The 410417-nt window shown below is 55.3% G+C and carries 250 protein-coding genes, 2 tRNA genes, 2 pseudogenes and 1 riboswitch (1 of these 255 only partly in view); of the genes and pseudogenes, 139 read left to right on the top strand and 115 right to left on the bottom strand.

What is annotated here, in order from left to right; translation table 11 throughout:
- Nucleotides 1-320: 320 nt before the first annotated feature.
- Nucleotides 321-2666 (bottom strand): SHD1 domain-containing protein, encoded by a 2346-nt coding sequence (locus tag SV7mr_RS01460; protein WP_145268551.1) that lies wholly within the window; start codon nucleotides 2664-2666, stop codon nucleotides 321-323.
- 312 nt (nucleotides 2667-2978) lie between these two features.
- On the opposite strand from SV7mr_RS01460, the gene rnhA reads away from it, so the two are divergent.
- Together rnhA and SV7mr_RS01450 are read left to right on the top strand one after the other, a co-directional pair.
- Nucleotides 2979-3434, top strand: a complete 456-nt coding sequence (gene rnhA, locus SV7mr_RS01455) for a ribonuclease HI (protein WP_145268549.1) — start codon at nucleotides 2979-2981, stop codon at nucleotides 3432-3434.
- A gap of 384 nt (nucleotides 3435-3818) precedes the next feature.
- Entirely contained in the window at nucleotides 3819-4877 is a 1059-nt protein-coding gene (locus SV7mr_RS01450; RefSeq protein WP_145268547.1) for a hypothetical protein, read from the top strand.
- 115 nt (nucleotides 4878-4992) lie between these two features.
- On the opposite strand, the gene SV7mr_RS01445 is transcribed toward SV7mr_RS01450, so the two are convergent.
- The gene (locus SV7mr_RS01445; protein WP_145268545.1) at nucleotides 4993-10281 is read right to left on the bottom strand and encodes an MG2 domain-containing protein; all 5289 of its coding nucleotides are present in this window, start codon (nucleotides 10279-10281) and stop codon (nucleotides 4993-4995) included.
- On the bottom strand, nucleotides 10278-10973 hold the full coding sequence (locus tag SV7mr_RS01440) for an RNA polymerase sigma factor (protein WP_145268543.1): 696 nt from the start codon (nucleotides 10971-10973) through the stop codon (nucleotides 10278-10280). The genes SV7mr_RS01445 and SV7mr_RS01440 overlap by 4 nt, the downstream gene beginning before the upstream one ends.
- A gap of 389 nt (nucleotides 10974-11362) precedes the next feature.
- Between SV7mr_RS01440 and SV7mr_RS01435 the strand changes: the two genes are divergently transcribed.
- Together SV7mr_RS01435 and SV7mr_RS01430 are read left to right on the top strand one after the other, a co-directional pair.
- Nucleotides 11363-15208 carry a translocation/assembly module TamB domain-containing protein gene (locus SV7mr_RS01435; RefSeq protein WP_145268541.1) on the top strand — a complete coding sequence of 1282 codons (3846 nt, stop codon included), beginning with the start codon at nucleotides 11363-11365 and terminating at the stop codon, nucleotides 15206-15208.
- 50 nt (nucleotides 15209-15258) lie between these two features.
- The gene (locus SV7mr_RS01430) at nucleotides 15259-16344 is read left to right on the top strand and encodes a hypothetical protein (protein WP_145268539.1); all 1086 of its coding nucleotides are present in this window, start codon (nucleotides 15259-15261) and stop codon (nucleotides 16342-16344) included.
- 28 nt (nucleotides 16345-16372) lie between these two features.
- On the opposite strand, the gene SV7mr_RS01425 is transcribed toward SV7mr_RS01430, so the two are convergent.
- On the bottom strand, nucleotides 16373-17143 hold the full coding sequence (locus SV7mr_RS01425) for a hypothetical protein (RefSeq protein ID WP_145268537.1): 771 nt from the start codon (nucleotides 17141-17143) through the stop codon (nucleotides 16373-16375).
- 324 nt (nucleotides 17144-17467) lie between these two features.
- Between SV7mr_RS01425 and SV7mr_RS01420 the strand changes: the two genes are divergently transcribed.
- Nucleotides 17468-17719 (top strand): Trm112 family protein, encoded by a 252-nt coding sequence (locus tag SV7mr_RS01420; protein WP_145268535.1) that lies wholly within the window; start codon nucleotides 17468-17470, stop codon nucleotides 17717-17719.
- 152 nt (nucleotides 17720-17871) lie between these two features.
- On the opposite strand, the gene SV7mr_RS01415 is transcribed toward SV7mr_RS01420, so the two are convergent.
- A complete protein-coding gene (locus SV7mr_RS01415; RefSeq protein WP_145268533.1) occupies nucleotides 17872-19089 on the bottom strand; it encodes a M20 family metallopeptidase in 1218 nt (405 codons plus the stop codon).
- Nucleotides 19090-19307: 218 nt separating this feature from the next.
- On the opposite strand from SV7mr_RS01415, the gene SV7mr_RS01410 reads away from it, so the two are divergent.
- Nucleotides 19308-20303 carry a C-terminal binding protein gene (locus SV7mr_RS01410; RefSeq protein WP_145268532.1) on the top strand — a complete coding sequence of 332 codons (996 nt, stop codon included), beginning with the start codon at nucleotides 19308-19310 and terminating at the stop codon, nucleotides 20301-20303.
- A gap of 16 nt (nucleotides 20304-20319) precedes the next feature.
- Here SV7mr_RS01410 and SV7mr_RS24995 read toward each other — a convergent pair whose 3' ends face one another.
- From SV7mr_RS24995 to SV7mr_RS01375, 6 genes are all read right to left on the bottom strand, one after another.
- Nucleotides 20320-21981: a hypothetical protein gene (locus SV7mr_RS24995; RefSeq protein WP_419187956.1), complete on the bottom strand. Its 1662-nt coding sequence runs from the start codon at nucleotides 21979-21981 to the stop codon at nucleotides 20320-20322.
- A gap of 332 nt (nucleotides 21982-22313) precedes the next feature.
- Nucleotides 22314-23372 carry a type III pantothenate kinase gene (locus SV7mr_RS01395; RefSeq protein ID WP_145268526.1) on the bottom strand — a complete coding sequence of 353 codons (1059 nt, stop codon included), beginning with the start codon at nucleotides 23370-23372 and terminating at the stop codon, nucleotides 22314-22316.
- Complete coding sequence (gene obgE, locus SV7mr_RS01390) at nucleotides 23369-24553, bottom strand: GTPase ObgE (RefSeq protein WP_145268524.1); 1185 nt, start codon at nucleotides 24551-24553, stop codon at nucleotides 23369-23371. Before obgE ends, SV7mr_RS01395 begins: the two co-directional genes overlap by 4 nt.
- A gap of 46 nt (nucleotides 24554-24599) precedes the next feature.
- The gene (locus tag SV7mr_RS01385; RefSeq protein ID WP_145268522.1) at nucleotides 24600-25190 is read right to left on the bottom strand and encodes a DinB family protein; all 591 of its coding nucleotides are present in this window, start codon (nucleotides 25188-25190) and stop codon (nucleotides 24600-24602) included.
- A 109-nt stretch (nucleotides 25191-25299) separates the two neighbouring features.
- The gene (locus SV7mr_RS01380) at nucleotides 25300-26058 is read right to left on the bottom strand and encodes an alpha/beta hydrolase (RefSeq protein WP_145268520.1); all 759 of its coding nucleotides are present in this window, start codon (nucleotides 26056-26058) and stop codon (nucleotides 25300-25302) included.
- Nucleotides 26059-26281: 223 nt separating this feature from the next.
- Nucleotides 26282-27502 (bottom strand): DUF1559 family PulG-like putative transporter, encoded by a 1221-nt coding sequence (locus SV7mr_RS01375; RefSeq protein WP_145268518.1) that lies wholly within the window; start codon nucleotides 27500-27502, stop codon nucleotides 26282-26284.
- 428 nt (nucleotides 27503-27930) lie between these two features.
- Between SV7mr_RS01375 and SV7mr_RS01370 the strand changes: the two genes are divergently transcribed.
- The 12 genes from SV7mr_RS01370 (at nucleotide 27931) to SV7mr_RS01315 (ending at nucleotide 41882) form a co-directional block, all read left to right on the top strand.
- The gene (locus SV7mr_RS01370) at nucleotides 27931-29229 is read left to right on the top strand and encodes a phenylacetate--CoA ligase family protein (RefSeq protein ID WP_419187955.1); all 1299 of its coding nucleotides are present in this window, start codon (nucleotides 27931-27933) and stop codon (nucleotides 29227-29229) included.
- 272 nt (nucleotides 29230-29501) lie between these two features.
- Nucleotides 29502-30716 carry a transposase gene (locus SV7mr_RS01365; RefSeq protein ID WP_145268513.1) on the top strand — a complete coding sequence of 405 codons (1215 nt, stop codon included), beginning with the start codon at nucleotides 29502-29504 and terminating at the stop codon, nucleotides 30714-30716.
- Between the two features lie 497 nt (nucleotides 30717-31213).
- The gene (locus SV7mr_RS01360; RefSeq protein ID WP_145268511.1) at nucleotides 31214-33712 is read left to right on the top strand and encodes a chemotaxis protein CheA; all 2499 of its coding nucleotides are present in this window, start codon (nucleotides 31214-31216) and stop codon (nucleotides 33710-33712) included.
- 65 nt (nucleotides 33713-33777) lie between these two features.
- Nucleotides 33778-34254, top strand: coding sequence for a chemotaxis protein CheW (locus tag SV7mr_RS01355; RefSeq protein WP_145268509.1), 477 nt, complete (start codon nucleotides 33778-33780; stop codon nucleotides 34252-34254).
- 90 nt (nucleotides 34255-34344) lie between these two features.
- Nucleotides 34345-35853 (top strand): methyl-accepting chemotaxis protein, encoded by a 1509-nt coding sequence (locus tag SV7mr_RS01350; protein WP_145268507.1) that lies wholly within the window; start codon nucleotides 34345-34347, stop codon nucleotides 35851-35853.
- A gap of 146 nt (nucleotides 35854-35999) precedes the next feature.
- Nucleotides 36000-36389 (top strand): response regulator, encoded by a 390-nt coding sequence (locus SV7mr_RS01345; RefSeq protein WP_145268505.1) that lies wholly within the window; start codon nucleotides 36000-36002, stop codon nucleotides 36387-36389.
- 81 nt (nucleotides 36390-36470) lie between these two features.
- The gene (gene cheB, locus SV7mr_RS01340) at nucleotides 36471-37715 is read left to right on the top strand and encodes a chemotaxis-specific protein-glutamate methyltransferase CheB (protein ID WP_419187954.1); all 1245 of its coding nucleotides are present in this window, start codon (nucleotides 36471-36473) and stop codon (nucleotides 37713-37715) included.
- A 15-nt stretch (nucleotides 37716-37730) separates the two neighbouring features.
- The gene (locus tag SV7mr_RS01335) at nucleotides 37731-38546 is read left to right on the top strand and encodes a CheR family methyltransferase (RefSeq protein ID WP_145268501.1); all 816 of its coding nucleotides are present in this window, start codon (nucleotides 37731-37733) and stop codon (nucleotides 38544-38546) included.
- Entirely contained in the window at nucleotides 38521-39009 is a 489-nt protein-coding gene (locus SV7mr_RS01330; RefSeq protein WP_145268499.1) for a chemotaxis protein CheX, read from the top strand. Before SV7mr_RS01335 ends, SV7mr_RS01330 begins: the two co-directional genes overlap by 26 nt.
- A 65-nt stretch (nucleotides 39010-39074) precedes the next feature.
- Nucleotides 39075-39437 (top strand): response regulator, encoded by a 363-nt coding sequence (locus tag SV7mr_RS01325; RefSeq protein ID WP_145268497.1) that lies wholly within the window; start codon nucleotides 39075-39077, stop codon nucleotides 39435-39437.
- A gap of 230 nt (nucleotides 39438-39667) precedes the next feature.
- On the top strand, nucleotides 39668-40132 hold the full coding sequence (locus SV7mr_RS01320; RefSeq protein WP_145268495.1) for a hypothetical protein: 465 nt from the start codon (nucleotides 39668-39670) through the stop codon (nucleotides 40130-40132).
- Nucleotides 40133-40490: 358 nt separating this feature from the next.
- Nucleotides 40491-41882 (top strand): glycosyltransferase, encoded by a 1392-nt coding sequence (locus tag SV7mr_RS01315; protein ID WP_145268493.1) that lies wholly within the window; start codon nucleotides 40491-40493, stop codon nucleotides 41880-41882.
- Between the two features lie 71 nt (nucleotides 41883-41953).
- On the opposite strand, the gene SV7mr_RS01310 is transcribed toward SV7mr_RS01315, so the two are convergent.
- Nucleotides 41954-43435 (bottom strand): glycosyltransferase family protein, encoded by a 1482-nt coding sequence (locus tag SV7mr_RS01310; RefSeq protein WP_145268491.1) that lies wholly within the window; start codon nucleotides 43433-43435, stop codon nucleotides 41954-41956.
- Between the two features lie 141 nt (nucleotides 43436-43576).
- Between SV7mr_RS01310 and SV7mr_RS01305 the strand changes: the two genes are divergently transcribed.
- Entirely contained in the window at nucleotides 43577-45907 is a 2331-nt protein-coding gene (locus tag SV7mr_RS01305; protein WP_145268489.1) for an efflux RND transporter permease subunit, read from the top strand.
- 184 nt (nucleotides 45908-46091) lie between these two features.
- Entirely contained in the window at nucleotides 46092-48167 is a 2076-nt protein-coding gene (locus SV7mr_RS01300; RefSeq protein ID WP_145268487.1) for a POT family MFS transporter, read from the top strand.
- Nucleotides 48168-48322: 155 nt separating this feature from the next.
- Here SV7mr_RS01300 and SV7mr_RS01295 read toward each other — a convergent pair whose 3' ends face one another.
- From SV7mr_RS01295 to SV7mr_RS01280, 4 genes are all read right to left on the bottom strand, one after another.
- Complete coding sequence (locus SV7mr_RS01295) at nucleotides 48323-49030, bottom strand: response regulator (RefSeq protein ID WP_145268485.1); 708 nt, start codon at nucleotides 49028-49030, stop codon at nucleotides 48323-48325.
- A 522-nt stretch (nucleotides 49031-49552) separates the two neighbouring features.
- A complete protein-coding gene (locus SV7mr_RS01290; RefSeq protein ID WP_145268483.1) occupies nucleotides 49553-49996 on the bottom strand; it encodes a hypothetical protein in 444 nt (147 codons plus the stop codon).
- Nucleotides 49989-51620 (bottom strand): helix-turn-helix domain-containing protein, encoded by a 1632-nt coding sequence (locus tag SV7mr_RS01285; RefSeq protein WP_145268481.1) that lies wholly within the window; start codon nucleotides 51618-51620, stop codon nucleotides 49989-49991. Before SV7mr_RS01285 ends, SV7mr_RS01290 begins: the two co-directional genes overlap by 8 nt.
- A gap of 126 nt (nucleotides 51621-51746) precedes the next feature.
- Nucleotides 51747-52070, bottom strand: coding sequence for a calmodulin-binding protein (locus SV7mr_RS01280; RefSeq protein ID WP_145268480.1), 324 nt, complete (start codon nucleotides 52068-52070; stop codon nucleotides 51747-51749).
- A 423-nt stretch (nucleotides 52071-52493) separates the two neighbouring features.
- Between SV7mr_RS01280 and SV7mr_RS01275 the strand changes: the two genes are divergently transcribed.
- The 3 genes from SV7mr_RS01275 to SV7mr_RS01265 all read left to right on the top strand — a co-directional run bounded on the left by SV7mr_RS01275 (nucleotide 52494) and on the right by SV7mr_RS01265 (nucleotide 55796).
- Entirely contained in the window at nucleotides 52494-54119 is a 1626-nt protein-coding gene (locus SV7mr_RS01275) for a hypothetical protein (protein ID WP_419187953.1), read from the top strand.
- 49 nt (nucleotides 54120-54168) lie between these two features.
- Nucleotides 54169-54894, top strand: a complete 726-nt coding sequence (locus SV7mr_RS01270; RefSeq protein ID WP_419187952.1) for a hypothetical protein — start codon at nucleotides 54169-54171, stop codon at nucleotides 54892-54894.
- Between the two features lie 173 nt (nucleotides 54895-55067).
- The gene (locus tag SV7mr_RS01265) at nucleotides 55068-55796 is read left to right on the top strand and encodes a DUF3299 domain-containing protein (protein ID WP_145268478.1); all 729 of its coding nucleotides are present in this window, start codon (nucleotides 55068-55070) and stop codon (nucleotides 55794-55796) included.
- Between the two features lie 8 nt (nucleotides 55797-55804).
- Here the strand turns inward: SV7mr_RS01265 and SV7mr_RS01260 are convergent, their stop codons facing one another.
- The gene (locus SV7mr_RS01260) at nucleotides 55805-57214 is read right to left on the bottom strand and encodes a tetratricopeptide repeat protein (protein ID WP_145268476.1); all 1410 of its coding nucleotides are present in this window, start codon (nucleotides 57212-57214) and stop codon (nucleotides 55805-55807) included.
- Nucleotides 57215-57219: 5 nt separating this feature from the next.
- Entirely contained in the window at nucleotides 57220-58782 is a 1563-nt protein-coding gene (locus tag SV7mr_RS01255; RefSeq protein WP_145268474.1) for a sigma-70 family RNA polymerase sigma factor, read from the bottom strand.
- 1666 nt (nucleotides 58783-60448) lie between these two features.
- Between SV7mr_RS01255 and SV7mr_RS01250 the strand changes: the two genes are divergently transcribed.
- The 3 genes from SV7mr_RS01250 to SV7mr_RS01240 all read left to right on the top strand — a co-directional run bounded on the left by SV7mr_RS01250 (nucleotide 60449) and on the right by SV7mr_RS01240 (nucleotide 63169).
- Nucleotides 60449-60724, top strand: coding sequence for a hypothetical protein (locus tag SV7mr_RS01250; protein ID WP_145268472.1), 276 nt, complete (start codon nucleotides 60449-60451; stop codon nucleotides 60722-60724).
- 384 nt (nucleotides 60725-61108) lie between these two features.
- Nucleotides 61109-62191 (top strand): UDP-3-O-(3-hydroxymyristoyl)glucosamine N-acyltransferase, encoded by a 1083-nt coding sequence (gene lpxD / locus SV7mr_RS01245; protein ID WP_145268470.1) that lies wholly within the window; start codon nucleotides 61109-61111, stop codon nucleotides 62189-62191.
- 33 nt (nucleotides 62192-62224) lie between these two features.
- Nucleotides 62225-63169, top strand: a complete 945-nt coding sequence (locus SV7mr_RS01240) for an LpxI family protein (protein WP_145268468.1) — start codon at nucleotides 62225-62227, stop codon at nucleotides 63167-63169.
- A 55-nt stretch (nucleotides 63170-63224) separates the two neighbouring features.
- On the opposite strand, the gene SV7mr_RS01235 is transcribed toward SV7mr_RS01240, so the two are convergent.
- Both SV7mr_RS01235 and metK read right to left on the bottom strand, forming a co-directional pair.
- A complete protein-coding gene (locus SV7mr_RS01235; protein ID WP_419187951.1) occupies nucleotides 63225-64133 on the bottom strand; it encodes a metallophosphoesterase family protein in 909 nt (302 codons plus the stop codon).
- Between the two features lie 130 nt (nucleotides 64134-64263).
- A complete protein-coding gene (metK, locus tag SV7mr_RS01230) occupies nucleotides 64264-65451 on the bottom strand; it encodes a methionine adenosyltransferase (RefSeq protein ID WP_419187950.1) in 1188 nt (395 codons plus the stop codon).
- Between the two features lie 163 nt (nucleotides 65452-65614).
- On the opposite strand from metK, the gene SV7mr_RS01225 reads away from it, so the two are divergent.
- Entirely contained in the window at nucleotides 65615-66850 is a 1236-nt protein-coding gene (locus SV7mr_RS01225) for a vWA domain-containing protein (protein WP_145268466.1), read from the top strand.
- A 43-nt stretch (nucleotides 66851-66893) separates the two neighbouring features.
- A complete protein-coding gene (locus SV7mr_RS01220) occupies nucleotides 66894-67937 on the top strand; it encodes a hypothetical protein (protein ID WP_145268465.1) in 1044 nt (347 codons plus the stop codon).
- Nucleotides 67938-68030: 93 nt separating this feature from the next.
- Here the strand turns inward: SV7mr_RS01220 and SV7mr_RS01215 are convergent, their stop codons facing one another.
- Nucleotides 68031-70337: an FAD-dependent oxidoreductase gene (locus SV7mr_RS01215; protein WP_145268463.1), complete on the bottom strand. Its 2307-nt coding sequence runs from the start codon at nucleotides 70335-70337 to the stop codon at nucleotides 68031-68033.
- A gap of 431 nt (nucleotides 70338-70768) precedes the next feature.
- Between SV7mr_RS01215 and accD the strand changes: the two genes are divergently transcribed.
- From accD to speA, 3 genes are all read left to right on the top strand, one after another.
- The gene (gene accD, locus SV7mr_RS01210; protein ID WP_145268461.1) at nucleotides 70769-71653 is read left to right on the top strand and encodes an acetyl-CoA carboxylase, carboxyltransferase subunit beta; all 885 of its coding nucleotides are present in this window, start codon (nucleotides 70769-70771) and stop codon (nucleotides 71651-71653) included.
- A 7-nt stretch (nucleotides 71654-71660) separates the two neighbouring features.
- Entirely contained in the window at nucleotides 71661-72641 is a 981-nt protein-coding gene (locus SV7mr_RS01205; protein ID WP_145268459.1) for a serine/threonine protein kinase, read from the top strand.
- Nucleotides 72642-72737: 96 nt separating this feature from the next.
- Nucleotides 72738-74837, top strand: coding sequence for a biosynthetic arginine decarboxylase (speA, locus tag SV7mr_RS01200; RefSeq protein ID WP_145268457.1), 2100 nt, complete (start codon nucleotides 72738-72740; stop codon nucleotides 74835-74837).
- Here speA and mtaB read toward each other — a convergent pair.
- Both mtaB and SV7mr_RS01190 read right to left on the bottom strand, forming a co-directional pair.
- Nucleotides 74824-76137 carry a tRNA (N(6)-L-threonylcarbamoyladenosine(37)-C(2))-methylthiotransferase MtaB gene (gene mtaB / locus SV7mr_RS01195; RefSeq protein WP_145268455.1) on the bottom strand — a complete coding sequence of 438 codons (1314 nt, stop codon included), beginning with the start codon at nucleotides 76135-76137 and terminating at the stop codon, nucleotides 74824-74826. The two genes, speA and mtaB, sit on opposite strands and share 14 nt — an antisense overlap.
- A gap of 26 nt (nucleotides 76138-76163) precedes the next feature.
- Nucleotides 76164-76535: an ATP-dependent Clp protease adaptor ClpS gene (locus SV7mr_RS01190; RefSeq protein ID WP_145268453.1), complete on the bottom strand. Its 372-nt coding sequence runs from the start codon at nucleotides 76533-76535 to the stop codon at nucleotides 76164-76166.
- Nucleotides 76536-77070: 535 nt separating this feature from the next.
- On the opposite strand from SV7mr_RS01190, the gene SV7mr_RS01185 reads away from it, so the two are divergent.
- Nucleotides 77071-78492, top strand: coding sequence for a dipeptidase (locus SV7mr_RS01185; protein ID WP_419187949.1), 1422 nt, complete (start codon nucleotides 77071-77073; stop codon nucleotides 78490-78492).
- Between the two features lie 77 nt (nucleotides 78493-78569).
- Nucleotides 78570-79847, top strand: coding sequence for a serine--tRNA ligase (gene serS, locus SV7mr_RS01180; RefSeq protein ID WP_145268450.1), 1278 nt, complete (start codon nucleotides 78570-78572; stop codon nucleotides 79845-79847).
- A gap of 160 nt (nucleotides 79848-80007) precedes the next feature.
- Here the strand turns inward: serS and SV7mr_RS01175 are convergent, their stop codons facing one another.
- From SV7mr_RS01175 to SV7mr_RS01150, 6 genes are all read right to left on the bottom strand, one after another.
- Nucleotides 80008-81219: a nucleotide-binding protein gene (locus SV7mr_RS01175; protein WP_145268448.1), complete on the bottom strand. Its 1212-nt coding sequence runs from the start codon at nucleotides 81217-81219 to the stop codon at nucleotides 80008-80010.
- Nucleotides 81220-81326: 107 nt separating this feature from the next.
- Nucleotides 81327-82880, bottom strand: coding sequence for a type II and III secretion system protein family protein (locus tag SV7mr_RS01170; RefSeq protein WP_145268446.1), 1554 nt, complete (start codon nucleotides 82878-82880; stop codon nucleotides 81327-81329).
- A 224-nt stretch (nucleotides 82881-83104) separates the two neighbouring features.
- On the bottom strand, nucleotides 83105-84121 hold the full coding sequence (gene cpaB, locus SV7mr_RS01165; protein WP_145268444.1) for a Flp pilus assembly protein CpaB: 1017 nt from the start codon (nucleotides 84119-84121) through the stop codon (nucleotides 83105-83107).
- A gap of 264 nt (nucleotides 84122-84385) precedes the next feature.
- The gene (locus SV7mr_RS01160; protein WP_473163667.1) at nucleotides 84386-84952 is read right to left on the bottom strand and encodes an A24 family peptidase; all 567 of its coding nucleotides are present in this window, start codon (nucleotides 84950-84952) and stop codon (nucleotides 84386-84388) included.
- A gap of 297 nt (nucleotides 84953-85249) precedes the next feature.
- Complete coding sequence (locus SV7mr_RS01155) at nucleotides 85250-85420, bottom strand: Flp family type IVb pilin (protein ID WP_145268442.1); 171 nt, start codon at nucleotides 85418-85420, stop codon at nucleotides 85250-85252.
- Nucleotides 85421-85577: 157 nt separating this feature from the next.
- A riboswitch (cyclic di-GMP riboswitch) is annotated at nucleotides 85578-85672 on the bottom strand.
- A 307-nt stretch (nucleotides 85673-85979) separates the two neighbouring features.
- A complete protein-coding gene (locus tag SV7mr_RS01150; RefSeq protein WP_145268440.1) occupies nucleotides 85980-86672 on the bottom strand; it encodes an SGNH/GDSL hydrolase family protein in 693 nt (230 codons plus the stop codon).
- A 33-nt stretch (nucleotides 86673-86705) separates the two neighbouring features.
- On the opposite strand from SV7mr_RS01150, the gene SV7mr_RS01145 reads away from it, so the two are divergent.
- Nucleotides 86706-87776: a thiamine phosphate synthase gene (locus SV7mr_RS01145; RefSeq protein WP_145268438.1), complete on the top strand. Its 1071-nt coding sequence runs from the start codon at nucleotides 86706-86708 to the stop codon at nucleotides 87774-87776.
- A gap of 73 nt (nucleotides 87777-87849) precedes the next feature.
- Here SV7mr_RS01145 and recJ read toward each other — a convergent pair whose 3' ends face one another.
- Both recJ and rpmG read right to left on the bottom strand, forming a co-directional pair.
- Nucleotides 87850-89592: a single-stranded-DNA-specific exonuclease RecJ gene (gene recJ / locus SV7mr_RS01140; protein ID WP_145268436.1), complete on the bottom strand. Its 1743-nt coding sequence runs from the start codon at nucleotides 89590-89592 to the stop codon at nucleotides 87850-87852.
- Between the two features lie 423 nt (nucleotides 89593-90015).
- Entirely contained in the window at nucleotides 90016-90180 is a 165-nt protein-coding gene (rpmG, locus tag SV7mr_RS01135) for a 50S ribosomal protein L33 (protein ID WP_145268434.1), read from the bottom strand.
- Nucleotides 90181-90627: 447 nt separating this feature from the next.
- On the opposite strand from rpmG, the gene SV7mr_RS01130 reads away from it, so the two are divergent.
- The gene (locus SV7mr_RS01130; RefSeq protein ID WP_145268432.1) at nucleotides 90628-92595 is read left to right on the top strand and encodes a sulfatase-like hydrolase/transferase; all 1968 of its coding nucleotides are present in this window, start codon (nucleotides 90628-90630) and stop codon (nucleotides 92593-92595) included.
- Nucleotides 92596-92700: 105 nt separating this feature from the next.
- Here SV7mr_RS01130 and SV7mr_RS01125 read toward each other — a convergent pair whose 3' ends face one another.
- Nucleotides 92701-93639, bottom strand: coding sequence for a 3'-5' exonuclease (locus SV7mr_RS01125; protein WP_145268430.1), 939 nt, complete (start codon nucleotides 93637-93639; stop codon nucleotides 92701-92703).
- A gap of 296 nt (nucleotides 93640-93935) precedes the next feature.
- Between SV7mr_RS01125 and pepT the strand changes: the two genes are divergently transcribed.
- The 10 genes from pepT (at nucleotide 93936) to SV7mr_RS01075 (ending at nucleotide 104738) form a co-directional block, all read left to right on the top strand.
- Nucleotides 93936-95189: a peptidase T gene (gene pepT / locus SV7mr_RS01120; RefSeq protein ID WP_145268428.1), complete on the top strand. Its 1254-nt coding sequence runs from the start codon at nucleotides 93936-93938 to the stop codon at nucleotides 95187-95189.
- Nucleotides 95190-95228: 39 nt separating this feature from the next.
- Nucleotides 95229-96248 carry a 4-(cytidine 5'-diphospho)-2-C-methyl-D-erythritol kinase gene (locus tag SV7mr_RS01115; protein WP_145268426.1) on the top strand — a complete coding sequence of 340 codons (1020 nt, stop codon included), beginning with the start codon at nucleotides 95229-95231 and terminating at the stop codon, nucleotides 96246-96248.
- 37 nt (nucleotides 96249-96285) lie between these two features.
- Nucleotides 96286-96954 carry a SpoVG family protein gene (locus tag SV7mr_RS24990; RefSeq protein ID WP_419187948.1) on the top strand — a complete coding sequence of 223 codons (669 nt, stop codon included), beginning with the start codon at nucleotides 96286-96288 and terminating at the stop codon, nucleotides 96952-96954.
- A 260-nt stretch (nucleotides 96955-97214) separates the two neighbouring features.
- On the top strand, nucleotides 97215-99203 hold the full coding sequence (locus tag SV7mr_RS01105; protein WP_419187947.1) for an ABC transporter ATP-binding protein: 1989 nt from the start codon (nucleotides 97215-97217) through the stop codon (nucleotides 99201-99203).
- 263 nt (nucleotides 99204-99466) lie between these two features.
- Complete coding sequence (locus tag SV7mr_RS01100; protein WP_145268424.1) at nucleotides 99467-100429, top strand: DUF58 domain-containing protein; 963 nt, start codon at nucleotides 99467-99469, stop codon at nucleotides 100427-100429.
- Nucleotides 100429-100902: a DUF4381 domain-containing protein gene (locus tag SV7mr_RS01095; RefSeq protein WP_145268422.1), complete on the top strand. Its 474-nt coding sequence runs from the start codon at nucleotides 100429-100431 to the stop codon at nucleotides 100900-100902. Before SV7mr_RS01100 ends, SV7mr_RS01095 begins: the two co-directional genes overlap by 1 nt.
- Nucleotides 100896-101963: a VWA domain-containing protein gene (locus tag SV7mr_RS01090; protein ID WP_145268420.1), complete on the top strand. Its 1068-nt coding sequence runs from the start codon at nucleotides 100896-100898 to the stop codon at nucleotides 101961-101963. The genes SV7mr_RS01095 and SV7mr_RS01090 overlap by 7 nt, the downstream gene beginning before the upstream one ends.
- The gene (locus SV7mr_RS01085; RefSeq protein WP_145268418.1) at nucleotides 101960-102880 is read left to right on the top strand and encodes a VWA domain-containing protein; all 921 of its coding nucleotides are present in this window, start codon (nucleotides 101960-101962) and stop codon (nucleotides 102878-102880) included. The genes SV7mr_RS01090 and SV7mr_RS01085 overlap by 4 nt, the downstream gene beginning before the upstream one ends.
- Complete coding sequence (locus SV7mr_RS01080) at nucleotides 102877-103467, top strand: tetratricopeptide repeat protein (RefSeq protein WP_145268416.1); 591 nt, start codon at nucleotides 102877-102879, stop codon at nucleotides 103465-103467. The genes SV7mr_RS01085 and SV7mr_RS01080 overlap by 4 nt, the downstream gene beginning before the upstream one ends.
- On the top strand, nucleotides 103464-104738 hold the full coding sequence (locus SV7mr_RS01075) for a BatD family protein (protein ID WP_145268414.1): 1275 nt from the start codon (nucleotides 103464-103466) through the stop codon (nucleotides 104736-104738). Before SV7mr_RS01080 ends, SV7mr_RS01075 begins: the two co-directional genes overlap by 4 nt.
- 13 nt (nucleotides 104739-104751) lie before the next feature.
- On the opposite strand, the gene SV7mr_RS01070 is transcribed toward SV7mr_RS01075, so the two are convergent.
- Entirely contained in the window at nucleotides 104752-105711 is a 960-nt protein-coding gene (locus SV7mr_RS01070) for an AAA family ATPase (RefSeq protein ID WP_145268412.1), read from the bottom strand.
- Nucleotides 105712-105883: 172 nt separating this feature from the next.
- On the opposite strand from SV7mr_RS01070, the pseudogene SV7mr_RS01065 reads away from it, so the two are divergent.
- Nucleotides 105884-107380, top strand: a pseudogene (locus SV7mr_RS01065) (arylsulfatase).
- Nucleotides 107381-107498: 118 nt separating this feature from the next.
- Here the strand turns inward: SV7mr_RS01065 and SV7mr_RS01060 are convergent.
- The 6 genes from SV7mr_RS01060 to SV7mr_RS01035 all read right to left on the bottom strand — a co-directional run bounded on the left by SV7mr_RS01060 (nucleotide 107499) and on the right by SV7mr_RS01035 (nucleotide 115811).
- Nucleotides 107499-108908, bottom strand: a complete 1410-nt coding sequence (locus SV7mr_RS01060) for a DUF1501 domain-containing protein (protein ID WP_145268410.1) — start codon at nucleotides 108906-108908, stop codon at nucleotides 107499-107501.
- Between the two features lie 83 nt (nucleotides 108909-108991).
- Nucleotides 108992-111856 (bottom strand): DUF1553 domain-containing protein, encoded by a 2865-nt coding sequence (locus SV7mr_RS01055; protein WP_145268408.1) that lies wholly within the window; start codon nucleotides 111854-111856, stop codon nucleotides 108992-108994.
- Nucleotides 111857-111975: 119 nt separating this feature from the next.
- Nucleotides 111976-113304 carry an alkaline phosphatase family protein gene (locus tag SV7mr_RS01050; protein ID WP_145268406.1) on the bottom strand — a complete coding sequence of 443 codons (1329 nt, stop codon included), beginning with the start codon at nucleotides 113302-113304 and terminating at the stop codon, nucleotides 111976-111978.
- Between the two features lie 3 nt (nucleotides 113305-113307).
- Nucleotides 113308-113607 (bottom strand): hypothetical protein, encoded by a 300-nt coding sequence (locus SV7mr_RS01045; RefSeq protein ID WP_145268404.1) that lies wholly within the window; start codon nucleotides 113605-113607, stop codon nucleotides 113308-113310.
- 19 nt (nucleotides 113608-113626) lie between these two features.
- A complete protein-coding gene (locus tag SV7mr_RS01040; protein WP_419187946.1) occupies nucleotides 113627-115354 on the bottom strand; it encodes a sodium-dependent transporter in 1728 nt (575 codons plus the stop codon).
- A gap of 384 nt (nucleotides 115355-115738) precedes the next feature.
- Nucleotides 115739-115811 (bottom strand) — tRNA-Phe (locus SV7mr_RS01035).
- 205 nt (nucleotides 115812-116016) lie between these two features.
- Here SV7mr_RS01035 and SV7mr_RS01030 point away from each other — a divergent pair.
- The 8 genes from SV7mr_RS01030 to SV7mr_RS00995 all read left to right on the top strand — a co-directional run bounded on the left by SV7mr_RS01030 (nucleotide 116017) and on the right by SV7mr_RS00995 (nucleotide 128468).
- A complete protein-coding gene (locus SV7mr_RS01030; RefSeq protein ID WP_145268402.1) occupies nucleotides 116017-116976 on the top strand; it encodes a hypothetical protein in 960 nt (319 codons plus the stop codon).
- A gap of 320 nt (nucleotides 116977-117296) precedes the next feature.
- Entirely contained in the window at nucleotides 117297-118166 is an 870-nt protein-coding gene (locus SV7mr_RS01025) for a hypothetical protein (RefSeq protein ID WP_145268400.1), read from the top strand.
- 187 nt (nucleotides 118167-118353) lie between these two features.
- Nucleotides 118354-119007, top strand: coding sequence for a MotA/TolQ/ExbB proton channel family protein (locus tag SV7mr_RS01020; protein WP_145277879.1), 654 nt, complete (start codon nucleotides 118354-118356; stop codon nucleotides 119005-119007).
- Between the two features lie 5 nt (nucleotides 119008-119012).
- Nucleotides 119013-119507 carry an ExbD/TolR family protein gene (locus tag SV7mr_RS01015; protein ID WP_145268398.1) on the top strand — a complete coding sequence of 165 codons (495 nt, stop codon included), beginning with the start codon at nucleotides 119013-119015 and terminating at the stop codon, nucleotides 119505-119507.
- 113 nt (nucleotides 119508-119620) lie between these two features.
- Nucleotides 119621-120337 carry a biopolymer transporter ExbD gene (locus SV7mr_RS01010; protein WP_145268396.1) on the top strand — a complete coding sequence of 239 codons (717 nt, stop codon included), beginning with the start codon at nucleotides 119621-119623 and terminating at the stop codon, nucleotides 120335-120337.
- 75 nt (nucleotides 120338-120412) lie between these two features.
- Nucleotides 120413-123811, top strand: a complete 3399-nt coding sequence (locus SV7mr_RS01005; protein ID WP_145268394.1) for an outer membrane protein assembly factor BamB family protein — start codon at nucleotides 120413-120415, stop codon at nucleotides 123809-123811.
- 137 nt (nucleotides 123812-123948) lie between these two features.
- Nucleotides 123949-126288 (top strand): ABC transporter substrate-binding protein, encoded by a 2340-nt coding sequence (locus tag SV7mr_RS01000; RefSeq protein WP_145268392.1) that lies wholly within the window; start codon nucleotides 123949-123951, stop codon nucleotides 126286-126288.
- 26 nt (nucleotides 126289-126314) lie between these two features.
- Nucleotides 126315-128468 (top strand): hypothetical protein, encoded by a 2154-nt coding sequence (locus SV7mr_RS00995; protein ID WP_145268390.1) that lies wholly within the window; start codon nucleotides 126315-126317, stop codon nucleotides 128466-128468.
- Between the two features lie 115 nt (nucleotides 128469-128583).
- On the opposite strand, the gene SV7mr_RS24985 is transcribed toward SV7mr_RS00995, so the two are convergent.
- Together SV7mr_RS24985 and SV7mr_RS00985 are read right to left on the bottom strand one after the other, a co-directional pair.
- A complete protein-coding gene (locus tag SV7mr_RS24985; RefSeq protein ID WP_419187945.1) occupies nucleotides 128584-129156 on the bottom strand; it encodes a S1 domain-containing protein in 573 nt (190 codons plus the stop codon).
- A 291-nt stretch (nucleotides 129157-129447) separates the two neighbouring features.
- Nucleotides 129448-130110, bottom strand: a complete 663-nt coding sequence (locus tag SV7mr_RS00985) for a YqgE/AlgH family protein (RefSeq protein WP_419187944.1) — start codon at nucleotides 130108-130110, stop codon at nucleotides 129448-129450.
- Nucleotides 130111-130404: 294 nt separating this feature from the next.
- Here SV7mr_RS00985 and pdxH point away from each other — a divergent pair, with 294 nt between their 5' ends.
- Nucleotides 130405-131049, top strand: coding sequence for a pyridoxamine 5'-phosphate oxidase (gene pdxH / locus SV7mr_RS00980; RefSeq protein ID WP_145268386.1), 645 nt, complete (start codon nucleotides 130405-130407; stop codon nucleotides 131047-131049).
- A 485-nt stretch (nucleotides 131050-131534) separates the two neighbouring features.
- Nucleotides 131535-132092 carry a hypothetical protein gene (locus SV7mr_RS00975; protein ID WP_145268384.1) on the top strand — a complete coding sequence of 186 codons (558 nt, stop codon included), beginning with the start codon at nucleotides 131535-131537 and terminating at the stop codon, nucleotides 132090-132092.
- 147 nt (nucleotides 132093-132239) lie between these two features.
- Here SV7mr_RS00975 and lipA read toward each other — a convergent pair whose 3' ends face one another.
- Nucleotides 132240-133157, bottom strand: coding sequence for a lipoyl synthase (gene lipA / locus SV7mr_RS00970; protein WP_145268382.1), 918 nt, complete (start codon nucleotides 133155-133157; stop codon nucleotides 132240-132242).
- Nucleotides 133158-133251: 94 nt separating this feature from the next.
- Here lipA and SV7mr_RS24980 point away from each other — a divergent pair, with 94 nt between their 5' ends.
- The 11 genes from SV7mr_RS24980 to SV7mr_RS00920 all read left to right on the top strand — a co-directional run bounded on the left by SV7mr_RS24980 (nucleotide 133252) and on the right by SV7mr_RS00920 (nucleotide 146143).
- Nucleotides 133252-133395, top strand: coding sequence for a hypothetical protein (locus SV7mr_RS24980; protein WP_419187943.1), 144 nt, complete (start codon nucleotides 133252-133254; stop codon nucleotides 133393-133395).
- Between the two features lie 22 nt (nucleotides 133396-133417).
- Nucleotides 133418-133858, top strand: a complete 441-nt coding sequence (smpB, locus tag SV7mr_RS00965) for an SsrA-binding protein SmpB (protein ID WP_419187942.1) — start codon at nucleotides 133418-133420, stop codon at nucleotides 133856-133858.
- Nucleotides 133859-133964: 106 nt separating this feature from the next.
- Entirely contained in the window at nucleotides 133965-134684 is a 720-nt protein-coding gene (locus tag SV7mr_RS00960) for an ABC transporter ATP-binding protein (RefSeq protein WP_145268378.1), read from the top strand.
- A 6-nt stretch (nucleotides 134685-134690) separates the two neighbouring features.
- On the top strand, nucleotides 134691-136055 hold the full coding sequence (locus SV7mr_RS00955) for an ABC transporter permease (protein WP_145268376.1): 1365 nt from the start codon (nucleotides 134691-134693) through the stop codon (nucleotides 136053-136055).
- A gap of 151 nt (nucleotides 136056-136206) precedes the next feature.
- Nucleotides 136207-137580: a TCR/Tet family MFS transporter gene (locus SV7mr_RS00950; protein ID WP_145268374.1), complete on the top strand. Its 1374-nt coding sequence runs from the start codon at nucleotides 136207-136209 to the stop codon at nucleotides 137578-137580.
- A 249-nt stretch (nucleotides 137581-137829) separates the two neighbouring features.
- Nucleotides 137830-139842: a peptide ABC transporter substrate-binding protein gene (locus SV7mr_RS00945; protein WP_419187941.1), complete on the top strand. Its 2013-nt coding sequence runs from the start codon at nucleotides 137830-137832 to the stop codon at nucleotides 139840-139842.
- Between the two features lie 48 nt (nucleotides 139843-139890).
- Nucleotides 139891-140778: an ABC transporter permease gene (locus SV7mr_RS00940; protein WP_419188513.1), complete on the top strand. Its 888-nt coding sequence runs from the start codon at nucleotides 139891-139893 to the stop codon at nucleotides 140776-140778.
- Entirely contained in the window at nucleotides 140775-142004 is a 1230-nt protein-coding gene (locus SV7mr_RS00935) for an ABC transporter permease (protein WP_145268370.1), read from the top strand. Before SV7mr_RS00940 ends, SV7mr_RS00935 begins: the two co-directional genes overlap by 4 nt.
- 46 nt (nucleotides 142005-142050) lie before the next feature.
- On the top strand, nucleotides 142051-143061 hold the full coding sequence (locus tag SV7mr_RS00930) for an ABC transporter ATP-binding protein (RefSeq protein WP_145268368.1): 1011 nt from the start codon (nucleotides 142051-142053) through the stop codon (nucleotides 143059-143061).
- Nucleotides 143054-144052 carry an ABC transporter ATP-binding protein gene (locus tag SV7mr_RS00925; protein ID WP_145268366.1) on the top strand — a complete coding sequence of 333 codons (999 nt, stop codon included), beginning with the start codon at nucleotides 143054-143056 and terminating at the stop codon, nucleotides 144050-144052. The genes SV7mr_RS00930 and SV7mr_RS00925 overlap by 8 nt, the downstream gene beginning before the upstream one ends.
- Nucleotides 144053-144337: 285 nt before the next feature.
- Nucleotides 144338-146143 carry an adenylate/guanylate cyclase domain-containing protein gene (locus SV7mr_RS00920; RefSeq protein ID WP_145268364.1) on the top strand — a complete coding sequence of 602 codons (1806 nt, stop codon included), beginning with the start codon at nucleotides 144338-144340 and terminating at the stop codon, nucleotides 146141-146143.
- 1267 nt (nucleotides 146144-147410) lie between these two features.
- On the opposite strand, the gene SV7mr_RS00915 is transcribed toward SV7mr_RS00920, so the two are convergent.
- The 5 genes from SV7mr_RS00915 to metG form a co-directional block, all read right to left on the bottom strand.
- A complete protein-coding gene (locus SV7mr_RS00915) occupies nucleotides 147411-148730 on the bottom strand; it encodes an Lpg1974 family pore-forming outer membrane protein (protein WP_145268362.1) in 1320 nt (439 codons plus the stop codon).
- A gap of 172 nt (nucleotides 148731-148902) precedes the next feature.
- Nucleotides 148903-181935 carry a dockerin type I domain-containing protein gene (locus tag SV7mr_RS00910; protein ID WP_145268360.1) on the bottom strand — a complete coding sequence of 11011 codons (33033 nt, stop codon included), beginning with the start codon at nucleotides 181933-181935 and terminating at the stop codon, nucleotides 148903-148905.
- 445 nt (nucleotides 181936-182380) lie between these two features.
- Nucleotides 182381-183259 carry a transporter gene (locus SV7mr_RS00905; protein WP_145268358.1) on the bottom strand — a complete coding sequence of 293 codons (879 nt, stop codon included), beginning with the start codon at nucleotides 183257-183259 and terminating at the stop codon, nucleotides 182381-182383.
- A 275-nt stretch (nucleotides 183260-183534) separates the two neighbouring features.
- Nucleotides 183535-184383 (bottom strand): alpha/beta hydrolase, encoded by an 849-nt coding sequence (locus tag SV7mr_RS00900; protein WP_145268356.1) that lies wholly within the window; start codon nucleotides 184381-184383, stop codon nucleotides 183535-183537.
- A gap of 179 nt (nucleotides 184384-184562) precedes the next feature.
- Nucleotides 184563-186611, bottom strand: a complete 2049-nt coding sequence (metG, locus tag SV7mr_RS00895; protein WP_145268354.1) for a methionine--tRNA ligase — start codon at nucleotides 186609-186611, stop codon at nucleotides 184563-184565.
- A 337-nt stretch (nucleotides 186612-186948) separates the two neighbouring features.
- Here metG and SV7mr_RS00890 point away from each other — a divergent pair, with 337 nt between their 5' ends.
- Nucleotides 186949-188322, top strand: a complete 1374-nt coding sequence (locus SV7mr_RS00890; RefSeq protein WP_419187940.1) for a trypsin-like peptidase domain-containing protein — start codon at nucleotides 186949-186951, stop codon at nucleotides 188320-188322.
- A gap of 53 nt (nucleotides 188323-188375) precedes the next feature.
- On the opposite strand, the gene SV7mr_RS00885 is transcribed toward SV7mr_RS00890, so the two are convergent.
- Nucleotides 188376-189983, bottom strand: coding sequence for a protein adenylyltransferase SelO (locus SV7mr_RS00885; RefSeq protein ID WP_419187939.1), 1608 nt, complete (start codon nucleotides 189981-189983; stop codon nucleotides 188376-188378).
- 324 nt (nucleotides 189984-190307) lie between these two features.
- Here SV7mr_RS00885 and SV7mr_RS00880 point away from each other — a divergent pair, with 324 nt between their 5' ends.
- Nucleotides 190308-191222: a tetratricopeptide repeat protein gene (locus SV7mr_RS00880; RefSeq protein WP_419187938.1), complete on the top strand. Its 915-nt coding sequence runs from the start codon at nucleotides 190308-190310 to the stop codon at nucleotides 191220-191222.
- Nucleotides 191223-191295: 73 nt separating this feature from the next.
- Here SV7mr_RS00880 and SV7mr_RS00875 read toward each other — a convergent pair whose 3' ends face one another.
- The 3 genes from SV7mr_RS00875 to SV7mr_RS00865 form a co-directional block, all read right to left on the bottom strand.
- Complete coding sequence (locus SV7mr_RS00875; RefSeq protein ID WP_145268348.1) at nucleotides 191296-192162, bottom strand: hypothetical protein; 867 nt, start codon at nucleotides 192160-192162, stop codon at nucleotides 191296-191298.
- A gap of 19 nt (nucleotides 192163-192181) precedes the next feature.
- A complete protein-coding gene (locus SV7mr_RS00870; protein WP_419187937.1) occupies nucleotides 192182-192727 on the bottom strand; it encodes a DinB family protein in 546 nt (181 codons plus the stop codon).
- 144 nt (nucleotides 192728-192871) lie between these two features.
- The gene (locus SV7mr_RS00865; RefSeq protein ID WP_419187936.1) at nucleotides 192872-193324 is read right to left on the bottom strand and encodes a hypothetical protein; all 453 of its coding nucleotides are present in this window, start codon (nucleotides 193322-193324) and stop codon (nucleotides 192872-192874) included.
- A gap of 339 nt (nucleotides 193325-193663) precedes the next feature.
- Here SV7mr_RS00865 and SV7mr_RS00860 point away from each other — a divergent pair, with 339 nt between their 5' ends.
- The 4 genes from SV7mr_RS00860 (at nucleotide 193664) to SV7mr_RS00845 (ending at nucleotide 199627) form a co-directional block, all read left to right on the top strand.
- Nucleotides 193664-195721 (top strand): biotin/lipoyl-binding protein, encoded by a 2058-nt coding sequence (locus tag SV7mr_RS00860; protein ID WP_145268346.1) that lies wholly within the window; start codon nucleotides 193664-193666, stop codon nucleotides 195719-195721.
- 72 nt (nucleotides 195722-195793) lie between these two features.
- On the top strand, nucleotides 195794-196735 hold the full coding sequence (locus tag SV7mr_RS00855; RefSeq protein WP_419187935.1) for an HlyD family secretion protein: 942 nt from the start codon (nucleotides 195794-195796) through the stop codon (nucleotides 196733-196735).
- Nucleotides 196736-196816: 81 nt separating this feature from the next.
- Nucleotides 196817-199063 carry a hemolysin D gene (locus SV7mr_RS00850; protein ID WP_145268342.1) on the top strand — a complete coding sequence of 749 codons (2247 nt, stop codon included), beginning with the start codon at nucleotides 196817-196819 and terminating at the stop codon, nucleotides 199061-199063.
- Between the two features lie 183 nt (nucleotides 199064-199246).
- A complete protein-coding gene (locus SV7mr_RS00845; protein ID WP_145268340.1) occupies nucleotides 199247-199627 on the top strand; it encodes a DUF3467 domain-containing protein in 381 nt (126 codons plus the stop codon).
- 134 nt (nucleotides 199628-199761) lie between these two features.
- On the opposite strand, the gene SV7mr_RS00840 is transcribed toward SV7mr_RS00845, so the two are convergent.
- From SV7mr_RS00840 to SV7mr_RS00825, 5 genes and pseudogenes are all read right to left on the bottom strand, one after another.
- Nucleotides 199762-201939, bottom strand: coding sequence for a hypothetical protein (locus tag SV7mr_RS00840; RefSeq protein WP_145268338.1), 2178 nt, complete (start codon nucleotides 201937-201939; stop codon nucleotides 199762-199764).
- Between the two features lie 106 nt (nucleotides 201940-202045).
- Nucleotides 202046-203527, bottom strand: a complete 1482-nt coding sequence (locus SV7mr_RS00835; RefSeq protein WP_419188512.1) for a sulfatase family protein — start codon at nucleotides 203525-203527, stop codon at nucleotides 202046-202048.
- Nucleotides 203528-203698: 171 nt separating this feature from the next.
- Nucleotides 203699-204304 (bottom strand): annotated as a pseudogene (locus SV7mr_RS24975) (3-keto-disaccharide hydrolase); the annotation flags it as partial.
- A gap of 339 nt (nucleotides 204305-204643) precedes the next feature.
- Nucleotides 204644-207397: a hypothetical protein gene (locus SV7mr_RS00830; protein WP_145268336.1), complete on the bottom strand. Its 2754-nt coding sequence runs from the start codon at nucleotides 207395-207397 to the stop codon at nucleotides 204644-204646.
- 394 nt (nucleotides 207398-207791) lie between these two features.
- Nucleotides 207792-209711, bottom strand: a complete 1920-nt coding sequence (locus SV7mr_RS00825) for a response regulator (protein WP_145268334.1) — start codon at nucleotides 209709-209711, stop codon at nucleotides 207792-207794.
- Between the two features lie 549 nt (nucleotides 209712-210260).
- On the opposite strand from SV7mr_RS00825, the gene SV7mr_RS00820 reads away from it, so the two are divergent.
- Nucleotides 210261-211244 (top strand): sugar phosphate isomerase/epimerase family protein, encoded by a 984-nt coding sequence (locus tag SV7mr_RS00820; RefSeq protein WP_145268332.1) that lies wholly within the window; start codon nucleotides 210261-210263, stop codon nucleotides 211242-211244.
- A gap of 96 nt (nucleotides 211245-211340) precedes the next feature.
- Complete coding sequence (locus SV7mr_RS00815; RefSeq protein WP_419187933.1) at nucleotides 211341-213518, top strand: M3 family metallopeptidase; 2178 nt, start codon at nucleotides 211341-211343, stop codon at nucleotides 213516-213518.
- Nucleotides 213519-213621: 103 nt separating this feature from the next.
- On the opposite strand, the gene pyk is transcribed toward SV7mr_RS00815, so the two are convergent.
- Nucleotides 213622-215067, bottom strand: coding sequence for a pyruvate kinase (gene pyk / locus SV7mr_RS00810; RefSeq protein WP_473163666.1), 1446 nt, complete (start codon nucleotides 215065-215067; stop codon nucleotides 213622-213624).
- Nucleotides 215068-215207: 140 nt separating this feature from the next.
- Between pyk and SV7mr_RS00805 the strand changes: the two genes are divergently transcribed.
- Nucleotides 215208-217310, top strand: coding sequence for a DUF5722 domain-containing protein (locus tag SV7mr_RS00805; protein ID WP_145268330.1), 2103 nt, complete (start codon nucleotides 215208-215210; stop codon nucleotides 217308-217310).
- Nucleotides 217311-217357: 47 nt separating this feature from the next.
- Here the strand turns inward: SV7mr_RS00805 and SV7mr_RS00800 are convergent, their stop codons facing one another.
- Complete coding sequence (locus SV7mr_RS00800) at nucleotides 217358-218242, bottom strand: hypothetical protein (RefSeq protein ID WP_145268329.1); 885 nt, start codon at nucleotides 218240-218242, stop codon at nucleotides 217358-217360.
- A 284-nt stretch (nucleotides 218243-218526) separates the two neighbouring features.
- On the bottom strand, nucleotides 218527-219603 hold the full coding sequence (locus tag SV7mr_RS00795) for a ferrochelatase (RefSeq protein ID WP_145268327.1): 1077 nt from the start codon (nucleotides 219601-219603) through the stop codon (nucleotides 218527-218529).
- Nucleotides 219604-219971: 368 nt separating this feature from the next.
- Between SV7mr_RS00795 and SV7mr_RS00790 the strand changes: the two genes are divergently transcribed.
- Together SV7mr_RS00790 and SV7mr_RS00785 are read left to right on the top strand one after the other, a co-directional pair.
- A complete protein-coding gene (locus tag SV7mr_RS00790) occupies nucleotides 219972-221444 on the top strand; it encodes a sulfatase family protein (RefSeq protein WP_145268325.1) in 1473 nt (490 codons plus the stop codon).
- A 255-nt stretch (nucleotides 221445-221699) separates the two neighbouring features.
- Nucleotides 221700-222743, top strand: a complete 1044-nt coding sequence (locus tag SV7mr_RS00785; protein WP_145268323.1) for a hypothetical protein — start codon at nucleotides 221700-221702, stop codon at nucleotides 222741-222743.
- Between the two features lie 261 nt (nucleotides 222744-223004).
- On the opposite strand, the gene SV7mr_RS00780 is transcribed toward SV7mr_RS00785, so the two are convergent.
- The 6 genes from SV7mr_RS00780 to SV7mr_RS24970 all read right to left on the bottom strand — a co-directional run bounded on the left by SV7mr_RS00780 (nucleotide 223005) and on the right by SV7mr_RS24970 (nucleotide 230139).
- The gene (locus tag SV7mr_RS00780) at nucleotides 223005-223367 is read right to left on the bottom strand and encodes a hypothetical protein (protein ID WP_145268321.1); all 363 of its coding nucleotides are present in this window, start codon (nucleotides 223365-223367) and stop codon (nucleotides 223005-223007) included.
- Nucleotides 223368-223601: 234 nt separating this feature from the next.
- A complete protein-coding gene (locus SV7mr_RS00775) occupies nucleotides 223602-224639 on the bottom strand; it encodes a hypothetical protein (protein ID WP_145268319.1) in 1038 nt (345 codons plus the stop codon).
- 296 nt (nucleotides 224640-224935) lie between these two features.
- Nucleotides 224936-225517 carry a MiaE family protein gene (locus tag SV7mr_RS00770; RefSeq protein WP_145268317.1) on the bottom strand — a complete coding sequence of 194 codons (582 nt, stop codon included), beginning with the start codon at nucleotides 225515-225517 and terminating at the stop codon, nucleotides 224936-224938.
- A 32-nt stretch (nucleotides 225518-225549) separates the two neighbouring features.
- Nucleotides 225550-226698, bottom strand: coding sequence for a signal recognition particle-docking protein FtsY (gene ftsY / locus SV7mr_RS00765; RefSeq protein WP_145268315.1), 1149 nt, complete (start codon nucleotides 226696-226698; stop codon nucleotides 225550-225552).
- 308 nt (nucleotides 226699-227006) lie between these two features.
- Nucleotides 227007-228842, bottom strand: a complete 1836-nt coding sequence (locus SV7mr_RS00760) for a CRTAC1 family protein (protein WP_419188510.1) — start codon at nucleotides 228840-228842, stop codon at nucleotides 227007-227009.
- A 52-nt stretch (nucleotides 228843-228894) separates the two neighbouring features.
- Entirely contained in the window at nucleotides 228895-230139 is a 1245-nt protein-coding gene (locus SV7mr_RS24970) for a tetratricopeptide repeat protein (protein ID WP_419187932.1), read from the bottom strand.
- A 590-nt stretch (nucleotides 230140-230729) separates the two neighbouring features.
- Between SV7mr_RS24970 and SV7mr_RS00755 the strand changes: the two genes are divergently transcribed.
- The 4 genes from SV7mr_RS00755 to SV7mr_RS00740 all read left to right on the top strand — a co-directional run bounded on the left by SV7mr_RS00755 (nucleotide 230730) and on the right by SV7mr_RS00740 (nucleotide 236143).
- Entirely contained in the window at nucleotides 230730-231929 is a 1200-nt protein-coding gene (locus tag SV7mr_RS00755; RefSeq protein ID WP_145268311.1) for a DUF1559 domain-containing protein, read from the top strand.
- A gap of 87 nt (nucleotides 231930-232016) precedes the next feature.
- Nucleotides 232017-232253, top strand: a complete 237-nt coding sequence (locus tag SV7mr_RS00750) for a hypothetical protein (RefSeq protein ID WP_145268309.1) — start codon at nucleotides 232017-232019, stop codon at nucleotides 232251-232253.
- Nucleotides 232254-232913: 660 nt separating this feature from the next.
- Nucleotides 232914-234119, top strand: coding sequence for a porin (locus tag SV7mr_RS00745; protein ID WP_419188509.1), 1206 nt, complete (start codon nucleotides 232914-232916; stop codon nucleotides 234117-234119).
- A gap of 593 nt (nucleotides 234120-234712) precedes the next feature.
- Nucleotides 234713-236143, top strand: a complete 1431-nt coding sequence (locus SV7mr_RS00740; protein ID WP_419187931.1) for a porin — start codon at nucleotides 234713-234715, stop codon at nucleotides 236141-236143.
- 136 nt (nucleotides 236144-236279) lie between these two features.
- On the opposite strand, the gene SV7mr_RS00735 is transcribed toward SV7mr_RS00740, so the two are convergent.
- From SV7mr_RS00735 to SV7mr_RS00720, 4 genes are all read right to left on the bottom strand, one after another.
- Entirely contained in the window at nucleotides 236280-237134 is an 855-nt protein-coding gene (locus tag SV7mr_RS00735) for an alpha/beta hydrolase family protein (RefSeq protein ID WP_145268305.1), read from the bottom strand.
- Nucleotides 237135-237307: 173 nt separating this feature from the next.
- A complete protein-coding gene (locus tag SV7mr_RS00730) occupies nucleotides 237308-237553 on the bottom strand; it encodes a glutaminase (RefSeq protein WP_473163665.1) in 246 nt (81 codons plus the stop codon).
- A 236-nt stretch (nucleotides 237554-237789) separates the two neighbouring features.
- Entirely contained in the window at nucleotides 237790-238764 is a 975-nt protein-coding gene (locus SV7mr_RS00725) for an IS3 family transposase (RefSeq protein WP_419187930.1), read from the bottom strand.
- Nucleotides 238679-239065 (bottom strand): transposase, encoded by a 387-nt coding sequence (locus SV7mr_RS00720; RefSeq protein ID WP_145268303.1) that lies wholly within the window; start codon nucleotides 239063-239065, stop codon nucleotides 238679-238681. The genes SV7mr_RS00725 and SV7mr_RS00720 overlap by 86 nt, the downstream gene beginning before the upstream one ends.
- Nucleotides 239066-239147: 82 nt before the next feature.
- On the opposite strand from SV7mr_RS00720, the gene SV7mr_RS00715 reads away from it, so the two are divergent.
- Nucleotides 239148-240539 (top strand): DcaP family trimeric outer membrane transporter, encoded by a 1392-nt coding sequence (locus SV7mr_RS00715; protein ID WP_419187929.1) that lies wholly within the window; start codon nucleotides 239148-239150, stop codon nucleotides 240537-240539.
- 220 nt (nucleotides 240540-240759) lie between these two features.
- Here the strand turns inward: SV7mr_RS00715 and SV7mr_RS00710 are convergent, their stop codons facing one another.
- Nucleotides 240760-242868: an RNA polymerase sigma factor gene (locus SV7mr_RS00710; RefSeq protein WP_145268301.1), complete on the bottom strand. Its 2109-nt coding sequence runs from the start codon at nucleotides 242866-242868 to the stop codon at nucleotides 240760-240762.
- A 1041-nt stretch (nucleotides 242869-243909) separates the two neighbouring features.
- Here SV7mr_RS00710 and SV7mr_RS00705 point away from each other — a divergent pair.
- The 3 genes from SV7mr_RS00705 (at nucleotide 243910) to SV7mr_RS00695 (ending at nucleotide 247610) form a co-directional block, all read left to right on the top strand.
- Complete coding sequence (locus SV7mr_RS00705) at nucleotides 243910-245286, top strand: ammonium transporter (RefSeq protein WP_145277857.1); 1377 nt, start codon at nucleotides 243910-243912, stop codon at nucleotides 245284-245286.
- Between the two features lie 545 nt (nucleotides 245287-245831).
- Nucleotides 245832-246179: a P-II family nitrogen regulator gene (locus SV7mr_RS00700; protein ID WP_145268299.1), complete on the top strand. Its 348-nt coding sequence runs from the start codon at nucleotides 245832-245834 to the stop codon at nucleotides 246177-246179.
- 231 nt (nucleotides 246180-246410) lie between these two features.
- On the top strand, nucleotides 246411-247610 hold the full coding sequence (locus SV7mr_RS00695) for a hypothetical protein (RefSeq protein ID WP_145268297.1): 1200 nt from the start codon (nucleotides 246411-246413) through the stop codon (nucleotides 247608-247610).
- Between the two features lie 170 nt (nucleotides 247611-247780).
- Here the strand turns inward: SV7mr_RS00695 and SV7mr_RS00690 are convergent, their stop codons facing one another.
- The 4 genes from SV7mr_RS00690 to SV7mr_RS00675 form a co-directional block, all read right to left on the bottom strand.
- Nucleotides 247781-249193 (bottom strand): WD40 domain-containing protein, encoded by a 1413-nt coding sequence (locus SV7mr_RS00690; protein ID WP_145268295.1) that lies wholly within the window; start codon nucleotides 249191-249193, stop codon nucleotides 247781-247783.
- Nucleotides 249194-249279: 86 nt separating this feature from the next.
- Nucleotides 249280-251493, bottom strand: coding sequence for a DUF1549 domain-containing protein (locus SV7mr_RS00685; RefSeq protein WP_145277855.1), 2214 nt, complete (start codon nucleotides 251491-251493; stop codon nucleotides 249280-249282).
- 68 nt (nucleotides 251494-251561) lie between these two features.
- Entirely contained in the window at nucleotides 251562-254129 is a 2568-nt protein-coding gene (locus tag SV7mr_RS00680; RefSeq protein WP_145268293.1) for a PPC domain-containing protein, read from the bottom strand.
- A 62-nt stretch (nucleotides 254130-254191) separates the two neighbouring features.
- On the bottom strand, nucleotides 254192-255625 hold the full coding sequence (locus tag SV7mr_RS00675; RefSeq protein WP_419187928.1) for a DUF1501 domain-containing protein: 1434 nt from the start codon (nucleotides 255623-255625) through the stop codon (nucleotides 254192-254194).
- Between the two features lie 228 nt (nucleotides 255626-255853).
- On the opposite strand from SV7mr_RS00675, the gene SV7mr_RS00670 reads away from it, so the two are divergent.
- The 4 genes from SV7mr_RS00670 to ruvX all read left to right on the top strand — a co-directional run bounded on the left by SV7mr_RS00670 (nucleotide 255854) and on the right by ruvX (nucleotide 258711).
- A complete protein-coding gene (locus SV7mr_RS00670) occupies nucleotides 255854-257170 on the top strand; it encodes an SHD1 domain-containing protein (protein ID WP_145268291.1) in 1317 nt (438 codons plus the stop codon).
- Between the two features lie 241 nt (nucleotides 257171-257411).
- Entirely contained in the window at nucleotides 257412-257510 is a 99-nt protein-coding gene (locus tag SV7mr_RS24965) for a 50S ribosomal protein bL37 (RefSeq protein WP_390621835.1), read from the top strand.
- A 46-nt stretch (nucleotides 257511-257556) separates the two neighbouring features.
- The gene (locus SV7mr_RS00665; RefSeq protein WP_145277851.1) at nucleotides 257557-258096 is read left to right on the top strand and encodes a 3-hydroxyacyl-ACP dehydratase FabZ family protein; all 540 of its coding nucleotides are present in this window, start codon (nucleotides 257557-257559) and stop codon (nucleotides 258094-258096) included.
- A 114-nt stretch (nucleotides 258097-258210) separates the two neighbouring features.
- Nucleotides 258211-258711 (top strand): Holliday junction resolvase RuvX, encoded by a 501-nt coding sequence (ruvX, locus tag SV7mr_RS00660; RefSeq protein WP_145268289.1) that lies wholly within the window; start codon nucleotides 258211-258213, stop codon nucleotides 258709-258711.
- 102 nt (nucleotides 258712-258813) lie between these two features.
- Here the strand turns inward: ruvX and SV7mr_RS00655 are convergent, their stop codons facing one another.
- Nucleotides 258814-259029 carry a hypothetical protein gene (locus SV7mr_RS00655; RefSeq protein WP_145268287.1) on the bottom strand — a complete coding sequence of 72 codons (216 nt, stop codon included), beginning with the start codon at nucleotides 259027-259029 and terminating at the stop codon, nucleotides 258814-258816.
- 258 nt (nucleotides 259030-259287) lie between these two features.
- Nucleotides 259288-259668: a hypothetical protein gene (locus SV7mr_RS00650; RefSeq protein WP_145268285.1), complete on the bottom strand. Its 381-nt coding sequence runs from the start codon at nucleotides 259666-259668 to the stop codon at nucleotides 259288-259290.
- A gap of 590 nt (nucleotides 259669-260258) precedes the next feature.
- Between SV7mr_RS00650 and SV7mr_RS00645 the strand changes: the two genes are divergently transcribed.
- Complete coding sequence (locus SV7mr_RS00645; RefSeq protein WP_145268283.1) at nucleotides 260259-260780, top strand: hypothetical protein; 522 nt, start codon at nucleotides 260259-260261, stop codon at nucleotides 260778-260780.
- Nucleotides 260781-260842: 62 nt separating this feature from the next.
- On the opposite strand, the gene SV7mr_RS00640 is transcribed toward SV7mr_RS00645, so the two are convergent.
- Together SV7mr_RS00640 and SV7mr_RS00635 are read right to left on the bottom strand one after the other, a co-directional pair.
- On the bottom strand, nucleotides 260843-261667 hold the full coding sequence (locus SV7mr_RS00640; RefSeq protein ID WP_145268281.1) for an SDR family oxidoreductase: 825 nt from the start codon (nucleotides 261665-261667) through the stop codon (nucleotides 260843-260845).
- 116 nt (nucleotides 261668-261783) lie between these two features.
- Nucleotides 261784-263676: a UbiD family decarboxylase gene (locus tag SV7mr_RS00635; protein WP_145268279.1), complete on the bottom strand. Its 1893-nt coding sequence runs from the start codon at nucleotides 263674-263676 to the stop codon at nucleotides 261784-261786.
- A gap of 176 nt (nucleotides 263677-263852) precedes the next feature.
- On the opposite strand from SV7mr_RS00635, the gene SV7mr_RS00630 reads away from it, so the two are divergent.
- On the top strand, nucleotides 263853-265376 hold the full coding sequence (locus tag SV7mr_RS00630) for a leucyl aminopeptidase (RefSeq protein WP_145268277.1): 1524 nt from the start codon (nucleotides 263853-263855) through the stop codon (nucleotides 265374-265376).
- A gap of 51 nt (nucleotides 265377-265427) precedes the next feature.
- On the opposite strand, the gene SV7mr_RS00625 is transcribed toward SV7mr_RS00630, so the two are convergent.
- Nucleotides 265428-266222 (bottom strand): phytanoyl-CoA dioxygenase family protein, encoded by a 795-nt coding sequence (locus SV7mr_RS00625; protein WP_145268275.1) that lies wholly within the window; start codon nucleotides 266220-266222, stop codon nucleotides 265428-265430.
- Nucleotides 266222-267790 carry a sulfatase family protein gene (locus SV7mr_RS00620; RefSeq protein ID WP_419188508.1) on the bottom strand — a complete coding sequence of 523 codons (1569 nt, stop codon included), beginning with the start codon at nucleotides 267788-267790 and terminating at the stop codon, nucleotides 266222-266224. Before SV7mr_RS00620 ends, SV7mr_RS00625 begins: the two co-directional genes overlap by 1 nt.
- A 673-nt stretch (nucleotides 267791-268463) precedes the next feature.
- Here SV7mr_RS00620 and SV7mr_RS00615 point away from each other — a divergent pair.
- Nucleotides 268464-269165: a hypothetical protein gene (locus SV7mr_RS00615; RefSeq protein WP_145268273.1), complete on the top strand. Its 702-nt coding sequence runs from the start codon at nucleotides 268464-268466 to the stop codon at nucleotides 269163-269165.
- Nucleotides 269166-269261: 96 nt separating this feature from the next.
- Here the strand turns inward: SV7mr_RS00615 and SV7mr_RS00610 are convergent, their stop codons facing one another.
- On the bottom strand, nucleotides 269262-269744 hold the full coding sequence (locus tag SV7mr_RS00610) for a hypothetical protein (protein WP_145268271.1): 483 nt from the start codon (nucleotides 269742-269744) through the stop codon (nucleotides 269262-269264).
- Between the two features lie 225 nt (nucleotides 269745-269969).
- Between SV7mr_RS00610 and SV7mr_RS00605 the strand changes: the two genes are divergently transcribed.
- The 9 genes from SV7mr_RS00605 (at nucleotide 269970) to SV7mr_RS00565 (ending at nucleotide 286574) form a co-directional block, all read left to right on the top strand.
- The gene (locus SV7mr_RS00605; protein WP_145268269.1) at nucleotides 269970-272600 is read left to right on the top strand and encodes a U32 family peptidase; all 2631 of its coding nucleotides are present in this window, start codon (nucleotides 269970-269972) and stop codon (nucleotides 272598-272600) included.
- 107 nt (nucleotides 272601-272707) lie between these two features.
- Complete coding sequence (locus tag SV7mr_RS00600) at nucleotides 272708-276199, top strand: ABC transporter permease (protein ID WP_145268267.1); 3492 nt, start codon at nucleotides 272708-272710, stop codon at nucleotides 276197-276199.
- On the top strand, nucleotides 276196-277005 hold the full coding sequence (locus tag SV7mr_RS00595; RefSeq protein ID WP_145268265.1) for a lipoate--protein ligase family protein: 810 nt from the start codon (nucleotides 276196-276198) through the stop codon (nucleotides 277003-277005). Before SV7mr_RS00600 ends, SV7mr_RS00595 begins: the two co-directional genes overlap by 4 nt.
- A gap of 564 nt (nucleotides 277006-277569) precedes the next feature.
- Nucleotides 277570-279498 carry an efflux RND transporter periplasmic adaptor subunit gene (locus tag SV7mr_RS00590; RefSeq protein WP_419187927.1) on the top strand — a complete coding sequence of 643 codons (1929 nt, stop codon included), beginning with the start codon at nucleotides 277570-277572 and terminating at the stop codon, nucleotides 279496-279498.
- 7 nt (nucleotides 279499-279505) lie between these two features.
- Nucleotides 279506-280327: an ABC transporter ATP-binding protein gene (locus tag SV7mr_RS00585; RefSeq protein ID WP_145268263.1), complete on the top strand. Its 822-nt coding sequence runs from the start codon at nucleotides 279506-279508 to the stop codon at nucleotides 280325-280327.
- A gap of 4 nt (nucleotides 280328-280331) precedes the next feature.
- The gene (locus tag SV7mr_RS00580) at nucleotides 280332-281663 is read left to right on the top strand and encodes an ABC transporter permease (RefSeq protein WP_145277845.1); all 1332 of its coding nucleotides are present in this window, start codon (nucleotides 280332-280334) and stop codon (nucleotides 281661-281663) included.
- Between the two features lie 95 nt (nucleotides 281664-281758).
- Nucleotides 281759-282568, top strand: coding sequence for a 3-keto-disaccharide hydrolase (locus SV7mr_RS00575; RefSeq protein WP_145268261.1), 810 nt, complete (start codon nucleotides 281759-281761; stop codon nucleotides 282566-282568).
- Between the two features lie 338 nt (nucleotides 282569-282906).
- Complete coding sequence (locus tag SV7mr_RS00570) at nucleotides 282907-285096, top strand: PSD1 and planctomycete cytochrome C domain-containing protein (RefSeq protein WP_145268259.1); 2190 nt, start codon at nucleotides 282907-282909, stop codon at nucleotides 285094-285096.
- A 56-nt stretch (nucleotides 285097-285152) separates the two neighbouring features.
- Entirely contained in the window at nucleotides 285153-286574 is a 1422-nt protein-coding gene (locus SV7mr_RS00565) for a DUF1501 domain-containing protein (RefSeq protein WP_145268257.1), read from the top strand.
- A 173-nt stretch (nucleotides 286575-286747) separates the two neighbouring features.
- On the opposite strand, the gene SV7mr_RS00560 is transcribed toward SV7mr_RS00565, so the two are convergent.
- The 4 genes from SV7mr_RS00560 to SV7mr_RS00545 all read right to left on the bottom strand — a co-directional run bounded on the left by SV7mr_RS00560 (nucleotide 286748) and on the right by SV7mr_RS00545 (nucleotide 292488).
- On the bottom strand, nucleotides 286748-288430 hold the full coding sequence (locus tag SV7mr_RS00560; protein ID WP_145268255.1) for an L-lactate permease: 1683 nt from the start codon (nucleotides 288428-288430) through the stop codon (nucleotides 286748-286750).
- Nucleotides 288431-288497: 67 nt separating this feature from the next.
- The gene (locus SV7mr_RS00555; RefSeq protein WP_419187926.1) at nucleotides 288498-289994 is read right to left on the bottom strand and encodes a sulfatase family protein; all 1497 of its coding nucleotides are present in this window, start codon (nucleotides 289992-289994) and stop codon (nucleotides 288498-288500) included.
- A 146-nt stretch (nucleotides 289995-290140) separates the two neighbouring features.
- Nucleotides 290141-291313, bottom strand: coding sequence for a trans-sulfuration enzyme family protein (locus SV7mr_RS00550; protein WP_145268252.1), 1173 nt, complete (start codon nucleotides 291311-291313; stop codon nucleotides 290141-290143).
- Nucleotides 291310-292488: a trans-sulfuration enzyme family protein gene (locus tag SV7mr_RS00545; protein ID WP_419188507.1), complete on the bottom strand. Its 1179-nt coding sequence runs from the start codon at nucleotides 292486-292488 to the stop codon at nucleotides 291310-291312. The genes SV7mr_RS00550 and SV7mr_RS00545 overlap by 4 nt, the downstream gene beginning before the upstream one ends.
- Before the next feature lie 440 nt (nucleotides 292489-292928).
- Between SV7mr_RS00545 and SV7mr_RS00540 the strand changes: the two genes are divergently transcribed.
- Both SV7mr_RS00540 and SV7mr_RS00535 read left to right on the top strand, forming a co-directional pair.
- Nucleotides 292929-294437, top strand: coding sequence for a hypothetical protein (locus tag SV7mr_RS00540; protein WP_145268248.1), 1509 nt, complete (start codon nucleotides 292929-292931; stop codon nucleotides 294435-294437).
- A 165-nt stretch (nucleotides 294438-294602) separates the two neighbouring features.
- Nucleotides 294603-296144 (top strand): HEAT repeat domain-containing protein, encoded by a 1542-nt coding sequence (locus SV7mr_RS00535; RefSeq protein ID WP_145268246.1) that lies wholly within the window; start codon nucleotides 294603-294605, stop codon nucleotides 296142-296144.
- A gap of 48 nt (nucleotides 296145-296192) precedes the next feature.
- On the opposite strand, the gene SV7mr_RS00530 is transcribed toward SV7mr_RS00535, so the two are convergent.
- Nucleotides 296193-296669 (bottom strand): DUF1569 domain-containing protein, encoded by a 477-nt coding sequence (locus SV7mr_RS00530; RefSeq protein ID WP_145268244.1) that lies wholly within the window; start codon nucleotides 296667-296669, stop codon nucleotides 296193-296195.
- Between the two features lie 167 nt (nucleotides 296670-296836).
- The gene (gene proC, locus SV7mr_RS00525; protein ID WP_145268242.1) at nucleotides 296837-297637 is read right to left on the bottom strand and encodes a pyrroline-5-carboxylate reductase; all 801 of its coding nucleotides are present in this window, start codon (nucleotides 297635-297637) and stop codon (nucleotides 296837-296839) included.
- Nucleotides 297638-298059: 422 nt separating this feature from the next.
- Between proC and argB the strand changes: the two genes are divergently transcribed.
- From argB to SV7mr_RS00480, 9 genes are all read left to right on the top strand, one after another.
- Nucleotides 298060-298935, top strand: a complete 876-nt coding sequence (argB, locus tag SV7mr_RS00520) for an acetylglutamate kinase (RefSeq protein ID WP_145268240.1) — start codon at nucleotides 298060-298062, stop codon at nucleotides 298933-298935.
- 150 nt (nucleotides 298936-299085) lie between these two features.
- Nucleotides 299086-300021 carry an ornithine carbamoyltransferase gene (gene argF, locus SV7mr_RS00515; protein WP_145268238.1) on the top strand — a complete coding sequence of 312 codons (936 nt, stop codon included), beginning with the start codon at nucleotides 299086-299088 and terminating at the stop codon, nucleotides 300019-300021.
- An 82-nt stretch (nucleotides 300022-300103) separates the two neighbouring features.
- Nucleotides 300104-300799 (top strand): ribonuclease PH, encoded by a 696-nt coding sequence (rph, locus tag SV7mr_RS00510; protein WP_145268236.1) that lies wholly within the window; start codon nucleotides 300104-300106, stop codon nucleotides 300797-300799.
- Between the two features lie 101 nt (nucleotides 300800-300900).
- A complete protein-coding gene (locus SV7mr_RS00505; RefSeq protein WP_145268234.1) occupies nucleotides 300901-301926 on the top strand; it encodes an L-threonylcarbamoyladenylate synthase in 1026 nt (341 codons plus the stop codon).
- Nucleotides 301927-302046: 120 nt separating this feature from the next.
- Complete coding sequence (locus SV7mr_RS00500) at nucleotides 302047-304404, top strand: DUF1592 domain-containing protein (RefSeq protein ID WP_145268232.1); 2358 nt, start codon at nucleotides 302047-302049, stop codon at nucleotides 304402-304404.
- A 5-nt stretch (nucleotides 304405-304409) separates the two neighbouring features.
- On the top strand, nucleotides 304410-305756 hold the full coding sequence (locus tag SV7mr_RS00495; RefSeq protein ID WP_419187925.1) for a DUF1552 domain-containing protein: 1347 nt from the start codon (nucleotides 304410-304412) through the stop codon (nucleotides 305754-305756).
- A gap of 353 nt (nucleotides 305757-306109) precedes the next feature.
- Entirely contained in the window at nucleotides 306110-307399 is a 1290-nt protein-coding gene (locus SV7mr_RS00490; RefSeq protein WP_419187924.1) for a sugar-transfer associated ATP-grasp domain-containing protein, read from the top strand.
- A 66-nt stretch (nucleotides 307400-307465) separates the two neighbouring features.
- A complete protein-coding gene (locus tag SV7mr_RS00485; protein WP_145268226.1) occupies nucleotides 307466-309112 on the top strand; it encodes a hypothetical protein in 1647 nt (548 codons plus the stop codon).
- Between the two features lie 120 nt (nucleotides 309113-309232).
- Complete coding sequence (locus SV7mr_RS00480) at nucleotides 309233-310510, top strand: type III PLP-dependent enzyme domain-containing protein (RefSeq protein WP_145268224.1); 1278 nt, start codon at nucleotides 309233-309235, stop codon at nucleotides 310508-310510.
- Between the two features lie 115 nt (nucleotides 310511-310625).
- On the opposite strand, the gene SV7mr_RS00475 is transcribed toward SV7mr_RS00480, so the two are convergent.
- A complete protein-coding gene (locus tag SV7mr_RS00475) occupies nucleotides 310626-312104 on the bottom strand; it encodes a S1C family serine protease (protein WP_419187923.1) in 1479 nt (492 codons plus the stop codon).
- Between the two features lie 482 nt (nucleotides 312105-312586).
- A complete protein-coding gene (locus tag SV7mr_RS00470; RefSeq protein ID WP_145268222.1) occupies nucleotides 312587-312991 on the bottom strand; it encodes a TraR/DksA family transcriptional regulator in 405 nt (134 codons plus the stop codon).
- Nucleotides 312992-313813: 822 nt separating this feature from the next.
- Here SV7mr_RS00470 and SV7mr_RS00465 point away from each other — a divergent pair.
- A complete protein-coding gene (locus tag SV7mr_RS00465) occupies nucleotides 313814-317530 on the top strand; it encodes an FHA domain-containing protein (protein WP_419187922.1) in 3717 nt (1238 codons plus the stop codon).
- A gap of 64 nt (nucleotides 317531-317594) precedes the next feature.
- Here SV7mr_RS00465 and SV7mr_RS00460 read toward each other — a convergent pair whose 3' ends face one another.
- The gene (locus SV7mr_RS00460; RefSeq protein ID WP_145268217.1) at nucleotides 317595-319259 is read right to left on the bottom strand and encodes a sigma-70 family RNA polymerase sigma factor; all 1665 of its coding nucleotides are present in this window, start codon (nucleotides 319257-319259) and stop codon (nucleotides 317595-317597) included.
- Between the two features lie 1182 nt (nucleotides 319260-320441).
- Between SV7mr_RS00460 and SV7mr_RS00455 the strand changes: the two genes are divergently transcribed.
- Nucleotides 320442-322097, top strand: coding sequence for a hypothetical protein (locus SV7mr_RS00455; RefSeq protein WP_145268215.1), 1656 nt, complete (start codon nucleotides 320442-320444; stop codon nucleotides 322095-322097).
- A 73-nt stretch (nucleotides 322098-322170) separates the two neighbouring features.
- Nucleotides 322171-323226: a hypothetical protein gene (locus SV7mr_RS00450; RefSeq protein WP_145268214.1), complete on the top strand. Its 1056-nt coding sequence runs from the start codon at nucleotides 322171-322173 to the stop codon at nucleotides 323224-323226.
- Here SV7mr_RS00450 and SV7mr_RS00445 read toward each other — a convergent pair.
- The 4 genes from SV7mr_RS00445 to SV7mr_RS00430 form a co-directional block, all read right to left on the bottom strand.
- Nucleotides 323223-324611, bottom strand: a complete 1389-nt coding sequence (locus SV7mr_RS00445) for a sulfatase (protein ID WP_145277839.1) — start codon at nucleotides 324609-324611, stop codon at nucleotides 323223-323225. The two genes, SV7mr_RS00450 and SV7mr_RS00445, sit on opposite strands and share 4 nt — an antisense overlap.
- Nucleotides 324612-324862: 251 nt before the next feature.
- Nucleotides 324863-327091, bottom strand: coding sequence for a putative bifunctional diguanylate cyclase/phosphodiesterase (locus tag SV7mr_RS00440; protein WP_145268212.1), 2229 nt, complete (start codon nucleotides 327089-327091; stop codon nucleotides 324863-324865).
- 412 nt (nucleotides 327092-327503) lie between these two features.
- Entirely contained in the window at nucleotides 327504-329771 is a 2268-nt protein-coding gene (locus tag SV7mr_RS00435) for a serine/threonine-protein kinase (protein ID WP_145268210.1), read from the bottom strand.
- A gap of 58 nt (nucleotides 329772-329829) precedes the next feature.
- Nucleotides 329830-330447 carry a sigma-70 family RNA polymerase sigma factor gene (locus tag SV7mr_RS00430; protein WP_419187921.1) on the bottom strand — a complete coding sequence of 206 codons (618 nt, stop codon included), beginning with the start codon at nucleotides 330445-330447 and terminating at the stop codon, nucleotides 329830-329832.
- A gap of 265 nt (nucleotides 330448-330712) precedes the next feature.
- Here SV7mr_RS00430 and SV7mr_RS00425 point away from each other — a divergent pair, with 265 nt between their 5' ends.
- Nucleotides 330713-331660, top strand: coding sequence for a TlpA family protein disulfide reductase (locus SV7mr_RS00425; RefSeq protein WP_145268206.1), 948 nt, complete (start codon nucleotides 330713-330715; stop codon nucleotides 331658-331660).
- A gap of 260 nt (nucleotides 331661-331920) precedes the next feature.
- Here SV7mr_RS00425 and SV7mr_RS00420 read toward each other — a convergent pair whose 3' ends face one another.
- Together SV7mr_RS00420 and SV7mr_RS00415 are read right to left on the bottom strand one after the other, a co-directional pair.
- Complete coding sequence (locus tag SV7mr_RS00420; protein ID WP_145268204.1) at nucleotides 331921-333792, bottom strand: DEAD/DEAH box helicase; 1872 nt, start codon at nucleotides 333790-333792, stop codon at nucleotides 331921-331923.
- 269 nt (nucleotides 333793-334061) lie between these two features.
- Nucleotides 334062-334922, bottom strand: a complete 861-nt coding sequence (locus SV7mr_RS00415; protein ID WP_419187920.1) for a hypothetical protein — start codon at nucleotides 334920-334922, stop codon at nucleotides 334062-334064.
- Nucleotides 334923-335452: 530 nt separating this feature from the next.
- Here SV7mr_RS00415 and SV7mr_RS00410 point away from each other — a divergent pair.
- Nucleotides 335453-337186, top strand: coding sequence for a SulP family inorganic anion transporter (locus SV7mr_RS00410; RefSeq protein ID WP_145268202.1), 1734 nt, complete (start codon nucleotides 335453-335455; stop codon nucleotides 337184-337186).
- Between the two features lie 28 nt (nucleotides 337187-337214).
- Here the strand turns inward: SV7mr_RS00410 and SV7mr_RS00405 are convergent, their stop codons facing one another.
- The 3 genes from SV7mr_RS00405 to tnpA all read right to left on the bottom strand — a co-directional run bounded on the left by SV7mr_RS00405 (nucleotide 337215) and on the right by tnpA (nucleotide 339226).
- Complete coding sequence (locus SV7mr_RS00405) at nucleotides 337215-338573, bottom strand: alpha/beta hydrolase family protein (protein WP_145268200.1); 1359 nt, start codon at nucleotides 338571-338573, stop codon at nucleotides 337215-337217.
- A 104-nt stretch (nucleotides 338574-338677) separates the two neighbouring features.
- Nucleotides 338678-338893 (bottom strand): IS66 family insertion sequence element accessory protein TnpB, encoded by a 216-nt coding sequence (gene tnpB / locus SV7mr_RS00400; RefSeq protein ID WP_145268198.1) that lies wholly within the window; start codon nucleotides 338891-338893, stop codon nucleotides 338678-338680.
- Between the two features lie 33 nt (nucleotides 338894-338926).
- Nucleotides 338927-339226, bottom strand: coding sequence for an IS66 family insertion sequence element accessory protein TnpA (gene tnpA / locus SV7mr_RS00395; RefSeq protein WP_145268196.1), 300 nt, complete (start codon nucleotides 339224-339226; stop codon nucleotides 338927-338929).
- Between the two features lie 379 nt (nucleotides 339227-339605).
- Between tnpA and SV7mr_RS00390 the strand changes: the two genes are divergently transcribed.
- Together SV7mr_RS00390 and SV7mr_RS00385 are read left to right on the top strand one after the other, a co-directional pair.
- Nucleotides 339606-340733 carry a DUF1559 domain-containing protein gene (locus SV7mr_RS00390; RefSeq protein WP_145268194.1) on the top strand — a complete coding sequence of 376 codons (1128 nt, stop codon included), beginning with the start codon at nucleotides 339606-339608 and terminating at the stop codon, nucleotides 340731-340733.
- On the top strand, nucleotides 340730-341071 hold the full coding sequence (locus SV7mr_RS00385) for a hypothetical protein (protein WP_145268192.1): 342 nt from the start codon (nucleotides 340730-340732) through the stop codon (nucleotides 341069-341071). The genes SV7mr_RS00390 and SV7mr_RS00385 overlap by 4 nt, the downstream gene beginning before the upstream one ends.
- Nucleotides 341072-341158: 87 nt before the next feature.
- On the opposite strand, the gene SV7mr_RS00380 is transcribed toward SV7mr_RS00385, so the two are convergent.
- The 3 genes from SV7mr_RS00380 to SV7mr_RS00370 form a co-directional block, all read right to left on the bottom strand.
- Nucleotides 341159-343507, bottom strand: coding sequence for an alpha/beta hydrolase family protein (locus SV7mr_RS00380; RefSeq protein ID WP_145268190.1), 2349 nt, complete (start codon nucleotides 343505-343507; stop codon nucleotides 341159-341161).
- A gap of 117 nt (nucleotides 343508-343624) precedes the next feature.
- A complete protein-coding gene (locus tag SV7mr_RS00375; RefSeq protein ID WP_145268188.1) occupies nucleotides 343625-345538 on the bottom strand; it encodes an AAA domain-containing protein in 1914 nt (637 codons plus the stop codon).
- Nucleotides 345539-345588: 50 nt separating this feature from the next.
- Nucleotides 345589-345662 (bottom strand) — tRNA-Ile (locus SV7mr_RS00370).
- A gap of 368 nt (nucleotides 345663-346030) precedes the next feature.
- On the opposite strand from SV7mr_RS00370, the gene mutL reads away from it, so the two are divergent.
- The 3 genes from mutL (at nucleotide 346031) to asnB (ending at nucleotide 351155) form a co-directional block, all read left to right on the top strand.
- Nucleotides 346031-348097 (top strand): DNA mismatch repair endonuclease MutL, encoded by a 2067-nt coding sequence (mutL, locus tag SV7mr_RS00365; protein WP_145268186.1) that lies wholly within the window; start codon nucleotides 346031-346033, stop codon nucleotides 348095-348097.
- A 157-nt stretch (nucleotides 348098-348254) separates the two neighbouring features.
- Nucleotides 348255-349238: a serine/threonine protein kinase gene (locus SV7mr_RS00360; protein ID WP_145268184.1), complete on the top strand. Its 984-nt coding sequence runs from the start codon at nucleotides 348255-348257 to the stop codon at nucleotides 349236-349238.
- 9 nt (nucleotides 349239-349247) lie between these two features.
- Nucleotides 349248-351155 (top strand): asparagine synthase (glutamine-hydrolyzing), encoded by a 1908-nt coding sequence (gene asnB, locus SV7mr_RS00355; protein WP_145268182.1) that lies wholly within the window; start codon nucleotides 349248-349250, stop codon nucleotides 351153-351155.
- A 1146-nt stretch (nucleotides 351156-352301) separates the two neighbouring features.
- On the opposite strand, the gene SV7mr_RS00350 is transcribed toward asnB, so the two are convergent.
- From SV7mr_RS00350 to SV7mr_RS00320, 7 genes are all read right to left on the bottom strand, one after another.
- Nucleotides 352302-352850 (bottom strand): hypothetical protein, encoded by a 549-nt coding sequence (locus tag SV7mr_RS00350; protein ID WP_145268180.1) that lies wholly within the window; start codon nucleotides 352848-352850, stop codon nucleotides 352302-352304.
- A 717-nt stretch (nucleotides 352851-353567) separates the two neighbouring features.
- The gene (gene clpX, locus SV7mr_RS00345; RefSeq protein ID WP_145268178.1) at nucleotides 353568-354848 is read right to left on the bottom strand and encodes an ATP-dependent Clp protease ATP-binding subunit ClpX; all 1281 of its coding nucleotides are present in this window, start codon (nucleotides 354846-354848) and stop codon (nucleotides 353568-353570) included.
- A gap of 1137 nt (nucleotides 354849-355985) precedes the next feature.
- Nucleotides 355986-356918 carry a sugar phosphate isomerase/epimerase family protein gene (locus SV7mr_RS00340; protein ID WP_145268176.1) on the bottom strand — a complete coding sequence of 311 codons (933 nt, stop codon included), beginning with the start codon at nucleotides 356916-356918 and terminating at the stop codon, nucleotides 355986-355988.
- Nucleotides 356849-357826, bottom strand: a complete 978-nt coding sequence (locus tag SV7mr_RS00335; RefSeq protein ID WP_419187919.1) for a UbiA family prenyltransferase — start codon at nucleotides 357824-357826, stop codon at nucleotides 356849-356851. The genes SV7mr_RS00340 and SV7mr_RS00335 overlap by 70 nt, the downstream gene beginning before the upstream one ends.
- Nucleotides 357827-358178: 352 nt before the next feature.
- Nucleotides 358179-359354 carry a sialidase family protein gene (locus SV7mr_RS00330; protein WP_145268172.1) on the bottom strand — a complete coding sequence of 392 codons (1176 nt, stop codon included), beginning with the start codon at nucleotides 359352-359354 and terminating at the stop codon, nucleotides 358179-358181.
- Between the two features lie 224 nt (nucleotides 359355-359578).
- Nucleotides 359579-363979, bottom strand: a complete 4401-nt coding sequence (locus SV7mr_RS00325; RefSeq protein ID WP_473163698.1) for a PVC-type heme-binding CxxCH protein — start codon at nucleotides 363977-363979, stop codon at nucleotides 359579-359581.
- A gap of 209 nt (nucleotides 363980-364188) precedes the next feature.
- A complete protein-coding gene (locus SV7mr_RS00320; RefSeq protein WP_145268170.1) occupies nucleotides 364189-365307 on the bottom strand; it encodes a Gfo/Idh/MocA family protein in 1119 nt (372 codons plus the stop codon).
- 343 nt (nucleotides 365308-365650) lie between these two features.
- On the opposite strand from SV7mr_RS00320, the gene SV7mr_RS00315 reads away from it, so the two are divergent.
- A complete protein-coding gene (locus tag SV7mr_RS00315; RefSeq protein WP_145268168.1) occupies nucleotides 365651-366829 on the top strand; it encodes an AraC family transcriptional regulator in 1179 nt (392 codons plus the stop codon).
- 50 nt (nucleotides 366830-366879) lie between these two features.
- Here SV7mr_RS00315 and SV7mr_RS00310 read toward each other — a convergent pair whose 3' ends face one another.
- Nucleotides 366880-368289: an O-antigen ligase family protein gene (locus tag SV7mr_RS00310; RefSeq protein ID WP_145268167.1), complete on the bottom strand. Its 1410-nt coding sequence runs from the start codon at nucleotides 368287-368289 to the stop codon at nucleotides 366880-366882.
- Between the two features lie 182 nt (nucleotides 368290-368471).
- A complete protein-coding gene (locus SV7mr_RS00305) occupies nucleotides 368472-369815 on the bottom strand; it encodes a replication-associated recombination protein A (RefSeq protein ID WP_145268165.1) in 1344 nt (447 codons plus the stop codon).
- Between the two features lie 167 nt (nucleotides 369816-369982).
- Between SV7mr_RS00305 and SV7mr_RS00300 the strand changes: the two genes are divergently transcribed.
- The 7 genes from SV7mr_RS00300 to SV7mr_RS00270 all read left to right on the top strand — a co-directional run bounded on the left by SV7mr_RS00300 (nucleotide 369983) and on the right by SV7mr_RS00270 (nucleotide 381202).
- Nucleotides 369983-370489 carry a DUF1499 domain-containing protein gene (locus SV7mr_RS00300; protein ID WP_419187918.1) on the top strand — a complete coding sequence of 169 codons (507 nt, stop codon included), beginning with the start codon at nucleotides 369983-369985 and terminating at the stop codon, nucleotides 370487-370489.
- Nucleotides 370490-370633: 144 nt separating this feature from the next.
- Nucleotides 370634-374275 carry a DUF1553 domain-containing protein gene (locus SV7mr_RS00295; RefSeq protein WP_419187917.1) on the top strand — a complete coding sequence of 1214 codons (3642 nt, stop codon included), beginning with the start codon at nucleotides 370634-370636 and terminating at the stop codon, nucleotides 374273-374275.
- A 61-nt stretch (nucleotides 374276-374336) separates the two neighbouring features.
- Nucleotides 374337-375809 (top strand): DUF1501 domain-containing protein, encoded by a 1473-nt coding sequence (locus SV7mr_RS00290; RefSeq protein WP_145268161.1) that lies wholly within the window; start codon nucleotides 374337-374339, stop codon nucleotides 375807-375809.
- Nucleotides 375810-375811: 2 nt separating this feature from the next.
- Complete coding sequence (locus SV7mr_RS00285; protein WP_145268159.1) at nucleotides 375812-377323, top strand: APC family permease; 1512 nt, start codon at nucleotides 375812-375814, stop codon at nucleotides 377321-377323.
- Between the two features lie 75 nt (nucleotides 377324-377398).
- Nucleotides 377399-378538, top strand: a complete 1140-nt coding sequence (locus SV7mr_RS00280; protein WP_145268157.1) for a helix-turn-helix domain-containing protein — start codon at nucleotides 377399-377401, stop codon at nucleotides 378536-378538.
- A gap of 203 nt (nucleotides 378539-378741) precedes the next feature.
- On the top strand, nucleotides 378742-379581 hold the full coding sequence (locus SV7mr_RS00275) for a class I SAM-dependent methyltransferase (RefSeq protein ID WP_145268155.1): 840 nt from the start codon (nucleotides 378742-378744) through the stop codon (nucleotides 379579-379581).
- Between the two features lie 283 nt (nucleotides 379582-379864).
- On the top strand, nucleotides 379865-381202 hold the full coding sequence (locus SV7mr_RS00270; protein ID WP_145268153.1) for a DUF3472 domain-containing protein: 1338 nt from the start codon (nucleotides 379865-379867) through the stop codon (nucleotides 381200-381202).
- Between the two features lie 42 nt (nucleotides 381203-381244).
- Here the strand turns inward: SV7mr_RS00270 and SV7mr_RS00265 are convergent, their stop codons facing one another.
- Nucleotides 381245-386029, bottom strand: coding sequence for a ThuA domain-containing protein (locus SV7mr_RS00265; protein ID WP_145268151.1), 4785 nt, complete (start codon nucleotides 386027-386029; stop codon nucleotides 381245-381247).
- Between the two features lie 357 nt (nucleotides 386030-386386).
- Between SV7mr_RS00265 and SV7mr_RS00255 the strand changes: the two genes are divergently transcribed.
- The 6 genes from SV7mr_RS00255 (at nucleotide 386387) to SV7mr_RS00230 (ending at nucleotide 406256) form a co-directional block, all read left to right on the top strand.
- Nucleotides 386387-390112 (top strand): hypothetical protein, encoded by a 3726-nt coding sequence (locus SV7mr_RS00255; RefSeq protein ID WP_419187916.1) that lies wholly within the window; start codon nucleotides 386387-386389, stop codon nucleotides 390110-390112.
- Nucleotides 390105-398114, top strand: a complete 8010-nt coding sequence (locus tag SV7mr_RS00250; RefSeq protein WP_145268147.1) for an NADH-quinone oxidoreductase subunit K — start codon at nucleotides 390105-390107, stop codon at nucleotides 398112-398114. The genes SV7mr_RS00255 and SV7mr_RS00250 overlap by 8 nt, the downstream gene beginning before the upstream one ends.
- A gap of 137 nt (nucleotides 398115-398251) precedes the next feature.
- Nucleotides 398252-400591 carry a serine hydrolase gene (locus SV7mr_RS24960; protein WP_419187915.1) on the top strand — a complete coding sequence of 780 codons (2340 nt, stop codon included), beginning with the start codon at nucleotides 398252-398254 and terminating at the stop codon, nucleotides 400589-400591.
- Nucleotides 400591-402681 carry a DUF1592 domain-containing protein gene (locus SV7mr_RS00240; protein ID WP_419187914.1) on the top strand — a complete coding sequence of 697 codons (2091 nt, stop codon included), beginning with the start codon at nucleotides 400591-400593 and terminating at the stop codon, nucleotides 402679-402681. The genes SV7mr_RS24960 and SV7mr_RS00240 overlap by 1 nt, the downstream gene beginning before the upstream one ends.
- A 215-nt stretch (nucleotides 402682-402896) precedes the next feature.
- Nucleotides 402897-403859 (top strand): MDR/zinc-dependent alcohol dehydrogenase-like family protein, encoded by a 963-nt coding sequence (locus SV7mr_RS00235; protein ID WP_145268146.1) that lies wholly within the window; start codon nucleotides 402897-402899, stop codon nucleotides 403857-403859.
- Between the two features lie 879 nt (nucleotides 403860-404738).
- On the top strand, nucleotides 404739-406256 hold the full coding sequence (locus SV7mr_RS00230; protein ID WP_145268144.1) for a carbohydrate porin: 1518 nt from the start codon (nucleotides 404739-404741) through the stop codon (nucleotides 406254-406256).
- A gap of 33 nt (nucleotides 406257-406289) precedes the next feature.
- Here the strand turns inward: SV7mr_RS00230 and SV7mr_RS00225 are convergent, their stop codons facing one another.
- From SV7mr_RS00225 to xdhC, 3 genes are all read right to left on the bottom strand, one after another.
- A complete protein-coding gene (locus tag SV7mr_RS00225; protein WP_145268142.1) occupies nucleotides 406290-407561 on the bottom strand; it encodes a methyl-accepting chemotaxis protein in 1272 nt (423 codons plus the stop codon).
- A 144-nt stretch (nucleotides 407562-407705) separates the two neighbouring features.
- On the bottom strand, nucleotides 407706-408377 hold the full coding sequence (locus SV7mr_RS00220; RefSeq protein WP_145268140.1) for a thioredoxin domain-containing protein: 672 nt from the start codon (nucleotides 408375-408377) through the stop codon (nucleotides 407706-407708).
- Nucleotides 408378-408565: 188 nt separating this feature from the next.
- A complete protein-coding gene (gene xdhC, locus SV7mr_RS00215) occupies nucleotides 408566-409378 on the bottom strand; it encodes a xanthine dehydrogenase accessory protein XdhC (protein WP_145268138.1) in 813 nt (270 codons plus the stop codon).
- A 58-nt stretch (nucleotides 409379-409436) separates the two neighbouring features.
- On the opposite strand from xdhC, the gene SV7mr_RS00210 reads away from it, so the two are divergent.
- Entirely contained in the window at nucleotides 409437-410045 is a 609-nt protein-coding gene (locus SV7mr_RS00210; RefSeq protein WP_145268136.1) for a nucleotidyltransferase family protein, read from the top strand.
- Nucleotides 410046-410284: 239 nt separating this feature from the next.
- Nucleotides 410285-410417, top strand: the 5' portion of a protein-coding gene (locus tag SV7mr_RS00205) for a (2Fe-2S)-binding protein (RefSeq protein WP_145268134.1). It continues 341 nt past the right edge of the window; 133 of the gene's 474 nt are visible here — the first part of the coding sequence; the start codon lies at nucleotides 410285-410287; its stop codon lies off the right edge, out of view.

The raw sequence follows: 410417 nt of genomic DNA, 5'->3' as shown, positions 1-410417 counted from the left end.
GCAATCCGACGAAATGAGAGGCGCGGGACTGTCCCCGTGAAAGAAATGATACACCACACTGCGACGCAAAATCATACGGACATCACAAGCGGCATTCGCACCGCGACAGAACAACCCACATTGCAACTCAACCCCGACCGCCAGCATGAGTTGCAACAACCTTCAGAAACCACGCGAGGAATCCCGCCTGCCAACCCCAAAGTCAACAAGCAAACACGGACGGTCGTGACGGCGGTTTCATCCCCGCTCGCACCCTGTTGCGAGACGCTAGGATTCATCATCCCTCCCAACTACTTACAAACACCGATGCCCTGCTTTCCTCACTGGCCAGCCTTCAGCACAACCACTGCACTAAACTCACACGGCGCAGAAACCAGCGAACCATCAGGACTCACTGTCAAATTCTGCACATAAAAGCTTTTGCCAATAACATTCTCCTGCACCTTCGCGCGACGCTGACAGTCCCAGATTCGAATCACTCCATTCCCTCCGGCAAAAAGATGCCGACCGTCTGGACCATAACGCATCGACCAATTGATCTCTTTACCTTCAAGCACACCAACCTTGGCACCAAGCTCAAGATCCCATAACTCAATCGCATACGCATTGCCATTTGCCAGCATTTTGCCATCGGGACTAATCGCTGCTGCCTGCCCCGACACATGCGAACGCCCAACCTCAAGCGTCTTCACCACAGCACTCTCATTGGTTGAATACACCTTCAACATCTTGCCGTCCGTCACCATCAACTCATACCCCGACGGTGCAATTCGAGTCGCCTTAATCTTGCCAGCAAAATCAGCGATCACACCCCGCACCTGCCCTGAGCTAATCTCCCAGTACTTGGCCCCCTTATCCGCCGCCCCAGTCAGGGCAAAACGACCATCGGCCGAAAGACTCATCGCCGTAACCTCCGCCCCATGAACCTGATGCTGCTTCTTTAACTTCAGACTCCCGTCAGGAGCAACCGCATAAACTTCCACCAAACCCTTCGCACCGCCCATCAACAGGACCTTACCGTCGGGCGTAAACGCGCACACTCCAATGTCACCCATGTGCTCCATCCGACCCGAATCGACAAGCATTCTGCCACTGGGCAACTCGCACAACGAAGCACACGACGCTTTTCGCCCAATCATCAACAATTTGTTGCTCGGCGAAATTGCAACCGATTTCGCTCCCCAAGAAAGATCCGTGATCCGAGCGACAGGCTGCATGATCTTTGAGTAATCAACCGCAGCAACACCTGAGACGTCCACATCATCCTCAAACGGTGACGCAGACTCATCTCCCATCTTTCCGTCAAGCTCGGCAAGATACTCCTGGTCAACTCCACTCAAGCGATCGATCGGAACGGAAATAGTCCGGTCGTCTTCACGCTTCAACACCACAGCACTTCCCTCTTGGCGGACGAACTGTGCCCGAATCTTGAACTTGCCCGATTGATCTTGCCACGTTCGCAAGGGGCCCAAACGCGGAGGCTTCACTTCTGAACCCCCAAACGGATTGGCACCCGAACTGGCTGTTGCCGGTGAAGAAGACGCCGCGCGATTCGAAAAGCCTGCCCCACTTTCCATCGACGCCCTACCAACATTCAACTGAGCAACATCAGCAACAAAGCTCGCGAACTTCTCTTTGGTCACCGCCACGCTTTGCCCTTCCAAAGCTTGCTGGCTGATTGCCAACTTTCCATACGGCACAAACTCGACCTTGGCTCCCCGTGAATCTCGCACCAACACCCTTGCAGCAGCAGGCTCCTTGGCAAGAAAAAACACATCCTGCCATTCCGATTGATACTCGCGACGCAATGGCGTCCCCTTTACAAGTTCTTGCTCAGCGCTTATGGGATTGTAGCCCTTCGGAAGCACCAAATAGCTGCCCTCCAAAACCTGAAAATCAAGCTTGTACTGACCAGGACTGCTTTGCTGTGCCTTGAGGTCTTCATCAGAAATCGCTAACCACTCACTCCGCTTGACAACCCGCAAGCGATCCGAGTCCGCAGGCTTCACCTTGACGTAGGACGGAGACGAAATCGCAACAAAGACCCCGGGCTTCCAGTCTCCTGCAATCCCATACAGACAAGGCGTCCCAGGAACCAAACTCGTCGTCGCATTCGAACGATGATGACCGGCAGGAACCGTTCGCGGCGGTAACTTGGCAATCCTCAATGCCGCAATCCGTTGCCGATCGGCCTCGCTGGGCTGCCGCACCTTCAAACGACTTCCCAACTTGCCGCTGCTGACGACGTTAGAAACCAGAAAGCTCTCGCCAACACCGACATCAGCCACTAAGAAAAACTCAATCGCAAACTCGTCGTCGCCGCCATTAAGGATCGTCCGTGTCCTGGCGAACATATCACGCAAGTGAAAATCGCCCGATTCATCAATCCGAATCGGCAACCCACTCACTCGCGACACTCCACGCTTGGTCCGGTACCGCAACTGTGGCGTCCCTTCGCCCTCGGCGGTTCTCTTGTAGTCAAACGAAAAGTACTTCCCCCGAACGTCTTCTTTTACCGTCAAGTTCGACAGCCTGTATTTGACAACCCCATCGGGTGCCTTCACAAATGAATCTTCAGCTAACGCGCACTGCACAGGCGCCACTGCGATCATGCCAACAACCGAGACAAACCCCAACAGCAGATGAGGCAACAATGAAGACTTCATTTCAAGCTCCAAGATCCTGAGCAGATGACTTTGCGATGAATGATTTGGTGAAGAGCAAGAAATCTAGTCTACCAAACCCACAGCCGCTCTCAATTACTAAATCGGATCTCTCCCCAATTGCTCCCGCACGCAAAAAAGCACCAAGAATCCCCTCGGTATCTCAACCCGATCAGACTCACTTCCATCCAATCAAGGTTGCCAAAAACTCGTCACCACAGGATGCTTGTGAAGCTCTGCCTCGCTTCCTGCGGCAAGCTTCAACTTCTGAACACCACAACAACCTGCTCCCTTTTAACGGCAAGTGCCTCTGCAATGAAATCAGTTCAACTATTTACCGACGGAGCATGCAGCGGAAATCCGGGACCAGGCGGTTGGGGGTTTATCCTCCGGTGCAACCAAACGGGAAAGGAACTGGAACGCTCCGCAGGCGAGCCGGAAACAACCAACAACCGCATGGAACTGTCGGCCGTCATCGAAGGACTCAAAGCACTGAAGGAACCCTGCAACGTCACACTGTTTGCGGACAGCTCTTATGTCCTGCAAGGCATGCAATCCTGGATGAAAGGCTGGAAGAAAAATGGCTGGCGAAAGAAATCCGGTGAAGTCAAGAATGTCGACCTCTGGAAACAACTCGACAAACTGGTCGAAACTCACACCATTAACTACCAGCATGTCAAAGGACACTCTGGACACATTGAAAACGAACGCTGCGACAAGCTTGCCGTCGCAGCCTATCAACGCTATCTAAAGAAAAACGTTAACAGCTAACCTGCTTTCGCTGGTGCGAATCCTGAACAAGACGCCCCTGGCCACCCCAGATCCTGATCACTCCGCCGCAACCACTGCGAAGTCTACGCCGACACTGTTGCGCAATTGACACGTCATCAAAATGATCACTACGGAACCAGCGTGTTGTCAAAATGACGTCGCGGAAATGGATCCACCCAAACCGAAATCTACATAACCCTCAGCAAACAAGGACCTTACGACTACTTCTTGTTCTTTCGTCGGATGATTGGCACACGGGATGCCTCTTGATGATTTCAGATCAGCAAGCGTGTTGGCCTCCCCGCTTTCAACGAGCTTGCTGACAGTAGTGATCTGAACTCACTGCACTAAACCTCAGTGACTGACCCAATCCAGGAGAGCCCGATGAAACTTTCACGCTTGATGAGTGCCGCCGCAGTGTTGTTCGCGTCTCTGTTTGCCTTCAACCGTGCACAGGCTGGCTACGATGACTGCGTCTACGAAGCTGCTGACTGCTACCGTGACGCCGTGCTGGAGTTCGAACGTCAGGTTTTCCGCAACCGTCACTCAAGTCGCGACGACCGACGCTTGGTGGACTGCCTGGAAGACCAAACCAGTCGGCTTCGCAGTGCTGCACGACATCCAGAACGTTTTCAACGCTTGTGCGATGAAGCGTCTGAGACGTTTGACTTGCAAGAACAAATCGACCGCTGCATCACGCGGCGCCCTTGGTTCACCTGCGAACCCTGCCTGCATGATCGCTGGTGCGACGTGCTACAAGCTGGTGACAGGTTCGTCGCCGCAATGGAACAATACGCTCGACTCGCTTTGGCGCCACCGGCGTGCCCACCGCAGCCACCAATTTGCCGACCACAACCGATCTGCGCACCACAGCCACCGATGTGCGCTCCAAGGCCGATCTGCGTGACGCCACCTGTGCGACCGGTCGTCGTTAGCAGTTGCCGCCCTTCCGTTCAGATCAGCTCGCCTCGACTGGGACTGAGCGTCAGTTTTGGTTCGTCACATGGAATCCGCGTTAACCCTGACCCATTTTATAGAAGCAGTTACAGCCCGACGTTCCGAGCGGACAGTTTCGGACCGCGCCCTGCACTACAGTACGGACTGAACCGCACTCGAGAACAGGAACAGCGTTTCAACAACCAATTGCTGGCACAACGTGCTGCCGAAGAGAATCGCTTCCGCATCGCTCAACAGCAGCAACGTGATGTTCTACAACAGCGTGACCGTGACTTGGCTCGCCAAGAGGACGAACTGCGTCGTCAAGCAGAACGTCGCCAGCAACAGGAATTGGATCGCCAGCGCCGCGACAATGAGCGCCGCGAAAGTGAATTGGAAGAACGACGACGACGGATGCAGAACGTGTTCCCAGGCCGACCGAGCGTGGACTCGATCCGATCCAACGGTCGCGGTGCTGGGCAACCGCCAAGCGGACGCCAACGTTAACGTGAATCAAGCGACCGGCGCTGCGACACCCTTTGTCAGCACCGGTTGCCTGTGTTCAGTCACTGTTGTCAGATCGTCAACAATCAGCGGGCGGCGGTCAACGACCTCATCGAGGTCACTTGATTTGGACAACCAATGGCTGATGCCATTGCTTGGACTCGGCGGTGTAATACAGGTACGTTCGGCTGGGTGGTCCAGCGTACCTGCCGCCGATCTGAGCGATGGTTGCGAACCGAAGCTTTCGATGTTGCTTGGCATCAAAGCTGCGCCAGTAGAAGACGATTTCACGTCCGCGGCGCTCATAGTAATCGATCTCCCCTGCTTCCTTTAGCTGGTCCAGCGATTCGTTCACTGGTTCCAAGCCACCGGGCAAACCGATCACGGCGATGCTCATCGGCAGTCCCTGATCGCGTCCGTTGGCCACCTCGACGACAACGTCAATGGCTTCTCCGACACGGACGTTCTGTTCCACCGGTTCCCCCAAACTGACATTGATTGCCAAGGGGCACCCAGGGTCGCTTTGCGGCTTGGTGGTCCGACCGGTCCAAGTCACGTCAAAGGAGATCGCGGCTGACTGCTGCGAACGAAGCTGCAGAGTTGCCTGATCATCAGCATTCAATTTGGCCAGAATATGGCGGGGAATTCCCCAACGGATGGACTCACCAGGACGTCCTTGCCATGTGATCTGATCGACAGTCTCGCCGGCCAACAGCACATCAATGCTGCCTCCTTCAGGGCCCACGATCAGCTTGTGAACCACCGTCAGTGCTTTCAACGCTAACACCGTCGCTTGAGTTGACCCGAAACCACCGCCTTGGCGATGATCAATCAACCACTGCGCTGCCTGCTTGGCCTGTGGATAATAAGCGGGGTCCTGCATGAACGCCATCAGAGCAATCGCCGTCGTCTCCACGATCCGCGACCGACCACCACTATTGGTGATCGTGGTTTGCCCCTCGAGACTTCCATCTGATTGCTGCAGAGAGGAAAGCATCTTCAGTAGCGTCGCCAATGCCGGTTTATCCTGCTGATTGCCCAGGGTAATCGCGGAAAGGCCGATCAGATACGCATCCTCGGATTCTAACGCGACACTCTTCATACGCGTCAGTTCGCGTTTGAGTTGCGGCATGACCCGCAGCGATTCATTGGCGGCAAGATCAGCCGAACTGAGCGCCCACAAGATGTACGCATTGACCAGTTCTTGACTTGCCGACCAACTGTGCAGATGCCGAGGGTTGCGTTGAAAGTTCCCCTGGCCATCGCGCCGACTGAGCAGCCATTTGCGTGTCCGTTGCAGCATCTCTTGGTCCACATCAATGAGTGATGCCATCTCGGTAAACTGCATCAATCCAAATGCTGACAGCGCTTCGTGACCGGGATCATGACCAAACCATTCGAATCCCAGCTGTGAACATTCATAGCTAATCAGTCGCTGATAGCCACGACGCAACAATGACAGAGCCTTAAGCTTGGTCGCGTGACCAGCCGTTCCATCGATCAGCATCAACTGCAGCGCCATCACATTCGGATAATTGGAAGCTGAAGTCTGTTCAAAGCAACCGTGCGGCGTGCGAAGAATACTTTCCAGGCCTGCGCTCAACTGACTGCGTGTGCTGGGATAAACATTGACCGTGCCAGCAAGCGAGTGATCCACCACACCGCCAGGCACCTCGATTACAACACCCTGATCGGCCTGCAAGCTGCCAGCTTGGAATCGTTCAAATGGGAACCCAACAGGAACGACTCTTAAACTGCGGCGAACGGTATCTGAAAGTGCTTTGGATCCGTCCACAGAAGATTGCTCAGCGGCCGACAGAGTGATAAAAGACCGAGTCACCTGTGGCTGAGAAATCACATTCAGGGACACAACCTCGGTCTTGCGATCCCCCGCGGCCAGACGGGTTGGCAAAGTTTCTTGTTCCGCTTCCACGACATCGCCAACGTCAATTTTGACCTGTAGATCAGTCTCTCGGGACGTTCCATTGACCAAGCCAATCGGCAAATCAATCCGATCCCCCGCCGTGACTTCGACAGGCAACTTGGCATCGATTTGCAGCGGAATCTTTGTCATCACCTGCCCTCCGCCACTGCCCAGTTGGCCAGTCGCCGAATGAGCATCGACTGCAACTTTGAATTGGCTGATGGAATCTGGCAGATCAAACCGGATCACGGCGGTCCCTCTCGCATCAGTGACCATCAGTGGATTCCAGCACAGGGTTTCGGCGAAGTCGCTGCGGACGCCTGTGCTTTGCTTCTCGCGCAGATGGCTGTACTGACGAATCGGGAATCGCATTTCCTCCATCAATCGATCGGCGAGCTGCTGAGCGTCAATGCCGCGAGCTTCAGCAAGCTGCCGCAGTTGTTGATTTGACAACTGTGTGTACTGCAGATCTTGATCGTCGTCCTTGCCAGTCAAGAGATTGATGACTCGGTCGGCAAACGATGCTTCGGATGGATCGTCACTCTTAGGAGCGGCTTCAGAAGCGGACTCACTTGGCTGAGCTTGACCGGCTTGGCTATCAGCCGATGGCATCTCCCCGAGCGGACCAAATGGATCGGCCGGTGCAGCGCCAGCATTGTCGCCGCCACGGTCACGAGTCGGCATCACCTTGGCGGTCGCATCCGCTCTCTCTTCGCTTTCCAAGAAAACGGATTGATCGACTGCACTTTCTGTAGCCCTATCGTCAGGTGCTGGCGATGCCGTTTCATACTGTGCTGCACAACCAAGGGGCAGCAACAGCCCGACACAGATCATCAGCAACAGCGCCGACGTCACAACCGAACGACGAGGCCGACAAGCAAACGCGATCAACCAAGCGATCAGGGTTAACGCTAGCCAAAGCTGAAGGTTTCGGACAAATTCCTCCCAATGCAAACCGGCACGCTGATGATAAACAGCCCACTGTTGGGACAGGGACGCTGCGTTATCGACCGCTGCTGGCCGACCTAGATGCCGCGGACCATTGAGTTTCAACAATCGAATGAGTGCCGCTCGGAAGGTTTCATCAAACTTGTCTGGTGAACCGCTAACAAAGCGTCGCCAACCTTGCGTGCCCAACAACAGGTCAACCGCAACCGTCGCTTCCTCTGAATCATCTAGATAGAAGTTTGCGTGCTCTAAGTCTTCTGGCTTTTCAATCTCGCTGGTCAACATGAAATACGTTGCCAAGCTTGCGGTCTCGGTGGTCTGCAGGCTTAGCGCCGCATCATCAACCACACGAACTCCTAACACCGCATCGGAAACGGGCTGATCATACTGGTCCGTCACATTAATCGTCATCGCCACTGACTGGCCTGGAGCGAAAACGGATTGCTGATCATCGCTGTGAGCGGTCACCTTGAGCACCGCATCGCTGCGCCGGAACACCAGTCGTTCAACGAGCGGCTTCGCTTGCGGCTGATCGGTATCCAAGACCGTGACTCGGACCACTCCTGCTGCCCCATCACGCACTGGCATGACCAAGCGGTTGTCACCTATCTTCAGATCCACTGTTTGCACACCGATCAAATCGCCTCGGCAGACCGCTCGCACGATACACGTCCGTTGTCGGGTGCTACGAACATTCAGCTCCAAAGGCGCATCACTTTCAAAGACGCCCACACCGGCATCAAGCACTGGCCTGTCGTTCACTGCGGCCTGCATCCAAGGATGCTCAGTGATTCCCTGGGGCGAGGTGATTCGAAGTTGATAACGCTGGCCGACCTGAGGCTTGAATGCAAACCGCCCCATGCCATCACGCACGGTCTGGGCTTTGGCGACGACGTGGCCAGACTGCGAGAGCAAGTCTCCCTTGATTTCAATTGGTTTTCCATCCGTATCACGAGCGGTAAAGAAAACGCGATTGGCTAAGCCACCGACCAAGTATCCGCCCTCAGGGAAGAAATCGACTTGGACTTTCCCCGTGTGAACTGGAATGGGTCGCGCGGCGGTTTCGGTGACAGCACCATCATGGATCACGATAGCCAAGGTCCCTTTACCATCCACGATGGTTTCGGGGAGACTGAATTCGATGGCGATTTCCCCTGTGGTATCTAAATGGCCACTGGATTGATAGATCGTCGCTCCGTCGAGCGTCGCCTTGATCTCCACGGCGGCTCCCGCTGGGATGGAATCATCGGCACGGCGCACCGAGAGTTCTGCCTTGACGGGGTCGCTGGCAGCGAAAGAGCGTTTTTTGAACTCCAGGTCGGTCTTTAGTTTCACCGCGCGATAACGACGCACTTCCACCTGGCAGGACTGTTCTGGAAAACTATCGTCCAGGCTCTTGGCTTTTAAGATGTAGGTGCCTCCGCTGGCGTCTGCAGCCAACACCCATTGCCCATTGCCCACGCCGCGTTCCGTCACACCATCGCTGATCGAACCTGAGACCAAAGAACCATCCGGTGCATACAGTTCATAGCGGATCGGGACCTCACTCTCCAGCGGAAGCAACTGACGGTTCAGAGTGACCGAACGAAAGTAGATTGATTCACCAGGTCGATAAACGGGGCGATCGGTCGAGAGAAACGTCAAACAACGAGTCGGCTCCAAAGGGATCTCCAGCTGATACGTCTCGCCATCGTCTTGATTCGGTGACGCATCGATGTGCAACGTCGCATTGCTGGGAATCGCAATCGAATCTGGAATCACAATCTTCCCTGGCTGGCCATCCTCTGTTGAGACTTCCCCACGAAAGAGCACAGCTCCGTTGGCGAGGACACGAAACGAGATCGATGCTGGCACCAAGGGCAGTCCACTGACTGATCCAGTGGACGAAGCGGAACGCTTAACTGCTTGATCAGCTGGCGAAACGGTGACATAGAACCGGTTGCGCGTCGTTGAGTCGGGGCCGGCGGCAGATTCCATGGCGACGCGAAATTGTCTGTGAGGCTTCTCGGGCGCTGCCCGCAACAGATTGACCGTTGGAATCACCACCGCAAAGCAAACCGCGACGGCCAGATACACCAACCAACTCTTCAGGCTGCTTCTGATAACGACATCACCGTCAAGATCAACGGTGGCTGAGGCGGTGGTCGCTGAGAGAGCCAAATCAGCCGACTCGTGCGGAGTTGCCGAAGACGCAACCGAGTGGTCAACCGCCGTGTGATTGACTTCGCTGGATTTCAGTTCCGTTGCATCACTGACAACGGGACTCTTTTGCGGGGCAGAGAGGCGATCAAGTGCGCCAGTTTCGGAAGCCGCTTGTGCAGAGACGGGTTGATCATTGGGGACCGTTGCAGCACAAGCAATCTTGTCGGCCGCCTGCAGAGTCTGCGCCCACAATGCCGCGTATCGCGAATCCGTTGCAATGCTGTGGCGCAATTCGCTAGCCTCTTGGTCCTCTAACAGACCATAGTGCAATTCCAACAGCAGTTGCTGCAGGTCATCATCAGACAACTGGGAAGGGTTAGGTTGCGGGTTCATGACTGGCCTCCCATGGTTTGACGTAGCGTCGCGAGGGCCGAACGCATGCGAGTTTTGACGGTCCCCAGCGGCTGGCCGATGGCTTCAGCGATCTCCTGATAGGTCATGTCACCGTTTTGGCGAAGCAGGAAGATCTGCTGCTGTTGCTCTGGCAACTGAGCGATTGCTTGCCGCAACAAGGCAAGCTCCTCCGACTGAATCAAGCCCTCCGGCGGGCTGTCTTGTGCGGAAACCATGGCAAGGTCCTCGTAGGGCCGCGGGGAATAAGCGGATCGACTGCTTGACGAGCGTTCTTCTGAACCGCTGCTTTCACCCAGTCGATCGTCTGCAGAAGCGGCCGCATCAGTGGCGGGGCGGCGTCCTGCAGGCGGTCTGGAATTCGTTCCGGTGACAAGTGATTCATTGAGTGGTTTACGGCGGCGATTCCAGGCAGCTTTGCGAACATCCCGAGCCGTATTCAAGGCGACTCGAAACACCCAAGCACGTAGGTTCCCCACCGATTCCAACTGATCGCGACGATGCCAACACTTCAGGAACGCTTCCTGCAGGACATCACGAGCATCCTCGCGATTGCCCACCAGGTAATACACCGTTCCCATCAATTCACCACTACACGCATCGAATAGCTGCTCCAGTCGCTCGCCTTGAGCGTCAGAGTTGGATGAATCGACGGTGGGTTCATGGGAATTCATCAACCGTTTGACACCTCTGCAGCCTTTGCAAACACGGAACGGACGCCGAAGCAGACAAGCGTCGGCGACCACGATAAAACGGTCGCGGCACCGTTCAGACGAGCAAGGCTTTGGGTTGGATTTGAAAAAATGAAATGAATTCGCACGATTCCCGCTGGAGGCTCTCGGCGATTCGACACTGGGCTAACCGCTGGGCCGAATTCACTTGAGCCGAATTCACTTGAGCCGAATCACTTGAGCCGACGCGACACCCCTCATGCGGGCGGCCTCAAAATTGATCTTGGGTTAGTGGTGAGGGTTATGGTACAAGCCGCAGTGGTGCCTCGGGTCATGGAATGCTCGTAGGCCATCCGTCAAACGCGAAAAAACGCCAGCCACAAGGACGAGCAGTGAGCCTTGATGATTATGCCCTGGATGATCTGGAACGCTCCCAGGTTGCCGCCACTCGTCGACGTCGACAACGCCGTAGCCAACGCCATTATCGACTGAGCTTAATCGGTGGAGGCTTTCTGGCGTTGTTCTTGCTGACATTGCCAAGCCTGATGAGCTACTCGGGAATGATGCATTCCCTGGTTCGATCTCAGTTTGAATCGTCCGGTTGGAAAGCGCAAGCCGAAGGTGTACAGCTCGGTTGGCTGACACCGCTCTCGATTCAGAAACTCAAACTCGAAGGCCCATCGGGAAACACAACCATCGTATTGCAGGACGTTGACACTGCGCTGACGGTGACGCGTTTTCTTGCCGGCGGACCTCAAGATTGGGGCGATGTCGCCTTGCATGGCGTGGCAATCGATTTCGAAGTCTTTGAGGGCGGCTCGAGCCTGGAAGACGACGTTGCCGCGATGATGGATGAAGATGACGCGGACGACTCCGCTGGCTTGCTGGGGTCGTTTGTGATGGACGAACTGACTGCCACCGTGACCGATCACGAGACGAAACGGCGCTGGTCGCTGGATCGCTCAACCGCCACCGTCACGATCACCGACCAAGCCATTGCAGGCGAACTGGCTGGCGTGCTGCATGATGGACAGAGTGGCGGCGCCATTGAAAGTCAATTCCAGTGGGGAATCGATAACGATGTGCAGGTCAATGGCCAACCGTTACAGATTCAGCCGATGGGTGCTTCCGGGTTTGATCCTGCATGGCAAATCACCGTCGGAGCCAAATCGTTTCCGCTCTCGGTTGTGAACCTGGCCAGCCGTCGCTTCGCGAAGGAACAGCTTTCGTTACCAGAATCACTGCAAGGACACTCCAGTGGCCGATTTACCGCGGTGGGTACGATCGACGGTCAAATGCAAGCGGAACTGCAGAATGTTTTGATTCGCGACCTGACCGTCGAAACGGTCGTCAAAGACAGCCTGTCCCAAAGCACCACGCAGAACACCTCTTCCAAGACACGGCGTTGGTCCAACGATCAGGCAACCTTCAATGGTCGGTTTGCCCTGACGGACCAACGTGTACTTGGCCGCGGCCTGGAAGTGACTACCGACTTTGCTTCGGCAACCCTTGATGGTGGCTTTCCAAGAACCCTGTCACTGGTCGGCACCGACGACAACTTACTGGCTTGGCTGCAATCGCTTGACGGCACAGCAACGATCAACGTTGACCTGCCGAAGCTCCATCATTCGCTGCCGGGCATCATTCCGTTGCGACCAGGTGCCAAGCTGGTTGCCGGTGCAGCCAACGCAACGATTACCAACGACCCGCAGCGTCGCCGCAGTGAACTCAAAGTTCTACTGAACCCCATCCATGCAGAGGCAGAAGGCCGGCCTGTGCTGATCGATCGAATCACCATGAACGCGATCGTGGTGAACGATCAAGAACAGCTGAACGCCGAACGCTTTGAATTCCTCAGTAGCTTTGCCAACGCATCGGGAAGCGGCAACTTGCGTCAAGGCACGGCTCAGGTCAACGTTGATTTCGGTCGTCTGTATGCCATGCTGCGGCCGGTGATTGACCTTTCCAACCTTTCCCTTGGCGGCAACGCAACGGGACAGATCGCCTGGAATGCTCGCCCCTCATTTAACACTGGCAACCAACAGCGTTTGGATCTTTGGCAACTCAGTGGCGACGGCAAAGCTGAAAACTTACTGGTATCCTTCCCCAGTGGAGACAGTTTTCATCGCCAGCGTGTCACTGGAAAAGTAGTGGCCCAAGGACAATGGTCCCAAAACACGCTCGTAAAATTGACGGCAGCTGAAGCCAACATGGCAAGCGGTGGCGTGACTCTGCACGCTGCCCTGGATTCGCCCGTCGACCGCCCTGACGGTGATTCGATTTATCCTGTCCGCATGGAGTTTGATGGGCAATTAGCAAACCTCGCCCAATCACTTCGGCCATGGATTCCAAGGCAATTACTGGATGCCAAAGGACGCATGACGGGGACTGCCGAAGTCGATGTCGCTCGCCATTCCAGCACGCTGAAGAAAACCGACTTTGTGATTACCGAACCAGAATTGCTGCACGATGGCTACTGGTACACGCAACCCTATCTGAGTGGCCGGTTTGAAGGCGCGCTACGACTGCCTGCTGGCACGGCGTCCATCAAGCGATTTGAAGCCGTCGGCGAAGCGATCTCCATTGCCATGCGTGGTGAAGCCGCTGCCGAAAAAACCAGCCTCGAAGCATCATGGAAAAGCAATCTTCACGCCTTGAAGGGAGCCATTCGTGAGCAAGTTCCAAGCGGGATCACAAATGGTCTCTCCCGCCCACAAACCTCGCCAGCTGCCTTTTCGGATTACAGTCTGGCCGGTCGCGTCGCGGGAACCATCAAGTTAACCGGTGATCGCAAGGTCTGGTCGATCGACACCCGCAACACGGTGACCCAACTCGTGGTCTCACAGAACATCAACGCACCGATGATGCCACCTCAGGGCCTCGGCAGGACCGTGAGCACCGGCAACACAGGTGCTCCGCCCTGGCAGCCCACCCCAGGAGGCCCGGCCACGCAAAGCCTGCCTCCGCATGTGCTGTGGTCCGAACCCAAGGTCACTCTTGATAGCCGGATGATCTTCCAGCCTGAAAAGCAAACCTTGCAGGTCGAATTGATTCAACTGACCAGCCAAGCCGCATCGGCCTCGTTGCAGGGCCAGACTCAGCCACTCGCTTCAGCCAGTCAGCCAGAGAGCTGGAACACGAAACTCACCGGCACCGCACGATGGCAATCCGAAGAACTTGCCAAGCGCTTTACGCAGTTGCTGCAAACACCGATCACCGCTGCGGGGCTGCATGACTGCCCCATTGAAGTCCAAATCGGTCGCGCCCAAGACGGGCAACTCAATTACAAAGCCAGCGGTGAACTGCAATGGGACCGCTGCACAATCGAAGGCATCACCGCCGGTCCGGCGCGACTGCGTTATGAAACCACGGGCAGCCAAACACGAATCCATGAAGTGACGATTCCATTGCTGGCCATCGCCCCGATGACCAACCCCAAAGCCATGTTTCCCGGTCAGCTTCCCAACCAGCACATCGGTAAAGCCACCTTCGCACTGACAATGCTTCACAACGAAGGCCCGACATTGGTCACGCTCGATCCGGGTGCAAAGATTGAACAATTACAAGTCACCGCGCAAAGCAGTGAACACTGGCTGAAGTACCTGACTCCACTAGCAGCCAATGCCGCTCGCTTAGAAGGCATACTCGATGCGAACTTCGATCAAGTCACAATCAATATGGACGATCCGGGCAGCAGCGTGATGAAGGGTGAACTTCAAGTCAAACAACTTCGACTGGCGTCTGGGCCGTTGACCGAACAAGTGATTCAAGGCCTTGACGAATTACGCTCGTTAGCAAAACTTGAACTCGCTCCCAAGCCGGCTCAGATGCAGCGTACGCTAGTTGAGATGCCGCCGCAGAACGTGGAATTTAACATCAAGAATCGCCGCGTCACCCATCAACGCATGCTGTTCAACATCGATAAAGCACAGTTGCTAACCCAAGGCAGCGTTGGCTTCGATTCAACCTTGAACTTAGTTGCTGCCATCCCACTGGATGAACGCTGGTTGGGACAAGACCTGAAGTCAATGCACGGTCAGTCACTGACTTTCCCAGTCGCTGGCACCATCAGCAATCCACGGCTCGACCGGTCCATGATTCGCAACATCATGCTGCAACTGGGCCAACAAGCTGGCCAGCAAGCCGTCGAGCGTGGCTTGGACAACCTGCTTGAAAAACAACTCGACAACGGTTTGAATCAAATCAACTCTGGCTTGGACAAACTATTTGGTCGGTAAACAAACGACCGCCGCGTTGCACTGGCTGTCGATCACTTTCCGAGGATGTCATGGAGCGACATGCGGTCCACACTCTTGGTGACTTTTCCTTGATCCAATGGTCGCGGATTGCAAATTCAATCCGCCGACATTGCCAACACACCACCGGCCAAGATTGTCAGGTTGCCATCGGAATCAAAGAAACAGGCGGGCAACTTCAACCTGGCTTTCCAGTCGCCCGTATCTACCTACCTAAAAAGCGTGGCCGCGTTTCGCAGAACCGGCGGCTTGCAGACGAGATTGAAGTTCGACTCAAAACGAAACCAGGCAGCTATCAACGCATCTGTTTGGGAATCGATGTCGACTGCTTGGCCAGCTTTGAAGCCAACGCCAAACGACGCCACTCGTCGCAATCAAATTCCGTTGGCAACAACGGCCTTGGTGACGCCAACCTGACCGTTCGAACCGACAGTCCTGTGCGTACTGATGGGATCGTGCAGTGGCTCGACGACACCGGTCAACGACACTGGGGGATCGTCACGGTTGCCCATCTGTTTGATCAGATCCGACAACGCACGCTATCCATCCGCTTAGCCCCCCGGTTGCGCGTCCGCTGCCAACGCTTGATCAAAGGCTCGAAACGAAGCGGCTATGACGTGGCAATCCTGTGGATCAGGCAACCCAGTGCAATGATCCTGGATCGGCTTGAACAGTGGACCTGCCAAGCGAATGATAACCGAGCTGGTCTGGAGTTTTCCCAGTGCGACCTGTTGGCGCCCCCGCTTTCAACAGCAGCGTTAATCCAGGCAATCGACGAACGCATTTCCGGAAAGACATTCGGGACCTCCCCTGCGGCACCGTTTACGCCGACGGAGTTCTTTCCCAACGGCGTGGTCGTCTCTGGCCGTAAACTGGCACACTGTGTGAAAGTGCATGGCCAACGGCGGAATGTCTTTCCACCTGGCACATCGGGTGCACTGTGGACATTAGGAGATCACTGGGCCTGCATGCAAGCTGCCAGCAAACAGCCTGACGCTCAAATTGGCCTGGGCCAGCCGCTCGATCAGTTACTGAGCTGGCTGCGCAATCGCGGTACGGACGCCCGAGGGCATCGCTGGTCGACACTGCAACTGGTTGCTGTTCGAACGCTGGAGTGATCTCGCTGAAGTGATCTTGCTGGCGAACTCAACGACGCAGCGGCATTGATGGTGCAGCAATGGTGGTCGTTGGAACCAGCGTTGGCGATGGCAACAGACGCTCGGCCGGCATCCCACTTTGCATCTCGCTGCGACCGCCAGCAAGTGGATTGCTAACCGGCACCGATGCGATCCGAGAGGAACCCTGATCGATCGGACGCAAACGAGAGGCGACCGAAGGAGGCAAGTTGGAGGCCGCTGGCGTGCCACGTTGAACCAACTGATAATCGGTTTTCGGCACCGCTTGATAAGTAACTTCGCGATGTGGCACTTGGACGGTTTCGGTCTTGGGAACCCATCTCGTCTGAGTGGTGGTACGATCGATCACTTGATCACGTGACTGCCAATGAGTTTCGGCGACATGGCGATAGGCGATTCGCGGCTGGACAAATGGATTCCAGCGGCCTTCGACATAGGGCATCCATTTGTACTGTGTGACCGGATACCAATTGCGCTGCAGCTCTGGCCGAGTCTCGGTGGTGGTCTGTGGCTGCCAACGGGTTTGCTGATGCGACTGCATGGTCTCATTGACCACCGGCTGATACTGCGTACGAGTGGTTTCCCGGTACACGTTGCCGGTGGCAGGATCCTGCATCAAACGCTGCTGTGCACTTGCTGATTGAGGCATCGTGAAAACGGTCGAAGCGAGAATCGCCGAGACACCCGTTAACAACCAACTGCGAGTGGCCGTCATTTTGGGGTGCTGATTGCTGTTCTCAATGCTATAAAACCGTTGCATGGTGTCCTTTGTAAACAACATGGCTTTATCAATCCTTCCTACGCAGCCTAGCCTGTGCAGCCATTCGCGTCAGGTTTTTAAGAGTAGAGGGCCCATTGTTTGCAGCGCATGTGCGGTGCTAGTCTTGCCAACCAACGTACCGATCACAGGCCCCAGTACCGATCACAGGCCCCAGTACCGATCACAGGCCCCAGTACCGATCACAGGCCCCAGTACCGATCACAGGCCCCAGTACCGATCACAGGCCCCAGTACCGAATTCCTGTTCAGTGACTCGCTGATCCGATAAGAGAATCGGTTATCTGTGCAGTGAACTCAAATAAACCCTAACCACAGATCCAAAAACATGTCGCAAGATGACTTGCTAGCATTGATCCAGTGTCCGATTACCCAGCAAAAGCTGGTGTACGCGGATCAAACGCTGATTGAAGAAATCAATCAGCGAATTGAACAGAACGACGTTCGCGACCAACAAGATCAGCGAGTTCAAGCCCCGCTTGAAGGAGGGTTGGTGTCGGCCGATGGGAAATTCCTCTACGCAATCCGAGGAGGCATTCCAACGCTAGTGGCTGATCGCGCGATCGCCCTTGTCGCGTGACGATCGGCAATCACGAAAGAGGCAACACTTGACTTGCCCTAGTGGTGCCACCGTCTGATTGCTTCACAGCCAGGCGGTCACAATATGATCAGAAGTGGGGGTGGAACACCGGGTGCACTTGGCCCACTCCACTTGGCCCAACTGCGTTTGCCTTAGGTGCACCATTTGAGGATCGCGTCATGAAAGACCTTCGTCCCCTGCTGCAGTTGTTCTAGCGAAATCCACTCATCCACCGTATGGGCCTGTTCAATGCTGCCAGGCCCAATGACAACTCGCCTGGAGAGTTGTTCTAACACGCCTCCATCAGTGGCGTAACAGGCGGTTTGCAACTGCGTCCCGGTAAGCGACTGAAGCTCTTGAAGGTGCTCGCAATCGGGGTCATTCCAGAGCGGTGCGCAGCCATCAATCATTTCAAGCTCCAGGCCTAACTCGGCCGCCTTTGTGCGGGCTACATCGATCAGGCCTTGCCCACTGATCTCTGGCATGGCGCGCAAGCTTACCCAAGCTGTGCTGCGACCAGGTGTGATGTTCAATGTATTGCAATGATCACTGACACCGAAGTTCCACGACAGGTGCGAGGGATCGAAGCGACTATCTTGCAGTGCCCCCTCGCACCTCGATTGCTGGGATAACTGCAGCAAGGTTTCCAGCATCGGAACCATGGCTTCATTTGCATTGATGCCAATATTGGTTGCACTGTGCCCTGCCCGCCCCTGGCTGACCACTCGAAATCCCGCGATGCCTTTGTGAGCGTACACAATATTGAGCGAAGTGGGTTCGCCGATGATTGCAACTGGATCAGCTGCCGCCAACTGGGCATACCCAGCGCAGTGACCGACCATGTGCTTGGCACCGACGAAGCCAACTTCTTCGTCAGCGGTGGCGACAAACCAAAGGGGTGCCGTTTGCTGGGCCGGATCAATCTGTTTGATGGCACTTAGCATGCAAGCAGCGGAGCCTTTCATGTCACATGCACCGCGACCGTAAAGACGATCGTCACTGAGGATCGCCTGAAACGGATCGGCGGGCGAATCGGGCGCCGCTGTCTTTTGAGTGGCTGTCTTCTCGATGACCGGTCCAGTCCATCGATTGACTGGCACAACATCGGTATGACAAAAATAGGCCAGTCCTCCGCCAGCCAGGCTTCCTGAAACCGGTGGACGCACCGCAACGAGATTCGATTTTTGCACGTCATTGCGATCCAAGTATTCGGTACGAGAGATCGCAAAGCCTAATTCTTCTAGCTGTTCGGCCAAGTAATCGTTCACTGCGACGTTGCTTGTTGAACTGACCGAGGGAAATGAGATCAGCTTCGTCAAGGTTTGCAGCGTGACCCGAAGCACTGGATCGGATAATTGACGACTGTCCATGAAAGATGGTTATCTGGTTGAACGTGATTCATAATCCTGGTACACATCACCCTAACGACCGATCGATCGCTTCGCTAGGTGTGCGCCGACGAATTGACGTCAATCCGATCCGCCTCTTTGAGACCACCCAAGGCAGCAATGATTTGGGTGCCGGATTGCCACTTGCCAAGCTGATCGCTTCCGACATTTCAAGATCGTTTTCCCCGCGGCGGTGCCACATGAGTTCTTTATCCAAAGTTGTCATCACTGATTTCATCACCGAACCGCTACACTATGAACGTTCCGTGCTGGATGGACATGCGGTGGTCACGGCCCTGGATGTCATGAGTGAAGATGAACTACTGGGCAAAGTTGAAGACGCCGACGCGTTGATGGTTTACCACTACTTTCACTTGACTCGCAAAACCATCGATCGACTCACCCATTGCAAGGTCATTGTACGCCCCGGCGTTGGATATGACGGCGTTGATCTCGAAGCAGCAGCGGCGCGTAACATACCCGTCTGCAATGTCCCAGATTACGGCACGAATGAGGTTGCTGATTCAGCGATGTCAATGGCTTTGTCTCTCGGGCGCGGGACTCACTTTTTGAATAGCCGTTTGCGTCACAATCGCGGTCCGTGGAGCGTTGAGCAAGCAGCCCCGATCCCACGCTTAACAGGACGCACCTTTGCGTTGCTGGGCTGTGGACGAATCGGCACAGCAACCGCTTTACGAGCCAAAGCCTTTGGCATGGATGTCGTCTTTTACGATCCCTACCAGTGCGATGGCCTGGACAAGTCCTTGGGAATCAGACGCGTTGATTCACTGGAAGAACTGCTCCGATCAGCCTACATCCTTTCTCTGCATTGCCCGCTGACTGAACAGACCCGCATGATGATCGGCAAAGAAGAAATCGCAATGATGCCGGAGGGAAGCTTCCTCATCAACACCGCTCGTGGCGGCATTGTTGACACCAACAGTGTTGTCACGGCCCTACAGGAAGGGCGACTGGCCGGGGCTGGCATCGATGTGCTGGATCAAGAGCCACCGGCAGCGGATAGTCCTCTGTTGCAAGCCTGGCGTGATCCAGATCACCCGGCGCACGATCGGTTAATCCTGACACCGCATAGCGCGTTTTATTGCGACCAGGGAGCTGAAGAGTTTCGTACCAAAGGAGCCAAAGAGGTGCTCCGAGCGCTGCAAGGACAACCGCTCAGAAATCAAGTGAACTGAACTCAGACAGTTCGATTCAGTTGAAAATCTCTGCCGCCACCGCTTGCAGTGATTCGGTATCAACCATTTCCAGTTGACCGTCAACGGACTGCAGCAAGCTTAATGCGTCGGCCTTGTACTCGTCATTCGTCTTGGGATGAATCAGACGATACAACGCCAAACCTGCTATGGAGTCCGGTCGATCCGCATCGAGTGCAAACTCAGCCAACTTCTCTGTCAATCGCTCGGGCAGAGAATCCAAGGTGTATGACTTAATCCGTTTGTCCACCATGATGCTCAAGCCTTCCGAATTCGCTTCAGAAACGACGACTGGCAATCCTGGGGCGACCTCGAACATCGCTCCGGCGTTTAACGTGCCGAGGCCGCGCGTGATCGCACCGCGATAGAACGAGGCGAGGTCAGCAATGTCATACAGACTGTCTGCACGCTGCCGTTGCTCATCGGTTAGCTGCTTCTTTTGAGAAAGCTTCTCCGCGGCATCTTTCATTTGGTCCCAGTCGGCGGACTGGATCAACTTGGTGACCGCCGCGATTTCCTGATCACCCTGCAGAACCATCTCGGGAGTCAGTGTGGGAGTCTCTGGCTCCATGGGTTCTGGCTCCATCGGCTCTGGCTCCATGGGTTCTGGCTCGGTGGGCTCTGGCTCGGTGGGCTCTGGCTCGGTGGGCTCTGGCTCGGTGGGCTCTGGCATTGGCAAGTTAGGCTTTGGCATTGGCGTCACCATCGCCGGGTTGTTGCCACTGTTGCCTGTCATGGTGATGCCGTTCCCCGTGTCGACCGGTGCCATGCCTGGATTGCGTCCGGGCATCACACTCGACAGACCCGAACCGGTGCGATTGCCTCCGTTGCGAACCGAACCCGCGGTCCCACTCGACGGAACCTCTCCCATGACGCCATCCCCTTTGGGACGCGGCTTGGAAGGGACTTTCGCAGGCGTCGGGGCTGAGGCGATCACGGTTCGTCCGCTGCCGCCTGGCTCTGGCGGTTGATTGATGAACCACAGCAAAAAGCCGATGCACCCCACCATGCCAAGGACGGTCAAGCCGAACAGGACCGGCATCATGGAGGATCGTTTACGGCGTCGCTTGGATGATGTTCGTGGCTTCCATCCTGGAGCGGCTTGACTGACTGCAGCCACAGGAGCATTGGCAGCAACCGGAGCATTGGCAGCAACCGGCGCCGACTGCGGCACGGCGGCGGGCTGTGCGGGAACGCTACCTAAGACGTTGGAGGTTGGTGCGGCGCCCAACGGTGGCATTCCCAGCGGAGGCGTAACAGCCGAAGACTGTGGGTTGAGCCCTAACACTGCATTGGGATCCGCAGCAGCAGCGCCAGTCCCACCTGGTAACAAGTCGGCCAGTGGGTCAGCAGCTGGAGCAGCTGGCTGTTGAGCCCCAGCGGGAATCGCACTCGTTGGCTGACCAACACTGCTGTCGCCCGCTGCGACCTGTTGTGACAATTGCTTGCGCGCTGCCTCGACAAGTGACGCGGCTTGATTCCAAGTTGCCGGATCTGCAGTCTCTTTGGCCTGCTTCAAATGGTGATAAACGCCTTTGACAGCTGACTTGATTTTCTCACGATCCGCTTCACCATCAACCAGCCCAAACACCTGATAAGGCGTGGGGTGAATCACGGAGGCATCAATCGGAAGTAAGTCAGAAAGTTTCGAAGCAGTCATCACGGAATTAAGCGGCACGATTGAGAGAATCGGTTAGTAATGAAACATGCGGTTCGGTCGCGATTTCGTCAAAACACCCCAGGTCATTCTAGGAGCTTCGACGAGTAGGGCGAACCTTAATAGGGAGCATTTCTGGGGCACTGAGGATCCTTTTACAAATGCGATGGCCGCAAAAAGAGCCCTTTTTGGCGACCGGCAGCCATTTTGTCGGCCAGCAACCAAAGATTCGACGGCTTGGAAGACGGGGCGCTGCATTGCCCAAACGGCTAGAACACCGTGAAATACCCGGCAATCTTTCCCCATTCCCGGCTAAACCAAGTCTGCGATATGGATTAGACCGTGGCTGAACGAGCGAGATCGAGCAAGGCGAAGCAAACCAAGTTGGGGACCAATTCGTGGCATTGCCCTAGATATGCTGATATTTCCGTCCCGTCACCCCCAGTGATAACGATCGGCAGCTCCGGAATCTTAGGCCCTGATGTCGCTTGCTGAAGATTTTCCCGATACTTTTGCCACAACCAAGTGACTCCGCCAACGGTTGCGGCCTGGACACCTAGCTGAATGGCAGAGCGCGTGTCGCGGGCCGGCCCCAGAGCGGGCACTGCTGCAGCACTGGGAAAACCAGCGTCTGCCCCTCGCTGAGACGGCCCCTCGCCAGAGAGGGCCAAGGAACCAAAATTCGCCAGAGCCTCCGCACCAGCTGCCAAAGCGCTTTGCTGCATCCGCAGACCCGGCAAAATCGCACCTCCGCAGAATGCAAACTGCCCAGCAGTGTCAGAAGCGTCAGCAGAATCACTGCGCTGCGATGCCCCCTGAGTCACCAAGTCCAGCGTCATCGCTGACCCGGCATCGACGACCATCACCGGGGCACCGAATCGGTTCGCTGCCCCATAAGCACCAAGCAACCGATCAATACCAACCCGCTGTGGACGGTCAACGTGCAACTGCAAAGGGATGTCACGATAACTGATCTCTCGCCAGCAATCGTCAAATGACGATGCCGACATGAGTTTTCGAAGCAAACCCGATTCGCAAGAGTCCGATCGCGGCCCCTGTTGATCGGCTAGAAAGCGTTTGAGCTGTTCGCTGGCGCGATGATTGACGGTACTGACCCACCACCGGATCGAAACGGGATCGGAAACAGACAGCGCCGCATTCGGGGACAGCGCCTCATTAGGGGACATTGCCTCATTAGGGGACAGGCACTTTGCGACCCAACGACAAAGCTGATCGGTCCAATCACCCTGCCCTTCGGTTTGCGCAGCAAAGAGGAAGCTCGCTGATTGCAACTGGGGCACGGACTGCCCCGAGGCGTCGGCGACCGGTTCGATCAGCACTTTCGCGGCAGAGTTCCCGATATCGAGCGCGATGCGGCAAACGGGCTGACTCACGTGTTGCCGTCTCCGCGATCTCCTTCCTGTCCCTGGATGGGCTCGTCGGTATCAAGATAGTCTTTGGCTTGCACTTGATCCGACAAACTAGCGGTCGGGCCGGCTAGGTGGGGCGGCACGCGGCGTCGTTTTGGTGGCGGCAACTCCGACTGGACTTGCAGTGGTTCTTCCCCGGCATCGATCTGCGATTCGCGACGACTACGCACTTGATCCATGACTTCGGTTTTGAGCGCATCCAAGCCTTCGCCTGTCATGGCACTGATCAAATAAACCTTGCGATCAGTGAGCTTCTGCAGCTCCTCGGCAACCTCTTGGGCTTCGGGCAATTCACACTTACTGACCGCTAGAATCTCATCGCGTTCGGCCAAGGACTGATCGTATTGAGCCAATTCGTTGCGGATCGATTGATAGTTTTCGATGGGATCGGTTTGATCGGTAGGCAGCGGTTCGACAAGGTGAACCAACAAGCCGGCGCGCTCGACGTGTCGCAGGAACTCGTGCCCCAAACCAACTCCATCACTGGCCCCTTCGATCAGACCGGGAATATCAGCGAGAACAAACGAGTTGGCAGCATCAAGTTCAACGATTCCAAGATTTGGATGCTTGGTCGTGAATGGATAGTCAGCGATTTCTGGACGGGCCGCTGTGATACGACTGAGCAACGTGCTTTTGCCAGCATTCGGTTTACCAACCAAGCCAACATCGGCGATGGATTTCAACTCTAGGATCACCGTCCGCGCCTCGCCTTCGTCACCGCGTGTGAACTCGCGTGGCGCCTGATTGGTGCTGGATTTAAAGTGAGCGTTCCCCTTGCCCCCTTTTCCGCCGCGAGCGATCACGAAACGATCTCCGTGCTGCGTCAGGTCTTTGATCACAAAGCCTTGTTCACCGTCAATGACGGTGGTCCCTGGAGGAACCAGCAAGACTTGATCGCGCCCACGACGACCATGCCGTAAGGCCCCCTGGCCTGGGCTCCCTTTGGGTGCACGATAGAACTTGCGGTTGGCGTAGGCGGAAAGGGAATTCACACCAAGCCTGGCTTCAAAGATCAAGCTGCCACCGTTGCCGCCATCGCCGCCATTTGGACCACCGCGCGGAACGTACTTTTCGCGGCGCATGCTGAAACAACCATCGCCGCCACGACCGGCGTGTAACTCAATTTGGACTCGGTCAACAAACATGCTACTTCGATTTGTGTGGGAGGGCTCAAACCGCTCACTGTAGCAGCTAGGGGCTGTCTTTCGCAGTGATGCCGCAGCGTTTTTCCACGATTTGCAGATGATGCTGGAGGTGCCCAGCGGTCACCCACGCCAAAGCTCTGACGGTTATTCGGTGTCCAGCGATTTTTCCTGCCGGCTGCCATGACCTGGGCGTCAAGCGGACCAACAAATCCACATTCGCCTGGCGCAGGTGATTCCATTCATCAATCAAACGGGTGAGGTTTCCCAGACCAAAGCGACTATCGGCCGACACATTTTCGTCCCAGTTCGGCAGCGTGGGCTGACTTCCGTCAGCGATCGCCATCATGCGGTAGCCTTGCAAACGCTCGGTATTCACACAGTGCTCAAACACTTGCCGGATGGTCCATTGGTAGGGTGGATGGATGCGATCGACCTGTTCCGTGCTAACGAGCTGGCTGATCTGGTTGAACCACGTTTTCTGCTGCTTGAGGGCTTGCAGCACACAGTGTCCAGGGACGAGGCCAATCAACTGCTGGTGATACTCGCTGTCGTATTCCTCTTCAGTCGGACGACGACTCGCAAGCGTGACCGAATGTTGACGGGGTGATGACGTTGCTGGCTGGACTTGCTCTTGCATTGCAGTGGCTTGGAATGGTGACTGACTGACGAGGTGGATGGAGAGCGTTCGAAGTGAGTTGCGGGTTGGCGACAAATGGACGACCCACAACCAGACTCACGTGGAACGGCTACTTGGATTGATCACCTAACAGTTGCAGCAAGGCCTGCGCCGAATCGACCAGGCACTGTTGATCAATCGAGTGCTGTCCTTCAAAGGCATGGAAACTTGCCTGGACACCGGCCGCTTCCATCAGTTCGTGCAATCGCTGGGCAGAAACAAATGGGAGAATGGGGTCCCATCGACCATGAGACTGGTAAACAACTGATTGACCGAGACGCTGCATGTTGGCACGCCAATGGCTTTCGCAAATCACGGTCCCACTGTATTGCAGCAGCAACTGAGGTGCCGGACAATCACCGCGGAGCGCCGTGTCCATGGTCAGCATCGCCCCCTGGGAGAAACCACCTAACACAAACACGGTGTCATCATTCAGTTCCTGGAGGGCCAACTGAATGACTTCGCCGAGCATCTGCCGAGCCTCGTCTAATCCGGGTGGCTCTGACTGATGCAGCTCCTCAAATTGCTCGGCCTGGATCGTCTCCATCAAGGCAGCCATGTTCAACCGCCACCACGCACGGCCACCGGGCAACCCCATGTCGTCCAGGGAGATGGGCGCCTCAGGACAGAGCACTCGCATGGCAATGCCTTGACTGGCGGCAAACTGCCCTAATGCCCGACCGACATCGACAAGATCCGAGCCCGGTGCACCAAATCCATGACAGAGCACGAAGAGCACCTGAGGTGAATTCGCAGCCTTTGTTGCGGGCTCATGATCGATGACGTGGCAGTCTAAACTGCCATAACGCTGGGTGATAAGGTTGCTCATTGACGTAGCAAATTCGAGGGACGGGCCGGAGCTGTCCCACCAAGTTTACTCGCCATCGGCACTTTTCGACAGCGGGCCATGGCGATGCAGCGCTTGCCAATCTTGCGCCGCGCCAGAGCGACCGGCACTGCTGCAGTCTCAATGAGTCGCTAACCGAGGGAACGCCGCATCTTGGCGGCATTCCTAGCAGGCTCTGATGAACCAATCACCAACATCCAGCGAGCTACTGGATGGGGCCTTCTGAGAATAGCGAGTAAAAGCTGGCCAACTTGGTATCGTCCGCTTCAACGTCGTTACTCGTCCAGTATGAGGCACTAGCGGAGTTAATCGTGAATCCGTTATTGATGTACTGATCGTTGTTGTAATCGTACAACGACTGCACCGAACCATCGGCCATCAATACCTTAGCAACACCGAGGTGCACCGGCATGATGCCTCGGTAATCTTGCCGAGTCTTGAAGTCCCAAGTGTACTGCCAGCCATTGACCCCAGTTCGGCTGAAGCCATCTGGGAATTCGGGTGCTCGCAAGTACTGCAAGCTTTCACCATTGGAAGCCGACAAACCTGGAGTGTGGACGACAGGACCACCAACGATCGGTGTGGCGTAAAGCGTTCCGGCATCGAAGTCACCCACCGAGACGCTGAGAACTCCTGTGGGAGAGGCGTCACAGAGCAGCGGAATGATCGACTTAGGTGGAAACGCGGACTCGAGGTTTCGCAGTCGCACTGGACCGTCAGTGATATTCTTTCCTCGCATGTCTCGGGCGCAACTAGCATTCTTCGCGGTGGGGTTACCACTGCTATCAGGCGTGAATCCTGATCGCGTGAGGAACCAGGTTGCTGCGTAGTTGGTGTTGTAACCCTGCTCGATGGCGCGGCGATTGACGGCCGCTGCCCGTTGGCCTGGCCCGAGGACACTGCCATTGCCTAGATTAGGATCAGCCGAGTCGGGGGCGATCAGACGGACCACGTTTGATTTGACGACGCCAGTGTCTGTGGTGTAGGTCAGCGAACCGCGGCGATCAGGAAAGCATGCTGAGTTGTTCAGGTCAGCGGCGGAGAACGTCATTAGCTCTTCAATCGCCTTGCTGGTAGTCGCTGTATTACTTGGACAGAGCATTTCGCCGACAGAACCAGCTCCACGACTGACGATGTCGTGTACCCAACCGGTTTCAGTCGGCACACCATCGCGACCGTAGTCAAAGTTTCCCGAACAAAGCTGCTCTCCGGGAACGGAGGAAGCTCGCGTCAGAAGCGCGATGCCAAACTGACGCAGGTTGGAGGTGCACTGTGCACTACGAGCTGCTTCACGCGCTTTGGCAATCGCGGGCAGCGTCAGCGAAGCCAGAATACCAATGATGCTGATCACGACCAGCAACTCGATCAGCGTGAAGCCAAGACGAGTTGGTTTCAACGAGTTGCGGAGTGTGGATTGAGGTGTCATAGTGGATTTGGTGCTCGGAGCCGTGAAAGCGACGCTCTGGAATGGGGAGACGCAACGAGAACAAAGGAAACCGCCACAGAACTCAATGGGTGCCTGAGGGCGATCGTCACCGGCCTTTAAATAACGGACTTGGTCACCATCGGAAGATGAACCTGCCACCATCTAACTCACCGCCTGCGGACGTAAGTTGTACGGCAAAAAGTCATCGGGGGAGGCTCGGCATTCAACGCCAAAATGTCTTTATAATGTTTTCTTAACCGTTCCTTCACCGTCTTCAGGCAGGACATTCAGAGTGAGGATCTGGGGCGAAAATGAGCCCCCTTGATTTTGCCACCGGAAAGAGTTCGCTGGGCTGTTTTTGAGCCGATAAGTCTGCGGGAGACGGCAACTGTAACGAGCGGAAAGCTGAGAATAAAAAGGTGATGGTCTTGGATAGTCAACGAAATGATTCAGAGCAGATTAAGACGCAGTGGAACCTCTCACGGGAGAGATTACAAAGACACCAACTTGAGCGATTAAACAATCTGCTAACGCATGTTGCCGACCATCCGTTCTACCGGGAGCGACATTCTGAAGTACGACTCCCGCTGACTTCGCTGGACCAACTGGCCCAGATACCACTGTTAACGAAGCAGGATTTGATCCCCAACACGAGAGGACAACCCGGCAAGATTTTCTCCGAAGAAAGGGGACAGTACACTCGTTACCATCAAACCAGTGGAACAAGCGGGCATCCGATGCCAGTCTTTGACACCAAACAAGATTGGGGTTGGTGGCTGAACTGCTGGCAGCATGTCCTAACGGCTGCTGAGGTCACCGATCAGGACACCGCCATGATGGCGTTCTCCTTTGGGCCCTTCATTGGGTTCTGGACAGCCTGTGACGCCTTCATTCAAGCTGGCGCAATGGTTGTTCCGGGTGGGGGCATGTCCAGCGAAACTCGACTGCAAATGATCGTCGAACAGGATTGCACGCTCGTCTGCTGCACACCAACGTATGCACTTCACCTGCTGGAGACTGCGGGCAGGCTTGGAATGGATTTGGCATCGAGCCCTGTGACTCGACTGATTGTCGCTGGCGAACCTGGCGGAAGCGTTTCCGAAATTCGCGAACGCATTTCCAATGGATGGGGGGCGAGGGTCATCGACCATGTAGGCGCCAGTGAGTTAGGCGCTTGGGGGTTTGGGGACAAGGCAGGCAGTGGGATCCATGTCATCGAGACAGAGTTCATTGCCGAGTGTCTGTGCTTTGATGATGGCTGTCCACAAGGGCGGCCAGCGCGGGAGGGCGAGCCCTCTGAATTAATCCTGACTGGACTGGGACGATTTGGTGGACCGGCGATTCGGTACCGCACAGGTGACATGATCAATCCTCAACTGGAACACGACCAGGAATGTCGTTTCCTGTTTTTAGAAGGAGGAGTCCTGGGGCGAGCCGATAATATGGTGGTGGTGCGTGGGGTGAATATTTTCCCGAGTAGTCTTGAGGCTATCGTGCGGCAGCTCGATGCGACCACTGAGTTTAGAGTCTTCATTGACAAGCAAGGCGAAATGGACAGTCTACATGTAGAAGCGGAGTTATCCCCAGATCGTTGCGACGCATTGAGTCGTCTCTTTCAGTCACGATTGGCAATGCGGATTGATGTCCAATCAGTGACAGAAGGTAGTTTGCCGCGTTTTCAGGCCAAATCAAAGCGTTGGATCGATCGGCGAGCCAACTCCAAGTGATCATTTCCGCGACGCGTTTTGAGCATGATTGCTAGCAAACGGCCATTCGTTTTTTTTGTGAGGAATTTCTTTTTGGATGTTGACCATCAGTGTGCGAGGGTCTTTTAATAGTGGTTGACTGCCTGTCGGGGAGAGCCCGGCGTTTCTGAGCGGTCTTTAGAAGTGCACGCAATGATGCCCACTTCAGTTCATCGTTTTTTGGATGGCTGGGTGTGCGCGCCGTTGCACTGCTCCGGCCTCACACTTTCCTTCATTGGTGAGGGCCTCTTCTTATGCCTCGAAATACTCGCTCTGAGATTCTCGACCCCGACCAGGTGCAATGTGTCTTAGTTGGCACCAAAGTCGCTCATGGACGGTTCTTATTTGGCAAGGTGTTGTCGATTCCGGTGACTCAAAAGAACACCAAAGCAAGAAAGAAAGCCAAGCGAAGCCTGCCGGGGGCTTTGCATCGCAAGGCGCGGCGGGACGCTGGCTTTGAAGACGACTTCACCTATCGCCGACGCTGGATTGTGCAGCGGATCAAACGCTATGCCAGATACTTTGGCATTGATTTGGTCACCTTTGCGATCATGTCCAACCACTATCACATGGTCATCAGGACACGCCCTGATTTGGTTGCTCGGTGGAGTGACACAGATGTTGCTCGTCGCATGCTGATGATCAGTCCGAGACGCAAGACGCCCGAGGGCGATCCTTGTGAGCCCACCGAGCAGGAGCTCGACATGATTCGCAACAACCCAATTGAGTTGGCCAAGGTACGTCGCAAGCTGAGCGACACTTCGGCGATGATGGGACGGTTGAATCAGTACATCGCGACGAGAATCAACTGGGAACAGGGAACGGACGGGCATCTTTGGGGTGACCGATACCACTCGGTGCGACTGGAGGACGAAGCGGCGGTGATGGCAGCGACGATGTATGTGGACTTGAATCCGGTTCGTGCGGGTTTGGCGACGGTAGTTGAAAACGCACAGTTCTCTGGCGGCCAGCGTCGTCTGTTGGCGTATTCGATTGAGCGGAATGTGCCGATCGACGAGGCGGAATGGATGCTGAAGTTGGGATTGGGGTGGCTTCAGGAAGATGTTTGGTTGGGCAGGGGTGCAGAGGCGGCTGATGCCTTCCTCTGTCCGATCCCGCTGAATGAACTGGAGCCACAGAGCGGTGAGAAGCAAAGTGTGAGTGGTGCGCGGTGCAGTGACAAAGGCGTGTTACCGATTTCGCTGGAGCGTTACTTTGAGATGCTTGACTACACGGCTCGATTGCTCGTTGACGGCAAACCGGGCAAGACGCCTGAGTATGTGGAAGCGATTCTGACTCGGCTTGGGATCGCGGCGGGTGGATGGTTGACGCTGATGACAGACTTTTGCCGGTTGTTCCCGCATGTGGCTGGGACTGGAGACTCGCTGGAACGGATGAAAGGTTTGCGCAGCGATCGGCCTCTAGCGGTTCGGCGAGAAGGATTAGCGTTGCTGCCGGGGAGCAGCTAACAACACTTCATGACAGAGCCATCTGAGTGACCTCGAAAAGCCGGCTTTGATCTGGCTGGGCTAGGGGTCTGCGCCAAGGGGGTGGAACGATTCGAAGAAGACCAGTCATTGGGTCAAAAACGCACTTTTGCCAAAGGGATTACCAGCCAAGGGACGGCCCTCATTCCTCCCAGCCCCCCAAGTCACCGTGAACTAACTCTTAGTTCACTTTATGGGACTGTCCCCAGATGTGAAGCAGTAGGAGCGAGCGGATGGGGACTGTCCCTGATGTGAAACCTTTGTTCATGATTGATAGGACCGGACTTTTCCCCCTGCGGTTCTTGGCCAAGACGACGACCTCCCCTCATTCCCAATATCCAGCCAACCTGCCCACCAATCGCAAGCAATGAACTCTTTAATCACTGCACTCGCCGCGTGGCTGATCCTGCCAGAGACGTGAATGCATTTACTCCTGCTTACTAACCGTTTGTTTCCTTTGTTCCTGGGGCATAGCTATCGTGGACGGCTTCGACGATGATGAGATGGAAATCGTTAAGGAATTCCTTGTCGAAAGCTACGAAAGCCTCGACGAACTCGACCAAAACTTGATGGCGCTCGAAGATCGCCCCGATGATCGCGAACGACTCGGAAGCATCTTCCGCACAGTGCACACCATCAAAGGCACCTCCGGATTCCTGGCTCTAAACAAACTGGAGCGAGTTGCTCACGTCGGCGAAAACCTACTGGTCAAGCTGCGCGATGGACGACTTAGCCTCACCCATGACATCGCCGACGGACTGCTTGGCATGGTGGATGCAATTCGTGCCATCCTCGCCAATCTGGAACAAATCGGCAACGAAGGTGACGCAGACTACGAAGCTCTCATCCTAAAGCTCCAAGAACTGCTCCACGGCGCTGACGCTGGGACTCAGCCCAGCCAACCGCCCGCCGAACAAACTCCCGAATCTATCGCGACTGAACCTGTAGACCCGCCACCGGAACCTCCGCAATTAGACAGCGAAGTTAATGACGAATTAACAACGGAACTCGACGCGCAGAATCCCCCCGAACCTCAAGCAATCGACAACGAAACAGCACTCACCAACCATCCAGACGACCTGCTACCAACAACTGACAAGCCCGCTTTAGAAGACGAGCCGGTCTTAGAACCAGCCACCGAAGGGCCTGCCCAAGATGCCCCCACCGCTCCCATCCCCACCCCGCATGTCAGCAACGCTGCTCCGGTAAACGAACAGCCTCAACCCGACCAAACCCCGCCCAAGGTCAACAAAGACCCCCAAACCGCAACTCCAACCCTAAACTCCGAAGACAAAGGAACCTCCGATCACCAGGCAAACAAAACAGTCGCTGACGCTTCAGTTCGAATCGATGTCGAAATTCTCGACAAACTCATGAACCTCGTCGGTGAACTGGTCCTGTCTCGGAATGAAATTGTTCAGTTCTGCTCTCGCTTGGAAGACGCTCGCATGAATGCAGCTTCCCAGCGACTGAACCTCATCACGACCGAACTCCAAGAGGGAGTGATGAAAACCCGAATGCAGCCGATTCGAAATGCCTGGAGCAAACTGCCTAGGGTCGTACGCGACCTCTCTGCCACACTGGGCAAACAGGTTGAAGTCCAAATGTTCGGCGCTGATACCGAACTCGACAAGACTGTCTTAGAAGCAATCAAGGATCCGCTCACACACATCGTCCGCAACTCCGTCGACCACGGCATCGAATCCCCGGAACAACGTATTGCTGCTGGCAAACCAGGTCTCGGCACTCTCTCCTTACGCGCTTTCCACGAAGGTGGCCAAGTCAACATTGAGATCGCCGACGACGGAGGCGGCATCAACGCAGAGAGAATCAGAGAAAAAGCCGTCGAAAAAGGTGTCGTCGCTGCCGATGTCTCTCACGAGATGTCGGAAAGAGAACTGATCAATCTGATCCTGTTGCCCGGCTTCTCAACAGCACAGAAAGTCACCAATGTCTCTGGAAGAGGCGTGGGGATGGATGTTGTCAAAACCAATATTGAACAGATCGGAGGCACGCTTGATATCCAAAGCGTCGCCGGAAAAGGAACCACACTACGAATCAAAATCCCATTGACCTTGGCGATTGTCCCGGCACTCATGGTCACTGTGGACGACGACCACTATGCCATCCCGCAGGTCAACTTGATGGAACTCGTGCGATTAAGCAACGATCGCGTTAACGATGAAATTGAGTACATCCACAATGTCCCTGTTTATCGCCTGCGAGGTAACTTGCTGCCTCTGGTCTACCTGGACGAGGAATTGGAAGTTCGTGAACGAAGAAAACAAGATCGCCGTAACGAAGACATCAATATCGTCGTCCTGCGAGCCGACTCTGAACTCTTTGGACTTGTCGTTGATTCAATCACTGACACCCAAGAAATCGTCGTCAAGCCCCTGGGGCAAAACCTCAAGGCTATCCCAGCCTACGCAGGAGCAACGATCATGGGCGACGGACACGTCGCCTTAATCCTCGATGTGCTGGGACTGGCACAAAAGAGCCATGTCCTGGCCCAACACCGCGATCGATCGGTCAGAGAAAAGCCACCCCTCGCGATGTCCAGATCCAGTGAACAAGAGGAACTTCTCGTCGTCGAATCACATGAGGGACTCAGAGCCGCCATTCGACTCTCCTCCGTCGCTCGACTCGAAGAATTCCCCGTCCAAAATGTCGAACACGCGGGCTCCAAAAGTGTTGTCCAATATCGCGGAGAAATCCTGCCGCTGATCGATCTCACTGGCGGCCCCTTGCACTGCGCACCAATGGGCGACGAAGACGACTCCGTCATCAGCACCGTCGTCTTCTCTCAGGGAGACCAAAACGTCGGCGTCGTCGTCGGAAAGATTGTTGACATTGTTGCCGCTGATATCAGCGTCGAAACGAAGACTCAAGGAAACAGCAGAATCATCAAGAACCGCGTCACCGAAATGGTCAACCTTCAACATGTTGTCCAGGCCAGTGGCGTCGTGATCTGTTAAACCAATCGCGAATTCAGCCAAACGCCAAACCCACAACGCCCACATTGATTGAGAGACACAGAACGATGACAAGCAATGGCGAGGGAAATCCCTCAACGGATTCAAGCAGTAGCGGACAAGAAGCTTACTGCACGTTCCGAGTCAGCGAACTACTGTTCGGTGTAGCAGTTCGGCAAGTCCAAGAAGTCCTCCGCAGCCAACGCACCACACGTGTTCCCCTGGCCCCATTTTCGGTGCACGGACTCATGAACCTGCGAGGCCAAATTGTCAGCGCAATTGACCTTCGCAAACAACTCGGACTTGATTCACTGACCAAAGAACAATCCGATGCGATGAACGTTGTGATTCGAACCGAAGACGGCCCGACAAGCTTGATGGTCGATGAAATCGGTGACGTCATCGCTGTTCAAAGCGACCGCTTCGAAACACCTCCCGAAACATTACAAGGACCGCCCCGCGAACTGATCCGTGGAGCGTTCAAGCTAGAGAATGAACTCCTATTGATCCTGGACACTTCCTGCGTGATCAAGTTCGCTGCCTGACGAAGCGTCCCACCTCCACAGTTCCCATTGATCGGCAACTCGCCTGACACCACCAAACACAACGCATCCAAACAGTTATAGGACAATCTCATGAATCTAGCAGGACTCTCCGTACGTGACCGACTTCGGCTAATGGTGCTGTGTTTCGCAATTGCCTTCCTGGGGTTTGGCGCCTGGGCCTGGAAAACACTGTCGGACTTCAAAGTTGGCAGCGCTCAGTACCAACGTATCATCGAAGGCAAAGATCTCATCAGCGATATCCTGCCGCCACCCAATTACATCATCGAATCATACATGGTGGTCCTGCAAATGGTCGATGAGGTTGAGGCTGGCTCTCCTAAAGCAGAACTGGAAGAATATGCAAAACGGTGTCAGACGCTGGAAGCTCAATACAACGAGCGCTACCAGCACTGGAAAGACACCTTGGATGATGGCCCCATCGCCACCGCAAAGTCCATTGACGCGCACCAACCGGCGGAAGACTTCTACCGCCTGGTACGCACCCAATTCATCCCAGCCTGCTTAGAGGGCGATCTGGAAAAAGCAAGTAACTTAGTACGCGGACCTCTTCGCAAAGACTATCAACAGCATCGGTTAGCGGTTGACGAAGTCGTGAAGCTCACCAACCAGCGCAACGCCGAAATCGAAGCCAATGTCGCCAGCATGATCCAGTCGCGAATCTGGCTCTCCATTGGAGCTTTCCTGCTGGTTGAAGTCTTCATCGCTGCCATTGGATGGTTCGTTTGCCGCGAAACCGTCGGCCCTCTTCAGCGGTCTGCGAACCGCCTGCGACAACTCTCGCGGGGCGTTGTCTCCAAAATCACAGCCAGCTCTGAAGCAACCTCCAACGACGCGATGGTTGCCAGTGGGGCCGCAGAAGAGGTCAGCGCGAACGCGCAGACTCTCGCCGGTGCCGTCACCCAATTTGAGCTCAGTATCAAAGACATCTCAAGCAATGCTTCAAGCGCCGTGACAATCGCTCAAAAGGCAGTTGAGGCCGCCAGTCAAACCAACCACACCATCACGCGACTAGGCGATAGCAGCAGTGAAATTGGCAACGTGATCAAGGTCATCAATTCGATCGCCGAACAAACGAACTTACTGGCTCTAAACGCGACCATTGAGGCAGCCCGAGCGGGTGAAGCTGGGAAAGGCTTCGCGGTCGTTGCCAACGAGGTCAAGGAACTCGCAAAAGAAACCAGTAAAGCGACCGAAGACATCATCAGCCGCATCGAAACCATTCAAGGCGACACGCAAGATGCGGTTCAAGCAATCAGCCGCGTCAGCGACGTGATCGCACAGATCAACGAGAGCCAAACCGCAATCGCCGGGGCCGTTGATAAGCAGACCGAGATGACGACTGAAATCTCTCGCAGCATCAGTGAGGTTGCGACGGGCAGCGGAGAAATCGCCCAATGCGTTTCTCGAGTCGCCGGCACCGCCAGGGCTTCGGGCAGCTCAGGGCAAGTCCTAGAGACTGCGTCCCAACTCGAATCCATGGCCGACGAACTGACTCAGCTTGTCGGTGCAGCGACTCAGCTCGCTAGCGAAACTGGCGGCGAAGATTTCTCGCGGCATCCAGAAACCACGACCATTTAAGCCAGACCATCGATCGCACACAAACACCATCGCGATGCCCTGCAATCATGAGTCAACAACGATCGATTGAATCGCCTAGGCTTCCGTCGATCATTCCTCCAGCACTCTTACAGCTTCGCTGAATACCAGCAAAGGACGTTACCGTCGTGAAAACGCTCATCATTGACGATTCTTCTGCGATGCGCAGGATCATTTCGCGAACGATGAAGTCGATTGGGTTTGAAATCGTCGAAGCGGGCGATGGACGCGCTGGGTTAGAACTCCTAGCTGAACACAATCAAGACATCGAGGTCATTCTCGTTGACTGGAACATGCCCGTCATGAATGGGCTCCAATTCGTCGAACGCGTGCGTGCCAACGAGGCAACAAAGCACCACAAGCTCGTCATGGTCACCACAGAAACCGAGTCCGTTCGCATGGCGCGTGCTCTACTCGCTGGCGTCGACGAATTCATGATGAAACCCTTTACTCATGACATCTTGGTTGAAAAGTTGCAGCTCATCGGAGTGCAATCACCCATGCAAGAACCCACCTAAAGACCGCTTTGCGATCGACCTTGCGACGCTCTGATGACTGCCCTTTGCATCTGTCCTTTGTCTTTGTCTGCTATTGACTCGATGAATCAACTGAAAATCCTAATCTGCGATGAATCGTCAATCATGAGGCGGTTGACGAAAAAAGCGCTCGAGGCAGATGCGCGGATCGCAGTTGTTGGGGAAGCGGAAAGCGGCTCCCATGCGATTGAACAGATCGCTCAACTACGCCCTGACGTGTTGATTGTAGATGTTGCGTTAAAAGACATTAGTGGTCCCAACGTTGTGCGTCGCATCAGATCGGAGCATCCTCATTTGCCGATCATCATGCACGGTCGAATGAACAGCCGCAATGCGGAGTTAAATCTGGAATCCATGTCGGCCGGCGCGAGTGATTTTGCTGCCAAACCCAGCGCCACCCGCCCCGCAGAAATGGTGCTGGCCCATGTACAAAGCGAACTGCTGCCCAAAGTCATCAAGCAAGGCAACTTGGCAACTCGCGATTCACAAGCCTCAGCAACTGCGCTGCCAAAAACGGCCTCCGACAACGGACACGTTGCCACTCCCGGCAGTGCTCAGGCGATAAACAACGGCACTCGAATTCCAGCTCAAACCGCCAGCGTAGCCCAGACGCCGCACAAGACAAATGCGGCAGTGGCCTTGAAGCGAGAAACGCCACCGGCCAAGGAACTCACTGAGAGCGCAAAGCTGCAAACGCGCAGTCAACTACAAAAGTTTGAAATCGTTGTGATCGCGGTCTCCACCGGTGGCCCTCAGGCGCTGCAGTGTCTCCTGGAAACCTTGCCCAGCGCCATGCAGACTCCGATCCTGATCGTCCAGCACATGCCTGCAGAGTTCACACCGCTGCTGGCCGAACGACTGACCCGACAAGCCAAACGCACGGTGGTTGAAGCGACTCAAGGCCAGGTGGTGCAAGCCGGATTGATCGCGATCGCGCCAGGTGACTATCACATGAAAGTGGTTCGCGATGGCGTGCAAGTCAGTATCGATTTAGAGCAGTACGACCACATCAATAGCTGCCGCCCTTCGGCTGACCCGCTGTTTGAATCTGCGGTCAAAGTGTACGGCAAAAGTGTCTTGGGAGTTGTCCTCACAGGCATGGGCCGTGATGGCGCCGACGGAGCCCGAGAGATCAAGGGCAGCGGAGGATTGGTGTTTGCCCAAGACGAGGCATCCAGCACTGTCTGGGGAATGCCTGGTGAAGTGGTTCGTCGAGGTCTCGCAGACAAAGTGTTGTCCATTGATCAGATGGCCGGTGAAATCTTCGCCTCCACCGGCAGTGTCTTCCAAGCCCTCAAACAGTCATAGAACACGGTTCACGAAATGCCTCTGGCAACTCCTGATTTCGAATTTCTGCAACACTTGGTCGCCAAGCGATCAGGGAACGTGATCGCTCCGCGCCAACAGCAAATGATTGAGCAACGATTGCAGAAGGTATTGGTCAGCACGGGCCTCGATAACGTCGACACCTTGATGACTGAATTGAAGGGCACTCGCGGCCACACGCTTCAGGACCGCGTGGCCGAAGCCATTACGGTGAACGAAACAAGCTTCTACAGAGACGCTCACTTGTTTCAAGCCATGCGCACCTACTTCATTCCGGAAGCCATGCAGCGCAATGCCGCAACGCGCACCATCCGAATCTGGTGTGCCGCTGGCTCCAGTGGCCAAGAACCCTACAGCATGGCAATGGTCTTACGTGACCACTTCCCCCAGCTCGACCGGTGGAATGTAGACATCTTAGTTACGGACTTAAGTGAGGAAATGCTGGAACGATCGCGAAATGGAATCTACTCTCAATTAGAAGTCAACCGCGGCCTGCCTGCGAGGGACCTTGTGCGATTCTTTGATCGCCGAGGAAGTCGCTGGCAGGTGAAAAGCGAACTGCGTTCCATGCTCCGACATCAGCGTCTGAACTTGATCGACCCGTTCCCACCCATCCACGCGGTCGACATTGTTCTGATTCGTAATGTGCTGATCTACTTTGATCAGCCCACGAGGCAAAGCATCTTAAACCGTATTGGCAAAGTACTAACTCCCAATGGCCACTTGTTTATCGGCTCTGCCGAAACCATGATCGGCATGAACCTTCCCTACGAGAGGAAAGTGATAGATGGCACCGTCTGCTACCAAACCTAACGATGACAGCCAAGTGAACATGCCGATTGAAACGGCAGATGTAGACCAAATGGTCGAAGATCTGTTTTCAATCATGCTCGGTATCCCCGCACTCCAATCGCCCCCCAGTGCTGACGGGCCTGGCGAAGACGCGCTGCAAGCAACCGTACGCATCTCCGGACAGTGGAATGCTGAAGTCAAGGTTGTCGCCAGCATGACGCTGATCGAACGCATCGCCTCCACCATGTTTAGCATTGACCTGAACGAGCTGGAAGAAGAAGAAAAAGTCGATGCACTCGGCGAAGCGGTGAACGTGATCGGCGGCAACGTTAAAGGTGTACTCAATGGTGACTGTAATCTGTCACTCCCCTGTGTCGGAAAACCCTTTGACAATGAGTGCCCCAATCGTCTGATTGCCTCCTATGATTGTGAGCGTGAACCCCTGATCATCGAACTAAGTGTTTGGGACGGACAACAAACTTGATCAGATAGCTCGCTCATTGGATTACTTCTCGACCTCACAGGGAACCCAAACAGGGGATCATCATCGTGAAAATATTAATCGTTGACGACAGCAAAGCCATGCGACTGCTTGTGTGCCGCGCACTGAAGCAGCTCTCCATCGGCGACTACGAGACCGTCGAAGCCAGCGATGGCGTTGAAGGCTTGGAAAAAATCGCCTCCGAAGAACCAAACCTCGTGCTTTCTGATTGGAACATGCCCAACATGAATGGCATCGAAATGTTGCGCGAAGTTCGCAAAACAAATAGCGACCTGAAGTTCGGATTCATCACTTCCGACAGCAGCCCCGCGACCCAGCAAACAGCTTCCGAAGCCGGGGCGAACTTCGTGGTCACCAAACCGTTCACGCCCGAATCGCTCCAGCGATGCATCGAGCCCTGCCTGACTTAGAGAGCCTAACTCAGCGGAGCCTAACTCAGCGGAGCCTAACTCAGCGGAGCCTAACTCAGCGGAGCCTAACTCTGCGGAGCCTGACTTGGTGGGCCTTCCTCAGTGAGCCTCGCCCAACGGGCTGGCATCGCATGTGTGCATAGCACTTGAACTGAGCCACCAACGCTCAGTGAAGCCGATAACATCTCCCTTCACTGATTACCCACGCACTCCCGAATTAAGAGAACAACATGAGCAACACGGCCCACCTGCCTAGTATCGTTGAAGCCAGTGAATTCTTTGGCAGCCTGTACGGACTGGATGTTCACGGCAATGAAGTCTCCGGCCAAGATCCACAAACGATCATGGCCGTGGCGACTTATGTTGATGACGAAGATCAGCCTGCGGCTTACTTTGGCTGCGACATTGCCAGCACCTGCATCCTGGGCGCTGCCTTGACCCAAATCCCGCTTGGCGGCGTTCGCGACGCCATTGAATCGGGCGAAATCAGTCAGAACATCAAAGACAATCTCTGTGAGGTTCTGAATATTGCGGTGAACCTGTTTGCCAATCCTGGCGGACAGAGGATCGTGCTACGCGACGTTCTGTTCAACGATGACTGCCAACCCGCACGCGACGCCATTTCCGCCGGCGGCCTGATCTCGGTCAAACTGGATGTTCAGCGTTACGGTGACGGCATCGTGTTCATGCGCTAGAAAACCGCTGGAATGGAGTGCTGACAAACACTGCATTCAGAGACACACTCAGACGCGCCAAGTGGTCATCATCGATCGCTTGGCCACTGGCCATCCAGCGCCAAGAGACCGAGCGACCTTACTGTATCACCCAGCAAGCTCACCCAGCAAGCTCAGGCTTCGATCATCGCCACAGATTCTTGATCAGCCTTCTCCGCCAACCCCCTTCTCGATAGGGGATTGATCTTGCACCGGCAGCCAGCCAGTGCTACAAGCGATGATCGCTCGGGCAGGTGCCCGACTTCCCAAGCTAGCGCAACGATTCGCAAACTTCAATGGATCGTTTGAAGCTTTGACGTTGATTGATTTTGTATCGCTCATGGATGTCCAACAAACAACACGTTTGCTATTCATTGACGACAATCTTCGAGATCAAGGTGGGCACTATTTTGAATTGGCCACACAGCTGCTCGATGGTGCCAACCAGCTTGGCTACGCGGGCGCCATTGCGACCCACAAAAGCTTCGCGACTCATGCGCCTCAGAACTGGCAGCATGACCTGCAAACGCCATTCAACGTGCGGCGCATGCTGCGTTGGTCCCTGGGCGTCGATGGGGCTTCAACCGTTGAACGAGATTTCGACGGCGCGGTCCTGACCGGCGATCGTTCAAGCCTGGGGCAGACAGCGCGGCAATACGCTGCAGCGCTCCGAGATCGCACTCGGCTGAAACATCATCCCAAGGAGATGGTGCGGCTCTGGGTCGAAGGCATGAAAGATCTCTTCAAGAACGCGCGTCCAACGATTCACGATCGACTGGTTCTCAATACAGGCGACGACTTCGTGATGCTGGCTCTCGTTCAAGCCTTGCGCGAGACCTCGGTGCCTCCACTGCCCATCCATGTGATCTTTCATTTCTCACTTTGCGATCAACCGACACCATCGCGCAACGTGCAGCGTCGCTGGGAAGCCTGGGGAAATCAAGTCAACCGTTGCCTCCAAGCTCTCGTGCCACACACCGTTCATCTTCACGCGACAACGCCGGGACTGGCCCAACAGATCCAACGCGTTGGTGTCGATGTCAGCGCCATCTCGTACCCCACACGCATTCATCGCTCGAAAAGTAAATTGTGCAAGCCAAACGGTTCGGAGCGAATGCGAGTCGTGCTGGCTGGGCTCCCACGGGCTGAGAAAGGCCGCGGCCAGATTCGCAGCTTTCTTGAATCCGTCGCAAGCACAGGATTCGCCGACCAACGACTCTTGGTCTCGATGCAGATGCCAGACAAACGCTGGCAACGCATGGTGCCCGCCTCACTGCACAACGACTATCAAAACGCCAAACAGCAACCGAACGATCAGCCGCCGTCCTGCCCACTGGAGGTCATGACAAACAACCTGTCGACGGCTGCCTACCATGACTGGCTGGACTCTGCTGATGTTGGCTTATTCCTCTATGATCCTCAACGCTACGCAAACCGCTGCAGTGGCGTCCTGCTTGAAATGATGATTCGCGGTGTGCCGGTGATTGTGCCCAACCAGTGCTGGCTAGCCGAACAAGTGGAACTCGCTGGCGGACAAGGTTCCATTGGATGGATGTATGATCAGCATTCGCAAATCCCGGATTTGCTGGATCGCTTCCTGGAAGAGCGTGAAGCAGTCGTGCAGCGCTGTGCGCAACACGCTTCACTGATTGCAGAACGACATTGTGGGCGCAACGCCTTGTTAGAGATGGGCATCACCGATCGATTGCACACGCAGTCTCTGGTTGCTTAGCCCCCACCCTCGCTGGCACCTGATTCTGCCAGCGCCATGCTGCAGTGCCATGCTCTTAGAAACCAAGTGAGTCAACCAGGCGATGCTGGCTGGCTTGAATCCATTGGGCTGGTTTGTGCACGCCTCGCTGGCAGGAACGCCAGACAAGCGACCATGCACAGCGCCGGCATCGCGGGGCCTCGCATTCGCAGATTGCTCCAGTAGACCGCGTGAACGGCGGTGAGTGTTAGACATAACAGCCACACGGCGATCCACTGCCGCTGGAACAAGGCTTTGCGATGACGCACAATGGCGTACAGAACCAGCGCATAGACAACAAGGTACCAAACAACAACGCCCGCGATCTTGATCGAGAAGCCCGGCGGGCGTTTCAGTGGCAAGGGACTCCACAACCGCATCGCTCGCACCACTGCGGAAGTGACAAACGTGACTGGTCTTCGGCGAATCGTTGCTTTGGCCGCTTGATTGCAGTCCTGGTCATCAGTGACTTCATCGATGAATGCAGGCGTCTCAAGGGGCGTCTGTTGCCAATCGGTTTCCCAGAATTCGGCGGCACGCATCTGGCCCACAAAGCGGTGCTGATAAGCATCCAAGAATGGCTCTGCATCCCAGGGTGGGCCAAGTACTGCGCGGGCGGGACTGGCATCAACATAGTCATAGAACGACTCATTGTTCGCCAGCAAGATCGTGTATCCGCCATGCGTTGTCGCCCAAACCGGGGCGCCTAAAACCCATTGATTGCGCGCCGTCCAGGCCGCCAGAATGACCAGCACCGGCAATCCCATGACCACGGGCTTGACCAAGACGTCACCGGCCAGAAATCCCCGCCAAGCCGCCTGGCCAGAAGTGTTTTGGCCCCGCCAACAAAGCACCCAGAATGCCGAGATCAGCAGAGCGGCCCAAACCAAGAATGTTGGCCGGCACAAATAAGCCAGCCCCAGGATACAGCCAACAGCCAATGGCCCGATCAGCCCTGGCGTTTTCTGTTTGCTCGTTAACTGTGACCACAGAAAGATCACGATTGCGACCAACATCGCCGCCATGGTTTCAGTCATGACCAGCGAGGACTGCTGCAGCAGAATCGGATCCAGGCTAACCATCATCGTAGCGGCAAGAGACAAACCAGCGTGACCTGTCACTGTTTTCATGGCAAAGAAAATTGCCACCACGGTCAACACTGCCATGGTCAAATGCAAACAGGCCACTGCGAAGACTGACAAGGCACCGTCTTTGACCAACAGAGACAATACAGCAGGATACAACGGCGGCCGGAATGCCGTTGGCTTTGGTGAGCCCAGCTTTGGTGGGCCCAGCTTTGGTGAGCCCAGCGAAGCCAATGCATTCTCGGCGGCGGCTTCGGCTTTGCCCTCCAGATCGCTGCTCTCAACTGGAACTGCTGGCAGCAACCCGTATTGCCCCGTCTGTTGCAAGCACAGTGCGATGGCTCGATAAGCATCAATGTCCTTTTGAAACGGTTCGGGAGCGACCAGCAGGAAACCGCCTCGCACCAGCAAGCAAAAAAGGATCGCAACAATGACCAAACGTTTATGCATGAATCAGACAGAAAAAATGATGAAGCCACTTGGCTTGCTAGTTTACCTGCAATCGAGTCATTTGAAGACAAGTTTGACCGACAGAGGCCAGAAATGAAGGCAACCGCCGCTTGACGCCCATCCCTTTGTGCATTAACCCTGATGCCAATGCATCCATTCATTCGAACGATCGTTACTTCTCGGTGGCTGGGAATCTGCTTGGCGGTGGCCCTTTGGGTGATCGCCTACCCCATTGCTCAGCAACTGAAGTCACAGCGCAGCGTGACCACGCTGTTCGCTGCGCACAACCCACTGCTGCGTGACTACCAGGACATGAAAACCTGGTTCGGCGACCAAGATGTGCTGATCCTGATGTATCGAGACCAGGACCTAGCCAGTCAAGCGGGCATGGAACGCTGCCAAGCACTGGCGGAGCGTTTAGCAACCATTCCCGATGTCGCCTCGGTTTTGACTCCCCAGCGGTTGAATCAACTGGCCGAGGAGAGTTCTAAAAACCCGCTGCAGTTGCTCACTGGTGCATCAACGCCGGAGCCCAATGCCATTCCACGTCTTCTGCGAGGCGACGACCCAGCGGCGGTGGAATTGGAAAAACTGTTTGCTGGCTACACGCACTCAGCGGACTATCAATATGCCGCAGCCGTGGTGATTGCCAACACGGATCAAGAAGGCCAAACGCTGCAGGCGCTAAATCAGGCAGTGCAGTGGTGGTCCCAACAACCAGGGGTGAGCGAAGTCTCTCTTGTTGGCGAGCCAGTCCTGGTTGAACAGGCGTTCAGCTTGGTGGAAACCGACGGCGCCTCGCTAGCGATCATCACGATTCTGTTATTGTCGCTGGTGTTGCTGATCGTGCTATGGGACTGGCGATTGGTCATGCTAACCACGTTAGTGATCGGTTGGTCGATTGTGGTGACACGTGCGTTGATGGTCATGCTGGGGATCTCGCTGTCGTTGATTGCTTCTATCATGACAGCGATTGACACAGTGGTGACCGTGACGGCGGTTGTCCATCTGGGGGTACGTTATCAATCTCGCCGCCGCCGAGGTGATTCCGTTCGCCAAGCGATGTTGGAAAGCTTTCGCTGCTTGGCGCTGCCAATCTTTTGGACCTGTGCGACTGACGCAGCCGGCTTCTTTGCCTTGGGTTTCTCCGAGATCCTTCCAGTCCAAGAGTTTGGCTGGATGATTGGATTCTCAGCGATCAATGTCTGCTTGGCGTTGCTATTGATCGGGCCCACCTGCTTGTCGCTTCCTGAATTCCCATCGGCTCGCCAATCGCCCCGCTTTGCTGGTGGGTTAGCGGCTCGATTGCGAACAGCCAGTGGGCTGATCGCATCGCGTTGCGTGCGTCACTACCGCTTGATTGTCGCTGCGGGATTGGTGCTGATGGGCTTGGCCGTGCTGCTGGTTGCCAATGGTGAAACAGAAAGTAGCTTCTTGCGAAACTTTCGCGCCGACAGTTCGATTGCCCAAGACTATGGCAATGTCGAAGCAAAGCTAGGAGGCGCCGGCGTTTGGGACTTGGTGCTCGACGTCCCCTATCCGGTGACCGACAGCATGCTGACCAAGGTTGATCAACTTGAACAACAGCTACGTGAAGACTTGGCTGGCCCCAACGGGCTAACCAAAGTGATCAGTGTTGCCGACGCAGCGCAAGCATTTGGCCAGTCCAGACTAGGCAGCTTGATGAATGGAACAGCGCGAATCGAAGCGATGCGGTTGCGATTGCCATCCTTCGTCGGAGCGTTGATCTCAAAACCTCTGGCGGCAAACGGCGTCCCCGATGACACAAAGAACCGCTGCAAACTGCGAATCATGTTGCGTTCCAGCGAAGCACTGACAACGGCTCAGAAGCAAGCTCTGATGGCAAGCGTTGCCAGCATCGCCAACGAGCACCAGGCGCAATGGGCTGCGGATTCCAACTGGACTGCCAACGCGGCACCACTGATCACGGGTTATTACGTGATGATGACCGAGTTAGTGGACCAGTTGATCGCCGACCAATGGAGATGCTTTGGAGTGTCGGCAGCATTGATCTGGATCTTGATGGTGTTGGCAAATCGCAGTCTGCGTTTAGCATCCGCGGCGCTACTCCCTAACCTGCTGCCGGCATTCTTGGTGCTAGCAGTGACTCTGCTGGTTGGCGAAAAGGTCAACATGGGCGCGGCAATGATCGCTGCGGTATCAGTCGGGCTTTCGATTGATTCCTCGATTCACCTGATGTCACATTACCGGCGACGTCGCATGACCGACAGACCTGTTTCGGTGGTCGTTGTCAGCGCGGCGCGACAAGTCGGAGTCGCAGTGTGTTTGTCGACCCTAGCCTTGGTGGTCGGCTTTGGTGTTCTGGGGGGCAGCGAATTCATCCCCACCGCGACGTTCGGCACCTTGGTGGCCTGCACACTGGTTGTGGGAACGGTGATCAATCTGAGCCTGTTGCCCGCTTCGATTCGGATGATGGATCGCGACCAGTAAGTAAGCGACGGGGTATTCTGCTGTAAATTCGTCGCGTTCGCCAAGAAGTCATGCAATCAGGGGAGCGAAGATTGGTCGGCGAATTTATACTGCTACCACACCAGGCACCTAGGCACGCAGCGAGTCGCGGCCTTGGACGCTCTGACCATTCAACGAATCACACGTATCAGAATTGGGATTCCGTATGTCGGCTGAAAGCAACCATGAGTCCACAGCAGAGAGCAGCGATCACTCTGCACCAGCTAGTGATGAGCACAAGTACGCAGTCAAACCAAGTGATACGGACGGCATGCCTGGCGGGATCCCGTACATCATTGGAAATGAAGCCGCCGAACGATTTAGCTTCTACGGAATGAAGTGCATTCTCGTCATTTTCATGACGGACTATCTGCACTGGATGGGCAGCTCTGAAGGGCTGAGCATGTCCAAAGCCACGGCGATTCGCCACTATCACGATTTCACCGCGGCAGCCTACTTCTTTCCCATCTTCGGCGCCTTGCTTTCGGATATTTTCCTAGGCAAGTACCGCACCATCTTGTCGCTTTCCATTGTTTACTGCATTGGTCACGCGGCATTAGCCTTTATGGGGACTCCGCCGATAGAAGCGTCATGGTGGCTAGCCATTGGCCTAACACTGATTGCGATCGGGTCGGGGGGCATCAAGCCTTGCGTCTCGGCTCACGTCGGCGACCAGTTTGGTGAGCGAAACAAGCATCTGCTGACCAAGGTTTATCAATGGTTCTATTTTAGCATTAACTTCGGATCCTTCATCAGCACACTGCTGACTCCCTGGATGCTGCAGAAATTCGGCCCACACTGGGCGTTTGGCATCCCAGGTGTCTTGATGGCCTTGGCGACGCTGATGTTCTGGATGGGACGCAACAAATTCGTCCACATCCCCGCCGGCGGAGCGAGTTTCATTCGCGAAACGTTTAGCCCCACCGGTATTCTCGCCATCGCCAAGCTGATGTGCATCTTTGTGTTTGTCGCCGTTTTCTGGGCCCTCTTTGACCAGACAGGATCCTCCTGGGTCTTGCAAGCGAAAAGCCTTAACAAGACGTGGCTGGGATTCACGTGGCTAGAATCGCAAATTCAGGCCATCAACCCCATTCTTGTCCTGGCCTTAATCCCAGTCTTCCAGTTCGGAATCTATCCAGCAATCGACAAGGTGTTCAAGCTCACACCGATTCGCAAAATCAGTCTCGGACTCTTTGTCATGACCGGCGGTTTCTCGATCGTGTCGATGCTACAACAGGCGATTGATGCTGGTGCCGAGCCATCAATCGGCTGGCAATTCTTGGCCTACGCAGTGCTGACCGCGTCAGAGGTGATGGTCTCCATTACCTGCCTGGAATTCGCCTACACCCAGGCTCCCAAGACCATGAAATCTGCGGTCATGGCTGTCTTCCTGTTCTCCGTCACCCTGGGCAATGTGTTTACATCTCAAGTCAACCGTTACATCGAAACGCCCGCCGTCAATGCCTTTGTTGGTGGCCTGAAGTTTTCAAAGCTGAAGGTTGGAGAAGAGGTCTCGAACAAACACTTTGCCGGTGTCAAGAAAGACGACACCACCTTCGTCGTCCTCGGACCCGATGGCAAGGAAGGCACGAGCGATGACGTGATCGTGACATTCAACGAAGAAAATGGTGTCGACAAAGTCACCAGCGAATGTGAACCGTCGCTGCAAGATGCTGCGGAAAAGATCAGCACTGCGTTCTTTGCCAACAATCAAACGCTGCCAAGTACCGAAGATGGCGCAGCCATCCTCGACGGGATAACCGACGCGTACGGCAACCCGATCCAATACCGGACCACCTCGCGAGACACCTACCAACTCGACTCTGCAGGAGCGGACAAGGAAGAAGCCACCGCGTGGGACCAAATCCTAACGGGCACCATCAGCCGAGTGGCTAACTCAACCGAATCGGAGCAGGATCCCAATGCATTTAGCTGGCTAGAACGCAAACAAATTCGCGTCCGCGGCGGCGGCGATGCCAATAAAACCGAAGAGGTGATGAAAGAGCTTCGCGCTGCTCGAGGCGGGGGGAAGGAAACAAAAATCAGCACCGATTACGCGGTTGGAGGAAAGCTGCTGCTCGATGGTGCCGCATACTTCTGGTTCTGGACCAAATGCATCTTTGTCACCTCATTACTCTTCATCCCTGTTGGTTTCTTCTATCGCGAAAAGACCTACATCCAGGGGGATGATGACATCGAGGGAGCGCCCCGGGAAGAAGTTCAGGCTGAGGCTGAACACTAAACAGCTGGGCGAGACGGGCCCATAACGCTCGAGCCAGATGATCACGCACTCAGGCTCGCAGCGATGAAAGATCCATTCCCAGGCTCTCAATGCCTGGGAATGACAGTGCAACCAGCGAATCGGACACGAGTTGCTTTCCTGAAGTGACGCAACGGCTAAATTGACTCCAAGCCGATCACCCAACGAATCGCATAGTGAGTCAGCGCTGACGTTGACTCCAATGACAGCTTCTTCTTGATTCGTTCACGGTAACTGTCTACGGTCTTTGGCTTGATACCGATGTAGCGAGAGATCTCGGCGGTGCTCTGGCCGGATCCAATCAACTCTAAAACCAACAGCTCGCGATCCGATAACGCATCCAGTGGTCGGACCGGCGCATCCTTGTCACTCTGATAATGCTCCCAAGGTCGATCGGGATGTGGCAGTGGAGCCGACTCGATACATTGACCAATGACGTTGTTTGAAGGCAACTCAATTTGATCTACAAAATCTCCTACTTGCTCGTTCGCCACTTCATCAATGGTCTTGATGAAATGATCCGGCAGTGATGTCTTGCTGACATACCCATGAGCTCCAGCAACAAGACATTGCTGGGAATAGCGATCATGGCTTCGGGGCGAGGAAGCAACGATCCGGGAATGAGGTGCCTTCATGCTTAAATGCGTAATCGCATGCGTGCCGGAAGCATCGGGGAGATTCAGTCCCAATAAAATCAGATCTGGATGAGCCTCCTCCATCAATTGCTCGGCATGTTGCAGACTGCCAGCACTACCGAACACGAACCAGTCGCTACGGTCAACAAACAGCGCCGCAATCCCTTGTCGGATAATCGGAAACGCATCGAGAATCAAAATAGATTTCATAGCAAGGCTTGTTTAGCGAGGTTTGAAAAGCGAGATTTGAAAAGCAAGCTGGATTAAGACCTAGGTGTCCGCTCTGCAGAGGGGCTTCATGATTTTTTTTCAATTGCAGTAATGTTCCTACATACAGACATGCGGGAATCACTAAAATTCCACTCGTTGCCTGACTCGTCAGGTAACCGGCGAATCGGCCGAATTTGCCCCATTCGGCCCCATTTGTCGTCAACTGTCCCCTGCAGGAATATTGCCCCATTCCTGCGGGGGCTTTTTTATGCGCCGAACGTTGCCTGACAAATCGACCAACAGATCGTAGGAACCGATTATCCGGCTAATTGCGAACCGGTCGCAACAGAAACCTCTACCATCAGGGCTTGGAATTCGATTAAATTCCCCCAGCCTATCGGCCAGACGCCAAAAACCCCCTCTGCAGAGTCATTCAAAAATAGTTCACAAGGCATTCCCTGCTCTCTGAAAGCAACGCAGACTCGCCACTGCATTTGCTAGCAACAGCCACCAACGCCGCGATTAAACAGGCGTGTTGAGACGAGCGTTTCGTGCCACCTGAGCCGTTGTTAGCTTGAAGACAGTTTGCATTTGCATTGGCTGAGTTAGGATGCCGCTAATCGCAAAGCTCATGAAGTGCGGCAAAGCTTGAGAGAGCTTTCGCGAAGGATCATCGACTGCCAGCCACTGCAGCCGATTCGCAGCATGGCGATGAAGGTGAACCACGTTTGACAGCCGGCGGTCAACGTTCTTTGCATTGACTTCCCAAACGACGACTGCGTCACGGTAACAACCTAAGGCAGCAGCAACGACGGTTGCATCGACGGGAAGAATCTGAAAAAGCAATTGCCTCTCCAGCGAGAGGTTACTTGCGATGTTCTGCTTAAGGTGTTGATTGGCAAAACGTTTTGCGGCATCGCTCCAGCGGTGCCCCTGTTCACAAACGAGCACAGCAACTTCAATCACGACTTTGCTCTCCATCAAATGTCAGCCCTTGGTACCAATCACTGGCTTGAAGTGCTGGAGTCTGCTCAATGGTCTCCAGTTTGCGAAGCAGCCTTGCCCTGGAGATACTTAGTCGTCGCGCTGCTTCGGCGCGATTGCCATCAGATTGCTCAAGCGTCTTGAGGATCAAAGCAGCCTCAAAGCGAGCCACTTCATGATCAAGATCCATCTTCAAGACTTCAGGTGATGGGTGGCCAGACGGCCGATAAGATCGAATTGCCAGCGGAAAGTGATCGGGCTGAATCGATCGAACGGCGGCTGACTTTCGGCTCGCGGCCGACGCCTTGCTTGCCGCATGCTGGATCGCTTGTTTCAGTTCAACAAAATTATTGGGCCACGGATACAGAACCATCGCGTCCATCGCGGCCTGGGAAAACCGATCGAGATCGCATTCGCCGCCCACCCTTAACTGCTGCAGGATCGCCGTCGCGATTAACGGCAGATCCTCCACGCGTTCTTGAAGCGGCTGAATCACAATCGTTGGCCCACAGAAACGATCGGCAATTTTCGGCAAGACCCCAATGGCATCAGTAGAACCTGTCCCTGAATCGAACGTATTGAGCGCAGAATCATTGACCAAGGCGGGATCCTCCGAAGCAGCCATCTTGGGATCGGGAGAAGTCAGGGCGATCAACCTCAATCGATCACCTGATTGCCGCAAGTGTTCCCACAACTGAGCCTGGGCTTCTAAAGGCGTCTCGTCCAGTCCCCTTACCAGCACCGTCGCCAAATGCTGCGGATCATCCAATAAATGATGCAGCGCAGGAGTCAAGGAAGCATCCAAGAGCTCCGCATCCATCAACGGACCGTCAATGGTGACAAAGGGTTCGTCCGTTGTGCTTTGAACTTGGATATCACGGGCAATGCTTTCTTCCAGACAACCCGCCTGGGCAGAGATCAACAGGTCCGCGCGTCGCGAGACGGCCCATTCGATCTGGCGCCGCAATCGCTGGGCAGATCGTGAACGACCGAGACAAAGCTGATTCGAGAGCGCATGATGCAACTGATTCCACGCATCAAGCTGCTGTCTCAATTGCCGGGCAAGAGTGACATCCAAACCAGGAAGTGGCGCAGCGCTAAAACCTCCAATCGCCAGAACAAACGGACGATGACTTTCCCAGAAAGCAGCTGGAGCTGGAAATCCAACCGGAGGAACATCACCATCGGGTTGGCCCGTCGCCGAGTGCCCGGTGCTGGAGAGTTCAGCGAGCCCAGATGCACCGAATCCTGCATCGCTAACGGCGGCCTGATCAAGATACAAAAACAGCGTCTCGATCGTTGTCTTGCCAGAGCGTTGGCGATTGGCGGGCTGGACTTGCAACCAAGCTTGTCGGGTTTGTTCGATCCCGACAGGCGCAGCCAGCGAGGCTACCAAAGCATCCAGTGGATCTGCCGGTGACTTCCCCGACACCACCGCAAGACGCCCAATCAGCGACTCGCTGTCCAACTGTAATTGCGTTGCCAGCCCGGCGGAAACAAATACCAGTTTGCCAGTGTGGTCAATGGCCCAAATCGGCGTGGCTGATCGGTCGATCAGACGCTGCAACACACGATATTTGGAACTCTGAAAACTTGGCTGAACCATGCTCGGGCTGCTGCTGGAATGAACGAGCGTCGAAGCACGACAGTGCGCAGCGACGCTCCGTTGTTAGCCACCGCTCATCGCCCCAGTCACGCCAAGCTAAGAACCAAGCGATCGGCGGGATGCCGATTAAAAGACATCCAAAATGAAGTGGTGTCCGGAGTGGAAGCGACGTGGACTGGGATAATAGTTGTGCCACTTTCGGTTGTAGACGGGAATCTGCATCTCAGGGCGATAGCGGTGATACAAGCTATCAGCACTGCGATACGCTTCCTGTCCCTGAAAATTCTGTGGGTAGTAAACGTAGGGATAGTGGTAAAAGCGATTCCAGTCGACGTAGCGGTTATTGCTACCCCAATTTTGTCCGTAAGCACGCTGCTCGGCCGACGCTTCGCCGGAAACAGCAAGAGCCGCAAAGGCGACTGCGGCAACAAAAACCAATTGACGAAGCATTCCTGCTTTCCCCCTCATGTCGGCCTCAACGACCATTCGCTAGCACTCGACAAACTGCTGCTGTCTTGGCGCGAATAAGCTGTGACCGACAAATTGTTCGATGAAATGGATGTGCTTGATGACGCTTGACTGCGTTCAAGCTGCACACAGGAAGGCTTTTTTCCAATCGGCTCGTAACCGCGGCGTCAACTTAGCCGGCGATTTGGGGGCCGTTCACGGCCATCCGCACACAACGGACGACTCGCAAAACCCGGAGATCTCCCTGGTCTAGGGTGGTATCGGCAAAACGGGCTGTTCGGGTTGAGCCGATCGTGAGGCGATTTCGATGAGAAACGCTTTCTGGCTTACCTCTCGGCCAAGAGAAACGTATGATAGAGGGAATTCGATCGCCTCCCCCCCACAATCTTTTTGGCAGCTCCTCGAATGCAAGTTGATCCACGCATGAGTTACATCGCTCAAACTCATCCCAAAGCCCCTCTCGATCGCGACCGCTACAGTCTACCACGCCTCAATCGCAATGCGCCTGCCCTGTGTTGGCGTGGGATTGCTGGCCGCGGGTTGGCCGTCGCACTGGGGATCTTGTTGACACTGCTGCCTGCCGTGTCCCAGGCCTGCCCGTTTTGTGAATCTGTCCAGCAAACCATTCGTCAGCAATCTCTGACCATGGACGCGGTGGTGATTGCTTCGTCGGTTGATAGCCAACTGACGCGAAACTTGGATACCGGCATCGTCAAAATGAAGATCCACCAGGTGCTTCGCGGTGGCGAACTGGTCAAGGTGGACCAAGTCATTGACGCAATCTACTACGGCGATGTCAAAGTCGGACGCCGGTTCCTGCTTTCAGGGGTCGACCCACCTGAACTGCAGTGGTCCTGCCTGCCACTGACAGAAGACTTTGAAAAATACATCATCGGTGCGATCAATTTGAAAGAGGATCCATTGTCGCGTTTGCGCTACTTCCGCAAATTTCTTGAGAACGACGATCGCCTGATCTCCCGCGATGCCTACGACGAGTTCGCCTCCACGCCCTACGAAGAAATGATGAAACTAGGGGCAGAGATGGACCACGACCGACTGGTGGAATGGGTCCAGAACCCTGAAATCGGCGCTGACCGTCGCCGGCTGTACTTCACCATGCTGGGAATCTGCGGCAGCAAAGACGACCTGCCGATGCTGGAAGCCCAACTGCGCACGCCGACCAAAAGTGTCTCCAGTGGACTCGATGCGTTGATCGCCTGTTACTTGACACTGGCGGGCGAAAAAGGCCTGCCGCTGATCAACGAACTGTTCATCACCAACAAGAAAGCTCCGTTCAAAGAAACCTATGCGGCGATCATGGCGATTCGCTTCCATGGAACCGACGGTGGTGTGATCCCACGCAGTGCACTGGTGGAATCCTTGCACGCAGTGCTTGAGCGACCCGAGCTCGCTGATATGGTGATTCCCGATCTAGCCAAGTGGGACGACTGGAGCCAAGTCAATCGCATGGTCAAGCTCTTTAAAGACGCTGACGAAAAGAAAAACTGGGTCCGCGTTCCCGTGGTCAATTACCTGCGAGCCTGCCCATTGCCGGAAGCCCAAAAGGCCATCGAAGAACTCGAGAAAATTGACCCCGGCGCCGTGCAGCGCTCAAAAGCTTTCTTCCCGATTCCAATCCGGTCGAAAAGTGACGACAAAGATGACCAAGCCTCACGCACTCGCAAGGAACGCTTCGAAAAATCCAAACGAGCTCTCGTTTCGGACACTCGGTCCGACAAGGCTCGCCCAATTGGCGGATTGCCGATCAACGGCCCGTCGCTCAAGGTAGCCGACGCTTCATTTGTCGCGACTGGCGATGCGACCGCCAAGCGAAACCACTCCGATGATGCGCCCCAATTGACCACCGTTGCTAGCATCCCAGGTGCCAAATTGCTGGGTTCACGAATTTTGCCAAACCAGCTGAACCCTTGGAATCTTACGCTCGTAATGGTCATGGGATTGGCGTCACTCTGCATCGGCATTTTCCTAGTGCTGACCGGAGGACGCGTCTTCGATCCCCCCAAAGCTTGATCTCAAAGCCAACGGCCCGATGGCGGGCACGAACCCTGATATAGCATCGATGAGCGCAGAGAACCAAACGTCATTTGCCGATCTAGAAACCGCATTCGCCTCGGAATCCACCAACGTTGATTCGAGTAACGAGTTTCCCTATCGCGCAATCAGCCGCAGTGCGATCTGGGCAACCGTCCTAGGCGCATTTTCGCTTGCAGGCTATCTGTCGATCATGTGGCCGGTCCTTGCCCTCACAGGTTTGGGCATCGTGCTGGCCCTGTTCTCCCTGCGGTCAATTCGAAAGTACCCCAACGAATTCAGTGGTCGCGGGCTGGCTTTTTTCGCGCTGATGATGAACCTCACCATTCTGGTGACCGGCTCGTCTTTCCACACCTACGTCTACCTCACCGAGGTCCCCGCAGGCTACGAACGAATTGGCTTCAACATGTTGCGATTCGATGGCGAGCCAGATCGGTACACCGAAGCCTCCGTTGAACTGGACGGCAAAGATGTGTTCGTCAAAGGCTACATCCACCCAGCCAGTGGCACAGGCATGCTGAATCGGTTCATCATCGTCGGCGACCTGCAAACCTGCTGTTTTGGCGGTCAGCCTAAGAGCAGCGAGATGATTGAAATCACACTCAAGCCAGGCCAAACCATGAAAGCGGGTGACTTGGCCAAACGAAAACTGATCGGCAAGTTTCAGCTGAATAAGTTTCCAAAGACACGGGCAAGCTTCGAAAACCAAGTCTTCTACCGCCTTGTTAGCGGCTCCGACTCCCGGCTCAAATAGCCTGCGGCGGCAATCCCCACAACAGTTTCTCTGGATTCAGACCCTGCTGATCCGATATACTGTTAGGTCACGGAAGCTAAAACAAGCCAATCAGCGCTGAGCCAACGGACTTAGCCGTAACTGATTTGCCTGACCGTGACTTCATTTTGCCGTGAAACCAGCAGGATCACTCCATGGCCAGCCCGCTCCTCAGTAGCCGTCCAGCACGCCTTATCATCACCGCAGTCACATCCAGCCTTGCGCTGCTTGCTGCGTTCATCCTCTGGAATCTCGCCCCTGCCGACGCGTTGGAGAACGCATTGGAGAACGCGGTACGCCAAGACGAAGACTCCACTCCCAAGCGAGCGGATCTTTCCGAGACCATCACACAGGGAAAAGCTCAGGTAGCAAAACGTGACCAGGCGACACGCCCACAGAGCGCCCTTTCGCCTCGCGATCGGTTTGCCCAAAACAGCGATAAACCAACAGTTGAGTTCCGCCCCAGTTCGGAAGCGCAACTGGCAAAAGGCGAAATCAACTTCGATGATCTCAAGTTCGATATCGAAAAGGACTCTGCCTTCAATTCATCGATGTGGACCAAACGCCTTAAACGCATCAACGACAAGAACGTCAAACTCCGCGGCTACATGCTGCCGAGCTCCATCTTTCAAAGCTCCGGAATCAAGCAGTTCGTACTGGTTCGAGACAACCAGGAATGCTGCTTCGGGCCAGGCGCCTTACTGTTTGATTGCGTGTTTGTTGAAATGACAGGTGATGCGACGGCAAAATTCACCACTCGCCCGGTGACTGTGGAAGGCACGTTCCTGCTTGATGATGAAAAGTATCGCTACCCAGAAGGGACAGGACCGGGAACAGCCACTCACATGGCTGTGTTTCGCATTGAAGCCAGCTCGGTGAAATAACCACTTGGTCAAGCGCCAGCCTTGATGGCTTGGTGAGCCTGTTGCACGGGCGTCTCCCAATCGCCAAGATCTGTTTGGCGGACCAATCGCATCGAAGGATACCACTGAGTGGTGTCACCTTTCTGAAGCCATCGCCAATCAGGAATCTTCCCCAGCAGGACGGTGGTCGGAACCTGAAGAGCGCCCGATAGATGCGCCAGTGACGTATCGGTCGTCAGCACATGATCAAGATTTTTCAGCACTGCAGCGGTGTCCGTGAATGCGCCGCCCGTTGCATCGGTGTCCTTGGGCAAGCGTAGAATCTGATCTCCAAAATCAACCTGCTCCAGCTGCTCACTGCCAAATCCAAATTGCAGACTCACGAGCTCAATCTCTGGGTCTTCCGCCAACGGACGATACTGCTGCAATGCGATGCTGCGATACACGTCAGCGTGATGCTCGGGGTTTCCTTGCCAAGCGATGCCCACTCGCAAGGGAGACTTCTCCGGAGCTTCGGCGCGAGGCAGATTGGCGTTCAGCCAGTTGCCCCAATATTCCGTCAACGGTTGCGACACATTCAGGTAACCGGCAGTCGGGTGCGTGTTAAAACCATCCAACCCGTACGGCAACTCACCAAAACGCTGATACCAACTATCCACAGCATCGATCAGCGAAGATTGAAAATGAATCGGCGGCATGGATTCGCCCGTTGGCAGCATTCCAGCCACACCGGCGACCGAACGGAACAGCGGAATCATCGGCTCATCGCAAACCATGTAGACATGGGCGCCTAAGCGAGACAGGCAACTGGCCATGCGTACAAACTGAATTTCGTCGCCGCGACCTTGCTCGGGGAACAGCAACAAGCGTTTACCGGACAAGTCTTGACCGTTCCACAGAGGCAAACTGCCAGCCATCCGCTGCATGCCTGGCATGCTCCAGCGCCAGCGATATTCTGGCCAACCACGCTTGTAATCACCGAGCAGTAAATAGATGACCCCTAAATTGCGATGCAGTTCAGGTTCTTTAGGAGCGAGCTGCAAGCCTTTTTGATACCAGGTCAAACCGCGTTCTAACTCGCCTGCCCAGACCCACAGCGTGCCACGGTTTTTGATCGCGGACAGGTACTTGGGGTCTTGCTTGAGCGCAGTCTCAAAGCACTGATCGCTTTGGTCAATCTGGCCAACCATCCGGAAGGCATTGCCCAGATTGTTCCACGCGATAGGAAACTGGTCACGAATTTTCAGCGCCGTTTGATAAGCCTCAATCGCTTCATCAAACCGGCGCAAATCGAAAAGCGCAATTCCCCGATAAACATGTGCCTCGGGGTTCTTGGGCTTTTGATCAATGACCTTCTCATAGATCGCCAAAGCCTGATCGGTCTTGCCAGATTGATGGATGGTCCAGCCTTCACCGAGGGCGTTAGCAATATCAAACATGGCAATCAGTCAAGGAACCCAACGAGATCTTGGCTTCGGCTAGGTTGTTGCAATTTGCGAACCGCTTTGGCTTCGATTTGTCGAATCCGCTCCCTGGTAACCTTGAAGATATGGCCGACTTCTTCCAGCGTGTAACTGTACCCATCACCGAGTCCATAACGGAGCTTAATAATCTCGCGTTCGCGATAGGACAACGACTTGAGCACGTTTGAAATCCGCATCTTCAGCATCTCTTGCGTCGCGCCGATTTGCGGGCTTTCTGCAGCGCCGTCTGGCAACAGATCACCAAACTGACTGTCTTCGCTATTACCGACGGGCCGATCCAACGAGATTGGGAACCGACTCATGGTCAACACACGTCGAGCTTCTTCAACGGTCACATCGGCACGACGAGCGGTTTCCTCAATCGAGGGTTCGCGTCCCAGTTCTTGCAACAGTTGCCGTGCCACATTGCGAACTCGGCTCATGGTTTCCACCATGTGCACAGGAATCCGAATCGTACGACTTTGGTCCGCAACAGCGCGAGTGATCGCCTGTCGGATCCACCAAGTCGCGTAGGTACAGAATTTAAAACCGCGGCGATATTCAAACTTGTCAACCGCCCGCATCAAACCTGCATTGCCCTCTTGAATAAGATCCAAGAACGACAAGCCACGGTTACGATATTTCTTGGCAATCGAAACCACCAATCGCAAGTTCCCTTCGCTGAGTTCTCGCTTGGCTTGCTGATACTCAGAATAAACGCTACCGAGCATCTTCACGCGATTTCGCAGCGAAGTCGGTGTCTCCTGGCAGGCAGTGAGGATCTGACGACGTTCACGCAATAATTCTTCGCGACGTTCTTTGCCCGCACGCGTTCGCTTCTGCTCTTTGACCAGACCATCGATCGCATCCAAGCGCTGACTGAACTTCTCCAGCAACTCAATGCGGTTCTCAATGCGTTGCGTTCGTAAACCCAACTCTTCGATCAGTCGCACAGCGCGACGGCGACGGCGCGCCAATGACTTCCAGGCTTCTGCACGACGGCGTTTTGAAGCCGACTTGCTGATCGCAATCTTCCAATCGCGATGGTTGCGTTTGAGAAGCGTCTGTAAGGTCAACAGATTGTGTGGCAAGCGGCCAATGATCTGCTCTTTCTCTAGCCTGTCAGTGACGCTGACTTGAACGGTTCGATCGAACGGCAACTGCCCTCGATAAACCTTCTTCAAAGTCTTGTAAGCTTCTAGCAAGACATAGTGATTCTCAAACAACTTGGTGCGAAAGCGTCGGCGAGTTTCTTCGATACGCTTGGCAAGTTCAATCTCTTCGCGACGAGTCAGCAAAGGGATCTCACCCATCTGCGTCAAATACATTCGCACCGGATCGTCCGACCAAGTTTCAACTTCATCGACACCAAACATGTCATCTGAAGTTGACAGCTGAACCTCACCTTCAGCAACTTCTTGTGCACTTGCTACGCCACCATCTTCCTCATTCTCATCAACAGGTAATTTACGGAAACCGCCGGATACCATGTCTGCAGACTGTACGGCGACGTCATCGAATTCGTCCAAGAGGCTATCGAACAAGAGTACAAACTCCAGGAGGAATGTTTGGGGTTATTAATCAACGATAATGGTCCGCTGGTCGGCGTGGCAATGAGCTGATCGGAAACCATGCAGCCTGACAAACATCACTTCACTGCAACCAAACATCATGATCCAGCCGATGTGGCATCTGATCTCTGATGGAGTCACAGCGATGAGTTTTTGCTTGAGATAGCGGTTTGCGGTCACCACATTGTGATGCCAACAAAACTCTACCACCCCTCTAGCGTTTGCCTGACTGCCTCCCTTAATTGGAAAAAACTTCTGGTTGTCCCATTTAACCTTGCTTGGTTGACTTTACGCATTGGCGCAGGAATTCATGCGTCAGTAACCTTCGAAAACCTAGCGCTAGAACGTGCGATCTGCTAGTGCTTTTCAAAGGTTTCTTCATAATGTGCGCGAATTCACACCACGCCTTTTTGCAAAGTCATCTTGGCCAAGCCCTATTGGCTTAGCACCATTCCCCCGCGACAGCCTGCACCAGTTTAATCACGCCACATGTCGAAGTTGGAACCCACCGGAGGTCACCTGGAAAAGGCTTCCGGCCAAACGAGTTCGCGATCACAACTGCAAGAACAAACGAACCAACTTGTGATGACTTTCGTAAACGCCTGCCATGGATCTCGTTGCCTGGGTGGATCGAGTGAGCCCCCAGTGACGAGTGAATCCCCAGTCATCGGTGCCGATCAATCGATGACACGATCGCAGGGGAACCAACGGGCACTCCAATCGAAACCAAAACGCTGCATGTGAAACACAATGGACTCTTGTTGACTTGACGCCGCACCTGAGTGCAGTGACTCGCAAGAGCCGAATGCTGATTCCCGAGCCGGGTAGCCCTCGACTAAGTCATGCTAATGAAGCGGTTGATCACAACAAACAGAAGCAATCAAACCAAACCCAGCACAACCAAATCGGCGCCACACCTAAAAGGTGATTTGCGACAGAGGTGGGATCACATCAGGGTTCTCGTTCCTTTCGATTGGTGGGGCCGCCAGAGATGATGGACGGTGTTTATGAGGTCAATAAGGTGGGAAAAGTTTGTTTGCATGGGCGCACCAAACAAGTTGGCGCAGTTATTTTTGCCTTCCTAGCGATACTTAGTGATTCATGCCATGGGGGTGAGGCCTTCCGATCATCCTGACGGAGCCTGATGCGAGAACTATGATTCGCTTTGATCCACATTCATCTTTGATGTACGACGCCAAGCGGTGTCACCGGACAGGATGGGGTTTGAACCATTCCCTTGGGTCTACACGCCATGACGTAGAAGTGGCAGGTACACTGGCATGACCAAGCACCGACAAGATTCTAGTCCGACGACCGCCCGGGTCCACCCATTTGCATATCAATTCCAACTCTTATTTCCCGCAAGACCGTTAAAATGCATCTGCTAACTTGCCCAGACTGCCAGAGCCAGGTCCCCGTTGCACCGGCCCGTGCCGGGGAACAGATCCCCTGCCCCAGCTGCGAGGCTGTGATTCAAGTCCCTAAATTAGGTGAGCTTCGAAAACTCCCCCGACAGGAGGCCCCTGGCGCAACGGCGCCAAAGGCCGAGCAACCTCGATCCAACGTCGCTTTCGCCAGCTTTTTTTTGCTCTGCGTCCTCGCCAGCATGGTCACTTTGTTTTGCGGCACCATGTATCTGATGAGTCAAGCACCGGTGACCACCGAGTCTTTTTTGGCCGATCGGAAAATCGACCACCAGCAAGCCTCGCCTGCTGACATGGTGATGGAGTTCAATGCGATGGAAGAACGCTCCCTGGACGTTCGCATTCCATACAGCTTCCAGACAGAAGTTGACGTCAAACAGGGCTGGAGAAATCGATCTCTGTTCTCCGCCGCTGCCACGAGCTTGCTGGCACTGTGCACGCTGGGCATCGGTGTCACTGGAAACCGAAAATCCCGAGCGTCCGGCAACTGACTCGGGGCACTGCCAACCCTTTCTTCTGCCAGCAAACACAAGGGCTAGAAAGCCGCGAGCCGCCCCCGGTCGCTCAATCGCGGCGACCAATCATCCACGGCGACACGCCAAAAAGGCTGAGACCCTCAGCAGCGTCCGAATTTTTCGCGGCCTCAGACCTGGGCTCGTCTTGCGTGAAACGCCGTCAACCCGCTATACCGGTGATTGGCTCATTCCCTGCCGCTGCTGCAACCCACCCGAACACGCTTCACCCCGTGGCCGCAACCACGATCAGCCCGTTCGGTTTGGCCACAGCAGTTTACCCAGACACTGCACCACTCTCAGCCGACTGCCTGCCAGCGACTGACCTCCCGAGTGTGCTCAGAACGCGAAAAGGACTTCGCCATGGAACTTCGACTCGAAGAAATCGCCACGCTCGTCGGCGGGGAGCTTCATGGAGACGGTTCACTGCTGTGCAGAGGTGCCAATCCGGCTGGCCAATCAACCACTGAAGAGATCACCCTGATCCTTTCGCCTGCTGACGCAGCGATTTGGAACACTCAGGCCAAACCAGCGCTGGCTTTCGTCACTGGCAGCTATCAAGCCGAGATCAACGTTCCACAAATTGTCTGCAACGAGCCGCATCTGGCGTTCGAAAAAATCGTCGCTCATTTCCGCCCACCACTGGGCCCCAAGATTCCCGGCGTAGGCTGCAGCCCGTTTAGCAAAGTCGCTGCGACTGCAGAAATCCATCCCACTGCGACCATTGCTGAAGACGTGGTGATCGGCGAGCGCACAAAGATCATGCCTGGCGTCGTGATCATGGCTGCCTGCACCATCGGTGATGACTGTGTGATTTATCCCCACGTCACGCTGTACGAGCGTACTGAGATCGCCAATCGCGTGGTCATCCACGCAAGTTCTGTGTTAGGCGCCCATGGATTTGGTTATCGACAAGAAGCCGGCCGGCACGTTGCCAAAGCCCAACTGGGTTCGGTCAAGATCGAAAACGATGTCGAGATCGGAGCCTCCGTCACCATTGACCGTGGCAGCTATGGCGCGACCACAATCGGTGAAGGCACCAAGATCGACAACCAAGTGATGATTGCCCACAACTGCCAGATCGGAAAACATAACCTCCTGTGCAGCCAAGTCGGCATCGCAGGTTCCTGCACGACCGGTGATTATGTGACCCTGGCTGGCCAAGTGGGCCTGAAAGATCACATCACGCTTGGAGACCACACCATCATCGGCGCCAAAGCCGGTGTCATGGACGACTGCGCTGGCAACCAATTCTACTTGGGTGCACCGGCCATTCCCTATCGCGATCAAATGCAAATCTTCGCCCTTCAGCGCAAACTGCCAGAGATGCGAAAAGAGCTCAAGGAACTTCGCAAGCAACTGCAGAAGCTTGCTCCGTCGTCTGATCAACCAGAAACCACAACCAAACCAATCTCCCAAAACTCCAGCCGAGGCGAGGCTGCCTAAGGGGATGCCATCAACGGCAAGCTAGGACGAGCAATGCAGCGCGATTCACATCAGGCCACCAACCTTTCAACTGCCGCCGCGCGCACGGGACCACCGATCGGCCTGATCGCCGGCTGGGGAAGCTTCCCGATCGAAGTCGCTGAGCATGTCACCAACAACGGTCGCGATGTCTATTGCGTGGCCATCAAGGACCACGCCAGCGAACAACTGGAATCGATCTGCAGCGGTGTCCGCTGGTCTGGGGTCGGAAAAATCGGCGCCCACATCCGCTTCTTCAAACGACAGGGTGTTGAAGAGGTCACGATGGCTGGCAAACTGTTTAAGTCGGACCTGCTCTTTCAAGGCAGCTTGATTCTCAAGCACCTCCCGGATTGGACTGCCATTCGCACCTTTGCTCCAGCGCTGCTGGGACGACGTCCCGATGCGCGCGATGACAACCTCTTGCTCGCCGTCACCAACACCTACCAGAGACATCACATGAAGATCGCCGCAGCGACGGACCTCGCACCACAACTGTTGATCAGCGAAGGAGTCTTTTGCGGCAAAACGCTTTCTTCGAAACAACAGCAAGACGCCGATTTTGGCTGGCAGGTTGCCAAGCAAATGGGCGGCATGGACATCGGCCAATCGATAACCGTCAAGGACTCAACCATCCTGGCCGTTGAAGCCGTCGAGGGAACGGATCAGTGCATCGAGCGAACCGGGCAATTATGCCGGCGCGGCGGTTGGATGCTGGTCAAAGTTAGCAAGCCAGAACAAGACATGCGCTTCGATGTCCCCACCATCGGCCCGCAAACCGTGCAACGAGTGTATGAGGGCGGTGGCACAGCCATCGTGGTTGAAGCCGATAAAACCATTGTTGTCGAACAACAAGAAACAGCCCAAATGGCAAAACAACTCGGCATCACGATCGTCGCCGTTCGCGATCAACACTCAGCACAGAAATCCCAGCAACCGCCGCACCAGCGTTCAGCCTGATCACTTCAGGACCCGCCCTCTGATCGGGCAATCTAAAACCGACGGACTTGCTGGCTCAGTGAATCTCAAGACTGGATTCAATCTCTGGCTGCGCATACTCAGCGGCCGCCGTGTGCACCACCAAGTTCGGCAACATCTCAGCGGTGCCGCGATAATGAGTGTGCCCGCAGAGGACCACCAACTTGATGTGCGGATGCTCGGCAGCATAATCCAGTAAAGCGTCTCCGACTTGGCCGCATACAAAGAACGGCGCCCAGTTCTCGTCGGTTGTCCTGCCTTGATACCAACATGCCTCGCAAAACGGTGGCACATGCGTGGCCACATAAATCGTCTGCGCAGAATCCGGGACAGAACTCAACTTGGCCCTCACCCTTGCCGCAGACTGCTGACCTTGCTGCTGAATCAGGCCTTGCCACAAATCTCGATCAACCTGATGAAAGTCGCTAATCTGTTCGAAGTCTTGCATCCGAACCGGCGAACCTTGATAGTCACCGCGCGTCCCATCGCCCCAGCCATCTTCGCCCAACAAGTAAACCGAATCGCTGATCGCAATGGGCGCGCTATCGGTTAAATAGCACAGCTCTGGCAACTCCCTTGCCAAAGCACTGGCTTGCTGGCGCGTTCGAGCGATGGAGGAACCATAAAAATCATGGTTCCCAAGCACGAAATAGATGGGCTTGGCAAAGGCGTCTGCTAAGCGGCGCAACTGGAAGTAAACATCATTCGATTCGGAAATATCACCCGTGATTAGCAAGCCGTCTGCCTCGGCTTCGCAAAGCGCCAACAGCCACTGATCCCACGTGGGAAAATCGACGTGATTGAGATGAATATCAGAAGTCCAGAGCAAGCGCATGTGGCTATTTCCAATCCGCCCCGAATAACAACCCCAAGTCATCGCCAATAAAAAACGGCTGGTCACACCAGCCGTCTTTTTTTCGTTGAGCCCATCGGGACGCCAGAACATGGCGTCCTTTTCGATTGCCCGACTCAATTTGCTGCACCCCAGTTTGGCGAGACCCAGTTTGGCGAGACCCAGCTGAATGAAACCGCCAAGCGTGCATCATCCACCGCGTCAAACCAACATCGATACACGCCTAGGCTGACCCAGCGGCAGCCTCTTTCGCTGCTGCGGCAAGGGCTTCTGCCTTGTCGGTGTTTTCCCAGGTAAAGCCTTCACCGTCACGGCCGAAGTGACCGCCGGAGGTGGTTGGCTTGTAGACCGGTCGACGCAACTGAAGATGCTCAATGATGCCACTGGGAGTCAGCGGGAAGTGTTCGCGAACCAGATCGCGAAGCACCTCATCTGGCACCGTACCGGTTCCCTCTGAGTCAACATGCACGCTCACCGGCTCGCTGACACCGATTGCGTAAGCCAATTGGACTTCACAACGTTCGGCCAATCCGGCTGCAACAATGTTTTTGGCGACGTAGCGTGCCATGTAAGCAGCACTGCGGTCAACCTTTGTTGGATCCTTGCCGCTGAACGCACCACCACCGTGGCGTCCCCAGCCACCGTAGGTATCAACGATGATTTTACGTCCGGTCAGGCCACAGTCTCCATGAGGCCCGCCAACGACGAATTTACCAGTCGGGTTGATGTGGTAGGTAATGTCGCTGGTGTCCAAGTCGCTTGGCAGGCAAGGTGCGATGACGTTCTCGATAATGAACTGACGGATCTCGTCGTTGGTCACATCTTCGTCGTGCTGAGCACTGACAACAACGGTATCAATGCGAACAGGCTTGTTGCCAACGTATTCGACGGTCACTTGGCTTTTATTATCCGGACGCAACCAAGGCACTTCTTTATTGAAGCGAGCTTCGGTGATGCGATTGATAATGCGATGCGAAAGTGCAATCGGCAATGGCATCAACTCGGGGGTTTCAGTACAGGCATAACCGAACATCAAGCCCTGGTCGCCCGCACCAACATCCTTACCGGCGTCGGAGTCCGAATCGACTCCCTGCGCAATGTCAGGACTCTGTGTGTCCAGAGATACCATGACCGCACAGGTGTCGCCACAGATCCCCATGTGATCGTCGGTGTAACCGACTTCGTTGATGGTTTGACGAACAACGTCGGAGTAGTTGACCTTGGCTTGCGTGGAAATCTCACCCGCGATCACGGCCAGACCAGTGGTCACCATGGTCTCGCAGGCGACACGACTATTGGGGTCTTGCTCAAACAACGCATCGAGGATGGCATCGGAAATACGATCAGCCAACTTGTCGGGATGCCCCATGCTGACAGATTCGCTAGTAAACAAAAAACGAGCTTCGCTCACAGGTAAGTCTCCGTGGTTGGTTTCCGAGGTAAGTTCGGGCAAGCTAAATTCTGGTAGGTCAAACTCGTCCATCAAAGGTACAATTAGCAAGGCATAACGTAAATTGCTCAGGCCTCGCTGAAAAGCACCAGCACCTTCAAAATCCCATTGTGGCCCACAACTCGTGACAGAACCACCCACTGACGGCCCAGATCCGCCCTCCAAGCCCGAATCGGCACGACTTGCCCCCCATGCGGCGAAGAAGAATCCGGCGGCCAGCGGAAATCAGGCGGCCGCCCCACAACGGCCGGCAAGGGGACCAGAAGAAGTGCCCAGCAAGCCCCAGCAGAGAACGGCGCCGCCAAACACCAGCGCCCCTGCCGCCAACGTGAATCCCTTCCCAGCTGGCCAGGCCGCACGACAGCCAACGCTTCAAACGCCGCATCGGCAGTGGCCCGCCATGGTGCTTTCAGGCAGTTTTCACCTGATCGTTTTGATCCTGTTGCTGTGGACCGTCGCCAAAACCACCAAAGGAACCGGCGGCGCTCCAGACCGGCCGATCGGGATTGCGGTGGTCCATCGGCTGCCCGACCGCGACGTCTACCAAGAAGCACAGACCGCCCAGCAACAACAAACTCAGCAAGAGCAACAGGCTTTGCAACAAGCCACCATGGCCGCCGCCGCACCACCGGCAGGCAATCATGACGCCCTCGACTTAGACGGAATCCTGGCGGCCATCGAAGCCACTCCCGCCCCAGTTGGCGGCAGCGGCATCGCTGGCGACGCAGCGATCGGCAGCGGGGACCTGGGCAGTTCGCAAACCGAACAATCTCTCCCCAGCACACCAACCGGCACCGCTGAACTGTTCGGGGTCAGCGGCAGTGGACGGCGCTACGTTTATGTGATGGATCGCAGCGATAGCATGAACGGACTAAGCGGATTGCCACTGCGCAGCGCCAAACGCGAACTGACGCGCAGCCTGAATTCGTTAACCGAAAAACAACAGTTCCAAATCATCTTTTACAACGATACCGCCAGCCCCTTTCCCACGTCCTCAGGCATCACGCAAATGATTGATGGCCAAAGCGACGAACTGAAAGCTGCCGAACGTTACATCGAATCAATGAAAGCCTTCGGCGGCACAAAGCACAAAACCGCCCTGCTGATGGCACTGCGAATGCGGCCCGATGTGATCTTTTTCCTGACCGATGCCACCATGCCTCGCTTAAGCAGCAGCGAACTGCGCGACGTTCAGATGCGAGCGGATTCGGCCGGAACAACGATCCACTCCATCGAGTTCGGCAGCCAAAGCAGCGGCGCAGCCAATAGCTTCCTGCGCGAACTGGCCGCCATGAACGGTGGTCAATACCAGTACGTCGACGTGCGAACGCTGAACAGCTTCCTCAAAAAGCCCCAGTGATTCGCAAACCTCAGCAACTTGCAAAACTCAGCAACTTGCTGCGATGTCCGATCGACCCAAGACAGACCAAACACATTCAACCAGCGCCGATCACGTGAGCTCAACCACGCCTCTCTCCTCTGCTGTGCTGTTGCTTAGCACGCTGGCCATTGCGCTGCCGACAACGTGGCCGGTCACGCAAATGCAGGCCCAAGAACCAACCGCGCCATCGGCCGCGCACCAACTGTTCTTGGCCCCCTCTGCGACTGCCCAGCAAACGCCGCGGAACCAACGCTGGTTTCCAATTCCCGTCAACAGCATTCGGGGACAGATCCTCGAATTAAACGACAAGCAAGCCAAGATCCAAGTCCCCGGCAAAGTGCAAGTCGACACCTATGCCGCCAATCGAGTCATCCATGTGCGTCTGGCCAACACACCCGACGATCAGATCAAGGCGTTAGCTCTGTATGATCAACGACAGTTCTCCGCTGCCCTGCCCGCCATCGTCAAGGCGGTCAGCGAACCGCAAAACGGACAGCGTGCTCCTGTGTGGCGTCAACAGTGGCTTTCCATGCTTGCCGCACGCGCTGCGATGCAAAGCAATCGCGGTTCAGTGGCGATCGAATTGGTCCGGCAATTAGACCAGCGCCCGCTGCCAGCGATGACACTTGGCTTACTGCCCATTGTCTGGGACTGGTCGGACACATCGGCATTGGTGCAACCTGCGGTCAAAGCTGCCGGCAGTGACTCCCTGGCGGTCAAACTGGTTGCCGCCAGCTGGCTAATGCGTTCTCAGGACTATCGCGACGCGGCCAAATCTGCCTTGCAGCGACTGGCCGCACAGACTCAGCGACCAACGATTGCCACGCTGGCCAAGCAATTGTTGTGGCAACTGAAAACTCCCGTGCAGATCCAAAGTGACTTTGAAAGCTGGGAAACAGAGGTCGAAGCGTTGCCGATGCCTCTCCAGACGGGACCGATGATTGGATTGGCAACCACCCTGCGTCGCATGGGGCAAAACGAAGCCTCACAGCGTTGGTCCAAGGCGTTGGAGCTGGCTGCACCGACTCCCTATCCAGTGCCCAAGCCAACGCAGCCCATCCCCTGAGCGCCAAGAACTGCCGCTGCGATCGAGCAAATCACCAGCATGCACCGAGTGCGTGAAGACACAACACCCGATCAACCCGCCTCACGGTGTGGCTTACTGAGCCAACAACTGAACCGCATCCAGGTGAATCAGGCCCTTGGTTTCAGCACTTTGAATCAGCACCTGCACGGATTGCCCTTTAGCGACGTTCACGATGGTAACGGGAACGAATTCGCCATCCTGGGTGCCCTGGTAATTGATCCGCTGGGTCACGTCTTGATCACCACAGATCACTTGAACCGGGGCACTGGTCGATCGATTATCGAACGGAGCACTGCGAACGCCAACTTGGTAACGCCCCGGTTGATCAACCTTGATGCTGTACTTTGCCGATGCACCACTGTTCGGTGACGCATAACGATAGCTGTACCCGATGTACTTGCCACCCGTTCGACCAGCAGACCACTTGCCTGCCGTCTGGGCATTGCGATCGTCAACCACGATCCCTTTCATTTTCGCGGGATCGCGGCCGGTAAATGGGCCATAGGCTGGTGCCTCGGGAAGCGCTCCGGGATCAATGCTGATCGGGGCTCCCGGCTTGGCTCGTCGAGCCTTGCCAGGTAAACGCAGCAGTTCCTTGAGCTCATCGAGGTGCTTTTCATAGACCTCGCGTGGCGAACAGTCATGCTGGACACACAAGGACGCCGCCTTGCCAACCACTTCACCCATCATGCCGCACGTCTTCATCACTCGCACGGTGCCCAAGGCTTGGTGGGTCACGCTAATGTTTCGGCCGGCCATGAAGAGGTTGTCTATGTTTCGGCTATAGAAACAGCGATACGGCACGGGATACCCGAACGTTCGATCAACCCGATTATCATGCACCGCCTTGCTGATGAAGGGGTTGTCTGGATAGGACTTGGCATACTGTTCTTTGGGATAGTGCAAATCGATTGACCAAGTACTGGGAACGAAGCCATCGGGAAACTGCCGCTTGGCGACGACGTCCTCCTGCGTCAAAACCACATCACCAAGCAAGCGATTGCTTTCACGCGGCCCACCCACGTAAGCCACCCAAGTCAGCCAGGCATTCCGGTGATCGGCGGCTCCGTCCCTGTTTTTCATCGCATTGAAAGCACCGAAGACGGCGCGGAGGTTCCAATCGCGAATCCCCTCGGCATCGCCGACGGCGTCTTTATCAAAACCACTTTCCCAGAACCACTGCCCATGATGATCACGGGGGTAGGGAAAATCTTGCATCTTCAAATCCAACGCCCAAGGCGTCTGAGGGAACGCTTGTGCGGTTTTCGCTTCATCCCAGGCCCACATATTGCTCATGCCCATGCGTCCATCTTCAGCCATCTCACGATCGGCATCAACAAAGACCCCCAGCCAACCGTGACCAGTGCAATCAACGAATCGATCTCCCGCCACTCGCACCACTTCTCCAGTCTTGGTATTGAGCATGTCAACGGACTGGATGTGCTGATCCTTGATGATCGCGTCAAAAGCGTGCTGGTTCAGGAAAAGATCAATGTTGTCCTCAGCGCGGACAATCTGTTCTTTCAGCGAATCGCCGAACTCTTCATAGGTGCCAGGAGACTTGGTCGCCCGGTCGGCAAATTCCTCAATGATTTCGCCGATGCGAGAGTACTCACCTCGGCGAATGTTCCCCTTGGCCCACACGCGAACTTCGCTCGATCCGTTGCCGCCCAGCACGCCACGATCTTGAATCAAGGCGACCTTGCAGCCCATGCGTGCGGCGCTGATCGCCGACCCCATCCCAGCGTAACCGCCACCGACAACCACCACGTCATACGGACCGACCTGCCGCGTTTCGGCGGGCAAGTTCAACTGTTTGCGACGCCACGATGACATCACTCCGCCAGGCTGAGGAGGCTGTACATCGAGATCTTGCGTGAAATAAATGCAATCACAACGACCATTGAAGCCCGTCAGATCCTTCAATCGCAATTCGACTTTGCCGGGATCCAATTGAACTTCACCACCATCATGCCAGGCCCAACGCTTGTGCTGTGTTCCAAAGGTGACGGGCAAAAGATCGCCATCAATGGAGAGCTGAAAACTGCCTGGATGCCCACTCGCATCCCAGCGTGCGACCCAGTCAAACGTTCGCACCCAGACTCGGTAAACGCCCTTGGCGGGAACATCGATTTGCGTGACCGCATCGCCCACCGGCTTCCCCAAACCATGAGCCAACAAGTAAGGCGAACCCATCTGCTGGATGAACTGAGTGTCCAGTTTCCAGCCACCGAGATCGGCAAAGCTCTCCGCTTCAACAAAGATTTGCTTGCCTTGATTCTCCTGTGCAACGGCCCCGGACGGTGAAAATCCGGTCGTGAACAACAGCATCAAACCAGCCAGCAGGGAGGCTTTCAACAACTGAAAAAAACAGCTCATAGGGGATGACCTTACGAATCAAGAGAGCAATTGGGGTGCAAGCAAGTGCCTGCCAGGGGTTTGAACGGGCAGCTGAAAACAGCAGCTTGTATCGGTGGCTTGAAACAGCCAGGGGCGGGAGAGCGACTAGTTTAGCCCAACTTTTTGCCTCAACCAGCCTCAGGGCAACAGAAGTCACGCGGGCAGCGACGAAGTGCGTGGCCGCCCAGCCTAGCGGGCCGGATCGCTGTGGGGACAACCAAAAGCGTTCTGGAAACAACCAGCAATGATCGCCAAAAAACGCAGAGCAGGGCTTAAAAACACCCGCCGGGCGGCACAACCACACCCGAACAGGCTAAGCCGTTGCATTTGGGGCTGAGAATTCAAGAACTTTTAGCTAGACTTTCCAGGCGTCGTTTAAGTCCACCCCTAGTCGTGTGTTTGCCCTCATTATGGCCAACGTCGAATCTTCTGCCGTCGCCTCCTCCGCACAGCCGACCATGTCTGAATCTACCCCCTCTCCCTCCAACACTCCCAAGAAGCGTGGCGTGCCTGAGGGCCTGTGGCTGAAATGCCCCGCATGTGGTGCGAGCGTTTATAAGAAAGAAGTTGAGCAGCGGCTGAACGTGTGCCCGAAGTGCGAACACCACTTCTATGTTTCGGCGCCCGATCGCATCAATCAGGTGATCGACGAGGGGACCTTCGAGCCAATGAACGAGCAATTACGCTCGACCGATCCACTGGAGTTCTCCGATCGCAAACGCTACGTCGAACGGTTGGTGGGTGAACAGAAACGCACCGGGCTAACCGATGCCGTGGTCACCGGCGTGGGAATGGTTCGCGCCCGCCGCGTCTCGATTGCTGTGACCGACAGTGCCTTCATCATGGGCAGCATGGGATCGGTCGTCGGTGAACGTTTGACCCGTCTGATCGAACATTCCACCAAACAGAACCTGCCTTTGATTATCATCAGTGCTAGCGGTGGCGGAGCTCGCATGCATGAAGGCATCCTGTCCCTGATGCAGATGGCCAAGGTAAGTGCAGCATTGGCTCGGTACGACAAAGCTGGCGGACTATTCATCAGCGTGTTGACCAACCCGACGATGGGTGGAGTGGCAGCCAGTTTTGCCTCACTGGGCGACCTCTGCTTCGCTGAACCCAAGGCATTGATTGGTTTTGCTGGTCCACGAACGATTAAAGCGACGATCGGCATTGAACTTCCCGAAGGTTTCCAGACCAGCGAGTTCTTTTTGGAGCATGGCTTCATCGACCGCATTGTGGAACGAAAGAATCTAAAGACCGAGATTGCTCGGGCAATCGATTACTGCGGAAAATAGAGACACGATGGGCCTTCTTGATTCATTTAAATCAATGCTGGGCGGCAAGTCATCCGGCAAGTCATCCGGCAAGTCATCCGGCAAGTCATCCGGCAAGTCATCCGGCAAGTCATCCGGCAGGGCAATCGACCTGGAAGGACGCTTCCAGCTTGAACGAACCGCCGTCACCGGTACGATGGCCAAGTTCTTTGCCGCCAAGGATTCTAACAACGACAATCAAGTCGTAGGCGTCAAAGTGCTGGACCCCGAAAAGGTTGAAGCGTTTGAAGGACGCTTTAAACAATTCAAAAAGCCGAGCGAAGGCCAGATCGCTCTGGGAATGCACCACCCCAACGTCGTCGAAACCTACGAAGTGGGTGTCTCAACGAAGGGCTTCCCCGTGATCATCATGGAGTTCGTCCGCGGCCCTGTGCTGCAAAACGTGATCGTAAAAAAGCAAGAACAGCACCTTGCTGGCAAGCGACTGAAGCTGATCAAATCGATGGCCGAAGCACTCAAGTACGTGCATCAGCAAGAGTTCATTCACCGTGATATCTGCCCGCGCAACTTTATCCTGCTGCCCGGCTCAGAAGACATCAAACTGATCGACTTTGGCTTAACCGTTCCGGCCGAACCACCTTATATGGCCCCGGGCAATCGAACGGGAACACCGCTTTACATGTCACCGGAGGTCGTTCGTCGCCGCCCCACCGATAAACGCGTCGACATCTTCTCGCTGGGCGTGACGTTCTACTGTATGATTGGCTACAAGCACCCTTGGCAAGGCGATGACGTGACCGGCCGAGCAGCCTTGAATCACGACACTCGCGAGCCGAAGGAACTGACAGACACCTGTCCAAATGTAAACCCTGCGTTGGCACGAATCATCATGAAGATGATCGAACCGCAAGCAGACGACCGCACCAGATCAATCACCGACTTCCTTGATAGCTATCGCCGTATCAAAGAAATCTATCAAGATGATGCCCCCAGCCCCGTCGCAGGCTAAACGTCGCAGGCATCGTGTTGCCGAAACGCAACCGACCGCGAAGCGCAGCTGCCGACCTGCCACTAACAACTAACTCGCTTTCGGGGAACGCCCGGCATGTGTGCTCAGATCATTCGTCAGGGTCAAACATCGGCTGACCAGCGCACCAACCAAGCTTCCTCTGCCAGCGAACAGGACTTGCATTCAATAGACAAACCGCAACCTCACTCGGGCTGGACCATCGACGATGCTGCTGAAGAGTACGGCATCAACCGCTGGGGCGCGCCCTACTTCTCGATCTCCCCCGAGGGCTCGATCCTGGTTCGCCCCACTCAAGCCGGTCCAGAAATTGACCTGAATCGCTTGGTGGATCGGCTTTGTGATCGCGGTCTGGAACTGCCGATCCTGATCCGTTTTAACGATATCCTGCGTGATCGACTGAACGCGCTCAATCAGTGCTTTCAACAAGCGATCCGTGAAGAGCGATACGACAATCGGTATCAGTGCGTCTTTCCAATCAAAGTCAACCAGCAACGGGAAGTCATCCAGCAGGTCTTGGACGAAAGTCGCAAACTGGGATTTGGCGTTGAAGCAGGCAGCAAACCAGAACTGCTAGCAGCGATTGCGATGAGCGACCCCACGCTGCCCATCATTTGCAATGGCTTTAAAGATGAAGAATTCATTCGCCTAGCAATGATGGCCCAAAAACTGGGACGGACAGTTTTCCCCGTCGTCGAAAAGGCAAGCGAACTGGACTTGATCTTCCGCGTTGCCAAAGAAGTTGGCGTTCGGCCGCGGCTTGGCATCCGCGTCAAACTAGCCACCCGTGGCAGCGGCCGCTGGGAAGCCAGTGGCGGCTATCGCAGCAAATTCGGCCTGACGGTCGCCCAAGTGTTGCACGCGCTGGATCGTATGATTGAGCAGGGCTATGCAGACTGCTTCGAAATCTTGCACTTTCACCTGGGCAGCCAAATCAGCGACATTCGCCAAGTCAAAACGGCGATCACCGAAGCCTCACGAATCTACGTCGACCTCAAACGGCGCGGCGCCAAGATGGGCTACCTGGATGTCGGTGGCGGCCTGGGGGTCGACTACACTGGGACGCATTCCGACAGCGAATCCAGCATGAACTACAGCACGCAGGAATACGCCAACGATGTGGTTTCACATGTAAAAAGGGTGTGCGATGAAGCTGGCGTCACGCACCCGATTTTGATGACCGAAACCGGCCGGGCCGTCGCCGCTCACCACAGCGTCCTTGTCCTGGACACCTTAGGCGTCTCTCAACCCGGCCTTCCCGAATTACCGACTTGGGCCAAGCCTGCCACAGCCGAATCCACAGCAGACGCCAGCAATCTCCTGCCCAGCGGCCCCCCAGAAAACTACGAACAACCCGTGAAAACGCTCTGGGAAAGCTACCGCAACTTGACTCCCGCCAATCACATGGAAACCTTCCATGATGCAGAAGTCGCTCTCGACATGTGCATCCATTTATTCGGTGGCGGCTACTTGCCACTAGAACAGCGAGTCGATGCTGAAAACCTATTTTTTGCCGTTTGCCAGCGTGTTAGAGAGATTGCCAAAGACAAAGGGGACGGCACGATCCCCGAAGAGCTTGCGCACCTAGACCGCATGCTATCGGACATCTACTTTGTCAACTTCTCACTGTTCCAATCACTGCCAGATGCCTGGGCAATCGACCAAATTTTCCCCATCATGCCGACTCGGCGTTTAACCGAAGAACCGACACGCAATGCAGTGCTAGGAGACATCACTTGCGACAGCGACGGGAAAGTGGACTCATTCATCTGTGGAGAAGGTCGCAACGACACCTTACGAGTCCATCCGCTGCGTGAACAGGAACGTTACACGCTGGCTGTCTTTCTGGTTGGTGCCTACCAAGAAATCCTGGGCGATCTGCATAACTTATTTGGCGACACACATGCTGTGCACGTGCAGTGCCACGATGATGCGTTGAAAATCTGCTCGATCGTCAAGGGTGACACGGTGTCCGAAGTGCTCAGCTATGTGCAATACGAGGACCGCGAGCTACTGGATCGGATTGGCCAAAACATCGAAGACGCGATCGACAGCGAACGAATTGATCAGCAGCAAGCCGGGCGAATGGCCAAGGCTTTTGAAGCAGCGTTGGCAGGGTACACGTACCTTTCGCCGATCGTTGATCGCACGCCCTTGGAATCGATCAAACTGGATTGACCAAGATTTTTTCTGAATCGCCGGCAACGACTTTCGCGCGTACTAAGTCGCCAGGTTGTGCGGCAACCGCTGACTCGGCGGTCCACTCTGCAGGTGCATAGCGGCAACTCGTCCCGCGCACCAAGGTGTCACCTGACGTCTCAGGATCACCAAGCTGCACTAGGGTTTTGCTGGATTCGACGAGCACCTGAACTTCACTGCCGACCAGGGACTTGAAGTAGTCTTGCCGGAGTTCGCTTTCCAGCTCGGTCAACCGATGCACGCGTTGGCTTTTGACATCACCGGGGATCTGATCCTTCATTTCGGCAGCCGGCGTGCCGCGACGGGCGCTAAAGGGAAAGGCATGGATCTTTGAGAAACCCGCTTCGCGACAAGTCTCCAGGGTCTGCTGAAACTCCTCTTCCGTTTCACCGGGAAAACCAGCAATGATGTCCGTTGTGATCGCTGGATTTTCCACCGAATCACGCAGCAAGCGACAGCGATCGAGAAACATTCGCGTGCCCCAGCGTCGTCGCATCCGTCGCAAGACAGAATCACTGCCAGCTTGCAAGCACAGGTGAACGTGGGGCACGATTCGTTCTGGAAATTCGTTCATCGCGGCGATCAAGCTGCGTGTGACTTCAGTGGCTTCAATGCTGGACAGTCGAATGCGAAAGTCTCCGGGTAGCCGGCACAGCTCCGTGACTAAGTGGGACAGGCGTGTCCATTCCTCACGTGGCTTGTTTCGGTTCCAATCGACTCCGTAGTGCCCCAGGTGAATGCCAGTCAACACAACTTCGCGATGCCCAGCGTCTGTTAGTCGACTGACTTCATCGATAATATGCTGCATCGGTCGCGACGTCAGATCGGGTCGCACATGGGGGATGATGCAGTAACTGCAACGCAGCAAGCAACCGTCCTGAACCTTGACGTAAGCGCGATGCCGACCAGAGAAGCCGTCCAATCCTGTCGGAACATCCACGACACCGAATCGAGACATCAAGTCGGGAAGCTCGCGTTTGTCGGTCACCACTTCAGCGACCCCGGGCAGGGCGGCGACCTCCTCGGGTGCTCGCGTGGCATAACATCCCATCACGACGATTCTGGCGTCGGGGTTTTCACGAGCCATGCGGCGAATGACTTGCCGGCTTTTAGCGTCGCCCTGATTGGTGACGGTGCAGGTGTTGACCAAGCACACATCCGCAGACTCGCTGTCGGCGGCGTCTTGAAAACCGACGCGCTGCAATCCCTGGCGAACCAGTTCTGTTTCGTACTGGTTGACTTTACAGCCCAGGGTGGTGACTTTTAACTTTGCCGACATAGTACGATAAGAGAACTCTAAAGGCGTTATTCGACCGGTTCGATCGTCGCACTCATGCTGCCTTTGCAGCGAGGGATCAGATCGTCTTTACCGAACGCGTGAATCTGGTCCCGCTTGAGCTCGGCATGCTCCATCGTGGTCGTCATGCAAATGGCCCGGCCGCGTTTATCAACTTCATCGGCAATCAGCAGCCCTTTCTCCCAGGGATAGCGAAACAGCTTCTGCATCATCATCACCACGTACTCATAGGTATGGTGTGAATCATCCCACAGAATCACGTGGTAGCGAGGCTGTTTTTTGGGTTTCTTCTTCCCAGACTGAGCTTGTTTCTGCTGACGATCAGCCGGTTCGGCGACGGCGATTTGGTCGAAATCTACTGAAAACGGATCGTGAGACATGGCCGGAACGAACAAACAAAAGAGTAGGCAACACAGGAAATGAATACAATCGCTCAGCGAATGATAAGCCGACATTTCGCACTGGGATGGGGCCCCAGTGGGCCGATCTCCAGTTTTTAGGGCACAACGGAACCATGGAGGATACGTTTCGTCGTCAAGCCGGTGCAGAACCGCCTGAGACGGACCAACCACCAAGCGATTGGCTGCACATCTTAGCAAAAACCGCCCCCAACAGGACTGGTCGTGCCAACCCGGATTGGACATGATGCAGTCCGGCAGGATGCTGCGTAGTCGAAACCGGGAAACAGGTGATCGCTTGGCGGGCCGAGCCCACTGTCACTTTCATGCGAGGCAGCTTATTTTAGCGCCCTCGCCTCAGCAGGTGAGCGCAGAAATCGGCGATTTTTTCGTAATTCGACAGTGTAATCTTCGCCCCCACGCACGGCGATTGCCACGCCGAACCGAGATTCAACATTTTTGGCGCGGTTGTTTCAACCTGATCGCCCCAACACCCTTTACCACCAGGACTGAACCGGTGAACTCGAATTCATCCACTGGCTCCCCCTCCAACGTTCAAGATCTTGACGCTCTGGTTCAGGTTCTGCACCAGCAACGCGCGACAATGCTGGACGACTTGGTCCAGTGGCTGAAGATTCCCAGCATCAGTAGCGACAGCAGCAAACTGGCCGAAGTTCAGGCGGGCTGCCAATGGGTCACGGACAAGCTGCGAAACGCCGGACTTGATGTCAACGTGATCCAAACTCAGCGACACCCCATCGTGATCGCTCACACGCCGCCCGTCCCTGGGGCTCCTGTCGTGCTGGTTTATGGCCACTACGACGTGCAGCCTGTCGAGCCACTGGAAGACTGGATCAGTGGCCCCTTTGAGCCGACCGAACGAGACGGCAACCTGTACGCTCGCGGTGCCACGGATGACAAGGGACAAGTCCTGACACACGTGCAAAGCGTCTGCCAGTGGCTAGCAAGCGGCCAGACACTGCCCTTGCAAATCAAATTCATCATCGAAGGTGAAGAAGAGGTCGGCAGCGAAAGCCTCGAACAGATGCTACCGGATCTTGCCGAGCAACTGGCTTGTGATTGCGTGGTGATCAGCGACAGCAGCCAGTACGCCGACGGCCAACCGGCGATCACCTATGGCTTGCGTGGCATTGCCACGTTTGAGTTAGCCGTCAGCGGGCCCAACCAAGACTTACACAGTGGCTCATTCGGCGGCGCCGTCATGAACCCCGCAATCGCCTTGTGCAAGATGCTTGCCGGATTGGTGGATGACCAGGGCGTGATCCAGATCCCCGGATACTATGATGACGTTCAACCGCTAAGCGACCAGCAACGCCAGCAGTGGAACGACCTGCCAAATGACGACGCCTCCTTCGCTGCGGTGATCGGTGTGGACGAACTGTTTGGCGAAACGGGCTACAGCACCGACGAACGACGCTGGGCGCGTCCCACATTCGACATCAATGGCATCACCTCTGGGCACCAAGGCGAAGGCGTCAAGACAATCATTCCCGCAGTGGCCTCTGCCAAACTGAGCTTCCGCTTGGTTCCCAACCAGTGCCCCAAAGCACTCTCTGCCGCGCTGCGACAACGCCTCGGCGAACTCGCACCAAAGGGCGTTCGTTGGGAATTGGAAGACGACCATGGTGCCCCTGGCATGCTGGCCGACATCGAGACTCCCTTTGCCAGAGCTGCATCGAGCGCGATCGAAGCGGCCTTCGACACCGCCCCGGTGCTGATCCGCGAAGGCGGCTCGATCCCGATCGTCGCTCGCTTTCAGCAAGTCCTGGATTGTGACTGCTTATTGCTTGGCTGGGGCTTGTCCGACGACAATACCCATAGCCCTAACGAAAAATTCCGCATCGCCGACTATTATCGCGGCATTGAAGCCTCCGCTCGACTTTGGCACCAAATTGCTGCCGAGCACCAACAAGGCTAAGCCTCGCCGAGGCTGACCAAACATCGCTTACACTCCTCTCTAGACACAACCTCAACACCGCGTGTTGACCACTTACCATGCTTGATCGAAAATTCATTCTGCAGAACATTGAACTTGTCGCTGACAATTGCGAACGGCGCGGCGTCTCCTGTGACGTCTCGCAGATTTCCCAACTGGAAACGCAGCGACTCGAAAAGCTGCAACTGGCTCAAGAACTCAACCGTCAAGCCAATGAAATCAGCAAGCAGATTCCCAAAGCGAGCGACGCTGAAGAACGCAACGCCCTGATCGAAAAGGGTCGCCAACTGCGTCAAGAAAAAGACGACGCGCAAAAGACCTGCGACGAGCTCGACCAGACGATCCTAGAAATCCAAACCCTGATCCCCAACCTCACGCACGCTGACGCACCAACCGGCGGCGAAGATAATGCCAAAGAACTTGGCTTCGGCAAGACCGCAAAACCCGGATTTGATTTTCAGCCACTGGATCACTTGCAACTTGGTGAAAAGCACGACCTGTTTGACTTTGAAGGCGGTGCACGTGTAGCGGGTGCAGGATTCTACTTCCTGAGAAATGCTGCGGTCCGTTTAGACCTCGCTCTCCAACAGTTCGCGATCAACTTTCTTTGCGAACGAGGCTTCACCCCTGTTGCCACCCCAGACGTGGCACTCACAGAGGTCCTAAAAGGGACAGGATTCAACCCACGTGGCCCAGAAACACAAATCTACAGCATTGAAAACACGGAACTGAACTTAGTTGCCACCGCCGAGATCACGCTCGGTGGCATGATGAGCGGTCAAACCGTCTCGGCCAGCGAATTGCCAATCAAGGTCTGCGGCCTGAGCCACTGCTTCCGCACCGAAGCCGGAGCGGCGGGACGCGCCTCAAAAGGCCTGTATCGCGTTCACCAGTTCACCAAAGTCGAAATGTTCGCCTTCACGCTGCCCGACCAGAGCGCCGCGATTCACGAAGAAATGCGAAGCCTGGAATGCGAACTCTTCGATGCACTGGAAATCCCTTACCGCGTCGTCGACACGGCTAGCGGCGATCTAGGCGGTCCAGCCTACCGCAAATATGACCTCGAAGCCTGGATGCCAGGGCGCGGCGAAGGCGGTCAATGGGGCGAAGTCACCAGCACCAGCAATTGCACCGACTACCAAGCGCGCCGCCTGAATGTTCGCTACAAGATCGACGGCGAAAAAGGGACGCACTTCCTGCACACATTAAATGGAACGGCGGTTGCCACGGGTCGCGCAATGATTGCCATCCTTGAAAACCACCAACGTGCTGACGGCACGATCAGCGTCCCTCAAGTGCTGCGTCCCTTCGTCGGCAGCGACACCATCGGCGGCTAGTATTCCTCAAGCCCCGAGACGGGCAAGGCGCAACCGGCCTGACGCTGCAGTGTCGATGACACAAACAAGAAAGCCCGCCACCTGGACTCAGGTGACGGGCTTTCATTGATTCTGCATGGCGAACGCTCGCTTGGCGTTCGCGGCTTTCGATCGGATCAGGCTATGACTTCGAACCGCCGAAGAACTTGATCCACTTGCTTTCGCCGCCCTTCTTGGCTTCCTCGCCGGCTTCTTCTGGCGGTGGAGCTGAGATCTTGTCGGCTAGATCAACATAAGCTTGCGTGAGCGGAGCACGTGGTGCCTGCTTGATCAACGGAACGCCATTATTACGAACCTCGACCATCGTTCGATAGTCATTCGGCAACAGTGCAAAGACCTCTCGGCCGATGGTTTCTTTCGCCTTCTTGAGGCTGATTTGGCCGGACTCTAGTCCAGCGCGGTTGACGACGATGTTGACTTTGTCTTGCAGGCCTTCGTACTCTTCGAAGTTCATCATCAATCGGACGACGTTTCGCAAGCATGGCAAATCCAGTTGGGTGACCAAGAGGATTCGAGTCGCCATATCGATGGCCGCCATGTCGACAGCGCTGTAGTACTTGGAAACATCGATCACCAGGTGAGTGAACGAGGCTTTCATTAGCCCCACGACCTTGCGTAGCGACCCTTCGTCAACCATTGAAGTGTCTTGCAGTTCGACCGGTCTGGGCAGCAGATACAAACCGCTGCTGTGCTTGGTCAATGATTGCTTGAGCAATTGGATGTCAAGCCGACTGATGTTTTGCACCATATCGGCGAGCGTGTAATCTGGAATGGCATCCAAGAACACATCAGCATCACCCAGGGCCAGATCCAAGTCGATCAGTGCCACGGTATTCCCTGGCCTTGAGGCAAGAATGCAGCCAAGATTGACCGCTGCACTGGTCGTGCCCACGCCCCCAGTGGCTCCAAGACAGGCAATGACTTCGCAGCCTCGCGCGGCACCCTCTCCGCCACCAAACTTTTGGCTGGCAACCCGACTGATTGTGGCCGTCAGGTCTTCGGCGGAAAGTGGCAAGGTTAGGAACTCTCTGGCTCCAGCTCTCATCGCCTGCAAAATCAGATGCCCATCTGTGCTTTCGCTGGCGGCAAGAATGACTGCGTCGGGACACAGTGACACACAACGCTCGATCAGTCGCGTGGCTTTATCAAAATCACTATCCAATGTGATCACGGCCACGTCGGGAGTGGTCTGTTCCATGATTTCTGGAAAGAACTCATAGCGGGAACAGTCCGCTTCCAACCAAACCGAATCCAGGCTAAGCAGTTTTGATTTCAGTTCTGAGCGACTATCGTCATCAGGGTCTACCAATGTCAATCGAAGGACATTTGTCATGGTGTGATCATCCAGTCAAACATTGTCTTGTGATACCCCTGTAAACCATGGATGCCGCACACGACTGCCCATCATCGTGTGCGGCTTACTTTGCGACCTTTTGCAGGCTACGGCGTCTCTGGAGTGACGATTGTGACCCCTTTTCCAACCACGGTTGGCTCGCTGCTAGGAACCACGGCACCGGCTGGAATCCGCTCGGCTCCAGCTTTGGGACCCTGGTTCATCAAGCTACCGCGTGGCATATCAGCACCGTGCTGCATCACGTTCTCGTGCAACTGCTGCGTTCCAGCTGAAGGGTACAAACCGTTCTCGATGGAGCAGCCATCGCCACCCAATAACGTTGGAACTTCGATGTGACCGTTCCAGTACATGTCCTTGTCGTTCGGGTTAGTAGAGTGCAACCCGGGAGCTCCGATTGGAACTTGATGAGGATCCATCGCGTCAACCAATTCAGGCGTCACGGTGATCAACAGTTCCAAGTCATTGCGACGTTCGCGAACGCGACGGAACAAAGCACCCATCACAGGCAGTTCACCGAAGAACGGTGTCATCCGCTGCTCAGCCTCGGTTCGGCTCTGCAACAAACCAGCAATCGCGAAGGTTTGACCAGCTTGCAGCTCCACGGCGGTGTCAACATAACGGCTAACGAAAGCGGTAACGTTGATGTTGTTAGCAACGATCGAACGAGCTTCATCTGGCTCGGTGACTTCGGGGCGAACTTCCAAACGCACTCGGCCAGGCCCAATGACGAAGGGTAGGAAGTCGACGGATGTACCATATTCTTGGTACTCTACCTGCACGTTACCATTGCCCGATGGAACGATGTAAGGTACCGAACCACCAACAATGAATCGTGCTGGACGACCATGGGTGGCAACAACAGTGGGTTCAGCCAGGAACTTGATCAAGTCCTGCTGACGCATCGCGCGGATTAATGCTTCGAATTCCGTACCTTGGAAAACGTTGGTCGGACTCGTGATGCCAGAAGGCAAGCTTTCAAGTAAGGTCGAGCCGCTCTGCCACGTCATATCGATGCCCAGTTCACGAAGTTTCGTGCGTGAAACTTCCATGATTCGTGTGTGCAGCAGAACCTGTTGGACGCCAACAACGCGAATGTTGTTGACAACGGTTGGATAGAATCGCTCGACAATTGCGATCGCCAAGTCAACGTCATCGGCACTGGTGACGTAACCATTGACAACCGCGGACGAGTTGATTGGTGTGACCTTCAAAGCCGCATAAGGAAGCTGGGAAACCAGAATCCCTTCGACTTCACGAGCGTCTGCAATCACGGTGACATCAACGGTGTACTGATTGTCTTCAGTATCCCAAAGGTTGATCTGCGTGGTTCCAGGAATTTTGGCGAACACCTGAAGTTCGTTCTGAGAAATTGGGTTGGCACCCAGGATTTCCTCATTGTGAACCTGGAATCGCGGAATGGGATTTTCCAGCTTCAAAATGGTGCTGGACTTGACCAGCAATTCCATGCTTTCTAGAGGCTGGGTGATGGTTCGTTGTGCAGCTGTAGCACTGGCAGCAACCATCTGCTGTTGATTAGAACCTGGATTCTGAGCAGTCGCGAAAGCAGCCAAACTGGCTACCATCACGCATGCCGCGAATCGGAGGGCGGCGGGGCGAACCGCGGTACATAACATTTCCATCGCAGGGCATCCTTGCGGAACAAACTTTCGAACGGGTGCCGAAATTCCTCTTGGTATCAAACGCGATGCCAAAAGTATTTGTTCTTTGCGAGTAACGTTGGTAAGTAAGAGTTTTCCTTTTGCGTCTCATTCAACCTCAATCGCCAAACAGATCCGTTGTTTGACGAAAGATTTTTGAATCAGAGCAGTCACATTGTTTTCGTTGAAGCAGGCGAGTCTTTGCCTTATTTACCTTCACCAGAAGGAATAAAGAAAGGACTTTCCGCTCCTTGGATCAGTGCGTCGGTGTTGCCGGGCGCTGTTCCAGCATTTGAATCGTCTGAAGACGGTTGCGTGGACTCCGCTTCCGTCTCACCCAATTTCTGCATAGTTCCATCTTCGGCAAACTCGTAGCGTTCCACCCGACCGTTTACATACTTCTCCATCACGAACACTTTTCGCGGTGTCTCAATTGTGGCGACCGGGGCAACCGCTACTACTGGCTCCGACGTTGTTGCAGCCTCGACGGTTTGGGCAGCCCTTGCGCGTTCTTGTTGTTCTTCAATCTTGGCTAGAAATTTCTGTGCCAGTGTGCTGACTTCCTCAGCCGGCAAATCTTCCTCAACCGTCCCGGTGCTCCCCAAGACCAATTCAATGTCTCCGCTACGCTTGGCGAACTCGAAAGCCGTTTGGTCGGCTTTGCGAATCAGCAGCTGAATGTTTCGCGGTGATTTGGGACGAGGCGTCTCCTCGGTGAACTTCTTGATGCCGTCGATGCTGTAGATGCGAATCCCGCGAAGCACGTCAACAGAGAAGGTTTCCAGGAATTGATCGCCTCGCTCAAAGAATCCAGTGACCGTCACTTTTTTCCCTGGCTCCAGCAAGTTCACGGCAGCTCCGTTGCCAACCGGAAGGTTCAACACGGTGTATCCATCTGGCACCACGTCGTCCTCGACGCTGTCCATCAGTTTCACATCCACCAGGGCTTCACCAGGAAACAAAGGCATTTTCGCATAGCGGCCTTCGAAATCCTTCAAGTCAGCCGACGCCCCTTTGGGCACTTTGTCTTTTGGCCAGACTTCTAGTCTTAGCTGTTCGGCTGTGATCTTGTCTTCTGCGTTGATCGCCTTGGTGATGACCAAAATCTCAGCCGTCTCCATCTTCGGAGAGCCTGTGTTGGCCTGCATCCATTGGCCGATCCCGACAGCAGCGACCGTGCCGCAAATCCCAGCGAGTAGTAGAACGAGTGTTTTGTTTCGCATGACAGTTCTGGAGTTTCTCCAGCATCACTAAATTAGGGGAGGAGTAAAAAGCTTTGGTGCGAGGATAGCAATTACCCTCGCATTACATCGGCCTGCAAACATGAGGCTCTACAAACAGATCGGCAAATGCGGTAAAGTTTACGCAAGCTGCGCAAGCCTCCACTCGGCTCTCACTTGCTGACTCAAAAGCTGCCGAAACAGCATCGCCCCACATGACGATCGGGCTTACCAGCCCTGGTGATCGTGCCCCCCACTGGTGATTGCTCACCATGCGATCAACATGCCGTCATAAGCGAAGTATGCGATCGAACCGATTGCCATGGGAATTCCGTACGGCAAGAGGTACATGCTGGATTTTCGTTCCCGAGCGATCTTGGACAGCTCGGAAGGCTTCCGGACAGTTTTCCATTCCTGCAGGATCTTGATCCCCATTTGCAGGTGCTTACTGGGGTTGGGGCTGCGCCAGATCATCACGGCAGCCATGATGCCGCCGACAATGGCTGTGGCCGCAAAGGCCCATAATGTGATCACCGCACCAAGCCAGGCACCCACGCCGGCCAGCAGCTTCACGTCGCCAGCTCCCATGCCGCCCACGTTTCGCAGGACGAGCAACAGCATCATGCCAACGAAAGTTCCCCACAGACTCCAGCCCAGTCCAGAGATGCCTTCTTGCATCGTCCAGTGAACCCAGCCGGTCATGATGAAGGGGAATGTCAGCCAGTTAGGCACTTTCAAAATGGCACCGTCGATGACGGCAGCCACGATCAGAACAATGGTGACAAACCAGACGATCCAGTTTTCGGTAATGGCTTCAATGAGTGTTTCCATCATGTTTCCCGTGCAAAAAAATGATTAGTTGTGTGTTTGGGTGAGGGGCAGCGAGACAGAGCTGCGTTCAACGAAACCATACGTTGCACTTTGAAAGGCAAGGTGTGTTTTCGGACAGTGCCCCAATTTTTTCCCGCCACAATCGCTGATCCTGACCCGCATGAGCGCATCCTGAGAGACTTGCTCAGAGCGCATAAAAAAACTCGACGTGACCGGGACAACCCCTGAGGGTGCCCGATCAGTCGAGTACTTATTCAAGCTAACAAAAGCCGGCGATGAACTCGCCAGCCTCGCTTAGGCTTACAGAGCGGTGGTCACTGTTTCGAAGTTTTCTTCGACAGCGGTTCCGAGCTGAGTGATGGTGCCCAAGCAAACGACGATGATCAACGCCAGCATTACGGCGTACTCAACTGCGGTTGGGCCATCTTCTTCTTTCAAAAACTCAACAACGCTTTTTGCGAACTTCTTCATGGTGTTATCTCCTCGGTTGAAGGCTTTGCCTTCGCGATTTTAGTTTGGGTCGATTCAACGTGAATAGATACCCGGGACGAGAAGCAGCCATGTCTCCTTGATAGTGCCTTGAGTGGGTTGACGCAGCCGATCAATAACATCAGCTTCGATAGTTTCCGAAGGCAGCCCGACTACCCAGTTCACTTAAATGATTTGTCAACTGGGCTCGTGGCTTTGCGCCCCGCCTTTGCAAGCGGTTTGCCTTTTTCTTTGGAGGTGGCTGTCCAAGATCAAATGCTCGTTTTCCTGAGCCGATCTCGGCAGCAGGTCGTCGTGACCCGCTCTCACCAAAAAGCTATGTCAGAAAACCTACCTGTCAAAAAACTCTAGCTAAGCAAGCCACTTCGTTTAGAGAACAGGTAGCGATTCACCGGTTGTGACAATTAAACGGGACCTACAACCCTAAGGCGGGGCATGAAATGGCATTGAAACGCCACCAAAATGCTCATGCAGATGCTCAATTCGCCCTGGATGAGTTCCGCAATTCGCGTTTCAACACAACACGGCAACATGACTCCAGTTACTTGAGAGCCTTTGCAATCACCTCAGCAACATGCTGGCCAAGCTGCTGACTCCCAGCAGAGGTGTAATGGACGTTGGCTGGCCGCTGCTCTTTTTTGACTGACAAAGCAAACTCATAGAAGGGGTCGGTGGCAATCCCGCCGACATCCTTGATGACCTCTGCGGCAGCTGCGTTGTATTTCGCCGAATCACCTGGCACTCGGCCTTGGGAACCTTTGGGCACCGGGGTGGTCTCTCGCCAAATCACGATCGCTCCGGTCTGCTTTAATCTCTTGGCAATCGTTCGCAGGTTCTTCTGATACTCATCCATTGGCACCTGCTGGTGTGCCCCGTCCGCTTGAGGGTCGGCCAAGTTCTGCCCCTTTGGCCCCATGTACTTCAAGTCATGCAATCCGTGATTGAAATGAATCACATCCCACTTTCGATCTCCCAACCATTGTTCGATTTCCGCCACCCCTTTGGTTGTTGGTCCGCAGTTCGTCTTTGGGCGGAAGACATTCGCTTTCCCCTTGAGCGCATTCCTGGCAGGAATCATGTAGCCCATGGAAATGGAGTCACCAATTAGCAGAACATTGGGTAGATTGGGATCAATCTCTGGATCACTGAATGCAGGATTTGCACGTTGTGACCATGCTGAACTGGCAACGTTGAAGACCAGCATCAGAACCATGACTCGAATGACTAAAACCATCGATCGCCTCGTCGGTGAAACAGGAAACAGGCAGTGACTAATAAATTACACAGCACCTATCGTATCTTGGACGCATCGGCAAATCGAGCCTGCGAAGGAATTCGCACCACAGAAGAATACGCACGCTTTGTCTTAGACGATTCACAACTTGCAACCGACGCCAAGGCAATTCGCCACGGCATCACCGCAGCCCTCTCGCGACTTCCCCCAGGAGCCCTGTTGCAAGCCCGTGATACGCGTGCCGATGTGGGAACGACGATCCAGCTACCGTCGGAGTATGACCGACAAACAACCAACGATGTGCTGGCCGCTGCCGCTGCTCGCGTTCAGCAATCCCTACGTGTTCTCGAGGAATATGGCAAAACCATCGACGCACAGCTCGGGCAACAGTTCGAATCGCTGCGTTACCAAAGTTACTCGCTGATGCAAAACGTCCTGCTGCAAAGCCACTGCCATCAACGAGTCAGCCGCATCAATGAAGCGCGACTGTATCTGCTGATTGAGTGCCAATCAGACGAAGCCAGCACAGCAAAGCAGATCGAGCAGCTCGCTGAAAGTGGCGTGGATGTCTTTCAGCTCCGCGACAAGCAGGCCACCGATCGCGAACTGTATCGTCATGCCACTGCGGCGGCCGCAGCGACTGAGCGCACCAACACGCTATTGATCATTAACGATCGAGTGGACATCGCCGCAGCCACCAATGCCGACGGCGTTCATCTGGGACAAGACGAATTACCAGTTTCAGCAGCGCGGACGATCCTGGGCCCCGAAAAACTGATCGGCTTGTCCACCCACGACACGCAACAAGTCCAACAAGCGATAGAGCAAGGCGTCAGCTACATCGGTTGCGGCCCTACTTTTCCCAGCACCACAAAATCATTCAGCGATTTTGCGGGCACGCAGTTTCTTTCAGAGGCCGCACAACTGCTTGAGAAACAACCCGTCCCTGCCTTTGCCATCGGTGGCATTACCGAAAACAACTTGACAGACGTCCTGCAAACAGGCTTTGAACGCATTGCCGTCAGCGGCGCGATCTCCAAAAGTGACGCACCCAACGAGACCGCTAAATCTCTCTCTGCCCAACTGCACGCAGTGACCAATTGAACTCACTGTCCACTGGAAGCCAGTGATTCATGGCGCCCAAGCAAGTGTCCATCAGCAAACGCCGTGCGGGCGGCTAATCGCTCGGTCGCCAATCGACAAGATGCACTTCGACACTTCGAAACCCGTTGAAGTCATTGATCACCGGACGGTACACCAATTGCAAGGCACTCTCACAAGCATTGATCTCGTCACACCAGTCGCCGGCACCGAAAGCCACGCCACGGATCTTTTTGCCGCCCTGATCAAATCGCACGGTCAAGTGACGATCACCGGGTCCCATTCGACGAGCGGGCTCTGCCAAACTAACGTCCTGACACATTAAAGTGGGACGGGGATTCCCGGCGCCGAACGGCTCCATCGTTTCAATCTGTTGAACCGTCTTGAGGTTCAATTGAGCCAGCGGGGCTTCGGCATCGATGACAAGTTCAACCACCGAATCTGCGCTGGCAATTTGCTCGCTCACGGCCTCGCAGAAATCCTGTCGAAAGCCTTCCAGATGAGACTCTTCAATCGTCAAACCAGCCGCCGCCTTGTGGCCACCGAACCGCACCAAGCGATCCTCGCACTCCGCAAGCGCCGCGTGAATATTGATCGGGCTAGGCCCAGAGCGTCCGGAACCGACGGCAGCCTTGCCAGCGGAATCCAAAGAAATGATGATCACGGGCTTACCGTACTTATCACTTAAACGCCCCGCTACCACTCCGATCACGCCTTGGTGCCAGCCAACTCCAGCCAGCACCAGCGCTGGATCGTTTTCAATGTCGAACTGATCCTTGGCCTGCGATTGGGCCGCTTTTGTGACACTACGCTGAATGGTCTCTCGATTCTTATTCAGTTCGTTGATATAGCGAGCCAAGGCTTCGGCGCGCTCCGGCGAATCCGTCGTCAGCAATTCCACACCAAGCTGTGCCTGACCGAGTCGGCCCGAAGCATTGAGCCGTGGCGCCAAACTGAATCCAATGCTCTCGGTGTTCAATGTACCGCTGCGATCCAGTCCAGCCACTTTCATTAACTCGATCAGACCCAGCGGCGGATCTTGAGCAAGGAGCCGCAGTCCCTGCGCTACCAAAATGCGATTCTCATCAACCAGCGGAACAACGTCGGCGACCGTTCCAATGGCTGCCAGTGTCAGCGACTGCAAGAGATACCGCCGCATCGATTCGGTGACCTTCTTGGCCCCAGCAGCTTGCTGGCACAATGACCAAGCTAACTTAAAGGCCACCCCGGCGCCACATAATTCACCAAAGGGATAAGAGGTGCCCGGCAGGCGTGGGTGCACGATCGCATCCGCATCGGGAAGCGTTTCACCCAAAGTATGGTGATCGGTAATGACTAACTGAACACCCAGCTCTCGGCACAGTGCAGCACACTCGACGCTCGTCACTCCGCAGTCAACGCTGATGATCATGCGTTTCCCACGTTCGGCCAGCTTGCGAATCGAATCCTGATTCAAGCCGTAGCCTTCTTCTAAACGATTGGGCACATGGTAGCTGACATCCGCTCCCAACAGGCTTAAACCGTTATACAGCAGAGCGGAACCGGTCATCCCATCGCAGTCGTAATCGCCATAGATCACGATCGGAGTCTGATCAGCAATGGCTTTACCGATCACTTCGGTCGCCAACGGGACACCTGGCAATTCCTGCGGATCGCGCAACCCGGTCAACTTGGTGGAAAGAAACTGATCGGCGGAATCACCATCGTAAATGCCGCGACTGACCAGCAATTGAGCCACGACGGCCGGCAGCCCCGAGCCTTGAATCAAGCGTTCCACTCGATGTGCGTCATGAGGAACGACACGCCACTTTCGCTTCATCCTTGAATTCTCCCTACCACCTGCAAACCAACCCGAACCATCAATCAGACACGATTCCAATTAGACACGATGCAGCATATCAGGGAACCGCCCTGGCGACATGTAGCGAACGGCGGTGAGCTGGGAAAAACCAACCGGGCAACGAAGGGAAAACCCGGACACAGAAGAAGCCCAGGCGATGAGACTGCAAGCGGGCTTTGCTGCTGCTCAATCAAGCCGGCTCTGTAAACAGACTCTGCAAGAATCAGGCGCTGAAGCTTTGGCGCAAGAAAAACGGGCGGTTCGATACCGCTCCTGCCGGCGCAGGTTGACGAGGCGTGGACCTCGCCCTGCTGCCGCTGATCGCTGATCGCTGATCGCTGATCGCTGATCGCTGAGAGATTTTCAAGAGAAACGGTGGGAAACCGCTTTAACTCAGGCGATTTATTTCTTCTTTTCGATGTGCACGGTGTGCTTTCGCAACCGAGGCGAATACTTGCGCAATTTCAGCTTTTCACCGCCTGGCTTACGCTTCAGGGTGTAGTTGTAATCGCCAGTTTCTTCACAGACGAGGAAGACTGTTTCCGCTTTTTTCTTGCTTTTTGACATCGAAATTCAGAACGGATAGGGTTGAGCTGTGGATCTAAATTCACTTTTTTGGGTCGCAGATTATGTCTGGAACTCAGCTAGTTCGACAAGCCGTTTTTTGCCGATTCACCACATTCGGTCTCCAAAACGCCGCAATCTGCCACCAGAACGCCACCACGGGACCCTGCAAAGCGACCATTTTGCCGAAACCCAACAGTTTCTCCCCACAGGCGGCCACCAGCGGGGGCACAATTAGTCACTTGCACGGCATCGCATGGACCGAGCGCTGCGAATGTGGAAAACCTGTTGGCCGGCTGTTGGTGATTGGTCAGAAGCCTGTCGTGCAATTATCCTGTGGACCAATCGCCTGACCGGCAAACATCGGCCGGCAAACATCGGCCACCCCACGAACCTCCCTGTGCTCCCCAAGAGTCTCCCAGACAACTCCCTCAACGCTTGACCCACAACATGGTATCACTCTTGCGAATCGATTCACCAAAGCTCTGCAGCCATAAGAAGGCCTTGATCGCGTTGTTTCAATGTGTCGCCGCTCTTTTGATCGTCGGTCAAGCTGGTTTGACCAGCGCCCAGACCGCCAAGCGACCGAACATCGTTTGGATCATGTCGGAAGACAACTCGGCGGATTACCTACGGCTGTTCAATCCACAGGGAGCCGCCACGCCGAACATCGAAGCGATGGCCAAAGAAGGCATCGTGTTCGCCAAGGCGTTTTCCAACGCACCGGTTTGCTCTGTTGCTCGCACCACGCTGATCACCAGCTGTTATGCACCGCGAATTGCCACTCAGTTTCACCGCAAGATGAACACGGCAACTCTACCTGGCAAGCTAAAGATGTTTCCTGCTTACCTGCGTCAAGCGGGCTACTACACGACCAACAACAGCAAAGAAGATTACAACGCCAAGAAAAGCGAAGACGTCTGGGACCAATCCAATCGGCAAGCCAACTGGCGAAATCGCCCGACTCCAGAGACTCCCTTTTTTCATGTGCAGACCTACACGGACTCACACGAAAGCCGTCTGCACTTTTCAACGACTCAATTGCCAGCCATTGAAACCGATCCTCAGGCCATCAAGCTGCAACCCTATTTTCCTGACACACCGCTGTTTCGTCACACCCATGCGTACTATCACGATCGCATGAAACGCAATGATCAGTTGGTGGGTGAAGTCCTTGAAAAGTTAAAAGCCGATGGTGTCCTAGAAAACACGTTCGTCTTTTACTTTGGCGATCACGGTGGCGTGATGCCTCGCAGCAAAGGCTATGCCTACGAATCTGGCTTGCATGTTCCGCTGGTCATCCGCGTCCCTGAAAACTTCCGCAACCTGCCAGGGCGTGACATTGACACGACCTGCGAAGGCTTTGTGCAGTTTGTTGACTTTGGGCCAACCGTTCTGAACCTCGCCGGTGCCGAGATTCCCGACGGGATTGACGGTCGCGCTTTCCTAGGGCCAGATGTCGATCCCGCCTCGATCGACAAACGCAATCAAGCTTTCGGCTACGCGGATCGCTTTGATGAAAAGTACGACTTGGTGCGCACGTTGCGTGTCGGCAACTGGAAATACATCCGCAACTTTGAACCGTTCTATCCAGACGCGTTGCAAAACAACTATCGCTACATCGCGCCAACCTATCAAGAATGGCGTCGGCTTTGGAAGGAAGGCAAACTCACCGGGCCTGCCAAACAATTCTTTCTGCCCAAGGCAGCCGAAGGACTGTACGATCTTTCCAGCGATCCCTATGAAATCAACAACCTGGCCAGCGACCCCGCCAACGCTCGCCAATTGCGAATGATGCGAGAACGGTTGAATGACCGCCTGAAGTCAATGCCAGACCTGAGCTTCTTGACGGAAGCCGTTTTACTCGACGAGGCCCTGCAAAAGCCAACTACCGTGGGGCAGGCCAATATCGCTGCCATCTCGCACTACATTGACACCGTCAATATGGCGTTGCTGCCCAAGGAAGAAGCACTGGCTAAACTGGCCGTGGAACTGAATCCGGAAACTCAGCAGGACCCCTGGGCGCGCTATTGGGCACTGGTCGCCTGCAGCACGCTTGGCAAAGATGCCACTCCGCTGATCCCCAAAATCCAACCGCTGCTGCTGGACCGAGAGCCGTTGGTCGTGGCCCGCGCCGCAGAATTCCTGGTCGTCAACGCTCCAGAATTACCGACTTATCGAGATGTACCGATGAGCGGCTACATGCGACGATCGATTGAACGATCTCCATCGGATGAGGAAAACAAGAATCATGCCGAAGCGCTGTTGATCCTCAATTCAATCGTTTACCTGCATGACTTCCACGACTTTGAAATCGACACCACGAAGTTTCACTTCCTGTTCAAAGTCAGCCCCAAGAGTGAAGTGCAACGCCGACTCGATTACCTGCAAGGCAAACTAACGAAAAAGAAGAAGTAGTCACCGACGCAGTCACCCCAGCGGCGTGAGCCTTGTCCTGGTGGCGAAGCTTGCAGAGAGCCGCTCAGTTACCAACGCAACGCGTCCGCGACTAGAAGCGGCGCGTTACTCACTCTGACTGGGCTCACCCTGATTAGGCTCACCCTGATTAGGCTCACCCTGATTAGGCTCACTCTGATTAGGCTCACTCTGATTGGGTTCACTCTGATTGGGTTCACTCTCGCTTTCGACTGACTCGCTTTCCCACGGGTCGGTCCAGCCTTTCCAGTGATCCAAGTAAGTTCGATACGCTTGACACTGTTCGGCTCTGGCTTCGATCCATTGCCGCGTCTCTTCTGTGATCGCCAGCTCATCTTCCAAGCTTAGTTTTCCAGTGACCACCATACTGCGTAGGAACACAAAATAGGTGTCCAGCACATCACAGCGACAGTAATCACTGATGCCGATCAAATCGCCATCGTTCCATTGCTGTTGCACTTGATCACCGGTGATCGACATCTTGCCGGGTTTCCCCAGCATTTTGCTGGCCAGGTTCAGGCCGCCGTTGAACCGAACAGCGCTGTGATTGGTCAGTAACTCTTGCAAGTCTAAATGCGAATCGATGCTAAACCGGTTGCGTGGTGATCGGTAGCCGTCATTTTTGAACCAAGCTGGGATCGGGATGCCATAGCGAAACGCGGCCAGCTCCATCAGGGGAAGATCAAAGGATCGCCCATTAAAGGTGACCCACTGAGGTCGATGATAAAGGTCCCAGCCTTTCCAAAAGTGCGTGGTGATGACGTGACTGCGGAATTTAGGCTCATCCAAGGAAACAATATCGGCCAAGCGATAATCGGCCGTCACCTTAGCAATCACAACAGCAATCGGAATCTGAAACGTTGCGGGAATGAATGTCACCCCCTTCTCTTCCAGCAGTTCCGCTTGGTGCCTCTCTACCGCTTCGGCGGCGTTCAAGGATTCACCGGGATACCGAACCGCAGAAATCAAATCACCATCGGCGATGCTTTCGCAGTCAAACACGAGGTGGGTAATCTTATCACTCATCGATCAAATTGCACTTGAAGTTCGCGGTTGTTTGATTGTCTTGTCGTGCAGCGGCTCGCCCGCGGATCACTGCAGCTATGTGTGTGTGAATGTGTTGCCGGCACGGTGACGGCAGCAACGGGACACCATTGACGCAACGACCGCAGCCGGACAGTGATCCGATCCACCCTGCACAAACAGCACAGAATTGCTAAGTTGTTTGCAGGGCAACCGCAGCGGGTCAGCCTACGGCATGGGCCAAAATCACTCGGCCTCTGAACCCATCAACAACGTCGCAAGCTTAACAAACAATCACCATGATCGAAATCAATCGCCAACGTCTTTTGGAACGTTTTCTACGTTATGCTCGACTCGATACCGCCGCCGACCCGCGAAGCAGCACTTATCCCAGCAGTGCTAAACAGCGGCAACTGACGGAACTGTTGGCAGAGGAACTACAAGCGATGGGCGCCACAGATGTCTCCGTCGATGAACACGCTTTGGCCTATGCGACCCTGCCAGCCTCAGCAGCAGACCGTGCACAGGCCCCTACTGTCGCCTTGTTGTCTCATGTTGACACGTCACCTGATGCGCCCAGCGAGAACGTTCAACCGCAAGTCATTGACAGCTATGGCGGAGGAGACATCCCCCTGGCCAGCGGCGAAGTGATCACAGTGGAGAGCTATCCAACGTTGAATGATCTTGTCGGCACAACGCTGATCACCACTGACGGGACGACGCTACTTGGCGGCGACGACAAAGCAGGAGTCGCCATCATCATGGAACTGGCTCAAACGCTGCTTGAAAACCCATCGCTACCGCACGGGCCCATCAAGATCATCTTCACGTGCGATGAAGAAATTGGTCATGGGACCGACAAAATTGACTTGGATCAAGTCGGCGCAGATGTCGCCTATACCGTTGATGGCGGTGGCGCGGGTGTCATTGATGTGGAAACCTTTTCTGCTGACGGGGCCACTGTCACCTTTCATGGCGACAACATCCACCCTGCCATCGCCAAGGATCGCATGATCAACGCCGTGCGTGGGGCTGGCGATTTCCTGGCCGCCCTGCCACGCAGCGAACAAACTCCCGAGACCACCGACGGTCGCCAAGGCTTTCTTCATGCAAACTCCATTCGCGGCGGCGTTGGCCAGGCGACCGTGGACTTGATCTTACGTTCGTTCGATGCCGAAGACCTAGCCGCCTACGCCGATCAACTTCGACAGATCGCCACCGAAGTCGAAGCCAAATGGCCGGGACTGAAAGTCGATGTGGAAATCACAAAACAGTATCGCAACCTGGGCGAAGGACTGGCCAAACTTCCCGAATCCATCGAACTGGCAAAGGCAGCCTTTGATCAACTGGGCAAACCATGGACGACAGAGATCGTTCGCGGGGGCACCGACGGTAGCGTTTTGACAGAAAAAGGCCTGCCCACGCCAAACCTTTCCAGTGGCCAACACAATATTCATAGCGTGCGTGAATTCGCTTGCTTGGACCAAATGATCACGGCCACAGAACATTTGCTTGTCCTCACCGAACTGTGGTCGCAACAAGCACCGCGATAGAACCTTCAGCGATCAACAGAACTTGTAACGAAAACGCACATGAGCGAGAACTTCGTGGTTCATACGCGGCCACCCGCAAAGCTAAACCTGTTTCTGGAAATCCCAGCCAAACGGGATGACGGCTATCACGAGATCGACACCGTGATGGCGGCGATTGATCTCTGTGATGAACTCCAGGTCCAACGCACCGACGATCCCACGGTGTCACTGCAAGCGAATTGGCTTCCCAGTCGCAACGAGATTGCCCGCGAACTTGGTCTGCCAACCACAGAGTCCCCGTCGCTTGCCGATCCAGAGGACGCTTTGTTCATTCCCACCGACGAACGGAATTTGGTTGTCAAAGCATTGCAAGCGTTTCGCCAGCATTTTGGCATCGCCAGCGGCTTTCAAGCTCGATTGGGCAAACGCATTCCGGCGGGCGCCGGGATGGGCGGCGCGAGCAGTGACGCGGCGCATGCGATCTCCTGCGCTGCCCAGCTTCACCAAGTAACCCATCATCATCAGGAACTTCATCAGATCGCGGCCAGCATCGGCAGCGACGTGCCCTTCTTTCTGCCGATGAGCTGCGAAAACGGGCAACAAGCCTGCATGGGCTGGGCAACGGGGCGAGGAGAGAAGGTGGCGCCGCTGGCGATCTCAAGTGACTTTGATCCCAGCGAAACCTACCTGTTGATTGCTTATCCACCGATTCCACTTTCCACCGCCAAGGTGTATTCGGCGCTGCGAATTCCAAAGGACCCCGTCTCTTCGGCAAAGTTTCGGCAAGCCTTACAGTCCAACAACCGAGAGCAGTGGGAATCGTCTATGATGAATCGATTGAGCGAGGTGGCTGAGGAAATTACCCCACAAGTGAAGGATTTACTGAAATCACTGTGGAAATCGGGCTTGGAAACGTGTCAACTAACCGGTAGTGGGTCGGCATGTTTTGGTGTAGCTAGCAACTTTGAAAACGCTTCACGCATTTTGAACGCACTGCAGTCCGACCTAACACCTGGTGTTTTGCTTCGCCTAGCGCGCATCACACCGACTGCTGCACCAATTAGGACGGAACGGAGTTGAACTAGAATCGCAGTCAAGAACACAGGGGAGTGGGATTGTGGAAATCACCGAGATTCGAATCAAGCTAATGGAATCCTCTGAGGATCGGCTTCGCGCCTTTTGCTCGATTACCATCGATGGCTGCTTCGTTGTACGCGACCTGAAAATCATTGACGGCTCCAACGGCCCCTTTGTTGCCATGCCCAGTCGCAAACTGACCGGGCACTGTGGACGTTGCCACCACAAAAATCACCTCAAGGCTTCCTACTGCAATCATTGCGGTAACCGACTGCACTTCGACGAAGACGGTGCACTGGATTCACCACAAAAGCTGTACGCTGATGTGGCGCACCCGATCAACAGTGAGTGCCGGGAGCGGATTCAAAGCGCGGTGATTCGCGAGTTTGATCACGAACTCGATCAAGCCAAACAACCCGGCTATCGGTCGCGTTACGATGACGACTTTGCTGATGCCGGAGACGGGACCGAGGACGCCGTCATCGACTCCGCCCACCAAGGCCCACCACCGCCCAAGATGGATAGCATCCGATCACGGTCGCAATCCAACTCCTCTGCCGCCAACTCCTCGGGCGTTAAATCCACTGCCGCAAAGGCCAGTGACAAGCAAGCCGACGCGGAACGGCCCGCCCAGGAAAGCGAATCAACCGAGAGCAGCAGCGACTCAAGCGCTGACGATGGCGGATTCGGTGCCGGCATCTTTGAATAGACCGTCTGTTTTGCCAGCGACCACCAAGTGACCACCTTTCTCCAGTCTCTCTGGTTTCACTGAATGATGCCAGAACGGACTGGCCCTGTCTGGTTCGAAACGCTACAACAGAAGTCCGGCGTCTCCAGGACGCCGACACAGGGCATGGATGGATTCCGTTAAAACCCAGGTTTTCCAGGGCCAAACTCGAATCCAGCTCGACAAGAGCTCCATCAAATCATTCTTATCGACGGGCTAAAAGCTGAATCAAGGACGACTCAGTGAACACACCTTTTGTTCAAATTCTCAAAATCACCTTTCGGCACCGCTGGGCAATCGCAGGGCTGTTCGCCACCTCCCTGATGATCGCGGTTCTATGGAGCACGAACATCAGTGCCGTCCTGCCAATGGTCGACGTGATCTTCCAAGGCGATAACCTGACCGATTACGTCGAAAATCAACTCACCAGTTTGCAAACCGAACTGGCTGAAAATCAAGCGCAAAGCAGCGCGCTGATCGAGATCGAAACCTCAGAGGTCAACGACCAGCTGTGGCGATTGGAGCAGCGGCAGGAAACACTGCAATCACAACAACAGTGGTATCAAGCTGCCCTGCCCTACGTTCAACAGTACACACCAGGAACCCCGTTTGGGACACTGTTATTAGTGTTAGGATTTCTGGTCGTTGGGACGGGGCTAAAACTGCTGGCGCTGGCCGCTAACTTGATGTTGGTGCACTTCGTTGCCGGACGCTCGGCAGTCACCTTGCGCGAACAGTTTTTTCGCAAGGCGTTACACCTGGACATGGAAAGTTTCGGCGAAAACGGCTCTGCAGATTTGACGGCGCGTTTAACCAACGACGTCAGCTTGATCACCGGTGGAATCACAACGCTGCTTGGCCGAATGGTGCGTGAACCTTTAAAGATGATTGCCTGCTTTGTTGGTGCGGCCATTATCTGCCCGCGATTGTTACTGCTGATCATGGTGGTCCTGCCCGTCTTGGCAGTCATCATGCAATACCTCAGCCGCTCGATTCGTCGCGCAAGTCGTCGTGCGATGGAAGAAATGAGCAAACTGTATGGTGTGCTCAATGACTCCTTTGCCGGCATTCGCATGGTCAAAGTTTCCAACACCCACGCATCAGAACGAGCGCGTCTTCATCGCGGCACGATGCGTTACTTCGTGCAGTCGGTGAAGATGACCTTTTACAACACCATGGCCCGAGCCACGACTGAGATGCTGGGCATCACGACGGTTTCGTTGGGTATCTTGGCCGGCGGCTACTTGGTGCTGAATCAACAGACACATTTGTTTGGCATCCAGATCACCAGCGAACCGCTTGGCCAAGGGCAGATCTTCCTGTTCTTTGGCTTTTTGATCGGTGCTGCCGATCCAGCTCGCAAGCTAGCCGATGTCTGGAGTTCCCTGCAATCGGGCATCGCTGCGTCGACTCGCGTCATGGAAGTGATTGATGCACCGATTCGCGTCACCGAGCCCGAGCATCCTCGGACAACGGCTCGCCCGCACCGCGAAATCGTCTTCAAAGACGTTCACTACCAGTATCCCTCTGGCCCCAAGGTCCTGCAGGGAATCGATCTGAGCATCCAGCACGGCACCAATGTGGCAATCGTTGGTCCCAACGGCTGTGGCAAGAGCACCTTACTGAACCTGCTGTGCCGATTTGATGATCCACAGTCCGGAGCGGTTTGCCTGGATGATGTGCCGCTTGATCAGATGCGTCCGCGTGATTTGCGCAAACGCATCGCATTGGTCACGCAACGATCGATCTTGTTTGATGACACGATCGAAAACAACATTCGCTATGGCTGCCCTGGAGCGACGCGCGAACAAGTGATCGCAGCGGCCAAGCTAGCCTTTGCCGATGATTTCATCAGCGAGAAAACTCGCGATGGCTACGACACACGACTCGGCAGCTCTGGCGTTCGTCTGAGTGGCGGCCAGATGCAGCGGATCGCCCTGGCACGTGCCTTCCTGCGTGATCCCGATATCCTGATCTTGGATGAAGCGACCAGTCAGGTTGACAGCGAAAGTGAACAGCTGATTCATCAGGCGCTCAAAACCTTCTTGGTTGGCCGCACCTGCATCATGATCACACACCGTCCCAGCTGCCTCGACCTGGCGGATCAAATCGTTGTGATGTCTCATGGCCAAGTCGAAGCCAGCGGGCATCATGAAACGGTGCTGCAAAGCAACGACTTCTACCGCACGATCTGTGGTAGCGAATGGTCCGTCACACCCAAGGCGGCTTAACAGGCAACAGGCAGGCAAAATTCAGGCGAACATCGACGCGACGAAGCCTGCCAACCGCCTCTGCTGTGATGCTGACCGAGCTCTCTCTGCTCGGTGACGCACTGGATCCCTGTTCAAACGCCCGCCTGGCGGTATCAGCTGCCGCATCATTTTGGCTGTATTTCCCCAGCCACGGTCGCCCAACGAACAGACTATTCTATAAAGAACAGTCGCAAGGCTGATTGCGATCCACCCAACTCTGCCTCCATGCGTGCATGAATTCGATGAGCAGGCTGACAGACAAAAACGATTCGGCAAACGCATCGCACGCGGCATCCGCTCCATCGGACGCACATGTGAGCCTTCAGCGTTTGATCCAACTGCAGTTCGATGCCAGGCACTTTTCGCTGACCACCAAGCAACCGATCCACAGCTTATTGAGTGGACAGCATGCTTCGCGGCTGCGCGGTCGCGGCATGATCTTCGAAGAGCTAAGGGATTACCGTCCCGGCGATGACATTCGCTCGATCGATTGGCGCGCAACAGCCCGACTGCGGCGAGCTTGCACACGCGTGTACAACGAAGAGCGTGATCGCCCCGTTTTGCTGCTGGTTGACCAACGCGTCAACATGTTCTTTGGCAGCATCCGAACCACCAAAGCCACGGCCGCCGCAGAACTGGCAGCCCTAGCCGCTTGGCGAACACTCCGCACGGGAGATCGCGTGGGAGCGTTGATCTTCGGTGATCAAGAGATTGTCGAACTCAAGCCACAGCGCAGCCGAACCAATGTGATGCGACTCTGCCACCAGCTTGTCCGTATCAACCATGGCCTTTCAACACAAACCTTCAGCCGTCCCGGCATGCTAAACGAAGCATTAACGCGCGCCGTCAACCTAACCTCGCATGATTACTTGATCGTCCTGATCACGGATTACAACGGAGACGACAATCAAACCACGCAATTGGTCTCTCAATTAGCCGCGAAGAATGATGTGCTGGCGGCGCTCGTCTATGACCCACTGGGCATTTCGATCAACAATCGACTTCCTCTGGACGCGACCGATGGCGAACAACAAGTGAGCATTCCCGTTGACGAGCGTCTATCACAACAGTTCCAACAAGCATTCATTGATCGCTGCGAAACACTCCAGCAGCGACTTCGATCGATTCGCATTCCGATTCTACCGATCGGGACTCAGCATGCAGTGATTGATCAGTTACGCGAAGCACTGGGGGCTGGACGATAATGGCCCCCAGTGATTTAAACAACTTGCACGACATTCACCAACCGGTGGCGATTTCTCATTGGCCGCTTGCACCCGGCTGGTGGTTTCTGATTGCCGTTGGATTGTCCGTAGCGTTGATCACCGCTTTGCGATGGCACCGACGATGGAAACGAACGGCATACCGCCGCGCCGCATTAGCTGAACTCCGTTCGGCAACCAGCACTGCCGAAGTCGCTGAGATCATGAAGCGGACTGCGTTGGCTGGATTTGGACGTGCCGAGGTTGCAAGTTTAACGGGACATGACTGGATCCAATGGTTAAGACGCTCAACCGATCTGGAGCTTGAACAGCAGGTCGCTGACGATTTAAGCCTGGCGATTTACCGATCGCCCCAACCGCCTCAACCGCCTCAAGAGGCGTTGCTACGGTTTGCCGGCGCCTGGATCGAAACACATCGGGACACGACCTCACCACAGCAGGCGGATTCATGTTGAACTTCGCCTATCCACTGCTATGGCTCTTGTTGCCAGCACCATGGATGGTGCACCGACTGGCTCCGGCGATGGTTCTCAAACGCTCCAGCGTCCGCGTCCCCTTTCTGTCACGCTTGCCAAACGCTGACACCAGCAACCATCCTCCGACAGGCAAAGCTTGGCTTACCACACTCGGCAAGGCGTTTGTCTGGACCTTGGTGATCGGCGCACTAGCGCGTCCTCAATGGGTGGGCGCTCCGATTGAACGCATCGAGCCGACCCGGGACCTGCTGCTGCTGGTCGATCTTTCAGGATCAATGAATCAAGACGATTTCCAGGGAGCCGATGGGAACGCAACGACGCGTTTATCGGCTTTGAAGCAAGTCATCAAAGACTTTCTCAAGAACCGCCAAAGTGACCGCGTTGGCCTGGTCGTCTTTGGGAACTCGCCGTTCGTCCAGCTTCCCTTTACGGACGATCTGGAACTGATTGATCAACTGGTCGATGAAACAGATGTTGGCATGGCGGGCCCTCGCACGGCCCTGGGTGACGCGATTGGATTGGGAATCACGCTGTTTGAACAAAGTGAAGCTCCAGAGAAAACAATCATTGCTTTGACCGACGGCAACGACAACGCCAGCTCCGTTCCAGCAACTCAAGCAGCCAGAGTCGCAGCCAATCAACAAATCACCATCCATACCATTGCGATGGGTGATCCAGAGACAGTGGGCGAAGAAGCGCTTGACATGATGAGTTTGCAGCAAGTGTCGCAAACCACTGGCGGGCAAACCTTTTTAGCCGTGAATCGCAGCGAGCTGGTTTCAGCCTATTCGGCCATCGACCAGATTGAGACTCAGGAGCTGACCAAGATTGGCTACCGACCGCGCACCGATCTTTACTTTTGGCCGCTCGCCACCGCACTGTTACTGACCATCGGCCGTGCGGCGATTGGCCTCCGCGGCCAGCCGGTGCTCAATCAGTCTGCTGCGCAATCGGTGCGGCTACGTGTCAACTCACGGACTTTCAAACTTGAACCCGTCCACGCTGCCACTTCAGCCGATCAGCCTGAGGTGAATGCATGAGCGATTTTCACTTCATTCGCCCCTGGTGGCTGCTATTGATTCCGATCGTCGTTTGGATCTGGTACCAGCAACAACGACGCAGGCGAGAACTGGCGGGCTGGAGCGCTCTGATTGATCCTCGATTATTACCGGCGATGACGGTTCGCTCATCGCAAGGCGGATCCGACAGGACTTGGCTGATTTTGGCCGTTTGGATCGCGACCATTCTCTCTGTTGCTGGCCCCACTTGGCATCTTCAGCCCTCACCACTTGGTGACACACCTGAGCCCGTGATGATTGTCTTTCGCGCGACCGAGTCGATGAATCAGACCGACATTCAACCCAGCCGCCTGGAACGAGCACGGCTGAAGGTCGTGGATTTCGCACGCGCACGCCAAGGCAAGCCGATGGGCTTGATCGCTTATGCGGGTTCCCCACACTTAGTGTTGCCACCAACCCGAGACACCGAATTGGTTGCCCAGATGATTGATCAAATCAGCTCGGACATCATGCCCCGGCCGGGCAGCGACTTAAGCGCAGCCCTTGAATTAGCGGTGAATCGCTTTGGAAAATTCCAAGGATCAATCTGTCTTGTTTGCGATCAGCTCCAAGCCAGCGACCGACAAGTCATCCAATCCTTTCGCGATCAATCCTCGGTGCCCATCGAAGTCCTGGCGATCGCGCGTGCGGAAACACCCGAACTGAACGCGATTGAACAAGCGGCCCGACCAGCATCGTCGATGACCGTCATGAGCGCTGACAACTCCGACATTGAAACGCTGGTACGCCGCACCAATCGCCCGGCGGTCCCAGTCGAAGCACCGGACAGCAAACCCCGCTGGTCGGAATCGGGCTATTGGCTTGTGCCACTGATTGCCGCGGCCCTGTTGGTTTCGTTCCGCAAGCGGACCTTTGCAAAACTGGAGACCGCATCATGAGAGCCATCGCGTTTAGTCTACTCGCCTTTAGCTGGGCCTCCCTGTGGCTGACTGCCGATCAGCAAGGGCAGCGACTGTTCGATGAAGGTCGCTTCGATGAGGCCGCAAAGACGTTTGAAGACCCTCGCTGGAAAGCAACGTCGCTCTATCGATCCGGTGAATTCGAGGAAGCAGAGAAGACCTTCGCCCAAGACGCCTCTGCCGATTCAGAATACAACCGTGGCAATTGCTTGGTCTTCTTGGGACGCTATGACGAAGCTGTTGAGCGATACGATCGAGCTCTAGAATTAAGACCAAATTTCCCAGCGGCAGAGGACAATCGAAAACTTGCACAATTGCGAGCCAAGCAAGTTGAACGCAAAGGCGGTGACATGGGTGACCAAAAACTAGGCGCCGACGAAATCCGCTTCGACAAAAATCAAAGTCCCGAAGGCCAGGAGACAAAGATCGACAACGAACCGATCAACGACTCCGCCATGCAGTCTCTGTGGCTTCGCAAAATCCAGACCGAACCGGCGGACTTCCTCCGTGCCAAATTCGCCTACCAATTGGACAATTCCCCAGCGCCGAGACCCGCCAAGCCATGAGTGTCGCGCGATTGCTTTTTCTAGCGTTCTCCATGCTGTGCTCGGCATGCCTGCAGCCAACTGCCATGGCTCAACAGTTGCAGGCCGAACTTGCCCAAGAGTCCGCCTGGACGGGTCAGCCGATCCGCTTGAATATCAAACTACTCTCTCCCGGCCCCTTTAGTGGCACAGCAGCCTTTGATTTGCCACAACTTGATCGCGTGATCATCCAAAAGATTGGCCGACCGATCGTCGGTAGCGAACAGGTTGACGGGGAAACACAGCTGACTCAACTGCATGAGTTCCATGTCTTCTCGCAGCGGACGGGATCGATCGAAATCCCGCCTTTTCGCGTCCGATACTCAGCCCGGCAAGACTTCACCTCCAAGGCCGAACCACATCAGAATGAGACGCCGGCACTGCAGTTTGCTTCAAAACGCCCACCGGGGACAGAGTCGCTTGGACTGGTGGTTGCCACCAAGAATCTACGCGCAAAACAAGACTGGTCTCCCGATCGCATTGACGACTTGACCGCCGGTGACGTGATCACACGCAACGTCCAGCAGCTTGCCTCGGACACAACAGCGATGATCCTGCCGACGATTCCAACGACCGCGATCGACGGCATTCGAACCTACACCGATCGCCCCGTCGTGACCGATCAAACGGAACGCGGCGAAGCCACTGCCACACGCACCGACACCATCAAATACCAATTTGAACGCGCGGGAACCTATCAAATTCCCGACGTCACCGTCCGCTGGTGGAATACTCAATCAGAGCAACTGGTCCAGCAGATCTTGCCAGGCAAAACGATCACGGTCGCAGGCTCGATCGCGACCGACGACTTGGCGGCCAGCGCGAGCAACCTTGACCCATCCACTGGAGAGGTATCGCCGTGGTCGATTCTGATTGGAACCCTTGTCCTGTCAGGACTTGCATTCGGTGGCTACATGACTTGGAAACGCTGGCAAGAACACCTGCAGTGTGAACCAACAAAGACGTCTCGCAATCTAATCGCGGCATGTGACCAAAATGATGCCATGTCGGCCTACCAACTGCTGCAGCGTTGGAAGCTGCTTGTTCACTTGTCCGACGAACAACTGGCCGGTTTATCGAGTCCCGAACAAGAGCTTGCCAAATCTCTCTATGATCCACACGCTGAACAGAAGGGATGGGACGGCAACGCTCTGCAGCATGCCATCATCGCAGCGCAGCGGGCCCCAGCAAGACAAGCCAACAACGATCTACCACTCCCACCGCTGAATCCGTCCCAGCCTGTTCGCCGCTAAGAAAATGCCCAATTTAAACGGTGGCAACAGCCTCTAATAACGCATCGACAATGTCTTCGCGGCTCTTGCCTTCGGCCTCCGCGGAATACGCCAAGTGAAGGCGATGGGCAAGGCAACAGTGAGCCATCGCCTGAACGTCTTCGGGAGTGACGAACTGGCGTCCTTGCAACCACGCGCGAGCCCGTGACGCGGCATCGAGTGCAATGGTTGCTCGCGGGCTGGCGCCGTTCTCGATCCAGTCTTCGAGTGGCTTGCCATAGCGAGCCGGCTCGCGGGTCGCAGTGACAAGGTCCACGATGTATTGCTCCACCGGCTCAGCAACCTGCACCGCGTCGACCTCCTTGCGCGCAGCAAACAACACGTCTTGAGTGATCGGAGCCGGTGGCTCGGCGGCATGCCCAGTATTTTCCGCACGCACCAATCGCAAAATGGATAATTCGTTTTCAGCCGCAGGATAGGGAACTTTGACATACACCATGAAGCGATCCATTTGCGCTTCAGGCAGCGGGTAAGTCCCCTCTTGATCGATGGGATTTTGTGTCGCCAATACTAAGAACAACGGTGGCAACGGATACGTTTTACCTGCGACGGTGACCTGGCGTTCCTCCATCGCTTCAAGCAGTGCCGCTTGCACTTTAGCGGGCGCTCGGTTGATTTCATCTGCCAAGACAAGGTTGCCAAAGAGAGGCCCTTGCTGAAATTCAAACGTGCCGAGTTTTTCCTGATAGATCTCTGACCCCGTGACGTCAGATGGCAACAGGTCCGGTGTGAACTGAACACGTTTAAAGTCGCTTTCAATCAATCGGGAAAGGGTCTTGATCGATCGAGTCTTGGCGGTGCCTGGAAAACCTTCCATCAACACGTGCCCATTAGCCAACAAAGCAACCAGCAATCGCTCAACCACGGCTTCTTGTCCGATCACCGCTTGCTGGAGGGATTTGGCAATTTTTCCGATTAATTCGTGGGTTCTCATGCTCTTTCGTTTCCCTACCCGTTACTCAAAAACAGCCGACACGGTGCTAATGGTGAGCTATCGTCAATCAAGGTGTAATTCTGCTTAAAGACACCTATTTAGCGATCGACATCACACAATGAACATCTCTCAGCAGATCGTCAAGGCGATCATGGCTCTCGCGATTTTGGCGATGAGTGCCTCAACCGGATCGGCCCAGGACCAACCGAATATCTTGGTCATCTGGGGCGATGACATCGGCATGACCAACATCAGCGCCTATTCTCGCGGCTTGGTTGGCTACCATACACCCAATATTGATCGGATCGCCAAAGAAGGCATGCTGTTTACCGATTATTATGGCGAGCAATCCTGCACAGCGGGTCGATCCTCGTTCATCACCGGGCAAAGCGTTTAACGTACCGGGCTTTCCAAAGTCGGCCTGCCCGGCGCCGAACTGGGCATGCGGATCGAAGACCCAACCATCGCTGGCCTGCTAAAAGCCCGCGGTTACATGACTGGCCAACACGGCAAGAACCACCTGGGCGACAAAGATGAACACCTGCCGACCAATCATGGATTCGACGAATTCCTGGGCAACCTGTATCACCTGAACGCTGAAGAAGAGCCTGAGAATCCCGACTATCCGAAAGACCCAGAGTTCCGCAAACGCTTCGGTCCTCGTGGCGTCATCAAATCAGCGGCTGATGGTGTCATTCAAGACACCGGACCGTTGACCCGCAAACGGATGGAAACCATCGACGACGAAACCGTCGCTGCATCGATGGATTTCATCGATCGAGCACATGCCGCCAAAAAGCCTTTTTTCTGCTGGTGGAATGGCACTCGCATGCACTTCCGCACCCACGTCAAGCCAGAACTTCAAGGCATCTCAGGCCAAAACACCTATGGCGACGGCATGGTGGAACACGATCGCCACGTTGGCCAACTGCTGGACAAGTTGGACAAACTGGGAATCGCCGAAAACACCATCGTGATCTATTCCACCGATAACGGTGTCCACATGAACACATGGCCTGACGCTGGTCTGACACCATTTCAAGGCGAAAAGAACACCAACTGGGAAGGAGGTTGGCGAGTGCCAGCAATGGTGCGCTGGCCTGGCAAAATCGAAGCCAGCTCAGTGAGCAATGAAATCGTGCACCACATGGATTGGTTGCCGACGTTCTTGGCAGCAGCCGGTGAACCAAACATCAAAGAAAAACTACTTGAGGGTGACGCTCAAGCGATCGGCCGTCAGTACAAAGTTCATCTTGATGGATACAATATTCTGCCGATGCTGACCGGAGAAACCGACAAGAGCCCTCGCAAGGAAATCTTTTACTTCAGTGACGAGGGCGATCTGACCGCACTCCGCTACGGGGATTGGAAAGCAATCTTCCTTGAGCAAAAAGCCAAGGGAACCTTGCGTGTTTGGATTGAACCGTGGACACCACTTCGTATTCCGTTGATCTTCAACCTGCGTCGCGACCCCTTTGAACGAGCTTACTTCACATCCAACACGTACTATGACTGGATGATCGACCGAGTCTTCTTCCTGGTTCCAGCTCAACAATACGTGGGCAAATTCCTGGAGACTTTCCGCGAATTCCCACCACGTCAAAAAGCAGGCAGCTTTAGCATCGATCAAGTGATGGAAAAGATCCAGTCGACGACCTCTTCGCCCTAGACAGGTGACGTCAAGCCACTTGTCGACCGAGTGGTTCAACAACGAATCGACGATCCTGACTGATCAATCGATCGACTGGGATCGTCAACACCAAGCGGCGCGTGCGCCGCTTTTTTCGTTAAATCACTTCATGGACCACACGTCCGTAGACGTCGGTAAGACGAAAATCGCGTCCTGCGTATCGGTACGTTAATGCTTCATGGTTAATGCCTAACTGATGCATCACCGTGGCATGCAAGTCGTGCATGTGGACTTTGCCCTGGATACTTTTGGCACCAAACTCATCGGTCTGACCGTATGAGGTTCCTGGTTGAAATCCACCGCCGGCCACCCATACCGTGAAGCCACCGGGGTTATGATCTCGACCGGTCCCGTTGTTTTGGCTGTAAGGCGTTCGCCCAAACTCTCCACCCCACCAGACGATCGTGTCTTCTAACAGCCCACGCTGCTTCAGATCCGCCAACAAGCCCGCGATCGGTTGATCAACGGCTCTGGCATGAGTCTCATGTTTGGGCAAGTTCGAATGCTGATCCCAGGCGGGGTTGGCACTATTGTCCCCGTAATTAACTTGTACAAACCGAACGCCAGATTCAACCAGACGACGCGCTAGCAAACATCGTTCGCCATAAGATCGCGTGTTGGGATTATCCAAACCGTACAAATCACGCGTGGCCTGTGTTTCACTTTTGAGGTTCAAGACATCAGGTGCGACTTGCTGCATCCGCCAAGCTAACTTGAACGAATCGTTCATGGCTTGAAACTCTTCACTGGCCTGCTGTCGACGCTGCATCTGAGAATGGTTGAGCGAATCAATCAGCGACAATTGCTGCTGCCGACGATCATCGCCAAAGTTCTTGGGTTCTAAGTGGTTGATCCCCAAGGTCTCACTGCCTGCCTGACCAATGGGCGTTCCCTGAAACCGAGTGGGCAAGAAAGAGCTGCCATAGTTTCGAGGACCACCATTACCGATGGAAGGAGCAATGGAGACGAAACCGGGCAGATCCCGATTCTCGGTGCCCAATGCATAGTAAACCCAAGACCCCATCGAAGGCCGAATGAAGTTGGTTGACCCACAGTGCAGGAACAGCGTCGCCGGTCCATGAGCAACGCCGTCGGTATGCATGCCGTGCAAGAAACACAAATCGTCAACATGCTGAGCCGTTTTGGGAAACAGATCGGAAACGTGCTTCCCGGTTTGGCCATATTGATTGAACTTCCAAGGCGACTTCATCAGCCGCTGCTCACTGCCTCGTTTGCCAGTTTTCGCGAACTCACGCGCATCATCAAACGGCATCCGCTCGCCGTCGCGGCGCTGGAGCTCCGATTTGTAGTCGAAGGAATCAACTTGACTGACGCCGCCTTGCATGAACAAGAAGATCACGCGTTTGGCTTTGGGTGCGTGATGGGGCTTGGCCAGCAAACCCGGCAAGGCGTTGCTGGAGAGCGTTTCGGCAGCCATGGCCTGGGTGGCCAAGGAGCCAAATCCGCAGGCTCCGCCAGCCAACATCATTCGTCGATTCAACGTCATATGAACTCACCCGTTTTACAATTACTCACAAGCCGCTGGAAACCAACCGGCAACCAACCTAGCCACAAGCCGCTAGAACCATGCTATTCCAAATACCGAAAATCGATCGATACAAACAAGGCCTGCACCAGATCTTGCACACGCTGTGAATCCGGCGATTTGGACGCTTCCTCTGCCGTCAAAAACTGCACGCAGGATTCCAGCTCTTGCTTTGATGGCTGACGAGCCAAGCAAAGCCAATACAATCGATCGACTAACTCAGCTGATTGACGCCACTGTTTTTCGTCTAACACTCGCTTCGCCGTGACGGCCGCGCAATCGATGACCCACGGATGATTCATGATCTCCAGTGCTTGCGTGGCCACGGTGCTTTGATTGCGATCGCCAACTGAAACGCTGGGGTCTGCGAAATCAAACGCTTGAAACAGTGGTGGCAACGAATTGCGAAACACCGGTTGGTACAAACTGCGTCGATACCCTTGATGATTGAAGTTATAATCCGCCGACAAACCTTTGGGGATCAGCGAACCGCCCATCGTCATCTGCAGCCTCCCGCTGGCCATCATCATTGCGTCGCGTAATGATTCGACTGGCAGTCGCCGAACGTTTGCGGCACTGTAATAGCGATTCTCAGGATCTCTTTGCTGGGACGATTGATCGCGCCGAGACGAACGCCGATAGGCATCACTGGTCACGATCTGCTTGACCAGCTGCTTGGTCGACCAGCCTTGGTCGATGAACTGCTGAGCTAAATGATCGAGCAATTCAGGATGAGTGGGCGGCGCTCCGGTGGTTCCGAACTGATTCTCAGTCGTCACTAAACCTTCGCCCATCAACCAGGACCAAACTCGATTGACATAAACGCGAGCGGTCAACGGGTTTTGGGGATCGGCGATCCAATGGGCGAATTCCACACGCCCGCTGCGATCCTGAGGAATCTGTTTAGCAAAGTGATCCGCTTGCCCAACGGCCGCGATAAAGCCCCGCCGGACTTTGACACCAAACTGATGCGGATTGCCCCGCACACGAATGGCGACTTCTTGCTTAGGTTCACCTTCACTAATCGAGAGATAAGTGGGACGGTTGGCAACCTCAGCTTTGAGCTGTTTTTCTTTCGCCTGCAGTTCACTGATCTGCTTCGCAAGCTTTTTTTGCACCTCACGTTGCTCTTCTGACTCACGTTCCTTCTGGGGATCCGCTTTGGCAATCTTTTGATCGGGCTGTCCAACGGGCAAGAACTGAATCGCGTCAACAATCACGTGACCATCGGCATCTTCGTTGGAGACCATCACAAAGGCTTGCCCGCCAGCCTCGAACGGATACTCGCCTAAAGAAATCCAGGAGCCATCAATCGGTCCGGCAAGCCTCTGATTGACGCGCACCATCTTGGATTCATTGGCACTAAAGACTTGGACAATGGTTTGCGTGGCGCGATTCGTTCCATGGGTGTAGGCCATCCGAACTTCATAGCGTCCCGTTTTGATCGTTTTTGGCTCAAAGGTGGCTGACTTACTGCCCTGGCTGGTGTTGGCATCGTGATGATACCCCTTCCCAACGTACGGCTTCGCCGACGTGGAATGCGTCCAATCACCGACGTACGTGGCCTGTTCATCGTCAATCACAATTCCTGGCAAGCTGTCCAGGGCGATCAAACTGCCCTTTGCAGGCTTGCCTGTTTGCTGCGCTTTGAACGACTTAATCTGCGCCGCCACCACCTGCAGCTCTTTCTTGAGCCGATCGTAGCGCTGCTGTTGTTCAGGCGAGATCGGCAGCGGTGCTGAGATCCACTTGGATAAATTCGCGTGGGCCAGCGGCACGGTGGACCGAAAGATGCCTGCCATCGAGTAGTAATCTTCGGCGGTGATGGGATCAAACTTATGATCATGACAGCGAGCACATCCAATGGTCTGTCCCATAAATGCCCGACCGATGGTCTCGAGCTGTTCGTCCAAGTGATCGAATTCCAGCTTTGTTTTGTCTTGGTCTTCAAGATTGGAATTCCCCAGCGCCAAAAAACCGGTGGCAACCGCACGCAGTCGGTCTTCTTCTAGATCACCCGTTGCCAGCAGATCACCGGCGATCTGATCACGAATCATCTGATCAAACGGCCGATCTTGGTTGTACGCTGAAACCAAATAGTCTCGATAACGCCACGCGTCATTGAGCACAAAACCGCGTAGCGTGATCGAATCTGCATAACGGGCCACATCCATCCAGTGCCTTGCAAAGTGCTCACCAAACTGGGGCGATTCAAGCAAGCGATCCACAAGTGCCTCATAGGCCTCGGGCGAAGCCTGGTCAGCAAATGCTTTTACCTCGGCTGGATCCGGCGGTAAACCTTGCAAGTCAAACGCAAGTCGTCTGATCAACACGGCGGGACGAGCTGGGGAAGCCTTGGTGAGTTGCTGGGATTTGATTTGGCGATCAATCAAATGGTCGATCAAATCCGCTCGGCTGGCGAGCGCGTCATCAATCACGGGCGGTTGGTAAGACCAGTGCTTGGCCGCTTTTTCGACCACCGACTCGGTCGCCTGTTCTGGATCACCGCTGGCGGGTTGTTTCCTGGGATCCACCGCGCCTTGTTTGATCCAAGTTTCAAAGTCAGCAATGACGGCGGCGGGCAACTTGCCTTCTGGCGGCATTTCCACATCGGGATCGTCATAGCGAATGGCGCGGATCAGCAAGCTCGCGTCCACATCACCAGGTTTGATTGCCGGCCCCAGATCGCCGCCCGTTGCCCAACCTTGGCGAGAATCCAGGAGCAAACCACCGCTTGCCTCGGTCTCGGTGGCGTGACACTCCAAACAGTGTTCGATCAGTGCCGGACGGATCTTGGTTTCAAAAAACGTCGTGTCAGGATCAGCCGCGCACAGCGTCGATTGTCCCGCACACACCATCATCAGCAGTGCGCAAAGAGCCACAAGCGATAAACGAACGGGAAAGAACATGAGAATCGGCGGGATGGAGTCGCAGTCGCAAAACGCGATGCATGGACAGGCGGGAACAACCTAGCCTAACCGCATTCCACCAAAATCTCAACAATTGGACGGTTCTGAGGACCGCTGATTCAAGAGTCCAGCAACTGCCGGGCATAATCCGCAAAACCAGTCATCTCCCAAGGCACTTCGGGCCCATCGGAAGGCCCAATCACCAGCGGTCCCTCGGTAGCCGCTGGATGCAAACCGTGGCTGCCGCGAACCAGCGTGGCATCCAGAGGAATCACGTCCATCTTGTAACGCATGCCCAGTTTTTTCTGCGCCAACCGCATCGCCGCTCGCAGCTTGCTGGTCATGAACAACTCACAGGGGTCGTAGCCTGGCTTGCGATGAATGTCCACCGTGCGAGCAAAGTCGGGAGCCAATTCATCGCTGAGCCAGTAGTAATACGTAAACCAGGCATCGGACTCGGCCAGCGCGATCAAGTCTCCGCTGCGAGGATGGTCCAGTTCCAATTCAGCCGGTTCAAACACGGATGCCACACCGGGCGTTTGCTCCAGCGCCTGCCTGACGTCTGCAATCAAAGCGTCGTCACGAACGTAGACGTGAGCCAGTTGATGGTCGGCGACCGCGAACGCTTTGGACTCGCCTGGCATCAAGGTCTCACCGAAGGGGCCGCGCCGAACAGAGAGCCATTGGTGTTCGCGCAAGACGCGGTTCAAGTGCACCGGCCGATGTACTGGAACCAGCCCATATTCAGAAACAATCACGCACTTGGTGCCAGTGTCTTCGGCTGCGTCAACAATCCGGCCAACACAAGCATCCACTTCGGCAACACGCTGTGGATCCTGGTGATCGTGACGTTGGTAGTCGTAATCCAGATGCGGCAAATAGACCAATGTGACTTGAGGACGTTTCTCGCGCAACACAACTGCAGAGGCATCCGCGATCCACTGACTGCATGGCAGCCCAGCACCTGGCCCCCAAAACGAGAAAAAGGGGAACGGGCCAAGCCGGTCGGTCAAGGCACAACCGGTATGATCCAACACATCAAAGACTTTGCTGCCATCGCAACCGTAGTGCGGCTTAGGCGTGCAGCTGTAGCGAGCGGTCGAAGACTGATTGAACCACCAAAACATCTTGGCGGTTTCGTAATCGTCATAAAAGGCCGGTGCTTGAATCAACGAACGCGCTTGCTGCCAGAAACGAATCTCCTGGGTGTCGCGATAGTACCAGCCATTACCAACGATACCGTGCTCTTTTGGCGGCAGCCCCGTCAGCATGGTCGCTTGACTGGTGGCGGTCACCGCGGGCAGCGGGCTATTCCAAGGCCTGTAGTGCTCCGTCCCACTTTCAAGCGTCTCCGCCGCGGGATCACAAGCGAGAGCTCGCATCACGGGCGCATGCTTCAGCAATTGTGGGGTCATGCCCACGACATTGATCACGCAAATCGACGCCATCAATCAATCCAGTTCAGACGCTGGAGTCATCAAAACACGATACAGACAAAAGCTCAGCAAGCATATGACCGTCGTGATTGAAATCCCCATCAAAGCAATGCCAGCACCGTTGAGCGAATAATCAACGACTTCCGGGGCAACCACTTCAACCATGGCAACTGTCTCCGCCGAGGCCTCCTGGACGACTTCTGGCGCTTGCTGCGCGACAGACTCCGCTCCCTCCTGAGACAAAGCCGCAGCCTCTTCGCTGGTGGCGGTCGCTTGATCGTCGCTCGACGCGGATTCTTGTAACATTAATAACATGATCTGACTCCAATGAAACCTAATCCAAGTCCTTCAAACGACCTTGCTCGGCCCACTTCAGTCCAGCGGCGTGCACCATTGCGGTCAAGAAACCAATCGTGCCAACAATGAACAGTAACGAAAACTGCACCACTCGATCGGAAGCGATTTGCGACAGGTAACCAAGCTTTGGCACCCCATCATCGTCCAGCACCGGGTTGCCGTTCGCATCCACTGGATCTGGCAACGCTTGGTACAGGAACAAAACGAAGATCACTCCCAAATACAGCGGCACCACAAACTTCAACATGTAATGCACCACCATCGGGATCTTAAACGAAGCCCCGTGTGACGACTCTTCCACACCCCGCTTGACTCCGAAGATCCAGCCATAGATGACGGACTGCACCATGGCCAAGATGAAAATCAACACGGTACCAACCCAGAAATCCATGGTGTCCAGCGCTTTCAGGCCGGCTGAGAACCAGATCACAAACATGCTGCCTGCCAGGGTGATAATGCCCAGCAAGGAAACAGAAGCCGGGCGAGCCATTCCAAAGCCTTCTTCAAAGAACGCAATCACAGGCTGCAACATGGAGAGGCTACTGGTGATGGCTGCCAAGAACAGCATGAAGAACCACAAGAAGCCAAAGAATTGCCCTCCAGGCATTTGAGCAAAGACGTTCGGTAACGCCGTGAAGCCAAGACCAAACGTGCCTTGATCGCCTGCCGCAGCGCCTAAAAAGATAAATGCCGCGGGCAGCGTGATCAGGCCGCCCAGGCAGACTTCGAAAAATTCATTCATCCCACAAGCAGTCAAACCGCTTAGCACGACGTCGTCTTTCTTCTTCAAATAACTGGCGTAATTGATGATCACGCCAAAGCCAACCGACAGCGAGAAAAAGATCTGCCCCGAAGCTGCCAACCAGGTCTTCGCATCAGCCAGCTTGCTGAAATCGGGATTCCACATGAACCCCAGCCCCTCACTGACTTTTTCAGCGGGCAGGGTCAGCACGCGAGCCAAGACCAGCAACGAACACACGACCATCATGGGAATCGCAATCCGGCAAAAGGTCTCGATCCCCTTGCTGACTCCGCGATAAATCAAGACGAAGTTAATGACGAACGTGATTCCAACAAAGACAATTAAGCTACTGGTGCCACCCAGGATGGCGCCGTCTTCACCACTGCCCACGAAGTCCCCAAAGAACTTTCCATAGGCGTCCGGATTGTCGCCCAGCATCAAGTCGCCGGTCAAATACTTAAAGGCATAGGCCAAGCACCAGGCTTCGATGACCACATAGTACATGTAGATCACAAGCGGAATGAGCAGCGCGGGAACGGCCAAGTAGCGAGCTTTCAAGCTGCGACAGACAGCGCTAAAAATGCCGGGCGCTGAATTAAATCCCTTCAGGCCGCCAAAGCGTCCCATCGTCCACTCGGCCCAACACAACGGGATCCCCAGAACCAACAGGGAGATAAAGTAAGGCAGCAAAAAAGCGCCACCACCATTGCTGGCGGCTTGGCCGGGGAATCGCAAGAAGTTCCCCAGTCCGACCGCTGAACCAGCTACCGCTAGAATCACACCAATTCGTGATCCCCACTGTTCCCCACCGGTCTTGGCTGGGCCCGTCTGATCACCAGCGGAGGCCGAAGCCAGCTCGCCTGCCGGGGCCTTCTCAACCGCCTGAGCCTCAGTGGCTGGCATCTCACTGGAGTTTGGGCCGCTGGAATCGGCCGACGATGGTGCATCCGTTGAATCTTCCACGTTCACTTCTTGCTGGTTGGCATGACTTGATGAACTGCGAGCTAGAAAACCAAACCACAGCCCGCCAAGGCACCCAACCATTCAACTGCTGCGTCGGTCGCCCAGAAATAGCGGCGACTGCTTCGTTTCCTGCCCATTTCGTGGCCCGTAGTCTAACGTTGATCGCTGAACTTGTGAAACGAAACCACCCAGGGATCTCGTCAAGTTTGGCCAAAACCGCAGGTTTCTTGCCAGAGACCGGCTTGCCGGTGACGATCGATGCCGCCAGCAAGGGAGCCAAGCACCACCCCGGCCAGCCTCACCACGCGGCACAGAAGAACTTCTCATGGCGCATAAAAAAACCGCTCGTGGCTGGGCCAGGAGCGGTTTTGGATTCAGTAAAAGTGGTCAGGGCCGGGCTCGAACCGGCGACACCGGCCTTTTCAGGGCCGTGCTCTACCAACTGAGCTACCTGACCGAAGGGCTGAATCCGTTTCAGAGGGCGGAATAGTACGCTAAGACAACCCGGTTCGTCAATCGGTTCGCCTTCAGATCTGAGTAAAAACATTGCCCTCAAAACAGGTGCAATCAACGAATCAGGCAGAAAACCTGCAACCGGAAAGTCCAAAGCGGTACAATCGGGGACTCTTCTCGCCCTCCCTTCTCTTCATTGGAGCGTAGCATTGAACGCGGCACTCGACCCCAATCACGCTGACAAACCCCAGCCTGCAAGCCAAACTCAGCGGCCTGCAAGCCAAAACCCGGCGCCAAGACAAGCCGTGGAACTGAAAGTCAGCCGTTTCGAATCCGTGACCTCATTGTTGCTGGCCGTCATGCTGCTGCTGGGATGCTTCGCGATGCTGTTGCTGGCGATCTGGCTACTCAGCGGCGAGCCTCACCAGCACTCCCCAGAAAGACCGTTCCCAACGCTTAGCAGTTCCGCTGCGCCAGGCAAATCACAGCGTGACTTCCTGCCGCCCAGCCCTGACGAGATTGTGAAACTGCAGGAACCGACACTCGAAGAAGCCATTGTTCAGATTAGCAAGGTTGCTGCCAGTGCTGCTGCCAGCACGGACCACCTGCTGGCATCGCGCCAATCTGACGGCGGCAACGACGGGCTCGCTGACGGCCGCCACTGGGACCGCGATGGCGTTAGCGAGGATCGGGGGCCGAAACATGATTTCGTGCCTGAACATGCTCGCTGGGAGATTGCCTTTAACGCCAAGAGCAAACAGGATTACGCCCGGCAGCTTGACCATTTCTCTATCGAACTGGCGGCTTTCGGTGGTGGCAAAGCGGGAATTGACACAGCCACTTCGCTGGCCAGCAATCCGACCGCGGGCCACATCGGCGATCCTTCGACCGAAAATCGGCTGCACTTCTCGTGGAAACGCCAAAACCCCCTGCTGCAATACGATCGACAGCTCCTCGCCGCAGCTGGCATTGACACCGAGGGCCGCGAGATCATCCGCTTTATCGACGATTCGCTTCGGCAAAAGCTGTTAAGCATGGAACAGCTGGCCTGCGAAGAAGCGGGCAAAGCCTTTCCTCAATCCATTCGCAAAACCTATTTCGAGTGCGTCAGTGTTTCTGGCAAATACCAATTTCGGATCGTCGAACAACGCTATCAGATTGGACGATGACAGCGGTGAATCTGCCGGCAGCACGCCAAAACCACCGACTGTCCTAGGTTTCGACGCTTGCCCCGAGCCGTTTCACAGCGCATTCCCTAAAAAACTCTGTCCCCTGAGTTACAAATACCCCACAATAGAACTCCTACAAATCCGCGGTCCGCTGGATTACGATAGGCAGGGACTCCTAGGCGAAGTCACAGAAACTTCTAATCTGTTCCCTTTGCCTGCACGTTAGAAAGACCCAATGTCACTCAGATGGTTACATTGTGTCCTTTTCAAGATTCTGCGTGCGCCCACGTACCAACAACTTTTCCAATTCGCACTCTGGCATGAGCACATCGACCGCCTCTGAAAAATCAGGACTGAAGGTCAGTCGCTTTGATTCAGTCACATCGCTGTTTCTGGCGTTGATCCTGTTTCTGGGCTGCTTTGCTCTGATGCTATTGATCATTTGGTGGCTCAGTGGCGACCCCAAAGCAGACGCTGCGCCGATCGAGATCACGTATTCGGGCACCGAAAACCCGCCGGGTTTCGAGCGTGACTTTGAGCCACCAGGGGCTGAAGAGGTCGAAGACCTGATGGAGCCAACCCTGGAGGACACGCTGGAAGCCGTCACTGACGCGGTCAGCACGGTTGCCGGAGCCCCGACCAGTTCCAACACACCGACCGCAGCGACCACCAAAGGAACAGGCAAAGGTGACAGTCGCCGACCTGGACCGCCCGGTGAAGGCATCGACGCGATCCCCGAATATGAGCGTTGGGAACTGACCTTCAACGCCAAAGGCAGGGATGACTACGCGCGGCAATTAGACTTTTACAAAATCGAACTCTGTGCCTTTGGCGGCGGGCGCAACGGCCTGGACATTGCTTCCAACCTCGCCAACAGCCCACGCAAGCGAACGACCGCAGACCCATCGACCGAAAAGCGAATTTACTTTTCCTGGAAACGCACCAACCCGCTGCGGCAATTCGACCTCCAGCTGCTAGGCCAAGCTGGCATTCAAACCACTCGGCGGAGCACCGTGATGCTGATTAACGAGGAGATGAAACAGACGCTCCTGCGACTGGAAAAGGATTACTGTGAAAAAGCTGGCAAGAAGTTTCCCGAGTCCATCGCCAAGACGTACTTTGAAAGCTCCGCCGGTGGCGGCGGTTATGAATGGAAACTGATCGACCAACGGTATCGGCCGGGCCGCTAAACCACCGTCGATCCCCAAACCGCTTCGAACAATGATGTTTAAAACACGTGCCGGGCACATGAAAACAGGTTGCACGCCCGACCAACCCCAATCCAATTGTCCTCACTGATGAGGAACGCGGCACACTGACTGGCCGCCACCACTATTCCGACATCTGACTCTTCAACGGGAACGACACGAAATGTCTATGATGCTTGCGTACTCTCTTTTCAACATTATCGCTGACGCAACCTATGGTGCGCTGGCCGCCGTCGCGCTGTGGGGCCTGTACTGCATTGTGGTGATCTGGAACCGCGTCAAACAAAAGCGGTTTCGCAACGAAGCTCAACAGGACGCGTTCATGGAAGACGTCGAGCAGATGCTCAACGCCGGCGACTTTGACGGCGTCACTGAATACTGCGAAGGCGACACGCGGGCGTTGCCGCAGATGATTGACATGGCCGTTAGCAATCGGCAGCGCGGCCTGCAACAGGCTCGCAAGTTCATGATGGACCGTTTCCAACGAGATGTCATGAGCGATCTGGATTATCGACTCAGCTGGGTCGGCACCGTGATCAAAAGCGCCCCCATGATTGGTCTCTTTGGAACCGTTTTCGGGATGATGGGTGCGTTCGAATCGCTCTCTGACCCGAGTCAAGATGTTGACCCCGCAAAACTGGCCGGTGACATTCGAGTGGCGTTGGTCACCACCGCAAGTGGTCTGGCGATCGCGATTCCGCTGATGATCATGGTTGCCAACATCAACATTAAAATTGCCAAGATGGAAGACCTGATTGGGTCCGGCCTCGGTCGCTTCATCGACGCCTTCAAAGCTGGTTTGGCGAAAACCGGAGGTCGGTAGTCACCATGAATCAATTCGCCGCTGATCTGATGGACGACGAAGAAGAAGACGATTTCGTCATGCCGCGCAAGAAGCGTGATGAAGACGAGATGGACATCACCCCAATGATCGACATCACCTTCTTGCTGCTCATCTTCTTTGTTGTCTGCTCCAAGATGGATCCCACACAGATGGCACCCATCCCCAATGCCGATCAAGGACTCTCTATCAGTGCAAAAAACTCGGCAGTGATCTTTGTTGAACCGGGCGGAAAAGACAAAGTGATCGTCAAAGATATCACGCAGCGTGAATTCAGTACCGACGAAGACACCCGAACCGGTGAAATCATCGAGTATGTGTCCAAGGAACTTAAAAGCACCAGCACTCGGTTCGACAAGAAGTACGTCATGATCATGAGTAGTGGTGACGTCCCGGTGCGCGAGATCAGCAAGATTCGTCGCATCATTGGTGACAACTTCGACGAGATCGAACGCACTCACATCGCCGTGAAAGAACAGTAAGCTCCGGATCATCACCCTGCGAACAACTCTGTCCCAGTTGTTTGCAAACCAGCCTGGCTGGCCGTTGCGGCCATGCTGACACTTCACTTATCACGTTTCATCATACAGCCGACATGTCGATAACCGTTCATTGCTCTCATTGCGGCGCGATCAACAAAGCCAAAGACTCGTTGGCCGGCAGACGCATTCGCTGCCCTCAGTGCAGCCAAGCGATCACCGTGCCCGCTGCCGACCAAGTCGCCGAAGCCGTGCCCGTCGAAGCGGTCGCCGTTGAGGCCGTGGCGGTTGAAGCAGTGGCCGTTGCATCGGAGCCTCCAGGACTTCCAGCGAACGCTCAACCCGCTGCGCCCGCACCAGCGGTAGATGACGACTTGGATGACGAACCGATCCAGTTCAAACGGTCCCGAGAGGAAGACGAACTGGACATGACGCCGATGGTCGACGTGACCTTTCTGCTGCTGATCTTCTTCATGGTCACAGCATCGTTCTCGTTGCAGAAAGCGATTTCGATGCCCAAGGAGAAGAGCGACCAGCCCAGCACGAACACGACGGATGAACCTGAAGAAGAACAGGAGATGGTGGAAGTGCAAATTGATCGCTTCGGCAACTTCACCGTCTACCTCGGCGATGATTTGCTCGGTTCAAACCCCGGCAAACAAAACTTGCTAAGACTGCTCTCGGCTCGCGAAGTGGTCGACCAAGGCATTCAAAAAATGTCCATTCGCGTGCAAGAAGACTGCAAACTGAAGTTCCTTGTCGATGCCATGGACGCCGGCACCATCAAGGGCTGTACTGATATCGAAGTGACGGAAGTGGAATACCTTGAATAGAGCTGCCACAACGTTCTCTCCCCCTGCTATTGCTGCTTAACTCACTGCCACCCAACCAGACCGAATCCGAACAACATGCTTGCTAACGAACTGATCAACGAGATGGAACGCCGGGGTTTGCTGGATCAGGAAATCATCGAAGCCCTCCGCGAACAACTCAGCCAAGGTGGCGCCAGTGTGACCCCAGAAGCGGTCGCCAAACTGTTGGTTGACAACGGCCAGCTGACTCGCTTTCAAGCCTCGAAACTGATTGGCGAACTGCGCAGCGGCGAATACGACGACCAAAGCACGACCGCAGACCAGGAACTGGGCGTTGATGATTTGGAGGTGGTCGAAGATGAGGTGACCGTGGTCTCCGAGGCCGTTCCCGTAGAGGCAGTGCCCGTTGATGCGGTCCCCGTCGAAGCGGTGGCAGTGGACGCGACTCCCGTTGAAGCAGTGCCCGTGGAGGCCGTTCCCGTCGAAGCGGTGGCCGTTGAGGCAACCCCCGTTCAAGAATCCCCCTCTGGTGCCCGACCATCGAGTGGTGGCAACGGGAATAACAAACGCCCGACCAAGCCAGAAGACAACGAGTGGGACTCGTTCAAAGTTTACGGCTTCGTTGGCATCATCGTTTTTCTCGCTGGCATGATTGCCGGGCTGTATTTCTTGCTGAGTTCGGGCAATGCAGAAGATGAAATCAAGCTGGCTGACGACGCCTATGCTGCGCAAAACTACACCGTCGCACAAACCCGCTACGAAAGCTTTGTAGAAACCTGGGGCGAAGATCATAAGGACGCTTCTAAGTCGCGCGTCCGTGTCGTCCTGACCGAACTTTACCGCGCTGAACAAAAGTCCGATCCAACTTTGGCCTCCGACCTGTCAGTCGACAAACTGCCGACCATTGAACAAGAAGAAGCGATCACGGGGGACCGACCTAATCTCGCTGGCTTGCTGATCGATATCGCAAACAACATTGCCGAAGCCGCGACCAAGGTTCCAGAAACGGAGAAAAAACGCAAGCTGATCATGAAGTTGGACAAACACATGGAACTGTTTGAAAACGCCAACTACATCGACAAAACGCTTCGTGAAACCAACAAGACCAAACTAGACCTGATCTCTGAAAAACGAGCTCGTGCGGCTCGCGACATTAAGCGGAACGAGCAACTCGACAAAGCGGTCAACAACATGTCGACGTTGCTGGAGTCCAAGGACACTAAAGCCGCCTACGACATCCACAGCGAATTACTGCGAGAATACCCCGAGCTACGCCGCAACGAACGCTTGGTCAAATTGATCCTTCAAGCGAGCGACATCCAAAATGAACTCGTGTCAGCGTCGGTCAAAACACCTCAGTCAATCACTCCAAACAACGACAAAGATGTCGAACCGATCATCTTGATGGATCGATCTGGCAATCGCGTTTCCAGCCCAACGGCTTCCACGTACTTCGTGCCTGCTGCTGGCAGTGTTCTAGCGTTCAACGTCGAAGATGGCACGCTGCAATGGCGACGTTATGTCGGCAACAACCTTGCCCACAGCCCTGTCCCACTAGAAGGCGGCGACGCCGTGTTGCTAAGCGTTTCCACAGACCTGACCATCGAACGCTGCGACGGACGCAGTGGGATGGTGATTTGGAAAACCGAAATTGGCGAACCCTATAACCAGCCCATCGTTGCACGTGACTACGTTTATGTCACCACTGTCAGCGGCAAACTGTTCAAGCTGGACGCCACCACCGGCGAGGGACTGTGGTCGACAACCATCCCGCAAACCGTCAACGTTGGACCCGGCGTCGACAACCAACGCTCGGTCTTGTATCAACCCGGCGGGCATAGCAACCTGTACGTTGTCAACGCTCGTAGCGGCGAAAGCATGGAGAGCTTTTACATCGGACATCGCGAAGGGACCATTGCCGTGCCACCGGTTGCGCTGCTTGATCACCTGTTCGTTTTGGAGAACCATAGCCAGGACACCTGCATGATTCACATCCTGAACGTGGATCAATCGGGCGGCGGCCTGAAAAAGGCCCAAGACCCGATCACGATCGAAGGCAATGTGGTCGTTGCACCACTGTTGGATAAACGTCGAATCATCGTGCTCAGCGACCTCGGCGAAATCAAGGTTCTGGATATTGAACCCTCCAGCGAAGGCGAAAAAGTCTCTGTGATCGCCGACGTCGCGCGTTCCTATTCGACGCCAACGCTCAGCCAAATGACTCTCGGGCAAAACGAACTTTGGACGACCGGATCAAAGTTCAGTCGTTATGAAATTCAAGCCAACCGGGGCCAAGTGGTCCCTCGCGAACCTGCCTTCCTGAATGACGCTTTCGTTGGCGAGCCCCTGTTTGTCGGTGATGCCGTGCTGCATGCACGGCGAATGAACGGCACGGATTGGATCCGCGTTGGTGCTGCCGAGCCTTCTTCCAGTGACAGCATTTGGAATGCTGATGTCAGCGCACCGATCGAGTTGATCTTGCCGATTGACGGTGGCGTGCGTGCGATCACCAGCCAAGCCGCTTTGTTTGAATTAGAAGATGCCGCGATCGCATCGAAGTCACTGCGAACACCTCTTGAGTCTCCTGACGACGCCTCGATTGAAACTCGCTTCCAAAACGCGCAAGCTCTCCAAGACGGTCGCTGGATCTTAATCAACAACAGTGATCAAGCAGGGGCACAGAAAGTTGCGATCTACGATCCATCACGTGCAAACGATAAGCTGCGATTGATTTCACTGAACTTAGTCAACGGCGTCCCCGGTGGCCCTGCCTTGTGCGTCGCCAATGGACTGTTTGTGCCACTCAATAACGGCCGAGCTCTGCTCTTGAACTACCAAACGGGTGGCCAGATCAGCAATCCATTCCAACCCAGCAGCAGCCCTTCCGAAAAAGTCACCTGGACCAATTCGATCATTGTGCCGGAAGACAAAACACAAATCGTCCTGGCAGACAATCGCAAAGGCATTTATCGCCTGCGAGTTGGCGATCAAATCTCGCCCCTGGCCGAAGGAAAACTCCCCAGCCAACCACTAGGATCCATTGCTGGCCTGAACAATACGGTGTTCGTGCCAGTCGGCGGAACGGCCGCAGACAAACTGTTAGGTTTCGACATGGCTTCACTGAAGCCAAAGTTTGAAACTCAAACCGCTGGCCGAGTGGTCTGGGGCCCCATGAACGCCGATCAACACGTGTTGATCCTGACCAATGATCAGATGCTTCGAGCCTATGACGATCAAGGCCAAGAACAGTACGCCGTAAAAGTGGGACCAGGCAAAGCAGTCGGCAAACCATTGCTGCACGACGGCAAGCTTGTCCTGGCCGGTGCCGCTGGCTGGGTTGCAGTCATTGACCCCAGCGCTGGACAACTGTCGGGCTGGAAAGACATCGGCCAGCCCTTCTCTGCGACTCCCCTGCCCTATGGCCAACAGTTGCTGGTTCCAGGAGCGGAAGGCGTCATCTTCTCTGTCGACATGCCTCAAGGGGGCCAGCCATGATGCGAACCTCGCTTCACCGTCACGCCCCCCATGCACTTCGCCACCGTCCTGTTTGCGATCAAAGCCATCAGAACGGTCACCCGGCAAGACAATGCGTCGACCAGACGCATCGCATCCCAACGTCACTTGGTTGTTCCATGATCCGAACCTTGCTCTTGTTGGCAATCCTATTGGCCGGCTGCTTGATCCCCGGTGTTGAGCAATCCGCTCAGGCGCAGATCCAGTCTTATTCGCGTCAAGGCAAACCGCCTGAGCTAGGATTGGACCTGCTGCGTCAAGATCCCTATGACCTGATCTTCTTCACGCCCCAATCCGGCGGCGGCTGGGCAATGGTGACACCACTGCCCTTCCGCGACATGCCCTCGCGCCGCGATGGCAAACTTGAGTTCGAAGTCATGGGCTTGCAACCCAAGAAGTTTGGCGCGAAATGGACGGAAATTGAACGGATCGATTTCTGGGAAAAACGCCTGGAACAAGAAACCAGTGATCGCATCGCTGGCGGCGACTTCACCGGGGCATTCCCCTTCCTGTCGATCCTGATTCGCGACTACCCCACGCGTCCAGGCCTGCGGAATCTGCGTTCGGACTTTCTATTCAAAAACGCATTCCAGCGTGCCGAAAAGGGCGAACGCGGCGAAGCGCTCGCTTTGCTAGAAGAACTGCATCAGTACAACCCTGAATATCGCCAAAAAGAAGTCATCAATGGCATCAGTGGCACGACCAGTACACTGATGCGATCGCTGATGGAGGAAAAACAATATGCCATCGCGCAGCAGTTGCTTGTTCGTTTGAAGAAGAGCTACAAAGCCTATAACTTGGAATCCATCTCGCGGCTAGAAAACGAGTTCCTGCAGCTCGCACAGGAAAAACGCGACCAGGCTCTCAAAGCACTTGAGGCCAAAGACTATCGACTCGCTCGGACCCGGGCCATCGAAAGCATCAACCTCAAGCCCGACATCGAGGGCGGCGAAAAGCTGGTCAGCGACATCGCTAAAGCTTATCCCATGGTCCGCGTCGGCGTCCTGCAAGCGGCTCGTGAATTTGATCCGGTGCGTTTGGATAGCTGGGCCGCACGACGAGCCGGACGATTGCTGTATCGCAATCTGTTTGAAATCCATGGCGTTCTCCCTGAAGGCGGCGACTATCGCTTTCTGTTTGGCGACTCGGAACTGTCTGCGGACCGCAAACTGCTGACCTTGAATCTGAACCTCAGCAAGCTGGAACCGCCACTGGACAAACTGGGCATCGATTTTTTGGCCGACCAACTGGCCAATCGCGCCCGCCCAGAACAACCCGAGTACTACACGCCTTGGGCGGCGGCGGTTGACGGGATCGCCATCAATGGCCCCCGGCGAATCGACCTCACACTCCGTCGCCCCAACGTTCTACCGACCTGCTTGCTACAACTGAATGTAGATGGCAGCTGGTTTGGTGGCGAAGCTGGAGAACCAACCAATGATTACAAACTTGGTGAAATCAAAGGTGAAGAAACACGCTTCAAGCTGACCGACATTGCCAAGTCCAATCTCTCCGACCCCTCTAAGCCGCAAGAGATTGTTGAGATCCACTGCAGCAACGCCGGCGACGCCGTGGAACGCTTGCGTCGTGGCGACATCGATGTCCTGGATCAGCTATTCCCTGCTGATGCAGCTCGACTACGCAAAAACAAAGACATCACCGTTGTCCCCTATCCATTGCCGACGGTCCATATGCTGATCCCCTGCTCGGATCATCCCTACATCGCCAATGATAACTTTCGACGGGCGCTGGTCTATGGAATGGATCGCGAGAACATCCTGAACATGTTGCTGGGCAAAGAAGGCGCCGGCTCCGCTGGCTGCCGCGTCCTCTCCGGCCCCTTTCCGGCTGGACTGGACCCCCAAGACCCACTGGGCTACGCGTATGACCAAGACATCAAACCGCACCCCTTTGAACCCAGCCTGTCGCGTTTGCTGAAACAAGTCGCCATCAACATGATGGAAGAAGAAGCGAAACGCAACAAAGAAACACCTCCCAAGCTTCGTGAAATTCGCCTCGCGCATCCAGCGGACAACATGTCCCGTATCGCCTGCCAAACCATCGCTGATCAATGGAAATTGACGGGGCTGGAAGTTGAACTCGTTGAGCTGCCACCGGGCAAAACGATGCCTGATCCAGATCAAGCTGACCTGTGCTATGTCTCGACCGCCATCTGGGAACCCATCCTGGACGCCCGCCGAGTACTGGGACCGGAAGGGCTGGCCAAGTGTGAAGACCAGCTGCTGGGCTTGGGCCTGCGACGACTGGAAGAAGCACTCAATTGGGGCGAAGTGCGACAGCGACTGCTGGACTTGCACTTTATCTCACACCATGAACTCCCCGTGATCCCATTGTGGCAAATGGTCGACTCCTACGCCTATCGCAAGAACCTGCGCGGCGTCGGACGCAACATCATCAGCCTGTACCAAAATGCGGATAGCTGGAGGATCGAATTCTAATGCAAAACCACGCCTTCGAACCTACCATGCAATTCACTCCCATCGCTTCTGCTTCATGCACCACAGCTGCCCGCCACGCACTGCTGCTGGTCGTGATACTGCTGACCGGTGCGTTTGCCACCGCTCAGGAAGACAAGCCCAAACAGCAACCTCAACCCAAAACCGATGCAGCGCAAGCCGACCAGCCAGCAGAGTCCAAGCCCGATGCACCAGCCAATGACTCTGCACGTTCCTTCACCGTGACGGTGGACGACGACGAAATGCAGGAAGTGATGGACTACGAACTGTTCAGCGTCCCACCCTGGGACTTTGCGCCTTATAAGGTCCTGATCTGGATCGCCAGCGACCAACCAGAACATCACACCCCAGCATTCACTGGCCAAGTCAAGACACTGCTGCAGCGGGACTACAATTCAATCTGGGACATGACGGTTGAAACTGCACCACCGGCAGTCAACAGCTTGGCAAATCGATCGATGGACCTGATCACCTACGATGCGATCACGGCCTCCGACCCCGTACTGGCTGTGCGGAATTCGTTGGAATACTCAATTCGGATCAAGAATCTGGCCACTGCCGATGAGCACCTGAAAAAGATTCAGACCACTGAAACCTTGCTGAATCTCATCAAGTCACAGGCTCGGCAAGCCCCCACTGAAACTGACAGCGAAGCGGCAACTGACAGCGAAGCGGAAACGCCGGCCAAACCGACCGCTGACTCGGCAACCAAGTCGGACAGCGAAGCGACCGGTGCCGGAGACATTGCTGAAGACACAGCCGATAACGCCCAGGCCGGTGAAGACGCGCCGCCAAAGCTGTCGGACCCTGAACTGCTGGCCAACCTCATCAGCAAAACAGATGGCTCCTTGAAGGATGCGTTGAAACTGAGCGAGATCTGGGTCCAAGAAGGCACAGAGGCCCTGATCGTCCCTCGCGGCCAAGCGATTGGATTCGCGCCCGAAGGATCGAAATCGAACAAAGCCAAGATCATTGAATTACCGATCAGCGGTCTGGTGAAAGCCCAAGCAGAGTCCTTCGACAAGATTTTTGTGGTTCACATCGACAACTCAACCTCGCTTGGCAGCGAATTGTCCGTGGTCGAAATCGAAACCTTGATGCGAACCAATTCGGAAACCTACACGCGTCCAGTTTCGAATCCTGCGATCCTGCCATACGTGATCAACTACGCTTTGACGGATGCGTTCTCACCCTTGGTTCGCCTGGACGAAGTCGGACGCAAGAAAGCGCAAGGCATCGTCCGCGCCGCTGGGCTGATCACCGACCCGAATTCTGCAGCTCATGTCCCCGCCGGTTCGTTGCTGCAACCGCTGCTACGACGCAACGGTCGCGACGGCAAACCGCTGCAGGTGGGACGCGTTGACTGGGCTTTCCTGATGGTCAAAGACATCGAAGGTGCACGTGCCGAATTGGAACTGATCGACGGGATGGCCGGCGGCCCACTGAGCAGCCGCCCCAGCATGCGAGTCACCAAATGGGGACGCCTGGTCAAACCCTCCCAAGACACCACCACCTTGCGACTGCACGCCAAGAAACGGCCTGACAAACCGCTGATTGGTTACGAACTTCACCAACGATCACTCGGTGAAGACAAAACGTTTTCGCTGGTCGGACGCACCGACTGGAACGGCAATCTGGTGATTGGAAAAGACGTTGACCCCGTGCGTGTGCTGTATGTGAAAAACGGAGGCGCCATCCTGGCGAAACTTCCCCTTGCTCCCGGCCTGACTCAAGTCGAGGTCGCCGATCTCGCCGGCGACGACATGCGTTTGCAAGCCGAAGCCTACGTCCGTGGTCTGCAGAATCAAATCATTGACTTGGTCGCAATCCGTAAGTTGCTCGACATTCGCATTCGCAAACGAGTCAAAGATCGCGATGTGAAAGAAGCACGCGCCATCCTAACCAGCTTGTTCGCCCAGCAAACACGGAAATCGATCGCGGCGGCTCTGGAACTCAAACTACAAGAGTTTATCAATGCGATCAACAAGCAGCGCAATGGCAATCGTTCGGCGATCGCTAGCCAGAAACGGAAAGTCGAGCTGTTGTTTAAATCGGCACGCACCAATTTGGACAAGAACCTGAGCGACCTGATTCTGCAAGACCTGCAAATCCTTGTCACCGAAGCAGAAGCGGGCCGATTCCCACCGGCCGAAGACAAATAGTGTGCCACCACCTGGCCTCTCCTATTGCGAGAGGGCACGGAAGCAAAACGACAACGTTGATGCAATGCGTCAAAGCAGTGTCATGACGCTGGCTCCCGCCAACCAAACGCAACAATCACTTGCGCCAGTCAGGACGCTTGCGACGAGCCTTGGGGTGGTGCGTGATCACTTTGATTGTTGAATCGCGAGCGGTCATCGCGCGCCCCATGGGACGCTGAGTGAATCGCACGATCTTAGCACGCAACTTCTTGTCTTGATCATACACGTCGTCATCAATCTCGAATTCAACGTGACGTGTGATAAAGGCTTCCGGCAACTTCGCTATTCCCACGACAACTTCCACGGGCTTGCCGGTTCCGTCCGATTGCGAGGCTGTGGAGTCGGCAGGACGATGAGAGCCTTGATCGCGATGATGACTGCGTCCCGGTTTTTGATCTCGGTCTGAACGACGATCAAACTTGTTGTTTCGCGAACGTGATCGATCAAACCCAGATCGCTCAGGGCGGTCACGAACTACGTCTTCAAACACCGAACGATGAAAGAAAACATCGTCACGATAGTCCTCGGCGTCAATGAACCCAAACTCGCCCTTGGGATCAATAAAGCTAATGGTGCCCAGACGCTTTCGAGTGATCCGAAACTTCTTGGGCTTGGGCTGATCGTCGGGATTGGGCTTGTTCTGCGACACGCTAAGGACTCAAAGAGATTGACTGCCGATCACAGATTGGTTGGGCAACGTCTTGCCGCGCTGTCTTTTCATCGCCATTTTGATCAGGCGGACAAAGCTCGGATCTGAATTCACGATCGGTCGGAGGCTCAATCCAAGCAGCGTTTGACGACCACTTGGGGAGTCAAAACACTAACATGATTCAGGATTTTTGACAGTGGAAAACAAATTCACCGGTCTCAATTTCGGGTGAGCGGCCCAATCCAGGACAAGGGAGTTAATCCAGGGCGAGCTTTCCAATGAGGGCCGGCCTCAGTTCAAACTGGAATCGGACACTCGCTGCGGCAATCCCACCCACTGGGCCATAGAACCCGCCATGGCATCGGGCAACAGATTTTGCCACATCCATTGATCTTCCTGCCACACGTGCTGGGCCTGAGCGTCGGCGAGGTGCCATAACCCTGCCACAAGCTGCTGCTCCAGTTCAGCTGGCCCCCACCGGAGAGCCCCGATCAAGATGCGGCAATGCTCAGGTCGATCGATGGCCATTTCTGCCAGCGTCTGCCGCGTGACTGCGCCGTACACCCCAGGGCCGATCTGAAATTCTCCGTGCTCTGGCTCGCCACAAATCGCGAGCATGGGGCTGGCCAGAGGCCCGCCAAAATGGACTTCACCCAGAGCCTGCAATGCCGCCGCGATGACCGCGTTCGCCTGGTCCGTCTGGGCACTCTCCAGGCGATGAGCATCCCGTGTCGTGCCCTGGCCACTTTCGAACTGGCGTGGTTCAGCACTCTCAGCTGCATGAACTTGCGTTGAAATCGGCCGATTCAACAACACCGCTGAAATCCGACGCTCGTGGTGCTCAACCACCATGGCGACGGCCTGAGAAAGAATCGAATCGCGCATGGATGTCGAAGCGACCAAAAGCTTGCCAACAAGGGAGGGCACCGCTGGTCCAGTGAATGAATCTTGCATTGTCAACTCTGTAGAGAAAGCCACGAAAGCGGCATGATGAAACCTGTCGTCAAAGTGACAGCCCGTCATCGCCTTGGTCTGGGAATTGCAACGTCCGTGCCAATGGGGCCTGGAAAGAAACCAATTTTCTCCGCCCGCTGGCGGACTGGCTGAACGCTGGCTAGCGGCCTAAACTTGCTTGTCTGGAACCACCAACGATCCCGGACGCAGACTTTACAAGCACGCAGAATTTGGTAACCCATTCCCTTCCTCTTCACAGCCCATCCCCAACGCCTTTCAACCTGGAACTGAGACATGAGCCTGTACGAGATGCGGCGGAACTACACCCTCAAGACGCTGCAAGAAACAGACGTCGATCCCGACCCAATGGTTCAGTTTGATCGCTGGTTAAAAGAAGCAAACGTCAGCGACCTGCCCGATTGGGTGGAAACCAACGCGATGACGCTTGCGACCAGCGACTTATCCGGCAACGTGACCAGCCGCATTGTGCTCCTGAAGGGATTGGATGACGGAAAATTCTGGTTCTACACCAATTACAGGTCCGCCAAGGCCTCGCAAATCGAGTCCAACCCGCGCGTCTCACTGTGCTTTCTCTGGCAACATGTCCAACGTCAAGTTCGGATCGAAGGCACAATCAGCAAGGCGCCCCGAGAGCAATCCGAACGGTATTTTCACATGCGCCCACGGGACAGCCAATTCGGAGCCCTGGTCAGCGATCAATCCGAAGTGATTGCCTCTCGCGACGTCCTGGAGCAGAAACTAAGCGAACTGCATCAGACCTACGGCACGGGCGAAATCCCCTGCCCTGAATCCTGGGGAGGCTATGCGGTCGATCCCCAGAGCATCGAATTTTGGCAAGGAAGACAACAACGACTTCACGACCGGCTACAGTACTTCCGATCTGATTCAGGCTGGAAATTACAGCGTCTGGCGCCATGATCGACGCGACAAATTGAAGGAAAAACGCGGCCTTCAAGCTTTTGTGGCGGATCAGCGAATTCGTTGAACATTCATCTCGACAGGTTGCAATGGCCACACATCGAGAATGCCACTGGTGTATGATGTGGGGGCTAGATTGACTGCCGGTTTCAAGCGTTCTATTTGCTAGCAAATGACGAGCAAACAAGAACCGAGCAATCGGCCGCCACTAGCCACCGACAGAGGGTGATCGAGTTCTTGATGTGTGCGTTTGTTCAATCAACTTGCTTGATTGACGAAACCATGGTTGCCAGAATCGGTTAATCACACAGAGTGAGCAGAGATCACGAAGGCCGAGCGCGTTCATCCTGATGATTCGCTTGATCGGCAGGTGCCCTCCTTCCATTGTCAAGTGGCGACTGCAACACCGGCCATGCAACTGCAACGCCCATGACACCACACAACCACACCTACCCTTCCTTCTTCCATTACTTGGAGAACACAGAATGTCACGTTTGATTACGTCTGTCGCCGCTGTGGCAATGTTGCTTGGATCAATCAACCTCGCTGCTGCAGGCGAAGGCCTGAAAACCGGCGACGGCATTGGTGCCTTTTACGTCACCAAAGTTTGTGGCGCCGACAGCGATGGCGTCGACCAAGGCGAGCAACTGTGCTATCGCTGCCGCTATGGCTCTCGCCCCATGGTGATGGTTTTTGCTCGCAGCACCGACGGCAAAGTTTCAAAACTGGTGAAAGAACTGGACGCAGCCGTTGAAGCGAACAAAGACGCTCAACTGAAAGGCTTTGTCACCCTGATGGGCAAAGATGCTTCCGCACTAAAAGACAGCGCCAAAGCAGTTGTCTCTGACTCAGGTGCCAAGAACATCCCTGTCACCATTGCCAAAGACAACGTCAGCGGACCTAGCAACTACAAGATTGACGCTGACGCAGAAGTCACCGTCATCGTTGCTGCCGGCGGCCGCGTTGTTGCTAACCACTCCAGCAGCGCTGCTGAACTGAACGTGGACAAAGTCATCGGCGCTGTCAACAAAGCCGTTAACTAAGCTCTGACACCGAACTTGACCTGGGTCTGTCCCATCTTCTGGTTCAACTGAAACGCACGCCCAACTTGGGCGTGCGTTTTTTCATTGGGCGACGACACTGCGTCACGAGGACCTGCCATCAGACTGGCAAGCCCCGCAGCGCCAACGCTACTCGGTTTCAGCCATGTCACGTGCGTGGTAGCTACTGCGAACAAAGGGGCCACTAGCGACTTTAGTAAAGCCCATTTGCTTGGCGATCTCACCCAGCTCATCAAACTCTTCGGGCGGCACGTACCGCACCACGGGCAAGTACTTCTCGCCGGGCTGCAAGTATTGGCCAAGCGTCAGAAAATCGACGCCATATTCACGCAGGTCAGCCAAGGCATCGAGCAACTCGCCACGCTCTTCCCCCAGGCCCAACATCAAACCGCTTTTGGTTTTGACTCCAGGGTCGTACTCTTTGACCTTCTTCATCATACCCAAGGTCCACTGGTAATCACTTTTGGGACCACGGACACGTCGATACATTCGAGGCACGGTTTCCATGTTGTGATTGAACACGGTCGGCTTGGCTTCAATGACGCGGGCGAGCGCTTCCTTGCAGTGCACGAAGTCAGGCGTTAGCACTTCGGTGGTAGCGCCCGTTCGCTCGCGCACGGCGACCACACACTGATAAAAGTGATCAGCGCCACCATCCAGCAGATCGTCGCGCGTCACACTGGTGATGACGACGTGCTTTAGCCCTAGACGGGCAGCGGCTTCGGCAACACGTTCGGGCTCGTCAGCTTCGGGCAATTGTGGCGGACGACCACGATGGACAGCACAGAAGCCACAGGGCCGAGTACAGGTGTTGCCCAGAATCATGAACGTCGCCGTCTGCTGGCTGTAGCACTCCATTCGGTTGGGGCACTTGGCATTATCGCAAACCGTCTCCAGCCGCAGCTCATCCAGCAGACCCGCGGTCATGTGGTTGGCGTTACTTCGGGGGATAGGGCGTTTGAGCCACTTGGGCAGTCGGCCGCTGGCACTCAGTTCGGTGCCCTCTGGAATTTCAGGATCGGCGACGACAGGTAATCGAAAGGCCATGTTCGTGCTGGTCGAATCAAGTAGAAGGGGTCATCCAGCCAATCGGAACGAACCGAATCGGCTCACGGGGCGTAGTTTTTCACCAGGTATTGTAGTGAGTCTGACCAAAGGGCAATGGCTAACTGGCCCGACCGAGATACAATCCAGGCGTTATGGCAAAAAGCAAAGCGAAGAAAGCGAAGAAAGCGAAGAAAGCGAAATCGTCCAGCGGCAAGGGCAGCGGAAAGGGGAAAAGTAAACCCCAGCCACAGATAACGATCGTGGCAGAAAACCGCAAAGCCCGCCATCGTTACGAAATTATCGACACCCTGGAGTGTGGATTGATGCTGATGGGCAGCGAAGTCAAATCCATGCGCGAGGGCAAACTGTCACTTGACGAGGCTCATATCCGGGCCAAGGACCGTGAACTGTGGCTGATTGGCGCCGACATCGCTCATTACAACAACGCTGGCATGTGGAACCACGATCCGCGACGCCCTCGCAAACTGTTGGTGCATGATCGGGAGTTCGACAAGTTCGCCGCACGTGCCCCTCAACAAGGACTAACACTGATCCCGCTGCGCGTCTACTTTAATGATCGCGGGCTGGCCAAATGCGTGATGGCCTTGGTCAAGGGTAAAAAGCTTCACGATAAACGCGAGACCATGAAACAGCGCGACACCCAACGCGGATTGCAGCGGGCCATGCGTCGCGGAAGCTAGCCAGCAGCGTGGCGGAAAACCACCCTTCGACCCCTTTAAATTCAAATCCGAAACGGACTGAGCCAACGGTTCGCATCTCCCCCTCTCCGCTTGACGATCCAACATCATGCCCAACCCCTACAGCGATGGAAGTGGCGGCGAAGTGCTGCAGATCACCAACTTGATCATGCGTTACGATCAACCAGGCGGTGGCTCTCTAACCGTGCTCGACATTCCGGAGTTCTCGATCGGCACCGGTGAACAGCTTGCCATGGTCGGCCAGAGCGGCGGCGGCAAAACGACCTTGCTGCACTTGATCGCTGGCCTGCTGGCTCCGACCAGCGGTTCCATCAAACTTGCTGGCGTTGAACTCTCGACACTTTCTGAACAGGGACGCGACCGCTGCCGAGCCGCCAACGTGGGCTATGTCTTTCAAACATTTAACCTGCTGCCTGCCTTCACGGCGCTGGAAAACGTGCAACTAGGCATGGCCTTTGGACAACGCCCAGTGGACACCGCGCGTGCCAAGGACTTGCTAGACCGAGTGGGTCTGTCCGATCGCATGACCTACAAACCACGACAGCTTTCCGTTGGACAACAACAGCGTGTGGCGATCGCCCGTGCACTCGCGGGCAAGCCCAAGTTGTTACTTGCCGATGAACCGACGGCCAATGTTGACCCCGCCAGCGCAGACTCGGTCCTGGACCTGATCATCAACTCCTGTCGCGACGAAGACATTGCCCTGCTCATGGTCACCCATGCCATGGAGGTCACCGAACGATTCTCTCGAGTCGATCGACTGGATGAAATCAATCGCGTTTTGCTCGCGACTCAATCGGAGAACTGATTCAAGATGTGGTTAATTCGAATCGCGTGGCGGAACTTTCAGTACCGCGCACTTTCCAGCCTGCTAACAACTCTTTCGCTGACCCTAGGCGTCGCCTTAGTGGTCTTGGTGCTGGCGGTCGTCGGCATTGTCAGCGAAGCGTTCTCGCGCAATGCACAAGTCGGCTACAACCTCGTCGTCGGCCCCAAAGGCAGCGCGTTACAGCTCACGCTCAACAGCGTCTACTACCTCAGTCAACCGATTGAGAACCTGCCGTTTACGGAGTACATGGAGTTCTTCGACAAAGACACGCGAGCCAAAATGGTACGCACATACGGCGGCGATCCAGCGTTGGGCGAACGTGCCGGCAAGTATTCCGCGCACACCAACGGTGGCTTTGCGATTCCGCTTGCCTTGGGTGACTACCTGGGCGAGTATCGCGTGGTCGGCACGACACCGCAATTTTTTGAAGACCTGCGTTATGGCCCAGAGCTAACCGAGCCATTCAGCTTCCGTGAAGGCCGCGCACTGAAGTCCTACACCGAAGAAAACAGCTTCTTTGAAGCCGTGCTTGGCTTTCGAGTTGCCAAGACGATGAACCTAAAAGTAGGCGACACGTTTAACTCCACCCACGGCGATCCAGAAGGCATGGGACACGGCCAAGGCTTCGTCGTCGTCGGGGTGATGGAACCGACGGGAACGCCAAACGACCGCGTGGCGCTGGTTAACCTTGAAGGCTTTTACCTGCTGGAAAAACATGCCAAGCCTCTAAACGGGGACGAAGTCATTGCCCCGGCGACCGAGGGGATCGTTGACGCCAAAGGGTTCAAGCAAATCACCATCCCCGAACGCGAAGTCACATCGATCCTGATTCGCAGCGGCAACCCCATGCTGGGTGTCGTGTTACAGAATACGATCAACGAAAGCCTCCGAGCTCAAGCGGCTGCTCCAGCGGGCGAGATCACAAAACTGATGGACGCCTTTATCGGCCCCGTGCTGACTGCCTTGCTGGTGATCACGCTGATCACCTGTGTGGTCGCCGCCGTTGGGGTTTTAGTGGCAATCTATAACTCGATGAACGACCGCCGCCGAGACATCGCCGTGATGCGAGCTCTGGGGGCGCGACGCGACTCAGTGACGGCGATCATTCTGGCCGAGAGCCTCTTGATTGCCGTGATCGGTGCGGTGGCCGGCTGGCTGCTGGCCCACGGGACAATCTGGCTGGCCAGCGGCGTGATTGAGCAGCAGGTCGGGATCCAAGTCGGCATCTTTAGCGTCAGCGAATATGAAACTTGGGTCTTTCCGCTGGTGATCATGCTGGCGCTTTTCGCTGGTTTTTTGCCTGCGATGTCGGCCTATCGGACAAATGTGGCAACAAACTTGTCCGCATAACTTGCCTGAGGGGGCTGTGAGATAACGTCTTGATTACGATAATCTGACTATCAGTTTAAAAACGCGTTTACCACGCGTCTGTTGATCCATTGACCCGGATATTGTCGTCCCCCAGGGAGCACGGTTCCGGTCGCCAGCATTGCCGCCGCACATGAACCCGCCCCCTTCTGATCCTGCTGACGACAACCCGAACCAGCCCCCCGGTGATGCGGGCGATGGAGCGGTTGGTGAAGGAACTGACGGTGCAGCCGGCGACTCAATGGGCACCCAATCCGGCCAGGGTGGGAAACGCCAAGCTGGCATGCTGTTCATCTGGATCACGCTGTTCATCGATATCCTGGGCATCGCGATCGTGATCCCTGTGCTGCCTGGATTGGTCCAAGAGCTGACAGGCCTGGATTCGTCCGGTGCGAGCGTTTGGTATGGCGTCATCGCTGCATCTTATGCTGGCATGCAGTTTCTGTGTGCCCCGGTTGTCGGCGGACTTTCCGATCGCTTTGGACGACGACCGATTCTTTTAGCGTCACTGTTTGGGCTAGGCGTCGACTTTATCATTCAGGGCTTCGCCAATAATGTTTGGCTGCTGTTTGTCGCGCGCATGATCGGCGGTGTCTTTGGAGCCAGCTTTACCAGTGGCAATGCCTACATTGCTGACATCTCGACTGACGAAACCCGTGCCAGAAATTTTGGCTTGGTGGGTGCGGCCTTCGGCCTAGGCTTCATCATCGGACCCGCTGTGGGCGGTGTTCTATCCGACACCATCTCTATTCGTGCACCGTTCTTTGCCGCTGCCGGATTGGCGATGGTGAATTGGCTGTACGGATACTTTATTTTGCCGGAATCACTGCCTCCGGAGAAGCGTCGCAACTTTTCGATCAAGAACTTTGGGCCGCTGGCAGCCTTCAAAACACTGCGCCGCTACCCCTTTGTCGCTGGACTGGCCATTGCGTTCTTGCTGAAAGCCCTGGCACAGCGAGGCATGGAGAATGTCTTCGTGCTGTTCTCGGAGTTCAAGTTTAACTGGAGCCACACTGGCGTTGGATTCTTTCTTTGCTGGGTCGGTGTGACCGCGGTGATTGTCCAAGGTGGGATGGTTCGCCCGACCGTGAAGCGGTTTGGTGAACGACCGGTGCTCCTGTTCGCCACCATCATCTCAGCGATCTCATTCGTAGGCTATGCCTTTGCTAGCGATCCCTGGATGCTTCCATTGATCGCCATGGTCGGCGCCTTGGGCGGTCTGGCCGGCCCGACCATTCAAAGCATGGTCACAAAAACAGTCGACGAAAGCGAACAAGGCGAAGTCCAAGGTGCTCTGGCCAGCATGCAAAGCCTGACCAGCGTGTTCGCTCCGATCATTTTCACCAGTGGTTTGTTCCGCTTCTTCACCAACGGTGATCGTGAAACGACCAGCGGCGACCCAATCATCTTTCCCGGGGCACCGTTTTTGCTGGGGGCGATTCTGATCGCACTGGCATTTTCTGTGACGTTAATCGTGTTCAAAAAGCACCCCGAATCTGATTCGTAGGGTGGCATGTCGGGCATCCTCAATGATCCCCGGAAATCCATCGCTGCCATGCCTCATTTACTGAGAACCGATTTGCAAGGCAATTAGAATGCAGTTGCGTCGCTGAGCAGCGTTGCGGGATTCTTAGAATTCTTGGCGAAGTCGCCGTTGCATGTCGCTTGCTGTCGGTCAAAACGGTTACCATTTGCACAGTTGCTCAGCTTCAGCACAGCTTGCCCATCCGCCCCACCACCAGATCGAGCTTGAGTAGTGGCCCCGGAAATACGTCGTGGATTCATCATCGCTGCCCTGATTCTTCTGGTCTTCGCTCTTTTATGGGCGTCGCGCACGGAGAACATTCCGCCGGCAGACTTCTCCTTACAAAACGGCACCGATCCGAAGACGATTGACCCACACCGGGCTTCAGGACAACCGGAAAGCCGGATCATCTTTGAGATCTTCGAAGGCCTGATGCGGATGCTGCCCGAAGGCGATCCCGATCCAGAAACCGGCTTGCAAGCGCTTTCGCCACAGCCTGGCATGGCCAAAAGCTACGACGTCAGCGAAGACGGCAAGACCTACACCTTTCACCTGCGTGATGACATTCTTTGGACCGATGGCACGCCCGTCACTGCGCATGACTTTGCTTGGTCCTGGCATCGCATGCTCCATCCAGCCACTGGATGTGAATACGGGTACTTGATCAATGAATTGCGACTCGCCGAGGCCTATCACAAGCAGCTGTTAAACATCGGCGATCGAGTGGAAGTCGAGCTTTGGGATCGGCCAGAAGATGGCGATCCGAACAGCGATGAAAAGGGAGCACTGCAACACTTTCCACGTGGAACCATTGTCTATGGCTGGCTGCGTGAGATCGAAAAGACACCTGAACCGGAGTTTGAAAAAAACGAATCAGGCGAATACATCCAGAATGAAGATGAACGCAACAGCGCGATCGCCCAGTGGAAACAGTCATGGATCTACCGCATTGACGTCGTCCCCACCGATGACGCCGACCAACCACAGTGGGATGGCAACGCTGAATCGCAACGCTTCAGTCAGTCATTGGAGATCTGCAGTGCAGACCAAGACATCCAGCGAACGCACTTTGTACTCGTTGACTTTGTGCACAACGGTGGAGCTCAAGCCATCGACGACAAAACCTTTGTCGTTCACCTGAACAACTCCATCCCCTACTTCTTGAACTTGGTGGCCTACTACCCGCTGTTTCCGGTCAACAAGAAATGCATCGAGACCCACGGTGCACCTCTGTGGACCAAAACAGAGAACATCGTCACCAATGGCCCCTTTAATCTTGATTTCCGTCGTTTGCGAAACCGCGTCCGCGTGCGTCGCAACCCCGACTACTGGGCCATCGATCGAGTCGGCTTGGAAACCATCGACTTCATGTCCTTGGAAAGCCAGAACACGGCGTTGAACATGTACGAGACGGGCCAACTGCACTGGATCAATGATTTACCCACCAGTGTTCTGGAAGAACTGCAGAAACGCGACGACTTTCACAGCGGACCGAAGCTCTCTATCTACTTCTACAAACTCAACACCGCCGTCAAGCCGCTGGATCAAGTCAAGGTTCGTCAAGCGCTAAGCATGGCGATCAATCGCAAACAGATTGTCGAAGAAGTGACCAAAGCGGGACAGCAGCCTGCATTATCCGTCGTGCCGCCCGGCTTGGCAGGCTATCGAGGCGCCGAGGGATTGCCAGAGAACCTGGAAAAAGCACGCGAACTCTTGGCCGAATCGGGCTATCCCGGTGGCCGTGGCTTTCCCAAATTGACCTTGATGTACAACACCAGTGAAACGCACCGGCCGATCGCGGAAGTCATTCAGCAACAGCTGCAAAACAATCTGAACATCAAGATCGAACTGAAGAACATGGAATGGGGCAGCTTCATCGAAACGGTGCAGCAAGAAGACTATCAGATGGCACGCTATGGCTGGGTGGGTGACTATCCCGATCCGAATACCTTCCTGGATCTCTGGGTTTCCTCCAGTCCCCAGAGCAATACCAACTGGAAAAATCCTGAATATGATCGCTTGATTGTTGCTGCCGGAAAGGAGTTTGATTCGAAAAAGCGAATGGAACTCCTACGACAGGCTGAACAGATTCTGGCTACTGAACTGCCAATCATTCCGATCTATTTCTACACCTCGGCAGAGATGGCCAAGCCAAACATCGAAGGCTTTGCTCCATCAGCGCAAGACCTGCATCCGCTGTCAGTGCTGCGTCTTCGCGACTCATCAACCGCCACCAAGGAGTGATTTAGGGTGCGAGATTTAGCTGGCTACATACTCAAACGCGGGCTCTGGATGGTGTTGACCTTATGGGTCGTTTACTCCATCTCGTTTGCGCTCATGCGTAGCGTCCCGGGCAACCCATTTAGCAGCGAACGCGGTATGCCGCCAGCGATCGAATTGCAAATGAAGGCGCGCTACAACCTGGATGCACCCATCATGCAGCAGTACGTGGACATCCTGAAAGGAATCGTATTCCGCGGCGACATGGGCTGGTCTTACAAACTGGAAGATTACAGCGTCAACCAAGTGATCGCCGAAGGCTTTCCAGTGTCTGCCTCACTGGCCATCTTTGCATTGGTCTTTGCATTGATCCTAGGCATCACCGCCGGGGTGATCTCAGCTGTCTATCGACGCACGCCCGCTGACACAGCCTTGATGATGGCTGCGGTGCTGGGGATCGCGGTGCCGAACTTTGTGATTGCCAGTATCGCGATTCTCTTGTTTGTTTTCATGCTGCAATTGTTTCCTGCTGCCGGCTGGGGCACGCTCAGCCAAATCGCACTGCCAGCGTTGTGCTTGGGCATGCCGATCGCAGCGTACATTGCTCGCCTGACGCGAACCGGCATGTTAGAAACGATGACCAAAGACCATGTGCGAACGGCCTTTGCCAAGGGCTTGCCTCGCCACAAAGTCATTACCCGTCACGTCTTACCGGGCGCCTTGTTGCCCGTGGTGTCTTATCTGGGCCCAGCGGTCGCTCGCGTGCTGACCGGCTCCGTTGTACTGGAAAAGATTTTCGCCCTGCCTGGCATGGGCAGCCACTTCATCAACGCTGCGTTGCAGCGTGACTACACCGTCGCGATGGGGATGGTCTTGATTTACACGGTCCTTCTGTTTGTGATGAACACATTGGTTGATATCACGTACAGCATCATCGATCCGAGGGTCAAACTGCAATGATGACTGACTCGAATCGAGAGACATTGGAACGCATCCTGGCCGAATCGAAAGGGATTCACGGCGTTTCACTCTGGCAAGATGCATGGCGGCGATTGCGGCGCAACAAGACAGCGATGATCTCGCTGGTGTTCTTGATTTTGCTGGCAGTCATGGCGTTTATCACGCCACTGCTGCCACTCCAGAGCCCAATCGACAAAGACCTGAACAACCGCCGTTTCCTACCGCCCAATTTGCAGGCGGTGGTCATGGGCAGTCGAGCCGATCTCAAATTTGAAGGCGGAACGCTGACTGGCGAAATGGCCAAGTTCGACAAGATGATCGTCGCGCTGCAGGAAGATGCGGCACAGACCGGCGATGCGGATGAACAGCAGAAAATCGCTGAGAGCATTCAGAGCCGGATGGAAGTCGAACACCCGTTCAACCAACTCTGGAATGAACTGGACCCGTTGTCATGGAAAATGACCGAGATTCGGATCGCAGTCTTCGGTGACTATTCGATCCCGAGTGTTTTTGGAACCGACAAACTGGGACGCGACTTATTAGCACGCGTGTTTTGGGGTGCTCGAGTTTCACTGATCGTTGGAGTGATTGCCGCGCTGGTCAGTTTGATCATCGGTGTCAGCTATGGTGCCATTGCAGGATACTTTGGCGGTCACATTGATGCGGCGATGATGCGTTTGGTCGACGTGTTGTATTCCGTCCCATTCTTCTTTGTGGTGATCTTCCTGCTAACGTTCCTTGGCGAACCCGACGTGAAAGCTTGGTTCGACAGCGTTGGAGTCGATCAGATCATGGTGTTTTACATCACAATTGGAGCGATCTACTGGCTAACAATGTCGCGTGTTGTTCGTGGTCAAGTGCTCGCGCTTCGGCATGAACAGTTCATCGAGGCTGCTCAGACCATCGGGGCTTCGCCGCCGCGGATTATCTTCCGGCACCTGGTTCCCAATGTGATGGGCGTCGTGATCGTCTACCTAACGTTAACGATTCCCAGCGTGATGCTGTTTGAAGCCTTCCTGTCCTTCCTGGGCATGGGGGTTGCACCGCCGGACGTCTCCTGGGGCCTGTTGCTGAATGATGGAATCGAAGCACTCTCCATCATCAAAATCTTTTGGTGGGTCGTTCTTTTTCCCGGCGCCGCATTGGCATTCACCCTGTTTGCTCTGAACTTCCTTGGGGATGGGCTGCGGGATGCACTGGACCCACGGATGAAAAACCGAGATTAACGTCACGGATCTCGCCACGAATCAACGTTGCCTGACAACTTCGCCCATGAACAACACACCAGCAGATCGCAGCTCTGAACCCCTGCTTCAGGTGCAAGACTTGCAAGTCACCTTCAAAACTGACTTGGCCGACGTTCGCGCAGTGCGCGGCGTTTCCTTTGATGTTTATCCAGGTGAAACCGTCGGCATCGTCGGCGAAAGTGGCAGTGGTAAAAGCGTCACGAACTTAGCTTTGATGGGCTTGGTCCCCAAACCTCCCGGTCGAATCGATGGCGGTCAAGTTTGGTATGACGGCCAGAACTTGCTGGAACTTGACGACCGTTCGATGCAGTCCATTCGTGGCCATAAGATTGCAATGATCTTTCAGGACCCCATGACGGCGCTCAATCCGTTGATGACTGTTGGCCAACAGCTAACCGAAATGACACGGTTGCATCTGGGACTGAGCAAATCGGCTGCGAATGATCAAGCCGCCGACATGCTGGAACTGGTCGGCATCAGCAACGCCAAAAAACGACTGCGCGACTACCCGCATCAGTTCAGTGGCGGCATGAGACAGCGCGTGATGATTGCGATGGCTCTTTCGTGCCAACCCGATCTCTTGATCGCTGATGAGCCGACGACGGCACTGGATGTGACCATTCAGGCACAAATCCTAGAGCTACTGCGTGAACTGCAAGAGAAACGTGGCACCAGCATCATCATGATCACCCATGACCTGGGCGTGGTCGCTGAGATCTGTGATCGTGTGCTAGTGATGTACGCCGGACAAGTGGTTGAGAAAGCCGAAGTCAAAGAGCTGTTTGCCAACCCACAACACCCCTACACAAAAGGCTTGCTGCGATCCTTGCCACGATTCGATCAAGTCACCGATTCTTTGTACGCGATCCCAGGACAACCACCAGACCTAGGCAACTTACCCGCCGGTTGTGCTTTCCGCGACCGCTGCGATGTCTCAGTCGAACAATGCAGCCAGGAAGCACCGGAACTGTACTCTCTGCATGACGGTCGCCTTGTCTCCTGTTTCGTTGCCAAAGAGGAGGCCAGCAATGCCTGAAGCACAAACCAGCGATAATCAACCCTTGCTGCAAGTCGATGACCTGAAGGTCCACTTCCCCTTTAGCCGCGGTTCGTTCCTGAATCCTGAACGAGGCTTCATTCGGGCAGTTGATGGACTCTCGTTTGACATTGCCGAAGGCGAAACGCTGGCGTTGGTCGGTGAATCCGGATGCGGTAAATCAACGACTGCGCGAGCGATCATTAACTTGGTCAAACCCACTTCGGGAACCGTGCGACTCAATGGCGACGACATCACAGGACTGGATGACAAGTCCATGATGCAGCATCGCCGCGTCGTGCAGATGGTCTTCCAAGACCCGATCGCGTCGCTCAATCCACGCATGACGGTGGGCGACATCATTGGCGAACCTCTAAAGATTCATGGGCTCGCCAAGGGCAAGGATCGGAAACTGGAAGTCCTGAGGCTGATGGACTTAGTGGGCCTCAATCCACGTTTCTTGAATCGCTATCCACATGAATTCAGCGGCGGTCAGCGGCAACGCATCGGCATCGCTCGCGCATTAGCCGTGAATCCCAAATTGATCCTTTGTGATGAACCGGTCAGCGCCTTAGACGTTTCGATTCAGGCCCAAATTGTGAATCTGCTGCGTGATCTGCAACAACAACTGGGGCTGTCTTATTTGTTCATCGCACACGATCTAAGCGTTGTTCGGCAAATCGCAAATCGTGTCGGCGTGATGTATCTGGGCCGTCTGGTTGAACTGGGTGACAGCGAATCGGTTTACGAAAACCCCACACACCCGTACACCGAGGCACTGTTATCGGCTGTCCCCGTCCCTGATCCAGAACTGGCAGCCAGTCGAGATCGCATTCGTTTACGTGGCGAAGTCCCCAGCCCCGACAAACAGTACCCTGGGTGTTCATTCGCAGATCGCTGCCCGCTGGTCGAGGATCAATGCCGCAGTGAACGGCCCGAGCACAAATCGATTGCCGACGAGCACACCATCGCCTGCTGGGTTCGCCAATAGACGCACCAAGACACTCCCAACGCGCTAACGAACGTGTCACTCATCAACGCCCCTCATCAACGCCCCTCATCAACGCCCCTCATCAACGCCCCTCATCAACGCCCCTCATCAACGCCCCTCATCAACGCCCCTCAGCGCGTCGCGCCCGCAAACTCATCACACCGAACCTCTCCACCCACACGTCGCGTATCGAGCGTTCCGTCTCTCTGACACGTGGCGTGCGAGGTATGATCGCTCCCTGATCCCCACGCCTGCTACCGTAACTCTGTGTAGAAGCAAGCAAACATGGCTGATCTCATTGCCCAAGGACCCCAGGCCTACAACCGTTGGCGGCGCGAGGTACCGCATTATCTTGACGCCACAGCGATCACCATTGGGCGTCAAGATGCTGACTGGAATGTGCCCTGGGATTCGATGATCTCTCGAAACCATGTGCGACTGATTCCCGGCAACGAGAACCGCCTGTTGGTCGAAGTCGCTGATGCCGCTCGAAATCCCGTGTATCACCACGGCCAAGCCCAACAGTCGTTTACTCTGGTCCCCGGAGATCACTTCGTCATTGGCAAAACCACGTTTACTTTAGCCTCCACGCCAGCGGTTGGGATTCAAGCACCGATAGCAAGTGCGGCGAATCAAGATGTTACGGAAAACATCTTTGATCATATCGCCTTACGTCGACGCCACTTCCGCGATATCAACCAGCGCATCGAAGTCCTGACTCGGTTACCGGATTTGATTGCCAGCAGCGACAGCAATCAAGAACTGCTGGTGCGCGTGACCAGCGTTCTGCTGCAGTCAACACCGTCGGCGGAATGTGTCTCGATCTTATCGGCGCCCAATTTGCGTTCAGATCCCGGCGCGATCATTGAAGAACTGCACTACGACAATCGCAGTGCCTCGATGGGTGCAGCGCCGGTCAGTCGCCGCTTGGTGGCACGGGCGATCGAGCAACGTGAAAGCATTTTGCATGTCTGGGCCGCTGGCGACCACGCTGGATCTGCAGACGTCGCACCACAGTTCACCAGCCGAGAGGACGTGGACTGGGCATTCTGCGTGCCGCTAAGGACACGTGCTTGTCGCGGCTGGGCGATCTACATCACCGGCCGCACGCCAGAGACCGCCAATGATAGCGGTGGCAATCCGGTCTCGGTTTCTGACCAGCTTCACGATGATGTCAAGTTTGCTGAACTGGTAGGAACAACGATTGCGAGCCTACGTCAAACACGACAACTGTCGCGCCGCCAAGCCGCAATGCGACACTTCTTTGCGCCGGTGGTCATGCGCGCCCTGGCCTCCGGGGACAGCGACCAAGTGCTGCAACCGCGTGAAGCCGAACTCACCGTGATGTTTTGCGACTTGCGCGGCTTCTCACGGCACAGCGAGCAGAACTCGCAGCAGCTTCTGCAATTACTGAGTGATGTCAGCGATGCCTTAGGAGTGATGACCAAGCACATCCTCGGATTCGACGGTGTGATTGGTGACTTCCATGGTGATGCCGCAATGGGATTCTGGGGCTGGCCCCTTTCCCAAACGCACTCACTGGAGTCCGCCGCTCGCGCTGCGTTAATGATTCGCAATGAGTACCAGCAATCGCAGATGAATTTTCGCTGCGGGATTGGCATTGCACATGGTCGCGCAGTGGCCGGACAGATTGGCACCAAGGATCAAGTCAAAGTCACGGCATTTGGGCCAGTGGTCAATCTGGCCAGTCGCCTCGAATCGATGACCAAACACTTTGGAGCGGAAATCATCATCGATCAAGCAGCATACGAGTCACTGTGCAATCGCCCCGAGATGCGATCGCAATTCACAACGCGACGCTTAGCTCAGGTCCTGCCCGCTGGCTTTCAGTCATCAACCACGGTGTACCAGTTGGTTGATGCGGTGGACAATGAATCCGCAACCTGTCAACTAACCGCCCCATTGATCACACGGTATGAGCTGGGCTTAAGAGCCTTCGAACAAGGCGACCAAGCGACCGCAAACGAGCAACTGCAAGGCATGCCGGAATGGGACGTTGCCAGCCGCCTGTTGCTGGACTACATGGCTGAACACGGCGCTGACGAAGGCGTTCTCCGGCTCGCCAAGTGAGCTCCCACCCAAGGTGCGCTTTGCAACCTTGGACTGTGAAAATGGAACACCTACGGCGCAGGGCAGCCCATGATGACTCTTCTTCATAGAACAGAATCAGGGAAACACACCACAGTTGCCAGCGAGATTCCATGGGCGGATTGTCATCACACAGAAGTTTCCGAACGCCGAAGGTGTTCTACCCCATAGCCCAGGGTCGCGCAGCGCACCCTGGGGACAGGCTGCCAATCGTCGCGAAACCGCGAATAAACCACGAAGGAGGCGAAGAGCACGAAGGAGAAAGTCACAATAAACGATGGAATGCTCGACGAGAATCGTAGGGCGCTGTGCTTGCACGCACCAATGATCTCGATCCGGCTAGTGGCATGCCATTACCAAATCCAAAGCCCTCAAAACCAAGCGACTTCAATCCACCGGGCCAATCAAACGCACTCTCACCGCGTCAATCGATCGCCACGGCGTCAAACGCACGGCCCTTCTAGCCCAGCCACCCATTCAAACACGCCTTGGACACCCAAGTAAAACCAGGCAACCCATCAAGGCTCAAACTCCGTCTCCACTTCAGAACTCGGTTGATGGCTTGCTAAGTCACGTCCACCGCCTCGAGCGAGAATGGAGGCAATCGTTGGAGATCGAGAACACTAATAGGCTCTCATCAATGAGTGCCGATTAGTGTTCCTGACTCGTGACGTCGAACATTGCGTCTCTTGTATGACGCACCACTGTATGACGCACTACTGTATGTTCCCGCGCAACACCGCGACCCCAAAAACGGGCTGAACGGCCTGCGTGTAATGGGACACATCCGCTGTTCTGGCCTTAGCGTCAGCATTCACCGTGGCCCGGCGACGCGCCTCGGACGGTCAAGTCCACCGCCGCGGATGCGAATGGGGGCAAGCGTTGGAAATGGAGAACGCTAATAAGCACTAATAGGCACTCATCAATTAGCCTTGATAAGTGCCTATTAGTGTTCCTGATCCAGGACGCCAAACATTGCGTCTTCTGTACGACGAGCGTGTACGATGGGGCAGCGTGAGCCACTGATCGAAACAGCAGGTAAAGATGCAAACCAGGGCGTAGCACACCTCCGAGTTGGCGACCGTGTGGAGAACATGAAATCGCTGCCAGACGCCTTCCAAAATTCTCAGCAATTCGGCCAACCGGCGAAAACAGGCCCCAAATCCCTACAGTGACAGTTCGGCCAAAAATACGATATCAATTCGGCCCGTAACATGTGAAGACACAGACGAACTGAGTCTCCGCGTGTTTATCGACTGTATGAGAAATTGATAAACAGGCCATCCAAGCCAAGGTCATGGACGGTGTTCGTCATCGTTCCTAAGCTGATGGTCTCAGCCCCAGTGAAGTTGTAGCGACGATCAGCGTTCATCATGGCAGCCAGTTCGTACCCGACTTCAACATTGAAATGCCCGAGTGATCGTGAAACACCAACCGCCAAGTCAATGCCAGGGATCACTTCAAAGAACTCGTCTGTGATGGCAACGTTACCATTACCAGAAAAGCCATTTTCGCTTTCGGTGTATCGGGTTTCAAAGTTACCGATCAAAACCGAAGACGCAGCACGGCCAAACACCTGATAACATTCGAACAATTGCAAACGACTTTCCACGCCCAATCGCAGACCATAGGCGTCCAGCGAAGTCAGGGATGAGTGAATGCGATCATTGACGACAGTTCCGCCGGTGTAGGTGGCTTGATGCGATTGATCAATGGTCGCATAACGAAAACCACCAAAACCACGAATCTGACAATCGCAGTTTTTACGGAACCAGTACGCCATCTCTAAATCGTAAATATTCAGGTTCAAGTCAGCGGTTGCATCGTAGTTCGCTGCTTCATTGTTCAGGCCGGCTGGGTTGGCTCGCGTGAACCAAATCTGGCCACCACCGGGTGCGGCCACAGAATCGGCGTCGTTTGCTTCGAAGTACGTGTATCGGAAAACGGACTCCAAGCCACTTTCCAAACGAAGCCCAACCTCAGTCCTCAGTCCGCTGTCTGATTTCATTTCCAGCGAACGAACTTGGCCCTCGATGTTTGAATCCGTATCGGGATCAACGATCCCCAGGTCCAATCCTTGGCGACGAGGCTTCCAGTACAGATAATCCACCGAGCCGAACCAAGAAACCGTCGGCTGACACACATTGAGCTGTGAGCAATCTGCGGCAGAATGCGTCGGAGTGATGGGGACAGCGATCTCGGCAATGTCCTCTGCTGAATTCTCCTCTTCGGCGTCCAGCAACGCCACCTGCAGAGATGGATCGATGGAATTGAAGAGCAACTGCCCTTCAGGAGTGGAAGCATTCGCAGCAACCAACTCAATCTCTTGCTGGTTCACGACGGTGGGTTGTTCGTCCGTCGGCGCCGGTGTCACTTCGCTGGCCTGCGTTTGAACGATCGGTTCCGATGTAACCGACGCCTCAGGGACATCGCCCGAGAGTAGCTCAACCTCGACAACGCCTAGCTGTGAAGCCGCGTTCTGGTCGGCCGCAGAAGCAGCACCAACAGAAAGAACCGAACAGAGCGCAGCAGCCAAAATACGACGTTTTCTAATACGAGCCTCGAACACGATATGCTCCCTAATGAACGAATGTTACGCAGAACCGTTGCATGCCCTGCTAATCGACCGCTTGAGGGTCGATCGTCAAACATAGTTTTTTTGGTTAGCGCCAGCCATCTAATCGGTCCATCCTTCCAAAATGGGAGTTGATGATGCCCAATGAGCGTGGCTGCCCCTTCGTTCAGCGGGGCATTTCTGGCTGATCGGCTAGCAACCAAAGCAGCCGATCGTCAAGGTCGGCATCATTGCCCCAGTCCTCCAGGGCGTGCTCTCCTGCCACTTGATCAACCAATGAGCTTTGGAACGGTGTCTGCTCACCTTCGCCAAGCGGAAACTCTGTCGTCTCTAAATCAAAGCTCAGAAGCGCTTCATCCACTTCACTCTGAACATTTGCTTCAGGTGTTTCGTCGTCCACGGGGCCTGGAACCGACACCAAGGTGCCCACAATTTCGAGCGGTGACTCCAGCGATTGCAGATCGTCAGCACCGACTCGCTGGACGATCCAGTTGATCACCAGCAAGGCATCGATCGGCGAAACGTGGCCATCATCATTGATGTCGAACGCGTTCCGATCGACCGGGTACGCAAACTCACCTTCACCAGACGAGGAGACCAAATGATTGATCACCATCAAGGCATCCACTGGACTGACCCGAGCATCGTCATTGACATCCATGCGATTGGCCTGCGGGCCGATTCCCAGCGCGTCGCGCTGAGACCGCAACACCTGCTGAGGCAAGTACTGATCGAACGCGATGGTCTGATCGAGAATGGATCGACTGCTCGTTGATGACGCCAAGGCGTGAACATCCAGGACTTGATCTTGTCGGATTTGATCCGCCACCGCATCAACGTTCAGGAACTGATCGTCCCCTGGCCCACCAAACAGACGATCGGCGTCGCTTCCACCGGTCAGCGTGTCATCGGCCAACTGACCGGCCAGCAAATTGGCCCCCGACTCGGCTTGTAGCTGATCTTGGTAAGTGACTCGCTGTAACCAAAGGTGTTTGAAATCATTCAAACGACCATCAAAGCCATTGAACGCAGGCTTGAAGTCGAACGCGGACACGTCTCCCTGAATCAGGGGACCATCGATCGATGATTGCAGTGTCGCGATCCCCGCATGGTCACCGAAGGCAAGGTCATCGCCGGCTCCCACGCGAATCTGATCGTTGTGGCTGTTCAGTGGGATCGTATGGCCCGCGACATCTCGCCAGTCATGGGAGTGAACATTATGAATCAGCTTCAAGGCATTATCATGAGTGTCTCCCTTGAAGACTTGATCCAACAACACTTCCCCTGAAAGCGTTTGCAAATAATCATCGAGCACAGCTTGATGATCACCAGAAGCCACCGGACCAGTCAAAACAGCCCCCACCAGAACGCCAACGTCACCGATAACCAAGTCGTTCCCGGCTCCAGCATCCACCACGTCGTTGCCAATGGTTCGAGACACTGGCAAATCGAACGGAATCGTCAGCAGCAGGTTTTCATCGGGGTACGCTGTAATAAAATCTCGGTGATTGGTTAACACATGCGAGATGATCTCGGCATCACGCTCAAGTTCAGCGTCTCGCAACAAGGCCTCGATCGAATCTCGACTGGAGGCGTTCATTTGCAACAGTTGGTTCGCAAACTGATAGATCGAATCCATCGTCACACTGCCGGTGACGAACACCGCATCGTCAGCCACCACGACATCTGATTCGTTACCACCTTGAATCTGGTCATTTCCCAAATTCAAATCGACTTTGCTGACGGTGCTTCCCGATCCATCGGCTTGGTCAACCAGTTGCCAGAGCAACTCGTTCTGCATTTGGAACACAAAGTTCGCCAAATCAACCACCGCGTGCTCTTGGTCTCGCAAGTGATGCATCAAATGCAGCGGATCAGTCAGTCCCAACTGATCTGCATCCCAATCCGAATCGGGAACAACAACCGAGAGTGTCTTGTCGGCATAGATGGTGTTAGTTCCACCACCGCCATCGATCTGGTCGTTACCGACTGGAATCACCACGGGATCAGGAGCACCGTTGGCCAGCTGATCGAGCGTCTCCACATGAGCAGAGAGATAGGCCAGTTCACGAGTCACTGAATTAATCGAAGCCAACACGGTTGACATGGCGCGTTGCAGCACTGGGCTTTCGGCAACCAGCGGGGCAACCGCATACGCGTTATCAGCGTGAATCAAGTCATCCCCCCGACCGCCAGAGAGACGATCATTGCCAGGCAACTGAGCCGCATGATTTGCGACATCGCTGACCCAAGTCATCATCGGTTGAAAGTAGCCCTGGCCCGCTTGTGGAAGCTGCTGCTGGTAATTGGCAACTTGAGAGGCAGAGCCAATCGTCTCAGCAAACTGATCCGGCACCAAACTCAACGGGGTTTCAATCAGACTAAGTTCATCGGGCATCACCATGCGGTTCATCGGCACCGAGAAACCAAATTGTGGCACCTGGAACTCTTGCAACTCGGTGGTCTGAGTGCGATCAAACAGTCGCATGCCTGTCTGCGTGTTTGGCAGTTCAGCTTGGTATCCCACCGAGGTCTCGGCGAGATCGGCATAGATCACATCATTGTCGTCACCACCATCAATCAAGTCTTGGCCCAAGCCACCAAAGAGGATGTCGTTCCCGCCGCTTCCGGACAGTTTATCGTCGCCACTTTGGTCGGAGTCCAAGAGCAACAATTCGGTCTGCCAAGGATCCTGATCACTTGCGACTCGATAAGTTCCATCGGCATTGTAGGAACCACCCAGCACGACATAGTCAGCGCCCAGGAACTGCCTGGCTGTCTCCGGCGTTGCCGTTTGCTGCAATGTGTCTCCAAGCGAAACCCGGCTTTGCAGCGTGGTTTGCAATTCCAGATAAACATCGCGTCGCCACGAACCATCAAGGTTCATCACCGGTTCACCAGATTCATCCAAGGCTCGAATGGCGTAACCGACATCGCCAAAGACCCAGTCGTCGTCAGCTCCGCCGTCAATGGTGTCGCTTCCTTGATCGCCACTCAGCTCATCTTCCCCAGCGCCACCATCGATGAAATCGTCACCGAATTGGCCGAGGATGATATCCATGCCTTCATCGCCGTACAAGAAATCATTCCCGCCGGTGCGTTCAACCAAATCAAAACGCTCAATCTGACGGATCACCTGCGGATAGACGCCGCGATAACGCAGCCAGCTTTCGGGATCGTCGGAAGTCAGTGTTCGGCGAATCACGCCATTATCACCAAGGATCACATCAGCATCATCGCCACCTCGGATCGTATCATCACCATCAACGCCACCAAGAACATTGTGACCGCCGATCAAGTCGTCTTCTCCAGAGCCGCCATCAATGGTGTCGCTGCCCTGCTGACCAAAGATAAAATCGTCATCCTCGTCCCCGCTTAGAATGTCGTCGCCACCGACCGATGGATCCGACGCAAGGATCGATGTGGACACCCCATTGGGATCGGACGAATAGTCAATGCTCACTTGGTCACCGTAGATCAAGTCCACGCCCGTGCCACCGGAGACTTGATCAGCACCAAAGCCACCGATCAGAATATCGCGACCGGCACTACCGGAAAGCTGATCATCGCCGCCAACCGCTGGATCACGAGAAATGATCAGCTGTGGATCAAGCGTTTCGCCATTGGTTTGACGAATCGGCACGTCCAATGTGGAACTCTCTGGCGTCCCAGGCAGCAGGAAGGTTCGTTGCTGAACATCGATACCGAGCCGGGTCACTAAGTTGCCCGACTGATCTCGATAGTCAATTCTGGCGCGATCGCCGAAGATCAAATCGTCGGCCAAACCGCCAATGATCGCGTCCGCTCCATCGCCACCAAAGAGGATCAATGGCAAGGTGGACGTTGTCCCATCGATGCGATCGTCGCCACCATTGGTGTTCACCGACAAAAAGCCATCGTCCTGATTCACCGTGATGGTGATGTCGTCGTTGCCTTCTCCGGTATTGATTTCAGTCAGAATCCGATCCCCATCGGGATGAGTCATCACGCCAGTAATGTCCAACTGATCGCTGCCAGAACCGAGCAGCAAGTCCATTTTCTCCATGGTCGAATACTGCATCCCAGTATTCATTCCCAATCCGGTCAACGTGTTGGCCGTGAGTTCACCCTGATTGTCGGAACCGTCTCCAGAGTCATCAACATTCAAGATGTCAAATCCTGGACCACCCATCAAATTGAGATTACCGATCTGATTCAGAGTGCCTCCCAGTTCGGGCGCCAAGCTACCGACATAGAAGTCATCGTCACCGCCCTGGCCATTAACATTCAGCTGGCCATCAGAACCGCGAATCAGCAGCAGGTCATCGCCATGACCCGAATTGATATTGGTTTCACCGGGATGCGAACTCTCGACGGTGAAGGTGTTCCCACCATCACCCAAGTCGATGTTCAATACTTCTAGCGTGCCATACTGAACGCCGATCGCCATCCCCAGTCCCGTGACGGTGGTATCAGTCAGCACACCCACGTTTGGCTGACCATCGCCCGTATCATCCAGATTCAAGGTGTCACTCTCTTCGTCACCGTTAACGATCAACAATGCGTTGATCTGGTTTAACGTCCCGCCAAAGGCTGGTGCGATATCCGAAACGTTGATCACATCATCATCGGGCCCACCGGAGACCGTTGTGGTTGCATCGATCGTTTGAACATTGATCGTATCTTCACCGGCTTCTCCGTCGACATGGGTCAGACCGCTGGTTGACAGCACATCAATGCGATCGGTACCAGGCCCACCAGCAACCGTTGTCAAACCAAGGTGTGTGCCTTCGATGGTGAATCGATCCTCTCCGGCCCCCAGCAAGACATTGATTTCGTCACTGAAGTAAACCAAACCATCAGACATGCCCAATCCATCTAAACGTGCAGGCGTTAGCACACCAACGTTATCAGCCGCATCACCACTGTCGTCGACATTGATCACATCGTGATCTTGCTGACCATCGATCAGGAGCGGAGCTTGAATGAAGTCCACTAAGCCGCCGAACGCAGGCGCAAGACTCCCAACGTTGGCCGTGTCATCTCCGATATCAAGCAGAACAACGGTTTCACCACTGATGGTACGAATGTTGACAACATCGTTAGCACCGAGCGGTTCGTCAGGAAGCTCCAAGTGATTTGGATTGTAATAGGAGTCGCTGAAAATGTTTGTCAGCGCTGTGTGTGTGCCTTCGACCAACAGAGCACTGGCGGTATGGCTCAACGACAGGTTCAAGGTCTCAAGACCAAAGTAAGCGATACCGGCTTCCATCCCCAAACCAGTGATCAAGGTTTGATCCAGAATTCCCTGATCGGGAAATTCAGTGATCGACCAAACATTCATCACGTCAGACTGCCCCGCCAAGCCGCCGCCATCAACCGTCAACAGACCGCTAAAGAAGGGCAACGGATCGGAGACGACTCCAGCCTGGTTGGTGCTATCGCCATTGGAGGTCGGGTTGCCGGCATCAGTTGTATCTCCGGGCTGAACAACATCCACAGGATCAGAGTTCAGTGGAACATTGATGGTATCGTTCCCGGCTTCTGTCTCAACAAACGTGGCTCCCAGAACATTATCGACCAAGACCGTGTCGTCCCCGGTTCCAGTGAGCAGGTTGGTTTGCCCGGTGTGCGTATCATAGATCGTTGCTCGATCATCACCGCTACCGAGCGTCACATTTAGCTCTGCAAGCTCATCGTAGAAGACGCCACCGGTCATTCCGAATCCGAATACCGTCGAGGAATCAAGGAATCCGACAAGGTCACTGGAGTCTCCCGAGGCATCTAGATTCAAGACATCACCGGGATCACCACCGCCAACAAAATCCAAGACGGACTCGATGCCAGTCAGCACGCCGCCAGGTTGAGGTGCAGTGGACGTCACGTTGACAACATCGCTGCCACCAGCGCCATCAACAAACACCTGTGCTCCAATGCGTTGCACATTGACCACATCGTTATCGGCACCGGCAAAGACCTCCACCAATCCTGCATTGCCTAACAGATGAATCGTGTCAGCGCCAGGACCGGTCAACAGATTCGTTTGCCCTGCATGGCTACTGAACACCGTGATTTCATCTGCACCACCGTTGGAGGCAATTTCCAGCTCCTCCATCGCTTGATAAACCACCGGGGTCTGGCCGGCGATATTGACCACCGACGAAGTGATCGCAACACTGTCATTCTCATCCTGAGTGATCACGTTAAAGCGGTCATACCCAACGCCGCCATCGGCCAGAAAACTACCCGCAGTCAACGGAGTTTCCAGGGTGATTCGATCATCCCCTTCGTCACCACGTAGAACAATGTCCCCCGTGAAAGCATTGCCTGAATAGGTCAGCGCGTCAGCGCCACCCTGTCCATCCAGTGTCAAATCCTCGATCTCGCTGGAAATGATCAGCGACGAACCGAATGCGATCTCGTTGCTATTGCCACGTAGTGAATCGGCGTCCCCCGTACCCAACACCGTCATCTTGTCGGTGGTCGTTTGTTCACCACCGTCGATCACAAACTGAGTGCTGGCGTCGAGTGACACATAGAACTCCAACGCATCGTTGCCACCAGAGGTGTTGAATTCGATGAGCCCCGGATAACCGGTTGCGAGCGGATTGAAGGTGATGTCATCATCACCGCCCAGTGAATCGGCTTGCAACTCCTCCAGACTGGCATAGAGCAAGCGTCCATTTTGAGTGCCACTGACCAGAATTTCTCCCGCGTTGACGGTCACCTCATCAGCAAATTCAGTGAACAGGGTTTCCAATCGGTCAACACCCAATCCGCCATCAATGGTCCCAGAGACCGAGAGCACGCTTGGCAGCACAAAACGATCCGCCAAACGCCCACCCGTCAAGTTTTCCATCGCACTGAACCGAATCCCGTCGACTTCTCCACGATTCAATCCGTCGATGTTCCACACATTGTCGGCATCAGGACCGATCAGAGTATCGACCCCGGCGGTTCCGATCACACTTTCGATTTGAGTGATCGTTCCGCCAATCGCATCACCGCCACCGGTTCCCAGATTGACGGCGACGGCCGAGTCACGCTGGCTAAAGTCCAATCGGTCGGAGCCTCCACCGGTGCCCAAGTTACCGGCCAGTCCGCCCAAATCGCTGATGAACTCAAACACATCGGCTTCGTCGCCCGCCTGAATGGTCTCAATGGTCTCGAATGAGAACGTGTCTTCACCGACAAATTGGCCGAGCCCAAGATCAGTGAGACTCCAAGTGCCCTGTTGGTCTGGGCCTTCGATGGTATCCGATCCCTCGCCACCCTTGAGCGCCGTCAACTGAATGGTTGGCAGCAAGTCATTGATCACGATCACGTCGTCTCCGCCGAGTGCTTCGATCGTCAGCTCAATGGTATTCAGGAGCGAAATGACCGTGCTGCCAAACGTCAATGTATCGCCATTGACGACAAAGGTGTCAGGGCCTTCGGTGCCAAAGACAGTCAAGATCGGGGGCTGATTGAATAATCCAGTGGACTCAATCGCAGAGTCATAATAGGCAATGCTTCCAGCGTTATTGGCTTGAATCAAGCTGCCATCGGGAATTCCAACTGTCGTTCCGAAATCAAAGTTAATCACGTCCCCGCCGGTCAGCGAAGGACCGCCAGTGTCCGCGATTCGCACCAGGGAATCGACGGTGTTGCTAGCCAGTTCAACCTGATAGGTATCGTCGCCCTCACCCCCGTCAACGTAAACGGTCACGCCCTCTAGTTCACGGATACTGATCGTATCATCGCCGTCACCGCTAATGATTCGGATGATGCTCAGGCCTTCCACGTCGTACGCCACAGCATTCACAAAGATCTGCCCCTGCGTGACAGAGATTGAATCATCATCGGCAGTCCCGACGATCGTCAGCGTATTGTCGCCGCTACCGGAATCGGTTGCACTCAGCGATTTCAAGTCCGGCGAATTCGTCGCGTACTCGTCGTAACCGCCGCCGCCATCGAGACTGGCGTTCCCACTCCAACCATTGAGAGACAACACCTCGGAGTCTTCACCACCGGTCAGCGATCCGTTGACGAAACTCTGCAAACGAATGCTTCCACGGTTAGAGCTCAACTGGTTATCTGAGAGCGACCAATCCGTGCTGGCCTTAGCGTTAAGACTGTTCTGGCCGCCACCACCGCTGGCATCGACTTGCGACACGACCAACAAATACGGCGAGGCCGGGCTGCTTTGTGCTGGTGCCGCACTTGGTGCAGCGGCCAACCCGAATGCAGCAAACAGTGGCGCAGGTGCAGGAGCAGCCCCTGGCAACGGTGAACCTTCGGCCGCCCCGCCCAAATCTGCGGTCAGAATCAGTGAGCCTGCGGTGGGTGAATCAATGTTATCGGACAAGACATTGATCGTATCGTTGCCTTCACCAAGATCGACTTCGATGGATTGCAACCCGTAGGCTGTCAACCCCTCTTCGCCGATCGTCAATGTATCATCTTGGCTTCCTGTGAAGACTTGCAGGTCGTTAATGTCAAAGAACTTGAACTGGGCGGCAGCTTTGTCGCCAATCGTTCCAGACAGCGTGTTGACCGCGGCCCCCTCTAGCAAGACTTCCTGAGCCTCAGGATAGATCACCGTTTGCGGTCCACTGATGTCTCTTACAAAGACATAACCGGCACCATCGGTATCGGCCTGGGCGGGACGCCCCTCAGGCTGCGGAGCGCCCAGCAACGCCAGTGAGCCACTGATCGCTACGGCGGAACCCACCTTGTCCCCAGCGCGAGAATCGCTACCGAACAAGCCTTCTTGCAAATTTGTTTCCAACACCCACTGATCATCTTTGAGTGCAAAGGAATAGGCTTCCCCAGCATCCGCCTGAACGCCAACTTGCCCTAGCCCAGAGCCAAAGTCATGATCACGGCCGGGAGCTCCCACAACGATCTTGGTCTGCTCAATGGCAACCGCTGATCCAAAGCTGTCGTCCGCAGCGGCCGCTGCGCCTAAACTAAGCACACTGTCTTGGATCATGGCCTGAGCAACACGATTGAAGACATAAATCGCCCCTGCGCCAGAGCGGCCGTTGATGGTCCGGCCAGGCGAACCCACAACCACCGTTCGACCCGTCACGCCCACCGACGAACCAAAGCCATCGTTCGCTGAGGCATTCCCTGGAACGATGCCACCACTACCGACCTCCGTCCAATTGCCGCTAGTTCGCTGGTAGACATAGGCGTTGCCACCACCACCTTCACCCGGTGCTCCAACGACCAAGGTCTCGCCGTCGATGGCAACCGAGCTACCAAACAGGCTACCGGTTCCACCGCTGAGTTTGGCTTCCTGAGTCCAACCGATGCCATCGCGGACAAACACGTAAATTGCGTTCCCCCCGGGAGCACCGACAACAGCGGTGTTCCCAGAGATTGCCACGGCGGAACCAAATCCACTCTCCCCCACATCACCACTGACGCGAGCTTCCTGAGACCAGGTGCTCCCCAGACCATTAAACAAATACGCTGCACCATCACCTGCCGCAGGTGCACCGGCAATCAATGTCAGAGCATCAGTGCCGCCATAGATGGACACGGCGGCCCCAAAGCGATCTTTCGTCGCGATGTCCGAAGACTGCAGAACGGCCAGTGGCTTCTTGTCCTGTCCCGTTTCTGTCGTGTCGTAAATCATGACCGCACCACGGTCATCATAGTCCGCTGCGCCAACCGCAGCGGTGACGCCTTGCAGCGCGACCGCCGAACCGAGTTCAGCTTTCGGCAGGTTACCAGGCGTGACGAATCCAGACGTTGGCTTCCACTCACTGGCTCGTTCGCGGAAGTTGTACATCAATTCACCAACGTCACCATCACCCGCATTCATGCCTACCAAGTAATGATCACGTGAGGCAATTGATGCGCCGGTACCAAATCCTCTCTGGGCATTAAACGTCGTGTCCACACCGGTGCCGTTCTCTGGAATGGGATCCAGCGTGACGCGCGGCACACCGTTGACAATCACCGTCGCTCCACCGGTCCCAGAATCCGAGGGAGCACCAACGATCGTCGTGTGACCGCGACTACTGATGGTGCCTTCAGTGGCAAAGTCGCTTACCGCGCCCCCAACACGATCCTGGAAGCTCCCCGTCGGACTGAACTGTCCCAAACTGCCAGCGCCACCATACACGCTGCCAACAAGAAGATTGCCGTTTTGATCAATGGCCAACTCGCGGCCAAAGCTAGAATCCAAGCCTGACTGCTGAACAAATCGACTGGCAAACAATCCGGGATTCGACGCCTGATTGGTGGTGGTGATTGAACTGAAGAAATCAACGTAGCTCAAATCATAGGTTGCCACTCGGCCAGTACTTCCCTGATAGGCGGGCGCTCCAACGGCCACCTGATTGTTGTTGATGAATCCAACACTGGTACCAAATCTCGCATTCGCGACACCGCCATAAGCAGTCACGCCACTCTTGTCGCGCAGCGCTCGATTATGAGGCACGCCCACGGTCGTTTGCGTTTCTCGCTTGCCTTTCCCAACCCCATCAACATCGAGCAATTGAATTTTGATCTTCTCAGCATCATCATTGTTATGCGTGGTGTTGCGATAACGGAAATTGTTGTCCGCATTGGACCAGTTGGTATAAACCTGGTCCGATTCGCTTTTATCGAAAACCCCGGTTGCGGTATCAATCAGCGTGAGCTTCGTGGCCGGACCAAGGGTAGCGGACGAGGACTCATCGTCCAAGTTGGGACTGTAATCCTCTAATGCATAGGTCCCCGGGCTCCGAAATGTGACAGTATCACCGTAACCCTGTGATGCCACATCCTCATGAATGTCGACAACTCCCGCACCGAGAATCGACGTTTTGCCGTAAACGGTTGTTGTTTTCGGTAGCGAACCATCGTCTGGCAGTAGACGTCGCTCGACGCGCCAGGTATTGCCTGCCTGACGCTGGAAAACAACCACATTCCCAGGTGTGGTCAACGCCATGTATCCGCCGGTTGTTTCAAAACCAGAGCCGCTTACTTGATAACCAATGTTCAACTTTGGCTCGCCGACCGCAATGCGTTGTTCATTGGGACTGATCGCCACAGAACTGCCAAATCCTCCACGACCAGTCAAAACGTCGGCTTGGTTCCAGTTTTGGCCAGAACGACTGTAAACGTAGACTCGATTCGATCCTGGAGCCGCAACGGCCAGTGTGTTGCCAACAACCGCCATGGCGCGACCGAACTCTAGTCCTCCCTCGGTAGGCACGAGTTCACCAGCCGGCCTCCAATAGAGGCCTTCGTTGATGTACACATACACCTTTGCTGACGCACCACTGCCATCCAGGTTGGGCGCGGCGACAAAGAGCGTTCGAGATCGAGGCTCATAGACGCTTTCGTATCCGAAGTCACCTTTCGAAGAAACGCCCAGCGTTTCCGCTTGCATCCGTGCGCCACGCCGAGCCAGCGCGTTAGATTCTCCATCAAGCGTAGGATAAGGGTCAGGAGTAAATGTCTTGATCGAGCCAACATCGCGACGAACAGCCGATCCATTGGCCAATAAGTCCGATCCGGGAATACCAACCACGATGCGTCCACCACCGACGGCAACAGCGGTACCAAACAAATCGGGGATGGTGTCCGTTCCGGGCTCTTCTGGCGATGGTTCAGGCGAGACCAACTTTCCAGGCCCCGACTCACCGCTGGAACGTTGCCATGTCGCGCCCAGTCCCGAAGTGCCACTGTCTAAACGGAAGTAAGCGTAGGCTGCACCGGCGCGAATCGTCGAACCGACATTGGCATCGGGTGCACCAATGACAACGTACTGCCCATCGGTAGCCACCGCGTCGCCAAAGTGATCGCCAGCATTGCCTTCCAGGGTGCCTTCGAACTCTGGCAAACCAGCGTCAGCGGTCAGTCGAGCTTCACGGACCCATGAACTGCCTTCTTTCTGGAACACAAAGGCACGACCATGATCGGCCCCGGAGCGTGCTGGATTGTCCCAATTTGGTGCACCGGCAACGATCTGACTTGTCGCCATGGCCAGTGTACTCCCGAATCGTTCTCCATTCTGCCGATCCGAAGCGTACAAATTCGTGAACCCCCAAGACTGCGTTCGGTCGTAAACTCGAACGTAGCCCTTGCCTGCGTTGCTTGCAGGCACACCGACCGCAACATAGTCATCGACAATCGCGACCGAGCGTCCGAAGTCTCCCGAACCTTGGAAGTCGCGTGTTTGGCTCCACACGCTGCCACTGCCTTGGAACACATAAACGGCTTCACCTAAATTTGACGCCTCGCTAATTCCAGGAGCCCCAACCACGGCGGTGTCGCCTTGAATCGCGACCGATTCACCGAATCGACTGCCTGAGACCACGTCGTCGCCAACGAGCCTGGCGAGCTGTTCGAAACTGCCATCACCCTGCGGATCACCAAACACATAGACGACACCAGATTCCGCGCCGACCAGTGTACTGCCGGCCGCATCACCAGGAGCCCCCACCAGAATCGTGCTGCCGCTGATGGCCACCGCAGCGCCAAATTCGCCACCGATTCCATCACCCAGATCACTGGGCAACAACTTGGCAATTTCTTCCCAAACGCTACTGTCTGTGTCCCAAGCGTAAACATGGACCACGCCGACTTGCTGGTTGTCTCGCCCAGCACCTACGACCATGATGTCACCATCAATCGCAACCACGCGGCCAAACAATTCAGTGTTGGCCAATGGGTCGATCGCCAACTTGGTCTGCTGATTCCAAGAGACCACACCATCAATGACCAGCGTATGAAGCGTGACCGTTGAGAAAGCTTGCGGATCGAGTTGTTCACTCCCCAGGTTCAGATCAACTGGCTCATCATCGGGTCCGATCACCTGCAGGTCAGGCAAGCCATGGACAATCAACGGTTCAACGCCAGCAAAGCTGATTTCGGTTTCCGCGATCGTTAGCAAGCCCGCTCCGTCAGCGCTGTCACTTGGTCGATAAACGGCCCCTTCGACATCACCATCGCCCGAAACACGCAACGTGTCCCCGGCAGCAGTCGAGTGAGTTCCTGCGTCGAACACAATGGAATTCGCGAATTCGGGTGCACCGACAAGCAAAAGCGTTGCCGTCCCATCGGCGCGCATCCCCGTCTGATAGCCAGCTTCACTGGCAATGAAGTTCAAGGCAATCCCGCGAGCGGTATCGAAGGATCGCAAACCGTTGGTTTCGGTGATCGCATCAATGGATTGCCATGCAAGCGTCCGCGGCCCACCATCAACGGCTTGGATCACCTGAGACGCCCCGTTAGCGTCCACCATCCGGAACTGCCAATCGCCACTGTCCAACCGAGTTTCGACGTAGTAGTCACCGCGATCAAATTCCAAGAACGTTCGATCAACCGTCGCAAAACCAACCGACTGCAGGGTCTGTCCCAAAGCACCCGGATCAATGATCGAAGTCATCGAATAGTCGACCAAGACAAAGTCGTCTCCGCCCTGGGCATTGATCGTCAACGTTTGCCCACCCAAGTCGACGCCATTCTCGATCGAGAACCGATCATCCCCATCCCCACCATGGAACGTCATCAAACGATCATACATAGCCGTTGGCAGGCTAACGATATCGTCGGCCGAACCCAACGAAACCTCTAACGCCTCGACGTTGATTTCGCGCACATTGACTGGGCCCGAAGAGCCCTCACGATCAAGTACCGTTGCCAAGTATTGGAACAACTCGGGGTCTTGCCGCAACACCTGCCTAAACAAAGCCAATTGGTCTGCGGCCGCAACCGGTGGGCTGGACTGCAAGTCGGCTGGGAACAATTCGGCAAAGCTGAACTCACCAAAGCTAACCGTCGTCTGGGCGGTGTTTGCAGAATCGCGATAGTGAACCCGATCGGTTCCAGCTTGTCCGTTGACAAAGACCACAATTCCCTTCGGGCTATCAACCGTTGGCAGATCGGTGTCAATTTGGAATCGGTCCAAGGAGTGCTTGGTTCCATCGGACTCTCCAAGTTCAACAACGTCGTCGCCCCGTCCAGCATTGATTGTCAGCGAAGCAGCTTTGCCACCCAACGGATCGACTTCGCGATGTGTGGCTTGAATATCAAAGGTATCATTAAAGTCACCGGCGTTAAGTACAACGGTCTCCATCCGTTCGTAGGTGATCGTTGCCACGCCAAGTGCCGTCAGGGTCGTTGTATCAATTGGCCACCCGGATACGGTGGTGGCATCAACGCTGGCTTGCAACTCCTGCTGAACATAGGCTGCGAGCTCTTCGTCGGTGGCAAAGGTTTGTGCAGCGATGCGGACTTCAACGGTCTGCCCGCCAATCAAAATGTCCAAGGAAACACCACTGTCCAGATTGGTTCCGTTCCTAGCAGCGGTGATCGCAGCTTCGAGATCGTCTTGCACGACCAGACTGAAGTCATCCGAGTCAACCTGTAAATCACCATTGGTATCAACGGTGACGGAGACCGGTGCGAACAACCCTTCGCCCAGCAACTCGACAAAACGAGTGACCGCGTTGGTCATGCGATAATCGCGTCCACTGCCACCCTGGATATCGTTCAGGAACAGCTTGTCACCAGACTGCGGCTGACGACCATTGATCGACAGCGCGCCTTGGATATTGCCAAGTGAACCACCGAGTTCATTGCCCTGGCTGGTTCCGACATAAACGGAATCCAGCCCGCCACCGGTGTTCAGATCCAGCGGTTGGCCAGACTGTGTCGCCGCAACGTAGAAGGTATCGTCTTGAGCCCCCAGACGAACCGTCACAGAATTTGCATCGGCAAACTGCACACGGCCAGTCATGCCCAGCCCTGTCACCTGGTTGCCGTCAAACTGACCAACGTTTTCGACGGTGTCGCCGGAATCATCAAAGACCAAGTCGTATCCCGTGCCGGCGGGATCATCCAGAATCAAGTTGCCGCTGACAAAGTCAACGCGGGCGGGAGACGCGGGGAATAATCCGCTGGCACTGGAACCGACAACCACTGCGTCTGCACCACTGATTTTGCGTTGCCCATAAGGATCAACACTGTCCACACGAATTTCGCCGCCATCAAGTGTCAAGTTGACTGACTCGACCGTGCTCTGATAGTCGGCATCGAAACCAGCACGACGAGCAAAGTAAATTCCTGCGGGACAGGAAGCATCCTGCAAACAGTCTTCATCCAGCAGAGCTCCAAACTCGTCTTGCTGAAGCGCAAAACGGCTGTTGGTTCCCATTTCCAGACCGGTAAAGGAAATCGCGGTCATCAAACTCTCAGCAGCAACGGGCGACTGAGCCGTCACGTTCAACATGTCAGTGCCGCCCCTGCCTTCATACGAGATCACGCCCGCAATTTCATTCAGTCGGCGTAAGTCATTGCCAACGTTCAACTCATCGTCGCCGTCGCCACCAATGACTTGAGCATAGACTTCACTGGCAAGCGTCTTCAGGTCAAACACATCGCCGTGATCGCTAAGTGCTAACAGCAAGTTGACAGCTTCATCAGTCGTCAGCGTCACGTCGCCACCGAGCCCCAGGCCTGACAACACGCCACCAGCAAAGGTACCGGTCAACTCAGCCGACGCCCCAGCCGCAGAGACAAAGACACCGTCGCTGGTATCACTGTTTCCGCCCAGGCCGGTGTCCAGAACAAGGTCACCTTCAATGGTCTCCAGCGTGCCTTGCAGGAATGTCAGCGCATCAACGGTATCATCATAGAACCCTTGCGTTTCAAACAAGGCACGCGAGGCATCGCTGGAAAGATAGAAGCGATCGGAACCTTCACCGCTCTGAACGGTCATGGTTGTGCCAGGCAGCACGCGCGAGATAAAAATTCGATCGTCGGCAAACAAGTCACTGGTTGCCGCCTGAACAGCATCGTCACTGTCGATGACAACGGTCGCTGCTTGAATCCCGTCTGGGCTGGTCACTTGAATGAAGTCCAAATCCAATCCCGTTGTCACACTGACATCCGCCGCGATGATGGCTCCCAACAGATCCACATCGGCTCCGATTCCAACATCAGGATTCTCGGTCGTCGCATCGGCGCGAATGCTCAGTGATCCACCGGCTTCCACCAGCGTCTGATCTTCCCAGAAGACGCTATCGCCAACGTCAACGCTGATGTTGCCATTAGCCTTGATGGTTCCCGTGGTCACAGCGACACCTTGCAAAGATTGCCCTGGCAGGTTCAACAGCACAAGATCTTCACCGTAAGGGCCTGGAAAAGCATTGTCGATAAAGACAGAGTCCAGGACGGTTAAACCAACGTCCCCCAATTCGGATTCCACTAATAGAACCCGCAGTGCGGCATTGATTTCAGTTAAGTAGATGTCATTCATTGCTGTCGCATACAAGCGACCGTCTTGGGGCACGGCAAACGTGATCCGATCCGTTTCCTCTCGTTGCCCGATCCCAGCACCGTAGATCTCAAGTGCCTCGGTTGCAGAACCAATTGCTCCGGCGTCAACGATCAAGTCAATGTTGCGAGCTTGCAGGTCAGCGGTCTCATCAGCAAAGCTACCGGTACCCTCCAGCAGGCTCCCGTCTTCGACGATCAGGATTAGATCGTCGTACTTCGAAGCGGCTGCATCGAGATTCAACGCGCCAATTAACTCATGAATGTACAAGCCGTCAGCAGCCACGGCATCCAACACGCCGTAATCTTGTGCGGATGAATCGATCACTGCAAATCTGGCCAACGATCCGATCGCGCCGGTCGCACGCAACCGAACGCTGTTTCCAGAAATGAAAGCTTCTGCAGGATCAAAGTCCAAGGTTTCAAACAGATTCGATCGCAAACCAGCGGCGGTCAAATCCAGGCTGCCGTTGGAGGAAGTGATTTTCTGGACGGGGAAATCACCTTCTTCAACGATGGTGATATCGCCGCTGGTCTGAACATCAATCACACCGTTGATCGGTGCTTCGCTACGGACGTTGGTGTTGGCGTCAATCGAGACTCGCGGATCGGCAATCCCGCGATCGGGAACCAACATGGAGATATTGTCACCAATGACTCGTTGGAACTGGAACAGTGCATCAACATCGCTGCTAGTGGCTAAATTCGGGAACACTCGCGGATCAAGATCGATGGTCTGTGGACTGGCCGACCCGGGATAACGTGTTCCATACGTGACAAAGCCGCCGTTGTTGACATTGACATCTACGCCAACCTGCGTCGTTCCATCCGGATCGACCTGTTCCTGAGGTTTTGGGAAGACCAAACTGACGTCGCCACCGGCCTCCATGAAATCACTGTCGAACTCGGCTGCCAAGTTTTCGTCACGCAACAGCCCGGTGATCGACAGGTCAAGGTCTCCGAACGAGATCGCGTTGACCGTCGCGCGTCCCCAGTTTGTTCGAACCAACTGAACATCAAGCGGTTGCCCAGCGGATCCAATCGTTCCACGTTCAGCGAGAATCGCCAACTGTGCTGAACGCAGCGTGCCACTCCCCAGTACGTCACCATTGGTGTTTTCAATCAGTGTCGTTCCCAGTGGGTTATCCAACGTTCCTGAGATGATTAAATCACCGCTTTGCGCAGCCTGCTCCACCGTCACGGCGGTGCCCGCTGGCAGTTGGCTGGAAACATCGAACGCGATGCTGATGTCCGAAGCCTTCAGTTCGATCTTCGGACGCGCATCGGGACTCACAACTTGAATGTCACTGATGTCAAGATCGGCTTCATATTCGCTGATGATATTGACTTTATCAAATGCCGTTCCACTATTGAACGTTCCACTTGTGCCGGCAATTTCCCGAGCAGGAAGACGAGGCACTTGCAAATCGTCACCGATCGTGGTGAAGCTATCGCTCAAAGCTCCACCAGCCCTGAACATGGCCGTGCCTGCTAGATCTTGACTATTATTGATTGGCTGAACGAAGATGGTGTCGGCGCCACTGACCGAATCACCCTGACCAAGCAGCGTGCTCCCTGTCGCGTCGGACTTGACGTCAATATTAATGGCTTGAATCAGATGACCGTCGGCATCGATTTCAAGCGTTGGATTATCGGTAGGCCCTGAAAGCAACGACACATCAGCGTCCCAACGGATGACTTCTTCCGCATTAAGCGAACCGGTACGATCAATCGTTTCACCACCAACACCGCCAACATGACTACGGCCACGACGAAGGTAACTTTCCACCTCTTGGTCAACCGTCACATTCAAGGAACCGGCTGACAGCGCTGACCCTGACACCGCAATCACGCTGGCGGCGTGTTCATAAACGATGTCAGAAATCGTATCCGAATCGCCAAACGCGCAGACGCAGCGTGACTCCGCAGGTGCGTTCAGATTGATGGCATCGATGTCAACGTCCAGCGTCACATTGCGTCCCACAATCGACGAACCGCCATCAAGCTGCACGGCCGTGTCAGCATAAATCTTGATACGTGACAAGGCGTCGGCATCACCTGCAAACGCACCCAACCGAGCGTATGAAGTGGCCGACAGATCGACCTGGGTTGTGTGAGCATCGAGTTTGATATCCTTCGCCAAAATGGACGCGCCATTTTGCAATTGCGTCACCGTTCTCGAACGTTCATTGTCAGCACCGACAAGAATCGGCGCGGTCGCTCCTGAACTGCCTCCAACTCCACCGGTCGACGTATTGGAGTCCGCATCGATCGAAATATCGGTGATTGATTCAGACTGCACTAAGTTCTCTGCAACCAGATTGGTACCACGACCAAAGGTCACCACCGAGTCGTAGTCAATGTCCGTTGTAATGTCCGTATCGGAGATATCGACGAAGCCCCCTCCATCAGTTTCTCCTTTGACAAATCCAATCAGTGATGTATCGGATTTGATCATGATCGAATCGGTTGCCACCAAATCCGACTCATGGATATCAATCGTCCCCTCGACATTCATGGTCAGGCTTGCCGAGCCACCACCGAATGAAAACGCTCCGCCTTTGCTGCTGGTTGCCGTGGTGGACACATTGGAAATCAGCACTGTATCGACCTGAATCGTTTCGGCAGCCAAATTGACCTCCGCACCACCGATTTCACCAATGCTGATGTTCACCGTTGGCGTAGCTGTGGCAACGGTATCAATGCTGCCAGCGCGAATGAAGCCACCTCCTTTTCCGGTTGCTGTCACGGTGGCGACATCATCACCACTTGGTGCGGCGATGAACGCTCTTGCACCACCAATGCCATCAAACCGTTGTACACCACTCCCCAGAGAGGTCAACGACAGCACCAATTCATGATTGCCCGAACCGGCTGCCGTGAGATTGACTCCGTCGCGCCCCAATGTCCCCAATCCAGTCAATTCGCCATTGCCACCTTGATCCGTGCCGACCAGTGGGACGACGGAAGTGCCGTCGAAGTCCAGTGACAGCTCAAACTTGTTGGCATTGTCTGGGTCCGATTCATCCAACTGGACAAAGTATGTGGCGCCGTCTTCTAATCCGCCAATCCCTTGATCAAGCACGCGGCGAAACTCAATTTGCACATTGCTTTCCTCCGCAACGGCTTCGATTGGAAGGGGCGTTGGGTCAATCGAGTTGGCGGGATCACCCAGAGCATTGTCCAGGCTGGATGCCAACTGGAACTCATCCGGCGAAAGCACGATGACAAAGTAACGCTCGCCGCTGTCGAGCCCGACAATGGGTGTGCCGGATCCCGCGGTATAAATCACCTCTTCGCCGGCGGAGAAACCGTGCCCGACGGAATAGAGATTGTCACGATTCTCAAACACATAGGTTTCCTCAACCGTTGCTGCCTGTGAACCTTTGACATCCACTAGTCCATTGGTTCCCGCGACCGCCTGCGGAGCTCGATAGGTAACGATCTGCTTATCGCTGAACCCGTGCGCAGTGAACTTGATCGCATTGCCTTCGACATCGCTACCGGCCACATTGATCGCCGGATCGGGGCGATCCTGAGGGTCAATCAACTTAATCGTAAACGGGTCGATGACCAGAACTTCGTAGCCATGCTCATCAGCTAGACCACCGATGACGGAACCATCACTCTGTTGATAGCTGACGAGATCGCCCGAGAGCAAATTATGCGTTGACGCAAAACGAATTTCATCACGTGTTGGATCAACCGCTGGAATGCGTGCGTTTCCCTGCAAGATCTCTTCGCGAATCAGCACCCCAAAGCCAATCTCAGTGTCACTGCGTTTGAGCACCGTGTAGCGCCGGTCAGCTTCCAAGCCGCCAATCTCCAGCGAGCTGCCAGGCCGGTAAATCACCGCATCGCCACTTTCCAGGGCATGCGTATCGGTAAACGTCACGGTACTTTCTGGGACATCGACTGCGTCGGTAGATGCTGCGTTAAACGTTCCGTCACTGAACGTCGGCAAACGCGCGCCGTGTGAAGCATCAATGTCGATCAGCCCACCTGCACTGATGGTCGTCCCGGGCTCGATCTGAACTTCCACGGTCGGATCAACCGTTACTTCTGCGTTCAAGTTCTGAACCGACAAGACGATGCCGACGCTGAGCGATTCCGACGAGGCGTCGGCATCGGTCCGTGACAAGGCTTCGATGTCGACGTTAGCGCCGACAGTCACCACGCCGCCAACAATTGCTCGGACGGTGGGATCACTGGTCGATTCCACATTCGACGAATTGATATCCAACGCACCGACGTTGGTATTTTTGGCTCCAGCATTGGCACGGTCATCACCGCCAAGAGCATTGACGGACAACGAATTCGCTCGCACATCACCGCGTGAAATCGCTTCGGTAATCGGTGTCACTCGCGCGGTGGGCTTACTGACGCTGACTGTCACCAGACCGACGCCAACGCTCGAAGTGGTAGACTCGGCAAGGTTATTCGATGTCGCCAACAAGCTGACACTCTCTCGCACGTCCACAAAGGCTTGGTCGGCAATCACTGCCCGAGTTTCAGCGTCGATCGTCGATGAGTTTTCAGCCAGATCAATGGTCACCCCGCCCACTGCCACGGAACTGACTTCTGATGACACGGTTGAATTGCTGACTGCATTGATGCTAAACGAACCCTCCGGCATCGTCAGCGACGCGTCACTTGGCACATAGGCTTCGGTACGTCGATCGAGCCCCGTCACCGCATCGGCATCGTTTACCGCAAACAGTCCCACCGCATCAGCTTCGGAATAGGGCTGCAGAGTGTTCTGATCGCTGGCGTTCAGGTTAAAGCTGGCGGCTGTAACCCGGTTTCGTCCGGAAACAAAGGCTTCGGTGAAGCCCTGAACGTTGGCATCCGCTTTCAGCACAGACACTCCCGCACCTCCACCAATGGAGAGCGTAAACGTGAGCGCTTTCGGATCCGCGAACGAGGTGCTGTTTGCATCAACGATCACGTCCTGCCCTGTGGCAGTGATGTCTGCATCGCGAATAAACGCACGCGTCGCCGTTTCAATCAGCAGCGTTGCCGAAATGACGCCAACGGCAAAAGAACCAATGCCTCCCGAGCCAACACCAACATCACTATCTGTATTGATGGTGGGCGAAACGATCGCATGGACAGCGACGCCACCAGCGTCAACTGTGATGGTCGAACCATCGATGAATGCGTCCACTTCGTTTTGAAGCAAGTTGTTCGTCTCACCAACACCCACCGCGATGGCCACAAAGGAACCGGCGGCCACGGTGACCGAGAGCACGTTTGCTGAAATCGTGGCGTCGTCCATCGCCTGAACGAAAACACCCGTGGCAGCCTGAACCGAGCTAGCGAGATCAATCGAAGCAATGGTTCGTGTGGTGATCGTATTGCTTGAGACCACGGCGCCCACGCTGGCAGCACCACCCAAAGTAAAGCTAAACGCAATCGAGGCGGTAAACGCATAGGACTCAATGCGACTGCTTTCACTGGCCATCACATCGATGTCACCGGTATCCGCTGTCACGCTGCCAACTTCGGCAATCGTCGCGATGACTTGATTCCCAATCCGGTTTTCTGCGATCGCAGCTCCCACCGCCCCAGCGGCACCAAATTTGCCAAACGCAATCGCGAGTGCCACCGATCCGACCTCTGCATCGATCAGCGAAATGTCACTGGCATGGACATCAATCGATTCAGCACTGATCCCTCCCGCCCGATGACCAGAGAGACTGGCAATCACCGTTTGATTGACCCGATTGGTCGACGAGGCGCCAGCGCCGGAAGCCGCGATACCGAGGCTCTTCCCGCCAGCGACTGCTGCTGAAACGGCGAGCACAAACGAATCGATCTTTTGATCAGCCGCTGCATCCACTTCCAAGACACCCGTGACATCCAACGATGAATCCAGGATCTGCGCCGATACGCCACTATTCTGTGCTCGGTTTGTCGTCACGGTCTGCGGGGACGAGGCGCCGATCACATTCTCTGAAATCGCCACACCGATACTTAAACCAAAACCGCCCTCTTTGCTAACTGCCACCGCAGCCGAGACACCAACGATGGTCGCACTGATTGATGCTGCGCTCACAGCATCGATGTCGGCGGCACCGCCAACAATCAGCGTACTGTCCTTGATCAGTGCGTTGGAATCGGTGCGCACAATGTTCTTGGCGCCCGCACCGGCTCCGCTGATTCCAATCGCTGCATCAGAGCCGAAAGTCGCTGCAAGTGAAGCAGCAAAAGCAACCGACGTGATCGTCCCATCGGCCAACGACCAGTACGCGGTATCGCTAAAGTCTTCGTCGTTTAGTTGGATCGTGGTCGTCTCCTCACCACGATACTGATAGATCCGTCCGGGCGTTCCCCCATCGTTGTGACTATTGGAAACCAGAACGGTTTGGCCGGGCACCACGGCTCGCTCGCCAGAATGGCTGTTGTAATCGGCGTCCGGCAAATCACTTGGCAGCACCTCGGTCTTAACGGTCAGGTTGCCTGGCGTATGGAGACGACCAACGTTGATGATGGTGGCACCGACCTTGTTGTCCAGCTCGTTACGCGCAATCGTGACACCGATGGATAGCGAGAATGCTTTCTCACCTAATGCCCCAGCAATCGAAACCGAACCCGCGTTCGCATCGACTCGCGATTCATCTTTGGCCGTCACAGAGACGTTACTCGCAACGATGCCTGGCGTGGCTGAACCGGCGGTGGTCGAATCACCATCAATGTAGGCATCGACTGCTGTGCTGATGCGGTTGATCGTTTCAACACCGGCGCCACTCACGCCGCCAGCTTTTTCGCCGCCACCCACGGCAATGCTTCCGGTTCCAACTTTGGCAACGATCTCCTGGACCGCTTCTGCTTTGACCGTGAGGTCACCGCCGCTTTGGATGCTGGTGTTCTCGGTGTAGGCCAGCGTGAGCGCGTCTTCCTGGTTCAAGCCCAGCAGGGTCCAAACGGTATCATCTTGGAAATCCATGCTTTCCAAACTGATCGCCTGGATCCCATCTTCCTGTGGGTCCGCATCGGTGATGCGCTCACCTGAGTACTCATAAACCTCGCCAGTCCTGGGCCCTTCAACAATGCGAACCGTCTTGCCGCTGGTCAAGCTATAGACCACTTGATCGCTTTCATAGTCGGCTTCAATCGAATCACTCGCGGGATCCCAACCGATGTAGTTGCGTGCAGCAGCGCCGCCAATGGACAGCCCGCCGCCACCTGATTTCGAAGCACCGACAGCGGCAGTGATCGTGATCACAAACGCATTGATCGCGGAGTTGTTGTGTGATTGAACATCGACCGCACCGGAGGTTTGCAACTGGCTTTCGACAATCTTGGCTTGAGTCTCTCCCAAGACAATGTTCTTCGCTTCGGCTCCGGCACCACTGACGCCAAAACCAAATCCTTTGCTGGCACCGACGGCGACCGAGGCCGCGAACGCAGCGGTGCGAATCTTTGCATCCGAACGAGCATCAACCTGAATGGTTCCCACACTGGGAGCCGCGAGGCCGCTGGTGAGATCAGCAGCATTGATTTCGGCGATCACATGGTTATCAACTTTGTTTCGTGCCAAACCAACACCAATGCTGACGCTGACTCCGGTGCCCTCTTTAGAAAATGCTGCGGCAATCGAAACCGCGCCAGCGGTAGCGCGAATCTGGGACGCATCATCGGCGGTGACCTTGACGTGGCTGGCAGTCAATTGACCGGGAGCAATGTTGCTGATTTTGGCTGTCGAATCTGAATAGATCTCGTTGTGCGAACTGGCTCCGGCTCCGCTGAGTGCAAGTGCGAAACCTGACTTGGTCGCGACAGACACGGCAACAGCGCCGGCAAACACAACACTGTGAATCGACTGGGCTGTCAGCGAAGAGACATTCAGCGATCCAGACACGCTCTGCACATTAACGCTGTCCAGCAGTGAGGACGAACGAGCAGGATTCGCTTTGCCACCGATGTCGTTTTCCGTCAACGAAGCCCCAATCGCCGCGGCCGCTGCGTTGCCATCAATGCCAACCCCCACCGAAAGAGAGACGGTGATCACGGTTGCCAGAATTCCGCCGGTGTTCTGCGAGCGAACCGTCACATCACCACCGCTGGTCAGATCACCACCGGTAAAGTGCGCGTCGCTGGTGGTGAAAATCTTGTTCTTTGCCGATGCTCCGCCACCACTGAGCGCGATCCCATCTTGGCCCGCAGCAACGCTTACCGCGGCGGCAACTGCAATGGACTGCACCGCGTTTTCTTCAATTTGCAACGCGTCGTCGACATTGCGAATCACCCACGATCGCGCCTTGACTTCATCGACCAGAACCCACGCGGTATCCTCTTCGGCTTGGGAAAGCTTGACGTCATCAGAAAGATCCACCCCGTTGCTTTCAAACTGCTCAACCAGCGTGTCGATGATCGACTCGTTATTGGTGATGTCGTCAGCGTTTTCGTCAGCGTTGGTCAGCGGGTCGTCCGAAACCTCTGTTGACGCATCATCTAGCAACGCCGCTGTGATTGCATTGCAACCGGTTTGGTCCAACGTAAACAAGGGTGCTTGCTGACTGATCGCTGACACCAACACCGTGCCACCAGCAGCGACTGAACTCCCACTGACGAGCGCATCGAGCTCGTTAGAGATCGTGTTCTCAGCGAGCGCAACGCCAATCGCCAAACTGGCTCTCGTGCTATCCTTGGCTCCCGCTGCGACACTGACCGAAGCGCCCACGCTGACGCTGCGAATCGATGAGGTGTCGGTGGCCAGGACGTCAATGGATCCTTTGGCGTCGACATCGGACGCACCTTGTATCTTGGCCTTCACCTTGCGCTTGACTTTGTTCTTAGCCGACGCACCGGCACCGGCGCCAGTCAAGCTACTGCCACCTTTTCCGGCAGAGAAACCAACGGTCACCGCACCAGCGATGACCAGCGCGTTGATCGCCGCCACATGATCCACCGAAACGTCTACCGACCCATCGGCATTGACAGTCGATCCATCAACAATGGCTTGCACACTGGCCGACCCCGCGTCGTTACCAATACGGTTTTCGGCAACCGAGGCACCGATCGAGAGCCCTCCCGTGTTGCCGCCCCCAGTGGTAACGCCTACAGCAATGGAAAAGCCTCCGGCATCGGCACGAATGACCGATCGGTCACTCGCTGTGATCTCAATATCGGCTCCCGAACCTGTCTTGGTGACAACGGAACTGTCGCGCACAACCGCTTCAACATTGCGATCGATGGTGTTCACAGTCACCGCCGCCGCGAAGGCGAACGCACCGCTTTGCCCCGATCCAGTCCCCACGCCAACGGAGGCCGCACCGGCCAGCGCCAACGCGTCGATTGAATTGTCTTTGCCGGTGGGAAGCTCTGTCTTGGCCTCAACGGTCACTTTCCCGTCCGCGATGATTGATGAACTACCGAGGATCGACGCCTCAACGGTTCCACTGATTTCATTGAGCGCGATTCCAACACCAATCCCCAGCGCGCCAGCTGTTCTGCCAGAACTCGCCACCGCCACCGCAATGCCGAACCCGCCAGCATCGGCCACGATCCTTGAACGCTCCGTCGCCGTGACCGTCACCGGCCCCGCGGTGACATCGGAGTCATCGATTCTGGCAATGACATTGGTTTTGATTCGGTTGCGCGACGCGGCTGCCGCGCCAGCAAAGGCACCACCAAACGCCGATCCAGAATTCCGACTGACAGCGACGGCACCGGCCAGTGTCAAAGCGTTTAACTGTGCCTCGGAAACCGCATCCACCAGAACTTCGCCAGTGGCATTGATGACCGACTCATCCACAATGCTATAAACGGAAGACCCTGACTCTGTCCCCAAATCATTAATGGCAACCGCCACGCCCAGTGCTGCTGCGACCGCCGTATCGCTGGACTGGCCATCTTCAATCAAACGGATACCGATACCGACACCACCGCTGTCACTGCGAATATCGGAGGTGTCCTGGGTTTCCAGCTTGACATCATGGGCACCCTGCACTGAACTGCGTTCCAGAGATGTGCCCGTTTGAAAATCCACCTTGTTGATGCTTAACGTCCCAGCGACACCAAACTGCCCTGCTCCGGCAGAAAACCCAATCGCATGAATCGACGGATCATTCTGGCTATTCAAAGTCACATCACCGCTGAGGCCTAGATTTGAATCAATGATGAACGCTTGGGTCTCAGTGCTGGTCAGGTTGATGCCCACTGAAGCACCGAATCCAAACCCGCTTTTGATGGCGATACCGATCCCGCCACCAAGGGCAAAGAGATTCGAATTATCGAAGGCGTCGAGATCAGCATCGGTCAGCCCTTGCGCTTCAACCGAATCCAAATAGGCGCGTGTTACCGTGTCGATTTCGTTGACAGAAACGGATCCCGCCAAGGCGAAGCTGCGTTTTTGACTGGCGCCTGCCGCAGGAGTAGAAAGCGAACCAGCAGCACCGAGTGAGATCGCGACCAAGTCACCTTCACGATTGGCGTCCACCACTACTTTGTCATCACCGCTAATCGCTGCACGGGCCGCGAAAGCTTCGGTGCGCATGTCAACGAAGTTCAAACTAATGGACCCCGCCAAAGCGATCGCGTTGCCACCGGTTCGCACAAGAGCCAACGCTCCACTGACCGCAATCACGCTGCTCAAGTCATCCGCATTCAGTTCCAGATCTCCCGTGCCCGTCAGATCAACCCATCCATCGGTGTTCAGATAGGCCTGTGTCTGACTGTCCATGTCATTGAGAGTAAAGTCACCGGCGATTCCCAAACCCGAACCGCGTGGGTTGGACAAGCCATTTCCACCCGCGTTGCCGCCCGCGACTTGCTGCTGTGCATTCTTATCCGGCGTGTTACTGACCACCGCACCGGCCAGCCCAAACGACCAATTACGACCTTTGGTCGATGCGTTCGCTTTCAGTGACAGGGCTTCGAGCGCCAATTGACGATCGAAGCGATGCGAATCACTCGCACCTGTTGCGTTGACGGGGACCGGCGCATCGGCCAACGCCATCTGAGCAGTCAACGCAAGCTTGAAGCGGTCCGGGGAGGTCCGAATCACGAAGTACGACTTGCCATCCTCAAGCCCACTTAAGTCACCGGCATTGCCAGTGTTGTGATAGGACAACAAGTCACCGGTTTGCAAACCATGACCTTCAATCTCGATTTCACTTTGCGCTGGAATGATTTGAGTAGGCCCAACGGAAAAGACTTCGCTGGGAATCGCATCGAATTGATGTCCACTGCCCGCCTTTTCAATCTGCAGGTTGTCGCCTGAATTGGCAGCCGACTTCGATGAAGCTAATTGAAAGGCGTCATCGCCATCTGTGATCACATAATAGATCTCACCAGCAGTCAAGCCGCTGATCGCATCGCCGCCTTTGACGGGGCGATAGAGGACTCGGTCACCGGTTTCCAACCCATGTCGTTCAATCTTGACCTTGTTGTCACCAAAATCGAAGTCATCATCCGCCTTCAAGTCAAACCGTCGATCACCGACAATCGCCAAAGTGTTGCGATCAACATTCTGCACGCCGACGGAAATGCCGACGCCGACCGATTTACCCAGTTGAAATGCGCCAGCGATGGCAATGTGTCGTGAATCATTGACGGCATCCACTGTGACGACCCCAGCGTCAATGGTCGCCCCGGAGTGAATGCGCGCGATGGTATCGCTGTCTTGATCGATGACCGACACGCTGCCACTGACACCGATTTTTCCGGATTCGCCACCCGACTGGACGATTTCGAACGTGTAAACATCTTCCACAGCCTTGACGCTGAGTTCGCCGACGTCCGAGGTGTAAACACGCGCGCCTTCCTCGATCATTGCCACGGTACGGTTGTCGTAGTTTTGCACCATAACCGACCCACCGATGCCAATCGATCCGGCCTTGTTCCCCAGCAAAGTGAAGACCTTGCCAGGCTTTCGCTTTTGAATGGAATCTTGGATGCCTTCGCGATGAAGCCCTAGCGAAACCACGCCAGCGACGTTGATCATCTGCATCATCAACAACGCATCAACATACACCGACTGCGTGGGTGAACGCAGGGAACTGTCCTGGTTGATCATTGCACCGGAGCCAATCGTTGCTTCGGAGACATTGTCATAAACCATCACGCCAATGCTGCCAGTCAGCGTGTATTTGGCAGCAGCTTCTTGGTCTCCCTTGACACCAGAACCGTTTGCCTTCGTCGCCGCCCAAACATTAACAATGTCGGTCAGGCCCAAGTCACCTTTAATGAGGGATGCCAATTCGCCAATCCCATCGGCTTCCGGGTCAAACCCATCCGCGTAGTAGGCCGCGAATGGAAGCAAATCGATCGGACGCACCAACAGCGGATAGTTCAGTTCGGTTTTCACCGTGATGTCATCCAGTGCGTTGATGGTCGCATTGTCTTCCACCGTTGCATTGACATGATTGGAGACGATACCAATAGAGACCCCGATCCCGGCAGCAAACGTTTTGTCCTTGTCCCGTGATGGAACTGTTTTGCTGGCATTGTTCGGATCTTTCTTCGCACCATCATCGCTGGAAACAGTCCCCTGCGAACTCACCTTGATCTTTTGTTTATAGACCAGGGCGGAGATAATGACGTCGATGTGCGATGTCAATTCTGCTGTACTGCCAACGATCGTATCGACTTGATGATTGATCACATTGATCGCGACTCCGCCAGCGACACTGAAGGTGCTATTGGCGTCGGTATTGCTGCCCTTGAGCGCCGACTTGGCATCGTTGGACAAAATGCTCTTCTGTAGCGTCGAGTTTTCCCCACCCTTCTTAAAGCTTTTCGGTGACAGGAAGTCGTAGCCAGGGTTTTGGACTTCACCAGCGGTCAGCAAGTCTGCCAGCTTCGGTGCCCCCCCAATCCCCACGCCCGCAGTGGTGGAATTTGTCGCCGAAAGCTGACCAAGCAGCTTGATGCCAGCGCCGGCCGGTGTCTGCAAGGTATGGGAAGAGCCCGAAGCATCATCGGGACTCAGGTTAACCACGCCACCTGCTGTCGCGTCCTGCTTGCTCTCAAACAAGCCAATCGTGTTCGCATCAATGACGCGCACGTAATACTGCCCTTGGTCATCCAGCCCACGAATGGATTGGTCGAACTGCGTGACTTCAGAAAGCCGTTCCAGGCCGTGATTATTCCCTGTTCCGATCGACGTGAATGGAATCGGCGTGTCAGGGTCACTGGGATCCGCTAACTGAAACGTCTCATCGGTCACAGGTAGAACGACATAGTCATTCCCATTGGTCAGGCCACCAATCTCGGTTCCATTGGCGATCAAGTACGTGACACGCTGGCCTGGTGAAAACGTGTGGCCAGGCATGAAGATGGTGCTGTCGGTGGTATTGACCGTTGGCATCAAGGTCGGGTTAAAGTCAACCTTGCCGACCGGTGAAGTCACCAACTCAGGCGTGAACTCCAACGTTTCTCCGGCACTGATGTCCAGCAAATCCAAAACGTGCAACGAACCGGCGCCCGCACCGGAAGTCAAGTTAATGACCGATCCACCATCAAACGGACGCAAACTGATTTCGTCACTGTTTTCAACCGACACCAAATACTGCACGCCGTCGACCAGTCCACCGATCTCGGAATCATTCCTGGAACTGTACCGAACGACATCGTCATCACTTAAACCATGATCCTCGATGTACAGCAAGTTAGAATCGAGATTCAGTTCATCGATCGCCACCTCCAGCGATTCCTCAATCTCGACGACCTGGATTTCCAGACCATGCAGTTCTCGGTCGCTGGCCCCCGAAGACAACGCAATGACATTGCCAGTCCCCAGATCCACCAATTGCAACTCGTCGCCGGTGACGCGATCCACGCCGTAGGTCTCACCATCTTGCAGGCCACCGATGGCGCTGTCCCCGTTGGCACGATAGATCACTTGATCGCCGGTCACCAAACCATGATCGCTAAGCCGAAACAGATCGGTGGCAAGATCGATGTCCGGACCGATCACGAGCAGCGAATGAAAACCAGCGCCAAAGGTCCCTGGACCTGGCAACTGCACCACGTTCCCACTTTCGTCGCGGAAACGAAGATGATCCGCATCGATCCGTTCGATGAAGTAACTTTCATCGGCCTGGAGATCCCCGACCGGGTCGCCGCCCGCCGCACGATAGATCACCTCCGACCCATCAACTAACTCATGGTTTTCGATCCGCAGGGCATGATTTACTGAATCCACTGCCGCAGCGGTGACCGACGGATCAAAACTCATCACAAATGTGTCGGTCACGAACGACGAGAACTGGTCCGGCGTGAGCGCAGAGGTAAACTCGACCACGGTTCCTGCTGTCGCGTTCTCTGGACTCGTTGCCAGCTGCAAGCGATCTCGATTGATCCGGACGGCATAGTAAGTTTCACCATCAATCAACTCAGCCGGTGGCCCGGCGTCGCCGGCCAGAAACTGAATGGCTTGCCCGGTCTGGAAACCGTGGTTGCCGACCATCAATTCATCAAGCGATTGATTCGAAACGCTGGGCGTAAAGACGTGAGCGCCCCCACTGGCACCGCCTGAAAGTTCAATCGGAATCCCGGCGTCGGCCTGCGAAATCGCCAACTGAAACGTTGACGGCGAATCGAGGATGGCAAAGTAATCACGACCAGAGATCAAGCCACCGATGGCATTGCCTCCAGCAGATGAGTAGTGCACCGGCTGGCCAGTGACAAACCCATGCCCGCTAGCGATCTGAATGGTATCTAAGTCCGGATCAATCGTCGGATCATCATCAGCATCGATGAAATCGGGATCGATCGTCACCGGCTCGGCTTCAGAGATCCAAGAGGTTCTTCGCACCGCTTGCTTGGACTCAATCGTCGGATCGGTGTCATACTGAACCACATCACCCGTGTTGTAATCATGGTCTGCAATGGTGATGAAGTTGGTGCCCTCGTCAACTGCCGTCGAGGGCGAAAAGGATTCCGTCTCCGTCAAGAAGGCAAAAAAGTGAGCATCGCCAACGCCATTGGTGGTCAAGTCAATCGGAACCCCTGGATCCGATTCTTGAGCCACCTGAAACGTCGTCGTCTCAGCGCTCTGATCCTGGGTGACGTTGATGGCAACATAATTGGTGAAGTCAGCCAAACCACCGATGGCTTCAACATCGGCAGGGTCCACTCCGCTCTGCACGCTCGAAGCTGGAGCGTACTCCATCAAATCTCCGGCTTCCAAACTGAGTGTTGGCAATGTGATGAAGTTATTGACTTTGTCCAACTGGCTTGAGTCGCCGGGGTCAAATTCAAAGACCTCGCGTTGGGTCAATGTGTGAATGGCACCGGGGTTGGTGAGTCGACCATCGACGTCCATTGGCAACTCATACGCCAACTGAAACTCATTCTCGTTCAGAACGATCACGCGGACGGGAGCACCGCTCACCAACCCGCCAATCGCATCCAACTCAGTCGGCGGGTCCCCATCGTCATTCGGATCGATCGCCAAATAGATCAGCTCGTCGCCCGTCTTCAATCCGTGATCATTCAGGGTGATGGTATCCGATTGCCCATCAATATCAGCGATGACCAGCTCTTTGTCGGTGTTGGTTCCACCGGCATCAATCTTGCCGTCCACGCGCGTCTCAACGGTCGCGTTATCGACGCCCAGGGCGAAACCAATGCCACCGCGCCCATCGACATAAATGTTGATGCCAGCTTTCGCACTATTGGTGACGTCGCCAATCGAATGCACATTCACATTGCCGGTCGCCGTGATCTGCACTTCACTGCCGACGGTGGTGGTCGATGTGGTTTCCGAATTGGTGACCGCAACCGCAGCACCAAACTCGTTGGGGTTCGTTGGCGATGAGTTTGGACCATCAGCGGCATTCATGTTCAAACGCACCGTTGACGTCACCGCGGCGGTGGTGGTCGCATTGGAAAGAATGTCGACATTGCCACCGGCATCAAACACCGAAGTGCCGGTGATCTCTGTGGTGGCGATGCTTTCCGCACGGCTAAAACCAACGGCAAACTTATTGAGTGCTTGATAGAACTTGCCGCCGGCATTCTTTGTCTTGATATCATCCGCCGCATCACGCACCCCCATCGCTGCCGTTGAGGCATCGGTGGTTGAGATTGCATTGACCGAAATGTCTCCGTCGGCCGACAACATGCTGTCGTTGATCGTGATATTCGATTCGCCGCTGCGAATCATGGCTGCCACCGGAATCGGTGGGAAGATCCCGTCGAAGATGAACTTGGTGATCGGCCCCGCCAGCCAATTGTTCGCCCAATCGGGCAAGGCGTCTGTCAGGTTCTCGTCAGCCGTCGTTGTCGTGATGCTGATTTCATCACCCGTGATCGTCGCACCTTGAATATCGACCGCGGCGTTCTTGAAACCCACGCCCCAAGGTCGCACTGGACTGACCAAGGAAGCGATGCGCTGCGCATCAATTTGAATCTTGTCACCGTCTAAAATGGCTCCCGACTTGATGGAGATCTTGCGCTCTCCTTCAATCACATCGGTGATGTCCAGCGGCAGGTTATTGGCAATCGACAACGCACCTTCATTACCGGTTGAAAACAGCTTGATGTCACCCGCCGTGATATTGGCGCTGCCTTCGATGACAATCTCTTCAGCCGTCACATCGATCGATCCCGATTGATTGATATCCGCCATCGTGACTAAGCCATCAAAGATCACTTTGTCGCGACCGTTATCTCCGTCGACCGTTAGCGTGCCGAAAAAGCCACTAAGGTCTCCGATTCGAAACTTGTCAGATAACCCCGATCCATCGAGCTCAATGTTTTCAACATCAGCGAGCGCCTCGGACTTGAGTTCCGTCCCATCGGAATCCTCCAAGATCAATCTGCCGCTGTCGGTGTACAAGCGAACGTCAGCTGCTGAAGGATCAGCATTAAACGTAAAGTCACTTGCAAGAAGAACACGCTGCTCAAGCGCTTCTAAGAGACGACGCCGTCGATTCGTTACGCTGGGATTGGTAAGCGTACGCTGACGTGATGACTTGCGAGCAAGCTTTCTTTGGGTAGGCATAATCGTAGGCGATCGAGCGAGAGTCGCTGGTCAATCCAATGGGATGGATCGCCCAGCGTTGGCATGACATCTGTGATATCTGCATGGATTTATGCAGTTACGCAGACTGCCTACTTTATATGTTCCCATTCGAGTTGGCTCGACTGGGTAGCTGGATTCCTCCCAATTCGAGGCAAGTATTGTTGAAGATCTGGTAACGGTTCCATACGGGCTGGATGATTGCCGCCAATACTACGTTAGTGCACTCCAAGCAACTCGATCGAAAGGCGCCTAACGCACTCACTGGTGCGGCTAGCCGCGTCTCAGGTCACAGCCCAGCCTGCCTGTCTCTTAAAACCTCTCACGATCTGCGCAAACGACCACTGTCCCAAGTGATGCCCAGAGTTGCCAAATCACCAAGCCTGAAGCGTGGCTCCACACAGGCGGTTAGAAAATGTGACGCTGACTAGAATCGCACGCCGCCGCCGAAACCGGCAAAGAAATCATCTGCGTCATCGGTCAGCCCCTTGCCGAAGCGCAGATCCAAGACAAAGTCATCGGTGACAAAGTAGTCGACACCGATGTTGTAGACGACGATGTTAAAGTTGTCTTGCAGTGCATGTGAGAACAGCCCATAGAACTCGTGGTACAAAGTGATGTTCTCCGTCAGTTCAGCTCCCAGGGCAACCGATTGGTTCCAAACGATGAACCAATCCTCAGCGGGTTCACTGGGAATCAATCCGATGTCATCAAGACCTCCGGTACCGTATCCCGTCGACCCGCTCAGTTCCCAGAATTCAGCGAGCTCCCAGCCATAGATGTAGTCAATGCCATGATCGACACGTTGAGTTGAAAAAATATCTGCACCCGAAGGGGCCGAGAAACGCAACTCGAGAGCGCTCTCCGGTCGGTAGCCGCATTGTTCCGTCATGCCTAGCTTGAAACTCCAGATCAAATCTTGCGCGCCGTCTTCATGATCGGCGACATCAATGAAGCGCCATGCATAGTTAAAGCGCAAACGGAACTCAATGTCCTCGCTCAACCCCAGACGCAACAGCATTTCAGGAGCCACATGCGTGTGCTCGATCTCGTCATCGTGGTCTTTGTAGAAGTAACTGTAGCCGCCTTCAAGCTGAGCGACGCCGTAACCAACAGTGGTGGTCGACTGAGTGAAGTCATGCCGCTCGGTCTCTATGCGCTCTTCGAATGGGTTACGGTACGAATGACAAGGCTTGAAGAAGTCATCCATAAACTCGAAGGAATATCCCGATTGTGCAGAACACGTTGCCGAGTGGGACAACATCATTGCGAAGAACGCGAGCATGCAAAGACTTGCCTGTTTCATCGGAAATTTGCTGATCCTGAACGTGAATGTCAAAAAGGTTCGGTTTGAAACCGAAGCGGGCTTACGCGGTAAAACCGAAGCGGGCTTACGCTTAGATCGGCGGAACCAGAGCAATTCAGCAACCAAACCCAAAGTTCTTTCACGCGCCGCCGGGTTGGCAAAGAATAGCGATTGCACGCAACACTCGGGCTAGCGAAGCGAGAGCAAGCGGTAAGAAGAGACGCCTGATCGATCAACAGCGCGAGGGGAATCGGATGACGGGCGAAGCAAGCGCGTTATCTAGGCGACAAAATACCGTTCAGTTTAGCCATCGAAAGCGAGTGTTCGACCAACCAATCGACCGCTGGAGCCAGCAACGGGTCCTGTTCATCGGTTAACGTGCCGCTGTGGTCAGCAGCAGGAATCACGACGCGTTGTGTTGGTCCTGCCCAGGCGCTGACGACTTTGTCTTGCAGTGTGGTTGGCACCAACTCATCAAGCTCGCTTTGCACAACCAGCATCGGCAACTGGATCTGTCGCGCGGTTCGCAGCAGATTCATTTCTGGGGGCAGGCTATCCGCAATAGAGTCGGCCCACCTGCCCAAAACATGGTCTTTAGCCTGCTGCTTGATGACTTCGACCAAGGGCGGTGGGTTACGCAGAACGACACCACAGACATTGCCAGGACATAGCGTGTTCGAACAGGCCGCGACGGCACCGGTGGTGGCACAGCCCATCGAATTACCATACAGCCAAATGGGTGTGTGTTGCAGCTGCAAGTGTTCAATCACCAGCCTGACGAACACCGACGCACGGCGGGCGATGTTACTGATCGATGCCCGACCGGTTGTCCTTCCGTATCCCGGCGGATTCCACGACAACTGCAAGACGTCGCGCCCAACCAGACCTGCTGGCCAGGGGCTGGCGCGCTCGGCACGGCCTTTGATGCCGGGAAACTTGATGATGACCAACTCGGCGGGAACATCCAGCGAACGATCGGGAAAATTGGGACGCTGAGCAAAGCATTCATCGCTATCGAGACCATGATCGATCACCAAACGCTCTTGATGATCGTGGTCGATCCATCCGCGAGAAGGCTGCAAGACAAAATGATCCAGCAGCAACTGCCGAAATGCATTGATCATGAATCGCGTCTCCCAAATCGCCCCGCACTCACCGCAGCGTCTGCACTTTCCACCAAGGTCAACCAATGCTCATCACCGGCGGCAACCGACCGACGATCACCCAGTGCATCCAGCCTGGTCGCCGGTCCCGATCTCACCAGCCTCTGCCGGCGGCAAGTCGATGCGACGGAGCGCCAGCATTAATGCACGCGTTGGCCTGGCTGTGCACCCTCATCGAGTGCCAATAAGAACACATCCTTTCCGCCAGGACCGGATGCACAAACCATTCCTTCGCTCAATCCGAATCGCATTTTGCGTGGTTTCAGGTTTGCCACCATGACGACCAAGCGACCGACGAGCTCTTCGGGTTCGTAGGCGGCCTTGATGCCAGCAAAAACTTGCCGAGTTTCATCGCCGCCCAAGCCTAACTTTAATTTTAGCAACTTGTTGGCTTCTGGGACGTGTTCTGCGGAAAGCACTCGTGCGACACGAAAGTCCACTTTGGCAAATTCGTCAATGGTGATTTCTTCGGCTAAGGGTTCGTCCTTAAGCGGCTGATCAGAATCATTGAACGTGGGCAGATTGTCTGCGGCGGCTTGAGCTTCGGCTTCTTGCTTGCTTTCTTCGATCATCTTTTTGAGGTCCTCTGATTGAACGCGTTCCATCATGCGTTTGAATTTATTGACGGATGTCCCTAACAACGGGGTTTGGCTTTGCTGCCATGATTCGATGGGTTCACCGAGCAAACTGGAGCACTTTTGTGCCAGTGTCGGCAAGACAGGTGCCAGGTAAATGGATAACTGGCGGAACAGGTTAAGTGCGACGGTGACGACGTTGCGAAGTTCTTCCTGGCGTTCAGGATCCTTTTTCATCTCCCATGGCTTGGCATGTTCGACGAAGGGGTTTGCGGCGTCGGCCAGCTCCATGATCTTCCGCATGGCCTTGGAGAAGTCACCGGCTTCATAGGCATCGGCGATCTCTTGACCGGCTTTGGCAGCATTATCAAACAAACCACCGTCATCAGGATACGTTTCAGCCAATCCAGTGGTCGCAGCGAATTTCCCCACGCGACTGGCCAAGTTAACAACCTTGCCGACCAGGTCGCTGTTGACCTTTTCAACAAACTCATCAATGCTCAAGTCCAAGTCTTCGACTCGGGGCGTCAACTTGGTGGCATAGAAGTAACGCAAGAAATCAGGATCAGCGTGCTTCAGGAATGTCTCGGCCGAAACCAGCGTGCCGGTCGACTTACTCATCTTGGCACCATCCACATTCAAGAATCCGTGGATGTGCACTTTGGCTGGCAATTGATAACCGGCAGTTTTCAACATCCCCGGCCAGAACAATGTGTGGAAGTACGTGATGTCTTTCCCAATGAAGTGGTGAATCTCAGTTTCGTCACTGCGCCACCAATCATCAAAGGCTTCGCCCGTCTTGTCGCACCACTGCTGCGTGGAGGAGAGATAACCGATCGGTGCATCGAACCAAACGTACCAGTAGTTGCCAGGCGAATCTGGAATCTCGAAACCAAAGTAAGGTGCCGGCCGACTGATGTCCCAGTCTCTTAGCGGCTTATCATCCGCCAAGAAATAGCCCTTCAGATAGTTGGCTGTTTCCTTCTGCAGTGCGTCCCCGTTTTCAATCCACTCACTTAAGAAGCCTCGCAACTTCTCAAGCTGAACAAACAGGTGGACGGCGGACTTAACAATCGGCGTGGCACCGCTAAGCGTGCTGACGGGGTCGATCAGTTCGGTGGGCGAGTAAGTTGCACCGCACTGGCAACTATCGCCGGGTTGATCTTTATGCCCGCTAACGGGACAGGTGCCGCGAACAAAACGATCGGCCAAAAACGTCTCTGCTTCGGGGTCATAGAGTTGATCGATTGATTTTTCGGCAACCAAATCCGCTTTACGAAGTGCATCCCAGATGAAGTGACACTGCTGGCGATTTTCGTCGCTGTTGGTGCTGCCGTAATGATCAAATTCAACATGGAAGTCGGCAAAGTCGCGCTGATGCTGTTGGCTGACATCCGCGATCAGCTGTTCCTCGCTGCGGCCCTCGCGTTTGGCACGAATCATGATCGCCGTTCCGTGCGTGTCATCAGCACAGATGTAGACACAACGATTCCCGATCAGCTTTTGAAATCGCACCCACACATCGGTCTGAATGTACTCCACCAAGTGACCGATATGAATCGGCCCGTTGGCATAGGGCAATGCGCTGGTAACCAAAATCCGACGTGGCGACATTGGAGAATCCAAAAGAGGTAAAGCGGTTCAATTTTGCGTCAGCAGGATTGTACCCGCGCAGGGCAAAAGCGTAATCCCATCTGTTTCCTGGAGTTTCCCGCTGATTTTTCGCCGGATTGGACTTGCCGCCAGCGGAGGCGTTTTTAGAGAGTGACCCCGTCGGAAAACGAGTTTCACGGCACCCTATTTCACGCGTGCATGACGCACCGCGTGAGCGCTGGCTGACAAGGTGGTCAACCGGTGGCTGTGCAACGAGTCGATGGAAAAGCTGGACACGGTTCCCCCGCAATCCATGGCTAGCGCCTTGTGGCGAGGTCTAAGGAGAGACACTTCACCAATGCAAACGTTCACCCCAAGCAACGGCTATCTTTCAAGGAATCCCGCTTCCCCTGGCTTGCGACAGCTCGTTCTGTGGATGGGATTCGCGATCAGCCTAGTGACTTGCGGAACCCTCCGCGCCTCCGAACCGGTGCTGCTCTCGTTTACGAGCGATCATTGCAGCCACTGTGTGACCATGCGTCCAACACTGGCGCAACTGGAATCAAACGGCATGATCATTCGTCATGTCAATGTCGACGAAGAACCTGGATTCGCCCAGCGTTACGGGATTCGCAATCTGCCAACCTACATTGTTTGGAGCGGTGGCAAGGAAATCAGCCGGCACGTTGGGACACAAACGACCCACGCACTGACTCAAGCGATGCGGGTGCCAACCAATGGCACCATCGCTCGAACGGCGGCCAACGTGGCACCTCATCGTCTGCTTGACCCCGCCAGGGTCCATCCCGCGGCAGCGGCCAATCTTGCCGCCGTAGGCCAGCTAGCCCCCGCACCCTCAAACGCGACCCTTCAGCCCGCAGCACCCGAATCGGTCCCCAGCGTCCAAGTGGCACACGCCATTCAAACCGCTCGAGCTGCCACCGTTCGCTTGCGTGTTCGCGATCAGCAAGGCTTTGGCGTGGGCACCGGAACGATCATTGATCAGAAAGGCGCAGACGCCCTGGTGATCACTTGCGGCCACCTGTTTCGCGACAACGGAGACAACCCCAGCATTGAAGTCGATCTCTTCATCGGCGGAAAAACACAAACGGTCTCCGGACAATTGCTGGACTTTGATTCAGAGGTTCGCGACATCGCCCTGGTTGTCATTCAGCCCGGCATGCAGATGACCGCCGCTCGGATCGCTCCGATGCAACGCAGCCCTCAAAATGGCGAATCGATCTTTAGCTTCGGCTGCGACCATGGCGCCGATCCGTCACGACGCGACAGCCGCATCACAGGCGTGAACAAGTACGACCAGCACCTCAAACTATCCAATATTGAAATCGCCAAAGCACCTGTCAACGGCCGCAGCGGCGGTGGCTTGTTTAACATGCAGGGCGAACTGATTGGCGTTTGCAATGCGGCCGATCCGAAAGGTGACGTTGGTCTCTACACCGGTCCGGGAAGCATTAAATGGCAACTCGATCGAGTCAATCTTGGCCGCTTGTATCAAACTGCAAATCCGGTCGCATCGGTGGCGTCTGCTCCCGCACCAGCACCCGTCACCGCAATGCCTCAGCCCAGCGCACCGGTGGCCATGCAGCCAACAAGCGCGATTCAATTCATCGTTGCCGATCCCAATGCACGCGGCGGACAGCGAACCGTGACGATCGATCAGCCAAGCGATCAATTGCTGCGAGAACTGCAGCCCTATCTGATGCAACGCTAGTTGTTGTCGATCAAGATTCGACAGCGGGCCACTCAGCGCGCCGCTGATCTTCGCTACGAACTACAAGACAGCATCGAACAACCGGGTCGATGCCGAGCCCACTCGGGTCGCTTGCCGGCAAACTTGTCTTTGCCTTCTTGAAACTGATAGGGGTTGCGCAGCACCTCGAGCAGTTCCATCACAGCGCTGTGATCGCCTTCGGCACTGCGGTCGATGGCTTGCTGAGCCAAATAGTTCCGCAGCACATACAACGGATTGACTTGGTTCATCCGCTGCCGTCGCTCTGAGTCACTGAATCCTGTTTGCTGCACACGCTGACAATAACGCTGATACCACCGCTGAGTCTTTTCGACGACCTCGTCACTGATTTGATCAGGGGTGTAGTAAGCATCACGCAACAGATCAACCACTCGCGCAACGGGCTCCTGACAAGGCACCTCGGCCAGCCTGCGATAGAAGATCGTCATATCCGTTTCGGCCAACATCAGGCACTCGAACAAGTCACCAAACAGCTGTTGGTCCTCGTCACCCTGAGACGTGCCCAAACCCAGTTTGTCGCACATCATCTGGGTCCATTGCTGGTCAAATGTCTCGACATATAACTGAAGCCCTGGCTGAAGTTGATCTGGATCATCATCGACCAGCGGCAGCAGGGCCCCTGCAAACTGAGCCAAATTCCACTGCGCGATCTGGGGCTGATTCCCAAATCGATAACGCTTGCCTTGAGCGTCAGTGGTATTGGGAGTCCAGTTCGGGTCGTAATCTTCCAGCCAGCCGTAGGGACCGTAATCAATGGTCAGACCTAGAAGAGACAAGTTGTCGGTGTTCATGACGCCATGCACAAATCCAACTCGCATCCAATGCACCATGAGCTTCGCCGTTCGCAAGCAAACTTCAGCGAACAATGCCGCGTAGGCCTCTTTGCTAGGAGGCCCCAGCTCCGGAAAATCATGCCGCAGACAATAGTCTGCCAGCGTTTTCAAGGTTTCAATGTCACCGCGACTGGCAAAGATTTGAAAACTCCCCAGCCGCAAAAACGAGGGCGCCACGCGACAGACAACCGCGCCCGGTTCGATTTGAGCATTGCCATCATAGAACATGTCTCGGGTCACCCCGTCACCGGTCAAGACCAACGACAGCGCTCGCGTGGTCGGCACGCCCAAGTGATGCATCGCTTCGCTGCAAAGAAACTCTCGCAGGCTGCTCCGCAGGACAGCTAAGCCGTCGGCAAACCTGGAATACGGTGTCGGGCCGGCGCCTTTGAGCTGCAGCATTTGATGCTGACCATTGACATCAACAACCTGTCCCAAATTAATGGCCCGACCATCGCCCAACTGCCCTGCCCAATTGCCGAACTGGTGGCCGCCATAACACATCGCAAAAGGATCCATTCCAGGCAGGATCGAGTTACCGGAAAAGACCTCCGCAAATTCCTGTGACTTCACCAGCGACTCGCCAATGCCAAGCTGGGCAGCCACTTCCCGTGAATGGGCAATGCACAGTGGCTTGGAGACCTGCTTGGGCAGCACTCGAGAGAAGCAAGCCTTGTGAACTTGGCGAATGGAATTCTCTTCGACCGGATCAGCAGGCAACTGGTCCGTGAAGTGATTGTCCCAACGCAGACAATCCCAATCAGGCAGCAAAGAAGCAGTCGAATTCACGGCAATTTCGGCGACAGGAGTAACGAATCAACGACGGACCACCACCATGATCTTAGCGAGCCAACAAGGCAATCCCCATGCCCTAGGTTCAAAGGCCGTCGATTGGTTGCTCAATCGCCTCAGAGACAGCGATCTTGACGCCAACCAAAGCGTTTAGGTATTCCCTCGAGCACCATGTGGTCCCTCGATGCTCGCGTCATTGTTCTCATCATCCGCTCGATGATGCTTTTTTCCTGCTTGGCGATGCTAGCAGGTTGTCAGATCAGCGCGCCGATTCATGTTTGGCAAAAACCAGCCCTCGCAGGCCAATTGCGACCCAAGATCATGGTCGCCCCCCTCGATGGACCGCCAGAATCCGCTCAGGCCATTCGCCGGCAACTCCTGGAACACGTGGCCAATGACGCCGCCGCTACCGTGCGGCTGGTGCCTTCGGAAACCGTTGGTCTGTCAGCCTCTGACCAAGACAGCCCCCATCCAGAAATCGCGTTGGTTTCATTCCTGCGAACCGATGGCAATGACGCCTCGCTGATTTCGGCGGCTCGCCAGGAAAACGTTGACTACATCTTGCGTGGGCAAGTCCTGCCAGACCCACGACCGTTGGCGTGGCAACGTGAGAACCCTCGGCTAGGAGTCGCTTGGCAGGTGATCCCGGTATCAGCCAAGCCAGAAACCGCGACCAATTCCCCCCTGGCAACGGGCCAACAACACCTGCCCCAGCACACAGAGAATCGCTCGGCGATTGACCTGCCAGTCAGCGTGGCTCGACCGATCATCATCGACTGGAAATGGGCCGAGCAGCAGTTCTCTGATCTCGCCCAGTGGGATGATCAGGAAGCAGCATTGCAGGAAGCGCTGATTCGCCAATCCAAGTCGATTTTTGGACCCTCGCTGGAACAACATCAAATCAAACTTGAAATCACTTACGGCCTGCCAGGCAGCCGCGCGGTTCGCAACGGGGTCGCGTTGGCGATGAAGGGGCGTTGGAGTGAAGCGGAAGCGACCTGGGAAGAACTCTTAGTGCGCGTCCCATTTAACTCTGCAGCCATCCATAATCTGGCGATCGCCAAAGTCGCGAGGCAAGATTACCAAGCCGCGAGAGAACTTGCTGCGTACGCACAGCGTTTGAAACCAACCAAACTGCACAGCAAGACACTGGCTTGGGTCGAATCAGCGCAGCGCACGTACCACCAAGCGTTTCAATTGCCCGATCCGCCCGATGGCTGGGCACTAACACGATAAACGCCGGAACCTCGACAAGCGTTACGTCCAGGCGAGCTAACAGAGAAGAAACCGCAGTCACTGCCGCTGCTGTCTACTGCTTTTCGTAAAACTTTGTAATGTCCAGCGTCGCGCGACGCTCTTCTTCCATTAACTGAATCCGTGACTCCAGGCGTTCGATACGACGCGACATGCGCGAAAGCACCTCTTTGGAATCGTCTACCGGCTTGGGCCTGGGCACCGCTGGATAGCCCATGTGACGTTGCAAGGCTCCAAACAAGAACGTTGGATCCTTGCGCCGATTGGCAAAGGCGATGCGTCCTGTTTTGGCATCCAATAAGAACGGCCCTTTGCCCTCAGTGGACTGCTTGGAGGCCAACAACTGATCGCGATAGTATTCACTGGAAAGAAACAGCAAGTCCGCGAAATCAACCAAGCCAATCTGAGCTCGCAAGCCAAGAATCCATTGACTCCACTGGTTGTCATACAGCGGATCACCACTGATCGCCGTTAAGCCTCGATCGTACGTCAGGCGACTGCGGCACAAGACTTCAAACTGATACAAAAACAAACCCACCGGACTGCAATCCTGCAGCCGGTACTTTGCTTCACTGTGCAAGACTTGAAACGCCGTGCTCATCAGAAAGCGGCCCGTATCGGATTCGCTTTGATCAATCAAATACGTTTGAAAGGGCGTGAAGTAATGCGACAACTGATGCATTGCTGGACCAAGCAGCCCCGAATGCTTGATCTCTGTCAACAGATAGTCAATCGCCATCACCAGTCGCGTGGTGGCCAAGACTTCATCACGCAGCTGCTGCAGCAATTCCTGGATCGGAAACGCACCACCGCCCTGTTCGAACAACAGTTCAAACAAGTGGGCCTGTTCAATGTATTCCTCGCGTTCCAAGACAGGACCACGAGTCAAAACAGGGGATCGACGGATCGCTTTACGGTTCATAAGATCAGTGAACTCAATTTCAACGAACCGGTTCTAACGCCAAGGCACGACGCACCAACCCGATTTGCCCCGCATGAATGTGTTCATGAAGCGGACAGAACAAAACGCACCCGAGTTTGATTGGATAAGCCGCGTACGGCATCTCCACGGGCTCAAGCAACGTTTCCGCAGCAACGCTCTCCAGTTGCTGCAAACCACGCTGGTAAACGGTCTCCAAACGCTGCAACAATTCCTCCGGCTCACCCTGCTTGGCTCGATCATCACTGGGCGAGGTGCCGCGACCATATGCCTTGCGAAACCTGCCGGGAATCAGCTCTAAATCTTCCGGCTCACGGCCACGCAATCGAAACAATAACAAGCCGTACTGGCTGACGGTGAGGTGACCGACTTGCCAAGCAATGTTGGTAGGCAATCCGGCTGGCATCGTGAACCAATGCTCTTGCGGAGTCGCCTCCAAGAGTTGCAACGTGTATTGTCGGGCAAACTTGATCTGCCCGATCGCTGCCTGCAACATGCTGGGAATCTGCTCGGCGGTGGGCAAGGTGATTTTGTCTTCGGTGCTCATAAGCAAAGTGTAGCAGAGAGACCACAGGGCGCGCAAGTCGAAGCGCTGTCCGGCCAGTTACCTTGATTCAGCAATCGGCGCGATCCTGCAAGTGGCATGAATTGCCAGGCCAGCGGCAAAGCGTTGCCTGTCATCGCCAGCCATTCATTGGCGAGATTTGCGAGCGGGCTTGGCGACCAGTTGAATCTCCGGAGCCGTGACCCAGCCGCCGTGAAATGTTCGCTTGCCTTCGACAGTGTGATCGAACACAAACACACCATGCGGGGCCCCACGGCGAGGCGAAACACGCAAGATCGCCGGCTGTCCGCACTGAGTACAACGCACTCGCAAGCCATGAGCATCCAGCATCGCCTGAATAGACTTGGCCAGTTCCTTGTTCGCGTCCAAAGATCCCATCGAGCGACCGCTCATCTGAGCAAGCTGGCTTTGAATCGCCAGTCGAATTTCGCGCTGTAAACGGTTCATCTCGCGCTGCAAATCACCCAGCAACTGCTTTGCAAAGCGGGCATCCGCCTGAGCATCGCCGGAAACTCGCTCACCTAGCGGCGGACCAGCGGCAGAGGATGGGTCGGCAGATGTTTTGGACGAAGTACTCATTTCACTAGACAATCATATACAAACTGTATATGATGTCGAGCGGAATTGTGAAAACCGGCAAAGCTTGCCTGTTTGACCAACTGATTTCGACAGAGTTGGCGACTCGGGATGGAAACCGCTGCGGGTATTTACTAACGTCGCACAGCCGATTTAGTCGTTAAGACATGCATGACCGCTGGCGGTTGCCTGTCGAGTCGCAAAGCCCTCATCGGGAAGTCGCTAAATCGCCAACACAAACCACCTAGTCATCCCATCTGCCCTGCAAAGACAAGCAACGCTTCAGAGCAGTCCCGGGAAGGCTCCCCATCCACCTTTCAAATTGATTTGGCAAACTGACCCATGTCGGTGAATCAGCAATCCGTCGAAGATACCAAAGCGCAAATCCGTGGCCTAGTCAACGAGATTGCCACGTTGGCCAAGAGCGGCGCGACAGCTGAGGAGTTCTACCCCGAGTTATTGGGGCGGGTGATCACAGCACTGGCCGCAGCGGGTGGGGCCATCTGGCTGTTGGACGATGACAGTCAGCTACGACTGCAGTATCAAATCAATGCCGAGCCATCGATCTTGGCTGAGGACACCGATGACTCGGTGCGCCACCGTCGCCTGATTAGCCGTGTGGCCAATGCCGGTCAGTCGATGTTGATTCCGCCCTACAGTGGAACCTCCGACGCTGATGCAGAAGGCAATCCGACCAAGTACTTGTTGGTCGTTGGCGCGTTGGCCCATGACGGTCAGAAAGATGGCTTGATTGAAATCTTCCAGCGTCCCGACACAGCTCCGGAAACGCAACGTGGCTACCTGCGTTTTGTTGAACAGATGTGTTCGCTGGCAGCAGAGTGGCTGCGTAGCCAGAAACTACGATCGCTCGGTGATCGGCAGACGCTTTGGCAGCAAGCGGATTCATTTGCTCGCGCCGTCCACGAATCACTTGAGCTGAAAGAAACCGCCTACATTGTGGCCAACGAGGGGCGTCGACTGATCGGTTGTGACCGCGTCAGCGTGGCCATTCAAAAGGGACGCAAGTGCAAGGTTGAAGCCATCAGTGGCCAAGACACCATTGAAAACCGTTCCAACATCGTCACAGCGTTGAACAACTTGGCAACCCGAGTGTGTGCCGCGGGCGAACCGCTGTATCACGACGGTGCCACCGAGGACTTACCGCCGCAGATTGAAGATGCCTTGGAGGACTACGTTGATCAGTCCTACGGGCGAAACATCGCCGTGCTACCGCTTCGCGAGCCCTTTCGAAAACTTGGTGCCGAAAACGAAAGTGGAGCCGCCGGTGAAATCGATCGCGACAACGCACACCGTGGTGAAGTGATCGGTGCGTTGATTGTTGAACAGATTGAAACCGATCTTCCCGAAGAGATTTTCCGACAGCGCTGCGACTTGGTTTACGAGCATGGCACGCGGGCGATTGCCAACTCACAGTCCCACACCAACGTCTTTTTGATGCCGCTATGGCGAACGCTGGGACGCGCCACTTGGATTTTGCGGGCCCGCACGCTGCCCAAAACCATTGCCGTCGTCGTGCTCTTGCTGGCTGTGATTCTGGGACTGACCTTTATCCAGAAAGACTTCAATCTGTCGGCTGAAGGAACACTGGAACCGACCATTCGGCAAAACGTGTTTGCATCCGTTGATGGCGAAGTCGTCAAAGTGCATGTGCAGCGCAATCAGCAGGTCACCAAAGGCCAAAAGCTGGTCACGATGCGCAATCCGCAAATCATCATGCAGCTGCAAGACTTAAACGATCAATTGGAAAGCGCACTGGCTGAAAAACGCAAAATCTACAGCCAGCGTGTCTATGGCGCTGAACAAATGGAACCGGCCGAACGAACGGCTTTGGAAGGCCAAGAGTATCAACTGCAAACCAAGATCGCCGGTTTGCGCAGCAAGATCAAACTTCAAGAGGAACGCAAAGAACTGTTGATCGTCAAATCGCCGATTGACGGAGTGGTCACGACCTGGGATGTCACCGACAGCTTGCAGAGTCGCCCCATCATGACCGGCCAAGTTCTGATGGAGATTGCCGACCTGGATCAGGACCTAGAGCTGCAACTGAAGCTTCCCGAAAAGCGAGACAGCCACCTCGAAGACTACATTCGTGCAAACAATCTCTCGGAAGTCGAAGTCACCTACATCTTGGCGACTGACACCACCATGGATCCACTGACCGCGACGCTGAAACGTCAAGACGTTTCGCTGCGGGCCGAAGCGGATCAAGAAAACGGTTCGGTCATTTTAATGGATGCCACCCCGGACCAAGAATCACTGCGAAAACTTTCGCCCAGTGCCGGCTCGTCGGTGATCGCCAAAGTCAAATGCGGTCGCGCGGCAAGCGGTTACGTGTTCTTCCATGAAATCTACGAATGGCTTTGCAAGTTCTTCTTCTAAGCCTGATGACCGACCATTCATCCGTTTGACAGACGGTTTAAACCAACCCATCGATTCCCTATGTTCCGTCCCATGCCATCTTCACTGCGTTTGACCATTGCCACCGCTGCATTGCTTCTGGCGCCACAGATCTCGTTCGCGCAAGACGAAACGCTGCCCGCACCAACGATCACCTTGCCTAGCGCGGACGTCGCCGCTGGCGGCATCACCGTTGAACGCTGTGTCGTCAAATTCCTGAACAAGACCAAGCTGCCGTCGGAGTCGGCAGGCAAACTGATCAAGCTAGAAGTCGAAGAAGGCATGGCTGTCCAAGCGGGACAAATCATCGCTGTCATTGACGCCCGCCAAGCCGAACTGACGATGCAGCAAAAGACGGCTGAAGAGAAAGTTGCCAAACTAAACGCCGAAAACGACATCAATAAACGAGACGCGGTCGAAACCGAAAAAATTGCCCGCGCTCAAGCAAACAGTTTCGAGGAGCTGTACCAACGCAGTGCTGCCGGTTACTGGGAGATGCGCAAGATGCAAGCCGAAGCGGATCGCGCCAAACTGCGAATTGAGTTGGCCGATATCAACGCCAAAGTCGCTGGCGCCGAACACTCCATTACCCAATACGCAACCCAGCTGGTTGAGCTTGAAATTGAAATGCGAACCCTTCGCGCTGACTTTCCCGCGTATGTCGAAAACCGCTACGCCCAACTGGGCGAATGGGTGCAACCGGGTTCGCCGATTTGCGAATTGGTGCAAATGGATGTGGTCCGCGTGGAAGGTTACGCCCGCGATCTGAACGGCCTGATCCGCCGAGGCATGCCGGTCAAAGTTGAAATCACCGTTGGCGGCAGCATCGAACAACCGCAGATCGAACCCTTCGACGCGGTGATTGACTATGTCAGCCTGGAGCGCAACATCAATGGTGAACATCGCTTCTGGGTGAAGATCAAAAACAAACCGGTTGGCAATGATTGGCTTGTCAAACCTGGCATGCAAGCAACCATCACCGTGTTGCCTCAGTAATCCACGCCCCGCCGCAGACACTCATCCCCACGCCCTGCAGAATCTCCAAACGCCTGATGGCGTTGCTCTACTCCACCGCTCATGACCACGCTTGCCGAATCTCTGATCAGTAGCTCGTCGCGACCGTTAACGGTTCGCCGACGCCCTGATTTGGTGTCCAGTCGACACCGCTATCAGGGAGCGAGCTATTGGGTCATCAAAGAACCGGTGGGACTGCAGTACTATCGTTTCCATGACGAAGAGTTCTTCATTCTGAACATGCTTGATGGGCATGTCAGTTTGCAGCAAATCAAAGATGGATTTGAACAGCGTTTCGCGCCTCAAAAAATCACCTTTGGAGATTTGCAGCAATTCATCGGAATGTTGCACCGCAGTGGTCTGGTGATCAGCAATTCGCCGGGTCAAGGAAAAGCCTTGAGAACCCGTGGGCGAACGAAGAAAAACAAAGAAATGATGGGCAAAGTCGCCAACGTGTTTGCGTTGCGATTTCGCGGCTTTGATCCTGAACGCATTCTCAATGCGATGCTGCCCTGGATCGGTTGGATCTTCACGGTCCCGGCACTCTTTGGGTTCATCGGTCTGTTCACTGCGGCCTCGATGCTCTTGGCAACGCAGTATGACACGGTCTATGCGCGACTACCGACGTTCCAGCAGTTCTTTGCTGCCGACCGCTGGCTGATTTTGGCCGCGACGATGGGCATCGTTAAAGTGCTGCACGAATTCGGGCACGGGCTGAGCTGTAAGAAGTTTGGCGGTGAGTGTCACGAAATTGGCTTCATGCTGCTGGTCTTCACGCCCTGCTTGTATTGCAACGTGTCCGATTCATGGATGTTGCCCAACAAATGGAAACGGGTCTGGATTGGTGCTGGGGGGATCTATGTTGAAATGATCTTGGCCTCGCTGGCGGCCTTTGTCTGGTTCTTTACCAAATCGGGAACCACCATCAATGACCTGTGTCTAAACATGATGTTCCTAAACGTCGTCAGCACCGTGTTAGTCAACGGTAACCCGTTGCTACGATTCGACGGCTATTACATCTTGATGGACCTTCTGGAGATCCCCAACCTTCGCCAGAAGAGCACTGAAGTTCTCAAACGCTGGTTCCAATCGACCTGCTTGGGATTGGAACTTCAAGATGACCCGTTTTTGCCCACGCGTGGCCGACTCTGGTTTGCAATGTTTACGATTGCCAGCGTGATCTATCGCTGGGTGGTCGTGTTTTCAATTTGCTGGTTCGTCATCAAAGTCCTGGAACCCTACGGCCTGGAAGTGATCGGACGGGTTGTCGCGCTGATTGGTTTTTCCGGTCTCGTCGCGCAACCAGTGATTCAAACGTGGAAGTTTTGTCGAACTCCCGGGAGACTTTCAAAAGTGAAACGATTCAATGTCGCTGTCAGTCTGGCAATCGCTGCCAGCGTGGTTGCAGCGGTGGTTTACATTCCGTTCCCACACCACGTCGACTGTGCGTTTGAAATTCGGCCCACCGAATCAGGCCGAGTGTACGCGGGAACCAACGGTCAGATCATTTCCACGGTTCAGCCAGGCGATCAGGTTATCGCTGACGAAACCGTGATTGCCGAGCTTCGCAATCGCGATTTAGAAATGCAGATGCGAGACCTGGAAATCGAAGAAAAGATGGCGCGCTCACAGCTCGAAAAGCTTAAGCAACGCATCTTCACGGACCCCGCGCTGGCTGCCGAACTAGAGACACAGGGAGAAATCATCGAGTCGATTGAACACCGCAAAGCGTTGCTCCAAGAAGAAGCGGATCGATTGAAGATCAAAGCTCCGATCTCTGGGACCGTGATTCCACCGCCGAACCGTCCAGCCCCCAAAGACGATCGCGGACAGCTAGACACCTGGCACGGATCGCCCTTGGACAAACGCAACCGCGGTGCCTTGCTCAGTAGCGAAGATCTCCTTTGTGAAATCGGCAACGCCGATGACTTTGAAGCCATTCTCGCTGTCGACGAGGGCGATGTTCAACTGGTCAGCGCCGGACAACTGGTCGACCTTAAACTGGACTCACGCCGCATGCAGACGTTCTCAGGCGAAATTGTTGACAAATCAGTTCAGCCGCTGAGCAACATTTCCAGCTCGATGACCAGTCAAACCGGTGGCGATTTACAAACCGAAATCGATCCCACCACCGGCCAGGTGAAAGCCCGAAACGTTACCTACCAGGCTCGTGTGCCGCTGAAGGACATCGCTGGCGAAATGCCACTCAAACCAGGCTTTCGTGGCAGTGCCAAAATTCACGTCGCCCCAAAGTCGTTATGGCAACGGCTATGGCGAGTGATTACCAAGACATTTAATTTTGACCTCTAAACAACAAGTCAATCCCCGTTCACTTTCGTGAGTTTGAATCCTGCAGGCAGTGCCGCCAAAGAGTTTGAACTGACGAAGCGAGTTAACTTTTCCTTTTGTTCAACGATCGCCTGTCTTGATTGTCATCAAGTGATGCCAGCCATATCAGCGCGGTCGGACATTTACCCCCTGTGGAGTTTTACGATGGCCGAAGAAACGACCAAGCCAGAAGCAGCTGAGCCCCCCGCCGCACAAGCCCAAACGCAGCAACCGGTTCAAGTTCAAGTTAACGATGACAGCGCACTCGCCACCTACGCGAACTTCTGCCGCGTCACCGGTTCTCCCGAAGAGCTGATCGTAGACTTTGGCCTGAACCCACAACCCGTCGGTGTGCCAAAGGATCCCATTGAAGTCAAGCAACGTATCATTGTGAACTTCTACACCGCCAAGCGTTTGCTGGCTGCCTTGCAAATGTCAATTGCCCGTCACGAAGCCGTCTTCGGCGTGCTGGAAACGGACATCAACAAGCGAGTCCGTCCGGGCTTGGCTCAGCAGCAACAAGCAGCACCAGCTGCCAAAGAATAAGTTCAGCGTCTCGCTGTGACACAACAACCGCATGCCGGCAACGGCATGCGGTTTTTTTGTGCGCCGAGACATTTCAGGGACAGAACAATAACAAGCAACCGTGGCCAACGCCAAAACGGCTGATGGACTCGCGTCTACTGACGCACGTCGAGCGGACAATTTTGCACGTTGACTTGGCCGTGCTGGTACTTGATGGTTGTCCACTGACCTTCGATCGGCAAACGAACCTCCATCCATTCCCATTGCTTTGGTAACGCGGGACGCACGGTCAACGTCCGTTCAGGGATCGAAACACTTAAGCCTGCCAAGCCCTCTAAGTACAACAGAATCTTGCCAGCGTTAAAGTTTGAGTACTGGTCACCGAACAAACTGCCATCGCGACGATAGGCTTCCGGAGCAACCGGTATCTGCCACTGTGAGTGATAGTTGTAGTTTTGCAAATGATTAAGCGTCAACTCGCTCGCCACCTCCGCCATCCCCTGACGAAACATGCCATCCAATGTGAAGTAGGCAGTGTCCGGCGTGTAACCGAACGAGTGATCATCTGGCGTGCTGAACGTCTTCATGGCTTGCTTTGACATTGCCAGCGGGAAGTAGTCCCCATAGAAACCCCGTTCGCGATTCACCGCCCAGGACTCCACCATCGCTTGGGCATATTCCTTTGGAAAGTGCTTTGACCGCATGGCCCAGAACCCGTTGGTCATGATCATCCCGTTGTCTGGAGCGGCAAAATAGTTGTCAACGCCATGCGCTTGCCAACGTTGATCAAACATCAACCGAATGTGCTCTCGATCACGCCGTACCAGCTGCTGCCAGTGTGCAACATCTTCCTGATTGCCCGTCAGCTTAGCCATTGCCTCCAGAGTTTCGGCAACCTCAAATTCATTCATGGCGAACACGGAAATTCGCTTCCAGAACAACTCTTTGAAGTGCCCTTCGTAGCAGGCCTTCAGAAACTCGACATCGCCGGTATGTTGATAGACCTGCCATGCCGAAAGCACATGTTCCGACATCTCGCCGCCGTAAGCACCGCTATGCCACGTTCGGCCCTTGTTGTCAGCGAGCATCCGCAGCCCATTGTCCAGCTCGCGGTAACGTCCATTTTTCGTGAGATGCTTCCAAGTCAAAACATTCCCATAGGCATAGCGTGGCTGATCGCTTAGCCAAGCACCCACTTTGATTTGAAACATCGCATCATAACGGTGGATGCCTAGAAAGTTATTGACGGCGGTTTGAGTGTGCGGTTCGAGCTCCCAGTCCTGTCCAACATCGATGTAATACATCAGGTACAGCGACCAAAGATAGTAGTAAATCTCCACCATCTTTTTGTCCGAACAACGAAAGTAAGGCACCTGCTGATTGAGTTGCTGGTTCAGCACTCGGGTCTTGTTTTGCAACCAATCGGCGGAGTGCTGCACGGCCTGTTTAGCCGCAGTCTTCGCTGCGTTGGCTTCATCATTCATCGCCCAGGCGACCACCAAACCCTCAGAATCACAGGGAGCGCGAATGGTATAGTGCTGGACGTCCTGTTGGTCGGCTGTCACCTCCACTGAACCGTCCAGGTTTGACGAGAACGCCAGCGCCGTCGTCATTCCATCATAAACACAGGGTCCAAACCGTTCCCGATCCACGGGGCCCGGATCCGGTCTTGAACGAACCGTTCCACCTTCAAGGATCAGCAAGACATCCTGAGTCGGATCTACAGTAACCTGGGCGGTAGACGTTTGGCTGTTGCGTGAATAAAAGCTGTGACCAGAAAACTCGATCGTTACAGGAACCGAAGACTTAATGATCGAAACGGCGGCATCATTGGCTGCGATAAACTTCTCTTCGGTAAGGGTGACACCATCAAGTTCATAACGGCAGACCAGTTTATCGGGCCGCCATCGCATGCTGGTCGGCTTTGGCGTTTGAACTCGACGGTCTCCAATCCGCACACTGCCATACAGCACACGAGTGTCTTTGTAGAATTCCCAGCCCAAGTAATCATTACCCCGGCCAGTGTTCTCACCGCCACGAAGCTCGCTTTCCAGAAGGCCGGTTCCGCGACTGCGCAAGTCATGATGAAACGGATGCGTCAGGCCAATGGTCTCGTCCTCAATCGGATCCCAGCTGGCATGAAAACCGCCGACATAATAACTCAGGTTACCAGCCAGAAAGCCATGTTTGCGTCCCTGAATCTCCTGTTCAAGTCGAGCACAGTAATCCGTCATCGGCGGTTGCTGTGCAGAAGCAACGGGCCGCGAAACAACCGGCAGCGAAGCAACGGGAAGCAGGATTGAGGCGAGGGCGCCGCAGATAAATCGAATCATTGGGTGAAATCAAGCCAGAGGAAGAATGACGAAACCGCTAGGCTGACCGAGTGAGCCAGCCCACTGAAGCATACGTTACCTGCATCGCGGCGACGGGATTCCGTTTCTACGGACGCTGGTCCCACAGTCGATAGGGATCGTCAAGCTGTTTCATCTGCTTGAGCAACAAGGCTTCCATCTCCTGGCGTTGCTTTTGGTACCGAGGGTCTTCCGCCAAGTTCACTTGATTCGCCGCTGGCTTGACTCCGGTGAGCGAAATCATGGACTCGCGATGATGTTGCTCAATGAATTCGTTCGGATTGTCCGCCAAATTGAACAGCTGAGTTTGTCGAACCTGTCCGTCCATCACGTCGTACTTGATCAGCTTCCAATCGCCTTTGCGAACACAGCGCATGCCTGGCTTGGTGCCTCCGCAATAGACACCGTACAGCGTTTGGCGCACGGTTTCTTGCTGCCCCATCAGCACGGGCTTAAAGCTCTGGCCTTCGTTGGTCTTCGGAGCGGCCACGCCAGTCAAGTCGCACATCGTGGCCAGCACGTCCATCAAGTAAACATTGCCAATGGCGCGTTTCCCCTGGGGGATTCCCGGTCCGGAAACAATCAGCGGGACGCGCCACGTGTGCTCATACAGATTTTGCTTCCCCTGCAAGCCATGTCGACCGATGGCCATCCCATGATCGGCTGTGTAGAAGATATAGGTGTTGTCCAGCTCTCCCATCGCTTCGAGTTTTTCGAGAACACGGCCGATTTGCACATCGATGTTTTCCCCACAGGCGAACTGTCGACCGATTTCATTGCGAATCGTGCGTTCGTCGCGTTTCTCCCAAACCCCTTTGACAGCCACTTCATCGCGCAGGTTTGGATGCCCATGATGGAAGGGATGCTGATCAAGATAATTTGCCGGCAGTGGCGGCTGCTTGTCATTGGCCGGTGGCAATTGATTGCGATCAGTGTGATTGACGGCACCATACTTTGCGTTCAGCTCTGGCTTTCCATCGCGTGTGTCGTGCGGATGGGAAAACCCAAAGTAAATCAGGAATGGATCTTCGTCTTTGGTGCCTTGCCGTTGATCGAGATACTCCAGGACTCGCTCGGCATGCCAGGCGCTTCCCGTTTCATCAGTCCCGCCACGCTTGGTCGCTTCATGGACGACCTCAAAAAGTTGATTCGCCGCCGCGTAGCTATTGCCCTTTTTGCAGGTCCGCATGGTGTCGTAGCCAGCATTCTTGAACACCATCGGCATGGTGAATTGAGCCAAATCGGCGGGAGCTAAATCCGGTGTCGCATCAGCAGCACTGTTCTTTCTGGTTTTTCGTTTGGGCAGATGCCAAACACTGCGTCCGCTCATGATCATGTGCCGCGACGGAGTGCAAACCGCCCCTACATTCGCGCCCATGTGATAGGCACCGTCGACCACAACCCCGCGTGCTGCCAGTCGATCCAGGTTGGGTGTTTCGAGTGTGGACTGAGGATCATAAAGCTTCAAATCGAAGGGCGACTGATCATCGGCGAGGATAAAAAGAACATTGGGTGATTTGCGTTTGGCCGAGACAAAGGTTTGCTTGCTCCCACTTGTCGACGGCTGCAGGTTGCTTTGATCGTTCTTATCTTGCTGTGCTTTCCGCTGCGCCTCCTGGCGGCGTTTCATGATCCCTTGAACTTTCTTCAGTTCTTCAGCGCGAGCAGCCGGGGGGATCTTGGCCGGTTGAACGACTTGATGCTCAATCGCCTCATTGGGGGGAATCTCACGCAAGGTGATTTGGCGGAACCAAACCGGGTCGCCGTGGTCTTGAAGACTCAGGAAGGCACCGCGTGCGGCGAGATCACCGCCCCGTTTGCGCAGCAAATCAACCTCATCAGCCCACTGCGGATCTTTGTAGTCAAAGTCGATGACCTTGTGACCGTTTAGCCAATGCTGAATCACGCTTCCTTTGCAAACGATTCTGGCTTGATTCCACTGACCGATCGCGGCGGTGCGATCTTCCGAGGGCGCCATGCAAAAATAAAGTGACGCGGCAGTTGTGCGAGGATTGGTGCCGTTGCTGTGACGCTGGTTGTCCAGAATCTGGTACTCGTACTGGCCCGGGCGATAGTAGACCCCGCTGTTGCTTCCCTGAGCGACCTTCCACTGAAAGCGCAGTTCGAAGTCATCAGGAATCTTTTTCTCGGTGTAGACCAGCGAACCGCCGGGCTTGATGCGTGCAACGGCATCCTCTTGAATCTGCCAATTCCCGGCGTGTTTCCAGCCCTGCAAGGAACTGCCATCGAATAAAACCTGTACATCACCCGGCTGCTGAGCCAAAACAGAAGGTGAGGCACCAAGACCAAGCGTGGCCGCAAACAAGACAAACAGAACGCGATTCATGAGTGGGCGCCGAACTGGGGAAGGAATCAGAAGGAGAAGACGCCGTCATCATGACGGCACAGGCGACGCATTGTAATTCATCGCACAGAACTTCTCTTCCCCCTCGGTCAGATCGCCAGCAAAGATCAGCAGGCGGGACGCGGGGTTTCCTGAACGGGGCAGGATTTGCCCGGGCCCACAATTAATCGGCACAGCGTTCAATCGGCACAGCGTTCAATCGGCACAGCGTTCAATCGGCACAGCGTTCAATCGGCACAGCGTTCAATCGGCACAGCGTCCAATTGGCCAGGGGCTCGCGTTGCAAGGCAACTGGCGAGATCCCTCACTCGTTTCCGCTGCTTATTGACGCTGCACAGGTCGACCAGCGATTGCGGTTGGAATCCAGGGCGTTCCCGCTCGGAAGACCCTTTGATGGTACATGGCCATCGATCGCAGCGCATGTCCCTTGGGACCGATGCTCCACTCGTGACCGAGATCGGACCCCATCGCCCGAGCTAGATAGCTGACAGCGGCGACCAGGCGTTGATCTTGCAGTTGATCATCGGGAAGCACGGTCAGCAACCACTCCACCAAATGGCCGGTGGTTTGAACTTTCCGATCACGATCACCGTTGTCATCACGGCCTTCGAACCAACGTGTGCTCATTGAACCATCTCGGTTCTGTAGCGAGAACGCATATTTCACGAAGTCATCGACGTACTTTTCAGCACGCAACCACTGCCCGGTCAGGGGCTTGCCTTCAGCGCGGCGTTTTCGCAGTGCATGAGCGTAGCCCATCAACCGGTGAGTTCCCCCACAGGCAGCACCGACGACCGGCTGCCTTAGCTCTTCGGCAATCAAGCGTTCAAAATCCCAACGCTGTCCATCCGCGGCCACCCAAGAGGCGTCCGTATCAAGATAATGGGACAATCCGATCAGCGTGAACGTCAGCTCTTCGCCACGCTTGCAGCCTTTTTGTTCGGCCTCGATCAAGTCCGCGACCGAGAACGCTTTCCCACTAGCATACAACGGGTATTCCGCAGGCACGTTGCACATGCCCAACACGGCAAGGAATTGCCCTTGGTGACCCTGCAGGCCAACGCCCGTGCGTGCTTTGAGGCCCTTTGAGTCAAGGGTCAGTAAGCGCTGTCCGCGACAAACGTTGTTGCCAGCAATCCAAGCGATCGCGTTGTAGCGTTTTCGGCCAACTTGCACATTGGTTTGTGCGCCGTAGACCATCACGGAATGCATCATGCCCCAGTTACTGCGACCGTTTGCCGATTCGGGACGGTTGTAAAAGTAATTGAGCGCCCGCTCCATCGTCCGTCGCAAGTTATTGACAGAGCGCGAAACCTGAATCGGTTTTAATGGATAACCGGCATAGTCTAAAGCTCCATACTGGGTCGATGTAGGAGTCGGCTGAATCGGCTTGGCAGCAACACTGGCATCGGCGGTCAAGTCCCCTGCGACGGCTGGAGTCTGCTTCGCAGGCTTCGTCAATGGCTTCGCTGATTTGGGTGCAATGGTATCCATTGCTCGCTGCTTGGGCTCCGCACTCCCTTGAGTAGCGGAGGACCCTTTGGGGACAGGAGCCAGTTTCAAACCATCGATGGGCGTCAGTTTACCAGGTGCAAGCGGTTCGTTGATCGATTTGATCACCGGCCTGGCTGCGGCACCGTCAGTCGGTTTCCGTGCAACCTTGGCTTCTGGATCGGAATCCTTGGGCTGCAACCCCATGCTTGGCGTCGATTTGCTCGGATCCGTTGCCGCCCCTCGATCGCTCAGATGCTCTGTCGTGGACGGCTTATCGCCCAACTGCGCCGAAGCTACGTTCTTGGAACCCGCTGGCGCGGTCGCGCTCTGATCTTCTGGCTTGGCCTGCGATTTGGGCGTGGCTTGTTCGGAATCGCTTGACTTGGTTTGATCTGCACTAGGTGCAGGCTGATTGCGACCGATCCATTCTTGAACCGTTGGCCCGTCACCCTGCTCACTCGGTCGATCCTGGTCTGCCAGCGGTTGCTGAGGCAACGTTGCGATCGGTTCGGCTGACACCGAATCGGATTCAGTCGACGCGGGCTGGTCGCGGTTCGCAGCGTCGGGACCTGCGATTGGAGAGACAGGAATCGTCGACTGGCTAGCGTCAACGTTTTCACGTGTGGGCGTCAATCTCCGTTGACTGACTTGCGGCAATGGCTCTGGATCCCGCAGTGGGGCCAGCCGATTCTGCATGTCTCGCGTCACCCATTTGCCTTCCTGACGAACCGGTTGGAATCCATCGCGATTCAGGGGGCGAACCTGTTGAGACAGGGTTGGTGATGGAGGCGGAAGCTCTGGCAAACCCTCCTGTCCTAAACCCGCTTGCCCATCAAGCACACGGTCACCGGGGGGACTCAGCTGCGGACGCTTCAATGGATACGCCACCGACTTGGCGGGCAATTGCCCATCACTGGCCAGTCTTGCCTTCGGTAACATCGCAGCGTCAGACGGCTGAGACGCTGGATTGGCGTCAGCCGATTGAGACAGCGACTCCTGCTGCGCGGATCCAGCCTGTTGATCAACCGTGACATTGCCTGCACCGGAGGGCGGCAGCATTTCCGGCTGGTCGGGTTGTGATTCTTCAGCGACGACAGGACCGACTGGCTTTGCGCGACCAGCGGGGGCTGGCTTTGGACCTGAGTCGTGAGAACGTTTTGTCCAGCTCGCGTCGATCGGCTGCGCCTGCTGCCCTTGAGGCGTCAACGGAACCGTTTGCTTGGCGGCCGTCGCAGTGGATGCAGCCGCCTCCACATGCTCCGTCCCTGTTTTCGATGGCGACGGATTCGCTTTCGCGATCACCGCGGCAGGCTGAGCTGCAGTTGCTGGCGGAGCGACAGGCGGCTGCTTGGCAACCTCGCTTTTGAGGCCCGATTCCTGGTTGCTCGCATTTTGGCCGCTTGAGTCGTCAGCACCGGTGTTTTGGGGCGCCCGAAGGACGAAACCATCACGGGCTTCATCAGCACCACAGCAGTCGCGCTGGGCCGATTCTAGGCCGATTGCACCAGGCACAAACGCGACGCCAGTGACCAAGGCGATGATCACAGCTCGCGACAGTCGCCGTGCTCGGGCAGATGACAATTTCTTGGAACGGCAGGGGTCAGTCTTCTTCAACAGCACTACGATGCTCCGTCGATGGCAGGGTAACAATCACTGCTATCGGAAGCTTTGAGCTGGAAATTCACATCGATCCAATCAGGAAAACTAGGATACTAACTACTGCAAACTGGGCAAACTTTACCGATCGCAATCTCGTCCTTTGCGGAATTCTGGCCGAATTGACTCATGCAAAATTTGCTGAATTCTTTCACGCCCACAGGATTTTTGCTGCATTTTCGCAGTGGATACAGGCATTCACTGCTTTGAAGATCTCCGGGTTCGCGAGGGCATTGCGAGCCGCATTGGTGCGTGCAAGCACGCGCCCGACGAAAACAATCCCAGTTGCAAGGCGCGTGGGTTGCCGTGGCTCATCTGGCTAGCCCCGAGACTGCTGCAGCGTTTGCTGCACGACTTTGAGAAGTTCGTCGGGTTGAAATGGCTTGCGCAAAACGGGGCATCCTTGGGGCAAACCGCCGCCTTGCTCTGATCCTGGCGCGTGTCCGGTGCAGAAGATCACTGGCAGATCCGGACAGAGGCGATGAATCTGTTGCTCCGCTTGAGTTCCCGTCAGGTTGGGCATCATGACATCCATGACAACGAGGTCAAGTTCATCGGCGTGCTGAGTCACCATTTCGACCGCGTTGGGTCCATCACTGGCCAGCAAAACACGATGCCCCATTGATTCCAGGATCCGCTTGCTTACCTGTTGGAGCAAATGCTCGTCATCAGCGACCAGAATGTTAGCGCCTTGGGATTCCACTCGATCAACTCCGACGGCATCAGATCGATCGTTTGACTGCGGACCATCTGATTCTGGTTGTTCAAATGCATCCGCCTGCTGGACGGGGAGATAAATCTTGAAGGTGGTTCCTTTGCCAACCTCGGAATCGACGTCAATATGACCTTTGTGTTGCTTGATCAAACCGTATGCCATGGCCATGCCCAAGCCTGTCCCAGCTCCGATCTGTTTGGTGGTATAGAATGGTTCAAAAATCCGTCGCTGGACTTCGGGTGACATCCCTGCACCGGTGTCGGTGATGTAGATGCAAACGAACAGACCGGGACTGAGATTCTGATCGACGCGGCAGTAGTTGTCGTCAAGATACGCGTTGTCGGTTGAGATAAACAACTGACCAGCACCATCCATTGCGTCGCGTGCATTGATGATACAGTTCAACAGCACCTGCTGTAACTCGGTCGCATCAGCGTGGACGGTCGGTTTTTCTGCCCCCAAACAATGTGCCATGGTGATTCGTGAACCCACCAAGGGCTCCGCCAATCCGATGATCTCGCCAACGACTTGATTGACGTCCAAATCGCCAAACTGCAAATTCTTTTGCCGACTGAACCCCAACAGCTTACGAGTCAAAGAGGAAGCGCGTTTGGCAGCGATGGCAACCGATTCCAGGTCTTTGCGCATTGGATCCAACGGTTTGCAAGCATCCAGAGCAAACTGATTGAAGGATTGAATGATCTGCAACAGATTATTGAACTCGTGAGCCACTCCTCCTGCCAGACTTCCGATCGCTTCCAGTTTTTGCGATTCGCGAAGCTGCTTTTCTTTTTCAAGAAGCTGCTTTTGGACCCGCTCCCGCTGCGTCATTTGAGCGCGAATCTCACGGGTCTTCTGCGCCACGGCTTTTTCTAAATCTTGAACCACTTCACGCGACAGATTTGCCAACCGCCATTTTTCTGTCAGCGATGCCGCGATCTGACTGACCTCTGCAGGATCAAAGGGCTTGCGCAGGATCAGTAGCTGATCACTGTGCCCCAGACGCTGGGCGATCTCTTCCCACGAATGTGACGAGTAAGCCGTGCAGATCAGCACCTGCAAATGAGGATCAACCTCCCACAGCTTTTGAATGGTTTCCACGCCATCCCAACCGGGAGGCATGCGCATGTCGACAAAGGCAGTGCTAAAGGGTCGACCCATGCGCACCGCGTCGCGCACCATCTCATAGCCGTCTTTTCCCTGAAAGGCAGAGTGCAGTTCGTAACGTGGCTGAGAGTCCTTGCCTGCTTGAATTTCCCGACCAACGTCTCCGCCTAAAATCTCCATTTCCAGGTCAGCCAAACGTGCCCCCGCGTTGGCTGCTGGACGGCCATCCAAGATCTTGTGAAAGTCATCATGGATCGCGGTGTTATCATCAATGATGATAATTTTCGGTGGATCATGATCGCCTGGTGACGAAGCGGGCTGATCGCCAGCGATCTGTGGCACAGCATGCTGACCCAAGTGCAGTCCCGCTTCAATGGGATCATTCTGATGCAGAGAGTTGGTCGTACTGGAACTCATCCGAACTTTCTTGATGGCGTTAGTTGCGGTCTTGGCGACCAAACCAGCTTTCGTTCAACTCAGCACGGTTGCGTTGCACGAAAACGGGCTCAGGAACCTGACGCGGGGCACAGTGCGTCAAAGCGAGACACTGCCGCTTTAGAGTATTGCTTGACGAGCCTGCGCTCACACGCTGGGAAAACCGACGCCATCGGCCCAGCACCGGATTGAGGGATATCCGCCATCAACAAGCTACATAACCACAACAATTCATCCCCACCAGGCACCGCCACAAGCCTGATGATAAGCGGAGGCGTCCTGCGAACGGAAGGGACCGGCGGACGCTTACAGACAAGGGCAATTCAACACCAGTTGGTGAACGATTCTCAGCAATCAGCTAGAATGAGCGAACCAACCTTCGATGGTCGCCTAACCAAGTGATACAGTACCGCAACGCTCGCCTGATTTGATTCCAACTTTTGCCAAACGATCCCCAATGCATTGACCCGAGCATCGGTCAGCCTCCATCGTTTCCGATTCCATTTTATCCGCGCACAGGTTTGCCCCATCATGTCTGCACGACCCGAAAACCGGTCACCCCAGAACACACTGAAACGACGTTCATTCGTGGGTGCCGCCGCCGCGGCCTCGGCGGTTGCCATGAGTTCAACCATTCATCCTAACGCTGCCACCGCTGAGCCAAAAACACCGGCCAAGGCTTCCAAGCCCAACCCGATCGCCGTGAGCACCTATTCCTACTGGCGTTACCGCAAAGATTCCAAACTATCGATTGAACAGTGCGTGGACCTGGCGGCGGAATCGGGGTTTGATGCCGTCGAGATTTTGCATGTACAAATGCAAGACGAATCCAATGCGACCTTGCAACGAATCAAGCAGCGTGCCTTCCGCCATGGACTTTCGTTATGCGGTTTTTCCACACACCAATCGTTCGTCTTTCCTGATGCCGAAGAACGCAAAAAGAATATCGAACACACCCAGCACTGCATCGAACTGGCTTACGCGTTAGGCATTCCAACGATTCGCATCAACACCGGTCGCTGGGGCACCTCAAAGAACTTTGACGAATTGATGGCCAACAAAGGCATCGAGCCTCGTTTGGAAGGCTACACCGACGAGGAGGGCTTCAAGTGGGTCGAAGACAGCATCCAAGAATGCCTCGCGACCGCCGAAAAATGTGGCGTTGTTCTGGGACTGGAAAATCACTGGGGGCTGGGCCGTACCGCCGAAGGAGTCCTGCGGATCATCAATGCCATCGACTCACCTTGGTTACGAGCCACGTTAGACACCGGGAATTTTCTTGAAAATCAATACGCCCAGTACAAACAACTCGCACCCGAAGCGGTCTTCGTGCAAGCCAAAACATACTTTGGCGGCGGCACCTGGTACACGCTGCCGATCGACTACGACCGCGTCGCTGAAATCCTGAAGGCGGTTGATTACAAGGGCTATATCTCGCTGGAATTCGAAGGCAAAGAGCAGCACGAAACCGCGATTCCCAAAAGCCTGGAAATGCTTCGCAAAGCATTCGCGTAACGGTTCCAATCTCCCGTGCCAATCAAGCGGGCACGGACGATCACACATCCCACCACTCTGATCGCTCGCGCGATTTCGCTTACCTCAGGCAACGCGATGAAACGAATTCACTTGATCCTCAAAACGTCGATCCTGTTCGCCATGGCAGCCTGCCATCTGGACACGACGGTTGCACAAACCACTCCACAAACCTCAACAACTAACCAACAAACTGCGCAAATGTCTGACTCTGTGTTACTGAAGCCATGGACCGGCCCTTACGGAGGCGTTCCGCCCTGGGACTTGGTTCGCCCCGACGAATTTGTGGAGGCCTTCGAGACGGTGATTCAACAAACCCAGGAGAAGATCCAAGCGATCGCCGAGAATCCAGACGCGCCAACGTTCGAAAATACGATCTTGGCCATCAAGAACGCCAATGAACCCATGGACCGATTGGACTCCATCTTTGGTGTCTATTCGTCAAATCTGAACCTCGGCCCAGTGGGCGACATCGAACGAGTGATCGCGCCCAAACTCTCGGCACACTCTGACTGGGTTTACCAGAACGAAAAACTGTTCCAGCGCTTGGAAACGCTGGCCAGCGAGGAAAACCTGAACAAGCTTGAAGCTGATCAGCGCCGACTGGTCGAGAAACGCCATCAGAATTTCATTCGTCGTGGAGCACGATTGAATTCGTCAGACAAAGCAAAGCTCGCTCAGATCAACTCTCAGCTCGCTCGGCTGTTCACTGACTTTAGCCAGAACGTTCTTGAGGACGAAAAGAATTACATCACTTGGATCGCCGACCAAACCCAGCTCGATGGTTTACCAGAAAGCATTGTGTCGGCCATGAAGCGAACCGCGAAAGAAAACGGCAAACCCGATCAGTGGGCCATCACAAACACTCGATCGTCGATGGATCCCTTCTTGACCTACGCCAAGGATCGCGGGCTGCGAGAAGACGTCTGGCGAACCTATTACAACCGTGGCGACAACGGGGATGAATTTGACAACAACAAAATCATTACGGAAATCTTAGGCCTTCGCCGACAACGAGCGAAACTGCTCGGCTACCCCACCCATGCCCACTGGCGGCTTGAAGACACGATGGCGAAAACTCCAGAAGCCACGATGGAACTCATGCACCAAGTGTGGCCTAAAGCGGTCGAACGAGTCGCTGAAGAAGTTGCCGACATGCAAGCCATTGCTGACAAAGAATCCGCCGATGGTGGCGACAAAATCACCATCGCTCCCTGGGACTATCGCTACTATTCGGAAAAAGTCCGCAAAGCAAAATACGACTTGGATCTCACACAGATCAAACCCTACATGCAATTGGACAAGTTGCGTGAAGGCATGTTCTTTGTTGCCAAAGACGTTTTTGGCCTGCATTTCAAACTCGCCCAACCGGTTCCAGTGTTCCATCCGGATGTCACCGTTTACGAAGTCACCGATGATGATGACAATCATGTGGGACTGTGGTACTTTGACCCCTTTGCTCGTGCTGGCAAACGCAGCGGCGCCTGGATGACGGCCTACCGAGTGCAACAAAACTGTGACACAGTCGACACGCCCATCGTCTCGAACAACTCCAACTTTCTACCCGGCAACGAAGGTGAGCCGGTCCTGATTTCCTGGGATGATGCGGTCACTCTGTTTCACGAGTTTGGACACGCGCTGCATGGACTAAGCTCCAAGGTGCGCTACCCGTCACAAGCTGGCACCTCAGTCGCACGCGATTACGTTGAATTCCCCTCTCAGGTGCTCGAGCACTGGCTGGACACGCCAGAAGTCATGCAGACCTACTGCGTGCACTTCGAAACCGGCGAGCCTATCCCACAGGAACTGATCGATAAACTAAAAAAGGCAGCGACTTTTAACCAAGGCTTTGCAACCGTTGAATACTTGGCCAGTGCGATCATTGACATGAAGATTCATACCAGCGACGAACTGCAAATCGATCCGGATCAGTTCGAAAGAGAAACGCTCAAAGAGATCGGCATGCCGGAGGAACTTCCCATGCGACACCGCACCCCTCACTTCGCTCACATCTTTAGCAGCGACGCGTACTCAGCGGGCTACTACAGCTACTTGTGGGCCGATGCGTTGACAGCCGATGCGGCAGAGGCCTTTGAAGATGCTGGCACCTACTTTGATCCAGAGCTTGGCAAGAGCCTCAAAGACAACGTGTTTTCCGTAGGCGACACGATTGACCCTGCAGAGGGCTTTCGCAAGTTCCGAGGCCGCGATGTCGACACCAACGCATTGCTGCGTAAACGCGGCTTTGCCAAGTAGCGTTTGCCTGCGATCGCAGCGAAACTAGAGCATTGGGGCGTGCAAGCACACACCCTACGAAAACTGGAGCATTGGGGCCGCGCTTGCACGCACCCGACAAACCCTACGCGCCGGCTTGACGCAATTGCAACGAGTCGATGATCTGACCGTCAGCCAAGGCATTGGTGATCACAACGAGCCAGCTTTCTGGATCGACAAAGCCACGTTCTCGCAGAAGCTGCAAAGCATTCTGAATGGTCTCTTCAGGGTCGTCAGAGAAATCCATCAAAAACGGTTCCACGCCCCAAGGCAGCAACAACTGATGAAAGGTTGTTGGAATATCCGTGAACGCCAGGATGGGCACTTTGTAAGCGCGTAACGCACCGAGCACGTAAGCCAGGAAGCCACTGCGAGTGAACACAACGACGGCAGAGTTCCCCAGTTCAGCGGCCAAGCTTACCGAGCTCCTGAGCATCTTGGCTTTAGGCGTGTACAAATGGATCGATTCGTTCACTTGAGACCCCACAGATGGCTCGATGCTCTCAATGATCTTTTTCAAGACATCGATGGATTCCAACGGGTAAGCCCCGACCGTGGTTTCACCTGACAACATGATCGCGTCGGCTTGTTCGCGCACGGCGTTGGAGACATCGGAGATCTCAGCACGCGTCGGCATGGGACTGCTAATCATCGACTCCAGCAAATGAGTGGCCACGATCACCGGCTTGCCTTGCTGCATGCAGGCTTCGATCAGCTTGCTTTGCACAATGGGCAAATTCTGAAACGCGATTTCGATCCCAAGGTCACCGCGGGCGACCATGACTGCATCTGTCTCGTGGATGATGGAGTGCATGTTGACGACGCCGGCATGGTCTTCGATCTTGGAGATGATGCGGGCTTCGCTGCCATGACTTTTTAGAAAGTCGCGCAAGGTAACGACATCGGCGGCTTGTCGCACAAACGACAAGGCGACGAAGTCCAACCCGGCTTTGATTCCGGCCAACAAATCGGCTTCGTCTTTCTTTGTCAGGGCAGGCAGCTTGATCAATGTGCCCGGTAAATTGATATGCCTTCGAGAGGTCAGCGTCCCCGGCGTTTCGATCTGCACGGAAACCATGCGATCGCTCTTTTCGATCACAGTGGAATGCAACAAACCACTATCGATCAAGACCTTTGCACCCACCTCCAGATCGTGGGGCAAGTCCGGATAATTAACCGAAACGCGGTAGGATCCTGGCTGGATCACATTGCCTGCGTCCGGATCGATGGCGGCCGAATGGAGCTCCAGTCGGTCACCAATCTGCAATTCAATGTCTTCAGCGACGACCCCGGTCCGCACTTCCGGCCCCTTTACATCCATCATCACCGCCACCTCGCGGTGAACAACTGCTGAGGCCGCTCGAATCTTAGCAATAATCTCTTCGACCCACTGGACTGTACCGTGAGCCATGTTCAGCCGGATCATATCAACACCGGCTGAAATCATCGCCTGTAACTTCTCAGGGGAATCGGTGGCCGGACCGATGGTAGCGATTATTTTTGTATGCCGATACGATTGCACTGCGTTCATGCGATTACCTTCCTTTAGACTATCCCTGGTTAAATCTGCCACCGGTCAATTCCGACTGCCCGCGTGATGCCCTCAAAGAACCTTCGCCCCCGTCAAGAGAACTCGCTGTGAAACATTGGGTCACAATTGGATTGCTGTCGTTGATATTCTGGGCCCCTGCTCTGCTTGCCCAATCCACAACCCCACAATCACTGCGACCGATTCCCCTTGTCTCATTGTTGGCCGGTCGCGGCGTAAATCAAATCACCGTCACGGAGGGTCAGCAGGGTGTTTACCAATTGATCACAACTGGAACAGATCCCTATTTCCAAATAGATCTGCCAGCGTTAAAGCCTGTTTCGCAATCCCAACCACGACCGTGGATCTTGCAACTGGAATACTTTTGCCCAGCTGGGATCAAAAACCTGCAGTGGCGCAGCGGCAAAACTCTCCATTCTCCCCAAGCGGCATCGTTGCCAAACCTGATGCCCGCCGAAGGCTGGACCGAGTACAAAATCAATCTGACGGATCTTGACCCCGATTCTTGTAACTCCATGCGACCGTTCCCCGCTCGCATTGATCTTGGCCAGCAAGCCAACGTGCGACTGCGACTACGCAACGTCCAGGTTCGCCCCATGAGTGACCCAGAATACCAGCAAGTCCAACAAGCTGCTGCGCGAATCGCCGCCAAAGAACAACTTGCGAAAGAAATACAAAACTACCTTCATCGACAATGGCCGGGATCCATCCATCAGTTTCAGCTCCATGGGCAAACAGCCACCCTCCAGGGATCGATCCCGGCAGACAAACAAGGCGATTACTTTCTGGTTCCCCGACTGGCGCATCAGATGAGCGTCTCGCCGGCAAGCCAAGAGGAGCTCGATCAAGCGATCACCGTGCCGATTGATCCCGACGGCAATTGGTCCACAACGATCAAAGCCGCCGACCATCCGGTGCTCTTCCTTGCCGGAAACCGAATGCAGCTTCACCGGCGCGACGAGCACACTTGGAAACCCGTCAGCGAGGCGGTCTATGCCAGCCGACTGCACACCGACACGGGATTGGCGCCAGCACCGAAACTGCAGGCAGCCAAAGGCCTGACATGCATCACGCCGCGTTTTCAAGCACAGCAACTTCGTGACCTTGGCCTCCAGCACGCCAGCGTGAACGCTGCCATTCATTCCCTGATCAGCGACACCCCACATCCCAACTGGCCTGCGGTCACACTGCGAGGCAAACGCTGGTGGCTCAATCCGCAGGCAGTCCATCATCTCGATCACAGCGTGCGAATCGCTCGCGATGCGGGAGCGACCGTCGCCATGATCGTGCTGATCCCCGCCCCTGGCAATCGCGGCCCTGGCAATCCAGCTTCCCTGCTCGCCCATCCGGAATCTGATTCCGCCGGCGCCTATGCGATGCCCAACCTGACCACCAAGCCGGCTGTGGAACGCTACCGCGCCAGCATCGAAGTGCTTGCCCAACGCTACGGCGGCGGCCCAGGAAGCGTCGCCCGCGCCGATCACTGGATCATTCACAATGAAGTCGACTACGGCTGGCAATGGACCAATATGGGTCCACAACCGATGGAGTTGTTCATGGATCACTACGTGCGATCAATGCGGATCGTGCAACAGTCGGTCCAGCAGCACAACCCGCACGCCTACACCTTTATCTCTTTGACGCATCGCTGGAACATCAAAGAGAACGTCCACTGGAAAACCTATGCTCCCAAGGCCATGGTCGAACACTTGATCGACCTTAACCAATGTGAAGGTGATTTCGCCTGGGGCCTGGCCTACCATCCCTATCCCCAAAGCCTTTGGAATGCCAACACCTGGGACGATACTCAGGTTGAAGACCACTTTGAAACCAAACTGATCACGATCAAGAACCTGCAAGTCTTGGATCGCTGGATGCATCAAACCAAGATGCGGCGAAGTGATGGATCGCTCCGCCCTGTGATCTGCAGCGAGCAAGGATTTCACGCCAACCCCGATGATCCTGCTGCCCTAATGATGCAATCGGCAGCGTTGCTGTACACCTGGAAAAAACTTCGCCAATGCCCTTCGATCTTGGCCTTTGACTACCATCGCCCCAACGACCACCCCGGCGAAGGCGGCTTACTGCTGGGGCTGCGTACCTACCCCACCGCCGATGAACCGATCGGCAAAGCCAAGCCCGCTTGGGACACCTACCAAGCGATTGGCACCGAACGCGAACCACAGCTGATCAAGCAATCTCAGCACCTGTGGTCAGGCAAGTAGCACCTTGACGACGACCGGGAATCCACGCCCCATTGCATCCAACCAGATCATTCAACAAATTCTGGGACAGGGTCGCCCATTCTAAGCAGAGCCTCTTCCACGCGATCGTTCACCAGCAGTCGCGGAACAACTTCCTGTTGCGTCAGAGATTCACGAAGTGGCAATTGAATGCTGACGCGATGTTGATCTCGATCAAACGTTGCCGTAACGTGGAATGACTCGCCGTACTCTTCAAGCATCGAACGCTCAATGGCAGCTTCAAGCTGTTGCAGTGCCTGAGCCTGCGAAGGAGACGCTTGAAATTCGCCGACACTGACCGCTTGCTTGGTTGAATCCGCTTCGCTCGCGATGCGATGCATGGGCTTGAACGTCATGACCCCAGAGTCAAATACCAACCCATAGAGCGGTTGGCCGAGTTCGCCAAAGTCATCAATCACCCCACCGCAAGGCATCACCGTTTGCGAGCACCCTGGCTGAAACGGCAAAAAGCCAATGTATCGCCATCCGCACAACCGCTTGCGTCCACAGCGGTCGGCTTTCAGGACCGATTCATAATAACCCAGCGGCACGTTGGTTGCTTTGACAACGAATCGCTGTGTGCTGCCTGACCCCTGAGCCTCGCCACCGGTCAGCGAATACGATGCCGCCGCGCTGGCCAGTTCTGCAATCGCAGCAACGTTCTCATCAAAATTGGAATCCAGGGTTTGGTTGATCGAGGTAAGATTCCAACCATCCTCCAGCTCCACAGAGACCTCAGCACTCCCTAAACCGGGACGGACATCAATCGCATACTCTTCACTAAAGTCCGGCAAATACTGCAAACTGATCGAGACCGCTTCGCCGGTGTAATGCTGGCTGGTCACTTTATCTTTGGTGACCTGCTGTGGCGCGGCCTGCACCAATAGATAGGGCTTGGGACGATAGTAACGCACGCCGCTTGCATCCGGTGCGGGGTGACGCCGCACGCGCACACTAGGACCGCAGCCTATCAACACAACTGCGATCAATCCAAAGGTAACTGTCCGCAACACAACCAACCCTCCCTTGTTGCTGTGATCATCAACTACAATGAGGGTGATCGGACACTTCGTCCTTGGTGGTCCAGGACAACAACAAGAACTGGATTAGCCGGAGCAATGCGGCAAAGCTGCCCGACCGGCAAAGTCACTGTCGCGATGCCAGGCGGTTGCCGTGCAATCACAACAGCAAAGTCGGACTAAGTTCTTGGTGGTGGCCGGCGTGGGGTGTAGGTGCAACAATCGACCGGACAAACGTCATGCCAGGGACCAAGGTCGCCCATTGCCCGCCGCTGATCGAGCTGGCCGATGCGTTCTTGCACCAGTTCACGGATCATGCCGACGAAGGACGGGTGCACACCGACGGTCGCGGCGCGGCTCATTTGGATGCCTCGTTCCTTGCACAACGTTGCGGCTTCGTCATCCAAGTCATACAGCACTTCCATGTGATCGCTGATAAACCCAATGGGCACGATCACCACATGCGAAAGCTTTGACGCCTCGTCCAGCGTTTCAATGCGATCACAGATATCTGGCTCCAGCCAAGGTTGCTGTGGCGGACCGCTGCGGCTTTGATAAACCAGTTCCCAGTCGGTCACGCCCAGCTGACTGGAGATCAAACCGGCGGTGTCGGTCAATTGTTTAACATAGTCACAATTGTCCGACATCGAATTGGGAATGCTGTGTGCGGTGTACAAGACTTTGGCTTGGTCCGCTCCGACGCCAAGCTCAGCCAGCGAATGCCTCACGCCGTCGCAGATGGCATCGATAAAACTTGGGTGATTGAACCCCATGCGGACCTTTTCCACCAAGGGAGCATCCGGGCCGACGGCTTCGCGTGCTTCGATGATGTTTTCGCGATACTGACGACAACCGCTGTAGCAGCTAAACATGCTGGTAAAGAATGCCAGCGACCGCTTGCAGCCATCATCCTTCATCTGCTGGAGCGTGTCAGCAAACAAAGGTTTCCAGTTGCGATTGCCCCAGTAGACGGGCAGATCAATTCCGTGAGAGGACAATTCCGCTTTGATCGCCTCCAGCAGTTCCCGATTCTGCTGATTAATCGGGCTGACACCGCCAAACTTTTGGTAGTGCTCGGCGACCTCCAGCATGCGTTCGCGGGGCACATTTTTGCCGCGCAAGACGTTTTCCAAGAATGGAATCACGTCATCGGGCCCCTCTGGTCCACCGAAGGAAACCAGCAAGAGCGAATCGTAGGGCAGTTCTTGATGCTTGTCCGCCAGAGTTTGGCTGGCGGCTGGGGTTTCGTCACTCATTGATACTCAACTTGGTTCTCAACGTCATCAAATAGTTTGGTTCCAGCAGCCGCATTCAGCAGCCGCATTCAGCAGATGCATTCAGCAGATGCATTCAGCAGATGCATGCTGGCAAAAATCGCCTGGCGATCGGCTCCCGCAGCGACTCAACGGGCTTGTACACGTTTGAACACATCGTGCCATCGCAACATCGGCCAACACAGGACTTGGGCGAAGTACCGCAGAATCGTGCTCTGTATCACAGCTAAACCGTCATGATTGGAATATGATAGATGCCCCTTGGCGTGTGAACCGGCAACGCGGCAGACATCCACTCCAATGACCAACTTCCCCACCCTACGCTATCTTCACTGATGGAGCACCCCGCTATGAGACGGCTTCGATGCAAGCTCACCCACTGTCAGGCTAACCTGGAATTACCCTCAATCACTTTCGGCTTCATCTTGGTGGCAATTCTGTTGCTACCGCGACTGGGACTGCAAGCAGAAACGGCTGCCGAGGCACCGCGACCGAACTTTGTCATTATTTTCGCGGATGATCAAGGGTACGGGGACCTGAGCTGCTTTGGTTCGACAAAAATCAAGACGCCAAACATTGACCGCCTGGCCGCTGAAGGTCGCAAAATGACCAATTTCATGGTCGCTTCACCGGTCTGCACTCCTTCGCGCGCCGCGTTACTGACCGGCTGTTACCCCAAGCGAGTTGGCATGCACCAGCACGTGCTCTTCCCGTCCTCCAAAAAGGGACTCAACCCCAGCGAGCACACCATCGCCGATCACCTGCGATCCTTGGGCTATTCAACGGCCTGCTTCGGAAAATGGCACCTGGGGCATCATCCCGAGACCCTGCCACAGCAAAACGGTTTCGACACCTACCTGGGCATTCCTTATTCCAATGACATGAATCATCCGGACAACTCGGGCAAGCCCCGTGTGCCGTCGGATGAGCTATGGAAGAATCCCGAGTCGTGCCTGACGCTCTGGAAAACCCCGTTAATGGAAAACGAAAAGATCATCGAACTGCCCGTCGATCAGCGTACCGTGACCCGACGCTACACGGACAAAGCGATTGATTTTGTGACAGCGAACCAAGACAAACCATTCTTCCTGTACCTGCCTCACTCCATGCCCCACATTCCACTGTATGTGCCGGCCGACGTTTATGATCCCGATCCACAGAACGCTTACACCTGCGTGATTGAACACATTGACGATGAAGTTGGGCGTTTGATGGAAACCATTCGCAAACTGAATTTGAGCGACAATACCTATGTGATCTACACATCCGACAATGGCCCTTGGCTGCAGTTCAAGAACCACGGCGGATCTGCCGGTCCCTTGCGAGCAGGCAAAGGGACAACCTTCGAAGGCGGTCAGCGCGTGCCCTGTGTGGTTTGGGGACCGGGCCGCGTCCCCGCTGGCACTGAGTGCGACCAGCTTTTGGGCACGATTGATCTTTTACCATCGATCGCCAAGATCACCCAGTCCACGCTTCCCAACGATCGCAAAATTGATGGCATGGATGTCTCGGGACTGTTGCACGGTCGCACCGAACAGTCGCCACGAAACGAGTACCTTTATTACACCTCCCAAGGTGCCATCGAAGGCATTCGACAAGACAACTGGAAACTGCTTGTCAAAAAGGGACGTCGCCCCCGCAACAAACCCAAAGCACAACTTCCCCCGCCAGAGATTTTACTGTTCGATTTGACCAAAGATGTTGGCGAACAGAACAATCTGGCTGCTGATCAACAGGACGTTGTACAGCGTCTCCGTCAGCGGATGGAAGAACTGGATGCCAGGATCGCGGACGAAGCCCGCAAGCCATGGGTTAAACCCTAAGGCCATGAGTGATGCAAGCACGCACCCTACGAAAATAATCACGGCGCAAGCCGCGTAGGGTGCCGGGCTTGCACGCACCATCACCTGCGATCCCAGCCCAACTGAAGCATTGGTGCCGGGATTGCACGCACCCTACGAAAACTGCAATCGACGGATCAGACTTGCCGCCAATCAAGCTCGCCTGCTAAACACCAACGGTGCATCATCGCACCACCCGCCATCCATTAGCAGAATACAGAATCCTGGAGCTCGGCCATGTCTCGTTGCCTTCTTGCAAGCTTGATCTTGATGGCGTCGCTGCCTGGATTTGCGGCCGCCCAAGAAACAGGCGTTGCCAATCTGCCTGCCTCTGCACCGAACAGCCAGACGAGCCCCGCAAACGCCCCGAGTGCACCTGGCTGGAAACAGCAACTTGAACGCCGTCAGCTGGGTTTGGCAAAAACCGGCAACCGGGTGCGATTTGAAATCCAATGGTTATCGATCGATGCCAACACGCGGCGCCAACTTTACAAGCTGATTGGCGATGAGAATGTTCAGACCAAACTCCACTCAACCTTCGATGTGGAACCGTCACCGAACTTGACCGCCGTGGCGGATCGGATTCTGCCAAACCCAGAAGCCCCACAGCCTGAGGAACAGACGGCGCGACGGACAAACTCCAGCAATCGCCATCAGGTGGATGCGAACACGATTGTTTCCACCGCAACGATTCAGCCCAGCGATCTAGCCGCGGTCTTGCGGTTGCTGCAATCAGGCCAATACGTCAAAACCATTTCGCGGCCAGTGATCGTCACCAACCTTGGTGAATCCGGTGCTGTTTCGACGACCAATCAAAGTCACTACATGACGGATGTAGAACGCGTGATGGTTGACAACCAGCCAGCGACAGCTGTCCGTTCACGCCCGATCTCTGAAGGCACCTCGCTGCAGGCCAAAGCGGTCACGCTGCCTGGGAACCAGCTGAAGATTGATTTCCAAATGATTCAGCGCAAAACGGCTGAGGTTGATACGCTAGAGGTCTTTGGCGTTGGGTCGAACGACTGCAAAGTCAATGCGATCAAACAGCACTGCCATGCCTTGCAAGTCGGTTCGACAGTGCCCACCAAACACTCGTTGCTGATCGACCCCTACCTTCATGAAAAGATCACTGTGCCCTCCGGCGAAAAGCGCAATGTGTTCACGTCACATGACCTTTACCAGATCATTCTGATCACGCCTCGCATTCAGCGACCGACCGACCCGGGCATGATCTTACCTGCTGAATTTCGCCAATCGATGAAAGAACAGATGAAGCGTTAGCGTGCCGCTGGAATCGAAAGCCGCTCACTGAAATTTGATCAGCGAGTGCCCATCAAAAACGGATTTGGTGCCAGCTTTGTGACGGCACAGGGCATTCGCAATCTGTAGGGGATCAGGTCCCCAGAATGCAGTGCGCCAGAATGCAGTGCGCCAGAGAAAAGCTCCGATCGGCTGTTAGGGCAGATCGCTGTTCAGAGAGCCGCCTGCCAAGGGATCGCTTTACCGCAGCGAACGCCCTTGCCGCGAATGTGCTGGGACAGGCTACTCGGCGGCGTCTGTTTTGCGACGGCGCGCGTCGATGAAACTGCGCACAAAGGCAACCATGGCCAACAGACTGGAAACTTGCATGACCAAGATTCGGCCGATCGCGTCACCGCGGCCACCCTTGACGGCACTCATCAAAGGCATGCACAGCGCCAGCAAAACCACCAAGGTCAACAGCACGGCAATGTGAGCCACCGCTTTGCTTTGGCTACGAACCCCGGTGAAACAGGCGGCAATCAAGACGCCAAAACCAACAGGAATGAGCGCCGTGGGCGAAGGATCTTCCGCTGAAAAATAGCCCCACAATCCCATTGCAATCAACAACACCGCGTTCAACAAGCTGATCAAAGCTGCATTCATCAAAGGGCTCTTCGTCGGGTCCAAAAGATCGGGTCCAAAAGGAAACCAGCGGCAGGTGCCTCTCACCACGAGACGTTCCTCCGCTGACATACATTAGGACAATTCCTCGACGAGACAAGTAGGGCCAGAGGCGTTTGTTTGCCAGAGAACTGCCCTCGCGACGTGACTGGCGGCTCCTAAAATGATCGCCTGGTGTGAAAAAACGGCATCCCGAAGCGACTGGGGACGCCGATTCTACTTGGTGAGGGTTAACAGTTCTTGCTGGGCCTGGTTGTACTGACGCACGGACCGCTGCACTGAATGCGGCAAGCGATCAATCAGGAGCTCTGCTCGTTGATCCAGGTCGCTGCTGATCACTTGTCGATACAGTTTTTCCGATCGAGCCTGATGATCCCATTCCGAAAGCCATTGCTTAACCGCCGGTGTGCTCACCGTTGAAAGTGTTCCCGCTAGTTTGCTGGACCACGTTGGTTGGACATCGACGCTTGCTTGCAACTGACGATCGAACTTTGCCAATGCTCGCGCGGCTTGAGCGGCTTCCACGTCACCGTGCTGATAAAGAGCGACAACAAAGTGCTGTTGGTCCAGAGCGTGAATGCCATGACGCCGGAAAACGCTTTCCTTGACCGACATCGCTTGGACGGAAACATCCAGCACTCCGCCCCGCCATTGACCGGGCACGGCGAACGAGGCCTGGAATCGCTTCTCGCCTTCGAGCACGTTTTGACGCGTCCAGCGAAGCTTGTAGTAAACCCCTTCGCCTCGATCAATGGTTCCCGCCGCAATCACAGCCTGTCGAGGGGCGTGCTGCTGATATTCACTGGCGTCGGATTGCTTGTCATTCCGATCGCTACCGCCATGAATTCGAAACGGATGCATGACGGCATCCACATTCAATCCGATGGTCGATGCCGATTCGTGTTTGGTCGTGATCGCAACGGGACCGACGAATTCTGATTGATACGTTGTTTTCGGCTGATACCCGACCACGGGCGCTGAGTTGCGCATTGAGACACGGACCAGCATGTGATCGATCGGTGGCAAGGCGCGTGTCAGACGGGTGCCTTCCTGATTCCAGATCAACGACAACGGTAAATCGATGTCAATGACGCGGCCTCCCTCGACCGATTCGCCCTCGTTCGCCACTGCCACTCCGGGCAAATCAAAGTGGATCCTCGCGGGCTCGACGGCACTTGCCGAACCACCGGAAAGATGAACCGAGAGCAAGCAAACCAACACCAGCGACTGATAGCCAAACTTCATAACCTTCATCACAGCAACCTCCCTTGAGCCAACCACTTGAACACAACCCGTTCAATGGACTCCGTCCCAATTGCAGCAATGACAGCATTGCATCAGCGGCCCCAACGGCCAGCGATCCCCGATTCCTTCGGCAACAAGGCAAGGCTAACGCGTCGATCGACCAAGGCAATTCAGACCAACAGCACGGCTGCCAAGCCAGCAGGCTTCGCGCGGGCAGAGAGCGCCCGTGAAACTCGTTCACTGCGTTTTGTGCAACCCAAAATCGATCCCGGAAACACAGCCCCTGGCAGCGTGAAACACGAACACTAGCTATGCATGCGAGCCAAGGGGGAACCTTTGGCAATGATTTCTGTTTCCGCTGCGGACAGCTGGTCTAGACGCTGCATCACTTCGTCGCGCGCAGCAAAGTGCTCTGCCAATTGCACATAGGTGGTGTGATGGCGGGCTTCAGATTCAAACAAACTCGCATAGAACTCGGCCAGCTTGGGGTCACGTTCTTTGATGTGCTGTGCCAGCAACTTGAACCGTTCACAGCTACGTGCTTCAATCAACGAAGCGATCAGCAATCGATCGACCGCGCGGTTTGGTTCCTGAGGCCGAGTGAGTGCATTTAGTTCGCGTCCATAGTGCCCGCTGGGCAGACGACAAAACGAGATCTCGCGTTCATCAAGCACCTCCATCACCATGTGATAGTGCTCGAGTTCCTCTTCGATGATGCGCGTCATCTCAACGCACAGCTCACGATTCTCGGTATAGGAATTCATCAGGCTCATCGCTGTGCTGGCAGCTTTTCGTTCGCAATGAGCATGGTCGATCAAGACTTCATCCAAATGCTGATCGACTTGATTGAGCCAGCGTTTGGTGGATTCACTTTGAAGGTGCAACATGATGATTCCGGATTGGCGAACGATTCAAGCACTCAGTCACTAAACAACGCCGAAGCGAATTGATCGGCATCAAAGGGTGCAATGTCTTCAATGCTTTCGCCCAAGCCAACGAATTTGACGGGCAACTGAAACTGACGACGAATCGGCAAGATCACACCACCGCGCGCCGAACCATCTAGTTTGGCAAGCACGATGCCCGTGCAACCCGCAGCATCACTGAAGCCACTGGCTTGGCTGAGCGCATTCTGTCCGGCGGTGGCATCAAGCACCAACAACACCTCATGCGGTGCATTTTCAATTTTCTTACTGACCACGCGGCGAATCTTGTCCAGTTCCTGCATCAGGTTTGATTGCGTCTGCAGTCGACCTGCGGTATCAATGATCGCCACGTCGGCGCCGATCTCAATCGCCTTGTCAACCGTTTGGTAAGCAACACTGGCCGGATCGGCCCCTGGCTTGCCGGTGACGATGTCGCAACCGATTCGCTGTGACCAAATCGTCAACTGCTCCACCGCCGCGGCGCGGAACGTGTCGCCAGCACCGAGAACCACTTTCTTGCCCTGACCGACGAGGTGATTCGACAGCTTGCCAATCGAGGTCGTTTTACCGCTGCCGTTGACACCGACCACCAGGATCACCGAAGGCGTGCCAGGAAGATTCAGCGGCGCCGCATCCTGCCTGAGCATTTCCCGCGTCTGTTCAGTGATCGACCCAATGATGTCGCTTAACTGAACCTTCCGGCCGCGGTATCGCTTGGCGATGTCATCACGCAGTTCTTCAGCGGGACCAGCGCCCATGTCGGTGCGAATCAGCTTGGCGAATAACTCACCAAGGAATTCATCATCCACCAACCGGCCTTCGTCCTTGAACAGGTCACGAATATCGGTATTCAGAGCCTGACGGGTTTTCTGCAGCCCGGACTTGAAACGTGCGAACAGCCCGCCTTTCTTGGCAGGCGGATCGTCAGCCGCTGTGGATGAGGGTGCTTCGGCCGCCACTGGCTGGGCTGCCGAAGCCACTGGCTGGGCTGCCGAAGCCGGAGCTGCTGGCGCCGGTGCTGCGGGTTGCTCAGGCGGCACCTCTGCCTGGATTTCCGCTTCGCCCTGAACGGGAGCTTCGCTGGGCGAAGCAGATTCGGCTGCCGAATCGTCGACTTTCTTCTTTGAACGCCAAAAAACCATGATCTGTGATCCTAATGATGAAACGAACCGCCGTCGTTATCGACCATTTTGGCTCATTTTGGCTCGTTTTAACACCTCCCCTAGGCCTTTTCAGGGTGAGGACCTTCACGACGTCGCGAGACGTTTAAACCTTTGCACCGTTGACCAGCAAGCAAGTCAACGACAGACCGGCAGACCAAGAAACCGCAGGCTAGACGCGAAGGCCATCGCCAGGCGATGCGGAATCCTTTGCCGCGCGGCCTGACACTGGAAACGAAACCACTGGCGACCTGCAATCGGTCGAGCAAGCGGACGCAGACTCACTCGCGTCAGCGACCCTGCGATCTGCTTTTCAACGCATCCTCATAGCGATTGATTTCAAACCATTCGTCTTGGGACTCAATGACTAGATAACCGGCGTTGGTTTGAACATTGGCAGACTCGCTGATGTTGCCAGTTGGCCAGCGGACGAGAACTCGGTCCACTTGCTTTGCTTGGCCGACGCCGATGGAGAGTTGTTTTTGGTTGCTGCATAACAAGCCGTCGCCAGCGGTCACCCAGTGGACCATTTTTTGCTGCCCGATCTGAATTTCAACCCTGGCTCCGATGGCATCGCGTTCGCAATCAGTTCCAACCAGTTGCAGGTTCAAGACACGACCACCGGCCGATCGGTTTTCCAAGAGTGCAGTCGGCGCTTCCAAATCCCCGGCAACCAGATCCGTCTTTCCGTCACGATTCCAATCCAGCGTCACCAAGGCCCTGCCCAGCGCGGGCTGTGACCAATAGCCATCGGACTGCTGGGACAGCTCACGACGAAAACCGTCTGGACCGCCGCGGTATAATTGGGGCCACATGCGATACGGCCTGTTCGCCGATTGAAAATCATGCAAATGCCCGTTCAGGATCACCAGGTCCAACCAGCCATCACGATCAACATCAATCGATTGGGTTCCCCAGCCGACCATAGGAAACGTTTCCTGAGCCAGTCCCCAGCGGGTCGCACTGTGCACAAAGACCGAGGGCGTCTTTTGTAGATACAGGTCAGAAGGCTGGTTCGAATAATTGGTGACATGCAAATCCAAATTGCCATCACGATCGAAGTCACCGGCTGCCAGTCCCATCGACCCCGGTGCTTGGCCAAATGAACCCACTGCATTGCCTGATAGACTGGCGGCTTCATCCAGCACGTAATCGGCTTGCTGATTCGTCGCATCGGCCCGATCGGTTGCCACTTGCGACTGCCAATAGTGATTGGGCATCCCATCATTGGTCAAGTAAACATCGTTGCCAGCTTGCTGATCAAAATCTGCGACCACGACGCCAAAGCCTAAACTGGGCAACGATTCAATCCCTGGCATCCCCTGCCAAGGCTGAATGCGACCATCGGCGCGAACCGTAAACACTCGGTCCGCTGCCGGCCGAAACTGCCGCGGGCTACAATGATCTTCTTTCCCACTGCAATAGATTTCTAAGACCTTAGGGTCGTCGATGTAATTGACTTCAAGCAGTTCCGGCAACCCGTCACCGCTAAGATCTGCGCAAGCAATCGACGAGGTCCAAAAAGAACCATTGATCAAATGCGGTTCTTCGGCATCCGCTTGAAGCCGACGAAAGCTACCATCCCCTTGATTCAAAAAGATGGCATTGCGTCCAAGATTTGCGACCAACACATCCGGAAATCCATCCTGGTTCAGATCCGCAATCGCGACGCCTTGCCCATAGCCACCGTTTTGGCCACCGGCAGAATCCGTGACCACCTGATACCCGGTTCCAGCCAGATTCCGATAAACCACACTAGGGTGACAGGACCCTTGATCGAATGGCAAGCCGCCTCCGTCGGTGAAGTACAAATCTGGCCAGCCATCGAGATCGAAATCTACAACACCAATGCCTCCCCCGGTGGCCTCATACACGTACGTTCGATCTTCATGCTGCGAACCGCAGTCGTATTGAAACTGCAAGCCAACGTCGGCGGCGACATTCACCAGTTGAAAAACGGTCGACGACGTGCCGGCTAAGCCGACGGGTTGGTCTGCAAGAAGCGTGGATGCGACGACTCCTACATCGGGCGGCTCCCACTGACTGAGTTCTAAACCACAGAGCTGAAAGCCATCGGGTAAGGCCGCCTCTTGCTCGGCTGCCCATTGAGTCCAGTCGATCGTCATGAGATCACTCAACGGACTCTGCCCCAGTGTTCGCTGCTGAGCTTGCGAGGCTTTACGAATCGCTAATTGCTTCCATCTTGCCGACTCCCAAGGACGACCGAGGGACTCCAATCGCGATGCCAGTTGCATCAGCTGATCGGCGGTGCCGGGCTGCTGGCCAAACTGTAAATACAGCACCGATGCCTCGGTCAACCATTGCGCGCGCTGCTTGGCAATTGCCGCGGCTTGGTCTTCCCCCAAACGACTGAGAGCTCCCGCCAGCCCATAGTAGGCGACACGATCGGTTGGATCTAACTGCACCGTTTCCAAGAAACATCTGATCGCGTCCGGACTGACTGTACCAGTCGGCGAGTGTCCACCAATACTCCGGCTGCTGGGCAACTCCGGGAGGCATTTGATCAAGCTGCGCCAGCCAAGCCTGATCGTCTCCCATTTCGTGAGCCAAACGCATTTGGAAAGCTGCCACGCTGGCGGATTCTGGAAACGCATCACTCAATGGCCGAATCATCGCGTTCGCCTCGCGCGACCGTGACTCTGCGTGGGCTTGTTTGGCTTGACGCAGCAAGGATAGATTGAGCTGGCCCTTTGCCCCGGTGTCCTTCTGCACGTCAACAACCACCGTGCCACGCAAGAATTGCATCTGAAATAACTCGCGTTCGGTAATCGCGTCACGTTTGGCCAGCCAGCGCAACTGCTTCGATGCCTCAAACCGACGTCCCTGCAGGGCTAAGTTCTCTGCTAAGCGCCGTCGAAACCGCACTGAATGGGAGCCCGCCTGAAACTGCTCGATCGCCTTCGTCAAGAGACGCTCTGCGGCCGAGAGTCGACCGGCTTCGGTTAACCAGTCATTGCCAGCTTCAAAGGCGCGCCGCTGCCACCGCCCATCACCCTCCGGCTCGGCAGGCTTTGGCATCTGCTCGATCGCCTGCACCGCCAAATCCAACGCACCGGCAGCGTGCTGAGTCTGGGCCAGCACAAACAAAACCTCTGGATCATTGGGGGACGCAACCAGCAGCGACTTCAAAGACTGGATCGCCAACTCTGGATTGTCTTGTTCAAGGAAGCGACGCGTGTCAACGAGTTGTTCCTCGCGCGACTTTGGCGCCGCAGCATCCTTTTGAATCAAACGCTGCTGCTGTCGCTTCAACAACGCCGCCGCCTCCTCTTGGGCCGCCCGATCACCGCATCCACCTAGCATCAGCACAGCAAAGAGCGGCCCCAGCAGTCCAGAGGCAATCCCAAGGCAATGGACTCTCATTCGCGTTGCAGTCTCTTTCATGTCAGTCAATTCAGTCACACCATTCTTCCAGCACCACTCTTCTTCCAGCACCACTCTTTCGATCCACTCTCCTTTCCCACACCGGCAGCGCAAGCGGATCACGAAGATACTGCCGAGCACATCGAAACACACTGGGTTGCTAAGCCGACCCGGGTTGCCAAACATACCGGGTCAGAGGTCATCATACCCACTGGACTCAGCGTTGACTTTCAGCCAAGCGGGTCAGGATGCAAATCGACGGGCACCCGAGAGGGCGTGGGTGCGAACCCGCCGCAGCGAAGTCAACATCGCAAGAGATCATGTCGTTGCCCCAAGCGCTGAATGCGGCCCATCCAACGCAGCGAGGCGGCAAACCGCCGCAATTGACTCAGAACCACCCTAAGAGGCAAGGTACGCTTCACCAGCCGGGCCGAGCGCTGGCGGAATAAGTGTGGCTGGCCGCACTTTAAGGGTTGATTGCTGCGCCGTGATGCATAGCATTCGTGAGACACCGCCAGTGACACTGATTCGACAATCATGATTTCCCCTCTTTCACGGGCGTCCTGGCCATAACAAAACGGGCTCTTTGTCATGTCATGGCCCGCATTTTTTTTTTCGGTAGGAATCTTATGAATCACAAACATTCGCATCGCAGCGGGTTCACGTTGGTGGAACTGCTGGTGGTCATTGCCATCATTGGAATCTTGGTTGGTTTGCTACTGCCAGCGGTTCAGGCCGCTCGTGAAGCGGCTCGACGAATGAGCTGCAGCAACAACATGAAGCAACTGGGCTTGGCGGTTCACAACTACGAATCCGCGTACAAGCAGCTGCCCATGCAACGCGGCGGCACGAACGGAGACAACGCAGCTGTGGGTCACTGGGACAGCGACATTCGCGACAACCGCAAACAGCTGAGCTTTTTGGTCGGCCTGACGCCGTTTTTTGAACAACAAGCGTTGTGGGAACAGATCAGCAATGGCGACATCACCAAAGGCTACTACCCCATGGGGCCGACCCCTGACCGGCTAGGATTTGACCCTTGGGTCACAGAAATCCCCGGGCTACGTTGCCCCAGCGACCCCGGCTCTGGATTACCAGCCAATGCGCGGACGAACTACGCGGCCTGCATGGGAGACGCAGTCGATCGCATCAACAGCGGTGCTTACAACTGGGACATGACGCCACCGAATGCGGATCGCCAAGCACGCCTCAACGCAGGCCAGCGAGGCATGTTTGTGCCGATGAAGGTGACCAAGTTCCGCGACGTACTGGACGGACTGTCCAACACCATCATGGCCGGTGAAATCCCCACCGATCTCGGTGACAACGACGTTCGAACCCAGCCGCACATCGGTGAAAAAGGGTTCAACTCGGTGGCCAATAACCCAAGTTTCTGCGAACAGTTCAAGGATCCAGAGCGCCCCGGTTTCTGGGCACCTTCGGAGCTAGCCAACTTGCAGAATGCCAGCTCGTCCAGTCGTGCCCGTGGTTTCCAATGGGCCAGCGGCTTCTTGGTCTTTACAGGTTTCCAAACCATCCTGCCACCAAACCGCGAGATCTGTGTGGAGAACACTCAGGGCTTGGCCACGATCCGAGCCACGCAGATGGAGCTTGTTGGCGCCGCTGGCAGCCGGCACCCTGGTGGAGCTCATGTCTTGTTGGGCGATGGTGGCGTGCGATTTGTCACCGATTCGATTGAAGCGGGCAACCAGAACGCCCCTGCAGTGCAACTTGGCAGCGTGAATCCTCCCGGATCTCCAAGCCCCTATGGAATTTGGGGCGCCTTGGGAACTCGCGCCAGCAAAGAAACCATCGACGAAGACTTCTAGTTTTCGCCAGGTGATCATGTTGGAACCCAAATGCTCGCCAGGGTTGATTCCCGACCGGAGGCATCACCCTGAGTGGCATTTGTCAGCATGAATCTTCGAAAACACTATCCCGATTTAACTGATGATATGGAGGGGCCGATGCCTCGATACACTTCCCTGATGATTATTGGCCTGCTGATTGGCTCCTTTGGCTGCAGCCAGGACACCACGCCTGTTGTAACGGTTGACCCAGAGACGATCGATACACTTCAGGAACAACGTGACGCGGAAGATGCAGCAGCAGCGGCAGCAGACGCCAAAGCGGGGCAGATCCCTCGCAGCTAGAAAGCTGGCCACGAAATCACACTCGGCTAAAGATGACAAACGGCCGGCAGACGCCTGATAAAGCAGGTGTGCTGTCGGCCGTTTTTTTATTGGCCTGCTGCCAGCCTCACAGATTCGACCGCCCAGATTCGACCGCTTGGACTGGGAAAACGGCAACTGATGTGACGGGCAAGGATCGGCCAGCTGGCTCGCATGGCCCTGACGCCGGGCAAAGACTTGCCCACACCCCCCCAAAGCCCCTGCCTAACGCAGGCGGGAATCTTTCCGCAACCGCGACATGAGGAACAGCAATTCGGGTGCGTGGTGGAAAACACGACTTTGTGTCTGAACACCCTCCTCAGAAAACCCGATACCGCTTGTGACGACAGAGGCAACACGTCAGACGGTCACGACGCTTGCCAAGTTCGCCACAGTGAATGTGGATGGTTTCTTTGAATTCCTGAAATCACACATTCGCAGTGATCCGAACTTGGCAAACGAAACGGCCAGACCAATCGGGGTCTTCAACAGCCCGCTATCTTTTGGTCGCGGGCGTGAAATACCGTAGTTGCCCTGGCATTTTTAGACCCCAGTGAATGGAATTCGGGAGAATTAATAGCGATGAAGCTTAGCAAAATTGCGATGCTGGCCGCGATTGCCTGTGCGTCTTACGCCAACAGCATGAGCGCTAGTGCGAATGAGACATTTCAGTTAGTCGGACACTGCGAAGAAGCTGGTTGCGACTGCAGCGAACCAGTTTGCGGATGTGAAGACGCCTGCGACGCCATGTGCGACGACGGCTGCGATTCAATGTGTGGCAGCGGACTTGGCCTTGGCCTTCTGGACCACAACTGCTGCATCGGCGAGCCTTGGAGCTTGTTCGGTGATCACTGTGGTTGGAGTGCAGGTGGTTGGGTTCAAATGGGCTACCACAGCCGCGCCAACGCCCTGTTCAACAGCCGTCCTGACGAGTTCCAGCTGCACCAAGCTTGGTTGTACGCTGAGAAAGCGATCGACACCTCTTGTGGTTTCGACATCGGTGGACGGATCGATTACGTCTACGGTACCGATGGACCTGATACTCAGGCCTTCGGCACAGGAACCGGTTGGGACAATGGCTGGGACAATGGCAACGACTACGGTTCGGCCATTCCTCAACTGTACATGGAAGCCGGCTACGGCGACTTGTCTGTGAAAGTAGGTCACTTCTACACCATCATCGGATGGGAAGTTGTTACCGCTCCGGACAACTTCTTCTACAGCCACGCGTACACCATGTACAACAGTGAGCCCTTTACTCACACCGGTGCATTGTTCACCTACACTCCAAGCGACGACGTGACCGTCTACGGTGGTTACACCCTAGGTTGGGACAGTGGTTTCGATGACAACGGCGACAGCTTCCTAGGTGGAATCTCGTTGGCGTTGACTGACAACGTGAGCTTGACTTACGCCACCGTTGCTGGTCGCTTCGGCGATTCAGTTGGTGCTGGCTCTGGCGAGCGTGGCTACATGCACTCCATCGTTGCCGACGTTGCTCTGAGCGACAACCTGCAATATATCTTCCAGAACGACATCCTGTCGACGGAAGACGCAGCAGGTGCAACGGTTCGTGAAACCTACGGCATCAACCAGTACTTGATCTACACGGTCAACGACTGCTTGGCTTACGGTGGACGCTTCGAATGGTACGACCAAGAAGGCGTCTTCGATAGCGAAGGCGAAGTCACCTCGTTGACAGCAGGCTTGAACTACAAGCCTCACGCCAACGTTCTGGTTCGTCCTGAAGTCCGCTGGGACTGGGACAACACCGCTGGCGTCGACGCTGGCTTGGAAGACGGCGACGACCAAACCACCTTTGGTATCGACACCATCTTCTTGTTCTAAGAACAATTCATTGGGTCTCGAGCTTGTCTCGAATTCTACAACCGGCTGCAGCATCCGCTGCAGCCGGTTTTTTTGCGTTTTGACCCAAGCTTTTCCAGGTCATTGGCCAGATCACCGTCATGCCGAGGCAACACAACAACCCTGGAATCACTAGCCCCTCGCCAGACAAATCGACACAACCGCTACCGCTTATCAGAAAGCCACGTTTTGGGGGCAAACCCGCGTGAGATGCGATCCATGTTTACGCATTTCCACTCAATGCGTCACCGATAACCCTATCACGGCAGTGTTAGGTTCGAGCGAACAGGTAGGCATCCCCGTAGATGTCGTCTGTCGACAATCGAACCAAAGAGATCATCACGGGCGTTGATCGAAAACACAAACCATCACTGCCTTTGGGGCTGATTCGCAGGGGCGAATGAACCAAGCAAGGAAGCACACTTCTTGTCTGGTTCGTCAAGCGGATGATGCGTGGCAAGGCGTGGCGATCCTCAGGATCGACCGCCTTGCCTTGGCGCGCATCCCGTCATCAATCCTTTGACTCTGCCACAAACTCAGACGGAAACCTTCCAAGGTATCACAAAGGAATGATCATGGATCGAATACGTTCTCTCGCTCTCCACTTGACCGCTTCATTGGCGGCAGTGGGACTTTCTGCCGATACCTGCTTTGGTCAGGCCGGCAATGCGACCCAGTACAAATCTTACTCGGCTCAAGCGGTTCCAATGGCTCCTGGCCTGAACGGACCTGCTCAGCCGATCTACTCGGTCGCCAATCGCTATGCTCAAGAGCAAGCGGCTGAATCAGCTAGCGACGCTGCTCCACCGGCACCGACAGCCGCTCCTGCCACTGGCAGCGGTTGCACCTCGTGCGGCGGTGGTTGCGATAGTGGCTGTGGCGATGCTTGCGACGCTTATGGCTGCGACTCAATGTGTGGCTGCGGATCAAGCTGCGGCTTGGGTCTGGGCTGCCTGGATGGCTTAGGCGACTGCTGCCTCGGTGAACAGTGGTCACTGTTTGGTGATCACTGTGGCTGGAGTGCTGGTGGCTGGCTACAACTGGGCTATCACAGCAAACGCAACTCTCTGTTCAACAGCCGTGACAGCGAAGTACAACTGCACCAAGGTTGGTTGTTCGCTGAAAAGGCCGTTGACGGATCTTGCGGTTTGGACATCGGTGGTCGCATCGACTACGTTTACGGTACGGACGGACCTGACACTCAGGCCTTCGGTATCGCTGCACCCAGCTGGGACAACGACTGGGACAATGGCAACGACTACGGTTCCGCCATTCCACAGCTGTACGTCGAAGCAGCTTACGGGGACTTGTCTGTGAAAGCGGGTCACTTCTACACCATCATCGGATGGGAAGTTGTTACCGCCCCGGATAACTTCTTCTATAGCCACGCGTACACCATGTACAACAGCGAGCCCTTCACTCACTCGGGCTTCCTGGCGACGTACACACCCAGCGACTGCGTGACTGTCTGGGGTGGTTACACCTTGGGCTGGGACAGTGGCTTTGATGACAACGGTGACAGCTTCTTGGGTGGTGTTTCGCTCGGCTTGACCGACGACTTCACCGTGACCTACGCTACCGTTGCTGGTCGCTTCGGAGACCGTGACGGATCGGTTGAAAAGGGCTACATGCACTCTTTGATCGGTGACTGGAACGTCTCTGACAACCTTGAGTACATCATCCAGAACGACATTCTGACTTCAGAAGATGCAGCAGGTGCAACGGTTCGTCAAACCTACGGTATTAACCAATACCTGATCTACACGATGAGCGATTGCTGGGCTGTTGGTGGACGCTTCGAATGGTACAACCAAGAGGGCGTCTACGCTGCAGATGGAGACATCTACGAGTTGACCGTGGGCTTGAACTACAAGCCTCACGCCAACGTCTTGATTCGTCCAGAAATTCGCGGCGACTGGGACAGAACCACGACCCGCACCGCTGCTGGTCTGGAAGACGGCGATAATCAAACCACCTTCGGTATCGACACGATCTTCTTGTTCTAAGATCCATCCGTACCAAGTTGACATGACGAACGATCGCATCCTTCAAGGTGCGATCGTTTTTTTCATTGGCAATCAGTTGTTGCCACCGGCAAGCACGCCGCGCCAACAAGCGTGCCCAGCGCTGGCGAATCAAAAACTACTGGCCGCCTTCAACGTGCCGCTGAATAAAGTCGGCCACTCGCTGGGGATCGGGATGGGTGAAGTGATGCCCCTGGGATCGCTCGGTGCCTTCCTTGACTTCAATGATCTCCATTTTGCCACCCAATTCTCGATAACGTTTCGCAAGCACAAACGTGTTTTCTGTTGGCGGGACCACTTTGTCATTCAATGACACGATGTGTAGCACAGGAATTTTGGCGGCTGCAATCGGTGACAAAACATCAATTGGATTCTGCTTGTAGTCCAACGCCTGCTGCTCGGTCAGTTGATATTCCTTTAGCAGCGTTTGCCATACGCCGGCACTACCAATCCCACTGCCCTGCCCCAGCGGCCAGCTCTTGAAATCGCAGACCGGCGTGTCAGCATACAGACAGGCCACACGATCGGGATGGCGCGCGGCCCAGCGATAGACAAACAGCCCGCCGCGACTGACGCCTTCCAGAACGACCTGCTTGCTCAGCCCATGATCTGCCGTCATGGCCTGATAAAACTGATCCCAGAGATCCAATGCCGGATCACTCCCAAGCATCCCGCCGGTATCGAGGTGCGCGATGTGAAAGCCGCGTTCCAATAACAGCAAATCCGCTTCGGCATGAAAACCGGGAAACCTTGCCCGCCAGACCCAAGGGCTGCCTTTGCGAACCTCCTTGGGAACCACCACATAGGCCTTTTTGCCGGCAAATGGAAAATCATAACGCGTGTAGCCATGCCACTCAGATTGCTTGCCAGGCCAACTCGCAACGTTCTGCTGCTCAGCCCTTGCCTGTGGCGCGTGGCCTGAATACACCATCAGCAACAACGCAACCATTCCCACAACACCAGTTCTCATCATCTGCCTCTCTCGCGCAAAAAACGTGCTCATTCCTCTTGGACAGGCACCAGGATACTTCAACCGATCCCCGGTTCGTAGACGATCGAGACCAGACAGGCGCAACGAAACGAAAAACGGCATGCAACTTTAAACAAGCTGCATGCCGCATCGATTCGATCCAGGCGGTTGGCTGGTTACTTCGCTGGTTTGGAGATGTAAAGATTAGCCCCCAGTCGATTGACGATCATTTCGATCGCTTTCTGAGCGCGAACACTATTGCCAGCTTCATCCAGTGGTGGACTGAATGCGGCGATCCCGAATTTGCCTGGTGCCACAGCGATGATGCCACCGCCAACGCCGCTCTTGGCTGGCAAACCAACGTGATACAACCACACGCCGCTATCATCGTACAGCCCAGCGGTGGCCATGACCGCCAGCACCTGTCTTGGTTCAACGGGAATTGGAATTTGCTAACCGGCGAGTAGTACAGGATGGCGGCTTCCTGCCGTGAAGATCAGGCATCCTGCCCGAAGTTTTTTCGCATTGTGGAAACATCGAAGGGAAGAGTAGCGGCATCGTCTGACACCGCTGCCCTTCGACGTTTCACTTGGCACGGCGCTCGGGTTGGTCCTCACCAGTGCCCTATCCTCCGACCAAGTTCTCTCAGTCTCTCACATCAGCTCGCGATTGCAAGTGATGCTTGCTCGCGACGGCGTGAACGAGCTTCTTCAAGCTTGCGATCACGCTCTGCATGGATCTCGCCGGACAGGCCATTCAAGCAGTCCGCTGGCGTGATGTAACCGATCCCGCTGTGCAAACGCGTCTCGTTGTAATGACACACATAAGCAGCTATTTGCTTGACCGCTTCGTCACGATCTCGCGGCGGATTGGGACGAATGCACTCCGTCTTCAACGTCCCGTAAAATCGCTCCTGCTTTCCGTTGCTTTGCGGGTAGTAAGGACTCGTCGTCACATGCGTCAAACCGTTGAAGCGAACGAATGCTTTAAAGTCTTTCGCGATGTACTGCGGACCATTGTCGCTGATGATTCGGGGCTTCACACCGGGATGTTTTTCCAGCGCTGCTTGAATCACAATCTCAATATCCACTTCCGTCATCGACTCGCGAAGTTCATGGTGCACGATGTAACGACTGAAGCCATCGAGTACCGTGATCAAGTAAAAAAACGTTCCACCAACGTTGATGTAAGAAACATCGGTATGCCAATGGCTATGCGGCTTTTTAGGCTGTTTGAAGCCTGTTCCTTTGAGCGACTTGGTCGCGGATTTGCGGTCCAAACGCCCCGCTGCTTTGAGAACGCGATAAACCGTCGAAGGGCTCACCGCAACGATGTCATCGTCAAGCATCATGAAAGTCAATCGGCGATAACCCTCCAGTGGATTCTTGTCATGGAACGCGACAATGGCTTGCCGCTCCCAATCCGCGAGCCACCAGTCGCGAGGGATCTTTCCGTTGTGGTCATTGACCATTCCGTAGCGTTTCTTCCAGGTGTGGAACTTGTTGGCCGCCAAGCCAAGCCACAGCAGCAGTTGCTTTGCAGGCAGCTCAGTTTGTTTCGTCCAATGGTTGATGTAATCGACGATTTGGTCTCGTGTATCGTGAGGAACCCAGCGACCGGTTAGAGCTCCCATTTTCTTTTTTTGAGCGGATGTTCTCCTCCATCAGCTCAGAGATGACTTCGTTCTTAGCGTCGAGTTTCTCACGCATCTTCTGGAGCTTGGCATCGTGCTTGGACGTTTCAGCCTTCGTCGATCGCGGCGACTCAAAAGAGCGTTCAGCCTGTTGAAGCACGGAATTGATCCAGTTGTGGATCATCGTTGGCTGGACGTGCATCTCGTCAGCGATCTGCGAGACAGGAATTTGGTCTTTAAGATGCCTGCGAACCGCATCAGCCTTCTGTGAAGCGGTGAAAGATCGTCGTTTTTTTGTCATCAGAATTCTCCTCGGGGGGTGAGATTAATTCACCGGAGGCAAAATTCCAATTCCATGAGAGGCAAGACAGTGCAGTTACGCCATGGCCGAGGATACGCCACAAACCAATCAAACGGTGACAGAGCCTCCCGCACTGGTGCCAGCCAGTGCTCAACACAGCGGCGACACTGCCGAGCAAAGCGTTGGTGACGACCACCAAACTGTCATCGTCGCAAATGCGTCCGACCAGCTGCCAGCAAACAGTTTCGTGGCTTTGGCAAGCAACGGTGACCCCTGCGATGGCGTGCAGGTCAACCTGGGAGGTTGCGACGACTTTTGCAAACCCGGTGGCTGCAGCGCGTCATGTGGATTCGGTTGCGGTTGTGCCAAAGCTGGCAAACCTGTGGTCACGGTTTACGGATTTGGCCAGGTTGATTACATCCAAGATTTCAACCGCGTCGCGCCGGCCTGGGAGTCAACCCTGCGGCCCTCGCGAGTTCCAACGCAAGCCGGCCAATACGGCTCCGATGGCAGCGCTCTGCTAAGCGTTCGGCAATCACGCTTAGGCGCTTCCGCTGTCGTGCCAACAACGGGCGGAGATCTAAACGCTAAGGTGGAGTTTGACTTCTTTGGTGTTGGTGCTGACGAAGGCCAGACGACCGTTCGGCTGCGACATGCCTTCGGTAGCTATAACAATTGGCTTGGCGGGCAGACACACAGTTTGTTCATGGACATCAACGTGTTCCCCAACGTGATCGATTACTGGGGACCGGCCGGGATGGTGTTCCTGCGAACACCACAGATTCGCTGGACGCCGATCCAAGGCGATCACTCGCTGGCGTTTTCGTTGGAAACGCCGGACTCTGGAATTGACACAGGTGTCTTCAGTCGGGAAATCCAAGACCTGGGCGCCAATGTTCAATCGGTTGAACGCTTTCCAGATTTTGGCTGGCGTTATCGATACACTCAGGAAGGTGCGGGACACTTTCAAGTCGCGGGATTGATTCGCCCTCTAGGCTACGACACGGTTGCCGATCCGCCACCGGCTGGGAACCGCCCCAAAGAAAACCTGGTCGGCTGGGGTGTCAACCTCAGCGGCAACCTGTATACCGTGGGTAAAAATCGTCTGATTGGTCAGTACGTTTTTGGCCATGGGATCGCCGGCTATATGAATGACGGTGGCGTAGACATTGCTCCTCGCAACGGCGTCGTCCCCGCGGACCCAGCTCCGCAGCCCTTGCAAGGGATCGTGCTGTACTATGACCACTACTGGAACAAGTGCTACAGTTCATCGATCGGTTGGAGCATGACGGAAGTCCAAACCTTCCGCGGCCAAGCGGACGATGCGTTTCGGCGCGGACGCTATGTTTCGGCAAACTTGCTGTATAACCCGATACCGAACTTCCTAACCGGGATCGAATACCTGTGGGGTGATCGCAAAGATCACGATGGAGCCATCGGCGAAGACAACCGCATGCAGATCAGCTTCAAGTAAAGCTTCTAAGCTGCCAAGATAGGCCCGCGTCTGGGTGCCCCGACTGAGTGGGCTGGCGTGGCAAGTTTTTTGGCCGGTCGCCTGCTGATGATCAGCCGCGGTTTCCCAACAGCAACCCCACCAGGCGTTTTGGCGTGAGCTGCGGTTCGGTCACGGTTCAGTCACGGGGAGTTGCCGTTTCAAAAACGGGGCCTATCGGTCTGCAGCCGATGATTCTTTGCTAAAACACCCCGCCGCCGCCGGCGGGCACTGGTGCACTCTCAACGCTGCTTGGTTTGACAACCGTCGCCCGGCCGAAGTGTCCGTGACGCATCACATCGAGCAGCTTCTTGATGTGATGATGGGTTTGATAGGTCGTCGAAACCAAAATGGCAGGACGCTTGATTCCCATGGGTGAAATGGTGGATGGTCCTCCCATGACCTCCCAGCTGTCGGTGGCTATTGAAGTCTCGATAACCTGAATAATGCCGAAAGGATCATTGCTTGGCAGCCCTGTCCCCTCAAGCCAATAGATGCGAGACGCCAGCATCGATTCGACAGACGTTCCAGTCGTGACGGTAAGCACCTTGTCGTTGACTGTGTAAGCGAGTTGTAGCTCACGGGTGATGAAGTTCAGGGCCTCGCGCAGGGTCACATCCTTCAGCGTGCAACTGATCGGAGTCTCGCTGCTCAGCCCCTCTTCTTCCAATGCTCTTTGGTCGACCAAGATGGCGACGTCCCATTGACGCGCCATGTCTTGGACCGCCTCTACCAAGGGGAATTCAGTAAGCAATAAGGAGCCGGTCTGTTCGAGTTTCTCATGCGTTTCCTCATCCAACTCAATCCCCGGAGTCACCCAGCGTTCATTCTCAATTCCACAATGTGACAACACTTCAAAGTCCGCCAGTAGCTCGATGCCGTCATCGGTAACCTGTGCTTTCAGGCCTGCGGGGCTTAACAACTGATACAATGCTGATCGCAGGGGCAACTGCTTGACATCAAGCTTCAGATCCCGCAACACTTCCGCTTGCTGAATCAGTTGCAAGCTGCGGGAATCAATCGTCACGGGCAATCCGGTCGCCGCCTGCAACTCCACAGCAAGGGAGTCCAGATCTGCGTGTACTTTAAGGTCCATCGGCTGGTCGAGCTTGGCCTCGATCTCTTTTGCAATCACAGTGGTCGGGCCAGCAAAATCCATCGGCGTCCCTGCCCCAGCGTTCAAACCTGCACCGCCGCCGAAAAAGGGGCCAGCACTGAACCCTGAGCCAGCCTCCATCACACCGCCAACGGGCGATGCGCCCGACTGCAACTGGACACCACCGGCCTGCCCCACGACATCCGCTTGGTCTTCATTCATCGCAGCCACGGTCCCAACGTTGCTGCCGGAATCGCTGGTCACCGATTCAGCAAAGGTCACATCCTCGACGACCAATCGACGCTCAGCATTCTCCGCCACCGCAGACAGTGACAACTCCGGTTGGTCAGCGGATGGACTGCCCGCGAAATGGCTCTGCCAGATCAATAACGCTCCGACGACCAGCGGAGTGGACATGGCTGCGGCCAAGCCCATTGCCTTGATCGAGGGACGCCCCACGACTGCAATGACACCTTCGGCGCCCGCTGTTAGTGCCGCATCAACCTGTGGAACGTTTCCTGGCGTCGGCGGCAAGTGATGGGAAGCAATCTCAGCGGCCGCCATTGCATGTACAGCCGAGGCACGCGAAGCCGCCACCGCGGCAAAGAACACCACGGGAACGAAACCATGGCGACGCAATCGACTGGCCAACATCCTGCGTCCCCGTTGCAGTCGGCCTCGCACCGTTCCCTGCGTGGCCTCTAAATGCCGGGCGACCTGATCAATGGACATGCCCTGGTAAAGAGACAACACCAGAACCGATCGATAATGCTCTGGCAGATCAGACAACTGTTCATCCAAAATCATCGCCTCATGCTGCAATGTCAGACTCTCCAGCGGGTCTACCGGCTGGTACGCGACATCAACCTCTTGCAAATCAACGGTGGCGGTACGTTCTAAAGTTGCATTGGCCGCGCGATGAGCCACCGTATGCAACCAGCCTGGCAACCGCTCGGGATGATGCACTCGGTCTGCTTGCCCCGCCAGCGCCAGAAAGGTGGTCTGAAATGCGTCTTGCGCATCGTGCTCACTGCGGCATCGTCGACGACAGACCGTTAGCACCATTGCACTGTATCGTCGGATCAAAGCAGCCAGCGCGGGCCTCTGATGATCCCTCACCCAGGCGTTCAAAAGTTCCGCATCAGGTTGCCCATCCAGCGATGCAACCGCAAGACTCTCGCTGGGCAACGCATCAGAAGTGTACTGATCAATCATGAAACCGCCTGGGACTAGAATCCGAGAAGAGAAAAATCAAATTGCCGAGACGAAAGCGCACCATCAGCATGCTTTCTAACACGTTAGTGGGCTGGCCTGCCACAAAAGCGCGCTGAAAATCGCATTTGCAGCGAGTTTTGTTCGCTGCTGATCCATCGCCAGCGAAACATCAGCCAACCCCACCAGCCGTTTTGGCGTGAGCCACGGTTCAGCCACGGGGAGTTGCCGTTTCAAAAACGGGGCCTATCGGCCATGCGGCTGATGAAACGAGGGCGACTGGCGCTGGGCAGATGCATCGATGCAGGCCGGGCTGAATGCAGGCCTGCGGGACAGCCGACCATTGCTGGCCGCTGACACAAAGCGTTTTTATCCCAGCACAACATTTACGCAAACCAATGAAACGCTATCGAGCAACTTGGGGAGTTAAACCCGCACTAAATGCTTCTCTGTCCCCGACGACTCATCGTAACCTCCTTATTTAACTGCACATCGGTTGATTTAGCGCTGCGCAACCTGCTGCCCAAATGCGCAGCAGATCAATGCTCGCCTTCTAAGCAAACACCCCTTCCCAGGTGGTACGAGTAAACAGATTCCGACCAAACCGCCATCCGCTGATATTTTTTTAAGTCCCTGCTAGCTAGCGACTTAAGAACTCTTTTCAAAAAGAAGCCCGAATTTGGCGCGCCCTATGCATTTGCGTTCTCCCGATCGAGCGGACGATCGAGTTCCTCAGTTACCACTCAACCTAACGATGGATGGCCCGGGCAGGAGTAAGTAACGACCGGAATCGACAGTCGATCAAGTTGTCCCGATGTCCAGCTGGGGAAGCCAGTTGGGCAATCGGAACGGTCATCAGCATGATGACCTCTGACCACACGTCCGACCTCTTAACTGTCATCGCGTCAGCGCGATGTCAGTCATCGCATTCCGTACTTAACATTCAGAGAGAAGAGAAACATGCGTCGACTTGGAAAGTGGCGAACACCACTGATGGCTTTAGCCCTTGTGGGCATCGTGCTGGGGCTGGGTGCTCCAGAATTAATGGGACAGGAAACTGAGGCAGCTGTCGAAGCAGCAGTTGAAGCTGTTGCGGAAGAAGCGGCAGTTGAAGAAGTCGTTGCTGAAGAAGCAGCTGCTGAAGAGCCCGTGTATATCACCGAGAGCGACTACGCTTTCACGATCAACACACTGATCATGTTCGTGTGTGCTGTCTTGGTTCTGTTCATGCAGGCTGGCTTCGCGATGGTCGAAGTTGGGTTGAATTCAGCCAAGAACACCGTCAATATCCTGGCCAAGAACGTGATGGACCTTTCAGTGGGTGTCATCTTGTTCTTGTTTGTTGGCTATTCTTTGATGTATCCCGGCGACGGCTGGGTTGTCGAAGGTTACCTCGGTGGCGTGACGCCCATGGTGTCAGCTGACGACACTGCCTACACCGCCGATTTTAGCAACTTTGCTGACTTCTTGTTCCAAGTTGCTTTCGCTGCGACCGCTGCAACCATCGTTTCGGGTGCTGTTGCTGGCCGGATGAAATTCGGTGCTTACCTGATCTACAGTGCCATCCTGACGGGCCTGATTTACCCAATCAGCGGTTCTTGGAAATGGGGTGGTGGCTTCTTGGACGCGATGGGCTTCCAAGACTTTGCCGGTAGTGTCGTCGTGCACGCGGTGGGTGGTTTCGCCGGCTTGGCTGGTGCCATTGCTCTTGGGCCCCGCCTGGGTCGCTACACTGCCGATGGCAAGAGCGTTCCACTGCCAGGTCACAACATTGCTTTCGCAGCTCTGGGTGTGTTCATCCTGTGGGTGGGATGGTATGGATTCAACCCCGGTAGCCAATTGACTTACGCCGGTGGTGCCAACGCTTCTGCGACTGCTTACATTGCTTTGACGACGACGATTGCTGCCGCCGCTGGTGCCATCGTTGCGATGATTGTTGGCTGGGCTCTGTTCAGCAAACCAGACTTGACCATGGCTTTGAACGGCATCTTGGGTGGATTGGTTGCGATCACTGCTAACTGCGACCGCGTTTCCCAAACTGAATCTTTGATCATCGGTGCAATCGGTGGTGCGTTGGTTGTCTTGGGCATTGTGATGCTGGACAAGCTGAAAATCGACGATCCAGTGGGTGCGTGGCCAGTTCACGGCCTGTGCGGTGTCTGGGGCGGTATCGCCACCGGCATCTTCGGTGACATTCCTGTAGACGACATGACTCGAGTGGGCTTCATCGGCGTCCAGTGCATTTCAACGGTTGTCATCTGTGTCTGGGCCTTCGCGACGATGGCAGTTGTGTTCTTCGGCCTGAAAGCTGTTGGCATGCTGCGAGTCAGTGCAGAAGAAGAACAAGCTGGCTTGGACGTTTCGGAGCACGGCATGCAAGCCTATCCTTCGGACGCTGTTGCCGGACAAAAGATCACTTGATCTACCTACCGCAGCCCTGTCGCTGATCTCGGCTTGCCGGGTTCAGCGGCAGGGTGACCGAACACGGGCATTGATTTGCCCAGTCATGAATTGGACGCTGTGACCTGATGAAGAACTCGCCGCTAATCCCGGCACTTGGGTTTCTCATCAAACTCATCATGCGGACCATGTGAGAACTTCTCGGCTCTTGCCTGGGCCAGAAGCGCCCTGCTCGGACGAGTGTCCGCCTCGCTCGTCCGAGTTAGGGCTTTCTCGCATTTTTACGACCAATGAGCACAAAGCCGGTAGCCCGCTTCGGGAGCCGGCTTTGTTGCGTTATATTGAACCCCGTGCTCAGCATCGGAGCGCCGATTGTTGACTCTCCCGATGAAAATCAAAGGTGAGCGGCCAGCAAATCGCGGCGGATGAAGCCGCATCCGATGAAACTGCTGCTGATCGAACAGCCTCCGTGAACTCTCAGGCGGTCCATCGTTCAAACGCGGCACTGCTGCCACCCCTGATAACCCCATGCCTCGACGCCCTCTCGGCTTAGGAAACGTTCGTCCGTGAAACTGATCATCGCCATCATCCAGCCATCGAAACTGGAAGCCGTCAAAGAAGCTCTTACCCAAGTCGACGTGCATCGACTGACGGTGCTAGACTGCCAAGGCTTTGGACGACAGAAGGGCCAGACGGGCAACTATCGTGGCACTGAATTCAGCGTCAATCTGTTGCGCAAAGTCCAATTGCAGATCGCTGTCAACGAGGACTTCGTCAATCCCACCATCGAAGCCATCTTGCAGGGTGGTCGCAGTGAACCGAGTGGCGAGATCGGCGATGGTAAAATCTTTGTCCTGCCGATGGACGACTGCATTCGAATTCGGACCGGGGAAACCGGCAACGAAGCGATCTAGCACCGACCCAACGCGATCCGCCGCGTCTGCATGGACCGAGGTAGGCTGACCTGCTTGCTTCAGCACCTCCAGCCATGCTCGCGGGCAGGAACGCCAGCCCAAACGGCTAGCCACTGCTCGCTCAAAACGCGTGTTTCACGCGTGAAAAAACTTCTCTATCGGTCGCCAGCCAAGCTCCCTACATTGCACTCTGAGTCGTCAATTGGAACACAAGGACGTGTTCGATTGACAGTGAGTTCCTCCCCCGCACCGGACTCAGGCAACACCAAGGACCAAGGCATGGAAGCCAACATTCGTACGACTGCGCACCTGATTGGCGCGCTGTTGCTCGCCTCGCTGAGCACTGTCTGTTTCGCAGCCCACCGCCGAACACAGAACTTTCTGGTTCAGGCCCCCACGCAGAAACTTGCCGATCGAGTGGCTGAGCAAGCCGAACGCTATCGCTTGGAGCTCGCTCAGTACTGGCTCGGTCGCCCGATCCAACCTTGGCAAGATCCCTGCCCCATCGAAGTCGTCGCTGGGCCGAACCTGGCTGCTCAAGGTGTGACCAACTACAACGTCTTTCCGGTGGGCAACTTTCAAATGAAAGTCATCGGCACGCCCGAACGCATCCTCGATAGCGTGCTCCCGCATGAAGTCACTCACACGGTTTTGGCGACCCACTTTGGCAAGCCCTTGCCACGCTGGGCTGATGAAGGCATTTGCACCACGGTTGAACATAGCGCCGAACGCACGAAACATGATGCCAAGCTCTTGGAATTCCTTAGCCATCGCCGCGGCATTCCCATGAACCAAATGTTCTTGATGAAAGAGTACCCCTCGGACATCTTGCCGCTGTACGCTCAAGGCTACTCGGTTTGCGAATTCTTGATCGCTCAATCCGGACCACGCGAGTTCATCAAATTCATTGAAGGCTACATGCAGCACGAGTCATGGACCAGCAATGTTCGTCAGCATTACGGCTATCAGTCGCTAGCGGATCTGCAAAACCACTGGCTGGCCTGGGTGAGAAATGGACGCGGCCCCGTGGATGCGTTTGTCTCAGTGCACAATCCGCATGCTCAAGCGAAACTCGCTCAACAACCAAACAATGCCCAGCTTGATCCGAATGCGATTGCACTGGTGGGAAACACCGTGAGCAACGCGTCTGACAACTCCCCAGGCGCAATGGCCCACCAAAGTCGCCCTGCGAAACAAGCTGGCGGTGGCGCGGTCAGAACGATCGCCAACACATGGTACCACCGACAGCGCGACCACGAAGTTCCACCTGGTAGCGCGGCTCAACCAGGCAGCGCGGCCGCCGCTTCTGCAAAGCAAGTCGCCAGCGGATCGGTCCAGCCGTTTGGACCACCTTCGGTCCATCAAAGCGGACAGTACTCGACAGCCTCGCCGCCTGACGAAGTCGGCTATGGCGAAGTCATCAGGCGCTGAAAGACAAAACGTTAAAGACAAGGCGCCAGTCGACAAGCCATCTGACGCTGTTTCGACTTGCCTGACGCTGCCACTTGCCAGAGAGCCGGGGAAGATGGCTCGAAAAGCATCAAGCGCGTGTCCCATGACGGTGCGTCGCACTCCACAGTCCTCTGCCCGACCGCCGAATCTTACTGGTGATCGTACCAGGTTAACTGGCCATCAAAATCACCCACGACGATTCGATTTGCAGCTGAGACATAGCCTAATCGCAGCGGCAAGCCCTCCAACGCGGCCAACTTCTTCAGCGGTTGCCCATCGACTTTCCAGCTCCGCAGCCAACGATCACGACCGATCGTTAACAACGTGCCGTCAGCCGCAAAGGTGATATCAAGGACACCGGTTCGCCGTGAGTAACGCGTCAACGCTTTCTCGACGTGAGCTTTGACGGCACGCGTCGCCCAGCCATCTTTCATGTCCCACAAAACGAACGTGCCATCTTCGCCAGCTGAAGCCAGGACGGCACCATCAGGTCGCCAGCTAAGCGCGGTGACCTTCTGCTTGTGCTCATCGAGCGAGTAAACAATGCCACCGCTTTCCGCTTCCCAGACGAACACGCCCCCGTTGCGATCGCCGCTAGCCAATTGCTGGCCATCGGGACTGAATCGCACAACGGAAACCCAGTCGGTATGTTTTTTGATGCGGTGCAACAGCTCGCCGGACTCGGCAGCGTAAATCTTGACCAACTTTGACGTTGTCCCCAACGCAACGTAGCGATGGTCGGCACTGATATCCGCGGACAATACCGCGTCATATTCCTCGCCCAAGGTGGCCACGCGTTTGCCTGTGGCCACATCAAAGATCGCGACCTTGCCGGTTTTGGCTGCGATCCCACCGGCCACCAACAAGAGCTGGCCGTTGGCTGAAAAACGCAGATCCTGAACATCACCTTCGGGAAAGTCCAGAGAGCCAATCAGCTTAGCACCACCATCGGAATCCTTGTCCCCGTAAAGAGAAACGCTGCGGTGACCGCTGACGGCAATCAAGTTCGCCCAGGGACTGGCCGCCATCGCAATCGCCGGTGACGCGATTTTCCCCGCGTTTGGCTGGGGGCTGGCAGGCACCGGCCAACCGACGGGAAAAGCCACTTGCTCGGGGCGCTGTGAGGACCCGGCTGCAATTTCAAACGTCATCTCACGAAGCTGAGACTGACCTCCCGCCGAAGCAAGCAAGCCGCCCGCGATCCAATCCTGCACGACCTTGATTTCCTTGGCCGCCAGCATTGGCTTGTTCGGCGGCATCTCCGGATAATCCTCGTGATGCGTCATTGTCAACACCAACGGACTCGAATCTGGCAAGCCTGCTTTGACAACGTCGCCACCGCTAGAACCCGCCAGCGCCGCCTGTGCGGTACTCAGATCTAATCCTGCTTCCGCATCGTCTGGATTATGACAGGCCACACAATGCTGCTTAAAGATCGGGGACACATGCTGTTCAAAATTGGGTGCCTCAGCTGCAAGTGTCGCAGCGCCAACCACGGCCACCAGTAATGCGCAGACGACACGTTCCATGCGGTGACGAGACATTGGCAAAATGAGTTTCATTGGTCTTGGTTGCAATACTTGATGCGATGGAGGATCCTGGGCGACTCAGAACACTGGCTCATGCTAGGCCCGCGCCCTGCAGCATCCTAGTGATTGAAGAGGAACTCGGACGAGTTCAATAAGCTCCACATCACATTGTTGTAAAACGTGAGTTGTTGTTTGACGTCCATGGTGTCCGGCCACTCGCTTAGCAGTGCCTCCCATTCACTTTCGCTCGGCTTGCGCGTCAAGGCACGAATGTACAGTTGTTCAATGACGGGGCGTGGCTGATTGGGAAACGTTTTCATCAGTGCCGGAATCAACACCGACTCGCGAGACAGGGCGCGTTCAATGGTATCGCCATTGATCAAGTGCAAGGCCTGCGAGAGTTTTGCATCGTCCGAGGTTTCGCAGGCGCAAACGCTCTGGCGCGGTGCCTGGCCAAAGGTTGAATAGAAGTACGCGTTGTAGTCATCTCGCTGCCCGCCATCAAACAGATCAACGGCTTTGGTTTTGCTGGTACGTCGCATGCGATGCTGATACTCCAAGGCCTGGGAGAGGCAATCGAACAAAACATCAGCACGTGGGCGTCGCAACCGGGCGTGCGAAAAGAATTCCTCGTCATCTTGATTCGAGGCATTGGTTTGCGCGGACAGTTGATACGTTCGCGAATGACAAATGTCCCGAGCCAACTCTCGCAAGCCATACCCGTGCTCCTCCGCCAAGCGCCGCCCCAGTTCCTCCAGCAAGGGCTCATTCGCCGGTGGATTACTGATGCGAATGTCATCAATCGGTTCGACGATCCCGCGACCGAAGAAGTGATGCCAAATTCGGTTCGCTAGATTACGGCGAAACAGCCGATTCTCTTTGGCCGTCATCCAGGTTGCCAAAACTTTGCGCGGGTCACGATCGGTCACATCAGGTGCCTCACCGCCGAGGAATCGATGGGGCATCTCAGTTCCGTCGATCAAGTGCTTCGCTGGCCGCGCGGTCACATCAACGGAGATCAGCATCTCACGGGCTTCGCGTCCCCGTTTCCGTTGAATCCCGGTGAAGAATGATGTCCAACCGTAATAGTCGTCCATGGTCCAGCGATCAAAGGGATGGTTATGGCACTCTGCACAACCGGTGCGAATCCCCAGTGTGATTTGTGCAACGTCCTTCCCCAGTGCCCCCGGGTCAATCGATCCAGCCTGCGGGACCATGGTGTAAAAGTTGCTTGGTGGATTGCGAATATTGGATCCTGTTCCGGTGATCAGATCGGCAACCAGTTCATCCAGCGGACGATCTTTGATAAACTGATCGCGCAACCAATAGAAAAACGCCCAAGCGGCTTTCATCGACGTCCCGCTGCCGGGGTTGGTGTCGCCTTTGATCCGCAACCATTCGCCCCACTTCGCTGCCCAAAGTTCGGCGAAGTCTTCCCGTGCGATCAACTCGTCGATTTTGGCAGAGCGTTTGTTCGGGTCGGTCGACGTGATGAACTCAGTGTACTCATCCGGTGTTGGCAAGGTGCCAGTGAGGTCAATCGTGACACGCCGCAAGAAGTGCTCATCACTGGCCAGTGGCGATGGCTCAATCCGCAGTTTTTGCAACTTGGCGAAGACCAACGAATCAATGTAATTATTCACTGGCGGCTGGGTCCAATTGGATTCCCCGCGAGGCAGCACCACGACTTCCGAGCCTTCGGTAAAACGAGAGAACCTAGCAAACACGTGAGCACCGCCAGCCCGATTGCCGCTCACGTTGCCAGCTTCGTCGATTCCCACCACAGCTTCATTGCTGGAAAGGAAGCGACACCAGCGAGTCACGTCACGCTGAGAGCCATTTGAATAGGAAGCCATGACCTTAACCGCCGTGTCTTGACCGGGCGCAGCGAACTCGATGACCGAGGGTTGGACTCGAATGCCCTGGATCGTTGGCGTGTCTTCTGGGTCTGGCTTGGCACCCTCGGCGAGCCACTGAAACAACAACCTGTAAGCCTCATCCTGCTCGGTGAACAACTTGCCTCCAGTATGCGTGACGTTCCCGGTGGCTTTTTGCAGCAGCAGACTCTCACTGGGGGCAACAAGATTGACCCGCCGGCCGGGATGCTCTTCCAGCAAGCGATAATAGTCCCCTTCTGGATCGTAACCGAACAACGACAACATGAAGCCATCTTTGCCGCGTGCCGCTCCATGGCAGTCACCGGAGTTGCAACCATATTTCATGAACACCGGCATGACATCCAGCTTGAAACTGGTCGACGCCTTTGGTTCCGCGGCGGCCAGTGGATGGACCACTAACAGGGTGAAGCCTAGTAAAAGAACAAAACGAAGCATGATTTGAAGGGGCTGCAAAGGGCGATTGGTGGTTACAAGTGGCGGTCGATTCATCGTGCGATCACTCATCAGCGTTCCGCATCGATTCGAAGAGTCCCGTCCCCAGTTTGTTGAGTGATGGTTTGGCCGGCTGCTTGAATCGCAATTTGACAGCCAATCTCACGGTACTGCCCTGTCAGACAGTCCTTTGTCGCGCGAACCTGGAATGCCGCCTCCCTCTGTCCGGGCTTGATCGTCACGGGAGCGAGCAACTCGACCCCTTTGGGCAAGCGAACCAGTGTGGCTTGGGCATGGCTAGGCAATGGATTGATGGTCTTGATTGTGGCTTTGATGGTGCCTTCTTGCAGACGTTCAATCGACGAACGGGCCAGCTGAATCTCCAAATAGGGACGGACCACGGAAAGCTGAATCGGAGGTGAAGCGACGAAGTGAAAACCGGTGCCCCAGCCTCGATCACCGCCTTGATTCTCTTGGGCCGTCAAGGTGAGAGGATACTGGCCTGGCTTGACACTTCCAGAGGCTTGCAAGCGATACACTCCCTTGGTCTGACCGGCAGGAATGACCAGCGGCACCGACACCGTGATCCCTGGTGGCGTCCAAGCAGCGTACAGCCTTACGGCACCTTCAAAGCCATCGCGTCGATCAACTTGGACCTCTAAATCAATGATCGCATTCTGTGCCAGCGAGATCGTTGGTTGCTTCACGGACACCGCGAACGGAGCTTCCTGCACGACGGCCAGCGCGCAACGCCGGACGCGATTAAACACCACGTCGTTGCCTCCACGCCGCTGCGTCGACGGGACATTGTGCACGTAACTGCCGGTGAAGTCCGCATCCGGCTCGGTGGGCTCGAGTGAAAAATCAATCAGGCCTGACCAAGGCTTGGCATCTTTTGTTGCCGTCAGCACGCCCTGCGTCAACATCTGCCCTGGCTCTAAGGGCGGACAGGAAAAACTGACTCCCTGGGGCAAGCCATGGGCAACCAGACGCATGCCGCCGCGATAGCGATTACCCGTCGCGTACTTGATCGCAAACGGATGCTCGATCGTGTTCCCACGCGGAACCACCAATCGATCGCGTTTGTTTGGCGCCTCGCGATAGTCCGTTGGAAAGTGCACCAAGGCTCGATCGGTTAAGGGCTGAAACTCAATGCGATACACATAATCAGGGCCATACAAACGCTGCGAATCATGAATCCCAACAAGGTATTCACCGTCCACATCAGGCTCAAAGACCGCGATCGGATCCATGCGATCCTGAATGATCCAGACTTTATCGTTACCGTACCAATCATGGTCGACCCACGATGAGTCATCGGCAGTGATGTTGATTCGGCTGTTCACTCCCGGCGCCGGGATGATCCGCAATTTGGCATCCAGCGAAGATCCCAGCGTGGCCGCGTAGGTGCGAACTCGATAGCGTTTGCCTTTCTCGGCTCGAAAACGAAACCAATCGGTTTTGCCTTCGTCCAGAATTTGCCCATTGAATGCGATCGGCAAGTCACCGTCAAAGCGCTGTGCCGTTTCAGGGGTAAAGTGAGCCTGGTCGTCTTCGAGCACATCACCAAAGGAAGCCAACTTGACCTGATTGGCTACGACACTCCTGCCAGTGCGATGCTCCAGGATTGCTTTTTCGAAGGCGCCAGGCTTAGCTGGCAACTTGATTTCTAGAGGAATGTCCCCGCTGATGTCCCCGATTCCCACCGCCGACAACACGGTCCCCGCTTGTCCGCCAAGCGGGTAAGTGATCATTGGACGAGGTGCATCACTAAAGTGAGCAACATAGTGCCGCAAGATACCTTCAAAGTCCATGCTCTGATGAATGTTGACAAAGTACTTCCCGGCTCGCTCGACCGTGATGTTTAAAATCGGATCCATGCCCATCAGGGAACTGTCATCCACGGCCGCGATTCGCTTGCCATCGGAGTCATACACGGTGATCGCAATGTCACTCATGGCCCGAAAATGTTGATAGCCCAAACAGGAGGACCAAACCTCGACCGTCAACCGCTGCCCTTGATTCAAGTCAACGGCATAGAAGTCATGATCCATGGTGCTGTTCTTAGGATGGTATCCGTAAACACTGTTTCCCAGCGCAATCTGCTGGGCGGTTTCAATGGAACCGTTGGATGACGTGGCCGAGTCGTGCCCAAGATGCTGCTCGGCGACACATGGAAACGGCGTCACCCAAAAGGAAACCATTTCGGACAAGGCATCGCTGGTGCGCACCCGCAAGAAGTGCTCGCCCAAGGGGCAGTCACCGGCAATCTTCAATGTCAACCAAGCCGCCGTTCCCTCCGGCGCGTCAATCGGCATCTGGTGGATGTCATCGGGAACCAGGGCCGCTGGCTCGAATCCAACAAAAGTGATGCCAGAGCGGTAGAACAGCACCTCCTGTATTTCCTGAAGCCTGGCGCCTTGCAGCAAGAGCTTGACCTCGCTGCCTGTTTGGCCGACCTGTGGAGACAGTCGCGCTGCAATCGGACAGCGATAAGGAAAAATACAAAACTCAGGTCGTTCCTGAGCGCTGCAAGAGCGTGACCGATCCAAGACGCACACGCTCACCAGGACCGTGATGATCACAGCCGACCGAATTGCCGCACAAATGGCTTGCTGGAGTGAAGATGGAAGTTTCATTGAAATGGTGAAGCGGAAGGTCAATGGCAGCGAGCAGAAAGAAACAAACAGCCAGCTGAGGATCAAGCCACGATCGCGTCAATGGGTTTGCCGCCGTCAATGATTTCGATCGGACGTTTCCCTGCTGTCATCAGCTCTTTGTCCGAATTGATCCCGATCTGGCGATAGATGGTTGCGTGCAGGTCCGCCAGTGGAACCGCATCACGGGCTGGATCGGTGGACGTTGCATCACTGTCCCCGTAGATCATGCCGCGTTTGAGCCCGCCGCCTGCCATCGCGATGGAAAACACACGCGACCAGTGATCCCGGCCAGCGACTTGATTGATTTTAGGGGTCCGGCCAAACTCAGACGCAACCCAGACCAAGGTGCTGTCCAGTAAACCGCGTTCATCAAGATCATTGATCAGAGCTGCAAAGGCGTGATCGAAAGCTGGCATCTGCTGCTCAAAACTCGTTTGCAGCGCCGAATGATCGTCCCACTGACCATAACGCAAGGTGACAAAGCGAGCGCCGGCTTCAACCAATCGCCGAGCCAACAACATCCGCAGAGCGGCCTGAGAACCAGAGCCACGATAGAATTGATCTTTGCCGTAACGCTGTTTGATTTGCTCCGGTTCCTTGGACAAGTCAAACGCGTCACGAACCGACTGAGACGTCATCATGCGATACGCGCGTTGATAGTACGCATCCATGGTGTCCAGCGGAGATGCGTTGGATTCCAAAGCACGAAACTGGGCGTTGATCGCATCACGCATGCGCTTGCGCGACTCAAAGGCATCCATCGTCACACCGCCTGGCAAACGCAAATCGCGAACTTGAAAACCAGACGAAGCGGGATCAGCCCCCGTCGTAAACGGACCGTATTTGGGACTGAGGTAGCCGGTTTCATCTTTTGAATCACCAATCACCAAGTAGCCCGGCAGTTCGCCACGTGATTGGTATTCGTGATTCACAACGCTGCCAATGGTCGGGTGCTTCAACGCCGGCGTCATCGGGTAACCACGAAACATGTGGTACTGCCCAGCACCATGATCGGGGATCTTGCCCACGACCGAACGCAGGATCGTCAGCTTATCAACTACCTTGGCAGTTTGCGGCATCATCTCGCCGAGCACGATTCCGGAGACGGATGTCTGATTGACACCAAACGGCCCACGGTACTCCAATGGAGATTCTGGCTTTGGATTCCAACTTTCCTGAGCCGAGACGGCACCGGGCAGTATGATCTGGATCACGCTCTTGGCAGGGCCGTCGACAGAGTCGTACCATTTTTGATCGCCCCGTACGCCTTGGGCGCGAAACAGATCCGCCAACGTTAACCCGCCCAGTGCCAACGAACCGACGCGCAGAACATCGCGACGATGGGCACGAACATCGCGACGATGGGCACGAACTGAACTGGGAAACCCTTGATTGGATTGATTCGATGCTGAATTCATACGCCGATATGTGTGATAGAACGTCAAACAAAGATTGACTAACGCAATCAAAGTCATGATCGCAAACGATGCCTGTCCCTACAACAACGCTCCGCAGCCCACGCTGTTCCCAAACAATTGTAGTTCGCCCGATTCGCTGGGGGGCTAGCCGCACTGGAAACCAAGACTGCGAACCGCGATTACTGGCAAGACCAGCCGAAATGCGTACAATGCAACGGCGGTGCGCACAAGCCGCTACGGTTATTCTAGCCCTGCTCGCTCCAATCCCACTCAAGGTGCAAATCGTTGCAACGACAAAACCGATACGCCACACTGTTGGCGATACTGCTGCTGATCGCTTGCTCCAGTCGATTGGCACTCGGACAATCTAGCGACGGCCCCTCCGGTGACATGCGAACCTGGACCAGTGCGGACGGCAACTTTACGCTGAAGGCCGAAGTGATCAGCCAAGCCCGTGGCAGTGTCGTCTTAGAAAAAGAAGGCGGCCAGCGCGTCACAGTGGAAACCAAGAAACTGAGTGCTGCTGACCGCAGTTTCCTGGCAAAACTCGCTCGGGCAAGCAGCAAGAAGAAGAAACAGAAAACCACGCCACCGCCAGAGGACCCAACCAAGATCAAGATTGTCGAGATGGATATTGACGGGGCAACCATTGTCCCCAATCTCCAGTGGTCAGCCAACGGCCAGGAAGTGCTCGCTTTGGACCAGAGCGGACACCTCCACAAGCTATCCGTACTCGACGGTCGCTCACTGGATTCGCTTGACCTAGGCGGACAAGGAAGTTGGCTTTCACGCTGCAGTTTGGGATTGGTGGCTGCCCTGAAGTCAACGCAAGAGTTTTGTGTGGTTGATCCGGAGTCGATGGAAATCAAACATCGACATGAGGCGTCTGGGATCAACAAGGTCGCCGGCGAGCCTTCTTCAGCAGTCGTGTTTGTGACCGACGGCGGTGGCCGAGACATCTATGCCGTGGATGCTCGCAACGGAAAAGTGACAGGGCGAGTGAATGCAGCCCCCTTTCACAATGCCCCCAAAGCCTGGGACGGCATTCGAGTCAACGCGCATCCATCGGCCTCGGGGATTTCGCAGTTTCAATTGATTGCTGCGGTCCCGGGTGGCAAGTATGTCCTGGCCGCCGACCGCAGTGGCATCTATAAGTTCGCGGTGAGTCGCCGAGGGCTCAGCATTCAAGAGGTGGGCCCATCGATTGCTTCCAATCCGCGCCGACTGGAAATCAGCCCTGATGGCAGATTTGTCGCCTTGCCATCGGGGGGCGGCAATCGCTCGCTGGCCGAGCATCCCGATGTCGGCTACGGAACCTATGTCTACAGCGTGGAAAATTTGCAGAAACCTGTGGTCGGCATGACTACTGGAAACTCCCCCCGCTGCCTGGCGATCGACCCAGCAACCGGTTGGTTTTATGCACAGAACTACGATCATCACCTGGTCGTCGTCAACGACCGAGGTGTAAAAGTTGCCCAGCATCGACTCGACAACCAGAAGGATTCGACCCGACACATCTTGGCACATCCCGACGGCAATCAGCTTTGTGTGCTGACGGATAAGAAACTGTATTACGTCCGCTTTGAAAGTCGTTACGATTGACTTGGCTAACCAAAGGCCGTCTCGCATGGCTACCGCGATCCCCCCAAACCAATGAGCCGAATACGGCGCTGGCAATCAGCCGAGTTCGCCCGACCGCTGCAATTTTACGCAAATCAGCGGCGTTCCCCAGAGTTCCGTGCACAAAGCGACTGTTGAGGCTACCGCTGACGACCGGCTTGTGGTATGGTCCGGGGCTACAAATTGCGACTCACACCAAACTTTTGTCTCCTAGGACGAAATCATGGCCAAGCCACAACACAAATTGAAAAAAGCAAACCACGGCCGTCGCCCGGCCAGCGCTAAAGCACGCAAAGCAAAACGCAAGAAGATCAAGACCTGATCACTCCCCAGTTTAGAGCTGCAATATTCATTCAGAGGCGGTGACGGTGCCGAAAACTGACTTCCTGATCGACGCTCCTTTGTTTAGCCATGACCAGCCGGTTGCGGATCTGGATTTGATTCGCCAGTTCAATCCGCAGCGTCATGAGATGGAGCACCTGACGGCTATCCTCTATGAGGACCCCGACACACTGCGCTGCGCTGGCTACAAAGAAGTCCGGCACGACGAATTCTGGTGTCGTGGTCACATGCCGGGGATGCCTGTCATGCCTGGCGTGATTCAACTCGAAGCAGTCGCTCAGCTGTCCAGCTATTTTGCCCAGAAATACGATCTCCTGGGCGCCGAGATGGTTGGATTTGGCGGAGTCGACGCCACTCGATTTCGAGATGTCGTTGTCCCCGGGGATCGCTTTGTGATCCTGATCAAATTGACCCGAGCTCGACGAAACCGCATGATCGTCGCGGACTTCCAGGGCGTGGTCAACGAAAAAGTCGTCTGCGATGGCACCATTCGTGGCATCCCCTTGCCAACTCAGGCCGTCAAAGACCATCTCGCAAAACGATCTGCAGAAGCGTCCAACGCGTAGCCGGCGGGGAAGGCCTCTTGCCTGAGCACCAAACTTGAGATTCGCCTCTCAAGGCCGGCCACTGCGGTGACTCACTGGCTCTCCCACACAGCTGCGAATGACATCGCTTTGCTCATGGATCATTTATTCCCCAGCACCGGCCGCTTGGCTGCCATCGACTATGGCACCGTCCGCATTGGGATTGCAATTTGCGATCCCGATCGCATTCTGGCCAGCCCACTGGAAATCTACCAAGTGGGCCAAACCGCTCGCGATGAAAAGTACTTCAAGCAGCTTGCCAAACAAGAACGCCTGGTGGGCTTTGTGGTCGGACTGCCGATCCACTGCGACGGCAAAGAAAGCGATAAGAGTCGCGAAAGTCGGCGATTCGCTCGCTGGCTGCATCAGCAGACTGAATTGCCGGTGCGAATGTTTGACGAACGATTCACGACCTCTGCCGCGAAAGAACGACTGCGAAGCCAGTCGCTGACTCGGCAGAAAAAAAAGAAGCAGCTTGACGCGGTGGCTGCACTCGTCTTGCTGGAGACGTTCCTGGAATCGTCTCGCTACCACGATGGCGAAGTCGGCCACGCCATCGATCAGCTAACGGGCGACCAAGAAGGCCTCGATCGCTAGACCCACACGCGGGCGGGGCCATTGCTGCTTCGCCAGCATCAGTCGGGTCATCTCACCCCAAGCCAATGCCTACTCGGGATCGATATGACTCCGGGCTCCGCTTTAGGCAGCACCCGCAAACAAAGCTTCCATCAGATGATGGAATCGCTCGCCTGCTTCGATGCGACGCTCACGGCGGTCAGCTGCTGTCCAAGTTGATTTGATGCTATCAACTCGACGCTGGATTTCAGCATCGGACAATTGAATGTTCACGACAGCTTCGTGCTGCGTCAACGATTGCGTTTCGACTTCTTTGATTTCAAGTGTTGCAGTTGTCATAGTCAATCCTTCGTAGTGCGAGACATCCGGCTAAATGTCGGCAGGAACCATTCCTACTTTCATAATGGAGTTCCATGCCATGAAACCGCCATCCTCTATGAATCAGGACCAATGCATAAGGCGGACCAATTAAGAGCTTTGAGCGTTTAAAAAGCCAGAAAGTTCGTTTTTTCTTGTTCTAAGCGATTGTTTTCAGAGGAATCGTAGAAATCCGTCAAGCGGCTCGACACCCACCGAGCGATTTTTGCGGTCAGCAACCTAGGCTTCAGGGAACGTTTTTTCAAAGTCTTGAAAATTCTTCCACTGCCTTTCTGGCAAGACCATCACGGTCAAGGCTTCAATCTGGGTGGTTCCGCAAAGTGTTTCCACCAACGCCCTCACTTTCTCCAATTCGCCTCGTCCTCGCAGTTCCACATACTGAACCTGACCGGCGAAATCATAGATCGTGCCAACAATTTGGTGCTGCTTGCTTGCCCAAGCGATGGAGCCATCGGGTTCGCTGTAGGCGTTTGGGAACGCAGCGTCAAAGCGCTGCATCATTTGATCGAAACTGGCAGGCAGAGGCGGCGCGGGGCCGGCGAGCTGAGCGGTATCTTGGACAGGGCCATAGAGATGGAAGTGAAATTGATCGTAAGGCATGGTGACGAATCGGAGGGAGATTGGAGCGAGCGAAGGAAGAACCGCGATTTGTTAGCAGACCAAACCGCAAGCAGTTCGAAAAGGTCCGCCATGCGTTTGGCAACCTGTTGGCAGGGAATCATTCTCCAGCACCCAACCGACTTGCTGATCCAAGGCGGTGCCGAACGCCGTAGGTGTTCCATACTCACAGCCCAGGGTCGCGAAGCGCACCCTGGGTAAGCGTGGCGTTCAATCTGCCGAACGCCGTAGGTGTTCTACACTCGTCGCCGGGCGAACCAAGGCGAACACGGCAACCTACGATTTCTGGTGCGTGCAAGCACGGCAACCTACGTTGCTCACTCGAAAAAACCGGGTCTAACGGCCGGCGGCTGATGAAAACGCATCAGCCGTTTTGGCGTTCGCCACCCTTCAATGCGACCAGCCCGCAAACTCCACCCAACCGACCAGGTCACCGGTAAATGATACATCGCGAAGGCCATGGGGAACTTCTTTGATCTCTCGACGCAATTTCTAGCGCCTCGATTTGCTTGTTGCTAACGAGCGGGAAGATTTTTATCCCCTCCCATTTAATTCGCTCACGGATTGATGCAATGACCAAACATCGAAGGAACGCCACGCTAATCAGCTTCACCGTTAAATTAGCGATTCTCGGGACTGCACCAGCAGTCTTCGCCGACTCACCTCAACTCAACCCGCCAGCAAGGCATCACGCATATGTGTCCGATGAAGGACAGACCTTCGTCGGCGACGCGTGGCTGTTTGCAACGCCAGCTCCTCCGGAATTCCAAGTGGCTGTTAAGCCGGTTTGGGAATCCAGTCGCACCGCATCGGACTCCGCTGACCAAAGTTCATCGGCTTTGCCACTCCCCCGGGCCTTTCCTCGTCTTCCGATGTCACTGGCCAGCACTGTGACTCGCTACGGCAATGACTTTCACACCTACAGTGCCGCCCCCGTGCTGGACCCGACACAACAGGCCCTGATCTTGGACGGCCCAATCTTTGCAGCCGAACAGCCGCGCGCGATTCACACGCCTAGCGGTCCGGCCAAGTCGAAGCCCAAAAAGCCGACCTTCAACAACCCTTTTCGGGGACGCGGCCTGTTTGGCAACTAAAACGAACGCCAAATCAGTTGCAAGCGACCTGAAAGCGGCTTCCGATCCGCCGCTTCTCCCTGCTAGCCAATGTTTTCGATGGTTTGCAAGCCATCAGGAGCGTAAATCGTGCGTCCGCCGTCAACGGGCAAGCAAACTCCGTTGATGAAGGTGTTTTCGCACAGCATTCTGGTGGCATGTGCGACATGCTCGGCAGTCCCAACATTGCCGCCCAACGTGCTTTCACACAGCCGCTGACGCTGATGATCTGAAACGTCTTGGGGCAACATCACCGGCCCGGGTTTGACACAGTTGACGCGAATCTTCTGATTCCACTGAGCAAACTCAACGGCCAATGAGCGGGTCATCATGTCGACGCCTGCTTTACTGGGGAAATATGCGGCGTGATCTAAATACGGCCTGACGGTCGCCCAGTCACCTAAATTGACGATCGCCCCACCGCAGTCTTGGGCAGCCATCACCTTGGCAGCTGCCCGAGCACACATGAAGGGAGCAATCGTGTTGATGTCAAAGTAACGCTGCAGATCAGAAGCATTGACCTCGTTGATCTTTTGCGGCGACCAAATGGCAGCACTATTGACCAAGATATCCAGGCGTCCAAAGTGATCGACGACCTGCCTGACCAAAGACTCTGGCACTCCCTCTTCTTGCAGCGCTCCCTGCACGGCAATTGCCTGAACCGCCCCTTGAGCGACGATCTGATCAGCCAACTCTTGGGCCTCCGCTGCGCTGCTGTTCGCGTGCACGGCGACATGACACCCATGAGCGGCGAATTCGCGAATCACCGCTCGCCCCACGCGAGCCGCTCCACTGCCGGTGACAAAGACCACCGGATGATCCGTCTCGAAAATGCTTTGCAAAAGCGAACCAGTTGAGTGCTCTGACATCTCGCTACCAAGAAAGTTAAAGGCGGGAGTTTGCCACAATGCGAATGGCAAGCCTACTTTAGAATCAAATCAGCGAGCGTGTCGATCCCAACGCGCCGATCATCATTCAAGAGGAACTAGAGGAACTTGGACAATGGCCCACCGGCAGCTGCACGGGCATCAACCTTCGCGGTGACCTCTGGATCTTCGACCAATGGTGGTGCCTGCCAAGGCTTGTAACGCGCGTCAATGACAAGCGACCCTTGGCAGCCCCAGTGTTTGTCCACGACCTGGGCGCCCACACCATCGACGTCACCAGCTGGATCGCTGCGAGTGAATGTCGCCCACAGCCAATTCGGAACACTTTCAGCGGCAAACTGACTATCATCCACCAAGGTCACCAGGGGAAACGCGTTGATCGGATGATCGGTCGACAACTGGTCACAGAACGCTCGCAACGAGGCTCGAATCTGCTGGCGAACTTCGTGGCTAACCGGCTCGGGAGTTGACTCCCAAACCTGCTGTGAAAGGCGAGGTGCTTGCACTGCCAGAACTCCAGGAAATACCACTCGCGGCTGGCTAAACCCGTCCGGCAGCGTCAAACCTGCAGGCAACTCCGTTGGCAAGTCTCGCAGCTTTTTCTCAGCGGCCGCGACCACCACTTTAGAGCCTCGATTGAACCCCGTCCCCGAATAATCCAGGGTATCAATCGTCGTCTGCGTGTGAAAATGCAAATCCCTTCGCCAGTCAACGCGCTGGAGCGCATAGCGCAAAAACGGATCCAGTTCGTGAATGTCCAGTCGATTCTGAGGATCATCCACGATGAACAAGTACTTTGCCAGCGATAACTGTCCGTTGCCCAGGATCGCATTGGCCTGGGTCAGCAACTCCTGCGGAGCGACTTCGTTTCGATACGGCATGTAGCGTTCGCTACCGATTGCTAATAGCAGCGGATGCACACCGGCTGCATCGACAGCGTGAACGGCTTTGACGCCTGGGATCACTGTGGGAATGATGGGATCGGTCAATTCATGAATCAACTGCCCAAACGTTGTGTCTTCTTGGGGAGGTCGGCCGACGACCGTGAATGGCCAAATCGCTCCATCACGATAAAGCACTTTGTCCACTTTCAGCGTGGGGAACGGATGCTGCAAACTGTAGTATCCAAGGTGATCACCAAAGGGTCCTTCAGGTTTATTGACGCTTGGATCAATGGAACCGACGATGGCAAAATCGGCATCAGCGTAGACCGCTGCATGCGGACCGATTCCTAACCGATTGCCGTTGATCATCGGCACTCGGCGGCCGGACAAAGCACCTGCAAAGGTCAGTTCGGTCAAGCCTTCGGGCAACGGCATCACAGCCGAAAGCGTCATGGCGGGAGAGCCACCAACGGTGATCGCGACTCGCAAAGGTTGTTGCTGTTTGAGCGCGGCTTTGTGATGCACACCGATGCCACGGTGAATCTGGTAGTGCAATCCAACTTCGTCGCCTTGATAATCGTTGCCGGAAAGCTGCACGCGGTACATGCCCAAGTTGACCTTCATCAGATTCCCAGCATGATCCGGATCATCGCTCAGCACCTGAGGCAGCGTGACAAAGGGCCCACCATCTCGAGGCCACGACGTCAGCGCGGGCAGATCGGCGACCTGACAGGTGTTTGCAGAAACAGCGCCACGACGCACTGATTTTGGCAACATGTGCAGCGCGGCAAAGGGCACACCGGCATAGCGGAAGGGCCGTTTGGGCAGGGCCGTGGGATCAATTTTCAGCTCGATCAAGCGGCGCACGGACTCCAAGGTGTCGCGAAACAGGTAACGAGCTTGATCCAGGGAACCAAACAGGTTCGAAACCATTGGAAATTGACTGCCAATCGGATTGGTGAACAGCAGCGCTGGCCCGCCGTTGGCGTAAACCCGGCGCTGAATTTCTGCCATTTCCAGCTTGGGATCGACCGGATCAGAGACTTCGATCAAGAATCCGCCGCTTCGAAGGTCCCGCACGACGTCGGAGGTGCTGCGATGTTTCATTCTGGTCGGTAAACTACAAAGATGCTGTAAAATGGTGTGACGAAGCAGATGCTCGGAGCGGTGAATTGCTTGTCAATCGCTCGCCCACTTGCCTCGGCCGCGTCAAAACGGAACACTGAATGTGCACCGCGTTGGAAAATTCTATCCTTTTAGCCTTAGTCTGTTGGCATTGATCCATGACGGAAACCCCCTCTCAGTCTCAGCGGAAATCCATCCTCTCACAACTGCCCCACCCGCAATTTTCTGCAATCGACAACCCGATCCAGCAGTCCTGTGACGTGATCATCGTGGGCGTTCCCAGTGAGGGTCCCCTGTCGGCAACCGCAACGGCCCTGGATCAAACGCTCGGTGGAGCCATTGGCGGTCTGAGGGACCAGAACCTGGCCCCCGAAGACACAAACGATTCGATGCTGATTCCGGGTCCGGCAGTCAGCAACGCCGATGGCTCGGGAGCAAAGCTCGTGCTGCTGATTGGCATGGGAAAAAACGAGGATCACACACGGCAGTCTGCCTTCCGTGTCGCCAGCACAGCGCTTCGGGAACTGAACAGCAAAGAACGCTCCTCGGTGATCGTTGCGTTAGGCGAAGACATCGACGCGGCACACCACGACGCTCTTGTTGCCGGTGTCCTGTACGCACACGAAGGGCAAGGCCTGTATCGTTCCAAACCGACGATCCATGTGCCCAACAGCATTGCCTTCTCGGGCATTGCTCAAGCGGCAATTGATCGGGGACAGGTCATCGGCGATTCGACCAACCTGGCCAAGCGTTTGATCAACGAACCGGCCGCGGAAATCTATCCCGAATCCTTTGCACAAGTCACTGAAACCATGTGCAGCGAAGTCGGGCTGAGCTGTGAAGTTTGGGATGAAGAACGTTTAGCACATGAAAACTGCAACGCGATCCTTGCCGTTGGGGCGGGCAGTGATCGACCACCGCGTCTTGTCATCATACGTTACGATGGCGGACAACCTGGCGAACAACCCATCGCACTGGTAGGCAAAGGGGTCACCTTTGACAGCGGCGGACTCTCGCTCAAGCCCAGCGACGGCATGATCGACATGAAGTGTGACATGGGAGGCGCAGCCACGGTCGTCGCCACCATGCATGCGTTGGCAAAACTGGGTGTCAAGAAAAATGTGATCGGCCTCTGCGGACTCGCAGAAAACATGGTCAGCGGATCGAGCTACAAACTGGGCGATGTGATCAAAACGCGCAGTGGCAAGACGATCGAAATTTTGAACACGGATGCCGAAGGCCGCGTGGTCTTGGCTGACACACTGAACGTCGCCATTGAACATCAACCGGTCAAGATGCTTGACCTGGCAACGCTCACCGGCGCCTGCATGGTCGCTTTAGGCATTGAAGTCGCCGGTGCAATGACCAATGATCAATTGATCTGTGACGAAGTTCTGGAAGCAGCCAAGTCCGAAGGCGAACCGCTGTGGCAATTGCCGATGTTCAGCCTCTATAACGACAAAGTAAAAAGCAAAGTCGCGGACATCAAAAACATTGGCGAAGGTCGCTGGGGTGGCGCCATCACAGCAGCGAAGTTCCTGGAAAACTTTGTTGGCGAAACACCCTGGGTCCACTTGGACATCGCTGGCCCTGCCTTTGCCGATAGCCCCAAGCCTTACCGGGACGCAGGTGGCACAGGCACAATGGTCCGCACGCTGATTCGCTGGATTGAAGCCAGCTAGCAGCACCTGTTGCGGGCTCACGGTTCCCGAATCCAACTCGCTAGCGGTCGACTAACAAGACTCGAAGCGATGCCACTGATAACCGGCCGGCAAGTCCGGCCCAGCAGCGAATTCCAAGTGAACAATGCGGCGATGCCGGCGTGTTTGCGGATCAGACGCTGCACTGGAGTGTTGAATCAGCGGTCGCATCGCCAGCACGTCACCTGCCTTGGCATCAATACGAACTCTGGAATCGATGCCCTGCGCCATGCAACCGGTCCACTGATGGGAACCCGGAATGACCTCCAGAGCACCGTTCTGGTGGTCAACATCATCGAGATGCACTCGAAGCGTCAACATCCGCTGGAGCTGTTCATCACTGGCAATCACATGCGGCACGCCTGCTTTGACCGAGGGACGTGAAAAGGGCTCCACACCCTGCTGATGATCTTGCACCGCAATGGCCCGATCCTGATGCCAAGGAAGCGACCAACTGCGATCCGGTGGCTTATCAAAATACAACACTCGGACCAACCCGAAAGCGTCACCAAGTTGTTGACGCAAGAAGTGATTCAATCCTCCAGCCTTCCAGAATTGCAACACCATCGGCACAGCGTCGATCAGATTTCTAGCCGCATAGATGTGCCCCGCAGCACTGCGGGCACTGGCCGCCTGACCTGCACTGGCCGCCTGACCCGCACTGGCCGCCTGACCTGCACTGGCCGCTTGTTCAGCACTGGCTTCGGCTTGCAACGCCTGATCGCACTGCTGAATCAATTCAGCGACCGTCGAACGCTCAACAGCGCCATGCAGCAGCACAAATCCGTGCTGCCGCAGTCGATCAGCTTGAGTCCATGAATCTGCCATCAGTCCGTAAAAGGCGACGCTTCAAAAGGCACTGAATCCTGCAGACGTGGATCACCGGTGCGGCGCATTTCGTCAAACAAGCGTTGGCGAAGCTGGTCACGAATTCCAGTCCAGTTGGGATCCTGTGCAAGGTTTTTCATGCAGTGTGGATCGTCAACGATATCATACAATTCGTACATCGGCCGTCGACCGACAGCAATGTCGAACGCATCCGGCACTGCGTCACGGTTGGTGACAATGTACGCCTTGGTTGGGCTGGCATCCAAGTCACCGAATGCGGCAAAGGTATTCTCGCGCAAACGCTCGTACTCAGGAAAGGCAGCATCCGACTTGCGACCATAACCGACCGCATCGCCCATGGGCCATCGATCGGGCTGAAAATTGACAATCAGCAGATGGCGATCGGTTCGAATCGCTCGTTGTGGATAAGGCAGGTTATCAGCGCGTGCTTTGGCGACATGCCGTTCACGACCGGTGAAGACGGCATCGCGTGAGGGATCAACTTGACCGTCCTGATCACTGGTGAAGAGAGGTGATAACGACTTGGCCGTCATTTGCTCAGGGATTTCAACTCCCGCCAGCTGTAAAAACGTTGGCGCCAGGTCGGGCAAGGAAACAAAATCATCGATGACCCGTCCCGGCTTGTTGATTCCCTTTGGCCAACTGATCGCCATGGGAACACTTGTCCCCAGGTCGTACAAATTGCACTTCCCACGCGGCATTCCGGGTATCCCATGATCTCCGCTGACGACCAGGATCGTGTTGTCCAATTCTCCGATGCGTTTCAGTTCCTCGATGATCACGCCCAGCGCTGCATCAAAGGCCTGTGCTTCGCCCAGATAGTCGGCGAAGTCCTCGCGGACAACGTGCACGTCTGGAAAATACGGCGGCAGCTTGCCCTTTAAATCATCGGGGTCAATTCCCCAGATCGCTTTGCCGCTGCCCGCAATCCATTTTCGATGGCAGTTGGTGGGACCAAACCAATAACAGAATGGCTGTTGACCATCGGCTTTGCTGTCATCATCGGCATCCAAAAAGGACCGCACGTTGCCTCGCACTTCTTGCAACAAATTGTCCTTACCGGCCTGCAGGTCTTTGGAACGCATTACATTTTGAGAAAAACCATTGAACTTGCTGCCTGCTGTGGTGAATTGGCAGCGTTTCCCTCCGTGCGGAGCATTGGCTGGTTTACCGGGAGACCAGACTTTATAGGTATGCCCAATCCGGTAACCAGACTTTTCTAAAAGCAGCGGATACGCAGGATTGGAAAAGTCCCAAACGGCCCCCTGCAGAATGGACGCTCGTCCACAGCGCCAGAAGTGCTGGCCGGAGAGCAATGAACTCCGACAAGGAGTACAGGATGGCGCACTCACGTAAGCTCGATTAAACAGCAAACCGTTTTTGGCGACCGCATCAAAGTGAGGTGTCTTGACCACATCGCATAAAGCACTGCCATCGCTGGCGGCGTAGACACTTGCATACTTTCCCCAATCGTCGGCAAACGCCATGACGATATTAGGTCGCTTATCCGACGTGAGTTCCTGCCCTTGTGCGACGGTCCCCCGCATACAGATCGGCAGGATCAGCATCAAACAAAACAGCCAGGTCATCTCACCTGCACGAATCGACAACTTCATCATCAAGGGTACTCGAATCAAATAAGGGAAGCCAAGTAAGCCATAAGGCAAGGCATTGCCAATGCTGTTTCGGCCTAACGACCGAAACGTTCATCGCTGAAGGGTGTTTGATCACTGGACGATTTTCGATCTGGCAGGACTAAATTGAACGTTTGGGATTCGGTCGCGGGAAACCGAAACAGACTTGACCCATGACGTATTGTTTCACCCGGCGAGCAATTCCCGCCGCTCTGCCTAACAACCCACAACCAGGATATTTTCGATCCGCGCGCAATGCAATAAGTCATAAGCTATTGATAGTTCATCTGACCAATTGACGTTCGTCGATGCTGCAAAACAACGCATCGGATCTGATAAAGATTCAATCGCTAACCAGCAGCGCATCGTCAACCGACGGGGGGTAGGAAACGCGTCAGAAAATGCTTGCGGGGGGCCAGCCGCAAGCTGGACAAAAACGCTGGACTGAGCTGATAACACCATTGGCGAAAGACCAGCGACCGAACTGATAACGGGTAACGATCCTATGGAGCCCAACGGTGTCGTGCGATCACAGACGCACCCCCGTTCCGCTGTTACCCAACCTTAAGACCCAGAGACCTTCAACATGCCTTGGACAACTCAAAGTGGAACTCGCTCCCTGCTGGGACCGGAAGCGGACCTTGTTCGCGGTGCGATTGGCACCATGGTTGATTCACATGTGGATCAAATTCGCGACGACCGCTACGAGTGGCAGTATGGCGTGCCATGGTTCGACCAATGGGATCCCGGTCAACGACTCTGGCTGCTGGACCATGTGACTCGAGCGTTACTCGGGCACCATATGATTGCCTCGCCAGCGGCAATGTTCGACTCCGCTGTCGATGCTATCTTTTGTGAAATCCTGGATCTGATTCGCATTGAGATTAGCGACGATCAATATGATGATCAGTTCTATGAAATGATCGATGGGGCGGATTACCAAGCCGGTGGCACGTTGTCGCGCCAACAAACTCCCACACGCTCTTGGCGACAAGGGGTCATCAATGCGTTGGCAACACAGCAAGGGAGCCGTCCAAATATCGATGCCAGCGACTGCGATCTCAATCGCTGGATTGAACGCGTGACCTGGATTGCGGACGAAGTCATCGGCATTCGACATTACCAAAAAGCCGAAGCGTTTCGAGATGTCGACTATTCGATCTTGCAACGCTTCCTGCGTGACCGGGCACTGCCGGAGGACTACCTCGAACGCATTCCACCACTGCCCCGCCCCGACGAAGTCCAACACGCTGTCGATCGCATTCAAGGCTATGTGTTTTCAGTCTAAAGCGATTCGTGCGTGCGTGGCCAAGGGTCAAACCGTTGGCCAGCGGACTGCTGGCGCTGCTCCTGTGACAGGATGCGTGTTGCGAAGAAACCGCCGCTAATTCATTCGGCGTTGTAGAACCAAGATTGCGCAGCCGCCCAAGAGCATGCCTCCCGATTCAACGGCCGTCCACCAGAGCGGCATCCCAGCAATCACGTCGATCAAGGTTCGGGCGACACCGAAGGCAATCACGAACACCCCCAAAGGCCGCACCTGAGCGGCCCAGCTTACAGGACCGGGTTGAGAAAACTGGCGGCAGAACCACAGCAATGCCACTCCAACAAACCCGTACATCAGCGACAAATGGCGGGCAAGATAATACACCAGAGGCGTTGGCGGAAACTCACCTAGCCCGAGTTCCTCCGTGGCCTCAACAAACCACTTCGCCGGCATCAGCGCCGCCCCCAAGGCCAACACGGTGAACCAGCCAGTCACACGCAGGAATCGAATCAGCATGGGCTTGGGCACCGGCACAGAGCCCGAATCGACGTCGGAGTCAAAACCAGCCGCGACGGGGGAATCAGGCGATGCTTGGTCCATTTTAACTCCATGTCTCTTGCGCGATACCAACATTGACTTGTCACCGGCGAACACTGCGAAGGCCAGAACAGCTCGCACTGAGCCGATCATTTGCTCCGCCTGACAAGCAATTCACAATCTCAGAACAAGCCCTTCGTCGCTGCCGACCGCAACTGCGGCAGACAAAAACCAACCCTCTGGAAAACCAGACTTCGCAACGGCGTCCGATCCGGTCATAATTGCCACATGAATTCGGCACCCCAACCCGCTGCGAATCGCGACGATTCTTCTAACCGCTCGAGTATACCCTCCGCTCGGAGCGCTAAACTAGCGGACGGCCAGGAAAACACCTCTGGCAACCGCCGCCAAGGGCCAGAACTTCTTGCGCCGGCTGGAAATTGGGACTGTGCAACCGCAGCGATCGAGAACGGCGCTGACGCGATCTACTTTGGCTTGGACTGCGGCTTCAATGCCAGGCATCGTGCGGCCAACTTTCATATCGAGCAACTCGATGAATTGATGCAGTTGCTGCGGCAACGTGGCGTGCGTGGCTACACCACCATGAACACACTGGTCTTTCCCAGTGAGTTGCCTCGATTGGTGCCGCTGATTGAACAGATTGCCACCGCTGGGGTGGATGCGGTTTTGGTGCAAGACTTTGGCGTCGCGAAATTGATTCGCACGATCTGTCCGGAACTTGAAATTCATGCCAGCACGCAGATGAGTCTGACCAGCGCTGAAACCGTTGCCATGGCGATGGAACTTGGGCTGTCCCGCGCCGTCCTGGCTCGGGAACTCTCTGTCAAAGAAATCACGTCCATCGCAGCCAAGACTGAACTGCCTTTGGAAGTGTTCATCCATGGTGCCTTGTGTGTCGCCTACAGTGGCCAGTGCCTGACCAGTGAGTCATTGGGTGGCCGCAGTGCGAATCGCGGTCAATGTGCGCAGGCCTGTCGCCTTCCCTACGAACTGGTTTGCGATGGCCAGGACGTTGACCTTGGCGACGTGCGTTACCTGCTAAGCCCACAGGATCTGGCCGGTTACGACGCCATCGTCGCTCTGATGCAAGCCGGCATCGCTTCACTGAAGATCGAAGGTCGACTCAAGACACCGGAGTACGTCGCCAACTTAACGCGACACTACCGTTGCTTCATCGACCAAGCCGTCCGCGATGGACAGATCACAGTCAGTGAACAGGACAAGGTCGAAATGGAGCTGTCGTTTTCGCGCGGCTTTACTCCCGGCTGGTTAGAAGGCAATGATCACAAGCGACTGGTCCCCGGAAAGCACAGCGCGAAACGCGGCGTGCTGCTGGGGCAGATCGAACAGCTTGGCTCGGAAAGTGTTCTGCTAACTCCCAGTACCGCTCTGGCGCTGGGAGACGGCATTGGAATCGAATCGACGGAAACAGGCGGCAGCGAACAAGCCATGCAAGGTGGACGCATCTATTCGATCGCGGATGCCAATGGCAACAAGTTAAAACAGATTAGCGCCGGAGAACGCGGCTGGATTGGCTTTGGTCGCGGTGAAATTGATTGGGACACCATCATGCCGTCGGCCAGCGTTTTCAAGAACGATGACCCGCAGCTAAACAAGCGACTCAAACGCACCTATCAAGTGGCGGACGCCGTGAGGCGAGTCAACGTCGATTTTCACGTGATCGCCAGCGCTGAACAACCACTGTCGATCACTGCCACCATCGATCAGACCAATCCATTCACCGTCTCCACGCAATCCGACCAGCCACTCCAAGCTGCGCGCAATCGGCCTGTCAGCATCGCCGATCTGAAAGAAAAACTTGGCCGGCTGGGAGCGACTAGCTTTGCGTTGGGCAACGTGACGGCTGAAATCACAGGCAGCCCAATGGTCCCGGCCAGCCTGCTTAATCAGCTGCGCCGGACACTGACTGATCGGCTTAGCAATGCGATCACGCAGCCGCCGGGGCGATCGGTGAACGTTGCTGCTGGCAAACAATTGCTACAACCTCTTGACGAAGCAAACGCCTCTGTCGACTCTGCACCGCAGCTCGCGGCGTTATGCCGGACGCTGCCTCAAGTCCAGGCCGCCGCCAAGGCGGGCGTGGATCTGATCTACACGGACTTCCACGACGTTCGCGAATACGCCCAGGTCAGAGAAGCGATGGGAGATCACCAAACACCCTTTGGCATCGCTTCGATTCGGATTCAAAAGCCCGGTGAGATGGGTTTGCTGCGCGTGCTAAAGCGGCATCAACCAGATTTTGTATTGGCTCGAAACCTGGCCGCGATTGGATTTGCCAACGAGAACGACCTTGGTGTAATCGCTGACTTCTCATTGAATGTAGCGAACCATCGCGCAGCGCAATGGATTCGTTCGTTGGGCGTCCAGCGTGTCACCGCGTCGTACGATTTGAACGGAGATCAACTGGGCGATCTGATTCAATCCGTCCCCAGCGATTGGATGGAGATCGTTCTGCACCAACACATTCCGATGTTCCATATGGAGCACTGTGTATTCTGCTCGGTGCTTTCCCCTGGGACCGACAAGACCAATTGCGGACGGCCCTGTGATCGCCACGAAGTGCATCTACGAGATCGCGTGGGAGCGCAGCATGCCTTGCAAGCCGACGTTGCCTGCCGCAACACCTTGTATAATGCCACTCCACAAAGCGGCGCCGAGAGCGCTGCAGGCCTGATCAGCGATGGCGTTCGTTGGTTCCGAATCGAGTTTTTGGAAGACAGCCCGGAACAAGTTGGCAAGACTGTCGGCCTGTACCGAGACTTGCTGCGTGGCAAAACCTCCGCGTCCAATGTTTGGAAGTCCTTGCATGCTTTAAATCGTGTCGGAGTCACTCGCGGGACGATGGAAACCAAGCGTAACCCGCTGGCCGTGATTTGATCAGGCAAATGGCTGTGAGAAACAGCCCAACCGCATCGCGTCCCCGTTAATGACAACGGCGTGCTGCTGTCCGAATGTACCTTCATCCTCACGATGGACCTGCCTTGATGACGACGACCAACCGCGCTAACGATGCCAGTGGCGGGACGAAGCTGACGATAAACCGTTTGATTTTCGCCGGCGTGCGTTACTACCGACAAACGTCGCTTTCGGTAGCACTGGGTGTGGCGATCGCCACCTCGGTCATCGTGGGTGCCTTGCTCGTCGGCGACTCCATGCGTGGCAGCCTGCGCGACTTAACGGAGCAGCGCCTGGGCAAGATCCACAGCGTGATTGCGCCCGGAGGCTTCTTTTCGGTCAGCAACTCACCCCAGACGCTCGGTACAAACGCCGATGACCTGGCCAATCTGATCCTCTTCCAGCAAGCCGTTGTTGAATCGCGACAAAACTCCGAACTGCGTCGCACAAGCGGTGCACAGGTCATCGCCTGTGACGAAGCGTTCTGGAAACTGGACACCAGCGGCATTGTCCCGCAGAAAATGCCTGACGATCAATCGGTGATCGTCACCCAATCTGTCGCTGACGACTTAGGCATCCAAGTGGGCGACCTGGTCACGGTGAGATTGCCCGTCGATCAAGCGGTGCCAGCCGACAGTCCACTGGGAAAGAAAGAGTCCGAATCGGAAGGCATTCCACGCTTAGAAGTGATTGAAATCCTGCCCGACCAAGGCTTAGCGCGGTTTGCTTTGTCGCCCACCCAGGCCACGCCGATGAATGTGTTCCTCTCGCGTTCATTGGTACAGGAGGTGCTGTCACGACCGGACCAAGCCAATCTGACACTCAGTCGCCAAGCCATCAATCAGAGTGACCTGCAAGTCTCGTTGGCCGACTTGGGGCTCAAGCTCCAGCGGGTTGATCGACGCTTTGATGATCAAACCATTTATCGCTATGACTTAGTGACCAGTGATCGCTTGCTGTTACCTGATGATGCTGTCGAGGCGATCACGAAGGCCTCGCCGCCAGAGAGCATCACCCCGGTGCTGACCTATTTAGCGAACGAAATTGCGCTGGTGAATGATCCGGACCAATCGTTCCCCATCATCACCTACAGTACCGTGGCTTCGGTGGACAACAGCGCGCGACTGCCGCTGGATTACAGCCTGGACAACATCCCCGCCGACGTTGACGTTCCGCCCGATGCCATTCCAATGGTCATCAACTCCTGGGTTGCCGAGCGGATCAATGCTTCGGCAGGAACGCTGCTCAACATCGCCTACTATGAACCCGAAGTGACCAATGGCAAAGAAATCGAGCGATCGTTTCAAGCGATTGTTACCGACGTGGTTCCGATCATTGAACCGAAGCGACCTTACTTTCGCAGACGTGAAGCGGTCTTTGATCAGGCGCCGACGCGGTACAACGACCCAGACCTGACACCCACTGTGCCAGGGGTGACGGACCAGGAATCGATGAGCGACTGGGACACGCCGTTTGAACTCACGCGTCGCGTCCCCACCGAAGATGACAAGTACTGGAAAGACTATCGATTGACCCCGAAAGCCTTCATCCCACTTGCCGAAGGCCGGCGACTCTTTGGAAGTCGCTTTGGCAACACCACCGGCCTGATGATTCAAGCGACCGATAGCGCCGATCAAAAGCCACTCATCGATCGACTCAGTCAAGCGACCGCTGAGATTCTGCCCGCGCTTGGCTGGAAAGTCCAAGACATTCGTCAGGCTCAACTGCAAGCGTCCAAGGGGACGACTCCCTTCGATGGCTTGTTTCTATCTTTAAGCTTCTTCGTCATCTTTGCGGCGATCATGTTGATTGCCATGCTGTTTCGGCTGGGTTTGGTTTCTCGTGTTCGTCAGATGGGAACCTTACTGGCGATCGGCGTGGAGCAAAAAACCGTCACCGCCGTGTTCATGCGTGAAGGGTTAGTCGTTGCCGGACTGGGCGTGGCTTTGGGAACAGCCGGTGGAGTGGCCTACGCCTTTGGTGTTCTGGCAGCCCTGCGGACGTTCTGGGTCGGGGCCGTCACTGTCCCGTTTCTGACCTTTCACTGGTCAGCGACCAGCCTGATCATGGGTGCGTTTGCGGGCTGGTTCATTGGCTGGTTAACGATTCGCTGGTCACTCCGATCATTGCTGCGTCAATCCAGCGTCAGCCTGCTGCGTGGACGCCTCGATGCGACCGCTTCCCACGACCCCCAGCCTCAGCGACGATCATTGTGGCTGGTCGTGGGTTGTTTTTTGGCTGCAATGGGTGCGGCGATCGGCGGTGCAATGTCCGGTGGCCAGACTGCTGCGGGTGGCTTTGTCGGAGCCGGGATGCTGCTGTTAATTGGTCTACTGGCCATGATCTATCGGGGCTTAAGCCGTCAGCGCACGGGCAGACAAGCAGGCAAGTATTCGCTCTGGTCCTTGGCCCGCAGCAACACCACTCGCGCGCCACTCCGCAGCACGCTGACCGTTGGCCTGATCGCCACAGCGAGCTTCCTGATTGTGGCCATTGCTGCGTTCCGGCTCTCGCCCAGCGACCAGGGCACCGGAGGCTTTGATTTGATCGCCAGTTTGTCTCAGCCCATGTATGAAGACTTAAGCGATCCCAAAGTTCGCTCGGGCCTGCTGGGCCCTGCGAAAGACACCATGACCGATACCACCGTGGTCATGTTTCGACAGCGGACCGGTCAAGACGCCAGTTGCAATAACCTTTATCGCGCCAGTGAACCCACCGTCTTTGGCGTTCCCCAGCGATACCAGGACCAACTGACACGCTTCCGTTTCTATGCGGCCGCAAAAACATTGCCAAGCGACGACCAACCGATCCGCAATCCGTGGGAACTTCTATCGACGCCCGCCAGCGGCAGCGCCGAGGACCCGATCCCAGTGATCATCGATCAAAACACGGCCATGTGGAGCCTGCAGATGATTCAAGGCATTGGTGAAGTCAAAGCGTTTACCTACGACAATCAGACCATTCACTTTCAAGTCGTTGGACTGCTGGAAAACTCCTTGTTGCAAGGGCGCTTGTTAATTGGCGAACAGAACTTTGAACAACAGTTCGCCGACATCAACGGCTATCGCTTTGTGATGATTGATGCGGCAACTGAAAAGCTGGCCGCGATCAGCGAGGCCTTGGAATCTCGCCTTGGTGATGTTGGCTTTGACGTGTCTGACGCGGCGGTTGTTCTAAGCAACATGATGGCCGTTCAAAACACCTACCTGCGTACCTTCCAAAGCCTTGGCGGACTGGGGCTGTTATTGGGGACACTTGGATTGGCCATTGCTCAAGTTCGCAATGTGCTTGAACGACGCAATGAACTGGCCGTCATGCGAGCCATTGGGTTTGAGCAACAGCGATTGGCCAAGATGGTCGTCGGCGAGACCGCTGCTCTGTTGCTGCTTGGGATTGGCTGTGGAGTCCTCTGCGCCGTGCTAGCGGTGCTGCCCTTTGCGGCAACCAGCGGCATGCTGCCGCCGGTGTTAGAACCGGTGCTGTTGGTGCTAGGCATTCTTGGCTTTGGTTTGCTCGCGGGCTTATTGGCAGCCATCAAAGTCGTCAGAATCAACATGCTTGATGCGCTGCGAGGAACATGAACAAGCAACCCCTCCATGCCGATGTTGCCATTCCCCCGGATGTGGCTTTCCAACTGGCCGTCGACGAAGCCTTGCTAACCATGGCCGAAGCGGGCCACTGCGGGCCCAGCTTGCGACTCTGGAGCTTGCCGTCCATTGCCGTTGTTTTGGGACGCTCGTCAAAGGTCGCCCGAGAAACCGATCGCGCGTTTTGTCTGCAGCACGGCATTCCCATCACGCGCCGCTGCAGTGGCGGAGCCAGCATTGTTGGCGGGCCAAACTGCTGGATGTACAGCGTCGTGCTCTCGGTGGACGAAATTCCAGAACTGCGAAAAATTGATCGCGCGCATCAGTTCGTCATGTCGCGCCTGCTGGCCTCGGTGCAAGACCAGCTGCCTGCGGCCGACATGCAAGGCATCTGTGACCTGACCCTGAATGATCGCAAGTTCTCTGGCAACGCCTTGCGATTGACGCGTAACCATGTTTTGTATCATGGCACGCTCTTGGTTGACGCAGACTTGCAGCTTGTTCAACAATGCTTGGACTTTGCACCACGCCAACCTGATTACCGGCAGGGCCGCGATCACCAAGCGTTTATCACCAATGCTCCGCTGTCCATCGAGCCTTTGCGGAAATCGATGCAGCAGCAGTTTGCGCTGCCCATTAGCGAAATTGATTTCGGCAGTGTGCCAACGATCTATCACCCAAGCACACAATCGCTTGCACCCGCCGAGTCGGCACAGCTGGTGACCAGCGATGTCTTGGGGCAAGCCGTAAAGCTGGCCGAAACCCGCTACCGAGATCCAAACTGGAGTGCACGGCACTGAAAAACGGAAAGCCGACCGCCACAGCTTGTCTTGCCCGGCGCGACGGAGTGGCTGCAAAACCTGTCGTGTCATGGAGAGAACCGCCAAACTCGGCAAATTTCCCTGCTTTGGCAACAAGAAATTGACCGCAGTCCGTTGCCTCGTGGGTAAACTGAGTTACTCACCCCCCAGGATGCGTTGCCAGATGACGCGATGTGTTACCAGATGACACGATGCGGTGCCCTAGACGCCGTGAACCGTCGGATCTCATCCCTCCGCCTGAACGCCTCGTTTCGCCAATCGTCACGACCGATCCAGCCTCCGTGATCGGTGCCAAAATGCTTCGTGGCAGCCGTTCTCTGCTTGAACCGGCAGGCTGATCCAGCCGATGTGGTTCAACACACCAAAAGAGTGCTCCTAGACAGAGAAACAAAGCGGCAGGGGCGGGGTTTAAACAGATTCGATTCAGCATTTGAGACCGGGCCGCATGTTCGTCAATTCGTTGTCGACACCAGCGTTCCCCCTGGTCACTCATCGCTGCGACCCTTGACTCAAAATCAATCCCTTTTCGAAGAACAACCGAACATGAACAGCCCATCGCGCTTTGAAGTTGACCGAACCGGTCAACGCAATTCGAGTGTCTCGCAGTTCCGTTCCGTGTCTCCGGTGCTCCCGTCGGCAGTCTCCCGCCCTGCATTTCGCTTCAGTGCGATTCGCCGGTCTGGCAGCATGGCTGGCGCAATTGCCGCTGCCTTGGTTGTCATCGGGATCACCGCAGCGGTGATCTATGGCATCTATACAACGCGGAATCAGGGCCTGCAGCCGGGCGAACTGATTGTCGAAACGGTCAGCAAAGGTGCGTTTGACCATATTGTTTTAGAGCAAGGTGAAATCGAAAGTAGCAGCAACATCGATGTTGTCTGCAAAGTGAAATCCAGTAGCGTCGGTGGCAGCATCTCAATCTTGTGGGTGATTGATGAAGGTGCTCGCGTCAAAGAAGGCGACAAACTGGTCGAGCTTGACTCCTCACAGCTAGAACAAACGCTTAACGAAGACAAGATTCGCGTGATCACCGCTGAAGCCAACGTGACAACGGCAAAGGCGGCAGTGGAACAAGCCAAAATCGCTCGCGAAGAATACCTCGAAGGCGTCTACATGACCGAAGAGCGAGCGATCTTGAGTGAAAAGCTGATCGCCGAACAAGAGCTGATCAAATCACAAAAGGCTTTGGAGAGCAGCCAGCGGTTAGCAGCCAAAGGACTGATCAAGTCGTTGCAGTTGGATGCGGATCGATTCGCCCTGGCCAACGCGCGAAATCAACTGGCAGCCGCCGAAGGACGCTTAAAGGTTCTGCAGAATCTGACTCGCCGAAAAATGCTGGTTCAGTTTGACAGCGACATTGAAGCCGCGCAAGCACAACTGGCCGCTTATGAAAGCGAATTAATGGAGCAGAAATCCAAGTATGCTGACACCGAAGAGCAAATCGGAAACTGCATCATGTACGCTCCTTCGGACGGCGTCGTGGTGCATGCGAACCGCTATAGCAGTCGCGGTGGCAACGCAGAATTTGTCGTAGAAGCCGGCGCCAATGTGCGTGAGCGACAGGAACTGATCCGCCTGCCCGATCCCAGCAAGATGCAGGTGACATGCAAGATCAACGAGTCACGGATCACGCTGATCTCTGAAGGCATGGCAGTCAAAATCAACGTGGATGCCATTCCTGGAATGGTTCTCAAAGGACGTGTCTCGAAGGTCAATCGCTACGCCGAACCAAGCAGTTTCTTTAGCTCATCAACCAAAGAGTATGCGGTCACGATCGCCATCATTGATCCACCGGAAACCATTCGCACCGGCATGACCGCCGGAGTGCAGATCTTTATCGATCAACGTGACAACGTCCTGCAAGTGCCCATCACGGGGTTGTATGAACATGGCAAAGACATGTACACGCTGGTCCAGGAAGGCCCTGAGAAGTTCCGCACCGAAAAAGTCACCATCGGCGCAACCAACGACACGATGGCGACCATCGAAGCAGGGCTTGCCGAGGGCGAAACGATCGTCTTGGATTTGCGGGAACACTTGAACATCATGGATCTGCCAGTCATCGAACTCGATGACAATAGCGAGTACCGCAACATCGCAGACAAGGATGCGATCAAACGTTCAGCCATGACCAACGCCAACCCCGACGGCCCAAGTGCTGGAGGTGGTGGACGACCTGGTGGCGGCGGTGGACGACCTGGTGGCGGTGGACGACCTGGCGGTGGCGGACGACCTGGCGGCGGTGGCGGTGGACCTGGTGGCGGCGGCGGTGGACCTCCTAGCCCCGATAAGTTGGTTGGTTACACCATGGATGCCGTCGACTCCAACAAAGACGGAAAACTGTCCAAAGACGAAATCCAGACCCTTCCATCAGAACGTCGTGGTATGGTCGAAAACGCAGACAGCGACAAAGACGGCACCGTCACGCGTCAAGAGTTGCTGCAAGCGATTCAATCCAAAATGGGAGGCTGATGCCAACATGTCGATTTCTGAACCCTCCCAAACCGACTCTCCGTCACCGTTTATCAGTGACGCCGAGCGGCCCAAATTGGCCACGTCGATTCGCGATTTGCAAAAGCACTATGTGCTCAAAAGCGAAGTCGTTCGCGCCTTGCGCGGTGTCTCCTTTGATGTTCCCGAAGGTGACTACGTCGCCATCATGGGCCCCTCGGGAAGCGGCAAAAGCACCTTACTGAACTTGCTGGGCTGCCTAGACAAACCCACATCCGGTTCGCTGCTGCTAGGCAACGATGACATCGCGCTGATGACCGATAACGAGCTTGCTGAGATTCGCTCGCGGCGGATTGGTTTTGTCTTTCAATCGTATAACTTGATCCAGCAATTAACCGTTGTTGAAAATATCCAAGTGCCGCTGTACTACCAAGGTGCAATGGGTTCCAAGCAACACCGGCGAAGTGTTGAACTGGCCCAGCGTGTGGGGCTGGGAGATCGCTTGGACCACCGCCCCTCGCAACTTTCCGGTGGACAACAGCAACGTGTGGCAATTGCTCGTTCGCTGGTCAACGATCCGTACTTTGTCTTGGCTGACGAACCCACTGGTAACTTGGACTCAGTCACAACCGAAGAGATTCTGACGATCTTTGACGAGCTCAACGACGAAGGCCGAACGATCATTTTGGTCACTCACGAAGATGATGTTGCCGAACGGGCCAAACGAGTCGTGCGTCTCAAAGACGGCAAATTGCATCGTGACGATGTCAACTCACCAGCAGTCCGCCAAGCGGCTCGCGAAACCCAACGCGAAACCGTCGCACAGCTCGTAAAAGAGGCCAACCTCTAAGATGTTGCTCTGGATTCGCACCTTCGGATTAGGCGTCAAGAGCCTGGCCTTGCACCCTCTGCGGACGGGGCTGACGATGCTAGGCATCTTGATCGGTGTCTGGGCTGTCATCGTGCTAACAGCGATCAGCCAAGGCGCCAGTGACCAAGTACAAAAGCAAATCGAATCGCTTGGTGCCAACACGATCATCGTCCGCAGCCAAAAGCCACCAGAGGAAAAGCTCGCCGGCATGCGCGCCAGCAAGTATGGCTTACTGCGCAGTGACCTGGATCGCATCCTGTCCTCCGTGCCCACGATCAAGGCCGCCATTCCGATTCGAGAAATCCGACGCCAGTTCACGTTTCGCGATCGAGTCGTTGATGGCCGCTTGGTTGGCTGCACACCAGGCTACACCGACGTCAACGCATTAAAGATACGCGAGCGTGGTGGTCGATTTATCACCGACCCCGATTGTGTTCGCAGCGATACCGTCTGTGTGGTCTCCGCAGGCGTTGCCAGTCTCCTGTTTCCCTATGAAGAACCGCTCGGCAAACGAATCTACGTTCCCGAAAGCAAAGATTACTACCGAATCGTCGGTGTTCTTGAACCTCGCAATCCTTCGGCGGCCATTGGCGGTTCGCTGGATTCACAGGACTTCTCCGCAGACGTCTATGTTCCGATTCAAACCTTACAGAAACGGATCGGCGACACCATTGTCACTCGCCGTAGCGGACAGTTCCAAGTTGAAATCATGGAACTGAATCAAATCACGCTACAGGTTGGCAGCGTCAAAGAAGTGCGTAGCAGCGCCAAATTGATTGAAAATCTCCTTAACGACGCTCACCAAGAGATGGGTGATGTCGCTGTGGTTGTTCCGCTTGAACTGCTTGAACAAGCTCGCAACTTGCGGATGATGTTTTTGGGAATTGGAATCCTGATCGCCTGTATCTCATTGATCGTCGGCGGGATTGGCATCATGAACATCATGTTGGCCAGTGTGACCGAGCGAACGCGTGAAATTGGTGTCCGCCGCGCCCTCGGTGCCAAACGAAGCGACATCATTCGCCAGTTCTTGGTGGAAACCATCGTGCTGAGTGCCGCTGGCGCCGCTGCCGGGATTCTGCTGGGCTTCCTGGGGCCTTGGATGTATCAGGCGCTAATCTATGTGGTGCAGGAAGTGTTCCCCGACAAGTTCGCTGCCCTGCCGGAGGTCATTCGTGAAGCAAAACCGACAATCGTGTACGAAACGATTCCGCTGGCCGTCGTGATTGCCATGCTCGTCGGTCTAGCCAGTGGCCTGTACCCAGCGATTCGGGCGGCTCGGATGAATCCAATTGACGCCCTGCGTCATGAATAAGGGTCTTCCTGGTGACGGTTTGTGTTCGCGTTGCTCAGTGACCATAATGTGGGTGAACATTGCTTTCCCCACATTACTGTGACGCTAAATTTCCAATGAAAAAATCATTCTGTACGCTACGCCAATGCTTGGCTGGCGCCGCTCTTGTTGCAACCACGATTTCATGCGCCGCTGCCCAAGCTGGTGAATATCTAAACGGCATCACCTGGAAAAAACCTGCCATCGTCACCCCCGGCGCTACAGCAGCTGATCCGCCCAGCGATGCGATTGTGCTGTTCGACGGCACCGACTTATCGCACTGGAAAAACGGTGAACGCTGGACGATCGAAGAGGGCGATATGATCGCCGGCAAAGGCCCCGTTGTCTCCAAAGAAACCTTCGGTGATTGCCATGTGCACATTGAATGGTCAGCTCCGACACCACCGAAGGGCAAAGGCCAAGGCCGTGGCAACAGTGGACTGTTCCTGATGGGCATCTATGAAATCCAAATCCTGGATTCCTACGACAACGAAACCTACCACGATGGACAAGCGGGCGCGATCTACAAACAAACCCCTCCGATGGCAAACGCCATGCGTCCGCCAGGACAGTGGAACACCTACGATGTCCTTTGGACCGCTCCCAAGTTCAACGACGATGGATCACTTCAGTCGCCTGCGTACATGACTGCCATCCACAACGGCGTCGTGATTTTGAATCACTTCGAACTAAAAGGGGACACTCCTTACAATCGTCCTCCCAAGTACACCAAGCATCCTGAAAAGGGACCGCTGCAACTGCAAGACCACGGCAACCCCGTTCGCTTTCGCAACATTTGGGTTCGGAATCTTGAGCCCGCGCAAGGTGAACAGACCCGCAAGCCATTCATTCGCGATGGCAACAAGGAAACTCCGATCGAGGACTAACCGCCCCAGTTCGCAGGGTGCGTCGACGGTGTCGACGTTTCGATAGGGTGCCGTGCAAGCACGGCACCCTACGTCAGCTCTTCAAAGCAAGCGCGGAGACACCCGCGCATTCTTCCCGGATTGGCGTCCCAATCTGCCTAACCCGACGCTTTGACTGACGGGGCTTCGCCGATTGCTACAGCATTGGGGTGACCGTTTCGTTATACTGGGGATGACCTACCTTCGCTCCCGGCCGGAACGAATTGAAATCAGCGTGTTTTCAGCTCGCTGATTCCCGCCCTTCCACTGATTGTTGCTGTCTGCGCTGAACTGCTCTCGGCAAACAGGCTTTCCTTGCAATGCGCTATTCAAGAACTCATCATCACACGCTGCAAGCCTTTCGCGTTGCCCTGGTTTGGCTGAGGCTGGCCTGTTTTTTGCTGCTTAGCCTCTGCGGCAAGACCAGCATGCTGACAGCCGAAGACAGCGTTCCAAGTGCTAAGGATCAAGCAGCGTTAGACTTTTTCGAAAGCAAGATTCGACCGGTCTTGATCAAACACTGCTACGAATGCCATTCCGCCGAATCCGACATTGTTCAAGGTGGTTTGCTGCTGGACACCTCTTCCGGGATTCATCAAGGAGGCGACTCTGGATCGATGATTGCGACCGGATCACCAGCGGAAAGCTCCTTGATCGCTGCTCTCAAGTACGATGACGTGGAGATGCCTCCTGATCAGCGGCTTGATGATCAAGTCATCGCTCACTTTGAAACTTGGATTCGTCAGGGCGCCCTGGTTCCCGAAGACACAGACGGTGCTGCGTCAGAGGCGACCATTGATTGGGATCAAGCACGCAACTTTTGGGCCTTTCAGCCACCTCAGCGCCAATCGGCGCCACCGATTGAAGATCCTGATCTGCGAACTTGGCCTAGCAACTCCATCGATGGTTTCATTCTGGCCAAGCTTTCTGAACATCAATTGACCCCGTCTGCGGCGGCCGACAGACGCACGTGGCTACGGCGCGTCAGCTTCGATTTGATTGGCCTACCGCCAACCGACAACGACGTGACTCGTTTTATCGACGACACCTCGCCAGATGCCAAGCAACGAGCGGTCGATCGCCTGCTCGCGTCGCCTCAACACGCCGAGCGTTGGGCGCGGCTATGGCTTGACGTTGCCCGCTATGCCGAAGACCAAGCGCACATTGTTGGCAACAATGACTCGTTGACCTATCCCAACGCGTACCTGTATCGGGACTGGGTGATCAATGCTTTGGCGAGCGACCTGCCCTACGATGACTTTGTACGACTGCAGTTAGCAGCTGACTTGATGGATCCGGACAACCAGGATCAACATCCAGCACTGGGCTTCATTGGCCTGGGCCCCAAGTATTACCGGCGTGGTGATCCAGAGGTCATGGCGGAGGAATGGGAAGATCGTATCGACACGGTCAGCCGAGGCTTACTCGGGCTGACAGTTGCCTGCGCCCGCTGCCATGATCACAAGTTCGACCCAATTCCCACCGAAGACTACTATGCGTTGGCGGGTGTGTTCGCCAGCACGGACATGTTCAATCGCCCCTTGGATAAAGACAGCAAATCGAAGAAGCCCGCCGACTCGTTGCACGTCGTCCGCGAAGGCAAAGCGAAAGACCTCAATGTGATGATCCGTGGCGACGTGAACCGCAAAGGGGACATTGTCCCACGCGGTTTCCTGACGGTCCTAGGCGAACAACAACGCCGCGAGTTCACTCATGGCAGTGGTCGCCAAGAACTGGCTGATGCCATTGTCAGCCAAGACAACCCGCTGACTGCCCGCGTGATCGTCAATCGCGTCTGGCATCAACTGATGGGCCGCCCATTGGTGCAGACACCTAGCAATTTTGGAGCGTTGGGTTCACCGCCATCGCATCCAAAATTACTAGACGACTTAGCCCGACGGTTCATGGATCATGGCTGGTCACTGAAATGGCTGCAACGTGAAATCGTGCTTTCATCGACCTACGGACAAGGCAGCGCGGTCGACCAGGCCAATCTGCAGCGTGACCCCGACAACCAATGGCTGTGGCGGATGAGCCGCCGACGGCTGAGCATCGAAGCCTATCGCGACGCCATCTTATCGTCATCCGGTCAACTGCAGGCCACCATTGGCGGAGGCTCCATCGACCCACTGGACTCCGAGGCAAACAAACGCACGATTTACGCCAAGATCAGCCGCTTGGACCTCAATCCGATGCTGGCGCGATTCGATTTCCCCGACCCCAATGCCCATAGCGCCATTCGCCACCAAACCAATACGCCGCTGCAGAAACTATTTTTGCTTAACAGTGAGTTCCTGGTTTCACAATCAAAACAGCTCGCCGATCGCGTGATCGCATCAAGCGACGACGATGAACAGCGAATCGAACTTCTGTACCGCCAACTCTTCACTCGCCTGCCGGCGTCCCAAGAACGTGAGATCGCCCAGCAGTACCTCCAGGCCAGTGACAACAACTGGCAAGCATTTGCTCAAGTCTTGTTGATCAGCAACGAAATGTTCATCATCGATTAACGAACGCTCAAACCCAACCATCAAACCACCTGCTCTCTTTTGTTGGAAATCACCCAATGCTGACGAGACGACAACTGATTCGCCGTAGTGGCGCTGGCTTCGGAGCCGTTGGCATGCTTTCCTCGCTGGCCGCGACTGGCCAAGCAAGCGCCGCTGTCCCTGATGCGACTCTGCCCAGCGGCGCCAGCGGCTTGCACCATGCGGCTCGAGCAAAGCGAGTGATCTTTCTGTTCATGAATGGTGCGCCCTCGCATGTGGACACCTTTGACCCCAAACCGATGCTGCAGAAGCACGCCGGTGAAAAACCCAATGACGATTCGATCAATAAAAAGAATCGTGCAGCGGGTTACATGCCCTCACCATTTAAGTTCAGCAAACATGGCCAGAGTGGCATCGAGGTCAGCGAGCTGTTTCCGAAGCTAGCGGCCAAGCACATCGATAACCTCTGCGTCGTTCGCTCGATGCATACCGATGTGCCGAACCATGAGCCTGGTCTGTTGATGATGCAAAGCGGCAATCAGCAACCGACGCGTCCTAGCATGGGATCATGGCTCTCGTATGGACTGGGCAGCGAGAACGAAAACCTGCCTAGCTTCATTGCCCTATCACCGGGATTGCCCGTCGTGGGCCCACAACTCTGGTCCAGTGCGTTTCTGCCCGGACATCATCAAGGTGTTGAAATCGACACCAATCATCGCGACGTGAAGAAGCTGATTCAGAACGTACAACACCCCGCGTTGAATGCAGATCAACAACGTCAGCAACTCAAGGTCTTGCAAGCCCTGAACGACCTGCACCGACAACAACGCCCAGGCGAAGCCAGTCTCGATGCACACATTCGCTCGATGGAACTGGCATTCCAAATGCAGCATGAAGCCAGTGATGCCTTTGATTTGTCCAAGGAATCTCAAGCCACTCGAGACGCCTATGGCGACACAGAATATTCCCGTAGCTGCCTGATCGGCCGGCGTTTGCTGGAACGTGGCGTGCGTGTTGTTCAGGTGTTTTATGTCAAAAAAGGCAGCAAGCAACCTTGGGACACGCACAAAAACAACAACACTGGCCACAAGGGTTTATGCGCTGACGCCGATCGCGCCACGACCGCGCTACTGACAGATCTGAAACAACGCGGCATGCTAGAAGACACACTGGTCATCTGGGGCGGCGAGTTTGGCCGCACACCGTATGCTCAGATGGACAAAAAGCAAACCGACATCAGCAAAGCGGGACGCGACCACCACCACACAGGATTTTCAATGTGGTTGGCCGGTGGAGGCGTGCGCGGCGGCTACGCCCATGGAGCGACCGACGACTTTGGAATGCACGCGGTCGAAAATCGAGTGCATGTCCATGACTTGCATGCCAGTGTATTGCACTTGATGGGCATCGATCATACCAAGTTGACCTACCGTTACTCCGGTCGCGATTATCGCCTCACCGACATTCACGGCCGAGTCGTCAACGATTGGCTGGCCTAGGCTCCGCCAAAACAAGCACGCGGCGCAAGCGAGTGCCTCCCTGCCCATGAAACACCAATGAATCGCCTTGCCGATTCCTCGGGGCAAACGCCATCTCAATCACAGGGATGCGACAACCGCCTCACTGGCTAGCGTTTCGCCCTCATCTGCAGATCAAGCAACAGAGCGCCGCACTAGGTCACCAAGAGACCAATCACTCCAGCGCATAGAGCATAATAAAAGAACAGCAACGCCGTCACGCGGATGATCTCTCCCTCGCGCCCGACCAAACCGACCACCGCACAGGCGGCAACCACATTGTGAACACAGATCGTGTTGCCCGCTGCACCGCCGACCGCTTGCAAGGCTACGACCCAGATGGGATCGACGCCGATGTCCTGGCCCACTTGAAACTGGAACAGCGAAAACATCATATTGCTAATGGTATTGCTGCCGGCGACAAAGGCGCCCAAGCCGCCGACAACAGGCGATAGCAACGGCCACGCCGAGCCCACCGACGAAGAGACTCCGGCAGCCAATTCCGCCGGCATGGAAGCCAAGTTTGCTGCCCCGCTACCGCTGTTGATAAACACCTGAACCATTGGCACGGTGAACAGCAGCGCCAGGGATGCCGAGAGCGTCATTTTTCCAGAGGCCCAGGCTGCGGACTTGAAAGACGCGAAACTCATGCGGTGCAAGACCGCCGTTAGCGAGCAAACCACGACGAACAGCACACCCGGATTCAACAGAATCTTGACTGGCTTGATGGTCACCGCGCTGGAAAAGTATTGCTCAATCAGAGCTTCATTCAGCAAGGTCCAACCGGCGAGCCACTGACCAACCCCAAGCGACTCGAGTCGCGTCAACAGAAGAATCCCGGCGACCAGCACGTAAGGCATCCAGGCCACCAGCGGCGAAAGCGGCCGCTCGGGTTGCTGAACTTTGACGTCAACGGAACCTTTCCAGGCGTCGGGCCATTGCTTGCGCTGGGGGAACTCCCAGGCTGGCTCATCGGGCAACAGCCAGCCTCGTTTGGCCACCGGAATCACGATCAACATGCCGATCAGTCCGCCCAACAAGGACGGGAACTCTGGCCCCAGGAAACTAGCGATGATGCAGTAAGGAATGGTCATCGCCAAGGCAGCGAAGAGCGCGAATTTCCAAAGACGCAGGCCATCCTTCCAGTTCCGCCGCGCCCCGAACAGGCCCGTCAGCACGCAAACCAACACTAACGGAATCACGGTTCCGACCAACGTGTGCAGCATCGCCACACGAGCGCTAATCAGGGGTAACAGCGATGCAACGTCATCACCAGCCCCAATCGATTGAGCATAACTCACCACGGCCTCGTTGCCTGAAAGACCGTCGTGCACACCGACCAAAAGCGGCGTGCCAATGGCACCGAAGGAGACCGGGGTGCATTGGATCAGCATCCCACTGATGACAGCACTCTTGGCCGGAAATCCAATCGCCACCAATAAGGGGACACAAACTGCGGCGGGAGTTCCGAACCCTGCACTGCCTTCGATAAACGTACCAAACAGCCAAGTGATCAGAATGACCTGCACGCGGCGATCAGCAGAGATATTGGTGAATCCGCTTCGAATCACCGTCAAACCGCCACTCTCACCGAGCGTATTCAACAAGAACAACGCTCCAAAGATAATGCACAGCAATTGTGCCGTGATCAGCAACCCTTTGAAGGTTGCCATAGACACGTCCCAGAGACCCACTTGCCAGACAAAGAGCGCCAACGAAGCCACGGCCAGGTAAGCCGCTGGCATGGCTCGCGACGCCGGCATCCGCAGCCCGACCAGCAGCACGGCGACAACAAGGATCGGACTGAACGCAAGCAGCGGCGCAGCGGTTTCTAACATGGCAGGAGAAGCGAGTGAGAGGAGGAGGATCGGTGCCAACCGAATCGAGGCACGATCCGTGGTTTCCCTAACGACTTCGCTCGTTGGCAAACATCAACATCAATTGCTGAAGCAATTCTGCCGCGACCTGGGGATGGTCGTGATAGACGTTCTTTGCTTCCGTCGGATCAGCTTCCAAATTGTACAGTTCCCAAGGTGGCGTGAAGGCTCGCCCCGATGGTTTTTCGCGGCCTCCGGAGCCATTGCCCACGACTAACTTCCAGGGACCACTGCGGACGGCGAACATCCCGGCCGCTGAATGATTGATCACTGCGGCACGCTTGAACTTCGCGTTCTGCCCCATGAACAGAGGGGTCAACGAAAAGCTATCCGGTGCGGCGACGGTCGCCGAGGGGAGCGATTTCTTTGCCAGCGTGCCCGCCGTAGCAAACAAGTCAACATGGCAAATCGGCTGATCACAGGTTGAGCCAGCAGCGATCTTCCCCGGCCAGCGAGCAAAGAACGGCACTCGATGACCACCTTCCCAGATGTCTGCTTTCGTGCCACGCCAAGGGCCATTGGCGGTATGATCGCCCTGGTAATAAGCCTGTTGAGAGGGATCTTTGACATGTGCCGGCTGCCCCGCGTCGGTTTCACGATACATGTAAGACCCATTGTCACTGGTCACCATCACCACGGTTTCGTTTGCGAGATCGGATTCATCCAACGCATCCAACACTCGGCCAACGACCGAATCCACCTGCATGACAAAGTCACCGTAGGGACCGAGTCCACTCTTGCCTTCAAACCGTGGATGAGGCATCACCGGTTTATGAGGAGCGGTCAATGGAAAGTATAGAAAGAACGGCTGCTCGGCGTCTTGCTGCTGCTTGATGTAAGTGGTCGCTTTATCGGTCAAGTGATCCAAGCTATCGACGATTGAAAAGTCTGCACCGAGTTCGCCTTTGCGCAAAAACGCAGGAAACTTCTGAGCGGGTTGCGTGCGATCGGGAACTTCAGTGATGCGGTGCCCATCGATGTAAACGTACGGTGGAAAATCGAGGGACGCAGGAATCACATAAGAGTATTCAAAACCAGCATCCACTGGGCTATACGTCAATGGAGCCGACCAATCATAAGCGTCGCCCTTTTTGACAAAGCCCAATCCCAAGTGCCACTTGCCCACACACGCGGTTCGATACCCGGCGGTTTGCAGGTGCGAAGCCACGGTCGGTCGATCGGCCTCGATCAGCGGACGCCCATAACCATTCAAGACACCGCGTTTGAGCGAACTTCGCCAGCAGTATCGCCCCGTCAACGTCGCGTAACGTGTGGGAGTGCAAACGGCCGACGGGGAATGCGCATCGGTGAACGTCATCCCTTCTTTCGCCAAGCGATTAAAGTTTGGAGTTGCGATCTTGGACTGAGGGTTGAGCGGCTGAACGTCGCCATAACCCAAGTCATCGGCCAAGATGAAGACGATGTTGGGCTGACCTTGCTGAGCCTGGGCGGGGGAAATCAGCATCAGCGAACAGAGCATGGCGCAACACAGCGGCAACACTGCCGAGAATTTCATAAACGTCATCGGGGCGGTCGGTTTCGTGTGGGGAAACAAGGGAAGTGATTGGGTCCCTAGTTTAATCCGATCCGCACGACGAGGTGTCGCCCATCGAAGAGACTCCCCGCCTCTGGCAACATTCTTTCTGCAAAACAGGCCGCCGCGTGCCGGTTCTAGCTGCTGGACTGAATCGCAGCGTCCAAATCGTCACGCAAATCTTGGAAAGACTCCAAGCCAACGGACAAACGGATCAAACCGTCACTGATTCCAAAACGCTTGCGATCCGCTTCGTCATAGCTGGCGTGCGACATCGTTGCGGGTTGCTCGATCAACGATTCCACCGCACCAAGACTGACCGCTAAGTGAAACAACTTGGTCGACTCACAAACCTTCGCCGTTTGCTCCACTCCTGCGTCTAACTCGAACGTCACCATGCCACCATAAGCGCCATCGAACAACTCTGTCGCGCGCTGATGCTGGGGATGACTTGGCAAGCCCGGATACAGCACTTGTTTGACGCGGGGGTGTGATTCTAACCACGTCGCTAACTGCAGTGCGGTTTGCGACTGTGCTCGAACACGCAGGTCAAGCGTCTTGATCCCACGACTGGTCAAGAAACAACTCAACGGATCCAAGACCGCGCCAGTTGCATTTTGAATGTAGTACAGCTGATCAAACAGCTCTTGTTCGGCGACAGCCAGAGTCCCGCCCAGGCAATCGCTATGGCCGCCCAAGTACTTGGTTGCCGAATGCATGACGATATCCAAGCCATGCTCCAGCGGACGCAACAAGGCGGGCGTCCCGAAGGTGTTGTCGACGCCGATCAAGCAGTCATGCTGCTTGGCCAACGCTGCTAATGCTGGCAAGTCAGGAATCGACAAGCGCGGATTACCAATGCTCTCCGCCCAGATCAATTTAGTGCGGTCGGTGATCGCCCCAGAGACGGCATCGAGATCAGTCAGATCAACCAGACTCACGTCAATCCCCGAACGATCACAAATCTTGTGCAGCAACCGATAGGCTCCGCCATACAGATCGCAACCCGCCAAGACATGATCGCCGGCTTTTAGCATCATGGTCACGCCGTGAATCGCAGCCATGCCACTGGAAAAGGCCAGCGCACCGACGCCGCCTTCTAACGACGCCAGCGTCTCTTGCAGATTACTGCGTGTGGGGTTTCCGCTGCGAGAATAATCGAACTCGCCCCACTTCCCTGCCCCGGGCTGACGGAAGGTCGTGGCGAGATGAATCGGTGGAACAACGGCACCGGTGGCGGGATCACACTGGTTACCAACATGGATCGATCGAGTACGAAACGATCCAGACGGTTGCTGTGGGTCAGTCATGAGCGTAATGCTTGGTCGAGGTCAGCAATCAAGTCGTCGGCATCTTCAATCCCACACGACATGCGAATCATGTTGTCTGGAATGCCGTACTGCAGGCGTTCTTCAGGCGTGCATTTGTAATAGCTCATGATCAATGGTTGTTCGATCAACGATTCGACACCACCAAGGCTGGGCGCAATCCGCGGGATCCGAGCCGCATCGACCACGTTCGCCGTCTGACGCCAATCGGCATCTTTGACGGTAAAGGTTATCAGCCCACCAAAGCCACGCATTTGTTCCGCAGCGATCTCATGCGTAGGATGGTTCGGCAAACCCGGGTAATAAACGTGTTCAACACGTGGATGAGTTTCCAAGAACTGAGCGACCTTCATGCCCGTTTCGTTTTGCCGCTGCACGCGCAGATGGAATGTCTTCAAGCCCCGTTCAAGCAGATACATGTTCTGGGGCGAATTGATATTGCCGCTGATGCCACGCAGATCACGCACGGGTTCTAGCAACTCATTGCTGCCACAAATCACACCTGCGATCAGATCATTGTGACCACCGAGATACTTGGTCGCCGAATGCAGAACATAATCGACACCATATTCTGCAGGATTCATGTTCAGCGGAGTTGCCAGAGTGGCATCAATCAATGTCTCCACTTCATTGGCTTTGCCAATCGCTGCAAACTTCTCTAAGTCGACGACCGTCAAGTGCGGGTTGGTGGGCGACTCGCTGACCAACATTCGCGTCTTGTCGGTGATCGCCGCCTCCATGGCCTCGTAGTCACCGGTGGGCACTTGCCGGGTGACGACGCCGAAACGCGACAGGTGATTCACACAAAAGTCCCGGCTTCGACGATAGCATTGATCGAAGAAGATGATTTCGTCGCCTGCGGAGAGCTTGCTCATGAAGACGCCGACAATGGCGGCCATCCCGCTGCTGAAGATCACCGCTTGTTCGGTTTTCTCCATCGCTGCAATCTTGGCTTCCACACTCCGCTCGTTAGGATTGCCGTAACGTCCGTACTCTTCGCGAATGTCTTCGCCGTGGACAAAACGAAGCAAATCGTCTGTTTTGTCAAAGGAGTAGGTGGCAGCGTGATAAACTGGAGTCGGGATCGCTCCGGAGTCTTTCAGATGTGGCTCGCCAGAGTGCACACATTGAGTCGAAAAACCGGACTGATCGGACACCCGAGGAGGCTGAGAAAACTCCTGATTCGAGTCGACATCGGAGGTATTTTCTGCCACAAGATCACTATCAGAATAAGAATCAGGCAGTTGTGATGAGGGCATAGAACCGCCCGTAGATGTTTGCTTTGTTTGCATGGCTCTTTAGCAGAAGGGCTGCAAGTGGCCTTAAATCCCGTTAAATGTGACCTGCCAGAAACGCGTTCCCGCCTGCCACGACTAACCGTAGACTAGCTCGTCAGGGTACAATCGACAAGCGAAAACCGGCCGCCATCTGAAGTGATCTTCGGCAATGACCATCACCGGCCATACGACCCCAACAACTTTACAGCACCCGCCAACTTACCGTGCGAAAACCGCCCAGCACGACTGTCGGCTCACCACAAACGGCTCACCCGCTCGTCCAGTTGACTGACCGTCTGCCCGCCAACGAAGTTTGTCCCATGACCACCATGGCTTACCCAAGCAATGTCACCGCACCGCTGATGTCGTTGCCAACTCTGCGGCTGGCGGTCATCGTTCTGGTCAGCCTTGGCTGCCTGCTGGGGACCGCCTGTGCGCAATCCGAGACTCTCACCGAAACCAAACAAACCGTTCGCAAGCAGCTTTCTGACGACGAAGCCCAGTCCTTAATCGACGCCCTGGCCAGCGGTTCCTTCGATCAACGCGAGCAAGCCGTTGAAACGTTACTGCAAGCCGATTACTCCGTCACCAAAGCGTTGCGAGACGCGATGCGTGCATCCGGCGATGCAGAGCAGACACAGCGGATCGAGCGCGTCCTGCAATCGCTTTCCAAACGCGATATCCAAAGTCGCATCCAAAACTTTCTCAGCGGGAAATCGGACGACTTAGACAACTGGCCTGTTTTCAAAGACAATTTCGGTGACTCACCACGATCACGCCTAGCGTACGTTGACCTGGTTCGCCAAACACCGGAGATCATCCAAGCCATTGGCGGCCAGCCATTTCAACTCGCTCTGGCAATCAACCACCGAGCCCAGCGCATCAATGCCAACCGCAACCAACTGCTGACCATGCCAACGCGCGCCGAAACGCTGGCGATGCTGTTGCCGATCACGCAAGACAATTTTCCTGGCGGCGCTCAGTACGACAGCCAAATGGTTTATGTGCTGTCGTTCAGCGACGTCGCCGATCGCTTGATGACCGACCCAGACTTAGGCGATGGCTTTCGTAAGTTGGTGACGCAGTGGATCGGCCAAAGTGACGCCATCGTCCGCAGTCCAGCGCTGACCATGGCGGCTCGATGGAACCTTGACAATGCATTGCCATTGGCCCGTAGAACGCTAGGAAACGCAACCAGCTTAAGCGCTTTGACACGGGGCATGCAGATCATTGCAATTAAAGGTGACAATGACGACCTCCGCCGTTTGCGACCGTACCTTCATGACGCCAGTGTGATCGTGCAGCGCTTCAACGCTGGTGACACTCGTGGCAATGTGCAGCTTCGAGATCTGGCGGCCGCTACCATTGCCAAGCGATGCTCGGTTCCAATTGTTGAAATCGGTTTCGCGCAACCCGCCGAGCATGATGAACTAGGCATCGTCGTTCAAGAGCTTGTCGTCCCGCTGGCCGACCTGCCCGAACCTGGAAAGATCAAAGACGCTGATCCGCCCGCGACGGAACAACCCGCGACGGAACCCGCGAACGACACTCCGCCCGATGCCCCCAAGCCCATTGCGGTTCCAAGACCAATCCCAAATCGCGTCCAACCGCCAAACGCAGTGCCGCAAGCCGTCCCGCGACCCATGATCCCAAACCCTGGCATTCCGCAACCAGCGCTCCCACGGGACCCAAGATATCCACCGCAGTTCAATCGCAATGCCGTTCGTCGTGCCGCCTCGCGAGCCCTGATCTGTCAACGCGCCGGTGAACTTGTCGCCGAACGACTGAAAGATGATCCGGTGCCCGCAAAATCCCCGCCCGCCCGGTAAGTTGCGTGCAAGCACGCACCACGAAACTCAAAAGCTGACTCGACCTTGATGGCAAGCAGTTTCCGGCGAGTTTCCGGCGGTTGCAATTGAGAAATTCTCGCCGATGCCCCAAACTGCTTGCATTAATGTTCGCTGGCTGAACTTTACATCTTGCAGGAACTCTTCGTGAGCATCGAATCGACACTGGAATCTATCCTCGGTCCACAATCCGACCCGGTTGCTGCCGGTTACCATCTTCGTGAGATCGCCGCACAAGATGCCGACACTGCTGTGATCGCGATCCAGTACATGGCCGAGCATCCCGATCAGCTGCATCGATCCGACCCAGCCGTCATTGGGGCGCTGCTCAGCATCATCCACACGGCCCTGCTAAAGGACCGCGACGAAGCCTCCCAACTGCGAATCAAATCACTGCCACCGGAACTGATTGGTCAAATAGACGAGCAGCTGCCCGACAATGTTTCCAACCGACAATTGCTGTTGCAGCTGTTGACCATCAGCCGCAGCGATCTGGCACTGCAAACGTTGATTCAGGTCCTGCAGCAACGGCCACCCAAAGAATGGCTGGAAACCGGCCAGATCCTGGGCCTGTTGATGCAGCACGATGACTGGTCCATCGAGGCGGTGTTCCCAAAGGCACTGGAATTCATCGCTGAACCGTCTTTGGCGGCCACCGTGCTGGACTTGGCCAACTATGTCACCCGAGAGCAGCGGACCGATCAGCATCCAGCGACTGAGATGGTGTCGGGACTCACTCATTTACTAGGACAGGTTGTTCATCACTTGGGGGTCTTTGAAGAAAACCCCCGTAGCTTTGGTGGCGACATCGCATCCGTCCAAGGACGTCTTAGTGAATCGGTCGCGCTGGCGGTGTCTTTATGCGACGCCCTGTCACTGATTGGCGATGAGCAGGCGATTGGCAAGCTAAATCAAGCGATGGAATTGCTGCACCGCCGCGTGCAATGCGAAGCCGCCGGCGCGCTGGCAAGACTCGATCAGCCCGCTGGCCGAGAACGGTTGATTGAACTGGCGAATGACCCCGCGGCTCGATTGCGAGCCATTCAGTACGCCGACGAGCTAGGCTTTGGCGATGAAATCGATGACGAACTGCGGAGCGAAGAATCCACCGCAACGGCCGAAATGGCTTTATGGCTCAGCCAACCGCATCAACTAGGTGTTCCTCCAACGGCACTGGAGGTGGTTGCCAAACGGCGGTTGATGTGGCCCAGCTTTGAGTCACCTGTCGATGTGACGCTCGTTCGATTCGACTACAACATGGGCCCCAACAAAACGTATAGCAACATCGGCCTGACGGGCCCCGCCACGTTTTGCCTGAACTGCGACTTGGGCGACATGCCCGAAGACGACATCTTCGCCATCTACGCTGGCTGGCATGTTGAACATCCTGACGTTTTCAGAGTGCCTGCCGAATCACTGAACGATGCTCAGCGCCGTGCGATGGAAACACTGCAACAACATTTGCAGCATCTTGGCTATGAATCAATCGAACCGAAACAACTGGGCCTGTTCCTGGGCGAGCACGCCGGTATTTTCACCGCCACGCGCGAAGAGACTCAGTGCGTCGTGATCACCGATGGCTTAGAAACCATCGATCAAGCGACCAGTGGACGGGCGCGGCCCATCGGTCCTGAAGAGGTCTTCTATCTCTATAACGGCCGAAAAATGTTGCGGACGTTTAATGCCTAACATCACCAGCCTCTCCCAGGCAGGGCGTTGCTAGAAGGGCACTGGCGATCAACGAGGCCGTTCCACGGTGGACAAAAACCTCAGATGATGAACAGCATGCACAACATGGAACTGCTCAAACGCCTCTTTTGACATCTGACCAAAACCTGGATGGCCATGCAGTGTTTCGGCGCGACCAAACCGCTGGATGCTTGCCTCCAGCTGATCGATCTCTGCCGCATCACTCAAGTCCCCAGCGGGCACAAACCGACCTGCTGTGCGAATCCCGACCGGGGAGTCGCCGTCCATCAGCTTGGGCAACAACCAGCGCCGAAGCAATGGACGCAGCGGAAGCCCCATCACCATCATCCAAGTCGGGTAGCCCTGAACGTTCGCATCAATGGTCAACCGCAGATGATTGCAAATCTGACCGAGTGACCAATTCCCGTGGCGTTGGTATCCAGATTCCAACAGTCGACGACACTCGTCAAGCACTTCATCCAGGCCAGCGAGCTTCAACTCTCGACGCGCAGTGGGTTGATTCATTTTAGAATTCACAGCCAGTGTGACGAAACGAAAACCATTCGGTTGATCGGCAACACTCGTGAGTGCTCCTGCCTCACGCGCTTGGTGAGCCATTCGCCTGCACAAGTTCCATCCAAAAGTGGGCAGCCTGCTTGCGCGGACAAGACACAGCTCTACAGGCAAACACCCTAGCCCAGTTGCTTGCTGCGATTGGCGCTGGCAACCACAGCCTCAATCATGGCCGACCGCAAGCCACCGGCTTCCAAGACACTGATTGCTTCGATGGTGGTTCCACCCGGGCTGGCCACAGCGTCCTTCAGTTCGCCGGGATGCTTGCCAGTTTCTTGAACCATTTTCGCAGTGCCCATCACGGTTTGCGCGGCCAGCTGCATTGCCAACGGGCGTGGCAGGCCGGCTTTGACGCCTCCATCGGCCAACGACTCGATCACCATGCAGATGTAAGCCGGACCTGACCCACTTAATCCGGTCACTGCATCGATTTGAAATTCTTGAACTTGAACCACGACGCCAACGGCCCCCAGTGCTTTTTCGATCCACTGGCAATCCTCTGCCGACACATCGCTGGCAACACAAAACCCACTGGCTCCCGCACCAACCAAGCAAGGCGTGTTGGGCATCACTCGAACGACGCGTTCATGTCCCAGGTAGTCCCCCAGTTGCTGCAGCGAAACACCGGCCGCGATTGAGACGACAAGCTTGCCCTGAGCGATCGGCTTGAGCTGCTCTGCCACGGGGGCGATCAGGTGCGGCTTGACCGCTAGAATCCAAGCATCCACTTGGGCTCCATCGACATCCTCCAGCGATCCGACGGCGCGGACCTGTGGCTGATGCTCCTGCCACCAGGCAACCGAACGCGGGTCAGTGTCAACCACGGTGATTTGATCGGCGGGCAGCACTTTGGCAGCGATCATCCCAGAAGCCAACGCGCGGCCCATCTGACCGCCCCCTATCATCGCTAAATTACGCATATTTGTTCCAAAATTAAAATTACTGACTTCGATGTGAAATTTGGCGGATCAAACCACTAGGAACTTTGCCCAACCGCTTCGCGCGCTGCCAGTTGACAATTGACCCTTCGGTCGTGTGCACCTAGCATGGTGCGTTTTTCCCAACCGTTGCAGTTCAAGTTGACCCAGCGGTGAGCTCACCGAACAGTGAACCAATCGAGCGATCGCCAGATCGGACGGGAAGCAACGGTTCCAGAAACAACGGCGCACTGTTGCTTCGCGGACCTCTAGCGTATCAGCGCCACGCTGATCGGCGCAGCCCTGGCGAAAAGACTCAAACACGTTGACAGAAAACGCGGACCGCCTGCCTCCATCCAAAACAAGGGCGAGGCGGCTTCCGACAGCCAATCACACCATCACCCTACCCTAGCGGAGTTGCCCGAGTGCACGAAGCGATCGCCAAAGCCGACACCCTGATCGAAGCGATGGGCTGGATCCGCCGATTTCGTGGCAAGACCACCGTCATCAAACTGGGCGGCAGCGTCCTGGATGACAAGGATGCCTTGATGCACATCTTATTGGATGTGATCTTCATGGAAACCGTGGGCATGAAACCGGTGATTGTGCATGGCGGTGGCAAGGCAATCAATCGCGCGCTGGCAGAAGAAAACATTGAACCCAAGTTTGTTCAGGGGCGTCGCTACACCGACCAGGCAACTTTGGAAGTCGTCCGCCGAGTGCTAGCGGGCGAAGTGAACCAGCAGCTGACCGAACAGATCGAACATCTCGGTGGCCGCGCGATGAACTTGTCAGTGCACACCACCAATGTTCTCTTTGGCGAAGTCTTGAAGCTAGAGAGCGGCGAAGACTTGGGTCGCGTCGGCAAGATCACCCAAGTCGATCGCGATGTGATCGAAGGGCTGCTGTACACCGATCAAGTGCCCGTGATCCCAAGCGTTTGCGAAGACGGTGACGGCGGCGTCCTGAATGTCAACGCAGACACAGCAGCGATGGCTGTGGCGCAAGCTTTGGGTGCCGAGAAACTGGTTTTCTTAAGCGATGTCAACGGCGTGCGCCGCGACAAAGAAAACCCAGACACCATCATTCATTCGCTTAGTGAGTCAGAATCCAAAGCCATGATTGGCAACGGACAAATTGCCTCGGGCATGATCCCCAAGGTTGAAGCTTGCTTAGAAACGCTTGATCGCGGCGTTGGAAAGGTTCACATCATTGATGGTCGTTTGCGCCATTCGCTGTTACTAGAGATTTATACCTCCGAAGGCGTGGGTACAGAAATCTACAAAGACTTAAACATTTAAGCACTTGATCGTGAACCCCCGGCATCGCCTTTCGCTCTTCTTTCTTTTCCACCCTTTCGCAACACCTTTCAATCAAGCAGAAACACTGGCGGCGTCATTTTCATGACGCCGTTATCCATTCAGCTACGGCCCCAAACCGTTTGAATTGCCATGCAACACCTGATCACATTATTCGATATCACGCCAGATGAACTGCGTCTGATCTTGAAAACCGGCATTGAAATCAAGTCACGACTGCTCGCAGGCGATCGCCCTGATATCCTGCGCAACCATGTCATTGCTCTGTTGTTTGAAAAGCCTAGTTTACGAACACGCGTCAGTTTTGAATCAGGCATGACGCAACTGGGTGGACGAGGCTTGTTTCTCACCGACGATGTGGGCTGGGGAAAACGCGAATCACCCGCGGACTTCACTCGTGTCTTGGGTCAATTCGTTGACGCCGTCGTGTGCCGTGCCAAGCAACACGATCGCGTTGAACAATTGGCTCAGTTTGATGCCATGCCCGTAATCAATGGCTTGACCGACCTCTGTCACCCTTGCCAAGCCTTGGCAGACGTCACCACGATTCAGGAAGCTTTCGGAACCTACGAAGGCAAGCACCTTGTCTTTGTCGGTGACGGCAATAATGTCGCTCATTCCCTGGCATTGATCTGCGCGATGCTCGACATGCGATTTACACTCGCCTGCCCGGACGGCTACGAAATGGACGCCGCTTGGATGAAACGCGTTGCCGACCACTATCCCAACGCCAAAATCGAAACCGTACGCGATCCTGCCAAAGCAGTTGCCACGGCCGATGCGATTTACACCGACGTGTGGACCAGCATGGGCCAGGAAGCTGAAATGGAAGCGCGTCGCCAAGCCTTTGCCAACTACCAAATCAATGGCCAACTCATGGCAGCTGCACCGCCGACGGCGCGAGTGCTGCACTGCCTGCCGGCCGTTCGCGGTGAAGAGATCACCAATGAAGTCGCTGACAGCGAACAGAGTGACTTGATTCGCCAAGCGGGCAACCGAATGCACGCTCAAAAAGGCTTACTGGTCTGGCTGCTCAATCGTGCTTGGATCAAAGCAAACGTTCAATAAGCTGCGGTGCAACGGTTTCTGATCAACAACGCATCGCCGCTAACGCCCAACCGGCTCCTTGTTCCCTCATTCCATCACTGCCATGCGACCCACTGATTCCCTGCGCGACGTTGAAATCACACCCGGCTACTTGTCACATCACCCTGCCAATGTGCTGTACAAGTCTGGCAACACGTCGGTCTTGTGCACCGCATCGCTGGAACCAAACGTACCACCTTGGCTAGAAGGAAAAGGCAAAGGCTGGGTGACTGCGGAATACAACATGCTGCCCGGCAGTACCGTTCCTCGGAAACGTCGCGAACGCAGTAAAGTGGACGGTCGAACCACTGAGATCCAACGCTTGATTGGTCGCTCACTTCGAGCGGTCGTTGATTTGAAAGCACTCGGCGAGCGCTCCATCGTGGTTGACTGCGACGTCCTGCAAGCCGATGGCGGCACTCGCACCGCTTCGATCACTGGCGGCTTCATCGCTCTGGCCATGGCCGTTCAACAAGCACTGCCCGATTCCACCATCGGCAATGGCCCCTTAAAAGACAGCATCGCGGCGATCAGCGTTGGCGTGGTCAAGGACCAAGTCTATTTGGACTTGGATTACGAACTGGATTACGCTGCTGCGGTGGACATGAATGTCGTCATGACTGGAAGTGGCCAGTTTGTCGAAATCCAAGGCACTGGCGAGGAAGCGACGTTTGATGATCAACAACTCGCTGGCCTGATTGCCCTGGCAAAGAAAGGCATCGCTGAACTGACTCAAAAACAACTTGCAGTGCTAGCCTAGAAAGACTCGCTGACCTTCGGGACCGGTTGCCAGCACGACTGCAGCTGATTCTTTACACAACCACGGCTGATGCCGATGCGGCTCAGCCCGTTGGACAGACCATGACCCTCATCGTCCAGCCTGACACTTCATCGATCCAAGCCGCCGCCGAGTCCCTGGCCGCCGGTCAGCTGGTGGCGGTGCCAACAGAAACCGTTTACGGCTTGGCTGCCGATGCAACCAATCCAGCTGCGGTTGCGAAAATCTTTGCCGCCAAAGGTCGACCCGCCAACAATCCACTGATCGTCCACGTGGCATCTAGCAAAGCGATAGAAGCCTGGGCGAAGATCGAATCAAACTGGTTGCGCAACGTTTGCCAGGCTGCCGAAGCCCTGTGGCCGGGACCGCTAACCATCGTCCTGCCCAAACGAGAAACGATCCCCGATGCAGTGACCGCGGGAGGCCCAACGGTTGCTGTTCGCGTCCCCCATCATCCGGTCATGCAACAACTGCTAGCTGCATGCCCTTTTCCACTGGCCGCACCAAGCGCCAATCGATCCAACTCCATCAGCCCCACGCGCGCCGAGCACGTCGCCCAATCACTCAGCGATCACGTCGCCATGATCCTTGACGGTGGCTCGTGTCAGTACGGAGTCGAGTCCACTGTCATCAGGCCGACCGAACGCGGCGTCGAAATCCTGCGTCCAGGCGGGATTAGCAAAGAGCAGTTGCAACAACATTTCGAGCTCGCCGAAGCAACCACGCTCATCACCGAGGCCGTTTCGGACAAAGTGCAAGACCGTCATCAAGGCGTGCCCAATTCCAGCTTGCCCAGTCCTGGCATGCTTTCCAAGCACTACTCGCCGGCCAAGCCGATTGTGTTTGTCGACCAGTGGAACGCGGACCAAGTGCCTGCCAGGTCCGTCGCTCGCATCAGCTTTTCCAGCCTCTCTGCCGACGAAGCCTCCCGCTTTTGCTGGCACCGAGCCGCCAGCGAGTCGGGTGATTTGAACCAAGTGGCTCACCAGTTGTTTGATTTCATGCGTCAAGCGGACAATTCCGCTTGCCAGCTGATTGTCGTCGATCGCTGCGTGCGGACCGGAATGGGTGCGGCTATTATGGATCGATTGGATCGCGCCACCCGTTGAACTTCTGCTGGAACCGAAAGAAGTCGCGCAGTGCCCCAATGATTGGCGGCTAAGATAGAATGGGACGGTCGGTCCAGATTCGGATCGTCACTTTCGCCTGAGTTCTCAGTTGCCAAGCCCATGACGCCCACGCTCTTATCGACCACCGACCAGCAGGGAACGCTGTTCCGCCGAATTGGCAAATGGTTGCCCAGCCTGCTGTTATTGATCGTGATCAGCTCGCTGTCGACCGCGACGCGGGCCAGCGCCGATCCAGTTGACAGCGAAGTTGCATTTCGCACCACGCTGCAACCCATGCTGCGGCAGTTCTGTTTCGACTGTCATGATTCAGGCAGCGAGATTGACTTAGAAGCCGATTCGCGTGCGACTGCAATTCACAAGAATCGCACGCTCTGGAATCAGTCCATCGCGCACCTTCGCCTGGGAACGATGCCTCCTGAGGACGGCCCGAAGCTGAACGACGAAACACGCAAGCGCATGATCGCCGCCATAGACTCGATCGCTAACGCGGTTGACTGCGTGCAAAACCCCAACGCTGGCCGCGTCACGATGCGGCGTTTGAACCGAACCGAATACCGCAACACCATCCGCGATCTGATAGGCGTTGATTATCAACCCGCTGACGACTTCCCGGGTGACGATGTTGGCTATGGATTTGACAACATTGGCGACGTGCTTTCATTGCCGCCGATTCTGATGGAAAAGTACTTGGAAGCGGCGCTCGAGATCTCTGGCCAGGCGATTTACACACCGCCGCCAGCAGAGATCTTTGAAAAGCAAGTCAGTCCTGGATCGCTAACAGGCGCTGATCGCTGGGGCAATCGAAGTCCACTCGGCATGTCATCCAACAGCACCGTGACCTGGGAGTTCACCGCACCGTTCTCAGGTGAGTACACATTTGAAATGGTTGCCAGTGGTGATCAAGGTGGCGATGAACCGGTCAAGGCAAAGATCACTTGGGGATCAAAAGAACGGATCATCAACATTCCCAACAAGACCGAGGAAACGTTCAAGATCTCAATGCGGTTTGCCACGGGCAAGCGAACCATCGACATTGCCTTTATCAACGACTACTACAAGAAAGACGTTGCCGACCGCAACATGCGTCTGCATGGAGTGAAGCTAACCGGCACCGCACGTCGCAGCACCTACGTCGATCCCAAACTGGTTCCGGCAAGCCATCGCAAAATCATTTTCGTTCACCCGCGGGGCAAAGACGAATATCGTCAGTCAGCGCAGTCGATCCTGCTGCGGTTCGCCAGCCGCGCCTTCCGACGACCGGCAACCGAAGATGAAGTCAATCGCTTAGTTGCCCTGGCAGCAGAGACTTGGCGAGACAATGGCACCTTTGAAGAAGGCATCCAAGTGGCAATCAGCGCAGCGCTGGTTTCACCGCACTTCCTGTTCAAAGTCGAGCAACCACAGCAACCTGCCGCTGATGGAACCCTACCGCTGATCAGCAACTATGAACTGGCCACTCGAGTCTCGTACTTTTTGTGGTCCAGCATGCCCGACGACGAACTGTTGGCAATGGCGCATCAGGGCACGATCCGTAAGCGTGAAACATTGATGCGAAAAGTCGCCGCCATGCTGCAGGATCGACGCAGCAATCAGTTCGTGGCCAACTTTGTTTCGCAGTGGCTGCAGATCCGCAACCTCGATGCCGTTGATCCAGACACGCGCGTCTTCCGTGGCTTCAATGAAGAAGTGCGTGAATTGATGAAGCGAGAGACACTCACGTTCTTCGCCGGTGTGATGCGTGAAAACCTGCCAGTGACAACTTTAGTCGACGCTGACTTTACCTATCTCAATGACTCGCTGGCTAATTTCTACGGCATCCGTAACGTCAACGGTGACGGCTTTCGCAAAGTCAGCCTGCAAGGCTCACCACGCGGCGGCCTACTAACCCATGCAAGCGTGTTGACGGTGACCAGCAACCCCTCGCGAACCAGTCCCGTCAAACGCGGCAAGTGGGTGCTGGAAAACCTGCTCAACACGCCGCCGCCGCCAGCGCCGGCAAACGTTCCTGAACTGGAACGCAGCAAGCTTGTGGGCACCCTGCGAGAGCGTTTGCAGCAGCACCGCGCTGACCCTGCCTGTGCTTCCTGCCACAGCATGATGGACCCAATTGGTTTTGCATTAGAGAACTTTGACGCGGTGGGACAATACCGCCAGCGTGACGCCGGCTCGGACATCGATGCATCGGCCAAGTTTCCCGACGGCACCGAGGTCCAAGGAGTCGATGGCTTGAGAAAGCTGCTGATCGGCAAACGCAAAGAGGACTTCATGCGCTGCCTTGCCGAAAAATTATTGATCTACGCCACCGGTCGCGGCACAGAGTATTATGACAAGTGTGCGATTGACCAAATTGTTCAGCGCTGCCAACAAGGCGGCGACCGAATTGCCTACATGATTGCTGCCGTGATCGAAAGCGAGCCTTTCCAACGGCAGGGTTTCCGTGACCAGCCAACGAACTGATAACCATGAACCTGAAAACGATCTCTCGCCGTACAATCTTACGTGGCATGGGTGTGACGATTGGCTTGCCAATGCTGCAGTCCATGATGCCCGGCCGCTTGCTGACCGCGGCAGAAGCCGACAAAGACGCTCCTCTGCGAATGGCGTTCTTCTATGTGCCCAACGGGGCGCACATGCCAGACTGGACCCCGAAAGGCGACGGCACTGGCTACAACATGTCAGCATCGCTACAACACATTGCTGAGTACCGAGACCAATTCAATGTGCTCTCGGGCCTTACACTCGACGGAGCCAGAGCGCACGGCGATGGCGGTGGCGATCATGCTCGTAGCGTGGCTGCCTTCCTAACAGGCGCTCATCCGCACAAAACAAATGGCGCTGACATTCGCAATGGTATCTCAGTGGATCAAGCCACTGCCCAGGCAGTCGGCGATCGCACGCGGTTCGCATCGCTAGAACTTGGCTTGGAATCCAGTGCGCAAGCTGGAAACTGTGACAGTGGATACAGCTGTGCGTATGCCTCCAACATGTCCTGGCGTGGCCCGACCAGCCCGATGGCCAAAGAAGTCGATCCCGGAGCTCTGTTTGACAGACTGTTTGCAGGACAAACCGAAAAACAAACCCGCCGCGCGAAAACCGCTCGCGAAAAGAGCAAGAAAAGCATCCTGGACTTCGCGCTCGATGATGCCAAACGCCTGCACCAACAACTACCGGCGATGGATAAACGCAAACTGGACGAATACCTGTATGCGGTTCGCGATGTTGAAAAGCGTATCAGCGGTGCCGATCACTTACGCATCGGAGAAGACGGCGTGCCGGACTATCCACGCCCCAGCGGCGTGCCAGCTGACCTGTCCACTCACAGCCAGCTCATGATGGATATGATCAGGTTGGCCATGCAAACAGACAGCACACGCATTTTGTCCTTCATGTTCACCAACGCCGGCAGCAATCGCAACTACAAGCAGATTGGTGTCAACGAGGGTCACCACGAACTTTCCCACCATGGCAAAAGCGAACACAAGCAAGCTCAGATCGCAAAGATTAATCGCTACCACCTTGACCGTTTCGCCTACCTGCTAAAGCAACTCAGTTCCGTTCGTGAAGGCGAGCGGACGCTGTTGGAAAACAGCTTGATCGTGTATGGCAGCGGGATCAGCGACGGTGATCGCCACAATCACGATAACCTGCCGATCATCTTGGCCGGCTCAGGTGCTGGCCGGATTAAAACCGGTCGTCACATTCGCTACGAAAACGGCACCCCACTGTGCAACCTGTATCTCTGGATGATGCAACAGATGGGCGCAAAAGCGGATCAGTTTGGGGACAGCAACGGCGTCGTGACAATCTAACTCTCGCTGGGGGACCTCCCCCTGGACATGCGGCTGATGTTCACCTCCCCGGACCGGTTCACTCGGTCACGGGAAGCTTCTTGATCGTCATTTGAGCGCTTTTTAAGCGCCTCTTGGTGACGGGTGAACTAAATCCACTTAGTGCGATCACGCATTTCCTCTGGCCACAGATTTCTCCGGCCGCGTCTGGCTCTGGAAACTCTGGCTCTGGAAACCTCAGCCGACAACCGCCGCACGACCCGCAAAATCGCTGCCTTCGGCAAAGTTTCGCGACGCCTCAATGTTTGCGCCAGCGATTCCGATCCATGACGGTACGCCCTCACACCCGCTCCCAACGAATTAACGAGAGTTCCATGTCCGACACGAACTTCAAACTGGACACGACACGGAAGCAACCTGCGTTAGAGTACCTGACCTGGATGCACCAAGCGGCCGAAGCCGGCAAAAGCATCGGCTCGATGTTGAAGGAACTGATCAAGCTGCAGTTCAGCAAAGCAAAAATTAGCCCGGAAGAGTACTTCCTGTACCAACTGTATGACGACGAACGTTACACCTGGGAAGCCAAGCAAACGTTCATGGGCTCGGGTTCAAAACGAGTCAGTTCACCATGGGCCACCGTCTGTCACGACAAGCCAACGTTCACGGCACTGCTACAGGGACTTGGCTTGCCTACTCCCGAAACGCAAGCCTTTGTTCATCCGGAACGGTCCATTGGCAATGCCTATAACCTGCGAGACGGTGACGATGTTCGCCGCTTCTTGCGTGAGGATGCCCGGTACCCCATTTTTGGCAAACCGATGGAAAGTGTTTGCAGCCTGGGTTCGGCAAACATCAGTGGCTTTGATCACGCAGAAGATGCCATCATCCTTTCCGATGGACGCCACGTTGATCTGGATCGCTTGATTGATCAGATTCGACAATTCGACTTCAAATACCTCTTCCAGTCGCTGCTGCTGCCTCACGAGGACCTGATTCCAATCATTGGCAATCGCGTTTCAACCGTCCGAATGTATGTCCTGCAAGACGATGACGGCTGCGAGCTGCTGCGGGCGTCCTGGAAGATCCCGGGGTCGACCAACGGCGCAGACAACTTCTGGCGTCCAGGCAATCTGTTGGCGGGCATCGATGTGAAAACGGGAAAGCTCGGCCGCACCCTGCAACGCACCGAAAATGGGACACAGCCAATCGATAAACATCCCGTCACGGACACCAGCTTTGCCGATTTGGTCTTCCCACACTGGGAGGAGATGGTTAAGGTTGTGATGCGAGCAGCGCCTAATCTTTCGGGCTGCCACTTCCAGGGCTGGGACGTCGCGTTGACCGATCTGGGCCCCGTTTTGGTTGAATGCGAGGGAGATGGTGGAGACACCATCATGGAGCAACTCTGCTTTGACACCGGATTACTGCAAGGTCGCTTCCTGGAATTCTTTGATTCTCGCAAAGAGCGTGAGCAACGAGACTCCAAGAAACGCAAAGCTCGCTGGCGTCAAAACATCAAACGCAATATGGCTGCTCTGAGCGTGCAGGAGAAAAGTGCTGCCGCAGAGGAGTCCAGCCAGGAAACGGATGCGACCAGCGACCAGGCTGCCAAAGAACAAACAACTTCGGCAATGGCTGAAACAAACGAAACCACATCGGTCTAAGCTCGCAAGCCGACCCTTGCTAATCTTAACGAACACCACCTTGTAAAGCCGTTTATAAGGTGGTCAATGGTTGCAAACTCCCCACGCAACCATCAGCAATCTCCCTACGGCATGTTCCCTTTGCTTATCTCTCTTCAATCCGATCTTGCCGAACTGATCACCAGCGGTAGCGATAACCGTTTAATCTGTAAACACAACGGACTCAACGGATACGGATGCTCGGCGCTGCCTCGCGATGTCATTGCGTTGGGTTCTTGCACGTGCTCGTCGCCAACGCATCGCGGCATAACCGCAGCGGAACGAACGCTGGAAACGCTGCGGAATGCGGACGCCGAATCCGCCGAAGCGTTTCATGATGAATCGGAGCGTCTCTGCCAGTCGATTCGCGACCGCCTTGCCAAGTTGCTGCAGATTCCAGAGTCAATCGATATCGCTCTAACACCCTCTGGAACGGATGTTGAACTGCTGGCCCTCGCCTTGACTCGTCTGCGAGCTCGGCGTCTGCACGCCCAGCAACCGGTTGCCCAATCAAAACGCGGCATTGTGAATATCGTCGTCGGTCCATCTGAAGTCGGTAGCGGCACACCGATCGCCTCCGCTGGCCAGCATTACGACACACTGCTGCCCTCGGGACAACAAGCCAGTTGCAACGAACCGGTTTGTCAGTCGCTTTGCGACGACGTTGATGTCCACACAGTGGATGTGCGCGACGCCCATGGCCAGATGCTACCTGAAAGCATGATTGACTCGATGGTCATCGAGATCGTTGGCAAGGCGATCGATCAAGAACAGCACGTGCTGCTGCATATCGTTGCTCAAAACAAGACGGGCATGCATGCCCCGACCTTGGATTGCGTGACTCGCATCACTCGTGACTTCCCTGATGATGTGACAGTGGTTGTCGATGCCGCTCAGGGACGCATCAGTCGCCAGGGGTTGCGTGAAGCACTAAAACGAAACTACCTCGTCTTCATAACGGGGTCAAAGTTCTATGGTGGCCCGCCCTTCGCCGGCTGCTTGATGGTTCCGCCTGCTTTGCAACCTCGGCCGGAAGAATCGCTGGATGAAAAATGCTGGCCCGCCGGCTTGGCTGACTACCTGATCGCTGCAGAAGTGCCCCCGCACTGGCAAACCATTCGCGAACGGCTGGGACAGTGGATCAACGTGGGTGCGATGCTGCGATGGAGCGCTGCGTTAGAAGAAATCCAAGCCTACTACGATGTCTCAGATCACGCCCGGCTAAAAATCATGCGCTGCTTTGAAGCCGCAGTGCCGGAGACGTTTTCGCAGGGTGATGGCATCGAGCTCATGCCAGTCTTTGCTCCCATCGAAGACCCGCATCAAGAACGACTCCTCGAATCAAAAACCACTGTGTTTGGATTTCGAGTCCGCATCGACGGCAAACTGCTGGACCGCGCGACGCTGCGAAAGTGGCATCAACGGATCAACTTGCCGATCGAAACGACTGACTCACCTGACCGATCGGCATTGGAAGCCTGCTACCACCTTGGCCAGCCTGTCCCATTTGCAGATGGCTCCTCTGCACTACGCATTGCACTTGGCGGCGCGATGATCGTGCGAATCGCCACCGATGAAAGCATCGGCAACGACTTGACAGCCCGCCTTGATTGGTTGAAAACACAACTGCTGCGGCTGAGAACCAAACTGCAGTATCTGATTGCTGAAGCGAATGCCATTGAGGCTGCCAACTGATCGCATCAAGTTGTGATCCCCAGCGGCCACTCTGCCCGAATCAGCCGCACGGCTTAACACGGCCATTCAGACCGATGGCCAGGCAACCGATCACCACTCTCCTCATACGACGCCCAAACAATGGATGTGTTTCAAGATCGAATCGGAACGGATCAAGCCAGCCGAATCTTGCAGCTTGCACTGCAAAGCGAAGGGGTCCAAGAAGCAACCACTTCTTTTCTGATCCACGATCTATCGCGGATGCAGCAGCGGATTGAATCACTGCAAGCCGTGTTCCCACCGAACTGCCTGCACGCCCTAGCTATTAAAGCCAATCCCTTGGTGGCTGTTCTGCGACACGCTGCCCAGGCCGGCGCTGGCTTGGAAGCCGCTAGCATCGAAGAAGTGCACTTAGCACTGGCGGCCGATTGCCGTCCCGAACGAATCGTGTTTGATTCGCCGGCCAAAACGGTTGCGGAGATCGAATCGGCTCTGGAACTTGGCGTGCTGCTGAACGCCAACAGCTTGCCAGAACTCGAACGCATCGAGACCTGCCTGAGCCGAATGACGTCCACGTCCAGAATTGGCATTCGAGTCAATCCAGAATGCGGCGCTGGCTCGATTGCGGAAACCAGCGTGGCTTCAAAGACGTCGAAGTTCGGTGTGCGTTTGTCTGAACATCGCAGCCAGCTGATCGCCGCTTTCGAAAAGTACAGCTGGCTGACCGGCTTACATGTTCATGTTGGCTCACAAGGTTGCTCGCTCAAGATGCTGGCTGACGCGGCGGTTGAAATTCAGACGCTGCGCGAGCAGATCGAAGCGGCCAGCCAGCGCAAGCTTCAATTCATTGATCTCGGTGGCGGACTGCCCACCGCCTACCTAGGCGATGACACGCCGCCCTCACCTGCTGACTACATGCAAACCCTTCGTCAACGGGCACCAAAACTAGTCGATGGCAGCTTGGATTTAGTCACCGAGTTTGGCCGCAGCGTGCAGGCCGGTTGCGGGATCACGTTTAGCAAAGTGGAATACTTGCGGCCCGAGCAATCCATGCTGATCACTCATGTTGGCGCGGACTTATTAATGCGGCCCGCATACATGCCCGCAAACTGGAAACACGCCTTTGCTCTATGCGATGCCAGCGGCCAACTGAAGGAAGGAGCACAGTCAGAAACCACGATTGCGGGGCCGCTCTGTTTCTCGGGCGACATCATCGGACGACAGGTTCCGCTGCCAGCGGCACAGCCGGGCGATTGGTTGGTGATTCGCGACACAGGTGCTTATACGGTCGGCATGTGGTCACGTCACTGCAGCCGTTCTATCCCCTCGGTGCTAGGCTACCAAGCGACACCCTCACCCAACCTTGTTTCACTGCGGCAAGCAGAAACACCGCAATCGATGGTCCAGTTCTGGAGCTAACTCCGCACGCTCTGCAAGCATGCCCAGCACAGCCAATGAGCGAGTCAACTCGCTAGCTCACTGGCCAAACGACGCTTCACGGCTGCCTGCTCTCGCCGGGCAGTTCAAATGACCACTACTGGTTATCGGTCAGCAGCACTTCGGCTCGGTACCGTTTGCCATCGCGATAGATGATCATGGGGACGTTGCTACCAACAGGTGTCATGCCCACTTGCGTGACCAAGTGGTCATCGTTTTCAACCTGATGGCCATTAAACTGGACAATGATGTCGCCATCGCGAAGATTGGCTTTCTGGGCCGGTGAACCACGCCGAACGGTTTTCACCAACGCGCCTCCAAAGGCAAACGAATCGCCTTGCATGCTCTTGGCACCGTCAAAATCAGGATCCAGGGTGACACCCAGATAGCCGCGGCGAAGTCGCCCGTGACGCACCAGTTCCTCGGCAACTTGCATCGCCATATTGATTGGAATTGCAAAGCCGATGCCTTCGCTACCACCACTGCTGCTGGCGATCGCAGTGTTCAAGCCAACGACTTCTCCACGTAGACTCAGCAACGGACCTCCACTGTTACCTGGATTGATCGCCGCGTCGGTTTGAAAGAAGTCTTGGAGCTCGATCTTCTGTTCACCCAACGACAAGTCACGTCGGCCTTTTGCGCTCAAAATGCCAAACGTTACTGAATGGCTCAGCCCGAAGGGGCTGCCGATCGCGATGGTGAAATCACCAATCCCCACCGCATTGCTGTCACCAACTCGAGCCGGGGGAACATTTAAGCCAGGGGCTTTCATGATCGCAACATCGGTTTTCTCATCCGACAACACACGCGTGGGGTGAAACTGGCGTCCATCGGCGCTGCGCAGCAAAATCTCCTTCGGATCGGACCCCAAAATGACATGGCGATTGGTCAAGATCCATGGCGAACCGTTCACATTGATCACCACGCCGCTCCCTGCTTCGTCATACGAATCAAGGCGGTTACCGTTGCGCTCGGACTTATGCGCCTCAATGTGAATCACGCTCGGCTTGACTAAGGTCGAGACTCGGCGGACCAAGTTGCCCAAACGATCAAAGACTTGGAATTCAGCATCAAGCTCCTCATACATTTGCTCGCGCCGCGAACGAATCGCCGCTGCTTGATCTTCGGCCTTTGCAGACGTCAAGACGTCGCCGATGATGGCTGGCTTGTGGGATGTTGCCGAACGTGACTCCTGAACAAGCTCTCCAGAACGAACACGCCCTTGGCTGGCTGGTTCTGGAGCGGGATCAGAAACAACACTGAAACCCGAGCCGCCCAACATGCCAACGGGTACAGGCTGTGAGTTCGGCCGAGACGGCTCTCCAACAGAGGGCTGATAGTTGCGAATCTGTTCAGCAAGCGGTGAACCATTTGCCGACGGGTTGATCAGACCAGAACCAACAACCTCCTGCGCATCTGATTGAGTGGCACCCAGCAGGAAGCCGGTTGCCAGCGCAAACGCCAGACACTGCCGGCGCCAGGAGCGCGAGGTGGATTGACGTTTGGTTAAACGCTTCGATAAGTGATCACGCTTGAATAGTCCATCACTTGTTGGACCAAGTTCTAAAACAGCCATGGTCGTGCCATCATCTTCACAGGGGGAGGGTCGGCGAGGGAGGGCGCCGTGTTCTGAGCATCGACCTCTGAGGCCAAGAACTTTTCTCAACACAGAGGGGCTAGGCCTGGCCCATCGAGAACACAGAATCAGCATCACTGGCGCATCGAATCACAGGCCAATGATTCGTCATGTTGCGAATCACCGGACCCGGTACGGACACCCCAGTCGACACAGACTGACCTCGGCCCGACGGTGACCCCTAAGAACAATGGACCGCGCTCAACACCCACAGGCGACAGGGTGCCGTGCAAGCACGCAGCAATGTTGGGAAGAGCTTTGAATTCGGTTGGTGCGTGCAAGCACACACCCTACGAGTTCGGTCGCATGGATACCACAGAATCGTGAAGTGCAGCACCCGTTGGGTGCCGAGTTAATTGGTGCGTGCAAGCACACGCAGCCTACGAGTTCTTCGTGACTCATTCCAGATTGCACGGCGATCGCTACTGGGCGCGCTGGTACGAGTCAAACACTCGGTTTATGGTCGCGGCCGGATGCGATCGGCGTTTGACCGAGGCACGATGACATTCAATGCACTCTTTGGCATAGGGGACGGCCCGCAGTCGAGTCAGTGGGATCGCTCGATCACAGGCTTCGCACTTTCCAAACTCGCCTTGATCCAATCGCTCCAACGCATCATCAATCGCCGTCAGTTCTCGACTTTCTGCCTCCAGCAACTGACTATTGAGCTCGGATTGCAATGACTCCGCCACCGCGTCCAAGAGATCCCCCGTCTTTGCTGATCGTCCTTGCAGCTGATTCAACTCGCCCGTCGCTGATCGAACCAAGGCTCGACGACGATTGATCAACGTTTCTCGCAGTTTTTCCAACGCATCTGCTCTAGCCATTTCACCACCCTCATTTCAGAAGCCCATCCACCGATGCCCCAGCGACAGCACGTAACAGGACGATTTTCTGATTGGTTTGTTCGATTTGATTGTTTGTTTCGATTGTTTTTTGCCGGAAAAACAGGTTCGTTAACGCCCGTGGCAACCTGCCATTCCTCTCCAGCACAGCACTTTGCCCATCGGCGGCTGGCAGCTCGCCAAGCCACGAATCAACTGCTGAGTCACCGTTTGAACTATCGCTGACCGGCGAACGTTTTGTACACCCGTAGGGTCAATTGCTGGTGCCGCCACCGAACCGCCTCTCGATTGCCAGAGACCGACTGGAGTCAATTCCGTCTTGGCACCCAATGGGCACGCTCACAGCAGAGACCGCAAAGCAGCGTCCATCGTCACCCAGTTCACCTGCCGAAACACCACGGATAGACAATCCGCCACCACCCTAAAGAGCTGCATTGAGCCCGAGCCGTGTTTTGGGCGGCGCGGCGTGCTGGCCGGGTCGCGAATATCCTATACATCCACGGGCGAAAGTCACACAGAAAGTCGATTCAAATCTCTTTAGTACCATTGCAAAGGGACTTTAACCGCCACTTAGTGGCGAAACAAAATCACGAAAACTTTCGTCAAGGCAAGACAGTTTGAGCACCTTCGAAGCGCGCCCTAGGGCGTCAATCCCATCCATGAACGCCTAATCGGAAAATCTGACCCAAATCACTCGACGGGATTGCCGTCATGACCGAAATCTAGAGGTATGGAATTCTTATTCGGGAATCCCACACTCCCCTTCAGAATCACCCACGCACCGTAACTCGGGGAATCGTCCCAGTGAGCGACCAACCCAACGAATCGCCCTCCTCCCACGAACCAGCTTTCGAGCACCACGCGAGCCAGCCCATGCAATCGCCCCAGGATTCTCTGGGCGCCGATTCCCAGACCGACGGAACGCTCGATCCGGGCTCGGCGGCAATCGCCGAACCGCATCAAGACCAAGATGCGATGCTACCACTGCGCCCCAACATGCCTGCGTTAGAATTTCGTGTGGTCCGACCGGGACAACCCGTTCGTCGGCTGCGTTTGACCGGCAACCACTACACAATCGGCAGCGGGGAAGACTGTGCGATCCAGCTAGACGATCCTTCGCTGAGCGAATTTCACGCCGAGCTTCATCGCGATGCTAGCACCCTTGCGATTCGAGCTTTGGACGCATCGCTGGAGTTCAACGGCGAGAACACTCAAGAAGCCAATCTGCAAATCGGTGACATCGTTCGCATCGGCTTGTACCGATTCGAGCTACTCTCGGGAGCCAACGAAACGGTTGAAGAAATCGCGACTCCTTCACCTGCCCCCGCGCTCGCTGCTCAAACGGGGACAAAAGACACAGCATTGGAAGCACTGCAGTCGCGACATGCTGAATGTGAACAGCGAGAAAGCCGCTGTGATAAACGCGAAATGGAACTGCACCAGCGTGAATCAGAGCTCTGGAAGCGTACCGAAGCGGTGCGCCAACGCGAAGCAGAACTTTTGCAGCTAGAAATCGACAGCCGCAAGCAGCGCGATCAAATCGCTGCTGCCGAGATTGAACTCCAGCAACTGCAACAAGCATCGCACCAAAACCGCGCCGGCATCGCCGACAAAGAAGCTGAACTTGAGGCGCTGCTGGAAGAACGCGGACAGCATCTTGATCTACTCGCTCAGAAGCAACAAGAGATTGAAGACAGCCAGCTTGAGTTGCAAACGTACAAAGATCAGTGGGACCAGCGAGAGCAAGAACTACTCGCCCAAGCGGAATCGCAACTCGGTGAACAAGCCGACTCCGTCGAACAACTCCAGGGACAGCTGGACGATCTCAATCAGCAGCTTGCAGACATCCAAACGCGCAGCTCCGAACTTGAACAGCGTGACCAGGACGCGCAAGCTGAGTTGACTCGTTTGAGCGCTGAATTGGAGACTGAACGGCAACGGGCAAACGATTCGCTTGCCAAAGACGACCAACAGCATGCTGAGCTGCAAAAACGAATCGATCAGCTTGAACAACAGCTCAACGAAGCGTCCGCAAACCTGTCGGCGGCACAGACTGAACTGAGCAACGTTCAGCAGCAGGCAGCCGATCGCCAGGATGAACTTCAAACGCAGCTCCAACAGCGCGAACAGGAGTGGCAAGATGCTGACGCGAAGCATGAAGATGAAGTCGCCGAGATTCGTCAACGACTCAAGACCACCGAGAACAGCTACCAAGAAACGCTTCAGCAGCTGGAACAAACGAAACAAGAATGTGCCGAAGCGCAAGCTCAGCTTGAACAGGGTGAATCTGAAGGCCACGCACAATTGGCCGAAACCGAAGCCAAGTATCAGGAAGCTCGCGACGCTCTTGAAGCCGCCGAAACAGCCCTCACCGACCAGCAAGAGTTACTGCAGCAAGCGGAAGCCAGCCATCAGCAGATTCTGGCCGAGCAAGCGGATCAGCTGACACAACTACAGTCTGAGCACGAATCAAAGATCGCCAACCTCCAAGCGGAACTCGATCAAGCGCTCGATCAACATCAACAGACCAACGCTCAAGCCAACCAGTTTGAAGAAGAACTGCAGCAATTGCGTCGTGATCGCGAAGCAGAGAGCAGCGAAAAAGATCAAGCAAACGAGTTGCTTTCGCAGCTGCAAGCCGACTACGCCACCGCTCAGGCATCGCTGCGTCAACTGGAGCTGCTAGTTGATCAAACCAAGGCAACACAAAGCCAGCAAATTGAATCTTGGGAGCAAGAATCACAGTCGTTGCAAGAGACGATTATCGATTTGACCACTCAGCTCGCCAGCGCCCAATCGGAACTGCAACAAGCCCGCACCACCGCGGCCGAACTGAGCGAAAGCCTGTCACAGGAAGACAGCATTGAACCTGGCAACGATCAAGCGCTCCAGCAAACCCAGGATGAACTGGAGCTCGCTCGTCAAGAAGTGGAATCGCTGCAACAGTCTTATCAACAACGGGAAACCGATCTGCGTGATGAGATTGAAACGTTGCGAACAGAGCTGGACGTCGCTCAACAGACACTCGAACTTCGCCACGAGCTGCCAGTCAACAATCCACCCTCCGGCGAAGAAAGCATCAGGCGTGTTGAAGGCGAACAACAGACGCACCTCGAGTCCAGCGCACCTGCTGATGCTGGCTCAGAAGATGATGCACCGTGGAATCACTACCTCACTGAATCCACTGCCGCAAAAGAGGACAATCAACCCATCGATGCGTCAAGCTTCTGGAAGGATGAAGCTCCGGAACTGGCAGTCCATGATTCGATCGAAGAGATCGAAAACAACGTCCAAGAAGCCATCAATGCAACCGGCGATGAAGCAACCGAGGATGCGCTCAATGACAATCTCCATCGGGGACACGACGCACCGCACTTTGCTGATGAGACCAGTGAACCGGCAACTGAAACGCCGCTTTCAGGACTGGCAAGTCAACTGATCGAAGAGCTTGAATCCGAACGCCAGCAAACCGAGGCGACCAACGAAGAGCCTTCAGCACCGCAACTGGACGCAGCAGCACCGCATGCTTTAGCCGATACAGAAGCGGAAGCAACCGAGGAAGACTCGCCTTTCCAGTCGTTTTCTCCCCACGACAGCTTCGACGCGTCACGGGACTTCGAATCCGAACATCAGTTCCCAGAGGACCATCACGATGACAGCGACACTGAACTTGTTGCTCCATCAACGCTGGCCGAACAGGAACCCGCTGCCGAAGAAACCGCTGCTGAGTCCAGTGAGACCCAAGATGCACTGGAACAAGACCAAGAAGGCGTGGAATCCGTTGAAGCGTACATGAGTCGCTTGCTGGGCCGCACGGAAGCACAAGCTACCGAACCGGAAGAACAAGCAGGCTTCGACGCCGATCCTGAAGCAGCAACCGACCCGGACTCCTTCGCCAGTCGCAACACGCCAGCCAGCGAGTCAAGTGAATCCGCACCTGAGAATCTCGTCACGGAGAAGAGCGAACCCGAGAGCGGACTTGACGACGCTGTGATCGGCCCCGACGAGGTGCAACAGCAGCTTTCCCAGCTGGAAGCTGCCACAGCTGACTTATTGGGGTCAGACACGGCCAGCAAGCGTCAGCCGATCGAGCCCGTTTCAGAAGAAGCCATCGCAAGTGCCCACGGTGATGATCAAGCACTGCACGCCAGACAAAGCGGTGCCAACCTTACTGCCATGCGAGCTTTGGCAAATCAATCGGCGCGCACAGCCGTCGCGCGCAGCATTCGCATGCAAGCTCGCGATCTAAAGATGAAAGCGTTTGGCAAGTTTGCCTTTGCGGTGTCCTTTTTGGTCATGGCAGCCTTTATCTACTTCTTCGTGCAATGGTCGGTCACCGTTCGCTTTGGAATGTTGGGCGCGTTTGCGATCCTGTTCATCGCGTTTCTGCAAGAGGGCATCACACTGGCTCGCGATGCGAGACGGCGGATCCAATTGGCCGACGAGAGCAGTGATCCGGCAAAGTTCAATCAAGCACTGATTGACGAAGCGGATTCGTTAGAAAACGAAGCAGGCGCGTGATCACACGCACCTGCTAAGGCGAACCCTTAGAGATCGACGCGGCCAACCGCCGCGTTCAACGGCACTACATCTCGATGTCTAAGTTGTCTTCACTGGCAGCCGTCCGCAGCTTCGCCAAGGCTTTGGCTTCCAACTGACGAACTCGCTCTTTGGTCAGACCGATCTCAGCACCGACTTCTTTCAGCGTCAACGGCTCCGTCCCAGTATCGAGACCAAATCGAGCCGCAATGATCTTTTGCTCGCGTTCATCCAAGCGGTTCAAGATCTGCGACAACTGACGTTTACGGCGCCGTTGAGCAGATTCTTCCAGGTAGGGATCACAACGCTCGTCTTGTCTGGCCAAGAACAGTTCTTCCGTTGTGGTCCGGAACCGATCACGATGCTTGAATTCGCTCGGAATGGTGCGAGCGAAGTTCTTCATGATCGCCCAACTGGCGTAAGTACTGAACTTATTGCCGCGTGAGTAGTCGAACTTCTCGACGGCTCGAATCAACGAGATGTTGCCATCACTGATCAAGGCGAAGAAGTCCTCGGTACCACTTTGGTGCCGCTTGGCAATCGAGACGACCAACCGGAGGTTGGACTGCACGATTCTATTTTTGACTTCAACAGCGCGATCATAGTACGCCTCAATCTGGTTCATCGCCGATGACTTGCCGCCATCGAGCTGATCCAATTGCTGACGCAATCGATTGGCCAAGTGCTTGAAGTAGTTCATTTTGCGAAACAGGTGGTACTCCTGTTCTCGCGTTAACAATGGCACGTCGTACAGGCTGGACAAGTAGCTGGGCAGGTCCTTGGGCACGCGCACTTTGCGAGGTGCAACGGCCGGTTGAGGCTCTGGGCCCAAGTACTCGATCTGACGCGAATCGTCCTCGAAATCTTCGTTATAGATGTAGTCTAACGGCAATTCCAGAATGCGCTGCTTGCGCATCTCCAGCAAGATTCTCTGAATGCTGGTCTCTGAACGATTGAACCGGCGGCACAGTTGTGCGATTGTGTGTCCCGCAAGATACAAGTTAAAGATCGAGCGTCTGTCGTCCTCGGTCAACGTTCCACGGTGATGTGGAAAGATCGCGATGGCGGAGTTTTCGCTATCGAAGTTCTTCAACGTGTAACGAATGGTCTCAACGCTGCGTCCCATTTGCCGAGCCAAGGAGCGGGTGACATCGGCAGGTGCAGCGCCACCTTCGACCAATTGTCGCGCTCGTTCGATGATCTCTGTTTTCTCGTCATCGGTCAGCTGACTGAAGCGTTCGCCTCGGCGGATCTTGTCTTTGTTGGCCGCTGCGAAATGATCCACACTGCTAGCCAGGAAAGCAACACGTTTGCGGCCATCGATGGACACTCGCCGACTGACCAGACCTGCTTCGCGCCAGCGACTGATCGTCTTGGTGGAAACATTGAACTGGCGGCTCAAATCTTGAACGGTCAAAATCTGCTCACCGACCTCCTCGCCACTCAGGTCAGCAAGTTCAGACAGATCTTCAATCAACAGCCGAAGATCGTGAGCCAAGTCCTGTGAGGCAAGATTGTGTCGGCTGGGAAGATCCGGCCGGTACTTGGTGATTCGGAAGCAAACAAAATCATAGGCGTAGTAGCGATCTTCGGTGATGTCGTTAAACAGCACTTCAGCGGCAGCTGCTTGCTGGATCAACGTCGCCTTTTGATTGAAACGCAGCTGATCTCGCAATTGCTTGATTTTGTCGTCGCGGTAATTTCGATTCATGATAAGAGGTCTCCTCGCGACTTCGGTCCACTCCAAACAAGTCCCTGCGATCTTGACAAATCGCGTTTGGATTGATTCCCAAAGTCTCGTTCCATTGATTCCGTGGATACCCGAATCAGCCTTGTTCCATCAGACGATTCTTGCTGGGCCATGGCATCAGGTATCGCATGTTTAACGACACCTTTGGTCACGGCGAATTGCGCCCGATTCTGTTCAGGCTCTCTGTTTTTGAAAATTCAATGCTGCGAATCCTTGTTGGCTAACCTTGTAAGTTCAAGACGGCATCAGATCCGCCAAAAACTTGTCACGCAACACAGCAGTGGAAACGCTGACGTCCCCGAGGGCACGAAGTGAATCCAATCATGTCACGATCCTGAACGCCTTTTCTTAGGACGACTGTAACAGCCAGACGGTTCACTTCGAGCAATCGATTCAGCCGCTGATCGCAAAATCCCCATTCGGAGTGTGAATTCCCTTGAACATGCGGATTCTTGGCGACTTGGCTAACTTTTTCGATTTCTGGTTGAAGATTCCCCGGCAGTCATTGCTTTTTCACTGGACATTCCGTAGGAAATTTGGGGCCAAACCGCTTGAATCCGACCAAGTCGCTAGGCTTTTTTACGCTTCCAGCGACGTAAATCGCTACTCCAAGGTAGTTTATAGATGCGGAAAGCTTTTGATTTCTTTTTGCTTCTCGCTAATTGTCAACCGAACGGTGTAACTATTTCACGCAGGATTGCACAAATGGCAGGACAATCGCCCTGCCTGCGCTGATTGAGATTTCAATCACTCCCCAGAAACCGGCACCATTCTGAGATCATACAGTTGGCAAGAATGACCAGGCCTGTCGGCTGATCACCAACATAGGCCGACGCGCTGGCCACTGAAAAACACCCTCCAGCCAACCACAGAACAGGCTGACCACTGAGTTTTCCTTCGATCTGCAGTGCCCCCGGCTCAGGCAAGCTGGCTGGCAAACTTTTCGGGCTGTAGCCGTTTTCGGGGCCGAAACGATCAAAGCAGTGGCAGTCACACCACATTGAGATGATTGCTTTGATTCGATGGGCAGATTTGGTCGATCAACAGCGATGAGTATCGAACGAACCCGATCCATCGCGAACAGAGAAAACCAATTGTGTTTTCCAGTTCAATGGGGCACCTTTGAAGCACGGAACGCGAATCGTGAGCAATCAGGACTGCAGCCAAACTAATCGTCGATCGTTCTTATTGCGATCAGTGCTCGCTCCAACAGCTGCCTGTGTTGCCGGACAGTCCATCCTGACAACACCACTGCTGGGCAATCCACTGGAGAGCGACAGCAAGACGGCTACGACAACTGCCAACGCAGGGGAAGCAACCAGGCTGGTACCGATCGATCATCCTCTGATGCGAGTGCGCATCGAGTTGGATGTCAAAGGAAATGTGCTGGTCCCCAAGAACCCGTTGATCAAACCTTCCGAGACTCGGGAACTTCCGATCGAATCGAAGGCGGTGCTGGACTACGAAGAACGGCAACGACGTGCTGCCGAAAGCGAAGGATGGGATCTGGTTACCGAGCGATACTATCACGCCGCCGAAAGCACCAGCAAGCTGAACAAGACTTCGCGTCACCAAACCATTCGAGACTCGGCGCGGCAAACCGTTGTGCATCAAAAACGTTTGCCAGCGACCATCTATTCGCCAACGACGTTTCTGACCCATGGCGAGCTTTCTTTGCTGAAGTCGCCTCTCAATGCGCTTGCCAGCGAATCGTTGCTACCCGATCAAGCCGTCACAGCCGGTGACCGCTACAAGATCGATGTGCAGCACATCGCTGCACTGCTGAACTGGACAACGGCCGACAGCGGAAGTGTGGAATGCGAAGTGGTCTCCCTTGATGACCGGCAAGCCAAACTGCAGTTCAAAGGCAACGTCAAAGGCTCAGTGGATTCGGTCGAAACGGAAATCGAACTCCTGGGCAAGCTGTTGTTTGATCTTGAGCAAGGGTTCTGCCCATGGGTTGCGTTGGCAGTTCACGAAAAACGCCGCAGCGGTCAAGCGGAACCCGGCTTTGATCTGGCTGGCACCCTTCGCATGATTCGCCAGCCGATGGAAAAGCCCGTGGCATTAGCGAGCGATCCGATTTCGATCGATACGACAGCGGAGCCGCCTGCAGATCGCCTGTATGTCGAATTGCAAAGCGCTCAACTGGGCTGTTCAGCGATGATGCAACGTCGCTGGAAAATGATCCAGGATCGCCCCGGCGCAGCGGTGCTGCGAATGATCGAACACGAGAAGAGTCTGTCGCAGTGCAATCTACAGATGCTGCCCGCCCTTCCAGAGGGTCATCAATTGACTCTGGAGGCCTTCAAAACGATGGTCAGCCGATCGGTTGACGGTAACTTGACGCAACTGGTGAACGGCTCCGAACGCGTCAGCGGGCAAGGCCTGCGGATCCTGACGGTGATTGCTGACGGCGAGACCTCTGGAGTCCCGGTTCGCTGGATCATGATGCACTTCTCGGATGACCAGGGGAAACGCGTTCAAGCCACTTTCACACTGCCAGCGGCTCAGATTGAGGCATTTGCCGGCAGTGACGCTCAATTCGCCGACTCGCTGCGATTCCTGTCCGAGGATCAGATCCTGGACGGCAAGCCGCCTGAAATGCGTGAAAATTCCGCAACGGAGCCGCCTGGACAAGCAAATCTCCAGCAGAATCCCTCGCTTAAGGTACTGAATCCAGGCCCAGAGCCAATTAAGATGGGAGCCACAAAGACGGGATCTGATGCGAGCATTTCGGGGGACGCTGCCGCGAAGATCGGAAAGGCGTCTGTGCAACCACCAGCCAGTGCACGTTGATGCCCCAGCTTCTGTTTTGAATTCAACACTCGCTCCTCTGCTCCACCAACCTTCAACGATCCGAGCTCAAGTCATGTTTGCTGTCTTGAAACGAACCATCGACAACCCAACGCCAAGCCGGACCTTTTCAAGTCGTTGGCTACTGTTCACCGTCGTGATGTTCGGCCTGGTCAACGCGCCAGCAGTCAGAGCACAGGATGCGGCTCCGCCGATAAAGGATCCTTACACCGAACAACACACGAAGTTTGCCCCGGGTGTTGTCACGGTGATCCCGCCGGCACCTCACCCAGAAGAAACCATTGATGGCCCGCTGGCCATGAATGAGTTCTTGCAAGCCTATCCAGAACTGGCCTGGGACCCAGCAAAGTTCAAAGACGGAACGCCAAACTTTGATCCACGCACTCGCACGCTGGTCGAAATGGCCAAGCAAGTCGTGTTGCGACGGGAGATCTATTGCTTGGAATTTTCGTTCAAGCCATTGCGTCAGATCTATGCAGACGTGCCGATGCCAGGTGGTCGTGTCCAACGCAAACTGATTTGGTACATGGTGTATCGCGTTCGTTACCGTGGCGGCGACCTTCGTCCTGCTGCTGACCAAGTGGCGGGCTCAAGTCTTTACACACGTGTTGAGTCGGTGGCTTATCAGTCTCGCCGATTCTTCCCGCTGATTACGTTATCGGACCATGTCAGCGGTACCGAGTATGTTGACCGCATCATTCCGTCTGCAACCAGTGTGATCGCTGCTCGCGAGCAGATCACGGCACCGCTTTACAACACCGTGGAAATCACTCGCCATCCCGTTCCCCACTCCACCGATGCAGATGCACCTGGTGTGTGGGGTGTTGTGACGTGGACGGATGTCAATCCCCACATCGACTTCCTGTCGCTTTCGGTCTCTGGACTGACCAACGCCTTTCAGGTCGATGGCGAAGCTTCCGATGCACCGTATCGTCGCAAGATGTTGAAACTGAACTTCTACCGCCCCGGTGATGCGATGGACCAAATCCGTGACAACATTCGCTTTGGCATGCCAGCCCACCGCGATGCCAAAGAAGAGTCGTACATTCTGAACAAGTATGACATGCAGGAAGCACTCAAGTACGAGTGGACGTATCGCTTGGTCAATTAGTTGACTGTCTTGATTTCACGCAGGCGTTGCTGCAGCGCCTGCCGCATCTGCAGAAGCTCCTTGGACGGTGTGGGTTCGCCGGCCAAGTTCCTGGTTTCACCGGGATCCTGTTGCATGTCGTACAATTCCTCGCTGCCATCTGTGTATCGCATGTAGTGCCAGTGGTCGGTCCGCAAGGAATGACCATTGTGGATCGATAAGGCTCCCTGGCGAAGACGTTTCAGTGGATCCTGCAGCACGGGCAGTAAGCTCTTTCCCTCCGCAACCGCCGGCGTGGGGACGCTCATCAACTGACAGACCGTAGGATACAGGTCAATCAGCTCGACCATCGATTTTGATCGGCCGCGTGCTTGCTGGGGCACGCGAACGATCAGCGGGACCCGAATCACTTCCTCATGCAGGTTGCTCTTTTGCCACCAGCCATGTTCACCAAGGTGATAGCCGTGATCGCTGGTAAAGATCACGGCCGTTGAATCAGCAAGCTGGTGTTGCTCCAAGGCATCCAGAATTCTGCCGACCTGAGCATCCATAAAGGCCACGCTGGCGTAGTAACCGCTCCACATCTGCTTTTGGTTCTCGGGAAAATCACCGATCGAATTCCTGGCGTTGGTTGTCGCTGCCCTGCCCTGTTTGGGAATGTCTGAGGTGTCGTCTTTCCAGTTGGCGGGCATTGCGATCCGATCAACTGGATAGTCATCGAAGTAATGGCTTGGAGCAACCATCGGATAATGGGGACGCACTAATCCGACAGCCAGAAAGAACGGCTGATCGCTCTGACGACGTTGCTTGAGCAGCTCGATCGCTTGACTCGCCGCTTTGTAATCAGCCTGTCTGGTGCCATCACCATCGGACTGCACCGTGACAAACATGCGATGTGGCATCTTGGTTGACTGGCGATTGGCAAGCTGGCGAGTGAAGAGGTTCTGATTCAAACAGGCATAGAGGCCCGGAGTATGCGTCTCAGGTCCGGGGCTGTTGAATCGCTCCGTCCAACATTTGGGCTGATCAAGGCCATCTATCCCAGCAATGATGTCCCCCGGAACGCGCATGTGAAAGATCTTACCCACACGCGCGGTGTAGGCTGCATGGTCCTGCAATTGCTGGCCCAGAGTGACATTGGCTTGATCGCGATAACGACCGAACATCATCGAACGACGCGAAGGCGCGCACCAAGTTGCCTGACAGTAGGCGTGTTCAAACAGCAACCCCTTGGCTGCAAGTCGATCCAGGTTCGGGGTTTGGCAGTGTGGATCACCATAGCACCCTAACACGCTGGCCTTCAAATCATCCGCCATGATCAACAAAACGTTGCGGACCGGGGACGACACAGAATCCGTGCCCGTGGCGGACACCACAGACGTCGGCTGCCCCCAACAACTTGGCATCATCGGTTGCCCACCGATCAACCCAACAAAGACAAACAGAAACCAACTCGCGCGTGCAGCTATCCGCTCAAAAACCATCGACCCATTCATCAAATTGAAACAACAAGGTAAGTCGTCCTGGTCACGAAGACAAAGACAGAATGTCACCTAGTGTAACGTCAATCAACTGGCGCGACTTGGTTCGATCGCTGCCTGCGGCAACAAGAATATAGCGAACCACGAAAGCGGCGTCCGAAGAGCGTTGCCAGCCGTTATCGCCCGTCGCTAGCGTAGGGTCCCGTCGATGGGAGGATGGGAGCGGAAGACGGTAGCGGAATCTGAGCAGGCCCACCGGCGTTCGATTGCCCCAGCGGTGTCCTGACCGGCATCGAGTAATCGACACTGGTCAGGAAGCGACGCAGCTCACGCAGGCCGTGGCTACGATTCGGATCACGCAGCAGACGTTCGAGTTCTTCAATCGTCAGTGCCGGGGCAAAGTAGAAACCTTGTGCCAGGTCACATCCCCAGCATTGCAAGAGCTCCAACTGTTCGGACGTTTCCACCCCTTCACAAACCACATTGGCCATCAGGTGATGCGACAGTTGAATGACTGCCTGCATGATGATCGCACGTCCATGATCGTCGGCGATCGAACTGGTGAACGACCGATCAATTTTGACGGTTTCGATCGGGTAGTCATGAAAGCAGGTCAACGACGTGCTGCTTTTGCCAAAGTCATCAATGTGGATCCCGATGCCCGCTTCATGCAGTCCATGCATGGTGCGCAAGACACGCTCATGATCGCGAGCATCGCCCTTCTCGGCCATTTCAATTTTCAAATTCGGACTGTAGCCAGTTTGCTCGATCAACCCCGAGAGACGTTCTGCAAAGATCACATCGTTCAATTGCTTGCGAGAGACGTTGACTCCCAAATACACGTCAGGCTGATGCATGGGATCAAAGCGTTCGAGCATCTGGCCAAATTCCATGATCGAACGGCGCAGAACCCATTCGCCAAACTGAGTGATCAAACCAATCTCTTCAGCCATGGCAATGAACGTGCCCGGGGGCACGAATTCACCATCGTCAGAACGCCAGCGAGAAAGCACTTCAACGCCTTGAATCTCGCCACTTCGTAGATTGATGATCGGCTGATAACGCAATTCCAGTTTATCGTCACGCAATGCCTCGCGCATCTTGTTTTCCAGTTGATGCCGAGCCACTAAAGCTTCGTGCATCGACTGATCAAAAACAGCGATCCGGCCCTTGCCCAGGTTCTTCGCCTGGTACATGGCCGTGTCGGCGTTGCTCAGCAATTGGTGTCCATCGCGGATCGAATCGCTCAAGAAAGCGATCCCAACACTGGTACCGACCGTGACTTTGCGATTGCCTAGTCGGAACGGCTCGGCAATGCTGGCCACGATGCGGCGAGCAACGCGAATGGCATCTTCATAGTGAGTCATCCGTTCCAACATCACGACAAACTCGTCGCCGCCTAAGCGAATGGTTCGCTCCGTTGGTTCGCCATCCTCCTGAGTCTCTTCGGTGATGGTTTCGTTGCAGTCACTTTTAAGATCGGCACTGCCTCGTGCCGCGGTGTCGCAGTCTCGCAAACACTGCTTCAGTCGCTGGGCAACTTGGCTTAGTAAGTCATCACCGGCAGCGTGCCCCAAGGAATCATTGATGACTTTAAAGTTATCCAGGTCCATGAACAGCAACGCATCGACGGACTGCCGATGTGAACCTTGATTGGAGAGCACCGTTTCCAAACGATTCAGCAGGAATGGCCGATTGGGCAACTGGGTCAACGCATCACGGTGAGCTATTTCACGCAGCTCCGATTCCATCTGGCGACGCTTCTTGACCTCTTTGGTTAACACCGAAAGCTTCTGAGCTTGTCGCAACGAGAGACGATACTTTTCACTCAGTGCCAATGCGATCTGACGAAGCTCGTCGTTCTCCATGGGTTGACGTAGCAGCAACAATTGATCGCTGTAGCCCAATCGCCGCACGACACTGTCCCAGATACCGCTGGTGTAGGATGTGCAAATCACAATCTGAACGGCAGGATCGATGGCCCATATGCGCTCAATCGTCGTCAACGCGTCGAGCTCACCGGAGACCTGCAAATCAATGAAGGCAACCGAGATGCGATTGTTCAGCTCAACCGATTTCTGCACATGCGCGATGGCCTGCTTGCCACTGTAAGTGCTGGCAATGCTGAAGACAGGCATCCCCAGAACTGGGCTACTGTGGGCTGGCACACCCTGGGCTGGCATGCTCTGGGCTGCCAAGCTCTGGGCTGCCAAGCTCTGGGCTGCCAAGCTCAGAGAAGACGCCGAGCTCTCGTCGGTCGACGGGCTGGTGGGGCCGATCAGCTTGGTGGCCGAGGTAACGGTCAAGCCCGTATTAGCGGCACCCAGGATATGAAAAAAGTCATCGTGCACCTGTTGATGATCGTCAATGATCAACAAGCGCCGCTCCGCATGAAATTCAACCATTGTCACACCTCACCGGTAAGGCGATCGGTAAGGCACACAATGATAGCGGCGTTTTTGGACAATCTAGATGGGGCGACATTCATGCTTTCCTTTGCGAATCTCTTTACACTCAACCCTATGTCGCAAATCGGACGGAAAGCATGTCCAAGGGGCTGTGAACCCATATGCACTAAATACTCGTATCGATTACAGCGACTAAACGGGTTGCAACGAACATCGCGACACTACCCTGGTGGCTAAACGCCAGCAAAAAGAGCTAGGCATCGACTCTCCCCCTCGCCTTGGCGATTTGATCAATCCGCGACCTGGATGGTGCCAGCTGCATATCTGTTACAGCAGTGCGCCGAAGAGACATTTGACAAGGTTTGCGTTTTAGCAATGTCAAATGATAAACGGATGAAGAGAACGGCCTTCAATCGCTGTTTGTCTCGCCTGAATAGTACTCAAGCGCAGCATCATGAAACGGCAATCCCCGGGTCTTGGCTGCCTCCGCTTTGGAGATCAGACCGGGCATGATATCGGGGGACTCGTACAAACAACGCAGCGCAGACTGAACCAGTTTATCCGGAGCATCGGAGCGAGTGACCAATAAAGCGGTCGTTGCCACGGTTGGATAACGCGCGTCAGCCAACTGTGCATCGGGATAATGCCTGGGTTTCAAGTCTTGCTGATAAAGCATCAGGTGCGACGTCACCTCGGTGCTCCTAGGCAAAGGCAGCAAGCTCCAGCCCTGTTCAAACAACTGATCAATCAGTTCACTCCCCGGTCGGATACAGATCAGAGCAACCGTTGCCTCACTCTGCTGCAGCTCCTCCCAAGGTTGTTCCAAAAGCTTGACATCAGCCTGGACTCCCAGCGAACCGAGAATGGTTCCTGCGGTCATTCGCGAGCCACTTTTTTCGGGGCCAATCGCCACCACCTGTTCGCGGAGCCAATCGACCAACCGCTCACTTTCATCGATGATGGCTTGGTCGGGCGCGTGACGAGCCATCAAGTGTGCGAATTCAGAAAACAATGGCGCGACAACCACTAGCTGATTGCTATTGATGGCGGCGGCCTGCATCGGTGCAAGATGCACTTGACCAGTGATCAGGCGCCCGCGATTGTCGATCGAACCACCGGTAGGCATGACCTGTGTTTCAACTTGATATTGCTCAGCGAGTCGCTGTGCCAGCTGTGCCGAAAATTCATTGTAAACGCCACTCTTGACCCCGCCGGCAATCGAGACGCTAGCGGGCATCGCCTGCTGGCGATAGCGACTCCACATCGCCGCACTGACGAATAAGAAAGGCAGCAATGCCAACATCAGCAGCATCCCTGCTTGCAAGCGGCGATGCCCTGGAGTGGTTCGCACGACCTTGCGTCCCAGCAAGGCGCCCACCAGCGGAATACCGGTGAACCCCTGCCACAGCTGCACGATCTTTCCGCGCGGCCGGGCCATGATTGGACGACCTTCCAAGAAAGCATCCAGATCGTCGGCCAAATCAGCGGCGGATTGGTAGCGTTTTGCCGGCTGCTTTTCCAGACACTTGCTGACAATGGTTTCCAAATCCTGTGGCACACCGGGGCGAAAGTTCCGCATCGGCTCGGGACGATCATGAATGACCTGCATCAAGGTATCCACAATCGTATCACCGACCAGCGGCGGACGTCCTGTTACCGCAGCAAAGAGAATCGCTCCGAGTGAATACACGTCACTTTTCCGTGAGGCTCGATCGCTGTGTCCGCCAGCCTGTTCGGGAGCCATGTAGTTGGGTGTGCCGACCGCCGCACCGCTACCCGTCACACTGCTGTCAGTGGTCAGGTTCTTTGCCAAACCAAAATCGGTGACATGCACCTGATCTCGACGGTCGATCAGGATGTTGGCAGGCTTTAAGTCACGGTGCAACACGTGATTGTGGTGGGCGTGATCAATGGCGCGCGCCACATCGCGAACGTATCGAGCAACGTCGTCAATCTCGATCGGCCCGTCATTGATTCGGCGCTGCAGATCGGTGCCTTCAATCAATGCCATGGAAAAGTAATGATGCCCGCGATGATGCCCAAACTGATAAACAGGGACAATCCCGGGATGGCTGAGCCCAGCGGCTGCCTGGGCTTCTGTGTAGAAACGTCGTACATCGTTCTCGCAAGCCAACATACCGCCGCGAATCATTTTGACCGCGACGGTGCGATTAAGCATGTACTGGTTGGCTTTGTACACCACTCCCATGCCACCGCGTCCAATCACTTGTTGCAACTGGTATTCGCCAATCTCGTAGGGAAGCGTCGGTCCCACATCACCTTGCGGCCGGTTGGCTTCCGGCAGTGTCAACGCTGGATCATCGGACTCATTCGGATCGGCAGCCAATCGATCCACCGTTTCATCACTGGGTGAAACCGACCTGGGAAACTCTCCGGTCTCTGAAAATTCCGTTCCGTCTGCCCCAGCCTCAACGGCCCCATTTCCGGCAAACCCAGCCTTTTCCAGCTCGCCGGAATAAAGGGGACTGGTCAAGACACCCGACGTGAAGGTGTCGATCGCGTCTGCCGCATCCATCAGCTCCCGCAATTCCTCGGCGATCTCCGGGAACTGGCAAAGAAACTCTTCACGCGAAGCGACCAAGCCCTCATCACAAGAACGCAAGTAGGCAGCAAAGGCCTGATCAACCTGATCTTCGGATTCTTGCGATTCGGACATGGCGTTCTAAAAAGAGAGCATTTGGAAACAGCGGTGGACGCAGAAGGATGTGAGCCGATCATAAATACGGATTGTTCTCGGCATCAATGATCGTCCGCAGTTTCTTGAGACCTCGTTTGAGAAGCCCAGCAACAGCGGTGTCTGATTTATCCATTCGCTGCACAATCTCACCCAGCGACAATCCTTCCATATAACGCAACCGGATCGCCTCCGCCTGAGTCTCGGGAAGCTGGTGCAAGGCCTCCAAGAGTGCCACTGCCGTTTCAGCCCTGATCGCAATACCAGAGGGACTGGTGGTGCTTCCAGGCAATTGCGCGATCCATGGTGAACCAGCCGATTCGTCGGCGGCCTTGGCTGCTGCGGTCACCTCTCTCCTGACAGATCGCTTTTGCGTCATCACGTGCCGAGTGACAGCCGAAGCCACATTGTTCTTCAACATGCCTCGCAGCCAGGCAGCAAACTCTCCCGCAGAAGCGCCTCGAAACGAACCCAAATCTCGCTTGGCCTCCAGGAACGTGACTTGCACGATATCGACTGGATCCACTCGACGCCGCAGCTTTTCACTCAAATTGCGGTGCGCCAACATGATCAGGTAACCCCGGTACTGCTCCAACAATCGCCCCAAGGCCGCATTGTCACCGGCTTTCGATGCAACCACTAATTGGGTTGTCGTCATATCACCTTCTGTTGCAGTCATGGATTTTTTACGAGACAATGAGTGAACAAGGACGAATGGATACAAGCAGGCGCGCTCGGCTGATTTCGAAACGTTCGCATCGAAATTTTCGGCCTCTGGTCCCTGATGATGGGGAACACAACCTGCTGCCAATACCAGCCTCCAGTTTAGACGAAATCGGCATACATTGATGCTGGACAGAGGTTTTTCTGCGGCACCTTCCGTTCGATTCTGTCAAACTCCCCCATTCGATCAGGTCCTGGACATGATGACACGCCTTCACTCTTCACCTGCCTGGGCTCGTGGCCCCTCCTGGGCTGCTTCCCCGGCAAAACTGCTGTCTTCGAAAAACTCAACCAACAAACCCACCGGGCAGACATCAGGTTCCAGCATTTCAGTCATTCGTCACTTCAGCTTGATTCTTGGCATCGCCGGCATTTTATTTGTCAGCGGCTGCGGTGCAGATAAATCGCCCGACGAAACCACTCCCCCGAAAGAATCGCCCACCGCGGAAGCCGATCGCACAACCGATCAGCCTGCCCCCGGCATCGACATGCCTGCCAGTGAACCCGCTGCCAGCACCGAAAATGACGCCACTGACGCGCCGGCGGACAGCGAATTTGCATTGCCTCCCAGCGGCGACATGCCTGCCAAAGACCCCGCACCAGCCGACGATCCGGTTCCCAGTGGTGGCGGCATCGAATTACCAGAGCTAAACGGCCCTCAAAACGCCACCGGCAGCACGGAAAGCACAAGCAGCACGGGCGAATTGAACCTGCAAATCACGCCCTGGGAAGAAATTCAAAAGGCGGTCACCTCGACCGGCAAGATCACGGTCGTCGATCTGTGGTCTACGGCCTGCGACCCCTGCCTGAAAGAGTTCCCCGGCCTGGTTCGCTTGAATCTAGAACATGGCGAAGAGGTCTCTTGCTTTGCAGTCAGCCTGGACTTTGATGGTCGCAAAACCGCGCCACCAGAAAGCTATCAAGAGGCCATCACTGAGTTTCTGACCAAGAACAAAGCTACCTTTCCCAATTACATCTGCGCCACTGACAGCGACTCAATGTATGACGCCTTGGATATCCCCTCGATTCCAGTGGTCATGATTTATGACGCCGACGGCAAACTGATCAAGAAGTTTGTCGACGCGGGCGACACAGCCGGGTTTGGCTATGAAAAGGATGTGATCCCCTTCGTGCAAAGCTTGCTCTAGTTTGCTTCACGGCGCTTGCTCTAGTTTGCTTCACGGCGCTGGCTACCAGCCAGCTGCATCTCCAATGCAATCACGACCCTCTTGGCCAAGCGTGCCCGGCGGGATCGTGACGTCTTGATGAAAAGCCCTGCTCATCCAAGCCGTGCACGGGCTGAGCGCGAAAGATCAGAAAGGCGCTGGCTTGACCGGCTTTGATCATCTGCCAAACGCTTCGCAGTTGTCAGCCACATTCCTGTCGCTGGCCACCGCTGGCAAACCGATTACTGGACGGCCTTGCCTTTCTTTTTAGACTTGCCGCCGGAGTGGTATCCTTTGGGGACATCGTCAGCAGATTTGCCTTTGTGCTTGCTTTTGTACTTTCCCTTGGACTTGCCTTTGCCTTTTGAGTCGGCACCTTTGAAGTCCTTTTTGCCGGCGAATTTGCCATTCGATTTTCCCGGTGGGGAATCGACTCGAATCTGCATCTTCTTTCCGCCGACACGCGCTTTGTACAGGGTGTTCAAGACATCCTTGGGCAAGTCTTCGGGCAGATCCACGGTGCTGAACCGTGGGAAAATTTGAATCGGCCCAATGAATTCGCTATCGATGCCAGCTTCGTTGGCGATCGCCCCGACAATGTTCCTTGGAGCGGCATTGTCTTCGCGGCCGACTTCGATGCGGTAACGTGTCATGCCAAATTCAGGGCGTCCGACCTTGCGTTTTTTGCGACTTTCGCGAGGCTGATCGGAATCGAAACCACCTTCACGATCGTTGCCTCGATCTCGATCTCGACTCTTCTTTGATTTCGGTGCATCTTTGACGAAAAAGTCGTGCCCTTTCTGGCTCATTTTCAGCAGTGCGGCCGCGACGACGCTGGGATCATGGCCAGAGGATTCAATGTGCTGTTGGATCAGTTGCTCGTAGACTGTGAGCACACCTTTCTCGATGGTCTTTGCAATTCGGTCACTGAGCCGTTGCACTCGCATGGCGTTGATTTCGTCGGCACTGGGCGGATTGACGATTTCAATTTCACGCTTGGTGGTTTGTTCAAGGTAGCGCAACTTACGACGCTGTGCTGGCGAAACCAAAATGATGGCGTCGCCACTTCTGCCCGCACGACCGGTGCGGCCAATACGGTGAACGTACGATTCATTATCGTGCGGGAAATCGAAGTTAAAAACATGGCTCACGCGGCTGACATCCAAGCCCCGTGCGGCAACGTCGGTCGCCACAACGATATCGACACGACCACTTTTCAGCTGATCGATGGTGCGCTGACGGACGGACTGTGGCATGTCCCCGTTCAAAGCCGTGGCATTGAAACTTCGCCGAACAAGCTTTTCGGCAACCTGAATCGTCGCATCTTTGGTCTTGGTAAAGATGATCACGCCGTCCGTTGGCTCGGCTTCCAAGAATCGCAGCAGAGCCAGCATTTTGTCTTTGGGGGTGACCACGACGGCACGCTGTCGAATCGAGCTAGCGGTAGCCTCTTTTCGCTCCACAGTAATGGTGACAGGGTCTTCCAAGTACTGCCCAGCGATCTTGCGAATCTGTTGCGGCATCGTCGCGCTAAACAAGGTCACCTGACGCTGCTTAGGAACATGCTGCAGCACAAATTCGACATCCTCCTGAAAGCCCATGTTGAGCATCTCATCGGCTTCGTCCAGCACCAAACGTTGCAACTGGCTTAAGTCCAAGGTGCCTCGCTTGAGATGGTCGATCACTCGTCCAGGGGTGCCGACCACAACATCGACGCCGCGACGCAGGGCGCGGAATTGACCTTCGTAATCCTGACCACCGTAGATGGCCAGCGTACTGAAACCTTTGACGAATTGGCTGTAGGTCTCGAAGGCCTGCGAGACTTGCAGTGCAAGTTCACGTGTTGGTGCCAGGACCAGCGTGCTGACGCTATTCGACTTTCGCTGCCTGGTGGACAGGATCGGCAATGCGAAGGCTGCGGTCTTGCCCGACCCGGTTTGCGATTGAGCCAGCACATCGCGACCTTCCAGCATGCTAGGAATCACTCGCGCCTGAACTTCGGTTGGCGTGGTGTAACCGCATTGTTCAAGAGCCTGCAAGACGGTGGAGTCTAGGCCTAAGGCGGCAAAGCTTTCTGGCTGCACATCAGCAGCAGGCTGTTGGGAAGACGACATTCGATCACCTGGACAATGGTTGCGGTTAACTTTTCGCAGCCTAGCGGGTTAAGGCTACCACTGGCAGTGGTTATTTGTCCATTCGCCCTGAATCCACGCTTTTGCTGACCGGTCGTGCGATCGGCCGGCCGAAAAAACCACCTCACAAGGTCATCCCCCACCTGTGCTGTCAGGGTGCGAGGCAAAACCAATGGAGCTACGATTCCGGATCGATTTCAGCGGCAAATGAATGGGGTTAGTCACTCTGACATCGCTGGCAGCAGTTCAAATCACTCCGCGGGCAAATCGGTGCTCTCTGGTGACGAATCGAGCACCGGAATGCTTTGGTCCATGATCACTGGCACGGGCTCAATCAGCATTGGCTCAACCAGTTCTGTCGGTTGATCGGTGAACATCAGATTGACACCACCGGCAGCACGTCGCCGCGCCCGTTTGTCGCGCATCCGCTTGCTGATTGGATTGTTGAAACAGGCAATCCCGATTCCACTTAACCAATCGTCAGACTCTCGTCCGTCGGTCGTGATCATGTAACGGCTATAAGCAGTCAAACGCGTGTTGGAGTTCCACCAGAAGTGCAGGCCGAGCTCGGGATAGACCGCCGCCAGGGCTCCAGTGAATCGCTCGTCTTCCTCATCGAATTCATCGATGGCTCCATCTTCATCATTGTCGATGAAGTCGTCTCTAGCAGGCACCGTCTCTCGGGCCGCGCCGGCAAAAACTCCCAAACCAACAAAGGGTGCCAAACGAGACGGCGTTTGTAGTCGGAGCCCACCGTCGGCGCCGGTAAACAAGTCCTCGCCATTGGCCATCAAGGTCAGTGAGGCGCGGGTGGTCATGCCACTCATCACGTAAGATTCCTTGCCCAGATCGAGCGCCCCCAAGCCTTGATCATCGTCGCCGCGGATGGTGTAGCCACCCCCCAGATAACTGCCGGTGGCTTGATCCATAAACCGAGCATCAGAGGCTTGCTTGAGCTTGCCCAGCAGATCGGACTTGTCGGCACCGTCACAGTATTTATCGGCGTACTCCGAATCATCCATCGCCCAGCGCGAGCGGAAGATCCCCGACGGCAGCGAACAACCTGCCAGCATGCAAGACAGCAAACAGCAAAGCGACAACAGAGAACGCATGGGCGGGTTGTGATCCATAGTCCGGCGATGGGGGCGACGTTGGCGAATACCCAATCCAGCCAAAAGCCGTCAAGAGGAACGCCGGACAGCGCGATCGCCACCGAAGCATGATCGCCACTGAAGCACGCTCGGGAGACGGTTGGGACAAGTTTCACGCTGCTGTTTCATGCTGGCTGCCGTGCTGGCGGAAGGTTGACTGACTGCCGGCTGCCCGGCTGGATTCTGGCCGATGCCACACAGGGCTTGCAAAACACCGCTCCCTCAGGATCAGAAACCACCAAGAAGCAAAAGTTTTCTGTGCTTCATTCCATCAACGATTGGCCGGTTTACGTCGCTGCAAGCGTTCACTGTTGCCCCGGAAGGTGAATCAAACTCACCTCCAAATCGGACTCGGGGGAAACTCGCCAGCGGGTGGTCCGAGTGCACTCCGCGACACGGTTGACCAAACGGGACGGGCTATTAGTATTCCCCGCTTGAAAAGAATAAGAATTGCAAAGTGACCTCCTAAACAGATTCGACAGTCAACCTTCATGCTGAACTTCTTTCGCAACCAAGCCGGTAGTTACAAAGACGACGTTTTATCGGGCATGACTGTTGCTCTGGCGTTGGTTCCTGAAGCGGTCGCGTTCGCGTTTGTTGCTGGCGTCGCCCCGCAGGTCGGTTTGTATTCGGCCTTCTTCATCGGCTTGCTGACAGCCATCTTCGGTGGGCGTCCGGGCATGATCTCAGGTGCCACCGGTGCGATGGCTGTGGTCGTCGTTGGCTTGGTCGCCATGCACGGTGTGGAATATCTGTTCCCCGCCGTGATTCTCTGTGGATTGATTCAATGCACCATCGGCGCTGCCAGATTGGGCAAACTGATCCGCATGGTGCCACACTCGGTGATGCTGGGATTTGTCAATGGGCTGGCAATCGTGATCGGCATGGCTCAGTTGAGCAGCTTCAAAACACTGGACTTGGACACAGGAGAACTCGCCTACCTTGGGGGTGCCAAACTGTGGCTCATGCTAGGCATGGTCGCTCTGACGATGGGCATCATTTACCTGCTGCCCAAGTTGACTCGCGCCGTGCCCGCGTCCTTGGTAGCAATCTTGACCGTCACCCTGATTTCGGTGGGCGTGAATCAGTCGGGGTTCCTGCAGGACACCGCCGGTTCCACCAGCGCGATGGCGACCGTCGGTGACATGCTCAAAGAAAAGAGCGCCGCAATGTTGATCGAAGACAGCGCGGCGGCAGAGCTTGTCGCTCAAGCAGGTAGCGAAAACGTTTCAGCGGTCGAGGCAACCGCTGCCACCACCACGCTGACCGCCGCGATGGCGTTGGAACAATCCAGCGGTTCCATCGAAGGCGGCCTGCCCCAACTGTTCTTTCAGGACGAGCAGTATCTGCTACCACCGATGAACTGGGAAACACTGTGGATCATTTTCCCCTTTGCATTAACGTTGGCTGGCGTTGGCTTGATCGAGTCCTTGATGACTCTGACGCTAATCGATGAAATCACCGAGACTCGCGGCCAGGGCAACCGTGAATGCATCGGCCAAGGCTTGGCCAATATCGTCTGTGGTCTGTTCGGCGGGATGGGAGGCTGTGCCATGATCGGTCAGTCACTGATCAATGTGAACTCCGGTGGCCGCGGACGGCTCAGCGGGATCACGGCCGCCTGCTTGCTGCTGGCATTTGTCCTGTTTCTTTCGCCCTGGATTGTCATGATCCCCATGGCAGCACTCGTTGGCGTGATGTTCATGGTCGTCATCGGTACCTTTGAATGGGCATCGATCAAGATGGCTCGGCGGATCCCCAAGTCAGATTACTTGGTGATGCTGCTGGTCGCTGGTTACACCGTGTTGATGCACGATTTGGCAACCGCTGTGATCTTGGGTGTTGTCGTGTCGGCTTGCATCTTCGCATGGCAACACGCCACGCACTTGGGTGCCGAAGAATTGGTCGACGATGATGGCATCAAGACGTACCAGCTTCACGGACCACTGTTCTTTGCGTCGACAACCTCCTTCAAAGAACTGTTCGATGTCTCCAAGGACCCCGACGACGTCGTGATCGATTTTTACTTCACACGTGTCTACGACCAGTCCGGCATGGAAGCGATCAACGCACTGACCGAAAAGTACAATGCCGCCGGCAAACGGCTTCGCTTGACTCACCTTAGCGCTGAATGCAAAGCGCTGTTAGACAAAGCAGGCGACTTGGTCGAAGTCAATTTAGCCGAAGACCCTCAGTACCATGTCGCCACCGATCGTCTCGGTTAATCGGCGGCGACTCAACAGGGCCCAACTGCTAACGCGCCAAACCAGCGGGCTCACTCTTGCCGCCGACCGTACTGACCGTGATGACGGTCACGCTTGCTCCGCTGGCAAGCTCGGCAGGCAACTCAAACTGAGCTTCGACCAGAGGCATGTCGGGCGTGTCACTGTACTGCAGCCCTTGAAACAGTGGCCGGCCAAAGCGATTCGCGGGCGTCTCAGGAACTCGCCCGATCGTTTTCCCTTGATGTTGAATCAAGAAATGGCTGATGCCGCTTTCCAAGTCCGCTTGTGGCTGCCATGTCAACACGCCGTCCTTGACACTGACCTGTTGAACTGCGGGCGGAGGCGTGTTGTCGGCAATCTTGGTGTCCGTGACATATTGCGACCACTGCTGAGCGATTCGCTGGCTGGGTAACCAAATCGCTTTCGCAGCGTCACCATTGTATTGCTTTTCAGCGACTGGCTTGGTCTCCAGCACGGTTGCCAAGTACACCTCGTCGGTAGGCATCGGTCGTAACGTTTGATCGTCACCCTTGGCAAGGCGTTTGGCCAAACACTCGTCCAGCCAGGGAATCGCCATGTAGCGCTGGTTGCCACATTCATGGGCGGTCAGAGGATCAACAGAGATCCCAATCAACGCTCCTTCGCCGCGCATGCGATAAAAGAAAGCTTCATTGGCCGGCCAAACGCGAGCAAATCGACCATCCTTCACCGTCACACCTTCTTTGGTTCCCGGGTTACACATCACTGGCACCGACAATGCCGCTTTGGGAAGCTGATGGGGCTTGATGCCCGGCCGATCTGGATTGACTTCCAGCATGGGGACTCCCGAACGCAACCAGGTTGCGGCAACTCGGTCTGGATACAGCATCGTCATGCCGCCCGCCCAATGGCCGCCACCGCTGTGCCCCCACAACGCCCAAGGCACTTCGGCAAGTTCTGCATGGCCAGACAGCTTGCCAAGATCGACTAAGCTTTGCAAAAACGCGTCCGCCGATCCGTTCCGCGGGTCACACCACATCTGACAGTCAGCCTTCTGAGGCTGTTCATACGAAGGCGCCATCAACGCGCAGCCATGTTTGGCTGCCAATGCCTGCCAGTGCAAATCAAACGCACCGGTCAGCCCAGACTTGCAAGATCCTTCGCCGCATCCATGTTGATGCACAATCAAACCGCGCAGCGTTTTGACCTGAGGCGGAATCCAGACCGTGTACTTGACCGGAAAGATCAACTTGCCCGGCTCGGTTGATGCTTCATAGCGAACTCGGTAATAAGGCGCTTCGGCATCAGGAAAAACGTCATACGGCGGGTTCTGTGCCCCGGCTGGCAAACTGACCAGGAACAGACAGAACAGCGTCCCGAAATGCAGAAATCTTGCTTTGTTGATCATCAACGACTCGCACTTGTTGTGTAAAAAAAACGATTGGGGAAAGAATCACCGAACCAGCATAGGATACTCAGAACACGGCAGCCTGCCCGTCAACCGTCCCCTGCTCAGGGCCTTTGGTACCAAAGAGTCCGTCCGCCAGTCTCCCACCACAAGGCTTTGATGCGATCTTGCCTGCGATTGACAAACAGGAACAGCGATCCATCGGCGACGCGCTGGTTCATCGAAGTGGTAATGATTCCGGTCAAGCCATCGAAGCCTTTGCGAAAATCAACGGCCTGAGTGCACAGATCGATCGGCGCTGAAGTGGGCAAGCCGATCATGCTTGAGCCTCCGCGCGATCGACGGGCTTGCGGTCAGCGGGGACTTCCACGCGAATGCGAACCCTGCCGGGGAGTTCGATCGTCGTGTTGGCGAGAGTTCACCGTGGCGTCGTTCGCGGAATCAGCGGTCAGTCGCAGCGGAATGAATTGAGCCTCCGGTTTTGCCAGTTGCGTCTTGGGCTGAACAGAGGGATCCTGGAACCTCTTTTTCCACTTGTAGAAAGAAGCCTGTGAAATACCTTCACTAAGGCAGAACTGAGTCACCGTCATCTGTGAGGCATCAAAGCGCAACAACCGCTGCTGCCAAAGCTTGTAAGTTTTCAATCGAGACATGGGCACCTCCGCGTGCAAAAGAGAAGCCCACCACCCGCGCCAACAACGGTTCTGGTGTACGGTTACGTTCGGAAGGCGGTCGATCCAGATCTGCTTCGGTGAACTCACACAGATACGGCATCGTTCTGCTCTTGCAACCTCACTAGCTTTCCCTAACGGAACGATCTGCACCGAAAGGCAAAAAATGGACGCTCCGCCACAGAGCCACCTTGCTGGGGCGACTCGATTGAACCTAGAATTGTTAGCCGAAGCTAAGTTTTACCTGCCTGGCGACACCTCTGCCTGAACGAAGGCCTTGGAGTCGTTTTTTTTGCCCTCACCAAAAGTTAGCCGAAGCTAACTTTTGGCCTTCTCATCCGATGAATGACCGAGCACTGCCATGGGACTGACCTCTTGCGACCCTGCTGCGATTGATCCTGGCCAACGGTTTGGCCCCGCTGCGGGACGGCGCGGATTCACGCTGATTGAGCTACTGGTGGTGATTGCCATCATCGGCATTCTGGTTGGGCTGTTGCTACCGGCAGTTCAAGCGGCTCGCGAAGCCGCCCGGCGGACGCAGTGCAGCAATCGCATCAAGCAGATTTCGCTGGCCAGCCACAATTACCACACCGCATTCAAGCAGTTTGCTCCGGGCTATGTGTCCTATCGCACGCGGAACGGCGCGGGGCCGGGCTATGCACAGATTGATCCAGTCACCTGGGATGCGGCTCCCGGCTGGGGCTGGGCTTCTGCGATCCTGCCCTACATGGAAGCTCAGCCACTGTTTGAACAGATTCGGTTTGATCAATCGATTTGGTCGGATCAAAACGCCGATGCGGTGGCAACGACACTGCCCAGCTATCTCTGTCCCAGTTCAACCGGCGGCGATGGCCCCTTCACAGTGCGCGACGAAAACGGCGCTGAATTGATGATTGGCAATCGAGCGCTGCGACTTGGACGCAGCCATTACGTTGCCAGTCATGGCCAAGAAAGCTGCTGGGGCGAGTGTGGTTCCGCAGCAACGGGCGAGGTCTTCACGGACATCTATCGGGGGACAACAAAGATCGTCTCCATTGACGGCGATGCTTCACAGGTCGCCGATGGTCCCTTCTTTCGCAATTCGAACACACGTGCTCGCGATTGCCTGGATGGCTTAAGCAACACCATCTTCTTCGGTGAACACAGTTCGTTCCTGAGCGAAAAGACTTGGGTCGGTGTGGTTCCCGGCGCCTTTACGTTCCCTCGATTCACTTCACCGGAGAACGGCCCCGATGCGGCGGCGACACTGACGTTGGTTCATGCGGGACCCTCTGGCGGCGAGCTAGACATCACTGGAACACCGATCATTCACCCAATTAACTTTCCGACTTATCACGTTGGCCAAATGTATTCACAGCACTCCGGCGGAGGCTATGTCGGGTTTGGTGATGGTTCGGTTCGCTTTGTCACCGAATTCATTGACTTAATGGTGTGGGCGGAACTGAGCAGCATGGCCGAACACGAGACCATCGACTGGGAAAAGTTATGAATCGAGATCCTTCCCAAGCAACGGTTGGCTGGAAACTGTCCATCGGCGCTGCGGTGTTGTTGGTTGCCGGGTGGTGGTTTTGGCCACGCCAAGAGGTACAGCTAGACGACAACTCATGGAACCTTGCGGTTGCCTTGTATTCAGCCTGCAATCGCCAGAATGAGAAACAGCTCCAGGCCGTCGCTAAACTTTGGCAAGAACAGCTTGACTTGACGCCGGATGGCTCTGCTTCGCTGGAGTCATTGCAGCAAATCATTGAAACTGCCGAGGCAGGCCAATGGCGTGAAGCGACTCGGCGATGCCATGAATTGATGCAAGCGCAACGCCCATCGACCTGAGCAGCCTGATCATCCACTTCGTTTGCAACGAACTGCGTTTGTTTCAGCGGAGCGGCTGGCATCCGATGCCCTGGCCAGCGTCACGCACTACGGTATGGCGATACCAAGATGCTTCTCTAGAAACTCAAAGGTCTGGACACCATTGATTTGATGGGGGCCGACAAACCATTCAATTTCACAGCGGTCTTCAAGTCCCAGTCTCGCTTGGTAGAGGTTTCTGACTTTGGCAAATTCATACGCCACCGTTTCGTCGGGCGCAACACCATCAAAGTGCCCCCGTTCGACCATGAACGGACGCGGTGCAATCAAGGCGGCCATCTCGGCGTAATTGAACGTGTTGCCAAGATTAAACTCAAAGATCTCGTATTCGCCTTTGTTGGCATAGCTGTAGCGCAGCGAAGCAGGATCGGTCGCAGCGTTCTTCCAAATCCATTCGTTAAAGTCAGCCGAACAGATCGACAAGCAATAACGTGGCACCAGCGGAGGGATCCGCATCGCAGATTTGCCTCCGTAGCTAAGACCATAAAAGGCGATTTTCCGATCATCGACGAATGGCAACTCCGCCAACCAATCTGTGATCTGACGATGCTGAGGCACGATGACCGAAAATAGCGTTCGGCCAATCGAATTGCTTTTGAACTGCATCAAACGAAAGCGATCCTGTTTGATGTAGAAGTTCTGCGGCGCAAAGGTGACAAAGCCTCGTTCTGCCAACCGAGTTGCAAATGCCGCGTAAGCTTTGAACTTGGATTCACCGATCACATCTTGCGGGCGTCCCTCTAAACCGTGTTGGCAAACGATCACCGGTCGTTTCTCTGTCCCCTCCATCGACAGGTCCTTTGGCAAAGTCAAAATCCCATACGCGATGACACCGGGAAAGACATCCAACGTGACTTCGTAGCTCACCGTCAGCGGTCCTTCTTGATACTTTCGCGAGCGTGCATTGGCGGGCAACAACTTGTCGTCAAACTGACCGATGACTTGCTCAGCAAACTCGCGGCGAAGTGGCTCGCAGGCGTCGGCATACGCATCGATCGAGGATGTATCCAGGGCTTTCATGCGTGCTTGCCGAATGCGCCGCGAATCGTTCAAGGCCCATTGATTGTGCCGCCTCAATTGCTCGACCAACCGCTCTTGGTAGGGACGCAATTGCAGCGATTGTCGCAGCGTTTGATCACTGGCATTCACCACGGCATTGGGATCAATCGTTGCCGCGACACCGGACAGATTCAGCCATGCCTGCAGCGTCTCGGATGACAACGGCGACGGGCGATGAATCAGCTCGATCGCGTCACGGTTTGCGATTCGCTGCGCCTCATCGTTCACCGCTTGAGCGTCGAACTGCGGTAACTTTCCGGGCTTGCCCGGCAAACCAGCAGGCGTTGTCAGGATTTGAATCTCGCCATCTTCGTCCAATCGATAGCCGAATGTGGGACCTGGGCAATGCTCGATGAACGCCCCACGGTTCCCCAGCAACGAAACGATTTCCGCATCACCAAACTCGTTCAACAACCCGAACACCGAGCGTTCGGCAGGTTCAGTCCACAACGAATCTCGCGGCCCAAAGTAGCCACTGATCAAGGTTCCAGCGACCCGCTGGTCAACGGCCCCAACATACATCGCCAGCCGCCCACCTTCGCCCCAGCCACCGAGCAAGCACTTGCCAGATCCGGTGGCGGGCAGTCGTTGCAAACAGCCGATGGCGGCGCGAACTTGATGCATTTCATATGTTGTCAGAGTCCGTCCCAGTTCCCAGGCAGGACGATGCAACCATTCTCGTTCGGTCAAGCGATACCTGTTGATCGAACGATCGACAAGCAGCGGGATCAGCACGCGGCAACCCGCGTTTGCCAACGCCCAGGCCGGTCCGCCATTAGACGGTTCGTTGCCCGCGGCAACCACAAACTCTAACGGATCCTGGTCTGCGTCCGGGATCAGAATCACATTGGCAACCGGAGTCTTCGCCGGTTGCAGCAACAACCCGAATCCCTGCACGCCGGCAAATGCCGACCAACTGACTTTGGTCAGGCAAACGCCGATGATCTCGGTGGGCGCCGCGGCGATGCCTCCCAACCGCGAAAACTGACCATTGTCCACCCATTGGTCGCGATGCAAGCCCAACTGGTTTCCAAAACGAGTTCGTCGGTCACCGGAAGATTGTGCATCGGGACGGGAACGATTTCGTTTGGACTGGTCAATCTTTTGTTGCAAAAACTGATCCACACCATCCAGGATGACATCCGCAAAATCATGCTCCCCCAGCAATGGCTGGGTTCCCGGTAGCGGCTGGCGATCACGGGAGGGCTTTAGCACCGGCCAAGGCGGCACTGGCTGATCAGGTGGCACTGGCTGAGCAGAAAGTTCGCAACTAAGAAACACACTCAAGGCTAGCGTCAGCAAACCGCTAATCGCGGTGCAAAGAAAATTCGGGGACATGAGACAAACCAACGAGACGCGGTGAACAGCAACATTCGCAGGTCTCCCATCATATCGTAAACGCAAGCTTAACGCGTTCGCGAGCGGGGCTTACCTGGAATGACTGGCTTTTGTCTGTTACGCGTCCACGCCGAACTCAAACACGCTTCGATAGGCGTTGGCGTTTTCGAAATACTCCAACAGTTTTCCATAAAAGGGATTGCTACCCAAGGTCGCGCTATCACCAATCACGATCAGTTTCCGCCGCGCTCTGGTCAAGGCAACGTTGGTGCGTCTGGTGTCGGCCAGGAACCCGATCTCGCCTCGATCATTGCTGCGGGTGAACGTAATGATTACCGCTTCCTTCTCGCGGCCTTGGAAACCGTCCACGGTATCCACTTCGATGTCTCGCATCGAGGAGTTCCGGCGCAACCAACGAACCTGAGCTGCATAAGGCGCGATCACGGCGATCTGATCACGTTGCATCCCGGCGGTGATCAACTCGTTGACAAAGTCGACGACCAGCTTGCCTTCGCCGGGGTTGAATTTGCTTTGCCCATCCTGTTCCATGCGTTCGTTCATGTTGGCGCCTGCGGTATCAACGAACATCATGGCCTCCTGTGTGATCGGCAGGGATTCAACACCTGCCAATTGATCCAAGCGATGTTCGGCAACACTGGCATCGGCGATCAAGCTGCCATCATAGAACTCATCGGAAGAAAACCGCATGATGGGTTCATTCATTCGATACTGGACTGTCAAGCGACGAAAGATGTCTTGGCCTTCGCGTTCGATCAAGCGATGCATCATCGAATCACGCATGCCTTCCTTGGCGGCCTGATCGGACAAGACAGTTGGCGGCAGCTGGCAATGATCGCCAGCCATGACAACTTTGTCGGCCCTTAAGATGGCTTGCCAGACGCCGCCTTCGGTGCACTGGCAGGCCTCGTCGATGACAACCATGTCAAAATCGATGTTCCCCAACAGATCATCGTCAATGGTTGTCGTGGTGCAGATCACATCGGCAGCTTCTAAAACACCGCGCACCACCCGCCGTTCCAGGTTGCGAATCTGACCGCGCAAGTCACCCGCGGTGGCGTACAGCAGACCGCGTCTTCGCTTGCCATCACGACCACGATGGGGCCTCGCTGCTGACCGCAGGATCTCAGCGAGTTCACGGCGCATGTCCTTCAACACATCAGAGGTTGGATCTTGGTCGACCCGTTCATCCAATGTGTGTCCACGCAATGATTCAAACACGCGGGCTGGGTGGCCAACGCGAACCACCGACGGTGTGAGTGGGACCAGGCGTTCAAGCAAATTGTCAACGGCGGTGTTGCTTGGCGCGCACGCCAGCACGAGCTGACCTTGCTGGACCGCTTGATGAATCACCTCTGCCAGCGTGGTGGTTTTACCGGTTCCCGGTGGTCCATGCAAAATTGCCAGATCTGGCTGTGAAAGCGCAAATGCCACCGCATCTTGTTGTGGCTGATTCAGATGCTTGGCTGGTGAGAGCGGCTTTGGCTCTACATAGCGGATCGCTTTGCCAGCCTGAATCATCTCGCGCAGTTGCTTGGTTCGTCCTTTGGCCATCCGCGCCGACGCCATTGCGGCCAACTGACGGCGGCGAGTGGTTTCGTCGGGGGACAGATCCAAGCGGTAGCGCATTGCCTCGGGCCAGCGTTCGCAGGCGACCTGAATGGACTCACCTTTGCGGCGACTGACGACACCGGGGATGCCTTGATCGGCAACGTTGCTGGCATCACTGATGACGACCGGCGACCCGACCTTCAGCCGATTCATGGGCAGTCGACTCCCATCGGCTTTACTGAACGTGATCAGCATGCGACCGGCAAGGCCGGTTCCATGGTCACTGATCTGCAGCCCCAGAATGGCTTCACCGGTGCGTTCGGCATCCTGTTGACGCGACAGCTGCCGGCGCTGAGCCATCCGTTCGCGCTCCGCTTCGCCCTCCAGTTCAAGCCAGCGCGCGAGCACGTCAAAGTAGTCGTCAACAGAAAGATCGTCTAATGATTGGCTAGAGAACGCCATAAAGAGCTTTCACCGAACAGCTCTCTAAGAAAGAAAGCTAAGAATAAAAGTAGGGGCGGCAGGACTCGAACCCGCGACAAAGGGATTATGAGTCCCCTGCTCTAACCGACTGAGCTACGCCCCCTTTTGAAAAACGCATCTGCATTGAAAGCCAAGTGGTGTCATCAGAGCAAACTTGGCCGCTTGAGCTGCCTGCGAGACGTTTGCCCCACAGGCCAGGTTCGGACCAATGATCGGCAAACCCTTCCCAGCAGCGGCTCCAAAACCGTCCAACAGGACTTGACTTTCAGGCCAAAAGCCTAATGTCTGGGGCCCAAAAATCCAAGCTCTGCCACCCGTTTGATCGACAATTGCTAGCAATATTCACCTGGTTTTTTTCGCTGATTCTGTGGTTTGATCGGGAGAATTCAGTAAACGCAGGTTCCATTGCAGTTGTTAAGTTGTCAGGCTGAACCCGTTGGATTTCTCTCTCAATGTGGATACATTGCATTGATGGATGCTACAAAACGAACCCTGCCGACCATTCGTCAGTTGCCCGCAAATCTGATCAATCAAATCGCCGCTGGCGAGGTGATTGAGCGGCCATCATCGGTGGTCAAAGAACTGATGGAAAACAGCGTCGATTCTGGCGCGACTCGAATCGAAGTTTCCATCGTCGGTGGCGGAACGGAACTGATCCGCATCAGCGACAACGGTTGCGGCATGACCGCCGAGCAATTGCCGCTGGCCTTGGCCAGCCACGCGACCAGCAAGCTGCCCACCGACGAGGCGCTTTTTCATGTCGCGACGCTGGGGTTTCGTGGTGAAGCGCTGGCGTCGATCGGCAGCGTTTCCCAGATGACGATTCGCAGTCGTGTCGCAGACGCCGATGCTGGCAACGAGATCCTTGTGCGCGGTGGCGTGATTGAACCCGCCGCACCCTGCGGCTGTCCGGTGGGCACGGTAATGGAAGTCCGTAACCTGTTCTTCAACACCCCCGTCCGTCATCGCTTTTTGAAGACTGCCCAAACGGAAAAGGGGCACATCGTTGAAGCCTTCACGCGGATTGCGTTGGCGAATCCACACATCCACTTCGTCCTGAGCAACAACGACAAACCCTTGCATGATCTCCCGGCCACCGAGCGCTGGGCTGATCGTATCGCGGCCTTCTTTGGTGATGAGATCGCTGAGTCTCTGATCGCCATCAATAACGATGATGGCCAAATCAAAATTCGCGGCTATGTTTGCGACCCCAGTGTCAGTCGTGGCAACTCTCGGATGCAGTACTTGTTCTTAAACGGACGACACATTCGCGATCGCGCGTTGCAGCACGCACTGGGCGAATCCTATCGCGGACTGCTAATGGTAGGCCGACACCCGGTTAGCTTCTTGCGCATGAACATGCCGCCGGAGATGATCGACGTCAATGTTCACCCAACCAAGCTAGAAGTTCGCTTCACCGACGGTGGACGCGTCTATGGGCGCCTGCTGCAAACCCTGCGTCACCAATTTCTGACCTCTGACCTCACGCACAGTGTTGGGCGGACCGACAACAGCCAAGCAACGCCCCCTGGCCCCACCACCGCGCAGCCCCATTCAGTGGCCATGATGGGCCAAGCCACCAGCGATCAAACAGCGACCGAACAAGCGCATCGACAATCCGTGATCCAATGGGCAAGGGGCAACGAGTCGAGCAGCGACAATGTGTTTGTTTCCCCCCAGGGCAGTGGATCAAATGGCGGTGGATCACAGGAAGCCACGGCCTGGGCCGCCAGCCAACTTGGTGGTGTCCCCGAGTTCCAAGCCTTCCCCGGCGGATCAACACTCTCACCCCCTGGCAATCAAGCCGCAGGGATCGGCCAGCTGGATCCCAATTCCGACTCTCTGCAACCCGTCGGTGACAACACCGCGCTGGCCGCTGGGCAAGGTCCGATGTCGGCCCCTGGCGACGCTGCCCCCTGGCAGTCTCCCACCACCTGCTATTTGGGTTTCCAAGTCCACAACCGCTACCTTGTCACTCAAGACGAAACCGGCATGGTCGTGATTGATCAACACGCCTTGCATGAGCGCGTGCTCTATGAACGCGTCAAGAAACGGGTCCTGGAAAGCGGACAAGCCCTGGAGTCCCAAGGGCTGCTGGTTCCCGAACCGGTCTCGCTGACGCCGGCCGAACGGGCCACGGTCATGGAGCATCAGAAAACCTTGGCCGAGATTGGACTGCAAATCGACGAGTTCGGTGGCGACACGATCGTGATCCACTCTTACCCGGCGATGCTGAAAAACGTCTCACCGACGGACATGCTCCGCACGATCCTAGACTCCGTGCTCGGCGGTGGCGAGAAACCCGAGCCGATCGTCTTGCTAGACCATTTATTGTCCACGATCGCCTGCAAGGCCGCAGTCAAAGCGGGCGACCCGCTGAATTCTGAAGAGATCGCTACACTATTAGAACAGCGTGATCTTTATCAAGACACGCACCACTGCCCGCACGGGCGCCCCACCGCGCTGTTCTTCAGCCGCGATGAACTGGATCGCATGTTTGGACGTCTAGGCCCGCGTGGAAAGCCGAGAGCCAGATGAATCGAGCGCGGAATTTTGCCACGGGCGACCAATTCCTACGTTCGTTCCGCGCGGTCTCGCTCATTCCAGGGCTCTCTAATTCCGATGTATAATTGAATCATTCATCGGAGAGCATCCGATTGGCACCGCCGGCAGCAAGGGAACGTACGGAATCGCTATGCAGCAAGAGCCGACCATTATTTTATCGGGAACCGACCCCGACCTGCCCAGAAAGGTACCGCCAAACATCGAGCGTTACACGGGCTTGCGTGAGATCGCCCGCGGTGGCAACGGCATTTTGCGCGCTGGCTTTGACCCCGTGACGGGTCGCAATGTAGCCATCAAAACGCTGCACTTTGAAAAACGCGGCGACAATAACGAGCGGCGACGTCTGTTGCGAGAAGCTCGTGTGACCGCTCAACTGCAGCATCCCAACACCGTACCGGTTTACGATATCGGAACGGATTTGATGCATGGCATCTTTTTCACCATGAAATTGATCTCCGGTGAAAACCTGTTTCAAATCCTCCGACGCATCGCAGCCGGTGACAAACAGACCACCGCGCACTATCACGTTCATCGCCGCGTGGAAAGCCTCATCGGCACCTGTCAAGCGCTCGCCTACGCGCACTCGCGCGGTGTGATCCACCGTGATGTGAAACCCGAAAACATCTGGGTTGGCAACTTTAACGAGGTCTACTTGCTGGACTGGGGAACTGCCAAAGTCTGGGGTGCGATCGATGACCAGACCCTGCAGCGCTATGATGCCAGCAAACTCAAGGCAAAAGAGAACGATCAATTGCAAACGCTGACCGGCGGAGGCCAACGTCCCGGCACGCCGCTGTACATGTCGCCTGAACAGATCCAAGGCACACGAGCCATCGACGAACGCTCTGACATCTTCAGCGCTGGCGTCTGCTTGTATGAACTGCTGGCGATTCGGGAACCGTTTCGCGGTGCCAATGTTGACGAGACGTTCCACAATATCATCTCCTGTTCGGTGCCTCCGCCCAGTGAGCGTTCTCCGGATCGGAAGATTCCTCCGCTAGCCGATGAAATCGTCATGCGGGCGATTGAAAAGAGGCCCGGTGACCGCTTTCAAGCCATGACGGAAATGGTTCAGTCACTCCGCGAGCTATTGCCGCTTTTGGACCAAGGTTAAACAACATCGATGTGCGGAATTACTGGAGCGGTATGGCAGAGCGATTCGCTGGCCATTTCCGACCAAACCTTAGAAAAGATGACCGCCGCGATCACCCATCGTGGGCCAGATGATCTGGGAACTTGGATTCGACGTGATCAAGTCGATGGACAGGGCCGCCGCTTTGGCACTGCGTTTGGCTTTCGACGCCTGTCCATCATTGACCTGCAAGGCGCCGCCCAACCAATGGGCAACGAAGACGGACGCGTGCAAGCGGTCTTCAACGGCGAGATCTACAACTACAAATCGCTCCGCTTGCGACTCGAGGGTAGCGGGCACCGCTTTGCTACCGATGGCGATGGCGAGACCATCGTGCACTTGTACGAAGATCAAGGCACGGACTGCTTTGCACATCTCAATGGCATGTTCGCGATTGCCATTTGGGATTCCGTTCGCAAACGTTTGATCTTAGCGCGCGATCGCATCGGCCAAAAACCTTTGTATTACGCGGTCACCGGCGATCGACTGGTCTTTGGAAGCGAACTGAAGACGATTGCTGCCGTTGATGGCGTCTGCAACGAGATTGATCCGGCGGCCATCGACGAATTCCTGACCTATCAATACATCCCTTATCCGGGAACGATCTGGAAAGGCGTTCGCAAGCTGCCCCCGGCACACTACGCCGTGTTCGATAAAGACGGACTCAAGGTTCAGCCGTACTGGGATTTCGACCCCAAGGCCGAACGCGTGATCGGTCGCCAGAGAGCCAGCGAGGAACTGCGCGAGCTGCTTAGTGATTCGGTCAAACTGCGGTTGCAAAGCGATGTCCCGCTGGGCTCGTTTCTTTCCGGCGGCATCGATTCGTCACTGATCACGGCACTCGCGCAACAGGCCAGCAGTCAGCCCATCCGCACCTTCAGCATCGGCTTTCCGATCGCCGACTTTGATGAAACACATTACGCCGCAGAAGTCGCCAATCATCTGGGCACCAAACACACTCGGTTCGAAGTTCAGCCCAATGCCGTTGAGATCATCGACAAGTTAGCCTGGCATTATGATGAACCCTTTGGCGATTCCTCGGCGGTTCCCACTTGGTACTTGTCCGAACTGACTCGCAGCGAAGTCACCGTGGCACTTTCCGGTGATGGCGGCGATGAATTGTTTGCCGGCTATGAACGCTACAAAGCTCTGCAACTAAGCCATCGCCTCTCGCGTCTGTTTCCACTGCATCGAATGCCTGGCATTGGCTTAGTGCAGCGTCTGCCGGACAGCAACAAGCGACGTTCAATCGTTCGTCGCGCGAAACGGTTCCTTGAAGCTCTGGGGCAACCCGAAGCAAGACGCTATCTCAACTGGCTGCAGATCTTTCCTGAATCACTGCGTGCCGACCTGTACACCGATGACTTTGTTGAACAGCTACCGGGCGAAGATCCCTTTGAATTCTTAGAAGACATGTGGCGGCGGACTCAGGGTCGCGACTTGATCACGCGAGCGTCGATTTCCGACTTGTTCACGTATCTGCCCTGTGACTTGTGCACCAAGGTCGATATCGCCTCGATGGCACATTCGCTGGAAGTTCGCCAGCCGATGCTGGACCATCGCGTGGTTGAGTTTGCCGCTTCGCTTCCGGTGGAACTCAAGTATCACAGCGGGCGTGGCAAGCAGCTGCTGCGCGATGCGCTTGGTGACTTGATTCCGGCCTCAATCTTTACGCGTCCCAAGATGGGCTTTGGCATTCCGATCGGCGCTTGGTTCCGCAAGGAACTGAAGGGCTTTGTGGAGGAAACGCTGCTGGCCGATGACGCCAAGATCACGCCCTACTTCCGCCCCGAAACCGTCCGTCGCCTGGTCAGAGAACACACCAGCATGGAAAACAATCACGGATACCGATTGTGGAACCTGTTGATGCTGGAGACCTGGCTGCGTCAGTGGAGTTAACCAGGGAATCTCGTGCGTGCAAGCACAGCACCCTGCACAAAGTACTCCGACGTGCACGCCGACTCGGTACAGGGCATTGATCCGACGGGGTTATTTTCTGCTCGCGTATCGATTGCTACCACAGTCGGAGTTGCTCTTACAACAGCTTATTCCGGAGGCGGAAAAGGGCCTCGGTTTATCGGTTTCCGCTTGATGATAGCGTCTGTCCGCAATCGCAGCGGAAGCCGGGAATGAACCACGAAGGACACGAAGAGCACAAAGGAGGAGGTCACAATCTTCCTCCCTGGACCGTCCCCGAAGGTTTCCAGTCCGGACCGAATGCCCGAACGCCGAAGGTGTTCTACCCCATAGCCCAGGGTCGCGCAGCGCACCCTGGGGACAGGCCCCACACACATCGTCTCCGAACGCCGTAGGTGTTCTACAAAGGGTCCTGGCAAGCCCATCAGAACGCAAGCAACTCCAAGGCTTCTCGCCCAAACCCTTGCACTAGAAAACTGACACCAGCGCCGCTGGCCATCCAAACGCGTCAAAACCAGACCATTTCAATCCACCGGGCCAATCAAACGCACTCTTACTGCGTCAACACACTGCCAAGCCGTCAAACGCACGGCACTTCTAACAAAGCCACCAACCCAAACACGCCTTGGACACCCAAGTATAACCAGGCAACCCATCAGGGCTCAAACTCCGTCCCCACATCAGAACTCGGTTGATGGCCTGTTAAGTCAAGTCCACTGCCTCGAATGCGAATGGAGGCAATTGCTGGAAATGGAGAACGCTAATAAGCACTTATCAACACGAATCAATTAGTGGAAATGAGTGCCTATTAGTGTTCCCGATTCGAGACGTCGAACACTCCGTCTCTTGTACGACGAGCGTGAAGCATGGGGGCAGCGTGAGCCACTGATCGAAACGGGACATTCCACCGTCCCCATTGCCCAACGCTAAAAAGGGCCTCTGCAAGCTTGCTAGTCACCAGCCACTCCCGGCCTTGATCACAGCCCTGGACGTCCCAGGGAAGTCGGCACCTGATCGGCTTCGCCCCTGCAAGTTCCATCAAGTCATCATCAGAGAGACCATCAAGAGTTTTAGCAACACACGGGACATCCCCTGGAATCGTCGACAAACCCGTTGTAGAGCGTCTTTTCAGTCTGCTGGGTGTGATACTGTTGTCTGGTCTGTGCCGCCGTTGTTGTCGCTGTCGAGGTATTCGTGGAGCAGGCGATCATTGGCATCAAATTCGTAGGTCAACGCTTGATCGACGACGGAGTCATTGCCAGCGTCACGCTGAAGGCCGACTCGGTTGCCCGTCAGGTCATAGACAAATGATTCGCTGACGTCGACCGCATCGTCCCAGTGGTTGAGAGCTTCGTCAGTCAGGCGGCCGGCAGCATCATAGGTCCAGTCATACTGTGACTGCAGGACTTCGCTCGCATCGCGAACGTTGTCTCCGTCGGTTGGCTCGCTGACTCCATCGGCATCATCGTCAAACCAGTGGGTTTCGCTCAGCGAGACACGTTTGCCATCGGGACGCACGTCGTAGTCATAAGAGGCCACGACTTGCCCGGCAGCATTGCTTTCGGTTTGCGTGTCCAGTCGCCCCAGGTTGTCATACTCGTAATCCGTTTCGACGGAACCGCTAGGAGTCACGGTGCTGTGGGTGTCCATGCGGCCCTGTCGATCGAAGCTGTACATGTTGATTCCTGCCTGGGGACAAACAGTGGCGGCCTATTTGTTCAACCCTTGCAGGGTAGGAGGACCTGATTGGCTACTGAACCAGGGTGCGCTGCGCGACCCTGGCCTTTGGTGTGGAATACCTTCGGCGTTCAGGCAACATGACTACGTTCGCAGCGTTCAATTGAGAACTGTCCACTCTTTCCATCGCGACTTCCTCCTTCGCGATCTTCGAGTCCTTCGTGGTTCATTCCCGACTTCACCACCATTGCCAGGAGACGCAATCATTAAGCGGAAACTGTTAACGAGGACACTGCCACGGCATCGATCGAATCGACGAAGGGTGTGCGCTGGCACACTGCCAATGGAACGATCGGGCGACAAACGTTCGCCGCGTCGGCTGCATAGCCTGAACTCGAAAGATTGAAACACTGCGGAACAGAGATCACGAAGGCCACTCTGCGCTATCTGCGTTTTCCTTCGTCCTGATCTGTGACAGGACGAATTGAGGGCAGGCGACACGATCGTGCGTGCGAGCACCACTGCTTAGAAACTCTTCAAGCCCAGTGGTGCAGATGCGGAAATTCCACGCGATTGCGGACCAGTTGTGCGCTGCCGTTCGATTGGTGCGCGCAAGCACGGCACACTACGTGGATAGATGGTGCGCGCAAGCACGGCACACTAGAACTTTTCCGGTTGGGTGCGTGCGTGCACGCACCCTTCTAAACCAAGCGGACGTTAGGCGCTTTTCGAAGTCGGCATGGTGAACAAGTCCCGCTTGCCGTGCACGACCTTTTCGTCGATGGTGTAGACTTTGCCTTCACCTTGCTCGGGCAATTCGTACATGATGTCCAGCATCACGTCTTCCAGAATGCCACGCAAGCCACGAGCACCGACACCCTTATTCAGAGCACGCTTGGCGATCTCGTGCAAGGCTTCTTCGGTGAAGTTCAGTTCGCACTTTTCCATTTTGAACAGTGCTTCGAACTGCTTGGTGAGTGCGTTCTTTGGTTCACGCAGCACACGCACCAAGCCTTCTTCATCCAGTTCCTGCAAGTAGCTGACGACGGGCAGTCGACCGACCAATTCGGGAATCAAGCCGAACTGCATGACGTCTTCGACTTGGATCTCGGCAACCAACTCAGAGGCGGTCATTTCGTTGCGCGAGCTAGACGCGTCACCGAAGCCCAGAGTCTTGTGTCCCATCCGTTGGCGAATGATGTCATCGATGCCAACAAAGGTTCCACCAACGATGAACAGGATGTTGCTGGTATCGATTTGGATGTATTGTTGCTCAGGGTGCTTGCGTCCACCTTGTGGGGGAACGTTGGCAACGGTGCCTTCGAGCATTTTCAAGAGACTTTGCTGAACGCCTTCACCAGAGACATCGCGAGTGATGGAGACATTGCCACCGGTCTTGCCGATCTTGTCCACTTCGTCGATGTACAAGATACCGCGCTGTGCCGCTTCGACGTCAAAGTCAGCCGCGTGCAGCAGTTTTAGCAGAAGGTTTTCAACGTCTTCGCCAACGTAGCCCGCTTCGGTCAATGTGGTTGCATCGCCGATTGCGAAGGGAACGTCCAGCATCCGAGCCATCGATCGAGCCAACAAGGTTTTGCCGCTACCGGTTGGACCGACCAACAGGATATTGCTCTTTTCGATCTCGACGTCCGAGGTGCCTTCCCATTCACTGGTCAAGCGTTTGTAGTGATTGTGAACCGCAACGGCTAAGACACGTTTGGCGGAATCTTGACCAATCACGTACTCGTCGAGGTGTTCAACGATCTGACGAGGTGAAGGCGTTTCTTTGAATAGCGATTTACTGGGTCCACGACGGCGTTCTTCCTGTTCGAGAATGGATTGACAAAGTTCAATGCATTCAGAACAGATATAAACATCGCCGGGACCTTCGACCAACGGGCCGACGTCACGATAACTCTTGCGGCAGAAGGAACAGAAGGCGTTCTTCTTGTTGGAGGATCCGCTTCGGGTAGTCGTGTTATTGTCCTTGACGGGCATGGAAAGCTCCTTTTTGGCTTCCCTTCGCTACCTTGCCCCTGCTGACTTGCCCAATGACCCAGCCCACGATCGCACAACGGGTGCACGCAGTCGGATCAGGTCTCCGGTCAACGGTGACACTGCATCGAAAGAAAACTCCACACGGTTCGGCTCTAGCTTTCACATTGCTTTCGCGTCAATGCTGGGAAGGCGATGCGGAGGTCACGCTTGGTTTGGCCCGCCCAAGGAAATCTCCCAGGCAAGGCAGTGTTGTGACTCGGCATCAACTTCCCAACGGGAGGTGATTTGAAAGGATTCGTCCTTGACGAATGTGAAAACGTCGGCGTTGTTAACAAGTTGGTCTATGGTTTCCGAAGCCGATTGCCCAGAGTTGATTGGGAGGGCCAACTGCGGAATAGGTCGCATCCCGGCGTAGCAACACCGCTTCGTCAATGAAGCAATGAAATCGTTGATTCGTGGAAACAACTACTGAAAGGTAAGGTCGTTGGGACGGTGAGGGTGGACTCCGACTTTTCAGCTGCTGCCTTCACGACTGATCGCCGCGCGAGGACGCTGACTGTATTGTTCGGAATTCTTCCTCGCTAAGCTCTCCCTTCAATCGCATTTCTTCTAAGTTTGAAAGAGCGTCTGCCGTTATATCCGGATCCTCGCGAGTGGAGTCCCGAAAACGCAAAACCATTTGCAAAGCAACTGCACTCACGACAAGTAAAACCACTACGGCAAGACCAGCCTTCACGGCCGGATCACTGAGAAGTTCCGTCACTGCTCCCGCTCCCTTACTTAACCCTTCAGTTCTGTTGAACCACTCAATCTTACGCGCCCACCGGCTGGAGGGTCCAGCAATTTGTTGATCGTGAAACGCAAATTTCCTGTTTCACGGCAGACGGCGGCTTTCGGACCACCAAATCCATCGCAAGAGCGACTCCTTTTGGCCACATTCCACCCGCCAAGCTGATGCCCGTCCTACAAATGTCGGCCAACCCTCACCACGTCCTTGCATTCCACTGTGTTTCCGATCATCTAACGCGATCAGCCGTTTTGGCGTTCGCCACCGCTCGGTCACTTGGTTCGGCTGCACAGAGAACCGGGCTTAGCGGCGAAGCGGCTGATGCAGGCACTCCGCACTGATCACCAGAACTATCGCCCAGCCGAGAGAATCGCTTGCACTTGATCCACCAAGGCCAGGCCTTGCTGCCCTTGGCCGAGCGCCCGAAACACCGCCGGCCCCTTGAACCCCGATTCAGCGATCGCAGCCCAGACGCGTGCAAAATCAATGTCGCCGCCACCGAAACTGATGTCACGTCCGTCAGTCATCTCGGGCTCACAAAGATAAACGCAGGATAACTTGTGTTGCATCCTGGCCAATCGAGCCCCGATAGGGATCTCGCCGCCAAGCAACATTTCGCCAACGTCGGCTGCCAATCCCAATTCACCTCCGCCGTCGATCCACTGACAGAAGCGTTCAAAATGAGCGACCGTGGCGATAGCATGTTTGGCTGCAGGCCTCAGGGCTAAACTCACTGCCAGACGCTGCGCTAACTCCAACACGGGCTGCAACTGCTCAACCAAGGAATCCAAGATCGCTTGATGGGCCGTGGTGGAGAAGTTGTCCGTTTCGTTGGCGCGCCCCGTGGAAAAGGTGAGCGCGGCGGGCCGCCAATCCTTCTCCGCGATCCATTGCACCCATCGCTGCAACCGGTCTGCTGCGCTGGATTGCCCGGCATGCTGCGCGGAGCGGGAATGCGGTTCCAAAAACGAAGGCCACTGGTAACGTCTTGGATCATCATAAAAGGGCGCATCTAAATCGATCACGAGCTGCATGCCGTGCTCCGTCGCCACGTGAATCAACCGATCAAAGGCCTCGGTGCCAGCAAACGGATCGAGCAGCCCCCGGCGTGGCTGAATGGCCAAGCAACCAAATCCACGCTCAGCCAACACGCTCACCAATTCAATGGGATCGTGATAATGCAGACTGCTGCCGTGAAACCCAGCCAGGACCATCAAGTCACCCGCAATCGCATCGCCAAAGAAATCGCCGGCGCGACCAACGCAAAAATGATCAAGCCCCACTTCGGACCCGCCCCCAGTAAGGCATACGCGGCGGCAAACGGAATGATCGACAGCAACGCATTACGGATCGCAAGCCCTCGTGCAGATGGCGATGGCTTGCGTTGAGCGCGAATCACACGAACGATCACCGGCAGGGCGATCAAGCCGATCAGCACTGCGAACTGTGGCCCGGGGACCATCACAAACCCCGCCAGCTCTGCTTTGGTCGCCAATCCGGGAGCGAACGCGAGGAGCAGAACGCCCATTAACATGAAGAGCGTGCCGATGCGTAGATTGATCGGATTATCGCGTACCGACTCATCCACGCTGGACTCATCGCGGGCAAAGTGAGTCACGCCCATGACGTAGACCGCAAACCCAAACGCGACGCCCAAGACGTACTTAGGAATCTGCGGCGTCCCATCGCTCAGCTCGATTGCCGCCGAAGCTCCCAGCATGAAGCTCAGGAACCGACAGGCACCCATCAGTGCAGGCCCCAACGGAGTTTTCTTGAGCGGGCCATCGTAAGCGACGATCGCCAACGCCAGCGCGATCGCAACCACGGCGGGCAACCAAGTCGTGGTTGCCCCTTCTCCAACGTAACCGGCGCCAGCGGCAAGCAACACACCAAGGCCTAACAAGCCAAAGCCACTGGTCTGGGCGGCACCAAGGCTGATCGCACCACTGGGCAATGGACGTGAGGGCTGCTCCTCTGTGTCGCGTCCATAATCAAACAGATCGTTCAAGATCATGCCGGCCCAGTACAAGGCAACACCCGCCAAAATGATTAGCACAAAACGCTCAACAGGCGCAGGGCCATGGCTGAGCAACAAATAGGCCGCCGCCACATCCGCAATCACGGTAAACACATTGGGCAGACGCACCAGCTGCGCCCAAGCTCTCCAGCCACCTTTGCTGCCTTCTGACACTGTTTTTCCTCGATTCAACGCACTTTACAGGATTCGAATGCAACACAGTCTAATCCACCCGACGCGCCGCCAGTAGACACGAACCGCTGATTTGCCAGAGCCCAAACGCTGGTGGCCTTAGGCCGGCACCACTGCTTCGAAGATGTAATCATTCTGGTTGATGTTGCGTTGCCCCCGGGTTTTCTCTGGGCAATCGCGATTTCATCGAACCGCGGCTGGGTTCGAATAGTGTGCCGTGCTTGCACGCACCAATGAAATCGCAGCGCACCGTTGGGCCGCAATCACGTGGATTTTCCGCATCGGCACCACAGGACTCGAAGATCTTCAAAGCAGTGCGTGCAAGCGCGGCAGGTTACAGGCCGAACTCGCTGAGCTTGATTGTTTGAAAGACCATGTCGGCACGCGAGGACTCGTACAGTATGCCCAGCGTTTGATCGTCGACCATGACGAGCGAGCTATAGGCACCGCCCTCCGCATCCAGCTGAATCCCATCGCTCCAGGTCTTGCCATCATCCAAGCTCACTCGCACGGTCATGTTGCGGCGTTTGGATAAATGCTTGGGGTTGGAAAAGAACAGCACGCGACGACCGTCCTTTAAGTCATGCGAGATCAGACTGGCCATGCAAACCGGTTCCGGCAACGCGCCGTGATCACTGGAATGAACCTTCCACGTTTCCCCCAGGTCACCGGTCACCGCCACGGCGCGTCCATTACTCGATGACTTATCGGATCGATTGCGGTTATCGCGCATGTTTAACATCAATGATCCATCTGACAACTCGGCAATGGCGCACTCGGTCGTATCGCTTCTAGCATGATTGGAAACCGTCCACGTCTTGCCATGATCTTTGCTGAACATCAGATTGCTAAACGGCAATCCCGTGTGATCACGCCCTTGGGTTGGCATCACCAAGGTGCCATCGGACATGGTGATGCCATTGCCTGGTGCGGGCGCAAACAAGTACCACTTGGGATCCTTCAATTGCTTGGTCAAGTTTTCCGGCTTCGACCAAGTCTTGCCATCATCTTTCGATCGAACCACGACAAACTGAGTTGACTTGTCCAGCGACACTCCTGGCTGTGACCCACTGCCTCGCCACTGATGTGTGCCTGGTCGACCGTGCGTCCAAACTGCGCTGACAATGATTTCGCCGGTTGCTTTGTCCACCAAAAGATTAGGATCCGAGCAACCATTTTGGTCTTCCGGCAATCCGCCAAATTCACCCATGTCCATGATCGGCCGTGGCGGCTCCCAGGTCTTGCCTCCATCGGTTGATCGCGACAGACCGATGTCCATGTGCCCTTGCAAGTCGCGGCGACTGCGATAACGCATGTCATAAACAGCCAGCAAGGTTCCGTCATTGGTCACAGCGATTGCCGGAATCCGAAACGTGTGACAGTCCGCGTCACCTTGACGATGAATCACCACATGCGGGCGTTTCGACCAAGGGATTTGCTCTGCCTGCAGCGGAGCAACCAAGAAGCAACATGACAACAAGCCGTATAGCGACGCAGCAAAGGCTTTCATAGAGAACGCTCAAGAGTGTGAGGAAGCAATCAGCCGTTCAGAATGAAGTGTAATCCATCACTGACCCGCGGCCACCGCCAAAGCAGTTGGCCGCCGCATTAGCCGCTTGGCTGTCAGGTCCGGTCTCTGTGACGCGACAGTCCACGGAAAGAACCGTGGCTAACGCCAAAACGGCTGACGGGTTGCTGATGGGAAACGTGGCGGATTGAACCGCGAACAGCTGGTTAGTGCTGGGCCGTTTCGATGGTGACAGCCATCACGATGGGGGCTGTGGGATCGTTACCCTTGACGAATTCTAGTTGCTTAACCGCCAGATCGGACTGAACATCAATCGCAATGTAACGCAATTGCTGGCCACGAACCGACATGGCGTAGGTTGAACCTGGCACATCCACTCGGCGAATGTAATCCGCAAAGTGAACACCGTTGACCAGCTCGTGATCTTCGGTGGAACCGTCGGCCAAATGCAAACGAACCGTCATCGACACGGACTTTTGATTGTGTGCGGGAAAGCCCCAACCACTGACACCGCTTAACAGGTGCACTTGCGAGAGCTTGGCTCCCACCGGCAACCGAACGGACTTCGGCATCTTCGGCGGCATCGACCCCTGGGGACCGTGCAGCAAGATCAGGTTTGGAACCGACTTGCCACGTGGATCAATCAGCTGGAACGGCACTTCGTTGACCATCTTGGGTGACCAGTCGGCGAACACCAATCGATCCGCGCCTTCGTCACCGGCATGGAACAATCCTTTGGTGCTAATTGCCGTGGCAACCTTATCGATCGGCAATGGGAGGTATTGGCCTTTGTCGGTCAAGAACTCCAGCAGATCGATAAAGCCTTGATTGTCGATTTGCTTTTCAAAGCCCTCTGGCATCACGCTCTTTGGTGAAGCTTTCAAGCTTTCGATGTCATCGCGCAGAATCACGTGCTTCTTGCCTTGCGCATCAAAGATCTCGATCGCCGTCTGCGTCTCCGACGCTAACATCCCGGTGATCACAATCCCGTCGATCGTTAACACCGAATAGCTCCGGTAGTTGCCTTCGACACTGCGACTGGGATCGATCACATGCGTCAGCAGTTCTAATTTAGGATGCACGGCCATACCAGTCAGATCAGGACCGACCTTCTTGCCTTCACCGCGATGCATGTGACAGTTGGCACAGTTCTTTGTAAAGACCAGCTTGCCACGGGCGACGTCCCCGGTTTCCTGAAGCAGCGGCAACATGCTCTCAAGTAACTTTTGCCGGTCCGCGTTGGGCAAACCACCGCTGGCGGCCAACACTTCCGCCGCCCGCCGACGAATGGTTTCGTTCGGATGTGACAGTAACGCCTGTTGCTGATCAAGCGCCAAATCTTGACGGGTCAGTTTGCCTGCCTGCATGGCATTCAACATGCTTTCTGTTGATGCCGGTCGCGACAACAGCACCAGCATCGCTGCAGAGCGATTGGCGGGCGTCATCTCAGGAACATAGCCCAACAAGCCTTCGGCCAACTGCTCACAACGACTGGCTTTCAACGCGCCAATCACACCGGCGGCAACGTCTTTTGGAGTTCGCGCCGAAACGGTTTGCAACAACTGCTCCACTGCATCACAGTCGCTAGGCAACAGAGCAATGTACTGTTGTGCCGCATCAATGCGAGCGTTGCCTGCCGCTGCTTCGTCTTCCACGATCGCCAGCAAGGACTTGGCGATCGCCTGAGCGTTGGCCGCCAGGCGTTCACTGCCCCAGGTTTGCCCGAGCCGCACCAATTGGCTGCGTGCCGCTGGTGGCAAGGCATCAAAGGCGGAAACCAAAGCGTCTTCGGAGTCATCGCTCAGTGCCAAAGTCTTTTCCTTGGGCCAACCCTGGGACCAACCATTGATAATCGCTGAAGCAACTTCCGGGTTGCCCTTGGCGACCGATGGCAGCAACGCAGTCATGGCGTTCTCTTGCAGGTCGCGAGCCATGTGTTGTGCCACGATGCGGCAAGCTTCAACCAAGGCCGCAGTGACGGGTGATTCCTGTGACAACGCATCGCTGAGCGCGTCCTGAGCGTTCGTTGCCGCAGCACTCACGGCCGCTTCGCGCAACCAGCGGTCACGGGAAAGTGTGTCAGAATTCGACACCGCAACGGCGGCTTGGCCAGCGGAGGGCGATGCAGGCATTTCGGACAGAGCCAACAGAACCGCCAGTTTGACCTGTGCATCTGGATGGCTAACACAACCGGCTGCTATTAACTGTTCACTGCCCCAATCCGATCGAGGCATGATTTCAACCGCTGTTCGGACCACGGCCGGCGAAGCGTGCTTGAGCGCTTTGAGCAAGACTTGCTGCGCCTTGGGGTGGCTCCAATCCTGTAAACCATTGAGCGTTCGCAGCGCGTGCACGACCGCCGTGTTCAGTCCCACAGAGTCAACGGATTCGTCGCCAGCGATTTGCAACAATTGGGGGATCGCTTCGGTTCGCCCTTGTTCGATCAGCAAACGCTGTGCGTGTCGTCGCCACAACAAGTTGGTGGACTTCAGTGCCGCGACCAACCCCGCTGTATCGTTGGCATCCAGCTTAACGGGTTCACCGGCAACAGCTTCGCCGTACGAGACACGATAGATCCGCCCGTGTTTCTTATCCCGAAGCTCGGTCATGTAGGCGTTGCCAGGACCGTTGCGGAATCCAGCCGGTGTCGGATTGTGCTGCACAATGTAGTTGTACCAGTCGATCACCCAAACGTTGCCATCGGGTCCAACCTCTGCCATGATCGGCGCTGCCCATTCATCATCACTGGCAACCAAGTTCATCGGGCTGGTCGATCGATAGCCTGCTCCATCAGGCGTCAAAGCAAAGACACCGACCAGGTGGCCGGTGGGTCCGGCAACAAAGGCGGTGCGATTCCAGAAGGATTCCGGATAGCGCCGCGCGGTGTAAATGGCATGTCCAGCACCTGCGGTGTAACCACCGTGATGATCTACTTGACGCACTTTATCCGTCACCGGTTGAAAGAGGTGATTGTCAGCGATGCCACCGAGTCCCGACGACGTCCACCCCCGCACTTGTTCGTAGTAGCGGTTCGCGATGGGCATAAATTCACTGGGATTGCGGTTGGCGGTTGAACCAAACAACAAACCTTGCTCGTTAAGCCCAACGCCCCACGAATTGTTGTTTGTGTTGCGCAGAAATTCGAAATCAGTGACTTCGACTTCACCATCAACTTCGTCGACTTGAAAGCGATAGAAACCCGTGCGGAAGGATCGTTGCTGACCGGCGATTGTTCCCTGGAAACCGGCGTAACCCACGATGCCGTAGAACCAGTTATCGTGACCGTAGTTCAGATTGCTTGGCCCGGCGTGCGTGTCACCAACACTCCAACCATCAAACAACACCTTTTTCACATCAGCAACATCATCGCCGTCGGTGTCTTGAAGGAACAGCGTTTGAGGCGCTTGGTGAACGATCAAGCCACCATGTGAGAACGCAATGCTGGTCGGAATGCTCAACCCGTCTGCAAACACAGTGAACGTGTCGGCTTTGCCATCACCGTTGGTGTCTTCACAAATGCGAATCCGGTCACGGCCTTTGCCTTCGGGCTGTTTCTCATTGGGATAATCATAGGTCTCGGCGACCCACAGCCGACCCAGATGATCCCATGCCATGCAGATTGGCTTGCCACCGATGCCGGGTTCAGCAGCAAACAAGGACAGTTCAAACCCTTCCGGCACCGAGTAGTGCTTCATTGACTCCTCTGGCGAGAGCGGTTTCTGCATCAGGTTCAGGGGCTTCTTTTGTTCGCCCCAACGACGCGTGACGGCGTAGTTTGGAATCTTCGGACCAACATCGATGTATTCGAAGGTTGCCAGCCCATCGGGGATGGGTTTCATCGGTAACGATTCCAGCGGTTCTGGCTGGACGCCGACAAACTCGGGAACCACCGTCGGATCTTGGCCACAGGCCCAGCGAATGCCACGCTCAACCAAATTATGAAAGCCTGGCTGATTGAAGGTGCGTTGATCATGTCCCCAGGCGGTATAAAACACACGCCCCTCGCCATGAGTGCGAATCCACGTCCATGGTTCTAAACCGTCGCCCTCTGGACGTTGTTCCAACACAAGCCGCTGCTTGGTGTTGTGCAGCGTGTGCACGTAAGTCTCATCCCAACTTTCAAAGCTGGAGTAGTTCTTCAGCAGCGGGTGCGACTTGCCTTCCTTGGTTGGCTTGACCGAAAACACTTCGCCGCCATGACGTTGAAACTGAGCGCCAATCAAAGCCACGACGTCTGGGTTGTTGCGAAAACAGTACGAAGCGCAATGCAGTGGGATGAAGCCACCACCCTCAGAGACGTACGACAACAAAGCCTCGGCCTGCGGATCCGAGATCTGATCGATGTTTGCGTAAACGATCAAGCCATCGTACTGATCCAGCGTTTGGCGTGACAGAGCGGCATTGACATCGTCGGTGTACTGAACCTTGATGCCTCGCTCGGCCAGCACGGGGATCAACTCCGCCGCCCGGCGAGCCGGCTGATGATGCCCCTTGTCACCAAGAAACAGCAGGTTCAGCGGTGCATCGACCTGTGACTGGGCGTTCAGCTGCTGTGCTTCAGCAAGCGCACCTCCAAACGCAAACGCGATTAAAAAGATCAGAGCTATCACTTGGTGGGTTCGAGTGATCATCATCAAGAATCCGGAAAGGAATGGAGCGGGAGTGTTGATTGCCAGCACTGCGTCAGTCGCAGGATTGCAATCGCGTGCAGACCAAGGGGATGTCCGTCAACGAAGGCCGATCCCAACAGGCATCGGCTCAGTTTCTGCCATGTTGGATGCGTGCGCACACGCATCCAACGACGGCGTTGCAGTTGTTATTGCAGTGTGAACTCTGGCAGCGCAACTTTTTCGCCACCTTTTAGCGCCGACTCGTGAGCACAAATACCGACACAGGTCCAGTTCGCACTGGTCACAGCATTCGGCGATGGATCACGGTCCTCTAACAATGCCGAGGCCATTTCATGAACCATGTGCGGGTGCGAACCACCATGTCCTCCACCTTGGACAAAGGACAGGTGTTCAGCGTCATGAATTTCCTGAGGCAAGGTGAACTTACGAATCTCTTCGGGCAGCAAGTGCGCGAAGTCTGGCACTTCGACCGTCTCTGGAATTTCCGGCTCAGGCTTCTTGGCGGTGTGAATCACATGTGGCTCGTTTTCGATCAACGTCCACTCGAAACTTTTCTTGGTGCCGTAAACATCAAAGCTCTCACGGTACTGACGCGCGACGTCGTACAAGAATCGCCAGATGTGAGCGGTCAAGTCACTGTCCTTCAACTTAATGTGACAGCTCTCCACAGCGAATCGATTGCCTGACTTCTCAGCGATGTCATCTCGGACCGTACCGGAGCCAAAGCAACTGACGTATTCTGCCAAGCCATTGACCAGCCCCAAGCAAGGACTGACCACGTGTGTGGCATAGTGCATGGGGATCATACGCTCCCAGTACTCTGGCCAGCCGTCCATGTCTTGCGGATGCGACGCAGCCAAGTGCTGGATCTTGCCCAATTCACCTTTCTCATACAGGTCTTTGATGAACAAGAACTCACGACTGTAGACCACCGTCTCAGCCATCATGTACTTCAACCCAGTCTCGTTGACCTTTTCAACAATCTGACGGCACTCGTCGATCGTTGTCGCCATTGGCACCGTGCACATGACATGCTTGCCGGCGTCCAAGGCTTTGAGTGACATCCACGCGTGATCAGGAATCGGGCTGTTGATGTGAACGTAATCCACATCAGGATCCGCCAAGACTTTGTCATAGTCAGTGTACAAACGCTCAATACCAAACTGTTGGCCGCTCTGCTGGAGCGCTTCTTCGTTGCGACGACAAAGCGCGATCACATTGGTGTTCGGGTGAGCTTGATAGATGGGGATGAACTCGGCACCAAAGCCCAATCCGATCATTGCTACGTTCAGTGTTTTTGTCATCGTCACTCCAATGACTGACAGAGTCGATAGTAGGGAAAAAGCATCGCCGAGCCAGTCGGCGGGGGAATGCAGTCGACCTATTGTTGCAGCCATCGCCAGGATTACCATGAGATAAATCACAGCGTAGATGAGCTATTTCACCGCGATAAATCTCGCAAAACGCTTCATTACTGGATTGGCATTGATCTTTTTCCCCGTATCTTAGAGCCTCCACGCCTCGCAGAACGGGGGCTCGCCACCGCCGATTCGCCCCCGTTTTACTGTCTCATCGTTCAAAAATCCCTGCGATCGCCGTTCCTGCTGCCACACCCCCAAAACGTTCCAGCTCAATCTCTTTTGTCTCATGGCAACCCGCCAACGCGTCGCACTGCTCATTGAAACCTCCAATGCCTATGCCCGAGGCATTTTGCAGGGAATCATTCAATACATTAATCAGCACGAACCCTGGTCGGTGTATTTGCCTGAACAAGAACGCACTGCCAATCCGCCTGCCTGGCTTGCTGACTGGCAGGGAGATGGAATCATTGCCCGCGTCGAAACCGATTCCATGGCGACAGCGGTTGAGAACAGCCAACTACCAGCCGTTGATGTCAGTGCAGCGCGCCGGGTTCCAGACATTCCTTGGGTGGAAACCGATGACTTGGCGACAGCAGAACTGGCCGCCGATCATTTAATTGAACGTGGCTTTCGGAATCTGGCCTATGTGAGTGACCCTGGATTCAATTGGTCGAAATGGCGCGAACAAAACTTTGCCAATCACGTTCGACAATCAAGCGCCGAGTACTTTCTGTACGAATCAACCTCGCGATTGTCAGCAGACTACCGCTGGCAAGACGAAGAGCAATCGCTGGCCGACTGGCTGGCAAATGTCCCCAAGCCGATTGGCATCATGGCATGCTATGACATCAAAGCCCAACAAGTCCTTGACGTGTGTCGAAAGCTGGATCTAGCCGTCCCCGAGCAAGTTGCAGTGATCGGTGTTGATGATGACCAATTACTGTGCAGTCTTGCCAGCCCACCACTATCCAGTGTGATCCCCAACAGTCGCGGCGTTGGATTCGAAGCTGCGTCCCTGTTGCATCAAATGATGTCGGGCCAACAAGTAGAATCGGAACCCCGACTGATCAAGCCACTGGGTATCCGCACCCGGCAATCAACGGACGTCACCGCAATCGAAGACGACGAGATCGCCAAGACACTACGCTACATTCGCGAACACGCGATTCATGGCATCAATGTTCACGATGTCATGCAGCACACCGAACTAACACGGCGAGTGCTGGAAAGCCGCTACCAAAAACTGCTCGGACGATCGCCTCATCAAGAAATCATCCGACAGCGGATCGCCAAAGTGCGTCAACTGCTACAAGAAACTGAGTTGCCGCTGGAAACCATCGCAAGACGCTGTGGCTTTGAACATAGCGAATACCTGAGCGTCATGTTCAAACGCGAAACTGGGCTGACCACCACACAATTCCGCAACACACATCGCGATCAAGCTGGCACGTCATCCACTGTATGAGCGTGTTCTGTATGAGCGTGTTCTGTATGAGTGTGTTCTGCATGAGCGTGTTACTGCATCGCCAACCGCAACTTCGGTTCTTCTGCATTCCGTTGGCCTGCGAAACCTCGATCATCCACCGAGACCACAAAGCCTGCGAAGGCCAGCACGAACGTCTGAACCATTGGAATGATGGTCATGTCGTGAAAAACGGCATTGGGCAAATACGCGGCAAACAAACATAGAAAGAACAGCCCCATCTGCTTGGCAGCTGTTTCTCTGCGCGGATCTCTAAGCATCGACCAGGCCCGCGCGGCAACGACTGCAATCGCCAGCAAGAACAATCCCAAGCCGATCAATCCGGTATCGACCAACAACGCCAAAAAGGTGTTGTGATGTTCATAACCGCGAGCCTGTTCTAAAGGCAGCCCATAGGATCGCGAACTGAAATAGGGTTGGCTGTGTTGAAAGTACTGTCCAAAGCCATGACCGACCAACGGCTTATCGCAAAACATCTCCCAAGCAACGATGGCCAACAAGGGACGCAACGAAACGGACTTGGCGGCGTCCTTTGCCGAAAGCGCTTGATCGCGTTTCATGGCGACAACCTCACGGACAAGCAAGCGGCCGGTATCGGTCACCAAGACCATCCCCGCCAACACACAGGCAACCAGTGCCAGAGCACGAATCGCTCGGGAACCAAACACCCAGCCGGCGATCATGAGTGGACCAACAGCACCGATCCAACAGCTTCGCGTCAGCGTTGCATAGCAGCCCGCCATCAAGATCACGCCACAGCAGAGACAAATCATCTTGCCTTGGCGCCCGACATCCAGGAACCGAGTGGTCAACGCAGCGATCCCCAGTGAAATCACAAACCCGTTGCCGATCGGATTCATCAGTGGACCGCGACCGCGACCAAAGAACTCCCACTGCGTCGGATCAACAATCGATCGTGGAAACACCAAATGGTGCCATCCCAAGACTTCGAACATCGCCATCACGGACAGATACAAACCCAAGCCAATCAGCGCGTTGAGCATCCAGCGAAAGTCCGATCGCGTGCAGCGAGAAAAGCGAGCGAGCGTGTACACCATCAACGGCACAAAGACATAGAACAGCCATCGTCCCATCGGATTGACGCGAGCCTCATCAGGCACACCGCCAAGTGACTTAAACAACAGATAAACCGTGAACAGCCCCAATACGATGTCGACCCGCTGCCAGCGATCAAGTCGCAACACGCCAAACCGCCACTGAATCACAGCGGCAACACAGACCAGCGCCAAAAACACTCGATCGACACTGATTTGGATCGGCCCCTCAATGGCAAACGAAGCGGGCCCCAACACGGTTCCGATCAGCAGCAACCACACCACTGATCGAGACAGAGACTGCGTGTGCTGTTTCGGCAACCGCCGCATCAAGGCCACTGCCCAGACGAGACCTGCGATCAGAAAGAGGACGATTAGCAGCTTCATGGAAGCAGAAATAACACCGAGGGCGGGGACAATCACTAGACCTAAAAGTCTAGGTTGCTGTCCGTTCTCCCCTTTCTGCTCAGCGGATCCAATCACCAGCAAGGATCGTAAACTGGAGCCACAGGCTGCAGAATCCACACAATCGACAGACACTGTCCCCGGAACGAGAAGCCCCCGATGGCTCAGCGGCTATCCGACGATGGTGGCGACGACTGGCGCTGCTTGTTGATCCAGTCCAGTCGTTTCTGCAACTCCCTTTCGAAGCCCCGATTGTTGGGCTGGTAATAGGGTTGCTCGTTGTCCAAGTAACGCTGAGGTGCGATCGCATTGGGATAATCATGGCTGTACATGTACCCTTCCCCGCGACCTTCTGCTTTTGCGGAACTGCCATGAGCGTCGCGCAAAGACGGCGGAACGGCAACGATTTTCTTTTCGCGCAAGTCCTTTCGTGCGTTGCTTAGAGCCACTCCTGCCGAGTTGCTTTTCGGGGCCAAGGCCAGGTACGTTGCGGTCTGCGCCAGCATGAATTCGCTTTCGGGTAAACCGATCCATTCACAGGCCTGCATGCAACTGACAGCCATCGGCAAAGCTTGCGGATCCGCGTTGCCAATGTCTTCGCTAGCCAGAATCACTAAGCGTCGGCAAAGGAAACGCAAATCTTCGCCACCGTCTAGCATTCGAGCCAACCAGTAGATCGCAGCATCCGGATCGCTTCCACGGATGCTTTTGATCATGGCACTGATCAAGTCATAATGATCATCACCGGTGCCGTCATACCCAGCGATGCGTTTCCCGATCGACTCCGCGGCTTCCTGAATCGTGACTTTGCTGTCGGAGGTACTGGACACGGCGATCTCCAAAGCCGTCAACGCGCGTCGCGCGTCACCTTCGGAGACATCTGCCAGCAATTCGATCGCGTCATCCTCGACCTGCACTGACAATTTGCCCAAGCCACGAATCGGATCCTCAATCGCGGTCTGTAGCAACTGCTTAATCTCTTCGCTGCGAAGCGACTGGAGCTGAAAGACCTGGCTTCGGCTGATCAACGCCGCATTGACGGCAAAGTGTGGATTACTGGTTGTGGCGCCGATCAATGACACGATCCCTGCCTCAACGTCTGGCAACAGAGCGTCTTGCTGGCTTTTGCTGAAGCGGTGGATTTCGTCGACAAACAAGACGGGCCGAGGTTGACCGCTGGCGACCAAATCCGTTGCCCAGGCAAGCACTTCGCGGACCTCTTTGACGCCTCCGGTGACGGCGCTGAGTGCACGAAACTGACTGCCCGTTTCACCCGCTAACAAGTGCGCCAGGGTTGTTTTGCCGGTGCCGGGAGGTCCGGACAAAATGATCGACCCCAATCGTCCTGCACCAATCATGCGTCGCAGCAACTTGCCGGGACCTAAAATATGTTGTTGCCCGACATACTGGTCCAGCTTTTGAGGTCGCATGCGTGCCGCCAACGGCTGAGCCGCCGCCAGCGCGTCATCTTCTTGCGACTGAAAAAGTGAAGGAGTTTGCTGTGCCATCAATCTCGCTCAACGGTTAGGCTTACCAAGGACTCAAGTCAGACAACGCCTCGAACACCACGGCCAGCGATTCATAGGCCTGTTTGCGGTTCAATTCGCATCAGATCGAAACACCAACCTTACCGCAGGGCGAGCTTTGACTCGACCCTCTTGGCACCCAAATGACGATGAAGAAAATGATTCCTTGGCTCGCTCTGATCGTGACTCTGCTGATTCTGGGAACCATCGCTGCGCAAATCGACGACTGGGGCCGTGATTGGACGACGAACTTTGCTGAGCTTTCCGAACAAGCGGAGGATCCAGAACTGCGGCCACTGACCTTAGAGATGGATGCTGATGCAGCGCAAGCATTGATCATGGACTGGGTCCAATCGCAAAGTCACTGGAGTGTCCTGGACGACGAAACCGCCGAATCCGAGGACACAACGCCAACCGCGCTGTCAGTCATTCGCCTAACGCGCAGCACGAAACTTTTTCGCTTTGTTGACGATATCACAGTGCGACTGACGCCCGTTGATGGCGGCTTCCTGTCTCTGCATGCAGAGAGCCAATCGCGTCTTGGCAAAGGTGATTTGGGCCAAAATCCGCGAAACCTGAAAGAACTGACCCAGGGAATCGGTCGACTTGCCGAAAACAGACTCTCAGCCCCAGCCAATCAGGCTCCTAGTAGCTAAACTATGGACGGATTTTGGCGGTCCGTTCCCACCCTCTGCGTCTCTCGCATGACGGCCCACCATTCCCAGGCCTCACACAACGGCTCCCACGCAATGGCCACTGAAAGACGGCCCAAGCGCTGGCCAACCACCGAAGCACCACTCATGAGCGATCCCATTCGAATCCTACCAAACACAGTATTCGCACGGACAAGCAAACGTCTTTTTGAACAAGCGATTGCCAGCTGCTTGGCGCTGATCGGGCTAGGGCTGATCAGCCCTGCGGTGGCCGAAGACTCTGCAACCGTTGACTTCGTGCGCGAAGTTCGACCGATCCTGTCCGACCACTGCTTTGCCTGCCATGGCCCCGACCAGCACAAACGCGAAGCCGATCTGCGACTGGACCAGAGCCAGGGCGTGGAATCGGTGATCGACGGTGAATTTCATGATCGAATCACCAGCGATGATCCAGAATTGATCATGCCACCGCCAGCGTACAACAAGCCATTGACGGACGATCAAATCGCCATCCTGAATCGCTGGATCAAAGCGGGCGGCAAAGTGCAATCGCATTGGGCATTCGTTCCGCCAAAGCAAAGCCCAGTCACCAGCAAAGCAGACGTTCATGCCATCGACGTTTTGATCGACAAAGAGATCAAAGCACAAGGGCTGAAAGTCGGCCCGCGAGCCGATGACCTGACGCTGCTGCGTCGCGCGACCCTGGCACTGACAGGCCTGCCACCGACTCGGCAACAGATTCAGGCCGTTAAAACAGGCAAGCTGAATTACGAAACCTTGGTCGACGAACTTCTTGCCTCACCCTCGTTCGGCCAGCACTGGGGTCGGCAATGGCTGGACCTCGTTCGCTATGGCGACACCCATGGCTTGCACCTGGATAACTATCGCGAAATGTGGCCCTATCGAGACTGGGTCATCGAAGCGATCAACCAGAACATGCCGTTTGATCAGTTCATCACCGAACAACTGGCTGGCGACTTGCTGCCCAACGCCACCCTGAAACAACAGATCGCCAGTGGATTCAATCGACTGAATGTCACCACCAGCGAAGGCGGATCAATCTACGATGAAGTGTTTGCGCGGAATGTCATCGACCGCACCGACGCCTTTGGAACTATCTTTCTTGGCTTGACGACACAGTGCGCCGTTTGTCACGACCATAAATTTGATCCCATCACGCAGCAAGATTACTACTCGCTGTCAGCGTTCTTCAACAGCCTCGATGGTCGCGCTTTGGATGGAAACAAAAAAGACCATCCACCGGTCGTCAAAGTTCCGACCACCGAACAAATCGAGCAAATCAAACAGCTGACCGAACAGATCGCTGATTACCAAACAGAGAAGCAAGGTGACCTGCCCACCGTCGACGCGGCGCAAGTCGAATGGGAAAACCAGCTCGCTGCCAAGCCTGTCGAGAAGCCCAGCGATGAACCCGCTGCAGACCCCGTCACCTTAAAAGCACTGGCCGCCACCAGCCAAGCCGGCAAGCCATTACACATCGATGAAGAAACCATCGTCCGCTCGGGCAAGGAGATCGCTGACAAGGACACTCACTCCATCGTGCTCGCACTGCCTGCTGAGACAGACCAGTCAGACTGGGGCACCGCTCTGCTGTCAGTCATCGCCGAACCAACCTCCAATCGGGTCGGTCGCGCAAGCAATGGAAACGCCGTTCTGACGGAGATCACCTTTGAAACCGCGCAAGTGGATGATGACGCCGAGCCCAACGCTGACGTGCAATGGCAGTCGCTGAAGATCTCTCAGGCCGTCGCCGATTATGAACAACCCAATGGCAAATTCGCTCTCTCGTATGCGATCGATGGCAAACGAGTGGGCGATGAAGGCTGGGCCGTCGGCGGGCATGAAAAGAACGGCAGTCGCAGCGCCGCGTTCGGTTTGCCAGAGTTAACGAAGCGCCTGCAGGAAGGTGCCAATCGATTACGAGTCCGCCTGGAATACCAAAGCATCTACGGCAGTCATCAGTTCCACGCCGTCAAGCTGGACTTAGCTGAAGGCGAACCGGAGGTGCCGCAGGAATGGGTCGAACTGGGACCGCTGCAATTGGCGGGTCCGTTTGCTGCCGAATCAGCCCAAGCGGCCTACGGCAGAAACGTTGCGGCCGAAAATGCAACCTTTGATCCAAACGCGACATTCCGAGATGGTGAGCAAGAAATCAAATGGCAGCTTGCCGAATCCATCAGTGAAGTCAAAACCAATGCACTGCCCTATCGCGATGATGGCGTCACGATCAATGTGTTCTACCAGTCACTGAAATCTCCCAAAGCACAAAGCATTGACCTGCTGCTAGGCAGTTCCGATGCCACGATTGTGTTTTTGAATAAGAAACGCATCGCAGATGTTCGTCGCACGGGCCCCATGAAGCCGCTGGCCAATACTTACAAGCTTGACTTGGTCAAAGGCGACAACCATTTATTTATCAAGACGATCACCAGCCAGCGTGATCCCATGCTGACCTATGCGTTTCGCTCTCCGGCGTTGCCAGTGCCGGAATCGATCCGTCAACTGGTTGCGACTGCACGAGACGAACGCAGCGAGTTACAAAAGGAGTCACTGCGAACCTACTATCGCCAAGTGCATTGTGACCACGAAGACTGGACGGCGCTGCAGGACCTGATCGCTGGATCTAAGAAAGCCAAACAGGACATCGAAAACAAGATCGCCACCACGCTGGTCTGGAAAGAACTTGCCAAGCCTCGTCAGGCTCATGTTCTGATGCGTGGACAATATGATCAACCTGGCGATAGCGTGCCGCGCGAAGTCCCCGCGTTCTTGCCATCGATGCCCGACTCGGCACCGAAGAATCGTTTGGGATTAGCGCGGTGGCTGACAACTCCCGAGAACCCACTGACGGCACGTGTCGCGGTGAATCGATTTTGGCAAGTCTTGATGGGAACCGGCATCGTCCGCTCCAGCGAAGACTTTGGTAGCCAAGGCGAACCACCGAGCCATCAAGAACTGCTGGACCATCTGGCACTGGAGTTTCAAGCCGGTGGCTGGGACGTCAAAGCGTTGCTGAAACAGATTGTGACCAGCGAGACCTTCTGCCGTGACGCCAAAGTCGACCCCGCCAATCATGAACTCGATCCGGCCAATCGCTACTTCGCCCGTGGACCACGTTTCCGGCTTGATGCCGAAGTGCTACGCGACCAGTCGTTGGCGTTAAGTGGCTTGTTGAATTTGGCGTTCAGTGGTCCCAGCGTCAAACCTCCGCAGCCCAAAGGTCTGTGGTACGCGGTGGGTTACACGCGCAGCGACACCGCAAACTTTGTCGCCGATCAAGATCCTGAGAAACAGTTCCGCCGCAGCGTCTACATTTTCTGGAAACGCACCAGTGCTCCGCCAACGATGTCAACTTTTGACGCACCGAGCCGGGAGAGCTGCACGGCGCGGCGTGAACGGACCAACACACCGCTGCAAGCTCTGTTGCTGATGAACGAACAACAGTACCTGCAATCAGCGAAACACTTGGCTCATCGAGCACTGACCACCAACGACGTCAAAGCTGGCGATGATGCACAGCGAATCACGTGGCTGTTTGAAACCGTCACGACGCATCCGCCAAGTGATCATCAGCTAAGTGCAGCGCTCAAACTGCTTGAACAGATGCGCAGCCACTACGGCGAACAAGCTGAATTGACCACCGGGGCGGCAACGGATCTGCTGGCGGTGGACGAAGGCGAAATCGCCATGCAGGATGCGGCAGAACACGCTGCCTGGATGATGCTTTGCAGTGCCCTGCTGAACCTTGACCAAGTCGTAAACCAGTAAACCAACCCCTGCGTCCCCGTTCGACCGGCGAAACATCGCAACTTACCAGGAACACCAAACGATGAACCTCATGCCAGAAAGCTATCAGGCACAAGTCAGGCGTTTGCTCTCACGACGCACCTTGCTTGCTCGCGGAGCGACCGGACTTGGCACAGCTGCCTTGGCAAGCTTGGCCGGCGATCGCAGCCTGTCGCCAAGCCTAGCCAGCGCCGCAGCGATCCCGGAACTGCCACACCATGAACCAAAGGCAAAACGGGCCATCTATCTGTTCATGTCAGGAGCTCCCAGTCAGATCGACATGTGGGATCACAAGCCCAAAATGAGCGAATGGTTTGACAAAGACCTGCCGGACACGATTCGCATGGGCCAGCGTTTGACCACCATGACCAGCGGACAGGCTCGTTTCCCAGTCGCACCAAGTCGCTACAAGTTTGCTCCACATGGGCAATCTGGCACCATGGTCAGCGAGCTGTTGCCACACACCGCAAAGCATGTCGATGACCTGGCACTGATTCGCTCGATGCACACCGAAGCGATCAATCACGACCCCGCGATCACCTACATTTGCACCGGCGATCAACTGCCGGGCAAAGCTAGCTTGGGATCGTGGTTGAGCTATGGACTGGGAAGCGAAAACGAAAACCTGCCCGCTTTCTTGGTGATGACGGCATCATGGACCGGACGGAAAGAAGCACAAGCGCTGTACAACCGACTTTGGGGCAGCGGATTTTTACCCACCAAGTACCAAGGCGTCTCGTTGCGTAGCAGCGGTGACCCGGTGCTGTATTTATCCAATCCCAAGGGCGTCAGTCGCGAAGTTCGGCGACAAATGCTTGACGCTTTGGCCGCGATGAATCAAGACACTTCCCGCGCCATTGGCGACCCGCAAACGCAAGCTCGGATCGAACAGTATGAAATGGCGTTCCGCATGCAAACCAGTGTTCCAGAACTGGCAGACATCAGTGATGAGCCCCAGCATGTGCTGGACATGTACGGCCCCGATGTGACGACGCCGGGCACGTTTGCTCACTGCTGCCTCATGTCGCGACGAATGGCCGAACGTGGCGTGCGATTCACACAGATCTTCCATCGCGGCTGGGATCAACACGGTTCACTGCCTAGAGACCTTCCCAATCAATGTCGCGACATTGACCAACCCTGTTCGGCCCTGATCAAGGACTTAAAACAACGTGGGATGTTCGACGACACACTGGTCGTCTGGGGTGGCGAATTTGGGCGGACCATTTACTGCCAAGGAAAACTGACCAAAGACACCTATGGCCGCGATCACCATCCCAAGTGCTTTAGCGTTTGGTTGACCGGTGCCGGCATCAAAGGTGGCACGGTGCACGGGACCACCGACGAATTCAGTTACAATATCGTCAACGATCCTGTCCACATCCGCGACTTAAACGCCACGATCCTGCACCTGATGGGAATTGATTCCGACCGGTTTACTTATGCCTTCAAAGGCTTGGATCAGCGGTTAACAGGAATCGAAGGCGGCCATGTAGTCAATCCAATCCTGAGCTGAAGTTGCAGTCGGAACCAAACACTCATGCATCCGTCGCCTCGGAAACGGCAGACGACACAGAGAAGCTCTCAGCAGGCAATCGACTGCTGGGATTGCCATCGGCAACACTGGTCGTCGCGGCCAGCATGATTGGCGCTGGCATCTACACAACCAGCGGATTCTCGTTGGCCAGCCTAGGCTCTCCGGCAACCGTGATCTGGGCCTGGATCGTTGGCGGTGTCATCGCCATCAGCGGTGCCATCACCTATGGCGGTTTGGCGGCCCGGTACGCTGAGTCGGGTGGCGAGTACTTGTTTCTCGCCCGCGGCGTCCATCCAGCGGCCGGCATGATGGCCGGTTGGGTTTCCTTGCTGGCTGGATTTACAGGCGCCATGGCGCTTGCGGCATCGACCTTTGAATCTCACCTGCGACTCTGGTCGTCGCCACTGATCGATGCGATGCCTCAAGGCGCGTTTGCGGTGGGCTTGATCGTGATCGCAGCGTTGATCCATGCGACCAGCTTACGCGGTGGGGCCTGGACACAAGATGCAGTGGTGATTGCCAAGCTGCTGATGATCGCACTGTTTCTGGGGCTGGCCTTTTCCGTTCGCTCGCTGTGGCTGGGTTTGCAAGAACCCGCCCTGCCAGAGCCTGGCGTGGTTGAACAAGCCGGCGCGACTCATTGGTGGCCTGGTGCGCTGGCGTTTGCCTCGGCGCTGACTTGGATCTCACTGAGCTACAGCGGCTTTAACGGCGCGGTTTATCTGAGCGAACAAATCAAGCAACCAAGGCGCAACGTTCCCCGAGCCATGTTGCTGGGAACCACCCTGGTGACGGTGCTGTACGTGCTTCTAAACCTCGTTTTCATGTATTTGCCGAGCGCCGATCAGGTGACCGGTCAACAAGATATTGCCGCTCGAACCGCAGAGTCTTTGGGGGAAAGGCTTACCTCTCAAGGCCTGGCAATCGGCCAGTGGGTGGGTCCAATGACCCGCGTGATGATCATCCTGGGCTTGATCACTTCGGTTCTGGCGCTCACGCAGACCGGGCCTCGGGTTTATCAGAAGATGTCATCTGACGGTCTGATGCCGGCGATTTTGCGAGGAAAATCGGCTGAAACCGGGTCGGAAATCAACTCGACCGAGACACTGGACGATAACGGATTATCTGGCTCGAACCGCCAAACCGTTCAAAACGACCCGCTGCCGCGGATCGCGATCGCGCTGCAAGCCTGCTTGGCCAGTGTTGTGGTCTTGACGACTCGGCTTTCGGATCTACTGGGTTACTTGGGCTTCACCTTATCGCTGTGTGCGGCAATTTGTGGCATGCTCTCATTGTGGGTTGGCCGCAAGAGTGACCTCAAGATACAGGTTTGGGGACATCCTTGGGTACCATTACTTTACCTTGGGGGTACATTAACGGTGCTATCGTTGACGGCCCTAAGATCCCCTGCTCAGGCCCTGGTTGGCTTAGGTACACTTGCCGTTGGCCTCGTGTTCTGGGCGGCATGGGGTAGAAGAAATCCGATAAAATAGCAACACTTATTGAAATGGAAGCGGCTTGCACGGAACGCAGCATCCGCAGAGCACTTTTCAAACACAAGGTTGGAAATGAGATACGCATTTCGCTTGGCTGAACTTCTTGGGCACACACCGGATCGTCGGAAACGACCTGGTACGATCAAGTCAATTGTCGAACACACCGGGCTCGATCGCCACCAAGTCGCTTCATTGCTGAAGAACGAAGCCAAGTACATTCCGTTGGATGCACTTTCGCGACTTTGTGACTACCTGATCGATCAAGGCTATGCCACTGCCGACCAACTGCCTGGTGCGTTGTTCGCTGTTAATCCAGAAAACTTCTGGGAATTGATTGCGCGTCGCAAAGAGATTGAATTGGTGATTGGCGTTCGGGCAACGGATTCCAACCCAACTCCCGAAGGCGCTTCGGTCGTTGCCAGTGACTCCGTTCTGGTCGGCGAAGTCCTGAGCGGCGTGTCCACCCTTGGCGGCGTGGCCAAGCACAAAGAGAGCGAAGGCGATACAGCCGGCCGCGAAGTGCCCATGCCGGACCGTTTTCAACAAACGCTGGTTTGGAGCCCCGGACAGGTCGACCTTCAGGACGTCCGCTCCCGCGCTCACGACGTCTTCGAAAGCTACATCGACGACACTGGGGACCGCGGCATGATCTGCGTCGGCAGCATCAAGAGCAACCCCGTCGTGGAACTGCTCTTTAGCGACGTGTTTGGTTGCACGCCTTATGTGACCGAAGATGACGTTGACGATGTCTCGGCTCGATCCTGCCCGTTCTTTTTGCGCTACCGCGACACCGATCCGAAACCAGACAGTGCTTCGGCCGGGACACGGCTCAGCAAGAACGAAGACGCGCCTCAACCTGGTTTCTACTTTGAAAAGAATGACGGGACCTGGGAGTTCGCTGGCGGAACAAATAAGGACACCGCATTGGTGTTCTACATTTATCGAGAAGCTTTGGGCCGTCTGGACATGGTGCTGAGCGGATTCTCTGGTCGAGCCACGCGTTTGCTGGCCAAAACACTCGCCATCCGCGGTGAAGAATTCTGGCCACCGATTTACGAAAAGTCCGGCGACATCATCGGTGCCTACTTGGTCACCTATGAACGTCCCGAGGATACCGAATCGCGCGACGAAGCGTTGTTCAATCCCAGCGGTCCTGCCGAGATCATGCCGCTGCCCACCGAAGCGATCGCGCGGCGGATGGCTCGCCGCTAGGCTCGCTGCGACCCTCGCTGCGTCACTCGCAAAAGGATCGACGATCACGCGCTGTGCAAAATGATGCCAGCGCCAACGATCGCTGTATCACTGATGCCAATGCAGTTTGCTGCAAAGCAGATTGCCTGGGAACCTTTGTTGGGACTCGGTACGCTCAGCAACTTGCTTGCTTTTCTCGCTCAATTCAATTTTGATGCAACAACATGGCAAAACGCAAATCAAGCAAACGTGTGGCGACGATGGCTGCGACCGCTGACAAGTTTGATCTGTATCAGCAATCTGTCCAAACGCCTGAACACGAAGTCGAGTTCTTTGATCAAGCCTTCCGAGACGCTTACAAACACAAACCTCTCTCACTGCGCGAAGACTTTTGTGGCACCTTTGCCATCTGTTGTCATTGGGCAGCCAGCAGCCAGCGACGCACTGCTTATGGAATCGATCTGTGTAGCGAAACCTTAGAATGGGGTCGCAAGCATAATCTGGAACCATTGAAGCCAGCGCAGCAACGCCGCGTGCACCTGCTGGAACAAGACGTTCGCGCAGGCAACACACCAACCGTCGATGTCCTGGCGGCTCAGAACTTTTCCTTTTGGATCTTTAAAACCAGACAACTGGTGCTGGACTATTTTCAAACCGCCTACAACCACCTGAACACACAAGGTGTGATGGTGATGGACATGATGGGCGGAGGTGATTGCTACAGCGAAGGCAACACCGACAAACGCACGATCAAGAAAGGCAAGCGTGGTTTCGAGTATCACTGGACACAAGAATCATTCAATCCCGTGACCGCCGACGCCGACTTTTCAATCTCGTTTAAGTTCGCTGATGGCAGTCGCATGCGTCGAGCGTTTCAGTACCACTGGCGGTTTTGGACGATTCCTGAAGTCCGTGAACTGCTCGCTGAAGCAGGCTTTCGGGAAAGCCATGTGTACTGGGAACGTGAGAATCCCGACGACCCCGATCTTGACGGTGGCTGGCACCGGTGTGGGGCAGCCGACAGTGATCCCAGCTGGATCTGCTATATCGTCGCAGTCAAATAGCGCGGCGCACCGTCATTGCGAAGCACACCGTCATCGCGTTAGCGTGTGTTTGCATCCGCCGGTGGCCGCCAGCCCCGTTTTTTTAACAGGCCCGGCTTTTTAATAGGCCACCGCTGACAAAAACAGCGGCAAGCGCCACAGCCGTTCGTGTCAGAAAACCGCAACACACTGGCTATCTAGCGACAGAAAAAGCCATCGCAATCGTTGGCATCTGGACTACCTTTAGGGGCTGCATCCGGCGTCTTTGCCGATTTTCAAAATCAATGCCAAGGGTCCTACCAAGATGACTTCAAGCACCGCGCGCTTTCTGATCACTGCACTCTCCCTGTTCGTCGGTGGCGTCTCTGGCCTTGCCAGCTTCAACGTGGCAACTGCCCAACAACAGTCTGCCAAACGATGGTCTGTCCCCTTGGCGGGTAACTCGTTCCCGGCCAGCCCTCGCGATGGCCGCGCGATCGATGCACGAAGTGGCCTGCGTTTGACAGCCGCAGCGGAAGAAAAAGGCGCGGCCGAATTCAGCGCCTACTTTCGAATCAGCAATCCCGCTGAGCTCCAGTTGTCTTTTGCCAAAGCCGTCAGCAACGGCGCTGTCAAAGCCGTGACAACCATCAATGGCGAACGATTTGTTAGCGATCTTGGTCAGGCCACTGATCAGCGTGCTGCGATTGGCAACGTGAACGTCAAAGCAGCAGGCTACGTCGAATTGAACATCAAAGCCATCGGCCAGGGCTCTGCAACGCTTGGTGAGATCATCGTCGAAAGTGACACAGCGGATCTGAAAGTAGACTTCGTCCAGAGCAATGACGGCAACATGTTCTATTGGGGTCGTCGCGGCCCATCGGTCCACCTGCGTTATTCGGTACCACGCGATCGCAAGCTCCAATACGCCTACAGTGAACTGACTGTCCCCGAAGGCATGGATCCCATCGGGTCGTACTTCATGGCCAATGGCTTTGGCCAAGGTTATTTTGGCATGCAAGTCAACAGCCCCAGCGAACGGCGCGTGCTGTTCTCCGTTTGGAGTCCGTATAAAACCGATAACCCGCGAGACATTCCCGCCGACCAACGCATTCAATTGCTGGGCCAGGGCGACGGAGTTCACATCGGTCAGTTCGGCAACGAAGGCTCCGGCGGTCAAAGCTACATGCAATACCCTTGGGTCGCCGGACGCACGTATCGGTTCCTAACCGAAGTCAAACCTGTCAGCGAAACCGAAACCGCATACACCTGCTGGTTTGGTGACAAAGCCAAAGACGAATGGCGATTGGTGGCTAGCTTCAAACGCCCCAAGACGAAGACCTATTTGACGGGCTTCCATAGCTTCCTGGAAAACTTCAGCCCCAGCTTTGGACAGTTCGAGCGCAAGGTCGACTACGGCAACATCTGGGTGGTTGATCGCGAAGGCCAATGGCACTCCTGCGACAGCGCATCGTTCTCGGTTGACGCCACTGGCGGACGCGGACAACGCTTGGACTTTGCCGGTGGCAGCGAAGGCAATCATTTCTTCCTTCGCAATTGTGGCTTCTTCAGTGAAACCACCAAACCCGGCAGCCGCTTCCAAGTCACGCCTGCATCAAAAACGCGTCCAGAAGTCAACCTAGACGCTCTGCCCCGCAAATAGGCCAGGCAAGCTGGCAGCGCTGACCAGTGAGTCTCCGTGAACTCACTTCACCACCATCACGCCGTTCATCACTTTCCAGTGCCCTGGAAACGTGCACAGAAAGGGGTAACGGCCCGGTCTCTTTGGTGCCTTGAAGTAAATCGTGAACCGCTGCTTAGGCGTGACCACATCGGTGTACGCAATCACGCTGGGTGAATCAGGCACGTAATGCCGAAACGCCGCATTAGGATCCGAGATCAAACGATCCGACTGCCGCCCCACGTCCTCCAGCGCGCCGGGCTTCACGATCGCGATGTTATGTGGCACAACATCTGGATTGACCAAGGTCAACGCCACCGCCTCACCGGCTTGCACTTCAAATAATGGCGTGGCATAAGTCAAATTGTCCGCCGTCGCGATCTCAACCGCTCGTGCACCTTTGATCTTCTTGGCAAACGGATTGACCTGCACATGTTTCAACATCGCCATGTCACGTTGCATCGGATGCGGCTGAACATGCTTGGACGCACTCTCGACGCCGGGGATCTCTAGCCGTGGCTGATCCAAAGCGTTCACGGTCACAAACACTTCTCGCTGCTGTTCCGCTGACACTTGCAACAACAGATGCAACTGATTGACGGGCTGAAGTTGCGGGATTTCTAAAAACAGGGTCAGACCATCATCGACCACATGAGCGGACTTGATCAGCCACAGATCATGGCCAGGAATGCTTGGCTGCGAGGGCGAAAACTCGGGAGAACCGTAAGCCGAACTGTATCGGTAGTTCCAGGCCTGGGCAAAATGATTGCCAACTTGCTCGGCAACCTGCTTGTCGATCGGCTGAGAAAACCGAATCGCCACGCCATTCTGATGCACTTTGAATCCAACGGGCAGCTGGACGTTTTGGCCGGTGTATCGAACACGTTGAAAACAACCATCGTCCGGGGTGTACGTTCCCCAGCCTTGCATGCCACTGACATACAACTGTCCATCGACCGGATGAAAGCGAGCCCGATGGGTGCCAGACAGAAAGTCTCCCGCCAGCGGGACCACCGCGCCTTGCCACTGGTCGCCAACTTGATCTCGAAGCACCAATGCATGCGTTCCAGTCCCAAACGAAGTGTGAATCAACTGCCCCTGAACCGGCCCCCACTTGTCACTGTCAACGAACACTTGCCCACCGGCAGAATTATCAATCCCGCGCGGCAGATAGACCAGCGGCACTTCAGGAGCCCGATCATTTACCGGGCCGCGATAACCATAATGCAGAGGCGTGTCGCGATCAGCCGTTGGAACGCCACACACCATTGAAGCCGGAGTCCAACCACCTTCTGAACAAGGCACCGTTGCCATGCCGTCAGGCGTTAAGCCCAAACCGTCTGGATTTCGAAAGCCCGTCGCGATCACCTTGGCTGACCTGCCATCAGGCGAAATCTTGAGCAAGCCTTGATTACCCGACGCTGTGTAAAAGTATCCTTCTGCGTCGCGTTGCAGGCCGCAGATATAATCGTGTCCACCGGCTGAGCTGACAAAACATTTGCTGAAACACTCGTAGTAGTCCGCTTCGCCATCCTGATTGCGATCATGCAGTCGCATGATCTGATCTCGACATTGGACAAAGATGCCATCTTCGTCGATCCACATGCCAAGCGGTTGATGCAGTCCCGCAGCAAACCGCCGCCAGGTTGCGTGTCGGCTGGGGTACTGGAAATCTGTGACGTGCCAAACATCACCCTGCATCGTACAAACCAGCGCCGAACCATCGGGCAAGAACGCCTGTGCACTGATAAACATCAGCGCGTTCCATGGATTGTCTTTAGGCAATGCAATCGTATCGACCACATAAGCCTGCCCGCCCTCTCCATCCTGGTCGCCGAAAGTGATTTCAGTTTGAAACGTCTGCGGCCACTCTGGAACCGGATTGGCGACGAGCTTGGCGAGCGAAGATTGCTTGGCGGGCTGATCGACGCGGTGAAGCGTGCCTTGGCGGTTGATCAATGAACTCAAATAGGAATTGCCATCGACAGAATAGGCAAAAACGACCTTCGATCCACTGCGATAAAGGCCTTGATAAAGCGGCGGCGTCTCAGCGCCCTGAAGCATGCTAGCGGGAATCTCCGCAACCGACTTGGTCGTCGCTGGATCCAAAGCGCCCTGCAAAGTCAAACCGCCCATGAACCCATGTCGGCGATCACTCAATGCCACAAAACCCTTTTTCCAAACGGCTGTGTAGCGGAGCCGATCGATGTCAAAGCACGCTGAAAACCGGGACGCATCCCGAAAGCAATAGCCGCGAGTCACAGCTGGCCCGGCGCCGCGAAACACACCTCCCAGCAGACTGCCCAGATCGGTTTCACTCCAACGATCGTCAGCCCAGACATTGTCGTTTTGATTCCCCCAGTGACCTTGCTTGCCACCGTCCAAACCTGGATAGGAACTGATTAGCTTGGGCTTCCTGGGGGCGCGGCGAAAATGATCCGCCTGCTTGGCATAAAAGTCATAAATGCGATCACGATTCACAGCGTGCTGCCAGTTTGGCCACAGCTCTGGCTGCAATGGCTGTTGCGTGATTGGAAACTCCACTGGACCATGATCATGAGACTGGGCACTCTTCATTGCCCCATCAATCACAGCCGATTCGATGGTGTTGTCGCGGCCCAAGGAAAACAAAAAACGCAGCAAATCCAACTGCTCACGGTGAGACATGCTGGCCACCAAGTTCTCCGGCATCAACGATCCCATCTTGCGAACGTATTCGATACGATCTTGGTCGATGCTGATCGGTTCACTCTGTGGCTGACTGATGTCTCGCAGTGTGATTGCCTGGTCGGTTTCGCGAACCACGTATCCTTGCACGAGCTTGCCTTCATCGTCCAGGACAGCCACGGCTTGATACTGAGGTTCAATGTGACGGGCGGGCCAATAAATGGATTCGACCAATTCAGCTGGCGTCCGCTTGCCAGCGATCGTCGACAGATCTGGACCGATCGATCCACCGTGCTGTCCGATTTTGTGACACGAAGCACAGGCCAGACGCTGATCGGTAAACGCGACCAGTCCATTGACCGCATTGCCCTGTTGCTGGGCTTCCTTGACCAGTTGTTGCACCAAGTCGGCAGAATAATCTTGAACCACCTTGTTGGCCGCTGCTGGTTCGTCCGGCGCGTTCACATAGGTCGGGGGCGGCTCAGCGAATGCTGCCGCGTCATAGGTTCTCGGCTGAGGCTTCTTCGCAGCCGGCTTGCCCTGGAGCTGGGGCAAGATCCAGTGCAGTCCGTCTAAGTTGTCTTGCAAGCGTTCGCGCACATCGTCCTGAGTGTGACCGATGATCCCGATGGGGCCTTGGTAACCGCTGGCAGAAATCGTTTGAATTAATTTCACATCATGCGTGCCCACACCCAACGGCAGAATTTTTTTGCCATGCTTGTCGCCATCGGTCTCCATGCCATTCAAGTTCAGGCAATGCAAAAAGGGCTTCATCGCGGCAAGCGCTTGAGCGAAACGATTGAGGTGACCATGGCCGTGGTGCAGGTTGTAAACGATGCCCACATGATCGGCGTCATGCTGCTGTCGGAGGTACTGACAAACGGCAATCAGATTCTCCGGCTCACCGCCCCAGCCACCATGATTATAAAGCCCCAGCTTGCACCCCATCGCAGCCGTTCGCTTGACCAGCGGTAGCAGTTGACTGGCCGCTTTGGCAACGCGTTGCTGTTGAGAGTCCGCTGGAGGCGAAGGCGCGGTTTGCCAGATCTGTGGGTGCAGATCGTGTTTTTTAAACAGCTCAAACGCCGCATCATGTTGTCCCCAAAACGCAAAGTATTCGATGCCATACTTCTTGTATTCCAGGATCTCCTGTTCAAACGTGGGCACATGGTTGGCACGCCAGTCATAGGCGACGCGTTTGATGCCGATTTCGTCCAGCATCTTGGCGCGCTGTGCTGGATCACGTTTCTTCCCATCAAAGGGGACAATGCACCAGGCCACCAGATTTGGATCGCGCAGATTCGCCGAGACCTTTGGCTTGGCCTTGGGATCCGGCGGCAGCGCCAACCAGACCGGATCGATGTCCACGTTGGCTCCTTCCTGCGGCACCGGCAGGTGCGCGGTCCACAAAATCGCGTTCACCAGGGTTCGCCGAAACGCTTCCTGCTGGAAATTGCGATAGAAATGCCCCAGCGTGGTCCCGTAGGCCCGTCCATTGTTGGCCCGCTGATGGGCCCAACCAACCACAACGCCTTGCCCCTTGGTACTGACTTGCAGCAAGGGCGTTGCCGCCTTGATGGTCGGGTTCAAATAGTATTCATCGTGCAGTTCGTACTCACTCCAGCCGCGGCAAATCGGATGTTCGGGCACGAGCTGCTGTAAGTTCGATTTGTCGGTACTGAGTCCAACGTTGGAGACCCAATAGCCACCCAGGTAATTGCCCCAATCGCCGCCCAAGCGAGGCTCGTCCCTTTGATAAACGGCCGACGCCCAGTGAAGGGTGACCAAGCCGACGCCGGAGCGCATGAGTTCATGAAATGCCGGAGCACCGGGGCCATCCAACAAGAACTCTGCACCGGGGTTGGAGTACAAGACAATGGTTTTAACGCCTTCCAAGACCTTTGCGTCTTCGGGCCAACCCTCACTGACCACGGTTTCGATCGGACCATTGTTCTGCAAACACTTCGCCAGCACTTTGCTGACATGCATGTACATGTGCGAGCCGTGCGGATGGTCGGGACGCTTGCCAATCAGCAGGATCTTGGCCCGATCAGCAGCCGAGACATCAGAGGTCAGCATCACACCAGAACAGAACAAGACGGCTGCGATCAAGAGATGCAAACCACATCGGAATCGAATCATGGCGGCAGAGTTGGTAAGACTTGGAGCGGGGCAAAGGAATTGCCACACATTCTAATCACTGCCCCGCCGAGTCACCAAGGACGGCAACTCCGACTTCTCGTCTGCGTGAATCACAATGCAAGCGGTTTTGATAATTGTAAAAACAATCTGTTTCACCTAACAAAACAGGATCTCAATCGTCTTACTCTCGTAACTGTCTTTTAAGATAGACCAGTCAGTGGCTTTATTACCCCATTGAAGCGAGCAACGAGCAGGGCTTTTTGGTGGTGATCAGCGTTCGGCGGTTTGGTTTTTCCGCTGCGAACAGGCAGTCGCATCCTTTTCTCGAGGTGGATCATGCGGTTAGGTGACTCAGTCATGTGTTGGAAAACATTCGTGCCCTGGTGGCTGGCAGCGATCTGTCTGGCTGCTTCATTGATGACGCCCGCAACAGCTTGGTGTCAAGATGCAGCCCAAGACTCGCAATCCGATGCGAGTGCGGACGACGACAAGACGCTTCGCGAACAAACGGTTTACATCCCGTTTTCAAAGCTGCGTGATGTTTTCGAAAAAGAGGGCCGCGGGGTCTTCTTGCCGTACGATCAATTCCAAGCGCTGTGGAAGGCGGCGCGTGAAAAGAACCCCGCTGGGGTCCCCAACGCCGCTGACCAACCGCCCGTCGACGCAATCTTGATGCAAGCGACCAGCGAAGCCACGGTGCAGGCGGACGTCGTGCAAGTCGAAGCCACCCTCGAAATTGAACTGCTTCGCAAGGGCTGGAACACGATCCCACTGAACCTCAAGAACACCGCGATTCAATCGGCAACCATCGGGGACCAGCCGGCTCGCATCACCGCCAAGGCCGACGGTAGCTACCAATTGGTCGTCAAGAACCCCGGCCAGCAAGACAATCGCATCGAGCTGAAACTGGTCTACGTCCGCGCCTTCAACAAAAGCCCCGGACAGAATAGCGTCTCACTCTCTGCTCCCCAGGCGCCCGTCAATCGCTGGAAGATTCGTGTCCCCGGCTCGGACGCCAAGATCAACGTGTCACCGATGATCGCCGCCAGTGAATTACCAGCCAGTGAATTACCAGCCAGTGAATTACCAGCCAGTGAATTACCAGCCAGTGAATTACCAGCCAGTGAATCACCCGCCAGCAATCCGACTGCAACGGCTGGCGACGCGGATGCCACCGCGGCTGATGATGCTGAACCAAACGATTCCAAGCCAAACGATTCCAAGCCAAACGATTCCAAGCCAAACGATTCCAAGCCAAACGATTCCAAGCCAAACGATTCCAAGCCAAACGACTCCAAGCCAAAGGCGGATGAAACGGTGCTGTGGGCTTTCGTTGGTGCCGCGCCAGAGGTATCGATTCGCTGGACCGCCAAGAGCGAAGGCGCCAGTGGCATGACAGCGCTTACCAGCGTTCAAACGGCCCAGCAAACTCATTTTGCCGAAGGTGCCGTCCGCACACGCGCCCAGGTCAACTACTCCATCAGTCGTGCACAATTGAAACAGTTGATTGTGGATGTTCCAAGCGACCAAAAGGTTGTCAACGTTGCCGATGCGAACATTCGCAAATGGGACGTTGAAGTCCAAGACGACAAGCAGCGCATCACGGTCGAACTCTTTGAGCCCGCTGAGGGCCAGCAAGCGTTGATGATCGAACTGGAAAAGTTCATCGACGAAACCATGATGCAGCGAATTGAGACTCCGATTATTGAAGCGATCGGTGTTGGCCGACAACAAGGCTTCGTGGTCACCAAGGTCGCCCCCGAGCTACGCATGGAACTGACCGCGCGTGAAGGTCTGCTGCAGATCGATGCCAGTGAACTGCCACCCACGTTGGCGGGCCAAAAATGGGCCAATGCGTTTCGCTATTCCGCCCTGCCCTACAAACTGGAACTGTCGCTGGAAAAGATCAAGCCACGAATCGAAATCGATCAGCTGGTCGAAGCGTACCTCATGCCAAGCCGCTTGACGTTAGAGTCTTACGTCGTGTTTGACATCCAACAAACAGGCGTCTTTCAATTAGAAATGGACGTCCCCAGCGGATACACCATCGATCAAGTGGTCGGCCGAGCACAGGGGCAGGCTCAACCGGCGGCCGTCGAATCACACGACGTGACCGGCCAGAATAACACGCGTCTGCAAATCAATCTTTCTCGTAAAGCGATCGGTAAGATTGGTGTTTGGGTACAAATGTACAAAACGCTGACCGATCCTAACTTGCTCACGCCAACGGGCAACGCGTCGGATGTGCAGATTGACATTCCCAAAGGCGATCAGACCTACCGCAGTCGACTTGACGGACATGTGGTTGTTTATGCTCCGGAAAGTCTGCGTCTGAATCCCAATCGCAACAATGGCATGCGTGCAGTGTCGTTCACCGAGGCCTTTAGCAAGGTGCAATCGACGCGTGACAGTCGGTACTCTGCAACGCGGCCAACGCTGGCGTTCACATTCTCTGACCAACCGAGCGATTTGCAAGTCAATGTGCTTCGTCGGAACCCCTCTGTCACGGCGCGACAATTGCTTGTCACCGACGTCGAAAGTGGAGTGGTCAAGTATCGCTGTACGCTGTTCTTTGAGATCCGTTATTCAGGCGTTAAGTCGCTGCGGATTGATGTTCCCGACAGCATTGCCGACAAACTGCAAAACCAGAGCGGCGGTCTGCGAGATTCTGTCATGCAACCGCAACCGGATGACGTCGCCGAGGGCTATGTCGCCTGGCAGCTGAGCGCCGAGAGCGAGCTGAATGGACAGAAGACCGTTGTGCTGGCGTGGGATAAAAACATCGCCGAACTCGAGGTCGGTCAAAGCGTGCAAATCGATGTGCCTGCAATCGTTCCACAAGACGTGGATCGATCTTGGGGACAAATCGTGATCACCAAAAGCGAAACCTTGGACGTGCAACCGGTCGGCCAACCCACTGGACTGCGTCCCATCGATCCGTCCGTCGACTTAATGCCTGGCGCTAATGTCAAAGATGCCGCGGCGGCGATGGAATTTCACGATGCATGGACACTTTCATTGGCCGCCACACGGTATCAAGTTCAGCCAATGAAACGCACCAGCATCGAACGCGCTTTGGTGCGCAACGTGCTAACGCGTAGCGGCTACCGCAACGTGCATGCCATGTACCGAGTCCGCAGCGCTGAACAGCGTTTGGCTCTTTTGCTGCCAGCGGAGGCCGAATTTGATTCGCAGCCCGCTCGCATCAATGGTGCGCCTGTTCCCATGGAACGCGGTGACAAAGATCAGTTGTTCATTCCGCTGTCTGGACAAACCCCCGATGATGAATTTGTGCTTAGCTTGCGGTATACGGTCAAAGGTGGCTCTGATGACATCAGCCTGCCGGAGTTCCCTGATCAGCCGGCACTGCAAAAGATTTACCTAGCAGTTTATCTACCCGAAGAATGGACGCTGCTCAGCAGCAGCGGTCCCTGGACAGAAGAGTTCACATGGCGACGCCAGCAATTCACAAAAGTCGCTCCGGTTCCCAATCAAGATGAACAGCGTCTGCAGCAATGGGTCAGCGAAGGCATCAACACGATGCAAGATTCGGTGTTCCAGACCGATGGAACCATGTTCCTCTATTCGGCTTTGCGGCCCGATCCGCCGCCCGAAGGAAATCTATCGCTAACGACCGCCAAGCAATCGATGATTGGGGGATTGATTCTGACCTGCTTGATTGTGCTTGGGCTCTTGACCATGGCCACACGTCTCGCTGGCAAAGTCAGTGTTTTGGTCCTGCTAGGCATTGCCGTTGCTGGCTGCTGCGTGCTGACACCAAACTTTTCGCAACACCTGCTTGGCTTGCCCGCTGTGTCGGGCATGTTAGTGCTTCTATTGGTTTGGGGTGCGTGGGGGACTCAGCATGCCACCAAAGCCGTGTACCGTTCAATTCGCACGGGCTGGAACCGGCCCGCGAAGGAAGCATCCGCAGAGGACGAGACCGCCGCAACAGCTGATCAAACGCCGCCAGAACCAAGCAGCCAAGACGATCAGGAAGATGAGATCGATGAAGAGTTCTTGATCGCGGATGATGACAACTCAAACGAGTCAAACGATCGCAAGGAGGCTGACAATGAATAAGCCCACTAGCCAAACGCTCCTTGCATGGTGTGTTACGGCAACCACATTGCTGATGACATCAGCCAACGGTTGGGCGCAACAGCCATCGCAGCCTGGTCTCGACAAGCCTGTCCGAGAACTGCGAGTTCCCTTTGATTTCCTGGACGCCTTGCTCGGCCCGGGGGCGGATCGAGTCTTGACCACGCGAGCTGAATTCGCTGCTTTGACCAAGGCAGCAAAGATTGATCCGGCAGAAAAGCTGCCGCACGAACAAGCGCTGATTCAAGCTGACTATCAAATCAATCTGCTTGATGGCCGAGCCGTGATGCGTGGGGACTTGGTTTTCGATCTACTCAAAGACCAACCGCAGATCGTTGCCCTACCTTTGCAGTCCCTTGGATTGCGAACGGCGTTGCTCGATGGCAAACCGGCCGTCATGGCACAGCAAGCCGGCCAGGAACAACAAGCCGGCCAGGAACAGGCCAGCAACATTCAATGTTTAATGGATGGGGCGGGCACGAAAACACTCTCCTTGGAAATGATCTCCGCCGTCCAAACGGACGCTGCCCAGCAAACGATCCAGTTCGGTGTTCCCATTGCATCGAGCAGCAACATTCAAATCACCGTCAATGGAAATGTCGAGATCAAGTCAGGCGCTCGGGTGATTCGCCGTGACTACCTGGCAGACAGCAACCAAACACAGTTCCAAATCGTCCCGACCAAGGAAATGATGACGATCACGATGAGCTTGAACAACAAGCAGCGTCGTGATCAGGACACCGTGCTTGGACGTGCTGTGTTGATCAGTGAAGTCACCGCCGAAGCCGAACTACTCCATGCCTCCCTTGCCATGGACATCGTCAACGGTTCCCGCCAGTCGTTTGAATTTCGACTGGATGAATCGCTAGATGTTGAAGCCGTCACTTGCCAGGGACTCAGCCGCTGGGAAGTCGAAACGATCGATGAACAGCCGCATTTAGTGGTCACGTTTCAGGAACCAGCCATTGATCGGAAAGTGATTTCCGTACGGATGATTCGCAAGTCGCCAGGGCTGACGGACTGGAACTTCCCCACCTTCCAGCCACGCGAACTCGCTGGTTACACGGCAGTCATCGGCATCGTTGCCGAAACTCGACTGCAAGCATCGAATTTGTCACCACAATCGATGTACGCGATTGATAGCGAACTGTTAAACGTCGCCGCGCCGCAGTCGTTGCTCAATCGCCAGCCCGGCCAGGCTGAACTACAAGCGATCACGGCCTACTACGCTCCCCAAGCTGGCTACGCTCTGTCGAGTGACTTTGTCCTGCCGGAACCGGAGCTTGAGGTCGATGCGAACACGCTGTTTACGTTCTCTGACGCCGGAGTGACGGCTGCCGGTGGAATCACGCTACAGCCGATGCACCAGACGCTGTTCAATTTCGAATTTGTTGTCCCACAAGATTGGGATCTGCAATGGGTTCGTGACGGCGTGAATGCTGAACTGCAATTTGAACGATTCACCGAACCCACCGGCACGCGGGTCCGCGTCAGGCTTCGTAAAGGCTTGGCATCAACAGAAGCCACAACGGTCTGGTTTGAAGCCAAGCATGTTCCACCAAACTGGTTCGCAGACTGGAACACGCAATCATTGCTGTTACCTTCGTTTCCGGTCAGCAATAGCGATGTGCACCGAGGAGTGCTTTCGATAAAGCCGATCGATGACTTGGAAGCGACCGCCACACAACTGACCAACTTGGTCTTGGACAAAGACGCTCAAGGGGCAACGGTACGAAGCACTTTGACCGAAGACAATCGTGTGCTCGATTCATTCCGTTATGAAGCGGATGACTGGCAGGCTGCAGTGGAAGTCACTCGCGCCACGCCGCGTTCGACGGCGCGGATCATGAACTTCGTGCGCATCGGCACCGAGGCCTGGACGGTCCACAATGAATTGATCTTCCTTGTCGAACAAGCTCGCACCGCCACGCTGCAATTCAGTTTGCCAGGGAACAGCCCTGAAGAAGTCTTGATCGGCGCTTTAGACGGTGTTGGGATCAAAGAGTCAACGAGTGAAGTGATCGATGACCGCCGGGTCTGGACCGTGGTCCTCGATCAACCGCGTTCTGGCAGCATCCGCTTGACCGTCGATTACACTCAGAACGCCGAACAGGACAACATCGAAAACGTGACACTGCCAACCGCTCGCGCTCTGGGATCAGAATACCAAACCGGTGCGATCGCTGTTGAAGGTGATGCTGACCTCGAAACAACCATCCAAGAAAGTCCTCGTGGCATTGATATTGGCGAAGTCTTCGATGCCGAGTATCAGCTGGGGAATCGATTGATCGGCGTTTATGGATACGTCGCCGAAGAAGATCAAGTGGTTGTCTCCATCAAACGCCGTGCCATTGAGGCTTTGCCGGCGACGATTGTTCAGCGGGCTGAGATCGTCGCCCAGGTGTCAACCCACGGTCGCTGCCAATGCGCGGCTCGCTTTGCGCTGAAAACCAAAAGCAGCCAAATTGAAGTGCTTCTGCCTAAAGATGCTTCGCTGTGGGCGGTGCTGCTCGGTGGTAAACCTGCGTTGGCTCAAGGTGATGATGGACAAATCTTGATCGCGATGCCAGCTGATGTCACCAACCCGCTGCGCGATCTGCAGGTGGTGTATGAAATGCCGGTCAAGTCGATCATGCTGGGAGGCAAGATGCGCTTACAAGGACCGTCGCTCGCCGAACGCTCGACTCCCTCGCAAACCAGTCAGGACCAGCCGGGCACAGACACTGCCAAACTGCAAACCATTCCCGTGGCCAATTTGAAGTGGGAGGTGTATCTACCACAGGGCTATCAAGTCACAACGATCGACGGTCGTCTGTTGGAACAAGAATCCTCCACCAGCACTTCGCCGCTGGGCGGTTTCTTGGCCAAAGCCTACCTGTTGGGCGGCGCTGAACAAGCCGCGACAATCCGCGATGCAATGCCTCGCCCGGCGATGGGACTGGCCCGCCATGATGCCGCCGTTTTTAATGACGCAGAAATGGCCACCGAGGAAGAGTCAGAAATGAGCGATTTTGGTGGCGAGGGCAACGCCCCCTTTGATCAACCAACAGAAATGCCGGCAATGGAAGCTCCAAATGCTCCCGCTGCTGACCCGTTTGGAGACGCTCTGCCCGCCACGGTCGCCAAAAGCGCAAACAGGAGCAGCGTGAGACGCCCACAAAGTGGCGTGCAAGCCACTCAACCTGCCACCGTCAGCCAGCCGGCCGCGCCGCCCGCTCCTGGTGGATTCGGTGGTGGTCAACAAGCTGCCGGCGCTGCCAAAACACAGCTGCTGGGAATCAATCGATCGTGGGCCATGGAAAGCCTTCGCTGTCTACCGATTGATCTCTCCGCGATTGAGTTGCAGCAAAGCATTCAATGGACAAGCCTCGGCAATCGCAATGAAGTCGAAGTCATCGTCCTGCATCGCTCACGATACCAAGGCATCGTTGCACTGATCGGTTTGATCGCCGTGTTTGGTGGACTGACTCGCAAAACGTTTACACAGCGACTGGTGTACCTCGTGCTTTTAGTTGCACTGTCCCTGATTGTTCCAGTTGCGATGGGAGCCGCAACGCAGTGGCAGTGGACGCAAGCCGCATTACTAGCCGCTGCGGTGGGATTGCTCATTCTGTATCAATGCCAAAGCCTCTGCAAAGCGATCGGTGCTCGAGCGACACAGCTGAAAACGTCATCGGCAAAACTTGTTAAACGTTTTACCAAGCGAAGCGTCAGCAAGGCGGCCGCCACGTTGCTGGTCCTTTGCACACTGACCAGCGGCCAGCCCGCCGCGTTCGGTCAAGACTCGCCGGGCCCAAACCTGGAGGCGATCAACCCGCAACCATCCTTGTTTGCTCCCATGACCGTTGGCAACGACAAGCAATGGGACGGCTTGATGAAAGCCATCCAGGCCATGCAACCCAGCCAGGGAACCGTCGCGATTCCCGATGATGCCATCGTGGTTCCTTATGATCCCGATCAACCCAACCGGCCCGAGGATACCGACACATTGTTGGTTCCTGCCAAACTGTATCAGCAACTGTTACAGATCAGCCATCAACAAAGCGAACCGAAAGACGCCCCTTCACCGCTTTCAGTGGCTTGGTCGGATGTAAGCTACACCATGACCATTGGCGGCGATCAAACTTTGGAAATCATTGGCAAACTGCGTTTGCGGCAGTTTGCAAAGAAGCCGATGGGGATTCCCTTGGCGCTCTCTGGATGCGTGATTGAACAAGCGACCTTGTCCGGTCAACCCGCACGACTGCGAGCCATTCGACCGCGGCCTCCCATCGTCATGCAGCAAGCTGAAATGAAGCAGCAAGCGGTTCCTGCCAACAACAGCGTCCAGCTCGATTCGCAGCAGTTACAGGTTCCAGGACCTGGCAACGAGTTGATGATTCTTTACACCGACGGACCGGGTGAGCATGAACTGGTGATCAAACTGCGACTGGGTTTGGAAAAGAGTGGTGGGTGGCGGATCGCTGAGGCCGTTCTGCCACCGGCTCCTGCTGCCGCCCTTTCGATTCGTGTGCCCAACCAAGACACCGAGGTTTTCCTGGATGGCAAACTCGACCGCAATGATTACTTGACCCAACAAGCGAACGAGGTCCTGCAAACCAGCTTAGCCAGCGACGGCAAGCTGCGCCTGCGTTGGCGAGACAAGATCACCGAAGCCGATGTCGATCAAGGACTGGTTGTCGGTACCGACGCCGTGTTCGATGTCCAAGAAGACATGACGCGTTTGGTTTGGAAAGGGACGTTCGCGTTCCGCCGAGGCCAACGCGAATCCTTTTCCATGGATGTGCCGAACGGATACCTCGTGCAAAAAGTGCTTGGCGACAACGTGCGTGGCTGGGCAATCCAACCAAAGGAGACCACTCAGCAGCTAAATATTGAATTGCTTAAAGCGGCCGTTGATAAAGAAACCCTGACCGTGATCATCTCTGCTCAGCATGCGATCCTGGAAGGACAATCCGCTGGAATCGAGGTTCCGAATCTGATTGTTCCCGATGCCATGTTACAGCAAGGCCAGTTACTCGTCCGCAGCAGTTCCTTGTTGAAAACGCGATCGGGTGTCGCCGAGGGCCTGGGCCGCGTCGATATTCCAACCGACTTCGCATGGTTTGCACCCTACAACGACAATGGCCCGCTGCCACTGCAAAACTTCCAGGCCTATCGCTACGCTCGGCCACGCTATCGGCTGCCAATCAATGTCGACGCGATTCCCGTCAAGGCAAGCGCAACCGTTCAGTCCGTCCTGCGACTTTCAGAACGCTCCAGTCGATTTGAATCACGCATTCGCATCACTGCCAAAGATCGGCCACTGTTTGTCGTCCAATGTTTGCTGCCCGTGGGACTGGAAATCAATCCTCCACAGTACTCGGGCGCATTCCAATGGGCGCTTGTCAAGCAAGACAATGGCCAATCCAGACTGGATCTCTTCTTGGCTGACGGCGAACTGGGACAATTCGACATCGTCATCGATGGAACGATGCCGCTGGCAGTGGGACAGGCAACTCAAGCCAATCCGATGGCCATCGATTTGCCAAACGTCGATGTTTTGAACATGGACAGGCAAAACGGTCAACTGGCTTTTCAGATTGATCCGGCCTACGACATGACCACCACCGCGTTACAAAACTGCCAGCGATTGAACTTGAACGCCATCAATTCTTGGCTCAGCGGTCGCCAGCGCCAACTGGCTCGACTGGTTCTCGGTTATCAAAACAATAACTACAGTGGGCAAGTCCGCGTGACACCACGCACACCGCGCGTGAGCACTTGGCTTGTCAGCAATATTAAAGTCACCGATCGTGCACTCGAAGAAACGATCTACATCGAAGCCAACATTACCTCCGCCGGCATCGATCAGTATCAGTTCACCTTACCGAATCGACTTGCCAAGGCTCGCATCGAAGCGCCTGGATTGCGCCGCAAGACCGTCGAACCCATTGCCGATTCCGCTCGCGTCCGCGTCACGCTGGACTTGCAAGAGGCCATCATGGGGCAGTTCGCAATCATTGTTCAGAACGATCGCTTACTGGGTCAAGGCTCGCAGGACTCGCCGATCGCAGTGATTGAAACCGGTCAAACCTCCGCAAGCTATATCACACTTGAAAACGCCAGCCGTGATGAACTGCTGACCGACCAACGGGTTTCTGTTGAGGAACTCGAACAGAGTGAACTTGCCAAGATCGCTCGACTTTCACGATTGGCTGAAAAAGCATCCATGGTCTTCCGCATTCGATCCAACCAGGACGATGCACCTTTGCTGACTTATCAAACCAAAACTCGCGGCGTGATTGAAACCTCTGGCGCTCGCATCGGCTTGGCGCAAACGGTGCTCGTTGTCGATCAATACGGTGCCTACCGAGCCACACAAGAGTACCGCGTTCAGAACCGCACCGAGCCGTTCTTAGCCGTCCAGATTCCTGCTGAGTCCGCACTTTGGACGGTTCAGGTTGCCGGGGAAAGTGTGAAACCGAGTCGCAACGCGTCGGGTGACATGTTGATCCCGTTGATCAAGACCGCCGAAGGTGACTTGGACTACGCCGTGATCCTGAAATACGGTGGACAGATAAATCGACCTGGAAAATTCTCCAATGTCGCCTTCCCACTGATGAAAACTGTAAACATCAATGTCGAACGCTCTCAAGTGCGTTTGCGACTTCCCAAAGACATGCAGTGGTTTGACTTCCAAGGCACCTTGGGGCAAGTCGGCGATGACAATGAACTGATTGCTGGCGTGGTTGAGTACCGCACCGAACAAATCGCCAAGATGACGCAATTGCTGGGATCAAAGAAAGGTGAATACACCAAAGCTCGCGCGCAGAATAATTTGAAGTTACTCAATGCAGAGTCTCAGGCCTTCAACGATCAGATCCGGGACAACCGCGATCTGCAAGAACAGATCGCCAACAACACGATTGCGATTCAACAGGCTGAACAACAACTGCAGGACTTCGAAGATTCAAATAAGAACGCCGATGCTCAGTTCAGCAACCGGCTGGCAATCGATGAATTTTTCCGCGAACAGCGCAACGGACGATCGCTAAATGTTGCTTCTTCGTTGGGAAATAACTTTTCGGTACCTGTTGAATCCTCCAAACCCAGCGGCAAGATCGTCGGTGATTTCGCAGAGGCTCCCCAGCAATCAACCAACCGGTTCGGCACCAAGTGGTTTGCGGATAACGACTTATCCAACGCGGACACTGGAGAAATCGCTGAGAACAAAAAGCGGGACGTGCAAGCGAGCAAAGGCCAGTCGCTTTCCAGGCAGTTCAAGCAACCAGCTCGCAAGAGCGTGCAGACACGAAACAACGCACCGGTGGCCAAGAACGGCGCCATGATTGCGGATGAAAAATCATCTGAAGTTGTGCAATTAAAGGACCTGCAAAAGAAGCTTGAAGTCCAGCAACAGATTTCAGGCGACTATCGCGCTCAGGTCGATCGCTACAGTCGCCAGCTAGAATCTCAGCAGTCGCAGCGCGGCGCTGTCACGCTCAGCCAAAACGCCGCGGCCCCTAACGCCAATGGCATCGGGCTGGATTTCAGTGGTCTCATGGCCCAATCCGGTCTACAGCCTCAACAACAAGCTGGCCAAGCCCTCGCGCCACTGAATTACCTGAACAATGCCAATCCGGGATTCCTGGGAAGCTTGGACATTGACATGCCAGCGGGCGACGATGAAACAACGACTGAGTTTCTTTTCACGACACCAGGCGGCGACTTGGAACTTTCTGCACGCAGCGTTAGCATGCAAGATCAGTTGCGATTGATTTCTGTAGCTGCCGTCTTGATCGGCTTGCTGGTCATCTTATTCGCCAGTCGAGTGATTCGAGCTCTGCGCGGATCAGCGGTCCTACGAATGACTGGCGCCGTCCTGATGGTCGTGATTGGTTTGGGCAGTTTGGTCAACAATACGCTGCCCTTGTTTGGACTGTTGCTGATCATCGCAGCGGCCACCTATCTGATCACCCCCAAGTCGGTTGCCACTCATTGATAACTGGCGGCTTTGGCGCTAGCTTCAGTGAGAGCGCAACGGGATCCAGGGTCGCCTATCGCGACAACGGTTGCTGATTCGACTATAGTGTTGAACTCCGCCGTCCCTGCCCTCCCTCTCTTGCTGCTTGGTGCTCTATGTTCGCCAGACGTCTTTTGGTGTGCCTGTTCACTGGACTATTGACGCTCCATGCTCACGGGCAGTCGATCCTTCCTGAAACCCTGAACGAAGTCACGCGTCAAATCGACCAGTCGATCGAATCAGGACGTTGCGCCGGCGCCGCTCATCTGGTCTGGCTGGGAGGCAAAGAGGCTTACTTTCACACCGCAGGCGTTCGCGACATTGAATCCAAGCAACCATTGGAACGCGACACACTGCTGCGCATTTATTCGATGAGCAAACCAGTGACCTCCGTCGCTGCCATGAAGCTTTGGGAAGAAGGCAAGTTCAAGCTGGATGATCCCCTTTCCAAATACATTCCAGAACTTGCTGAAATGAAAGTAGTGGTTGGCACGGGCAAAGATCAATCTCTGGTCGACGCTGATCGCCGCGTCACCGTTGCCGACCTCTTCTGCCACGCAGCTGGCATCTCGTATGGCAATGGTCACCCCGCCGTCAAACAAGCACATGCCAAACACGGCCTAAAGTACAACGGACCTCAAGGGATTTATCCGCCGAAGATAACCATCGGGGAAGCAGCTAAACGGTTTCAACACGTCCCTTTGCTTCATCAACCAGGACGACGATTTACCTATGGATTCAACACCGACCTATTGGGGCACTTGATCGAAATCTGGTCGGGGAAACCACTCAATCAATACATGAAGGAGGCTGTCTTCACACCTCTGAAGATGAACGACACTGCGTTCTCGGTGGCTGAGATCGAATCGGAAACGCCGAGCGATCGCCTGGCTTCAATTCATACCCATGCTGAAGACAAATTGAGCGTTTTGGATGCCTCAGCTACCAGTCCCTTTCAGACCGGTTTTCAGTTTCACTCCGGCGGCGGCGGCTTGATCTCGACGATCGATGACTACTCTAAATTTTGCCAGATGCTTGTCAGCGAGGGGAAAGTGGGCCAGGAACAGTTTCTTCAGCCGGAAACCGTGGCGTTGATGTTCACCGACCGATTGAAGCTGCCCGGTCGTGTCTTTCGTTTTGGGCTGGGCTTTTCCATCAATGATGTCGCGATCGGCCTGCCCGAACAGAAACAAACTGCCAAGAGTTATGCCTGGGGTGGTTACGCGTCAACGAATTTTCATCTGATGCCCGAACTTGGAATGTTCCAGATCTTTGTTCGGCAACACATTCCCACCGACGCTGGCCTGGCCAATCAATTGTTCAAACAAGTCCAAATTGGATACCGTGCAGGCAAAGCAGAGCCAAACACTGCGTCACGTTGGAAGAAGCACGTCGTTGCCAGGCTTGGCCATTGCAATACAGCGACTCCGATCGATGTGAACGGCGATGGCTTGATGGACGTCATCGGCAGCTCTGGCGGAAAGGTCAGTCTTTGGATGGCGCCCGATTTTGAAGCAGAGGTTGTCTTGCATCGCTTGCCGGGCGGAGGCGGTTCCATCCACAGCACAGCAATCGATGCGGATGGTGACGGCGATTCGGACTGGGCGGGCGCCGTCGCCTCGCGTCACCCATTCTGGCTGGAAAACCCAGGCAAGGAACACTTCGATTCATCATGGAAGCGTCGCCCAATCGATCATGAAATCACGGGCATGCATTGCTTGCTGACTGCTGACATTGATAACGATGGACAAGATGACTTGGTCATCAATAACTTTGAGCCGGAAAAAGGCATTGGTGATTCCATTGCCTGGCTGAGCCGCCCAGAGAATCCACATGGCGATCAGCCTTGGAAACGACATGTATTCGCTGACAAGACGGCTCGCGGTGGAAGCCACTACATGGGTGCCGCTGACATTGATGGCGATGGTTGGAAAGAGATCGCTGTGGGTGCCAAAGGGGGTCCCTTCGCCGATGGAAACTGGTTCGCGTATTGGAAGCATCCTGGCAAGTCGGCCGCGATTGAAGAAAAAGGCTGGGAAAAGGTTAGCCTGGCAACCGACCAGACCGGCGCGACCAATGTTGTAGCCGCCGATGTGAATCAAGACGGCAAAACCGATTGGATCGCCAGCCGAGGCCATGGAATTGGCATCGTTTGGTTTGAAAACCCAAGTTGGACCATGCACAATATTGACATCGCACTCCAATTTCCTCATTCGCTGTGCGTCGCTGACTTTGACCGAGATGGCAACATGGATGTGGCCTCATGTGGCTACGGCAGCCAACGGGTCATGTGGTATCACAACACGGGTCAAGGCAACTTTGAACCAAGCCTCGTTGACGCGAATCAGGAGAGCTACGACCTGAAAGCGGTGGATATGGACGGCGACGGTGACATGGATCTGCTGAACGCCGGTCGCGGCTCACGGAACATCGTTTGGTACGAAAACGTCAACTAATGCAAGCCCCTCCACGACTCTCTGCTGACAACATGCACCTCCCTAACCACCGAATCATCGGCAGGCTCGCGATTGCTTTGCTGGCGGCCCTCTTTGGCATGACAAGCGTTGCCACGGCGGATGACGCTGAATTCCAGCGGACGCTGTCTGCGTTTGCGCAGCAACACTGCACCGATTGTCATGGCGGCGACGAACCCGAAGGCGAGTTGTCACTTGACGATGAAACCCTCGCCGTGATGGCGGCCAGTGCTGATCAGCTAGAAACCCTGATCGATGTCATTGATCTTGGCGAGATGCCACCAGAAGACGCCTCGCAGCCAGAACCTGAGGAGCGCGAACAGATCGTCGAAGCACTACGCGAGCAACTGCGTCATGTGGTTGAAGAAGCTGAGCGCGACGGCCAGGCATCGCAGACCGCAATTCGCCGCATGAACCGCTTTCAGTACAACAACGCCGTCATCGACTTGTTTGAACTCAAGTGCATTGTCTTCACGCTACCCGAACGAGTGATGCGAGATCAACGCGGTTACTTTGATCCAGCCAGCGGCCGCATGCCCGATCGCATCGCTGTAGGCAGTCGACCGCTCGGCAAGTCACAAATGATTGAGCGACGACTCGCCGGCGTGGCCGCTTTTCCTCAAGACCTACGCGCCGAACACGGCTTCGACAACCAAGCAGATCACCTGTCGTTGTCACCGCTGTTGTTGGAGTCGTTCCTCAGTCTAAGTCGCTCCATTGTTGAAAGCCCAGACTTCAATCAACGGAACGTCGGCATCTGGAAAGCGTTCTTCATGGCCCCCGGTAACGACACCGATATCGATATCGATCAAGTATTGACAAGCCGCTTGCGGCCCTTTTTGCAGCGTGCGTTTCGATCGTCGATCGATCAACAAACCGTCGATCGCTATGCCGCCTTTGCCGGTGATCGAATCAAGCAGGGCGACGACTTCACCGAGGCGATGAAACAAACGGCGTCTGCTGTGATCGCTTCGCCGCGATTCTTTTACCTTGGTGGTGACTCGGCACCAGAACAAGACAACGCCGTCGCTCGCAGCTATCGCATTGCCAATCGGTTGTCGTTCTTTCTGTGGGCCAGCATCCCCGACGAAGAGCTCTTGTCACTGGCAGCGCAGGGCGAATTGACCGACCCTGAAATGGTTGTCAAACAGACCGATCGCATGATGTTGGACAAACGACTGAAACGTTTTTGCGACGCCTTTCCTTCGCAGTGGCTACAGATCGAACGTATCATTTCTTCGATCCCCAATCGCAAGCAATTCTCGGTTTTTTACTTTTCCAAGTATCGCTCAAGCATGCACATGATGCTGGAGCCATTGCTGGTCTTCGAAACCGTTCTCATCGAGGATCGGTCGATTCTGGAATTGATCGATGCACCATTCAGCTACCGCAGCCGACGATTGGATCAGTTTTACTATGCCAATACAAACAACTTACCGGGCAACGCTGGCAGCGTTGGCTCCATCGACTTTCATCGGGTCCCCAACGAAGACCGTCGGTATGGAGGGGTGATCACAAACGCCGCCGTGATGACGATGACTTCGTCCCCCACACGTACTCAACCGATTACCCGTGGCGCTTGGCTGGCAACGGTGATTTTTAACAATCCTCCAGAGCCGCCACCAGCGGATGTCCCGCCGCTTGACGAACATCCCAAAGGAGACCTGGCAGAGCTTTCGTTGCGTAAGCGTTTGAAACTGCACCGCGAACGGGCCAGCTGCGCCGGCTGTCATGAAAAAATCGACCCGTTGGGTTTTGCGCTTGAGAACTTTGGTCCCACCGGCAAGTGGCGTGAACAAGATGCCAATGCGAACCCCGTCGATATGGCTGGCACTCTGTTCGGGAAACATGATTTCAAAACAGTGGTCGAATTTAAAGATGCCATCTTGAACGAAAAAGACCGCTATGCACGTGGCTTCACGGGCCACTTGCTAGCGTATGCTTTAGCCCGTCCCAGCGATGCCTCGGACACACTGACCATTGATCAGATTGTCGATGAATCCGCTACAACCGACTACAGCATCAAATCACTGTTTCGTGGCGTTGTGACCAGCGGACCCTTCATGCAGTGACGAAAGTTCGCACCTGAGGGTCATTGTCGCTCGTCCATTCCGCTGAGGCATGCGAATGAGCTTGGCTTGAAGCACCTGTACGCTGACTGCACTGATCTGCGTGATCAGAATCGTTGTTCGCCAACTGAGCTAGTCAGTCATTCAGGGTGCGTGCAAGCACAGTAGCCTACAACAGAAACGGTGTTCAGAAACATCGCCAACTCTTTGAAGATCCGATGCAAGCAATCACTCTCAGCGGAAACGAACTTCAGTTCCAAGCAGACCGGCAGGCACCTGACTTGCAGACAGGTGAAGTCTTCGTCGACATCTCACTGGCTGGAATTTGCGAGACGGACCTGCAGTTGATTCAAGGCTACATGGGATTCTCTGGAGTGCTTGGACACGAATTCGTTGGCGTTGCAAGGTCAGGTCAATTTGCCGATCAGCGTGTTGTCGGTGAAATCAACTGCAGCTGTCATCAGTGCGACACCTGCCAAGCTGGACGCCCCACTCATTGCCCCAATCGCACTGTGATTGGGATCGATCGGCATGACGGAGCCTTCGCAACTACCTTGGCCGTTCCCGAACGCAATCTGCATCGCGTACCGGATCAGATCTCAGATCGACAAGCGGTTTTTGCCGAACCTTTGGCAGCGGCGTTTGAGATCACAGAACAGGTCACCGTGACTCCAAACGATCGTGTGGCCGTGCTTGGTGATGGACGCCTAGCACTGATGTGCTCCCAGGTGTTAGCCAACTGTAGCGGCAACGTCACGGTGTTTGGAAAGCACGCAGCAAAATTGAGGCGATTCACAGAACGGGGTGTTTCGACCGAAGCACTTCAGGGAACGCTGCCCAGCAACGTTCCCGCGAACGCTTTTGACTTGGTCGTGGATTGCACGGGATCAACCACTGGCCTGCCGATGGCATTGCAAATGGTCCGGCCTCGGGGAACGGTGATCATGAAAACAACGGTTGCGGGGCAACACGAACAGTCATTGGCTGCCATTGTGATCGATGAAATCAACCTGCTGGGTTCTCGCTGTGGACCCTTTGATCAAGCGCTTGATGCGATCGCCAAAGGGCACATCAACTTGGATGACCTGATCACCGACAGCTTTGCGCTGTCAGATTACCAAGCCGCATTCGAGGCGGCCAAGCATGCTGACTCGTTCAAAGTGATTTTCGAAATCGCATGATGATCCGGTGACCTGCAATCCCGATGCTTCGTCGTCACTGCGTTGCCTACATCGTCTGGTGAAGACGTTGCCGATCCGCACTCACAGGTGAAAGCTTTGAAAGGAGTGTTGGCCAGAGCCCACTCTTGTTGCGCGGGTAGGGAAAACCCTATCCGCTCCTGTTTGACTCCCAGGGCTCAGCGCTGTGGCCCCTGCGGCACGCTGCTTGACCTATCAGGCAAATGCGTTTGGCACCCTGAATCGCGTGGTTTTCTGTGATTCGCGCGACCTTCCGGGCAAGTCAATCGCGGCGTCTAATGGACTGACATTCGACGGCTTCGTCTTGGTTGCCCCAACGGTCCCATCTGTTTTACAGAACCTGCTCTTGCGATCGAGCTTTGCCAAGCGCTAGAAAAAAAGCCAGCTGCTGGACGGGGTAACCAGTGTGGCAAGAGTTGTGTCTGAGATCGCAAGGGGCACTTGCTTGCGATTTCAAACTCCTCGAACGTGAGTTGCAGGCGGCGGCTGGGGCAGCACGCCGCCTGCTCTCACATCATTACCATCAGCTAACCCTTGGTTTCTGCAGGGCCGGGAGAACTGTTGATGCTACCATTTTTCGACCGATTCTTTTTCTTATCCGATCCAGCCACTCGGCAAGCTCGTTCAAGTTCACCGTTACTCCAGATCATCGTTGCGGGGCTAAGCACTGGATTGTCTACCTGGCCCTGTGTCGGGCAAGAAACGACGCCTGCGCAGACGACCGAATTCGGCCAGCTGATCGAATCCCAATCGGGCTCAGTCGTTACTTTCCAGCCACCGATCGTTGATAGCGATCAACTTGAAAACGAAATTGGTGGCAATGCTGTCGACCGAGACCCTATGATCCCTTGACTGACACCATTGGAATCGATCCCTCAAGAAAATCCGACGCTGCCAGTTCCGCTGATCAATCTCCCAGAGACGGACATCACAGAGAACGATGGAACGGATGGTGAGCTTGGTGACCCCGAAGACATCGCCGCCCTTCGTGCCCGTTTGGATCGAATCGCAGATGACTATGAGCGACGCTTGCGCGAACTGCAACGAACAGAAACAAACGACCGCAATGAAAGACAGCGTCGGATGCGCAGCTACGAATCAACGTTGGACGCCTATCGACGTCAGTTAGAAAAACGCGTCCCTAGTTATCAGTCGTTGCCGTCTAGCGCCCAACAACAGTTGCTACAAGAAATCGAAGAGCGGCAGTTGCTTGAGAATCTCGTCAACTTTCATGGCTATGCTCGCGTTGGAGCGGGGACGAGCGGTCGCGGGAGCGATCAGGAAATCTTTCAACTCTCGGGAGTGCCTACAAAGTACCGTCTTGGTAACGAGAACGATACCTATATTGAAATCATCATGGATCGAACCAGCAAGTTGGAGTCCGGTGCGACGTTCCGCGGTGAATTCATGGTTGCCTATCAAACGTTCCAGGATGCCACCTTCGACTCAACAAACGCTGTGGTATTGCGCGAGGCGTTCATGGAGTTCGCCAACCTCCCCGCGGTCCCCGACTGGTCGTTCTGGATCGGCAGTCGCTATTACGACCGGCACGATATTCACATCATCGACTTTTTCTTCCTGGATGTCTCAGGCTATGGTGGCGGGGTAGAAGACATTGGCATTGGAGACGCAAAGCTATCCCTTGCCTATCTCTCAGGTTCGCTGGCGACTCCAGAGACGAGTCAAGGTCGGATTGCCAAACACAATCTCGACATGCGACTACACGACATTCCAATGCCGATCGGCAAACTCATGCTGTGGGGCTTTGGTTCAGCAGAATCGGGTGGGACAACGATTCCAGGCAACGACTACGAACCGCCCAAGAGTGGATACGCTGCCGGGGCGATTCACCTGATCGAAGATTTGTTGGGTGGGTTCAATAAGTCATCGATCATGTGGGGGCGTGGCGCTTCGGCGAACTTTACGACCACCACCAATCAGCCCTATCAGCCCCAGAAGCTGTTCTCGCAGTTCTTGATGACCGAGACGTTTACGATGCAGCCTTGTGAATGGCTCGCCCTGCAAGGCACTGCGGTGTATCGCGAAACGACTCAGGACAGCCCCGGACGTCCGCGAGTTAGCTGGGCCTCGGGCGGATTTCGCCCGATCTTCATGTTGACCGAACACGGCGCTTTGGCGTTTGAATACGGTGCGGACTACATTGACGATCGCGCCAACAACCGAAACGGCTCGCTGCATAAATTGACGATCAGCCCGATGTTAAGAGTGGGCAATAACTTCTTCGCACGGCCTGAGTTAAGAACCTTTGTCACATGGGCTTGGTGGGGCAAACAGTTTGAAGGCTTGGTCGGTGGTCCCAGCTATGTCAATCGCACCGCTGGATTGTCCGCTGGAGTACAGTTGGAATCCTGGTGGTGATCTCTCGCAGGCCGCCTTCGTGCCCCTGAACAATCAGACCATCGTCGTCATACCGTCGGTTGACCGGGCTTCGGCGGATCGCACCACATTGCCGATGCTGGAAGCAATCTCTTCGCCAGTGTTGACCAGTTCGGAAATGCTGCCGGAAATCTCGCCAGTCATGGCTGACTGTTCTTCGACCGCACCCGCGATTGCGGATTGACTTTCGTTAATGGTCTCGATCACTTCCATGACCTGTTCGATCGCATTGCAGGCATCCTGCGTTTGATCTTGAATGGCTTGCACGCGGCCAACGATTCCGGCCGTTGCCTGTGTTGTTTCCTTGGCCAAGTCCTTGACTTCATTGGCCACCACAGCAAAGCCTTTACCAGCCTGTCCAGCTCGCGCAGCCTCAATCGTGGCGTTGAGAGCCAGCAAGTTCGTTTGTTCAGCGATCGAGTCGATCAGCTTGATCACGCTTTCGATGTCTTTACTGCTGACGCCAAGACGATTGATGGTTTCAGTTGCGTCACTGGCAGCTTGCACAGCGGATTGCGCGACGCCAACAGCATGCGAGGCATTCCCGGCGATCTCGCGAATACTGAGTTCAAACTGGTCCACTGTGTGGGCGAGTACGTTCGTGTGCGAGACCAGTTTGTCGGAATTGCCACTGGCAATCGTCGTCCCGCTACGAACGGCATCCAAAATGTATTCCATGTCGCGCGCTTTTTCGTTAGCTTGGTTCGTACGCAGCGCAACCATTTTTTCCATGCCGATCACATTATCAAAATAGCTACGGGCCATGAAGCAAGCGGCGATGGATTCTACCACCAGAAACCCCGCGTGCACTCCGACGATCCAGAACGGAGCATCGTAGTTAAACACGCTGTCGGGCAAGTACATCCAGAGGCCCAAGTGATGCACGGCAGTCGCAGCCGAAGCTGTAATGATCACCATTGGATTAGCAAAGAGCGTTAGCAGAGCCACCATGATGAAAAAATAGAAGTGCATTTCAATCTGAGCCGGCCCTTGGGCAAAATGCACCAACAAACCACCCATGAACACGGCACACAGCCCCAGCACGATCGAAGTTCCACGCCCTTTGGGGCTGGTCCAGTACGCGAACACAGGCCCGGCCAACACTGCACTGGTCAACACCGTGGCTAACAGCCATCCCGTTTGATTGAAGTACGCAATGCCAACTAAGAGCGGCAAATGGCACAGAAACAAGATCAACGCTAAACGGTTGATCTTGTGCAAGTAATTGTGCTCAAACTCACTGACCTCGCGAGGCAAGATCAGGTAACGGCTAAGTGTGGCAATCATTTGTTGGTCGTCTCGTTCGTTACATCGCTCACTGATAATCGAGGCATCCTGCAATGCCCCTCTCTTCTACCACCTGGCCTCTCTGGGCCATCCAACAATCACTCTGGGCCATCCCACAATCATTCTGGCCAGGACCGTCAGTCCTCACGGCTTGAGCCCCAGTGGATCCACCAAGTCCTTCAAAGACTTCGAAACAGCACAGCCGTACACGGGCAGTGAATCAACCGCCTGACCGCTGATCACCTGTTCGATGATCGCAGGCTCTTGAATTGCATAACCTTGCTTTCGTGATGTGTAGCCACCGCTGTAGCGAATCATGCCCTGCGGATCCACAATCATCATCAAAGGCGAGCTTTGAACGCCGTACTGCGAAAACAATTCCTGAGCTGAAACGACGTCGATTGAGTAGCCGTTTTCGGTCAGGAGCGTTTCTTCGCGCGGTGGTTCGCTGCCTACGTACACAATGGTTTCCGCGATATCATCAAGGGACAGTCGGTTTGCCAAGTGACGCATAACCCTTAAGGAACAGGGACACTGACTATAGATAAAGTGATAAGCCCGCCATGAAGGGGTATCGGATTCAGCGTCATGACTCCAGCCAAACCCCAAACTTGCCGATTGCAAGCCGGCTTCGGGAACGATTGCTGAAACCGGCTGGTTGGGGCTCGGTGCTGGCAGTGGAACCCAGTGCGTCAACATCAAGGCGACGCTGATCACCGATAGAAATGTCGCCCAAAAGACAACCAACGAGGACTGCATGACTTGTTTGCCAGTCAGTGCGAAACGCCATCGGCTGTTGTTCTGTAAACTTTCCATCTGCCACTCTGCTTGATCGATTACGGGCACACCGGTCTAGCAAGATATAGCATCCACCAAGGCCGTCGGCAGGGGCGGTTAACCCGCCAAGACCCAGTGGTGAAAAGAAACCCGGCCATGCCGGTCAACCCGTGCGTCTTAACCTTTAGCCTGGTGTGCAGCAACGTCAGCTGGACAGACCAGTTCCGCTAACGTGCCGGCGTCTCCGACTGGGCACCCACAGAGTCTCTTTGCTGCAGTAACTGGGCCACAATGCTGATGGCAATCTCAGCAGGCGAGTTATTGCCGATGGACAACCCGATCGGGCAAGTGAATGCAGCGATCCGATCTTTGTCCACACCGGCTTGCCCCAATTCGCGTTCCAAGACTTTGCGTTTCTGAAGACTGCCAATCACGCCGATGTAAGGCGCCTGTCGAGATTTCAACAGTTCGCAAAGCACTGGAAAATCAGTGGCATGACCGCGATTGATCAAGACAAAGAAACTCCCTGGGGATTGCTCTGCGACCAACTGCTCTGGATGTTCCACACAGCGTTTCGTCAGGCGAGGGTGATCTGGTACACGCTGCAACCATTCGATGCGTGGATCAATCCAAGTCACATGGCACTGTAGCTGCATCAACATTGGAATCAGTGCCTGGGCAACATGCCCTGCTCCGAACACGGCCAAATGCCAGTCAATCCGTCCGAATACCTCGAAGAACAGCTTGACCTCGCCCCCGCAGGTCATGCCGATGTCTGTCTGCAGGTTCCAAGTGACCATGTCATTTGTTGGGCGGTCACCGGAGTTCAGCATTTGCAGCGCATGTTCAATGGCTGCATTTTCGATTTTCCCCCCCCCCACGGTTCCGTGCGCCAGACCAACGGCGGTCACGATCGCTTTGGCGCCCACGTCCTGAGGCGCACTTCCTCGCACTGCCAGCAGCGTTACAATCACCACAGGAGTTTGAGATTCCATCAGCCGGGAAAGCGCTTGATGATGCCGCACGATATCTAACGCCATTGGCCAATCTCCTTGAAAATTTCTTCAACCGCTTTTGGTACGGAACCTGAACACCAACGTGACTTCTACCACAGAACGATATTATGCGATCTTGCCGGCGGCTGGAAGAAGTCAGCGCATGGGAACTCACAAGCTGTTGCTGCCCTGGCAACGGCAAACGGTGATTGATCACGTTCTTGACGCTTGGCAAGCCAGTTGCGTGAACAAGGTCGTGATCGTCTGTCGCAAGGATGATCATGAATTAGCTGCGACAATCAAACGCCATCCAGTGGACTTGGTTCAGCCGGAAACTGCCCCCATCGACATGAAAGCCTCAGTGCTTTGTGGACTGCACTCTTTGATTGATAGTCAAAATCCGCAGCCAACCGATCGCTGTTTTGTGGCGCCCAGCGATCTACCGACCTTACAAACACAAGTGATTGACGCCGTGGCAGCCGCTGCAACCGACCCTGCACACGTCGTTGTTCCCCGGTTTGCGGGAAAATCCAGCCACCCAGTCCTGTTTCCCATCAGCGTAATGTATCAAATCATAAAGATTCCACCGGACCGCGGCTTGAATCACTTGGTTGACTCTGTGGAAAAAGTGTTTGTCGACCTCCCCGGCGAGCAAGCTTGCCCGGATATCGACACTCCGCAAGAATACCGGGCCCTACGTGACCAGCACTGACGACTGACAAAGCGAGACAGTCGTGAAGCAGCCAGGCTGCGAGCCCATACAAGCCGTCGGACTCGGCAAATTAATCACCATCAACAAACATCGCAAAAGCCAATTCGACCAAGCCTTCTGCTAAAATCAATCATGCAGATAATTCAGGCAGCCTCTTCGTTTGGGCAAGCATTGGCGTTACCCTGCTCCACCAACTGGCACCTCGTCTGGTCAGCACTTTACGGCATGAAAGGCATTCAATGACATCGATCAAAGTAAACGGCGTCGTTCGCGACTTGAAAGACGTCCCCGAAGACACGCCCCTGCTGTGGGCATTGCGTGATGAACTGGGTTTAACAGGAACGAAATATGGCTGCGGCGTCAATGAATGTG

Origin of the sequence: Stieleria bergensis, from assembly GCA_007745635.1 — a bacterium.
In the GTDB taxonomy this organism is placed as follows: Bacteria; Planctomycetota; Planctomycetia; order Pirellulales; family Pirellulaceae; genus Stieleria; species Stieleria bergensis.
This window is presented reverse-complemented; position numbering and strand designations above follow the sequence as displayed.

What these genes read in the sequence shown, in the direction of transcription:
- SV7mr_RS01460 (WP_145268551.1), bottom strand. Translation starts at nt 2,666, where the DNA reads ATGAAGTCTTCATTGTTGCCTCATCTGCTGTTGGGGTTTGTCTCGGTT.
- rnhA (WP_145268549.1), top strand. Translation starts at nt 2,979, where the DNA reads ATGAAATCAGTTCAACTATTTACCGACGGAGCATGCAGCGGAAATCCG.
- SV7mr_RS01450 (WP_145268547.1), top strand. Translation starts at nt 3,819, where the DNA reads ATGAAACTTTCACGCTTGATGAGTGCCGCCGCAGTGTTGTTCGCGTCT.
- SV7mr_RS01445 (WP_145268545.1), bottom strand. Translation starts at nt 10,281, where the DNA reads ATGAACCCGCAACCTAACCCTTCCCAGTTGTCTGATGATGACCTGCAG.
- SV7mr_RS01440 (WP_145268543.1), bottom strand. Translation starts at nt 10,973, where the DNA reads ATGAATTCCCATGAACCCACCGTCGATTCATCCAACTCTGACGCTCAA.
- SV7mr_RS01430 (WP_145268539.1), top strand. Translation starts at nt 15,259, where the DNA reads ATGGAGCGACATGCGGTCCACACTCTTGGTGACTTTTCCTTGATCCAA.
- SV7mr_RS01425 (WP_145268537.1), bottom strand. Translation starts at nt 17,143, where the DNA reads ATGTTGTTTACAAAGGACACCATGCAACGGTTTTATAGCATTGAGAAC.
- SV7mr_RS01420 (WP_145268535.1), top strand. Translation starts at nt 17,468, where the DNA reads ATGTCGCAAGATGACTTGCTAGCATTGATCCAGTGTCCGATTACCCAG.
- SV7mr_RS01415 (WP_145268533.1), bottom strand. Translation starts at nt 19,089, where the DNA reads ATGGACAGTCGTCAATTATCCGATCCAGTGCTTCGGGTCACGCTGCAA.
- SV7mr_RS01410 (WP_145268532.1), top strand. Translation starts at nt 19,308, where the DNA reads ATGAGTTCTTTATCCAAAGTTGTCATCACTGATTTCATCACCGAACCG.
- SV7mr_RS24995 (WP_419187956.1), bottom strand. Translation starts at nt 21,981, where the DNA reads ATGACTGCTTCGAAACTTTCTGACTTACTTCCGATTGATGCCTCCGTG.
- obgE (WP_145268524.1), bottom strand. Translation starts at nt 24,553, where the DNA reads ATGTTTGTTGACCGAGTCCAAATTGAGTTACACGCCGGTCGTGGCGGC.
- SV7mr_RS01385 (WP_145268522.1), bottom strand. Translation starts at nt 25,190, where the DNA reads ATGCAAGAGCAAGTCCAGCCAGCAACGTCATCACCCCGTCAACATTCG.
- SV7mr_RS01380 (WP_145268520.1), bottom strand. Translation starts at nt 26,058, where the DNA reads ATGAGCAACCTTATCACCCAGCGTTATGGCAGTTTAGACTGCCACGTC.
- SV7mr_RS01375 (WP_145268518.1), bottom strand. Translation starts at nt 27,502, where the DNA reads ATGACACCTCAATCCACACTCCGCAACTCGTTGAAACCAACTCGTCTT.
- SV7mr_RS01365 (WP_145268513.1), top strand. Translation starts at nt 29,502, where the DNA reads ATGCCTCGAAATACTCGCTCTGAGATTCTCGACCCCGACCAGGTGCAA.
- SV7mr_RS01355 (WP_145268509.1), top strand. Translation starts at nt 33,778, where the DNA reads ATGACAAGCAATGGCGAGGGAAATCCCTCAACGGATTCAAGCAGTAGC.
- SV7mr_RS01350 (WP_145268507.1), top strand. Translation starts at nt 34,345, where the DNA reads ATGAATCTAGCAGGACTCTCCGTACGTGACCGACTTCGGCTAATGGTG.
- cheB (WP_419187954.1), top strand. Translation starts at nt 36,471, where the DNA reads ATGAATCAACTGAAAATCCTAATCTGCGATGAATCGTCAATCATGAGG.
- SV7mr_RS01335 (WP_145268501.1), top strand. Translation starts at nt 37,731, where the DNA reads ATGCCTCTGGCAACTCCTGATTTCGAATTTCTGCAACACTTGGTCGCC.
- SV7mr_RS01330 (WP_145268499.1), top strand. Translation starts at nt 38,521, where the DNA reads ATGGCACCGTCTGCTACCAAACCTAACGATGACAGCCAAGTGAACATG.
- SV7mr_RS01320 (WP_145268495.1), top strand. Translation starts at nt 39,668, where the DNA reads ATGAGCAACACGGCCCACCTGCCTAGTATCGTTGAAGCCAGTGAATTC.
- SV7mr_RS01315 (WP_145268493.1), top strand. Translation starts at nt 40,491, where the DNA reads ATGGATGTCCAACAAACAACACGTTTGCTATTCATTGACGACAATCTT.
- SV7mr_RS01310 (WP_145268491.1), bottom strand. Translation starts at nt 43,435, where the DNA reads ATGCATAAACGTTTGGTCATTGTTGCGATCCTTTTTTGCTTGCTGGTG.
- SV7mr_RS01305 (WP_145268489.1), top strand. Translation starts at nt 43,577, where the DNA reads ATGCCAATGCATCCATTCATTCGAACGATCGTTACTTCTCGGTGGCTG.
- SV7mr_RS01300 (WP_145268487.1), top strand. Translation starts at nt 46,092, where the DNA reads ATGTCGGCTGAAAGCAACCATGAGTCCACAGCAGAGAGCAGCGATCAC.
- SV7mr_RS01295 (WP_145268485.1), bottom strand. Translation starts at nt 49,030, where the DNA reads ATGAAATCTATTTTGATTCTCGATGCGTTTCCGATTATCCGACAAGGG.
- SV7mr_RS01285 (WP_145268481.1), bottom strand. Translation starts at nt 51,620, where the DNA reads ATGGTTCAGCCAAGTTTTCAGAGTTCCAAATATCGTGTGTTGCAGCGT.
- SV7mr_RS01280 (WP_145268480.1), bottom strand. Translation starts at nt 52,070, where the DNA reads ATGCTTCGTCAATTGGTTTTTGTTGCCGCAGTCGCCTTTGCGGCTCTT.
- SV7mr_RS01275 (WP_419187953.1), top strand. Translation starts at nt 52,494, where the DNA reads ATGCAAGTTGATCCACGCATGAGTTACATCGCTCAAACTCATCCCAAA.
- SV7mr_RS01270 (WP_419187952.1), top strand. Translation starts at nt 54,169, where the DNA reads ATGAGCGCAGAGAACCAAACGTCATTTGCCGATCTAGAAACCGCATTC.
- SV7mr_RS01265 (WP_145268478.1), top strand. Translation starts at nt 55,068, where the DNA reads ATGGCCAGCCCGCTCCTCAGTAGCCGTCCAGCACGCCTTATCATCACC.
- SV7mr_RS01260 (WP_145268476.1), bottom strand. Translation starts at nt 57,214, where the DNA reads ATGTTTGATATTGCTAACGCCCTCGGTGAAGGCTGGACCATCCATCAA.
- SV7mr_RS01250 (WP_145268472.1), top strand. Translation starts at nt 60,449, where the DNA reads ATGAGTCAAGCACCGGTGACCACCGAGTCTTTTTTGGCCGATCGGAAA.
- lpxD (WP_145268470.1), top strand. Translation starts at nt 61,109, where the DNA reads ATGGAACTTCGACTCGAAGAAATCGCCACGCTCGTCGGCGGGGAGCTT.
- SV7mr_RS01240 (WP_145268468.1), top strand. Translation starts at nt 62,225, where the DNA reads ATGCAGCGCGATTCACATCAGGCCACCAACCTTTCAACTGCCGCCGCG.
- SV7mr_RS01235 (WP_419187951.1), bottom strand. Translation starts at nt 64,133, where the DNA reads ATGTTCTGGCGTCCCGATGGGCTCAACGAAAAAAAGACGGCTGGTGTG.
- SV7mr_RS01220 (WP_145268465.1), top strand. Translation starts at nt 66,894, where the DNA reads ATGTCCGATCGACCCAAGACAGACCAAACACATTCAACCAGCGCCGAT.
- SV7mr_RS01215 (WP_145268463.1), bottom strand. Translation starts at nt 70,337, where the DNA reads ATGAGCTGTTTTTTTCAGTTGTTGAAAGCCTCCCTGCTGGCTGGTTTG.
- accD (WP_145268461.1), top strand. Translation starts at nt 70,769, where the DNA reads ATGGCCAACGTCGAATCTTCTGCCGTCGCCTCCTCCGCACAGCCGACC.
- SV7mr_RS01205 (WP_145268459.1), top strand. Translation starts at nt 71,661, where the DNA reads ATGGGCCTTCTTGATTCATTTAAATCAATGCTGGGCGGCAAGTCATCC.
- speA (WP_145268457.1), top strand. Translation starts at nt 72,738, where the DNA reads ATGTGTGCTCAGATCATTCGTCAGGGTCAAACATCGGCTGACCAGCGC.
- mtaB (WP_145268455.1), bottom strand. Translation starts at nt 76,137, where the DNA reads ATGTCGGCAAAGTTAAAAGTCACCACCCTGGGCTGTAAAGTCAACCAG.
- SV7mr_RS01190 (WP_145268453.1), bottom strand. Translation starts at nt 76,535, where the DNA reads ATGTCTCACGATCCGTTTTCAGTAGATTTCGACCAAATCGCCGTCGCC.
- serS (WP_145268450.1), top strand. Translation starts at nt 78,570, where the DNA reads ATGCTTGATCGAAAATTCATTCTGCAGAACATTGAACTTGTCGCTGAC.
- SV7mr_RS01175 (WP_145268448.1), bottom strand. Translation starts at nt 81,219, where the DNA reads ATGACAAATGTCCTTCGATTGACATTGGTAGACCCTGATGACGATAGT.
- SV7mr_RS01170 (WP_145268446.1), bottom strand. Translation starts at nt 82,880, where the DNA reads ATGGAAATGTTATGTACCGCGGTTCGCCCCGCCGCCCTCCGATTCGCG.
- cpaB (WP_145268444.1), bottom strand. Translation starts at nt 84,121, where the DNA reads ATGCGAAACAAAACACTCGTTCTACTACTCGCTGGGATTTGCGGCACG.
- SV7mr_RS01160 (WP_473163667.1), bottom strand. Translation starts at nt 84,952, where the DNA reads ATGATGGAAACACTCATTGAAGCCATTACCGAAAACTGGATCGTCTGG.
- SV7mr_RS01155 (WP_145268442.1), bottom strand. Translation starts at nt 85,420, where the DNA reads ATGAAGAAGTTCGCAAAAAGCGTTGTTGAGTTTTTGAAAGAAGAAGAT.
- SV7mr_RS01150 (WP_145268440.1), bottom strand. Translation starts at nt 86,672, where the DNA reads ATGGTTTTAGTCATTCGAGTCATGGTTCTGATGCTGGTCTTCAACGTT.
- recJ (WP_145268436.1), bottom strand. Translation starts at nt 89,592, where the DNA reads ATGAAGCGAAAGTGGCGTGTCGTTCCTCATGACGCACATCGAGTGGAA.
- rpmG (WP_145268434.1), bottom strand. Translation starts at nt 90,180, where the DNA reads ATGTCAAAAAGCAAGAAAAAAGCGGAAACAGTCTTCCTCGTCTGTGAA.
- SV7mr_RS01130 (WP_145268432.1), top strand. Translation starts at nt 90,628, where the DNA reads ATGGTATCACTCTTGCGAATCGATTCACCAAAGCTCTGCAGCCATAAG.
- SV7mr_RS01125 (WP_145268430.1), bottom strand. Translation starts at nt 93,639, where the DNA reads ATGAGTGATAAGATTACCCACCTCGTGTTTGACTGCGAAAGCATCGCC.
- pepT (WP_145268428.1), top strand. Translation starts at nt 93,936, where the DNA reads ATGATCGAAATCAATCGCCAACGTCTTTTGGAACGTTTTCTACGTTAT.
- SV7mr_RS01115 (WP_145268426.1), top strand. Translation starts at nt 95,229, where the DNA reads ATGAGCGAGAACTTCGTGGTTCATACGCGGCCACCCGCAAAGCTAAAC.
- SV7mr_RS01100 (WP_145268424.1), top strand. Translation starts at nt 99,467, where the DNA reads ATGAGCAGGCTGACAGACAAAAACGATTCGGCAAACGCATCGCACGCG.
- SV7mr_RS01095 (WP_145268422.1), top strand. Translation starts at nt 100,429, where the DNA reads ATGGCCCCCAGTGATTTAAACAACTTGCACGACATTCACCAACCGGTG.
- SV7mr_RS01090 (WP_145268420.1), top strand. Translation starts at nt 100,896, where the DNA reads ATGTTGAACTTCGCCTATCCACTGCTATGGCTCTTGTTGCCAGCACCA.
- SV7mr_RS01085 (WP_145268418.1), top strand. Translation starts at nt 101,960, where the DNA reads ATGAGCGATTTTCACTTCATTCGCCCCTGGTGGCTGCTATTGATTCCG.
- SV7mr_RS01080 (WP_145268416.1), top strand. Translation starts at nt 102,877, where the DNA reads ATGAGAGCCATCGCGTTTAGTCTACTCGCCTTTAGCTGGGCCTCCCTG.
- SV7mr_RS01075 (WP_145268414.1), top strand. Translation starts at nt 103,464, where the DNA reads ATGAGTGTCGCGCGATTGCTTTTTCTAGCGTTCTCCATGCTGTGCTCG.
- SV7mr_RS01070 (WP_145268412.1), bottom strand. Translation starts at nt 105,711, where the DNA reads ATGAGAACCCACGAATTAATCGGAAAAATTGCCAAATCCCTCCAGCAA.
- SV7mr_RS01060 (WP_145268410.1), bottom strand. Translation starts at nt 108,908, where the DNA reads ATGACGTTGAATCGACGAATGATGTTGGCTGGCGGAGCCTGCGGATTT.
- SV7mr_RS01055 (WP_145268408.1), bottom strand. Translation starts at nt 111,856, where the DNA reads ATGTTCTTTCCCGTTCGTTTATCGCTTGTGGCTCTTTGCGCACTGCTG.
- SV7mr_RS01050 (WP_145268406.1), bottom strand. Translation starts at nt 113,304, where the DNA reads ATGGCGTCGATTTGCGTGATCAATGTCGTGGGCATGACCCCACAATTG.
- SV7mr_RS01045 (WP_145268404.1), bottom strand. Translation starts at nt 113,607, where the DNA reads ATGTTATTAATGTTACAAGAATCCGCGTCGAGCGACGATCAAGCGACC.
- SV7mr_RS01025 (WP_145268400.1), top strand. Translation starts at nt 117,297, where the DNA reads ATGAGCACATCGACCGCCTCTGAAAAATCAGGACTGAAGGTCAGTCGC.
- SV7mr_RS01020 (WP_145277879.1), top strand. Translation starts at nt 118,354, where the DNA reads ATGATGCTTGCGTACTCTCTTTTCAACATTATCGCTGACGCAACCTAT.
- SV7mr_RS01015 (WP_145268398.1), top strand. Translation starts at nt 119,013, where the DNA reads ATGAATCAATTCGCCGCTGATCTGATGGACGACGAAGAAGAAGACGAT.
- SV7mr_RS01010 (WP_145268396.1), top strand. Translation starts at nt 119,621, where the DNA reads ATGTCGATAACCGTTCATTGCTCTCATTGCGGCGCGATCAACAAAGCC.
- SV7mr_RS01005 (WP_145268394.1), top strand. Translation starts at nt 120,413, where the DNA reads ATGCTTGCTAACGAACTGATCAACGAGATGGAACGCCGGGGTTTGCTG.
- SV7mr_RS01000 (WP_145268392.1), top strand. Translation starts at nt 123,949, where the DNA reads ATGATCCGAACCTTGCTCTTGTTGGCAATCCTATTGGCCGGCTGCTTG.
- SV7mr_RS00995 (WP_145268390.1), top strand. Translation starts at nt 126,315, where the DNA reads ATGCAATTCACTCCCATCGCTTCTGCTTCATGCACCACAGCTGCCCGC.
- SV7mr_RS00985 (WP_419187944.1), bottom strand. Translation starts at nt 130,110, where the DNA reads ATGCAAGATTCATTCACTGGACCAGCGGTGCCCTCCCTTGTTGGCAAG.
- pdxH (WP_145268386.1), top strand. Translation starts at nt 130,405, where the DNA reads ATGAGCCTGTACGAGATGCGGCGGAACTACACCCTCAAGACGCTGCAA.
- SV7mr_RS00975 (WP_145268384.1), top strand. Translation starts at nt 131,535, where the DNA reads ATGTCACGTTTGATTACGTCTGTCGCCGCTGTGGCAATGTTGCTTGGA.
- lipA (WP_145268382.1), bottom strand. Translation starts at nt 133,157, where the DNA reads ATGGCCTTTCGATTACCTGTCGTCGCCGATCCTGAAATTCCAGAGGGC.
- SV7mr_RS00960 (WP_145268378.1), top strand. Translation starts at nt 133,965, where the DNA reads ATGCCCAACCCCTACAGCGATGGAAGTGGCGGCGAAGTGCTGCAGATC.
- SV7mr_RS00955 (WP_145268376.1), top strand. Translation starts at nt 134,691, where the DNA reads ATGTGGTTAATTCGAATCGCGTGGCGGAACTTTCAGTACCGCGCACTT.
- SV7mr_RS00950 (WP_145268374.1), top strand. Translation starts at nt 136,207, where the DNA reads ATGAACCCGCCCCCTTCTGATCCTGCTGACGACAACCCGAACCAGCCC.
- SV7mr_RS00940 (WP_419188513.1), top strand. Translation starts at nt 139,891, where the DNA reads ATGGTGTTGACCTTATGGGTCGTTTACTCCATCTCGTTTGCGCTCATG.
- SV7mr_RS00935 (WP_145268370.1), top strand. Translation starts at nt 140,775, where the DNA reads ATGATGACTGACTCGAATCGAGAGACATTGGAACGCATCCTGGCCGAA.
- SV7mr_RS00930 (WP_145268368.1), top strand. Translation starts at nt 142,051, where the DNA reads ATGAACAACACACCAGCAGATCGCAGCTCTGAACCCCTGCTTCAGGTG.
- SV7mr_RS00925 (WP_145268366.1), top strand. Translation starts at nt 143,054, where the DNA reads ATGCCTGAAGCACAAACCAGCGATAATCAACCCTTGCTGCAAGTCGAT.
- SV7mr_RS00920 (WP_145268364.1), top strand. Translation starts at nt 144,338, where the DNA reads ATGGCTGATCTCATTGCCCAAGGACCCCAGGCCTACAACCGTTGGCGG.
- SV7mr_RS00910 (WP_145268360.1), bottom strand. Translation starts at nt 181,935, where the DNA reads ATGCCTACCCAAAGAAAGCTTGCTCGCAAGTCATCACGTCAGCGTACG.
- SV7mr_RS00905 (WP_145268358.1), bottom strand. Translation starts at nt 183,259, where the DNA reads ATGAAACAGGCAAGTCTTTGCATGCTCGCGTTCTTCGCAATGATGTTG.
- SV7mr_RS00900 (WP_145268356.1), bottom strand. Translation starts at nt 184,383, where the DNA reads ATGATCAATGCATTTCGGCAGTTGCTGCTGGATCATTTTGTCTTGCAG.
- metG (WP_145268354.1), bottom strand. Translation starts at nt 186,611, where the DNA reads ATGTCGCCACGTCGGATTTTGGTTACCAGCGCATTGCCCTATGCCAAC.
- SV7mr_RS00890 (WP_419187940.1), top strand. Translation starts at nt 186,949, where the DNA reads ATGCAAACGTTCACCCCAAGCAACGGCTATCTTTCAAGGAATCCCGCT.
- SV7mr_RS00880 (WP_419187938.1), top strand. Translation starts at nt 190,308, where the DNA reads ATGGTCGCCCCCCTCGATGGACCGCCAGAATCCGCTCAGGCCATTCGC.
- SV7mr_RS00875 (WP_145268348.1), bottom strand. Translation starts at nt 192,162, where the DNA reads ATGAACCGTAAAGCGATCCGTCGATCCCCTGTTTTGACTCGTGGTCCT.
- SV7mr_RS00870 (WP_419187937.1), bottom strand. Translation starts at nt 192,727, where the DNA reads ATGAGCACCGAAGACAAAATCACCTTGCCCACCGCCGAGCAGATTCCC.
- SV7mr_RS00865 (WP_419187936.1), bottom strand. Translation starts at nt 193,324, where the DNA reads ATGAGTACTTCGTCCAAAACATCTGCCGACCCATCCTCTGCCGCTGGT.
- SV7mr_RS00860 (WP_145268346.1), top strand. Translation starts at nt 193,664, where the DNA reads ATGTCGGTGAATCAGCAATCCGTCGAAGATACCAAAGCGCAAATCCGT.
- SV7mr_RS00855 (WP_419187935.1), top strand. Translation starts at nt 195,794, where the DNA reads ATGCCATCTTCACTGCGTTTGACCATTGCCACCGCTGCATTGCTTCTG.
- SV7mr_RS00850 (WP_145268342.1), top strand. Translation starts at nt 196,817, where the DNA reads ATGACCACGCTTGCCGAATCTCTGATCAGTAGCTCGTCGCGACCGTTA.
- SV7mr_RS00845 (WP_145268340.1), top strand. Translation starts at nt 199,247, where the DNA reads ATGGCCGAAGAAACGACCAAGCCAGAAGCAGCTGAGCCCCCCGCCGCA.
- SV7mr_RS00840 (WP_145268338.1), bottom strand. Translation starts at nt 201,939, where the DNA reads ATGATTCGATTTATCTGCGGCGCCCTCGCCTCAATCCTGCTTCCCGTT.
- SV7mr_RS00825 (WP_145268334.1), bottom strand. Translation starts at nt 209,711, where the DNA reads ATGAGTTCCAGTACGACCAACTCTCTGCATCAGAATGATCCCATTGAA.
- SV7mr_RS00820 (WP_145268332.1), top strand. Translation starts at nt 210,261, where the DNA reads ATGTCTGCACGACCCGAAAACCGGTCACCCCAGAACACACTGAAACGA.
- SV7mr_RS00815 (WP_419187933.1), top strand. Translation starts at nt 211,341, where the DNA reads ATGAAACGAATTCACTTGATCCTCAAAACGTCGATCCTGTTCGCCATG.
- pyk (WP_473163666.1), bottom strand. Translation starts at nt 215,067, where the DNA reads ATGAACGCAGTGCAATCGTATCGGCATACAAAAATAATCGCTACCATC.
- SV7mr_RS00795 (WP_145268327.1), bottom strand. Translation starts at nt 219,603, where the DNA reads ATGAGTGACGAAACCCCAGCCGCCAGCCAAACTCTGGCGGACAAGCAT.
- SV7mr_RS00790 (WP_145268325.1), top strand. Translation starts at nt 219,972, where the DNA reads ATGAGACGGCTTCGATGCAAGCTCACCCACTGTCAGGCTAACCTGGAA.
- SV7mr_RS00785 (WP_145268323.1), top strand. Translation starts at nt 221,700, where the DNA reads ATGTCTCGTTGCCTTCTTGCAAGCTTGATCTTGATGGCGTCGCTGCCT.
- SV7mr_RS00780 (WP_145268321.1), bottom strand. Translation starts at nt 223,367, where the DNA reads ATGAATGCAGCTTTGATCAGCTTGTTGAACGCGGTGTTGTTGATTGCA.
- SV7mr_RS00775 (WP_145268319.1), bottom strand. Translation starts at nt 224,639, where the DNA reads ATGAAGGTTATGAAGTTTGGCTATCAGTCGCTGGTGTTGGTTTGCTTG.
- SV7mr_RS00770 (WP_145268317.1), bottom strand. Translation starts at nt 225,517, where the DNA reads ATGTTGCACCTTCAAAGTGAATCCACCAAACGCTGGCTCAATCAAGTC.
- ftsY (WP_145268315.1), bottom strand. Translation starts at nt 226,698, where the DNA reads ATGGTTTTTTGGCGTTCAAAGAAGAAAGTCGACGATTCGGCAGCCGAA.
- SV7mr_RS00760 (WP_419188510.1), bottom strand. Translation starts at nt 228,842, where the DNA reads ATGACGATCGACTGGACTCAATGGGCAGCCGAGCAAGAGGCGGCCTTA.
- SV7mr_RS00755 (WP_145268311.1), top strand. Translation starts at nt 230,730, where the DNA reads ATGAATCACAAACATTCGCATCGCAGCGGGTTCACGTTGGTGGAACTG.
- SV7mr_RS00750 (WP_145268309.1), top strand. Translation starts at nt 232,017, where the DNA reads ATGAATCTTCGAAAACACTATCCCGATTTAACTGATGATATGGAGGGG.
- SV7mr_RS00745 (WP_419188509.1), top strand. Translation starts at nt 232,914, where the DNA reads ATGAGCGCTAGTGCGAATGAGACATTTCAGTTAGTCGGACACTGCGAA.
- SV7mr_RS00740 (WP_419187931.1), top strand. Translation starts at nt 234,713, where the DNA reads ATGGATCGAATACGTTCTCTCGCTCTCCACTTGACCGCTTCATTGGCG.
- SV7mr_RS00735 (WP_145268305.1), bottom strand. Translation starts at nt 237,134, where the DNA reads ATGATGAGAACTGGTGTTGTGGGAATGGTTGCGTTGTTGCTGATGGTG.
- SV7mr_RS00725 (WP_419187930.1), bottom strand. Translation starts at nt 238,764, where the DNA reads ATGGGAGCTCTAACCGGTCGCTGGGTTCCTCACGATACACGAGACCAA.
- SV7mr_RS00720 (WP_145268303.1), bottom strand. Translation starts at nt 239,065, where the DNA reads ATGACAAAAAAACGACGATCTTTCACCGCTTCACAGAAGGCTGATGCG.
- SV7mr_RS00715 (WP_419187929.1), top strand. Translation starts at nt 239,148, where the DNA reads ATGGCCGAGGATACGCCACAAACCAATCAAACGGTGACAGAGCCTCCC.
- SV7mr_RS00710 (WP_145268301.1), bottom strand. Translation starts at nt 242,868, where the DNA reads ATGATTGATCAGTACACTTCTGATGCGTTGCCCAGCGAGAGTCTTGCG.
- SV7mr_RS00705 (WP_145277857.1), top strand. Translation starts at nt 243,910, where the DNA reads ATGGGACAGGAAACTGAGGCAGCTGTCGAAGCAGCAGTTGAAGCTGTT.
- SV7mr_RS00690 (WP_145268295.1), bottom strand. Translation starts at nt 249,193, where the DNA reads ATGAAACTCATTTTGCCAATGTCTCGTCACCGCATGGAACGTGTCGTC.
- SV7mr_RS00685 (WP_145277855.1), bottom strand. Translation starts at nt 251,493, where the DNA reads ATGCTTCGTTTTGTTCTTTTACTAGGCTTCACCCTGTTAGTGGTCCAT.
- SV7mr_RS00680 (WP_145268293.1), bottom strand. Translation starts at nt 254,129, where the DNA reads ATGAAACTTCCATCTTCACTCCAGCAAGCCATTTGTGCGGCAATTCGG.
- SV7mr_RS00675 (WP_419187928.1), bottom strand. Translation starts at nt 255,625, where the DNA reads ATGACTTTGATTGCGTTAGTCAATCTTTGTTTGACGTTCTATCACACA.
- SV7mr_RS24965 (WP_390621835.1), top strand. Translation starts at nt 257,412, where the DNA reads ATGGCCAAGCCACAACACAAATTGAAAAAAGCAAACCACGGCCGTCGC.
- ruvX (WP_145268289.1), top strand. Translation starts at nt 258,211, where the DNA reads ATGGATCATTTATTCCCCAGCACCGGCCGCTTGGCTGCCATCGACTAT.
- SV7mr_RS00655 (WP_145268287.1), bottom strand. Translation starts at nt 259,029, where the DNA reads ATGACAACTGCAACACTTGAAATCAAAGAAGTCGAAACGCAATCGTTG.
- SV7mr_RS00650 (WP_145268285.1), bottom strand. Translation starts at nt 259,668, where the DNA reads ATGCCTTACGATCAATTTCACTTCCATCTCTATGGCCCTGTCCAAGAT.
- SV7mr_RS00645 (WP_145268283.1), top strand. Translation starts at nt 260,259, where the DNA reads ATGACCAAACATCGAAGGAACGCCACGCTAATCAGCTTCACCGTTAAA.
- SV7mr_RS00640 (WP_145268281.1), bottom strand. Translation starts at nt 261,667, where the DNA reads ATGTCAGAGCACTCAACTGGTTCGCTTTTGCAAAGCATTTTCGAGACG.
- SV7mr_RS00635 (WP_145268279.1), bottom strand. Translation starts at nt 263,676, where the DNA reads ATGAAACATCGCAGCACCTCCGACGTCGTGCGGGACCTTCGAAGCGGC.
- SV7mr_RS00630 (WP_145268277.1), top strand. Translation starts at nt 263,853, where the DNA reads ATGACGGAAACCCCCTCTCAGTCTCAGCGGAAATCCATCCTCTCACAA.
- SV7mr_RS00625 (WP_145268275.1), bottom strand. Translation starts at nt 266,222, where the DNA reads ATGGCAGATTCATGGACTCAAGCTGATCGACTGCGGCAGCACGGATTT.
- SV7mr_RS00620 (WP_419188508.1), bottom strand. Translation starts at nt 267,790, where the DNA reads ATGCGGGGGACCGTCGCACAAGGGCAGGAACTCACGTCGGATAAGCGA.
- SV7mr_RS00615 (WP_145268273.1), top strand. Translation starts at nt 268,464, where the DNA reads ATGCCTTGGACAACTCAAAGTGGAACTCGCTCCCTGCTGGGACCGGAA.
- SV7mr_RS00610 (WP_145268271.1), bottom strand. Translation starts at nt 269,744, where the DNA reads ATGGACCAAGCATCGCCTGATTCCCCCGTCGCGGCTGGTTTTGACTCC.
- SV7mr_RS00605 (WP_145268269.1), top strand. Translation starts at nt 269,970, where the DNA reads ATGAATTCGGCACCCCAACCCGCTGCGAATCGCGACGATTCTTCTAAC.
- SV7mr_RS00600 (WP_145268267.1), top strand. Translation starts at nt 272,708, where the DNA reads ATGACGACGACCAACCGCGCTAACGATGCCAGTGGCGGGACGAAGCTG.
- SV7mr_RS00595 (WP_145268265.1), top strand. Translation starts at nt 276,196, where the DNA reads ATGAACAAGCAACCCCTCCATGCCGATGTTGCCATTCCCCCGGATGTG.
- SV7mr_RS00590 (WP_419187927.1), top strand. Translation starts at nt 277,570, where the DNA reads ATGAACAGCCCATCGCGCTTTGAAGTTGACCGAACCGGTCAACGCAAT.
- SV7mr_RS00585 (WP_145268263.1), top strand. Translation starts at nt 279,506, where the DNA reads ATGTCGATTTCTGAACCCTCCCAAACCGACTCTCCGTCACCGTTTATC.
- SV7mr_RS00575 (WP_145268261.1), top strand. Translation starts at nt 281,759, where the DNA reads ATGAAAAAATCATTCTGTACGCTACGCCAATGCTTGGCTGGCGCCGCT.
- SV7mr_RS00570 (WP_145268259.1), top strand. Translation starts at nt 282,907, where the DNA reads ATGCGCTATTCAAGAACTCATCATCACACGCTGCAAGCCTTTCGCGTT.
- SV7mr_RS00565 (WP_145268257.1), top strand. Translation starts at nt 285,153, where the DNA reads ATGCTGACGAGACGACAACTGATTCGCCGTAGTGGCGCTGGCTTCGGA.
- SV7mr_RS00560 (WP_145268255.1), bottom strand. Translation starts at nt 288,430, where the DNA reads ATGTTAGAAACCGCTGCGCCGCTGCTTGCGTTCAGTCCGATCCTTGTT.
- SV7mr_RS00555 (WP_419187926.1), bottom strand. Translation starts at nt 289,994, where the DNA reads ATGACGTTTATGAAATTCTCGGCAGTGTTGCCGCTGTGTTGCGCCATG.
- SV7mr_RS00550 (WP_145268252.1), bottom strand. Translation starts at nt 291,313, where the DNA reads ATGACTGACCCACAGCAACCGTCTGGATCGTTTCGTACTCGATCGATC.
- SV7mr_RS00540 (WP_145268248.1), top strand. Translation starts at nt 292,929, where the DNA reads ATGACCACCATGGCTTACCCAAGCAATGTCACCGCACCGCTGATGTCG.
- SV7mr_RS00530 (WP_145268244.1), bottom strand. Translation starts at nt 296,669, where the DNA reads ATGAATCAACCCACTGCGCGTCGAGAGTTGAAGCTCGCTGGCCTGGAT.
- proC (WP_145268242.1), bottom strand. Translation starts at nt 297,637, where the DNA reads ATGCGTAATTTAGCGATGATAGGGGGCGGTCAGATGGGCCGCGCGTTG.
- argF (WP_145268238.1), top strand. Translation starts at nt 299,086, where the DNA reads ATGCAACACCTGATCACATTATTCGATATCACGCCAGATGAACTGCGT.
- rph (WP_145268236.1), top strand. Translation starts at nt 300,104, where the DNA reads ATGCGACCCACTGATTCCCTGCGCGACGTTGAAATCACACCCGGCTAC.
- SV7mr_RS00505 (WP_145268234.1), top strand. Translation starts at nt 300,901, where the DNA reads ATGACCCTCATCGTCCAGCCTGACACTTCATCGATCCAAGCCGCCGCC.
- SV7mr_RS00500 (WP_145268232.1), top strand. Translation starts at nt 302,047, where the DNA reads ATGACGCCCACGCTCTTATCGACCACCGACCAGCAGGGAACGCTGTTC.
- SV7mr_RS00495 (WP_419187925.1), top strand. Translation starts at nt 304,410, where the DNA reads ATGAACCTGAAAACGATCTCTCGCCGTACAATCTTACGTGGCATGGGT.
- SV7mr_RS00490 (WP_419187924.1), top strand. Translation starts at nt 306,110, where the DNA reads ATGTCCGACACGAACTTCAAACTGGACACGACACGGAAGCAACCTGCG.
- SV7mr_RS00485 (WP_145268226.1), top strand. Translation starts at nt 307,466, where the DNA reads ATGGTTGCAAACTCCCCACGCAACCATCAGCAATCTCCCTACGGCATG.
- SV7mr_RS00480 (WP_145268224.1), top strand. Translation starts at nt 309,233, where the DNA reads ATGGATGTGTTTCAAGATCGAATCGGAACGGATCAAGCCAGCCGAATC.
- SV7mr_RS00475 (WP_419187923.1), bottom strand. Translation starts at nt 312,104, where the DNA reads ATGGCTGTTTTAGAACTTGGTCCAACAAGTGATGGACTATTCAAGCGT.
- SV7mr_RS00470 (WP_145268222.1), bottom strand. Translation starts at nt 312,991, where the DNA reads ATGGCTAGAGCAGATGCGTTGGAAAAACTGCGAGAAACGTTGATCAAT.
- SV7mr_RS00460 (WP_145268217.1), bottom strand. Translation starts at nt 319,259, where the DNA reads ATGAATCGAAATTACCGCGACGACAAAATCAAGCAATTGCGAGATCAG.
- SV7mr_RS00450 (WP_145268214.1), top strand. Translation starts at nt 322,171, where the DNA reads ATGTTTGCTGTCTTGAAACGAACCATCGACAACCCAACGCCAAGCCGG.
- SV7mr_RS00445 (WP_145277839.1), bottom strand. Translation starts at nt 324,611, where the DNA reads ATGCCAAGTTGTTGGGGGCAGCCGACGTCTGTGGTGTCCGCCACGGGC.
- SV7mr_RS00440 (WP_145268212.1), bottom strand. Translation starts at nt 327,091, where the DNA reads ATGGTTGAATTTCATGCGGAGCGGCGCTTGTTGATCATTGACGATCAT.
- SV7mr_RS00435 (WP_145268210.1), bottom strand. Translation starts at nt 329,771, where the DNA reads ATGTCCGAATCGCAAGAATCCGAAGATCAGGTTGATCAGGCCTTTGCT.
- SV7mr_RS00430 (WP_419187921.1), bottom strand. Translation starts at nt 330,447, where the DNA reads ATGACGACAACCCAATTAGTGGTTGCATCGAAAGCCGGTGACAATGCG.
- SV7mr_RS00425 (WP_145268206.1), top strand. Translation starts at nt 330,713, where the DNA reads ATGATGACACGCCTTCACTCTTCACCTGCCTGGGCTCGTGGCCCCTCC.
- SV7mr_RS00420 (WP_145268204.1), bottom strand. Translation starts at nt 333,792, where the DNA reads ATGTCGTCTTCCCAACAGCCTGCTGCTGATGTGCAGCCAGAAAGCTTT.
- SV7mr_RS00415 (WP_419187920.1), bottom strand. Translation starts at nt 334,922, where the DNA reads ATGCGTTCTCTGTTGTCGCTTTGCTGTTTGCTGTCTTGCATGCTGGCA.
- SV7mr_RS00410 (WP_145268202.1), top strand. Translation starts at nt 335,453, where the DNA reads ATGCTGAACTTCTTTCGCAACCAAGCCGGTAGTTACAAAGACGACGTT.
- SV7mr_RS00405 (WP_145268200.1), bottom strand. Translation starts at nt 338,573, where the DNA reads ATGATCAACAAAGCAAGATTTCTGCATTTCGGGACGCTGTTCTGTCTG.
- tnpB (WP_145268198.1), bottom strand. Translation starts at nt 338,893, where the DNA reads ATGATCGGCTTGCCCACTTCAGCGCCGATCGATCTGTGCACTCAGGCC.
- tnpA (WP_145268196.1), bottom strand. Translation starts at nt 339,226, where the DNA reads ATGTCTCGATTGAAAACTTACAAGCTTTGGCAGCAGCGGTTGTTGCGC.
- SV7mr_RS00390 (WP_145268194.1), top strand. Translation starts at nt 339,606, where the DNA reads ATGGGACTGACCTCTTGCGACCCTGCTGCGATTGATCCTGGCCAACGG.
- SV7mr_RS00385 (WP_145268192.1), top strand. Translation starts at nt 340,730, where the DNA reads ATGAATCGAGATCCTTCCCAAGCAACGGTTGGCTGGAAACTGTCCATC.
- SV7mr_RS00380 (WP_145268190.1), bottom strand. Translation starts at nt 343,507, where the DNA reads ATGTCCCCGAATTTTCTTTGCACCGCGATTAGCGGTTTGCTGACGCTA.
- SV7mr_RS00375 (WP_145268188.1), bottom strand. Translation starts at nt 345,538, where the DNA reads ATGGCGTTCTCTAGCCAATCATTAGACGATCTTTCTGTTGACGACTAC.
- mutL (WP_145268186.1), top strand. Translation starts at nt 346,031, where the DNA reads ATGGATGCTACAAAACGAACCCTGCCGACCATTCGTCAGTTGCCCGCA.
- SV7mr_RS00360 (WP_145268184.1), top strand. Translation starts at nt 348,255, where the DNA reads ATGCAGCAAGAGCCGACCATTATTTTATCGGGAACCGACCCCGACCTG.
- asnB (WP_145268182.1), top strand. Translation starts at nt 349,248, where the DNA reads ATGTGCGGAATTACTGGAGCGGTATGGCAGAGCGATTCGCTGGCCATT.
- SV7mr_RS00350 (WP_145268180.1), bottom strand. Translation starts at nt 352,850, where the DNA reads ATGTACAGCTTCGATCGACAGGGCCGCATGGACACCCACAGCACCGTG.
- clpX (WP_145268178.1), bottom strand. Translation starts at nt 354,848, where the DNA reads ATGCCCGTCAAGGACAATAACACGACTACCCGAAGCGGATCCTCCAAC.
- SV7mr_RS00330 (WP_145268172.1), bottom strand. Translation starts at nt 359,354, where the DNA reads ATGAAAGCCTTTGCTGCGTCGCTATACGGCTTGTTGTCATGTTGCTTC.
- SV7mr_RS00320 (WP_145268170.1), bottom strand. Translation starts at nt 365,307, where the DNA reads ATGACAAAAACACTGAACGTAGCAATGATCGGATTGGGCTTTGGTGCC.
- SV7mr_RS00315 (WP_145268168.1), top strand. Translation starts at nt 365,651, where the DNA reads ATGGCAACCCGCCAACGCGTCGCACTGCTCATTGAAACCTCCAATGCC.
- SV7mr_RS00310 (WP_145268167.1), bottom strand. Translation starts at nt 368,289, where the DNA reads ATGAAGCTGCTAATCGTCCTCTTTCTGATCGCAGGTCTCGTCTGGGCA.
- SV7mr_RS00305 (WP_145268165.1), bottom strand. Translation starts at nt 369,815, where the DNA reads ATGGCACAGCAAACTCCTTCACTTTTTCAGTCGCAAGAAGATGACGCG.
- SV7mr_RS00300 (WP_419187918.1), top strand. Translation starts at nt 369,983, where the DNA reads ATGAAGAAAATGATTCCTTGGCTCGCTCTGATCGTGACTCTGCTGATT.
- SV7mr_RS00295 (WP_419187917.1), top strand. Translation starts at nt 370,634, where the DNA reads ATGAGCGATCCCATTCGAATCCTACCAAACACAGTATTCGCACGGACA.
- SV7mr_RS00290 (WP_145268161.1), top strand. Translation starts at nt 374,337, where the DNA reads ATGAACCTCATGCCAGAAAGCTATCAGGCACAAGTCAGGCGTTTGCTC.
- SV7mr_RS00280 (WP_145268157.1), top strand. Translation starts at nt 377,399, where the DNA reads ATGAGATACGCATTTCGCTTGGCTGAACTTCTTGGGCACACACCGGAT.
- SV7mr_RS00275 (WP_145268155.1), top strand. Translation starts at nt 378,742, where the DNA reads ATGGCAAAACGCAAATCAAGCAAACGTGTGGCGACGATGGCTGCGACC.
- SV7mr_RS00270 (WP_145268153.1), top strand. Translation starts at nt 379,865, where the DNA reads ATGACTTCAAGCACCGCGCGCTTTCTGATCACTGCACTCTCCCTGTTC.
- SV7mr_RS00265 (WP_145268151.1), bottom strand. Translation starts at nt 386,029, where the DNA reads ATGATTCGATTCCGATGTGGTTTGCATCTCTTGATCGCAGCCGTCTTG.
- SV7mr_RS00255 (WP_419187916.1), top strand. Translation starts at nt 386,387, where the DNA reads ATGTGTTGGAAAACATTCGTGCCCTGGTGGCTGGCAGCGATCTGTCTG.
- SV7mr_RS00250 (WP_145268147.1), top strand. Translation starts at nt 390,105, where the DNA reads ATGAATAAGCCCACTAGCCAAACGCTCCTTGCATGGTGTGTTACGGCA.
- SV7mr_RS24960 (WP_419187915.1), top strand. Translation starts at nt 398,252, where the DNA reads ATGTTCGCCAGACGTCTTTTGGTGTGCCTGTTCACTGGACTATTGACG.
- SV7mr_RS00240 (WP_419187914.1), top strand. Translation starts at nt 400,591, where the DNA reads ATGCAAGCCCCTCCACGACTCTCTGCTGACAACATGCACCTCCCTAAC.
- SV7mr_RS00235 (WP_145268146.1), top strand. Translation starts at nt 402,897, where the DNA reads ATGCAAGCAATCACTCTCAGCGGAAACGAACTTCAGTTCCAAGCAGAC.
- SV7mr_RS00225 (WP_145268142.1), bottom strand. Translation starts at nt 407,561, where the DNA reads ATGATTGCCACACTTAGCCGTTACCTGATCTTGCCTCGCGAGGTCAGT.
- SV7mr_RS00220 (WP_145268140.1), bottom strand. Translation starts at nt 408,377, where the DNA reads ATGGAAAGTTTACAGAACAACAGCCGATGGCGTTTCGCACTGACTGGC.
- xdhC (WP_145268138.1), bottom strand. Translation starts at nt 409,378, where the DNA reads ATGGCGTTAGATATCGTGCGGCATCATCAAGCGCTTTCCCGGCTGATG.